The 455,288-nt window shown below is 69.2% G+C and carries 424 protein-coding genes, 8 tRNA genes and 2 riboswitches (2 of these 434 only partly in view); of the genes, 140 read left to right on the forward strand and 292 right to left on the reverse strand.

Annotated features, from left to right (window positions below; genetic code table 11):
* The 22 genes from secY to rpsJ all read right to left on the reverse strand — a co-directional run.
* A protein-coding gene (gene secY / locus DNK52_RS09425) for a preprotein translocase subunit SecY (RefSeq protein ID WP_110240756.1) crosses the window boundary here: on the reverse strand, positions 1-336 show its start. 960 nt of this gene lie to the left of the window's left edge; the window shows 336 of its 1,296 coding nt (coding positions 1-336); its start codon is at positions 334-336; its stop codon lies beyond the left edge, outside the window.
* A gap of 244 nt (positions 337-580) precedes the next feature.
* Positions 581-1,024 (reverse strand): 50S ribosomal protein L15, encoded by a 444-nt coding sequence (gene rplO / locus DNK52_RS09430; protein ID WP_110240757.1) that lies wholly within the window; start codon positions 1,022-1,024, stop codon positions 581-583.
* A gap of 1 nt (position 1,025) precedes the next feature.
* Positions 1,026-1,208 carry a 50S ribosomal protein L30 gene (gene rpmD / locus DNK52_RS09435; RefSeq protein ID WP_110240758.1) on the reverse strand — a complete coding sequence of 61 codons (183 nt, stop codon included), beginning with the start codon at positions 1,206-1,208 and terminating at the stop codon, positions 1,026-1,028.
* Positions 1,208-1,810, reverse strand: coding sequence for a 30S ribosomal protein S5 (rpsE, locus tag DNK52_RS09440; RefSeq protein ID WP_110240759.1), 603 nt, complete (start codon positions 1,808-1,810; stop codon positions 1,208-1,210). The genes rpmD and rpsE overlap by 1 nt, the downstream gene beginning before the upstream one ends.
* A 37-nt stretch (positions 1,811-1,847) precedes the next feature.
* Positions 1,848-2,231, reverse strand: coding sequence for a 50S ribosomal protein L18 (gene rplR / locus DNK52_RS09445; RefSeq protein WP_110240760.1), 384 nt, complete (start codon positions 2,229-2,231; stop codon positions 1,848-1,850).
* Between the two features lie 3 nt (positions 2,232-2,234).
* Entirely contained in the window at positions 2,235-2,777 is a 543-nt protein-coding gene (gene rplF, locus DNK52_RS09450; RefSeq protein ID WP_110240761.1) for a 50S ribosomal protein L6, read from the reverse strand.
* A 27-nt stretch (positions 2,778-2,804) separates the two neighbouring features.
* Positions 2,805-3,212, reverse strand: coding sequence for a 30S ribosomal protein S8 (rpsH, locus tag DNK52_RS09455; RefSeq protein WP_110240762.1), 408 nt, complete (start codon positions 3,210-3,212; stop codon positions 2,805-2,807).
* Between the two features lie 87 nt (positions 3,213-3,299).
* A complete protein-coding gene (locus tag DNK52_RS09460) occupies positions 3,300-3,485 on the reverse strand; it encodes a type Z 30S ribosomal protein S14 (protein WP_011757321.1) in 186 nt (61 codons plus the stop codon).
* A 1-nt stretch (position 3,486) separates the two neighbouring features.
* On the reverse strand, positions 3,487-4,038 hold the full coding sequence (gene rplE, locus DNK52_RS09465) for a 50S ribosomal protein L5 (RefSeq protein WP_110240763.1): 552 nt from the start codon (positions 4,036-4,038) through the stop codon (positions 3,487-3,489).
* A 1-nt stretch (position 4,039) separates the two neighbouring features.
* Positions 4,040-4,405, reverse strand: a complete 366-nt coding sequence (rplX, locus tag DNK52_RS09470) for a 50S ribosomal protein L24 (protein WP_110240764.1) — start codon at positions 4,403-4,405, stop codon at positions 4,040-4,042.
* On the reverse strand, positions 4,405-4,773 hold the full coding sequence (rplN, locus tag DNK52_RS09475) for a 50S ribosomal protein L14 (protein ID WP_110240765.1): 369 nt from the start codon (positions 4,771-4,773) through the stop codon (positions 4,405-4,407). The genes rplX and rplN overlap by 1 nt, the downstream gene beginning before the upstream one ends.
* Before the next feature lie 103 nt (positions 4,774-4,876).
* Positions 4,877-5,146: a 30S ribosomal protein S17 gene (gene rpsQ, locus DNK52_RS09480; RefSeq protein WP_110240766.1), complete on the reverse strand. Its 270-nt coding sequence runs from the start codon at positions 5,144-5,146 to the stop codon at positions 4,877-4,879.
* Positions 5,143-5,391, reverse strand: a complete 249-nt coding sequence (gene rpmC / locus DNK52_RS09485; RefSeq protein ID WP_110240767.1) for a 50S ribosomal protein L29 — start codon at positions 5,389-5,391, stop codon at positions 5,143-5,145. Before rpmC ends, rpsQ begins: the two co-directional genes overlap by 4 nt.
* Positions 5,391-5,810 (reverse strand): 50S ribosomal protein L16, encoded by a 420-nt coding sequence (gene rplP, locus DNK52_RS09490; protein ID WP_110240768.1) that lies wholly within the window; start codon positions 5,808-5,810, stop codon positions 5,391-5,393. The genes rpmC and rplP overlap by 1 nt, the downstream gene beginning before the upstream one ends.
* Before the next feature lie 5 nt (positions 5,811-5,815).
* Positions 5,816-6,646: a 30S ribosomal protein S3 gene (rpsC, locus tag DNK52_RS09495; RefSeq protein ID WP_110240769.1), complete on the reverse strand. Its 831-nt coding sequence runs from the start codon at positions 6,644-6,646 to the stop codon at positions 5,816-5,818.
* The gene (gene rplV, locus DNK52_RS09500) at positions 6,646-7,071 is read right to left on the reverse strand and encodes a 50S ribosomal protein L22 (RefSeq protein WP_110240770.1); all 426 of its coding nucleotides are present in this window, start codon (positions 7,069-7,071) and stop codon (positions 6,646-6,648) included. Before rplV ends, rpsC begins: the two co-directional genes overlap by 1 nt.
* Positions 7,072-7,105: 34 nt before the next feature.
* A complete protein-coding gene (gene rpsS / locus DNK52_RS09505; protein WP_110240771.1) occupies positions 7,106-7,387 on the reverse strand; it encodes a 30S ribosomal protein S19 in 282 nt (93 codons plus the stop codon).
* 5 nt (positions 7,388-7,392) lie between these two features.
* Complete coding sequence (gene rplB, locus DNK52_RS09510; protein ID WP_110240772.1) at positions 7,393-8,229, reverse strand: 50S ribosomal protein L2; 837 nt, start codon at positions 8,227-8,229, stop codon at positions 7,393-7,395.
* Positions 8,230-8,262: 33 nt separating this feature from the next.
* Positions 8,263-8,568 carry a 50S ribosomal protein L23 gene (gene rplW / locus DNK52_RS09515; RefSeq protein ID WP_110240773.1) on the reverse strand — a complete coding sequence of 102 codons (306 nt, stop codon included), beginning with the start codon at positions 8,566-8,568 and terminating at the stop codon, positions 8,263-8,265.
* Positions 8,565-9,182: a 50S ribosomal protein L4 gene (gene rplD, locus DNK52_RS09520; RefSeq protein WP_110240774.1), complete on the reverse strand. Its 618-nt coding sequence runs from the start codon at positions 9,180-9,182 to the stop codon at positions 8,565-8,567. The genes rplW and rplD overlap by 4 nt, the downstream gene beginning before the upstream one ends.
* Positions 9,183-9,184: 2 nt before the next feature.
* Entirely contained in the window at positions 9,185-9,844 is a 660-nt protein-coding gene (gene rplC / locus DNK52_RS09525) for a 50S ribosomal protein L3 (protein WP_110240775.1), read from the reverse strand.
* An 11-nt stretch (positions 9,845-9,855) separates the two neighbouring features.
* Positions 9,856-10,164: a 30S ribosomal protein S10 gene (gene rpsJ, locus DNK52_RS09530; RefSeq protein WP_008360994.1), complete on the reverse strand. Its 309-nt coding sequence runs from the start codon at positions 10,162-10,164 to the stop codon at positions 9,856-9,858.
* Positions 10,165-10,839: 675 nt separating this feature from the next.
* On the opposite strand from rpsJ, the gene DNK52_RS09535 reads away from it, so the two are divergent.
* From DNK52_RS09535 to DNK52_RS09555, 5 genes are read left to right on the forward strand one after another with little or no spacing between them, the layout of a single operon-like run.
* A complete protein-coding gene (locus DNK52_RS09535) occupies positions 10,840-11,742 on the forward strand; it encodes a hypothetical protein (protein WP_110240776.1) in 903 nt (300 codons plus the stop codon).
* Positions 11,739-12,359, forward strand: coding sequence for a DUF4129 domain-containing protein (locus tag DNK52_RS09540; RefSeq protein ID WP_110240777.1), 621 nt, complete (start codon positions 11,739-11,741; stop codon positions 12,357-12,359). Before DNK52_RS09535 ends, DNK52_RS09540 begins: the two co-directional genes overlap by 4 nt.
* Complete coding sequence (locus tag DNK52_RS09545; protein ID WP_110240778.1) at positions 12,356-13,471, forward strand: DUF4350 domain-containing protein; 1,116 nt, start codon at positions 12,356-12,358, stop codon at positions 13,469-13,471. The genes DNK52_RS09540 and DNK52_RS09545 overlap by 4 nt, the downstream gene beginning before the upstream one ends.
* On the forward strand, positions 13,468-14,442 hold the full coding sequence (locus DNK52_RS09550; RefSeq protein ID WP_110240779.1) for an AAA family ATPase: 975 nt from the start codon (positions 13,468-13,470) through the stop codon (positions 14,440-14,442). The genes DNK52_RS09545 and DNK52_RS09550 overlap by 4 nt, the downstream gene beginning before the upstream one ends.
* Positions 14,439-15,728 (forward strand): DUF58 domain-containing protein, encoded by a 1,290-nt coding sequence (locus DNK52_RS09555; RefSeq protein WP_110240780.1) that lies wholly within the window; start codon positions 14,439-14,441, stop codon positions 15,726-15,728. Before DNK52_RS09550 ends, DNK52_RS09555 begins: the two co-directional genes overlap by 4 nt.
* A 6-nt stretch (positions 15,729-15,734) precedes the next feature.
* On the opposite strand, the gene DNK52_RS09560 is transcribed toward DNK52_RS09555, so the two are convergent.
* Positions 15,735-16,730: a stage II sporulation protein M gene (locus DNK52_RS09560; protein ID WP_110240781.1), complete on the reverse strand. Its 996-nt coding sequence runs from the start codon at positions 16,728-16,730 to the stop codon at positions 15,735-15,737.
* A 23-nt stretch (positions 16,731-16,753) separates the two neighbouring features.
* Here DNK52_RS09560 and DNK52_RS09565 point away from each other — a divergent pair, with 23 nt between their 5' ends.
* The gene (locus DNK52_RS09565) at positions 16,754-17,593 is read left to right on the forward strand and encodes an RDD family protein (protein WP_239455481.1); all 840 of its coding nucleotides are present in this window, start codon (positions 16,754-16,756) and stop codon (positions 17,591-17,593) included.
* On the opposite strand, the gene trmB is transcribed toward DNK52_RS09565, so the two are convergent.
* The 8 genes from trmB to DNK52_RS09605 all read right to left on the reverse strand — a co-directional run bounded on the left by trmB (position 17,565) and on the right by DNK52_RS09605 (position 27,098).
* A complete protein-coding gene (trmB, locus tag DNK52_RS09570) occupies positions 17,565-18,287 on the reverse strand; it encodes a tRNA (guanosine(46)-N7)-methyltransferase TrmB (protein ID WP_110240782.1) in 723 nt (240 codons plus the stop codon). The genes DNK52_RS09565 and trmB overlap by 29 nt on opposite strands.
* Before the next feature lie 21 nt (positions 18,288-18,308).
* Positions 18,309-19,574 (reverse strand): threonine ammonia-lyase IlvA, encoded by a 1,266-nt coding sequence (ilvA, locus tag DNK52_RS09575; protein WP_204163475.1) that lies wholly within the window; start codon positions 19,572-19,574, stop codon positions 18,309-18,311.
* Between the two features lie 113 nt (positions 19,575-19,687).
* Positions 19,688-20,881 carry an elongation factor Tu gene (tuf, locus tag DNK52_RS09580; RefSeq protein WP_110240783.1) on the reverse strand — a complete coding sequence of 398 codons (1,194 nt, stop codon included), beginning with the start codon at positions 20,879-20,881 and terminating at the stop codon, positions 19,688-19,690.
* Positions 20,882-20,947: 66 nt separating this feature from the next.
* Positions 20,948-23,065: an elongation factor G gene (gene fusA, locus DNK52_RS09585; RefSeq protein ID WP_110240784.1), complete on the reverse strand. Its 2,118-nt coding sequence runs from the start codon at positions 23,063-23,065 to the stop codon at positions 20,948-20,950.
* A 78-nt stretch (positions 23,066-23,143) separates the two neighbouring features.
* A complete protein-coding gene (gene rpsG / locus DNK52_RS09590; RefSeq protein ID WP_110240785.1) occupies positions 23,144-23,614 on the reverse strand; it encodes a 30S ribosomal protein S7 in 471 nt (156 codons plus the stop codon).
* Positions 23,614-23,985 (reverse strand): 30S ribosomal protein S12, encoded by a 372-nt coding sequence (gene rpsL / locus DNK52_RS09595; protein WP_010831695.1) that lies wholly within the window; start codon positions 23,983-23,985, stop codon positions 23,614-23,616. Before rpsL ends, rpsG begins: the two co-directional genes overlap by 1 nt.
* Before the next feature lie 151 nt (positions 23,986-24,136).
* On the reverse strand, positions 24,137-25,399 hold the full coding sequence (locus tag DNK52_RS09600; protein ID WP_110240786.1) for an MFS transporter: 1,263 nt from the start codon (positions 25,397-25,399) through the stop codon (positions 24,137-24,139).
* Positions 25,400-25,595: 196 nt separating this feature from the next.
* The gene (locus DNK52_RS09605) at positions 25,596-27,098 is read right to left on the reverse strand and encodes an NCS2 family permease (protein WP_110240787.1); all 1,503 of its coding nucleotides are present in this window, start codon (positions 27,096-27,098) and stop codon (positions 25,596-25,598) included.
* A gap of 67 nt (positions 27,099-27,165) precedes the next feature.
* Here DNK52_RS09605 and DNK52_RS09610 point away from each other — a divergent pair, with 67 nt between their 5' ends.
* Entirely contained in the window at positions 27,166-27,540 is a 375-nt protein-coding gene (locus tag DNK52_RS09610; protein WP_239455482.1) for a DUF2530 domain-containing protein, read from the forward strand.
* Positions 27,541-27,587: 47 nt separating this feature from the next.
* Here DNK52_RS09610 and DNK52_RS09615 read toward each other — a convergent pair whose 3' ends face one another.
* From DNK52_RS09615 to DNK52_RS09630, 4 genes are all read right to left on the reverse strand, one after another.
* Positions 27,588-28,370: a DUF3027 domain-containing protein gene (locus DNK52_RS09615; protein ID WP_239455483.1), complete on the reverse strand. Its 783-nt coding sequence runs from the start codon at positions 28,368-28,370 to the stop codon at positions 27,588-27,590.
* 56 nt (positions 28,371-28,426) lie between these two features.
* The gene (locus DNK52_RS16435) at positions 28,427-28,822 is read right to left on the reverse strand and encodes a cold-shock protein (protein ID WP_110240789.1); all 396 of its coding nucleotides are present in this window, start codon (positions 28,820-28,822) and stop codon (positions 28,427-28,429) included.
* 80 nt (positions 28,823-28,902) lie between these two features.
* A complete protein-coding gene (locus DNK52_RS09625; RefSeq protein WP_110240790.1) occupies positions 28,903-30,282 on the reverse strand; it encodes an FHA domain-containing protein in 1,380 nt (459 codons plus the stop codon).
* 42 nt (positions 30,283-30,324) lie between these two features.
* Entirely contained in the window at positions 30,325-31,095 is a 771-nt protein-coding gene (locus DNK52_RS09630) for a PP2C family protein-serine/threonine phosphatase (protein WP_110240791.1), read from the reverse strand.
* 62 nt (positions 31,096-31,157) lie between these two features.
* Between DNK52_RS09630 and DNK52_RS09635 the strand changes: the two genes are divergently transcribed.
* Together DNK52_RS09635 and DNK52_RS09640 are read left to right on the forward strand one after the other, a co-directional pair.
* Positions 31,158-33,479: a helicase-associated domain-containing protein gene (locus DNK52_RS09635; RefSeq protein WP_110240792.1), complete on the forward strand. Its 2,322-nt coding sequence runs from the start codon at positions 31,158-31,160 to the stop codon at positions 33,477-33,479.
* A gap of 49 nt (positions 33,480-33,528) precedes the next feature.
* The gene (locus DNK52_RS09640; protein ID WP_110240793.1) at positions 33,529-35,172 is read left to right on the forward strand and encodes a DNA repair helicase XPB; all 1,644 of its coding nucleotides are present in this window, start codon (positions 33,529-33,531) and stop codon (positions 35,170-35,172) included.
* Positions 35,173-35,213: 41 nt separating this feature from the next.
* On the opposite strand, the gene DNK52_RS09645 is transcribed toward DNK52_RS09640, so the two are convergent.
* The 3 genes from DNK52_RS09645 to DNK52_RS09655 all read right to left on the reverse strand — a co-directional run bounded on the left by DNK52_RS09645 (position 35,214) and on the right by DNK52_RS09655 (position 39,326).
* A complete protein-coding gene (locus DNK52_RS09645) occupies positions 35,214-35,936 on the reverse strand; it encodes a GntR family transcriptional regulator (protein WP_110240794.1) in 723 nt (240 codons plus the stop codon).
* Positions 35,937-36,008: 72 nt separating this feature from the next.
* Positions 36,009-38,537: an ABC transporter permease gene (locus DNK52_RS09650; RefSeq protein ID WP_110240795.1), complete on the reverse strand. Its 2,529-nt coding sequence runs from the start codon at positions 38,535-38,537 to the stop codon at positions 36,009-36,011.
* 3 nt (positions 38,538-38,540) lie between these two features.
* On the reverse strand, positions 38,541-39,326 hold the full coding sequence (locus tag DNK52_RS09655) for an ABC transporter ATP-binding protein (protein WP_110240796.1): 786 nt from the start codon (positions 39,324-39,326) through the stop codon (positions 38,541-38,543).
* A gap of 95 nt (positions 39,327-39,421) precedes the next feature.
* Between DNK52_RS09655 and DNK52_RS09660 the strand changes: the two genes are divergently transcribed.
* Positions 39,422-40,033, forward strand: a complete 612-nt coding sequence (locus DNK52_RS09660; protein ID WP_110240797.1) for an alpha-ketoglutarate-dependent dioxygenase AlkB — start codon at positions 39,422-39,424, stop codon at positions 40,031-40,033.
* A 6-nt stretch (positions 40,034-40,039) separates the two neighbouring features.
* On the opposite strand, the gene DNK52_RS09665 is transcribed toward DNK52_RS09660, so the two are convergent.
* The 7 genes from DNK52_RS09665 to DNK52_RS09695 all read right to left on the reverse strand — a co-directional run bounded on the left by DNK52_RS09665 (position 40,040) and on the right by DNK52_RS09695 (position 48,924).
* Positions 40,040-40,600 carry a LemA family protein gene (locus DNK52_RS09665; protein ID WP_110240798.1) on the reverse strand — a complete coding sequence of 187 codons (561 nt, stop codon included), beginning with the start codon at positions 40,598-40,600 and terminating at the stop codon, positions 40,040-40,042.
* Between the two features lie 66 nt (positions 40,601-40,666).
* The gene (locus DNK52_RS09670) at positions 40,667-42,412 is read right to left on the reverse strand and encodes a DUF2207 domain-containing protein (RefSeq protein WP_162598711.1); all 1,746 of its coding nucleotides are present in this window, start codon (positions 42,410-42,412) and stop codon (positions 40,667-40,669) included.
* A 75-nt stretch (positions 42,413-42,487) separates the two neighbouring features.
* Positions 42,488-43,720, reverse strand: coding sequence for an NAD(P)/FAD-dependent oxidoreductase (locus DNK52_RS09675; protein ID WP_110240800.1), 1,233 nt, complete (start codon positions 43,718-43,720; stop codon positions 42,488-42,490).
* Between the two features lie 176 nt (positions 43,721-43,896).
* Positions 43,897-45,522, reverse strand: coding sequence for a chaperonin GroEL (gene groL, locus DNK52_RS09680; RefSeq protein ID WP_110240801.1), 1,626 nt, complete (start codon positions 45,520-45,522; stop codon positions 43,897-43,899).
* A 234-nt stretch (positions 45,523-45,756) separates the two neighbouring features.
* Positions 45,757-47,478, reverse strand: coding sequence for a TadE/TadG family type IV pilus assembly protein (locus tag DNK52_RS09685; RefSeq protein WP_110240802.1), 1,722 nt, complete (start codon positions 47,476-47,478; stop codon positions 45,757-45,759).
* A complete protein-coding gene (locus tag DNK52_RS09690) occupies positions 47,475-47,903 on the reverse strand; it encodes a TadE/TadG family type IV pilus assembly protein (protein WP_110240803.1) in 429 nt (142 codons plus the stop codon). The genes DNK52_RS09685 and DNK52_RS09690 overlap by 4 nt, the downstream gene beginning before the upstream one ends.
* A 151-nt stretch (positions 47,904-48,054) precedes the next feature.
* Positions 48,055-48,924, reverse strand: coding sequence for an ATP-grasp domain-containing protein (locus tag DNK52_RS09695; protein WP_110240804.1), 870 nt, complete (start codon positions 48,922-48,924; stop codon positions 48,055-48,057).
* Positions 48,925-49,035: 111 nt separating this feature from the next.
* Between DNK52_RS09695 and DNK52_RS09700 the strand changes: the two genes are divergently transcribed.
* Positions 49,036-50,337, forward strand: coding sequence for a DUF2157 domain-containing protein (locus DNK52_RS09700; RefSeq protein ID WP_162598712.1), 1,302 nt, complete (start codon positions 49,036-49,038; stop codon positions 50,335-50,337).
* A 2-nt stretch (positions 50,338-50,339) separates the two neighbouring features.
* Entirely contained in the window at positions 50,340-50,825 is a 486-nt protein-coding gene (locus DNK52_RS09705; RefSeq protein ID WP_110240806.1) for a GDYXXLXY domain-containing protein, read from the forward strand.
* A 93-nt stretch (positions 50,826-50,918) separates the two neighbouring features.
* On the opposite strand, the gene otsB is transcribed toward DNK52_RS09705, so the two are convergent.
* Genes otsB through DNK52_RS09720 form a run of 3 tightly spaced genes read right to left on the reverse strand, consistent with a single transcriptional unit; the run spans position 50,919 to position 52,649 of the window.
* A complete protein-coding gene (gene otsB / locus DNK52_RS09710) occupies positions 50,919-51,773 on the reverse strand; it encodes a trehalose-phosphatase (protein ID WP_110240807.1) in 855 nt (284 codons plus the stop codon).
* Positions 51,774-51,826: 53 nt separating this feature from the next.
* Complete coding sequence (locus tag DNK52_RS09715; RefSeq protein WP_110240808.1) at positions 51,827-52,324, reverse strand: LytR C-terminal domain-containing protein; 498 nt, start codon at positions 52,322-52,324, stop codon at positions 51,827-51,829.
* Positions 52,325-52,331: 7 nt separating this feature from the next.
* Positions 52,332-52,649, reverse strand: coding sequence for a DUF3263 domain-containing protein (locus DNK52_RS09720; protein WP_110240809.1), 318 nt, complete (start codon positions 52,647-52,649; stop codon positions 52,332-52,334).
* Positions 52,650-52,806: 157 nt separating this feature from the next.
* On the opposite strand from DNK52_RS09720, the gene DNK52_RS09725 reads away from it, so the two are divergent.
* The 5 genes from DNK52_RS09725 to pdxY all read left to right on the forward strand — a co-directional run bounded on the left by DNK52_RS09725 (position 52,807) and on the right by pdxY (position 58,197).
* Entirely contained in the window at positions 52,807-54,231 is a 1,425-nt protein-coding gene (locus tag DNK52_RS09725; RefSeq protein ID WP_110240810.1) for an alpha,alpha-trehalose-phosphate synthase (UDP-forming), read from the forward strand.
* 76 nt (positions 54,232-54,307) lie between these two features.
* Complete coding sequence (locus DNK52_RS09730) at positions 54,308-55,774, forward strand: pyridoxal phosphate-dependent decarboxylase family protein (protein WP_110240811.1); 1,467 nt, start codon at positions 54,308-54,310, stop codon at positions 55,772-55,774.
* 7 nt (positions 55,775-55,781) lie between these two features.
* A complete protein-coding gene (locus tag DNK52_RS09735; protein ID WP_110240812.1) occupies positions 55,782-56,468 on the forward strand; it encodes a uracil-DNA glycosylase in 687 nt (228 codons plus the stop codon).
* 27 nt (positions 56,469-56,495) lie between these two features.
* A complete protein-coding gene (locus DNK52_RS09740) occupies positions 56,496-57,266 on the forward strand; it encodes a dioxygenase family protein (protein WP_239455484.1) in 771 nt (256 codons plus the stop codon).
* Positions 57,267-57,345: 79 nt separating this feature from the next.
* Positions 57,346-58,197: a pyridoxal kinase PdxY gene (pdxY, locus tag DNK52_RS09745; protein WP_110240814.1), complete on the forward strand. Its 852-nt coding sequence runs from the start codon at positions 57,346-57,348 to the stop codon at positions 58,195-58,197.
* 155 nt (positions 58,198-58,352) lie between these two features.
* Here pdxY and DNK52_RS09750 read toward each other — a convergent pair.
* Positions 58,353-58,428: transfer RNA gene (locus DNK52_RS09750), tRNA-Thr, on the reverse strand.
* Between the two features lie 85 nt (positions 58,429-58,513).
* On the opposite strand from DNK52_RS09750, the gene DNK52_RS09755 reads away from it, so the two are divergent.
* The gene (locus DNK52_RS09755; protein ID WP_110240815.1) at positions 58,514-59,722 is read left to right on the forward strand and encodes a DUF4032 domain-containing protein; all 1,209 of its coding nucleotides are present in this window, start codon (positions 58,514-58,516) and stop codon (positions 59,720-59,722) included.
* 53 nt (positions 59,723-59,775) lie between these two features.
* Here DNK52_RS09755 and DNK52_RS09760 read toward each other — a convergent pair whose 3' ends face one another.
* Positions 59,776-60,327, reverse strand: a complete 552-nt coding sequence (locus DNK52_RS09760) for a gluconokinase (RefSeq protein WP_239455485.1) — start codon at positions 60,325-60,327, stop codon at positions 59,776-59,778.
* Positions 60,324-61,805 carry a GntP family permease gene (locus tag DNK52_RS09765; protein WP_110240816.1) on the reverse strand — a complete coding sequence of 494 codons (1,482 nt, stop codon included), beginning with the start codon at positions 61,803-61,805 and terminating at the stop codon, positions 60,324-60,326. The genes DNK52_RS09760 and DNK52_RS09765 overlap by 4 nt, the downstream gene beginning before the upstream one ends.
* A gap of 113 nt (positions 61,806-61,918) precedes the next feature.
* Between DNK52_RS09765 and DNK52_RS09770 the strand changes: the two genes are divergently transcribed.
* The 3 genes from DNK52_RS09770 to DNK52_RS09780 all read left to right on the forward strand — a co-directional run bounded on the left by DNK52_RS09770 (position 61,919) and on the right by DNK52_RS09780 (position 67,577).
* Positions 61,919-64,189, forward strand: a complete 2,271-nt coding sequence (locus DNK52_RS09770; RefSeq protein ID WP_204163476.1) for an MMPL family transporter — start codon at positions 61,919-61,921, stop codon at positions 64,187-64,189.
* Between the two features lie 62 nt (positions 64,190-64,251).
* Positions 64,252-66,756: an MMPL family transporter gene (locus tag DNK52_RS09775; protein WP_110240817.1), complete on the forward strand. Its 2,505-nt coding sequence runs from the start codon at positions 64,252-64,254 to the stop codon at positions 66,754-66,756.
* Complete coding sequence (locus DNK52_RS09780) at positions 66,741-67,577, forward strand: SDR family NAD(P)-dependent oxidoreductase (RefSeq protein ID WP_110240818.1); 837 nt, start codon at positions 66,741-66,743, stop codon at positions 67,575-67,577. The genes DNK52_RS09775 and DNK52_RS09780 overlap by 16 nt, the downstream gene beginning before the upstream one ends.
* A 77-nt stretch (positions 67,578-67,654) precedes the next feature.
* On the opposite strand, the gene DNK52_RS09785 is transcribed toward DNK52_RS09780, so the two are convergent.
* The 6 genes from DNK52_RS09785 to DNK52_RS09810 all read right to left on the reverse strand — a co-directional run bounded on the left by DNK52_RS09785 (position 67,655) and on the right by DNK52_RS09810 (position 77,564).
* Positions 67,655-72,289, reverse strand: a complete 4,635-nt coding sequence (locus DNK52_RS09785) for an immunoglobulin-like domain-containing protein (RefSeq protein WP_162598713.1) — start codon at positions 72,287-72,289, stop codon at positions 67,655-67,657.
* 152 nt (positions 72,290-72,441) lie between these two features.
* Positions 72,442-73,266, reverse strand: coding sequence for a HoxN/HupN/NixA family nickel/cobalt transporter (locus DNK52_RS09790; RefSeq protein WP_204163477.1), 825 nt, complete (start codon positions 73,264-73,266; stop codon positions 72,442-72,444).
* The gene (locus DNK52_RS09795; protein ID WP_110240820.1) at positions 73,263-73,961 is read right to left on the reverse strand and encodes a hypothetical protein; all 699 of its coding nucleotides are present in this window, start codon (positions 73,959-73,961) and stop codon (positions 73,263-73,265) included. The genes DNK52_RS09790 and DNK52_RS09795 overlap by 4 nt, the downstream gene beginning before the upstream one ends.
* 301 nt (positions 73,962-74,262) lie before the next feature.
* Positions 74,263-75,426 carry an ABC transporter permease gene (locus DNK52_RS09800; RefSeq protein ID WP_110240821.1) on the reverse strand — a complete coding sequence of 388 codons (1,164 nt, stop codon included), beginning with the start codon at positions 75,424-75,426 and terminating at the stop codon, positions 74,263-74,265.
* Complete coding sequence (locus DNK52_RS09805) at positions 75,423-76,592, reverse strand: ABC transporter permease (RefSeq protein ID WP_110240822.1); 1,170 nt, start codon at positions 76,590-76,592, stop codon at positions 75,423-75,425. Before DNK52_RS09805 ends, DNK52_RS09800 begins: the two co-directional genes overlap by 4 nt.
* A gap of 12 nt (positions 76,593-76,604) precedes the next feature.
* Positions 76,605-77,564: an ABC transporter ATP-binding protein gene (locus tag DNK52_RS09810; protein ID WP_204163478.1), complete on the reverse strand. Its 960-nt coding sequence runs from the start codon at positions 77,562-77,564 to the stop codon at positions 76,605-76,607.
* Positions 77,565-77,711: 147 nt separating this feature from the next.
* Between DNK52_RS09810 and DNK52_RS09815 the strand changes: the two genes are divergently transcribed.
* The 3 genes from DNK52_RS09815 (at position 77,712) to DNK52_RS09825 (ending at position 80,763) form a co-directional block, all read left to right on the forward strand.
* Positions 77,712-78,614, forward strand: coding sequence for an HNH endonuclease (locus tag DNK52_RS09815; protein ID WP_204163479.1), 903 nt, complete (start codon positions 77,712-77,714; stop codon positions 78,612-78,614).
* A gap of 87 nt (positions 78,615-78,701) precedes the next feature.
* A complete protein-coding gene (locus DNK52_RS09820; protein WP_110240824.1) occupies positions 78,702-79,073 on the forward strand; it encodes a PH domain-containing protein in 372 nt (123 codons plus the stop codon).
* 37 nt (positions 79,074-79,110) lie between these two features.
* Complete coding sequence (locus tag DNK52_RS09825) at positions 79,111-80,763, forward strand: BCCT family transporter (RefSeq protein WP_110240825.1); 1,653 nt, start codon at positions 79,111-79,113, stop codon at positions 80,761-80,763.
* A 32-nt stretch (positions 80,764-80,795) separates the two neighbouring features.
* Here DNK52_RS09825 and DNK52_RS09830 read toward each other — a convergent pair whose 3' ends face one another.
* The 4 genes from DNK52_RS09830 to DNK52_RS09845 all read right to left on the reverse strand — a co-directional run bounded on the left by DNK52_RS09830 (position 80,796) and on the right by DNK52_RS09845 (position 85,275).
* On the reverse strand, positions 80,796-82,094 hold the full coding sequence (locus DNK52_RS09830) for an Nramp family divalent metal transporter (protein ID WP_110240826.1): 1,299 nt from the start codon (positions 82,092-82,094) through the stop codon (positions 80,796-80,798).
* A 380-nt stretch (positions 82,095-82,474) separates the two neighbouring features.
* Positions 82,475-82,996 carry a Dps family protein gene (locus DNK52_RS09835; protein WP_110240827.1) on the reverse strand — a complete coding sequence of 174 codons (522 nt, stop codon included), beginning with the start codon at positions 82,994-82,996 and terminating at the stop codon, positions 82,475-82,477.
* A 193-nt stretch (positions 82,997-83,189) separates the two neighbouring features.
* A complete protein-coding gene (locus DNK52_RS09840) occupies positions 83,190-84,563 on the reverse strand; it encodes a dicarboxylate/amino acid:cation symporter (RefSeq protein ID WP_110240828.1) in 1,374 nt (457 codons plus the stop codon).
* 280 nt (positions 84,564-84,843) lie between these two features.
* Entirely contained in the window at positions 84,844-85,275 is a 432-nt protein-coding gene (locus tag DNK52_RS09845; protein WP_162598714.1) for a hypothetical protein, read from the reverse strand.
* Between the two features lie 241 nt (positions 85,276-85,516).
* On the opposite strand from DNK52_RS09845, the gene DNK52_RS09850 reads away from it, so the two are divergent.
* From DNK52_RS09850 to DNK52_RS09875, 6 genes are all read left to right on the forward strand, one after another.
* On the forward strand, positions 85,517-86,092 hold the full coding sequence (locus DNK52_RS09850; RefSeq protein ID WP_110240830.1) for a M73 family metallopeptidase: 576 nt from the start codon (positions 85,517-85,519) through the stop codon (positions 86,090-86,092).
* Positions 86,093-86,145: 53 nt separating this feature from the next.
* The gene (locus DNK52_RS09855) at positions 86,146-86,781 is read left to right on the forward strand and encodes a signal peptidase I (RefSeq protein ID WP_110240831.1); all 636 of its coding nucleotides are present in this window, start codon (positions 86,146-86,148) and stop codon (positions 86,779-86,781) included.
* A 198-nt stretch (positions 86,782-86,979) separates the two neighbouring features.
* A complete protein-coding gene (locus DNK52_RS09860; protein WP_110240832.1) occupies positions 86,980-88,842 on the forward strand; it encodes an Ig-like domain-containing protein in 1,863 nt (620 codons plus the stop codon).
* A complete protein-coding gene (locus DNK52_RS09865; RefSeq protein ID WP_110240833.1) occupies positions 88,842-89,246 on the forward strand; it encodes a hypothetical protein in 405 nt (134 codons plus the stop codon). Before DNK52_RS09860 ends, DNK52_RS09865 begins: the two co-directional genes overlap by 1 nt.
* A gap of 2 nt (positions 89,247-89,248) precedes the next feature.
* Positions 89,249-90,049 carry a response regulator transcription factor gene (locus DNK52_RS16315; RefSeq protein ID WP_110240834.1) on the forward strand — a complete coding sequence of 267 codons (801 nt, stop codon included), beginning with the start codon at positions 89,249-89,251 and terminating at the stop codon, positions 90,047-90,049.
* A complete protein-coding gene (locus DNK52_RS09875) occupies positions 90,042-91,280 on the forward strand; it encodes a sensor histidine kinase (RefSeq protein ID WP_110240835.1) in 1,239 nt (412 codons plus the stop codon). The genes DNK52_RS16315 and DNK52_RS09875 overlap by 8 nt, the downstream gene beginning before the upstream one ends.
* A gap of 32 nt (positions 91,281-91,312) precedes the next feature.
* Here the strand turns inward: DNK52_RS09875 and DNK52_RS09880 are convergent, their stop codons facing one another.
* The 3 genes from DNK52_RS09880 to nrdR form a co-directional block, all read right to left on the reverse strand.
* Positions 91,313-92,137 (reverse strand): hypothetical protein, encoded by an 825-nt coding sequence (locus DNK52_RS09880; RefSeq protein WP_110240836.1) that lies wholly within the window; start codon positions 92,135-92,137, stop codon positions 91,313-91,315.
* A gap of 182 nt (positions 92,138-92,319) precedes the next feature.
* Entirely contained in the window at positions 92,320-95,172 is a 2,853-nt protein-coding gene (locus DNK52_RS09885) for a vitamin B12-dependent ribonucleotide reductase (RefSeq protein WP_110240837.1), read from the reverse strand.
* 150 nt (positions 95,173-95,322) lie between these two features.
* Positions 95,323-95,793, reverse strand: a complete 471-nt coding sequence (gene nrdR / locus DNK52_RS09890) for a transcriptional regulator NrdR (protein WP_110240838.1) — start codon at positions 95,791-95,793, stop codon at positions 95,323-95,325.
* 359 nt (positions 95,794-96,152) lie between these two features.
* Here nrdR and DNK52_RS09895 point away from each other — a divergent pair, with 359 nt between their 5' ends.
* On the forward strand, positions 96,153-96,509 hold the full coding sequence (locus DNK52_RS09895; protein ID WP_162598715.1) for a hypothetical protein: 357 nt from the start codon (positions 96,153-96,155) through the stop codon (positions 96,507-96,509).
* 52 nt (positions 96,510-96,561) lie between these two features.
* Here the strand turns inward: DNK52_RS09895 and DNK52_RS09900 are convergent, their stop codons facing one another.
* A complete protein-coding gene (locus tag DNK52_RS09900) occupies positions 96,562-96,972 on the reverse strand; it encodes a LysM peptidoglycan-binding domain-containing protein (protein WP_204163480.1) in 411 nt (136 codons plus the stop codon).
* Positions 96,973-97,287: 315 nt separating this feature from the next.
* Here DNK52_RS09900 and DNK52_RS09905 point away from each other — a divergent pair, with 315 nt between their 5' ends.
* Positions 97,288-98,079: a GNAT family N-acetyltransferase gene (locus DNK52_RS09905; protein ID WP_110240840.1), complete on the forward strand. Its 792-nt coding sequence runs from the start codon at positions 97,288-97,290 to the stop codon at positions 98,077-98,079.
* Between the two features lie 97 nt (positions 98,080-98,176).
* Positions 98,177-98,905: a transcriptional repressor LexA gene (gene lexA / locus DNK52_RS09910; RefSeq protein WP_204163481.1), complete on the forward strand. Its 729-nt coding sequence runs from the start codon at positions 98,177-98,179 to the stop codon at positions 98,903-98,905.
* A 27-nt stretch (positions 98,906-98,932) separates the two neighbouring features.
* Here lexA and DNK52_RS09915 read toward each other — a convergent pair whose 3' ends face one another.
* Positions 98,933-100,822: an ATP-dependent DNA helicase gene (locus DNK52_RS09915; RefSeq protein ID WP_110241190.1), complete on the reverse strand. Its 1,890-nt coding sequence runs from the start codon at positions 100,820-100,822 to the stop codon at positions 98,933-98,935.
* Positions 100,823-100,992: 170 nt separating this feature from the next.
* Entirely contained in the window at positions 100,993-103,263 is a 2,271-nt protein-coding gene (gene secD / locus DNK52_RS09920) for a protein translocase subunit SecD (protein ID WP_110240842.1), read from the reverse strand.
* A gap of 295 nt (positions 103,264-103,558) precedes the next feature.
* Between secD and DNK52_RS09925 the strand changes: the two genes are divergently transcribed.
* Together DNK52_RS09925 and DNK52_RS16320 are read left to right on the forward strand one after the other, a co-directional pair.
* A complete protein-coding gene (locus DNK52_RS09925; RefSeq protein ID WP_204163482.1) occupies positions 103,559-105,238 on the forward strand; it encodes a sodium:solute symporter family protein in 1,680 nt (559 codons plus the stop codon).
* Between the two features lie 25 nt (positions 105,239-105,263).
* On the forward strand, positions 105,264-105,395 hold the full coding sequence (locus tag DNK52_RS16320; protein ID WP_239455487.1) for a putative transporter small subunit: 132 nt from the start codon (positions 105,264-105,266) through the stop codon (positions 105,393-105,395).
* Positions 105,396-105,455: 60 nt separating this feature from the next.
* Here the strand turns inward: DNK52_RS16320 and hflX are convergent, their stop codons facing one another.
* The 4 genes from hflX to miaA all read right to left on the reverse strand — a co-directional run bounded on the left by hflX (position 105,456) and on the right by miaA (position 109,667).
* Positions 105,456-106,979, reverse strand: coding sequence for a GTPase HflX (gene hflX, locus DNK52_RS09930; RefSeq protein ID WP_110240843.1), 1,524 nt, complete (start codon positions 106,977-106,979; stop codon positions 105,456-105,458).
* An 81-nt stretch (positions 106,980-107,060) separates the two neighbouring features.
* The gene (gene dapF / locus DNK52_RS09935; protein ID WP_110240844.1) at positions 107,061-107,915 is read right to left on the reverse strand and encodes a diaminopimelate epimerase; all 855 of its coding nucleotides are present in this window, start codon (positions 107,913-107,915) and stop codon (positions 107,061-107,063) included.
* 31 nt (positions 107,916-107,946) lie between these two features.
* A complete protein-coding gene (locus tag DNK52_RS09940) occupies positions 107,947-108,474 on the reverse strand; it encodes a dihydrofolate reductase family protein (protein ID WP_110240845.1) in 528 nt (175 codons plus the stop codon).
* Between the two features lie 269 nt (positions 108,475-108,743).
* Positions 108,744-109,667: a tRNA (adenosine(37)-N6)-dimethylallyltransferase MiaA gene (gene miaA, locus DNK52_RS09945; protein WP_110240846.1), complete on the reverse strand. Its 924-nt coding sequence runs from the start codon at positions 109,665-109,667 to the stop codon at positions 108,744-108,746.
* 64 nt (positions 109,668-109,731) lie between these two features.
* Between miaA and DNK52_RS09950 the strand changes: the two genes are divergently transcribed.
* Positions 109,732-109,938, forward strand: a complete 207-nt coding sequence (locus DNK52_RS09950; protein WP_110240847.1) for an antitoxin — start codon at positions 109,732-109,734, stop codon at positions 109,936-109,938.
* Complete coding sequence (locus DNK52_RS09955) at positions 109,935-110,417, forward strand: NUDIX hydrolase (RefSeq protein ID WP_239455488.1); 483 nt, start codon at positions 109,935-109,937, stop codon at positions 110,415-110,417. The genes DNK52_RS09950 and DNK52_RS09955 overlap by 4 nt, the downstream gene beginning before the upstream one ends.
* Here the strand turns inward: DNK52_RS09955 and DNK52_RS09960 are convergent.
* Positions 110,396-111,343 carry a PDDEXK family nuclease gene (locus DNK52_RS09960; RefSeq protein WP_162598716.1) on the reverse strand — a complete coding sequence of 316 codons (948 nt, stop codon included), beginning with the start codon at positions 111,341-111,343 and terminating at the stop codon, positions 110,396-110,398. The genes DNK52_RS09955 and DNK52_RS09960 overlap by 22 nt on opposite strands.
* A gap of 207 nt (positions 111,344-111,550) precedes the next feature.
* On the opposite strand from DNK52_RS09960, the gene DNK52_RS09965 reads away from it, so the two are divergent.
* Complete coding sequence (locus tag DNK52_RS09965; protein ID WP_110240849.1) at positions 111,551-111,850, forward strand: hypothetical protein; 300 nt, start codon at positions 111,551-111,553, stop codon at positions 111,848-111,850.
* Positions 111,851-111,930: 80 nt separating this feature from the next.
* On the opposite strand, the gene miaB is transcribed toward DNK52_RS09965, so the two are convergent.
* Positions 111,931-113,439, reverse strand: a complete 1,509-nt coding sequence (gene miaB, locus DNK52_RS09970) for a tRNA (N6-isopentenyl adenosine(37)-C2)-methylthiotransferase MiaB (protein ID WP_110240850.1) — start codon at positions 113,437-113,439, stop codon at positions 111,931-111,933.
* Between the two features lie 157 nt (positions 113,440-113,596).
* Between miaB and DNK52_RS09975 the strand changes: the two genes are divergently transcribed.
* From DNK52_RS09975 to DNK52_RS10010, 8 genes are all read left to right on the forward strand, one after another.
* Complete coding sequence (locus tag DNK52_RS09975; protein ID WP_110240851.1) at positions 113,597-114,361, forward strand: amino acid ABC transporter ATP-binding protein; 765 nt, start codon at positions 113,597-113,599, stop codon at positions 114,359-114,361.
* A 75-nt stretch (positions 114,362-114,436) separates the two neighbouring features.
* Positions 114,437-115,315, forward strand: coding sequence for a glutamate ABC transporter substrate-binding protein (locus tag DNK52_RS09980; RefSeq protein WP_110240852.1), 879 nt, complete (start codon positions 114,437-114,439; stop codon positions 115,313-115,315).
* A 103-nt stretch (positions 115,316-115,418) separates the two neighbouring features.
* Entirely contained in the window at positions 115,419-116,069 is a 651-nt protein-coding gene (locus DNK52_RS09985) for an amino acid ABC transporter permease (protein ID WP_110240853.1), read from the forward strand.
* Positions 116,066-116,962, forward strand: coding sequence for an amino acid ABC transporter permease (locus DNK52_RS09990; RefSeq protein WP_110240854.1), 897 nt, complete (start codon positions 116,066-116,068; stop codon positions 116,960-116,962). Before DNK52_RS09985 ends, DNK52_RS09990 begins: the two co-directional genes overlap by 4 nt.
* Positions 116,963-116,992: 30 nt before the next feature.
* Complete coding sequence (locus DNK52_RS09995) at positions 116,993-117,700, forward strand: TetR/AcrR family transcriptional regulator (RefSeq protein WP_239455489.1); 708 nt, start codon at positions 116,993-116,995, stop codon at positions 117,698-117,700.
* Between the two features lie 36 nt (positions 117,701-117,736).
* Positions 117,737-118,234, forward strand: coding sequence for a MarR family winged helix-turn-helix transcriptional regulator (locus DNK52_RS10000; RefSeq protein ID WP_110240855.1), 498 nt, complete (start codon positions 117,737-117,739; stop codon positions 118,232-118,234).
* Positions 118,235-118,341: 107 nt separating this feature from the next.
* Positions 118,342-118,968 carry a DUF2975 domain-containing protein gene (locus DNK52_RS10005; protein WP_110240856.1) on the forward strand — a complete coding sequence of 209 codons (627 nt, stop codon included), beginning with the start codon at positions 118,342-118,344 and terminating at the stop codon, positions 118,966-118,968.
* 1 nt (position 118,969) lies between these two features.
* Complete coding sequence (locus DNK52_RS10010) at positions 118,970-119,194, forward strand: helix-turn-helix domain-containing protein (RefSeq protein ID WP_110240857.1); 225 nt, start codon at positions 118,970-118,972, stop codon at positions 119,192-119,194.
* 42 nt (positions 119,195-119,236) lie between these two features.
* Here DNK52_RS10010 and DNK52_RS10015 read toward each other — a convergent pair whose 3' ends face one another.
* The 7 genes from DNK52_RS10015 to rsmI form a co-directional block, all read right to left on the reverse strand.
* A complete protein-coding gene (locus DNK52_RS10015) occupies positions 119,237-121,039 on the reverse strand; it encodes an ABC-F family ATP-binding cassette domain-containing protein (RefSeq protein WP_110240858.1) in 1,803 nt (600 codons plus the stop codon).
* The gene (locus DNK52_RS10020) at positions 121,040-121,999 is read right to left on the reverse strand and encodes a 4-(cytidine 5'-diphospho)-2-C-methyl-D-erythritol kinase (RefSeq protein ID WP_239455490.1); all 960 of its coding nucleotides are present in this window, start codon (positions 121,997-121,999) and stop codon (positions 121,040-121,042) included.
* Entirely contained in the window at positions 121,996-122,904 is a 909-nt protein-coding gene (rsmA, locus tag DNK52_RS10025) for a 16S rRNA (adenine(1518)-N(6)/adenine(1519)-N(6))-dimethyltransferase RsmA (RefSeq protein WP_110240859.1), read from the reverse strand. Before rsmA ends, DNK52_RS10020 begins: the two co-directional genes overlap by 4 nt.
* Positions 122,905-122,980: 76 nt before the next feature.
* Positions 122,981-124,123 (reverse strand): resuscitation-promoting factor, encoded by a 1,143-nt coding sequence (locus DNK52_RS16440; RefSeq protein WP_162598717.1) that lies wholly within the window; start codon positions 124,121-124,123, stop codon positions 122,981-122,983.
* 242 nt (positions 124,124-124,365) lie between these two features.
* Positions 124,366-125,274, reverse strand: a complete 909-nt coding sequence (locus DNK52_RS10035) for a TatD family hydrolase (RefSeq protein ID WP_110240861.1) — start codon at positions 125,272-125,274, stop codon at positions 124,366-124,368.
* Complete coding sequence (locus DNK52_RS10040) at positions 125,271-126,110, reverse strand: alpha/beta fold hydrolase (protein WP_110240862.1); 840 nt, start codon at positions 126,108-126,110, stop codon at positions 125,271-125,273. The genes DNK52_RS10035 and DNK52_RS10040 overlap by 4 nt, the downstream gene beginning before the upstream one ends.
* Positions 126,107-126,931: a 16S rRNA (cytidine(1402)-2'-O)-methyltransferase gene (gene rsmI / locus DNK52_RS10045; RefSeq protein WP_239455522.1), complete on the reverse strand. Its 825-nt coding sequence runs from the start codon at positions 126,929-126,931 to the stop codon at positions 126,107-126,109. The genes DNK52_RS10040 and rsmI overlap by 4 nt, the downstream gene beginning before the upstream one ends.
* A gap of 120 nt (positions 126,932-127,051) precedes the next feature.
* On the opposite strand from rsmI, the gene DNK52_RS10050 reads away from it, so the two are divergent.
* Positions 127,052-128,713, forward strand: a complete 1,662-nt coding sequence (locus tag DNK52_RS10050) for a dolichyl-phosphate-mannose--protein mannosyltransferase (protein ID WP_110240864.1) — start codon at positions 127,052-127,054, stop codon at positions 128,711-128,713.
* Here the strand turns inward: DNK52_RS10050 and DNK52_RS10055 are convergent.
* The 4 genes from DNK52_RS10055 to DNK52_RS10070 are packed head-to-tail and all read right to left on the reverse strand — an operon-like array spanning position 128,664 to position 131,767.
* Positions 128,664-129,416, reverse strand: a complete 753-nt coding sequence (locus DNK52_RS10055) for a lysoplasmalogenase family protein (RefSeq protein ID WP_110240865.1) — start codon at positions 129,414-129,416, stop codon at positions 128,664-128,666. The two genes, DNK52_RS10050 and DNK52_RS10055, sit on opposite strands and share 50 nt — an antisense overlap.
* Positions 129,413-129,973 (reverse strand): TetR/AcrR family transcriptional regulator, encoded by a 561-nt coding sequence (locus tag DNK52_RS10060; protein WP_110240866.1) that lies wholly within the window; start codon positions 129,971-129,973, stop codon positions 129,413-129,415. The genes DNK52_RS10055 and DNK52_RS10060 overlap by 4 nt, the downstream gene beginning before the upstream one ends.
* Before the next feature lies 1 nt (position 129,974).
* Entirely contained in the window at positions 129,975-130,643 is a 669-nt protein-coding gene (locus tag DNK52_RS10065) for an ABC transporter ATP-binding protein (RefSeq protein WP_110240867.1), read from the reverse strand.
* Complete coding sequence (locus tag DNK52_RS10070) at positions 130,640-131,767, reverse strand: ABC transporter permease (protein WP_110240868.1); 1,128 nt, start codon at positions 131,765-131,767, stop codon at positions 130,640-130,642. The genes DNK52_RS10065 and DNK52_RS10070 overlap by 4 nt, the downstream gene beginning before the upstream one ends.
* Positions 131,768-132,022: 255 nt before the next feature.
* Between DNK52_RS10070 and DNK52_RS10075 the strand changes: the two genes are divergently transcribed.
* Positions 132,023-132,544, forward strand: coding sequence for a CarD family transcriptional regulator (locus DNK52_RS10075; protein WP_162598718.1), 522 nt, complete (start codon positions 132,023-132,025; stop codon positions 132,542-132,544).
* A 100-nt stretch (positions 132,545-132,644) separates the two neighbouring features.
* On the opposite strand, the gene DNK52_RS10080 is transcribed toward DNK52_RS10075, so the two are convergent.
* Positions 132,645-133,202: a TetR-like C-terminal domain-containing protein gene (locus DNK52_RS10080; RefSeq protein ID WP_110240870.1), complete on the reverse strand. Its 558-nt coding sequence runs from the start codon at positions 133,200-133,202 to the stop codon at positions 132,645-132,647.
* Between the two features lie 158 nt (positions 133,203-133,360).
* Between DNK52_RS10080 and DNK52_RS10085 the strand changes: the two genes are divergently transcribed.
* On the forward strand, positions 133,361-134,017 hold the full coding sequence (locus DNK52_RS10085) for an SDR family oxidoreductase (protein ID WP_110240871.1): 657 nt from the start codon (positions 133,361-133,363) through the stop codon (positions 134,015-134,017).
* A gap of 119 nt (positions 134,018-134,136) precedes the next feature.
* Here DNK52_RS10085 and DNK52_RS10090 read toward each other — a convergent pair whose 3' ends face one another.
* The 9 genes from DNK52_RS10090 to DNK52_RS10130 all read right to left on the reverse strand — a co-directional run bounded on the left by DNK52_RS10090 (position 134,137) and on the right by DNK52_RS10130 (position 141,806).
* Positions 134,137-134,616, reverse strand: a complete 480-nt coding sequence (locus DNK52_RS10090) for a cupin domain-containing protein (RefSeq protein ID WP_110240872.1) — start codon at positions 134,614-134,616, stop codon at positions 134,137-134,139.
* 195 nt (positions 134,617-134,811) lie between these two features.
* A complete protein-coding gene (locus DNK52_RS10095; protein ID WP_162598719.1) occupies positions 134,812-136,188 on the reverse strand; it encodes a hypothetical protein in 1,377 nt (458 codons plus the stop codon).
* Positions 136,189-136,344: 156 nt separating this feature from the next.
* A tRNA-Ala gene (locus DNK52_RS10100) sits at positions 136,345-136,417 on the reverse strand.
* 115 nt (positions 136,418-136,532) lie between these two features.
* Positions 136,533-137,357 carry a divisome protein SepX/GlpR gene (sepX, locus tag DNK52_RS10105; protein ID WP_110240874.1) on the reverse strand — a complete coding sequence of 275 codons (825 nt, stop codon included), beginning with the start codon at positions 137,355-137,357 and terminating at the stop codon, positions 136,533-136,535.
* 60 nt (positions 137,358-137,417) lie between these two features.
* Positions 137,418-138,053 (reverse strand): GNAT family N-acetyltransferase, encoded by a 636-nt coding sequence (locus tag DNK52_RS10110; protein ID WP_204163483.1) that lies wholly within the window; start codon positions 138,051-138,053, stop codon positions 137,418-137,420.
* 77 nt (positions 138,054-138,130) lie between these two features.
* On the reverse strand, positions 138,131-138,658 hold the full coding sequence (locus DNK52_RS10115; protein WP_110240876.1) for a MogA/MoaB family molybdenum cofactor biosynthesis protein: 528 nt from the start codon (positions 138,656-138,658) through the stop codon (positions 138,131-138,133).
* Positions 138,655-139,155: a cyclic pyranopterin monophosphate synthase MoaC gene (gene moaC, locus DNK52_RS10120; protein ID WP_110240877.1), complete on the reverse strand. Its 501-nt coding sequence runs from the start codon at positions 139,153-139,155 to the stop codon at positions 138,655-138,657. The genes DNK52_RS10115 and moaC overlap by 4 nt, the downstream gene beginning before the upstream one ends.
* 4 nt (positions 139,156-139,159) lie before the next feature.
* Positions 139,160-140,425 (reverse strand): molybdotransferase-like divisome protein Glp, encoded by a 1,266-nt coding sequence (gene glp / locus DNK52_RS10125; RefSeq protein WP_110240878.1) that lies wholly within the window; start codon positions 140,423-140,425, stop codon positions 139,160-139,162.
* Positions 140,418-141,806, reverse strand: coding sequence for a UTP--glucose-1-phosphate uridylyltransferase (locus DNK52_RS10130; protein WP_110240879.1), 1,389 nt, complete (start codon positions 141,804-141,806; stop codon positions 140,418-140,420). The genes glp and DNK52_RS10130 overlap by 8 nt, the downstream gene beginning before the upstream one ends.
* Before the next feature lie 34 nt (positions 141,807-141,840).
* On the opposite strand from DNK52_RS10130, the gene DNK52_RS10135 reads away from it, so the two are divergent.
* Positions 141,841-142,440: a 5-formyltetrahydrofolate cyclo-ligase gene (locus tag DNK52_RS10135; protein WP_110240880.1), complete on the forward strand. Its 600-nt coding sequence runs from the start codon at positions 141,841-141,843 to the stop codon at positions 142,438-142,440.
* Here DNK52_RS10135 and DNK52_RS10140 read toward each other — a convergent pair.
* Positions 142,424-145,165 (reverse strand): penicillin acylase family protein, encoded by a 2,742-nt coding sequence (locus DNK52_RS10140; protein WP_239455492.1) that lies wholly within the window; start codon positions 145,163-145,165, stop codon positions 142,424-142,426. The two genes, DNK52_RS10135 and DNK52_RS10140, sit on opposite strands and share 17 nt — an antisense overlap.
* A 43-nt stretch (positions 145,166-145,208) precedes the next feature.
* On the opposite strand from DNK52_RS10140, the gene DNK52_RS10145 reads away from it, so the two are divergent.
* From DNK52_RS10145 to DNK52_RS10155, 3 genes are all read left to right on the forward strand, one after another.
* Positions 145,209-145,547, forward strand: a complete 339-nt coding sequence (locus DNK52_RS10145) for an FmdB family zinc ribbon protein (RefSeq protein ID WP_110240881.1) — start codon at positions 145,209-145,211, stop codon at positions 145,545-145,547.
* Between the two features lie 110 nt (positions 145,548-145,657).
* Positions 145,658-146,323 (forward strand): SAF domain-containing protein, encoded by a 666-nt coding sequence (locus tag DNK52_RS10150; protein ID WP_110240882.1) that lies wholly within the window; start codon positions 145,658-145,660, stop codon positions 146,321-146,323.
* A 47-nt stretch (positions 146,324-146,370) separates the two neighbouring features.
* Positions 146,371-146,745, forward strand: coding sequence for an MscL family protein (locus DNK52_RS10155; protein ID WP_110240883.1), 375 nt, complete (start codon positions 146,371-146,373; stop codon positions 146,743-146,745).
* 4 nt (positions 146,746-146,749) lie between these two features.
* On the opposite strand, the gene DNK52_RS10160 is transcribed toward DNK52_RS10155, so the two are convergent.
* Positions 146,750-147,022, reverse strand: a complete 273-nt coding sequence (locus DNK52_RS10160; protein ID WP_110240884.1) for a hypothetical protein — start codon at positions 147,020-147,022, stop codon at positions 146,750-146,752.
* Between the two features lie 38 nt (positions 147,023-147,060).
* The gene (locus DNK52_RS10165; protein ID WP_162598720.1) at positions 147,061-148,257 is read right to left on the reverse strand and encodes an LCP family protein; all 1,197 of its coding nucleotides are present in this window, start codon (positions 148,255-148,257) and stop codon (positions 147,061-147,063) included.
* Positions 148,258-148,381: 124 nt separating this feature from the next.
* Here DNK52_RS10165 and DNK52_RS10170 point away from each other — a divergent pair, with 124 nt between their 5' ends.
* Complete coding sequence (locus DNK52_RS10170) at positions 148,382-149,575, forward strand: saccharopine dehydrogenase family protein (protein WP_110240886.1); 1,194 nt, start codon at positions 148,382-148,384, stop codon at positions 149,573-149,575.
* 21 nt (positions 149,576-149,596) lie between these two features.
* Here DNK52_RS10170 and DNK52_RS10175 read toward each other — a convergent pair whose 3' ends face one another.
* The 4 genes from DNK52_RS10175 to DNK52_RS10190 form a co-directional block, all read right to left on the reverse strand.
* On the reverse strand, positions 149,597-150,487 hold the full coding sequence (locus DNK52_RS10175; RefSeq protein ID WP_110240887.1) for a hypothetical protein: 891 nt from the start codon (positions 150,485-150,487) through the stop codon (positions 149,597-149,599).
* Complete coding sequence (locus tag DNK52_RS10180) at positions 150,478-150,825, reverse strand: hypothetical protein (RefSeq protein WP_110240888.1); 348 nt, start codon at positions 150,823-150,825, stop codon at positions 150,478-150,480. Before DNK52_RS10180 ends, DNK52_RS10175 begins: the two co-directional genes overlap by 10 nt.
* The gene (locus tag DNK52_RS10185; protein ID WP_162598721.1) at positions 150,822-151,211 is read right to left on the reverse strand and encodes a hypothetical protein; all 390 of its coding nucleotides are present in this window, start codon (positions 151,209-151,211) and stop codon (positions 150,822-150,824) included. The genes DNK52_RS10180 and DNK52_RS10185 overlap by 4 nt, the downstream gene beginning before the upstream one ends.
* Positions 151,212-151,350: 139 nt before the next feature.
* Positions 151,351-151,423 (reverse strand) — tRNA-Arg (locus DNK52_RS10190).
* 119 nt (positions 151,424-151,542) lie between these two features.
* Here DNK52_RS10190 and DNK52_RS10195 point away from each other — a divergent pair.
* The 3 genes from DNK52_RS10195 to DNK52_RS10205 are packed head-to-tail and all read left to right on the forward strand — an operon-like array spanning position 151,543 to position 154,556.
* On the forward strand, positions 151,543-153,435 hold the full coding sequence (locus DNK52_RS10195) for a beta-propeller domain-containing protein (protein ID WP_110240890.1): 1,893 nt from the start codon (positions 151,543-151,545) through the stop codon (positions 153,433-153,435).
* 4 nt (positions 153,436-153,439) lie between these two features.
* Entirely contained in the window at positions 153,440-153,709 is a 270-nt protein-coding gene (locus DNK52_RS10200; protein WP_110240891.1) for a DUF2277 domain-containing protein, read from the forward strand.
* Positions 153,699-154,556 carry a Sir2 family NAD-dependent protein deacetylase gene (locus DNK52_RS10205; protein WP_110240892.1) on the forward strand — a complete coding sequence of 286 codons (858 nt, stop codon included), beginning with the start codon at positions 153,699-153,701 and terminating at the stop codon, positions 154,554-154,556. The genes DNK52_RS10200 and DNK52_RS10205 overlap by 11 nt, the downstream gene beginning before the upstream one ends.
* On the opposite strand, the gene DNK52_RS10210 is transcribed toward DNK52_RS10205, so the two are convergent.
* Entirely contained in the window at positions 154,543-155,232 is a 690-nt protein-coding gene (locus tag DNK52_RS10210) for an iron-dependent transcriptional repressor DtxR (RefSeq protein ID WP_110241196.1), read from the reverse strand. The genes DNK52_RS10205 and DNK52_RS10210 overlap by 14 nt on opposite strands.
* A 47-nt stretch (positions 155,233-155,279) precedes the next feature.
* Here DNK52_RS10210 and DNK52_RS10215 point away from each other — a divergent pair, with 47 nt between their 5' ends.
* On the forward strand, positions 155,280-156,050 hold the full coding sequence (locus DNK52_RS10215) for a hypothetical protein (protein WP_162598722.1): 771 nt from the start codon (positions 155,280-155,282) through the stop codon (positions 156,048-156,050).
* A 37-nt stretch (positions 156,051-156,087) separates the two neighbouring features.
* Here DNK52_RS10215 and DNK52_RS10220 read toward each other — a convergent pair whose 3' ends face one another.
* The 5 genes from DNK52_RS10220 to pdxH all read right to left on the reverse strand — a co-directional run bounded on the left by DNK52_RS10220 (position 156,088) and on the right by pdxH (position 163,080).
* On the reverse strand, positions 156,088-156,555 hold the full coding sequence (locus DNK52_RS10220; RefSeq protein WP_110240894.1) for a MarR family winged helix-turn-helix transcriptional regulator: 468 nt from the start codon (positions 156,553-156,555) through the stop codon (positions 156,088-156,090).
* A complete protein-coding gene (locus DNK52_RS10225; protein ID WP_239455493.1) occupies positions 156,552-158,147 on the reverse strand; it encodes an MDR family MFS transporter in 1,596 nt (531 codons plus the stop codon). The genes DNK52_RS10220 and DNK52_RS10225 overlap by 4 nt, the downstream gene beginning before the upstream one ends.
* Before the next feature lie 444 nt (positions 158,148-158,591).
* Positions 158,592-160,631, reverse strand: a complete 2,040-nt coding sequence (locus tag DNK52_RS10230; RefSeq protein WP_110240895.1) for an ABC transporter ATP-binding protein — start codon at positions 160,629-160,631, stop codon at positions 158,592-158,594.
* Complete coding sequence (locus tag DNK52_RS10235) at positions 160,628-162,361, reverse strand: ABC transporter ATP-binding protein (RefSeq protein ID WP_110240896.1); 1,734 nt, start codon at positions 162,359-162,361, stop codon at positions 160,628-160,630. The genes DNK52_RS10230 and DNK52_RS10235 overlap by 4 nt, the downstream gene beginning before the upstream one ends.
* Positions 162,362-162,429: 68 nt before the next feature.
* The gene (gene pdxH, locus DNK52_RS10240; protein ID WP_110240897.1) at positions 162,430-163,080 is read right to left on the reverse strand and encodes a pyridoxamine 5'-phosphate oxidase; all 651 of its coding nucleotides are present in this window, start codon (positions 163,078-163,080) and stop codon (positions 162,430-162,432) included.
* A gap of 112 nt (positions 163,081-163,192) precedes the next feature.
* On the opposite strand from pdxH, the gene DNK52_RS10245 reads away from it, so the two are divergent.
* Both DNK52_RS10245 and DNK52_RS10250 read left to right on the forward strand, forming a co-directional pair.
* Positions 163,193-164,296 carry a citrate synthase 2 gene (locus DNK52_RS10245; protein ID WP_110240898.1) on the forward strand — a complete coding sequence of 368 codons (1,104 nt, stop codon included), beginning with the start codon at positions 163,193-163,195 and terminating at the stop codon, positions 164,294-164,296.
* 156 nt (positions 164,297-164,452) lie between these two features.
* Positions 164,453-164,884 (forward strand): DUF5709 domain-containing protein, encoded by a 432-nt coding sequence (locus DNK52_RS10250; protein WP_110240899.1) that lies wholly within the window; start codon positions 164,453-164,455, stop codon positions 164,882-164,884.
* A gap of 69 nt (positions 164,885-164,953) precedes the next feature.
* Here the strand turns inward: DNK52_RS10250 and DNK52_RS10255 are convergent, their stop codons facing one another.
* The gene (locus DNK52_RS10255) at positions 164,954-165,619 is read right to left on the reverse strand and encodes a VldE C-terminal domain-containing protein (protein WP_162598723.1); all 666 of its coding nucleotides are present in this window, start codon (positions 165,617-165,619) and stop codon (positions 164,954-164,956) included.
* Positions 165,620-165,740: 121 nt separating this feature from the next.
* On the reverse strand, positions 165,741-166,238 hold the full coding sequence (locus DNK52_RS10260; RefSeq protein ID WP_110240901.1) for a GNAT family N-acetyltransferase: 498 nt from the start codon (positions 166,236-166,238) through the stop codon (positions 165,741-165,743).
* 132 nt (positions 166,239-166,370) lie between these two features.
* On the opposite strand from DNK52_RS10260, the gene serC reads away from it, so the two are divergent.
* On the forward strand, positions 166,371-167,498 hold the full coding sequence (gene serC, locus DNK52_RS10265; RefSeq protein ID WP_239455494.1) for a phosphoserine transaminase: 1,128 nt from the start codon (positions 166,371-166,373) through the stop codon (positions 167,496-167,498).
* Between the two features lie 72 nt (positions 167,499-167,570).
* On the opposite strand, the gene DNK52_RS10270 is transcribed toward serC, so the two are convergent.
* From DNK52_RS10270 to DNK52_RS10320, 11 genes are all read right to left on the reverse strand, one after another.
* The gene (locus DNK52_RS10270) at positions 167,571-168,023 is read right to left on the reverse strand and encodes a MaoC family dehydratase (RefSeq protein WP_110240902.1); all 453 of its coding nucleotides are present in this window, start codon (positions 168,021-168,023) and stop codon (positions 167,571-167,573) included.
* Positions 168,023-169,249, reverse strand: coding sequence for an acetyl-CoA C-acetyltransferase (locus tag DNK52_RS10275; RefSeq protein ID WP_110240903.1), 1,227 nt, complete (start codon positions 169,247-169,249; stop codon positions 168,023-168,025). Before DNK52_RS10275 ends, DNK52_RS10270 begins: the two co-directional genes overlap by 1 nt.
* Positions 169,250-169,262: 13 nt before the next feature.
* On the reverse strand, positions 169,263-170,153 hold the full coding sequence (locus DNK52_RS10280) for an HTD2 family dehydratase (RefSeq protein WP_110240904.1): 891 nt from the start codon (positions 170,151-170,153) through the stop codon (positions 169,263-169,265).
* On the reverse strand, positions 170,150-170,887 hold the full coding sequence (gene fabG / locus DNK52_RS10285) for a 3-oxoacyl-ACP reductase FabG (protein ID WP_110240905.1): 738 nt from the start codon (positions 170,885-170,887) through the stop codon (positions 170,150-170,152). The genes DNK52_RS10280 and fabG overlap by 4 nt, the downstream gene beginning before the upstream one ends.
* 3 nt (positions 170,888-170,890) lie before the next feature.
* Positions 170,891-172,057 (reverse strand): acyl-CoA dehydrogenase family protein, encoded by a 1,167-nt coding sequence (locus DNK52_RS10290; protein WP_110240906.1) that lies wholly within the window; start codon positions 172,055-172,057, stop codon positions 170,891-170,893.
* The gene (locus tag DNK52_RS10295) at positions 172,057-173,403 is read right to left on the reverse strand and encodes a CoA transferase (RefSeq protein ID WP_110240907.1); all 1,347 of its coding nucleotides are present in this window, start codon (positions 173,401-173,403) and stop codon (positions 172,057-172,059) included. Before DNK52_RS10295 ends, DNK52_RS10290 begins: the two co-directional genes overlap by 1 nt.
* Before the next feature lie 71 nt (positions 173,404-173,474).
* Entirely contained in the window at positions 173,475-174,884 is a 1,410-nt protein-coding gene (locus DNK52_RS10300; RefSeq protein WP_110240908.1) for an MFS transporter, read from the reverse strand.
* On the reverse strand, positions 174,881-175,681 hold the full coding sequence (locus tag DNK52_RS10305; RefSeq protein ID WP_204163484.1) for a CoA-transferase subunit beta: 801 nt from the start codon (positions 175,679-175,681) through the stop codon (positions 174,881-174,883). The genes DNK52_RS10300 and DNK52_RS10305 overlap by 4 nt, the downstream gene beginning before the upstream one ends.
* Positions 175,678-176,601 (reverse strand): CoA transferase subunit A, encoded by a 924-nt coding sequence (locus tag DNK52_RS10310; protein ID WP_110240909.1) that lies wholly within the window; start codon positions 176,599-176,601, stop codon positions 175,678-175,680. The genes DNK52_RS10305 and DNK52_RS10310 overlap by 4 nt, the downstream gene beginning before the upstream one ends.
* Positions 176,598-178,706, reverse strand: coding sequence for a TRAP transporter permease (locus DNK52_RS10315; protein ID WP_110240910.1), 2,109 nt, complete (start codon positions 178,704-178,706; stop codon positions 176,598-176,600). Before DNK52_RS10315 ends, DNK52_RS10310 begins: the two co-directional genes overlap by 4 nt.
* Positions 178,706-179,824 carry a TAXI family TRAP transporter solute-binding subunit gene (locus DNK52_RS10320; protein WP_110240911.1) on the reverse strand — a complete coding sequence of 373 codons (1,119 nt, stop codon included), beginning with the start codon at positions 179,822-179,824 and terminating at the stop codon, positions 178,706-178,708. Before DNK52_RS10320 ends, DNK52_RS10315 begins: the two co-directional genes overlap by 1 nt.
* 194 nt (positions 179,825-180,018) lie before the next feature.
* On the opposite strand from DNK52_RS10320, the gene DNK52_RS10325 reads away from it, so the two are divergent.
* A complete protein-coding gene (locus tag DNK52_RS10325; protein ID WP_110240912.1) occupies positions 180,019-180,885 on the forward strand; it encodes an acyl-CoA thioesterase in 867 nt (288 codons plus the stop codon).
* Between the two features lie 18 nt (positions 180,886-180,903).
* Here the strand turns inward: DNK52_RS10325 and DNK52_RS10330 are convergent, their stop codons facing one another.
* Positions 180,904-181,818, reverse strand: a complete 915-nt coding sequence (locus DNK52_RS10330; RefSeq protein ID WP_110240913.1) for a LysR substrate-binding domain-containing protein — start codon at positions 181,816-181,818, stop codon at positions 180,904-180,906.
* A 94-nt stretch (positions 181,819-181,912) separates the two neighbouring features.
* On the opposite strand from DNK52_RS10330, the gene DNK52_RS10335 reads away from it, so the two are divergent.
* From DNK52_RS10335 to DNK52_RS10345, 3 genes are all read left to right on the forward strand, one after another.
* On the forward strand, positions 181,913-183,136 hold the full coding sequence (locus DNK52_RS10335) for a CaiB/BaiF CoA transferase family protein (protein WP_110240914.1): 1,224 nt from the start codon (positions 181,913-181,915) through the stop codon (positions 183,134-183,136).
* Between the two features lie 86 nt (positions 183,137-183,222).
* Positions 183,223-184,374: an acyl-CoA dehydrogenase family protein gene (locus tag DNK52_RS10340; RefSeq protein ID WP_110240915.1), complete on the forward strand. Its 1,152-nt coding sequence runs from the start codon at positions 183,223-183,225 to the stop codon at positions 184,372-184,374.
* Between the two features lie 8 nt (positions 184,375-184,382).
* On the forward strand, positions 184,383-185,210 hold the full coding sequence (locus tag DNK52_RS10345) for an enoyl-CoA hydratase/isomerase family protein (RefSeq protein ID WP_110240916.1): 828 nt from the start codon (positions 184,383-184,385) through the stop codon (positions 185,208-185,210).
* Between the two features lie 26 nt (positions 185,211-185,236).
* On the opposite strand, the gene DNK52_RS10350 is transcribed toward DNK52_RS10345, so the two are convergent.
* Positions 185,237-186,145 carry an esterase-like activity of phytase family protein gene (locus DNK52_RS10350; protein ID WP_110240917.1) on the reverse strand — a complete coding sequence of 303 codons (909 nt, stop codon included), beginning with the start codon at positions 186,143-186,145 and terminating at the stop codon, positions 185,237-185,239.
* Positions 186,117-187,361, reverse strand: coding sequence for a class I SAM-dependent methyltransferase (locus DNK52_RS10355; protein ID WP_110240918.1), 1,245 nt, complete (start codon positions 187,359-187,361; stop codon positions 186,117-186,119). Before DNK52_RS10355 ends, DNK52_RS10350 begins: the two co-directional genes overlap by 29 nt.
* A 122-nt stretch (positions 187,362-187,483) precedes the next feature.
* On the opposite strand from DNK52_RS10355, the gene DNK52_RS10360 reads away from it, so the two are divergent.
* Positions 187,484-188,707, forward strand: coding sequence for a hypothetical protein (locus DNK52_RS10360; RefSeq protein ID WP_162598724.1), 1,224 nt, complete (start codon positions 187,484-187,486; stop codon positions 188,705-188,707).
* Between the two features lie 9 nt (positions 188,708-188,716).
* A complete protein-coding gene (locus DNK52_RS10365; protein WP_110240920.1) occupies positions 188,717-189,946 on the forward strand; it encodes a hypothetical protein in 1,230 nt (409 codons plus the stop codon).
* A 119-nt stretch (positions 189,947-190,065) separates the two neighbouring features.
* Here the strand turns inward: DNK52_RS10365 and DNK52_RS10370 are convergent, their stop codons facing one another.
* From DNK52_RS10370 to rplJ, 9 genes are all read right to left on the reverse strand, one after another.
* Positions 190,066-192,840 carry an FAD-binding and (Fe-S)-binding domain-containing protein gene (locus DNK52_RS10370; protein ID WP_110240921.1) on the reverse strand — a complete coding sequence of 925 codons (2,775 nt, stop codon included), beginning with the start codon at positions 192,838-192,840 and terminating at the stop codon, positions 190,066-190,068.
* Positions 192,840-193,343 carry a DUF1648 domain-containing protein gene (locus DNK52_RS10375; RefSeq protein WP_110240922.1) on the reverse strand — a complete coding sequence of 168 codons (504 nt, stop codon included), beginning with the start codon at positions 193,341-193,343 and terminating at the stop codon, positions 192,840-192,842. Before DNK52_RS10375 ends, DNK52_RS10370 begins: the two co-directional genes overlap by 1 nt.
* Positions 193,340-194,275 carry an NUDIX hydrolase gene (locus DNK52_RS10380; protein ID WP_110240923.1) on the reverse strand — a complete coding sequence of 312 codons (936 nt, stop codon included), beginning with the start codon at positions 194,273-194,275 and terminating at the stop codon, positions 193,340-193,342. Before DNK52_RS10380 ends, DNK52_RS10375 begins: the two co-directional genes overlap by 4 nt.
* A 9-nt stretch (positions 194,276-194,284) precedes the next feature.
* Positions 194,285-195,145, reverse strand: a complete 861-nt coding sequence (locus DNK52_RS10385; RefSeq protein ID WP_162598725.1) for a lysophospholipid acyltransferase family protein — start codon at positions 195,143-195,145, stop codon at positions 194,285-194,287.
* A 32-nt stretch (positions 195,146-195,177) separates the two neighbouring features.
* Positions 195,178-196,449, reverse strand: a complete 1,272-nt coding sequence (locus DNK52_RS10390) for a geranylgeranyl reductase family protein (protein ID WP_110240925.1) — start codon at positions 196,447-196,449, stop codon at positions 195,178-195,180.
* Positions 196,450-196,548: 99 nt separating this feature from the next.
* On the reverse strand, positions 196,549-200,442 hold the full coding sequence (locus DNK52_RS10395; RefSeq protein ID WP_110240926.1) for a DNA-directed RNA polymerase subunit beta': 3,894 nt from the start codon (positions 200,440-200,442) through the stop codon (positions 196,549-196,551).
* Positions 200,443-200,462: 20 nt separating this feature from the next.
* A complete protein-coding gene (gene rpoB / locus DNK52_RS10400) occupies positions 200,463-204,005 on the reverse strand; it encodes a DNA-directed RNA polymerase subunit beta (RefSeq protein WP_110240927.1) in 3,543 nt (1,180 codons plus the stop codon).
* A gap of 331 nt (positions 204,006-204,336) precedes the next feature.
* On the reverse strand, positions 204,337-204,723 hold the full coding sequence (gene rplL / locus DNK52_RS10405) for a 50S ribosomal protein L7/L12 (protein WP_110240928.1): 387 nt from the start codon (positions 204,721-204,723) through the stop codon (positions 204,337-204,339).
* Between the two features lie 83 nt (positions 204,724-204,806).
* Complete coding sequence (gene rplJ / locus DNK52_RS10410; RefSeq protein ID WP_110240929.1) at positions 204,807-205,472, reverse strand: 50S ribosomal protein L10; 666 nt, start codon at positions 205,470-205,472, stop codon at positions 204,807-204,809.
* A gap of 337 nt (positions 205,473-205,809) precedes the next feature.
* Here rplJ and DNK52_RS10415 point away from each other — a divergent pair, with 337 nt between their 5' ends.
* Positions 205,810-206,805 carry a DnaB-like helicase C-terminal domain-containing protein gene (locus tag DNK52_RS10415; protein ID WP_110240930.1) on the forward strand — a complete coding sequence of 332 codons (996 nt, stop codon included), beginning with the start codon at positions 205,810-205,812 and terminating at the stop codon, positions 206,803-206,805.
* A 105-nt stretch (positions 206,806-206,910) separates the two neighbouring features.
* Here DNK52_RS10415 and rplA read toward each other — a convergent pair whose 3' ends face one another.
* The 5 genes from rplA to DNK52_RS10440 all read right to left on the reverse strand — a co-directional run bounded on the left by rplA (position 206,911) and on the right by DNK52_RS10440 (position 209,500).
* Complete coding sequence (rplA, locus tag DNK52_RS10420; protein WP_110240931.1) at positions 206,911-207,630, reverse strand: 50S ribosomal protein L1; 720 nt, start codon at positions 207,628-207,630, stop codon at positions 206,911-206,913.
* A gap of 83 nt (positions 207,631-207,713) precedes the next feature.
* Entirely contained in the window at positions 207,714-208,142 is a 429-nt protein-coding gene (gene rplK, locus DNK52_RS10425; protein WP_110240932.1) for a 50S ribosomal protein L11, read from the reverse strand.
* 126 nt (positions 208,143-208,268) lie between these two features.
* Positions 208,269-209,057, reverse strand: a complete 789-nt coding sequence (gene nusG / locus DNK52_RS10430; RefSeq protein WP_110241200.1) for a transcription termination/antitermination protein NusG — start codon at positions 209,055-209,057, stop codon at positions 208,269-208,271.
* A gap of 60 nt (positions 209,058-209,117) precedes the next feature.
* Positions 209,118-209,360 carry a preprotein translocase subunit SecE gene (gene secE, locus DNK52_RS10435; RefSeq protein WP_110240933.1) on the reverse strand — a complete coding sequence of 81 codons (243 nt, stop codon included), beginning with the start codon at positions 209,358-209,360 and terminating at the stop codon, positions 209,118-209,120.
* Positions 209,361-209,427: 67 nt separating this feature from the next.
* Positions 209,428-209,500 (reverse strand) — tRNA-Trp (locus DNK52_RS10440).
* A gap of 118 nt (positions 209,501-209,618) precedes the next feature.
* Here DNK52_RS10440 and DNK52_RS10445 point away from each other — a divergent pair.
* The 4 genes from DNK52_RS10445 (at position 209,619) to DNK52_RS10460 (ending at position 213,145) form a co-directional block, all read left to right on the forward strand.
* Positions 209,619-210,851, forward strand: coding sequence for a pyridoxal phosphate-dependent aminotransferase (locus tag DNK52_RS10445; RefSeq protein WP_110241201.1), 1,233 nt, complete (start codon positions 209,619-209,621; stop codon positions 210,849-210,851).
* Between the two features lie 94 nt (positions 210,852-210,945).
* On the forward strand, positions 210,946-211,983 hold the full coding sequence (locus DNK52_RS10450; RefSeq protein WP_110240934.1) for an adenosine deaminase: 1,038 nt from the start codon (positions 210,946-210,948) through the stop codon (positions 211,981-211,983).
* On the forward strand, positions 211,980-212,540 hold the full coding sequence (locus tag DNK52_RS10455) for a DUF4190 domain-containing protein (protein WP_204163485.1): 561 nt from the start codon (positions 211,980-211,982) through the stop codon (positions 212,538-212,540). The genes DNK52_RS10450 and DNK52_RS10455 overlap by 4 nt, the downstream gene beginning before the upstream one ends.
* Before the next feature lie 227 nt (positions 212,541-212,767).
* A complete protein-coding gene (locus DNK52_RS10460; protein WP_204163486.1) occupies positions 212,768-213,145 on the forward strand; it encodes a DUF4190 domain-containing protein in 378 nt (125 codons plus the stop codon).
* A gap of 79 nt (positions 213,146-213,224) precedes the next feature.
* Here the strand turns inward: DNK52_RS10460 and DNK52_RS10465 are convergent, their stop codons facing one another.
* The 13 genes from DNK52_RS10465 to DNK52_RS10525 all read right to left on the reverse strand — a co-directional run bounded on the left by DNK52_RS10465 (position 213,225) and on the right by DNK52_RS10525 (position 223,623).
* On the reverse strand, positions 213,225-214,277 hold the full coding sequence (locus DNK52_RS10465; RefSeq protein ID WP_110240935.1) for a UDP-N-acetylmuramate dehydrogenase: 1,053 nt from the start codon (positions 214,275-214,277) through the stop codon (positions 213,225-213,227).
* Positions 214,270-214,704: a MaoC/PaaZ C-terminal domain-containing protein gene (locus tag DNK52_RS10470; RefSeq protein ID WP_110240936.1), complete on the reverse strand. Its 435-nt coding sequence runs from the start codon at positions 214,702-214,704 to the stop codon at positions 214,270-214,272. Before DNK52_RS10470 ends, DNK52_RS10465 begins: the two co-directional genes overlap by 8 nt.
* Positions 214,701-215,138, reverse strand: coding sequence for an FAS1-like dehydratase domain-containing protein (locus DNK52_RS10475; RefSeq protein ID WP_110240937.1), 438 nt, complete (start codon positions 215,136-215,138; stop codon positions 214,701-214,703). The genes DNK52_RS10470 and DNK52_RS10475 overlap by 4 nt, the downstream gene beginning before the upstream one ends.
* A 68-nt stretch (positions 215,139-215,206) precedes the next feature.
* Positions 215,207-215,377: a 50S ribosomal protein L33 gene (rpmG, locus tag DNK52_RS10480; protein WP_162598726.1), complete on the reverse strand. Its 171-nt coding sequence runs from the start codon at positions 215,375-215,377 to the stop codon at positions 215,207-215,209.
* Positions 215,378-215,448: 71 nt separating this feature from the next.
* A tRNA-Met gene (locus DNK52_RS10485) sits at positions 215,449-215,522 on the reverse strand.
* A 44-nt stretch (positions 215,523-215,566) separates the two neighbouring features.
* Positions 215,567-215,639 (reverse strand) — tRNA-Thr (locus DNK52_RS10490).
* A 130-nt stretch (positions 215,640-215,769) separates the two neighbouring features.
* A complete protein-coding gene (locus tag DNK52_RS10495; RefSeq protein ID WP_110240939.1) occupies positions 215,770-217,170 on the reverse strand; it encodes an amidase in 1,401 nt (466 codons plus the stop codon).
* A gap of 24 nt (positions 217,171-217,194) precedes the next feature.
* A complete protein-coding gene (locus DNK52_RS10500; RefSeq protein WP_110240940.1) occupies positions 217,195-217,896 on the reverse strand; it encodes an LrgB family protein in 702 nt (233 codons plus the stop codon).
* On the reverse strand, positions 217,893-218,264 hold the full coding sequence (locus DNK52_RS10505) for a CidA/LrgA family protein (RefSeq protein ID WP_110240941.1): 372 nt from the start codon (positions 218,262-218,264) through the stop codon (positions 217,893-217,895). The genes DNK52_RS10500 and DNK52_RS10505 overlap by 4 nt, the downstream gene beginning before the upstream one ends.
* Entirely contained in the window at positions 218,261-218,971 is a 711-nt protein-coding gene (locus DNK52_RS10510) for a DNA-3-methyladenine glycosylase I (protein ID WP_338036726.1), read from the reverse strand. Before DNK52_RS10510 ends, DNK52_RS10505 begins: the two co-directional genes overlap by 4 nt.
* Entirely contained in the window at positions 218,964-219,956 is a 993-nt protein-coding gene (locus DNK52_RS10515; protein ID WP_239455495.1) for a pirin family protein, read from the reverse strand. The genes DNK52_RS10510 and DNK52_RS10515 overlap by 8 nt, the downstream gene beginning before the upstream one ends.
* A complete protein-coding gene (locus tag DNK52_RS10520; protein WP_110240942.1) occupies positions 219,953-222,292 on the reverse strand; it encodes an FdhF/YdeP family oxidoreductase in 2,340 nt (779 codons plus the stop codon). Before DNK52_RS10520 ends, DNK52_RS10515 begins: the two co-directional genes overlap by 4 nt.
* A 65-nt stretch (positions 222,293-222,357) precedes the next feature.
* On the reverse strand, positions 222,358-223,623 hold the full coding sequence (locus DNK52_RS10525; RefSeq protein WP_204163487.1) for a multidrug effflux MFS transporter: 1,266 nt from the start codon (positions 223,621-223,623) through the stop codon (positions 222,358-222,360).
* A 64-nt stretch (positions 223,624-223,687) separates the two neighbouring features.
* Between DNK52_RS10525 and DNK52_RS10530 the strand changes: the two genes are divergently transcribed.
* On the forward strand, positions 223,688-224,545 hold the full coding sequence (locus tag DNK52_RS10530; RefSeq protein WP_110240943.1) for a hypothetical protein: 858 nt from the start codon (positions 223,688-223,690) through the stop codon (positions 224,543-224,545).
* Positions 224,546-224,597: 52 nt separating this feature from the next.
* Positions 224,598-225,311: a histidine phosphatase family protein gene (locus tag DNK52_RS10535; protein ID WP_204163488.1), complete on the forward strand. Its 714-nt coding sequence runs from the start codon at positions 224,598-224,600 to the stop codon at positions 225,309-225,311.
* A gap of 22 nt (positions 225,312-225,333) precedes the next feature.
* Here the strand turns inward: DNK52_RS10535 and DNK52_RS10540 are convergent, their stop codons facing one another.
* From DNK52_RS10540 to DNK52_RS10560, 5 genes are all read right to left on the reverse strand, one after another.
* Positions 225,334-225,960: a response regulator transcription factor gene (locus DNK52_RS10540; RefSeq protein ID WP_275426148.1), complete on the reverse strand. Its 627-nt coding sequence runs from the start codon at positions 225,958-225,960 to the stop codon at positions 225,334-225,336.
* Positions 225,957-227,198 carry a sensor histidine kinase gene (locus tag DNK52_RS10545; RefSeq protein WP_110240945.1) on the reverse strand — a complete coding sequence of 414 codons (1,242 nt, stop codon included), beginning with the start codon at positions 227,196-227,198 and terminating at the stop codon, positions 225,957-225,959. The genes DNK52_RS10540 and DNK52_RS10545 overlap by 4 nt, the downstream gene beginning before the upstream one ends.
* Positions 227,195-227,950, reverse strand: coding sequence for an ABC transporter permease (locus tag DNK52_RS10550; RefSeq protein ID WP_110240946.1), 756 nt, complete (start codon positions 227,948-227,950; stop codon positions 227,195-227,197). Before DNK52_RS10550 ends, DNK52_RS10545 begins: the two co-directional genes overlap by 4 nt.
* A 68-nt stretch (positions 227,951-228,018) precedes the next feature.
* Positions 228,019-228,945 carry an ABC transporter ATP-binding protein gene (locus DNK52_RS10555; protein ID WP_110240947.1) on the reverse strand — a complete coding sequence of 309 codons (927 nt, stop codon included), beginning with the start codon at positions 228,943-228,945 and terminating at the stop codon, positions 228,019-228,021.
* 89 nt (positions 228,946-229,034) lie between these two features.
* Positions 229,035-230,360: an MFS transporter gene (locus tag DNK52_RS10560; RefSeq protein ID WP_204163489.1), complete on the reverse strand. Its 1,326-nt coding sequence runs from the start codon at positions 230,358-230,360 to the stop codon at positions 229,035-229,037.
* Between the two features lie 81 nt (positions 230,361-230,441).
* Here DNK52_RS10560 and lhgO point away from each other — a divergent pair, with 81 nt between their 5' ends.
* Positions 230,442-231,683 (forward strand): L-2-hydroxyglutarate oxidase, encoded by a 1,242-nt coding sequence (lhgO, locus tag DNK52_RS10565; protein WP_110241208.1) that lies wholly within the window; start codon positions 230,442-230,444, stop codon positions 231,681-231,683.
* Positions 231,684-231,769: 86 nt separating this feature from the next.
* On the opposite strand, the gene DNK52_RS10570 is transcribed toward lhgO, so the two are convergent.
* Entirely contained in the window at positions 231,770-232,978 is a 1,209-nt protein-coding gene (locus tag DNK52_RS10570; protein ID WP_110240949.1) for a glycoside hydrolase family 16 protein, read from the reverse strand.
* Positions 232,979-233,146: 168 nt separating this feature from the next.
* Positions 233,147-233,229, reverse strand: a tRNA-Tyr gene (locus DNK52_RS10575).
* A gap of 110 nt (positions 233,230-233,339) precedes the next feature.
* On the opposite strand from DNK52_RS10575, the gene DNK52_RS10580 reads away from it, so the two are divergent.
* On the forward strand, positions 233,340-233,831 hold the full coding sequence (locus tag DNK52_RS10580; RefSeq protein ID WP_110240950.1) for a YajQ family cyclic di-GMP-binding protein: 492 nt from the start codon (positions 233,340-233,342) through the stop codon (positions 233,829-233,831).
* Between the two features lie 90 nt (positions 233,832-233,921).
* On the opposite strand, the gene DNK52_RS10585 is transcribed toward DNK52_RS10580, so the two are convergent.
* The 5 genes from DNK52_RS10585 to DNK52_RS10605 all read right to left on the reverse strand — a co-directional run bounded on the left by DNK52_RS10585 (position 233,922) and on the right by DNK52_RS10605 (position 238,143).
* Complete coding sequence (locus DNK52_RS10585; RefSeq protein WP_239455496.1) at positions 233,922-234,323, reverse strand: VOC family protein; 402 nt, start codon at positions 234,321-234,323, stop codon at positions 233,922-233,924.
* Between the two features lie 143 nt (positions 234,324-234,466).
* Entirely contained in the window at positions 234,467-235,447 is a 981-nt protein-coding gene (locus DNK52_RS10590; protein WP_110240952.1) for a sulfate/molybdate ABC transporter ATP-binding protein, read from the reverse strand.
* The gene (locus tag DNK52_RS10595; RefSeq protein ID WP_110240953.1) at positions 235,444-236,259 is read right to left on the reverse strand and encodes a sulfate ABC transporter permease; all 816 of its coding nucleotides are present in this window, start codon (positions 236,257-236,259) and stop codon (positions 235,444-235,446) included. Before DNK52_RS10595 ends, DNK52_RS10590 begins: the two co-directional genes overlap by 4 nt.
* Positions 236,252-237,109 carry a sulfate ABC transporter permease subunit CysT gene (gene cysT, locus DNK52_RS10600; protein ID WP_110240954.1) on the reverse strand — a complete coding sequence of 286 codons (858 nt, stop codon included), beginning with the start codon at positions 237,107-237,109 and terminating at the stop codon, positions 236,252-236,254. Before cysT ends, DNK52_RS10595 begins: the two co-directional genes overlap by 8 nt.
* A complete protein-coding gene (locus DNK52_RS10605; RefSeq protein ID WP_110240955.1) occupies positions 237,106-238,143 on the reverse strand; it encodes a sulfate ABC transporter substrate-binding protein in 1,038 nt (345 codons plus the stop codon). Before DNK52_RS10605 ends, cysT begins: the two co-directional genes overlap by 4 nt.
* Positions 238,144-238,408: 265 nt before the next feature.
* Between DNK52_RS10605 and DNK52_RS10610 the strand changes: the two genes are divergently transcribed.
* Both DNK52_RS10610 and DNK52_RS10615 read left to right on the forward strand, forming a co-directional pair.
* Positions 238,409-240,298 (forward strand): 2-oxoacid:acceptor oxidoreductase subunit alpha, encoded by a 1,890-nt coding sequence (locus DNK52_RS10610; RefSeq protein WP_110240956.1) that lies wholly within the window; start codon positions 238,409-238,411, stop codon positions 240,296-240,298.
* A gap of 26 nt (positions 240,299-240,324) precedes the next feature.
* Positions 240,325-241,410 carry a 2-oxoacid:ferredoxin oxidoreductase subunit beta gene (locus DNK52_RS10615; protein ID WP_110241209.1) on the forward strand — a complete coding sequence of 362 codons (1,086 nt, stop codon included), beginning with the start codon at positions 240,325-240,327 and terminating at the stop codon, positions 241,408-241,410.
* A 101-nt stretch (positions 241,411-241,511) separates the two neighbouring features.
* On the opposite strand, the gene DNK52_RS10620 is transcribed toward DNK52_RS10615, so the two are convergent.
* The 16 genes from DNK52_RS10620 to DNK52_RS10695 all read right to left on the reverse strand — a co-directional run bounded on the left by DNK52_RS10620 (position 241,512) and on the right by DNK52_RS10695 (position 259,293).
* A complete protein-coding gene (locus tag DNK52_RS10620; protein WP_239455525.1) occupies positions 241,512-242,489 on the reverse strand; it encodes a polyprenyl synthetase family protein in 978 nt (325 codons plus the stop codon).
* 26 nt (positions 242,490-242,515) lie between these two features.
* Positions 242,516-244,123, reverse strand: coding sequence for an NADH-quinone oxidoreductase subunit NuoN (gene nuoN, locus DNK52_RS10625; RefSeq protein WP_110240958.1), 1,608 nt, complete (start codon positions 244,121-244,123; stop codon positions 242,516-242,518).
* Positions 244,120-245,667 (reverse strand): NADH-quinone oxidoreductase subunit M, encoded by a 1,548-nt coding sequence (locus DNK52_RS10630; protein WP_110240959.1) that lies wholly within the window; start codon positions 245,665-245,667, stop codon positions 244,120-244,122. Before DNK52_RS10630 ends, nuoN begins: the two co-directional genes overlap by 4 nt.
* Positions 245,664-247,634 (reverse strand): NADH-quinone oxidoreductase subunit L, encoded by a 1,971-nt coding sequence (nuoL, locus tag DNK52_RS10635; RefSeq protein WP_110240960.1) that lies wholly within the window; start codon positions 247,632-247,634, stop codon positions 245,664-245,666. The genes DNK52_RS10630 and nuoL overlap by 4 nt, the downstream gene beginning before the upstream one ends.
* 11 nt (positions 247,635-247,645) lie before the next feature.
* Positions 247,646-247,945: an NADH-quinone oxidoreductase subunit NuoK gene (nuoK, locus tag DNK52_RS10640; protein ID WP_110240961.1), complete on the reverse strand. Its 300-nt coding sequence runs from the start codon at positions 247,943-247,945 to the stop codon at positions 247,646-247,648.
* Entirely contained in the window at positions 247,942-248,781 is an 840-nt protein-coding gene (locus DNK52_RS10645) for an NADH-quinone oxidoreductase subunit J (RefSeq protein WP_110240962.1), read from the reverse strand. Before DNK52_RS10645 ends, nuoK begins: the two co-directional genes overlap by 4 nt.
* Positions 248,778-249,362: an NADH-quinone oxidoreductase subunit NuoI gene (gene nuoI, locus DNK52_RS10650; RefSeq protein WP_110240963.1), complete on the reverse strand. Its 585-nt coding sequence runs from the start codon at positions 249,360-249,362 to the stop codon at positions 248,778-248,780. The genes DNK52_RS10645 and nuoI overlap by 4 nt, the downstream gene beginning before the upstream one ends.
* Positions 249,359-250,681 (reverse strand): NADH-quinone oxidoreductase subunit NuoH, encoded by a 1,323-nt coding sequence (gene nuoH, locus DNK52_RS10655; RefSeq protein ID WP_110240964.1) that lies wholly within the window; start codon positions 250,679-250,681, stop codon positions 249,359-249,361. The genes nuoI and nuoH overlap by 4 nt, the downstream gene beginning before the upstream one ends.
* Positions 250,682-250,683: 2 nt before the next feature.
* The gene (locus tag DNK52_RS10660; protein ID WP_110240965.1) at positions 250,684-253,173 is read right to left on the reverse strand and encodes an NADH-quinone oxidoreductase subunit G; all 2,490 of its coding nucleotides are present in this window, start codon (positions 253,171-253,173) and stop codon (positions 250,684-250,686) included.
* The gene (nuoF, locus tag DNK52_RS10665) at positions 253,170-254,480 is read right to left on the reverse strand and encodes an NADH-quinone oxidoreductase subunit NuoF (RefSeq protein WP_239455497.1); all 1,311 of its coding nucleotides are present in this window, start codon (positions 254,478-254,480) and stop codon (positions 253,170-253,172) included. The genes DNK52_RS10660 and nuoF overlap by 4 nt, the downstream gene beginning before the upstream one ends.
* Complete coding sequence (gene nuoE, locus DNK52_RS10670) at positions 254,477-255,169, reverse strand: NADH-quinone oxidoreductase subunit NuoE (protein ID WP_239455527.1); 693 nt, start codon at positions 255,167-255,169, stop codon at positions 254,477-254,479. Before nuoE ends, nuoF begins: the two co-directional genes overlap by 4 nt.
* A gap of 59 nt (positions 255,170-255,228) precedes the next feature.
* Positions 255,229-256,575, reverse strand: coding sequence for an NADH-quinone oxidoreductase subunit D (locus DNK52_RS10675; protein ID WP_110240967.1), 1,347 nt, complete (start codon positions 256,573-256,575; stop codon positions 255,229-255,231).
* Positions 256,575-257,426: an NADH-quinone oxidoreductase subunit C gene (locus DNK52_RS10680; RefSeq protein ID WP_110240968.1), complete on the reverse strand. Its 852-nt coding sequence runs from the start codon at positions 257,424-257,426 to the stop codon at positions 256,575-256,577. Before DNK52_RS10680 ends, DNK52_RS10675 begins: the two co-directional genes overlap by 1 nt.
* Complete coding sequence (locus tag DNK52_RS10685) at positions 257,423-257,977, reverse strand: NuoB/complex I 20 kDa subunit family protein (RefSeq protein WP_110240969.1); 555 nt, start codon at positions 257,975-257,977, stop codon at positions 257,423-257,425. Before DNK52_RS10685 ends, DNK52_RS10680 begins: the two co-directional genes overlap by 4 nt.
* Positions 257,978-257,980: 3 nt before the next feature.
* Positions 257,981-258,340: an NADH-quinone oxidoreductase subunit A gene (locus DNK52_RS10690; protein WP_110240970.1), complete on the reverse strand. Its 360-nt coding sequence runs from the start codon at positions 258,338-258,340 to the stop codon at positions 257,981-257,983.
* Between the two features lie 263 nt (positions 258,341-258,603).
* On the reverse strand, positions 258,604-259,293 hold the full coding sequence (locus tag DNK52_RS10695) for a demethylmenaquinone methyltransferase (RefSeq protein ID WP_110240971.1): 690 nt from the start codon (positions 259,291-259,293) through the stop codon (positions 258,604-258,606).
* Between the two features lie 106 nt (positions 259,294-259,399).
* On the opposite strand from DNK52_RS10695, the gene DNK52_RS10700 reads away from it, so the two are divergent.
* Together DNK52_RS10700 and DNK52_RS10705 are read left to right on the forward strand one after the other, a co-directional pair.
* Positions 259,400-260,689, forward strand: coding sequence for an isochorismate synthase (locus tag DNK52_RS10700; RefSeq protein ID WP_239455498.1), 1,290 nt, complete (start codon positions 259,400-259,402; stop codon positions 260,687-260,689).
* A 59-nt stretch (positions 260,690-260,748) separates the two neighbouring features.
* Positions 260,749-260,937 (forward strand): hypothetical protein, encoded by a 189-nt coding sequence (locus DNK52_RS10705; RefSeq protein WP_110240972.1) that lies wholly within the window; start codon positions 260,749-260,751, stop codon positions 260,935-260,937.
* A gap of 37 nt (positions 260,938-260,974) precedes the next feature.
* Here the strand turns inward: DNK52_RS10705 and DNK52_RS10710 are convergent, their stop codons facing one another.
* Positions 260,975-261,619 carry an MBL fold metallo-hydrolase gene (locus DNK52_RS10710; protein WP_110240973.1) on the reverse strand — a complete coding sequence of 215 codons (645 nt, stop codon included), beginning with the start codon at positions 261,617-261,619 and terminating at the stop codon, positions 260,975-260,977.
* Between the two features lie 108 nt (positions 261,620-261,727).
* Between DNK52_RS10710 and DNK52_RS10715 the strand changes: the two genes are divergently transcribed.
* The gene (locus DNK52_RS10715; protein WP_110240974.1) at positions 261,728-262,999 is read left to right on the forward strand and encodes a family 16 glycosylhydrolase; all 1,272 of its coding nucleotides are present in this window, start codon (positions 261,728-261,730) and stop codon (positions 262,997-262,999) included.
* 35 nt (positions 263,000-263,034) lie between these two features.
* Here DNK52_RS10715 and menD read toward each other — a convergent pair whose 3' ends face one another.
* From menD to DNK52_RS10735, 4 genes are read right to left on the reverse strand one after another with little or no spacing between them, the layout of a single operon-like run.
* Positions 263,035-264,669 carry a 2-succinyl-5-enolpyruvyl-6-hydroxy-3-cyclohexene-1-carboxylic-acid synthase gene (gene menD, locus DNK52_RS10720; RefSeq protein WP_110240975.1) on the reverse strand — a complete coding sequence of 545 codons (1,635 nt, stop codon included), beginning with the start codon at positions 264,667-264,669 and terminating at the stop codon, positions 263,035-263,037.
* A complete protein-coding gene (locus DNK52_RS10725; protein WP_110240976.1) occupies positions 264,666-265,625 on the reverse strand; it encodes an o-succinylbenzoate synthase in 960 nt (319 codons plus the stop codon). The genes menD and DNK52_RS10725 overlap by 4 nt, the downstream gene beginning before the upstream one ends.
* The gene (locus DNK52_RS10730; protein WP_239455499.1) at positions 265,622-266,713 is read right to left on the reverse strand and encodes an AMP-binding protein; all 1,092 of its coding nucleotides are present in this window, start codon (positions 266,711-266,713) and stop codon (positions 265,622-265,624) included. The genes DNK52_RS10725 and DNK52_RS10730 overlap by 4 nt, the downstream gene beginning before the upstream one ends.
* A gap of 59 nt (positions 266,714-266,772) precedes the next feature.
* Positions 266,773-267,921 (reverse strand): DUF4185 domain-containing protein, encoded by a 1,149-nt coding sequence (locus DNK52_RS10735; RefSeq protein ID WP_110240977.1) that lies wholly within the window; start codon positions 267,919-267,921, stop codon positions 266,773-266,775.
* Between the two features lie 86 nt (positions 267,922-268,007).
* Between DNK52_RS10735 and DNK52_RS10740 the strand changes: the two genes are divergently transcribed.
* Positions 268,008-268,886 (forward strand): 1,4-dihydroxy-2-naphthoate polyprenyltransferase, encoded by an 879-nt coding sequence (locus DNK52_RS10740; protein WP_110240978.1) that lies wholly within the window; start codon positions 268,008-268,010, stop codon positions 268,884-268,886.
* Position 268,887: 1 nt separating this feature from the next.
* On the opposite strand, the gene DNK52_RS10745 is transcribed toward DNK52_RS10740, so the two are convergent.
* From DNK52_RS10745 to DNK52_RS10765, 6 genes are all read right to left on the reverse strand, one after another.
* Positions 268,888-269,535, reverse strand: coding sequence for a hypothetical protein (locus tag DNK52_RS10745; protein WP_162598727.1), 648 nt, complete (start codon positions 269,533-269,535; stop codon positions 268,888-268,890).
* Entirely contained in the window at positions 269,532-270,911 is a 1,380-nt protein-coding gene (locus DNK52_RS10750; protein ID WP_110240980.1) for a hypothetical protein, read from the reverse strand. Before DNK52_RS10750 ends, DNK52_RS10745 begins: the two co-directional genes overlap by 4 nt.
* Positions 270,911-271,699 (reverse strand): ABC transporter ATP-binding protein, encoded by a 789-nt coding sequence (locus DNK52_RS10755; RefSeq protein WP_162598728.1) that lies wholly within the window; start codon positions 271,697-271,699, stop codon positions 270,911-270,913. Before DNK52_RS10755 ends, DNK52_RS10750 begins: the two co-directional genes overlap by 1 nt.
* A 1-nt stretch (position 271,700) precedes the next feature.
* On the reverse strand, positions 271,701-272,093 hold the full coding sequence (locus DNK52_RS16035) for a hypothetical protein (protein ID WP_162598729.1): 393 nt from the start codon (positions 272,091-272,093) through the stop codon (positions 271,701-271,703).
* Between the two features lie 225 nt (positions 272,094-272,318).
* Positions 272,319-273,578 (reverse strand): GNAT family N-acetyltransferase, encoded by a 1,260-nt coding sequence (locus DNK52_RS10760; protein ID WP_110240982.1) that lies wholly within the window; start codon positions 273,576-273,578, stop codon positions 272,319-272,321.
* A 28-nt stretch (positions 273,579-273,606) separates the two neighbouring features.
* On the reverse strand, positions 273,607-273,867 hold the full coding sequence (locus tag DNK52_RS10765; protein ID WP_110240983.1) for a DUF4229 domain-containing protein: 261 nt from the start codon (positions 273,865-273,867) through the stop codon (positions 273,607-273,609).
* Between the two features lie 38 nt (positions 273,868-273,905).
* On the opposite strand from DNK52_RS10765, the gene DNK52_RS10770 reads away from it, so the two are divergent.
* Positions 273,906-274,157, forward strand: a complete 252-nt coding sequence (locus DNK52_RS10770) for a hypothetical protein (protein WP_110240984.1) — start codon at positions 273,906-273,908, stop codon at positions 274,155-274,157.
* A 78-nt stretch (positions 274,158-274,235) separates the two neighbouring features.
* Here DNK52_RS10770 and ccsB read toward each other — a convergent pair whose 3' ends face one another.
* The 13 genes from ccsB to DNK52_RS10835 all read right to left on the reverse strand — a co-directional run bounded on the left by ccsB (position 274,236) and on the right by DNK52_RS10835 (position 288,152).
* Positions 274,236-275,195, reverse strand: coding sequence for a c-type cytochrome biogenesis protein CcsB (gene ccsB / locus DNK52_RS10775; RefSeq protein WP_110240985.1), 960 nt, complete (start codon positions 275,193-275,195; stop codon positions 274,236-274,238).
* Positions 275,192-276,769 (reverse strand): cytochrome c biogenesis protein ResB, encoded by a 1,578-nt coding sequence (gene resB, locus DNK52_RS10780; RefSeq protein WP_239455501.1) that lies wholly within the window; start codon positions 276,767-276,769, stop codon positions 275,192-275,194. Before resB ends, ccsB begins: the two co-directional genes overlap by 4 nt.
* Entirely contained in the window at positions 276,766-277,527 is a 762-nt protein-coding gene (locus tag DNK52_RS10785) for a cytochrome c biogenesis CcdA family protein (protein WP_110240987.1), read from the reverse strand. Before DNK52_RS10785 ends, resB begins: the two co-directional genes overlap by 4 nt.
* Positions 277,527-278,147, reverse strand: a complete 621-nt coding sequence (locus tag DNK52_RS10790) for a TlpA family protein disulfide reductase (RefSeq protein ID WP_239455502.1) — start codon at positions 278,145-278,147, stop codon at positions 277,527-277,529. The genes DNK52_RS10785 and DNK52_RS10790 overlap by 1 nt, the downstream gene beginning before the upstream one ends.
* Positions 278,148-278,149: 2 nt before the next feature.
* Positions 278,150-278,833, reverse strand: coding sequence for a histidine phosphatase family protein (locus DNK52_RS10795; protein WP_110240988.1), 684 nt, complete (start codon positions 278,831-278,833; stop codon positions 278,150-278,152).
* A complete protein-coding gene (hemL, locus tag DNK52_RS10800; protein ID WP_110240989.1) occupies positions 278,830-280,149 on the reverse strand; it encodes a glutamate-1-semialdehyde 2,1-aminomutase in 1,320 nt (439 codons plus the stop codon). The genes DNK52_RS10795 and hemL overlap by 4 nt, the downstream gene beginning before the upstream one ends.
* 161 nt (positions 280,150-280,310) lie before the next feature.
* Complete coding sequence (gene hemB / locus DNK52_RS10805) at positions 280,311-281,318, reverse strand: porphobilinogen synthase (protein ID WP_110240990.1); 1,008 nt, start codon at positions 281,316-281,318, stop codon at positions 280,311-280,313.
* A gap of 104 nt (positions 281,319-281,422) precedes the next feature.
* The gene (locus DNK52_RS10810) at positions 281,423-283,090 is read right to left on the reverse strand and encodes a bifunctional uroporphyrinogen-III C-methyltransferase/uroporphyrinogen-III synthase (protein WP_110240991.1); all 1,668 of its coding nucleotides are present in this window, start codon (positions 283,088-283,090) and stop codon (positions 281,423-281,425) included.
* A gap of 29 nt (positions 283,091-283,119) precedes the next feature.
* Positions 283,120-284,043, reverse strand: a complete 924-nt coding sequence (gene hemC, locus DNK52_RS10815) for a hydroxymethylbilane synthase (RefSeq protein WP_110240992.1) — start codon at positions 284,041-284,043, stop codon at positions 283,120-283,122.
* On the reverse strand, positions 284,043-285,350 hold the full coding sequence (locus tag DNK52_RS10820) for a glutamyl-tRNA reductase (RefSeq protein WP_110240993.1): 1,308 nt from the start codon (positions 285,348-285,350) through the stop codon (positions 284,043-284,045). The genes hemC and DNK52_RS10820 overlap by 1 nt, the downstream gene beginning before the upstream one ends.
* Positions 285,350-286,063 carry a redox-sensing transcriptional repressor Rex gene (locus tag DNK52_RS10825; protein WP_110240994.1) on the reverse strand — a complete coding sequence of 238 codons (714 nt, stop codon included), beginning with the start codon at positions 286,061-286,063 and terminating at the stop codon, positions 285,350-285,352. Before DNK52_RS10825 ends, DNK52_RS10820 begins: the two co-directional genes overlap by 1 nt.
* A 204-nt stretch (positions 286,064-286,267) precedes the next feature.
* The gene (locus DNK52_RS10830) at positions 286,268-286,510 is read right to left on the reverse strand and encodes a glutaredoxin family protein (protein ID WP_110240995.1); all 243 of its coding nucleotides are present in this window, start codon (positions 286,508-286,510) and stop codon (positions 286,268-286,270) included.
* A 22-nt stretch (positions 286,511-286,532) separates the two neighbouring features.
* Positions 286,533-288,152: a class I adenylate-forming enzyme family protein gene (locus DNK52_RS10835; RefSeq protein ID WP_110240996.1), complete on the reverse strand. Its 1,620-nt coding sequence runs from the start codon at positions 288,150-288,152 to the stop codon at positions 286,533-286,535.
* A gap of 49 nt (positions 288,153-288,201) precedes the next feature.
* On the opposite strand from DNK52_RS10835, the gene DNK52_RS10840 reads away from it, so the two are divergent.
* Positions 288,202-289,095: an HAD family hydrolase gene (locus DNK52_RS10840; RefSeq protein ID WP_239455503.1), complete on the forward strand. Its 894-nt coding sequence runs from the start codon at positions 288,202-288,204 to the stop codon at positions 289,093-289,095.
* 31 nt (positions 289,096-289,126) lie between these two features.
* Here DNK52_RS10840 and DNK52_RS10845 read toward each other — a convergent pair whose 3' ends face one another.
* From DNK52_RS10845 to proC, 6 genes are all read right to left on the reverse strand, one after another.
* On the reverse strand, positions 289,127-290,371 hold the full coding sequence (locus DNK52_RS10845; RefSeq protein WP_204163515.1) for a lysophospholipid acyltransferase family protein: 1,245 nt from the start codon (positions 290,369-290,371) through the stop codon (positions 289,127-289,129).
* Positions 290,364-291,356, reverse strand: a complete 993-nt coding sequence (locus DNK52_RS10850) for an SDR family oxidoreductase (protein WP_110240998.1) — start codon at positions 291,354-291,356, stop codon at positions 290,364-290,366. Before DNK52_RS10850 ends, DNK52_RS10845 begins: the two co-directional genes overlap by 8 nt.
* 12 nt (positions 291,357-291,368) lie before the next feature.
* Positions 291,369-291,470 (reverse strand): 30S ribosomal protein bS22, encoded by a 102-nt coding sequence (locus DNK52_RS10855; RefSeq protein WP_110241215.1) that lies wholly within the window; start codon positions 291,468-291,470, stop codon positions 291,369-291,371.
* 131 nt (positions 291,471-291,601) lie between these two features.
* A complete protein-coding gene (locus DNK52_RS10860) occupies positions 291,602-291,784 on the reverse strand; it encodes a helix-turn-helix domain-containing protein (protein ID WP_239455504.1) in 183 nt (60 codons plus the stop codon).
* Between the two features lie 222 nt (positions 291,785-292,006).
* Positions 292,007-293,194: an acetoin utilization protein AcuC gene (locus DNK52_RS10865; RefSeq protein ID WP_110241000.1), complete on the reverse strand. Its 1,188-nt coding sequence runs from the start codon at positions 293,192-293,194 to the stop codon at positions 292,007-292,009.
* Positions 293,195-293,283: 89 nt separating this feature from the next.
* Entirely contained in the window at positions 293,284-294,087 is an 804-nt protein-coding gene (proC, locus tag DNK52_RS10870; protein WP_110241216.1) for a pyrroline-5-carboxylate reductase, read from the reverse strand.
* Positions 294,088-294,287: 200 nt separating this feature from the next.
* Between proC and DNK52_RS10875 the strand changes: the two genes are divergently transcribed.
* From DNK52_RS10875 to DNK52_RS10885, 3 genes are all read left to right on the forward strand, one after another.
* Positions 294,288-294,782 (forward strand): hypothetical protein, encoded by a 495-nt coding sequence (locus DNK52_RS10875; RefSeq protein WP_110241001.1) that lies wholly within the window; start codon positions 294,288-294,290, stop codon positions 294,780-294,782.
* Between the two features lie 143 nt (positions 294,783-294,925).
* Positions 294,926-295,645 carry a hypothetical protein gene (locus DNK52_RS10880; RefSeq protein WP_110241002.1) on the forward strand — a complete coding sequence of 240 codons (720 nt, stop codon included), beginning with the start codon at positions 294,926-294,928 and terminating at the stop codon, positions 295,643-295,645.
* Positions 295,642-296,199 (forward strand): hypothetical protein, encoded by a 558-nt coding sequence (locus DNK52_RS10885; protein ID WP_162598730.1) that lies wholly within the window; start codon positions 295,642-295,644, stop codon positions 296,197-296,199. The genes DNK52_RS10880 and DNK52_RS10885 overlap by 4 nt, the downstream gene beginning before the upstream one ends.
* A gap of 44 nt (positions 296,200-296,243) precedes the next feature.
* Here DNK52_RS10885 and DNK52_RS10890 read toward each other — a convergent pair whose 3' ends face one another.
* The 15 genes from DNK52_RS10890 to DNK52_RS10960 form a co-directional block, all read right to left on the reverse strand.
* Positions 296,244-297,266 carry an excalibur calcium-binding domain-containing protein gene (locus DNK52_RS10890; protein ID WP_110241004.1) on the reverse strand — a complete coding sequence of 341 codons (1,023 nt, stop codon included), beginning with the start codon at positions 297,264-297,266 and terminating at the stop codon, positions 296,244-296,246.
* A 157-nt stretch (positions 297,267-297,423) separates the two neighbouring features.
* Positions 297,424-298,788, reverse strand: coding sequence for a WXG100-like domain-containing protein (locus DNK52_RS10895; RefSeq protein WP_110241005.1), 1,365 nt, complete (start codon positions 298,786-298,788; stop codon positions 297,424-297,426).
* 77 nt (positions 298,789-298,865) lie between these two features.
* Entirely contained in the window at positions 298,866-299,162 is a 297-nt protein-coding gene (locus tag DNK52_RS10900) for a WXG100 family type VII secretion target (protein ID WP_110241006.1), read from the reverse strand.
* A 49-nt stretch (positions 299,163-299,211) separates the two neighbouring features.
* Positions 299,212-303,726, reverse strand: coding sequence for an FtsK/SpoIIIE domain-containing protein (locus DNK52_RS10905; protein ID WP_110241007.1), 4,515 nt, complete (start codon positions 303,724-303,726; stop codon positions 299,212-299,214).
* Complete coding sequence (locus tag DNK52_RS10910) at positions 303,723-305,009, reverse strand: RDD family protein (RefSeq protein WP_110241008.1); 1,287 nt, start codon at positions 305,007-305,009, stop codon at positions 303,723-303,725. Before DNK52_RS10910 ends, DNK52_RS10905 begins: the two co-directional genes overlap by 4 nt.
* Positions 305,006-307,339 carry a transglutaminase-like domain-containing protein gene (locus DNK52_RS10915; protein ID WP_110241009.1) on the reverse strand — a complete coding sequence of 778 codons (2,334 nt, stop codon included), beginning with the start codon at positions 307,337-307,339 and terminating at the stop codon, positions 305,006-305,008. Before DNK52_RS10915 ends, DNK52_RS10910 begins: the two co-directional genes overlap by 4 nt.
* On the reverse strand, positions 307,336-308,625 hold the full coding sequence (locus tag DNK52_RS10920) for a DUF58 domain-containing protein (RefSeq protein ID WP_110241010.1): 1,290 nt from the start codon (positions 308,623-308,625) through the stop codon (positions 307,336-307,338). Before DNK52_RS10920 ends, DNK52_RS10915 begins: the two co-directional genes overlap by 4 nt.
* On the reverse strand, positions 308,625-309,593 hold the full coding sequence (locus tag DNK52_RS10925; protein ID WP_110241011.1) for an AAA family ATPase: 969 nt from the start codon (positions 309,591-309,593) through the stop codon (positions 308,625-308,627). The genes DNK52_RS10920 and DNK52_RS10925 overlap by 1 nt, the downstream gene beginning before the upstream one ends.
* Before the next feature lie 71 nt (positions 309,594-309,664).
* The gene (locus DNK52_RS10930) at positions 309,665-315,865 is read right to left on the reverse strand and encodes an Ig-like domain-containing protein (protein ID WP_110241012.1); all 6,201 of its coding nucleotides are present in this window, start codon (positions 315,863-315,865) and stop codon (positions 309,665-309,667) included.
* On the reverse strand, positions 315,865-316,665 hold the full coding sequence (locus tag DNK52_RS10935) for an FHA domain-containing protein (protein WP_204163490.1): 801 nt from the start codon (positions 316,663-316,665) through the stop codon (positions 315,865-315,867). The genes DNK52_RS10930 and DNK52_RS10935 overlap by 1 nt, the downstream gene beginning before the upstream one ends.
* Entirely contained in the window at positions 316,662-318,218 is a 1,557-nt protein-coding gene (locus tag DNK52_RS10940) for a serine/threonine-protein kinase (RefSeq protein WP_110241013.1), read from the reverse strand. Before DNK52_RS10940 ends, DNK52_RS10935 begins: the two co-directional genes overlap by 4 nt.
* Entirely contained in the window at positions 318,211-319,473 is a 1,263-nt protein-coding gene (locus DNK52_RS10945) for an FHA domain-containing protein (protein ID WP_110241014.1), read from the reverse strand. The genes DNK52_RS10940 and DNK52_RS10945 overlap by 8 nt, the downstream gene beginning before the upstream one ends.
* Positions 319,470-320,318 carry a PP2C family protein-serine/threonine phosphatase gene (locus tag DNK52_RS10950; RefSeq protein ID WP_110241015.1) on the reverse strand — a complete coding sequence of 283 codons (849 nt, stop codon included), beginning with the start codon at positions 320,316-320,318 and terminating at the stop codon, positions 319,470-319,472. The genes DNK52_RS10945 and DNK52_RS10950 overlap by 4 nt, the downstream gene beginning before the upstream one ends.
* 206 nt (positions 320,319-320,524) lie before the next feature.
* On the reverse strand, positions 320,525-321,328 hold the full coding sequence (locus DNK52_RS10955) for a sugar phosphate isomerase/epimerase family protein (RefSeq protein WP_110241016.1): 804 nt from the start codon (positions 321,326-321,328) through the stop codon (positions 320,525-320,527).
* Between the two features lie 7 nt (positions 321,329-321,335).
* A complete protein-coding gene (locus DNK52_RS10960) occupies positions 321,336-322,268 on the reverse strand; it encodes a Ppx/GppA family phosphatase (RefSeq protein WP_110241017.1) in 933 nt (310 codons plus the stop codon).
* Between the two features lie 65 nt (positions 322,269-322,333).
* Between DNK52_RS10960 and DNK52_RS10965 the strand changes: the two genes are divergently transcribed.
* The 6 genes from DNK52_RS10965 (at position 322,334) to DNK52_RS10990 (ending at position 328,020) form a co-directional block, all read left to right on the forward strand.
* Entirely contained in the window at positions 322,334-323,095 is a 762-nt protein-coding gene (locus DNK52_RS10965; RefSeq protein ID WP_110241018.1) for a DUF3109 family protein, read from the forward strand.
* A gap of 79 nt (positions 323,096-323,174) precedes the next feature.
* A complete protein-coding gene (locus DNK52_RS10970) occupies positions 323,175-323,813 on the forward strand; it encodes a VOC family protein (protein ID WP_110241019.1) in 639 nt (212 codons plus the stop codon).
* A gap of 4 nt (positions 323,814-323,817) precedes the next feature.
* The gene (locus DNK52_RS10975; protein ID WP_239455505.1) at positions 323,818-324,567 is read left to right on the forward strand and encodes a class I SAM-dependent methyltransferase; all 750 of its coding nucleotides are present in this window, start codon (positions 323,818-323,820) and stop codon (positions 324,565-324,567) included.
* A 56-nt stretch (positions 324,568-324,623) separates the two neighbouring features.
* A complete protein-coding gene (gene radA / locus DNK52_RS10980) occupies positions 324,624-326,024 on the forward strand; it encodes a DNA repair protein RadA (protein ID WP_110241020.1) in 1,401 nt (466 codons plus the stop codon).
* Between the two features lie 81 nt (positions 326,025-326,105).
* Positions 326,106-327,191, forward strand: a complete 1,086-nt coding sequence (disA, locus tag DNK52_RS10985; protein WP_110241021.1) for a DNA integrity scanning diadenylate cyclase DisA — start codon at positions 326,106-326,108, stop codon at positions 327,189-327,191.
* 100 nt (positions 327,192-327,291) lie between these two features.
* Complete coding sequence (locus tag DNK52_RS10990; protein ID WP_162598731.1) at positions 327,292-328,020, forward strand: hypothetical protein; 729 nt, start codon at positions 327,292-327,294, stop codon at positions 328,018-328,020.
* Between the two features lie 114 nt (positions 328,021-328,134).
* On the opposite strand, the gene DNK52_RS10995 is transcribed toward DNK52_RS10990, so the two are convergent.
* Positions 328,135-328,941, reverse strand: a complete 807-nt coding sequence (locus DNK52_RS10995; protein WP_162598732.1) for a hypothetical protein — start codon at positions 328,939-328,941, stop codon at positions 328,135-328,137.
* A gap of 78 nt (positions 328,942-329,019) precedes the next feature.
* Here DNK52_RS10995 and DNK52_RS11000 point away from each other — a divergent pair, with 78 nt between their 5' ends.
* Complete coding sequence (locus tag DNK52_RS11000) at positions 329,020-329,886, forward strand: HhH-GPD family protein (protein WP_110241024.1); 867 nt, start codon at positions 329,020-329,022, stop codon at positions 329,884-329,886.
* Between the two features lie 270 nt (positions 329,887-330,156).
* Here DNK52_RS11000 and DNK52_RS11005 read toward each other — a convergent pair whose 3' ends face one another.
* The 8 genes from DNK52_RS11005 to DNK52_RS11040 form a co-directional block, all read right to left on the reverse strand.
* On the reverse strand, positions 330,157-332,730 hold the full coding sequence (locus tag DNK52_RS11005) for an ATP-dependent Clp protease ATP-binding subunit (RefSeq protein ID WP_110241025.1): 2,574 nt from the start codon (positions 332,728-332,730) through the stop codon (positions 330,157-330,159).
* A gap of 200 nt (positions 332,731-332,930) precedes the next feature.
* A complete protein-coding gene (locus tag DNK52_RS11010; protein WP_110241026.1) occupies positions 332,931-333,263 on the reverse strand; it encodes a histone-like nucleoid-structuring protein Lsr2 in 333 nt (110 codons plus the stop codon).
* Positions 333,264-333,637: 374 nt separating this feature from the next.
* Positions 333,638-334,417, reverse strand: coding sequence for a type III pantothenate kinase (locus DNK52_RS11015; RefSeq protein ID WP_110241027.1), 780 nt, complete (start codon positions 334,415-334,417; stop codon positions 333,638-333,640).
* A 3-nt stretch (positions 334,418-334,420) separates the two neighbouring features.
* A complete protein-coding gene (gene nadC / locus DNK52_RS11020) occupies positions 334,421-335,353 on the reverse strand; it encodes a carboxylating nicotinate-nucleotide diphosphorylase (RefSeq protein WP_239455506.1) in 933 nt (310 codons plus the stop codon).
* Positions 335,350-337,068, reverse strand: a complete 1,719-nt coding sequence (locus tag DNK52_RS11025; protein WP_110241028.1) for an L-aspartate oxidase — start codon at positions 337,066-337,068, stop codon at positions 335,350-335,352. Before DNK52_RS11025 ends, nadC begins: the two co-directional genes overlap by 4 nt.
* Positions 337,068-337,484 carry an aspartate 1-decarboxylase gene (gene panD, locus DNK52_RS11030; RefSeq protein ID WP_110241029.1) on the reverse strand — a complete coding sequence of 139 codons (417 nt, stop codon included), beginning with the start codon at positions 337,482-337,484 and terminating at the stop codon, positions 337,068-337,070. Before panD ends, DNK52_RS11025 begins: the two co-directional genes overlap by 1 nt.
* On the reverse strand, positions 337,484-338,458 hold the full coding sequence (gene panC, locus DNK52_RS11035; protein WP_110241030.1) for a pantoate--beta-alanine ligase: 975 nt from the start codon (positions 338,456-338,458) through the stop codon (positions 337,484-337,486). The genes panD and panC overlap by 1 nt, the downstream gene beginning before the upstream one ends.
* Positions 338,455-339,381 (reverse strand): Rossmann-like and DUF2520 domain-containing protein, encoded by a 927-nt coding sequence (locus DNK52_RS11040; protein ID WP_110241031.1) that lies wholly within the window; start codon positions 339,379-339,381, stop codon positions 338,455-338,457. The genes panC and DNK52_RS11040 overlap by 4 nt, the downstream gene beginning before the upstream one ends.
* A gap of 209 nt (positions 339,382-339,590) precedes the next feature.
* On the opposite strand from DNK52_RS11040, the gene DNK52_RS11045 reads away from it, so the two are divergent.
* The gene (locus DNK52_RS11045; protein WP_110241032.1) at positions 339,591-340,772 is read left to right on the forward strand and encodes a glycosyltransferase family 2 protein; all 1,182 of its coding nucleotides are present in this window, start codon (positions 339,591-339,593) and stop codon (positions 340,770-340,772) included.
* Between the two features lie 82 nt (positions 340,773-340,854).
* Here the strand turns inward: DNK52_RS11045 and DNK52_RS11050 are convergent, their stop codons facing one another.
* The 11 genes from DNK52_RS11050 to dacB all read right to left on the reverse strand — a co-directional run bounded on the left by DNK52_RS11050 (position 340,855) and on the right by dacB (position 351,084).
* Complete coding sequence (locus DNK52_RS11050; RefSeq protein WP_110241033.1) at positions 340,855-341,451, reverse strand: hypothetical protein; 597 nt, start codon at positions 341,449-341,451, stop codon at positions 340,855-340,857.
* 10 nt (positions 341,452-341,461) lie between these two features.
* Positions 341,462-341,977, reverse strand: a complete 516-nt coding sequence (locus DNK52_RS11055) for a DUF3180 domain-containing protein (RefSeq protein WP_110241034.1) — start codon at positions 341,975-341,977, stop codon at positions 341,462-341,464.
* A gap of 7 nt (positions 341,978-341,984) precedes the next feature.
* Positions 341,985-342,557, reverse strand: a complete 573-nt coding sequence (folK, locus tag DNK52_RS11060; RefSeq protein WP_110241035.1) for a 2-amino-4-hydroxy-6-hydroxymethyldihydropteridine diphosphokinase — start codon at positions 342,555-342,557, stop codon at positions 341,985-341,987.
* Entirely contained in the window at positions 342,554-342,958 is a 405-nt protein-coding gene (gene folB, locus DNK52_RS11065) for a dihydroneopterin aldolase (protein WP_110241036.1), read from the reverse strand. Before folB ends, folK begins: the two co-directional genes overlap by 4 nt.
* The gene (gene folP, locus DNK52_RS11070; RefSeq protein ID WP_110241037.1) at positions 342,955-343,785 is read right to left on the reverse strand and encodes a dihydropteroate synthase; all 831 of its coding nucleotides are present in this window, start codon (positions 343,783-343,785) and stop codon (positions 342,955-342,957) included. The genes folB and folP overlap by 4 nt, the downstream gene beginning before the upstream one ends.
* Positions 343,786-343,888: 103 nt before the next feature.
* Positions 343,889-344,506 (reverse strand): GTP cyclohydrolase I FolE, encoded by a 618-nt coding sequence (gene folE, locus DNK52_RS11075; protein WP_110241038.1) that lies wholly within the window; start codon positions 344,504-344,506, stop codon positions 343,889-343,891.
* Positions 344,503-346,593 (reverse strand): ATP-dependent zinc metalloprotease FtsH, encoded by a 2,091-nt coding sequence (ftsH, locus tag DNK52_RS11080; RefSeq protein ID WP_110241039.1) that lies wholly within the window; start codon positions 346,591-346,593, stop codon positions 344,503-344,505. Before ftsH ends, folE begins: the two co-directional genes overlap by 4 nt.
* Before the next feature lie 220 nt (positions 346,594-346,813).
* Positions 346,814-347,365: a hypoxanthine phosphoribosyltransferase gene (hpt, locus tag DNK52_RS11085; protein ID WP_110241220.1), complete on the reverse strand. Its 552-nt coding sequence runs from the start codon at positions 347,363-347,365 to the stop codon at positions 346,814-346,816.
* A gap of 34 nt (positions 347,366-347,399) precedes the next feature.
* Positions 347,400-348,398 (reverse strand): tRNA lysidine(34) synthetase TilS, encoded by a 999-nt coding sequence (gene tilS / locus DNK52_RS11090; protein ID WP_110241040.1) that lies wholly within the window; start codon positions 348,396-348,398, stop codon positions 347,400-347,402.
* 19 nt (positions 348,399-348,417) lie between these two features.
* Positions 348,418-349,476, reverse strand: coding sequence for a zinc-dependent metalloprotease (locus DNK52_RS11095; protein WP_239455507.1), 1,059 nt, complete (start codon positions 349,474-349,476; stop codon positions 348,418-348,420).
* Positions 349,477-349,545: 69 nt separating this feature from the next.
* The gene (gene dacB, locus DNK52_RS11100; protein WP_162598733.1) at positions 349,546-351,084 is read right to left on the reverse strand and encodes a D-alanyl-D-alanine carboxypeptidase/D-alanyl-D-alanine endopeptidase; all 1,539 of its coding nucleotides are present in this window, start codon (positions 351,082-351,084) and stop codon (positions 349,546-349,548) included.
* Positions 351,085-351,221: 137 nt separating this feature from the next.
* On the opposite strand from dacB, the gene DNK52_RS11105 reads away from it, so the two are divergent.
* On the forward strand, positions 351,222-351,719 hold the full coding sequence (locus DNK52_RS11105) for an inorganic diphosphatase (RefSeq protein WP_476703537.1): 498 nt from the start codon (positions 351,222-351,224) through the stop codon (positions 351,717-351,719).
* Positions 351,720-351,991: 272 nt separating this feature from the next.
* Here the strand turns inward: DNK52_RS11105 and DNK52_RS11110 are convergent, their stop codons facing one another.
* The 8 genes from DNK52_RS11110 to DNK52_RS11145 form a co-directional block, all read right to left on the reverse strand.
* On the reverse strand, positions 351,992-352,576 hold the full coding sequence (locus DNK52_RS11110) for a hypothetical protein (RefSeq protein WP_110241042.1): 585 nt from the start codon (positions 352,574-352,576) through the stop codon (positions 351,992-351,994).
* A gap of 473 nt (positions 352,577-353,049) precedes the next feature.
* A complete protein-coding gene (locus DNK52_RS11115; protein WP_110241043.1) occupies positions 353,050-355,014 on the reverse strand; it encodes an acyl-CoA dehydrogenase family protein in 1,965 nt (654 codons plus the stop codon).
* 40 nt (positions 355,015-355,054) lie between these two features.
* Positions 355,055-356,398, reverse strand: a complete 1,344-nt coding sequence (locus DNK52_RS16445) for a C40 family peptidase (protein ID WP_110241044.1) — start codon at positions 356,396-356,398, stop codon at positions 355,055-355,057.
* Between the two features lie 576 nt (positions 356,399-356,974).
* Positions 356,975-358,105, reverse strand: a complete 1,131-nt coding sequence (locus tag DNK52_RS11125; RefSeq protein WP_110241045.1) for a phosphatase PAP2 family protein — start codon at positions 358,103-358,105, stop codon at positions 356,975-356,977.
* 37 nt (positions 358,106-358,142) lie between these two features.
* Complete coding sequence (locus DNK52_RS11130; protein WP_110241046.1) at positions 358,143-359,147, reverse strand: ABC transporter ATP-binding protein; 1,005 nt, start codon at positions 359,145-359,147, stop codon at positions 358,143-358,145.
* Positions 359,148-359,177: 30 nt separating this feature from the next.
* The gene (locus DNK52_RS11135; RefSeq protein WP_110241047.1) at positions 359,178-360,812 is read right to left on the reverse strand and encodes an ABC transporter permease; all 1,635 of its coding nucleotides are present in this window, start codon (positions 360,810-360,812) and stop codon (positions 359,178-359,180) included.
* 16 nt (positions 360,813-360,828) lie between these two features.
* Positions 360,829-361,914, reverse strand: coding sequence for a thiamine ABC transporter substrate-binding protein (locus DNK52_RS11140; RefSeq protein WP_110241223.1), 1,086 nt, complete (start codon positions 361,912-361,914; stop codon positions 360,829-360,831).
* Positions 361,903-362,018: riboswitch (TPP riboswitch) on the reverse strand. (Overlaps the previous gene by 12 nt.)
* 55 nt (positions 362,019-362,073) lie before the next feature.
* Positions 362,074-362,814, reverse strand: coding sequence for a carboxypeptidase-like regulatory domain-containing protein (locus DNK52_RS11145; RefSeq protein ID WP_110241048.1), 741 nt, complete (start codon positions 362,812-362,814; stop codon positions 362,074-362,076).
* A gap of 126 nt (positions 362,815-362,940) precedes the next feature.
* Between DNK52_RS11145 and DNK52_RS11150 the strand changes: the two genes are divergently transcribed.
* Both DNK52_RS11150 and DNK52_RS11155 read left to right on the forward strand, forming a co-directional pair.
* Positions 362,941-363,885, forward strand: a complete 945-nt coding sequence (locus DNK52_RS11150) for an alpha/beta hydrolase (protein WP_110241049.1) — start codon at positions 362,941-362,943, stop codon at positions 363,883-363,885.
* An 81-nt stretch (positions 363,886-363,966) separates the two neighbouring features.
* Positions 363,967-364,731, forward strand: a complete 765-nt coding sequence (locus DNK52_RS11155; protein ID WP_110241050.1) for a hypothetical protein — start codon at positions 363,967-363,969, stop codon at positions 364,729-364,731.
* A 3-nt stretch (positions 364,732-364,734) separates the two neighbouring features.
* Here DNK52_RS11155 and DNK52_RS11160 read toward each other — a convergent pair whose 3' ends face one another.
* Entirely contained in the window at positions 364,735-365,631 is an 897-nt protein-coding gene (locus DNK52_RS11160; protein ID WP_110241051.1) for a Gmad2 immunoglobulin-like domain-containing protein, read from the reverse strand.
* A 93-nt stretch (positions 365,632-365,724) separates the two neighbouring features.
* Positions 365,725-366,294 carry a TlpA family protein disulfide reductase gene (locus tag DNK52_RS11165; protein WP_162598734.1) on the reverse strand — a complete coding sequence of 190 codons (570 nt, stop codon included), beginning with the start codon at positions 366,292-366,294 and terminating at the stop codon, positions 365,725-365,727.
* A 131-nt stretch (positions 366,295-366,425) separates the two neighbouring features.
* Here DNK52_RS11165 and cls point away from each other — a divergent pair, with 131 nt between their 5' ends.
* On the forward strand, positions 366,426-367,904 hold the full coding sequence (gene cls, locus DNK52_RS11170; protein WP_239455508.1) for a cardiolipin synthase: 1,479 nt from the start codon (positions 366,426-366,428) through the stop codon (positions 367,902-367,904).
* On the opposite strand, the gene DNK52_RS11175 is transcribed toward cls, so the two are convergent.
* Genes DNK52_RS11175 through DNK52_RS11185 form a run of 3 tightly spaced genes read right to left on the reverse strand, consistent with a single transcriptional unit; the run spans position 367,890 to position 371,777 of the window.
* Positions 367,890-368,387 (reverse strand): hypothetical protein, encoded by a 498-nt coding sequence (locus tag DNK52_RS11175; RefSeq protein WP_110241053.1) that lies wholly within the window; start codon positions 368,385-368,387, stop codon positions 367,890-367,892. The two genes, cls and DNK52_RS11175, sit on opposite strands and share 15 nt — an antisense overlap.
* 52 nt (positions 368,388-368,439) lie before the next feature.
* Complete coding sequence (locus DNK52_RS11180; protein WP_110241054.1) at positions 368,440-371,004, reverse strand: glycoside hydrolase family 65 protein; 2,565 nt, start codon at positions 371,002-371,004, stop codon at positions 368,440-368,442.
* Positions 371,004-371,777 (reverse strand): HAD family hydrolase, encoded by a 774-nt coding sequence (locus DNK52_RS11185; protein WP_110241055.1) that lies wholly within the window; start codon positions 371,775-371,777, stop codon positions 371,004-371,006. Before DNK52_RS11185 ends, DNK52_RS11180 begins: the two co-directional genes overlap by 1 nt.
* Before the next feature lie 181 nt (positions 371,778-371,958).
* Between DNK52_RS11185 and DNK52_RS11190 the strand changes: the two genes are divergently transcribed.
* From DNK52_RS11190 to DNK52_RS11200, 3 genes are all read left to right on the forward strand, one after another.
* Positions 371,959-373,650: a phytoene desaturase family protein gene (locus tag DNK52_RS11190; protein WP_110241056.1), complete on the forward strand. Its 1,692-nt coding sequence runs from the start codon at positions 371,959-371,961 to the stop codon at positions 373,648-373,650.
* A 90-nt stretch (positions 373,651-373,740) separates the two neighbouring features.
* Positions 373,741-374,670: a type IV toxin-antitoxin system AbiEi family antitoxin domain-containing protein gene (locus DNK52_RS11195; RefSeq protein WP_110241057.1), complete on the forward strand. Its 930-nt coding sequence runs from the start codon at positions 373,741-373,743 to the stop codon at positions 374,668-374,670.
* Positions 374,671-374,823: 153 nt separating this feature from the next.
* On the forward strand, positions 374,824-375,699 hold the full coding sequence (locus DNK52_RS11200; protein WP_110241058.1) for a LuxR C-terminal-related transcriptional regulator: 876 nt from the start codon (positions 374,824-374,826) through the stop codon (positions 375,697-375,699).
* A gap of 30 nt (positions 375,700-375,729) precedes the next feature.
* Here DNK52_RS11200 and DNK52_RS11205 read toward each other — a convergent pair whose 3' ends face one another.
* The 5 genes from DNK52_RS11205 to DNK52_RS11225 form a co-directional block, all read right to left on the reverse strand.
* The gene (locus DNK52_RS11205; RefSeq protein ID WP_110241059.1) at positions 375,730-376,599 is read right to left on the reverse strand and encodes an iron ABC transporter ATP-binding protein; all 870 of its coding nucleotides are present in this window, start codon (positions 376,597-376,599) and stop codon (positions 375,730-375,732) included.
* On the reverse strand, positions 376,596-377,633 hold the full coding sequence (locus DNK52_RS11210) for an iron chelate uptake ABC transporter family permease subunit (RefSeq protein ID WP_110241060.1): 1,038 nt from the start codon (positions 377,631-377,633) through the stop codon (positions 376,596-376,598). The genes DNK52_RS11205 and DNK52_RS11210 overlap by 4 nt, the downstream gene beginning before the upstream one ends.
* Positions 377,623-378,471, reverse strand: coding sequence for an iron chelate uptake ABC transporter family permease subunit (locus tag DNK52_RS11215; protein WP_204163491.1), 849 nt, complete (start codon positions 378,469-378,471; stop codon positions 377,623-377,625). Before DNK52_RS11215 ends, DNK52_RS11210 begins: the two co-directional genes overlap by 11 nt.
* 146 nt (positions 378,472-378,617) lie before the next feature.
* On the reverse strand, positions 378,618-379,574 hold the full coding sequence (locus DNK52_RS11220; protein ID WP_204163492.1) for a siderophore ABC transporter substrate-binding protein: 957 nt from the start codon (positions 379,572-379,574) through the stop codon (positions 378,618-378,620).
* An 83-nt stretch (positions 379,575-379,657) separates the two neighbouring features.
* A complete protein-coding gene (locus DNK52_RS11225) occupies positions 379,658-380,956 on the reverse strand; it encodes a PucR family transcriptional regulator (protein ID WP_204163493.1) in 1,299 nt (432 codons plus the stop codon).
* 436 nt (positions 380,957-381,392) lie between these two features.
* Positions 381,393-381,458: riboswitch (guanidine-III (ykkC-III) riboswitch) on the forward strand.
* Between the two features lie 16 nt (positions 381,459-381,474).
* Between DNK52_RS11225 and DNK52_RS11230 the strand changes: the two genes are divergently transcribed.
* Together DNK52_RS11230 and DNK52_RS11235 are read left to right on the forward strand one after the other, a co-directional pair.
* Positions 381,475-381,789 (forward strand): DMT family transporter, encoded by a 315-nt coding sequence (locus tag DNK52_RS11230; protein WP_110241063.1) that lies wholly within the window; start codon positions 381,475-381,477, stop codon positions 381,787-381,789.
* Between the two features lie 125 nt (positions 381,790-381,914).
* On the forward strand, positions 381,915-382,832 hold the full coding sequence (locus DNK52_RS11235) for a hypothetical protein (protein WP_110241064.1): 918 nt from the start codon (positions 381,915-381,917) through the stop codon (positions 382,830-382,832).
* A gap of 78 nt (positions 382,833-382,910) precedes the next feature.
* Here DNK52_RS11235 and DNK52_RS11240 read toward each other — a convergent pair whose 3' ends face one another.
* Both DNK52_RS11240 and DNK52_RS11245 read right to left on the reverse strand, forming a co-directional pair.
* Positions 382,911-383,369 carry a hypothetical protein gene (locus DNK52_RS11240; RefSeq protein ID WP_204163494.1) on the reverse strand — a complete coding sequence of 153 codons (459 nt, stop codon included), beginning with the start codon at positions 383,367-383,369 and terminating at the stop codon, positions 382,911-382,913.
* A gap of 38 nt (positions 383,370-383,407) precedes the next feature.
* Positions 383,408-383,983, reverse strand: coding sequence for a hypothetical protein (locus DNK52_RS11245; RefSeq protein WP_110241065.1), 576 nt, complete (start codon positions 383,981-383,983; stop codon positions 383,408-383,410).
* Between the two features lie 140 nt (positions 383,984-384,123).
* On the opposite strand from DNK52_RS11245, the gene DNK52_RS11250 reads away from it, so the two are divergent.
* The 3 genes from DNK52_RS11250 (at position 384,124) to DNK52_RS11260 (ending at position 388,541) form a co-directional block, all read left to right on the forward strand.
* Positions 384,124-386,256 (forward strand): acyltransferase family protein, encoded by a 2,133-nt coding sequence (locus DNK52_RS11250; RefSeq protein ID WP_110241066.1) that lies wholly within the window; start codon positions 384,124-384,126, stop codon positions 386,254-386,256.
* Positions 386,257-386,406: 150 nt separating this feature from the next.
* The gene (locus DNK52_RS11255) at positions 386,407-387,270 is read left to right on the forward strand and encodes a hypothetical protein (RefSeq protein ID WP_110241067.1); all 864 of its coding nucleotides are present in this window, start codon (positions 386,407-386,409) and stop codon (positions 387,268-387,270) included.
* Positions 387,271-387,323: 53 nt separating this feature from the next.
* Positions 387,324-388,541: a dipeptidase gene (locus DNK52_RS11260; RefSeq protein WP_204163495.1), complete on the forward strand. Its 1,218-nt coding sequence runs from the start codon at positions 387,324-387,326 to the stop codon at positions 388,539-388,541.
* 46 nt (positions 388,542-388,587) lie between these two features.
* Here the strand turns inward: DNK52_RS11260 and DNK52_RS11265 are convergent, their stop codons facing one another.
* On the reverse strand, positions 388,588-388,965 hold the full coding sequence (locus DNK52_RS11265) for an MmcQ/YjbR family DNA-binding protein (protein ID WP_110241068.1): 378 nt from the start codon (positions 388,963-388,965) through the stop codon (positions 388,588-388,590).
* Positions 388,966-389,137: 172 nt separating this feature from the next.
* Here DNK52_RS11265 and DNK52_RS16450 point away from each other — a divergent pair, with 172 nt between their 5' ends.
* From DNK52_RS16450 to DNK52_RS11280, 3 genes are all read left to right on the forward strand, one after another.
* The gene (locus DNK52_RS16450) at positions 389,138-390,388 is read left to right on the forward strand and encodes an ice-binding family protein (protein WP_110241069.1); all 1,251 of its coding nucleotides are present in this window, start codon (positions 389,138-389,140) and stop codon (positions 390,386-390,388) included.
* 10 nt (positions 390,389-390,398) lie between these two features.
* Positions 390,399-391,121, forward strand: coding sequence for a class F sortase (locus tag DNK52_RS11275; RefSeq protein ID WP_110241070.1), 723 nt, complete (start codon positions 390,399-390,401; stop codon positions 391,119-391,121).
* Positions 391,122-391,198: 77 nt separating this feature from the next.
* Complete coding sequence (locus DNK52_RS11280) at positions 391,199-391,402, forward strand: hypothetical protein (protein ID WP_110241071.1); 204 nt, start codon at positions 391,199-391,201, stop codon at positions 391,400-391,402.
* A gap of 93 nt (positions 391,403-391,495) precedes the next feature.
* Here DNK52_RS11280 and DNK52_RS11285 read toward each other — a convergent pair.
* From DNK52_RS11285 to tmk, 4 genes are all read right to left on the reverse strand, one after another.
* Positions 391,496-391,571: transfer RNA gene (locus DNK52_RS11285), tRNA-Thr, on the reverse strand.
* Positions 391,572-391,717: 146 nt separating this feature from the next.
* Complete coding sequence (locus tag DNK52_RS11290; protein WP_110241072.1) at positions 391,718-393,268, reverse strand: alpha/beta hydrolase; 1,551 nt, start codon at positions 393,266-393,268, stop codon at positions 391,718-391,720.
* The gene (locus tag DNK52_RS11295) at positions 393,265-394,434 is read right to left on the reverse strand and encodes a DNA polymerase III subunit delta' (protein ID WP_110241073.1); all 1,170 of its coding nucleotides are present in this window, start codon (positions 394,432-394,434) and stop codon (positions 393,265-393,267) included. The genes DNK52_RS11290 and DNK52_RS11295 overlap by 4 nt, the downstream gene beginning before the upstream one ends.
* Positions 394,431-395,090, reverse strand: a complete 660-nt coding sequence (tmk, locus tag DNK52_RS11300; RefSeq protein ID WP_239455509.1) for a dTMP kinase — start codon at positions 395,088-395,090, stop codon at positions 394,431-394,433. The genes DNK52_RS11295 and tmk overlap by 4 nt, the downstream gene beginning before the upstream one ends.
* A 66-nt stretch (positions 395,091-395,156) precedes the next feature.
* Here tmk and DNK52_RS11305 point away from each other — a divergent pair, with 66 nt between their 5' ends.
* Positions 395,157-395,834: a class I SAM-dependent methyltransferase gene (locus DNK52_RS11305; protein WP_110241075.1), complete on the forward strand. Its 678-nt coding sequence runs from the start codon at positions 395,157-395,159 to the stop codon at positions 395,832-395,834.
* Here the strand turns inward: DNK52_RS11305 and DNK52_RS11310 are convergent.
* A complete protein-coding gene (locus tag DNK52_RS11310; protein ID WP_110241076.1) occupies positions 395,773-396,549 on the reverse strand; it encodes a hypothetical protein in 777 nt (258 codons plus the stop codon). The two genes, DNK52_RS11305 and DNK52_RS11310, sit on opposite strands and share 62 nt — an antisense overlap.
* 233 nt (positions 396,550-396,782) lie before the next feature.
* On the opposite strand from DNK52_RS11310, the gene DNK52_RS11315 reads away from it, so the two are divergent.
* On the forward strand, positions 396,783-397,115 hold the full coding sequence (locus tag DNK52_RS11315) for a hypothetical protein (RefSeq protein ID WP_110241077.1): 333 nt from the start codon (positions 396,783-396,785) through the stop codon (positions 397,113-397,115).
* 91 nt (positions 397,116-397,206) lie between these two features.
* Here DNK52_RS11315 and topA read toward each other — a convergent pair whose 3' ends face one another.
* Entirely contained in the window at positions 397,207-399,984 is a 2,778-nt protein-coding gene (topA, locus tag DNK52_RS11320; protein ID WP_110241078.1) for a type I DNA topoisomerase, read from the reverse strand.
* A gap of 268 nt (positions 399,985-400,252) precedes the next feature.
* On the opposite strand from topA, the gene urtA reads away from it, so the two are divergent.
* The 11 genes from urtA (at position 400,253) to DNK52_RS11375 (ending at position 409,769) form a co-directional block, all read left to right on the forward strand.
* Positions 400,253-401,545, forward strand: coding sequence for an urea ABC transporter substrate-binding protein (gene urtA / locus DNK52_RS11325; protein WP_110241079.1), 1,293 nt, complete (start codon positions 400,253-400,255; stop codon positions 401,543-401,545).
* A gap of 84 nt (positions 401,546-401,629) precedes the next feature.
* Positions 401,630-402,511, forward strand: coding sequence for an urea ABC transporter permease subunit UrtB (gene urtB / locus DNK52_RS11330; RefSeq protein WP_110241080.1), 882 nt, complete (start codon positions 401,630-401,632; stop codon positions 402,509-402,511).
* Positions 402,508-403,692: an urea ABC transporter permease subunit UrtC gene (gene urtC / locus DNK52_RS11335; RefSeq protein ID WP_110241081.1), complete on the forward strand. Its 1,185-nt coding sequence runs from the start codon at positions 402,508-402,510 to the stop codon at positions 403,690-403,692. The genes urtB and urtC overlap by 4 nt, the downstream gene beginning before the upstream one ends.
* Positions 403,689-404,444 (forward strand): ABC transporter ATP-binding protein, encoded by a 756-nt coding sequence (locus DNK52_RS11340; protein ID WP_110241082.1) that lies wholly within the window; start codon positions 403,689-403,691, stop codon positions 404,442-404,444. Before urtC ends, DNK52_RS11340 begins: the two co-directional genes overlap by 4 nt.
* On the forward strand, positions 404,437-405,129 hold the full coding sequence (locus DNK52_RS11345; RefSeq protein ID WP_239455510.1) for an ATP-binding cassette domain-containing protein: 693 nt from the start codon (positions 404,437-404,439) through the stop codon (positions 405,127-405,129). The genes DNK52_RS11340 and DNK52_RS11345 overlap by 8 nt, the downstream gene beginning before the upstream one ends.
* Before the next feature lies 1 nt (position 405,130).
* A complete protein-coding gene (locus DNK52_RS11350; protein WP_110241083.1) occupies positions 405,131-405,433 on the forward strand; it encodes an urease subunit gamma in 303 nt (100 codons plus the stop codon).
* Positions 405,434-405,444: 11 nt separating this feature from the next.
* Positions 405,445-405,801, forward strand: coding sequence for an urease subunit beta (gene ureB / locus DNK52_RS11355; RefSeq protein WP_110241084.1), 357 nt, complete (start codon positions 405,445-405,447; stop codon positions 405,799-405,801).
* Positions 405,794-407,497, forward strand: a complete 1,704-nt coding sequence (locus DNK52_RS11360; RefSeq protein ID WP_110241085.1) for an urease subunit alpha — start codon at positions 405,794-405,796, stop codon at positions 407,495-407,497. Before ureB ends, DNK52_RS11360 begins: the two co-directional genes overlap by 8 nt.
* A gap of 7 nt (positions 407,498-407,504) precedes the next feature.
* Complete coding sequence (locus DNK52_RS11365) at positions 407,505-408,197, forward strand: urease accessory protein UreF (protein ID WP_239455511.1); 693 nt, start codon at positions 407,505-407,507, stop codon at positions 408,195-408,197.
* Complete coding sequence (gene ureG / locus DNK52_RS11370; protein WP_110241087.1) at positions 408,190-408,978, forward strand: urease accessory protein UreG; 789 nt, start codon at positions 408,190-408,192, stop codon at positions 408,976-408,978. Before DNK52_RS11365 ends, ureG begins: the two co-directional genes overlap by 8 nt.
* 2 nt (positions 408,979-408,980) lie before the next feature.
* Entirely contained in the window at positions 408,981-409,769 is a 789-nt protein-coding gene (locus tag DNK52_RS11375) for an urease accessory protein UreD (RefSeq protein WP_110241088.1), read from the forward strand.
* Between the two features lie 164 nt (positions 409,770-409,933).
* On the opposite strand, the gene DNK52_RS11380 is transcribed toward DNK52_RS11375, so the two are convergent.
* On the reverse strand, positions 409,934-411,775 hold the full coding sequence (locus DNK52_RS11380) for a class I SAM-dependent methyltransferase (RefSeq protein WP_162598735.1): 1,842 nt from the start codon (positions 411,773-411,775) through the stop codon (positions 409,934-409,936).
* Between the two features lie 175 nt (positions 411,776-411,950).
* On the opposite strand from DNK52_RS11380, the gene DNK52_RS11385 reads away from it, so the two are divergent.
* Entirely contained in the window at positions 411,951-412,592 is a 642-nt protein-coding gene (locus tag DNK52_RS11385) for a LysE family translocator (protein ID WP_110241090.1), read from the forward strand.
* Between the two features lie 244 nt (positions 412,593-412,836).
* Here DNK52_RS11385 and DNK52_RS11390 read toward each other — a convergent pair whose 3' ends face one another.
* The 4 genes from DNK52_RS11390 to DNK52_RS11405 all read right to left on the reverse strand — a co-directional run bounded on the left by DNK52_RS11390 (position 412,837) and on the right by DNK52_RS11405 (position 418,018).
* Positions 412,837-414,357, reverse strand: a complete 1,521-nt coding sequence (locus DNK52_RS11390) for a DUF7059 domain-containing protein (protein WP_110241091.1) — start codon at positions 414,355-414,357, stop codon at positions 412,837-412,839.
* Between the two features lie 35 nt (positions 414,358-414,392).
* Positions 414,393-414,977, reverse strand: coding sequence for a hypothetical protein (locus tag DNK52_RS11395; RefSeq protein ID WP_162598736.1), 585 nt, complete (start codon positions 414,975-414,977; stop codon positions 414,393-414,395).
* Between the two features lie 80 nt (positions 414,978-415,057).
* Positions 415,058-417,463 carry a sodium-translocating pyrophosphatase gene (locus tag DNK52_RS11400; protein WP_110241093.1) on the reverse strand — a complete coding sequence of 802 codons (2,406 nt, stop codon included), beginning with the start codon at positions 417,461-417,463 and terminating at the stop codon, positions 415,058-415,060.
* Positions 417,464-417,682: 219 nt separating this feature from the next.
* Complete coding sequence (locus DNK52_RS11405) at positions 417,683-418,018, reverse strand: STAS domain-containing protein (protein ID WP_110241094.1); 336 nt, start codon at positions 418,016-418,018, stop codon at positions 417,683-417,685.
* Positions 418,019-418,151: 133 nt separating this feature from the next.
* Between DNK52_RS11405 and DNK52_RS11410 the strand changes: the two genes are divergently transcribed.
* The gene (locus DNK52_RS11410; protein ID WP_338036727.1) at positions 418,152-420,470 is read left to right on the forward strand and encodes a DEAD/DEAH box helicase; all 2,319 of its coding nucleotides are present in this window, start codon (positions 418,152-418,154) and stop codon (positions 420,468-420,470) included.
* A 28-nt stretch (positions 420,471-420,498) separates the two neighbouring features.
* Here DNK52_RS11410 and DNK52_RS11415 read toward each other — a convergent pair whose 3' ends face one another.
* The 4 genes from DNK52_RS11415 to DNK52_RS11430 all read right to left on the reverse strand — a co-directional run bounded on the left by DNK52_RS11415 (position 420,499) and on the right by DNK52_RS11430 (position 422,773).
* On the reverse strand, positions 420,499-421,494 hold the full coding sequence (locus DNK52_RS11415) for a DUF6270 domain-containing protein (protein WP_110241096.1): 996 nt from the start codon (positions 421,492-421,494) through the stop codon (positions 420,499-420,501).
* A gap of 156 nt (positions 421,495-421,650) precedes the next feature.
* Positions 421,651-422,085 carry an Rv3654c family TadE-like protein gene (locus DNK52_RS11420; protein WP_239455512.1) on the reverse strand — a complete coding sequence of 145 codons (435 nt, stop codon included), beginning with the start codon at positions 422,083-422,085 and terminating at the stop codon, positions 421,651-421,653.
* Positions 422,082-422,435, reverse strand: coding sequence for a TadE family protein (locus DNK52_RS11425; RefSeq protein ID WP_110241097.1), 354 nt, complete (start codon positions 422,433-422,435; stop codon positions 422,082-422,084). Before DNK52_RS11425 ends, DNK52_RS11420 begins: the two co-directional genes overlap by 4 nt.
* On the reverse strand, positions 422,432-422,773 hold the full coding sequence (locus tag DNK52_RS11430) for a DUF4244 domain-containing protein (protein ID WP_110241098.1): 342 nt from the start codon (positions 422,771-422,773) through the stop codon (positions 422,432-422,434). Before DNK52_RS11430 ends, DNK52_RS11425 begins: the two co-directional genes overlap by 4 nt.
* A 237-nt stretch (positions 422,774-423,010) precedes the next feature.
* Here DNK52_RS11430 and DNK52_RS11435 point away from each other — a divergent pair, with 237 nt between their 5' ends.
* The gene (locus DNK52_RS11435; protein ID WP_162598737.1) at positions 423,011-423,595 is read left to right on the forward strand and encodes a thermonuclease family protein; all 585 of its coding nucleotides are present in this window, start codon (positions 423,011-423,013) and stop codon (positions 423,593-423,595) included.
* 13 nt (positions 423,596-423,608) lie between these two features.
* On the opposite strand, the gene DNK52_RS11440 is transcribed toward DNK52_RS11435, so the two are convergent.
* The 4 genes from DNK52_RS11440 to ssd all read right to left on the reverse strand — a co-directional run bounded on the left by DNK52_RS11440 (position 423,609) and on the right by ssd (position 427,300).
* Positions 423,609-424,343: a type II secretion system F family protein gene (locus DNK52_RS11440; RefSeq protein WP_162598738.1), complete on the reverse strand. Its 735-nt coding sequence runs from the start codon at positions 424,341-424,343 to the stop codon at positions 423,609-423,611.
* Complete coding sequence (locus tag DNK52_RS11445; protein ID WP_162598739.1) at positions 424,340-424,819, reverse strand: type II secretion system F family protein; 480 nt, start codon at positions 424,817-424,819, stop codon at positions 424,340-424,342. The genes DNK52_RS11440 and DNK52_RS11445 overlap by 4 nt, the downstream gene beginning before the upstream one ends.
* Before the next feature lie 253 nt (positions 424,820-425,072).
* Positions 425,073-426,245 carry a TadA family conjugal transfer-associated ATPase gene (locus DNK52_RS11450; RefSeq protein ID WP_110241102.1) on the reverse strand — a complete coding sequence of 391 codons (1,173 nt, stop codon included), beginning with the start codon at positions 426,243-426,245 and terminating at the stop codon, positions 425,073-425,075.
* Complete coding sequence (gene ssd / locus DNK52_RS11455; RefSeq protein WP_110241103.1) at positions 426,242-427,300, reverse strand: septum site-determining protein Ssd; 1,059 nt, start codon at positions 427,298-427,300, stop codon at positions 426,242-426,244. The genes DNK52_RS11450 and ssd overlap by 4 nt, the downstream gene beginning before the upstream one ends.
* Positions 427,301-427,474: 174 nt before the next feature.
* Here ssd and DNK52_RS11460 point away from each other — a divergent pair, with 174 nt between their 5' ends.
* A complete protein-coding gene (locus tag DNK52_RS11460; RefSeq protein ID WP_110241104.1) occupies positions 427,475-428,281 on the forward strand; it encodes an HAD family hydrolase in 807 nt (268 codons plus the stop codon).
* 328 nt (positions 428,282-428,609) lie between these two features.
* Here the strand turns inward: DNK52_RS11460 and DNK52_RS11465 are convergent, their stop codons facing one another.
* Positions 428,610-429,383, reverse strand: coding sequence for a Fic family protein (locus tag DNK52_RS11465; protein ID WP_110241105.1), 774 nt, complete (start codon positions 429,381-429,383; stop codon positions 428,610-428,612).
* A gap of 27 nt (positions 429,384-429,410) precedes the next feature.
* On the opposite strand from DNK52_RS11465, the gene DNK52_RS11470 reads away from it, so the two are divergent.
* From DNK52_RS11470 to DNK52_RS11520, 11 genes are all read left to right on the forward strand, one after another.
* Positions 429,411-430,364: a class I SAM-dependent methyltransferase gene (locus DNK52_RS11470; protein WP_110241106.1), complete on the forward strand. Its 954-nt coding sequence runs from the start codon at positions 429,411-429,413 to the stop codon at positions 430,362-430,364.
* 38 nt (positions 430,365-430,402) lie between these two features.
* Positions 430,403-431,515, forward strand: coding sequence for a sensor histidine kinase (locus tag DNK52_RS11475; RefSeq protein ID WP_110241107.1), 1,113 nt, complete (start codon positions 430,403-430,405; stop codon positions 431,513-431,515).
* Positions 431,512-432,243 (forward strand): LytR/AlgR family response regulator transcription factor, encoded by a 732-nt coding sequence (locus tag DNK52_RS11480; RefSeq protein ID WP_110241108.1) that lies wholly within the window; start codon positions 431,512-431,514, stop codon positions 432,241-432,243. The genes DNK52_RS11475 and DNK52_RS11480 overlap by 4 nt, the downstream gene beginning before the upstream one ends.
* Entirely contained in the window at positions 432,240-432,674 is a 435-nt protein-coding gene (locus DNK52_RS11485) for a hypothetical protein (RefSeq protein WP_110241109.1), read from the forward strand. The genes DNK52_RS11480 and DNK52_RS11485 overlap by 4 nt, the downstream gene beginning before the upstream one ends.
* Positions 432,671-434,206, forward strand: coding sequence for a sodium/solute symporter (locus DNK52_RS11490; RefSeq protein WP_239455513.1), 1,536 nt, complete (start codon positions 432,671-432,673; stop codon positions 434,204-434,206). Before DNK52_RS11485 ends, DNK52_RS11490 begins: the two co-directional genes overlap by 4 nt.
* Before the next feature lie 144 nt (positions 434,207-434,350).
* Complete coding sequence (locus DNK52_RS11495; protein ID WP_110241111.1) at positions 434,351-434,758, forward strand: DUF485 domain-containing protein; 408 nt, start codon at positions 434,351-434,353, stop codon at positions 434,756-434,758.
* A 1-nt stretch (position 434,759) separates the two neighbouring features.
* Entirely contained in the window at positions 434,760-436,355 is a 1,596-nt protein-coding gene (locus tag DNK52_RS11500; protein ID WP_110241112.1) for a solute symporter family protein, read from the forward strand.
* A gap of 234 nt (positions 436,356-436,589) precedes the next feature.
* Positions 436,590-438,224 (forward strand): peptide ABC transporter substrate-binding protein, encoded by a 1,635-nt coding sequence (locus DNK52_RS11505; RefSeq protein WP_110241113.1) that lies wholly within the window; start codon positions 436,590-436,592, stop codon positions 438,222-438,224.
* A gap of 203 nt (positions 438,225-438,427) precedes the next feature.
* Positions 438,428-439,354, forward strand: a complete 927-nt coding sequence (locus DNK52_RS11510) for an ABC transporter permease (protein WP_110241114.1) — start codon at positions 438,428-438,430, stop codon at positions 439,352-439,354.
* On the forward strand, positions 439,347-440,318 hold the full coding sequence (locus DNK52_RS11515) for an ABC transporter permease (RefSeq protein WP_110241115.1): 972 nt from the start codon (positions 439,347-439,349) through the stop codon (positions 440,316-440,318). Before DNK52_RS11510 ends, DNK52_RS11515 begins: the two co-directional genes overlap by 8 nt.
* Positions 440,315-442,024 carry a dipeptide ABC transporter ATP-binding protein gene (locus DNK52_RS11520; RefSeq protein WP_110241116.1) on the forward strand — a complete coding sequence of 570 codons (1,710 nt, stop codon included), beginning with the start codon at positions 440,315-440,317 and terminating at the stop codon, positions 442,022-442,024. The genes DNK52_RS11515 and DNK52_RS11520 overlap by 4 nt, the downstream gene beginning before the upstream one ends.
* 121 nt (positions 442,025-442,145) lie before the next feature.
* Here DNK52_RS11520 and DNK52_RS11525 read toward each other — a convergent pair whose 3' ends face one another.
* The 7 genes from DNK52_RS11525 to DNK52_RS11555 form a co-directional block, all read right to left on the reverse strand.
* A complete protein-coding gene (locus DNK52_RS11525; protein WP_162598740.1) occupies positions 442,146-442,820 on the reverse strand; it encodes a sirohydrochlorin chelatase in 675 nt (224 codons plus the stop codon).
* A gap of 35 nt (positions 442,821-442,855) precedes the next feature.
* Positions 442,856-444,046, reverse strand: a complete 1,191-nt coding sequence (locus DNK52_RS11530; RefSeq protein ID WP_239455514.1) for a uroporphyrinogen-III synthase — start codon at positions 444,044-444,046, stop codon at positions 442,856-442,858.
* Complete coding sequence (gene nirD, locus DNK52_RS11535) at positions 444,043-444,441, reverse strand: nitrite reductase small subunit NirD (RefSeq protein WP_338036728.1); 399 nt, start codon at positions 444,439-444,441, stop codon at positions 444,043-444,045. Before nirD ends, DNK52_RS11530 begins: the two co-directional genes overlap by 4 nt.
* Positions 444,438-447,005: a nitrite reductase large subunit NirB gene (nirB, locus tag DNK52_RS11540; protein ID WP_110241118.1), complete on the reverse strand. Its 2,568-nt coding sequence runs from the start codon at positions 447,003-447,005 to the stop codon at positions 444,438-444,440. The genes nirD and nirB overlap by 4 nt, the downstream gene beginning before the upstream one ends.
* A gap of 198 nt (positions 447,006-447,203) precedes the next feature.
* Positions 447,204-448,664, reverse strand: a complete 1,461-nt coding sequence (locus DNK52_RS11545; protein WP_110241119.1) for an FAD-dependent oxidoreductase — start codon at positions 448,662-448,664, stop codon at positions 447,204-447,206.
* Complete coding sequence (locus DNK52_RS11550) at positions 448,661-450,790, reverse strand: molybdopterin oxidoreductase family protein (RefSeq protein ID WP_275426150.1); 2,130 nt, start codon at positions 450,788-450,790, stop codon at positions 448,661-448,663. Before DNK52_RS11550 ends, DNK52_RS11545 begins: the two co-directional genes overlap by 4 nt.
* Positions 450,791-450,793: 3 nt before the next feature.
* Positions 450,794-452,338: an MFS transporter gene (locus DNK52_RS11555; protein ID WP_239455515.1), complete on the reverse strand. Its 1,545-nt coding sequence runs from the start codon at positions 452,336-452,338 to the stop codon at positions 450,794-450,796.
* 310 nt (positions 452,339-452,648) lie between these two features.
* Between DNK52_RS11555 and acs the strand changes: the two genes are divergently transcribed.
* A complete protein-coding gene (gene acs / locus DNK52_RS11560) occupies positions 452,649-454,622 on the forward strand; it encodes an acetate--CoA ligase (RefSeq protein WP_110241121.1) in 1,974 nt (657 codons plus the stop codon).
* Between the two features lie 92 nt (positions 454,623-454,714).
* Here the strand turns inward: acs and DNK52_RS11565 are convergent, their stop codons facing one another.
* Complete coding sequence (locus DNK52_RS11565; protein WP_110241122.1) at positions 454,715-455,005, reverse strand: hypothetical protein; 291 nt, start codon at positions 455,003-455,005, stop codon at positions 454,715-454,717.
* 6 nt (positions 455,006-455,011) lie between these two features.
* On the opposite strand from DNK52_RS11565, the gene DNK52_RS11570 reads away from it, so the two are divergent.
* Positions 455,012-455,288 carry the start of a hypothetical protein gene (locus tag DNK52_RS11570; protein ID WP_110241123.1) on the forward strand. 413 nt of this gene lie beyond the right edge of the window, so the window shows 277 of its 690 coding nt (coding positions 1-277); the start codon lies at positions 455,012-455,014; the stop codon falls past the right edge of the window.

The following is a 455,288-nucleotide window of genomic DNA, read 5'->3' on the forward strand; positions in this document are numbered from 1 at the left end:
GATCTTCGCCTGACCTGCCTGGCCGTCCTTCTTCAACGTCTCGAGCCGCGGAATGACCACGACGAGCAACTGCAGGATGATGCTGGCGGTGATGTACGGCATGATGCCCAGCGCGAACACGGTCAACTGGAGCAGCGCTCCGCCGGAGAACATGTTGATGAGGGCGTAGACCCCGTCGTCGCTCTGACTGTCGAGGCACGACTGGACGTTGGCCACGTCGACGCCCGGTGCAGGAAGCTGCGACCCGAACCGGAAGATCGCGATGATCATCAGGACGAAGAGCAGTTTCCGCCGCAGGTCCGGCGTACGGAAGGCGTTGGCGAAGGCGCCGAGCAAGGTACTACCTCTTTCAGGTCAACAAGCGGCTGCAGCGGACGCTACGCCCCGTGGCTGCGATGGATCGCGGCCGGGCTCGCGCCGGGGCACGTACAGCGGCAGGAGTCCATCGCAGATCATGCCACCTCGATCCACAGGAACGCGATCCCGGCCCCGTACGTGGGCAGGGAGTCGGCGATGAACGGGACAGGGCCCGCCCCCACCGAAGTGGAAACGGGCCCTGCACCACTACTGGTCGATCGCCTCAGACGAGGGTGAGGCTGCCACCGGCGGCCTCGATCTTCGTCTTGGCCGAAGCGGACGCTGCGTCGACGGAGACCTGCACCGCGACGGAGATCTCGCCCTGGCCGAGGACCTTGACCGGCTGGTTCTTGCGAACCGCACCCTTGGCGACCAGATCCTCGACGGTGACGGTGCCACCCTCGGGGAACAGGTCGTTGATGCGGTCCAGGTTCACGACCTGGAACTCCACCTTGAACGGGTTGCGGAACCCCTTCAACTTGGGGAGACGCATGTGGATCGGCATCTGGCCACCTTCGAAGGCGACCGGAACCTGGTAACGAGCCTTCGTACCCTTGGTACCGCGACCAGCGGTCTTACCCTTGGATGCCTCACCACGACCCACACGGGTCTTGGCGGTCTTGGCACCCTTGGCGGGACGAAGGTGGTGCAGCTTGAGAGCGCTCATGTCACTCCACCTCCTCAACCGTCACGAGGTGACGGACGGTGTTGACCATGCCACGGATCTCCGGGCGGTCTTCCTTCACGACGACGTCACCGATGCGCTTGAGCCCGAGCGTACGCAGGGTGTCGCGCTGGTTCTGCTTGAGACCGACGAGGCCTCGCAACTGCTGGACCTTGAGCTGTGCCATCAGGAAGCCACCTCCGCGCGGGCCCTCAGGATCGCGGCAGGGGTGACCTGCTCGACCGTGAGACCACGACGTGAAGCAACTGCCTCGGGCTCCTCAAGCATCTGCAGCGCCTTGACGGTCGCGTGAACGATGTTGATCTGGTTGGACGACCCGAGCGACTTGCTCAGGACGTCGTGGATGCCGGCGCACTCCAGGACTGCACGCACCGGACCACCAGCGATGACACCGGTACCGGGAGCGGCAGGACGGAGCATGACGACGCCAGCCGCCTTCTCGCCCTGGACCGGGTGCGGGATGGTGCCCTGGATGCGGGGAACCTTGAAGAAGGACTTCTTCGCTTCCTCCACACCCTTGGCGATCGCCGCGGGAACTTCCTTTGCCTTGCCGTAGCCGACGCCGACGAGACCGTCACCGTCACCGACGATCACGAGGGCGGTGAAGCTGAAGCGACGACCACCCTTCACGACCTTGGCGACACGGTTGATCGCAACGACGCGCTCGATGTAGGCAGTCTTGTCGGCGCTCTGGTCGCGGCGTCCGTCACGGTTACGACCACCGGACTGGGTGCCGCCACCGCGCTGACCGCGCTGGGCTCCGCTCATGAGACTCTTCCTCTTCTCTCTGTTGCTTGTCGTGCCATCAGAAGGCGAGGCCGCCCTCACGGGCGGCGTCGGCCAGGGCTGCAATGCGCCCGTGGTACTTGTTGCCAGCGCGGTCGAAGACCACGTTCTCGACACCGGCGGCCTTGGCGCGCTCGGCGACGAGTTGCCCGACCTTCTTGGACTTCTCGGTCTTGTCCGCGGTGAGGGAGCGCACGTCGGCCTCCATCGTCGAGGCATAGGCGAGGGTCTTGCCGACCAGGTCGTCGACGACCTGGACGGAGATGTGCTTCGCAGAGCGGGTCACGACCAGACGAGGACGCTCAGGCGTACCCGAGATCTTCTTGCGGCCACGCATCTGACGACGCAGACGGGAACGAACCCGGCTTGAGGTGTGCTTGTTGTTCGACAGCGAGATAGCCATGAATCACTTACCAGCCTTTCCGACCTTGCGGCGGACCTGCTCGCCGGCGTAACGCACGCCCTTGCCCTTGTACGGCTCGGGCTTGCGGAGCTTGCGAATCTTCGCGGCGGTCTCTCCGACCGCCTGCTTGTCGATGCCCACGACGCCGAGCTTGGTCGGGCCGTCGGTGGTGAAGGTGATGCCTTCGGGGGCGTCGAACACGATGGAGTGCGAGTAACCGAGCTGGAACTCCAGCTTGGTCGGGCCCTTGGGGAGAACTCGGTAACCGACACCGACGATCTCGAGCTTCTTCTCGTAACCCTCGGTCACGCCGATCACCATGTTGTTGATCAGGGTGCGGGTCAGGCCGTGCAACGAACGAGCTTCACGATCGTCGTTGGGGCGCTGCACCTCGAGGACGCCGTCCTCGCCCTTCACGATGCTGATCGGGGCGGGGATGGTGTGGTTCAGGGTGCCCTTGGGTCCCTTGACGGTCACCAGGTCGCCGTCGATGGCGACATCGACGCCGGACGGGACCGTGATGGGGAGCTTGCCAATACGCGACATTGCTTGTTTCCTCTCTCGGTCTCGTCGTTACCAGACGTAGGCGAGGACTTCCCCACCTACGCCCTTCTGGTGTGCCTGGCGGTCGGTCAGGAGGCCCTGGCTCGTCGAGATGATCGCGACACCAAAGCCACCGAGCACCTTGGGCAGGCCCGTGCTCTTGGCGTACACCCGGAGACCGGGCTTGCTGATGCGGCGGATGCCGACGATGGAGCGCTCACGGTTGCGGCCGAACTTGAGAGCGATGTGGAGCGTCTTGCCCACCTCACCCTCCTTGGGCTCGGCGACCTCGAAGGAGGTGATGTAACCCTCCTGCTTGAGGATCTCAGCGACGCCAGCCTTCAACTTGCTGTACGGCATTGAAACGTCATCGTGGAACGCCTGGTTGGCGTTGCGCAGACGAGTAAGCATGTCTGCGATCGGGTCAGTCATGGTCATGGCCGTCTCGGCCCTTTCTCTCTGTGGTTTCGACCCGCCCCGAGGGGAGGAGTCGACCTTCAGCGGTTGTTGTTCAGTGGAAGGTGGTCACCAGGAGGACTTGGTCACACCGGGCAGCTCGCCCCGGTGCGCCATCTCCCGCAGGCAGATGCGGCACAGGCCGAACTTGCGGTAGACAGCCTTCGGCCGGCCACAGCGCTGGCAGCGGGTGTAACCGCGGACAGCGAACTTGGGCTTGCGGGCCGCCTTCACCTTCAGAGCAGTCTTCGCCATGTCAGTTCTCCTTGAACGGGAAGCCGAGCTGCTTGAGCAGCGCGCGGCCTTCGGCGTCGTTGGTGGCGGTGGTCACCAGGGTGATGTCCATACCGCGCGAGCGGTCGATCTTGTCCTGGTCGATCTCGTGGAACATGACCTGCTCGGTGAGACCGAACGTGTAGTTGCCACGGCCGTCGAACTGGTTCGGGTTGAGACCGCGGAAGTCGCGGATACGGGGAAGGGCCAGGGACAGCAGGCGGTCCAGGAACTCCCACATGCGGTCACCGCGCAGGGTGGTGTGCGCGCCGATCGGCATGCCTTCACGCAGCTTGAACTGCGCGATCGACTTGCGGGCCTTGGTCACCAGGGGCTTCTGGCCCGTGATGGCGGTCAGGTCCTTGACGGCACCTTCGATGAGCTTCGAGTCACGAGCAGCCTCGCCGACACCCATGTTGACCACGATCTTCGTCAGACCGGGGACCTGCATGATGTTCTTGATCTCGAACTCAGCCGTGAGCGCGGGGACGATCTCCTCGCGGTAACGGGTCTTCAGACGCGGGGTCTCGGCCATCTCAGATCTCCTTCCCGGTCGTACGGGACACGCGGACGCTGCGCTGGGCAGCGTACGTCGAGCCGTCGGCACGACGCTTGGTCACGTCGTCGCGACGGAATGCGACGCGGGTGACGCCGTCACCCTCCACCAGCATGACGTTCGAGACGTGGATCGGAGCCTCAGCGGTGATGATGCCACCGGTGCTGCCCGAACCGTCGTTGACGACCTTGGTGTGACGCTTGATGCGGTTCACACCTTCGACGATCACGCGGTGGTCCTCGCGGAGCACCTTGATGACCTTCCCGGTTGCGCCCTTGTCCTTGCCTGCGATCACCTTGACGGTGTCGCCCTTCTTGATGTTCATGCTGGGTGCCTTCTTAGCCATCAGAGCACCTCCGGCGCGAGAGAGATGATCTTCATGAACTTCTTCTCGCGCAGCTCGCGGCCCACGGGGCCGAAGATGCGGGTTCCTCGGGGCTCACCGTCAGCCTTCAGGATGACGGCGGCATTCTCATCGAACTTGATGTAGGAACCGTCGGGGCGCCGGCGTTCCTTCTTGGTACGCACGACGACGGCCTTGACGACGTCACCCTTCTTCACGTTGCCACCGGGGTTCGCGTCCTTGACGGTGGCGACGATGACGTCGCCGATACCGGCGTAGCGACGACCCGAGCCGCCGAGAACACGGATGCAAAGGATCTCCTTCGCACCGGTGTTGTCAGCGACACCGAGTCGCGACTCCTGCTGGATCATTGGTTTCTCCTGGTTGTCGAGCTGGTTCTCGCCGTCTTCTCAGGCGGGCGAGCCTTGCCGAACTAGTGGTTGGAAATCGTTGTTCGCCGGGTCGGGCGAGAGGTCACTTGGCCTTCTCGAGGACCTCGACCAGACGCCAGCGCTTGGTCGCGGACAGCGGACGGGTCTCCATGATCAGGACCCGGTCGCCGATGCCGCAGGAGTTCTCCTCGTCGTGGGCCTTCAGCTTGGAGGTCCGACGCATGACCTTGCCGTAGAGGGCGTGCTTGACACGGTCCTCGACGGCGACGGTGATCGTCTTGTCCATCTTGTCGCTGACGACCAGGCCCTCGCGGACCTTACGGGCGTTCCGCTGCACTGAGTTCTCGCTCATGCGGTGGCCTCTTCCTTGTTCTCGGCACCCGGGGCAGTACGAATTCCGAGCTCGCGCTCACGCACCACGGTGTAGATCCGGGCAATGTCCTTCTTGACCGTGCGCAGGCGGCTGTTGTTCTCCAGCTGGCCGGTAGCGGCCTGGAACCGGAGGTTGAACAGTTCTTCCTTGGCCTCGCGGAGCTTGCTCTCGAGGTCACCTGCATTCAGGTCGTCCAGCGCTACAGCGCTCAACTTCTCGCTCATCAGAATTCACCGGCCTCGCGGGAAATGAACCGGCACTTCATGGGGAGCTTGTGCATCGCGCGGCGCATGGCCTCGCGGGCAACTTCCTCAGTGACACCGGAAAGTTCGAACATGACGCGGCCGGGCTTGACGTTCGCGACCCACCACTCGGGTGAACCCTTACCGGAACCCATGCGGGTCTCGGCAGGCTTCTTGGTCAGCGGGCGGTCCGGGTAGATGTTGATCCAGACCTTTCCGCCTCGCTTGATGTGACGGGTCATCGCGATACGCGCCGACTCGATCTGGCGGTTGGTCACGTAGTGGCCCTCAACCGCCTGGATGCCGAAGTCGCCGAAGGCGAGCTTCGTGCCACCCTTGGCAACACCGGTCCGCTTGGGGTGGTGCTGCTTGCGGTGCTTGACACGACGGGGCATCAACATGGAGCTCAGCCCTCCTGTCCGGTAGGTGCAGCCTCTGCAGCCGGAGCCTCGGCTGCCGGAGCAGCCTCAGCGGCCGCGGGGGCCTCGTTGCGGGGTGCACGGTCGCCGCGCGAGCCACGGTTCGGGCGCTCGCCGCCACGGGCGGGACGAGCCCCGCCGCGACCGGGAGCACCGGCGCGGGCGGCCTGCTGGGCCTGGCGCTCGGCACGCGTGCCGGAGACCTCACCCTTGTAGATCCAGACCTTGACACCGATGCGACCGAAGGTCGTCTTGGCCTCGTAGAAGCCGTAGTCGATGTCGGCACGCAGGGTGTGCAGCGGAACGCGACCCTCGCGGTAGAACTCGGTACGCGACATCTCTGCCCCGTTGAGTCGACCCGAGCACTGGATCCGGATGCCCTTGGCACCGGAACGCATCGCGGTCTGCATGGCCTTGCGCATGGCGCGTCGGAACTGCACACGACCGGTCAGCTGCTCGGCCACGCCCTGGGCGACCAGCTGCGCGTCGACCTCGGGGTTCTTGACCTCGAGGATGTTCAGCTGCACCTGCTTGCCGGTGAGCTTCTCGAGCTCGCCACGGATGCGGTCGGCCTCGGCGCCTCGACGACCGATCACGATGCCGGGACGCGCGGTGTGGATGTCCACACGTACGCGGTCACGGGTGCGCTCGATCTCGACCTTGGAGATACCGGCCCGCTCCATGCCCTTGGAGAGCAGCTTGCGGATGTTGACGTCTTCACCGACGTACGACTTGTACAGCTTGTCGGCATACCAACGGGACTTGTGGTCCGTCGAGATACCGAGGCGGAAGCCGTTCGGGTTGATCTTCTGGCCCATCAGGCACCCTTTCCGTTCCTGGTGGCGGCAACATCAGCCGGCTGGACAACCAGGGTGATGTGGCTGGTGCGCTTGTTGATCCGGGTCGCACGACCCTGCGCACGGGGACGCCACCGCTTCATGGTGGGGCCCTCGTCGACCATCGCGACGGAGAGAACCAGGTCGGCAGCCTTGAGGCCTTCGGTGGTCTCTGCGTTCGCGACGGCGCTTTCCAGCACCTTGTAGACGGTCTCGGAGGCGGCCTGCGGTGCGAACTGCAGCAGCGCCAGGGCCTCTTCGACGGGAAGGCCGCGGACCATGTCGACGACACGGCGAGCCTTCATGGGGGTGATGCGGACGAATCGCGCGCTCGCGAAGGCTCCCGGCTGGTCGCCGAGCAGCGACTCGCGGCGGGCGCTGGTGCGCACGCGCTCAGTAACGCTCATTGCTCGTTATCTCCAGTTTCTGGTCTCCGCCGCGTCAGCGACGGCGACCCTTCCGGTCTTCCTTCACGTGCCCGCGGTAAGTGCGGGTGGGGGCAAATTCGCCGAGCTTGTGGCCGACCATCGAGTCGGTCACGAACACGGGAACGTGCTTGCGTCCGTCGTGGACCGCGATCGTGTGGCCAATCATGGCCGGCAGGATCATGGACCGACGGGACCACGTCTTGATGACGTTGTGCGTGCCCTTCTCGTTCTCGGCGTCCACCTTCTTGAGGAGGTGGCCATCGATGAAGGGACCCTTCTTCAGGCTACGAGGCATCTCAGTTACTTCCTACCCTTGCCGGACTTGCGGCGACGGATGATCTGGGAGTCGCTGGCCTTGCGCTTGCGCGTACGGCCCTCGGCCTTGCCCCAGGGGGACACGGGGTGACGTCCACCGGACGTCTTGCCCTCACCACCACCGTGCGGGTGGTCGACCGGGTTCATGACGACACCACGAACGGTCGGGCGCTTGCCCTTCCAGCGCATGCGGCCGGCCTTGCCCCAGTTGATGTTCGACTGCTCGGCGTTGCCGACCTCGCCGATCGTGGCGCGGCAGCGCACGTCGACGAAGCGCATCTCGCCCGAGGGGAGTCGCAGCGTGGCCTTGGTGCCCTCACGAGCGACCAGCTGGGCGGAGTTTCCTGCGGAGCGAGCCATCTTCGCACCGCCGCCGGGGCGGAGCTCGATGCAGTGGATGGTCGTACCGACGGGGATGTTGCGCAGCGGCAGGTTGTTGCCGACCTTGATGTCCGAGTTCGGACCGCTCTCGATCACGGTGCCCTGGAACAGGTCCTTGGGAGCCACGATGTAGCGCTTCTCGCCGTCCGCGTAGTGCAGCAGGGCGATGCGGGCGGTGCGGTTGGGGTCGTACTCGATGTGAGCGACCTTGGCCGGCACGCCGTCCTTGTCGTAGCGACGGAAGTCGATGATGCGGTAGGCACGCTTGTGACCGCCACCGTGGTGACGAGTCGTGATGCGTCCCTGGTTGTTGCGGCCGCCCTTCTTGGGGAGCGGGCGCGTCAGAGACTTCTCGGGCGTGTCCCGGGTGATCTCGGCAAAGTCAGCCACCGAGGAGCCACGACGGCCCGGGGTGGTCGGCTTGTACTTGCGGATAGCCATTGTCTTAGTCCTTCTTCGCCTTCAGCCGCCCGGTCAGTTGACCGGACCCCCGAAGATGTCGATGCGGTGGCCCTCAGCGAGGCTGACGATGGCGCGCTTGGTGTCCTTGCGCTTGCCCAGACCGTTCTTCGTGCGGCGGGTCTTGCCCTGACGGTTCAGGGTGTTGACCGAGGTCACCTTCACGTTGAAGATCTTCTCGACCGCGATCTTGATCTCGGTCTTGTTGGCGTCCGGGTGCACGACGAACGTGTACTTGTTCGCGTCGAGCAGGCCGTAGCTCTTCTCGGACACGACCGGCGCGAGCAGGATGTCGCGGTGGTCCTTGTGCAGGGTGCTCACTTGTCGCCCTCCTTCTTGGTCTTGCCGGCGACGAACGCCTCGTAGGCGGCCTGGGTGAAGACCACGTCGTCGCTGGCGAGCACGTCGTAGGTGTTGAGCTGGTCAACGGCGACGATGTGAACCTGCTGGGCGTTGCGGAGCGAGAGCCACGTGGTGGTGTCGCTGCGCTCGAGGACGACCAGGTAACGGCTGCGGTCACTCAGTGCAGTGAGCGCGGTCAGCGCGGCCTTGGTGGAGGGCTTGTCACCCGACACCAGGGAGTCGACCACGTGGATGCGGTCGTTGCGAGCGCGGTCCGAGAGGGCGCCACGCAGAGCAGCGGCCTTCATCTTCTTGGGGGTGCGCTGCGAGTAGTCACGCGGCTGCGGGCCGTGGACGATGCCACCGCCGGCGAACTGCGGTGCCCGGGTCGAGCCCTGACGGGCGCGGCCGGTGCCCTTCTGCTTGTGCGGCTTGCGTCCACCACCACGCACCTCGGCGCGGGTCTTGGTCTTGTGCGTTCCCTGGCGGGCAGCAGCCTGCTGGGCGACGACGACCTGGTGGATCAACGGCACGTTGACCTCGACGCCGAAGATTGCGGCGGGAAGGTCGACCTTCACGGTCTTGGTAGCCATGCTCAGGCCTCCTGGGTCTGCTTGGCAGCGGAACGCAGCACCACGAGACCACCACGGGGGCCGGGAACGGCACCCTTGAGAAGGATCAGGCCCTTCTCGGTGTCCACTGCGTGCACGGTGACGTTCTGGGTGGTGACGACGTCGTTACCCATCCGGCCAGCCATGCGGGTGCCCTTGAAGACACGACCCGGAGTGGCGCAGGCGCCGATCGAGCCGGGCTTGCGGTGGTTGCGGTGGGCACCGTGGGAAGCGCCGACACCGTGGAAGCCGTGACGCTTCATGACGCCGGCGAAGCCCTTGCCCTTGCTGGTGCCGGTGACGTCGATCTCTTCGCCGTTGGCGAAGGTGTCGACACCGAGCTCCTGGCCGACCGTGTAGGTCGAGGCGTCAGCGGTGCGGATCTCGACCAGGTTGCGACGCGGGGTCACACCGGCCTTGGCGAAGTGACCAGCCACCGGCTTGTTGACCTTGCGTGCCTCGATCTCGCCGAAGCCGACCTGGATGGCGTTGTAGCCATCGGTCTCGGGCTGGCGGACCTGAGTCACGACGTTGGTCGTGGCAGCGATCACGGTGACGGGAACAACCTTGTTGTTCTCGTCCCACATCTGGGTCATGCCGAGCTTGGTGCCCAGCAACCCCTTCACGTTTCGTTCGAAAGTCATCTTCTCGGACCTCAGAGCTTGATCTCGATGTCGACGCCAGCCGGCAGGTCGAGACGCATCAGCGAGTCGACGGTCTTCGGCGTGGGGTCAATGATGTCGATGAGGCGCTTGTGCGTGCGCATCTCAAAGTGCTCGCGCGAGTCCTTGTACTTGTGGGGCGAGCGAATGACGCAGTACACGTTCTTCTCGGTCGGCAGCGGCACGGGGCCGGCGACCTTTGCACCCGTACGGGTGACGGTGTCCACGATCTTGCGCGCCGAGGTGTCGATCACCTCGTGGTCATAGGCCTTGAGCCTGATGCGGATCTTCTGTCCCGCCATAGGTCTCTCTCGTCCTTACTCTCGCACCCCGGGAGGTGCCGCGTCCTGGTCTGTTCTCTCGACACGTCCTCGGGTGAGGCCGTACCGCCTGTCTCTCTTTCACTCCACCTCTCGACCCCCGCGGTCGGGCGTGTCGCTCTACTTCGAGTGACGACTGACCAGGGATTGAGTTGTGGACCTACGTGACTTCCGACGGTTCGTCGGATCGGATCGGGTCTCGGCCTGATGACTCAGGAACGGTGCTTCAGCACACGCGACCACGGAGTCCAGACGCTCGACGGCCAAGAGCCATCGGGAGACGCGATTCAGTAGTCAAGAGTGTTGACGCACCCCGGCACCCGCCGGAGCAACTTGCCTATCTTGGCAGACGCTTCGGCAAAGATCCAAATCGGGTCCGTCCCACCGATTCCGGACGGTCATGTCGGTGTTTCCTGCTTGGATTGCGCCATGGCAGGACAAGACCAGTATGACCCCCCGGTCGGCGCCCAACCCCCTCTCGGCCCGCCCCATCCCGCGCCAGGGCCCGGTCCCGCCGCGCCCTGGCCTTCGTACTCGCCGCCCGGGCCCTACCCGGCGCCGGGCCCTCAGTACCCCTCCCCCGCGCCCGGGCAGCCGGGCGCCCCGGCACCACACTGGTCCCCGACACCGGCACGAGCAGCCCACAAACCTGGAGCCGTGCCGCTGCGGCCCCTGCGGCTGGGCGACATCCTGGATGCCGCGATCCGGATCATCCGTTTCAACCCCGGCGCCACGGTCGGTGCCGCTGTCCTCTTCGCTGCCGTGCCGCTGCTGATCCCGATCGCGCTGACCGGCGTGCTGCTGCCGACGGCCGACTTCGGGTCGGATGACGCCGCCGTGCTCATCTCCCTGGGTGTGGCGTGGGGAGGCGCCCTGCTGCTGCAGTGGCTGGGCGTCACGTTGGTCACCGGGATGACCGCCCAGGTTGCGTACACGGCGGCCCTGGGGCAGAAGATGACCTTGGGGCAGGCCTGGCAGGCGACGCGTGGCGCACGAGGACGGTTGCTCGGTCTCGCCGCCCTCCTGCTGTTCCTGATGGCGGCAGTGACGTTGGTCTACGTGGTGGCCTCGGTGGGAGTCGTCATGACCGGCAACGTGATGGGCATCGTCGCGTGGTTCCTCATCACCCTGCCCCTCGGCGCGGTGCTGTCGACCTGGTTCTGGGTGAAGTACTACCTCTTTGCCGTCCCCGTGCTGATGGTGGAGCGCACCGGTGTCCTCGAAGCGCTCAACCGCGGCTCACGACTCGTCTCCGGCCACTTCTGGCGGGTCCTGGGCATCTCCTTCCTGACCGTGATGGTCGCCCAGATTGCCTCCGGAGTGGTCTCGATCCCGCTCGTCTTCCTGGGCGAGGTCCCTGCTCTCATGGGCGCCAGCGAAGCGATGGTGCTGGTCGCACTGATCGCCACCCAGGCCATCTCCCAGATCGTCGCGACCGCCCTGGTGACGCCCTTCCTCAGCGCGGTCACGGCTCTGCTGTACATCGACGTGAGGATCCGCAAGGAGGCGTTCGACGTCGATCTGCTCACCCGATCCGGAGCGGGAGCCCCACCTCCGTGACCCCAGTCCTCTCCCTGGCGCTGGTCCACGCACGCGACCTGACTCCCGACGAGGCGCGCTCCGAGATGCGACGCGAACTGCTGCGCCCTGAGTACCGGGAGCGCGACCTCACCGAAAGAGCCCTGCAATGGTTCCTGGGCCAACTCGACCAGGTGTTGAACGCGGCGAGCGGGGTGCCGCCCCTCTCCTACCTCGCGGCCCTCGTGGTCGGTTTCGTGCTCGTGCTCGTGCTGGGACTGGCTCTCTCCCGGCTCGGCCACCGGAGCCACGAGCGCAGCGCCTCTCCCACGCCGTTGCTCGAGGAGGGCGTCAGCGCGGAGCAGTTGCGCATCCGGGCACGCACGGCCTTGGCGGAAGGCCGACACAAGGACGCGGTCGTCGACGCCTTTCGCGCCCTGGCGACCTCTCAGGTCGAACAACGCCGTGTCGAGAACGTGCCCGGAGCAACCGCCCACGAGCTCGCGGAGGCCCTGGCCGAGGCGTTCGGCGACCACCGTTCGGAGATCGTCGCGGCAGCCGACCTCTTCGACGCCACGCTCTACGGTGACCAGGACGTACGCCCCGAGCAGGCCGTGGCGCTCCTCGCCCTGGAGACCGACCTGGCGGGCGCGCGATGAGCAGCGGCCTCCGGGTGCGCGTACGTCGACACCGCACCGCGCTCATCCTCACGGCATTCGTCCTGGCCGTCGTGGCCATCTCCGTCGTCGCGGGCCAGCGGCCCGGCAACACCGTGCCCCTCGACCCGGAGAACGCCGGTCCGGACGGCGCGCGAGCGCTGGCCCGGGTGCTCGAGCGCCACGACGTGGACGTCACGGTGGCGCGAGGCGCAGCAGCCCTGGAGTCGCAATCTGTCACCGAGGGGACCACGGTGGTGGTGACCTCGACCGAACAGCTGGGCGAGAGCACCCTGTCCCGTCTCAGGGACCACGCAAGCGCCGGTGACGTGGTCCTGGTGGACCCGCCCGGCTGGCTCACCACCTCCCTGACCACCCCGCCCACCCGCGTCCGTATCCCCCAGCACGTGTCCGGGGCGTGCGCCGACCCAGAGTTCTCGGACCTGGCGATCCGCACCGAAGAGGCCCTGGCCTTCGACGGCCCCGGCTGCTTCGGCCACACCGAGGGCTCCTTGCTGGTCTCACCCGCTGCAGGACTGACGCTCTGGGGAGCCGGACAAGCGCTCTCCAACGAACAGGTCGTGCGAGCCGACAACGCAGCAGTCGCCCTCCGGCTGGTCGGGGGCGGCAGCGCGCTCGTCTGGTACGTGCCGGACGCTCGCGACCTGACCGCAGGAGACGCACTGCCCCTGAGCGAGACCCTTCCTGACTGGATCCTGCCCGGTCTCTGGGTGCTGGCGTTGAGCGGCCTCGCGCTGGTCGGGTGGCGCATCCGGCGACTGGGGGCGCTCGCTGTGGAACCGATCCCCGTCGTGGTCAAGGCGGTGGAGACCACCCTCGCCCGCGGCCGCCTGTACCAACGCGCCGGCGACCGCGGCCACGCGGCCGTTGCGCTCCGCACGGCCAGCCTCCACCGTCTGGCCCGCCGTCTCCGCACCGGCAGTCACGACCCGGAGGACGTCGTGGCGGCCGTGGTGGCACTGACCGGTCGCGAGTCGGGCGACGTCGGGCGCCTCCTGTCGCCCCACTCTGCTGCGCCACCGCGCACCGATCGTGAACTGATCCACCTGGCCGGACAACTGGCCACACTCGAGGAAGAGGTACGTCACGCATGAGTGACAACGTCCAGCAGTCCCGTGAACGACTCAACCAGGTGCGCGCCGAGGTGGCCAAGGTGGTGGTCGGGCAGGACGCCGCCGTCTCAGGGCTGCTCGTGGCCCTGCTCACCGGCGGCCACGTGTTGATGGAGGGAGTGCCGGGAGTGGCCAAGACCCTCCTGGTCCGCACTCTTGCTGCGTCCTTGGCTGTCGAGACCCGGCGGGTCCAGTTCACCCCCGACCTGATGCCCGGCGACATCACCGGGTCCATGGTCGTCACCTCGTCGGCCGACGGCGGGAGCAACGAGCTCTCCTTCCGTGAGGGGCCGGTCTTCACCAACCTGCTGCTCGCCGACGAGATCAACCGCACCCCTCCCAAGACCCAGTCGGCCCTGCTGGAGGCGATGGAGGAGGGTCAGGTCTCCGTCGACGGGGTCTCGCGCGCCCTGCCGCGGCCGTTCCTGGTGGCCGCGACCCAGAACCCGGTCGAGTACGAGGGCACCTACCCGTTGCCCGAGGCCCAGTTGGACCGCTTCCTGCTCAAGGTGGTGCTGCCAGTCCCCGAGCGGGAGGCAGAGCTGGAGATCCTGGCCCGTCATGCTGCCGGGTTCGACCCACGCGACATCGCCGCTGCCGGTGTGAGCCCCGTGGCCGGCCCCGAGGACGTCATCGCGGCGCAGGTGGCCTGCACCCAGGTGACGGTCTCGGCCGAGGTCGCCGCCTACATCGTCGACATCGCTCGGGCCACCCGGGTCTCCCCCTCCCTCTCCCTGGGCGTCTCACCGCGCGGCTCCACGGCCCTGATGCGCGCGGCACGGGCCTGGGCATGGCTCAACGGGCGTGACTTCGTGACCCCGGACGACGTCAAGGCGCTCGCCCACTCGGTCCTGGTCCACCGTCTGGCGCTGCGCCCCGAGGCCGAGCTCGAGGGTGTCGACACCGGCGCGGTGCTGAGCAGCGCACTCGGGTCGGTGCCGGTCCCCCGATGACGATCACCGGTCGCGTCCCGCTCCTGGTGCTGCTCGGCCTGGTCCCTGTCGTGCTGCGCCCCCAGGCCAGCACCGTGTGGATGTGGGCGGGGCTGGTCACCCTGGCGGTGCTCCTCGACTGGTGGAGCGCCCCTTCGCCCACCGCGCTGGCCGTCACCCGCACCCCCACCTCCCCCGTACGCCTCGGCGAGCCCACCTCGACCACCCTGCTGGTCCGCAACACCTCACGCCGTCGGGTCGATGGCCTGGCCCGCGACGCCTGGCAGCCGACCGCGGGGGCCACGGAGAACCGCCACCGCCTGAGGCTGCGCGGCGATGACCGGGTGCTCCTGACCACACCCCTGCTGCCGAGCCGTCGAGGAGACCTGCACACCCTCGGTCTCACGGTGCGCCTACGAGGTCCCCTCGGGCTGGCCTGTCGCCAGCAGAGCCTCGAAGTGCCCGGGACCCTGCGTTCACTGCCGGCCTTCGACTCCCGCAAGCACCTGCCGGCTCGACTGGCCAGGTTGCGCGAACTCGACGGCCGTTCGGCGGTCCGGGTGCGGGGTCAGGGCACCGAGTTCGACTCGCTGCGTGACTACGTCCGCGGGGACGACGTGCGTTCGATCGACTGGCGCGCCTCGGCCCGCTCCCGCAACGTCGTCGTCCGGACCTGGCAGCCCGAGCGGGACCGCCGAGTCGTGCTCGTCGTCGACACCTCGCGTACGTCCGCAGGGCGGGTCGGGGACGTGCCCCGTCTCGACTCGGCCATGGACGCCGCCCAACTGCTCGCCGCCCTCTCGGCGCGGGCCGGCGACCGGGTCGACCTGGTGGCCGGCGACCGCCGCGTACGCGTTCGGCTGCGCACCACGGGCAGCCGCACGCCCACCGAGGTCGCGGAGGCGTTGGCCGACCTGGATCCCGAGATCGTGGAGGCCGACTGGCGTGGGCTCGCGGCCGCCGTCACCCAACTGGGACGCAGACGAGCGCTCGTGGTGCTGCTGACCCCGTTGGAGCCCTCGGCGGTCGAGGAAGGCCTGTTGCCGGTGCTGCCGGTGCTGACCCGACACCACCGGGTGGTGGTGGCTTCGGTGAAGGACCCGACCCTGGGCGAGCTCGCCGCAACCCGCGGGACGGCAGAGGAGGTCTACACCGCCGCTGCCGCTGAACAGGTCTCGGCGCGGCGCGAGCGGACAGCCCAGTTGTTGCGTCGTCTCGGGGTCGACGTGCTGGACGAGGACTCCGAGCGACTTCCCGCCGTGCTGGCCGACCACTACCTGGTGCTCAAGGCCACCGGCCGACTCTGAACTGACTCAGGCCTGGGTGGCGACGCGGTCCTCCAGGAACCGCGCGTCGATATCACCGGTGGCGCCGGCCGCGCAGGCGCGTCGACCGACCACGAAGACATACACCAGGAAGAGCAGCTCGACGACCACGCCGATGCCGACCCGTGCCCACGTCGGCAGGGCGGACGGGGTGACGAAACCCTCGACCAGACCGCTCACGAAGAGCACGGCGACCAGGCCGAGCGCCACCGTGCCGGCCGTACGCCCCTCCCGCGCGAGCGCCTGGGTGCGACTCCGTGGGCCGGGGTCGATCCATGACCAGAAGAGTCGCAGTCCCACCCCCGCGGCCACGAAGACGGCCGTCAGCTCGAGCAGGCCGTGCGGCAGCAGCAGACCCCAGAAGTGCGCCCCGTGGTCGTTGCGGATCATGATCGAGCCGATGACCGCCAGGTTGGCCATGTTCTGGAAGAGCAACCAGAAGATGGGGACCCCCAGGATGCCCAGGGCCAGACAGAGCGCGGTCACCCACGCGTTGTTCACCCACACCTGCGCCGCGAAGTGCGAGGCGGCGTACTCGGAGTAGTAGTTCTCGAAGTCGTGGGAGACCAGTTGGTCGATCTCCTCACGCGTCAGCAGCTGTTGCTCCACAGCCGGGTTGTCGAGGAGCCAGAGGATCATCACCGCCGTGACCACGACGTTGGCGGCCAGGGTCGCCAGCCACCACCACCGGAGTCGGTAGAGCGCGGCGGGGAAGCGCTCGGTGAAGAAGACGGCGACACCGTGCCAGGTGCTCGTGCGGGTGCCGAGTCCGCGGGTCCGGGCGCGAGCCAGCAGCGAGGAGAGGTAGGTGATCACTCCGGCGTCCGGGGCTGACGCACGCACCACCGACAGGTGCGTGGCGACCTCTTGGTACAGGTCCATCAACTCGTCGCTGGCGGCCCCGTCGAGGCGACGGCGACGCGTCAGCGCCTCGAGTCGCTGCCATTCGGCGTGGTGCGCGAGCACGTAGGCGTCCAGATCCACGGACCCACCCTAGGGGAACCCCTATGCTGATTCCCGCCATGCAGCCGACCTCGGACCACGCCTCCCTCACTGCCGACGACACCGTCACCGGTGAGGCCGTCGCCTTCGACCTGCCGGCCGCCGGGATCGGGCCTCGGATGGTGGCTGGGCTCCTGGACGTGGTGCTCACGGTCGCGGTGCTGATCGGCACCCTCTTCCTCGCCGTCCTCGCGGCGTCGCAGACCGACGCCGCGCTGCTCCACGTCGCCACCATCGGCTCCGTGGTGGTCGCCCTGCTCGTCGTCCCGACCACGGTCGAGACCCTCAGCCGCGGCCGCTCGCCCGGCAAGTGGGCCATGGGTCTGCGCGTGGTCCGCGACGACGCGGGACCGATCACCGCCCAGCACGCCTTCGTCCGCGCGCTGGTCGCGGTCGTGGAGACCTACGCCCTCACCGGCGCCGGCGCCTTCTTCTCCATCCTGCTGAGTCCACGCGGCAAGAGGCTCGGCGACCACGCGGCCGGCACCTACGTCGTGCTCGAACGCGTCCGTCTGGTCCTGCCCCCACCCACGGCCATGCCGCAGCACCTGGGTCCCTGGGCGCGCGGCGCCGACATCAGCGCCCTGCCCACGCCCCTTGCCCTCGGCGTACGTCAGTTCCTGGGCCGCGCGCAGGAGCTCACTCCGGCATCGCGCGAGGAGTTGGCGCACCGGCTCGCCGCCCAGGTGGTCACCCACGTGGCCCCGCCCCCGCCGCCCGGCACGCACCCCGAGCTGTTCCTGGCTGCCGTACTGGCCGCCCGGCGCGAACGCGACGGCGCACGGTTCGAGCGCGAACGCTCCCTGCGTCAGCGACTCACTTCCGCACGTACGCCAGGTCGGTGATCGTGCGGTCCTTCGCCAGGCCCTTGCGCTCGAACTTCGTCACCGGACGCTCGGTCCAGCGCTCGACCTGCCCGCCCTCGAAGGCCGGCTCAGCATCCAGGACCTCCGCCATCTGCTCGGCGTAGGGCAGCCAGTCGGTGGCCAACCGCCACCGACCTCCCGGCGCCAGACGCTGGGCGACCAGCCGAGCGAAGTCGGCGTCGATCAGGCGACGTTTGTGGTGCTTCTTCTTGTGCCACGGATCGGGGAAGAAGGTCCAGAGCTCGGAGATGCTGTCGGGGGTGAGCACGTGCTCGATGAGCCACGCCGCATCGACCGAGCAGAAACGTACGTTGGTGGCGCCAGCCTCCGCCACCCGGGTGAGCCCGTCGGCCACGCCGGGGAGCCAGACCTCCAGGGCCAGGATGTTGACCTCGGGGTGGGCAGCGGCCAGCGCCGCCGTCGCCTCGCCGACCCCGGGACCGATCTCGACGACCAGCGGCGCCGAGCGTCCGAACCAGGCGTCCAGGTCGAAGTCCGGGTCGTCGACCGCCTCGTCCGGGATCACCCACGCCTCGTGGTGCGCGTCCCAGCCCACCGCCTGCTTCGGCGTGAACCTCGAACCGCGACGGGTGTAGCTGAGCACCTCGCGCGCGGTCCGGCCGTCCTCGAGGAGCGTGTGGTGGGGACGAGGCGGGCGCACGGAGTCAGACACGGTGGACAAGCGTACGCACCGTCAGAGGAAGAAGTCGAAGAGCGGTGACCCCGGGGGAACCTGCTCGATGGTCATCGGGCTCTCCTCCATCCGCGAGAGCAGACCAGCGAGTCGGTCGGCCCGGTCCAGCTCGAGGCCGACCAGCGCGGGGCCGGTCTCGCGGTTGTTCTTCTTGACGTACTCGAACAGCACGATGTCCTCACCCTCGCTGAGCACCTTCTCGAGGAAGTAGCGCAACGCGCCGGGCTCCTGCGGGAAGGTCACCATGAAGTAGTGACGCAGCCCCTCGTGGATCAGGGACCGCTCGAGGATCTCGGAGTAGCGGCTGACGTCGTTGTTGCCGCCCGAGACGATGCAGACCACGGCCTCGTCGGCTGGCACCTGGCCCGCCAGCTGCAGGGCGTACGCGCTGGCCAACGCTCCGGCTGGCTCCGCGATGATGCCGTCGACCTGGTAGAGCTCGAGCATCTCCGTGCAGACCGCACCCTCGACGACCGTGACGACCTCGTCGACCAGGTCGCGGATCACCTCGAACGGTCGCTGGCCGGCGACACCCACCGCAGCCCCGTCGACGAAGGTGTCGACGTGCTCCAGGGCAACCGGGCGACCGGCCTCCAGCGCCGCCGTCATGCAGGCTGCGCCAGCTGCCTCCACACCGATGATCCGTACGTGCGGGTGACGCTCGCGCAACCACACCGCCATGCCGGCGACCAGGCCACCACCGCCGACGGGGACCACGACGGTGTGCACCTTCGCGCCCTGCTCGGTTGCCTGGGCCATCACCTCCACCGCGACCGTGCCCTGTCCGAGGATGGTCTCCACGTCGTTGAACGCATGGATGAAGACCGCACCGCTCCTCTCGGCGAACTCCTTGGCGGCCGCACCTGCCTCGTCGTAGGAGGAACCGACCACCATCAGCTCCACGAACTCACCGCCCAGCGCGAGGATCCGCTGACGCTTCTGGCGCGGGGTGTTGCCCGGCACGTAGACGCGGCCCATGATGCCGAGACGGGCGCACGCGTACGCGACCCCTTGGGCGTGGTTGCCGGCCGAGGCACAGACGACCCCGCGGGCCCGCTCCGCCTCGTCCAGGCCCTGGATGGCGTGGAAGGCTCCGCGCACCTTGTAGGACCGTGCCACCTGACGGTTCTCACGCTTGAGGAGCACCCGGGCACCCACGGTCTGGCTCAACCGTGGGCTGTACTCCAGCGGAGTGGTCACCACGATGCCACTCAGCACTTCTGCTGCGGAGTCGACACCGGATGCGGTCAGCTGTTCAGAAGTCACCGACCAAGAGTAGGTCGTCGCGTCCGCATACAGCCAACGGGTTTCACCCTGGCCAGAAATGCAACACGACCCCGGACCAGAAGGTCCGGGGTCGTGTCGTGCGAATCAGAAGGTCACTTGATGATCTTCGTGACGCGGCCGGCACCAACGGTGCGGCCACCCTCGCGGATCGAGAACTTGAGGTTCTCGTCCATTGCGATGGGCTGGATGAGCTCGACAGTCATCTCCGTGTTGTCGCCGGGCATGACCATCTCGGTGCCCTCGGGGAGGGTCACGACGCCGGTCACGTCCGTCGTACGGAAGTAGAACTGCGGGCGGTAGTTGTTGAAGAACGGCGTGTGACGGCCACCCTCCTCCTTCGAGAGGATGTAGACCGAGGCCTCGAAGTCGGTGTGCGGGGTGGTGGTACCCGGCTTGACGACAACCATGCCGCGCTCGACGTCCTCGCGCTTGGTGCCACGGAGGAGCAGACCGACGTTCTCGCCAGCCTGGCCCTCGTCGAGGAGCTTGCGGAACATCTCGACACCGGTGACGGTGCTCTTCTGCGACGTCTCGCGGATGCCGATGATCTCGACCTCCTCGTTGACCTTGACGATGCCGCGCTCGATGCGACCGGTGATGACGGTTCCACGACCGGTGATCGTGAAGACGTCCTCGACGGGCATGAGGAAGGGCTTGTCGGTCTCGCGCTCCGGCTGCGGGATGTACTCGTCCACAGCGTCCATGAGCTCGCGGATCGACGCGGCCCACTTCTCGTCACCCATGAGTGCCGGGTGAGCAGCGATCTGGATGACCGGAACGTCGTCGCCCGGGAAGTCGTACTCGCTGAGGAGCTCGCGCACCTCCATCTCGACGAGCTCGATGAGCTCTTCGTCGTCGACCATGTCGCACTTGTTGAGCGCGACGACCATGGCCGGCACGCCGACCTGGCGAGCGAGCAGCACGTGCTCACGCGTCTGGGGCATGGGACCGTCGGTCGCGGCAACCACCAGGATCGCGCCGTCCATCTGCGCGGCACCGGTGATCATGTTCTTGATGTAGTCCGCGTGACCGGGGCAGTCGACGTGGGCGTAGTGACGCTTCTCGGTCTGGTACTCGATGTGAGCGATCGAGATCGTGATACCACGCTGGCGCTCTTCCGGGGCCTTGTCGATGCTGTCGAATGCCGACGCCTCGTTCAGGTCCGGGTAGGTGTCGTGCAGCACCTTGGAAATCGCCGCGGTCAGCGTCGTCTTTCCGTGGTCGATGTGACCGATGGTGCCGATGTTGACGTGCGGCTTGGTCCGCTCGAACTTCGCCTTAGCCACTGTGGGCCCTCCTGTTGGTTGTTACTTGACTCGTGATGGATGTGGTGCAGCCGAGGGTACGGACGATCACTCGCCGCGAACCTTCTTGATGATCTCGTCGGCGATGTTCGTGGGAACCTCGGCGTACGAGTCGAACTCCATCGAGTACGAAGCCTGACCTGAGGTCTTGGACCTCAGGTCGCCAACGTACCCGAACATTTCGGACAGCGGCACAAGCGCGTTGACGACCATTTCGCCGAAACGCTCTTCCTGCGCCTGAATCTGACCACGGCGGGAGTTCAGGTCCCCAATCACCGTGCCCAGGAAGGTGTCGGGAGTGGTCACCTCCACCGCGAACATGGGCTCGAGCAGCACGGCCTTCGCCATGCGAGCAGCCTCCTTGAACGCCTGGTTTCCGGCGATCTTGAACGCGAGCTCGGAGGAGTCGACGTCGTGGTACTGGCCGTCCTGGAGGGTGAACTTGACGTCCACCATCGGGAAGCCGGCGAGCACACCGAACTGCATGGCCTCACGACCACCCTGGTCGACCGACGGGATGTACTCACGCGGCACGCGACCACCGGAGACGGCGTTGACGAACTCGTAGCCGCCACCGGTGCCGGTCTCGGGGTTGATGTTCGGCTCGAGGTCGATGACGACCTTGGCGAACTGACCCGAACCACCGGTCTGCTTCTTGTGGGTGTAACCGTGACCCGCCACCTTGCGGCGAATGGTCTCGCGGTAGGCGACCTGCGGCTTGCCGACGGTGGCCTCGACGCGGAACTCGCGCTTCATCCGGTCGACGAGGATCTCCAGGTGGAGCTCGCCCATACCGGCGATGATGGTCTGACCGGTCTCTTCGTCGGTCTTGACCGTGAAGGTCGGGTCCTCGTCGGAGAGGCGCTGGATCGCGGTGCCCAGCTTCTCCTGGTCACCCTTGGTCTTCGGCTCGATGGCGACCTCGATCACCGGGGCCGGGAAGGACATCGACTCGAGGACGACCTGGTTGGCCTGGTCACACAGGGTGTGACCGGTCTTGGTGTCCTTGAGGCCCATGACGGCCACGATCTGGCCGGCGCCGACCGACGCGATCTCCTCACGCTTGTTGGCGTGCATCTGGTAGACCTTGCCGATCCGCTCCTTCTTGCCGGAGACGGGGTTGTACACGGTCGAGCCGGACTCGAGCTTGCCCGAGTAGACGCGGACGTAGATCAGCTTGCCCAGGTGCGGGTCGGAGGCGATCTTGTAGGCCAGGCCGGAGAACGGCTCGGAGTCGGCCGGCTTGCGCAGGACGATCTCGTCCTCGTGGTTCGGCTTGTGGCCCTCGATGGCGTCGATGTCGAGCGGCGACGGCAGGTAGGCGACGACGGCGTCGAGCAGGGGCTGGATGCCCTTGTTCTTGAACGCGGTGCCGCACAGGACCGGGTTGATCTTGTCGGCCAGCGTCGCGCGACGGATCGCCTGCTCCAGCTCGGCGACCGTGAAGCCGTCGTCACCGGTGTCAAGGTAGCGCTCCATGAGCTCGTCGTCGGTCTCGACGAGGGTCTCGATGAACTTCTCGCGCCACTCGGCGACCATCTCGGCCATCTCGGCCGGGATCTCCTCGACCTCGTAGTCCTCGCCCATCTTGGTCTCGCCGCGCCAGGTCAGGGCACGCATGCCGACCAGGTCGACGACACCGATGAAGTCACCCTCGGCGCCGATCGGCACCTGGAGGACGAGCGGCGTGGCGTGGAGGCGGTCGATCATGGTCTGGACGACGTAGAAGAAGTCGGCGCCGGTGCGGTCGAGCTTGTTGACGAAGCACATGCGGGGCACGGCGTACTTGTTCGCCTGACGCCACACGGTCATGGTCTGGGGCTCAACACCTGCCACGCCGTCGAACACCGCGACAGCGCCGTCGAGGACGCGCAGCGAACGCTCGACCTCGGCGGTGAAGTCGACGTGCCCGGGGGTGTCGATGATGTTGATCTGGTGGTCCTTCCACCAGCAGGTCGTCGCGGCGGACGTGATCGTGATGCCGCGCTCCTGCTCCTGCTCCATCCAGTCCATCGTGGCGCCGCCCTCGTGGACCTCACCGATCTTGTAGGTCACACCCGTGTAGAAGAGGATGCGCTCGGTGGTGGTGGTCTTGCCGGCGTCGATGTGCGCCATGATGCCGATGTTGCGAACCTTGGTGAGGTCCGTGGTGATGTCAACGGCCACTGAAAGTCAGTTCCTTACGAAGTGGGGCGGTTGGTGGGTGCGGAGCGCGCACCGCGATGCGGTGTGCGCCCCGACAAGTCACCAGCGGTAGTGAGCGAAGGCCTTGTTCGACTCGGCCATCTTGTGGGTGTCCTCGCGCTTCTTCACAGCGGCACCGAGGCCGTTGCTCGCGTCGAGGATCTCGTTCATCAGACGCTCCGCCATGGTCTTCTCGCGGCGGTCAGCGGCGTAGCCGACGAGCCAGCGCAGAGCCAGCGTCGTGCTGCGGTTCGCCTTGACCTCGATCGGGACCTGGTAGGTCGCGCCACCGACGCGGCGGGACTTGACCTCGAGGGCGGGCTTGACGTTGTCGAGCGCGCGCTTGAGGGTCAGCACCGGGTCGGTGCCGGTCTTCTCACGGCAACCTTCGAGGGCGGTGTACACGATGCGCTGGGCAACCTGCTTCTTGCCGTCCTGGAGGACCTTGCTGACCAGCTGGGTGACGATCTGCGAACCGTAGACCGGGTCGACGTCGAGCGGGCGCTTCGGGGCGGGACCCTTGCGAGGCATTACTTCTCCTTCTTCGCGCCGTAGCGGCTGCGGGCCTGCTTGCGGTTCTTGACACCCTGGGTGTCGAGCGTGCCGCGAATGATCTTGTAGCGGACACCGGGAAGGTCCTTCACCCGGCCGCCGCGGACGAGCACGATGGAGTGCTCCTGGAGGTTGTGACCCACGCCCGGGATGTAGGCGGTGACCTCGACGCCACTCGACAGGCGCACACGGGCGACCTTGCGGAGAGCGGAGTTCGGCTTCTTCGGGGTGGTGGTGTAGACGCGGGTGCAGACGCCACGGCGCTGCGGCGAACCCTTGAGGGCAGGCGTCTTGCTCTTGGACACCTTGTCCTGGCGGCCCTTGCGGACCAACTGCTGAATGGTGGGCACCTTGGTGGTTCCCCTTCTTTTTTGACTCACGGCCGGACACGGTGTCCAACTCGGGGTGGTACTCGTAGCTCTTGTGCCTTGAACCGCGCTGCGCCCGAGCCGGAAGACGTCAGGGCACGCGCATGTGACTGGATGTGCCAGACACGGAAACTCAGGCTACTTGCTCTCTTGCACGAGGGTCAAAATGGGGCTGACGGCGACCTTCGAGCCACTGGTGCACGCCGACCGCGGCGACGACTCCGACGACCGTCAGACCTCCCCCGAGCAGCAGTGTCCACCGCGCACCCAGGACCTCGCCGATCCAACCGAGGAATGGAGCCCCGAGCGGCGTACCACCCATCATCACCATCAGGTAGAGGGCCATCACCCGCCCTCGCACGCTCGCCTTGGTGTTGAGTTGCATGTACGTGTTGGCGCTGGTGATCAGGGTCAGGGCCGAGAGCCCGAGCACCGGACAGAGCAGCGCAAAGGTCACGTAGCTGGGCGCCAGGCCCGCCACCGTGACCGCGGTGCCGAACGTCACGGCTGCCAGCGACAGCGTACGCAGCGACGTGACCTCGCGACGGGCCGCGACCAGCGCCCCGGCCAGCGAGCCGATCGCCAGGAACGAACCCAGCAGCCCGTACTCGCTGGCGCCCTTGTCGAAGACCTCGGTCGCCATCAGGGCGGACGTCATCTGGAAGTTCAACCCGAAGGTGCCGGCGAAGAAGACCACCGCCAGGACCAGCAGGAGGTCCGGGCGCCGGCGTACGTAGCCCAGGCCTTCACGTACCGCGCGCAGGCCGCGGGTGGCGGACCTGAGAGGGATCTGCAGCTGGGTCTCGTCGAGCAGCTGCAGCGCCAGGACCGGCGCGACGTAGGAGACGGCGTTGAGCAGGATCACCCATCCGGTGGCCTGCGCGCCGCCACCCCACGCGGCGATCAGCAGTCCGGCGAGGCCGGGGCCGACCAGACGGGCTGCGTTGAAGGAGGCGGAGTTGAGGCCGACCGCGTTGGTGAGGTCTTCGGGCGCGACCATCTCCGAGACGAAGGCGTGCCGGGCGGGGGCGTCGAGCGCGGAGGCCACCCCCAGCACCAGGGCCAGCACGTAGACGTGCCAGATCTGGGCGCTGCCGGTGACGGCCAGCAGTCCCAGGACCAACGCCGGGACGGCCATCGCGATGTTGGTCAACTGCAACAGACGGTGCTTGGGCATCCGGTCGGCCACCAGACCTGCGAAGGGCCCGAGCAGCAGGGCCGGCAGGAACTGCAGCCCGGTGGTGATCCCGAGCGCCGCGGCGCTGTTGGCGCTGAGCACCAGGACCAACCAGTCCTGGGCGATGCGCTGCATCCAGGTGCCGGTGTTGGAGACGACCCCGCCAGCTGCGTACAGGCGGTAGTTGGGGTTGGACAGGGAACGGAACGTGGGACTCAAGGTGGGGCGATCAGTCTTTCTGCGCCGAGCGTGGGGTGGGACGGCTCGGGACGGCGCGGTCCTCTCCGCAGCCGGGAACGGACGCGGAGGAGCTCGGTGGTTCAAGGCTCCACAGGCTCGTTTTGTTCCCACCAAGCGCTCGAGGGCCCGTCGCTGGCGCGACGGACCCTCGAACGGAACAGCTGTGACCGACGGGTCAGTTCACCCAGCCGCTGATCGGCGTGTAGGCGAAGTAGACGACGAAGAGCACCGCGACCAGCCACAGGAGCGGGTGGATGTCCTTCACCTTGCCGACGACCAGCTTGATCAGCACGAAGGTGATGAAGCCCGCACCGATACCGGCCGAGATCGAGTACGTGAACGGCATCACGACGATGGTCAGGAAGGCCGGGATGGCCAGCTCGACGTCACGCCAGTCGATCTCGGTGACCTGCTGCATCATCAGGAAACCGACGAGGACCAGCGCCGGCACGGCCGCCTCGGACGGGATCAGCGAGACCAGCGGGGTGAAGAACATGACCACCAGGAAGAGCAGACCGGTGACGATCGAGGCCAGACCGGTGCGCGCACCCTCACCGACGCCGGAGGCCGACTCGATGTAGGAGGTGTTGGAGGAGACACCGGCAGCGCCACCGGCGATCGCGGCGACGGAGTCGACGATCAGGATGCGCTGGGCGTTGGGCGGCACGCCCTCCTCGTCGTTGAGGCCCGCCTCGGCGCCGATGGCCGTCATCGTGCCCATGGTGTCGAAGAAGTCGGCGAGCAGCAGGGAGAAGACCAGCAGGATCGCCGCCAGGACACCGCCCTCGATCGAGGAGAAGGCACCGAAGAGGTTGAACTGGAAGAGGGTGGAGAAGTCCGGGAGACCGAAGAGGTCACCTTCGAGGGTCGGCGCCCGCAGCGACCATCCGCCGGGGTTCTCGGGGCTCGCGGTGCCGAAGTTGCCGATCGCCTCGGCCACCACGGCCACGACGGTGGTGATGACGATGGCGATCAGGATCGCGCCGCGCACGTTGCGCACCCACAGGGCGATCATCAGCAGGAGGCCGAGGCAGAAGATCAGCACGGGCCACCCGGTGAGGTGGCCTCCGACGCCGAGCTGGACCGGGACCGTCGTGGTGAATTCGTCAGGGATACGGGTGACCGCGCGGGCGTCGACGAAACCGACCAGCGCGATGAAGAGGCCGATACCGACCGAGATGGCGACCTTGAGCTGCTGCGGGACGGCGTGGAAGACGGCCTTGCGGAATCCGGTCATCACGAGCAGCAGGATCACGATGCCCTCGAGGACCACCAGACCCATGGCGTCCTCCCACGTGGACTGCCGCGCGATCGAGTTGGCGACGAAGGCGTTCAGGCCCAGACCCGCGGCCAGGGCCAGCGGGAAGTTGGCCGCCGCGCCCATCGCGATGGTCAGCAGACCCGCGATGAGGGCGGTGCCTGCGGCGATGGCCGCCAGACCGCTGCCGGGGTCGGCGTTCCCGCCGAGGTACATGCCCTCGGAGTCGGGGACGAACCCGAGGATCAGCGGGTTCAGGATGATGATGTAGGCCATCGTCAAGAAGGTGACGAGCCCGCCGCGCACCTCCTGCCCGACGGTCGAACGGCGTTCACTGATCTTGAAGAAGCGATCGAGCCCACCGACTGGGGGGGTCGCCTTCTGGTCCACGTCATTGCTCACGAGGCGTAATGATGGCATGAGGTTGCGGCGGTGAGGTAAGGGTTCTGTGTCAGGTGAGTTTCCTGACATTCGGTACCGTGCTCGTGTGGCCCGTTCCGAGAGTTCAGACAAGCAGTCCCGCCGGGCTTCCGGTGGGCGTCGGGCCTCTGCCCCCGTACGCCGCCCGGCCCAGCCCCGGGGCACCTTCACCGTCGCCGACGTGCAGCCCTTCGACGTCGACGGTGTACGCGCCGTGGGCATCGGGACGGTGATGTGGGGAGTCGCCTTCGTGGCCCTGCTGCCGTTCTACGGCTCGCTGAACGAGTCCGGCCGGGTCTGGTGGTTGTGGACCTGCGCGGCGGGCGTCAGCCTGGGGCTCTTCGGCCTCGAATACTGCCGCCGCAGGCGCGACCGTGACCCCAGCCCGGAGGTGGCGCCGACGCCCCCGGGGTCCGGCGCCGGGCGACGCCGACTCGTCTGAGCCGGGCCCACGGGATCAGTGAGTCCGATCCCGGCGCCGGCACGTCCTCAGAAGCGCTCGAGCTCGGGAGAGTAGCTGTCGAAGACGTGGTCCGGGATCACCAAGGGCTGCTGGGTGCGCGCGAGCTTGACCTCCGAGTGGGCACCGCAACCGTGGTCGTACGTCACCACTCGGCCGTCGTCGTTGGCGTTGCCGTTGGCGCAGACCCCGAACATGCTCGAGAGCGGACCAGCCAGTCGGACGAGGAAGCCACAGCTCCAGCACTGGTCGGGCGCAGACTTGGCGATCGGGGCGTCGGGGCCACCGCTGCCGTCGTGCCAGCGTTGTGCGGCCAGGTCGCGCCCTTCGATCGAGAGGGTCCGGACACGACCGAGACCGAGATCCGCGGCCACCGACTTCACCTGGGCCCGGGCATCGTCACCGACGTCGTCGCTCGACTCGTCGCCGAGCAGGTAGGTCGGGACCAGTCGCGGGTCGTCGTCGGTGACCGGAAGAAGGTCACCGGGCGACATGTCACCGGGCTGCAGGCGGTCCTTGTAGGGCACCCAGGCGGGAGCCACGATCGCTCCGTCGCCGGGCAGCAGGACGACCTCGTCGACGGTGACACGCTCGGCGCCGGGTGCCCGGGCGATGGTGACCGCCCAGTGCCAGCCCACGTAACCCGGGTGGGTGCAGGCGAAGACGTGGGTGAGGGCCCCTGCCTCGTCGGAGAACCAGGACCGATGCGCCCCGACCTGATCGGCGCTGACCTCCTGCAGCAGCGCCGCACGGGCCTCCTCGACGGCCTCGGCGAGGACGGAGTCGGGTGCTGCGGAAGCAATGAGGTTCACGTCGCGCATCCTCTCACGCGGGTGCGAGGGCACCCAAGGTCTGGTCGGTCAGCGTGTCAGCGGTCGAGCTCGTCGGCCAGGGCCCGCAGCAACTTGGCGGTGGGCGCAGCGGTCTTCGGCTCCGGGTGGCGGCCGTGGCGGTAGCCCTCCCCCACGTTGTCGAGCAGACGGATGAGGTCCTCGACGATGGCGACCATCTCCTCGGGCTTCTTGCGGTTCGCGTTGCGCTGGTTGCGGCTCACCGAGGCGGGCGCGTCGAGCAGTCGCACCTGCAGGGCCTGCTCGCCGCGGCGACCCTGGGCGATGCCGAACTCGACCCGGGCGCCGTTCTTGAGGGTCTTCAGGCCTTCGGGCAGCGCATCGGCGTGCACGTAGACGTCCGGCCCGCCGTCGTGGGACAGGAAGCCGAAGCCCTTCTCGGTGTCGAACCACTTCACCTTGCCAGTGGGCACTCTTCACACTCTCCTCGCGCAGCCGCGGCGTGTGCCACGGGACGTGGTGAACCTTATGACCTGACTCCGAGGCTGGCCACTCAGCCCTGGTCGACGTGGATCCGCACGCCGTCGCCGAGGTCGATCACCGCACCGGGCAGCAGCACCACCGGGGCGCCGGGGCGCAACTCCTCGGGCCCCAACCCGGGCTGGGTGAGGACGGTGCCGTTGGTTGAGCCGAGGTCGGTGACCAGGGCTGTACCGCTGTCGACCCCGTGACCGGGACGGATCTCGAGATGGCTGCTGGAGACCTCCTGCTGCGGGCTGGGGACCGTGACCAGGGTCGCCCCGGCGCTGCCGGACCGAGCAGCAGGAGCCCGACCGATCACCAGGGGGCGATCCACCGCGAGGCTCGGACCGTGACTGAAGCGCAGCCGTACGACTCCTCCGGACGGTCGCGACGTCGACGTCGACGCCGGCTCAGGACGAGACTGCGTCGCGACGTCGGGCTCGGCCGCCAGCCCCAGGAGGGTCAGCCCGGAGAGCTCGACCGCGGGCAGGTGGGTGGTGATCTCCTCCTGCCACTCCGGGACAGGGGTGGAGACCGGCGTCGGCGGCGCCGGGTCAGCCTGCTCCGGGGGCGTAGCCGATGGCGTGCTCGGGGGCGTGGCAGAGGGCGTGCTCGGGGGCGTGCTCGGGGGCGTGGCAGATGGCGTGCTCGGGGGCGTCGCCGGCAGTGGAACGGGAGGCGGAACCGGAGCGACGAGTGGGACAGCCGACAACGGCGCCGTCTCCGCCTCGCGCTCGGGCGGCGCAACCGGAGGCGCCGTCGAGGAGACGACGTTGACCCGTACCGCCTCCTCGGCCTCCTCCCTCGGCTCTGACGGCGAGGGTTCACTGCGCACGCGCTTGCCCAGCACGATCGGCCGCTCGGCCCTCGGGGCCTCGGTCACGGGGCCGGGGTCGGGGTCGGGGTCGGGGTCCTTCGCCATCGGCACTTCCGAGAGCTCAACAGGCACAGAGGCCGGGGGCGCGGGCACACTGCCCCACACGACCTCCCCGACCCGGCAGAGTCCGGGCTGCACGGCGAACCCGGTGGCGGGAGCGAGCCGGTCGTGGCCCGGCAGGACCACTCGCAGCGCCACGATCCCGACGAAGTCGTCCTCGGCCCACAGCCGACCTGCGGCCTGCACCTGCACCTGCCCCTCGGCGGTCCACGCCGTCAGCGTGGCACCTCCTCGCACCAGGACCCGGACCCGGCCTTCGTCCCCCGCCTCGACCACCACGAAGTCGTCGAGCGTGGAGAGCCCTTCGGCCAGCAACGCGTCGAGCAACCTCTCGACACCTGCGCCGTCGTCGACCAGGCTCCACCACCGCAGCGCCCGGTCCCGCTCGGCGCCGGGCACCAGCAGGGTCAGGGAGTCGCCGAACACCCCGATCCACTGGCCGGGACGACCTTCCCTCACGCTGACCTGCTGCATGATCGCTCCTGCTGTCTCCACTGGCGCCGGCTCGTTCCTACTTCATCCCATCACATCGACCACGACGACCGAAACGTTGTCCGTGCCGCCTGCAGCCAGGGCTGCGGCCACCAAGGAGTCCGCCACCTCCTGCGGTGCGCCCGAGCCTCCGGCAAGGGCCGCCATCGAGTCGTCGTCGAGGAGCCCGCTGACACCGTCACTGCACAGCAGCAGCCGAGGGGCGCGCGCGACCGGGAGCTCGAAGAAGTCCGGCTCGGGCAGGTCCACGGCGCTGAGCGCTCGCGTGATGACGTGACGTTCGGGGTGGACCGACGCCTCGGCGGCGGTGATCTGCCCGGCGTCGACGAGTTGCTGGACCACCGAGTGGTCCCGGGTGACCTGGGTGAGGGCATCTGCGGTGGCCACGTACGCCCGGGAGTCGCCGATGTTGGCCACCAGCCAGGTGGCTCCCTGGGGACCGGGGACGAGGAGCGCTGCGACGACAGTCGTCCCGGCGTGACCGATCCGCGCCTCCTGGGCATGTCGCTCGACGTGGTCGCGCAGTCTGGAGTGAGCGCGTACGAGGCACTCCACGATCGCGTCCCGGCCCGTGCGCGCAGTGAAGTCACCCTCGCGGAGGGTCTCGAACTCCTCGACCACGATCCGGCTCGCCACGTCTCCCCCGGCGTGCCCACCCATGCCGTCGGCCACCACCACGACAGGAGGGGCGACGAGCAGCGAGTCCTCGTTGACCGCACGGACGAGCCCCACGTGGGTGGTCGCGCCCTGGGCCCAGGCAGGTGACCACGGGCGGGACCACGGTGGCGTTGACATGCGAGACGTCCTGTCGTTGGCTCCGCCCTCCGGGAAGAGGGTTGCCGAGTAGCGTAGGAGGGATGTCCGACACCGCGCACCGTCCGCCCCTGTCCCAAGGTGTGTCCCAGGGTGCGGTCCGGCCTGCCCGCACGCTCGCCGAGCACCTGCGTACGTGGTCGGACGAGCGTCTCTCCGCACTGTTGCGAGCCAGGCCGGACCTGACCACCCCGGCTCCCCACGACTCCTCGCAGGTGGCTTCCCGCGCTGGCACCCGTGCGTCGGTCCAGCGGGCACTGGACGACCTCACCACGCTCGAGCTGGCCGTCCTGGACGCGTGCGTCGTGCTCGGTCACGCGAGCCGGGAGGAGACCGTCGCCGCCGTCCACGGCGACCCCGTACGCGTCTCCGCGGCCCTGGACCACCTGATCGACCTGGCCCTGGTCTGGGAGTCACCGGGAGGCGTGCGCGCCCTGAGCGGGGTGGCGGACTTGCTGCGCGGCGACCTCGCGTCCGGGGTGAGCGGGCTTCGGCCGGTGCTCCCCCACGCCCTGAGCCGGACGGAGGCTGTGGAACGGGTCGCCCGACTCTCCGCCCCGGCGCGCGGACTGCTGGAGCACGTCGCCGACTCCGGCGGTGAGGCCACCAGTGGGCGGGCTCGCACCCCGCACCGGCCCGAGGACGCCACCACCCCCGTCGAGGAGGTGCTGGCCCATGGCCTCCTGGTGCCCACGCAGAACGGCGCCCTGCACCTCCCCGGCCAGGTCGGGTTGGCGCTGCGCGGCGGCCACACCACCAGGTTGCCGGTCGACGACCTGCCCGAGCTCGCCGTGACCGCACGCGACCCCGCCCTGGTCGACCGGGTCGCCGCCGGGGCGGCCTTCGAGGCCGTACGTCGCCTCGAGTTGCTGCTGGACCACTGGGGCCAGCACCCGCCCACGGTGCTGCGCAGCGGCGGCCTCGCCGTACGCGACCTCAAGGCGGTGGTGGACGAGCTGCACGTCGACGCCCACCAGGCGGCCCTGCTCCTCGAGGCAGCCGTGGCCGCTGACCTGCTCGCCGAGGGGCACGACGCCGACGGGGTCGCCGCCTGGCTGCCCACCCACGCCTTCGACGCCTGGTCGGAGAGCCCGCCTGCAGAGCGTTGGACGGCCCTGGTGCGGGGTTGGTTCACCACCACCCGGTTGCCCGGCCTGGTCGGTCGCAAGGACGCCAGCGGCAAGACCCGCAACGCCCTGGCGCCGGACGCCTCGAGCCAGTTCGCCCCCGAGGCGCGTGACCACGCGCTTCGCCAGCTCGCAGCCCTGCCCCCGGGCGGCGCACTGGCGAGCGGCACCGGCCTGCCCTCGCTCGTCGAACGCCTGCGGTGGCTGCGCCCACGCCGGCCCGTCACCCGTGACGAGATGGTCGGGTGGGCGGTGCAGGAGGCGGCAATGCTGGGCCTGACCGGGCTCGACGCACTGGCCTCGTACGCCCGGGAGGTCGTCGCGGGCGACCTCGACGCTGCTGCGGACCAACTGGCCCCGCTCCTGCCCACCCCGGTCGCCCACCTGCTCGTCCAGGCCGACCTCACCGCCGTCGCGCCGGGTCCCCTGGCCGGCGACCTGGCCCGCACCCTGCACCTGCTCGCCGACGTCGAGTCGCGTGGCGGCGCCACCGTCTACCGCTTCACCACCGGTTCACTGCGCCGGGCCCTGGACGCCGGGTGGGGCGCCGAGGAGATCCACGACTTCCTCGCCTCGATCTCCCGGACCCCGATCCCCCAGCCGCTCACCTACCTGGTCGACGACGTCGTGCGCACCTTCGGCAGTGTCCGGGTCGGCCACGCGGAGTCGTTCCTGCGGGCCGACGACGCCCAGGCCATCACCGAGCTGCTCCACCACCCCAAAGTGGCCCAGCTCGAGCTGCGCCGGATCGCGCCGACGGTGCTCGTCTCGAGCCTGCCCGTCGACCTCCTGCTCCCCCGGCTGCGCGAGCTCGGCACCGCGCCGGTGGTGGAGGCGCCCGACGGGACGGTGCACGTGGCGCGGCGCCACCTGCTGCGCACCCGGACCCCGCGCCCGACACCGGTCCCTGCCGTCGCCCGGGCGCGCGACACCGCTCGGGTGAGCGCGGTGCTGGCCGCCGTTCGCGCGGGCGACCGGGCCGCGGCCAGCGCGCCGGCCCGACCCGCCGTCGCGACCACGCCGATCACCGCCCTGGCGATGTTGCGTGAGGCGATCGAGTCGGCCACGACGGTGGTCATCGGATACGTCGACAACCACGGCACGACCACCGACCGTGTCGTCGACCCGCGCCGTCTCGAGGGCGGCCAGCTGACGGCGTACGACCACCGCACCGAGGGCCCGAAGGCCTTCGCGGTGCACCGGATCACCTCGGTCACCCCGGCTGTCGGCGACCAGTAGGCCCGGACACGTAGTCCCGGCACGTAGTCCCGACACGTAGGCTCTGGGCGTGAATGACGGCCCCCTGATCGTCCAGTCCGACAAGACCCTGTTGCTGGAGATCGACCACGAGCGTGCGCAGGAGTGCCGTCGAGCGATCGCGCCCTTCGCCGAGTTGGAGCGCTCCCCCGAGCACGTGCACACCTACCGACTCACGCCGTTGGGGTTGTGGAACGCGCGCGCCGCCGGCCACGACGCCGAAGAGGTCGTCAACACCCTGCTCACCTTCAGCCGGTACGCGGTTCCGCACGCGCTGCTGGTCGACGTCGCCGAGACGATGGCCCGCTACGGCCGACTCCGCCTGGACAAGCACCCGACGCACGGGTTGGTGCTCTCGAGCACCGACCGTCCCGTGCTCGAGGAAGTGCTGCGCGCGAAGAAGATCAAACCCATGCTCGGGGAGCGGATCGACGGCCCCGACGGTGACTCCGTCGTCGTGCACCCCTCCGAGCGCGGCAACCTCAAGCAGGCGCTGTTGAAGTTGGGGTGGCCGGCCGAGGACTGGGCCGGCTACGTCGACGGCGAGGCCCACGCGATCGACCTCGTCGAGGACGGTTGGGAGCTGCGCGACTACCAGCGCGACGCCGCCGACTCCTTCTGGCACGGCGGCTCCGGCGTCGTCGTCCTGCCCTGCGGCGCCGGGAAGACGATCGTGGGCGCCAGCGCGATGGCCCACGCCAAGGCCACCACCCTGATCCTGGTCACCAACACGGTCTCGGCACGGCAGTGGAAGGACGAGCTGCTCAAGCGGACCACGCTGACCGAGGACGAGATCGGCGAGTACTCGGGTGCGATGAAGGAGGTCCGTCCGGTCACGATCGCGACCTACCAGGTGCTCACGCTGCGCCGCAAGGGCGTCTACCCGCACCTCGACCTGCTCGACGCACGCGACTGGGGACTCATCGTCTACGACGAGGTGCACCTGCTCCCGGCCCCGATCTTCCGGATGACCGCCAATCTGCAGGCTCGTCGGCGCATCGGCCTGACCGCCACGCTGGTGCGCGAGGACGGTCGCGAGGGCGACGTCTTCTCCCTGATCGGGCCCAAGCGCTACGACGCCCCCTGGAAGGACATCGAGGCGCAGGGCTGGATCGCTCCGGCCGACTGCGTGGAGGTGCGCGTCACCCTGAGCGACTCCGAGCGACTGACGTACGCCGTGGCCGAGCCGGAGGAGAAGTACCGCCTGGCGGCCTGCACCCCCCGCAAGACCGACGTCGTACGTCGCCTCGTCGACCAGCACGCCGGGCAGCCGACCCTGGTGATCGGGCAGTACATCGACCAGCTCGACGAGTTGGCCGAGACCCTCGACGCTCCGGTGATCAAGGGTGAGACCCCGGTCAAGGAACGTCAGCGGCTCTTCGACGCCTTCCGCTCCGGTGAGCTCAGCCTGCTGGTGGTCAGCAAGGTCGCCAACTTCTCCATCGACCTGCCCTCGGCCGAGGTGGCGATCCAGGTCAGCGGCTCCTTCGGGTCACGGCAGGAGGAGGCGCAACGCCTCGGGCGGCTGCTGCGACCGAAGGACGAGGGGAAGAGCGCGCACTTCTACACGCTCGTCTCCCGCGACACCGTTGATGCCGACTTCGCCGCCAACCGGCAGCGGTTCCTGGCCGAGCAGGGCTACGCCTACCGGATCGTCGACGCGCAGGATCTCTGAGCCTCGCCCGCCGCGGCCCGCCCGACGCCCGGGCGTCCGACTCAGCGGCCGGTACCGAGCTGGAGGTGGAGGGTGAAGCGGTCGGTGCGGTAGACCGCACGGGAGACCTCGACGACCAGGTCGCCGCAGAGCGCCCGGCGAGAGACCCGGAGCACCGGGGTGGGCTCGGAGTCGGTGATCTCGAGGTGGTCGCGCTCGTCCGGCTTGGCCAGGTCGGCCTGGATCGAGTCCTCCGACCAGGTCGGGCGCAGCCCTCGCTCGGCAAGGACGGCGTACAGGCTCTCCGGCAGCGGCCCCTCCAGCAGGTGGGGAAGCACGGCGGCGTCGAAGTAGGCGTCCTGGAGACAGACCGTCTCACCCCCGGCCCGGCGGATCCGCTTCCAGTGCACCACCGTGTCACCGGACTCGATCTCTAGGGCACGGGCCACGCCGGGCCCGGCCTGCTCCGTGCGCGCGAGCAGGGTGGTGGACTCCGCGAGGTGGCCACGTCGGGCCACGGCCTCGGTGAAGCTGGCGACCTGGGCGCGCGAACGACGGGGCCGCGCGACGAAGGTGCCCCGTCCGGGCATCCGCTCCAGGAGCCCTTCGACGACCAGCGCGTCGAGTGCTTGGCGCACCGTCATCCGGGCGACGCCGAACTGGCTGACCAGCTCGCGTTCGGAGGGGGCAGGCGTGCCGGGCGCAGCGCCCTGCACGAGGCTGCGTACGTGCTCACGCACCACCACGTGCTTCAGCTCGCGCACGGTTTCGATTGCCTGTCCCACGCCTCGAACACTAGGCCGGACAAGCCCTTCACGTACTCCGAATGGGTGAACCTTCACCCGCACGCGACGGCCTCAGGCGGTGGCGATCGCAGCCAGCACGTCGAGGCGTGCAGCCTTGCGGGCGGGCAGCACTGCGGCCAGCACACCGACCAGCAGAGCCACCACACCGAAGACGATCAACTGGTCCCACGGGACCGAGATGACCTCGAGTCCTTGCTCCCGCAGGGAGTGCATCAGGGCGACCCCGAAGCCGACTCCCAACCCGATCCCGAGCAGGGCTCCGAGCAGCGCGATCACCATCGACTCGATCGTGATCATCACCCTCAACTGACCTCGACTCAACCCGATCGCACGCAGCAGGCCGATCTCGCGGGTGCGTTCGATGACCGAGAGGGCGAGGGTGTTGACGATCCCGAGCACCGCGATCAACAGGGCCAGCCCGAGGAGCGCGAAGATCATGGTGACCATCTGGTCGATGGGCTCGCGCTGTTCGGCCGCGAAGTCGGCCTGGTCCATCAGGCTGATCAGGGGCTGGTCGGCGATGACGTCGGAGAGTTGGCTCTGGCGCACGAACGACGTCTCGACGACGTCGACCATGAGCTGGCTGTCCCGGTCCTTCAGCCCGGCCGCGAGGAAGCTCTTGGGCGACGTCACCACCGGGAAGACCACGATCGGGTTGTCGACGAAGATGCCGACCACCTTCCACTCCACCGGCGTCTCGTTGACGACCAGGGAGAGCGTGTCGCCCACCGCCAGGCCCTCGTCGGCCGCGTGGCTCTCCCCGACGACCACGCGACCCTTGCCCAGGTCGGAGAGCGATCCCTCGCGCATCTCCAGACCGACCAACCCCTCGAGGCTGGTGCGCGACGCCGCGCTGATGCCCTGCTGCCACTCGTCCTCGGCTCCGTCGGCGGCCGAGGCGAAGGCGAAGCGCAGGGCAGCGATCTCCTCCACCCCGTCCACCTTGGCCATCTGGCGCGCGATCGCTGTGGAGAAGGGCTGGCCGACCACGCTGGAGACGACGTAGTCGCCTCGGAAGCTCTCCTCCAACGTCGCGTCGACGCTGGCCTTGGCCGAGTCTCCGACGATGGCCATCGTGCTGGCGAGCGCGAGGCCGATCATCAGCGCCGACGCAGTGGCCGTCGTACGCCGTGGGTTGCGCAGCGAGTTCTGACCGGCGAGGTTGCCGACAGTCCCGAGGGTGGCGGCGAAGAGCGCGCGGGCGGCGAGCAGGAACGGCTGGCTGATCACGGGACTGGCCGCGGCCACACCGAGCAGGATCGCCAGGATCCCCAGCCCCACGAACCACCCCGCCCGGGGCACGGATCCGCCCAGCCCGAGGGCGAGCATTCCACCCCCGACGACGATCGTCACCGAGCCGCCGATGAAGCGGTTGCGCAGCGAGCTCTCCGGCATCGCCACGTCGTCGCGCATCGCCTGGATCGGGGCGATCCTCGCCGTGCGTCGCGCGGGGAACCACGCCGCCGCCATGGTGACCAGCACCCCGACCAGGTAGGAGGCGATGAATGTGCGGGGCTGGAAGACCAGCGACTGGCCGGACAGGTCGAGACCGAAGTTGGAGAAGAGTGCCCTGATGCCCATCGCCATCACCACTCCGAGGGCGATGCCGACCGTCGACCCGAGCACTCCCAGCACGAAGGCCTCGAGCAGCACCGAGGAGGTGACCTGACGACGCGAGGCGCCGAGGGCACGGAAGAGCGCGAGCTCACGGCTGCGCTGGGCGACCAGGATCGAGAAGGTGTTGACGATCAGGAAGGCGCCGACGACCAGGGAGATGCCCGCGAAGATCAGCAGGAAGGTGGTGAGGAAGGAGACCGCCTTGAGCAGCGCGCTGGCCGACTCGTCGGCGACGTCGTCACCAGTGCGTGCCTCGAAGCCCTTGGGCAGCTCTTCCGCGACCAGGTCGCGCAACTCCTCCTGACTGACGCCCGGTGCGGCAGTGACCCAGGCGCTGTTGAAGCGGTCGCGTCCCTTGAGGAACTGCTGCTGCGCCGTGCGGGTGTCGAAGGCGACCCAGGTGGCCCCCGAGAAGGAGCCGCCCTCCGCGAAGTCGACGATCCCGACGAGCTCGGGGTCGAGCGCCTCCTGGGCACCGGTGACCAGGGTGACCCGCTCCCCGATCGCATATCCCGCGCGGCGGGCCGTGGTGGCGTCGAAGACCACCTCTCCGGCCTTCTCGGGCGCACGGCCCGACACCACCTCGAGCCCGACCAGTCCGTGTCCGGCCGGCGCCCCGGTCCAGTTGCTGGCCAGCGCCGGGGCGCCGTTGCCACCGATCGGCTTGTTGTTCTTGTCGATCACGAAGACGGAGGTGTCCAGCACGTTGCCGTCGGCGCGGGCCGCCCCGTCGACCTGCGCCAACTTGTCGACCAGGTCGGCGGGCAACGTACGCGTGCCCCGCTCCGCCTGAACGACGACGTCGCCGACCGTGGAGGCGAAGAGCGCCGTGAACGATCGGTTCAGCGTGTCGGAGAAGACGAGCGTGCCGGCCACGAACGCGACACCGAGCACGATCGCGAAGGTGCTCATCAACAGACGCACCTTGCGTCCGAGCAGACTCTTGAGGGCGGCGCGCAGCACTGCTCAGCCTTCGGGCGGGACGACGGTCATGCTGGTCATGATCTCCAGGACGCGCTCCCGGGTGGGGTGACGCAACTCCTCCACGACCAGCCCGTCGGCGAGGAAGATCACCCGGTCCGTGTACGCAGCCGCCACGGCGTCGTGCGTGACCATCACGATGGTCTGCTGGTGCTCGTCGACGCTGCGCCGCAGCAGGGAAAGCACCTCGGCTCCCGAGTGGGAGTCCAGGTTGCCGGTGGGCTCGTCCGCGAAGACGATGTGCGGGCGGCTGGCCAGCGCCCGGGCGACCGCGACGCGCTGCTGCTGGCCTCCGGAGAGCTCGTTCGGCTTGTGGTCGAGGCGGTCACCCAGCCCCACGGTCTTGATGACGTTGCGGTACCACCGGCGGTCGGGCTTGCGCCCGGCGATGGAGAGCGGGAGGAGGATGTTCTCCTCCGCGGTCAGGGTGGGGACGAGGTTGAAGGACTGGAAGACGAAGCCGATCTCGTCGCGTCGCAGCCGGGTCAGGGCGTCGTCGTCGAGCCGTCCGATCTCCTGGTTGCCGATCCAGACCTCACCCTCGGTGACGGAGTCCAGGGCGGCGCAGCAGTGCATCAGGGTTGACTTGCCGGAGCCACTGGGACCCATCACGGCGGTGAACTCACCAGCCTCGATGTCGAGGCTGACCCCGGCCAGGGCGTGGACCTGGGCGGTGCCGGTGCCGTACGACTTCCTGAGACCACGGACGCGCGCAGCCGGAGGGCCGAGCTCGCGAGGAGTCCCGGCCGTGTGTCCCACGGCGGCCGTCATGCCCCTACCCTCTCCTGCCGATCAAGTGCGCGTACGCCGAATGCCGGCAGGAGCACAGCATTGCAGTTCGAACAAACGTTCGATACCCTCGCACCATGCACTTCCAGTCCACCCTCTTCGCTGCGGACGATCCTGGGCCTGCCACGCTCCGCCCGGAGCGGAGCGAACTCTCCCACGGGGCCTGGGTGGACGTGCAACGCAGTTGGTTGGGCGGAGCCGACGAGGTGATGGCATCGCTGGTCGCCGACGTCCCGTGGCGGGCCGAGCAGCGGCAGATGTATGACCGAGTGGTGGCGGTGCCCCGCCTCGTCCACACGTACGGCATCGGCGCCCCCCTGCCCCATCCAGGTCTGGTGGAGGCTCGCGAGGCCCTCTCCGCCCACTACCTGCCGACGCTGGGTGAGCCGTTCGTGACGGCGGGCTGCTGCTACTACCGCGACGGCCAGGACTCGGTCGCCTGGCACGGCGACAACCTCGGCCGCGGGCGGACCCAGGACACGATGGTCGCGATCGTCTCCTTCGGCGACCCCCGTCGTCTGCTGCTCCGTCCGCGCGAGGGCGGGGCCTCCAGGGCCATCACCATGGGCCACGGAGACCTGGTGGTGATGGGTGGTTCGTGCCAACGGACGTGGGAGCACGCGGTGCCCAAGCAGGCTCACGCGGGCCCCCGCCTGTCGGTCCAGTTCCGCCCGAAGAACGTCTTCTGAGCAGAGTCAGAACTGCACCCGGGGCACCTCGCGGTTGCCCTCGGGCGCCTCGTAGAAGTCCCGTCGGGAGACGCCGGCCACCCCGGTCATGAACATCCAAGGGATCGTCTGGGTGAGGTTGTTGAGGCTGCGCACGGCGTCGTTGTAGTACTGGCGCGCAAACGAGATCTGGCTCTCCGTCTCCCCGAGTTGGCGCTGCAGGTCGAGGTAGTTGGTGTTGGCCTTCAGGTCGGGGTAGTTCTCGGCGACCGCGCTGAGGTTGACCAGGGAACGCTCGAGCGCGGCGTCGGCCGATGCCCGTGCCGCGACGTCGTCTCCGCTGGCCGCCTGCTGGACCCGCGTACGTGCGTCGGTGATCTCGTTCAGGAGACCCTTCTCGTGGGCTGCGTACCCCTTGACGGTCTCGATCAGGTTGGGCACCAGGTCGGCCCGACGCGTCAACTGGACGTCGATGCCACCGAGGGCTTCCTGGGCGCCGATGTCGGCCCGACGCAGCCGGTTGAAGCCCCAGACGAGGACGAGGGCGAGCACCGCGACGACGACGGTGGCGATGATGAGCGGGATCATGAAAGGCCTTTCGAGGATGTTGGGGACCGCGTACGCGGGTGGTCACGGCTCAGGGAGTGCGGGTCGTCACCAGGAACCTCCGCCCCCGCCACCGCCACCACCCCCGCCGGAGAAGCCGCCTCCCCCGCTCGACGAGCTGGCCTGGGTGGCTTGGTAGGTCGAGACGGCAGCGCTCACAGTGGAGGAGAAGTCGTTGACGAACGAGCTGCCCCCCGTGCCGGAACCGAAGCCCGCCATGCCGCCGAGGTAGACGGGGTCGGGCGGCTCCACCCCGACCTCGACCCGGTACTTCGCGGCCCATTCCTCGGCGCACCCGAAGACCACCGCCCAGGGCAGGTACGCGGTGTAGAGCTCCTGACGACCCGAGAACTCGAAGCGCTCCACGCTCGACGGGGTGGCCAGCACCCGACGAAAACCCCCGACCTGCGACCACAGGTGGCGTCCCGCGGTCGTCCGCTTGGTGGTGGCGCCGGAGTAGAGCACGGGGAGGACCATCGCGAAGAAGGCGCCCGGCACCAGGGCCAGCAGCGTGAAGTGGCTCCAGAGGGCCACCAGCAGGACGACGTACAGCACCAGGGCCGCTACGGCAGCGATCCCGGCGAGGCTGCCCCAGCCCGCCTTCGACAGCAGTCCCTCGTCCCGCGCCCACTTCTTGGTGGCGAGGAGGACGTCGGTCCTGGCCTTCTGTACCTTCTCGCCCGACTTCGCGTCCCGCCTGCGGACCACGAACTCCGAGCCGATCCGGGGCACCAGGGCCTGGGTCGCCGCCCAGGTGGACGGGTCGAGCTGGAGGGTGGCGGCCTCGGGACGAGCGAAGATCCGCCAGCCGTCGTCATGGCGGCTCAGATCGATGGCACCGCGCTCGGCTGCGTACATCAGGTTGGCCACGAAGCCGACGTCCGGCGTGGACTCGGTGAGGATGTAGAGCGCCTGGGCCGGGCCGATCCCGGCAGGTGGGGCGTACTGGAGGGGGAACCGGGGATCCGCCTCATGGGTGGCTGCGGCAATCCGGCGTCCGAACCAACCAGCGAAGACGGCGGCGGCCAGCACCCCCAGCGGCACCCAGGGCGCCGAGCCCAGGACCGGGCGCCAGGTCACCGACCAGGGCAGCAGGCTGTCCGCCCCGGGCGGGGCACTCGGAAGATCCACCCCGACTGTGATGGGTGTGTTGCGCGGCAGGGAGTCGGCCTGGACCGTCAGGGTCCGACCGTTGACCCCGACCGAGCAACCGTCCGTGGCTCCTGCGCCGACGGCGCACTGGACCGTCTCCGGATCGGTCGGCGACTCCGGCAGTCGCACGGTCAGCTCTGCCCGGTCGATCTCCTGCGCCCAGCCAGCGGGGACGAGGTCCCAGTAGAAGCGCGAGCCTTCCCCACTCGACAGCAGCACGTCTCGGATCGTGTACCTGATGACGTACGTGTGGTCGCCGGGCCGGAGGTGAATGTCCTCGTCGCCGATCTTGAGCGTCCGGTAGCGGCCCACCTGGGTGCTGAGCTCTTCGTACGGCTCGGCCCGACCGTCACGCGCCACGGAGATGTTGCGCGGGAGCCGGCTGGCGCGGTCCTGGTTGGGGTCGTAGGAGTCGAAGAACCGGAAGATGCCGCGCCTGCTGTCGTCGGGGAAGTGCACGACCAAGGTCTCGGTGACCTCCATGTCACCGAACTCGTCCACGTCGAAGACCGCGTTGTACTGGCGGATCCTGGTGGGCTCGTCCTGGTCTCCGGACGAGGTGCCGACGTCGTGGAAGAGCACCGGGAGCAGGGTCATGGCGCCCAGCAGGACCAGCAGCACCCACGGCATCACTCGTCCCATGGCGCCTGACCCTATCGGCGCAGCCCCCTGGCCATCGACCGTTCTGCACACCGAGCGTTCTGGGCCCTCGGCCATTCAGCGCAGCGGGTCGAAGGGGCGCAAGGTCCTTGAGCTCCGCCCCGTGACGACCAGGTCGGCGAGCAGGCGCCCGGTCGCCGGCCCGAGCGTGATCCCCCACATCCCGTGGCCACCTGCCACGAAGACCCGGTCGGAACGAGTGGCCCCGACCAGCGGCAGGCCGTCGGGCGTGCAGGGGCGGGCACCCACCCACTCGTCCCGGCGGGTGTCCAGGTCGGCGCCTCGCAGCAGTGGCCGGGCAGCCTCCACGATCGCGGCGATCCGGCGCGTGTCGAGCGCGGCATCAGCAGGGCGGAACTCCATCATCCCGGCAACCCGCAGTCGGTCTCCGACCGGCGTGCAGGCCACCCGCTGGGTCGGGAAGTAGATCGGGCCGCGCGGCGTCCGCTGCACCCCGACGGTGAAGGAGTAGCCCCTCCCGGCCTGGACCGGCACCCGGACCCCGAAGGGTCGTGCCAGGGCGTTGAGCCAGGCTCCGGATGCGATCACGGCAGCGTCGTAGGTCTCCCCCGCGACCCGGACGGCGGTGCCGGTGTCGTGCAGGGCGCCGACCTCGACGCCGCTCACGATCCGTCCGCCCCGTCGCTCGACCGAGGCTGCAAGGTCGCGCAGGTAGTGACTCGGGGTGACGAAGCGCTGGCCGTACAGCCGGATCGCCGCCGTGATCTCGTCCGAGAGCGCCGGCTCGACCGCGCGGGCCTCGTCCCCGGTGAGCACCTCGTGCTCAAGCGTCTGGCCGCTGGCGCGTATGTGCTCGATCTCCTCGAGCAGCGTTGCGCGGTCCGCCTCACTGCGGTAGGCAGCGATGAAGGAGTGCGCCTCATGGGTGGGCGCCTCGACACCGCCCGCGCCCAACAGGTCGAAGGCCTCCAACGCGATCGAGTTGATCGGGACCAGCGCCGCCATCGCTTCACGCCAGCGCCGCATCGTGGAGTTGCGGGTGAAGCGCACCATGAACTGCAGCAACCGGCGGTCAGCCGTCAGCGGCACGTAGACCGGCGATGAGGGACTGAGCACTGCCCGTACGCCGTAACGCAGCACCGCGGGCTCCGGGAGGGGCGTCGCCAGCCCGGGCGTCAGCCACCCGGCGTTGCCCCACGACGAACCGGCTGCGACCCCGGTCCGGTCCAGGACGGTGACACCGACGCCGTGCTCCTGCAGGAACCAGGCGGTCGAGAGACCGACCATGCCGGCTCCGACCACTGCCACACGTTGCGGTGAGTGCACCATGCTCCAGCATGACCCAGGGCCGGGCTCAGCGCGAGGGTGATGCCGAAATGGCACAGGGCCCCGGTCCGAAGACCGGGGCCCTGCGTGTGGAGCGTTGCTCTGATCAGCAGATCAGAAGTCCATGCGCAGGGACCGTCACGCCCGCCTCACGGCGACCGGACCGCCCCCTGCTCCGATCAGAAGTCCATACCACCCATGCCACCGGTCGGGTCACCCATGGGGGCGGCCGCTTCCGGCTTGTCGGCCACGACGGCCTCGGTGGTCAGGAACAGAGCCGCGATGGAGGCCGCGTTCTGCAGGGCAGAGCGGGTCACCTTGGCCGGGTCGATGATGCCTGCGGCGATCATGTCGACGTACTCGCCGGTGGCCGCGTTGAGACCGAAGCCGGCCTCCAGGTTGCGGACCTTCTCGGCCACGACGCCACCCTCGAGACCGGCGTTGATCGCGATCTGCTTGAGCGGAGCCTCGATGGCCACGCGCACCAGGTTGGCGCCGGTGGCCTCGTCACCGGTGAGGGTGAGCTTGTCGAAGACCTCGGCACCGGCCTGGACGAGGGCGACGCCACCACCGGCGACGATGCCCTCCTCGACGGCAGCCTTCGCGTTGCGAACGGCGTCCTCGATGCGGTGCTTGCGCTCCTTGAGCTCGACCTCGGTGGCCGCGCCGACCTTGATCACTGCCACGCCACCGGCCAGCTTGGCCAGACGCTCCTGCAGCTTCTCGCGGTCGTAGTCGGAGTCCGACTTCTCGATCTCGGCGCGGATCTGGTTGACCCGACCCTCGATCTGGCCCTGGTCGCCAGCACCCTCGACGATGGTCGTCTCGTCCTTGGTGATGACGATCTTGCGGGCCTGGCCCAGCAGCTCGAGACCAGCGGTCTCCAGCTTGAGGCCGACCTCCTCGGAGATGACCTGGCCACCGGTGAGGATGGCGATGTCCTGGAGCATGGCCTTGCGGCGGTCACCGAAGCCGGGAGCCTTGACGGCGACCGACTTGAAGGTGCCCTTGATCTTGTTGACCACCAGGGTCGAGAGCGCTTCGCCGTCGACGTCCTCGGCGATGATCACCAGCGGCTTGCCGGACTGCATGACCTTCTCGAGGAGGGGCAGCAGGTCCTTGACCGAGGAGATCTTGGAGTTGGCGATGAGGATGTAGGGGTCCTCGAGGACCGCTTCCATGCGCTCGGGGTCGGTGACGAAGTAGGCCGAGATGTAGCCCTTGTCGAACCGCATGCCCTCGGTCAGCTCGAGGTCGAGGCCGAACGTGTTCGACTCCTCGACGGTGATGACGCCTTCCTTGCCGACCTTGTCCATCGCCTCGGCGATGATCTCGCCGACGGTGGCGTCAGCCGCGGAGATGGAGGCGGTCGAAGCGATCTGCTCCTTCGTCTCGACGTCCTTGGCCATCTCGAGCAGCTGGGCGGAGACAGCGGCGACTGCCGTCTCGATGCCGCGCTTGAGACCCATCGGGTTGGCGCCGGCCGCGACGTTGCGCAGACCCTCGCGGACCATGGCCTGGGCCAGGACGGTCGCGGTCGTCGTGCCGTCACCGGCGACGTCGTCGGTCTTCTTGGCAACTTCCTTGACCAGTTCGGCGCCGATGCGCTCGTACGGGTCCTCGAGCTCGATCTCCTTGGCGATCGACACACCATCGTTCGTGATGGTGGGCGCGCCCCACTTCTTCTCGAGAACGACGTTGCGGCCCTTCGGACCGAGAGTCACCTTGACGGCGTCGGCGAGCGTGTTCATACCGCGCTCGAGGCCGCGACGGGCTTCCTCGTTGAAAGCAATCAGTTTGGGCATAACTCCTGCGATTCCTTTTCGGGAGTCGGAATGTCACCGGCGGGTTGCCCGCGACGGACGGCCACCGACCCCCGACGGACCCTTCCCGCCGGCGCCTGCGACCTCAACGTCACCAGTGCTCAGTTGTCACTCTCGTGTCGAGAGTGCCAACCCCATGTTTAGCACTCGCCTCAAGAGAGTGCAAACACCGCCCCCGGCATCCGGGGGCGGTGTGGGCACTGCACGAAAAGTACGTCAGCGCGGCATCTGCAAGAACCTCACCATTCCACCGGCCGACGTCAACGCGGTGGCGAAGATGTCACCCAGGTCGCCCCCGTCGGTGGAGCAGAAGAAGTAGTCCCCGTCCGTGTTCTCCTCCTGCTGACCGGTTGCAGTGCTGCAGTTGCCGGCCGTCGACGCTCCGCCTCCCTGGGCATTGGAGGCGACCGAGGCCAGGACGTTGCGGACGAGGTCGCCCGAGCCGCCGCACCGAGCCGTGGCCGCATCACCGAAGCCGATGGTGACGATGAGGAGGTCCTCGCCGTGCCGGACCTTGGCTGCATTGGCGACCGTCTTCAGGTTGTTGCACCCGGTGACGCCGTTGGTGTTTCCGAGGTCGCCGGAGTCCAGCCCGGTGGTGCCAAAACTCCTCGGCTCACTGGGCTGACCATCGGTCTCGAAGACGATCATCTTGCGGATCTTGCCTTCACGGGTGGGTGCAGGGTTGTTGGCGAAGGCGTATCGCACCGACTCCTTGAGTGCCGACGCCAAGTTGGTGCCGTACTCCTGACGCACCGACTGCGACATGCACGAGATGGAGTCCACCAGGTCACTGCTGTTGTTGAGGAACGACGGGTCCGTCGGCTCGGCCTTCGGGAGCAGGTAGTTGTTGGTGAACCCGACGGGGATCCACGTGCCCTCTCGAACGTCGCTGTCGGTCGGCCTGTCCGTCACGGTGCGGTCGACGAAGGGGATGTTGTAGGTCCTGCCGCTCCAGGTGAAGTTCCGGTCGTACTGCAGGATCGGCGGCGTCGCGGCACTCGCAGGCAGTTGCGACGCCGCCTCGGACCGGCAGATGCTCGTGGTGCCAGCGGGCTGGGTCTTTCCCTGCCCATCCCAGTGACCGTTGTAGTTGTACTTGGACGTGCTGTCACTCGTCGTGGGCGCCACGGCGTAGTCGTCCGTCTGCGGGCCGTAGGTCTTCGACTTCGGCGTGAATCCCGTCAAGCGTGACTTGTGGATCGTGCCCAGCGCCACCTGGTGCATCTCGGGATTCATCAGCGTCAGTGACTCCTTGATCGCGTCCTTCATCTGTTGCCGGTCGTTGGTCCTCATGGACGCCGTTCGGTCGGCCACGATGACGACGTCCAACGGGTTCGGGACCTCCCTGCCGCAGGGACCGTTGCAGGCCACTGAGATGACCGCGCCTGTCTTTCCCTCGTCATACCCGATGGCGGGGGCGAACGCGTAGGGCACGACCTTGTTGTCAGCCACCCGCACGGTGTTGCACTTCGCCTTGGCGAGAGATGTGTTGCACGGGATGAAGCAGAGGAACTCGTCACAGACCAGCCCGGGATAGTTGCTGGCCGAGTAGGGCGCACCCTTGCCGGGGTTGCAGGTCGAAGGGATCTGCGTCGCGACGACCGTCTCGGCCGCACCGGTCGACGCCACGACACACCAGGTGTCGATCGTGGGGTTGGCAGTGGGGTCGTTGGCGCGGGCGACACGCAAGATCTCGCTCCTGGCCTTCGCGGCGCCTCCTTCACTCAGCGCGTAGGCCCCAGTGTGCGCGGCGGCATCCATCGTGTCCTTGAGTTGCTGCTTGGCCGATACGTTGCTCGCAATGTCGACAGCGATGGCGGCCAGGGCCATGACCAGGATCAGCATCATGGAGAAGAGGATGGCGTAGGCGCCGCGCTCGTCGCGCTGGCGCCGCCTTGCCACTCGAAGCCATACGCGTGCGGGAAGTCGAGTCATCGGTCCTCAATCCTCATCTCTGCGGTACGGGTCAGATCGAAGCCACCGGGGAAGAAGATCCCGACCGGGGTCAACATCTTGTGCCGGTAGGCGATCCGGACCACGGCGGTGCCGCCGGCTTCTCTCGCAGCGTCATAATTGGCGCCGCACGGAGCGTTGGCGGGCGTACGGCAGGAGACGGTGACGGTGGCGGAGCCCACTGCCGTCAGCCCGTTGTTGGCCACGGCGATCACTTCGCTCCGGGGTGCCTGCAGCGCCGCCGTACGCACCGCGTCGCGCGACGCGTTGTTGATCATCGAGCCGCGGTTGATCATGTATCCGAAGTCGATGATCCCGAAGAGCAGCATCAGGAAGATCGGCAGGATCAGGGCGAACTCCACCGCGGCAGCGCCGCGCTCCCCACGCGCCCTACGTCGAAAAAGCATGTCCCCTCCGGATCAGCGGGGCGACTGCCGGTCGGAGCGACCGTTGTCAGCACACCGCACCGGGGAGTCTAGATTTCTTTGGCGAGCCCATCGGGCGAACGGCAAAATCTTTGCCCAGCCTGTCTAGACCAGCCGATCCGGGCCCCTTCCCCTACGTGTGCACGGGCCTGCGCGCCCCGACCAGGGCCGCGAAGGGCTCGGCGTTGTCAGCGAACGTGTCCAGGTAGAGCGCAGGCTCGATCGCCTCCACCTCACTGACCCGCCACGCCCCGTCGTGGTGCAACAGGTCGACCCGGCCGTAGTCGAGCGGACGTCCGGTGAACGCCGCCGCAGCGCGCATCGCAGGCAGTGCAGCCGCGGCCGCCTCACCGGCCACCGGCACCTGGACGTACCTCCCCCCGAGGTGCTCGTGCACCCGAATCTCACCGACGCCCGGGGTCTTGTGGACCATGCTGGTGACCTCGCCGCCGATGACGAAGACCGAGACCTCGCCCCGGTCCCGCACCGAAGCAACCAATGGTTGTGCGACCAACCCGACATCGGGCAGCTCGAGCTCGTCGAGCGGATGCGTCGACTCCACGATCATGACGCCGACCCCACCCGCCCCCGTGCGCGGCTTGATGACGAGGTCGCCGAACTCGGCGCGCGCGTCGGCCAGGTCCTGCACCCGCTCGCGTGGGTCGTCAGCGAGCACCCGGGTGGGCACCGTCGGCACCTCGTCGCGTGCCTCGAGCTGCGCGAGGTAGGACTTGTCGAGGTTCCAGGCAAATACGTCCGCACCGTTGAGGAGTCGGGCGCCGACGTCGACCCTGCCGGCCCAGGCCAGGAACTCCTCGGCACGCTCGACGTAGTCCCAGGTGGCACGGACGGCGATCAGGTCACACGCCTGCCAGTCGACCTCTGCGTCGTCCCAGACCTCCCACGCCCACTCGATCCCCCGCGCGTCCAACGCTGCTTCCAGCACCTCGTGGCCGGGCTCGCCGTCGATCCAGCCGGTGCTCGTCACGAGCAGTACGCGCATCGTGGACTCCTCTCCGAGGTCCGGGCCGCTCGGCCCGATCCCGCATCGTGAACAGGGTATGAGTAGTCGAACTCATGACGGCGCACGCCATCAGGACCCACGATGTGCGACATGACCAACATGTTCTCGCGTGTGGAGCCCCCGGAGGCCCGCCCACCGCTGCCTGCGGCGGCCTCCGTGACCGCCTCGCCCTCCCACCTGCAGTGGCTGAGCGCCCAGGTGGCGAGCTGGCAGGTCGACGGCACGATCGACGCCGGGCAGGCCGATGCCATCCTGGCCCGCTACACCGCGTCGCGGCGCGCCTCACTGGGCCGCATCCTGCTGGTCCTCGGGGCCTGCTTCGTCGGCGTCGGGCTGATCTGGCTGGTCGCGGCCAACCTCGACGAGTTCAGCCCCCTCACCCGATTCGTCGGGATCACGGCGCTGTGGCTCGCGACCTTGGTCGGCGCCGAGGTGGCGCACAGCCGGGGCATACGTCCGTTGGCCGTCGGGGCGCTCCGACTGCTGGCCGCCTTCGCCATCGGCGGCGTGATCTTCCAGGCCGCACAGAGCCTGCAGGTGCCGGCGTACGACATGAGCCTGGTCGGTGCGTGGGGCCTGGCCGCCCTGATCCAGGCGTACCTGCTGGGCGCCTACCTCCCGCTGCTGCTGGGGTTGGCGGGCGTGGTCGCGTGGAGCATGGCGGAGTCCGCCGAATCGATCGAGACCTTCGCCGACGCTGTCCTCCTGCTGGGTGTCGGTGCCGTGCTCACGGTCGCGGTCGGCGCGCTCCATGAGCGCTGGCGCAGGGACTTCGGCGCCGTGTGGCGTGGGGTGGGGGCCTCGTTCGCGCTGATCACCCTCTTCACCGCCGCCGTCCCGGTCGGCGAGGAGTTCGAACTGACCCTGCTGACCTGGCAGATCGTGGTGGTCGCGCTCACCGGCGCGGTGGCCGTGGCTGCGGTCGCCCTGCAGCGACGTACGGTCCCCGGCAGTGTCCTGGCGGCCCGCGAGACCATGGGCGTGGTCCTGGTCCTGGTGCTTGCCCTGGGTCTGGCTGCCTGGCCCACCAGCGGATCCGCGCTCGAGATCAGCGGCACCGACACGCTCCGCTCGATCTTCTCGGTGCTCCTCTACGTGGCTCTGGCGCTGGGGGTCGCGGTCGTCGGCACCCTGCGGGACTCGCGCCTCCTGCCGGCACTCGCCACCCTGGCCCTGGTCGTCTTCACGACCTTCCAGGCGTTCGCGATCTTCGCCACGATCTTCACCGGGGCCTGGCTCTTCCTGCTGCTCGGGCTGCTCTTCATCGCCACCGGCTACGGCTTCGACCGCACCCGGCGCCGCCTCGCCGAGTCGCTCGACGACGGACCCGACGGCCCCGCAGCCCCCGACTCGTCCGACGACTCGACCCCTCACCCCACGAACGGAGCCTGACGATGAAGCGCACCGTGCTGGTCACCCTCGTCGCCGTGTCCCAGCTCGCCCTGGTCGGGGTGGGTGTCGCCCCACAGCTCTCCGCCCGGGTCAACGGCGAGACCGTCCTGCTCAAGGTCGCGCCCGTCGACCCGATCGACCCCTTCCGGGGCGCGTACGTGGTCCTCGACTACCCGGACCTCGATCCGCCCGACGACCGGTGGGAGGACGGCGTCAGCGAGTACCGCGAGGACCATCTCTTCATCGTCCTCGAGGAGCGCGACGGGGTGGCGGTGGGCACGGAGTGGACCCACCGGCGTCCCGAATCGGGTCTCTACCTGGCCTGCGCACCCCAGAGCTGGGCAGCTGACTGCGGGATCGAGAGTTGGTTCGTGCCCCAGGACGAGGCGCTGCAGATCGAGCGGGACGTCGCGAGCGGGCACGCCGTGGCCGAGGTGCGCGTCGACTCCCGCGGCAACGCCGCCATCACCGGGCTGCGTACGGACTGATCCGGCCGCCGCGCCCCAGGACGCATACGGCCGCCACATCCAAGTGGCGGGTTGGAGACGCTCGTCGGCGAAATGGCGTCTCCAAGTCGCCACTTAGTGTCGGGGCGCCACCGCGTCGAGGTCCTCGATCAGCTGCCGCAGCATCTCCACCACTCCGTCCGGGCCGTCGACCACATGGTCGGCCAACTCCTCGAGCTCGGTGGGGCCGTCACCGCCGTGGGAGCAGACCACCAGGGTGGGGGTGCCGCTCTCCCGCAGGCCGATCAACTCGGTGAAGGCCTCGACGTCACCGAGGTCGTCACCGGCGAAGAGGAATCCGCCGGCAGACCACTGGTCGGCCAGGTCCCGCACCGCGATCCCCTTGTTCATGCCGGGCGCTCGGACCTCCACGACGAGGCGACCGGGCTCCACGGCGAGGTCGTGACGGGTCGCGGCCTCGCTGACCAGCGGCAGCAAGCGGGCGAACGCCGCCTCCGGCTCGTCGAGGCGGCGGGTGTGCAGGGCGACCGCCAGGCCCTTCGGTTCGACGTACGCCTCACCGGCCCCGGCCCGGCGCAGCAGCGAGGGGATCTCGCGCAGGAACGAGGCGAGCCCGTGGGGGGGTCGTGGGGAGACGATGCGGCGGTCGACGCCGGTCCACCGTTCGTTGCCGTACTGGCCGAGCACGATGAAGTGTCGTCCTCGCTCGGTGATCTGCGCCCCCACCACGTCCAGGTCGCCGAGCGCCAGCGCCTGGCGCACCGGGCGGCCGGTGATCACCGCGACGCCGCGGACCCGGTCAGCCAGCTCCACCAGCAGATCCGGCACGTCGGGGTGGACGTGGGCCTGCGTCGGGTCCTCCACGATGGGCGCGAGCGTGCCGTCGAAGTCGAGGCCGATCACCAGGTCGGAGCCGGTGTGCACCACGTCGGCGTAGAGCCGAGCAGCCTCGGGATCGGAGAACTCCATGGGGTCACTCAACCAGACCTTGCCGACCCAGCAGAGCGGACGTGACGAGCGCCTCAGCCGGTGAGGATGACCGTGAGACGGTCGAACTTCATCGGCGCGATGGCTTCCCTGGTGCGCTTGATGCCCAGGTCGAGAGCCAACTGCTTGGCCTCGGCCTTGAGCTTCGGAGGGAAGTAGACGGTGTCGGCGGGGATGTGACCGACCCAGTTGTCGGACCCGACGACCTGCCATCCCGCTGCCGTGATCTTGCTGGCCGTCTGGCCCGCGAGACCCGTGACGCCGGAGTTGTTGAAGACCTCGACGTAGACCTTGCCGCGGTTGATCTTCGGCTTGGGCTTCTTCGTCTTCTCCGGTGCGGCGGTGGGGGTCGGGGCGGCGCTCGGCGCGACCGACTCCTGCGAGACGGGCGCGACGCGACGCTCCTGCTCAGGGGCGTCCTTGGTGGCGACGAAGGCGATGCCCGCCATCGCCACCGCGATGATGCTCAGCATCACCACGGGCGAGGGGAAGGCGACGCCACGTTCGTTGCGGCTGCGGTCGAAGAGGCTCATCGGCTTTTCAGACCTCGAAACCGAGGCGGCGGGCGGAGCGCTGACGCTGACGCTGGGCACGCAACCGGCGCAACCGGCGTACGAGGAGGGGGTCGGCCTCGAGCGCGGCCTGGGTGTCGATCAGCGCGTTGAGGACCTGGTAGTAGCGGGTCGAGCTCATGTCGAACTTCTCCCGGACCGCCTGCTCCTTGGCGCCGGCGTACTTCCACCAGTGGCGTTCGAACTCGAGGATGTCGCTGTCGCGCTCGCTGAGGCCGCCGGTCTCTGAGACCTGCCCAGATCCCTGCGCGGTGCTCTGGCCCTCGAGGGCGTTCGCGGCGTCCATGTGATCTCCCCTGGATGCTGGCGGCGTGCTGACCCAGCCCACTGTAGGCGACGAACCACAACGATGTCATTCGCTTCGCGCGAGTCGCCCGCGGCCCTGTCGTCACCGGGTTTCCGTCAGGCCGTGCGACTAGGCTGAGCCCGTGACTTCCTCAGGCATGTCCGAGCTCGTGATCGTGGCCAACCGGCTGCCCGTCGACCAGGTGATCGACGATGACGGAGGCATCAGCTGGCGCCGTTCCCCGGGCGGACTGGTGACGGCCCTGGAGCCCGTCCTGCGCTCCAACGAGGGCGCCTGGGTCGGCTGGCCGGGCGGCGTGGACCAGCAGCTCGAGCCCTTCGTGTCCGAGGGACTCCACCTGGTCCCCGTGTCGCTGAGCGCGAGTGAGATCGAGGAGTTCTACGAGGGTTTCTCCAACGGTTCGCTCTGGCCGCTCTACCACGACGTCGTCGCCAAACCGGAGTACCACCGCGAGTGGTGGGACTCGTACGTGGCGGTCAACCAACGCTTCGCCGAGCAGGCCGCGGCGGTCGCGGCCACCGGCGCCACGGTCTGGGTCCAGGACTACCAGTTGCAACTGGTCCCCCAAATGCTGCGCGAGCTGCGCCCCGACCTGCGCATCGGCTTCTACCTGCACATCCCCTTCCCGCCCTCTGAGCTCTTCGCCCAGTTGCCGTGGCGGCGCCAGATCCTGGAGGGCCTGCTCGGGGCTGACCTGATCGGCTTCCAGCTGGCCGGCGCGGCCCAGAACTTCGTACGCCTCGTGCGCAACCGGGTCGGACACCGCACCCACCGCGAGCGCGTCTACCTCCCGGACGGTCGCGAGGTGCGGGCCGCGGCCTACCCGATCTCGATCGACGCCGCCGAGTTCGAGGACCTGGCGCGCTCCCCCGAGGTCGCTCGCCGGGCCGAGGAGATCCGCGAGTCACTCGGCTCGCCGAAGAAGATCTTCCTGGGCGTCGACAGGCTCGACTACACCAAGGGCATCTTCGCCCGGCTCCGTGCCTACGCCGAGTTGGTGGAGGGGGGCCATCTCAGTGTCGAGGACGCCGTCTTCGTCCAGGTCGCCACGCCGTCGCGCGAACGCGTCGAGGAGTACCGCATCCTCCGTGACGAGATCGACCGCCTCGTCGGTCGGGTCAACGGCGACCTCGGGCAACTGGGCCGACCGGTCATCTCCTACATGCACTCCTCCATGCCGCGTGAGGAGCTCGCGGCGCTCTACCGCGCCGCTGACGTGATGGTGGTGACTCCTTTCCGTGACGGGATGAACCTGGTCGCCAAGGAGTACGTCGCCTGCCGTTACGACGATGCCGGTGCGCTGGTGCTCTCGGAGTTCGCCGGGGCGGCCAACGAGTTGCGGCAGGCGTGGCTGGTCAACCCGTACGACATCAACGGCATGAAGACCGCCCTCCTGGATGCGTGCCAGGCCCCCGAGAAGGAGCAGTCGCGCCGGATGCGCGCCATGCGACGCACGGTCACCGAGCGTGACGTCGCGAAGTGGGCCGGTGACTTCCTGGGTGACCTCACCGCGGTCAACCCCGACCAGGACCTCACCCTGCGGCCCGACTTCGACTACTGATTCACGTGCCAATCCCCACCCGCGAGCCTAAGGTCGTGGGCATGATCCTGTCGGTCGCGACGAGGAGGGACCTCGGATGACTCCTCATGTGGACCCGACCCCTGCCCTGGAACGACTCCTCGAGCTCCAACGCTCGGACATGCCTGCTCAGGGTGGCCGATCACTCGCCCACATCTACGACTCGGGCATGCCGGAGGTGACCCGCGTCGGCAGCGAGGCGATGGCGGCGTACGCCAACTCCAACGGCCTCGACCCCGCCGCCTTCCCCAGCGTGGTGCGGATGGAGAACGAGGTGGTCGGGTTCGCGGCTGACCTGCTGCACGCGCCCGCCAGCGCGGTCGGCACCGTCACCTCGAGCGGCAACGAATCGCTGTTGCTGGCCGTGCAGGGAGCCCGCGACTCGAGACCGGAGGTGGTCTCCCCGTCGATGGTGGTCCCGGAGACCGCCCACTCGGCCTTCCACCGAGCCGCCCACTACTTCGGGGTGCGCGCGGTGGTGGTCCCGGTCGGCGCGGACTACCGGCCGGATCCCGTCGACGTCGCCGCGGCCATCGATGCGACCACCGTCCTGGTGGTTGTCTCCGCCCCCTCTCACGCCCACGGGGTGATCGACCCGATCACCGAGATCGCTGCCGTCGCCCACTCCCGCCGGGTGGCCTGTCACGTCGACGCCGGCCTCGGCGGCTGGGTGCTGCCGTACGCCGAGGCAGCGGGACGCGATGTGCGCCCCTGGGACTTCCGCGTCAAGGGCGTGACGTCCATGTCGGTCGACACCCACAAGTACGCGTACGCCCCCAAGGGCACGTCCGTGTTGTTGCACCGCAGCTCCCGGCTGCGCCATCCCCAGTACTTCGCCGCCGCCCGGTGGCCGGGCACGTCGATGCTCAACTCCACGACCCAGTCGACCCGGTCGGGTGGTCCCGTGGCGGGTGCCTGGGCCATCATCCGCATGCTCGGCCACGACGGCTACCGGCGCCTGGCCGGAGAGGTCTTCGAAGCAGTCGACCGGATCGTGGAAGGCATCGCGAAGATCGACGGGCTGAGCGTGGTGGCGGAGCCCGAGTCGACGCTGGTCGCGGTCGAGACCGATCAGAGCTGCGACCCGTTCACGGTCATCGACGGCCTCGCCGCACGGGGATGGTCCGTCCAGCCCCAGATGTCGTACGGCAACCACCCGGCCACCATCCACCTGACGGTGAGCGCCGCGACCCTGACCAAGGCCGATGACTTCCTCGAGGCGCTGGCCGAAGCTGCCGCCGAGGCGGTCGAGACCGGGCCGATCGTGGCCGACCCTGACATCCTCGAGATCCTCGATGCGCTGGACCCCAACGAGTTGTTCGACGTCGACTTCGGCAGTCTGTTGGACGCGGCGGGCATGGCCCAGTCGCCTGGTTCGAGCCAGTTGCTTCCGCAGCGGATGGCGCCGGTCAACGCTCTGCTCGACGCCTCGTCCCCCGAGATGCGCGAGGCCCTGTGGGTGGCCTTCCTGGATCGTCTGGCCAAGCCTGTGCGCGCGACCGTCCCGCCTCTTCCCGAGGGGTGAGTGCGCCATGACGGCGTTGGACCGTCTCGTGTCCCAGGGCCTGATGTCTCCGGACTGGGCCGTGGCCCTGGCTCCGGTGGAGGAGGACGTCGCCCGCGTGGGCGCCTTCCTCGTCGCGGAGACTGCGGCCGGTCGGGCCTGGTTGCCGGCGCCCGAGCGTGTCTTCGCTGCCTTCCGGCGCCCCCTGGCCGACGTACGCGTGCTGCTGGTGGGACAGGACCCGTACCCGACGCCGGGCCACGCGATCGGCCTGAGTTTCGCGGTGGCCCCCGACGTACGTCCGCTGCCGCGCAGCCTGACCAACATCCACCGCGAGCTGGAGGCCGACCTGGGCCATCCGCCGGCACCCCACGGCGACCTCTCGGCGTGGGCCGACCAGGGTGTGCTGCTGCTCAACCGGGTGCTGACGGTCCGGGCCGGGGACGCTGGTTCGCACCGGCGCCGAGGGTGGGAGGCGGTCACCGACCGGGCGGTGGCTGCGGTCGTCGAGCGCGGCGGGCCGTGCGTGGCGCTCCTGTGGGGCCGTGACGCCCAGCAGCTCAAGGCCTCACTGGGCCCGGTGCCTGCAGTGGAGTCAGCCCATCCGTCGCCGCTCTCGGCGTCGCGGGGCTTCTTCGGATCACGACCGTTCAGCCGCGTCAACCAGTTGTTGGTGGAGCAGGGCGCGGAGCCCGTCGACTGGCGCCTGGAATAATGTTGAACGCTAAACTATTGTAGGGGTATGGAACGTATGCCTGCCCTCTTCATCGGCCACGGCGCCCCGCCGCTGCTCGACGATCCGATCTGGTCCGCCGAGCTCAATGGCTGGGCGCGCGACCTGCCCGCCCCCAAAGCCATCCTGATCGTGAGCGCCCACTGGGAGTCCGCGCCCGTGAGCCTGAGCGCGAGCGGCGCGGAGCTGGTCTACGACTTCGGTGGCTTCGCGCCGAAGTACTACAACATGCGTTACGACACCCCGGACTCCACCGCCCTCGCGGCGCGGATCGCGGCGATGATGCCGACGGGACAACCGGTCCACCAGCACCGCTCCCGAGGCCTGGACCACGGCGCCTGGGTGCCGCTGAAGATCATGTTCCCCGAGGCCGACATCCCGGTCGTCCAAATGTCCCTGCCGACCGAGGACCCCGCCACCCTGATGGCCCTCGGTGAGCGGCTGCGCCCCCTGCGCGACGAGGGCGTCCTGATCATCGGCTCCGGCTTCCTCACCCACGGGCTCCCCTTCCTCAAGGAGTTCCGGATCGAGGCCGCCCCGCCCGGCTGGTCGACGGACTTCGACGCCTGGGCCGCCGAGGCGCTGGCCCGCGGCGACGTCGACGAGCTCGCGCAGTACCGCACCAAGGCCCCCGGGATGCCGTACGCCCACCCCACCGCCGAGCACTACACCCCGCTCTTCGTGACGCTGGGGGCCGCGAACAAGTCCGACGACCCCGGCGAGCAGAAGATCGACGGTTTCTGGATGGGCCTGTCGAAGCGGTCGTTGCAGGTCGCCTGACCGGCACCCGGGCAGGGAACCCGGGCTGGGCGCCCGGGCAGCGCGCGCCTGCGTGTGCAGACGGTGAGAGTATTGCTCCGTGAAGATCCTCTCGATCCAGTCCCACGTCGCGTACGGCCACGTCGGCAACTCCGCCGCGGTCTTCCCCCTGCAGCGCCGTGGCCACGACGTGTGGCCGGTGCACACGGTCAACTTCTCCAACCACACCGGGTACGGCGCGTGGGGCGGTCCGTTGATCGCCCCCGACGACGTACGCGCCGTGATCGGCGGCATCGAGGACCGCGGCGTGCTCGGGCAGGTCGACGCCGTGCTGTCGGGCTACCAGGGTGGAGCCGGCATCGCCGACGTCATCATCGACGCCGTCGACCGGGTGAAGGCCGCGAACCCCGCCGCCACCTACACCTGCGACCCGGTGATGGGCAACGCCAAGTCGGGTTGCTTCGTGCACCCCGACATCCCGGTGCTGATCCGCGAGAAGGTCATCCCGAAGGCCGACATCATCACGCCCAACCAGTTCGAGCTGGGCTTCCTCACCCACACCGAGCCCGGCTCCTGGGAGTCGACGCTCGCCTCCGCTGACCAAGCCATGTCGATGGGCCCGAGCACGGTGCTGGTGACCAGCGTCGAGCGGCCCGACCGCCCCGAGGGGACCATCGAGATGATCGCCGTCACCGCCGACGAGGCCTGGGTCGTGCAGACCCCGCACCTGCCCTTCAAGGCCAACGGCTCCGGCGACGTCACCGCCGCCCTCTTCACCGCGCACCTGCACGAGACCGGCTCACTGCCCGACGCCCTCGCGGCGACCACCTCGAGCGTCTTCGACCTGCTGGAGAACACGATCAACTCGGGCGAGCGCGAGCTCCGCCTGATCGCCTCGCAGGAGATCTTCGCCCACCCGCGCATGCAGTTCGAGGTCACGCGGATCCGCTGAGGCAGCCCACCCCGCCCGGAGTCGCCCCTGTGCGGTGTCCAGGTGTCACTGGGTGACACCTGGACACCGCACAAGCGAATGTCGCTCCCCACGGGGAGGTCAAGGGAGGGCGAGCGGGCGACGATCAGCCCCGCAGCACAGTCGAGTGCTGCCCCTGGGGCCGCGTGTCGGAATCGAACCGACGACATCCTCATTACAAGTGAGGTGCTCTGCCAACTGAGCTAACGCGGCGTGCACTCACCGAGCGCGCCCAGAATCCTAGTCGTACGCCCAGTCACGGGTGCGCGGGCACCTCGTTTACTCGTACGCTGCACGGATGGCCCTACGCATCGTGGCCAGCCGGCCGGACCCGGCACTGGTCCGGTTGCCCTGGCACCTGCCTCTGGAGGAGTGGAGCGACGATTACGTCGTCCCGCTCCCGCGAGGGCTGTCGCGCCACGTCGTGCGGATCGTGCGACTCGGGACCCGGATCTACGCGGTGAAGGAGACCCAGGAGCCGATCGCGTTCACCGAGTACCGGATGCTGCGCGACCTGCAACGCCTCGACCTCCCTGCCGTACGCCCCCAGGCCGTCGTCACCGGTCGGGTCGCGCGTGACGGCACTCCCCTGCCGGCGGCGTTGCTGACCGAACACCTGCGCTACTCACTGCCCTACCGCAGTCTCTTCAGCCACGGGGTCACCGCCGAGCGGGTGCCGTCCCTGATCGACGCGATCGTGGTGCTGCTGGCGCGACTCCACCTTGTCGGCTTCTTCTGGGGCGACGTGTCGCTCTCCAACGTCCTCTTCCGGCGCAATGCCGGCGAGTTCGCGGCCTACCTGGTGGACGCCGAGACCGGCGAGCTCCACGACTCGATCAGCGACCGGATGCGCGAGCACGACCTGACGGTGGGCGGGGAGAACATCTTCGCCGAGCTGATGGACCTCAAGGCCAGCGGCCGGATGCACGGCGACCTCGACCCGTTGACGATCGTGACGATGCTGCACGAGCGCTACCAGGTGCTGATGGAGGAGCTGACCGCGGTCGAGGAGTTCGGCACCGAGGAGATGTGGCGCATCGAGCAGCGCATCGAGCGCCTCAACGAGCTCGGCTTCGACGTCGACGAGCTCGACATCATCACCGACTACGACGGCGACCGGGTCGAGATCCAGCCCAAGGTGGTCGACCTGGGCCACCACGTACGTGAGTTGCGGGCCCTGACCGGCCTGCAGGTCGAGGAGAACCAGGCCCGTCGGCTGCTCAACGACATCGCTGCCTTCACCGCCGCCCACGACCTGGGCCGCGAGGACCGCCACGTCGTCGCCAACCGTTGGCTGATGGAGGTCTACGAGCCGATCTCGGCGATGGTTCCCCCCGAAGCCCGCGGCAAGCTGGAGCCGGCCGAACGCTTCCACGAGATCCTCGAGCACCGCTGGCGGCTCTCCGACGAGGCCGAGCAGGAGGTCGACATCTTCGTCGCCGCCCGGGACTGGATCGAGCACGAGCTGGGCCAACGACCCGAGGAAGCGATCGCCTCCGACACCTGAGCGGGGCGGGTCCCTGGCCGGACGCCAGCGCCGAATGCCAGGGCCGGCTCGACTCAGCCGAGGTCCAGCCGGGCCAGCACCATGGCCGCGATCCGGTCCGGCGGGTGCGCCACGTCGATGACCATGCCCTCCTCGTCGCCATCGAGCTGCTCAAGGGTGTCGAGCTGTGACTCGAGCAGGGTCGGCGGCATGAAGTGCGCGCGCGACTGCATTCGCTGCAGCAACAACCCCTTGTCGCCGGTCATGTGGACGAAGAAGGTCCCGGGCCCGCCCCGTCGAAGAACGTCTCGATAACTGCGTCGCAGGGCGGAGCAGCTCAGCAGGGTCGGGATGCCTGCCTCGTCGCGCTCCTTGGTCCACTGGGCAAGCGTCTCCAACCAACCCCACCGATCAGAATCGGTGAGCGCTCGTCCGGACTCCATCTTGGCGATGTTCTCCGGCGGGTGGAAGTCGTCACCCTCGGCCAGCTCCCAGCCGAGCAGTTTCTGCACCGCAACGGCGGCGGTGCTCTTCCCCGATCCCGAGACCCCCATGAAGACCAGGTGCAACGGAGGTTCTCCGGCCCCTCGGGTCGTACGCCCCTGCTCGCTCGCGTGCGCGTTCACCCGACCACCCACAGACCACAGGCGAGGACGAAGATCGACAGCCCGAGGGTGGTCTCCATGACCGTCCAGGTCTTCAGCGTGGTCTTCACGTCCATCCCGAAGAATCTGCTGACCAACCAGAAGCCGGAGTCGTTGACGTGGCTGAGCACGGTGGCGCCGGCGGCGATTGCCATCACCAGGGCCACGAGACGTACGTCGGAGAGGTTCTCGGCGGCCACCCCGGCGGAGATCAGGCCGGCTGTGGTGGTCAGCGCGACGGTGGCCGAGCCCTGGGCGACCCGCAGGATCGTGGCGATCACGAAGGTGGAGAGGATCAGCGGCATGCCCAGGTCGGAGAGGGAGTCCGAGAGCGCCGAACCGATCCCGCTGTATCGCAGCACGCCACCGAACATGCCACCCGCGCCGGTGATCAGGATGATGGCGCAGATCGGCGCCAGTGCGTCGTTGAGGATCGACTCGAGATCAGCCAGGGAGCGGTGCTTCGTGCCGAGTGTGTAGGTCGCGAAGAGGAGTGTGATGAGCAGCGCCACCGGCGTCTGGCCGATGAAGATGAAGCTGTCGACCACCAGCCCTTCCTGGGCCAGGTTGCCGTTGGCGCGGAGCGTGGCGAGCACGGTGTTGGCCCCGATCAGCACCAGCGGGAGCAACAGGATCAGCAGCACGTGACCGAACGACGGCAGGGCACGGGCAGTGCTGGCTGTCGCCGCCGTACGTCCGTCCCCGTCCCCGTCCCCGTCCCCGTCACCCTCGTCGGACCCCCCGCTCCCGACGCCCCCGGCTCCGGCTGCGGCGCCGGCGGTGACCCGCTCGCCGGTCAGGATGCTGTCGTCGATGGGCACGTACACCTTGCCGGCGTAGGCGATGGTGAAGAGGTGGACACCGACGAACCACGCGATGACTGCCACCGGGAGCCCGATGAGCAACGTCAGGCCGACGCTGGCGTCCAGCTCCGTGGCAGCGGTGACGGGCCCGGGGTGCGGCGGTACGACGGCGTGCATGGCCGCGAAGGCACCGGCCGCGGGCAGCGCGTACAGGAGGACGGAGCCGCCGAAACGGGTGGCGACGGAGAAGATGATCGGCAGGAAGACGACCAGTCCGGCGTCGAAGAAGATCGGCAGGCCGAAGAGCAGCGCGGCGACTCCGAGGGCCAGTGGAGCGCGCTTCTCGCCGAACCGGCCGATCAGGGTGTCGGCGAGCACCTGTGCGCCGCCGGTCATCTCGAGCAGTCGACCGATCATCGCCCCGAGCCCGACCAGGAGAGCCACTGCTCCCAGGGTCGAGCCGAAGGCACCGACCGCGACCCCGGCCACGTCGGCCATCGGGATGCCCGCCACGACGGCGGTGGTGAGACTGACCAGGACGAGCGCGACGAAGGCGTGCATCTTCAAGGCGATGATGAGGACGAGCAGCACCGCGACCGCTCCACCCGCGATCAGCAACAGGGTGGTCGCGCCGTACACCGGGTCCATCGGGTCCATGGGACACCTCCTGTGAGTTGGATCACACGCTATCCCTTCGGGACCGGTGCTTGTCACCCGCCGGCCTGCGACACGATGGGTCGAGCTCATCGCAGGACATCGAAGGGACCCCCGTGAAGCAGACCCAGCCCTTGCTGTGGCGCGTCGGCCGCAACGCCTCGCGCCACCGCTCGGCCTACGTCGTGACCTGGGCCGTGCTGATCGTGGCTGGCTTCGTGACCAGCCTCGGCCTGCTCGGCGGCGCCTCGCTCTTCGACCGACTCGAGACCGGTGACATCGTCGCGCCCGGCCAGGCGACCCAGGGACGCGACCTCATCTCCGCGACCGATGAGGGGGCCACGCCGGTTTTGCTGCGCGCGGACGGCGTCGACTTCACCGACCCCCAACTCACCCTCGACGTCCGTGCGGTGGTCGATCGCCTCGAGGCCATCGAGGGCGTCGGCGCCGTCACCTCCCCGATGACCACCCCTGGCTGGCCCCGGGCCCCCGAGGCGTACGCCCTGATCGCCGACAACGACCCGGCGAGCGGCAGCTTCATCATCAGCGTCGAGGCCGGCACCGAGCCCGGCAATCCGGTGCAGGAAGCGGTGGTCGCCGAGCTGGAGGGGACATCTTCCTACCTGCTCGCCCGGCACGCCGACGAGCTGCACGTCGGTGGAGTCGGCCTGCTGGTCGGCGACATCGTCGACCAGATCAAGCAGGACCTGATCATCGGTGAGGGCATCGCGATCCCGTTGTCGATGCTGTTGATGCTCTTCGTCTTCGGCGGTTTCGTGGCCGCCGGGATGCCGATCGTGGGCGCCATCGCCTCGATCTCGGGGGCGCTCGCGCTGCTGTTCGGCTTCTCCTTCGTGATGGACCTCGACGCGACGGTCGTCAACATCGTCACGGTGATGGGACTGGCGCTGTGCATCGACTACGGACTGCTCCTGGTGAGCCGGTTCCGCGAGGAGCTCGCCCGGGTGGCGCCCGGTGTGCCGTCAGCCGAGTTGAGCCGCCAGCAGATCGACGACTCGGTCGCCGCGGCGGTGGCCACCGCGGGGCGTACGGTCCTCTTCTCCGCGGTGATCGTGGCCATCTCGCTGTCCGGTCTGATGATCTTCGAGGCCCCGGTGATGCGCGCGATCGGCGCCGCCGGTGTGGCGGTGGTGCTGGTGGCACTGGTCGTCGCGTTGACGCTCATCCCGGCGCTCTGCTCGCTGGGTGCTCGTCGTCTGGGCAATCGCAAGGGTGCCGAGGCGGCCCCCGACGAGGGGGTCTTCAGCCGGTTGGCGGGCGTCGTGCAACGGCGTCCGGGCCTCACGACACTGGTCAGCGTCCTGGTGCTGCTGGGCCTGGCCCTGCCCGCCCTGGACCTGCGCCTCAATGCTTCCGGGGTGGAGTTGCTGCCCCCGAAGGCGGAGCAGCGGGTCTTCTTCGACGGCCTCGACGACGACTACCCGGTCCTGGCGGCTCCCACCGTCCAGGTGGTCGCGCAGGCTGACGAGGCCCAGGTCCAGCAGTGGGCCGACGACCTGGCCGAGGCCGACGGCGTCACCCGGGTCGACCCGCTGCGCGAACTCGGTGAGGCCCCGGCCGGTCTCGACGTCGCCGGGATGGATCCTGACGGCCCGGGTCTGTACGTCGTCTCCCTGCACACCGAGGGCAACTCGATGGGCGACGACGCGCGTACGGTCGCGGCGCAGCTGCGCGACGCTGATCCTGGCTTCTCGACGTGGACCACGGGCCAGGCCGCCTCCTTGGCCGACTTCACCGACTCGGTCCTGGACCGGGCACCGTGGGCCGCCCTCTGGATCGCGGGGGCGACCTTCATCCTGCTCTTCCTGCTCACCGGCTCCGTGGTGATCCCGGTGAAGGCGTTGCTGCTCAACGTGGTGTCTCTGGGCGCCAGCCTGGGGATCCTGGTCTGGGTCTTCCAGGAGGGTCACCTCGAGTCGGTGCTGCGCTTCGAGAGCGTGGGGGGCATCGAGTCGGTGATCCCGTTGATGGTGCTGGCCTTCGGGTTCGGACTCTCGATGGACTACGAGGTCTTCCTGCTGGCCCGGATCATCGAGCTGCACGAGCAGGGCCACGACGACGACACGGCCGTACGTCTGGGGTTGCAGCGCTCGGGCCGCATCATCACCTCTGCGGCGCTGATCATGGTGATCGTCTTCGCTGGCTTCGCGGTGGGCGAGATGCTCGTGATCAAGCAGACCGGTTTCGCCCTCGCGGTCGCGGTGCTGATCGATGCGACGCTCGTGCGGATGATCATCGTGCCGGCGACGATGACGATGCTCGGCCGGTGGAACTGGTGGGCACCGCGCTGGATGAAACGCGTCCACGCGAGGTGGGGCGTCAGCGAGCACGGCTCACCGGTGGCTCCCGTACCCGAACCGGGGTAAACGCAGGGCCACATCTGGAACAACTCTGGACTGTGTCGCCGGTCACTGCCAAGGTGTTACCGATGAGTAAACAGTCGGGCGGCCGGCACCCGGGGAGACACAAGGCGCGTCGGCAACCGCCGTACGCGCTGACGTGGTTGGCCCTCACGCTGGTCGGTCTCGCGACCAGCGTCGGGCTCTTGGGGGGGTCCTCGCAGCCGGGACGACGACGTCTCACCGGCCGTACGGCACCACCCCCTCCGAGCCTCACCCGCGTCCCGGTTGCTGCTTCGAAGGCGCTCGGCACCGAGCCGCTCGCGAAGGAGCCGTTCCTGCAGCGCATGGGCAGGCACGCCGCGATCAACCACCGGGCGTACGTCACCACCTGGGCCGCGCTGGTGGTCGTGGGCTTCGCGACCAGCCTTGGTCTGTTGGGCGGGTCGTCGCTCTTCGACCGGCTCGAGACCGGTGACACCCTGGCCCCCGGTCCGGCCGCCGTGGGCCGGGAGCTGGTCCAGTCGTCAGAGAAGACGTCGGTGCCGGTCCTGCTCCGGGTCGACGGGGTCGACTTCCGGGACCCCGAGCTCACCGTCAAGGTCCGCGGCGCCGTGAAGCGCCTGAGGCAGATCGAGGGCGTCGGCAAGGTCTCCTCCCCCATGTCGCATCCGGGGTGGCCGACCGCGCCAGAGGCCTGGGCCCTGGTCGGCGACAACGACCCGGACAGCGGTCGCTTCGTGATCGCCGTCGAAGCCGGGGACGAGCCCGGCAGCGACCTGCAGCAGGAGGTCATCCGCGAGCTGCGCGGCCCCACCTCCGACCTGCTCGCGCCCATGGCCGACGAGATGCGGGTCGGTGGGGTGACGGTCCTGGTCGACGGCATCAACGACCAGGTCAAACAAGACCTCAAGGTCGGCGAGGGCATCGCCATGCCGCTGTCGCTGCTGCTGATGGTCTTCGTCTTCGGAGGGTTCACCGCCGCCGGCCTGCCCATCGTCGGAGCGGTCGCCTCGATCTCCGGTGCGATGGCGCTCCTGTTCGGCTTCTCCCACGTGATGGCCCTGGACCCGCCGGTGGTCAACATCGCGACCGTGATGGGTCTGGCACTCTGCATCGACTACGGCCTGCTGCTGGTCAGCCGCTTCCGGGAGGAACTGACGGCGGTGGCCCCGGGGGTGCCTGCGGCCGATCTGCGGCGCGACCAGATCAACGAAGCGGTGGGCGCCGCTGTCGCGACCTCCGGCCGCACGATTCTGTTCTCCGGGGTGATCGTCGGCATCTCGCTCTCGGGGTTGTTGGTCTTCGACGCCCAGATCGTGCGCGCGATCGGCCTCGCGGGCGTCGCGGTGGTGTTGCTCGCTCTCGTGGTGGCGCTCACGCTCGTGCCTGCCCTGTGCGCCATGGGAGCCACCCGCCTGGGCAACCACCAGGGTGTCGAGGCCGCGCCCGACGAAGGGGTCTTCAGCCGTCTGGCAGCGATCGTGCAGCGCCGCCCCGGCCTGACCACCGTGCTGAGCATCAGCGTCCTGCTGGTCATCGCACTGCCGGCCCTGGACCTGCGACTGAACTCCGCCAGCGTCGAGATGCTGCCTCCCCAGGCGGAGGAACGTGCCTTCTTCACCGATCTCGAGGAGGACTTCCCACTCCTGACGACGCCGACCGTGAGTGTGGTGGCGCAGTCCACGATGAAGGAGGCTCGGCGCCTGGCCAGGGACCTCGGCGAGCAGGTCGACCTGACCCGCAAGCCGATGGTCAGTCGACTCGGGCCGGCGCCCGAGGACGTACAGGCCGACGGGTTGCAGGCCGAGGGTGCCGGGCTGGTCCAGATCAGCCTGCACACCGCAGGTGGCCCCATGGGCGAGGACGCGCGGATCTTGGTGGAGGGGTCGCGCACCGGTGCGACGACCTTCCCCACCTGGACGACCGGGCCGGCAGCCTTCCTGGACGACTTCACCGACTCGGTGCTCGACCGGGCGCCGTGGGCGATCCTCTGGATTGCCGGCGCCACCTTCATCCTGCTCTTCCTGCTCACCGGCTCCGTGGTGATCCCGCTGAAGGCGCTCCTGCTCAACGCGGTGTCGCTGGGCGCGAGCATCGGCGTCCTGGTCTGGGTCTTCCAGTACGGCAACCTGGAGTGGTTGTTGGGCTTCGAGTCGGCCAGCGGGGTCGAATCGGTGATCCCGTTGATGGTGCTGGCCTTCGGGTTCGGACTCTCGATGGACTACGAAGTCTTCCTGCTCGCCCGGATCATTGAGTTGCACGAAGAGGGCCACGACGACAACACCGCCGTACGTCTCGGCCTGCAGCGCTCGGGCCGCATCATCACCTCCGCAGCCCTCATCATGATCATCGTCTTCGCCGGGTTCGCGGTCGGAGAGATGGTGGTGGTCAAGCAGACGGGTGTGGCGCTGGCGGTCGCGGTGGCGATCGACGCCACGCTGGTGCGGATGATCATCGTGCCGGCCACGATGACCACGCTCGGCAAGTGGAACTGGTGGGCTCCGCCGTGGATGAAACGCATCCACGCGCGGTGGGGCGTCAGCGAACACGGCTCACCGGTGAGACAGTTGCCGGCATGGAGCACGAGCTGAGGCCACTGGCCGGACAGATCGCTGTCGTCACCGGCGGGAGCAGCGGACTCGGGCTCGGGTTCGCCCGGGTGCTGGGACGCGCCGGTGCCAGCGTGGTGATCGGCGCACTGCCGGGGCCGGAGGTCGCCGAGGCGGTCGCCCACCTGGAGTCGTTGGGCATCCGCGCTGCCGGGCACGAGCTGGACATGGGCGATCTGGGAGCGGTCGAGGCGTTGCGCGACCGAGCCCTGGAGTGGGGATCCCTCGACATCTGGATCAACAACGCGGGCGCATCGGGCGTCTACGGCCCCACCTGGCTGACACCGCCGGCCGTCTTCGAGCGGGTGTGCAACGCCAACATTCGCGGGGTCTTCCACGGCACCCGAGCCGCGCTGGGCGTGATGGTCCCCCAGGGCAGCGGTCACCTCGTCAACGTGTGGGGCAAGGGCGACACCCGACCTACACCGCTGCAGAACACGTACGGCTCCTCCAAGGCCTGGAACCGTTCCTTCACCCGTACGGTGCGCGCCGAGGTCGCGGAGACCGGCGTACGGGTGCACGGCTTCAACCCCGGCCTGGTGCGCACCGAAATGCTGGCTCATGTCACCGTGACGCCCGGGATGGAGCGGAAGGTCAGGGCACTCCCCTACGTCGTCGGCCTGTGGGGCCAGTCGGCCGACGACGCCGCGGCGCCCGTCGTGGGTGTGCTGCTCGGCTCGAAGGACGACCACAGGGATCTCACCGTCGGCACCGTCGTGGGTCGCGGACTGAAGTCGGTGGCTCAGGGCAACCTGCGCCGCTCCCGGCGGATGACGTTGGACGTGCGCGTAGTCGGCGAATAGACATTCGCGCGGCGCTGGTGGGAGCGCGGAAACGGCCCGCCGGACGAGTCCGACGGGCCGCTCAGCGACAGCGAGGATCAGCGCACGCGCTTCACCGAGCTGGTCGCTGCCTTCACTGCGGCGGTCTTGACGAGAAGCACCCGGTAGCTGGTCAGCTTCCTACCGTTGCGGTCCTTCACCGTGAAGTTGGCGACTCCCCTGGAGCTGAGCCTCTTCGTGGTGACGGTGACCCACTTGCCCTTGGCGTTGCGGCGCTGCAGGCGGACCTTCGCACCCTTCGCGGCCTTCGACGTGGCCGCCTTGAGCCTGTCCGCCTTGGAGCCGTTGTTCTTGCCGGTCAACTTGACCTTGACGGCCTTGGGACGGGTCTGGGGCGGAGCAGTCACCTCGACCGTACGGGTGGCGGCGGCGCGGTTGCCGGCGGCGTCGGTGACGGAGTAGACGAGGGTGTAGGTGCCCACCTTGGCGGTGTTGACCGTGCCCAGCACCTGGACGTCAGCGGTGATGTTGCCGTCGGTGTCGTCGGTGGCCCTGACTCCGGCGCGGGCGTCGAAACTGGCGCCCCGCGCCACGCTTGCGTCCGCCGGGACAGTGAGCACCGGCTTGGTCGTGTCGCGGGCCACGACCTCGGCCGGCACCTCGAAGGCGCCCGTACGAGCGACGACCGTGTCGTTGCCGGCGACCTTCGTACGCACGGTGGCCGTCAGGGTCGTGCCCTGGTCGGCCTTCACCACGGTGTACGAGGAGTCGGTCGCACCCTCGATCGTGACTCCGTTGCGGAACCACTGGAGCGTACGCTCGGCGTTCTCGTCACCGGTCCAGGTGCCGACGTCCAGGGTCAGGATCGAGCCGAGAGCCGGGTCGCCGTTGATCGCCGGGCGGGCGGTGTTGACCGGCGCCGGTGGGGCGACGACCTCGACGGTCCGGGTGGCCGTGGCCTGGTTGCCGTTCGCGTCGGCGACCGAGTAGACGAGTGCGTAGGTGCCGATCTTGTCCTGGTCGACGCTACCGAGCACCTGGACCTCGGCGGTCAGGTCACCGTCGGTGTTGTCGGTGGCCTTCACTCCGGCCATGACCTCGAAGTCGCTGCCGAGGAGCACGGTGGAGTCAGCTTCGAAGGCAATCTCGGGGGCGACGGTGTCGGTGCCGGCCGGCTGCGCGGTGAAGATCGACATCTGGTCCACCTCGCCACCCACCTCGTCGCCGGTGACGGCGTCAGCGCTGGTGGAGTACCAGGCGTACGTCTCGCCGGCCTCCAGGCCCTTCCAGACCACACTGGCCGGCCACCCGGAGCGGACCGTCTCGGTGCCGATCACTTCGTCGGTGGGCTCGACGACGCTCAGGGCGTCGGTGGCGAAACTGGTCGTGCGGGTGTTGAACTGCACCGGCAGCGTGAAGTCGTCCTCCTTGCCGTTGTAACGGTTGCGGTCGTCGTACTCGGTGGCGCCGAAGTTGTCGAGCTGCGCCGAGTAGGTGTCGACGCTCATCTCGGCACGGTCGACGTCGAACTGGAGCAGACGGAAGAAGGACGAGCCGAACTGGAGGCGGCTGCTGGGGTTGTAGCCACCGATCTCGGTCAGGCCGAGCTCGTCGCTGGGCACCGTGTAGAACTGGTAGTCGGCCAGCAGCTCGACGACGTGGTTCCCGTCTTCACCCAGGTCACGAACGACCTCGATGTTGACACCGTGCTCGTGGCCGGACAACACCAGGAAGACGTTCGGGTTCTTGGCCGCCACCTGGTGGCGGACCTGCTGACCGTCGTAGGACAGCCCGCCGCCGCGACCGTCAGGGTTGGTGCTCGGCGTCGTGTGGGCGTGGGTCTGCACGATCGCGTTGCGGTCGCTGTAGCGCTCGAGGATCGAGTTGGCCCACGCGACCTCCTCGGCGTCGACACCGAAGCCGAGGTTGACGACCACGAAGTCGAGGCCCGAGGCGCTGAAGAGGTTGTAGGAGTTTGAGTTGTCGCCCGGCTTCCACGGGTGGTAACTGGCGTTGTACGTGCTCCATCCCGTGTTCGGCTTGGCGGAGACGGCCTCGTAACGCTCGGGGCCGAAGTACTCGTTGAACAGCGCTCCGACGCCGGTGTCCGTGCCGTAGAGGTTGTCGTGGTTGCCGGGGAGCACCGAGTTGGCGACACCGGCGTCGTCGAGGATCTTCTGGGCACCGGACGCGACCTCGAACTCCTTCTTCGCAGTGGCGCGGTAGGGCACGTTGTCCTGGGCGCCGGCCGTGTGCCAGTTCTCGATGACGTCACCGGTGTGCGCGGCGAACGCGATCTTGCGCTTCGGCGCGTTGTCGGCGATCCACTGGGTCACCGAGGTGTAGGCCTCCGCCCACTTGGCCCGCTCCTGAGGTGTCTCCTGCTCGACCGCGCCCTCGGAGAGGTACTGGGTGTCGGTCAGGTGCGCGATCGAGAAGTCGTAGTCGTCGGGATTCTCGAAACCGTCGGCCACCTCCTTGTCGAAGTCGTCGGCGAAGGCGTCGTGCCCGGTGACGAGCACCGGGATCTTGCCGTCGACGATGAACCGCGGGGCGACGGACGCACTCAAGGACACGCTCCCGGTGGCGGTGCCGCGGGTCGAAGCCAGGGACTCCCACCGAGTGCCGTTCCAGACGCGCAGGTGCACCTCGCGGGTGGGGTCGATGGTGCCGGTCCAGATGACTTCTGGGGAGTCGGTGGCCGTCGTGGGCACGTCGAAGCGCTGGTAGGGGATGCGGTCGGCAGCCGGGCTGGTGACGAGGACGTCATCGCCGACCTCGAGCCCTTCACCGATCTTCTCGACATCGTCTCCGGTGAACGCCAGCTGCGAGGGCAACTTCTTCAGGGTGCCTTGCGTGCCGGAGGTGGCAGCAGCGACCCTGCCCGTACGGAACGTGGTGGTGACGTCGTCACCGCTGGGGTTGGTGGCGACCGCGGAGAGGCGGACCTCGCCCTCGCCCTGACCGGTCTCGGTGCCACCGGCGACGGGAATGTTGGCAGAACTGAACTCGAGGCGCTCGGCGATCACGTTGCCGAAGTGGTCGTGGCCGTCCATGGTGATGACGTGGTTGCCCGACCGCAGGCCGGCACCGATGCGCTGACCGATCTCGACGGGTTCACCGTCGAGCGCGTACACGACGTCGCGCCCGGCTGCCTGGCCGTTGGCGAGGGTGATGTCGAAACGAGTGGCCTTGGTGATGCGAGCACCGGCGGCCGGGGTCGAGTCGGTGACGCGTACGAGGTCGGTCGCCGTCCGTACGCCGAATGCCTCCCGCTGCAGCGCGAGCACGTCCTGCAGACCGAGGACGTCGGAGAAGATCCGGGCCGAGGCGATGGTGGCGGGGGCAGTGAAGTTGGGTCGGTTGACGGCCGCGTCGCCACCGATCACCATCATGCGGGCATTCGCGTTGCTCGGGTGCGAGACCGTGCCGGTGGCTGCATTCTCCGCAACGAGACGACCGTCGATGTAGAGCCTCACGGTGCTGCCGTCGTAGGTACCCACGGCGTGGACCCAACGGTCGGTCTCCTTGAGCTCGTACTGGGTGTTGCGGTAGCTGCCGCCGACGTGAGGGTTGAAGGAGATCCTGTTGCCGTAGAGAGCCATCGCGAAGCCACCCGCCTCCTTGCCACCGCACAGGTTGCCCGCGCTCTCCTCGCCGTCGGCCTGGTAGGCGTCTGCGTCGTACTTGAAGACGCACTCCATCGACATGGTCTCGCGGATCTTGGCGTACTCGTTGTCGGTCCAGCGGTAGAAGAAGGCCGAGGATCCGTCGAACTTGCCCACCTTGCGGTTGAGCGGCGCGTAGTCGATGACCTTCGGGGTGTTGAACTCCTGCACGTCGATCCCGCCGGCCTTGTCGGTGGCGGTGCCGTCGGCGAAGTCCACGTCGAAGACGTCGGCGGTCGGGGTCTCAGGGGTGCTGTTGGCCTGGTCGGCGAGCGCCGCAGCCTGGTCCGCGGAGAGCGACTGGGACCAGATGCGGGAGTTCTGGATGGTGGCCTGGGCCCAGAACGAGACCGCGTCACCGGGCTGGGTGTCACCGGCGAGCACGAGGGAGTCCGCGCCCGATGTGGGGGCCTTGTAGGCGCCGGGGGCGTCGGTCTCACTGACCAGCTCCCCGTCCACGTACAACGCCAACTTCGATCCGTCCCAGGTGACGAGCGTGTGGTACCAGTCGCCGGGTGTCAGGGGTGCGGTGACCCGCTTGTAGCCACCACCGATGTGGGCCATGAAGGTGATGCCCGATGAGTTGGCAACGGTGGCAAAACCGCCCGCCTCCTTCGCGGAGCACAGCGCCTTCTCCGACGTCGGGTTGGACGGCGCGTCATAGCGGAACGTGCACTCGAGTGCGAAGCCGCCAGCGAGCTTGGCGTGATCCGCCCGGAACGGGTACTTGAGGGCCGAATTGGCCCCGTTGAACGAAATGGTCGACCGGGCGCGCCCGGCGTCGGTGCCGTAGACCGGCTCACCGACGACCTCGGGGGTGAGCCCCTGCGCGTGGTCGGCGGCGGTGCCGTCACGCAGATCGACGTCGAGGATGTCGGCGGCGGGCACCGTGACAGCACTGTCGGCTGTCGCGGCTGTCGCGAACGGTGCGGCCATCGGCTGGGCGACGGCGGTTGCGGGGATCACCGCGGCTTGGGCGAGAGAAGGGAGGAGCAGGGAGCTGCCGAGGACTGAGCCAGCAACTGCCGCCACTGCGGTGGAGCGTAGGGAGGGGTGGATACGCAAGGGTTCTTCTCCAGTATTCGGGGGCTACGAGAGCCCGAAAAGGGGGGATCGAATCGGCTGCGATGCTTGCGGGAGCGTTCGACGGGAGCCGGGCTCTCAGGTGAACGGCGGGGGAATCGTCTGACAACACGCCTGCTCGGGCCGCAGCCGGCTCAGGCGACGAGGTTGATCACAGCGAGGGCGCTGAGCACGCACCCGAACCCCGTGACGCCGAGCGCCGCGATCAACGGACCCACCCGCGAGAACTTCTGCAACCACACCTGGGTTCCGGCTCCACGCAGGACGAGCGATCGGCCCCACACCGCTGTGAGACCGACACCGAAGAGCACGACTGCCATGCCGATGCCGAAGATCGCGACGAGGAGCAGCGCCAGCCCGCTGCGGCCGCTGAAGATGCCGGTCACCAGCAGCAGGAAGGCAACTGGCGACGGCACGATGCCGCCGGAGACGGCCAGCAGCGCGAGGCCCGGGCGGTCGACCGATCCGTCGTGCCCGTGTCCGTGTCCGTGTCCGTGGCCGTGGCCGTGTCCGTGTCCGTGTCCGTGGTCGTGGCCGTGTCCGTGGTCGTGCCCGTGGCCGTGGCCGTGGCCCCTGCGGCGCCAGGCGCGGAGCATCCAGAGCCCCAGGAGGATGACGATCAGGCCGGCGACGACGTTGAGGCCGCCGGTGAGCGAGGCCATGGAGAGGATCTCTGACAACGACAGGAAGGTCCAGGCGAGTGCGATGGCCAGCGAGGAGAGCGTGTGCATGACGGCGACGCTCCCGCCGAGGAAGGCGGCATCGCGCACGCGCCCCTTGGTCCCCACCAGGTAGGCCGCCGCCAACGTCTTGCCATGACCGGGCTGCACCGCGTGAGCGGCGCCCGCGAGGAAGGCGACAAGAAGTGCAGCCGACGGAAAACCCGGGGACTCGACGAAACCGACGAGCTGATCGCTGAGTCCCCCGATGTCCACGAGGAACCCCGTCATTCCCGTCATGCCATGCGCCGCTTCCGTCGCTGCACGGCGACCGCACCTCCGGCCAGGAGGACGCTTCCGGCGCCCGCCCAGGCGAGCAGTTCGAAGCCACTCTCAGCAGCGGTGGGACCACCCGCCTCCTCGAGACCGAACTCATGGGTCGGCGCATCGGAGGTGAAGACGTGGGTGGCCCCGCCCGGCCCGGTGGCCATGGTGCTGTAGGCCGCGTGCAGGTCGGTGAGCAGCTCGGCGCGGACCGTGAGAGGGACGCCGTCGCTGGTCGGTGACGCGCAGGAGTACGTCAGCCGTGCACCACTGGCAGCGAGATCATCGGTGTCGACCAGCTCGCCCTGACACTCCTCGTCTCCCCTGCTGAGCTCGATCCGGGAGAGCAGGTAGGCCTCCAGCAGTGGGGACGCGGCGAGCTTCTCGGCGTCGGCCTCGTCGACGTACGACGGCACCTCCGCCCCGTCCTTGAACACTGTGGCCCGCGGGCCACCGAGCACGTCCAGACGCAGTGCGAGCGAAGTCAAGTCGTCGTCAGCGGCCTTCCACGTGACGTCGAACTGAGTCGACGAGTCGGAGTCGGCCGGCGTGATCTCCAACTGCTGGGGATCACCGAACGGGTGGGCGCCGCTCGGGGCGGCCACCACCAGAGGGACGAGGAAGACGACCGCAGCGAGTCGTACGGGCAGGCGTGGGAGGAGGCGCTTCATGGGTCCTTCAGGCGGCGGACGGGCAACGAGAGCAGCCTGCAGCCCGCGCTCCAACGCGGGGAGGCGCGCGGACCACGGCGACCTGACGGGAGGGTGAACTCGCGGTGGTGTCAGCCGGGTGTCGGGACAGGCGTCCGGTGAACCGCGAAGGCGGAGCCACACCCCCATGTCGTGACTCCACCCTGCGGCGCCGCGGTCTCCCCCGAGACCGTGACAAGACGACCTTAGGAACGCGGGCCGACAGTTTCACCCGACTCGCCGTCAGTGGTCTGGACCAGTCTTGCTGCGACCGGCGCGGGCCTCACATGGCGCGCTGCAGGCTCCGTCGCAGCGACCATGCCCCGAGGGTGACCAGGACGAGCGCCATCGCCCCCAGGACCCCGATCTGGGGCAGTACGTCGACCAGGGTGGCGTCGCGGCGCTGCAGCTCCGCGAACGCCTCGTAGCCCCAGGCGTGCGGCGTCACATTGGCGACGCGACGCATGGTGTCGGGAAAGAACTCCAGCGGAAACATCGACCCACCGAGGGCCCCCAGGGTCAGCCCCAGACCGACGCCGATCCCGACGGCGGCGCCCTCGTTGTCGACCAGGGTGCCGAGCAGCATCGCGGCACCGGCACCGACGAGGGCGAAGACGGCGAGCACGACCAGCGCCGTGGGGACGTGGCCCCAGCTCACGGAGAAGAGCAGTGAACTCGCCACCATGATGTAGGCGCCCTGGAAGGCGCCGAGCACCCAGCGTCCCAGGGTCTGTCCTGCGATCAGTTGGGCGCCGGTCATCGGGGTCGTCATCATCCGTTGCACGACGCGTTCGCGGCGCGACTGGATCAGGGTGGAAGCGCCGGTGAGGGTGGTCAGGAAGACGAAGAGGAGCAGCTGGCCGGCGGCCCCGAAGTCGAACTGGCCCAGGCCTTCGAACTCCTGCGCCTCGGCGTCGACGGAAGTGACCTCGAGCCGGGGAGCTTGCACCTCCGCGCGAGCCCGCTCCAGTGCGGCGACTGCACGATCGCGGTCGACACCCTTGTCGATCAGGGCCTGCTCCTGGGCCCGCTGGGCGCCTAGGGTCGAGAGCGCGGAGCGTACGTTCTGCTCGACGATCGGGGCCGCGAACGACGACCCGGTCACCATCTCCACCTCGACCTCGCGGCCCTCGTCGTGCGCCGCGGCCGCCTCGGCGGTGACCCGCACCGCGACGTCGAGGCGTCCGCGGGCCAGCTGCTCCAACGCGGCGTCCCACTCACCGTGACTGACGTCGACCTCCTGGTCGCCGAGCTCTTCGGAGATGACGGAGCGCAGGTCGCTGTCGTCGCCCACGACGGCGGCGCGTCCGGTGGTGGCGCCCTCCCCGAACTGGATGCCGATCAACATGACCAGCAGCAGCGGGAAGATCAGCACGAAGAAGATGTTGGACCGGTCGCGCATGTAGCGCTTCAGCTCGTTGAGGGCGATGGTGACGACGCTTCTCATGCCATCGCTCCTCGGTCCGGGACCAGCCGGGAGACCAGCAGCATCACCACGGCGAAGCCCAGCATGATGGCGACGGGCACACCGATGTCGGCGACTCCCCCACCGGCCGAGGTGATGCCCAGGCCCCGCAGGAGCGCCGCGACCGGGTTGAGGTCGAGCACGCCGGCGAGCGCCCCGGCCGCACTGATCGGGAAGAACGCGCCACCGCCGACCCCCAGGACGATGGAGACGATGGAGGTCGCGACGCCGGCCTGTTCACTCGTACGCGCCACCCGGGCGATCAGGAACATCACCGAGGTCGCGGCGGCGGCGACGCTGGCAACGAGGAGGGCGACCGGGATCAGGGAGCCGAAGGAGGCTCCGAAGAGGAAGCCGCCTGCAGTCAGCAGGACGCCGGTGGAGAGCATGCCGGTGAGGAAACTGACCAGGGCCTTGGCGGTGGTGATCTGCCACGCGGGCAGGGGCAGGGAGCGCAAGCGGGCCAGGGTGCCGTTCTCACGCTCGACGAGCAGCGCGGTGACGCCGAAGCTGACGGTGAAGAGGAGGAAGAGACCGGCCTGGCCGGCAACCAGGGCGCCGCCGGCGGAGAGCTGCTGGTCGTCGGCCTGACCTTCCTCGATCGCATACCCGGCGCCCTCAACCGAGGCCTGGGCCACCTGGGCCAGTTGCTCCGCGTCGAGTCCTTCCGCGAGCCCGGCTCGAGCCGTGGTCGCGGCGTCGCCGAACTGCTGGAGGATTCCGTCGACGACGGAGAGCACGACGTCAGCCTCGACCCCGGCGTCCTCGCCGCGGCGTACGTCGACGGTGGTCGGCGTCCCCATCTGGGCAGCGCCGCCGAAGTTGTCGGGGAAGACGATCGCGAGTCCGGCGTCGCCATCGGCGACCATCGCTCGGCTCTCGTCCGGGTCGACCTCCACGACGGTGACGTCGAGGGTCTCGCTGTCCAGGTCACCGAGCACGTCGGTGACGACGCCGACCATCTGGTCACCCGCCTGCGCGCCCACTGCGACCGTCAAGGGCTCGAACTCGCGCTCGTCGGTGTCACCGAAGACGAGGTTGAAGACGAACATCAGGACCAGGGGGACGACGAACCCGAAGAGGATCACGGTCTTGTCCCGCAGGCCCTGGCGCAGGCCTTGGGCGACGAGGGTCAGCAGGGTGCTCATGTCAGCGCCGCATCAGTCTCGAAGGGCCTTGCCGGTGACGTGCAGGAAGACCGACTCGAGGTCGGGGCGGGAGATCTCGACGTCGGTGAGCTTCATGCCGGCCTCCGCAGCCATGCGTACGACTTCAGCCACCAGCGTCGGGGCGTCGTGCACGGTGAGGCTGAGCGAGTGTCGGTCGGCGTCGACCCGTTCGACGCCGTGGAGCGTACGCATGGAGCGTGCTGCCTCTTCCTGACCGGTGGTGTCGACCCGGCCGCCGAGACGGATGGTGTCGGTGCCGCCGGTGAGGCGGATCAGCTCGTCGCGGGTGCCTTCGGCGCGGAGCTGGCCGGTGTCGATGATCCCGATCCGGTCGCAGAGGCGCTCGGCCTCCTCCATGTAGTGGGTCGTGTAGAGCACCGCCATGCCTTCACCGGAGAGTGCCTCGACGGCTTCGAGGATGGAGTTGCGCGACTGCGGGTCGACGCCGACGGTCGGTTCGTCGAGGATCAGCAAGGTGGGGCGGTGCAGCAGGCCGACGCCGATGTTGAGTCGGCGCTTCATGCCGCCGGAATACTCCTTGCTCAGGTCCTTGGCGCGATCGGCCAGTCCGATGGTCTCCAGCACTTCGTCGACCCGACTGGCCAGCTCCTTGCCGCGCAGACCGTAGAGCTTGGCGAAGAAGACCAGGTTCTCCCGGGCCGAGAGGTCGGGGTAGAGCGCCAGGTCCTGCGGCACCAGCCCGATGTGGCGCTTCACGCTCACGGCGTCGGGTCGCATCGTCTCCCCGGCGATGGTGACCGAGCCGCCGTCGGCCTTGAGCAGGCCGGCGATGACGGAAATCGCCGTGGTCTTGCCGGCGCCGTTGGGCCCGAGCAGGCCGTACGTCTCCCCGGGCGCGATCCGGAACGAGACGTCGTCGACCGCGGTGAAGTCGCCGAAGCGTCGTACGAGGTGGTCGACGACGAGGACGTCGTCGGGGGTGCTGGTCACAGGAGCCTCCGTACGTGGGTCTCGGACGACCTTAGGGCACGGGGGTGACAGGTAAGTAGGCACGAACCGTCCCGGTCGCAAAGATGTGGGATCAAGGAAGTTCGATGATTCACCTTGCAATCCGGGACGAGCTGCCATCCTGAGGCGGTGCCAGACCTGTCGCAGGAATTCACCAAGCGGGAAGCGCTCATGCACGCGTTGGCGACAGAGTTCGCTTCGAACCCGACCCTCACCCGCCAATGGCTCACACAAGTGGATTTCGGATGGGGGCCACAGCGGATCCTCGACACATCCAAAGGCATCTGGAACCCGCAAACGTACGCCGCGACGCTGACGATCGTTAGCGACCCGAACAGCGAGTACGACGACGGCGACCACGGAGACTCCCTCTACCGCTACTCGTATGAGAGGCGGCCAGCGGGACAAGACCCTCAGGGCGGCTCCAACATCAAGTTGCGAGAGGCCATGCGGCTTGAACTCCCGATCGTGATGCTCCGCAAGGTCGCTGACGGTCGATTTGTCCCCATCATGCCGGTCTTCGTTGTCAAGGAGGAGCCGGAGCACCGTCGGTTCCTGCTCGCAATCGATGAGAGTCTGCGGTTCCTGCCGGATCCCGCGCACCTTACAAAGGATCAGCGCCGATACGCGGAACGCGTGGTCCGGCAGCGCATGCACCAACCTGAGTTTCGCGCACGAGTTCTGACCGCATACGAGGCGCGATGCGCAGTCTGCGTCCTGAAGAAGGTCCCACTGCTTGACGCCGCCCACATCACGAGTGACTCAACCGACGACGGCCTGCCAGTCGTGACGAACGGCCTTGCGCTCTGCAAGATTCACCACGCGGCGTACGACGAGAACATTCTGGGCATCTCGCCTGACTACGTCGTGCACATCAACGAGGACGTCCTCGCCGAAGTCGATGGACCGATGCTGAAGTACGGACTGCAGCAGATGGATCGGCGTGACCTGTGGGTCCCGAGCCGCGGAACTGAGAAGCCCGACAGAGATCGTCTCGCCGCGCGGTTCGATGCCTTCATGGACGCTGGCTAGGTCTAGCTCAGATTGCGCTTGAGTGCGACCCGAAACTGAAACGGGAAGATCCTCCTAGGTTCGACCCACCAACACCAAGGGAGAACCATGGACACCGCAGCCATCACTGCCTGGACCTTCGTTTCCGAATGCCCGATCCCGGACGACATCGGCCCCCTGCTCGTCGACGGCGAGCAGACGTGGGCGGCGTACAAGACGTTTCGCGACAGCGCCGTCTTCACCAACAAGCGTCTGATCGTCCGTGACGCGCAGGGCCTGACCGGCAAGAAGGTCGAGATCTACTCGCTCCCCTACTCGGCGATCAACATGTGGTCGTCAGAGAACGCGGGCCGCATGCTCGACTTCAACTCCGAGATTGAGCTGTGGACCCGGGCCGGCCACATCAAGATCAAGCTCAACAAGGGCGTCGACATCCGCAAACTCGACCACCTGATCTCACACGCCGTGCTCAACGGCTGACTGGACTCTCGGCCGGGCCTGCGTAACGTACTCGGGCATGGAAACACTCGCCCGCAAGCTCGGACTGAGGACCAACCCCCACATCTTCTTCTGGTCAGCAGGGCTGATGCTCGTCATCCTGACACTCCTTCTGGCCTTCCCCGGGCCACTCGGAGAGGTGTTCGCGGAGGGTCGCGAGTGGATCGTCACGAAGCTCGGATGGTTCTTCATCCTGGGTGTCACGAGCTGGGTAATCTTCCTCATCTGGGTCGCCCTGAGCCGCTACGGCACGCTGCGCCTCGGCAAGGACGACGACCGTCCTGCGTACAGCAACGTGTCGTGGTTCGCGATGCTCTTCGCTGGCGGCATCGGCACCGTGCTCATGTTCTGGGGCGTGGCCGAGCCCATGTCCCACTTCGCCAATCCGCCGTTCAGTGGCGTCGAGCCCTACTCCGTCGAGGCCTCCCGCAACGCGATGAGCATCTCGCTCTATCACCTGAGCATCCACACCTGGGCGATCTTCACGCTGCCCGGCTTGGCGTTCGGCTACTTCGTCTACCGCAAGGACCTGCCGCTGCGCTTCTCGTCGGTCTTCCACCCGGTGCTGAAGGAACGCATCCACGGGCCCGCAGGCAAGGTCATCGACGTCTTCGCCGTCCTCGGCACGATCTTCGGCCTGGCCGTGTCGCTGGGCCTGGGCACCTCACAGATCAGCGCGGGCCTGAGCTCCCTCACCGGTCTGGAGGACGCGGTCTGGCTGCGGGTCGTCATCATCACGACCCTGACCGTGGTGGCCACCATCTCCATCGTCGCGGGCTTGGACAAGGGCGTGAAGCGGCTCTCCAACCTCAACATCGGGATCGCCATCGGGCTGATGCTCTTCGTACTCTTCTTCGGCGAAACCGTCTTCCTGCTGCGTCAGATCCTCGAGAGCCTCGGGTTCTACCTGCAGGACGTCGTGCGCCTCTCCTTCTGGAATGACGCCATGGCTGACTTCTCCAAGGAAGGCGGTTGGGGCTGGCAGGCCGGCTGGACCGTCTTCTACTGGGCCTGGACGGTGACCTGGGCGCCCTTCATGGGGATCTTCCTGGCGCGCATCTCCCGGGGCCGGACGATCCGCGAGTTCGTCGGTGGGGTTCTGGTCGCACCGTCGGTCTTCACACTGATCTGGTTCGTCATCTTCGGCTGGTCGGCCATGGAGATCGACGGCATCGGCGGCGGTGGCGGTGAGCTCTCCGCGGCAGTCGCCGACAGTGTGCCGCTCGCCATGTTCGCCTTCTTCGAGAACTTCCCGGCCGCCACCTTCGTCTCCGGCGTTGCGATCGTCGTGGTCGCCCTCTTCTTCGCCACCTCCTCCGACTCCGCCTCCCTCGTCGTGGACATGCTCTGCTCAGGAGACTCCGAGGGCGGACCGACGCGTCAGCGCGTGTTCTGGGGCGTGTCGGAGGGCGCAGTAGCGGCGAGCCTGATCGTCCTGGGTGGCGACGAAGCGCTCGCCACGCTGCAACAGGTCATCACCGTCCTGGGCCTACCGGTCTTCATCCTCGTCTTCGCCATGGTGCCGATGCTGTTCATGGCCTTCCGGGAGGAGCGCTTCGTGGTGCGGCGCGGCCTGGTCCCCGCCGGCGAGAGCGTCATGGTGCCCAAGGACGACCCGGATGCCACGGCTCCATCGACCCCGCCCGCCACAGAGGGCGAGAGTGAAGGCTGAGGAGCCACGGCCTCAGGCTTCGTCGCGCACCCTCACCACAACTTGCTGACCTGCCCCCAGATCTCGTTGGCCGCGAGCGCGAGGAACGTCAACGTGATGACCACCATCGCGACGTTGGAGAAGAGCTTGTTGCGCCACTCCTCAGGCGTGCGGTCTGTGTTCAACAGCCACAGCAGCGTGATCGCCAGGAACGGCATGAAGAACGCCCCGAGCACCCCGTAGGCGAGGATCAGCGCGACCGGCTTGCCGAGGAACATCATCACCATCGGCGGGAACGTCAGCCACAGGATGTAACCGCGGTAGTAGCGGCCACCGATCCTGCCGTCGGGGTGGTCCGGTGCGAGTTTGCGGGCGCGCGCCAAGAAGTCGGCGAACATCAGGCTGACGCCGTTCCAGACTCCGATCAGCGACGACATGGCCGCTGCCCAGAAGCCGAGCAGGAAGACCTTGCCGGCCCACTGGCCGTACCGGTCCTCCAGCACCTCACCCAGGTCCAGCAGCCCTTCGTCGCCCGTGGCGATGGCGATGTTGGCCGAGTAGAGCAGCTCCGAACCGACGATCAGCGTGGCGATCACGAAGATGCCGGTGACGGTGTAGGCGACCGCGTTGTCGATCCGCATGACCCGCATGTGGTGCGGCGTGACCCAGCCCTTCTCCCTCAACCAGTAGCCGTACGCCGCCAGCGTGATCGTGCCGCCCACACCGCCCGCGAGGCTGAGCACGTAGATGATGCCGCCGTCGCCGGGGATGGTCGGGACGAGACCACCGGCCATGTCGCCGAGGTTCGGCAACGTGAGGGCAGCCGCCCCACACATCGCCACGAACATCAGCCCCACCAGCGCGGCACAGACCTTCTCCACCACGCTGTACCGCCCGAACCACACCAGCAACAGACCCACCAGCCCACTCAGGATCCCCCAGACCGTGACGCTGACACCCGGGAAGAGTGAGCGCAGAGGCAGACCCGTGCCGGCCATGGCGGCTGAGCCGTACACGAACCCCCAGATCACGATGTAGATCCCGAAGTACCAAGTGGTCCAGATGCCCAGGGACTGCCACCCCTCGAAGATCGTCCGGCCTGAGGCGAGCGAATACCGCCCAGCGCCTTCGACCAGCACGATCTTCATCAGGCAACCCAGCACCGCACACCACAACAGGGTGTAGCCGTACCTGCTGCCGGCCACCAGAGTGGCGACCAGGTCGGCAGCGCCGACCCCGGTGGCAGCCACCACCAGGCCGGGACCGATGATCCTCCACTTGGCCGGGGCGATGTCGGCCGCCGCCACGCTGGCGCCCGCTCCGGACGGGCCGTTTGCGCTGTTGTCTGACATGGGAACTCCCGGGAGTCGACTCCCCTCCCCTTGCCCCGGCGGGCACCACCATAATCACCCCCGAATACAGGGTTGATCCGCTGGGAATTGGGTATCTCCTCGTCAGCCCAACATCGAGGAAGGACCTCCCGTGCCCTACACGGCCACCCAGCGACTGCGTTTGACCCTTGCCAGGCTCGTCACCCAGTTGTCCGGGGTCATGGAGTCCGAGACGCTCGACTGCCCCGCCGCGCCCTGACCGACCTCCCCCGATGAGCGCCCGTCAGCGTCGGCGTACTCGCATCCGACTCCGCTGCGTCTGGGTCCTCTGAAACCCACCAACGACGAACGCCCGGCACCACCTGGGATCAGGTGGTGACGGGCGTCTTTTGGCCGAGGAGTCAGATCGTCGTCGAACGCGGGATGCTGCTGTTCGCGACGCGGTTCTCGGAGTCGATCATCCAGGCGAGTTGTTCGAGCCGCTCGAGGATCGTGTGGAGGATGTCGGCCGAGGTCGGGTCCTCTGCGTCGACGGCGTCGTGCACCCGACGGATGGTGCCGGCCACCTCGTACAACGAGGCCGTGATCGCGTCGACGGTGTCGCCGGTGGAGATCTCGTCGTTCGGGATCTCGGGCAGGCTGGACACCGCGGCCACCGTCTTGGCGCGGGCGTCCGGGAGGGCGTAGACGGCACGCATCCGCTCAGCGACGGTGTCGGAGAATTCGCGGGCGGCATCGGTCACCTCGTCCAGCACCAGGTGGGTGTCGCGGAAGTTCTTGCCGACGACATTCCAGTGCAGCTGCTTGGCCTGCAGGTGGAGGTCGGTGAGGTTGACGAGCACGTGCTGAAGGTGCTCGCCGAGCTGCGGCGAGGCCTGGAAGGCGGGGTGTGCGGTGTGCGGGGAGTTGAAGGTCTGGGTCATGAGACGTCCTCTCTTCTGAAGGCCGGAACGGGCCTGGTTGCTGCTCCGTGCAATAGAACCATTGTGCCCTCTATTCTGGAATGATTCCAGTAAAGCAAGGCTAGCCTCAGTTGGCAGCGGGTTCATGACGTTGTGCGGTGCCCAGGTGTCACCAGGTGACACCTGGGCACCGCGTAGTGGGCACGGTGGCCCGTCAGGCGGCGACCGCCATCGGCTGCTCCGGCTTGAGGATCTCGCCGTCACGCGCGGCGGCGTAGATCTTCTCGTCGAGGATCCCCTCACGCTTCGAGACGATCGCCGGGATGAGTGCCTGACCGGCGACGTTGGTCGCCGTACGGCCCATGTCGAGGATCGGGTCGATGGCGAGCAGCAGACCCACACCCTCGAGCGGCAGACCCAGGGTCGACAGGGTCAGCGTCAACATCACCACGGCGCCGGTCACACCAGCAGTCGCAGCCGAACCGATCACCGCCACGAAGGCGATCAACAGGTAGTCGGTGAGACCGAGCTCGAGCCCGAAGAACTGCGCCACGAAGATCGCCGAGATCGCCGGGTAGATCGAGGCGCAACCGTCCATCTTGGTGGTCGCACCCAGGGGCACGGCGAACGAGGCGTACGCGCGCGGCACGCCGAGGTTGCGCTCGGCCACCGACTGGGTCAGCGGCATCGTGCCGATCGACGAACGCGAAACGAAGGCCAGCTGGATCGCGGGCCAGGCCCCGGAGAAGAACTGCTTGATCGACATCCCGTTGGCCTTCAGCAGCAGCGGGTAGACCACGAAGAGGACCAACGCGAGACCCACGTAGACGGCGATCGCGAACGTGCCGAGCGAACCCAGCGCATCCCAGCCGTACGACGCAACAGCGTTGCCGAGCAGGCCGACGGTGGCGATGGGCGCGAGCAGGATGACCCACCACAACACCTTCTGCACGACGGCGAGGGCGGAGCGTACGAAGACCAGGAAGGGCTCGGCGGCCTCCCCCACCTTCAGGGCGGCGATGCCGAAGGCGATCGCGACCACCAGGATCTGGAGCACGTTGAAGGAGAGGCTCACCGAGCCGTCCCCACCGGCGCTGGCGCCAAGTCCGAGGAAGTTGGAGGGCACCAAGCCGTTCAGGAAGTCGAGCCACGAGCCGCTGCGGCCCGGGTCGGCGGCGGCGTCCGGGGAGACACTGGTGTTCTCACCGGGACGCATGACCAGGCCCAGCACGATGCCGATGACGACCGCGATCAGCGCGGTCCCGGCAAACCAGACCAGCGTCTTCCACGCCAGACGAGCCGCGCCGGTGACCTCGCGGAGGTTGGCGATCGAGGCGACGATGGCCAGGAAGACGAGCGGCGGCACGATCGCCCGCAGCAGCGTCACGAAGATGCTGCCGACCGTGGTCAGGGTCTCGGTGAGCCAGTTGGGGTCGACCACGCCGTCGGCGTCGACACCCGCCGGCCCCATCTCGCGGGCGACGTAGCCGAGGACGACGCCCAGCACGAGCCCGATCAGGACCTGTACGCCGAACGACGGCAGCCAGCGACGGCGCTGGGTGGGCGCCGCAGTGGTGGAGGAACTCATGAGTTGCCTTTCACAGAAGTGGCAGCTCGACAGCTACCGGAAGAGGCACGCCGTCGGCCAAGGAAGTTGGTCGAACCGGAGTGGCGCGCGAACCTCGCCGAAAACGGTCAAAGATCAGGAGCGCGCGCCAGATGTCATCAACGACAGCGCGTGCTCTGCGTACGTCCGAGGTCCACGACGAGGCGACGGGTCAACAGGTCGCCTGCGGTGCTCGGACGGATGCTCACGACTGCCCCAACACCATTGCGTGGCATTCCATTCCGACCAGGTCGGCGAGTGCTCAGGCCCAGCGCGCAGCGACCACTCCGGCCAACTCGACCACCGACGCGATCTCGCCAGCCACCAACGCCTCGTGGGGCGTACGCTCGGCCAACTCCTCACGCGGGGTGCGCAGCCACAGCGCCACCGACCACGCCGGGTGACCGGCGAAGGCGGTCAGCACCTCGTCCAACCCGGGCAGCACGACGGCGTCGTTCACCTGCCAGGTCGGGAAGATCCACTGCTCGTCGGCCGTGCGCACCCCCAGCACCTCGTGGCGCGTACGCCGCTCCTCCAGCTCCGCAGGCGTGACCGGCTCCGCGTCGTGCGCGGTGAGCGCGTCGGCCATCGCACGGACGTCGTAGAAGTCCGGACCGACCTGCTCCGCCATCGGGTTCATCGGAGCCGCAGCCCCACCCGAGGGTCGCGCCGCCTTCTTCTTCGCTCGCGCCACGGGTGTCACCTCTCGTCTCGACCGCCACGACTGCTTCGGGACCAGCTCCGATCGTACGGGGAGGGCCATCCGGAGACTCCTGGAGACCGATGTGTCCAAGAGTTGCCAACCGTGTCCGAACGGGAGCCGTGGTGGGGCTTTCGCGTAGGGATTCTGTGGATCGCGGCTTCGTAGATTTCTACTCATCAGCTCGGCAGCACCAAGCACCGGGCTCACACACAACACACCAGGGAGAATCACCATGAACGCCGTCACCACCACCACCGCCAAGACGACCAGCCGCTCCAAGAAGGTCCTGATCCCGCTGGCCACCCTGCTGGCCGCCGGCGCCATCGCAGTCGGTTCAGGCGCCACCTTCTCCTCCGAGACCGGCAACACGATCAGCGCCGTCACCTCCGGCACGCTGACGCAGGCCAACACCAAGGACAACGCCGCGATCTTCAACCTCCCCAACATGAAGCCGGGCGACGTCGTCAACGGTTCGCTCTCCATCACGAACACCGGCACCCTGCCCGCCGACTTCTCCCTCACCGAGGTCGTCTCGGCCAACGGCTTCTCCGGCGAGAACCTCAAGCTCGTCATCAAGAACACCACGGCAGGCACCACCAAGGCACCCGTCGTCTACGAGGGCACCTTCGGCGGCCTGACCGACGGCGCCGCCAACACGCTCGGCACCTTCGCTGCCGGTGAGAAGAACGACTACACGTTCACCGTCAGCCTCGCCCAGGCCGCTGACAACACCCAGCAGGGCAAGACCGCTTCGGCCTCCTTCAAGTGGAACGCCGTCCAGCTGGTCGGCGAGACCGCCAACCAGTGATCTCGCCCCACTGATCCCCCCGATCAACTCCCACGGATCCTGAGGAGCCGACGATGTCGCACCTGGCCCAGTTCACACGCCGCGTCACCCGTGCGGTGACGACCCTGCTCCTCATCGGCGTGACCCTGGCCTGCGCGGCATACATCGCCCCCGGGTTGTTCGGTTACGAGCGCTACGTGATCACCGGTGGATCAATGTCGGGAACCTTTGAAAAGGGCTCCCTGGCCTTCGAGAAGCAGGTACCCGTGGCCGACCTCGCGGTCGGCGACGTGATCACCTACCTGCCACCCCCCGACAGCGGGGTCAGCACCCTTGTGACCCACCGCATCACCGCGATCGAACCGGGCAGGACCGGCGCCGGGGTCATCACGACCCAGGGCGACGCCAACCCGGACCCGGATCCGTGGGAGTTCAGCCTCACCAGCGCCACCCAGCCCGTCGTGGTGCAGACCGTTCCCCTCGTGGGACACGTCTTCATCGCGCTGGCCAACCCCCAGGTGCGCATGGCCGCGATCGGGCTCCCGGCAGCGCTCATCGCCCTCCTGGCGCTGCGGGACCTGCTGCTCGCAGTACGGCCCCGGAGGACACCTCAGCAGACAGCCCACCAGAACCAGCGCCCCCACACCCCTCCCCCCACGCGGGGGCGCTCCCAGGGACGGTCCCTCCCGGCCGATCTTCACCCGGTCTGACCGTCCCAACCCCGAGCCCCGGGCGTCCGCGTAGCAAAACGTGGAACGCCCGGGGCTTTGGCGTGGACTGGGTGAGGACCGCAGATCCGTAGCGTTGACCTCGACGCAGAACCACCACCACCACCACCACCACCGCCCCACCATCGCCACCGCGTACGCAGCGCAGCAGACCGACCGCGAGTTCGAGAGGAGAAGCCGATGACGCACCCCACCACCAGCACCACCCGGATCGCCGGCCGCTTCTCGGTCCGCCACCTCGCCGTCGTCCTGCTCGCCGTCGCGATCGCGCTCGTCGCTCTCCTCGGCCCCACCCCCTCCTCGGCGATCTTCACCTCCGGCAGCAGCGCAGGCGGACAGGTCGCGGCCGCCCCCGACTGGACGCCTCCGACGGTCTCCGTCACCGCCCCCGGCGCCTGGGTCAAGGGCCTCGTCACCGTGGAGATCGCCGCTTCCGACAGCGAGGGGCCCGTCGACCGGGTCGTCCTCGAGGGTCGCGCCGGTGCGGCCACCTGGGCCACCGTGTGCACCGACACCAGCTCCCCCTTCTCGTGCGCCCTGGACACCCGCGGCCTGGCCGACGGCGAGTACGAGTTGCGCGCCCGCGCGACCGACCGCGCCGGGCTGGAGAGCACCTCGGCCATCGTGCGTACGACCGTGGCCAACCAGACCACCGTGGTCGTCACCGCCCCCGGCACGCAGCTGCGCGGCACCGTCACCCTGACCGGCTCGGTGGCCAACATCGGGACGCTGGCCCATACGGTCCGCCTGCAGCACGCCTCGCCCGGCAGCTCCACGTGGACGACGATCTGCACCGACCTACGCAGCCCGTACACCTGCAGTTGGGACACCGGCGGCGTGCCCGCCGGCGGCCGCGACCTGCGGGCCGTCGTCGTCGGCAGCGACGGACGTACGGTGACCACCTCGGCCGTCGTGACCGTCACCGTCGACAACGTCGCGCCCAGCATCGCGCTCGCTGACCCCGGCAGCCCGTTGAGCGGCACGCGTACCTTCTCCACCACCGCCAGCGACGCCCACACCGGCGTGAAGCGCGTGGTCGTGCAGTCCGCCCCGAACGGCTCGTCGGTGTGGAGCGACCTCTGCACGGTCAGCGCCTCCCCCTGGAACTGCCAGGTCGCGACCGGCGCACTGGCCGACGGCAACCACTCCTTCCGTGCGGTCGCCACTGACGGGGCCGGCAACACCGCCACCTCGACGGTCGTGGCCAACCGGCTCGTCGAGAACACGGCACCGGCCGTCACCCTCACCGCGCTGCCCGCCACGCTGACCGGCACCGTCCAGGTCGGCGCCACCGCGAGCTCGGTCCCCGGGGTCACCTCGGTCAAGGTGCAGTACCAGCGCTCCGGCACCACCGCCTGGACCGACATCTGCACCGACACCGCAGCGCCGTACGCCTGTGGCTGGAACACGATGTCGCTCGCGAACGGGACGTATGCCCTGCATGCCGTCATGGTCGACGCCCTGGGACGCACCACCACCTCCGCGTTGCTGACCCGGCAGATCGAGAACCGCCCCTTCACCGGCGTCGACGTGCAGACCTTCAACGGTGCCGGCAACACCTCGGGTCGCCCGGACAACGGTGACGGCGTGCTCTTCACCTTCTCCCACGAGGTCGACCCGGCCACCGTCATGCCCGGATGGGACGGCACCAGCCGCACGGTCACGGCCCGTTTCAACGACAGTGCACCCACCATCTTCATCGGCACCAAGGAAGACACCCTCGAGGTGCTGACGGCCAACGGCTCAACCGTCAACCTGGGCAAGGTGATCGTGGGCGACTACATCCGCGCCAGCCGCACCACGGAGTTCGACTCCACCCTGACCGCCAGCACCGTGACGGCACCCGACGGGACTGTCCGCACGGTCGTGACCCTGACCCTCGGGGCACCCCAGTTCGGTGGGCTGACCGGGCTGCACAGCGCCAACAACGCCGACCCCGGCCACATGATCTGGACCCCGTCTGCCCTGGTCAAGGACGTGTACGGCCGCTTCTGCTCCCCCGCGCCGGTCACCGAGACCGGCCCACTCGACCGAGAGTTCTGATGAAGACCCCCCGACCCTCCCGACACGGCTGGCCCTCGCGAGTCATCGCCCTCACCACCGCTCTGACCGCGCTGATGCTGGTGCGCCGGGCCATCGAGCTCGACGTGACCAGCTCGGTCGTGCTGGCAACGGCCGTTGCCCTGGGTGGCGTGCTCGCTGCGGGCAAGATGTGGGCGCACAACTGCTTCGAGTCCCACGTCGCAGTCAGCCTGGTGGCCGGCACCGTACTGCTGGGCACCCTGCTCGGCCTCACCCTCGGGTTGCCAGGAGAAGACCGCTCCCCCCTGAGCGTGTCCCAGGTGATGCTGCTGGTGCTGCCGATCGTCGCGCTCACGCTGCAGTCGGTCGAGTTGAGACACCGCCGACGTGACTCAACCCACACGCCGACGCCGTATGATTCCTGACCATGGTCGCCCAGGTGCTCGTCGTCGAGGACGACGACAAGATCGCTGCTCCGCTGGTCCGCACACTGGAGCGTGAGGGGTACCAGGTCAGACGCTTCGCGGAGGGCCTGCCCGCCCTGGAGGCAATCGGGAACTCGAGCGTCGATCTGCTCCTCCTCGACCTGGGACTGCCCGACATCGACGGCCTCGACGTGTGCCGTCGGGCCCGCGACGGCGGGTTCCTCGGCGGGATCATCATCCTCACCGCCCGCGACGGTGAGCTCGACCGCGTGGTCGGGCTCGACGTGGGCGCCGACGACTACCTTGCCAAGCCCTTCGGCCTGGCTGAGCTCCTGGCCCGGGCCCGCGCCCTGCTGCGGCGCAGCGCCGCCACAGGTGGCCAGTCCGCCCAGGGAGCCCAGGGAACCCAGGGCAACTCGGGCACCCAGGGCGCAGGGGGCCCAGGGGGCGGGGCTTCGACCTCGGCCGCTGCGGCACAGACCGGCTCCACCCCGGCGCCACAGAGGGGCCGGGGCCTGCGGATCGACGTACAGGCGCGCCGGATCTGGGTCGGAGAGGCCGAGCTGGCAGCGACCACCAAGGAGTTCGACGTGTTGGCGCTGCTCGACGTCATCCGTGGCGCCGTGGTGAGCCGCGAACAGTTGATCAGCGACGTGTGGGACGAGAACTGGTACGGCTCCACCAAGATGCTCGACGCCACCATGGGTCGGCTTCGTCAGAAGCTCGAGGAGGCCGCGGCTCCGGCCCGGATCACCACGGTGCGTGGGGTCGGATTCCGGCTGGAGGACGCCCCGGATGCGTGAGCGTCTGGTCGTCGCGCTCGTCGGCATGACGGTCGCCATGATCGTGATGTATGGCCTGCCCCGCGCCTACGTGCTCGCCGACATGGTCACCGAACAGGAGACGACCAAGGTCGCTCGCTCGGCCACCTTGATGGCGGCCCTGCTCACCGAGCGGAGCCTGGGCTCCAGACCGATCGACGAAGCCTTCCTCGATGACCTGCTGGTGGCCGGCACCACGATCGAGTACGTCGCCCCGGACGGCGCCACGACCCGGGCCACCTACGCCGGCACGGCGAGCAGTGACGACGACATCGTGGAGCAGCGCGAACTGCCCGACGGCGGCTCGCTGACGCTGACGCGCTCCGACGAGCTCGTCAAGGAGCGAATCTCCGACGCCCTTCTGCCGTTGATCGGGGTCGGGCTCCTGCTGATTCTCTTCGCAGCAGCCGTCGGCTACGTCCTGGCGCGGCGACTGTCCCGGCCCTTCGGCGAGCTGGCAGAGGCGGCCGGTCAGTTGGCGCAGGCCCGGTTCGACCTGCGCATCCCGACGTACTCGATCCCTGAGGCCGAAGCCATCGGTCGAGCCCTGCGTCAGGCCTCGACCCAACTCGACGAGTTGCTGCGCCGTGAGCGGGAGTTCGCCGCCAACGCCTCGCACCAGTTGCGTACGCCGATCACGGCGCTGCGCCTCACTCTCGAGGACCTGTCGATGTGGCCCGAGACCCCGGCCACCGTGGCAGAGGAGCTCAACGCCAACATCGGTGAGCTGGACCGACTCAGCACCGCCATCAACGAACTGCTCGCGCTCTCGCGGGGCAACCGGGTGGGCGACGCCGTCGACGTCGACCTGAACGGCCTCGTCGCCACCGCCGTGGCCCGGTGGACCCCGCACCTCGAGGACGCCGGACGCACCCTGGTGCACGACCCCGTGGATCCCGTCCCCGCACACGTGGCGCCGGGCCCGGTGCTGCAGGTGCTCGACGTCCTCATCGAGAACGCCTGCTCCCACGGTCAGGGCCAGGTCACGGTCGGCGCCCACCGCCGCGACAAGTTCCTGGACATCGTGGTCACCGACGAGGGCGCTGCGGTGATCGCCAACGAGGTCTTCCAACGCGGCACCAGAGCAGAGGAGAGCGACGGCCACGGCCTCGGGTTGACGATCGCTGCACAACTGGCGACGTCGCTGGGCGGTCGGCTCACCGTGGGCGAGGCCGCGACGACCACGTTCGTCCTCGTGCTGCCGGCTCCCTAGGTCGCTGTCTCAGTCTCGTCCCGGGCTCGTCCTCAGACGACCTCGTACGGGCGCGAGAACGTCAATCCGTCCTGGGTGAGCCGGGCGCGCTCCTGCGTGTCGTCAGACCTGAGGGTCACGGTGAAGTCGTCGTTCGTTCGGGAGTACTCCGGCATCGCGATGTCGCCTTCGAACGGGACCTCGATCTCCTCTACCTCCGACTCACTGAAGAAGCCGTCCGACAAGGTGAACCCCTGGATCGAGTGGGAGACCGACGGCACCTCCCCGTTCGCCTCAACCCAGTCGTCGACGGCGCGCGCCAGTGCCTCTGCTGACTTCTTCAGCTCTGCATGGCGAGGTGACTCCACGGCGACGTCGAGACTGATCCGGCCGGCCTCGTACGTCATCCGCTCACCGGAGGCGGTCGTCAAGGCATAGCTGACAACCTTGCCGTCCATCCAGCTGATCGCATAGTCCTGCGCGAGGCTGACGCCTTCGGGACGTGCCACCCCCGACCTGCTCGCCTCACCGGGGTCGCGCAGCGACCCTGCAGAGCCCCCGGATCCGTCACCTGCCTTCGCCTTGGCGGTCTCCTCGAAGAGGATCATCTCGCCATGGAGAGTCACCTGCTCGTCACTCAGGTCGCTCATCGGGACGGTGTCGTTGCTGTCGGCGGTGCTGTCGCCCACCTCGGAGCGCGACGACGCTCCACCTGACGCCGACCCCTCAGAGGTGTCCGAGCTCGAGGTCGGGCCGGAGCCCACCACCTCGCCCGTCCCCCACTGCGTGCCGTCGGAGCCGTCGTCGGTACCGCAACCGGTGAGGAGCGCACACAGGAGCGCGGCCATGGCCAGGGGCATGTTCGAGAAGTGCCTCACAGGTGTCCTTCCGGTTCTCCGCCCCACGGCGTCGTGCGCATGAGGTTCCCACGTCGAGCGGCTCGTCGGTGTCGAATCCCCTCGACGAGCAGAAATGGCGAAGTGCCCCGAGGATGTCCTCGGGGCACTTCGCCATGGTGCGTGTGTCCTGGTGCGTGTGTCCTGGTGCTGGGTTCCAGACGTCAGCTGCAGCCGGAGGTGCTGCCGCAGCCTTCACAGACGTAGCAGGAGCCAGCCGGACGCATCTTCGTGCCGCAGGTCATGCAGAGCGGCGAGTCGACCGCCGTACCGGTGAGCTTCTCGAACAGCTCGGCGGAGGTGTGGGCCTCGCCGACGACCGGCTTGGCCGGCACCTCGCGAGCCTCGGCACCGTGGGTGTCCTTGGTCTCGACCTCCATGAACTCGGCGTGCTCGGTCTTCAGCGACTCCGCTTCGCTCAGCTCGACGAGAGGCTCGTACGAACCGGTCTCGAGGTGACGCTGACGCTCGTCGGCCGAGTAGATGCCGAGCATCGAACGCTCCTCGAAGGACATGTAGTCCAGCGCCAGGCGACGGAAGATGTAGTCCATGATCGACTGCGACATCCGCACGTCCGGGTCGTCGGTGAGGCCGGCCGGCTCGAAGCGCAGGTTGGTGAACTTCGAGACGTACGTCTCCAGCGGGACGCCGTACTGCAGGCCGATCGACACGGCGATCGAGAAGGCGTCCATCACGCCGGCCAGGGTCGAGCCCTGCTTGCCCAGTTTGAGGAAGACCTCGCCCAGCTCGCCGTCGTCGTGCGCGCCGGAGGTCATGTAACCCTCGGCACCGCCGACGGTGAACGACGTCGTACGCGAGACGCGAGACTTCGGCAGACGCTTGCGGGTGGGGGCGTAGACGACCTTCTCCACGATGGTCGGCTCGACGGTCTCAGCCTTGGCGGCGTTGGAGTCGGTGCCCTTGTTCTCGCCCTTGCCGGTGGCCAGGGGCTGACCGACCTTGCAGTTGTCGCGGTAGACGGCCGTGGCCTTGAGGCCCAGCTTCCACGACTGCATGTAGACGTCCTCGATCTCCTCGACCGAGGCGGACTCCGGCAGGTTGACCGTCTTCGAGATGGCGCCCGAGAGGAACGGCTGCGCTGCGGCCATCATCCGGACGTGACCCATCGGCGCCAGCGAGCGAGCACCCATGGCGGTGTCGAAGATCTCGTAGTGCTCGAGCTTGAGGCTCGGCGCGTCGATGACGTGGCCGTGCTCGCCGATGTGGGCGACGATGGCCTCGACCTGCTCGGGCTGGTAGCCGAGCTTGCGGAGCGCCCGCGGGATCGTCTGGTTCACGATCTGCATGGAACCGCCGCCGACGAGCTTCTTGAACTTCACCAGGGAGAAGTCGGGCTCGATGCCGGTGGTGTCGCAGTCCATCATGAAACCGATGGTGCCGGTCGGCGCGAGCACGGAGGCCTGGGCGTTGCGGAAGCCGTTGGTCTCGCCGAGCTTCAGGACATCAGCCCAGACCTTGGTGGCGAGCTTGTGCACGTTGGCGTCGTCGGTGTGCAGCGTGCGCACCTGGTCGTTGGCCGCCTGGTGCTTGCGCATGACGCGCTTGTGGGCCTCGGCGTTGCGGGCGTAGCCGTTGTACGGGCCGACCACCTTGGCGAGCTCGGCGGAACGCTTGTAGGACGTGCCGGTCATCAGCGAGGTGATGGTGGCGGCCATCGAGCGGCCACCCTCGGAGTCGTAACCGAGACCCATCGCCATCAGCAGGGCGCCGAGGTTGGCGTAGCCGATGCCGAGCTGGCGGTAGTCGATCGTGGTCTGGCCGATCGCCTCGGTCGGGAAGTCGGCGAAGCAGATCGAGATGTCCATCGCGGTGATGATGAACTCGACGGCCTTCGCGAAGAGCTCGCCGTCGAAGGTGTCGTCGTCGCGCAGGAACTTGAGCAGGTTGAGCGAGGCCAGGTTGCACGAGGAGTTGTCGAGCGACATGTATTCCGAGCAGGGGTTGGACGCGGTGATCCGACCCGTCTCGGGGTTGGTGTGCCAGTCGTTGATGGTGTCGTCGTACTGCAGGCCGGGGTCGGCGCACTGCCAGGCAGCGACGCTGATCTTGCGGAACAGCTCACGCGCGTCGACGGTCTCGATGACCTCGCCGGTGTCGCGGGCCCGCAGGCCGAACTCCGTGCCGTCCTCGACCGCGCGCATGAACTCGTCGCTCACACGGACCGAGTTGTTGGCGTTCTGGTACTGGACCGAGGTGATGTCCTTGCCGCCGAGGTCCATGTCGAAGCCGGCGTCGCGCAGGGCGCGGATCTTGTCCTCCTCCTTGGCCTTGGTCTCGACGAACTCGACGATGTCGGGGTGGTCGACGTCCAGGACGACCATCTTGGCCGCGCGGCGGGTGGCGCCACCGGACTTGATGGTGCCGGCGGACGCGTCGGCTCCACGCATGAACGAGACGGGACCCGAAGCGGTGCCACCGGAGGAGAGGAGTTCCTTCGAGGAGCGGATGCGCGACAGGTTGAGGCCGGCGCCGGAGCCGCCCTTGAAGATGAAGCCCTCTTCCTTGTACCAGTTGAGGATCGAGTCCATCGAGTCGTCGACCGACAGGATGAAGCAGGCAGAGACCTGCTGCGGCGAGGTGGTGCCGACGTTGAACCAGACGGGTGAGTTGAAGGAGAAGTACTGGTTGACCAGCAACCAGGTGAGCTCCTCCTCGAAGATCTGCTGGTCGGCGGGGGTCGCGAAGTAGCCGTGGTCACCACCGGCCTTCGTGTACGTCTTCACGATCCGGTCGATGAGCTGCTTCAGGCTCCACTCGCGAGCGTCGGTGCCGACGGCGCCGCGGAAGTACTTGGTGGTGACGATCGTGGAGGCGTTGACGCTCCAGAAGTCGGGGTACTCGACACCGCGCTGCTCGAAGACGGTCTCGTGCGTCTTCCAGTTGGTCTGGACGACGTCGCGACGCTCCCAGTTGATCGCGTCGTAGGGGTGAGTTCCTTCGGTGCTGAAGACGCGCTGCATCTTGAGACCACCCTTGTTCGCCGTCTTCGCTGCCATGGAATCTCCTCAGATCCTCGGTACTGCCTGCGTCTGTGCTGACTGTGTCTGTACTGACTTGGTGTCGTGATTGACGGCGCCTGGTGGGCTGAACCGTCATGGTGTGCGCCCGGCACGCAGCTTCCCCACTGCGTACCGGGCAATCTGTGGCTACCCGGTGGGTAGTGCGACGGCAGCGCGTTCGCTGCGCATCATCGCGATCTCCGTCTCGAAGTCCTCGGCGCTCTCGAAGGCGCGATAGACACTGGCGAAACGGAGGTAGGCAACCTCGTCGAGGTCGCGGAGCGGAGCAAGGATGGCGAGCCCGACCTCGTGCGCCTGGACCTCAGCCAGTCCGGTGGCTCGCAGTGCGATCTCCACCTCCTGGCCCAGGCAGGCGAGTTGGTCCTCGGTGACGGGCCGACCCTTGCAGGCCTTTCGCACACCCTGGACGGCCTTCTCACGGTTGAAGGGCTCCCCCGCGCCGGAGCGCTTGAGGACCGTCAACTGCATGAGCTCGACCGTGCTGAAGCGCTTGCCGCAATCCTGACAGTTCCGTCGCCGACGGATCTGGCTGCCGTCCTCGGAGACACGCGAGTCGAGGACCCGGGTGTCGGTGTTCCGGCAGTGCGGACAGTGCATCTTCGAGCCCCCTGTCGTATGTCTCTTCGTATGTCTCGTCGTACGTCATGTGCGGTTGCGCCTGTGGATGCAGGGCTGCAAATTGTGGATGACCGAGCAGAAACTGTGGGATCACGACCAGTCCTTGTGGACTAGATGTGGATAACCACAACGGTGTAACTACTAGATGTTGTGGTAACCGTACGCCGCCTCCCCAATACATGGCAAGCCGATCGGAGAAACTCGCGAAAGTTGCTCGACGCCCGTGCCGGTCACGCCGCGAAGGCGCAGGTCACAGGCTCGGAACCGGCTGAGAACGACACGCCCAACGCGATGCCATTGCCTCTGACACACGACCAGCGCCCTGTCAGAATGGCCCGGTGGCCACCGGGAAACGTGCAGGATCGAGGCGAGCAGCACGACCCGCGCCGACCCTCGACCGCGCGGTGCTCGCGTACGCCGGCGGCATCACCCTCTGCGTCATCGCCTGGGGCTACCTCGTGTACATGGCGATCGACTTCGGCGGGAGCGCACGCACCGGCAACGCCGCAGCGTGGTTGCTCCTCGTCCTGGCTGCACTGGGAGCGGCTGCGTGCCTCTTCATCGGCCTCATGCTCATCGCACGTCTGGGCAACGCCATGGGGCTGAGTGGGCCCAGCAGCCCTCCCCAGGATGACTCGTCCCCCGACCAGCCATCCACCCGCCCTGCGGGCGGCGGCCGTCGCGCAGCGCGCTGACAGATCCACCGATGGCAGGCTGTACTCGTTTGCTCTCCGCGTTGGCGGGGCTCTACTCGCCCGTGGGAACGAGGAGCTTCTGACCCACCATCAGCGAGGGCGACTCCAGCGCGTTCAAGCGCTCGATGTCCTTCATCACGGAGCGGACTTGGCCATCCTCGGCCACCTCCGCCGCGATCGCCCAGAGGGTGTCGCCGTCATCCACGACGACCACCTCGGTCGGGCGCGGCTGACCGGCCTCTTCAGAGGCCGTCGAGACGCCACCGAGAGCAATGCCGAGCACCAGGACGAAGGCCAGCGCCGCCAACAGCACCACCAGTCGCCCTCGACGCGTCAGACGGACCCCACCCACGGAGACGTTGCCATCCATCACGGGGCGCACCGAACTCACCGAGCTCACCGGGCGCACCGAGGCGCGTGCCGACGGTGCCTGGCTGATGGGGGTGATCGCAACGGTGTTCATGGGGCCCTCCTGGGGAAGTGATGGAGTGGGTGGCCGATTCGTCTCGGTCGAGCCGTTCTGTTCGATCCCATGTCTAGTGACGAGCGCCGACATCTTTGACGACGAGAGGCGGTCGGTCGATCAGACGTTCGATCGAACACATGTGCGACATTAGATCAGGTGTTCGAACGAATCAAGCACTCGGGCGAACATTTGTTCGAAAGAAGTGCCACGGGCGCCGACTTACCCTATTTCCGGCATCTGGCACCCTCCATCCCCGCCACGTCACCAGATTGGGTCATGCAGTAGAGGTCCAAGGCCCCTAGCGTCACAGCCATGCGAGACCTTCTGACGACCGCGGCCGACGTCATCGAGACCGACTTCGCTGCCCTACAACTGACCATCGCCGCTTCTCCGGCAGTGCGCAGGGCCTCTGAGCCCGACGCGACGGTGTACTGGTCGGACACCGACCTCCCTGCTCTGAACACCATCACCAATGCACACATCGCGCCCCAGGACGCCGCCGAGCGCAGCGCCGAGCTGATCGCACCGTTCATCACACGTGGGCGTCCGTTCCGGTGGGTCACCACTCCCAGGACGACCACACCTGCGCTCGAGGCCGCTCTCGCCCAGGCGGGCCTGCGGGCCCGGGAGTACCCGGCGATGTACGTCGCGCTCGGCCCGACCATCGACCCCGGCACGCCGGACGACGTCTTCATCGACGTCGCGTGGCCCGACGGCGTCGCACCGGTCGCCGAGAGCATCCTCGAAGGACTCGGTCACCCGGCCAGCAGCCGGGCCGACCGGCTGGGAGTCCTGGACACCTTGGACCCGGAGGACAACCAGTTCTTCGTGGCGCGCGACATGCGCACGGGCAAGCCCCTCGGCGCCGGCACGCTGCACACCCGCAACGACAGCTTCATGGTCGCCAACGTGAGCACCGTGGTCTCCGCGCGCGGTCGAGGCATCGGTCGGGCGCTCGTCGCCACCATGATGAACCGTGGCGCCACCACCGGGGTCCAGACGGCGACCGTGGTCAGCAACCCGCGCGCTTACACGACCTACGTCGACCTCGGCTTCCGTACGCAGTTCAACGTCGTCTCCTGGGTCTGGGATCCGCGCGTCTGAGCGAGGGACACGCCCGTTCGAACACATGTTTGAACTGGTCTCCGGATCCGACTACGGTGGAGCCACGAAAGCCGGCCGTCACCACAGGAGGATCCAGATGCCCAAGTCCAGTGCAGGTGGCGGCAACGTCGTACCACTCCCCGACGGGCCTCCCGACGCAACTGGGCTGACTCCGCGCCAGCAACGGGTCCTCACCACGATCAAGGAAGCGATCGAGGAGCGGGGCTACCCGCCCAGCATGCGCGAGATCGGTCAGGCCGTCGGTCTGACCAGCTCCAGCAGTGTGGCGCACCAGTTGAAGGTGCTGGAGGAGAAGGGCTTCCTGAAGCGGGACCCCAACCGTCCCCGCGCGCTGCAGGTGTTCCTCCCTGAGGTGATGGCTGCCCGCAAGGCCATGAGCTCGGCGGACGACTCCGACTTCGACCCCACCGACGTCGGCGACCGGGCTCCTGCCGCTGCCTACGTGCCGGTGGTCGGTCGCATCGCGGCCGGTGGTCCGATCCTCGCCGAGGAGCGGGTCGAGGACGTCTTCCCCCTGCCCCGTCAGTTGGTCGGAGACGGCACTCTCTTCCTGCTGGAGGTGTCCGGCGACTCGATGATCGACGCCGCCATCTGCAACGGCGACTACGTCGTGATCCGCCAGCAGCCGGACGCTGTCAACGGTGACATCGTGGCCGCGATGATCGATGGTGAGGCCACCGTGAAGACCTTCCAGCGCAAGGACGGCCACGTGTGGCTGCTCCCCCACAACGACGCGTACGAGCCGATCGACGGCACGCATGCCACCATCCTGGGCAAGGTCACCGCGGTGCTGCGCAGCGTCTGAGCGGCCTCGGACGTCGGGCCCGGACCGTCAGCCCTGGGCGACCCGGGTCAACGCCTGGCGAACGACCTTGGGATCGGTCGTCGACCACATGGGCGGCAGGCTGGCCTTCAGGAAGCCCCCGTAACGGGCCGTCGCGAGCCGTGGGTCCAGGACTGCCACCACGCCCTTGTCCTCCGTCGTACGGATCAGACGGCCCACCCCTTGGGCCATCAACAGCGCGGCGTGGGTGGCGGCCACCTGCATGAAGCCGTTGCCGCCCGCTCGATCGGCCGCCTTCTGGCGCGCGGACATCAACGGGTCATCGGGCCGCGGGAAGGGAATCCGGTCGATGATCACCAGCTGGCAGGTGTCACCGGGCACGTCGAGGCCCTGCCACAGGCTCAGGGTCCCGAAGAGATTCGTGTGCGGATCCTCCACGAACTGCTTCGAGAGCTCCGGCAGCTGCGCGTCACCCTGGGCCAGCGTCGTCAGGTGCGGCAGTCGCTCCCGTACGGCCTCGGCCGCGGTCTCGGCCGCCCGACGCGAGGAGAAGAGACCCAATGTCCGACCGTCGGCCGCGTCGACCAGGTCGACGATCTCGTCGATCTGCGCCGACCCCAGACCGTCGCGACCGGGCGGAGGCAGGTGCCGGGCGATGTAGATGATCCCCTGCCTGCCGTAGTCGAACGGAGAGCCGACGTCGAGTGCTCGCCACGGCAGCGCTCCTTCAGCAGCAACGTCGGGCGCGCCCGTGTCGGCCCGCTCCGAGGGCTTCAGACCGAGGCTCCCGGCGACGGTGTTGAAGTCTCCGCCGAGCATCAGGGTCGCGGAGGTGAAGATCACCGCCTTGTCGGAGAGCAGGCCTTCGCGCATCTGGGCCCAGACCTGCAACGGAGCGATCGCCAACCGGGCCGGGATCCGGTCCCGAGCCTCGTTGAGCCACAACACGTCGGAGACCTTGCCTGCGGCCATCCGCTCCGTCGTCGCGAAGACCTCCTGCACCATCCCCTTGGCCTGCGTACGCCCCGCGTCAGCGTCCTTCTCGTCCTTGCCGAAGGCCGACACCAGCGACCTCGCGGCGTCGCGCACCAGGGTGAGCGCATCGGACAACTGCTCGCCGGGCTGTTCGATCCGACCCGGGGAGGTTGCGGCCAACGCGTCGGCCAATGCGTCGGCGGCATCCGACAGGTCATCGGCCGCCGTGCCCGCACCGCCCTTGTCGGTGACGTGCTTCTGCGCCCGACGGGCTGCCCGCTCCACGTCGCCGACACTCAGCTCGTCGGTGGCCGCCTGGGTCACCCTGGCAGTGAGCTCGTGGGCCTCGTCGATCACCACCACGTCGTAGTCAGGGATCATCGGGACGCCTTCGATGGCGTCGATGGCCAACAGCGAGTGGTTGGTGACGATCAGGTGGGACTGCGCCGCCTTCTCCTTTGCCCGCTCGGCGAAGCACTCCGCCCCGAAGGCGCACTTGGCGGCGCCCAGGCATTCGCGGTGGTTGACGCTCACCTGGCGCCACACCCGTTCGGTGTGCCGCGGAGCGTGGTCGCGCTCGCCGCTGCCCTGCGACTCGGCCTCCTTCTCCGCCCAGGCCCGCAGCGCCAGCACCTCGGCGCCCGTCGACCCCTCCGGGATGTCGACCAGGACGCCTTGGTCGTTGGGCACCCCCTCGCGGATGCGGTGCAGGCAGGCGTAGTTCGAGCGGCCCTTGAGCACGGCGTACGAGGTGTCGAGCTGGTCGCCGACCGCCTTCACCAGCCGCGGGATGTCACGCTCCACCAGCTGGTGCTGCAGTGCCAGGGTCGCGGTGGCGACCACGACGCGGTCGTGGTTCAACAGGCTCGGGACCAGATAGCCCAGCGACTTGCCCGTGCCGGTCCCTGCCTGGACGAGGAGGTGCTCACCGGACTCCATCGCACCGGCCACCGCTTCGGCCATCTCGACCTGGCCGGAGCGCTCACTGCCGCCCAGCGCCTCCACTGCAGCGGCGAGGACATCACGTACGGGCAACTTCGGGGGCACGCGGGAACTCTAGTCAGCGGAGCCGACACGCAACGAACCCATGACCCGCAGGGGCCATGGGTTCGTCGGGTCGAGCTTCACCTGGATCAGATGACGGCGCCGGAGTCGTCGCGCTCGATCACCTTCTTCGAGGCGACCTCCTTGGACATCGGCCACTTCTCCTGCAGGTACGTGACGATCGGGGTCGCGGTGAAGACGGAGCTGTAGGTACCGACGGCCAGACCGATGAGCAGGGCAATGGCGAAGTCCTGCAGCGAGTCGCCGCCCAGGACCGCCAGCGCGGCCAGGATGAACATCGTGCCCAGACCCGTGTTGATCGTGCGCGGCAGCGTCTCGACCGTCGCCCGGTTTGCGATGTCGCGGAAGTTCTCGTGGGGATCGGAGAGCCGCCACCGCTCGCGGATCCGGTCGAAGACGACGACGGTGTCATTGACCGACAGACCGATGATCGTCATCACCGCCGCCAGGAAGATCCCGTCGATCGGCTTGCCGAGCCAGGCGAAGATGCCCACCACGATCAGGACGTCGTGCATCATCGCGACGACCGCCGAGATGCCGAAGGTCCACTTGAAGCGGAACGCCAGGTAGGCCCACTGTGCGAGGAACGCGATACCGAAGGCGATCAGGCCCTTGTTGCGCAGCTCCTCGCCGAAGGAGGCCGTGATCTTCAGGTCCTGCTCCATGTCAGCGGTGCCACCCAGGGTGGCGATCACGTCCTGGATCTCCTGCGCCTCGTCCCCGGAGAGCTCGCCGGCCTTGACCAAAATCTTGTCGTCGTCGGTCTCCTGGACCGAGTCGATCGCGACGTCCACGTCCTCCTCGAGCGCCGATCGCGCGTCGTCGGCCGAGACCGGGGTGGTGGTGGAGTACTCCAGGACCCGTCCACCGGTGAACTCCACGCCCAGGTTGAGCGGGTTGACGAAGAGGCCCAGGATCGCGATGACGGTGGCGGCGCCGGAGATGCCGAGCCACATGCCACGACGCTTCATGAACTGCGGGTTCTTCTTCTCCAGCCAGCGCCGGACGCGACCGATGTCGCCGATGCCGGTGACGTTCGGGCGCTTCGCGATGACCTTGTTGCTGACCCCCACCTCGGTGAGGACCCTGGCGATGATCAACGCCGAGACCATGGAGGCGATGACACCGATGGTCAGGGTGACACCGAAGCCCTTGATGGGACCGGAGCCGAGGAAGAAGAGGAGTCCGGCAGCGAGCAGGGTGGTGACGTTGGAGTCGATGATGGCTGACCACGCCTTGTTGAAGCCCACCATCAGGGCCTTGCGCAGACCCAGGGAGGGATTGTCCTGGTACTCCTCCCTGGCTCGTTCGAAGACCAGGACGTTGGCATCGATCGCCATACCAATGGCGAGGACGAAACCGGCCAACCCTGGCAACGTCAGCGTCGCGCCCAGACCGATGAGCATCGCGTAGGCGAGCAGGGCGTACGAGGCCAGCGCGACGGTGGCCATCAGACCCACGAAACGATAGACCACGATGATGAAGAGCCCGGTGAGCGCGATACCGATGATGCCGGCCTCGATCGAGGCGTCGATCGCGGTCTTGCCCAGGGTCGGGCCCATGGAACGTTGGTCGATGACCTGGACCTCAAGCGGCAGGGCGCCACCCTCGATCAGGGCCGAGAGCTCCTGGGTCTCCTCGACCGTGAAGCCACCGGAGATCTGGGTGCTGCCGACGATGTTCTGGCCACAGGGCACGCTGACGCCGGGCGAGGAGATGGCCCGGCCGTCCAGGACGATCGCGATCCGGTTGGCGTCGCCCTGGGCGCACGCCGCCTCCGCGGAGAGGTCGCCGAAGGCTCGGGAGCCGTCACGGGAGAAGTCCACGTTGACGACCCACTCGTTGCTGTTCTCTGCCTGCCCGGAGGCAGCACCGGTGATGTCGTTGCCCTCGAGGGCGACCGGACCGATCTCGATGATGTCTCCGACGTCGCTCTCGACGATCGTGTTGCCCTCCTCCGAGGGCTCCGCCTCGAGGGAATCCACCGCTGCGATGACGGGGTGGACGGAGAGCTGCGCGGTCTGGCCCAGTTGCTCGGCGGCTTCGTCGGCGTCGGTGATGCCGGGGAGCTCGACGATGATCCGGTTGGAGCCGGAGCGGACCAGGCTCGACTCGGCGATGCCCAGGGCGTTGACCCGGCCGTCGAGGACCTCGAGGGTCCGCTGGGTGTTCTCGGCGTTGGCCTCGACGCCGCTCGGGGAGTCGGAGGTCTCCAGGGTGATCGAGACGCCACCCGAGAGATCCAGGCCGAGGCGGGGTTCCTTGTTGAGCGCCAGCGCTGCACACCCGGCCAGGAGGCCGAGCACCAGGACGAAGCGGATCCAAGCAGCACGTGACATGCCCGACATCTTTCCCTAGCCGACAAGGGCCACCCAATCCGGGGGACCCTTGGTCACAACGCGCCACCAGCATGGGGAGTTCCCCGCCCAATCGTTGAAAGTGGTCGTTGCTGTTAGCGTGCTCGGGACCGGAGCCCCCGGGATTGAGTTCTCAGGGCGGGCTCCACGCGCGCCCTCTCGGGGACCTGCCCCGACGTCTGCCCCCAGGGCTGATGTGGCCGCCACGTGCTGACTTCTCGATTCGACTGCTCCGTGGCGGGGTGCGCCGTGTGGACCCGGCAGCTAGGAGCAATGAGTGAACAGCGAGACCGTGACATTCGGAGTCGGGACCATCATCCTCCTCCTGGTCCTCTTCTACGGGGCGACCTTCTGGGTTTCCACCCGGATCGGCAAGAGGGACGAGAACGCCGACGGCTACATGACCGCCGGACACAACATCGGCTTCGGAATCTCCGCAGCCTCCATGACCGCCACGTGGATCTGGGCGTCGTCCATGTACGCCTCGGCGACGTCGGGGTACACGTACGGCATCTCGGGGCCGATCCACTACGGGCTCTGGGGTGCCCTGATGATCCTCTTCATCTACCCCTTCGGGAAGCGGATCAGGGCGGTGGCACCGAAGGCGCACACCCTGGCCCAGGTCATGCACGTGCGCCACGGTCGTTCCAGCCAACTGATGCTGGCCGGCTCCAACGTCGTCGGCAGCGTCATCAGCCTGATGTCGAACTACATCGCAGGTGGCGCGCTGATCTCGTTGCTCTCACCGTTCAACTTCATCCAGGGCGTCTTCATGGTCGCCGGCGGGGTGCTGCTGTACACGCTGTGGTCCGGCTTCCGCGCCTCCGTCCTCACCGACTTCGGCCAGGTCGTGATGATGCTCGGTGTCGTCGCGGTCGTCGTGCCGGTCATCTTCTTCGCCGCTGGGTTCCCGGGCGCCTTCAACTCGGGCGCCGGCAACCTGACGGAGCAGCAGTCGTCGTTCTTCTCCAGTGAGGCCTTCCTCAACCAGGGAGCGCCCTACATCGCCGCCGTGCTGGCGTACGCGATCGGCAACCAGACCATCGCCCAGCGTCTCTTCGCGGTCCGCGAGGACCTGATCAAGAAGACCTTCATCACCGCCACCGTCGGCTACGGCGCGATGGTCATCGGCGTCGGGATGCTCGGTGTGATGGCCCTCTACCTGGGGCTCGAGCCGGTCGACGGTGACATGAACAACCTGATCCCGCAGATGGCGGTCAGCTACCTCCCGGCCATCCTGGTCGCGGCGCTGTTCGTGATGATCATCGGCGCGCTCTCCTCGACCGCCGACTCCGACCTCTCGGCCCTGTCGGCCATCGTGATGACCGACATCTACGGCCAGAACGTCGCCGGGCGCACGAAGGCCGATCCGAGGACGATGCTGCTCATCGGCCGCGGCACGATGGTGGTGGCCAGTGCCATCGCGATCGCCGCTGCCAGCCTGCAGCTCAACATCCTCGACCTGCTGGTCTTCGTCGGCGCGTTGTGGGGTGCGCTCGTCTTCCCAGTGATCGCCAGCTTCTACTGGAACAAGGTCACCAACACGGCCTTCACCGTGGCCGTGCTCGCGGCCCTGGCCGTCTTCCTGCCGGTCCGTTTCGAGTGGATCCCCATGGCCGGCGCGACCGGATTCGTCGTCGACGTCATCGCCATCGTCGGTGTCGGAGTCGTGCTGGGCCTGATGGCCTTCGGCTTCTTCGGCCTCAGGGTCGGCCAGATCGTTGCCGTCGTGGCAGCGCTGGCCGCTGCCCCGTTCGCCCTGGGCGAGCTCCACGAGTACGCCACCCTCAGCGGCTCCTTGGTCGCGTACGCCGTGAGCACGGTCGTCTGCTGGGCCATCTCGGTGCGCTCGGACGAGGAGTACGACTTCGACCGGATCGCCCGTGAGATCGGTGACTTCGACCCGGAGCACCAGCTCGCGCGCAGCGCTGACCCGGACCCCGACCCGGTCCACTGACGCCCACACCCACCCGAGGAGAACCATGGAACACATCGGCCTGACGCTCTACGTACTCATCTGGCCCGTCATCGTGGCGGCAGTCCTCGTCGTGCTGAGCACGGCGTTCATCCGCGACTGGCGCGTGTCCCGTCGCGACGGTGAAGACATCATCTGAGTCCACCGCGCGCAACTGATCGGACGTACGCGGCCACGACCGTGACCGCGTACGTCAGGCTCAGTCCGCGTCGTACGCAGCCAACTCGTCGGCCAGGTCCTCATGGGCCCGGCCGGCGACGCGCGTCCCGTCGCCGGTGTGCTCGAGCGACTCGATCTCGCCGTGCTGGTGCAGCTTGTTGAGCAGGTCGCCCCGCTCGTACGGGAGCAGCACGTCGAACTCGACCGCCGGGCGGGGCAGTTCGTCCTCGACCAGCGCGAGCACGTCCGCGATGCCTTCACCCGTCTTCGCGCTGACCACCACGGAGTGCGGCTCGCGCTGACGGATCCGGGCGATGGTCATCGGGTCGGCCGCGTCGGCCTTGTTGATCACGACGATCTCGGGGATCTGGCCGGCATCGATCTCGGAGAAGACCTGGCGCACGGCGGCCAACTGGCCCTCCGGGTCCGGGTGTGAACCGTCGACCACGTGCAGGATGAGGTCGGACTCGGCCACCGCCTCCAACGTCGACCGGAAGGCCTCGACCAACTGGTGCGGGAGGTGCCGGACGAAACCGACGGTGTCGCTCATGGTGTAGATGCGACCGTCAGTGGTCGTCGTACGCCGCGTCGTCGGGTCCAGGGTCGCGAAGAGCGAATCCTCGACCAGCACCCCGGCGTCGGTGAGGCGGTTCAGCAAGGACGACTTGCCGGCGTTCGTGTAGCCGGTGATCGCCACGCTGGGGACCTGGTTGCGTTGCCGCTGCGCCCGCTTCGTCTCGCGTGTCCCGGCCATCACCTTCAGCTCGCGACGGAGCTTGGCGATACGGTCGTTGATGCGCCGCCGGTCGGTCTCGATCTTGGTCTCACCGGGGCCACGCCCACCGATGCCCTCACCGCCGGCGACCCGTCCACCGGCCTGGCGCGACAGGTTGCCACCCCAACCACGCAGCCGCTGCTTCATGTACTGCAGCTGAGCCAGCTCGACCTGCGCCTGACCCTCCTTGGACTTCGCGTGCTGGGCGAAGATGTCGAGGATCAACGCGGTCCGGTCAACGACCTTGACCTTGACCCGGTCCTCCAGGTTGCGGAGCTGGCTGGGCGCCAGCTCACCGTCGCAGATGACGGTGTCGGCCCCGGTGGCCTTCACGATCTCGGCCAGGCCCTCGACCTTGCCGCGTCCGATGTAGGTGGCCGGATCCGGGCGCTGCCGGCGCTGGTAGATCGCCTCGAGCACCTCCGAACCGGCAGTCTCGGCTAGGGCTGCCAGCTCGGCCATCGAGTTCTCGGCGTCCAGGATCGAGCCCTCGGTCCAGACTCCCACGAGCACGACCCGCTCGAGTCGGAGCTGGCGGTACTCGACCTCGGAGATGTCCTCGAGCTCGGTGGAGAGCCCGGCGACCCGCTTGAGGGCGTACCGCTCGGCCAGATCCATCGAACCGGTGGTCTCGGCCAGCTCGGGATCGGGTTCGTCGGCGTAGCCGGAGACGAAGTCGTCGTCCGCGGTCAGGTCGGTCGGGTCATCGCTCAACTCGATGTCGTCGGTGTCCCAGGCAGTCGTGGCGTCGAGGGCATCGGCGAGCGAGAAGTCCTTGTGGTTCGTCATATGCCACCCAGCCTAGATCGGGCAGGGTGACGGCGCACCTGAGTATTCGAGCGGCATGCTCCGTGCCGACCCCGGAACCCCTCAGAGATCGGTCTTGCCCAGATCCGTCTTGCCCAGATCCGTCTTGCCCTGGGCCACGATCACGGCCGGACCAGTCATCAGGATGCGGTCGTCGTCTGTCCAGGTGATCTCCAGCGTGCCGCCCGGCACGTCCACCACGTACGCAGTCCCCCGCGCCGCGTCGTCGGCCAGCGCTGCGGCGACCATCACCGCACAGGCCCCGGTGCCGCAACTGCGGGTCTCCCCCGAGCCGCGCTCGTGGACCCGCATGGCGACGTGGGCCGGGCCGCTACGTACGACGAACTCGACGTTGACCCCGTGGGGGTAGACGTCCCGGTCGTGGCCGGGGGCCGTGAGCAGGTCACCGGCGTCGCTGAGGTCGTCGACGAAGACCACGGCATGTGGGTTGCCCATGTCGACGTTGACGGCCGACCACGTGTGCTCGGCCACCGTCACCGTCGACTCCTCGCCGAACTGCGGGGAACCCATGTCGACCGTGATCCGGTCGCCGTCGACGGTGACCGTCTTGACGCCGCCTCGGGTGCCGACCTCGATCGGTCGGCTCGCGTCGACGAGCCCCTCGGCCACCAGGTGCAGCGCGAACACCCGGACCCCGTTGCCGCACATCTCGCTGAGCGAACCGTCGGAGTTGCGGTAGTCCATGAACCACTCGGGCCCTGACCCCTCCGAGCCCGACCCAGCGAGGGCTGCCGTACGGATGACGCGCAGCACCCCGTCGGCGCCGAGCCCGGACCGGCGATCGCAGAGTGCACGTACGCGGGTCGCCGAGAGGTCGCCGTGCACCGTGCCGTCGTGGTCGGGCAGCAGGACGAAGTCGTTCTCCGTGCCGTGGCCCTTGAGGAAGGGATAGCTCACGCGCCCATCCTTCCACTGCGGTGGACGCCGCTCACAGCACCGTGTAGCGGGTGCAGACGAAGTCGCCGTTGCGAACGACCTCCTCCAGTCTCAACTCGACCCTCGCCGGGAGCAGCGGAGCGCCAGCACCGAGCGTGACCGGGGCGAACTGCACCCAGAGCTCGTCCACCAGGCCGGCCTCGATGAACTGCGCGACCAGAGCTCCGCCGCCGACCAGCCAGACGTCCTTCTCGCCGGACGCTCGGGTTGCTGCGGCATGGATGCTGCGGACCTCGTCCAGGCCGTCGGCCGCGGTGAAGGTGACCGCGTCCACCTGGTCGAAGTCCCGGTGGGTGAGGACCCAGGAGGGAGCCCCGCCGAGCGCCCCCGTCTCGCCGTGGTCGAGAAGCCACTGCCAGGTGGAGGCACCCAGGATGGTCGCCCCGACGCGCGGTTCGAAGGTCTCGAACCCCATGTCCTTCGAGCCGTCGATGTCTCGGGGCACCAACCAGGAGAGATCGTGCTGCGGATCGGCGATGAATCCGTCCAGGGAGGAGCCTGTGTAGAAGATCGTCGTCACGCCTCATTGTGACCCAGTCCACGACCCCCGCGGGAGGGCGCACGGAAGATATATCGCGCAGGGCCCTTCCCAACCACCATTACCTGTGGGTAAGTTTCGGTTACGTAGGGAACGGCGAGAGCCAAGAACTACTCAGAATTTTCGTCCGGCCCGGAGGGCTGGGCGGGACCCCGGTCTGGGGAGGGAGACACGAGGGGCGATCCGCTTGCGGGTCGCCCCTTTGTCGTCCTCGGACCGGCCTTGTCATTCTCCGACCGGACTTGTCGTTCTCAGACGGCCCGGGTGGCAGCCCTGATCGCCGCGACGGCCTGCTCGACCCGGTCCTCGGCGTCGAAGCGCACCCACACGATGCGGGGGTCCTTGCGGAACCAGCCGTCCTGCTTGCGGGCGAACCGTCTGGTCGCCGCAGCGGTGCGCTCCTTCGCCTCAGCCAATGTCAGCTCGCCGGCCAGATGGGCCACCACCTCGCGGTAACCGATCGCCACCGAGGCCGTACGCCCCTGGGCCAGCCCCTCGTCGAGCAGGCGCTCGACCTCCGCCACGAAGCCGTCGGCAAACATCGCCTCGACCCGTTCGGCGATCCGCGCGTCCAGGGTGGGACGGTCGATGTCGACCCCGATCTGGACCGATGCCGGGTCGAGGTACTCGAGCCGCGGCAGGCTCGCGCTGTACGGACGACCCGTCAGCTCGATCACCTCCAGCGCCCGCACCGTACGCCGCCCGTTGTCGGGCAGCATGCCTGCCGCCGCCACCGGGTCGAGCTCGACGAGTCGTCGGTACATCGCCCGGGCACCGAGCTCGGCCAACTCGGCCTCGAGTGCCGCACGGACGCCCGCGTCGGTCCCCGGGAAGTCGAACTGGTCGAGCACCGCGCGCGTGTAGAGGGCGGAGCCACCCACCAGCACCGGCGTACGTCCACGGGCGCGGACGGCGGCGATCGTCTCGCGGGCCATGGTCTGGAAGCCGGCGACGGTCGAGGGCTCACGCACCGACATCAGGTCGAGGAGGTGGTGCGGGACGCCGCGCCGTTCGGCGAGGGGCACCTTGGCCGCCCCGATGTCCATCCCGCGGTAGACCTGCATCGCGTCGGTGTTGACGATCTCACCGTCGAGACGTTCTGCCAGGTCGAGCGAGAGACCGGTCTTGCCCGCGGCGGTCGCGCCGACCACGGCGACGATCGGCGGCAGTGTCATGGGGCTAGTGTTCCAAACGCGCTCGTGCCGCCGCACTTGCGCTCTGCTCGACGAAGGAGACGTCATGGGATTCATGGACAAGGCCAAGGCCAAACTGACCGACGCCGTCGACAAGAACGGCGACAAGATCGGTGGCGCGCTCGACAAGGCTGGCGACCTGGCCGACACCAGGACCGGCGGCAAGCACACCTCGAAGATCGACCAAGGCGTCAAGAAGGCGAAGGACGCGCTCGACGGTCTGGACCGCAAGAAGGACGACGACGTCAAGTGACCTCGCCCGAGGTGGACTCCCCCACGAGCGCCGTCCCGGACTTCGCTGTCGTCCCCGCCTCCTACGTGTACCTGGTCCGCGACGGGGTCGACGGCCTCGAGGTGTTCCTGCAGCAGCGCGGCTCCGTGCCCTACATGTCCGGTCACTGGGCGGCCGGCGCAGCGGGACACGTCGAACGTGGTGAGGACGCCTTCGCCGCGGCCCGGCGCGAACTGCGCGAAGAGTTGGACATCGAGGCGGACCTGCAGTTCGAGTTCACGATGCAACGCACCCAGCACACAGTCGCCATCGAGGAGCGGGTCGACTTCTTCTTCACCGCCCGGAGCTGGACCGGTGAGCCCCGCATCGTGGAGAGCACCAAGTGCAGCGCGCTGGGATGGTTCCCGCTGGCCGCCCTCCCCGAACCGTTGGTGCCGCACGAGGCGCACGCCCTGGCCCACCTCGGCGGTGGCGAGCGCTACCTGACGTTCGGTTTCTGAAACTTGGTTCGCGGACGGACGGAGTCAACGTCGTAATTCCGCCTGTTTTGAGGCGTTTTTCGGGGTTGACTCCGTTCTTCCGCAGCGGCCGCCAAGGTGGCCTGCACCCGTGCCGGCTCGAGCACCACGTCGTCCCACGTGAAGCGCAGCACCATCCACCCCTCGACGACGAAGCGGTTGTAGCGACGGGCGTCGCGGACCAAGGCCGAGCGCCCCCCATGCCACTCGAACGAGTCCGCTTCGGCGATGATCCGCAGCTCGGTGTCGACCAGGTCAGGGCGTCCCATGAACTCCCCGCTGCGATCGTGGAGACGCACCTGAGGTCGCATCCGCAGGGCGGGGACGTCGAGGCTGATCGCTCGCAGACCGGACTCGAACGAGTTGGCCGCGCAGTCAGTGGCATGGGCCGCGACCCTTCGCGCCTGCCCGGAACCTGGCCCGCGTGCCTCGGCGGCGATCCGGTGCAACCACGCGGGTGCCCGTCCAGCACGCAATGCCGAGTCCGCCACGCTCAACGCACGGCGCACGTCAGGAATCCTCAGGCAGTCCAGCATGGTCCGGTCCTGGCTGGTGTGACTCCCGCTGATGTCGTCGGGCAGCAGATCCGCGCGATGGAGCACCACGTCAGGCAGGTCAACGGCCTTCACGCGACGTTTGGTGGGGAAGGTCAGGTGGCTCTGCTCCGGGGGCAGCAGTACCGACCACCCGTGCTGCAGGGCCGCGCTCTCGTGGGAGACCACTGCGCTGAGCCCATGTGCACGGGCGAGGTCTGCCGTGAGGTGCGGGAGTCCGTAGCGACCATGCCCCACCCGGAGCACTGACCCGTTCACCAGAGTCCGATCCACCTCGCTCCGCGAGAGTCTGGTGAGCAGCTGGGCCCGCGTCGCCACCCCGCCCCAGCGCCGCAACAGCTCATCGACCTCCACCCAGTCAGCATGGTGAATCACCGCGGCGCCCGCCGATCCTCTCCACAGGCGCGTGCGGAGTCGGCTCGTGCGGTGTCGGCGAGCTTGCGGGGTCCGCGTCCGGCGGCCGCGTGGGATCGAACCGGCCCACCGGCCGCGGCGCTTGTTTCCCAGCCACCCCGGTGGGTACACGGGAGGGAGCGGTTCCACCGATGTCAGGAGACACCCATGAACGACGAACTTCCCCCCATGCCTGAAGCCAGGACCGAGGATCCCGAACTCCACCCCGGCGGCGTCGACGCGATCGAGGACGAGGCGGATCGCGGAACCATGGGCCGCGATCTGCCGCCGAGTGAGAACCCGGCCGTCGACGACGCCCTGCCCGAGGAGATCGCCGAGCAGGACGACAAGGACCAGGCACCCTCCGGCGAGGCCGACCAGGAGGCCGGCACCGACAGGACCGAGGACGAGGACGGCCCGGAGGCGGGTCAGGTCGACGAGGAGGGCTCCCCCGAGCCGCCCGCCTGACGACGGAAAAACTGACGCCCTGCAGAGATCTGCAGGGCGTCAGAGCGTCCGGACGATGTCGCGTTCGGGCGACGCCGCGATCAGCCGCAGGCGCTGGTCATCGGCGGCAGCGGTGCGGGGACCCCGATGCTCGGCATCCCCAGCCCCACGCCGGTGGGCACCACGGGCTCGGCATTGCGCCGCTCCCAGGCGTCTCCGGCGCGCGTACGGCGTACGTTCACCACCGGTGAGTCGGCGACCAGGAAGTGCGGAGCCGCCCGGGTGATCTCGACGGCGACCATGTCGCCGGGGCGTACGGAGTCGGCCTCGACCTGTGAGAAGTCCGAGGCGAAGTGCACCAGGCGCCCGTCAGCCCCGCGGCCGGACAACCGATGGGTGGCGCCGTCCTTGCGACCCTCCCCCTCGGAGACCATCAGCTCGACGGTGCGGCCGACGATCTTCTGGTTCTCGGCCCAGGTGATCTCCTCCACCAGCGCGGCGAGGCGCTGGTAGCGGTCCTTGACGACCTCGGGAGCGATCTGGTCCGGCATCGTCGCGGCCGGGGTCCCGGGGCGGATCGAGTACTGGAAGGTGTAGGCCTGCGAGAAGCGGGCCTGGCGCACCACGTCGAGGGTGGCCTGGAAGTCCTCCTCGGTCTCGCCGGGGAAGCCGACGATGATGTCGGTGGTGATCGCAGCGTCCGGGATCAACTCGCGTACGCGGTCGAGGATCCCGAGGAACTTCTTCTGGCGGTACGAGCGCCGCATCGCCTTGAGCACCGCGTCGGACCCGGACTGCAACGGCATGTGCAGTTGCGGCATCACGTTGGGGGTCTCGGCCATCGCCACGATGACGTCGTCGGTGAACTCGGCCGGGTGCGGCGAGGTGAAACGCACGCGCTCCAGACCCTCGATCTCACCGCAGGCGCGGAGCAGTTTCGAGAAGGCCTGACGGTCACCGAACTCGACGCCGTACGCGTTGACGTTCTGCCCCAGCAGGGTCACCTCGGTGACGCCCTCGGCAACCAGCGCGCGGACCTCGGCGAGGATGTCGCCGGGGCGACGGTCCTGCTCCTTGCCGCGCAGGGCGGGCACGATGCAGAACGTGCAGGTGTTGTTGCAGCCGACCGAGATGGAGACCCACGCGGCGTACGCGGAGTCGCGCTTGGTGGGCAGCGTCGAGGGGAAGACCGAGAGCGACTCAAGGATCTCGACCTGGGCGGCCTCGTGCGAGCGGGCCCGGTCGAGCAGCGCCGGCAGGGAGCCGATGTTGTGGGTGCCGAAGACAACGTCGACCCACGGGGCCTTCTTGACGATGGTGTCGCGGTCCTTCTGCGCCATGCAGCCACCGACGGCGATCTGCATGCCGGGCTTCTTCGCCTTGACCGGCGCGAGGTGGCCGAGGTTGCCGTAGAGGCGGTTGTCGGCGTTCTCCCGGACCGCGCAGGTGTTGAAGACGACCACGTCCGCCTGCTCGTCGGACGGCGCGGCGACGTAGCCCGCGTCCTCCAGAAGGCCGGTGAGGCGTTCGGAGTCGTGGACGTTCATCTGGCACCCGTAGGTCTTGACCTCGTAGGTGCGCGGCTGGGCGGTGATCACTGCTTCAGTCATGGCGCCTCAAGAGTACGGCGAGGAGTGCTGAGGTGCCCAAGTCTGCGCACCGACGACAGCGTTCGGGGAGCGCTCGGAGGTCACAGAGGCATAAAGGTCGCGCTCTCCCCGGCGTTGGGTGTGGCCCCGGTCACGCATTTCGGCATAGGTTCCTCCCATGACAGCGACGGCGCAGCCCACGAGCACCGACGACCTGGTGGTGCTCAGCGGGGTCAACAAGTACTTCGGGGACATGCACGCGCTCAAGGACGTGAATCTCTCCGTCAAGCGCGGTGAGGTGGTCGTGGTGATCGGGCCGTCGGGCTCCGGCAAGTCGACGCTCTGCCGCACCATCAACCGCCTCGAGACGATCTCTGACGGCTCGATCACGATCGTCGGGGAGAAGTTGCCCGAGGAGGGCAAAGGGCTGGCGAACCTGCGGGCCGAAGTCGGGATGGTCTTCCAGTCCTTCAACCTCTTCGCCCACAAGACGATCCTCGAGAACGTCACCCTCGGCCCGATCAAGGTGCGCAAGGTCAAGAAGGACGCGGCGCAGAAGCGGGGCATGGAGCTGCTCGAGCGCGTCGGCGTGGCGCACCAGGCCGAGAAGTATCCGGCCCAGCTCTCCGGTGGTCAGCAGCAGCGGGTGGCCATCGCGCGCGCCCTGGCCATGGACCCGAAGGTGATGCTCTTCGACGAGCCCACCTCGGCGCTGGACCCGGAGATGATCAAAGAGGTCCTCGACGTCATGGTCGACCTGGCCAAGGGCGGCATGACGATGGTCGTGGTCACCCACGAGATGGGCTTCGCCCGCACGGCGGGTGACCGGGTCGTCTTCATGGACGAGGGCGCGATCGTGGAGGAAGCCACTCCGGAGGAGTTCTTCACCAACCCGCAGACGGAGCGCGCCAAGGACTTCCTCGGCAAGATCCTCAAGCACTGACCCCGGAGTCGGGAGCTGTGGCTCCCCGACCGTCGACATCCGATTCGCAACAGATCGCAACATAGGGAGAAGAAAATGAGATTCACCCGAACGAAGGCCATCTTGGCGGTGGCCGGCATGTCGTTGGCCCTGGCCGCCTGCGGCAGCGACTCCGACGACGGCCCGGAGGTGGCGAGCGACACCGACTTCGAGGCCGGCACCACGATGGCGGAGATCGCCGACCGCGGCACCGTCACCATCGGTACCAAGTTCGACCAGCCCGGCTTCGGTCAGAAGAACCTCGAGGACGTCCCCGAGGGGTTCGACGTGGAGGTCGCCAAGATCATCGCGGGCGCGATGGGCATCGAGGCGAAGGACATCACCTGGAAGGAGGCTCCTTCCGCCATCCGTGAGCAGGTGATCGAGAACGACGAGGTCGACTTCGTGGTGGCGACCTACACGATCAACGACGAGCGCAAGAAGCGCATCACCTTCGCCGGGCCCTACTACCAGGCCGGTCAGCAGTTGATGGTCAAGGATGACAACGACACCATCAGTGGCCCCGAGGACCTCAAGGACAACCCGGACGCCAAGGTTTGTTCGGTCACCGGATCGACCCCGTCGGAGAACATCAAGGAGTACCTCGCCAATGACCGGCAGCTGGTGCTCTTCGACATCTATGACAAGTGCGCCGACGCCCTGAGCAACGGTCAGGTCGACGTGGTCACCACCGACAACGTGATCCTCGCCGGTTTCGTCTCCAAGTCGGACGGCGACTTCAAGCTCGTCGGTGAGCAGTTCACCGAAGAGCCGTACGGCATCGGCATCAAGAAGGGCGACGTCGAGTTCTGCGAGTTCATCAACAAGACGCTCGCCGACAACGAGGACGCCTACAACGAGGCCTGGTCGTCGACTGCAGGCGAGGTCGAGGGCTCCGAGCCCGCCGAGCTTCCCGAGGCTGACTCCTGCTCGTGATCCGCACCTGATCCACCCATCTGAGTTACGCCGGTCGCCGGCGGCAGCGTGATCCTTCACGAGGTCGCCGGCGGCCATCCCCCTCCCACGTACGAGGAGCGCTGTGGACGCCGTCTACGACAACCTCGACCTCTTCTGGTCGGGCTTCCTGCGGTCCCTGGGCATCTGCCTGTGGGGCATGGCCGGTTCGCTGGTGCTCGGCACGCTGATCGCGGCTTTCCGCGTCTCCCCGATTCCCGCCCTGCGCTGGTTCGGCACTGCGTGGGTGACGCTCATCCGCAACTGTCCGCTGACCGTGGTGCTCTTCATGTTCGCCTTCGGTCTGCCCGAACTCGGCATCAACGTGTCCTACTACCTCTTCGGTGTCAGCGCGCTGGTCCTCTACACCAGCGCCTTCGTCTGCGAGGCGATCCGTTCGGGCATCAACTCGGTCCAGCTCGGCCAGGCAGAGGCAGCACGCGCGATCGGCCTCACCTTCGGCCAGACCCTGGGTCAGGTGATCCTGCCCCAGGCCCTCCGCTCCTCGCTCCCGCCGCTGGGAAGCGTCATCATCGCGATGTTCAAGAACTCCGCCCTGGTCGGCGCCTTCGGTGTCGGCGGTGACCTGTGGGGAGTGGGCAACCAACTCACCAGCGCGCAGGGCTATGACGCCCTCCCCGTCTTCACGGGAGTCGCCATCGGATACCTGTGCATCACCCTGCCGGCCGCAGCACTCCTGGCCACCGTCGAGCGAAAGGTGGCGATCGCACGATGAGCACTGCAGTCCTCTACGACGAGCCCGGGCCCAAGGCCCGGCGTCGGTCTCTCATCGGGACCGTGGTGGCAGTGGTCGCGTTCGCGGTGATCCTTTACCTCGGTTACCGCCGCCTCGAGGAGCGCGGTCAGTTCGACTCGGATCTGTGGTACCCACTCCTGAACCCCACCGACCCGCAGTTCCGCCTCGTCTGGGAGCGTCTGGCCGAAGGACTGATGGCGACCCTGGTCGCTGCTGCCCTGGCGATCGTCTTCTCGCTGACCATCGGCACCGTGCTCGGCGTGGGGCGCCTCATGCTCGGACGGCTGGGCCGCATCCCCCTGGTCGCAGGCATCGAGTTGTTCCGTGGGCTCCCGGTGATCGTGACGATCTTCTACGTTTACGCCCTGAAGAATCATTTCAAGGCCGACATCTCGTGGCTGCCCGGCGAGGACGGTCTCTGGTATCTCGTCCTGGGTCTGACCATCTACAACTCCGTGATCATCGCCGAGATTCTTCGTGCGGGTGTCAACTCGCTTCCGTCCGGCCAGGCAGAGGCAGGGCTTGCCATCGGGCTCACCCCTCGCCAGACCATGGTGGCGATCCAGTTGCCGCAGGCGTTTCGAACGATGCTCCCGGCCTTGATCAGCCAGCTCGTGGTGATTCTCAAGGACACCTCGTTGGTCGCGGTGCTGGGTCTGTACACGGAGTTGCTCCGCCGGGGCAACCTGATTTCCCAGGTCCTCGACAACCCGCTCCAGGTCCTGTTCGTGGTGGCACTGATCTTCATCCTCATCAACTACGGCCTCTCGCGGCTCGCCACCTTCGCGGAGCGACGTCTGAGCACGCGGACGGCGGGCGCCCCCGCCACGACCAGCGCTGTGCCGGGCGCCGGCGCTGCGACCGGCCTGTGACCTCCGTGCTCCGTCAGGCATCCTGATCCTGTGACCACCAAGAAGCCGCGCCGGATGACCGGCGCCGAACGGCGCGAGCAACTCATCGAGATCGGTCGGGGTCTCTTCGCCGAGCGCGGCTTCGACGGCACCGCCATCGAGGAGGTCGCGACCCGGGCCAAGGTCTCCAAGCCAGTGGTCTACGAACACTTCGGTGGCAAGGAGGGGCTCTACGCCGTCGTCGTCGACCGCGAGGTGACCCAACTGCTGGCGATGATGCGAGCCTCGTTGACCGGCGGCAGCTCGCGCGAATTGCTCGAGGCCTCGGCGGTCGCCCTGCTCAACTACATCGAGTCAAACCCGGACGGCTTCCGGATCCTGGGCCGAGACAGCCCGATCGGCGCGTCGAGCGCCTCCTTCCAGTCGATCATCGGCGACGTCGGCAGCCGGGTCGAGGGCATCCTGGTGGAGGCCTTCACCCGACAGAAACTCGACGCCCGCCACGCACCGATGTACGCGCAGATGCTGGTGGGCATGACCGTCACCCTCGGCCAGTGGTGGCTGGGCGTACGCAAACCCAGCAAGGAGGTGGTGGCTGCCCACCTGGTCAACCTCGCGTGGAACGGGCTCTCCGGGCTGGAGGCCAAGCCGGTCCTGCGCACGGCGCCCACGATTCCGGCAGCACCCCTGGCACCCGCACCTCCCACAGCACCGGGGGAGTCGACAACACCAGCCGCACCCACTCCGCCATCCTCTTGACATCAAGAATCTCGATGGTCCGTTAGGCTGAGCGGCATGCGCGACGAAGTCGACGACCTGGTGGAGGCATGGGCACGAGAGCGCCCTGACCTCGACCTGGTGCCGGTGGAGGTGTTCAGCCGGATCGGCCGCATCGCCCGCCACCTCGACCTGGCCCGCAAGAGCGCCTTCGCCGACAGCGGCGTGGAGTCGTGGGAGTTCGACGTCCTCGCCGCCCTGCGCCGGGCCGGAGCACCGTACGAGCTCTCCCCCGGTCGTCTGCTGCGCGAAACCCTGGTGACCTCGGGCACGATGACCAACCGGGTCGACCGCCTCACCACCCGCGGCCTGGTCGAACGGATGCCAGACCCGAACGACCGACGTGGGGTGCTGGTCCGCCTCACCCCCGAGGGCAAGACCCGCGTCGACACCGCCTTCGAGGCGCTGCTGCAGGCCGAGCGGGCGCTGATGCCGGAGCTGGGCCCCGACGACCGCGAGCAGTTGGCCACCCTCCTGCGGCGACTGCTTGAACCCTTCCGCCGCCCCGCACCCTGATCGAGCGAAGCGGCGCCCAGCGGCCTGGACATCCAGCACTTCGACGCCCTGGCGCTTATCGTTCTTCGTTGTTATTGTTTTTCGATAACAACGAAACCGGAGACGCCATGAACGCCACCCTCACCAAACTCCTCACCTTCGATCGCGTCGACCACTGGGGCGTCCGCATCCTCGTCTGGTTGACCGTCGCGGGGACCGCCTTCGTGACCGTGGTGCGGCCGCTCCTCCACTGGGCCTGGGGCAACCCGCTCGTGGGCGAGATCAACGTCGACCCCGCCCGCGCTGGCGCACCCAGTTTCGAGGCACGCGACGGCGCGACGCTGACGTGGAGCGGCGAACTGTGGGTGGAGCTCGCCTCCCCCACGGCGATCGACCGCCTCACCGCGCTGGCCCCCGGCGTGGTGCTGACGACCGTGGTCGCAGTGCTCGCCCACCTCGTCCTGGCCCTGATGCGCGGCGTCGAGGTCGGGCGACCCTTCAGCGCCACGAACGTACGCAGGTTGCGACTGATCGCGGCGACCCTGCTGGGGTCCATGGTCCTGATGCCGGTGACCAACGCCCTGCGCGAAGCGATGTACGCCAGCTCGGCCCTGGTCGACGTCGAGGACGCGATGCTGATCCTCAGCCCACTGAGCTTCCTCACCCTGGGGATCGCGGCCCTGGTCGTGGCGGCGTTGGCCGAAGCGTTCTCCCGTGGCTCCCGCCTCGAGCACGACGTCGACGGGCTCGTCTGACGTGCCCGTCGAAGAACCTCACCGGATCATCTGCCACCTCGACGAGTTGCTGGCGGCGCGCGGCATGACCGTCACCGCTCTCGCCGACGCGATCGGTGTCACCAACGTCAACCTCAGCGTGCTCAAGAACCAGCGCGCCAAGGCGATCCGCTTCTCCACCCTGACCGCGATCTGTGACGTGTTGCAGTGCCAGCCGGGCGACCTCTTCAGCACGCAGCCTCTGTGAGGCGCGCCCACCGAGCCAGCGGGCCCGGTGGCGTGCTGCCCCTCAGCTCTCCAGGACCTCGGAGGCCTCGAGCCACTCGGCCTCCAGGGTCGCCCGCTCGCTGGTCAGCTTGCCCAGCTCGGCGGTCAAGTCGTTCATCCGGTCGTACTCGGTGGACGACGCCAACTGCCCCAACTCGTCGTGGATCGCCTTCTCGCGGTCGGTGATCTTCGCGAGCCTCTTGTCGATGCGGGCCACGGCCTTGCGAGCCGTACGTTCCTCGCTGCTGCCGGAGCGGGCCTTGCCGCCGGTCTGGGCCGCGGCCGGAGCCGAGCCCGTGGGAAGCACCGAGTTCTTCGACGCCGAGGAGGCGTTGCCGGCAGCGCGACGCTCGAGGTACTCGTCGACCCCGCGGGGCAACATCGAGATCTGACCGTCGCCCAGCAGCGCCCAGACCGAGTCGGTGACCCGCTCCAGGAAATACCGGTCGTGGGAGACCACGATCAGAGTGCCCGGCCAGCCGTCGAGGAAGTCCTCGAGGACGTTGAGGGTCTCGATGTCCAGGTCGTTGGTCGGTTCGTCGAGGAGCAGCACGTTGGGCTCGAGCAGCAGCAGGCGCAGCAGCTGGAAGCGGCGGCGCTCGCCACCGGAGAGCTCACCGATCCGGGCGATGAGCCGGTCACCGGTGAAACCGAAGCGCTCCAACATCGACGTCGCGGTCAGCTCCTGGCCGTCGGCGGTCTTCGTCACTCGGCGGATCGACTCGACCATCGGCAGCACCCGCGCCATGGGGTCGAGGTCGTCGAGCTGCTGGCTGAGGTGCTGCATGGCGATCGTCTTGCCGTGCTTGACCTTGCCGGCCGACGGCGCGAGGTCGCCGGCGAGCATCGACAGCACCGAGGTCTTGCCAGCCCCGTTGACCCCCACCAGGCCCACCCGGTCGCCCGGGCCGAGGCGCCAGGTGGCCTTCGAGAGCAGCTGGCGCTCGCCGCGGAAGAGGTCGACGTCCTCGACGTCGAGGACGTCCTTGCCGAGCCGCTGGGAGGCGAACTTCTGCAGCTCGAGGCGGTCCCGCACCGGCGGCACGTCGGCGATCAGGGCGTTGGCGGCCTCGATCCGGAACTTCGGCTTGGCCGTACGCGCGGGCGCACCGCGGCGCAGCCAGGCCAGCTCCTTCTTCATCAGGTTCTGGCGACGTCCCTCGGTGACCGAGGCCTGACGCTGCCGCTCCGACTTGGCGAGCACGAACGCGGCGTAACCGCCCTCGTAGGAGTCGACGACGCCGTCGTGGACCTCCCACGTGGTCTGGCAGACCTCGTCGAGGAACCACCGGTCGTGGGTGACGACCACCATCGCGGTGGGTCGGTTCTTCATGTGCTCTGCGAGCCAGGCGACCGCCTCGACGTCGAGGTGGTTGGTGGGCTCGTCCAGCACGATCAGGTCGTGCTGCTCGAGCAGCAGCGCAGCGAGTGCGCAACGACGGCGCTCGCCACCGGAGAGCCCCAGCACCGGTCGGTCCAGGTCCAGTCCGGTGAGCAGCTCCTTGACCACGCCGCGGGCGACGGGGTCCCCGGCCCACTCGTGGTCGTCCTTGCCCCCGAGGACCGCTTCGCGCACCGTGTGGGTGTCGTTGAGCTCGTCGCCCTGGTGCAGGTAGCCGACGTGGACACCGGACGTACGCGAGACGCGACCGGTGTCGGGCTCCTCGAGGCCGGTCATCACCTTGAGCAGCGTGGTCTTGCCGTCGCCGTTGCGACCGACGATGCCGATCCGTTCGCCGACGGCGATGCCGAGCGAGACACCGTCCAGCAGCGGTCGGATCCCGTAGGACTTGGAAACACGTTCGAGGTTCAGCAGGTTGGCCATTCAGTCCATCTCCACCAGGTGGGCGCCGGCCACGGGTCCGTGGGCCAGCAGTGCGTGCGGATGGGTCGCGGCCAGGGCGGCCGCGACCTCTCGTGCGGACTCTGCGGAGGCGCAGAGGAAGACGACGGTGGGGCCGGAGCCGGAGACGAGCCCTCGCAGGGCCCCCTTCGACTCGCCCAGGTCGATCAGGTCACCCAGATCGGGGCGCAGGTCGATCGCGGCTGCCTGCAGGTCGTTGTGCAGGGCGGCAGCCAGCGCGTACGGGTCCCCCGAGGCCAGCGCACGCAGCACCGGCTCCGCGGAGGGCGGCTCGGCGGGAGCGTCGGGGCGCAACTCGTCGAAGTGGCGGTAGACCGCGGGCGTCGAGAGGCCACCTGTGGCGGGGACCACCACCCACGACCAGGTGGCGGTGTCCGTCAGCGGTGTGACGACCTCGCCGCGGCCCAGGCCGCGGGCGGTCCCGCCGAGCAGGGAGAACGGGACGTCGCTGCCCAGGAGGGCGGCTATCTCGAGGAGTCGGTCGTCGGGTGTCTCCAGCTCCCAGAGCCGGTCCAGCGCCACCAGGGCCGCGGCAGCGTCGGCGGAGCCGCCGGCCATCCCTCCGGCGACCGGGATGGTCTTGGAGACCTCGACCCGGGCCTGGGGAGCACACCCGGGGGCGCAACCGTGCGCGCAGAGCAGCTCGGCGACCCGGTCGACGATGTTCTCGCCGGGGCCGGGGAGCTCGACCTCACCCAGGTGCTCGGCGACGGTCGTGGTCACCGACCAGTCGTCGGCCGGGTGCACGGCGACGTCGTCGTAAAGGCTCACTGCTTGGTAGACGGTGTCGAGCGGGTGGAAACCGTCTTCACGGGGCGCACCGACCCCCAGGTGCAGGTTGATCTTGGCGGCTGCCCGCACGGTGAACCGCGCCGAGCGACGGGCCTCGTACGAGCCGGTGTACGTCACGTCCCCGCTCACGCCCCCTCACCGCCACGGAGGCCCGTGCCGACCTCGCCGCCGGCGTAGAGGGCCTCGGTGATGCGTACGAAGTCGTCGATCACCAGCACCTCCCCGCGCGCCTGGGGGTCGACGCCGGCAGCCACGATCGCGGCCTCGGCGCGCTCCCCCGACCCGTCGACGAGGGACTTCAGGGTCGAACGCAGGGTCTTGCGACGTTGCGCGAAGGCGGCGTCCACGACGGCGAAGACCTGTTCGCGGGTGGCTGTGGTGACCGGCGGCTCGCGTCGGGTCCAGGCCACCAGACCGGAGTCGACGTTGGGCGCGGGCCAGAAGACGTTGCGGCCGATCGCACCGGCCCGGCGTACGTCGGCGAACCAGGCCGCCTTGATCGACGGGATCCCGTAGACCTTCGACCCCGGCTTCGCGGCCAGCCGGTCAGCGACCTCGGCCTGCACCATCACCAACCCCCGCTCCAGCGACGGCAGCAGGGTGAGCATGTGGATCAGGACCGGGACCGAGATGTTGTACGGCAGATTCGCGACCAGGGCAGTCGGGGCCGGACCGGGGATCCCGGTGATCCGCATGGCGTCGGCCAGGACCACCTCGAAGCGCTCGGCGTGGTCCGGCGCGTACTCGTCGATCGTCGCCGGCAGCAGCCCCGCGAGCAGCGGGTCGACCTCGACCGCGACGACCCGGCGGGCGACCTCGAGCAGGCCGAGGGTGAGGGAGCCGAGGCCGGGTCCGATCTCGATCACGACGTCGTGCGGAGTGATCGCGGACTCGCGCACGATGCGTCGCACGGTGTTGGCGTCGATGACGAAGTTCTGGCCGCGCTGCTTGGTCGGACGCAGGTCCAACTGGGCGGCCAACTGACGCACCTCGGCCGGCCCCAGAAGTCGCGGGCCGGCCGATGTGTTCGTCATGTGGTGAAGGTTAGTGCGATTGCGCCCCGCACCGAAGTCGAGCGCGTCAGCGCAGGCCCATCCAGCGCAGAACCATTCAGCGCAGGCCCAGCTTGGACGTGCAGTGCGGCCACTGGCCCCACCCGGCACGCGCCTGGAGGATCTTGCCGCGCTTGATCTGCTCCTCACGGCTGTGCTGGTGCGGCAGGCCGGTGCCACCGACCGAGCGCCAGGTGTTCGGGTTGAACTGCAGACCGCCGTAGTAGCCGTTGCCGGTGTTGGTCGCCCAGTTGCCGCCGGACTCACACTTGGCGAGGGCATCCCAGACGGAGTTGCCGCTGGCGTAGTTGGCCTTCACCGGGGCCGGTGCGGGGGCCTTCTTGGTGCCGACCTTGACGACCTGCTTGACGGGGGCGCGGACGACGTCGCTGGAGACCACCTTGCGGGACTTCAGCGTGCCGTTCTCGTAGCGCAACTCGTAGGTGACGGCGCGCTTGCCGGGCTTGCCGGGCTTGACGACCTTGGTCCTGCCGGCGGTCATGGAGCCGTCGTTGCGGCGTACGGTGCCGAAGGCGATCCGCTCCCCGGCGACCTTCTTGCGCTCGACCTTGACCTTGGTGACGGTGATCCTGTCGCCGGACTCGATCTTCTTGCCAGGCTTCGGGGAGACCTTGTCGTCGTCGTCGTACTTGACGTCCATCTCCTCGAGGGCGTCGGCGACGGTGAGGGCCGGGACCTCCACCTTCTTCGCCTTCTTGCCACCGACCGCGACCTTCACGGTCTTCGGCGTCACGACGGCCAGCTCGAGGCCGTCGCGACGGATCGACGTCGAGCGGCTCGTGGAGAGGTCGGCACCGGAGAAGCGGCGACCGATCTGGGACAGGGCGCCGTCCACGTCGGTGGCGGTGACCCAGTGCTTCGAGGACTCGCCGTCGACGGTGAGGTCGAGGGGACGGGCGAAGGCCACGGTGATGGCGGTGCCGTCGTCGACGGAGCTGTCGAGAGCGGGAGCGACGACGTCGTGCTCACCGACCTCGACGCCTTCGGCGGCGAGGACCTCTTCGACGGTGCCACCGAGGGCGCTGACTTCACTGGACTTCCCGTCCAGGGTCAGGGTCACCGACTTGCTGAGTGATGCATATCCGAGAGTGGTTCCCGCCACGGCCAGGGCTACTACGGCGCAGAGTACGACGAGGAGCTTGCGGCTGTGCAGGACAGTACTGAGCTGTGCAGTTCGCACGATTCTCCGAACGTTGTGCTGTCCGGGCCACAGGAGACCAGCGCTGAGCCGGGACGCGACCACGCGTGAGCATGGGGGGAAGTACGTCCGGATCCCGGGCCACTTTGCCCGGCTGCGATGGTCGAGATTCAGCTTCCTGATTCCCGGCCGACTGCGCGACGTTATCCAAAACTGGGGACGTACCCAACTCTTCGCAACAATTGGTGACGAGTTCCTCGTCACCTTCCGGTGCTCAGGGATGCCTACCAGGCCCCGCCGAACGCCCTCTCGGTGTTGCCGTCCACGGCCCTGCAGAGAGCTTCCAGATCCTCCCCACGCACCTGCGCCATGGCCCGCATCGTGACGGGCACCAGGTAGGAGGCGTTGGGTCGACCGCGGTAGGGCGTCGGCGTCAGGAAGGGCGCATCGGTCTCCACGAGCACGCGGTCGCCGGGTGTGATCGCCAGGGCGTCGCGCAACGCCTCCGCGTTCTTGAAGGTGACGGTGCCGGCGAAGGAGAGGTACGCGCCCCGGTCCAGGCAGGCCCGGGCGAAGTCGGCATCGCCGGAGAAGCAGTGCATCACCCAGCGCTCCGGGGCGCCTTCGGAGTCGAGCATGCGGAGCACGTCGTCGTGGGCGTCGCGGTCATGGATCACCAGGGTCTTGTCGAGACGCCTGGCCATGTCGATGTGGCGCCGGAAGCTGAGCTCCTGCGCGGCGAGGCCTTCGGGCGGCGTACGGAAGAAGTCGAGACCCGTCTCCCCCACCGCACGCACCCCGGGGTGGGCGCAGGCGAGCCGCTCGATCTCCTCCAGCGCGGCGTCGAGCTCGCCACGCTCGGCCAGCCGCGGAGCCTCGTTGGGGTGCAGCGCGACCCCGGCCACCAACGCGGGGTGCTCGCGGGCGGCCTCGACCGCCCAGCGGGCGCCGGGCAGGTCACACCCGATCTGCACGATCCGTGGGACTCCGACGGCAGCGGCCTCCGCGATCGCCGCAGTCGTGGCGAGCCAGTCACCGTCGGCGATGTCGAGGTGGCAGTGGTTGTCGACCACCGGGTGCGGCAGCGGCTCGGGGGCGGGGGGACGTTCGCGGTCGCGACGAGCCCCGGTCCTCTCCTCGGTGGCGGCGCGCTCGCGGCTCGGGCGCTCAGTGGGGCTGGGGCGGTCGTTCACGCAGACGACCGTATCCGGGCGAGCACGGCCTGGCTCAACGCCTCCGGGGCCTGCCGCGGGATCCAGTGGTTCATCCCCTCCAGCACCACGAGCTCGTAGTCGGCCTCGACGTAGCGCCCACAGGCCTGGGCAGCCGCCCAGGACAGCGCCACGTCGCGGTCACTCCACACGTAGGTCGTCGGCACCCGGATGATCCCGACCCGCGGCGGGGAGAGCAGTGCGCCGCGATACCAGGCGAGCGCCCCGGGGAGGGCGCCGTCGTCGACGATCTCGGCGTGGAAACGCGTGACGTCCTCGGCCCGCATGCCGCCCTTGCGCAGCGGGACGTCGAACGCGGCGGGGCGGATCCTCACGATCCCCTCGACCAGTCCGGTCACGTTGAAGGGCAGGAAGTACCAGGACTGCTTCAACTGGGGGCCCTGGACCGCGGCGTGCGCCATCGCCCTGGGGTGTGGGACCGAGACCGCGGTCAGGGACCGCACGAGGTCGGGTCGTCGGTCGGCCAGTCCCCAGGCCACCATCGCGCCCCAGTCGTGTCCGACCAGGTGCACCGGGCTCCCGATCTCGTCGATCAGGGCCACCACGTCGTCGACCAGCGTCGGGAAGCGGTAGGACCAGCGTCCGAACGGGCGGGCGTCGGGCGAGTAGCCGCGCTGGTCCGGGGCGTACGTGCGCAGTCCCTGCTCGCCGAGCAGCGACTGGACCGCCGCCCAGGAGCTGGCGCGCTCGGGGAAGCCGTGCAGCAGCACGACGGGCTCGCCGTCGAGCGGGCCGCGGTCGACGACGTCGAAACGCAGGCGTCCGCGACGGAAACTGGTGAGCCGTTCGCCGGTCATCGCACGTGCACCACGTCGTAGACCTCGCGCTTCGGCACGCCCGCCAACTTGGCGACGGTGGCGATCGCGTCCTTGCGGCTGGCGCCCTCCTCCTCGAGCTCGGCGACCGCCTCGCGCAGGGCCTCGGGGGTGTTCTCGACGGCCGCGCTGGCCTCGGCGCCCTGCACCACGACGGTGACCTCACCGCGTACGCCGTCGGCTGCCCAGCCTGACAACGCCCGGAGCCCGTCCCGCACGACCTCCTCGTAGGTCTTCGTCAGCTCACGACAGACCGCTGCCGGGCGGTCGTCGCCGAAGACGTCCGCCATCGCGGCGAGCGCCGCCTCGGTGCGGTGGGGTGCTTCGAAGAAGACCATCGTGCGTTGCTCCTTGGCCAGGGAGAGCAGTCGACGGGATCGTTCCCCCGCCTTGCGGGGCAGGAAACCTTCGAAGCAGAAACGGTCGACCGGCAGGCCGGAGACGGCGAGCGCGGTGAGCACCGCGCTCGGCCCCGGGACGGCGGTCACCCTCACATCGTGCTCGACGGCGGCCGCCACGAGCCGGTAGCCGGGGTCGGAGACGCTGGGCATGCCGGCGTCGGTCACCAGGACGACGCGGTCGCCGGCCAGCAGCGCCTCGAGGAGGACCGGCGTACGGGCCTGCTCGTTGCCCTCGAAGTAGGAGACGACGCGACCGCTCAGGGTGATGCCCAGGTCGGTGGTCAGGCGCTTGAGCCGACGGGTGTCCTCGGCGGCGACCACGTCGGCGCCGGCCAACTCAGCGGCCAGGCGCGGCGGTGCGTCACCAGGCTGTCCGATCGGTGTCCCGGCCAGGACGAGCACTCCGACACCGTCACGCACGCGGTCGGGCGCATCCACCTCGACGGGGTCGGACGATTCGTCGGCGTCGCGCGTGTCGGTCATGGCCCCCATCCTGCCGTGAGGTGGCTACAGTGACCGATCGTGACCCCATCGCCGTCCCAGTCGTCGCCCCAGTCGCCGGGCAAGTCGCCGGGCCAGTCATCGACGAAGTGGCGTCTCGACGGCCCTCTGGTGTCCTGGGGCGGGGCGCTCCTGATCACGCTCCTCGCCTTCGTCCTGCGCGTGTGGCGACTGGGCACGCCCCACTCGTTCGCCTTCGACGAGACCTACTACGCCAAGCACGGCTGGTCGCTGCTGCACCACGGCTACGTGCGCAACTACGTCCCGGAGGCTGACCAGGCGATCCTCGACGGCCGCACGACCGACCAGTGGCTGGGCGACCCGACGATGGTGGTGCACCCCGAGGTCGGCAAGTGGCTGATCGGCCTCGGTGAGGGTCTCTTCGGCATGGACCCGACCGGTTGGCGGATCGCCTCGGCAGTGATCGGCTCGCTGATGGTGCTGCTGATGTGCCGTTTCGCCACGCGGGTCACCGGCTCGGTCTTCCTGGGGCTGGTGGCCGGCTTCCTGCTCTCCCTCGACGGGCTCCAGCTCGTCCTGTCCCGCCTCGCCCTGCTCGACATCTTCCTGGCCTTCTTCATGCTCGGTGGCGTGCACTGCGTCGTCGCCGACCGACAGTGGTTCCGTCGCCGACTCGGGGCCGAGACAGTGGGGGCTGTCGGTGAGGCTGCCGGTGAGCCTCGCGCAGAGACCCTCGGCTGGGGTCCGCGGCTGCTCCTGCGCCCCTGGCTGCTGGCCGCCGGCATCTGGTTCGGTCTCGCGGTCGGCACCAAGTGGACGGCGCTCTACCCGCTGGCCGCCTTCGGCCTGTGGCTCTGGCTCTCCAACGCCCACGCCCGACACCAGATCGGGGTGCGGTGGGCCCATGCCCGCTCCGCGCTCATGGACGGCATCCCGGCCTTCCTCCACCTGGTGGGCGTGGCCTTCATCGTCTACGTGCTCAGCTGGACCGGCTGGTTGATGCATGCCGACGAGTACGAGCAGCACCTCTCCAACACCCAGTACACGACCTACGACGGCGGCGAGCAGTGGCCGAGCGCCGTCGAGGACGACAAGGACGGACTCGGGGAGGTCACCCAGTCACTGCGCTCCTTGGGCTCCTACCACCGCGACATGTGGAACTTCCACACCAAGTTCCTCAACGACGCCACCCACCCGTACGCGTCCAAGCCGTCGGGCTGGTTGTTGATGAACCGTCCCGTGGCCGTGGATGCCCAGCTCGACATCGCACCGGGCACCGACGGCTGTGACGCCGAGGAGGGGTCGACCTGCATGCGGCAGGTCCTCCTCCTCGGCAACCCACTGCTGTGGTGGGGCGGGTGCGTGGCACTGCTGGCCTCGGTGGTGCTGTGGATCGGTCGTCGGGACTGGCGCTTCGGGATCCCGGTCATCGGCGTCGCCTCGACCTGGCTGCCCTGGTTGCAGTACGACGACCGCACGATCTTCCTCTTCTACGCGATCACGATCCTGCCGTTCGTGGTCCTCTCCCTCGTGCTCTGCCTCGGCGCGCTGCTGGGGCCGAGCACGCAACCGTCACCCCGGCGTACGGGGGCGGCAGTCGTCGGCGGAGTCTTCGTGCTGGCCGTCGTGATCGCCTTCGTCTTCTTCTGGCCGATCTGGACCGACCAGCTGATCACGCACTCGGAGTGGATGCAGCGGATGTGGCTGAAGGACTGGATCTGAGCAGCAGCCCGCGCACGATGAGCCACTGGGCAGCCAGGTAGGTCAGCATCACCCAGAAGCCGTGCAGGGGCAGCTCCAGCCCGCCGAGCCCGCCGAGTGCGATGAGTGAGTCGGAGAGCACGAAGAGGGCCGCACCGATCGCGGTCGCGGTGCTGATCCGGTTGGCCAGCCACGCCATCGTGCCGAGCAGGATGCCGTAGAGCGCCAGCGCACCGAGGAGCGGGGTGATCCCTTCTCCGGCGACGAAGAAGGCGACCAGCGCGAGCCACCAAGCGACGTACGGCACCAGGAGCCAAGGTCGACCGGCCGTACGCGTGGCCTCCCCGGCGGCGCGGAAGGTGAAGGCGTACGCGAGCTGGGCGACGGCGAAGAGCCCGACCCCGCTGAGGAAGAAGACGTCACCCTCACCGATGAGGGCCAGGTCGCCGAGCCACGAGAAGAAGACCCCCACCACGGCCAGACGCCCCCAGGTGGGCCACCGTCCGTCGCGGCCGAGGCCGACGACCAGCACCAGGGCCAGTGCCGGCATGAGCAGCGTCTTGGTGATGGCGGCCAGCTCGTCCTGCTCGACCAGCTTGGCGGCGAGGTGGATGGCGGAGACGGCGAAGAAGGGCAGGTGCAAACGCATGCCCTGACCATGTGCCACGGTGCGGGCGATGCCGCGAACGGCGCGCCGCAGGATCGCAGGTCGGCGCAGCTTCACAGGTTGGCTCCGAAGGGGCCGAGCAGACGCTCCACGTGGTGGTTGACCTCGTCGAGGGGGCGCCCCTCCTCGACCATCCGCGACGCCGTGTAGACGATCGACTGGACGAACTCCGCCAGCTCCGGGCTGCCTCCGAGGGCTTCGAGCAGCGGTCCGGCCAGCTGCTCGTGCATCTCCTGCCCAGCGCTCGCCACCCGGTCGCGGGCGTGGGTGACGAGGCCGCGTACGACAGCGTTCTCCCCCTCAGCGACCAGCTCGAGGTGGCTGCGCGCATAGGCGAGGACCCTGTCGCCGGGTGTCTCCACCGCATCCATCGCAGCGTGGATCCGGCTCGACCAGAGCGGGAACACGTCTGCGATCACGGCGTCGAGCAGGTCCTCGCGCGAGGTGAAGTACTGGTAGAGGCTGGTGCGGGCCAGGCCCGTACGCCGCCCCACCTCGGAGAGGCTGGGTGCGCCGGCGGTGTCGTCGGCCAGGAGCTCCCGGGCTGCGTCTAGGATCGCGCGGCGTTGCTGGGCGCGGTGCTCGGCCAGCGTCTCGGCATTGATCCTGGGCATCTCAGTCCTGCTTCTCCAGCCGGCCGTCGGTCATCACGTAGACGGTGTCCGCGTGCTTGATGACGTCGTGGTCGTGGGTGACCATGACGGTTGCCACGCCCTGCTCGCGGGTCTCCTTGGCGAGCAGCTCGACGACCTCCTGGCTGCGCGCCCGGTCGAGGGCAGCGGTGGGCTCGTCGACCAGGAGGACCCGCGGGCGAGTCATCAGGGCCCGCGCGATCCCGACGCGCTGGCGCTCACCACCGGAGAGCTGGTGCGGGCGTCGCTTCGCCTTGTGCGCCATCTGGACCTGCTCGAGCAGCTCCATCGGGTCGCGGGCGTCGTCGAACTTGCCGAACGTCGTGGGCAGACGCAGCTGGTCCACCGCGGTCAGGGCGGGCACCAGGTTGGAGGACTGGAAGACGAAGCCGATGAGCTCGCGACGCAGTCGGCTCAGCTCACGGTTGTTCGGGCCCACGAGCTCGTGCCCGTCGACCGTCACCGATCCGCTGGTCGGGGTGCTGAGCCCGCCGGCGACAGCCAACAGGCTCGACTTGCCGGAGCCGGAGGGGCCCACGACGGCGACGAACTCGCCGGGCGCGACGCTGAGGTTGACGTGGTCGAGAGCGGTGACGCTCTCGTCACCGTCCCCCAGCACGAGGCTGACGTCGGTGATCTGCAGGCCGGTCATCGGTTGGCTCCCAACGCGGTCAGGGGGTCGACCCGGGTGATCCGGACGATCGCCACGGCGGCGCCGACCAGGCCCAGGGCAATGAGGAGGACGGCAGCAAGCACGATCGGACCAGTCACCAGGGCGAACGGCATCGCAGTGGTCTGGAGGAGCCCTCCGACCCCGCAACCAATGGCGACACCGAGTCCCACCGAGGCCAGCAGCAGGATCAGCGCCTGGCCAAGGCCGTCGCGCAGCAGGTAGCCGGTGGAGGCACCCATCGCGCGCATCACGGCGATCTCGGGCTTGCGGTGAATCGTCAGGACGGTGAAGAAGGCACCGGCGACGAGTGCGCAGATGGCGTACAGGAAGACCTGGATCAACAGCAGCGTGGAGGTCTCCGCCGTGTAGCCGGGCGAGGCGCCGTACGACTCGGTCAACGACATCGTGGTCGTGCCGGCCTCCTCGTCGGCAGTGGCGAGCGCGTCCGTGTCGAGCTCGCTCTTCACTGCGACGGCGGTGAACTCGCCCTCCTTGCCCTCCGGGAGCGCGGCGTCGAGCGGGAGGCCTGCGTTGATCGACTGCCAGGTGGGGAGCTCGACGTAGCCCATGTCGACGTGGCCGAACGTGTGCTGGCCGTCGAGGAAGCCGGTGACGGTGAGCTCGACGTTCGTACGCTCCAGGGTGATGACGTCACCGATCGCGATGCCGTCGTCGGCCGCGTGGGCGCTGAGCACGACGGAGTTGGCATCGAGCAGGCCCTCACCCTCGGCAGGCTCGGGTGCGACGAAGGAGTCAGGCTCCACCCCAATCACTGCGAGGTCGACCTGGGTGCCGTCCTGGTTGGCGCCGTTGACCAGCGCGAGGCCGAAGGGCGCGGCGTCGTTGACCCCGTCCCGCGACTTCCAGGTCTCGACGGTGTCGGCGTCGACGACGCTGCGGGTGAAGGCGGAGTCCTTCTGGACGTCCTTCTCGAAGGCGAAGGAGGTGACGGGCAGCTCCTGGAGACCGGAGACTCCGTCCTTGACGAGGCCCTGGGAGAGCCCACTGAGCAGCACCATCAGAATTGCGATGAGGACGATCACGGCACCCATGAGCCCGAACCGGGCCTTGGCGAACCGCAACTCGCGGAGTGCGAGGAACATTGTGTTTGTCACCTTGAGGTTGACGACATGATGTCGGCAAGTTTAGCGACGCCATGTCGGGAAACCAAGCGGGGTCGGGGACGAGGCGACGAAGGGTGCTCTCAAGTCGCCCTGGAGGCGCCTCACGGAGCGCCTCACGAGGCGCCTCAGAGACCGTGGCCGAGGCATGTGGTTGAGCGTGAGAGAATGGAGGAGCCGTCCTGCTCGCCGCAGGGTGGTCGAAGACAGGTCAACAGTCAACTCGAGAGTGTGATCATGGAGTTCTCCCAGGGCCAGACGGTCATCCACCCCCACCACGGTCCCGCGACCGTGGCGAAGGTGTTCAGCCGTAACTTCAAGGGTCAGGAGCGCCAGTACCTGCAACTCCAGGTACACAGCAGCGACCTGTCCATCAACCTTCCGGTCGACCAGGCCGACGAGGTCGGCGTCCGCGCGGTGTTCGCGCAGGACGAGACCCGCGACCTGCTCGACGTGCTCCGCGCCCCCACCGGCGTCCAGGAGCAGAACTGGTCACGCCGCATGAAGGCGAACAGCGAGCGGCTCAAGCTCGGTGACCTGCCCACCACGGCCGGGGTCATCCGTGACCTGATCCGCCGCCAGGAGGAGCACGGTCTCTCCCCCAACGAACGCGAGATGCTCAAGGCGTCCAGCCGCTTGGTGCTGGCCGAGCTGGCGCTCTCGCTCTCGATCACCGAGGACGAGGCCGACGCGTTGCTCCGGGCCACCGTGCTCGAGGGTTCCGAACTGGCCGAAGCACCGCAGCCCGCGGAGGCCTGAGCCGGACCAGCACCACGACAAGGCCGGTCGAGTGGGTTCTTCGGAATCTGCCCGGCCGGTCTTCGTCATGTCTTGACGGATGCGCTGCGTCCCTCGGTGATCACTGGTCCCGGTGGGGGAAGTAGAGATCGACCGCGCGGTGGGCGCGGGCGCGTTCGGCGGGACGGTCCAGGAGCAGGGCGTCGACGAGCAAGGGCGCGACGATCGCGCTGATGGCGTCGTCGACCCGCTCCGCCGACATGTCTGCACTCTCCAGGGCCGCCCGGAAGGGGGCCACGAGGTCGTCGACGTAGCGCTGGCGCAAGGGCACCGCAGCCTCGTCGGTGGCAGCCATCGTCACCAGCGCCTGGAGCACGGCGGCGACGGGGCGGTCCCGGAGTCGATCACACAGCGCGTCCACCTCGGCGTGCAGGTCGAGGGCGTGGTCGCCCGTGAGGACTCGCCGCACCGGTGGGGCGACGTCGATGATCGCCGCCAGCACCTCGGTGGGCGTCGACCAGTGCCGGTAGATCGTCGAACGCGAGACCCCGGTGGCCTGGTGCAGGCGCAGCGGGGTCAGGGCGGTGCCGCCCTCGGTGAGGAGAACATCCAGTGCAGCGGTCAGCACCGTCGTCACGGTGTCGCCTGCAGGCCCGGCGGGGCGTCCGATCTTGCTCACGGGAGTTGACGGTACAGGCTGCACCGGACCGTAGGCCGAGACGGCGCGCCACTTCCGGCCACCTCGGCCGGCGTACGGGGCCGGTCAGTCTGGTCAGACTTGGACCGCCCTGTTGTGATGGAGGTGAGCAACCACCGCACCACGAGCGAGGAGAACTGATGTCCAAGGTCATCATCATCGGCGGGCACGGCAAGGTCGCGCTCCGTCTGGCACCCCAACTGGTCGAGCGCGGTGACGAGGTCACGAGCGTCTTCCGCAACCCCGACCACGAGGCGGAGGTCGCCGCGACCGGCGCCACCCCGGTCGTCGCCGACGTCGAGACGATGAGCACCGAGGCCATCGAGGAACTCGTACGCGGTCACGACGCCGTCCTCTGGTCGGCCGGTGCTGGTGGCGGCGAGGCGAAGCGTACGTACGCGGTGGACCGCGACGCAGCGATCCGCAGCATGGACGCCGCCAAGGCCGCCGGCGTGCATCGTTACGTGATGGTCTCCTTCCTGGGCGCCAGCCACGACAACCTCCCACCCGAGGACAACTCGTTCTTCGCCTACGCGGACGCCAAGGTCGCAGCCGACGATCACCTGCGCGACTCGGGTCTTGACTGGACGATCCTCCAGCCGGGCGCCCTCACCCTCGACGAGCCCACCGGCAGGATCGACGTCCTGGACCAGCCTGCCGAGGAGAGCTCGGTCTCGCGCGGGGACGTGGCCGCCGTGGCCGCCGCGGTGCTGGCCGACGACAGCTGCGTTCACCGCACGATCGGCTTCCGCAACGGGGATACCCCGATCGAGGACGCTCTGGGCGCAAGCGCCTGACCGACGCTCGTCACCCCGATGGCTTGCTTGTTGGGAGGGTTCCAGTCACCTGGTGGCTGAAACCCTCCCCATAGTTGATGCGGCGACCTGACAGGGCGCGGACCAGGCCGGACGGCGCTTCAGTCGTCGCAGTGGGTGAGGTCGGTCTCGGCGAGCGGCTTGCCCTCCGGGACGACGTACGTCACCACGAGTACGACGTCCTCGTCGCCCTCGTTCTTGCCCTGGTGGGCGTAGCTCGCGCCTTCGATGATCGACTCGCCGGTCTTGTAGACGCGGACGCCTCCCGGGTGGTTGTCGGCGTAGTGGGTGAGCTCGCCCTGCTCGACGACGGCGATCAGCTGTCCGTAGTGGCAGTGCTCGCCCGTGCCCGCTCCGGGCTCGATGGTGATCTTGCGGAAGGTCACCCCGACACCGGCGGCTCCCCCGTCGACCTCGACGTCGACCGGCTCGTCCTGCTGGCCGGCGGCGATGTCGACGGCGCGCACCGGCTCAGGCGCTTCGGCGGCCGGCTTCGTCTCAGCCGAACTGCAACCGGCCAGGGCGAATGCGAGGACTCCGGCGACGAGCGCGACGCGGCGGCGGATCAGTGAGTACGACATGAGGGTCCTTCGTGCTTGGCATGACCCAACCGATCTGTCGCGTCCACCACGACGCTAGTGCCGTGGAGCCTCTGCCGTGGCTGTTTCGTCGAACGCTGATGTGAGCGGGCCCCGCAACGACGAGGAGCCGCCGGGTCACCCCGGCGGCTCCTCGCTCACATCCGTTCGTGGCCGCTGAGGACAGGACCACCCAGTTCAGTCCGTCGGCACCAGGTACGCGTACGTGACGTCGAACTCCGACACGTCGTACGAGTCGTCACCGAACGTCTCGATCATCCACGTCGGAGCGCCGAACCCACCGTCCCGGCCGTAGAGCTCGTCCTGTCCGATGTCGTACGCACGCGTCACCGTGGTGGTGGTCTCGTCCGGTGAGGCGTCGCTCACGGAGCTGACTCCGGCCACGGTGAGGCGGGCGGTGTCATCCTCGAGATCAACGGTGGCCCGGCCGCGCATCGTCACGCTCACGGCGGCACCGCCGCGCACGGCGTCGTCGGGCAGATCAATCAAGTGGCGCGCCACCGCCCCGGTCTCACGCGACGGGGAACTCCACTCCGGGCAAGCCCTCGCCCGGTAGCTGAGGCCCAACGGCATCTCCGCGCGCGTGCTGGGCACGACGGTGCCGCAAGGGAAGCTCTCCCCACAACCATTGCCGGAGGTCGGACCGCAGTCCCGCGGCGTCGGAACGAACTCCGTCCGTTGTGGAGCGATGGTCACCTTGGCCGTCTTCAGCGCAAGGCGTTTGCGGGAGACACGGATTGTGATCGGAGGTGTCTGGGCAACATTGCCGACCGCGTCCTCCACCCGGAGACGAGCGGTGACGTCTCCCTCCCAGGGGGATGAACCGCCCACGTCGAGCTGGCTACCGTCTTCGCGCTTCCCGTTCCACTCGACGACCGCCGGTCCGTCGTACCACTGGCGCGCCCAGCGGTCGGAACTGATCTCGCGGAGCTTTCTGCCCCCGACGGTGCGGATCACCAGTGTGCCCGTCCCTGCCTCGTTCTGGGATTCCCCACTGTCGACCCAGAACTTGAGCCGGTCGCGGACCACAGTGGTCTGGGGGTAGACGGTGTCGCTGTCGGCGACCAGGCGTGCCGCGGCGGGCAGACCGGCGTCGGTGTCGACCGCGATGTCGTGGCGGACGACAACTCGCTTGCCGGTCTTCAGCGAGCGCGCAGCCACCTTGATCTGGTAGGGCTTGCGGCCGTCGGAGCCGGCATCGGCCACGCGCTTGCCCTTGCGGTTCTTGCCGTTCCAGCTCCAGGCGACGGTGCTGCCGGCCTTGCGCTTGCCGAGCTTGATCGGACCGCGCACGACCTTGCCGGCGCGCACCACCTTGAGGGTGACGTTGGCGCGCTTCTTCACCTTCACCTTGAAGCGCGCCTTGTCGTGGCGACCGTCGCCGTTGGGCGAGAACGCAGCGGGGCCCTTGACCGAGAGCCATGACTTGGCAGCAGCGCCTGCAGGTGCGGGGCCTGCGGGTGCCGCGCCCACAGGAGACAGGGTGAGCGCCGGCACGGCACTCAGAACAAGAGCGGCCAGCGCGAATCGCGCCGCCCAACGGTTTGTGGTCATGTGTCCCCTTGGGTCGTGGCGGCGAGAGTTGCGACGCATCCGGATCCTAGGACGAAAGAGGGACCCGCGGGAAGGATCAGGCGCGGCAGGCCGACTCCGCCAGCTCTGGGAGCCAGAAATGCAGCGAGGCCGCCGGTCTCCCGGCGGCCTCATCTGTGGAGCTTAGGGGATTCGAACCCCTGACCTCCTCGTTGCGAACGAGGCGCGCTACCAGCTGCGCCAAAGCCCCCCGGACCTCGCGGCCCAGGCACCCGAAGGTGCGTCGAAAAGATAACACCCGCGGTCGTGGGGCCACCAATCAGGTGACCCGGATCCGCAGACCGTTGGGCCGGTGAGCCGACGAGTCAGTGTCCGACGGCGCGACGCTGCGCTGCGTCCTCAGCGGCAGCTGCCTCTGCAGCCTCGGACTTCTTGATCTCCTGGGCCGTACGAGCCAGCGCGGAGTCGATCTCGTTGCGACCCGAACTCCAGACCCCCGTGGAGTCGAGGTCGATGGTCTGGACGGTACGACGCTCGGCGGGCGACTTGTTGACGTACGTCGGCAGGGTCACCGGGACCATGTCCCAGCGCGACGGGTCGTCGACGTCCAGGATCTGGGTCTCGGGATCCGACACCGACACGGCAGGAGCGTCCTTGACGGGAGGGAGGTTGAACTCGGTGTCGGCGTCGTTCGCGTCCTCGAGGACGGACTGCTGTCGGCGGACCTGCGGACGAGCCGTGATGCCCCGCTCCTGACGGACCATCAGTCGACAGGCCACCAGCCAGGCACCCAGCAGAGTGCCGGGGATCGCGACGTACCAACCGCTGACCGCGCTGGCCACGGCGAGCGCCGTCACCACCACGAGCCCCAGCAAGATCACCGACAGGACGTTGCGGCGACGCCGTGCCGCAGCGTTGGCGGCGGCCCGGCGGGCGGCGACGGTCGAGACGACCGGGGCATGGCCCTTGGTCTCGATCACCGGACGCGACGGAGCACGACCCGGCGTCACGACGAGGCGGGCCTCACGGACGCTGGTGGGTTCACGACGGGCCAGGACCCGCATGCGGTGCGAGAAACGCTCGACCGAACGGCCGCGCTGCACGGTCTCGTGGTGCTGGAGGGCCTTGGGCAGCAGGTAGGCAATCCAGGCCGCCGCGAGGGCCACGAAGATCAGCGCATCCAAGGTCACATGACGAGGTTAGATTCGGTTCGCCTCGTTGGGGCGCAGGTGCGCTGGTGTGTCGCGCAACTACTGGTGTGACTCATGTGATTGGTCTCCGCATGGGTCGCGGAGGCGCTGCAGCATCGAGCCGGCCACCTCCTCGGTCGTCACCGCGTAGATCCGGTGGTCGCGCCAGGCCCCGTCGATGTGCAGGAACGCGGGGGCAAAGCCGACCTCGTGCAGCCCGAGCTTCTCCACGACCCGCAACGAGTTGGAGTTCTCCGGTCGGATGCAGATCTCGACGCGATGCAGACCTGCCCCCTCGAAGCAGTGGTCGATCGCCAGGGCCACCGCGCGGGGCACCAGCCCCCGACCGGCGACGTCACGGTCGACCCAGTAGCCGATCGAGGCGAACTGGGCAGAGCCACGCACCACGTTGTTGACCGTCACCTGACCGACCAGACGACCTTCGACCTCGATGACGAAGGGCATCATCCGACCGGCCCGGGCGGCGCGTTGCAGACCGCGTACCAACTCACGGAAGGTCGTCGGGCCGGGGCCCGCGCCCGGGGGCACGGTCGCCTCCCACGGTTGCAGCCAGTCAGCGTTGCGAAGACGGACGCGACTCCACTCCCAGCCGTCGGCCACCTGGATGGGTCGCAGCACGAGCTCGGCGTCGCGCAGCACCACCGGCCACGCCCGCGCCCTGCTCAAGCCCCACATACTGCTCAGCCTGCCAGTCGGTTCCGTCGCTCGCCACGTCCGGCGCGACGTCGCGAGACGTCGCGTGAGGTCGCGGCTCAGGAGTCGCCGCGGTCGTGGTCACTGCCCACGACCTGCTCGACCGCGTGCACCACGATCGGATCCAGCACGGCGAGGCCGTCCTTCACTCCACCCCGGGAGCCGGGCAGGTTGACCACCAGGCAGGTGCCTCGTACGCCGGCGACTCCCCGCGACAGCACCGCCGACGGCACCCCCTGGTCCACCCCGTACGCCCGGATCGCCTCGGCGATGCCCGGCACCTCGAAGTCGAGCAACCCCAGCGTGGCCTCGGGGGTGCGGTCGGTGGGGGTCAGCCCGGTGCCACCGGTGGTGAGCACGAGCCGGGCGCCTCCGTCAGCTGCCGTACGTATCGCCTCGGCAACCGGATCGCCGTCCGGCACGACCACCGCGTCCGCGACCCGGAAACCGCGCTCGGTCAGCCAAGCCACGATCAGCGGACCGGTCTCGTCGGCGTAGACACCCGCAGCAGCGCGGTTCGAGGCCACCACGACGGCGGCGGTGAGTCCACGAGAGCCGTGGAGCGTACGGTCACCGTCGGCACTCACCGGAACCAGTCCCCCGACTTGCCGCCGGTCTTCTTCTCCACCCTGATCCGGGTGATCTCGGCCGCCTTGTCGACGGCCTTCACCATGTCGACCACGGTCAGCGCCGCCACCGAGACGGCCGTCAACGCCTCCATCTCGACGCCGGTGCGGTCGGTGGTGGAGACGGTCGCGGTGATCTCGACCGCGTCGTCGGCCACCACCAGGTCGACCGTCACTGCCGAGAGGCTCAAGGGGTGGCACAGAGGGATCAACGAAGGGGTCTGCTTGGCCCCCATGATCCCGGCCAGTCGAGCCACGGCCAAGGTGTCACCCTTCGGCACTCCGGCCCCACGCAGCAGCGCGATCACCGTCTCGGAGACCAGCACCCGTCCGGTCGCCACAGCGGTCCTGGCGGTGACCGACTTGTGGGAGACGTCGACCATGCGGGCGGCACCGGACTCGTCCACGTGGGTCAAGCTGGGAGCCCCTTCGGCCCGGCTCAACTCGGACTCGCCCATCGGCTCAGAACTCTTCGTCCAGGCACAGCACCTGGACCATCTCGCCCGCAGTGACGCCGGTGCTCTCCTCCGGCACCACGACCAGGGCGTTGGACGAGGCGAGGTCGCCGATCATGTGCGAGCCGTGACCACCGACCGGAGTGACGAAGGCGCCGCCGCGATCGGTGGCGTACGTGGCCCGGACCAGCTGCCGCTTGCCCGGCGTCGAGGTGATCGGCTCCGTCAGACGCGCCCGGCGGGTCGGCCGGGACACCGGGGTCTTGCCCATCATCGTGCGCAGCGCCGGCAGCACGAACGTCTCGAAGGAGACGTAGGCGGAGACCGGGTTGCCGGGGAGCGTGAAGATCGGCACCTCGTCCTCGCCGACCACACCGAAGCCCTGGGGTCGGCCCGGCTGCATGGCGACCTTGCCGAACCAGACCGTGCCGAGGCCGCGCAGCGCCTCCTTGACCACGTCGTAGTCACCTTCGGAGACCCCACCGCTGGTGATCACGAGGTCGGCGCGCACCAACTGGTCGCTCAGCGCCTCGGTGAAGGCGCGCACGTCGTCGGGCACGATCCCGACCCGGTACGCCGTCGCGCCGGCCTGCCTGGCCGCCGCTGCGAGCAGGTAGGAGTTGCCGTCGTAGATCGAGTCGTGACCCACGGGCGTGCCGGGATCGCGCAGCTCCGAACCGGTCGAGATGACCACCACCCGAGGGCGAGGACGAGAGCGCACCGTCGCGCGACCGACCGAGGCCAGCAGCCCGATGTGCCGCGGCCCGAGGACCGTGCCGTGGGTGACCACGACATCGCCCTCGCGGACGGCCTCGCCCGCACGGCGGATGTTGGCGCCGGCCTCGGGAGCGCGTGAGATCTGCACCTGCGCGACACCACGGTCGGTCCACTCGTACGGGACCACCGCATCGGCGCCGGTGGGCACCGGGGCGCCGGTCATGATCTTGATCGCCGCGCCCGGAGAGAGCGCGAGGTGGTGGGCGCGACCGGCACTGATCTCACCGACGACCGGCAGGTGCACGGGTTCCTCGTCCGTGGCACCGGCGATGTCGACGGCTCGGACCGCGTAGCCGTCCATCGCCGAGTTGTCGAAGCCCGGCAGCGAGACCTGGGCGATGACGTCCTGGGCGATCGCCATGCCCTGGGCGTCCATCAGCGGCAGCGCGAAGTCAGGCAGGGGCTCGATGGCAGCCACGATTCGGTCGACGAGCTCGTCGACGCCGATCACCTGGTCTGCTCCCGGGGCCAGGTTGGCTGCCTGCGGGTCAGACATCCTGACCGCCGCTGATGACCGTGCCCGGCTCCACGCGTTGCGCCGACGTCGCCTCGAGGACGACCTCGCCCTGGAGGCGTACGTCGCGACCGAAGGTCCAGTCGCCCTCGACCTTCAGCGACGTGGCCCCCTTCATCGAAGGAGCGCCGTCAGGGAAGCGCTTGTCGAACTCACCCACCAACTTGTAGTGCGCGGGGTCGAGGTCGACGAACGGCACGTCGTCGGCGACCAGCTCCAGCACGTGGTCCTTGCCGAGCGCATAGATGTCCGAGCGCAGCACCAGCAGGTCGTTGGTCGTCTTGACCGGGACGAACCGATCGCGGCCGACCTCGATGGTGCGCGCTCCCTCGAAGACCTCGATCGCAGCGCCCATCGCGGTCTCGATCTGGATCACCTCCGGCGACGTCGGATCAGCAGGGTCGACGGTCTTGACGTTGCGGATCAACGGGAGGCCCAGGATCCCGCGGCGCTGGGCGAGGGTGTCGCGCATCGCGTGCAGGTCGAACCACAGGTTGTTGGTGGAGGTGAACCGGTGGCGCGACAGGTCGGCCAACGCCTCCTTGTCGGCCTCGAGCGTCTGCGCCGACTCCCGGAGCACGATGCGACCGTCGCTGAGGCGGCGGGCGAAGTGGCCGCCCTTGCGGTCCGACGGGGTACGTCGTACGGCCTCGATCGCGAAGGGCGCACCGGAGGTGGCGAACCAGCCGGCCACCCGGGCGTCGGGAACTGCGCCGAGGTTGTCGGAGTTGGAGACGAAGACGTAGCGGTAGCCGGCCTCGATCATCTGCTCGATGAGACCGGTGCCCTGCAGGGCGGTGTAGATGTCACCGTGGCCGGGCGGGCACCACTCGAGGCTCGGGTCCTTGGGCCACGCCACCGGCTCGAGCCGCGCGGCGAGCAGCTTGGGCTCCTTGTTCTGCAGGAACTCCAGCGGCAGGCCGTCGACCGGGAGGGTCTCGTAGCGGGCCAACGCGTCCATCGTGTCCTGGGAGGTCCGGAAGCTGTTCATCAGGACCAGCGGGAGCTTGGCGTCGTACTTCTCGCGCATGTGCAGGATCTGGCGCGCGCTGATGTCGAGGAAGGAGAGCCCGCGACGCACGCAGAGCAGCGACTTGGCGCGGTCCATGCCCATCGAGGTGCCGAGCCCGCCGTTGAGCTTGATCACCACGGTCTGGCGCACCGCGGCGAGCGCGTCCTCCTCGCTCACCACCACGTCGTCGAGCGACTCCATGTCGAGCGGCTCGATCGTCGACTCCGGAATCATCCCCGTCTCGCCGTGCTCGAGGAGTCGGTAGTAGTGCGCAAAGGTGTCGATCGCGACCTCGTCGCTCCCGGCTTCACGCATCTTGGCCCGAGCAGCCTCGAGCCCCTTGCTCCGCACAGATGTAGCCATGACTCGATCGTAGGCTGATCAGGTGACTGGCGAAGAGTTCCCCCACAATGCGGCCGCCAAGCAGCAGTTGCGCACCCGGGTGCTGGACGCCCGCGCGGCCCTCACCGCAGCCGAGCTCGCCACCACCGCCGAGCTCATCGCCGACCACGTGGATGCGCTGCTCGACCGGGGACCCTGCCTGGCGGCGTACGTGTCGATGGGCTCCGAGCCCGGCACGGACGTGCTGCTCACGAGGGTGTGGGCCCGCGGCGTACGGGTCCTGCTCCCGGTCCTGCTGCCGGACAACGACCTCGACTGGGCCACGTACGAGGGCCCCGGCTCACTGGCCGCGGCCGGGCGCGGACTCCGCGAACCACGTACGCCGCTGCTGGGGGTCGACGCGATCACCGACGCCGACCTGGTGCTGGTGCCCGGGCTCGCGGTCTCGCGCGACGGCGTACGTCTGGGGCGCGGAGGTGGCTCCTACGACCGGGCGTTGGCGCGGATCGCGCGGGTGAGGCCCCCGATCCCGACCATGGTCGCGCTGCACCCCGGCGAGGTCGGGCTGGCGGTGCCCGCCGAGCCCCACGACCGCACCGTCAACCTGGTCGTCACCCGCGAGGGCGTCACGCGTCCGGGGTGAGCACCAACCGGTCACCACCCGACCGGACCCGGTCCCGGGTCCAGGTCCAGGGCAACGTCCGGCCCTGGACGAAGAGCTCGGTCTGGTCGGAGTAGTGCGGCGACGCGGGGTGACCCGAGACGCCGGTGAGCGAGACCCACACCGAGTCGTCGAAGTCGGCGAGGTCGACCACCATCCGCATCGACGGAGCACTGGTGACATTGAACCCTTCCCCGGCCTGCCAGGCGGTCGCGTTGGGGGCCGACGACCCGCCGCCGATGCCGCCCCCGTTGCGGTTGAAGATCGCCTCGACGAGGCCGATACCGGAGGTGCCGAGACTCTGGTGGGTCAGTTCGAGTTGGTGCAGGTGACCCCACGACCACTCCCGGGGTCGCACCGACCGGAGTTGGGTCAGCTCGTCGCGGGCCTCGACCAGGGCCTGGCGCAGCACCACGTCGCGGTCCTCGATCTCATCGTCGGTGCGTCGGTCGTCCCACAGCGCGTGGGACGGACGGGTGAGCAGCTCTTCGAGCACCTGGACCCAGCGACTGCCACCGTCGGGATGGATCCGCGCCCGCAGGTCGTCGTGGAAGGTGAGGGCCAGCACCCGCTCGGCGACGACGTTGAAGTAGGCCGCGGCGGCACTGTCCGGGTCGTCCTGGAAGTCCCACCCGGCCAGCAGGTCGACCCCCTCACCGACGTACGTGCCGAGGTCGTCGCGCTCGGCGACCTCGAGCAGGTGCGGGACCAGCGCGCGGGCCATCGGGTTGTCGGCGTCGAGCTGGATCCGGCTCATGTCGGCGACCGTGAGCTCGCTGCGACCCTCGAGCAGCTCACGGATCCGTTGGGCCCGGTAGCCGGCGTCCCAGTCGTCGGTGAGGTAGGGCTCCTGGTCAGGTCCGGTGACGGCCTGGTTGGCGGTCACGATGACCCCGTCGGCGGGATTCAGCACCGACGGCAGCTCGTCGAAGGGCACGTGCCGGCCGGTCCAGTCGTTCGCCTTCACCCAGCCGGCGGCTGGCCTGCGACCGTCGTGATCCTTGCGCCGCACCGGCACCTTGCCCGGTGCCTGGTAACCGATGTTGCCGTCCCGGTCGGCGTAGACGAGGTTCTGCGAGGGGACGTCGAAGAGCGCGGCCGCCTCGCGGAACGACTCCCAGTCCTCTGCCCGGTTGAGCGCGAAGATCGCGTCCGCGGTCGTGCCGGGCTGCAGGGCGGTCCAGGCCAGCGCGACGGCGTACGGCTCCGTGGCCGCCCACGCAGGAGGGGTTGCGCGAGCAGCCGCGTTGGCCCCGATCGAGCTGGTCTCCTGGTCCACGTCGGAGATCAGCGGTCCGTGCTCGGTGGCGCGCACGGTGAGGTCGAAGTCCTCCTCGCCGCGCACCTCGATGGTCTCGCGTCGGCGCGTGAGTGGCTTGGACTCCCTGCCGTGCTCCCAGCGCTCGCCGGTGACCCGCTCCAGGTAGAGATCCGTCACGTCAGGACCGAGGTTGGTGAACCCCCAGGCGATGGCGGCGTTGTGCCCGATCACGACGCCGGGCAACCCGGAGAACGTGAAACCGGCGACGTCGAGGGTGCACTCGGGCGTGATCTCACGGCAGTGCAGGCCCATCTGCATCCAGATGCCGGGCTGGGTGGCGGACAGGTGCGGGTCATTGGCGAGCAGCGGCATTCCCGACGCGGTCAGTTCGCCGGAGACCACCCACGAGTTGGAGCCGATCCCGTCCCCCTTGCCGAGCAACGCCGGCATCGCGTTGACGCTGCTCCGCACCGAGTCCAGGGCCTGGGCCGCGGCCGGGGCGTCGAGGTCGTCGGACGAGTCGTCGCCGGCGAGGTCAGGCTCCGGCTCGTCGTCGGGCGGGGTGCTTGGGTCTGGACCGGAGTCTGGACTCGAGTCCGGGCCCGAGTCTGGGCCCGAGTCTGGGCCCGAGTCTGGGCCCGAGTCTGGGCTGGGCTCCAGGATGGGCGCCCGGAGCGAGTGCTCGTACTCGGGGTGCAGGGCCTTCACGACCCGCGGCTCGTTGTCGAGTGCAGCGACCGCTCGGTCGATCTCCTTGCTCATGTTGCCGCGCAGGTCCCAGGCCATCGCCTTGAGCCAGGCCAGCGAGTCGACGGCCGTCCACTTCGCCGGCGTGTAGTCCAGACCGGTGAGTCCGAGCAGCGTGTACTCGAGGGCCATCTCGCCGGGCGAGTTCTGGGAGATGTAGGCGTTGACACCCTCGGCGTAGGAGTCGAGGAGCGTACGGGTGCTCGTGCTGATCACTCCGAGCTCCCGCTCGGCGACGCGACGCCATCCCATCGTCCGCACCATCTTGTCGCTGGCCAGCCCCTCGGCACCGAAGAGCTCGGCGAGTCGACCCGCGGTCGCGTGGCGGCGTACGTCCATCTCGAAGAAGCGCTCCTGGGCATGCACGTATCCCTGCGCGCGCACGAGGTCGCGGTCGGTGTCACCGAAGAGGCGCGGGATGCCCTGCTCGTCGCGGAAAACCTCGACCGCGTCACCAAGACCGGGCAGGGTGATCTCGCCGCTCGTGGTGGGCAGCGGCTGGCGGTAGAGGTGCACGGCGATCGCGGTGGTGACAACCAGCGTCAGCACCAACGCACTGACCACCCCGGTGGTGACGTGGGCCCACGTCGGCCAGACCCGGTAGCTCTCCCACCAGGACAGATGCGCAGTCTCGGGGGCGGCGTTCGTGGTGTGCGTGGCGTTCATGCTGTTCGTGGCGTTCGGTCCAGGAGTGGTCATCGTCGGTCATTCTGCCCATTTTTCTTGCCGTAGGATGTGCGACGTGCCGACCTACCAGTACGCCTGCACCCAGTGCGAGCACGCCTTCGAGCAGTTCCAGAGCTTCAGCGACGACACCCTGACCGTCTGCCCCGAGTGCCAGGGTCGGCTCCGCAAGGTGTTCAACGCTGTCGGAGTCGTCTTCAAGGGTTCCGGGTTCTACCGCACCGACAGTCGCTCCGGGTCGTCCTCGAGCCTCGCCGGCTCCAGCGCAGGTGCCTCCGACTCGGGCACTGCCACGGCCACCAAGGATTCCTCCTCGAGCACCTCGAGCACCGCGAGCACCTCGAGCAGTTCGTCCGGCAGTTCGTCCGGCTCGAGCAGTTCGTCCAGCAGCGACTGATCCGCCCGAGACCTCCTCGGGGTCTCCACAGGTCGTCTGGTCGGGTGTGTCTCGCGGCTCCTGTGGATCGTCTCGCTCCGCCGGTGCCGTGACTGCCTACCGTCACGGTCATGGTGACTGACACTGGGCCAACCGGCTCTGCATCACGTGACGTACGCCGGGGTTCCGACCGGGTGCGGCGCCTCCTGCGTACGCGGGTGCTCGCCCACCGTCGCCTGCTCGCCTTCTGCTGCGTGGTCGCGGCGGTCGCCAGTGCGCTGCACGTGCTGGCACCCCCGGCGCCCACGACCGTACGGGTCCGCGTCGCCGCAACCGACGTCGCGGCCGGTAGCGTCCTGGGCGCCGACGACCTGACCTGGGTCGCCTTCGCCGAGGGGACCGTCCCTGACGGCGTCGCCGAGACACCGGTGGGGCGCACCACGACCGGCCCCGTACGCCGCGGCGAGCCGATCACCGACGCCCGCCTCGTCGCGCCGGATCTGATGCAAGGCCACGAGGACCGGGTCGCGGTCCCCGTGCGGTTGCCCGATCCGGCTGCGGTGGCCCTGCTCCGCACCGGTGACAGGGTGGACCTCCTCGCCGCGGACCCGGCCAGCGGGCGGGCGCTCACCGTCGCGCGAACGGCGTTGGTCGTCAGCGTCCCTCACGACGAGGAGGCGGTGGCGAGCCAGGGCCAGGCCGGGCGAGTGGTCGTACTGGCGATCGCTCCCGAAGAGGTGGAAGCCGTGACAGTGGCCGCGGTCCGGGACTTCCTCACCATCGCCTGGTCGGGCTAGCGTTTCAGTGCGGCCATCGCGGCCGCTCACGATCACCAGGAGAGAACATGACTGGCTTCAAGAACTTCATCATGAAGGGCAACCTGATCGAGTTGGCCACGGCCTTCATCATGGCCACTGCCTTCGCGAGCGTGGTCACGGCGACCGTCGCGCTCCTCATGGACCTGATCGGAAAGGTGGGGGGCACCCCCGACTTCTCGAACTACGCACCCGGCGGGGTCTCGGTCGGCGCGTGGCTCACCGCGCTGATCTCGTTCCTGATCCTGGCTGCGGTGGTCTACTTCGCCATCGTCATGCCCTACACCAAGGCCCAGGAGAAGTGGTTCCCGAAGAAGAACGAAGACGAGGTCGGCACTCCCGAGGACGTGGCCCTGCTCACCGAGATCCGCGACCTGCTGCAGGCTCAGCGCGGAGGCCTCTGAGCGCTCAGCCGCCGTGGTGCGGCGGCACCTGCCGCCGCAGCCAGGCGTCGTTCGCTGACTCCTGCGAGCCGCCGCGACCCTGACCCCGTTCGTCACGGGTCGTGGTGGGCAGCACGTCACCGAAGATCTCTGCGAGCCGGCGCTTGCGCTCCCAGTCGGACAACTCCTCGGGGCTTGCTGCACCCGAGGTCGCGGTTTCGGTATCGGCCTCGCCCGGGGCCGACGGGTCGACGTGGACTCCCTCGTCGACTCCGGTCGGTTCCGTGGGTTCAGTCATGGCTGATTCCCCTTCCCCGTCCATCAGGCCCGTCACGGTCAAGCGCAGAGCGCCTTGCCGCGGGCAGCCTCGATCTCGGCCTGGGTGGGCTCCTCGTCTGCCTCCGGGCCGGACGGGCTCGCTGACGGAGAGGGCTTCTCCTTCTTCGACCCGGGCGCCTCGTCCGCGCGGATGGACTTCTCACTCAGCGACTTGCTGAGCGGCTTGTCGCGCGCGATCCGGCTCCAGAGGTCGTCGGCCTCCGCGGTCCACCGAACTCGACCGCGGAACTCCGGCTCCTGCGGGTACTCGAACGGCACCGTGATGAACTCGACCTTGTTGAGCCCGACACCGTTGAGGCTCGCCCCGAGGCCACCCAACTTGGGAATGTCCTTGAGCCCGGGCGAGACGGTCAGCGACTTGGTCGCAGCGTTGAGGAACTTCACCACCCGGTCGGGACGGGTCAGGGTGCCGGCGGAGACCACCTTGTTGACGAGGGAGGCGATGAAGGTCTGCTGGCGGCTGATGCGATCGATGTCCGATCCGCTCCCGACCGCCCGCACGCGCACGTAGTCGAGGGCCTCCTCCCCCATGATCTCGCGCTCGCCCGCGGCAAGGTAGATGCCGTGCTCGGAGTCGTCGATCTCGTAGGGCAGGCAGATCGGGACGCCGCCCACCGCGTCGACCATGCCCTTGAAGCCGTTGAAGTCCAGGACGACGAAGTCGTCGACCCGCACACCGGTGGACTGCTCGAACTGCTCCACGGTGCAGGCTTCCTGCCCCACCGAATAGGCCTTGTTCCACATCTGGTTCTCGCCACCGGGGATCTCGTTGTCCGGTCCGCAGTCGGGGCGGGTGACGAGCGAGTCCCGAGGGATCGACACGCCGTACGCACGACTGCGGTCGGCTGCGATGTGCAGGAGGATCGTGGTGTCGGAACCAGCCGCACCAGTCTCTCCGTCGATCTTGTTGCCCTCCCCGTCACGGGTGTCGGAGGCCATGATCAAGATGCTGATGGCCTGCTTCGGGCCGTACTCCTCAGGGCGGTCATCGACCTGGTTGAAGCCGTCACTGATGTTGAGGTTGCCGTTGAGGTGGCGGTAGACGAAGACGACCGAGAGCCCCGTGACCAGGCCGAGCACCAGCAGCGTGGCCATCAGCACGGTGGCGACGGTGTGCTTCTTCTTCGACTTGCCACGACGTTTGGGAACGCCGGGAGCGCGCGGGGAGAGCGGCTCTTCCTCGGACACAGACACCTCAGGATTTCAGACCATCGCACGACAGGAGTCCTGTCGGACCACTGCCGAATCTACGACAACTTCCCAACTCGCCGCACATCGCATCTTGGGCTCACCTGTGACTCCTGTCACGATGTCCTGCATGCCCACGTCACGCCGCCTCGACCTCGTCCTCCTCGGTGCCACCGGCTTCGCCGGGGCGCTCACCGCAGAGCACCTGGCTGCCCACGCGCCCGCCGGTCTCAGGTGGGCCCTGGCCGGGCGCGACCTCGCCTCCCTCGAGCGGTTGCGTACGCGTCTGGCCGAGACCACCTGCCCGCCGAGCGAGGTGCTGCATGCTGACGTGACGGACGCGACGACGATCCGGGACCTGGCCGCCAGCACCAGGCTGGTGATCACCACGGTCGGCCCCTACCTGCGCCACGGTGAGGCAGTGGTGGCGGCGTGCGCAGCCGCTGGGACCGACTACGTCGACCTGACCGGTGAGGCAGAGTTCGTGGACCGCACCTACCTCCGTCACCACGAGACCGCCGTGCGGACCGGAGCTCGACTGGTCCACTGCTGCGGTTTCGACTCCGTGCCGCACGACCTGGGTGTCCAGTTCACCGTCGAACACCTGCCCGACGACGTGCCGTTGACCGTGCGTGGAGTCGTCCGCTCGTCGGCGGCCTTCTCCGGGGGCACCTTCCACTCGGCCCTGGGTGCGGTGTCGCGGATGAAGCAGGCAAAGGCCACTGCCCGGGAGCGGCGTACGCAAGAACCACGCCCGGAGGGACGATCCTCCCGAGCGGTGGCTCCACGCCCGCAACGTGACCCGGTGCTCAGGTACTGGCTGTTGCCCCTGCCGACGGTCGACCCGATGATCGTGGCCCGGAGCGGCGCGGCCCTGGACTCGTACGGCCCCCGCTTCACGTACTCGCACCACGCCGGGACGAAGACGCTGCCCATGGCTCTTGCCGGTGTCGTGGGGGTGGGTGGACTGGTGGTCGCGGCGCAGGTCCCGGCGGTGCGTCGAGCTCTGGCCGCCAGAGTGCCGGCCGGCAGCGGGCCGAGCGAGGAGAAGCGGGAGCGTTCCTGGTTCACCGTCGACTTCGTCGGCGACGGCGGCGGGAAGCGGGTCCACACCCGGGTCAGCGGAGGGGACCCCGGCTACAGCGAGACTGCAGTGATGCTCGCCGAGTCGGCGCTGTCGCTGCTCCTGGACGACAACCCCACCACCGCCGGCCAGGTCACCACGGCCGTGGCCATGGGACCGAACCTGCGAGCGCGTCTCGTGAGTCACGGTATGCGCTTCGAGGTCGTGGAGGAGTGGGAGCACCTTCCCCCGAACGCCTGAACCGGACGACTGGACCCGATCTCATTCATCTCCAGGTCCCGCGACCACCGTCGCAGCGGCGCCGACCGCGATGTCAGCGAGCACGAGCGGGGGCCTGATCGTCGAAAGGCTCTTCACCACCTCACTCGACCAGGTCACCGGAGTCGCGGGGTGCAGTGGGCCGCGGGTGGGCCGTCGGGCACGAGATGTCCGGGCGAGTGCGCCCAGTGCCGTTTCGGCGCGGACCAGCAGCAGCCTCAGCGCCTCGAAGGAGCGTGCCATGGACTTCAGCGTCCCACTCAGTCTCACCACCAGCATCTCGGCTCGAAGAGCGACCCTGGCCATGACCACGGGGGTCCCGGCGCCGGCGGTGAGAGCCACGGTGACGGCGCTGCTGGTCGCCATGCCGACGAGCTCTGCGATGGCGTCGCGCACCAGCGTCCTGACGGCGTCCACGATCCCCGAAGCCAGCCGCATCGCTGCGGCTCCCGCCTGCAGCAGGGTCGCGAACTGGTCGGCGTCGCGGGCCGTGTCATGGGTGAACCGCCGGCAGGCCTCGATGCTCAGCCCCTCCATCGCCAGGAGGGAGGCAGAGCCACGCCGCAGGTCACCGGCCGCGGTGGTGACCTCACGGGACGCGTCATCGAGTCGGGCGGAGTCGGCCATGACGGCTGGCGGGTCGCCCGCCAGATCGTCCAACCACGTGCGCAGCGGGCCGACGTGTTCCATGGCCCATCCTGCTCCCGCGGCCGCGAGCGCTCCCACAGGATCGACGACCGCTCCGAGAAGACCCATGCCCGCGCTGAGGCCGTGCAACTCGGCTTCGGCCCAGTCCCCGTTGGCCAGGCTGCTGGTCAGCGCAGAGAGATCCTCCGCCACCCCGGCCCCGGCCAGCGGGTCGGGTTCATCGGCCCACCCGGGCATCACGCCCATACCGATCCCGTCCCGTCCTCCACTGTTCCACCCACCGGCCCGATGTCTCCACCCATCAACCGGGCGACCCCTGCATCTGTCTCCTCCAGGTCACGTGCAGTCGCACGTACCGCCCACGCACCCAGTTCCATGAGCTCGCCGCACTCCTTCGCCAGGCCTCGGGCCTGCCACACGAAGACCGACACGGCGGGGGTCAGGAACTGGTTGATCCGACCGAAGTGGTCCGCACCGGCGCTCACCCCGGCCAGTGTCTCGGCCTGCGGGGGGAGAGCATCGGCTGCCTGGTCCCACACGCGGCCGAAACTGCGCAACGAATCAGGGTGGACGTCGAGGTTCATCGCGGCACCACCGCGAAGCGCTGCTCGACCTCGGCCACGATCTGGGCCGCCACCGGGTCGTCGCCCCACGTCTCGCGCGTCCGTCGGGTGACCTGGGCCAGCGCATCGTCGAGCGCCGCTCCCAGGGCCGCCATCGTGGCCCGTGCGAGCATCGCCGGGCCCGTCCGGAGGGCGTGCTCGGTGTACGTGACGCCCAACGCCAACCCGACGTGGTCGACAACGACATCAACCCCGTCGGCGCTGCCGTGCCCGCGGAGCTCCACCAAGTCTGCAGAGAAGGCGCGGGCCCGTTCGACCGCGTCGATCGCGGCCCGGGTCTGGGCGTCGATCCGGCTCAACGCCGCATCGATCGTCTCGGGAGGGGATTGTGTGAGGTCGGAAGGCATGGCAACAACACTGGCCGCACGGCGTACGCCCCGTGTCGCGCTCTCCACAGAGGCGGGAAAGACCCGGCCCTGTGGACGTCTGGTGGCGCTTCGACCCCCTCCGACGCAAGAACCCCCGCACGTGGCGGGGGTTCTGACGTGCCCCAGGCAAGAGTCGAACTTGCGACCTTTCGCTTAGGAGGCGGCTGCTCTATCCACTGAGCTACTGGGGCGTGGCGCCCGACCGGAGCCGGATTGCCAGAGCACATCTTGACATGTCCTCTCGAGCGAGGCATCGCCTGTGGCCGGAACCCCCCGGGAACCGATCGGGCCCCGGCCACGTCACACCCCCATGAACTCCTCCCCTGCTCGCCGAGCCGCGCTCCTGGCCACCGGCACCGCCGCCACCCTCGTCACCGCGCTCGGCGTCCTGGTCGCCGGCGTCCACCTCGGCGCTGACGACCCTGACACCGTCGGTCCGTCGCAGGGCAGCGACCCGTTCCGACTCGCCAGCGCCGCGCTCGCGCCCACCGCCTCCTGCGACGCGCTCCTCGACAGCTACCAGGAGCGGGCTCTCGAGCTCGTGGGGCCCTGGGGCTGGCAGGGTGGTGGCGATCAATATTTCGGTGAGCGCACGCCGCTGGCTGGCGACATGGACATGGGCAGCGTCATGTCGAACGAGTCGACCACCAGCGCGAGGACCAGCCGCGCCGAGAGCAGCGAGACCGGCACCAACGTCCAGGAGGCCGGGGTCGACGAGCCCGACACCGTCAAGACCGACGGCGAGCACCTCTTCCGGCTGCACGGATCGCAACTCACCACGTACGACGTCTCGGGCGAGGCCCCCACCGAGCTCGCCACGATCCGGCTGCCCGAGCTGCGCACCGGCGAGATCCTGCTCCACGGCCACCACCTGGTCGCCGTCGGTGACGGTCGCGACCACGATCCCACCACGACGATCACCACGATCGACGTCTCCGAGGCGGCGGCTCCCCGGATCACCGAGACCCTCAGCGTGAGCGCCGCGTCGGTGACGGCGCGCCTGCACGGCGACGTGGTCCGTGTGGTGATCCGCAACGGCCTCCCGGAGCTCGACTTCAAGTACCCCGACGACGAGCGAGGCCAGGTGGGAGCCCGTCGCCACAACGAGCAGGTGGTCTCCGAGACGACGCTCGCCGACTGGCTGCCCCACATCGACGGTGACAGCGCCGTGGAGTGCGCAGCCGTGGCCGTACCGGAGGACCCCGACACGGCTCTCGGCACCGTCACCACCCTGGCCTTCACCCCGGGAGGTGATGAGCGCCGCGCCGTGGCGGTGGCCACCAGCACGGAGATCGCCTACTTCTCCGGCGATCGACTCCACCTCGCCACCCAGGCCAACTGGTTCGGCTTCAGAGGGGGCATGGGGCGCACCTCAGACTCGGCCTCCAGTCCGATCAGGCCGTCGGGCGAGCTCGGTCGCACCCAGCTGTACTCCTTCGCGCTGGACGACCTCGACACCACCTTCGTCGCCGCCGGTGAAGTCAAGGGAGCCATCGCCGACCGGTGGTCCATGGACTCGGCCGACGGCGTCCTGCGGGTGGCGGTCGGCCCGACCGCAGCGACCGGCAACTTCAACTCGGTCGTCACCCTCGGCGAGGAGGACGGGCTGCTCGTCGAGCGAGGGCGCGTCGACAAGTTGGGCATCGACGAGGAGATCAAGTCGGTGCGCTGGTTCGACGACCTCGCCCTGGTCGTCACCTTCCGCGAGGTGGATCCGCTGTACGCCATCGACCTCTCCGAGCCGGCCGCACCAGTCCTGCTCGGCGAGCTCAAGATCCCCGGATTCAGCGAGTACCTGCACCCGATCGGTCCGCACCGGATGATCGGCATCGGGCAGGACGCGGCCGACGACGGCACGACCACGGGTGCCCAGGCGGCCCTCTTCAACGTGTCCGACCTGACCAACCTGCGCCGCGCCGACGTGGTGGCCTACCCCGCACACACGTACGCAGCCGCAGGTCAGGATCCGCGCCAGTTCACCTGGCTGCCCGAGAAGCGCACCGCCCTCACCGTCATCACCGACCCCTGGGACGGGCGTACGGCCTGGGTCTCGACGCTCAGGGTGAGGAGCGGGAAGTTGCAGGAGAGCCGCACCCGGGTCACGTACGGCGACAACGCTGCCCTGGTCCGGACGGTGCCGCTGGCCTCCGGAAAGGTCGTGCTCGTCACGGACGACGAGGTGACCTTCTTCGACGTAGATTGATCGCATGTGCCGCAACATCCGCCCGCTCAACAACTTCGAGCCGCCGGCCACGAACGACGAGGTGACGGCCGCCGCGCTGCAGTACGTGCGCAAGGTCGCCGGGACGACCAAGCCGTCGGCCGCCAACCAGGCCGCCTTCGACGAGGCCGTCGCGGAGATCGCCCACACCACCCGCCACCTGCTCGACGCACTGGTCACCACCGCACCGCCGAAGGACCGGGAGGTCGAGGCCGTCAAGGCTCGCGCCCGGGCCCAGGCCCGTTATGCCCGCTGAGTCGTACGAGGTCGAGGCCGCGCTCGACCTCCTGGCGGCGCGCCCGTTGGTGGTGCTGACCGGCGCGGGTCTCTCCACCGACTCGGGCATCCCCGACTACCGCGGCCCGGGCTCCACCGCGCGGTTGCCGATGACCTTCCAGGAGTTCGTCGCCACCCCCACCGCCAGGCAGCGCTACTGGGCCCGCAGCCACGTGGGCTGGGCGCGGATGCGGGGCGCCGAGGCCAACATCGGCCACCACGCCCTGGCCGAGATCACCCCTGACCTGCTCATCACCCAGAACGTCGACGGACTGCACGAGGCCGCGGGGTCACGCGAAGTGGTCGCTCTCCACGGGCGGATCAGCGACGTCATCTGCCTTGACTGTCGATCGGTCAGCTCCCGGGCCGACCTCCAGGCGCGCATGCAGGCGGCCAACCCCGGCTGGATCCAGACGCACGACGCTTCAGAGATCCGTCCCGACGGCGACGTGGCCCTCGAGGAGACGGACGGGTTCGTCGTGCCGCCCTGCTCGAGCTGTGGTGGCGTGCTCAAACCCGACGTGGTGTTCTTCGGGGAGAACGCGCCACCCGACCGGGTGAGCCGCTGCTACGAAGCGGTGGAGTCGGTCGCTGCCCGCGCGGGAGCGATGCTGGTCGCCGGCTCCTCCTTGACGGTGATGAGCGGGCTGCGCTTCGTGAAACGCGCCGCGAGGGTCGGCATCCCCGTGGTCATCGTCAATCGGGGCGCCACGCGCGGCGACGCGCTGGCGAGCCACAAGGTCGAGGTCGGGTGCAGCGACTTCCTGGCGGACCTGGCCGACGTGCGGCACCCGGTCGCTGGTGTCGGGAGCCTCAGACGACGGTGACGAAGATGTGGTCGGCCGACTCGTACTCGATCTCGGCGGTCTCGCCGCCGGATCCGACCAGCACGCCCTCGGCGGTGGCGACGATCTTGATGGTCTTGTCCGGCACCGCGCCGACCCGGCGCAGCGTCGCCATCAGGGCCTCGTCCTTCTGCATCTCCTCGGAGATCCGGCGCACGTGCACGCGCGCCTGGCTGAAGGTGGCGATCTTGGAGAGCGCCTCGACGCCGCCGTCCATGAACGACTCGGAGACGTGCTCCTGGCCGAGCTCCTCCAGACCCGGGATCGGGTTGCCGTACGGCGACTCCGTGGGGTTGTCGAGCAGCTCGAGGAGACGGCGCTCCACGGTCTCCGACATGACGTGCTCCCAGCGGCACGCCTCGGCGTGCACGAGCTCCCAGGGCAGGCCGATGATGTCGGTGAGGAGGCGTTCGGCGAGGCGGTGCTTGCGCATCACCCGGGTCGCCAGCCGCAGGCCCTCCTCGGTGAGCTCCAGGTGGCGGTCGCCCTCCACGGTGAGCAGGCCGTCGCGCTCCATGCGGGCCACCGTCTGCGAGACCGTGGGTCCGCTCTGGTGGAGCCGCTCGGCGATCCGCGCTCGCAACGGCACGATCCCCTCCTCCACGAGCTCGAAGATCGTGCGGAGATACATCTCGGTGGTGTCGATGAGGTCGCTCACGGAGCCCATTGTGTCGCATCACCTCCAGAAGTGACACGCTGGCGACCATGAGCACACTGATCGTGCCCCCGCGCTTCTGTGGACCGCCGGTCTCCGGCAACGGAGGGTGGACGGCCGGCGAGCTCGCGGCGCACGTCGAGCACGGCTGCCCCGAGGATCACGGCCTCCGCTGGCCACCTATCCGGGTCCGCCTCTCCCAGCCTCCACCGCTGGCCGTCGAGCTGCCCGTGGTCTCCTCCGACGAGGGGACGACCGTGGTCAACGCGTCGGGCCCGGTGGCCCGGGCGACACTCGTCGACGACGTCATCGAACCTGTCGCACCCGTGTCGTACGCCGATGCGCTCCACGCCGAGACGACGTACGCCGGGCACACGGCCCATCCCTTCCCCACCTGCTTCTCCTGCGGACCCCGACGGGTCGAGGGTGACGGGCTGAGGATCTTCCCCGGCGAGGTGGACCCGGCCGAAGGCCGAAGGCGGGTCGCCGCGACCTGGACGCCACACCCGAGCCTGGCCGAGGACTACCACCTCTACACGGGCGCGGAGCAGCGCGTGAGCCTGGCGACCACCTGGGCAGCGTTGGACTGTGTCGGCGGCTGGTCCGAGGACCTCATCAACCGACCGATGGTGCTCGGCCAGATGACTGCCAGGGTCGACTCACTGCCCGTCATCGGCGTCCCCCACGTCGTGGTCGGTGAGCGTGTGCGCTCCGAGGGGCGCAAGACCTTCACGGCCAGCACCCTGTACGGCCCCGACGACACGGTCGTCGCCGTGGCCACCCACGTGTGGATCTCGGTGGACCCGACCACCTTCGGCTGAGGCGGTCAGGGTCCCTCAGAGGCCTGTTCAGCGTCGGTCAGAAGGCCTGGTCGAGGTCGTCGAAGAGTCTGTTGTAGCGGTGCAGCTGGGCGACCAACCCGGCCAACGCCTCGTCGTCCCACTCGTCCAGACGCTCCCTGAGCCGCTCGCGGCGCACTGCGTCGACGTCGGCCAGACCCTGCTCGCCGGCCGAGGTCAGCTGGAGCAGGCTGGCGCGCTTGTCGTCGGGGTCGGCGGAACGTTCGACCAGACCCAGGTCGATCGCGTGCTGCACCTGACGGCTGACCGCGCCCTTGTCGGTCTCGAAGCATTCGGAGATCAGCGAGGCCCGCACCGCGCCCCGCTCCTTGAGGAAGCGCAGGATCATGTAGGCAGGCGCGGAGAGCTCGGGGTGAACCTGCTCCGCACGAGCACGTACGACCTTGCGCGCCCGGCGCATCAGCACGCCGACCTCCTGCTCGAGGTCGTCGAGCTGTTCGTCGCGCCGGGACCTGATCTCGCTCATCGCTGCGTGACCTTCTCGATCTCGTCGGCACGCTGGACGGTGCGTCGCAACGGCACCTCCTTGATGAAGAGGATGCAGAAGAACGAGAAGAAGGCGAAGGGGACGGTGAGGGCGAAGATGGTGGCGATGGCATCACCGTACGCGTTCTCGAAGATCAGACGGATCGGCGCCGGCAGCTCGGACAGGTTGGGCACCGAGCTCGAGTTGCCCGAGCCGGCGATCTCCAGACCGAGCTTGTCGAGCCCAGCGGTCACCGAGTCGGAGACCTGGTGGGCCAGTACGGCACCCAGGGCGGCGACACCGGCCGATCCACCGATGGAGCGGAAGAAGGCGACCAGGGAGGAGGCCGAGCCCATGTCAGCGGCGGCGGTGTTGTTCTGCACGGCGAGCACGAGGTTCTGCTGGATCGCGCCGACGCCGACTCCCAGGACCGCCATGAAGAGGCCGACCTGGACCAGGCTGCTCTCCCGGTCAATGGTCCCGAGCAGCCCCAGGCCCACGATGACGAGCAGGGAGCCGCCGACGAGGTAGCGCTTCCACCGGCCGGTGTCGGAGATGAGCTTGCCCGACACGATGCCGGCGACCAGGGTCCCGGCGACCATGCAGATCGTCATCAGACCCGCCTTGGTCGGGCTCATGCCGCGGGCGAGCTGGAAGTACTGGCTCAGGTAGACACCCGAGCCGAACATCGCGATGCCGACGGTGATCGAGGCAGCGGTGGCCAGGGCGGTCGTACGGTCGCGGAAGAGGCGCAACGGGATCACCGGGTCGACGGCCACGTATGCCTCGTACCAGACGGAGAAGCCGATGACGGCGAGCGCGGCGGCAATCAGGACATAGCTCGTGGTGGAGGTCCAGGCGAACTGGTTGCCCGCCAGGGAGACCCACACCAGCAGCAACGAGACACCCGCCATGATCAGCAGCGAGCCGACGTAGTCGATGGTGACCTGCTTGCGGGGGCGCGGAGGCAGGTTGAGGGTGCGCTGCAGGAGGAACCACGCGGCCACGGCGAAGGGCAGCGAGACCCAGAAGCACCAGCGCCAGCCGAGGGTGTCGACGACCAGTCCCCCGACCAGGGGGCCACTGACGGTGGCGACGGCGAAGACCGAACCCATGTAACCGGCGTACCGGCCGCGCTCGCGCGGTGGCACCATCGAGGCGATGACGACCTGGACCAGGGCGGTCAGGCCACCGATGCCGAGCCCCTGGATCACTCGGGCGCTGATCAGCATCTCCATCGAGGTGGAGAACCCGGCTATCAGGGAGCCGAGGGCGAAGATGCTGAGCGCGGTCTGGGTGAGGATCTTCTGGTTGAAGAGGTCGGCGAGCTTGCCCCAGACAGGGGTGGTCGCGGTCATGGCGAGCAGGGTGCCGACGACGACCCAGGTGTAACCGGTCTGGCTGCCTCCGAGGTCGGAGACGATCGGCGGCAGCGCGGTGTTGACGATCGTGGAGGAGACCATGGCCGCGAACATCGCGAGCAGCAGACCGGACAGGGCCTGCAGGATCTGGCGGTGGGTCATCTGCCCGCCGGCCTCGGCGGAGAGGGTCGGGGGCTGCGCCGGGTGGGCGGGAGCGGTGGGAGTGCTCAACGGGGCTCGATTCGGATCAGGGGGTGGCGGTTGGCCACGGCGGGACGGGCGCCAGGAGGATCACTCCATTGGTTGCCGACAGCAACCATACCTCGGAAGGTTGTCATCGACAACCAACTGTTGTCCACGTCTCACCCGATCCCCTCGGACGTCATAGGAGGCGGTCGCCACGGCGACCGTTCCCGATGACGTCCCGGAAGGAGGTTGGACATGCAGCGACCCACAGGCCGTTCCTTGCGGAACGCGAGCCGGGGATGTGTCCGGGCCTGTGGGTCGGGTGTCTGCGTTGGATTCGCCAGAACTCGACTTCCAGCGAAGGCACGAGCTCTACTGGCTCGCAGCCACCTCACTCATCCGAAGAAAACTCACTTTTCGGACCACCTCCTTTCCGTGTCCCACCACGGTAGATCGGGTTCGCCGATCGCTCAAGGGGTTTTTCCGACGTCATTCCTGCGGATCGGCCGCAGCCGCGAACTGGTCCGCAGCCAGGCGCGCGTACGCCCCTCCCGCAGCCAGCAACTCCTCGTGCGAGCCCTGCTCGACGATCGCACCCGCCTCCATCACCAGGATCACGTCCGCATCGCGGATCGTGGAGAGTCGGTGGGCGATGACGAACGACGTACGGTCGGCCCGCAGCGCCGACATCGCCTGCTGCAGCAACAACTCGGTGCGGGTGTCGACCGAGCTGGTGGCCTCGTCGAGGATCAACAACTCCGGGTCGGTCAGGAAGGCCCGCGCGATGGTCACCAGCTGGCGCTCCCCGGCCGAGAGGTTGGAGCCGTCCTCGTCGATGAGCGTCTCGTAGCCGTCCGGCAGCGAGTGCACGAAGCGGTCGACGAAGGTGGCCCTGGCCGCCTCGAGGATCTCCTCACGGGTGGCGTCAGGGCGCCCGAAGGCGATGTTCTCCGCGATCGTGCCCCGGAAGAGCCACGTGTCCTGGAGGACCATGCCGATCCGGCTGCGCAGGTCACTGCGCGCAACGCTGGCGATGTCGACCCCGTCGAGGGTGATCCGGCCCCCGGTGACCTCGTAGAAGCGCATCACCAGGTTGACCAGGGTGGTCTTCCCCGCACCGGTCGGGCCCACGATCGCCACGGTCTGGCCGGGACGGGCGACGAGGGAGAGCCCGCTGATCAGGCTGGAGTCGGGGTCGTAGGAGAAGGAGACGTCCTCGAAACGGACCTCGCCCTCTCCGGCACCCAACCGCGCATGGAGCTCCCCGCTCACGCCGTCGTCCTCCTCGGGCGCGTCGAGGAGCTCGAAGACCCGCTCCGCCGAGGCGACCCCCGACTGCAGCAGGTTGGCCATGGAGGCGACCTGGGAGACCGGCTGGTTGAACTGGCGGGTGTACTGGATGAACGCCTGCACCTCACCCAGCGTCAACGCACCGCTGGTGACCCGGAGACCACCGACGACGGCGACGGCGACGTAGGTGAGGTTGCCGATGAACATCGTGATCGGCATGATCAGCCCGCTCACGAACTGGGCGCTCCACGCTGCCTGGTAGAGCCCGTCGTTCTCCTCGGCAAACTTCACCTCGGAGGCCGGCTGGTGGCCGTAGACCTTGACCAGGGTGTGCCCCGAGAAGGCCTCCTCGATGTGTGAGTTGAGCCGACCCGTCTGGCGCCACTGCGAGACGAAGAGCTTCTGTGAACGCTTCATCACCTGCGCGGCGACCAGCATCGTCAGCGGCACCGAGACCAGGGCGATCAGCGCCAGCAGCGGCGAGATCCACAGCATCATCGCGAGCACCGCGAAGACGCTGAGCAGCGCGGTGAGCAGTTGGCTCAACGTCTGCTGCAGCGACGAGGCGACGTTGTCGATGTCGTTGGTGGCGCGGCTCAGGATCTCCCCGCGCGACTGCCGGTCGAAGTAGTCGAGCGGCAGACGGTGGATCTTGCCCTCCACCTCGCCGCGCAGGCGTCGTACGGTCCCCTGCACGACGTCGTTGAGCAGGTAGCCGGCGAGCCAGGCCAGGACCGCTGCCAGGACGTACAGCACCAGGAGCCAGCCCAGGACCTGCCCGACGGCCCCGAAGTCGACGCCCTGACCGGGGACCAGGTCCATCGCCGCGATCATGTCGGCCCGGGAGTCGTCGCCCTCGGCACGCAACTGCGCGACCGCCTCGTCCTGACTGAGGCCCACCGGCAGGCGGGAGGCCAGCAGACCGGAGAAGACCAGGTCAGTGGCGTGGCCCAGGATCCGCGGTCCGATGGAGGTGATCAGGACACTGACGACCGTCAGCGCGACGACCAACGCCGTACGCGTCCGCTCGGGGCGCATCCGCCCCGCCAGGCGCTTGGCGGAGGGCCAGAAGTCGTTGGCCTTCTCGGCGACCCCGACGGCGCCGGGGCCGTGGCCCGGGCGACCGACCCCGGTGATCCGTTCGGTCGTCTTCAGGTCCCGCCCCTGCTCCCGACCCTGCTCAGGCTCCTGCGGGCCCGGGGCCGTGGCCGGGGCCGCGCCGTTCTCGTCCCCGCTCATGCGACCTCCTCCACGGCACGTTGGGAGCTGACGATCTCCTGGTAGGTCTCGCAGTCGGCGAGCAGCTCGTCGTGGGTGCCCTGACCGACGACCCGGCCGTCGTCCAGCACGACGATGCGATCCGCGTTGCGGATGGTGGCGACCCGTTGGGCCACGATCACCACCGTGGCGTCGCGCACGATCGGCACGAGCGCGGCCCGCAGGTTGGCGTCGGTGGTGAGGTCGAGCGCCGAGAAGGCGTCGTCGAAGAGGTAGAGCGACGGGCGGCGGATCACCGCGCGGGCGATCGCCAGTCGCTGGCGTTGCCCCCCGGAGACATTCGTCCCGCCCTGGACGATGGGGGCCTGCAGACCCTCGGGCATCGCGGCGACGAAGTCCCGGGCCTGAGCGATCTCAAGTGCCTCCCACATCTCCTCGTCGGTCGCGTCCGGCTTGCCGTAGCGCAGGTTGCTGGCCACCGTCCCGCTGAAGAGGAAGGCGCGCTGGGGCACCAGCCCCATGTCGGACCAGAGCACCTGCGGGTCCAGGTCGCGTACGTCGACGCCCCCGACCCGCACGACGCCGCCGGTCGCGTCGAAGAGGCGGGGCACGAGGTTGACCAGGGTCGACTTGCCCGCGCCGGTGGAGCCGACCACGGCCAGGGTCTCACCGGGCCGCGCCGAGATGTCGATCCCGCTGAGCACAGGGCTCTCCGCGCCGGGGTAGCTGAAGGTGACCCCCTCGAGGTCGAGGTGGCCGGGCCGGGTGAAGACCGTCACGGGATCGCTCGGCGGGACCACTGAGGAGTCGGTGTCGAGCACCTCCGCGATCCGGTCGGCACAGACCGAGGCCCGGGGCAACATCATGAAGAGGAAGGTCGCGAGCATCACCGAGGTCACCACCAACATGACGTACGAGATGTAGGCGGTGATGGCGCCGATCTCCATGTCGCCGGCGTCGACGCGCAGACCCCCGAACCAGATCACCCCGACGGTGGCGACGCTGGAGACCAGGGTGACGATCGGGAACATCGAGGCCGACCAGCGGCCGGCCGTGACGGCGACCCGGGTGAGTTCGTCGTTGGCGACCGCGAAACGCTGCTCCTCGTGGCGTTCGCGGACGAAGGCCCGGACCACGCGGACCCCGGTGATCTGCTCGCGGAGCAGTCGGTTGACCTCGTCGATACGGGTCTGCATCTTGCGGAAGCTGGGGATCATCCGGGTCACGATGAAACCGATCGAGAGCGCCAGCACCGGCACCACGACCGCCAGCAGCCACGCCAGACCGACGTCCTCACGCAGCGCCATCAGCACGCCACCGACCATCATGATCGGCGCGCTGACCAGCAGCGTGCAGGCCATCAGGACGATCATCTGTACCTGCTGGACGTCGTTGGTCTCCCGGGTGATCAGGGACGGCGCCCCGAACTGTTGCACCTCACGAGCCGAGAACGTCCCGACCCGGGCGAAGATCGCGGCCCGCAGGTCACGGCCCAGCCCCATCGCCAACCGGGCCGCGAACCAGACCGCCAGGACGGCGCAGAGGGCCTGACCCAGGGCGATGGCGAGCATCCAGGCGCCTCGCCGCCAGATGAAGCCGATGTCGCCGGGCACCACCCCGTCGTCGATGATCTCTGCGTTGATGCTGGGCAGCAGGAGCATGGCCACGGTCGCTCCGAACTGGAGCAGCACCACCGCCGCCAGGTGGGCGCGATACGGGCGCAGGTGTTCGCGCACGAGACGCAGCAGCATCGATTCATCCGTTCCCTGCCCCACGCGGGGCAGCCTCGTGAGGCTACTCGCCATCTCGCGATGTCGCCTCAGGGTTGGCGGCGCACGACCTGCCAGCCGTCGTCGACGCGCGTCCACTCGAGGCGGTCGTGCATCCGTCCGGCGCGCCCCTGCCAGAACTCGACGACCTCGGGACGCAGCCGGTACCCGCCCCAGGTCGGCGGCACCGGCACCTCCCGGCCGGCGAACTGCTCCTCGTAGGCCGCGTACGTACGCTCCAACTCCTCGCGTGAGGAGACCGGTTGCGACTGGCGGGACGCCCAGGCGCCGATCTGCGCCCCACGCGGCCGGAGCCGGAAGTAGGCCGCCACCTCGTCGGCCGACAGCGCCGAGGCGATGGCCTCGACCCGGACCTGGCGCTCGACCGGGTGCCAACCGAAGAGCAGCGCGCAGGCAGGGTTGGCGGCCAGGTCGACCCCCTTGCGTGAGGCGTGGTTGGTGAAGAAGACGAAGCCGCGTTCGTCGAACCCCTTGAGCAGCACCATCCGCGACGACGGTTGCCCGGTCGTCGAGACCGTGGAGAGGACCATGGCGTTGGGTTCGTGCATGCCCGAGTCGAGGGCCTCGGCCAGCCAGAGTCCGAACTGGGCGAGCGGGTCGGCGGCGGCTTCGGCCTCGTCGAGACCGCGGTCCGCGTACTCGTGACGGAGGCGTGCGAGGTGGTCGTGCTCAGGAGGCATGGCACGACGATAGACCGATCCAACGAGACGCCGTGCTGCGCGAAGGGGCAGAATGAATACGGCCCACACCCCCGGGTCGCTGTCCCACCCCCGACGAAGGAGTCGAAGTCGTATGACCGAGGTTCACCACGGACTCGAAGGAATCATTGCGTTCGAGACGCAGATCGCAGAGCCGGACAAGGAGGGCTCAGCACTGCGCTACCGCGGGGTCGACATCGAGGACATCGTCGGCCGGGTCCCCTTCGAGAACATCTGGGGCCTGCTGATCGACGGCTCCTACACCCCCGGCCTCGCGCCCGCCGAGCCCTACAACCTCCCGGTCCACACCGGTGACGTCCGCGTCGACGTCCAGGCCGCAGTCGCGATGCTCGCACCGGCCTTCGGCTTCGGCCAGACCTACGACATCTCCGACGAGCAGGCCCGTGAGGACATCGGCCGCCTCGCCGTCATGGTCCTCTCGTACGCCGCCCAGTCGGCCCGCGGCCTCGACGCCGCCATCGTCCCGCAGAAGACGGTCGACCAGGGCAGCACCCTGGCCGAGAAGTTCCTGATCCGCTGGAAGGGCGAGGCCGACCCCAAGCACGTCAAGGCGATCGACGCCTACTGGTCCTCGGCCGCCGAGCACGGCATGAACGCCTCCACCTTCACCGCCCGCGTCATCACCTCGACCGGCGCCGACGTGGCGGCCGCCTTCTCCGGCGCGATCGGCGCGATGTCCGGCCCGCTGCACGGTGGCGCCCCCTCCCGCGTGCTCGGCATGATCGAGGACGTCGAGAAGAGCGGCGACGCGCGCGCCTACGTCAAGAACCTGCTCGACAACGGCGAGCGCCTGATGGGCTTCGGTCACCGTGTCTACCGCGCCGAGGACCCGCGCGCCCGCGTGCTGCGTCGTACGGCCCGTGAGCTCGACGCCCCGCGCTTCGAGGTCGCCGAGGCGCTGGAGAAGGCCGCCCTGGCCGAGCTCCGCGAGCGCCGTCCTGACCGCGTCCTGGAGACCAACGTGGAGTTCTGGGCGGCCATCGTCCTGGACTTCGCCGAGGTCCCGGCGCACATGTTCACCTCGATGTTCACCTGCGCCCGGACCGGCGGCTGGTCGGCCCACATCCTGGAGCAGAAGAAGACCGGTCGACTGATCCGCCCGTCGGCGATCTACACCGGTCCCGCGGCCCGTCCGGCCGAAGATGTCGACGGCTGGCAGGAGGCCTGGGGCGCCTGACCGGCTCACCCCAGCGCGTCACCACAGCACCGCACGACGGGGCTCGTCACACCTGACGGGCCCCGTTCTGCATGCACGGTTGAAGCCCTCACACCGGGGGTATGGTCGAGGGGCACGACGAACTTTCACCCCTCACGATCTGCACGGAGGTGCTCCATGCCCGGCCCCGACGACAGCGAGCTCTACGGCGACTACAGCGTCGACGACGAGGACCAGCCCCAGGGCGACGGGGACAGCCTCGTCGACAACCGTGGGCTGCGGGAACCGCTGGACGAGGGGTACTCGCCGCCGGAGCGGTGGTCCGTCGCGCAGGGCTACGGCAACACTCCCCAGGAGGAGGCCACCGGCGAGAGCCTCGACCAGCGCCTGGCCCAGGAGGACCCCGAGCCGGACCCCTACGAAGAGGCTGCGAAGGACGAGGAGATCCTCGACGACGGCGAGGTCGGCACCGCGAGGGCCGGTCGTCTGGTCGACACCGAGGGCGGCATCGGCGAGGACCACGAGTCCGACCTGATCGGTGAGGACGTCGGCATCGACGGTGCCGGCGCCAGCGCGGAGGAAGCCGCGATGCACATCATCGAGGAGTGACCTGCCGGACGTCATCAGGAGCGGGCCCTCTGGGGCCCGTTCCTGATGACGTCCCAGCGCGATCCGAGGTCAGTTGCCCTGCTGCGCCTGGTACCAGCTGAGTTGGCCGCGGGCCGCCTTGCGCGTCAGCGAGATGTGCATGTGGTCGCGGTGGCGCAGCGTCACGGAGCACTTGTGCAGATGCTTCATGGTCTTCTTCTTGGTCTTCTTCACGCATGATGAGCTCACGTAGTCCGCCCTCTTGAAGCCGCGGTACGACGACCAGATCTTGTCGTTCCAGATGATGTACATGATTCCCATCCGGCGTGCCAGCGCATCCGCATTGCCCTCAGCGTCCGGCGCGAAGATCTCCCTGAGGAACGTCTTCGCCAACACCCGGTCCCTCTTGCTCCTGGCATCGAGCGTCCAGTCGAAGGCCCGTGACTCGTGGTGCTCGGAGGTCGCCTTCTCCGGGCAGGCACGCGAGATCCCCCCGTACGCGCCGCCGCGCGACTCCAGGTGCTGAGCCAGGAGCCGGATCCCGGCCCGTGGCTTGCGGATGCACTTCGTCGGCGGCTGGTAGCCGGCGTAGTTCTCGATCGGGGTGACGAAGACCGCCCCCTGGCCGCTTCGCGCGGCGGCTGCGTTCGACGTCGTCGAGACCCCGCTCAACAGGGCGCCGATCATCACGAGTCCCACCAGCAACCCGATACGTCCTGGTGCGTGGCGCCTCGCGCGTGTGTCCTGATCGCCCATCACTGATTTCATCCTTGTCCCGAGACATGTGGTGCATACCCAAAAAAGGGGATCACACAAGTCTGTCTCGGCGTGGCGGAACCGAGAAATCAATGGCCGACCAGGGAGAATGCGCCGCCGATCAGCGGGTGAGCCACTTGGCGAAGCAGCGCGAGAGCGGTGAGTCCCGGTGGTGGCCGAACCCCGGCACCGGGACGTACCCCCTGCGCTCGTAGAGCGCGATCGCCTCAGGTTGGTTGATGCCGGTCTCCAGGACCACCGCATCGGCACCCGTCGCCCGGGCGTCGTCCTCCAACGCTTCGAGCAGGAGAGCGGCGATCCCTCGTCGACGCAGCCCGTCGACCACGAACATCCGCTTCAGCTCCACGCAACGCTGCGCGTCCAGGCCGTCCGGGGTCGCGTGCCAGCGCCACGCGCCGGTCGCCACCGGTACGCCCTCGACGTACCCGACCAGGAAGGTGCCGCGGCCCGGTTCGAACTCGCCCGGGTCGATCGGCGCCTCGTCCTCTCCCCCGTACCGCTGGACGTACTCCGCCTGCACCATGGCGACCAGGAGCGCCGCGTCCGGGTGCGTGATCGTCCGGCGTTCGAGGCGAAGCCCGTGAGGTGGAGTCGTCATGGGAAGATCCATTTCATTGAAGTGCCGTCCCGAGTGACACAGTAGGCACAGTAAAGACCCTGCTGCTGACAGTGTCGTCAGGACTCCCCCACCGCCCGAGCCTCGGCCCGGGACAAACCGAAAGGATGTCCGGTGACCAGCACCGACGCCATCAAGATCCCCGCCGAGCTACTGCCTGTTGACGGCCGCTTCGGCGCGGGCCCTTCCAAGATCTCCACCACCGCGCTCGACGCCCTCGCCGCGACCGGCGACACGCTCATGGGCACGTCGCACCGCCAGGCCCCGGTCAAGAACACCGTCGGCCGCGTACGCGACGGACTGACCTCGCTCTTCAACCTGCCCGACGGCTACGAGATCGTCCTGGGCAACGGCGGCGCCACCGCCTTCTGGGACATCGCCGCCTTCGGCCTGGTCCGCAACAAGAGCCAGCACCTGAGCTTCGGCGAGTTCTCCTCGAAGTTCGGCACCTCAGTCAAGAAGGCCCCGTGGCTGGCCGACCCGACGATCATCACCGCGGAGCCCGGATCGCGCCCTGACCCGGTCGCCGAGGAGGGTGTGGACGTCTACGGCTGGGCGCACAACGAGACCTCGACCGCCGTCATGGCGCCGGTCCTGCGCCCGGCCGGCATCGACGACGACGCCCTCGTCGTGGTCGACGCGACCTCGGGGGCCGGTGGCCTGCCGGTCGACCTGAACGAGGTCGACGCCTACTACTTCGCGCCGCAGAAGTGCTTCGCCTCCGACGGCGGACTCTGGATCGCGGCGATGAGCCCCCGGGCCCTCGCTCGCGCCGAGGAGATCGCTGCCTCCGACCGTTACATCCCGCCGTTCTTCGACCTGCCGACCGCGATCGACAACTCGAAGAAGAACCAGACCTACAACACCCCGGCGGTCGCCACCCTCTTCCTGATGGCTGAGCAGCTCGACTGGATGAACGCCAACGGTGGCCTCGACGGCATGGTGGCGCGCACGACGGCCTCCTCCGACGCCCTGTACGGCTGGGCCGAGAAGACCGCCTACACGACCCCGTACGTCGCGGACCCGTCGCACCGTTCGCTGGTGATCGGCACCATCGACTTCGACGACAGCATCGACGCGGCCGTCGTCGCCAAGGTGCTGCGTGCCAACGGCATCGTCGACACCGAGCCCTACCGCAAGCTCGGCCGCAACCAGCTGCGCGTGGCGATGTACCCGGCGATCGACGCCTCCGACGTCGAGCTCCTCACGAAGGCGATCGACCACGTGGTGGGCCAGCTCTGATCAGCTGACCTGACGCAGAAGGGCCCCGACCACTTGGTCGGGGCCCGTTCTGCGTCCGTGGGCCGCTGCAGCTCAGGGCAGGACGAGGGTGATCGTCTCCGCGACGCAGACCGGGCGCTCACTGCCCTCAGCCTCGACGGTCCACGACGTACGCACCTGGGTCCCTGAGGGCACCTTGGTGACGGAGGTGAACGTCGCGCTGCCGCGTACGCGGCTGCCGGTGCGCAGCGGCGCCGGAAAGCGGACCTTCTCCACGCCGTAGTTGAGCCGGGCCCCACCGGCGTCGATGCGGAAGAGTTGCGTAGCGAACCCCGGCAGCATCGACAGGGTCAGGAACCCGTGCACGATGGTGCCGCCGAACGACGACTCCGCTGCCCGCTCCGCGTCGACGTGGATCCACTGGTGGTCGCCGGTGAGATCAGCGAAGGTGTCGACGGCAGCCTGGTCGAGCTCGACCCAGTCGGTGGTGCCGAGCGTCTCGCCGACCGCGGCCTCGATCTCCTCAATGCTCGTCAGGACGCGCATCAGACCACCCGCTCGAAGATCGCAGCGAGGCCCTGTCCGCCGCCGATGCACATGGTCTCCAGGCCGTAACGGGCCTCGCGTCGCTGCATCTCACGGGCCAGCGTGGCGAGCATGCGGCCACCGGTGGCGCCCACCGGGTGGCCGAGCGAGATGCCGGAGCCGTGCACGTTGGTCCGCTCGTGGTCGGCTGGCGTGAACTTCCACTCACGCATCACGGCCAGGGCCTGGGCGGCGAACGCCTCGTTGAGTTCGATCAGGTCGATCTGGTCCAGGGTCAGACCGGCGCGGTCCAGGGCGGCCTGGGTGGCGGGCACGGGTCCGATGCCCATGATCTTCGGCTCGACGCCTGCGACACCCCAGCTGACGACCCGCACCAGCGGGGTGAGCCCCAGCCGTGCGGCGTTCTCGGGGGTGGTGACGATCGCCATCGACGCAGCGTCGTTCTGGCCGCTGGCGTTGCCTGCGGTCACCGTGGCCTCGGGGTCGGAGGAGCCGAGGATCGGCTTGAGCTTGGCCAGCGACTCCAGGGTGGTCCCCGGGCGGGGGTGCTCGTCCGTGGTGATGACCGTCGACTCGCCACGGCGTCCCGGCACGGTGACCGGCACGATCTCCTCGGCCAGCACGCCCGACTCCTGGGCGGCCACGGCCCTGCGGTGCGACTCCACGGCGAGGGCGTCCTGCTCCTCGCGCCCGATGGAGTACTCGCGACGCAGGTTCTCGGCGGTCTCCAACATGCCGCCGGGGACCGGGTAGTGCTGACCCCCTGCGGTGGACCGGGCCCGGACCAGGCTGTCGTGCATCGTGACGCCGGTGCGGGCACCTCCCCACCGCATGTCCGTGGAGTAGAAGGACGCGTTGCTCATCGACTCGGTGCCGCCGGCGACGACCAGGTCCATGGCGCCGGTCTGCACCTGCATCGCCGCGTTGAGCACGGCCTGGAGCCCCGAACCGCAGCGGCGGTCGAGGTGCTGGCCGGGGACGGTGACCGGGAGGCCGGCGTCGAGCGCGACGACCCGACCGATCGCGGGGGCCTCGCTGTTGCCGTTGCAGTGTCCGAGGATGACGTCGTCGATCTCGGCGCCGTCGATCCCGGTGCGCTCCAGCAGGCCCTTGAGGGCGGCGACACCGAGGTCGACGGCGGTGAGGCTGGCGAACATGCCGCCGTAACGGCCGATCGGGGTCCGGACCGGCTCGCAGATGACTGCTTCGCGGAAGGTGGGGCTCATGGGAGTGCCTTTCTCAAAGGGGGTGTGCGTCGAGGGAGGTGCAGAGTGCCCCGTCGGGGCCGGACAGCGAGGCCGTCGTCCCGGACGGGTGCGCTGCGTGGGTGATGCGGGCCGGCTGGGCGCAGAAGAGCGGCGCCCGATTGCGGTGCTGGAGCTTGACCGGGCCGTCGAGTGCACCGGCCCGGGCGAGGGTCTCGGCCAGCAGGAGGGTCATCAGCGGCCCGTGGACCACGAGCCCCGGGTAGCCCTCGACGCCGGTGGCGTAGGGCCAGTCGTAGTGGATCCGGTGGGCGTTGGCGGTGGCGGCGCTGAACCGCATCAGCACGGTCGGGTCGGTGGCCACGTCCCACCCGTCCCCGGCTGCCGTCTCTGCGGTCGTACGGCGCAGCGGGGGGCCGGTCGGCACCAGGTCGCCCGGCGGCTCCGGTGAGTCACTCGTACGGTCACCGGCCTCACGGTAGAGGATGTCCTGACGCTCGGTCAGGCACAGCCCGCCGTCCTCGCCGAACACCTGCGACTCCACCACCACGAGCACGAGCGGCCCACTGCGGCCGGTCTTGTCACTCACCGAGGTGACCCGCGACTCGGTGCGGACCTGCTCGCCGACGCGGGGTGAGCGGAGCCAGGAGACCTCTCCCCCGGCGAACATCCGCCGCGGCAGCCCGACGGGCGGCAGGAAGGAGCCGGTACGGGGGTGCCCGTCGACCCCGAGCACCGAGGAGGGCGCCCAGCGGGGCAGCGCGACCCAGTGCCACAGGGGCGGCAGCGGCTCCCCGACGCCGACCTCGTGGCCGTCGTCGAGGAGGGCGGCCAACGCCTGGACGGGTGCGGGCGCGACGACCTCGGTGCTGATCGACGGCGTCGGCTCCCACCCGTCGTACGCGGGGCCGTCGTAGCTGGTCACATGAACCGTCCGCCGGTGACCTCGGCGACCGTGCCACTCATGTAGGAGGAGAGGTCGGAGGCGTAGAAGAGGGCGACCGAGGCGATCTCCTCGGGCTCCCCGGGGCGGCCCATCGGGATCTCGGCCATCTTCTGGTCCCAGGCCTTCTGCGGCATCGCCTCGGTCATCGCGGAGCGGATCAGGCCGGGCTGGATCGCGTTGACCCGGACCCCGTGGTGGGCCATCTCCTTGGCGGCCGCCTTGGTCATGCCGACGATGCCGGCCTTGGCGGCGGAGTAGTTGGTCTGGCCGATCATGCCGACCTTGCCCGAGAGCGAGGAGATGTTGACGATCGAGCCGGACTTCTGCTCCCGCATCCGGGCTGCGGCGAGGCGGGTGCCGTTCCAGGTGCCCTTGAGGTGCACCTGGATGACGAGGTCGAAGTCCTCCTCGGTCATGGTGCGCATGGTGGCGTCGCGGGTGATGCCGGCGTTGTTGACGAAGACGTCGAGGGAGCCGAACGTCTCGACCGCGGCGTCGACCAGCGCCTGCACGTCGCCGGCATCGACGACGTTGCAGCGCACGCCCAGGGCACGATCGGTCCCGAGCTCGGCAGCGGCCTTCTTGGCGGCCTCCTCGTCGAGGTCACCGATGACCACGCGAGCACCTTCCTCGACGTAACGACGGGCGATGGCCAGGCCGATGCCCTGGGCGCCTCCGGTGATGACGGCGGTGCGGTTCTCGAGCAGTGCCATGGTTCAGACTCCTTCGTTGTTGCGGTCGCGGGCGACCAGCTGGGCGGCGATGACGTTGCGCTGCACCTCGTTGGTGCCCTCGCCGAGGATCATCAGGGGCGCGTCACGGAAGTAGCGCTCGACCTCGTACTCCTTGGAGAAGCCGTAGCCACCGTGCACGCGCATGGCGTCGAGGGCCACCTCCATGGCCGTCTCGGACGCGAAGAGCTTGGCCATCCCGGCCTCCATGTCGGCGCGGCGACCCGAGTCGAGGCGCTCGGCTGCGTCGGCGGTCATCAGGGCTGCTGCCCTGGTCTTGGTGGCCATGTCGGCCAGCAGGTTGCCGACGGACTGGTGCTTCCAGATCGGCTTGCCGAAGGACTCGCGCTGCTGGGCGTAGGTGACCGCGTCGTTGAGAGCGGCCTGGGCGACGCCGACGGCACGGGCAGCGACCTGGATGCGGCCGAGCTCGAGCCCGCGCATCATCTGCTGCCAGCCCTGGCCCACCTCGCCACCGAGGACGGAGGAGGCCGGCACGCGCATGTGGTCGAAGGTCAGCTCACAGGCCTCGACGCCTCGGTAGCCGAGCTTGGGGATCTTGCCGGAGACGCTGAAGCCCTCCCCCTCCGGCTCGACGAGCAGCACGCTCATGCCGGTGTGCGCAGGAGAGGCGTCCCGGTCGGTCTTGCAGAGCAGACCGATGAGGCCGGAGTGGGCCGCGTTGGAGATCCACGTCTTGGAGCCGTGGATCACGAGCTCGTCACCGTCCTGGACGGCGTACGTACGCATCGCCTGCAGGTCGCTGCCACCGCTGGGCTCGGTGAGGGCCATGGTGGCGCGGACGCTGCCGTCGGCCATCCGGGGCAGCCAGTGCGCCTGCTGCTCCGGGGTGCCGAAGGTGCGGATCAGATAGGTGATGACCGAGTGCCCACCGATCGCTCCGGCCAGGCTCATCCAGCCGCGGGCCAGCTCTTCGGTCACCCGGGCGAAGCAGGCGGTGGAGACGTCCACGCCGCCGTGCTCGGAGGGCACCAGGAGACCGAAGAAGCCCAGCTTCTTCATCTCCTCGATGAACTCCTCGGGGTAGACGTCGTCAGCCTCGTACTTGCGCACGTTGGGGCGCACGCGGGCGTCCACGAACTCCGCCACCAGGCGGACCATGTCCTGCTCGTCGGGGGTCAGGGTGCTCATCAGTTCTCCTCGTGGTGGGACGGGGTGGGGGTTCCGTCCGTGGGGTGTTCGGGGGTGTTCGTACGGGGGGTGGCGCGGACCACGCCGTCGCGGACGAGCTCGGCGATCCGATCCGGTCCCAGACCCAGGTGGTGGGCGAGCACGTCGGTGCTGTGCTCCCCGACCATCGGTGCCCGGGCCTGCCTGGTCGCGGAGTCCGGCGCCGCCGCCAACCTGATCGGGGAGCCGGGGGCCAGGTAGGCACCGACACCGGGCTGGTCGACGGTGGAGAAGAGGGGGTTGTTGCGCAGCTCGGCGGAGTCGTTGGAGGCCAGATCGGCGAAGGTACGGTACGGCGACCAGAGGACGCGGGTGCTGGCCAGCGCCTCGGAGACCACGTCCCAGGTCCGGGTGGAGACCCAGGCCTCCAGCAACCCGAAGAGTGCGGAGCGGTGTCGGTAGCGCTGCCCCTCGTCGGTGAAGTCGGCGCCCAGGGCCTGCTCGAGGCCGGCGACCACCTGGGTCAGGCCGGTGACGGCGAGCAGGTCGCTCCACTGTCGCGGGGTGAGCGCGACGAACATGAACCGGATGCCGTCGGAGGTGATCAGGTCCGTGCCGAAGGTGCCGTGCACGTCGTTGCCCTCCCGGGAGCGCCGACCACCCAGTTGGGCCTCGGCCAGGTAGCCGAGGTTGCCGGCGATCGCGAGGGCGACGTCCTCGAGCGCGACCCGGACCTGGCTGCCCTTCCCTGTACGCGCCCGGTGACGCTCCGCGGCCAGCAGCCCGGTCGACAGGTAGAGGCCGGCGGCGACGTCGAAGGCGGGAAGCACGTGGTTGACGGGTGCGGCCCCACTGGCGGGCCCGGTGATCAGCGGGAAGCCGGTCCCCGCCTGCACGGTGTAGTCGACGGCGGTGCTGCCGTCGTGGCGCCCGGTCAGGGTCACGTGGACGATGTCCTCGCGGCGCGCCCGCAGCGCCTCGTAGGTGAGCTCGGGCCAGCGTTCGGTGTTGGTGACCAGGATCCCGTCACCCTCGACGACGAGGTCGGCGACGAGCCGTCGACCGGCAGCATCGGCCAGGTCGATCTCGAGTGCCTGCTTGCCCCGGTTGAGCCCGCTCCAGTAGAGGCTGGTGCCCGACGGGGCCAACGGCCAACGACCCCGATCCGGTCCACCCCCCAGCGGCTCGACCCGGATCACCTCGGCCCCGAGTTGGGCCAGGGTCAGCCCGGCCAGCGGAGTGGCGACGAAGCTGGAGAGCTCGACCACCTGTAGGCCGGCGAGCGGGCCGCCCGACCCGTCGAGGCCCTCGACACCGGGCGCTGGCTCGGCGCTCTCGGGCCGGGGGGTCTGTCCTGGGGTGCTCATTGCTGCTCCTCGATTCGGGCGGTGGGGATGCGTACGGGTGGGGGACGGCGTACGTGGGTGGAGCCGGAGGCTCATGTGCTCACCGCCGCGGCCTGCACCAGTTGCTGGTGCTGGGGCTCTGCGGGAGGACCGGCCAGCACGAGCGCCAGGGTGACGGCGGCCAGCACGGCCGGCCCGGCGAAGACCAGGAACAGCGAGCCGGTGGGGTAGGTCAGCGCGACCCAGGCGTAGCCGACGGCGAGCCCGGAGAAGCGCACCATGTTGTGGATGCCGAGTGCGGTGCCGTTGGTGGCCGCCGGCGAGCGCATCACGCCCAGCGCCGCGACCGACTGCACCGACCCGATGGCGCACCCACTCAGCGACAGCACCCCGAAGGCGACCCCCAGCGGCAGCAACGAGCCGTCGAGCGTGAGGGCCAGCGAGAGCAGCAACGGGGTGCAGACCAGGACGGCGAGCCCCAGGTGGAGCACCCGGCGCGGAGTGATCCGCTCCCCCAGTCGCGAGGAGAGCGGCGCGAAGAGGGCCATGGACGCAGCCAACGCGACGGTGATGGCCCCGATCCGGCCGGGCGAGAGCCCGAACTCGCGTCCCAGCTCCAGCGGGGTGGCGACGATGAAGATGCCGAGGATGGCCATCGAGGTACCGGCCGAGGCGGTGCTGCGGTAGTAGCGACGCTCGGCGAAGAGACTCAGGGGGACCAGCGCACGGCTGCTGCGCCGGGCGAGCACGAGGTGGAGCAGCACGCCGAGGATGCCGAGCACGACCAGCACCACGGTGAGCCGCATCGGGCTGCCCTGCCCCACGGCCGTCATCGCGCCGACGATCCCGCCGGCGCCCAGGACCAGGGTGAGCATCCCGGAGACGTGCATCGGGGGTCGACCGGCCGGCACCGAGGGGACGCTGCGCCACAGCAGCAGGGCGAGCAGCCCGGAGAGCGCCGCGTGGGTCACGAAGACCCCACGCCAGCCCACCAGGTCGGCCACGACCCCGCCGAGCGGCGGCCCGAGCGCCTGACCGACCCCGATGGCGGATGCCCAGGTGGCCATCACCCGGGCGCGGTTCTGCGCCCAGAAGACCGCCAGGGTCTGCTGGACGGCGGGCGGGATCGCCGAGCAGGCGACCCCCTGCAGCGCACGCATGCCGACCAGGGTGAGCAGGTTGGGGCTGAGCGCGGCCCCGACTCCGGCCAGCACCATGAGCCCGAGCGAGCCGATGAGGAAACGTCGCGGTCCCAGCCGTTCGCAGAGCCACCCCGCCATCGGCGCGAAGACCACCATGGCCAGCGTGAACGCCGCCACCGCGAAGACGACCTCGCGCGAGCCCACGCCCAGCCCGGAAGCGATCCGGTTGATCGGTGAGGTGATGATCGTGCTCGACAACGTGCCCAACGTAGTGCTGGCGAGCAGCACGACGTAGGCGGTCCGGCTCGGCTGGGCCGGTGTCGTTGGCGGCGTGAGGGCGCCGGTCGGGGTCGAGGTCATCGCAGGTAGAGGCGGACGGTGTCGATCTCCTCGCGCAGCAGACGTACGTCCTCCTCGGTGGGCCAGGGGGTCTCGACGACGTCGGCGGCCACGGCCAGGTCCCACCCGGTCGCTTCGCGGACCTGGTCGATCTGCACCCCGGGGTGCACCTGGGCCAGCTGGAGCTCGCCGAAACGGTCCGGGCGGCGCAGCACTGCCAACGGGGTGATCACCGTGGAGACGCCGTGGCCGGGCGGGACCGCCCGCGGGTCGAGGTCGCGGGCCCGTACGGGGCTCGGCGAGGTGCAGAAGTCGAGGGCAGCGGGGAAGGCGCCGGGGTCGTGGCGCCGCAGCACGGTGATGCACTCCCGCGCGTTGGGCACGATGTCGGCCGCGCCACCCGAGCCGGGAAGGCGCACCGTGGGGCTCTCCCAGTCGCCGATGAAACTCGTGTTGAGGCTCCCCCACCGGTCGACCTGGGCCGCGCCGAGGAAGCCGACGTCCACGTGGCCGCCCTGGAGGACGTAGCCGAAGAGCGCCTGCATGTTGACGACCGCCTCCGCGCCGGAGACCAGCACCGAGTCGGCGATCCCTTCGGCCATCCCCTCGGGGTGCGCACCGCACACACCGGACTCGTAGACCAGCTGGATGTCGGGGGCCACGGTCCGCATGGCCAGGTCGACCGCGAGCGTGGGCAGGCCCACGCCGGCGAAGACCCGGTGCTTGCCCGCGAGCTCGCGGGCGGCGACGGTTGCGAGGAACTCCGTGCTGGAGATGGTGATCCCAGCGGGTCCGAGCTCGTTCGTGCGCGTGATCACGATGATCTCCGTCCGTAGTCAACTTGTCCCGAGAGCCGCTCGCCGACGGTGTTGTCCTGCCAGCGCTGCTCCCCCAGGTGCTCGAGGTAGGCGGCTCGGTCGGGCAGGTCGTGGACCCACTCCTGGAGCCACGACCGGAGCAGTTGCGGGTCCTTGCTGATCGCGGTCCAGTCCCGGTAGAAGACGTTGTCGCGGTCGTAGTGGCCCTGCGCGTACGAGGGGTGCGCGCCGCCGGGGACGTGCACCACGGCGTCCACCGCGTGGGCCGGGACCAGGGTGCGGTTCGGGTCGGACCGTACGACCTCGTCGTCGACGATCTCCTCCACGGTGACGATCACCTTCTTGGCCGCGTAGGCGACCTCCTGGATCGCCCCGACGATCCCCCACACCTGCACGTTGCCGAACCGGTCCGCCCGTTGCGCGTGCACCACGGTGACGTCGGGCGCGAGCGCCGGGACGACGTGGATGTCCGGTCCGCCGTAGGGGTCCTCGACCTTGCGGATCCTGGGGTTGAGGGTCGGCAGGTCGCTGCCCGCGTACGACTTCAGCGGGAAGAAGGGCAACCCGGCGGCGGCGGCCTGGTAGCGGCCGTACATCCCGTAGTGGCTGTACTCCTCCACCTCGAGCGGCTCCGGGTCGGAGCGTTCGATGCGGCGCCGCACCTCGTGGAGTGACCCCGCTGACCCGCTCGCGAAGAACGAGGCGATGAGCTTGCGTACGCACCCTGCCGCGATCATCTGGTCGGCGATCAGGTCCGGGGTCATCCGGCACAGGGTCAGGTCCTTGCGACCCTGCCGGATGATCTCGTGACCAGCCGCGAAGGGGATCAGGTGACCGAAGCCCTCCAGGGCCACGGTCATCCCGTCCTCGACGTGCTCGGCGATCGCCTCGGAGAGTCCCCTGACCTTCACTTCGCTCACGGGGAAGTCACTCCCGCCACGCGAGTGTGGCCGGCGTCGTCGCCGAGAGCGCGTCGCGTGGTGGCGCCGGGAGCGCCGGGAGCGCTGGGGGCGCTGGGAGCGACCTCGTCCGGGCTCACCGCCGTGGCCGAGGTGTCGCCCCGAGGCGTGCCCTTCGTCCCGTCCTTGGCCACGCCGCCGTCACGCGGAGGCAGGATCCGGGTGACCACGCCGAGGGCCACGGCGACCCCCAGACCGATGAGGCTGCTGAGCAGCTCGGGCGCCAGGATCAGCGCACCGGCCGGCACCCCGATGATCCGGGTGACCGGGTGCAGGTGCCGCTCCAGGCCGATGGCGTAGCCCTCGAAGGCACAGGCCATGACGAAGACACCGACCAAGGCAAAGGCCAGGGTGATCACGATGTCGCTCACGGCGCCCTGGGCCACCAGGGCCGGGTTGGCCGCGAAGCAGAACGGGATGACGTACTTGACCATGCCCAGACGCATCGCCGTGAGGCTGGTCTTCATGGGTCTGGTCCCGGCGATCCCGGCCGCCGCGAACGAGGCCAGCGCCACCGGCGGCGTGATGTAGGAGACCGTCGCCCAGTAGATGACGAACAGGTGCGCCGCGATCGGGTCGATCCCGAGGGTGATCAGGGCGGGCGCCATCACGATGGCGAGCAGCACGTAGACGGCCGAGACCGTCATGCCCATGCCCAGGACGAACGAGGTGATCGCACCCGCGATCAGGATCAGGACGACGCTGCCGCCGACCGCGCTGACCAGCTCACGAGCCAGGGAGAGCGAGACACCGGTCATCGAGAGACCACCGATGATCAGGCCGACACCGGCGATGATGCCGAGGATCTCGGCGATCGTGCGACCGGACTTGAAGATCACGTCGGCCAGGCCACGGACCGTGAGACGGTCCGTACGCCGGATCATCGTGTAGACGAGCAGGGCGGCGGCGATGATGAACGGGGCCTGCGCCTCGCGGCGGTAGACGACCAGCAGGAAGGTCAGGGCGGCCAGCGCCATGACGTACGGCCAACCGCGCAGCAGGGTCCCCAGGAACTTCGGCAGCTCGGAGCGCTTGAGTCCGCGCAACCCGCGGCGCGCCGAGTAGGCGTCGACCTGGGTGAAGATGCCGAGGTAGTAGAGCAGCGCCGGGATGGAGGCCGCGATCGCGATCTCGCTGTAGGGCACTCCCACGAAGGAGACCATCAGGAACGCGGCGGTGCCCATGATCGGCGGGGTGATGGAGCCACCGGACGAGGCGGTCGCCTCGACACCGGCTGCGTACTCACCCGAGAAACCGCTGCGCTTCATCGCGGGGATGGTCAGCGGGCCGGTGGTGAGCACGTTGGAGACGGCGCTGCCGCTCATCATGCCCATGCTGGCCGAGCTGACGACTGCGACCTTGGCCGAGCCGCCGCGACGGGTCCCCAGCAGCGACTGCGCGAGGTCGTGGAAGAACGCTCCGCCACCGACCGACTGCAGCACCACGCCGAAGAGCAGGAAGCCGACCAGGATGCCGGCGGCGGTCTGCAACGGCAGGCCCAGGATGGAGTCCACGCCCATCGCGTGCATGCGCGCCGCACCCTGGAGGTCGAACTCGATGCCGGTGAGGAAGTCGATCGGCATCTGCGAGGCGAAGAGCGGGTAGACCGAGAAGACGCCCGCGATGATCGTGACGACCAGGCCTGCCGTGCGGCGCAGGGCCTCCAGGACCAGGCCCCACAGCACGAACGAGGCGACGAGTGCGGTGGTCGGACCGCCGTAGTCCCAGCCCTGGTTGAGGATGTTCTCGGCGTTGAGGCCGAACCAGAGCGGAACGGCCAGCGCGGCCGCGGCGAGGACGACGTCGTGCCAGGGCACCGAGTGGCGTTGGGCTGCCCGCATCGGGAAGGTCAGGAAGACGATCGGCAGGAAGGAGGCGAGGACGTAGTAGAGGAACGTACTGCGCAGCATGCCGCCGCCGAAGGGGTTCCAGTAGAAGACCTGGCTGATGGTGATGGCGACACCGATGAGGGTCAGGGTGATCACCACCCAGCGCCAGACTCCCCGACAGCGGGCGACGGAGCCGTGCTCCTCCTCCGCCTCGATGAGGACGTTGGTCTCGGTCATCAGTTCTCCAGGTTCTTGTTCTTCCAGGCGACCCAGGCGTCGTGGACGTTGTCGTCGGCGCCTTCGGTCTCGACGAACTCGTCCCACGCGTCGTCGAGCTGGTCGGCCCGCTCGACGAGGGCCTCCTGCTGCGCGGCTGCCTCGTCACTCCAGGCGTCGTTCGCCTCGAGGTAGGCGATCAGTCCTTCGTGGAACGGCACTTCCCTGGGACCGGCCTGCACCTGGTCGAGGTTCCAGGCGGTCGTGGTGGCGGTGGCGTCCTTGTAGGAGTCGTAGTTGTCGTTGATCGCGGCGACGATGGCCTCGATCTCGTCCGCGTCCGCGTCCTCGTAGGCGACGACGGGCACCGTGTACATCATCCCCTTGGCGCTCTCGCCGTCCTCGAGGCCGGGTGCGTCGGTGAACTCACCGATCTCGACGGAGGGAGCGATCTCCTCGACGGCTGCGACCTTCTCCGCGCTGGTGTCGTCCATGCTCAGCCAACGGACCGGGAAGGCGGACTCGAGCTCGTAGAGGGAGGCGCCGTAGACCTGCTGGAAGAGCACGTCGATCTTGCCGTTCTGCAACGCACCGGGCTGGTCGCTGTAACCGACCTCGACCACCTTGACGTCGTCCCAGGTGAGCCCGCCGTAGGCGAGGAACGCCTCGAGCTTGTTGTTGACCGAGGGGTTGGCGGTGATCCGCGGGAACTTCTTGCCCTTGAGGTCCTCGAAGTTCGCGATGCCGGAGTCGTCCTTGACCATGAGCCCGTGCGGAGCGACGGGAGCCCACACGACCCGCAGGTCCTGGGGACCCCAGTCCTTGGTGGCGAAGTCGTAGTTGCCCTCGAAGCCGAAGATGTACTCGTCACCGGTGCGGGCCAGTTGTGCCTGCTCCTCGCGCAACGGAGTGAGACGGCCGACCGCGGTGTCGGAGGTGATGACGCGGACGTTCGTGCCCTCGTTGGAGGTGATCGCGTCAGCGACGGCGGCGACGTCGGCGTAGGTCGAGGTGCCGGTCCCGTAGGTGGACCAGACGATCTGATCGGGCATTCCCTCGGTGGTCTCCGCGCCTCCGCAGGCAGCGAGGGTGAGTGCGGCGGCCGTGGCCAGCGCGGTCCCGATGACAGGCTTCCTCATGGTTGTTCCCTTCATCATGTGGACCCTGGTCGAGCCCTGTGTCTCAGATCACTGTCCATGACGAACCGCCCACAATGCCAATACTTTGTAGGGCTCCCATTGATGTCGCACAGGTATCAACCAATATCTACTGACCGGTTGTCGTGTCTCAATCGGGTTATCCTCGTCACTCTCGCTACGGAAGGAATCCCCCCGTGAAGACCGCCCCCAGTGCCGCCGTCACGCTCGACGAACTGCTCAGCCTTCTCGACCTCACCGAGACCGGCGACTTCGTCGTGGGCCGCGCCCAGCAGCACCCCGAGGACCGGGTCTTCGGCGGCCTGCTCCTCGCCCAGGCCGTCGTTGCCGCCGGCCGCTCGGTGCCGAGCAACCACCGCCCGTTCACCCTCCAGGCCGACTTCGTCGCCGGCGTGCCCACCGACGAGCCGTTGCGCTGGCGGGTCGAGCACGTCTCCGACGCCCCGAGCCTCACCACCCGGCGCACCACGCTGGTCGCCCCGGACGGTTCCGAGCGGTTCACCGCGCTGTCACGCTGGGGCACGATCCGCGAGGACCTGGTCGACCACCGGCCCGCCGAACCACGCCGGGTCCCGGGACCGGACGAACTCCCCGACCTGATCGAACGCTTTGGCGACGACGAGCGGATCCCCCTGTGGTGGCGCGCCGAGCGGCCGGTCCACTTCCGCCACACCGAGACCCCGCCGTACGTCACCACGACGCCCGCGCAGGACCACCAGTCCGCGTGGCTCCGCACCACGGGTCCGCTCCCTGAGGACCCGGTGATCCACGCTGCGGTCCTCGCCTACGTGAGCGACATGAGCATCCTCGAGGGAGCCTTCCGGGCGTTGGGCTCCCAGCGCCACGCCCCGGGCAGCCGGATCCTCAGCCTCACCCACACGCTGACCTGGCACGCCCACCCGGACCTGGGCCAGTGGCACCAGTTCGACAGCGACGTCCGCGCGGTCGCGCACGGGCGCACCCTTGGCGAGGGGCGGATCCACGACCACCACGGCGAGCACCTGGTCACCGCCAGCCAGGTCGGGCTGGTCCGCCTCGCCTGATTCCTCAGCATCGGCGGGTCAGAACCCGACCGGCGCACCCTCGGGCGTGGGCAGGGCCTCCTCCGAGGCGATCAGCACCTCACGCAGCGCGGGATTGTTGTCGCCCTCGCGCCACGCCAACCGGGCGTAGACCGGGTCGCGGCCCTCCACCAGGGGCACAACGGCAATCCCGTCGGCCTGCATGTTGGCCACCGCGGTGTCCACGGTGAAGGTGACCCCCACCCCGGCAGCGACGAGCGCGATCGCAGTCCACGAGTCGGGGGCGCTCTGCACGATGTCCGGGGCGAAGCCTGCTTCGTGGCAGGAGCGCACGAAGGCGTCCCGCACGCTGGAGCCCGGGTCTGCCGGGAGCGCGACGAAGGCCTCCTCACGACAGTCGGCCATGCTGACCTCCTCGCGGCCGGCCAGCCGATGTCCGGTCGGCACGGCGAGCACGTAGCGCTCCGCGGCCACCACCCGGGAGACGATGCCCACGGGCTGCACCGAGAACCGGACGAACGCCAGGTCCATGGCGCCGTCCACCACCTCCCGCAGCCCCTCGTAGGCGTAGGTGACCGACTGCAGGCTGAGCTCGATCCCCGGGTGCCGCTGACGCACGATCCTGGCCAACTGGCTGATCAGCACGTGCGAGGAGGGTCCGGCGAAGCCGAGTCTGACCCGTCCTGTCTCCCCCACCCCGGCCGCGCGCACGGCCGACCTGGCAACCCGCACTCCCTCGAGTACGTCCGTGGCAGGCCGGACCAGGGCCTGGCCGGCGGTGGTCAGTCGGACGCTGCGGGTCGTCCGCTCGAAGAGCTGGGCCCCCAGCTCCCGTTCCAACTGCTTGATGGTCCGGCTCAGGGGCGGCTGGGCCATGTGCATCCGTTCGGCCGCGCGACCGAAGTGCAGCTCCTCGGCAACGGCGAGGAAGGCCTTGAGGTGGTGGAACTCCATACCCCCTTCCTACACCAATTGATGTCCGAATGAACACAATGAGCGCCTGATTGAGTATTGGACATGGCCCAATGGGACACAGCATGGTGGAGACATGGCTCACACCGCTGACCCCGCGCTCCCCCTCGCCGGCATCACCGTCGTCGCCCTCGAGCAGGCCGTGGCGGCGCCGCTGGCCACCCGTCACCTCGCTGACCTGGGCGCTCGCGTGATCAAGATCGAGCGCGTCGGCGAGGGCGACTTCGCCCGCAACTACGACCACGCCGTACGCGGCATCGCCTCGCACTTCGTGTGGCTCAACCGCGGCAAGGAGTCGGTCGCCCTCGACCTCAAGGACCCTGCAGGCCTGTCGGCCGCCCAGCGACTCATCGCCGGCGCCGACGTCTTCGTCCAGAACTCCGCTCCGGGCGCTGCCGCGCGTCTCGGTCTCGACGGGGAACAGCTGCGTGCCGACAACCCCGGCCTGGTCGTCGTCAACATCTCCGGCTACGGCACCGACGGCCCGCGCCGTGACCGCAAGGCCTACGACATGCTCATCCAGGCCGAGGCCGGACTCATCTCGGTGACCGGCACCCCGGACACCGCGACCAAGACCGGGGTCCCGAGCGCCGACATCGCCGCCGGCCTCTACACCGCCCAGTCGGTGCTCGCCGCGCTGCTGCGCCGCGCCCGTACGGGTGAGGGCGCCGTCGTCGACGTCTCCATGTTCGACGCGACCGCCGAATGGCTCGGACACCCGATGTACATGCAGATGTACTCCGGCCACCAGATCCCGCGGATGGGTCTGAGCCACGCCTCGATCGCGCCGTACGACGCGTTCCCCACCAGCGACGGCGAGATCCTGATCGGCGTCCAGAACGACCGCGGATGGGCCGCGCTGGCCGAGGTCCTCGGCCGCCCGGACCTCGTCACCCACCCCGACCTGGCCACCAACATGCTCCGGGTGGCCAACCGCGCCCTGTGCGACCGGGTGGTCGGCGAGCTCACGGCGGGCTTCACCACCGAGGAGCTCGACGCCCGGCTGGCCACGGCCGGTGTCCCCGCGGCCCAGATCAACGACATGCAGGGGCTCATCGACCACCCGCAGCTCTCCGCACGTGACCGGTGGCGCGAGATCGACAGCCCGTCGGGCCCCCTGCGCGCCCTGCTGCCCCCGACCACGTTCCGCGACGTCGAGCTCCCGATGGGGGCCATCCCCGGCCTGGGCGAGCACACGGCTGCCGTGCTGAGCGAGTTCGGGCTGGGCGCCGACGAGATCGACCGGCTCCGTGAATCCGGGGCCATCGGGCTCGCCGAGGCCGCCGAGCCCGTCGGCTGAGCCACCTCCACCACCTCCACCACCGCGCACATCCCGCAGCACGACCCGCCCGGGCAGCACCGCCCAGAGAGCACGAGGAGTCCGTCATGGAGAACGAAGAGTTCGCAGCAATCCTGGACGCCGTCCGCACGTTCGTCCGCCGCGAGGTCGTGCCGGCCGAGGAGGAGATCGAGGAGACCGACCGGATCCCCGACCGGATCCGCAAGCAGGCCGCCGAGATGGGCCTCTTCGGCTACGCCATCCCCGAGGAGTACGGCGGCCTCGGGTTCAGCATGTCCGAGGAGGTGCGCCTCGCGATGGAGGTCGGCTGGACCACGCCGTCCTTCCGTTCGATGTTCGGCACCAACAACGGCATCGCCGGCCAGGTGCTCGTCAACTTCGGCACCGAGGAGCAGAAGCAGCGCTACCTGCCCGCCCTCGCCTCCGGCGAGACCGTCGCCTCCTTCGCCCTGACCGAGCCCGAGGCCGGATCCGACCCCAGCGGCATCCGCACCAGGGCGATCCGCACCGACGACGGCGACTACCTGCTCAACGGGAACAAGCGCTTCATCACCAATGCGCCTGACGCCGACCTCTTCATGGTCTTCGCCCGCACCGACGACTCGACCTCCGGCACGAAGGGCATCTCGGTCTTCGCCGTCGACGCGAAGAGCGAGGGCATCGAGATCGGCCCCAAGGACGCCAAGATGGGTCAGCGGGGCGCCACCACCTCGGAGGTCTTCTTCTCCGACGTACGGGTCCCGGCAGCCGACCTGGTCGGCGGCGTGGAGGGCGAGGGCTTCGGGGCCGCCATGCGCTCGCTCGCCAAGGGTCGCCTGCACATCGCCGCGCTGAGCGTCGGCATGGCGAAGCGCCTGATCAAGGAGAGCGTCGACTACGCCGCTGTCACCCGTCAGGGCGGGACCCCGATCGCTGAGTTCCAGCTCGTCCAGGCCCTGCTCGCCGACTCCGAGGCCGAGGCGTACGCAGGCCACGCGATGGTGATCGAGGCCGCCAAGTCCTACGACGACGGGAGCGACCAGCGTCTCGCCCCCTCCAGCTGCAAGCTCTTCTGCACCGAGATGGTCGGTCGGGTGGCCGACAGGGCCGTCCAGGTGCACGGTGGCATGGGCTACATGCGGTCGGTGCCGGTCGAGCGGTTCTACCGCGACGCCCGACTCTTCCGCCTGTACGAGGGCACCAGCGAGGTCCAGAAGCTCATCATCGCCAAGCAGCTGCTCCGCACGGCCGGGCAGTGAGCGCCACGATGGGGACCCCCACGAGCACCAGCAGCTCCACCCCCGCCACGTCCGAGCGGCCCGCAGTGCGGGTCGAGGACCGCGACGGCGTACGCGTCCTCACCCTCGACCGCCCCGAGCGCCGCAACTCGCTGAACCTGCCCGACCGTCGTGAGCTGCTCGCTGCCCTCCGCGACGCCGATGCCGACCCCGGCTGCCGAGCGGTGGTGCTGACCGGGGCCGGTGAGGTCTTCTCCGCAGGCGGCGACATCAGTTCGATGTCCCCCGACCCTGCGGTCAGCCGGGAGCGCCTCGATCTGGTCAACCAGATCGCCCAGTTGCTGGTGGGCACGGGCCTGCCCGTGATCAGCGCCGTCGAAGGTGGGGCGTACGGGCTCGGTCTCTCCCTGGCCTGTGCGGGCGACCTCGTCGTGGTCGGGCGGTCGTCGCGGTTCTCCGCTTCGTTCGCCAGGATCGGGCTCGTCGCCGACACCGGCCTCTCCTGGACGCTGCCGCGCCGGGTCGGGCCCGGGCGCGCACGGACCCTGCTGCTCACCGCCCGCACCATCGGCGCCGAGGAGGCCGAACGCATCGGTCTCGTCGACGAGGTCGTCTCCGACGGCACCGCCCTGGACCGAGCCCTGGAGCTGGCATCACGCCTCGCGGGATTCTCCGCGCCCGCCACGGCCGGCACCAAGCGCCTGATGGCTGAGTGCGGCGGCACCCTGGACGAGCTGCTCTCCGCAGAGGCGGAGATCCAGGTCGACCTGCTGGCCGGCGCCGACTTCGCCGAGGGACGCGCAGCGTTCCTGGAGCGTCGCGCGGCCGTCTTCGCCGAACCGCGCCCGACTCCCTGAGCCTGGCCGACTCGGCCCGTACGTCTTCAGCCCAGGCGCGCGAAGAAGGCCCGGAGCCGTGCCCAGATCCCGCTCGGGGTGAGGCCTGTCCGCTCCTGCAGCTCCGGCGGCAGCTCCACCCTCAGCACCGGTCGGTCCCGTCCCTCGGTGCTGATGAAGATGTCGCCGGCCTCGGAGACGGCCAGCCCCTCCCCCTGGGGCTGCTTGGGGAGCTCGAAACTGCCCAGCACCTCCCAGCTCGGATAGCTCAACAGCTGGGCGTGCGTGTAGTTGCGCAGCAGGACGAAGTCGCCCGACGGCAGGAACGCACCGTCGGTGACCAGGGGCGGGACGTCGGCCTCCAGCACGAGCTCCTGGGGTCCCTCGGCCTTACCGTCATCGGTCGGCGGGACTGCGTACGCCTGACCGCCCATCGCCCCCTTGGTGATGACGAAGAGCCGGCCGTTCTGCGGATGGCGCAGCAGCGCTTCCGCGTCGCGCGGACGGTCCGGATAGACCAGTTCGCGACGCTGCGGTGACCGTGCCGTGCGATCTCCCTCGCCGACCGGCACCCGAGTCAGGATGATCGAGGCCCGATCGAACCCGTTGTCCCCGATGTCGCCGACCCAGACGTGACCATCGCTGGCCGGGGTGAGCGCCTCGATGTCCCTGGGCCCTGGTGACCAGGTGGTCACGCCGGCCGTGTCTCCGGTGTCGGGGTCGAGCGTGAAGACCCGCGCCTCGTCGCCGCTGTCGTTGACGGTCGTGAAGAGGGTGCGTCCGTCGATCTCCTGGGCCGTGAGCCCCGACGATTCGACGATGCGGTGGTCGGTGACCGTGAAGGCCTCCTTGGCCTCCGGCGGTTCGTCGGCGCTGGCCGCGCCGAGCGCGAACGGCACTGTGAGGACGAGGGCGACCAGCGCGCCCTCAGCCCTGCGTCGCGTCCTGCTCGTCACGGGAGTCAGCTCCGTCGAGCAACTCGGCCAGCTTCGGGGTGATGCCCCACGTCGACACCAGCTCCTCGTACTCCTTGCGCACGCCATCGCCCTTGACCTTCCCGCCGGTGCGGGTCGCCCGGAGCAGGGTGTTGCGCGGGGTGTGGGCGGACTCGACGAACTCGACCACGTCGACGCGGTAGCCCTCGAGGCGCATCAGCGATGCCCGCAACCCGTCGGTGAGGGTGTCGGCGAAGCGTTCGCGCAGGATGCCGTGGCGGGTGAGGGCGGCGTACGGGGCCGGGGTCGGGGCCTTGCGCAGCTGCGCGGCGACGTCGTGGTGGCAGCACGGGGCGGCCAGCACCAGCGAGGCGCCCCACTCGACGGCCCGGGCCAGGGCCTCGTCGGTGGCCGTGTCGCAGGCGTGCAGGGCGAGGACCACGTCGGGGGCCTGTTCGAGCGCGGCGTCGGCGATCGAGCCGACCACGAAGGTGGCCTCGATCCCCAGCTCGGCCGCGACCCGGGTGTTGTGGTCAGCCGACTGCTGCTTGACGTCGACGCCGGTGACGACGACGGGCAACTTGCGTACGTGGGTGAGGTAGCGCTGGGCGGCGAAGGTCAGGTAGGCGTTGCCGCAACCGAGGTCGACGATCCGCAGCGGCTCCTCGGGGGTGCCGCGGCGCAGGTTGCCCTTCGCCAACGCATCGCTGATCGACGAGTCCAGCAGCCGGAGGAACTCCTCCACCTGTCGGTACTTGGCCTGCCGCGTCGGCTTGATCTTGCCCTCTGCCGTGGAGATGCCGACGGCGACGAGCACCGGGTCGTCCTCGGAGAGCAGGCGCTCCTTGTCGCGGTCGTGGCCGCGGGCGACCTCGACCTCCTCGGCGCGCGCGGAGGTGTGCACCATCGCCTCGAGCTTCTTGGTCACCCGGATCTGGTGCTGCTCGGTGGTGGTCTCGACGTGCCAGTTGCCGAACGGTTCGTCGAGCAGGGTGTCCAGCACTTCGCGCAGGTCACCATCGGGGGCGTGGTTGGAGGTGTGGGCCTGGGTCTCGTCATAACGCACGACCTGCAGGTGACGACCGGCCTTGAGGTCGACCCACCGCAGCTCGACGCGCTTCCACGCGGGCTGGGTGCCCTTCTGGCGACCTGAGGCCACCGCCTTGACCAGCACGTCGGGGTCGAGGATCAGCATGCGCATCCGCATCAGCGCTCGGAGGAGAGGTTCAGCAGCCATCGTCCACCCCCTACTTCACGAGCGCGGCGATGATGGCGAGCAGGACGAGGGCCCCCAACGACACCGGGATGATGAGACGACGCTGGCGGGGGGACATGCCTCCGATCCTAGACTCGCGGCCCATGAACCCAGACATCGTGCAGATCGCTGGCTGGTTCCGGCCCCACCCCGACCGGATCCTGCGCCCCGACGAGGTCGCGACGACCCTGCGCGCGGCGGGGCTCAGCGGCGCGGTGGGGGCCCCCAGCTCGACCGGAGACCTCCCGCTGGTGGTGGCGGCCCAAGAGCGGCGTCCGCTCGTGGTGCCGGGCACCGCGCAACTTCTCGTCGATGCGCTCGCCGAGGTCGCGGAGGCCACCAGGGGCGCGATCATGCTCACCGATGAACAGACGCTGGTGACTCCTCCCAGCATGGAGGACGACTGGCAGGCGGTGCTCGACTCCGACGAACGCCCCGACCCCGCCAACACGAACCCGCCCGACGTGCTGCTGGCCCGGCTCGACCCCGATCTGCTGCCGATGCTGGCCCGTGACGTCGGCTGCCCCTTCATCTGGGAGCGCGCCGAGGGTTACGTCGTCGTCGCCTTCGAGGAGCCGTCGGCGACTCTGCACGAGCACGGATTCACGAAGCCCGAGCTGCCCGTGGTGGCGCTGAGCCTGATCGGGGGTCGGCGCCACCTGAGCGTGCTGCTGGCTCGCGGGGTGCTGCCGGGCACGACCCTGTCGCGCCAGGAGCATTGGGCCCTCACCCAAGCACCCGAGACCGTCGAGGAGCCGGCGATGCGCGCCATGCTCGACGAGTTCGCGGTCCGTCATGTCACCCCCGAGGCCGTCATCGAGGCGCTGCTCGAGTCGCCACACCTGCCTCACGCCGAGGAGATGCTGCTGCGCGAAGCCCTGGTGGCCCCCGACGACGAGCACTGGTCCGCTCGGGTCCTGACCGCCCTGGGCCTTCCGACCCACGCGGCCGACATCCACGAGGGCCGCGCCATCCTCGCCGCCCCTGCGCGGGTGGAACCCCAGGGCCTGAAGGAAGTCCTGCGCAGTGCGCTGGGCGAGCGCGGATCGGCGGACGAAGAGGAGTGGAGCCGGCGCGGTCTCGGAGGTCGTCTGCAGCTCGCGCTCCTCCGCTTCCCCGTGCTGACGGTCGTGGTGATCCTTCTCGAACTCGCGCTGGCCGGCTTCATGACCAACTGGTTGCTCGGTACTGACGAACGTCCCTGGTGGTACTGGCTGGGTTGGGTGACGGTGCTGGCGCTCGTGGTCGATGCCGTGGCGGACACCGTGCTGCTGCTCCGCCGGCGGCGGAGCCCAGAACCCGCTGGACCTGGTGGGCCCGGTCGCTAGGCTCGCTCCATGAGCATCTCGCCCGCCGCAGTCACCCTGCGACCCTTCCTCGGCTGGTTGCACCCCGACGTCGAGGGCCGGATCGACCACGAGGCGGTGCTGCGTCACCTGCGGGAGCAGCGGGTGCTCGGCGCGGTCCAGTCGAGCGACCCCGGCGTCGAAGGTCTGTGCAGCATCGTGCTCCTGCTCGACGACGTCGAGCGGATCCAGGTCGTACGGGACGGCAAGGTCGCTGCGGGAGCACCACTGAGCCGCTTCGGTCCCGAACTCGCCGAAATCCTGGGTCTCGACCTCGAGATCGCCGGGGACTACTTCGAGGACCCGGCGCGCGTGTTCGACGAGGATGGCGAGGGGCCGGAAGGGTTCGACCTCGAAGCCCTCATCGGTGAGCAGGAGAGCGACCCCACCCACGACGTACTCGTCTCCCGCGTGGTGGAGAGCTCCTTGCCCGCCCTCGCCCACTCGCTGAAGTCCTCCCTCTCGGCCGGTCACGAGGACGGCTGGACCGTGATCCACTTCGACGATGCCTGGGTCGACCTCTCCGAGCACGGCTGGATGCCCGGCGACCTGCCGGCCGTACGCCTCTCCCGGGTCGACGACACCCGGCACATCCAGGTGCTCACTGCCTGGAACGATCCGGTCGGTCTCTTCCTGACCCGTCGGCCGGACCTGACGGCGACGTTCACTGCGGCCGAGGTCGACCACGCCGGCCTGGCAGAGCTGACCAACCCCCACCTCTCCCCCGACTCCGACACCGTCGCGCTGCTCACCACCCGGCGCTTCCGCGACCTCGACGCCACAGCCCTGACCGACGCGCTGCAGAGCCCGATGGACGACCGTTGGGTCAACCGGGTGCTCGCCGCGATGGGACTGCCCACCCTGGCCGGAGATCTCCTCGAGGGTCGCCGCGAGCTCACCGCTCCGACTCGGGTCGAGTTCTCCTCGGGCTGGCGTGCGCTGCTCGACACGGTGGTCCGTTACGTCGATGCCCCAGCTTCAGAGGTCTCCCGTCGCACCCCGATCGGCAAGTTCTACGCCAAGGTCTACGGATCCACCCCGCTGGGCGTGGCCACCGTGGCCGTGGAGACCGTGGCCGGTGCCGCACTGTTGGCCCGGAGCCGTCGCGCCGGCACGGGCGCGGGTGCCAGGCGGGCTCTCGTGGGCGGCGCCAGCTTCCTGCTGGTCGACGCGGTCAGCGGCCTCACGATCATCGGGCGCCGGGCCCTCGGCTCGCACTGAGCCTCAGCACGTCCACCGGCATCCTCACACCCGGCGCCGAAAACCCACTGTGCGGTGGATTGGTGTCACCCAGTGACACCAATCCACCGCACTGATCGTTTTCCGGGCAACACCACGGCTCATGGCCTCGGCGGCGTGTGACCCGCCAGGAGCTCGGCCAGGTGCAACGCGCGGCGGTCTGCCAGGTCCTCGACCTGGGTCCGGCACGACATCCCGTCGGCCAGCACGATCGCGTCGGGGTGAGCGCGTAACGCAGGCAGCAGGTGGGTCTCCGCCACCGCGACCGAGACCTCGTGGTGTCCACGCTCCACCCCGAAGTTGCCAGCCAGCCCGCAACAACCGTCGACCCGTACGACCTCGGCACCGGCTCGGCGCAGCAACGCCTCGTCGGCCTCCCACCCGAGCACCGCGTACTGGTGGCAGTGCGGCTGCGCAACCAGCCGTACGCCGGTGAGGTCAGGCGGCACGTAGTCGTGGCGAGTCAGCAGCTCGGCCAACGTCACCGCCGCTGACGCCACCCCGCGCGCCGCAGCCGGGTCGCTCGCCAGCCGCAGCGCGTCACTGCGCAGCGTGGCCAGGCAGGAGGGCTCGAGCGCCAGGATCGGGCTGCCACTGGCGGCGTACGGCCCCAGCGTCTGGACCAGGGCGTCGACATTGCGGGTGGCGGCCTCCAACTGACCCGTGCTGATGTACGTCAGTCCGCAGCAGGCGCGGTCGTCGATCACCGAGGCCGTGAGTCCGATCGAGGCAAGCACACGAATGGCGGCGTGCGCGGTGGCGGGCCCGAAATGGTCGGTGAAGGTGTCGGCCCAGATCCACACGTCGGGCTGTTCCACCTGCTCTGCTCCCGAGCGCAGGGTCGTCGGCGCCAGCTCCGGAAGGCCGCGGCGCTGGTCGACGCCGGCGGCTGCCTTGGCGATCCGCGCCACCGGGCCCCTGCCTGCAGCCAGCGGGAGGAGCCGTCGCAGGGGTGAGTCGAGCAGCGCCGGCAGGCGACCCAGCGTGTGGTGCGTACGCGGCCGCCTCAGCCAGCCGCGGATCCCACGGTGTCGCTGGGCGAGGACCTCCGACTTGAGCGTGGCCATGTCGACGCCGGTCGGACAGTCGCTCGCGCAGGCCTTGCAGGAGAGGCAGAGGTCGAGGGCTGCTGCGACCGCGTCGTCCGCCAGCCCGTCCAGGCTCCCGCGGCTGTCGAGCGCCTCCTGCAGCACCCGCGCCCGGCCGCGGGTGGAGTCCTTCTCGTCCCGGGTCGCCTGCCATGACGGACACATGACACCGGGCGAGTGGGCCGAGACGCACTTGCCGACCCCGGTGCAGCGGTGGGCCTCGGCGGCCAGGTCGTCGACCAGGCGCAGGCCGGGGACCGTACGGACAGCTCTGGCGGGTCGCAGGTCGGCGTCGAAGGGCACAGGGTCGACCAGGACGCCGGGGTTGAGCAGGTTGTCGGGGTCGGCGATCGCCTTGACCGCGGAGAAGAGCGCGAGCGAGCGTTCGTCGTACATCAGCGGCAACAACTCGGAGCGGGCCCGGCCGTCGCCGTGCTCGCCCGACAACGAACCACCGTGGGCGACCAACGAGGTGGCGCAGGCGGTGACGAAGTCGCGGAAGCGTGCCGGCCCGTCACTGAAGTCGAAGTCGATGCGGACGTGCACGCAACCGTCGCCGAAGTGGCCGTACGGCACCCCGTTGAGACGGTGCTCGACGAGCAGTGCCTCGAACTCGCGCAGCCAGGCGCCCAACTTCTCCGGCGGCACCGCGGCGTCCTCCCACCCCGAAAGGGCCGGTCGAGCCAGCGAGCGGGCGGCCAACCCCGCGCCGTCCTCACGGATCCGCCACAGGCGTGTCTGCGCGCCCGCGTCCGTCACCACCTCGGCCGCCAACGCCCCGGCGGTCGCGACGAGGGTGCGTACCCGCTCCCCCACCTGCCCGAGATCGTCACCCACGATCTCCGCGAAGAGCCATCCACCGCCGCGCGGCAGTGGGGGCGCCGACGGCACCAGGGCGACGATCCGGGAGTCGAGCCCTTCGCAGGCCACCAGCCCCGGCACCTCCAGGAGCGCCGGGACCGCATCGGCGGCGTCGACCATCGACGGATACCCGAGCACCACGAGGTGCCGGACGGGGGCCTCGCGCACCAGACGTACGGTCGCGGCCGTGACCAGGGCGAGCGTGCCCTCGGAGCCCACCACGAAGCGCTCCGGGCGGAGTCGTTCGGGCAGCAGGTGCTCGAGGGAGTAGCCGCTGACCTGTCGGGAGAAGCGACCGAAGTGCGTACGGACGTGGCCCAGGTCGCCAGCCACCAACGCCGCCAGCTCGGCAGCGACTCCGCTCAACGGCTCTCCCGGGGCCAGTCGCGCGGCCTCGCCGGTCCCCCAGAGCACGTCGAGGGCCCCGACGTTGTCGCTCGTACGTCCATGCCCCAGCGCCCGGGAGCCGCACGCGTTGTTGCCGATCATCCCGCCGATGGTGCAACGAGTGTGCGTCGAGGGGTCCGGGCCGAAGCGCCAGCCCGCGGCCAGCGCCCGCTGCTGGAGGTCGGCGTGGACGACGCCGGGCTCGACGACCGCCAGGCCCGCCTCGATGTCGAGGCTCCGGATCGCGCTGAGGTGCCGCGAGGTGTCCACAACGATGCCGGTGCCGATGGCGTTGCCGGCGATCGAGGTGCCCGCGCCTCGCATCGTCAGCGGCGTACGCGACTCGCGGGCCACGGCCAGCACGGCTGCCAGCTCGTCGGTGTGGCGCGGGCGTACGACGACCTGCGGCAGCACCCGGTAGAGCGACGCATCCGCGGAGTAGAGGGCGCGGTCCAGGTCCGTGGCGCCGATGTCCGTGAGCCCGGCGCGACGCAGGGCTGCGACGAGCTCGTCACTGCCGGTCGCCGCGGTCGGGCTCATCAGACCTCGGGGACGTCGCGGTAGAACTTCTGCCGCTGCCAGATACCCACGGCACCGGCGGCGGTCAGCACCACGATGACCGCGATCGCGGCCCCGCTCAACCCGCCACCCATGTCGCCGCGGCGTACCGAGAGGACCATCAGGGGCATCATCGCGGTGAGCAGCGCCATCGACCAGACCCCGGTCAGTGCGATGTCCTCGGCGAGCCGGGCCCGCGCGAGCGACTCGTTCTCCGGGAGCATCCAGTACTCCTTGCGCGGCATGTTGATCATCGACCAGTGGAGGCGGTCCGCCCCCGAGGTCAGCCACGCCATGAAGGCCCACAGGGCGATCACTATCCCGCCGAAGATGCCACAGAGTTCGTTGCGGGTGCCCCAGTTGTCGGCCTCGCCGCCCGCGCCGAAGTGCACCGGGATCCGACCGGACGGCATCGACTGCCAGGAGAGCGCGAGCACGGTCATCGCGAAGACCAGGCTCAGCCACATCCAACGCATTGGGGTCATGCCGGCTCCTCGTCTCCGTCCGCGCCCACCAGCCCGAGCGCATGGGTGACCACGTCGAGCACCTGGAGCTCGCCGGCCTCGATCCGGGACAGGGGGACGTACGCCACCTCGGCGGTGGTGCCGTCGACCTCTGCCAGGTGGGGCTCGGCGTCGGCGGCCAGCGTGGCCGCGAAGATCAGGTGGACACCGTGGAAGTCCTCGAGCCGACCGTCGGGAGCTGTCCCGGTGAAGTGCACGTCGTGCACGTCAAGGAGGGCTCCGACCTCGGCCTCGACGCCGCACTCCTCGCGGATCTCCCGAGCCAGGGCGTGCGCGGGAGACTCCCCGTGGTCGACCCCGCCGCCGGGCAACGTCCAGGACCCGGAGTGGAAGCCTCGCGCCGAGATCTTCGTCAACAACACCTCGGGGCCCGCGTCACCGTCGCGGGTGACGAGGCCGTACGCCGCCAGTCGCTGCAGCCGGGTGGGCTGCAGGTCTCCGAGTGCCTGGGCGACCATCGCGAAGACCGGGACGCGTCCACTGAGCACGTCGTCGATCGGCTTCCAGGCCGCCTCGACGGTCGAGCCGTCGACCTCCATGACCTGCGGCTCGGGCGAATCCTTCGCCACCCATCCCTCGTAGACGATCCGCAACGCGTGGGAGTCGACCATCCGCCCGTCGCGGCGCACGCTGGGCAGATAGGCGGAGTAGACCCGCGCGGTCGGCGCGATCGCCGCCTCCAGACCGGTCTCCTCGTAGACCTCGCGCACCACCGCGTCACGGGGGTCCTCGCCATGGTCCAGACCGCCGCCGGGGAGCGTCCAACGCTCCTGGGGCGAGATGCGTTCGGCCACGCGACTCAGCAGGATCTCGTCCACCCCGGAGGCCAACGTCCGCCGGATCACCGCATAGGCGGCCACCCGTTGGTGGCGCGGCAGAGCGGAGGAATTCATGGGTCAAACCTAGGCGATGACCCCAGAGCCGCCGGCCGGCGCGTCGCGCAGGGTCTCGGGTTGGGTCTCGGGTTGGGGTCCCCAGCTGACCGGGACCGCGCTGCGAGGGCTGTTGTCCCACTGTGCTGCTTCCACGCGACACGGGGCATGGCCGCCGAGGTGGGCCGGGTGCCAGGGCGCGTACTCCCCGGGTCGCGGTTGGTGGTGGGCCAAGGTCTGCAACCCCTCCAGCATCTCCGTGAGGCGGACCCCGAGCTTGACGGTCCACTCGGTGAGGTCCTCGCCGGGCCCGACCGTGAGCGGCTCGCCGAAGTGCAGGTCCACCCGGCGGCGTCGGGTCCAGTCCGGGGACGGCTCCTTGCCTCCCAGCACTCCGCCCTCGGGGCGACCGACGCTGTAGATCCGTTGGATGCCCCACAGTGCGGTCGGGATCACCAGCGCCCCGGTCTCGCGGGCCAGCGCGGCCACCCCGCGCATCAACGGGCGCACCGTGTACGAGTAGGAGATCCCGGCCTCCGGGAAGAGCGCGATCGACTGGCCTTCGGCCAGCAGCCGGCGGGCGTGCAGATAGGCCCCCGCAGGTGCCGCCCGGTCGACGGGGACGTGCTGCATCCGGGTCATCGGACCGGTGAGCCCGCGCGGGTGCCACACATCGTGCCGCGTCAGGAAGCGAGGGAACCTGCCGCGCGTGCGGGCCGCCAACGCGATGGGCAACGAGTCGCCGTACGAGACGTGGGTGCTGGCGATGATCACTGGCCCCTCCGTCGGGACGTGCTCCACACCGCGCGTCTCGATCCGTACGCCGAGGGCGCGCACGGCCCCCCGGCACAGCGCTGTCGCCACCCGGTAGTCGAGCTCCCTGTTCGCCACGCGCCCCATCGTCGCCGCTGGCAGTGCCGGATTCAGGAGAACGGGGGGCGCGCGTCGCGAGCGATCGACTGCCTGCCCGCCCAGCGCCACACGCGTGCTGCCCGGTCGCGGTCCTCGTCGGTCACGATGTTGCCCATCCAGCGCAGGGCCAGGGTCATCATGAAGTCCGAGCGCATCCCGATCGGGCCCAGCGCGGTGATCACCTTGGGGCGGGTGGCGACACCGGCGAGCCGCCGGGCGATCGAGAACGCCTCGCCGTACCGCTCGGTGAGCAGCGCGGGCCAGGCCTCGAGCAGGGAGTGCTCAGGGGCGGTGCCGAAGGAGGCGAGCAGGTCGGCCAGCACCCGACCGGTCTCGAGTCCGTAGTCGATGCCCTCGCCGTTGAGCGGGTTGACGCACGCGGCCGCGTCACCGATGAGCGCCCAGTTGCGCCCGGCGACGTTGCTGACCGCACCACCCATCGGGAGCAGGGCCGAGGCCTCGGCCCGCAGCTCGCCGGTGAGGGCGAACTCGTCGCGGATCTGCCCGGCGTAGAAGCGCATCAGTGGCTTCACCGCAATCTCCGCGGGACGCGCGGCGGTCGCCAGGGCACCCGCACCGAGGTTGACCTCACCGTTGCCGAGCGGGAAGACCCAGCCGTAGCCCGAGAGCGCCTTGCCGGACTCGTCGCGCAGCTCGAGGTGCGAGGAGATCCACGGGTCGTCGGAGCGCTCGGAGGTGACGTACGAACGGCCCGCGACCCCGTAGACGGTGTCGCGGTGCCACTCCCGGCCCAGCATCTTGCCGAGGGGGGAACGTACGCCGTCGGCCACCACCAGCCACCGGCAACGGACCTCGGTGCGTACGCCGTCGTGGTCCAGCACGACGGCGGCGACCCGGTCGCCGTCCATCACCACGTCGACGGCCTTCGCGCCGTCGATGGCGGTGGCGCCGGACTTGATCGCGGCCGTACGCAGGTGGTCGTCGAGCTCGGTGCGGGCCACCGCCGACCCCCACGTCGGGAGGTCGCCGCTGACCTCGGGCCAGGGCAGCTCGAGACGCTGTCCGAAGCCGTGCGCGCGCAGCCCCTGGTTGACGGTGTGGGCGCGGAGCCAGTCCTCGAGGCCGAGGGCCTGGAGCTCATGGATGGCGCGGGGTGTCAGTCCGTCGCCACAGGTCTTGTCCCGCGGGAAGATCGCGGAGTCGACCAGGAGGGTCTCCAGGCCGTGACGGGCGGCCCAGGCAGCGGCGCCGGAGCCGGCAGGACCGGCGCCGACGACGAGGACGTCGGTGTGGGAGGGCAAAGAGGGCGCAGAGGCGGACACGCCCAGAATTCTCTCAGGCCGGGGGTGATCGCACCGAAATGGCACGAGGGCCGACCCCGCGTGAGCGGAGCCGACCCTCGTGGGTGAAGCGCGACTGAATCAGTTCTGGTAGGAACCGAAGTCGAAGTCGTCCAGCGCGACGGCCTGGCCGCCACCCTGTCCGAAGTCGTAGTCGTAGTCGTAGCCGGTGACCTGGTAGGCAGCCGCACGGGCTTCCTCGGTCGGCTCGACGCGGATGTTGCGGTAGCGCTCCAGACCGGTACCGGCCGGGATGAGCTTTCCGATGATCACGTTCTCCTTCAGACCCAGGAGCGAGTCCGAACGACCGTTGATCGCCGCGTCGGTGAGCACTCGGGTCGTCTCCTGGAAGGAGGCGGCCGAGAGCCACGACTCGGTGGCCAGCGATGCCTTGGTGATACCCATCAGCTCGGCACGACCCGAGGCCGGCTTGCCGCCCTCGGAGACCACGCGACGGTTCTCCTCCTCGAAGCGGGCACGGTCGACGAGGTCGGACGGGAGCAGGTTCGTCTCGCCGGACTCGATGACCGTGACGCGACGCAGCATCTGGCGCACGATGATCTCGATGTGCTTGTCGTGGATCGACACACCCTGGCTGCGGTAGACCTGCTGGACCTCGTCCACCAGGTGCTGCTGCGCACGACGGATACCCAGGACCCGGAGGACCTCCTTGGGGTCCGGCGTACCGAAGGTGAGCAGGTCGCCGACCTCGATGTGGTCGCCGTCCGTGACACGCAGACGCGAACGCTTCGAGACCGGGTACTCGATCGGGTCGGACCCGTCGTCGGGGGTCACGATGACCTTGCGCGACTTGTCCGTGTCCTCGATCTCGACACGGCCAGCAGCCTCCGAGATCGGAGCCATACCCTTCGGGGAACGGGCCTCGAAGAGCTCGACCACACGGGGCAGACCCTGCGTGATGTCGTCCGCGGAGGCCACACCACCGGTGTGGAAGGTACGCATGGTCAGCTGCGTGCCGGGCTCACCGATCGACTGGGCCGCGATGATGCCGACGGCCTCACCGATGTCGACCAGCAGGCCGGTGGCCAGTGAACGGCCGTAGCACTTCGCGCAGGTACCGGTCTTGGCGTCGCAGGTCAGCACGGAGCGGACCTTCACCTCGATGATGCCTGCGGAGACGAGCTCGTCGATCTTGACGTCGCCCAGGTCCTCACCGGCGCCTGCGAGGACCTCGCCGCTCTCCGGGTGGGTGACCTCGACGGCAGCCGCACGGGCGTACGCCGAGGTCTCGGCGTTCTCGTGCTTGACGACGACGCCGTCCTCACGGACCTCCCCGATGATCTTGACCAGACCACGCTCGGTGCCGCAGTCGTCCTCACGGATGATGACGTCCTGCGAGACGTCCACCAGACGACGGGTCAGGTAACCCGAGTCAGCGGTACGCAGAGCGGTGTCGGCGAGACCCTTGCGAGCACCGTGGGTCGAGATGAAGTACTCGAGCACGGAGAGGCCTTCACGGAAGTTGGCCTTGATCGGGCGCGGGATGATCTCGCCCTTCGGGTTGGCCACCAGACCACGCATGGCGGCAACCTGGCGGATCTGCATCATGTTTCCGGATGCGCCCGAGTCGACCATCATGTAGATCGGGTTGCGACGGTCGAAGTTCTTCTCCATCGCCTGCGCGACCTCGTTGGAGGCCTCGGTCCAGATCTCGATGAGCTCCTGACGACGCTCCTCGTCGGTGACCAGACCACGCTCGAACTGCTTCTGCACCTTCTCCGCCTTGGCCTCGTAGCCCGAGAGGATCTCGGCCTTCGAGTCCGGCGTGGTGACGTCGTCGATGGAGACGGTCACACCGGAGCGCGTGGCCCAGTGGAAACCGGCGTCCTTGAGGGCGTCCAGGGAAGCAGCGACCTCGACCTTGGTGTAGCGCTCGGCCAGGTCGTTGACGATCGTGCCGAGACGCTTCTTGCCGACCTCTTCGTTGACGAAGGCGTAGTCCGCCGGGAGCGTGTCGTTGAAGATCGTGCGGCCCAGGGTGGTGTCGAGGGTGATCGAGTCGCCCTCGCTCCAGCCCGCGGGGACCGGCAGGCCCGTCGGCGAGATGATGTCGTTGAGACGGATCTTGACCTTCGACTGCAACGTGATCTCGCCCCGGTCGAAGGCCATGATGGCCTCGGCCTGCGACGAGAAGGCACGACCCTCGCCGAGCTCACCGTCACGATCGGTGGTCAGGAAGAACAGACCCACGATCATGTCCTGGGTCGGCATCGTCACCGGGCGACCGTCGGACGGCTTCAGGATGTTGTTCGTCGACAGCATCAGGATCCGGGCCTCGGCCTGGGCCTCGGCGGACAGGGGCAGGTGGACCGCCATCTGGTCACCGTCGAAGTCAGCGTTGAACGCGGTGCAGACCAGGGGGTGGATCTGGATGGCCTTGCCCTCGATCAGCTGGGGCTCGAACGCCTGGATGCCGAGACGGTGCAGCGTGGGCGCACGGTTCAGCAGGACCGGGTGCTCGGTGATGACCTCTTCGAGGACGTCCCAGACCACTGCGAAGCGAGGACCACCGGAGGTCGCGCGCTCCACCATCCGCTTGGCGGACTTGATGTTCTGCGCGTGGCTCAGGTCGACCAGGCGCTTCATCACGAACGGCTTGAAGAGCTCCAAGGCCATCTGCTTGGGCAGACCGCACTGGTGCAGCTTCAACTGCGGACCGGAGACGATGACCGAACGACCGGAGTAGTCGACGCGCTTGCCGAGCAGGTTCTGACGGAAACGACCCTGCTTGCCCTTGAGCATGTCGGAGATCGACTTCAACGGACGGTTACCGGGGCCCGTGACCGGGCGACCACGACGGCCGTTGTCGAAGAGGCTGTCAACAGCTTCCTGAAGCATGCGCTTCTCGTTGTTGACGATGATCTCCGGCGCACCGAGGTCGAGCAGACGCTTGAGTCGGTTGTTCCGGTTGATGACGCGGCGGTACAGGTCGTTGAGGTCGGAGGTCGCGAAGCGACCACCGTCCAGCTGGACCATCGGACGCAGGTCCGGCGGGATGACCGGGACGGCGTCGAGCACCATGCCGATCGGCTGGTTGCCGGTCTTGCGGAAGGCGTCGACGACCTTGAGGCGCTTGAGGGCGCGGACCTTCTTCTGGCCCTTGCCGTTGGCGATGGTGTCGCGCAGCGACTCCACCTCGGCGGCGATGTCGAAGTCCTGGAGGCGCTTCTGGATCGCCGTGGCGCCCATGTGGCCCTCGAAGTACTTGCCGAACCAGTTCTTCATCTCGCGGTACAGGATCTCGTCACCGAGCAGGTCCTGGACCTTGAGGTTCTTGAACGTGGACCAGATCTCCTCGAGGCGGTTGAGCTCGATGTCGGAGCGCTTGCGCACTGCCGCCATCTCGCGCTCCGCGCCGTCCTTCACCTTGCGGCGCTGGTCGGCCTTGGCGCCCTCGGCCTCGAGAGCTGCGAGGTCTTCCTCGAGCTTCTTGGCACGGTCGTCGATCATCGAGTCGCGACGCTTCTCGAGACGCTCCCGCTCCAGGCCGACCTTGTTCTCCAAGGAGGACATGTCCTGGTGGCGAGCGTCCTCGTCGACGGAGGTGATCATGTACGCCGCGAAGTAGATGACCTTCTCGAGGTCCTTCGGGGCGAGGTCGAGCAGGTAGCCGAGTCGCGACGGGACACCCTTGAAGTACCAGATGTGGGTGACCGGCGCGGCCAGCTCGATGTGGCCCATCCGTTCACGACGCACCTTGGAGCGGGTGACCTCTACGCCACAACGCTCACAGATGATGCCCTTGAAGCGGACGCGCTTGTACTTGCCGCAGTAGCACTCCCAGTCCCGGGTCGGGCCGAAGATCTTCTCGCAGAAGAGTCCGTCGCGCTCGGGCTTGAGGGTGCGGTAGTTGATGGTTTCGGGCTTCTTGACCTCGCCGTGGCTCCACTCGCGGATGGAGTCCGCGGTGGCCAGGGAGATCTGGATCTGGTCGAAGAAATTGACGTCGAGCACTGTGTTGATTCCCTACCTTCTCAAACTTCTTCGACGGAGCTGGGCTCGCGACGGGACAGGTCGATGCCAAGCTCCTCGGCTGCACGGAAGACGTCGTCCTCGGCATCCTTCAACGAGATGGGGGAACCGTCCTGCGACAGCACCTCGACGTTGAGGCAGAGCGACTGCATCTCCTTGATGAGAACCTTGAACGACTCGGGGATGCCGGAGTCGGGGATGTTCTCACCCTTCACGATCGCTTCGTAGACCTTGACGCGACCGGGCACGTCGTCGGACTTGATGGTCAACAGCTCCTGGAGCGCGTAGGCAGCGCCGTACGCCTCCATCGCCCAGACCTCCATCTCACCGAAGCGCTGGCCACCGAACTGGGCCTTACCGCCGAGCGGCTGCTGGGTGATCATGGAGTACGGGCCGGTCGAACGAGCGTGGATCTTGTCGTCAACCAGGTGGTGGAGCTTGAGGATGTACATGTAGCCGACCGAGACCGGGTCCGGGAACGGCTCGCCGGAGCGGCCGTCGAACAGGTTGGCCTTTCCGGTCTCGTCGATCACGCGGTCACCGTCACGGTTCAGCAGGGTCGAGCCCAGCAGACCGGTGATCTCGTCCTCGCGCGCACCGTCGAAGACCGGGGTGGCGACCTTGGAGTTGGCCTCCCCCGTCTCGGCGCCGATCGAGATCAGGCGCTGCTTCCAGGCGGTGTCGGACTTGTCCTCGTGCAGGTTGAGGTCCCAACCCTGCTTGGCGAGCCAACCGAGGTGGAGCTCGAGGATCTGACCGATGTTCATACGACGCGGGACACCGAGCGGGTTCAGGACCACGTCGACCGGGGTGCCGTCCTCCATGAAGGGCATGTCCTCGACCGGCAGGATCTTGGCGATGACGCCCTTGTTGCCGTGACGACCGGCGAGCTTGTCACCCACCGAGATCTTGCGCTTCTGGGCCACGTAGACGCGGACCAGCTCGTTGACGCCGGGCGGGAGCTCGTCGCCGTCCTCGCGGTTGAACACGCGGACGCCGATGACCGTGCCGGACTCACCGTGCGGGACCTTCATCGAGGTGTCGCGCACCTCGCGCGCCTTCTCACCGAAGATCGCGCGGAGCAGACGCTCCTCAGGGGTCAGCTCGGTCTCGCCCTTCGGCGTGACCTTGCCGACGAGGATGTCACCGGGGGTGACCTCGGCGCCGATGCGGATGATGCCGCGCTCGTCGAGGTCGGCCAGACCCTCCTCGGAGATGTTCGGGATGTCCCGGGTGATCTCCTCAGGGCCGAGCTTGGTGTCACGCGCGTCGACCTCGTGCTCCTCGATGTGGATCGAGGTGAGGACGTCTTCCTGGACCAGACGCTGGCTCAGGATGATGGCGTCCTCGTAGTTGTGACCCTGCCAAGGCATGAAGGCCACGAGGAGGTTGGTGCCCAGCGCCATCTCGGCCTTGTCGGTGCAGGGGCCGTCGGCGATCGGCGTACCGACCTCGAGACGGTCACCCTCGATGACGAGCGGGCGCTGGTTGATGCAGGTGCCCTGGTTGGAGCGCTTGAACTTCGCGAGGCGGTACGAGGAGTACGTGCCGTCGTCGTTCATCGTCTCGATCAGGTCGGCGGAGACCGACTTGACGACACCGGCGGTCTCGGAGACGACCACGTCGCCCGCGTCGACCGCTGCGCGGTACTCCATGCCGGTGCCGACGATCGGGCTGTCGCTGGTGATCAGCGGGACGGCCTGGCGCTGCATGTTGGCACCCATGAGGGCCCGGTTGGCGTCGTCGTGCTCCAGGAAGGGAATCAGCGCGGTGGCGACCGAGACCATCTGGCGCGGCGAGACGTCCATGTAGTCGACGTCGCCGGCCAGGATCTCGGAGACCTCGCCGCCCTTCTGGCGGACCAGGACACGCTCGGTGACGAACTTGCCACCTGCGTCGATCTGCGCGTTGGCCTGCGCGATGACGTAACGGTCCTCGTCGTCGGCCGTCAGGTAGTGGACGGTGTCGGTGACGACACCCTCGACGACCTTGCGGTACGGCGTCTCGATGAAGCCGAAGGGGTTGATCCGACCGTAGGAGGCGAGCGAACCGATCAGACCGATGTTCGGGCCTTCAGGGGTTTCGATCGGGCACATGCGGCCGTAGTGCGACGGGTGGACGTCACGGACCTCCATGCCGGCGCGGTCACGGGACAGACCACCGGGACCGAGCGCGGAGAGACGACGCTTGTGCGTCAGCCCGGCGATCGGGTTGGTCTGGTCCATGAACTGCGACAGCTGCGAGGTCCCGAAGAACTCCTTCAGCGCCGCCACGACGGGACGGATGTTGATCAGGGACTGCGGCGTGATGGCCTCGACGTCCTGGGTGGTCATGCGCTCACGCACGACACGCTCCATGCGAGCCAGGCCCGTACGGAGCTGGTTCTGGATCAGCTCGCCGACCGTGCGCATACGACGGTTGCCGAAGTGGTCGATGTCGTCGGCGAAGACCTTCACGGGCTTCTCGTCGACACCGATGATGACGTTGCCCGTCGGGTCGAGCAGGTCAGCCGGCTCGACCGGGACACCGCTGGCGTGCAGCTGCACGATGTAGCGGATGGCCTGGACGATGTCCTGGATGGTCAGCGTCTGCTGGTCGAACGGCTGGTCGAGACCGAGCTTCTTGTTGATCTTGTAGCGACCGACCTTGGCCAGGTCGTAACGCTTCGGGTTGAAGTAGTAGTTCTTCAACAGCGTCAGCGCGGCCTCACGCGTGGGCGGCTCGCCCGGGCGCAGCTTGCGGTAGATGTCGAGCAGCGCGTCGTCCGGCCCCTGGGTGTTGTCCTTCTCCTCAGTGAGCTGGATCGACTCGTACTGGCGGAGCTCGGCCATGACCGACTCGTAGTCGTACGGCTCGCCCTCGTAGTCCTCTTCGCTCGCCAGCGCCTGGAGCGCCTTGAGGAGGACGGTGACGTTCTGCTTGCGCTTGCGGTCGAGGCGGACGCCGACCAGGTCGCGCTTGTCGATCTCGAACTCGAGCCAGGCACCACGCGAAGGGATCACCTTCGAGGTGTAGATGTCCTTGTCGGACGTCTTGTCAGCGGTGCGCTCGAAGTAGGCACCCGGCGAGCGGACCAACTGGGAGACGACGACACGCTCGGTGCCGTTGATGATGAACGTGCCCTTGCGCGTCATCATCGGGAACTCACCCATGAAGACGGTCTGGGCCTTGATCTCACCGGTGGTGTTGTTCATGAACTCGGCGGACACGTAGAGGGGGCGCGAGAAGGTGAAGTCCTTCTCCTTGCACTCCTCCTCGGTGTACTTCGGGTCCACGAAGACCGGGTTCTCGAAGGACAGCGACATGGTGTCGTTGAAGTCCTCGATGGGGGAGATCTCTTCGAAGATCTCTTCGAGGCCCGACTTCTCAGAGGTGTCCTCGCCAGCTGCCTTGCGGGCGGCGACGGTCTCGTCCCAGACCTCGTCACCGATCAGCCAGTGAAAGCTGTCGGTCTGGAGGGCCAGGAGAGGGGGAACCTCGAGGGGCTCGTTGATCTTTGCGAAAGAGATGCGACGGGGGTTACCAGCGGAGCTGCGCGCGGCCAAGATGTGCGTCCTTCGAAATCATCGCTGAAGGTGATATGGCGCCTCCGACCACTACAGCACCCCTCCGGACAGGGTGAGAGCATATGAGGGCAGGCGCAAAGATTGACCCTATCGCACAACACGCGTCGTCGCCAATGGGCTCAGGACAAGACTTCGGTCACAGCGGGACAGGAGCCCGGGCCGAAGGTGTGTCGCTCTCGCAGATGAGGATGCCCTCGAACCTTCCGCAGGTCAAGCGGAACCCGCCACACAGCGTGGAAAAGACCGAAGACGGCCACCCCGAGGGGTGACCGTCTCCTGGTTGCTCCGAGGAGCGGGGTTCAGCGATGCGTCACTTGAGGGTGACGGAGGCGCCGGCGCCTTCGAGGGCTTCCTTCGCCTTCTCGGCCGTGGCCTTGTCGACACCCTCGAGGATGGCCTTGGGAGCGGCCTCGACGAGCTCCTTGGCCTCCTTCAGTCCGAGGGAGGTCAGGGCGCGCACCTCCTTGATGACGTTGATCTTCTTGTCGCCAGCGGCGTCGAGGACGACGTCGAACTCGTCCTTCTCAGCCTCGGCCTCGGCACCCGCGCCAGCAGCGGCGGCGGGGGCGGCAGCGGCGACGGGGGCAGCGGCGGTGACGCCGAAGGTGTCCTCGAACTCCTTCACGAACTCGGAGAGCTCGATGAGGGTCATCTCCTTGAAAGCTTCGAGGAGCTCTGCGGTGCTGAGCTTCGCCATGTCGGCGGTTCCTTCCATTCGGTGGTCAGCCCGGTTGTGCCGGGCCGACCGAGGGTTTCAGGTGGTGTACGTCGACCTGTGGATCAGGCGTCAGTGGACTCGGCAGCAGCGTCAGCGGCTTCGGCGGAGTCGGCTTCGGATGCGGAAGCCTCCTCTGCGTCAGCAGCATCGGCGTCAGCCGGAGCGTCCTCGGCAGCGGCCGGCGTGCCGGCACCACCTGCGAGGATTGAGGGGTCCTGCTCTGCCTTGGCCTGCAGGGCGCCGGCGAGCCGGGCAGCCTGCGAGAGCGGGGCGTTGAGCAGGTAGACGGCCTGGGAGAGGCTGGCCAGCATTGCGCCGGCCATCTTGCCCAGGAGCACCTCGCGCGACTCGAGATCGGCCAGCTTGGCGATCTCGGCAGCGTCGAGGATGTTTCCGTCCAGGACACCGCCCTTGATGACAAGGGCGGGGTTTGCCTTGGCAAAGTCACGCAGACCCTTGGCCGCCTCGACAACGTCACCTTCGATGAAGGCGATGGCAGTCGGGCCGACCAGCAGGTCGTCAAAGCCGGAGATGCCCACCTCATTGGCGGCAATCTTGGCCAGCGTGTTCTTGACCACGGCGTAGTTGGCGTTCTCGCCGAGGGAGCGCCGCAGTTCCTGCAGCTGCTTCACGGTGAGACCGCGGTACTCGGTCAGCACAGCGCCAGCAGAACCGTTGAATGACTCAACGATGTCTGCGACGGCTGCTGCCTTTTCTGGCCGCGCCATGGGTCTCCTTCCGGACTACGCTCGAAGACGTACCGGCTGGCCCGAGAACGACGAACGCCCCGGGCACAGGGCCCAGGGCGTGGGGAACATTGAAGTTCCTGCTCTGGCACCTGCGCTGGTCGTCCCGAACTGCGGAACCTTAGGCCTCGGCCATCCCTGGGGACGGACTCGACCACCGGCGGTCTCTGGTTACAGGGAGTGACTCTAGGGGGCTGCGACGCGGGAGCCAAATCGGCGCAGACCCCGGACCCACGACGCATCGCCACCCGGGTGCGGCCAACCCACCAACTACCTCGTTCGCCCGACATCGCGCCTGGACGCATGGTGAAATCCTTGCGTGGACCCCCAGTTGACCCCCCTCAACCAGGTGCTCGAACGTGTGGACAACCGTCTCCTCTCCCCCGAGGCCGACGTCCGCATCTGGAGCACCGGCTTTCCGCTGCTCGACGAGGCCCTCGGCGGCGGGCTCCGATCAGGCTCCCTCAATCTTCTCGCCGGATCACAGGGCGAGGGCAAGACCACCTTCGCCCTGCAGATCGCGCGACAGTGCGCCAAGGGCGGCCAGCCAGTCCTCTTCTTCTCGTTCGAGCTGGAGGCCGAGGCGTTGTTGCAGAAGATGGTCTCCGCCGAGGCCGCGGAGGTGGCCGAGGAACTCCCCGCCACCGTCAACCAGGTCCGCGCCGCCTTCGAGGGCTCCGACGGCGGCACGGGGGGCCTGCCCGAGCGACTCAGCCGCTACAACGGGGGCCTGGACGCCCTCGCGATGGTGAGCGAGTACGCGCCACACCTGCACATCCACCGCTCCACCACCACGTCCACCACCCTCGAGGTCCTCGCCTCGACGGTCAAGGAGGTGACCGCCGAGCACGGTGTGCCACCGCTGGTCGTCGTGGACTACCTGCAGAAGGTGCGCCCCGTCGTCACCATGGAGGAGGAAGCCGCCGTCACCCACGTGACCGAGCGACTCAAGGACCTCGCCATCGACCACGCCTGCCCGGTCCTGGCCATCTCGGCCTCGGACCGCGCCGGGCTCGAGCCGGGTCAGCGCATGCGGGCTCGCAACATGAAGGGCTCCACTGCGTTGGCCTACGAGGCGGACGTGGTGCTCATCCTCGCCAACAAGGCAGACATCGTGGCCCGCCACCACTTGATGTACTCGACCAACAACGGCGAGCACTTCCGCGAGTGGACGGTCTGCACGATCGAGAAGAACCGCTCGGGCCGCACCGGAGCCGAGGTCGAGTTCAAGAAGGAGTTCATCTCGGGGCGCTTCGTGCCCGACGGGGCCGTCGTCAGTGAGGACCTCGTGGACGAGCGCGTCTTCGTGGAGTGAGGTCGCGTCGATCGGTTGGTGGGAGACCGATCGCCGCTCTTGTCCCACGACAGTGAAAGGCCGGCCACCCCAGAGGGTGGCCGGCCTTTCAGTGCGTTGAGTGGGTCAGGCCTGCGCCTCGTCCTCGACTGCGACGTTCTTGACGCGGTTGGCGTCGACCTGGATGCCGGGGCCCATGGTCGTCGACACGGTGATCTTCTTGATGTAGCGGCCCTTGGAGCTGGCCGGCTTCAGACGAAGCACCTCGTCGAGTGCCGCGGCGTAGTTCTCCGCGAGCTGGACCTCGGAGAAGGAGGCCTTGCCGATGATGAAGTGCAGGTTGGAGTGACGGTCCGCGCGGAACTCGATCTTTCCACCCTTGATGTCGTTGACAGCCTTCGCGACGTCCGGCGTCACGGTGCCGGTCTTCGGGTTCGGCATGAGCGAACGCGGACCGAGCACGCGGCCGAGACGACCGACCTTGCCCATCATGTCCGGGGTCGCCACGACGGCGTCGAAGTCCAGCCAGCCGCCGGCGACCTTCTCGATGAGCTCGTCGCCACCGACGAAGTCGGCGCCGGCCTCGCGGGCGGCCTCGGCCTTCTCGGCGTTGGCGAACACGAGGACGCGGGCGGTCTTGCCGGTGCCGTTGGGCAGGTTGACCGTGCCACGGACCATCTGGTCGGCCTTGCGCGGGTCGATGCCCAGGCGCATGACGACGTCAACGGTCTCGTCGAACTTCTTCTTGCTGTTGTCCTTGGCGATCTTGATCGCGGTGAACGGGGAGAAGATCTCGTTCTTGTCGAACTTCTCGGCCGCTGCGCGGTAGCTCTTGCTGCGCTGCATGTCTGGTAACTCGATTCTTTCCAGTGTGGTCAATGAGCCAGCGCGGCTCTGCCACGGGGTGTGGAACAGGGAAGGTGAGGAGGTCAGTCGGTGGTGACGCCCATGGAGCGGGCGGTCCCCTCGACGATCTTCATCGCCTGGTCGATGTCGTTGGCGTTGAGGTCAGGCAGCTTGGTGGTCGCGATCTCGCGCACCTGCTCCTTCGTCAGCTTGCCGACCTTCTCCTTGTGGGGGACACCCGAACCCTTGGCCAGGCCAGCGGCCTTCTTGATCAGCTCTGCAGCCGGCGGGGTCTTGGTGACGAAGGTGAACGAACGGTCCTCGTAGATGGTGATCTCGACGGGGATGACGTTGCCGCGCATCGACTCGGTCTGCGCGTTGTAGGCCTTGCAGAAGTCCATGATGTTGACACCGTGCGGACCGAGAGCGGTACCGACCGGCGGAGCCGGAGTCGCGGAGCCAGCGTTCAGCTGCACCTTGACCAGGGCTGCGATCTTCTTCTTGGGAGGCATTGTTTGAGATCCTTCTGATGTGTACGTCGTGGTCTTGTCGAGCTCTGGCGGGACTGGCCCGTCAGCGCTCTGCCACCTGGGTGTTGCTGGTCTTGCTGGGACCGCTCACGCGGCCTGCTGAGTGTGTCAGACCTTCTGGATCTGGCTGAAACTCAGCTCGACCGGGGTCTCCCGGCCGAAGATCTCGACGAGGGCCTTGACCCTCTGCGACTCACCGTTGATCTCGGTGATCGTGGCGTGCAACGTGGCGAACGGACCGTCGACCACCATGACGGAGTCGTCGACGGAGAAGTCGGCGACCTCGACGGGCTTCTTGGAGGCGGCGCCACCGGTGCCCTTGCCGCCGGCTGCTTCGGCCTCTGCCTCGGCAGCGGCGACGGCGCTCGGGGCGAGCATCGACTCGACCTCGCTCATCGACAGCGGCACGGGGTTGTGGGCGTTGCCCACGAAGCCGGTGACCGACGGCGTGTGGCGCACGGCCGACCAGGACTCGTCGGTCAGGTCCATGCGGACCAGCACGTAACCGGGCAGGACGGTGCGGGTGACCATCTTGCGCTGGCCGTTCTTGATCTCGGCCACCTCTTCGGTCGGCACGACGATCTCGTGGATGTACTCACCCATGTCGAGGGCCTGGATGCGGTTCTCGAGGTTGGCCTTCACCCGCTTCTCCATGCCGGAGTAGGTGTGGATGACGAACCAGTCGCCCGGCTTGGCCCACAGCTCGCGCTGGAAGGCCTCGAGGGGATCGATCTCCTCGGGCGTCGACTCCTCGGACCCAGCGGTCGCCTCGTCGGCGGAGGAAGCCTCGTCGGCCTCCTCGGCCTGGTCGACCCCGTCAGCCTCCGGGAGGTTCTCCTCGGGGATGGCGTCGAGGTCGCCCTCGTTGGGCTCTTGCGAGTCGTTGTGCTCAGACACGTACTGCTCCGTCACTTGTTCCGCTGATTGCTGGCGATGGGCCGGGATGGCCGGGACCGGTCAGGACGTCCCGCCGGTGAACATCCAGAAGGTCAGCTTCCCGAACCCGAGGTCGAGCAGGGAGATGATCGTCATCATCACGATCACGAAGACCATCACCACGATGAAGTAGGTGATGAGTTGCTGCTGGGTCGGCCACACGACCTTGCGCAACTCCGCCACCACCTGGCGAAGGAACGTGACCGGGTCGGTGCGGGCGGCACGCTTGTCACCGCTCGGCCCTTGAGCCTGTGCGTCTGACACGTTGCCTCCATGTGGATATCGACGAGTTGAAGCCGGATGTCCTTGCCTTCGAACATCTCACGCTTTGCAGGGCACGAGGGACTTGAACCCCCAACCTTCGGTTTTGGAGACCGATGCTCTGCCAGTTGAGCTAGTGCCCTCCGACGGATCCCCCTCAACTCTGCCCGGTGGGGGGCAGGGCTCAGCATGTGGGAGAACCACCAGTCGAAGAGTGTACGGGGCTGCGGTGGTCAGGTCCAAACGCCCTACGATGTGTTCATGACCGAGTCTTCCACCCCCACCCCCACCAGCACGCCCCGCGACAAGCGCGTCTCCACCCGCGTCGCCGCCATCGCCGAGTCGGCCACGCTCAAGGTGGACGCCAAGGCCAAGGCACTCAAGGCCGAGGGGCGCCCGGTCATCGGCTTCGGTGCCGGTGAGCCCGACTTCCCGACCCCGGACTACGTCGTCGACGCAGCGGTCGAGGCGTGCCGTGACCCGAAGAACCATCGCTACACCCCGGCCGGTGGTCTCCCCGAGCTCAAGCAGGCCATCGTCGACAAGACGAAGCGCGACAGCGGCTACGTGGTGGAGCCCGCCCAGGTCCTCGTGACCAACGGTGGCAAGCAGGCCATCTACGAGGCCTTCGCCGCGATGCTGGACCCGGGCGACGAGGTCATCGTCCCGGCTCCCTACTGGACCACCTACCCCGAGGCGATCGCGCTGGCCGGCGGCGTCCCCGTCGACGTCCTGGCCGACGAGACCCAGGACTACAAGGTCACCGTCGCCCAGCTCGAGGCGGCGCGTACGACGCGTACGAAGGTCCTGCTCTTCGTCTCCCCGTCCAACCCGACCGGCGCGGTCTACACCGCCGACGAGATCCGCGAGATCGGCGCCTGGGTCGAGGCCAACAACCTGTGGGTCCTGACCGACGAGATCTACGAGCACCTGGTCTATGACGGCGTCGAGACCGGTTCCCTGCCCGTCCTGTGCCCCGAGCTCGCCGACCACTGCGTCGTCGTCAACGGTGTCGCCAAGACGTACGCCATGACCGGTTGGCGCGTGGGCTGGATCATCGGGCCCAAGGACATCGTCAAGGCTGCCGGCAACCTGCAGTCGCACGCGACCTCCAACGTGGCCAACGTGTCGCAGCGTGCCGCGATCGCCGCGGTCTCCGGCGACCTGACCGCGGTCGACGAGATGAAGGTGGCCTTCGACCGTCGCCGCAAGAAGATGGTCGAGATGCTCAACGCCATCGAGGGCGTCTACTGCCCGACCCCGCTGGGCGCCTTCTACGCCTACCCCTCGGTCAAGGGCCTGCTCAACAAGACCTACGACGGCAAGACGATCTCCACCTCCGCCGAGCTGAGCGAGTACATCCTCGACAAGGCCGAGGTCGCGATCGTGCCCGGCGAGGCGTTCGGCTCCCCGGGCTACCTGCGCCTCTCGTACGCGCTCGGCGACGACGACCTGGTCGAGGGCGTCAGCCGTCTGCAGAAGCTCTTCGCCTGAGTCCTGGCAGCACCACAGCAGCACCACAACAGCACCACCGGCACCGAGAAGGGGCGCTCCGTCAGGGGCGCCCCTTTCGGTTACCGTCTCTGGCATGGCATTCCCGCGCGATCTGATGTCACTGCCCAAGGCGCACCTCCACCTGCACTTCACCGGGTCGATGCGGCACGCCACCCTGCTCGAGCTCGCCGAGCGTGACCAGATCTCGCTGCCCGACTCACTGGTCTCCCAGTGGCCTCCGCAACTCTCGGCCGCGGACGAGAAGGGGTGGTTTCGCTTCCAGCGGCTCTACGACGTGGCGCGTTCGGTGCTGCGGACCGAGGACGACGTACGCCGCCTGGTGCGCGAGGCGGCCGAGGACGACGTACGCGACGGGGGGCGGTGGCTGGAGATCCAGGTCGACCCGAGTGGGTACGCATCGCGTTTCGGTGGGATCACCGCCTTCACCGAGCTCGTCCTCGACGCCGTGGACTGCGCTTCGCGCGAGACCGGTCTGGGGATGGCCGTGGTGATCGCCTCGAACCGCACCAGGCACCCCCTCGACGCGCGCACGCTGGCGCGCCTCGCCGCCCAGTTCGCCGGACGCGGAGTGGTGGGGTTCGGCCTCTCCAACGACGAGCGGCGCGGGCACACCGAAGACTTCCGAGGGGCCTTCGAGATCGCCCGTCGCGCCGGGCTCGCCTCACTCCCCCATGGCGGCGAGCTCCGCGGGCCCGATCACGTCCACGCCTGCCTCGACGCGCTGCACCCGACCCGGCTCGGCCATGGAGTCCGATCGGCCGAGGATCCCCGCCTGTTGGAGCGGATCGTGGCGGCCGACATCGCGCTGGAGATCTGCCCGGTCTCCAACGTGGCGCTGGGTGTCTACTCCGACCTGACGTCGGTCCCGCTGCCCCAACTGCTGGAAGCGGGGGCAACCGTCGCCCTCGGCTCGGACGACCCGTTGCTCTTCGGATCTCAGCTCGCTGGCCAGTACGCAACCATGCGCGCAGCCCACGATCTGGACGACGCGCAACTCGCCGAACTTGCCCGAATGTCGATTCGTGCCTCGCGCGCCCCCGACTCGGTGAAAGAATCCGTGCTGGCCGAGATCGACGAGTGGTTGACCGGTCCCACGATGGGAGAAAAATGAGCGACCAGCCCGGCAATCCGTACGGCTCCACTCCGGGAGAGGGCGAAGAGCCCACCAACCCGTACGGGCAGCCGCCCGGCACGCCCTACGGTCAGCCGCCGTCCTACGGGCAGCCGCCGCCCTCGTACGGGCAGCAGCCGCCCCAGGACCCCTACGGCCTGCCGCCGACCCACAGCCAGCCGGGCCAGAGCCCCTACGGCCAGCCTCAGCAGAACCCGTACGGCGGTGCGCCGGGCTATCCCCCGCCGGGACAGCCGAACTACGGCATGCAGCAGCAGAAGCAGTCGCAGGCCACCACCGCGCTGGTCCTGGGCATCCTCGGTCTGGTGTGCTGCAGCTTCCTCGCCCCCGTCGCCTGGATCCTGGGCCAGAAGTCGGTGCGCGAGATCGACGCCAGCGGTGGCGCCCTCGCCGGTCGCGGTGAGGCGAAGGCCGGTCAGGTCCTCGGCATCATCGGCACCGTGATCTTCGCGCTCGTCGTGATCTGGATCGTCGTCGCGGTCATCAGCGCCATCGGGTCCGGCACGACGACCACCACGTCGTGGGAAAGCCCCTGAGCGACACAGCGTCATGAACTGACATTGCGTTCTGACTGAAGCCTCCGTCCCCACCGGGCGGGGGCTTCAGTCGTCCAGACAGTGCGCCCGACGAGGCCTTGGACGACGGCATCTGGCAACTTCAACTGGCCCACATTTCGATTCACGCCTCCACGCCCCGGCTCAGTGGAAGAATCCGTGGTGGCCGAGTCGACAAGTGGTTGACCGACCCAACCCCGGGGAGAGACATGAGCGATCAGTCCGGCACTTCTTACGGCTCCACCCCGGGTGAAGGCAACGAGCCCACCAATCCGTACGGGCAGCCACCCAACTTTCAGCAACCGGCCTACGGCATGCAGCAGCAGAAGCACTCGCTGGCCATCGCCGCGTTGGTCCTGGGCATCCTCGGTCTGGTGGGGTGCCTCTTCTTCGCCCCCGTGGCCTGGGTCCTGGGGCGGAAATCGGTGCGCGAGATCGACGCCAGCGGTGGTGCCCTCGGCGGCCGCGGTGAGGCGAAGGCCGGTCAGATCCTCGGCATCATCGGCACCGTCATCATCGTGGGCGTCACGCTGTTCGTCCTCGGCGTGTTCCTCTTCGGCTCCTACTTCATGGAGACAAGCCCCTAGACGTGGGGCAACCCCGCTCGACCAAGGCAGCACTGCCCCCCCCTGTTGCCTCCGCCTCCTCGGGGGAAGGTTCAGTCGTCTAGAGGGTGAGCCCGACCAGTACGGGTTCGTTGACCAGGCGGACATTGAAGGCCGCCTCGACGCCGTCACGCACCGTGCGGGCCAGGACCAACAGGTCCGCGGCGCTCGCGCCACCCCGGTTGGTCAGCGCCAACGTGTGTTTTGTCGACAAACCGACCCGCCCGCCCACCCCTTCGGGCACGTACCCCTTGCTGAACCCGGCCTGCTCGATCAACCACGCCGCGCTGGTCTTCACGGTGCCGTCGGGCTGTGCGAAGCGCGGCGCCCCCTCCGGGAGGGTCGCCGCCTGCTCCGGGGTCAGCAACGGGTTGGTGAAGAAGGACCCGGCGCTCCAGGTGTCGTGGTCCTCCGCGTCGAGCACCATGCCCTTCCCGGCGCGCAACGCCAGCACTGCCTCGCGTACGTCGGTGGCCGGCGCCCGCTGCCCGACCTCGACGCCCAGGGCGCGGGCGAGCTCGGCGTACGCCACCGGCCCGGCGAGTGAGGCCGTCGGGAGCTGGAAGATGACCTCGAGGATCAGGAAGCGGTCGGGCTCGGCCTTGAACCGGCTGTGTCGGTAGGAGAAGCCGCAGTCGGCGGCCGCGAACGTACGCTGCCGCTTCTCGACCCTGTCCCAGGTGCGGACCTGGGCGATCGTCTGGGCGACCTCCTGGCCGTAGGCGCCCACGTTCTGCACCGGAGTCGCGCCCACCGAGCCGGGTATCCCCGAGAGTGCCTCCACCCCGGTCCACCCGGAGGCGGTCGTGTGGGCCACGAAGTCGTCCCACGTCTCCCCTGCGGCCACCTTGACGACGGCGCCCCCGCAGGAGGTGTCGCCGGGCTCGACGTCGGCGCTGATCCCGTGGCTGGTGATCCGCACGACGCGCCCCGCGAAGGGCTCGTCGCTGATGACCAGGTTGGAGCCCCCTGCCACCAGGAGCACCGGGACGCCGCGCTCGTCGGCGTCGGTCACCGCAGCGATCAACTCGCCTTCGGTGTGGGCCTCGATGAGGTCGGTCGCCGGACCGCCGAGGCGCAACGTGGTCAGCTCGGCCAGTCGGACCTCAGCCACGCGGCACCGCCAGCAACGCCTTCGGCATGCCCAGGACCTTGGTGCCCTCACAGGTGACCAGGAGCGCCAGCGACACGTGGACCCGAGCAGGGTCCTCGGGGTCGTCCTCGACCTTCTTGACAGTGCCCGAGACCTCGATCTCGACGGCACCGTCGGCCGGGACCACGACCGGGTGGGTGAACTTGCTGCCGATCTCCCGGACCTCCGCGGTGGGGAACCAGGCGCGTACGGCGTGGGCCATCAGACCCATCGTGTACATGCCGTGGGCGATCACACCGGGAAGTCCGACGGCCAGCGCCACCGCCTCGTCCTGGTGGATCGGGTTGTCGTCCCCGCTCGCGGTGGCGTAGGCGACGAGGTCAGCGCGGGTGATGGCGTACGTACGCGGTTCCAGGACGGCACCGACCGTCGGCGTCGTGAGGCTCATGCGCCCTCCTCCTGCTCGTCGGACGGGTGCTCATCAGTCTCGGGCCCACGGTGCACCAGCGTGGCCAAGGCGGTGCAGACCACGGCGCCGTCGGCGTCGGTGAAGGTGCTGGTGGTGCCGACGATGTCGTTGCCGCTGATCTGACGCAGGCTGGCGACAGTCAACGTCGCCACCAGGGTGTCACCCGCCACGAGGGGACGTACGTAGGAGAAACGCTGCTCGCCGTGGACGATGCGCTGGAGCTCGACCTGCTCGGCGTCCAGGAAGGTCTGCATCGCCTCGAAGGCCAGGATGATCGGATAGGTCGGCGGGGCACTGCCGTCCGGGGCCGCGCCACCGGTGGCAGCCGCGAAGGCCGCGATCGATGCCTCGGTGACGTGGTGGGGTGCGGTCGGCGGAAAGGCACGACCGACCAGGGACTGGTCCAGTGACATGGATCAAAAATAGCGACAGACCCACCCGAACAGGTCGGGTGGGTCCGTGCCGAAGAAGTGGGCGAGCCTCAGCGGGTCTCGCGGTGCGCCTTGTGCGTGCGGCAGCGCGGGCAGAACTTCGCCATCTCCATGCGGTCGGGGTCGTTCCGACGGTTCTTCTTGGTGATGTAGTTGCGGTCCTTGCAGTCCACGCACGCAAGAGTGATCTTGGGGCGAACGTCAGAGCTCTTGCTGGCCACGGGATGTCCTTCGTCGAATGCTTGGTGTGATGCCTTGCCGATGCTACCGGCTTGATGGTGATCAGGCTTCGTAGCGAGGGCGGGACTCGAACCCGCGACACCACGATTATGAGTCGTGTGCTCTAACCACCTGAGCTACCTCGCCACAGGGTGTGAGTTTGCCTTCCGGAGAAGACCGACCCGTCCCAGAGCCCCTTTACGGAATCGAACCGTAGACCTTCTCCTTACCATGGAGACGCTCTGCCGTCTGAGCTAAAGGGGCAACGAGGAAGAACAGTACACATGCATCGACGGGGTGCAAAATCCACCCCCGGATGCTGGTCAGCGCCTTCGGAAGAGGGGTCGACAGAGCTCCTGGAAGCCTCTCCCGAGCACGCTCCCAGAAGGCTGTTTCAGAGCCCGACGCGACCCCACGGTTGCGCCTGCTCCAGCTGCAGCGAGAGCGCCAGCAGCAGCGCCTCCTGCCCCCATCCACCGCACAGCTGCATCCCCTGGGGGAGGCCGGCCGCCGTGGTCGCCAGGGGCAGGCTCACGGCCGGGTCGCCGGTCGCGTTCTGCAGGGGCGTGAAGGCCACCCAGTCCATCAAGCGGTCGATCACCTGCTCGTACGGAGCCGTCGGGTCGAGGTGGCCGACCAGCGGGGTCTCGGTCGCCAGGGTCGGCGTCAGAGTGACGTCGTACTTCTCGTAGTGACGGGCCGAGGAGACCTTGGACAGACCCATCGCGGCGATCGCTGCGGGCAGTTTGACCAGGTTGCGCTCGCAGTGCCGGGCCAGACCCAGGGTCAGGTTGTCGAGCTGGGCGGGGTCCCACGAGCCGCGGTGGGCCCGCGGCCCGGTCCGGACCAGGAACATCGACAGCATCGACCAGTAGAGGAGGAACTGGTCCGCGAACCAGTCCGGCACCGGCGGAGCCACCTCCTCCACGTCGTGGCCCAGGCCTTCGAGCAGCGCCGCCGTCTTCAACGTGAGCTCGCGGACCTCCGGCGTGGCGGCGCGCCCGATCCCCTCGGTCACCACCGCGATGCGCAGACGACGGTCCAACGGACGGGTCACGTCCCCGACCGGAGGCAACGACTTGTCCAGGTAGATGCGCTCGCTCTCGCGGAGGAAGGCGGCGGTGTCGCGGACGGATCGGGTGAGGACCCCGTCGGAGACGATCTTGACCGGCATCTGGCGGGTCTGCAGGTCCGACGGGATACGTCCGCGGGTGGGCTTCATGCCCACCAGGCCACTCACCGCCGCCGGGATCCGGATCGAACCGCCGCCGTCGTTGCCGTGCGCCATCGGCACCGCCCCGGCCGCGACCAGCGCTGCTGCCCCCGATGAGGAGGCCCCGGCGTAGTGGTCGCTGTGCCACGGGTTGCGGACCGGTCCCTGGCGGGGGTGGTCGCAGGCCCCCGAGAAGCCGAACTCCGAGAGCCGGGTCTTGCCCACGGTCACGGTCCCCAGGGCTTCGAAGAGACGGGCGGTGTCGCCGTTGGCCGGGCTCGGCGGGGCCACGAAGGAGTCGGTGCCGTGCTGGGTGGGGAGCCCCTCGACGTCGATGTTGTCCTTCAACACGATCGGCACGCCCGAGAAGGCGCCGGGCGGCGGCGCCGAGGCGGTCCGGCGGGCCCGCTCGTAGTTGTCGACGGCCAGCGCCCCCAGGCGCTCGTCGACGGCAGCGATGCGGGCGATGGAGGCTTCGACCAGCTCGCTCGAGGAGACCTCACCGGCTCGGAGCTGTCGCACCAGTTCGACTGTGTCGTGGTCACCGAGGGCGTCGTCACCGTAGGCGTGAATGGGTTGCATTCTGGGCACCTTAGGCGATCTGGGTCACAGCAACCAGAGCACCAGCGGCAACAACACGCTGGTCGCCAGCGCGGTGAGCCCCATCGAAAGGCCGGAGAAGGCCCCCTCGGTCTCGCTCTCGGTCAACGCCCGGGAGGTCCCGATGCCGTGGGCCGAGGCGCCCATGGCCAGCCCACGCGCCCGCACGTCGCGGACCCGCGCCAGCGTCAGCACCGCGGGGCCGAGCACCGCACCCAGGATGCCGGCCACGATGGTGACGATCGCCGTCAGCGCCGGGACTCCTCCGACTTGTTGCGACAGGGCGATGGAGATCGGGGTCGTGGCGGCCTTCGGCGACATCGTGAGAGCCAGGACCTCGGTGCCTCCACACAGCACCACCAGCCCGTACGCGGTCAGGATCGAGACCAGGGCACCGATCGGGATCGCCACCGCCATCGGCACCACGACGCCGCGCAGTCGGCTGGTCTGGCGGTGCAGCGGCACCGCCAGCGCGACGGTCGCCGGGCCCAGCCAGAAACTGATCAACCGGGCGTCGTCCGCGTACGCGGTGTAGTCGACGTCGAGCAGGAGCAGGGCTGCGGCCGTGCCCGCGATGCTGACCACCACCGGCTGGGCCAGCGCGTGGCCTCGGGTGCGTCGGCGCAGCCAGATGCCGCCCTGGTAGGTCAGCAGCGTCACCAGGACCAGCGCCAGCGGGGAGGTCAGGGCCTCGCGCACCTCGCTCATGCCACGCCATCCTGATCGCTGGCGTGGGCGTGCTCACGACCGGCGAGCTGCACGATCCAGCCCACCACCAGGAGTCCTGCCAGCCACGACCCGACGAGAGCCACGGTGATCGGGAGGGCCTCCTGGCGCAGCACCGCGGCATGGGCGATCACTCCGACCCCGGCCGGCACGAAGAAGAGCTGCAGGTGCTTCAGCAGGCCGTTCGCGGCCCGGACCGTCCCCGACCCGGATGCGGGGCGGCGCCACTGCAGCCAGCCGAAGAGCAGGACCATCCCGACCACCGGGCCGGGCACGACGAGACCGGTGAGGTCGACCAGCACCTCACCCAGCAACTGGCACAGCAGCAGGACCGTCAGGCCCCGGATCACTCGACCGCTCCCGCGCCGGGCACGTGGGTGGCGCCGACAACATGGGTGCCCGTGGCGCCGTACCGATGGGCGCCGCTGGCGCCGTGTCGATGGGCGCCGCTGGCGCCGTGTCGATGGGCGCCGCTGGCGCCGTGTCGATGACAGTCACGCAGATGGGGGTCGAAGAGCCCGATCGCCTCCATCAGCGCATGCATCGTGGTGGGCCCGACGAAGGTGAATCCGTGGGCCTTCAACGCCTTGGAGAGGGCGTGTGACTCCGGCGTCGTGGTGGCTCCCTGAGGCTCGACGTGACGCTGGGGGCCTCGGGCCAGGACGAACTCCTCGAGACCGCCGGAGTCGCGCAGGGCAACGACGGCCCGTGCGTTGACCACGGTCGCCTCGATCTTGCGGCGGTTGCGCACGATGCTCGCCGCACCCATCAACCGCTCCACGTCGACCGGCCCGTACGCCGCCACGACGTCGGCGTCGAAACCGGCGAAGAGCGCACGGAAGGCGGGCCGCTTGGCCAGGATCGTGCGCCACGACAGCCCTGACTGGAACGCCTCCAACGTGAGGCGTTCGAAGTAGGCGGACTCGCCGCTGACCGGCACCCCCCACTCCGTGTCGTGGTAGTCGCGGTCCAGCGGGCTGGCCATCGCCCAGCCGCAGCGCGCGAGACCGTCGTCGCCCACCACGGCACGGGGCACCGCAGGCACCGTCTCAGCCACGTGGCCGCAGCGTGACGTTGGGCAGCTCCGGGGCCGGGAGAGGCGCGAGGTGCTGGCCAGTGACGACGCCGAACCGACCCGGGTTGACCTCGGTGCTGTCAGGGACCAGCACCCCGTCACGGTGCACCTGGGCTTGCCACTCGTCGCGGGCCTCGGTGATCTCCGCCTGGCTGCGCCCGATGAAGTTCCACCACATCAGGATCTGCTCCCCGAAGGGCGGCCCGCCGAGGACGACGATCCGAGCGGTCTCCTGGGCGGTGACGGTGACGTGCTGCTGGCCGGTGCCGAGGTAGAGCAGCTCGCCGGGAGCCACCTCGTCGGCGCCCACCCGCAGGCTGCCGGAGTCGAGCAGGAACCCGTGCTCGTACGTCGGGTCCACCTCGAGGGTGAGGCTGGCGCCGGCCTCGAGGAGCAGCTCGGCTCCCAGGAGGGGGGTGAAGGTGCGGACTGGCGAGGTGTCGCCCAACAGTGACCCGAGGAAGACCCGGGCCTCCCACCCCTGCCCCGTGACCGGCTCGGGCACGTGGTGCTCGAAGCCCGGATCGACGGCACGGGCCTCCGCAGGCAGGGCGACCCACAGCTGCACCCCGTGCAGGGTCTCGGTCTGCGGCGTGGAGATCTCGGAGTGGCTGATGCCCCGACCGCCGGTCATCAGGTTGAACTCCCCCGGTCGCACCATCGCCGTCACACCGGTGGAGTCGCGGTGCTCGACCTCGCCGGTGAAGAGCCAACTGACGGTCTGCAGGCCGATGTGCGGGTGCGGAGGCACGTGCATCCCGCCGGTCTCGGAGACCGGGTCGGGGCCGTAGTGGTCGAGGAAGCACCACGCGCCGATCAGCGACCGGCTCCGGGCGGGGAGCGTACGGCGTACGGTCATGGCGCGCGGGCCACCCAGGGGCACCTCGCGCGGCGTGATCAGCTCGACGGTGACGTCCTTGCCGCAAGCCATCAGTTGCTCGGCGGGACGGGCCTCGGGGTTGGTCACCCGACCTTCCCCGTCCCGGGACCGGCCGTGACCGACCCTTCGGCCTGGCGGGCGAGGAGACGTACGATCACCGACTTGGACGCCGGCTGGTTGCTCCCCACCGCGACGTGGTCCAGCGGGACCAGGGGGTTGGTCTCGGGGTAGTAGGCGGCCGCACAGCCGCGGGGCTGGTCGTAGGTCACCACCCGGAAGTCGTCGGCGCGGCGCTCGACACCGTCGTCCCAGACCGAGACCAGGTCGACCCGGTCTCCGTCGGACCAGCCGAGGTCCCGGATGTCGTCGGGGTGCACGAAAACCACCCGGCGCCCGCCCTTGATGCCGCGGTAGCGGTCGTCGAGGCCGTAGATCGTGGTGTTGAACTGGTCGTGGGAGCGCAGGGTCTGCAGCAGCAGGTGGCCGTCGGGGACCTCGAGGACCTCCAGGGGACTGACCGAGAAGACCGCCTTGCCGGACTCGGTGGGGAACGTACGCGAGTCGCGCGGCGGGTGCGGCAGGACGAAGCCACCGGGGACGTCGACCTTCTCGGCGTAGCCCCCCGCGCCCGGGACCACGCGGCCGATCCGGTGACGGATCTCGGTGTAGTCGTCGCGCAGGAGGGCCCACGGGACCGAGTGGTCCGGACCCAGGGTGGCCAGAGCCAACGAGCAGATGATGTCCACCTCCGAACGCAACATCGGCGACGCCGGCTCCAGCGGCCCCCGCGAGGCGTGCACCGCCGACATGGAGTCCTCGACGGTGACGCGCTGCTCGGTCCCCCCGGTGAGGTCGCGCTCACTGCGACCGAGTGGCGGCAGGATCAGCGCCGTCCGGCCGGTGACCACGTGGGACCGGTTGAGCTTGGTGGCGACGTGGACGGTCAGGTCGGCCTTGACCATCGCGGCCTCGGTGACGGCGGTGTCCGGCGCCGCGGAGACGAAGTTGCCACCGACGGCGAAGAACACCTTCACGTCACCGTCACGCAGCCCACGGATCGTGTCGATGGTGTCGAATCCGTCCTCGCGCGGCGCCGTGATCGAGAACTCGGCGTCCAGGGCGTCGAGGAACGCAGGCGGCGCCTTCTCCCAGATGCCCATCGTCCGGTCGCCCTGGACGTTGGAGTGGCCTCGCACCGGACAGAGACCTGCACCGGGCTTGCCGATGTTGCCCTGGGCCAGGGCCACGTTGGTGATCTCCTTGATCGTGGCCACCGAGTTCTTGTGCTGGGTGATGCCCATCGCCCAGCAGATCACCGTCGCCTTCGAACGGCGGAACTCGGCTGCCAGAGCCTCGATGGTCGCGTCGTCGAGCCCGCTGGCCCGCTGCAACTTGTCGCGGTCGAGGGCGCGTACGTGCTCGAGCCAGGCCTCGAAACCGTTCGTGTACTGGTCGATGAAGTCGTGGTCGAGGGCGTCGTTGCCGTGCTCGTCGGGGGTGGCGAGCGCCGCCCCGAGTGCTTGGAAGAGGGCGAGGTCGCCGTTGAGTCGCACCGGCACGTGCAGGTCGGCCAGCTCGGTGCCCTTGCCGACGATGCCGCGCGGCTTCTGCGGGTTCTTGAAGCGGACCGTGCCCGCCTCGAGGAGCGGGTTGATCGAGACGATCCGGGCTCCGTTGCGCTTGGCCTTCTCCAGCGCGGAGAGCATCCTGGGGTGGTTGGTGCCCGGGTTCTGGCCCATCACCACGACCAGCTCGGCGGTGTGGATGTCCTCCAGCGTCACCGACCCCTTGCCCACTCCGATGGTCTCGTTCAGCGCTGAGCCACTCGACTCGTGGCACATGTTGGAGCAGTCGGGGAGGTTGTTGGTCCCGAAGGAGCGAACGAAGAGCTGGTAGACGAACGCTGCCTCGTTCGAGGTCTTGCCCGAGGTGTAGAAGGAGGCCTGGTGGGGTGAGGAGAGTCCCCGCAGCTCGTCGGCGACCAGGGCGAAGGCGTCGTCCCAACTGATCGGCTCGTAGTGGGTGGCGCCGGGACGCAGCACGACTGGCTGGGCGATCCGGCCCTGCTTGCCGAGCCAGAACTCACTGCGCTCGCGCAGGTCCTCAATGGAGTGCTCGGCGAAGAAGTCGGCCTCGACCAGGTGCTGGGTGGCCTCCTCGGCGACCGCCTTGGCGCCGTTCTCGCAGAACTCGGCGTGGTGCCGCTCGCCCGGCGCCGGGTCCGGCCAGGCACAACCCTGGCAGTCGAAGCCGTCGACCTGATTGAGCTTGGGCAGGACTCGCGCGGTGCGTGTCGCGCCCATCTCGGCGTTGGCGAACTCGAGCGCGACCGCGACCCCCTTGACTCCGGCTGCGGCGCGAGCGGGCGACGAGACCTCCAGGTCGGCTTCGTCGACGTCGTGGTGCGGGGGCGGCTTGACCATGGCCCCATCCTCCCCCAACGCGGCGACAAATCCGAGGGGCCCCGACCACCGACTGTCGCCCGGCCTCACATCAGGTCGGTGGGCTCCAGCTCCTGGGGATGCGTCGGCGGGACCGCCTCGCGGGACTCCACTGCACAGTGCCACGACCAGCAGAGTTGTCCGAGCACGACCATGACGAGCGAGGCACCGGCGAAGGCCAGCGTCGAGGTGGCCAGCAGCGGTGCGAGCGCAAACGCGACGCTCGCGTTGAAGAGCAACGTGATGAAGGTCGACCCCGACGTCACTGCACCGCGCCGGGCCGGGAAGAGGTCGAGCGCCATCAGCTGCAGGGTCGGGTAGGCCATCGCGCTGCCCAGCGCGACGAACGCGCACCCGGCGACCGCCCACGGCACTTCCTGACCCCGGGGTGAGGCAGTCAGCGCGACGCCGATGCCGGCGCCCACGATCGCCACGGTGTAGCCCGCACTGACCAGACGGCGTCCGCTGATCCGGCCTGCTGCGCGACCCGAGATCCAGGAGCCCAGGGTCATCGCGGCGATCATCGGGACGAAGAGCACCCAGAAGTCGAGCTCACCCAGACCCAGGAGCTCGCCGACGAAGATCGCCGCCCCACCGATGTAGACGAACTGCGCCCCGAAGAGGAGGGTCCCCGACCACGCGATCCGGTGGAAGGCTGCGGTGCGGAAGATGTCGGCGAGCCCGCCCAGGACCGCCGCCGGGCGCAGCGGCGTACGTCGTTCGGGCGGGTGACTCTCAGGCAGCACCAGGAGCGAGGCCCCGACCAGCACCACGCCCAACGCCGCCATGAAGCCGAAGACCCACTGCCACGACCCGAACTGCAGCAGCACTCCACCGACCATCGGGGCGATCGCCGGCGCCAGACCGAAGATCATCGCCACCCGACTCATCAACACCTGCGCCTGGGGACCTTCGAAGATGTCTCGGATGACGGTGCGGCTGACGATGGTGGCTGCCCCCGCGCTGAGCCCCTGGACGACCCGGAAGACGAGGAGCGTGGTGAGGTCGGGCGAAAAGGCCGCCCCGATCGAGGCGCACACGTAGACCGACAACCCGGCGACCAGCACAGGCTTGCGACCCACGGCGTCCGAGAGCGGCCCGTGGAAGATGCTCATCACCGCGAACGAACCCATGTAGGCGGTCACGATCAACTGCATCTCGGCGGTGGTCGCGTCGAACTCGTCCCCGATCTGGCCGAACGCCGGGAAAGGGGTGTCGATGCTGAAGGGCCCGATCATCGCGAGCAGGGCCAGCACCACCGGGATCGCCACCAGCGCCCGCCTGCTGGTGGGGTCGATGGGTCGAGAAGTCACCGCACGAGTATGGGCACCGACGCACCGCGGCCAGCACCCGTGGCACCCGTCGTAGGCTCGTACGGTGACCGACGACACCTCCACCGGCCCCTCTCCGCAGCTGGCAGCCACGTGGCGTGGACTGCTCACCGACTCCTCTCCCCTGCCGCCGGGCGAGGCTCCGCTGCTCGCCGCAACCACGGCGTACGACGGCCGCCGGAGCACGTACGGCGGCCTCCTCGGACCGCTCGCGTTGACGGAGACCGATCTGCCCCACGTGCGCGGCCTCGCCCACCCGATCCACCTCGTGCTGGGCGGCGGCGCTGGGGCGATCGCCGGGCCGATGGGGTTGGCGACTCGGCTGGGGCTGCAGGTCGACGCCGTGCGGATCACCCTGCGGGACCCCGCGGACCTGGCGGGGAACGTACGTCGGGTGGTCGCTGCGCTCGACTCGGCGCGCGACGAGGGCGTGCTGGACGACGAGGTCCGGGTGCACCTCGAGGTGCCGCTCGAGTCCCGTCGCCCCACCGGGGGTTGGCTGCGCGCGGTCGACGAGATCGGTGCCGCCGAGCTGGCCCTGCACCTGCGCGTGGACGACCCCTACGGCGGGCCACCCCCGAGCGCTGTGCAGGTCACGGAGCTGATCGACGCCGCCCTGGACCGGGAGACCCCCTACTCCGTCTCCGGCGCCACGCGGGCCGTCTCCGGCGACGGCGCGTACGGCGTACTCAACCTGCTGCTCGCCACCCGGCAGGCCTTCGACGGCCTCGGTCACGACGAGGTCACGGCCACCCTGTCGCAGTCGGCTGTGCCTGACCTGGTCGCGGCCCTGCGCGCCGAGGAGTACCTGCCGGGGGCGCGGCGCTGGTTCACCTCGGCGCTGCTCAGCGACGTCGAGACGGTGGCCGACGAGTTGGCCGCGACCGGCCTGCTGGACGGCTGACCCCGGTCCTGGCCGCCGGCCGTCCTCCCGCCCGGGCGCTAGGCTCGCGGGCGTGAGCCCGTCGTCGCCCCGTCCCGTCCGTCTGATGCTGATGCGCCATGGCCAGACCCATGGCAACGTCGCCGGCGCCCTCGACACCGCGATGCCCGGCCTCGACCTGACCGACCTGGGTCGAGCCCAGGCGAGGGCCGCGGCCCGGGCGCTCGCCGAGCGGGCCGTCGACGGCCGTGCGGTCGAGGAGTTGTACGTCTCCCGGCTCGTCCGGACCCACCAGACCGCGGCGCCGACCGCCGAGCAACGCGCACTGGCCCCCGTCGAGCTCGAGGGGATCCACGAGATCTCCGCCGGCGCCTTCGAGATGGCCCGCGACCACGACTCGGTGAAGGGCTACCTTGGCACCGTCCACAGCTGGGTGACCGGCGACCTCGAGGTCAGGATGCCGGGCGGCGAGACCGGCCGGGAGTTCCTGGAGCGCTACGACGCCGACGTCGAACGGATCGTCTCCGGAGGCGGTGAGACCGTCCTGCTGGTGAGCCACGGAGCCGCCATCCGGACCTGGGTCTCCTCCCGGGTGCCCGAGGCCGCTGGCCGTCCCGAAGCGGTCCAGCCGTTGCACAACACCGGTCTGATCACCGTCGAGGGCCACCCGAGCACTGGATGGCGCCTCCTCGATTGGCACGCCGACCCCGTGGGCGGCTCCTACCTCGAGGACGACTCGGCGCCCGACCCGACCGCGGAGCCGGTCTCCGACGTCGAACCCGCCTGAGGACCTGACCAGCTCCGCTGGCTCAGATCCAACCCATCCGGCGCGCGGTCGCCACGGCCTCGTGGCGGTTGGTCGCGCCCAGCTTGGTGGCCGCGCTGGAGAGGTGGTTGCGCACCGTGCCGGCGGAGAGATGGACCCGTCGGGCGATCTCCTCGACCGGGGCCGCGTCGCCCGCCGCCTCCAGGACGTCCGCCTCCCGCGGGGTAAGGGGCGAGTCGCCCGCGGCGATCGCCTCGGCCGCCAGCTCGGGATCGACGTGCCGCCCGCCCGCGTGGACGACCCGTACGACCTGGGACAGCGTGGCCGCCGAGGTGGTCTTGGGCAGGAACCCGCGTACGCCGCTGGCCAACGCCCGCTTGAGGTAGCCGGGGCGGCCGTGGCTGGTCACCACCAGACAACCGCAGTCGGGCAGGTCGGCGAGGATCGCGCGCGCCGTCTCGATGCCGTCCAGGCCGGGCATCTGCAGGTCGAGGACCGCCACGTCCACGCGGTGCTGGACGGCCGCGGCCACCGCTTCGGGACCGGTCGCGGCCTGGGCCACCACCTCGAAGTCGTCGTCGAGGTCGAGCATCTGGGCCATCGCGCTGCGGATCAGGTGCTCGTCGTCGGCCAGCAGGATCCGGATCGTGGGTGACTGCGGCGGGTTCACGACCCCTCCTGCAAGTGCGCGTGCACCGGGAGCTTGGCGGTCGAAGAGGTGGCGGAGTCGGTGGAGTCGGTGGCGGGGTCGGTGGAGTCGGCGGCCAGGTGCACCCGGACGACGTACTCCTCCCCCTCCGCCCCGTGGGTGAGACGGGCGCCCCGGGCCTCGAGGTCGGCCCGGAGGGTGGCCAGTCCGCTGCCGTCGGAGGCGGGCACGAGGCCTGGATCGACGCCGTCGTTGCGGATCTCCACCACGGCGTCGCTGTGCGTGACCCGGACGCAGGTCGCTGAGGAGTGCCGCAACACGTTGGTGACCCCTTCTCGGACCACCCGGGCGACCGGTTCGGCCCAGCGCTCGTCGAGGCCGTCGAGGTCGGCCCGGGCGTCGATCCCGGCGGAGGCGAGCAGCGAGACCGCGCCCTCCAACTCCTGGGCGAGGTCGAGCGGCCGGTAGCCGCGGGCCAACGATCGTGCCTCCCGCAACGCTTCGTGGGCGGTGGCCCGGACCTCCCTGATCCGTTCGGGGGCGCGGGCGTCACCGCGCTCGGCGAGGGTGGCAGCGAGCTCGGCCTGCACCGCGATCGTGGAGAGGTGGCGACCCATCACGTCGTGCACGTCGCGGGAGAAGCGGAGCCGTTCTTCGGCCACGGCCAGGTCGGCCTGCGTACGGCGGGCGGCGTCGAGCTCGTGGACGATGCGCAGCACCCACAACGAGCTGTGCACGGTGAAGACGAAGAAGCCGGACGCCCCGGCCCCGTAGAGGGCCCACCCCCAGACCCAGCCGTCCGCCGTGGCACCCATGACCACTGCCCCGTAGGGCACCGAGGCGCCCGAGACCCACCAGTTGCGCGAGCCGCCGAACGCCCAGGCCGCTCCCACGGTGAGCAGGAAGCCCATCTCGGCCCAGGGATCACTTCGCGACACCACCACGACGATCCCCAACGGGACCAGCACCGCTGCGACGGCGGCCAGACGCGCCGTCGGCAGCGGACCCGCCTGCGGGTAGAGATCCATGAAGGCGACGAGGCAACGGTCCCCGGCCACCATCAGGACGAGCGCGAGCGCGCCCACGAGGACGAAGTCGAGGACCCGCTCGGCCTCGGACGCTGCCGCGAGACCGCCCATCAGCAGCAGGAAGGCCAGCAACCCCCGCAGTGAACCGCGGGTGTAGAGCTCCATCCGCTGCACGTCACTGCTCAGACCCCACGAGAGCAGGCCCCCGCGGCGCGCAGTCGTGGCACTCATGTCCGGGGCTCCCAGTGCATCGAGCGGCGCGCGAGGAGGAGAGCTGCGGCGGCCCACAGCAGCAACAGGCCGAGCGCCGGCAAGGTCTCGACCCAGCTCTGCATGAACGTCACGGTCTCCTCGCCTCCTCCGGCCTCCATGCCGAACCAGGCCACTCGGACCAGGTCGTTGATCGCGGAGCCCGGCAGGTACTCCAACCACCGGCCCACCGACTCGGGGACCGCAGGGGCCATCATCCCAGCGAACGCGATCAGCATCACCGGCCCACTGGTGAGTTGGGCCGATTCGGCGGTCTTCGTCCACGACGCGGTCCACAGCGCCAGGGCTGCGAAGGTGCCGCACGCCAGGAGTACGCCGACCAGCAGAAGCAGCGGGTTGCTGGGCAGGTCGAAGCCTGCAGCCGCAGCCACCGGGACGCACAGCAGCGTCACGGCGAGGACCAGCGCGACGCCGGGCAGCGCCATGGAGGTGACGAGCTCGCCATCGCGCATCTCGCCGGTGCGCAGACGCTTGAGCACCATCTCGTCGCGCCGCGTCACGAACATCGACAACAGGTTGTAGTAGCCGGGGAAGAGCACCGCCATCACCAGCGTGATCCCGATGGCGGCCACCCCGGCCGACGGCGTCGTGTCGGGGGCCGCGAAGAGGAGGGCGAGCGGTGTCAACGGGATCAGGAAGCCGTAGATCATGGTGGTGCGGTTGCGTGCCATCAGCAGCATGTTGAAACGGGCCAGACCCACGGTGCGGGTCACGGTGCCTGTCCGGGGGCCTGTCCGGGGGCCTGTCCTGGGGCCTGTCTGGGGGGCAGTCTCCGATGTGGTCACAGCAGGGCTCCTTCGCGATCGGCGGCAACTGCCAGGAAGACGGATTCGAGGGTGGCGGTGCGGGCGGTGAGCAACTCGAGGCGCACCCCAGCCGCACGCGCGGTGACCAGCAGGTCGGTCAGCGCGCTCTGCAGGTCGTCGACCCGCAGGATCGTCAGGTCCCCGTCCCGCGAGCTCTGCGCGTCGGCGGGCCAGGACAGCGCGACGTCGGGCGTACGGAAGGAGATCTCCGACGGGTGTCCGGCGACGATCTCGGCCAACGTCCCTTCGCGGACGATCTGACCCGCCTGCATGATCGAGACCTGGTCGGCGAGGCTCTCGGCCTCCTCCAGGTAGTGCGTGGTGAGCAGGACGGTGGCGCCGTCGTGGCGCAGGTCGCGGATCAGCTTCCAGACCGCCCGACGGCTCTCGGGGTCGAGGCCGGTCGTGGGCTCGTCGAGGATGACCAGCTCGGGGCGTCCCGTCAGGGTGCAGGCCAGGTCGACACGGCGGTGCTCACCACCCGAGAGCGCTCGCATCCGGGTGTTGGCGTGCCGGGTGAGGTCCAGCATCTCCATCGACTCGGCGACGGGGCGGGCGTCGGTGGTGACAGCCGCCCACATCTGGAGCGTCTCGCGCACCGTCAGGTCGCCGACGAAACCGCTGCGCTGGAGCAGGACGCCCGTACGACGACGCACCTCGGCGCGGTCGGCGACCGGGTCCAGGCCCAGCACCCGCACCGCGCCTCCGCTCGCCGGGGCGAGACCCTCGATGACGTCGAGGGCGGAGGTCTTGCCGGCACCGTTGACGCCCAGCAGGGCGTGGACGGTGCCCGGGGCCACCGTCAGGTCGATGCCACGGACGGCTTCGAAGGCGTCGTCACCGGTGCCGTAGGTGCGCCGCAGGCCGGTCACCTCGATCGCGGAAGAGGAAGGGGAAGTCATGGCTCAAGCCTCCCCCGCCCTCCCGGACTCCGACAGTGTCGGACGTCATGAGTTCTGCTCGCACGACCACGGCGCGGGGGTGACAGATGTCAGTGTTCGAGCGTGGTCCAGGCCCCGCCGGAGCGCAACGTGTCCACCGCGCCGGGGGCGGTGGCGTCCAGGTGCGCGATCGCCAGCGGCCGCAGTCGCAGCATCTGCACGATGCCGATGGTCCAGCAGACGAACTGCGCCGCCATCGCCAGGCGGAAGTCGTCGAGGTCATAGGCGTCCATCCCCGCCGGCTCCACCAGGTCGAGCGTCGCCCCGATCAACGCCATCGTGAAGAGCGCCGCCACGAAACCGCCGATGTTGACCAGACCGGTCGCCCGGCCGACCGCCGACAGCGGGGTGAACGTACGGGCGATGTCGAAGCCGATGACCGAGGTGGGCCCTCCGGTGGCGACCACCGCCGCGAGCAGCAGGACCAACCAGGTCGGCGACGGTTCGGAACGCAGGAGCACAGCGGCCCAGACCACGACGTTGGCTCCCACGACGACCACCGCCATCCGGGAGCGGTAGAAGGGGTGCCGGGTCATCAGCGCGCCGAGCACGATCCCGACGAGGATCACCCACCCGGTCATCGCCATCATCAGGGTGCTCGCCGCGACCTCGCTCCAGCCCTGCCCGCGGACCAGGAAGGGGAATCCCCACAGCAGCATGAAGACGGTGTGCGGGAACTGGGAGGTGAAGTGCACCCAGAACCCGAGGCGGGTGCCCGGGTTGCGCCAGACCCGTCCCACCTCGCGGCCCAGTTGGGCCAGGGTGAGCGACGGCGCCTCACCGAGGGCGTACGGCGAGTTCTTGACGGTCATCAGGACCGCGACCATCAGCACCACGCCGATGGTCGAGGTGAGGGCGAAGGTGCGGGTCCAACCCAGGTGGGTCAGCAGCAGGGTCAAGGGCGCCGCGGCCGCGATCGAGCCGAGCTGGCCGCTCCAGCCGGTGACCTGGGTGATCATCGGGATCTGCCGTGGCCCGAACCACACACTCACCAGCCGGAGGACGGTCACGAAGACCATGGCGTCACCGGCCCCGACGAAACCTCGGGCCACCACCGCGACGGGGAAGGACTCCGCAAAGGCGAACGCGAACTGGGCGCCGGTCATCATCACGAGCCCCGAGACCAGCAGGGCGCGCGGGCCGAAGCGGTCCAACAGCACGCCGACCGGGACCTGCATCGCGGCGTAGACGATGAGTTGCAGGACGGTGAAGAAGGCCAGCTCGCTGGCCGCGATCCCGAAGCGGTCGGAGGCGAGCAGCCCCGCGACGCCCAACGAGGACCGGTGGAAGACCGCGAGCACGTAGACCGCGACAGCGACGCTCCAGACCGCCCAGGCCCGGCGTCGCCCGATGTCGTGGATCTGGGGGCCGTTCACCGAGCCATTCTGCGCCCCGCCACGGGTTCCGGGCCAATGGACGCCTCCCGCACCCGCGACCATGCCCCGCACAATGTGCGCATGGAGTCCAGTGCCGCACCTCGTGACCTCGGCCGTTTCGACGTGGTGGTCGTGGGCGCCGGCCTGATCGGCCTCGCCACCGCTCGCGAGCTCCTCACCCGTCGGCCCGGGCTGCGCCTGGCGGTCGTGGAGGCCGAGGAGGAGGTGGCGGCCCACCAGAGCGGCCACAACTCCGGGGTGGTGCACGGCGGGATCTACTACGAGCCCGGCTCCCTGAAGGCGCGACTCTGCGTCGAGGGTGCTGCGCTGATGTACGAGTACGCCGCCGAGCACGCGATCGCCCACGAGCGGTGCGGCAAGGTCGTGGTCGCCGTCCGCCCCGCCGAGCTGGGACGACTCGACGCTCTCGAGCAGCGGGGCCGGGCCAACGGGGTGCCGGGCCTGCGCCGGGTCGGGCCCTCCGAGCTGAGGGAGATCGAACCGAACGCCACCGGCCTCGCTGCGCTGCACGCGCCCGGGACCGGCATCATCGACTACCCGGGTGTCGCCAGAGCGATCCGCGCCGAGCTCGAGACGGCCGGTGTCGTCTTCCACCTGGGCACGCGCGTCACCGGCCTCACCGAGGCCGTACGCGTCGTCCTCGACGCAGTGGGTCCGCACGGGCCCGTCCGAGTGAGCGCCGAGCGGGTGATCACCTGCGCCGGCCTCTGGGCCGATCGGTTGGCGCGCAGATCGGGCGCCGACCCGGACCCACAGATCGTGCCGTTCCGCGGCGTCTACCTGCGGCTGCGGGCGACGCCGACCCCGGTCGTACGCGGCATGGTCTACCCCGTCCCCGACCCGACGTTGCCGTTCCTGGGAGTGCACGTGCACCGTCACGTCGACGGCCACGTGATGATCGGCCCGAGCGCGATGCTGGTCCCGTCCCGCGACGGCTACCGGCTCAGCCACGTGCGGGGCCGCGACGTCGTCGAGACGCTCACCTGGCCGGGCACCTGGCGGGTGGCGCGACGGTGGTGGCGCACCGGGATCGAGGAGATGGCGATGGCGAGCAGCCAGCGGCGCCACCTGGCGGCCGCTCGGGCGTACGTCCCCTCGCTCGCCGCCGAGGACCTCGACGGCAGCTTCCACTCGGGCGTCCGGGCCCAGGCCGTGGCCCGCGACGGGACGTTGGTGGACGACTTCGTGATCTCGACGCAGGGCGCGGTGACCCACCTGCGCAATGCGCCCTCGCCGGCCGCGACCTCGGCCTTCGCCCTGGCCAGGGAGCTGGTGGACCGGTTCGAGGACCGTCAGAGTTGAATCGGCCAAAAATGACCTGAGCCCCGCACGGGGCGGGGCTCAGGACCGGACCGGGATGGTGCCGGTGGTGACGCGGGAAGGAACCCTCAGAGCTCCCAGACCCGGACCCAGTCGACCTTCGCGGTGTCGTTGATCGTGTTGCCGGGCTTGTAGAGAGCCGGCACCTCCCAGTCGGAGGTGAGCATGGAGAGGATCATGTACTCCGGCGCCCTGGAGACGTAGCGGCTGGTGCGGAAGTACTCCCGACCGTCGACCCGGAAGATGTAGCGCTTGGGCGTCCACTCCACCGAGTACACGTGGTAGTTGTCCCAGAACTGCTGGGGCCCCTTGAGGGTGTTGGTGTGCCCGAAGACGTCACCGAACGACCGCCACTGGCCACCCTTGGTGGATCGGTGGAGCTTCGTACCGATCCCCTGCTCACGGCCGCTGTCGCGCTGGCCGAAGTACTCCATCACGTCGATCTCGGCGCCCTTGCCCCGACCCTTGGGCTGCATGCCGTAGAGCGGGTTCATCCAGAAGGCGGAGTGCATCCCGCGGGAACGCTGGACCTTCATGCGGGCGGCCGCATAGCCGTACTTGAAGGAGTACTTGCGTGCCGTGGAGAACTGGGTGTTGCGCAGGTAGGGCAGGGCCTGGCGCTTGCCGTTGACCGTGATGCGGCACTTGCCGCGGCGCTTCGGGTTCTTGCTGACCCCCATCGTGACGGCACCGCCACGCACCGACGTGTCGGCCTTCGTCGGCTTCGCGCAGGTGCGGACGCCGGGCAGGTGCTTGCGCCGGTCGTGGGTCCACTTCTTCTTGTCGAGCTTGCGGCCGGAGAACCCGTCGGAGAAGTCGAGCTTCTTGGACCACTTCTTCATCTTCGCGGGCTTGCTGACGCCCTTGCGGACCCCGCCGTACGCCGGGCTCACCACGCGGTAGTGCCGCGTGGCACCGCTCACCTTGAAGACCGTCTGGCCGGTGCGGTCCTGCCTCTTCCTGGCCACGTTGGTCCACTTGCCCTTGCGCTTGCCCTTGGTGATCTTGCGCTGCAGGACCACGGTGCGACCGGACTGGGCCGGCGAGACGTCGACCGAGACGATGCCGCCCTTGGGGGCACGGGTCGCTCGGGGGCCGGCTTTGGCGATCGGAGGCAGTGCCCGGATGTGGACCGAGGCGCTGCGGCTCTTCTTGGCCTCGGCCTGCGGGGCCGTCGCGGGGATCAGCACCGCCAGCAGGGCGAGCAGGACCGCCAGGGTCGCAGCGTTCCTCAACAGGTGCTGGGAGCGGTCAGGGCGTGGCAGTGCGGCATGCATACAGAAGCGTCCTCAAACATGGTTCCCGGGATCGTGCGTCCCCCTGACTGTAGAGGCCATTACCAAGGGAAGCCACCGAACGCGGATCCGAGGCGGGAGCGCCCGGGTGAGGTCGCCGAAATTGTCTCAGGCCCCCGCCTGTGGCAGGGGCCTGAGTACCCGTGAGGGTGGCAGATGAAGGATTCGAACCTTCGAAGGCGTAAGCCGACGGATTTACAGTCCGCTCCCATTGGCCGCTCGGGCAATCTGCCTTGTCCAGCCACCCGGACCTGTTTGGGCTCCGGGCAACTACGGGAGACAATACCCACGCACCATCCGAGATGAAAAATCGCATCCCCGTCCGACAATGCAGGAGACACCCATGGCTGACTCGTCGTTCGACATCGTGAGCAAGCTCGACCGCCAGGAGGTCGACAACGCGCTCGGCCAGGCGGCTCGCGAGGTGGCCACCCGCTTCGACTTCAAGGGCACCGGAGCCACCATCGAGTGGCAGGGCGATCAGGCCATCGAGATCACCGCTTCGGCCGACGATCGCGCCAGCGCCGTGCTCGACGTCTTCAAGGACAAGCTCGTCAAGCGCCAGCAGTCACTCAAGATCCTCGACGCCTCCGAGCCACGACCCTCGGGTCAGCAGTCCAAGATCTCGATCACCCTCAAGGAGGGGATCACCACCGAGGACGCCAAGAAGATCTCCAAGCTGATCCGCGACGAAGGGCCCAAGGGCGTCAAGGCGCAGATTCAGGGCGACGAGCTCCGGGTCTCCTCCAAGAAGCGCGACGACCTCCAGGCCGTGCAGCAGCTGGTCAAGAGCCAGGACCTCGAGTTCGCGGTGCAGTTCACCAACTACCGCTGAGGTAGCCCGCCCCGCACAACTCGCAACAACACAACGCGGACGTCTGCAGTCATCTGGTGACTGTAGGCGTCCGCGTTCTTGCGTCGGGCACTACGCCCAGGGCTGCTCGTCGTCCTCGCAGAGACAGAAGGGGTGGCCGGCCGGATCCAGGTAGACCCGGAATCCCTGCTCCACAGCCTTGTCGCGTGAGTCGTCCGGGTCCGCCAGCACCGCCCCGACCGCCAGCGCGTGCTCGTGGCAGGTGTCGAGGTCGACTGCCGTGAGGTCGAGGTGGGCCTGCTGCTGGGGCAATCCGTCCGGCCACCGCGGCGGGACGTGGTCGGGCGCCTGCTGGAAGGCGAGCTTGGTGCCGTCCGGAAGCCTCAGGTCGGCCCACGAGTCCGTGCTGTCGGGGTGCACCTCGAGGCCGAGCAGATCCGCGTAGAAGCGGGCCAGCGCCAACGTGTCCGGGCAGTCGAGGACGAACGAACGCATCGTCGGGAGTCCATTCATCGCTCGATCGTCGCGCGCGGCGGCGACGCTGACAACCCCCAACCTGCCCGCACGCCGGTGGCACCGACTGTGGGGAGGGTTTCAGGCACCTGACGCCTGAAACCCTCCCCGCAATGAGTCGCGACGACGTACGGGCGTACGTCTCAGGCCGGGACCGCGACCGGCACGGGACGCGTCGTGGCACCCGCAGCGGCCGTCAGCCAGACGGTGCTGCCCTCCCGCACGCCGAGCGAGTGGGCGTACGTCCGGGTGAGCTGCACGTGCACCTCCTCGCCGTCCAGTGTGAGCACCGTGAGGCGCACCTCGAAGCCGATCCGCAGCACCCGCGCCACCGTCCCCTCCAGGGCCCGGTCCTGCAGCGGGGCGGTGGAGACCTCGATGTCGTGGGGCCGGATGGCCACCCCGTCGAGGGCGGTCACCTCGCCGAGGAAACTCATCACGAAGTCGTTGGCCGGCTCGTCGTAGAGCTGGTCCGGGGTGCCGACCTGCTCGACGCGTCCCTCGTTGATCACCACGATCTCGTCGGAGACCTCGAGGGCCTCCTCCTGGTCGTGGGTCACGAAGACAGTGGTCACGTGGACCTCGTCGTGGAGGCGACGCAGCCAGTCGCGCAACTCCTTGCGGACCTTCGCGTCGAGCGCGCCGAAGGGCTCATCGAGCAGCAGGACGCTCGGCTCGACCGCGAGCGCCCGGGCCAGCGCCATCCGCTGACGTTGGCCACCAGAGAGCTGGGCGGGGAGCCGGTGCGCGAACTGCTCGAGGTGGACGAGCTGCAGCAACTCGTGCACCCGGTCGGTGATCTCGTCCTTGGGCCTCTTGCGGATCTCGAGGCCGAAGGCGACGTTCTTGGCCACCGTCATGTGCTTGAAGGCCGCGTAGTGCTGGAAGACGAAGCCGACGTTGCGCTTCTGCGGCGACAACCTGGTCGCGTCCACCCCTTCGATCTCGATGTGGCCGGTGTCGGCCGTCTCGAGCCCGGCGATGACCCGCAACAGGGTGGACTTGCCGCCGCCACTGGGGCCGAGCAGGGCCGTGAGCTGGCCCGTCGGGATGGAGACGTTGACGTCGTCGAGCGCCACGAAGTCGCCGAAGCGCTTGGTGACCCCCTTGATCTCGATGCTCATGCGCGCGCGCCCTTCTTCTCACTGCCGTCGTGTCTGGGTCGGATCAGGGCCACCACGACGATGCAGACCACTGAGACCATGGCCAGCAGGAAGGCCACGGCGTAGGCCTCCTGCTGGGCGAAATTGAGGTACTTCTCCTCCACCACCAGCGTCGCGGTACGGGTCTCCCCGAGCACGTTGCCGGAGACGACCTTGACCGCGCCGAACTCACCGAGCGAGCGGGCCAGGGAGAGGACGACGCCGTAGACGATCGCCCACTTGATGCCCGGCAGGGTGATCCGTCGGAAGGTCTGCCACCCGTTGGCGCCCAGGCTGCGGGCCGCCACCTCCTGCTCGACACCGATCTCGTCGAGCACCGGGACGACCTCGCGGATCACCAGCGGCAGCGCCACGAAGGCGGTCGCCATCACGATGCCCGGGGTCGAGAAGATGATCTGGAACCCGGCCGACTCCAACCAAGGGCCGAACCAGCCGTCGCGACCGCCGTAGACGAGGACGAGCGCGAGCCCGACGACGATCGGCGAGACCGAGAGCGGCAGGTCGATCAACGCGCTCAGGACCCGTTTGCCCCGGAACTCGTGGCGCACCAGCAGCATCGACATCCCGACCCCGAAGACGGTGTTGATCAGCACGGCAGCGACCGCCGCGACCACGGTCAGCCGCAGCGCGGCCTGGATGTCGGGGTCGGCGAGCACGTCGAGCAGAGCCTGCGGCCCTCCGTCGAAGGTGTTGACCGCGACCAGCGAGACCGGCCACGCGACCAGCAGGAAGAGATAGGTGACGACCAGCGCGATGCGTACGACCTTAAGCACGACGACCCACCTTCCGTTGCAGTACGTCGAGCAGCACGATCACGCTCAACGAGATGACCAGGAGCACCGTGGCCGTGGAGGCCGCCGCCGCGACGTTGTCGTTCTCGATGCTGCCCAGGATGCGCACCGAGGTGACCTCGGTGCTGAACGGCAGGTTGCCCGACAGCAGCACCAACGAGCCGTACTCGCTGACCCCGCGGGCGAACGACAGCGCCGCGCCCGCCGTGATCGCGGGGACGAGGCTCGGCAGCACGACCCGGCGGAACGTCGTGAACCGGCTGGCGCCCAACGAGGCGGCTGCCTCCTCGACATCGCGGTCCAACTCCTGGAGCACCGGCTGGACCGTACGCACCACGAAGGGCAGCGTCACGAAGAGGAAGGCCAGGAACACGCTGGAAGGCATGTTCGCGACGTCGGCCCCCAGCGGGTTGTCGCGCCCGTAGAGCGAGAGCAGCACCAGCCCGGCCACGATGGTCGGCAGGGCGAACGGGATGTCGATCAGGATCTCCAGGAACGCCTTGCCCCAGAACCGGTCACGCACCAGGACCCACGCGATCAGGGTCCCCATGAAGACGTTGACCAGGGTGACCAACGCCGCCTGGGAGACGGTGAGCCGGATCGCGTACGCGGTCTGCTCGTTGGTGACGGTGGTCCAGAAGGCCGTCCATCCGCCCGCCGAGGCCGTGATGACCACAGCGCAGAGGGGGATCAGTACGAGCAGGCTGAACCACGTCATGGCGATCCCCAGCCCGATGCCCGAGGACCTGGTCAGGGTGGAGGCCGGACGCGCCGTACGGAGCTCCGCCGGGGGACGGGGCGCCGTACGGGTCAGGGTCGCTGACGAGGTCATTCGCCCTTGCCGGACTTGGCGATCGCGAGCGTCACCAATCCCGACTCCTCGTCGAAGAACTTCGTCGAGAGCTCGCTCCAACTGCCGAAGTCGTCAGCGACCGTCAACAGCTTGGGCACGGCCGGGAACGGGTTGCTCGGGTCGTTGGCGCCCTCGACGGTGCCGCCGAAGTCGACGTCGTCGCGGATCGGGCGGAAACCGGTCAGGGCGAACTGCTTCTGACCGGCGTCGGAGAGCACGAACTCGAGCCACTTCTCCGTGACCGGCTTGGCGTCCTTGAGGACGGCGCCCGGGTTCTCGATGAGCAGGGTGGTCTCCGGGATGACGTACTCGAAGCCCTGGCCCTGCTGGGCGGCGAGGATCGCCTCGTTCTCGTAGGCCATCAGCACGTCACCGGTGCCGCTGAGGAACGCCTGCGTGGCATCTCGACCCGAGCCGGGCAGTGACACGACGTTGCCAAAGAACTTGTCGACGTACGCGTTCGCCTCCTTCTCGGTGCCGCCGTTCTCGACGACCTGGCCCCACGCGGCCAGCGCGTTCCAGCGGGCCGCACCGGACGAGGCCGGGTTGGGGGTCACGATCTCGACGCCCGGCTTGACGAGGTCATCCCAGGAGTCGATGTTCTTGGGGTTGCCGTCGCGGACGCCGAAGACGACCACGGAGTTGGAGACGACGCCCTTGTTCTCGCCCTGGTCCCAGTCCGCGTCGACCAGACCCTCGTCGACGAGGCGGGTGACGTCGCTGGCCACCGAGAAGTGGACGTAGTCGGCGTCGAGACCGCTGACCACGGCACGGCTCTGGTCGCCCGAGGCGCCGTACGAGGTCTTCGGGTTGCTCAGCCCCTTCCCGTCCTCGGTCTTCCTGAACTCCTCGAAGATGGCCTTGTTGGCTGCCTCCGGGACGGCGAAACCAACGATGGAGATCTGGTCGTCGCCCTCGGTGCCGCTGGCTCCCCCGCACCCGGTGAGTGCTGCGAGGCCGGCGAGCGTCAGGGCGACACCCGCTCCGATCTTGGTCCTGGACGTACGCAACATGGCTGGTCTCCTCGTGCCTGCCGGGGCCCACCGTGGGCCACTCGGCTTGTTAGTCGAGTAGATTACGAGACTTAATCAATCTTGTGTTGATGTGCCCACGATTCGAAACGCGCGTGTCGCGAGCGGCCCGACAGCGACGCTCCAGCATTCGAGGAGCCATGACCGGTGCGCACCGGAGGGCTACGCTGCAAACGGAATCCAACGCAGCACAGGCAGCCGGGGTGGCACCCCACCGCTCCGCCTCGAGGCAAGGACACCGCAACCAGTGACCAAGCAGATCAAGCAGCTCGATCGCGTGATCATCCGATTCGCCGGCGACTCCGGCGACGGGATGCAGCTCACGGGCGACAGGTTCACCAGCCAGTCGGCCGCCTTCGGCAACGACCTGGCGACCTTCCCCAACTTCCCCGCCGAGATCCGAGCCCCCCAGGGCACGTTGCCGGGTGTCTCGTCCTTCCAGGTGCACTTCGCCGACCACGACATCCTCACCCCGGGGGACCGCCCCGACGTGCTGGTGGCGATGAACCCGGCCGCCCTGCGCGCCAACGTCGGCGACCTGCCCCGCGGCGCACAGATCATCGTCGACACCCACGACTTCACCAAGCGCAACCTGGCGAAGGCGGGCTACACGGTCTCGCCGTTGGAGGACGACTCGCTGGCCGAGTTCGCGGTGCACCGGGTCGACCTGACCGGCATGACCGTGGAGGCCGTGCAGGAGTTCGGCCTCTCCCGCAAGGACGCCTCACGCGCCAAGAACATGTTTGCCCTGGGCCTGCTCTCCTGGATGTACGGGCGCCCCACCGAGACCACGGAGGCGTTCCTGTCGAAGCGGTTCGCGAAGGTGCCCGCGATCCGCGACGCCAACATCACCGCCTTCCGCACCGGCTGGAACTTCGGCGAGACCACCGAGGCCTTCGCCGTCCAGTACGAGATCAAGCCGGCCCCCATGGCGCCCGGCACCTACCGCAACATCACCGGCAACCTGGCGCTCGCGTACGGCCTGGTCGCCGGCGGCGTGACCTCGGGACTCCCGCTCTTCCTCGGCACCTACCCGATCACCCCGGCCTCCGACATCCTCCACGAGCTGAGCAAGCACAAGGCGTTCGGCGTCACGACCTTCCAGGCCGAGGACGAGATCTCCGGCATCGGCGCCGCGATCGGCGCCTCCTTCGTCGGCAACCTCGGGATCACCTCCACCTCCGGCCCCGGGATCGCGCTCAAGAGCGAGTCGATCGGGCTGGCGGTGATGACCGAGCTGCCGCTGGTCGTGGTCAACGTGCAGCGGGGCGGACCGTCGACCGGGCTCCCCACCAAGACCGAGCAGTCGGACCTGCTCCAGGCGCTCTTCGGCCGCAACGGTGAGGCACCGGTCCCGGTGATCGCGCCCTCCTCGCCCGGTGACTGTTTCGACGCTGCCCTGGAGGCGGTGCGGATCGCGGTCACCTACCGCACGCCGGTGATGCTCCTCTCCGACGGTTACCTGGCCAACGGCTCCGAGCCGTGGCGGATCCCGGAGGTCGCCGACCTTCCGGCGATCGACCCCGCGTTCGCGACCACGCCCAACCACGAGGTCGAGGGTGGCGAGCCCGACTTCTGGCCGTACCTGCGCGACGCCGAGACCTTGGCCCGACCGTGGGCCGTGCCCGGCACCCCGGGGCTCGAGCACCGCATCGGCGGCCTGGAGAAGGGCGACGGCCACGGCAACATCTCCTACGACCCGGCCAACCACGAGTTCATGGTCAGCACACGGGCCGCCAAGATCGCCGCGATCGCCGACTCCCTGCCACCACTGGAGGTCGACGACCCGACCGCCGCCGACGGGGACGGCGCGAAGGTGCTGGTGATCGGTTGGGGGTCGACGTACGGCCCGATCGGGGCAGGCGTACGTCGCGTGCGGCGCGTGGGCGGCAAGGTCGCCCAGGTCCACCTGCGCCACATCAACCCGCTGCCGAAGGAGCTCGGCGAGATCCTCTCCCGCTACGACAAGATCCTGGTCCCGGAGATGAACTCGGGGCAGCTCCGGATGCTGTTGCGGGCGGAGTTCCTCGTCGACGCCATCGGCTACAACCAGGTCAACGGGATGCCGATCAAGGCTGCGGACCTGGCCGAGGCGATCGGCGACCTGGTCGCCAGCACCGAGAGGAGTCACCCATGAGCACCCCCGCCCACACCGACCTCCCCATGCCCCAGGACCTCCCAATGCCCCAGTCCGGCACGGCGTTCGTCCCCACCAACGACGAGGCCCAGACCGCCAAGGAGTACACCTCCGACCAGGAAGTGCGCTGGTGCCCGGGGTGCGGTGACTACGCCGTGCTCAAGGCCGTCCAGTCGTTCCTGCCGACCCTCGGGCTGCGCCGCGAGAACATCGTCTTCGTCTCCGGGATCGGCTGCTCGAGCCGGTTCCCCTACTACCTCGACACCTACGGGATGCACTCCATCCACGGCCGCGCCCCCGCGATCGCCACCGGCATCGCCACCGCCCGCGAGGATCTCTCCGTCTTCGTCGTCACCGGGGACGGTGACGCGCTCTCCATCGGCGGCAACCACCTCATCCACGCCCTGCGACGCAACGTCAACATGACGATCCTGCTCTTCAACAACCGCATCTACGGGCTCACCAAGGGCCAGTACTCCCCCACCTCCGAGACCGGCAAGGTCACCAAGTCCACCCCGATGGGTTCGGTCGACCATCCCTTCAACCCCGTCTCGCTGGCGTTGGGCGCCGAGGCCACCTTCGTGGCGCGCACCATCGACTCGGACCGCAAGCACCTCACTGCCGTGCTCGAGGCGGCCGCCGCCCACCGCGGCACTTCGTTGGTGGAGATCTACCAGAACTGCCCGATCTTCAACGACGGCGCCTTCGACGCGATCAAGGGCCCGGACAAGGCCGATGCCGTGATCCCGCTCATCCACGGCGAGCCGATCACCTACGGCGCGCTGCTCGAGGACGGTCGCGGTTCGAAGGCAGTCGTCCGTGACAACGGCGGGGTCAGGATCGCCCCGACCCTCGACGTCGACCCCGGCGACGTCCTCGTCCACGACGCGCAGGACCCCGACCCGTCCACCGCCTTCGCGATCAGCCGACTCACCGACGCCGGCTACCTCAACCAGACCCCGATCGGCATCTTCCGCCAGGTCGAGCGAGCGACGTACGACGACCAGGCCCGCGCGCAACTGGCCACGGCCCGGGGTGGGGTGAGCGACGCCGACCCGCAGGCCCGGCTCGCTGCGCTGATCGGCGGGGGCGACACCTGGACGGTCATCTGACGCCCAGCGGATCCCTGCGGGACGTCATCACGAACGGTCGCCCCAACAACCGGAACCGATGACGTCCCAGCGGATCGTGCGGGACGGCTGCCGCGTGCGGATCAGGTGGAGCGGACCGCCACCACGTCAGCGAAGGCCTCGAGGGCCTGACGTACGCCACCCTCAGGCAGCACGGCGAGCTTGGCCTTGGCCTCGGCCGCCCGCGCCTGCACGTACCCACGCGCCTGCCTCATCGCCGGGTGCCGGCGCAGCAGCTCCAGGGTCTCGGCGTGCAGGGCGTCGTCGCTGAGGTCTGAGTCGAGCAGCTCGATGAGGCGGGCGTCCGCCGGGTCACCGGCGGCGCGGGCCAGCAGGCTCGGCAGCGTGGGGACCCCCTCGCGCAGATCGGTCCCGGGAGTCTTGCCCGACTCGAACGACTCAGAGGCGACGTCGAGGATGTCGTCGGAGAGCTGGAAGGCGGAGCCGACGATCTCGCCGTACTGACGCATGGCCTCGCAGACCTCGTCGGAGGCACCACTGAACATGGCGCCGTAGAGGGCGGAGGTCGCGATCAGCGAACCGGTCTTGCCGGCGACGACCTCGAGGTAGTGCTCCAGGGGATCCTCCCCGGGGGCCGGCTTCACCGTCTCCAGGATCTGTCCCTCGACCAGGCGGCTGAACGTACGCGCCTGGATGCGCACCGCTTCGGTCCCCAGGTCGGCGGTCAGCTCGGAGGACTTCGCGAAGAGGAAGTCGCCGGTGAGGATCGCGACGTGGTTGTCCCAGCGGGCGTTGGCCGAGTCGGCACCGCGGCGCACGTCGGCCTCGTCCATCACGTCGTCGTGGTAGAGCGAGGCGAGGTGGGTCAGCTCGACCACCGAGGCGGCCGCCCGGACCCGGTCGGAGTCGGCGTCCGGTCCGGCCTCGGCAGCCAGCAGGACCAGCAGGGGGCGGAAGCGCTTGCCCCCGGCCGCCATCAGATGACCAGCTGCCTCGCTGACGAACGGAGCACTGCCGCGCACGTGCTCGGTCAGGTCTTCCTCGACCAGGGCCAGGCGTTCCTTGAGTCGCGCGGCGAGGTCTTCGTCGACGACGGGCAGGGCCAGGTCAGCAGATGCGGAGGAGCTCACCTGATGAATTCTCCCGCATTGGCCAGAAGGTCGAACAACGGGTCCGGCACAACGCCGAGAAGCAGCGTCAGCAGGGCGGTCACCGCGATCACCGACGAGGTCAGGGCCGACGGCGTCGTGACCGAGGCGCTCCCCTCGACGGGCTCACGGAAGTACATCAGGACCATCACCTTGAGGTAGATCCAGACCGCGACGACGCTCATCAGGATCGCGACCACGACGACCGGCCAGGCACCTGCCGCCAGCGCGACGGAGAAGACCGCCCACTTGCCGATGAAGCCGGAGGTCAGCGGGATGCCTGCCATCGCCAGCAGGAAGAAGGCGAAGACTCCCGCCACCAGGGGCGACTCCTTGCCCAGACCTGCCCAACGGGTGAGGTCGTTGACCTCGCCGCCGGCATCGCGCACCAGGCCCACCACGGCGAACGCCCCGAGCGAGGTCAGGCCGTACGCGGTCAGGTAGAACAGCACGGCCTCGACCGAGGCGATCTCGCCGACCGCCATGTCGCCGACGGCCTGGACCCCCAGGACACCGACCAGCACGAAGCCGGCGTGCGCCACGGACGAGTAGGCCAGCAACCGCTTGACGTCGTTCTGGGTGATCGCCAGCAGGGTGCCGAGGACCATCGACAGGATCGCGACGATCCAGAAGACCGGCTGCCAGGAGGCCCGCTCGTTGCCGAGCGCGACGTGGAAGAGACGCAGGATCGCGCCGAAGGCGGCGACCTTGGTCGCGGCCGACATGAAGGCAGTCAACGGCGTCGGGGAGCCTTGGTAGACGTCCGGGCTCCAGGCATGGAACGGCGCAGCACCCACCTTGAAGAGCAGGCCGACCGCCATCAGGCCGATGGCTGCCAGCAGCAGCGCCTCGTTGCCGGTGTCGTTGCGGATCGCCTCGCCGATCTCGGCGAAGCCCAGCGAGCCCGCGTAGCCGTAGGCCAGCACCGCTCCGTAGAGGAAGAAGGCCGACGAGAAGGCACCGAGGAAGAAGTACTTCATCGCCGCTTCCTGGCTGAGCAGACGGCGACGTCGCGCCAGGCCGGCCAGCAGGTAGAGCGGCAGGGAGAGGATCTCCAGCGCCAGGAACATGACCAGCAGGTCGTTCGAGGCCGGGAAGAGCAGCATGCCCGAGACCGCGAAGAGCAGCAGCGGGTAGACCTCGGTGTGCTCACGGCGCTCGGCCGTGGCGATCCGCTCGATCTCCGAGCCCGGCGCCGAGGCGGCCGCGCTGGAGAAGGCGGTCAGGCCACCCTCCAGACGACGCTCGGCGAAGAGCAGGGTGCCGAGCACCGCGAGGATGAGGATCACTCCCCACAGGAAGAGGGTCGGACCGTCGACCGCGACCGAACCCATGGCGGCCAGGACGCCGTACGCCGCCCCCTCGCCGTGGGTGGTCGCAGCACTGTCGGCGAAGTCGAGGGCGACCCAGACGACCGCACCGAAGGCGATCACCAGCGACGCCAGGGTGAGCAGCGTCTGGGCGAGGTAACGCTGTGCCCGCGGGACGAACGCCTCGACGATGATGCCGAGGCAGGCTGCCGCGAAGACGATGAGCAGCGGTGACAGCTGCGCGTAGTCGAGCGTGGGCTTGACGAACTCGTTCACTGGTCAGCTCCCTCGGCAGGCGTGGTGTCAGGCAGCGTGCCGACCACGTCCGGCGGGTCGTCGCTCACCCCGACCTGGGTCAGGATGTCGTCGACGGCCGGGTTGATCACGTCCAGGACAGGTTGCGGGAAGAAACCGAACACCACGAGCAGCACCAGCAGCGGCACCACTGCGCCGACCTCGCGCTTGTCGAGGTCGGTGACCGCGCCGTACTCGGGACGCACCGGCCCGGTCATCATGCGCTGGTAGGCCCAGAGCACGTAGATCGCGGCGAGCACGATGGAAGTGACCGCAATCGCGCCGGCCCACCACGCGTAGCCGAAGGCCGCGATCAGGACCATGATCTCGGAGACGAAGGGCGACAGGCCCGGCATGCCCAGCGTGGCCAGACCGGCGACCAGGAAGACTCCGGCGAGCACCGGGGCGGTCTTCTCGAGGCCACCCATCGCGCTGATCGAGGCGGTGCCCGTGCGGCGGATGACGTAGCCAGCGATCAGGAAGAGCGCGGCGGTGGCCAGGCCGTGGTTGAACATGTAGAGCACCGCACCCGAGCTGCCCTGGCTCGAGAAGACGAAGATGCCCAGCACGATCAGACCGAAGTGCGACAGCGAGGTCAGACCGATCAGACGCAGGAGGTCGTCCTGGCCGATGGCGACCAAAGCGCCGTAGACGATCGAGATGAGCGCCAGCACGATGACCACCGGGGTGGCCCACTGCGACGCCTCGGGCAGCAGCCCCAGGCAGAAGCGGAGCATGCCGTAGGTCCCGATCTTGTCGAGGATGCAGATCAGCAGCACCGAGGTGCCGGTGGTCGCCTTCTCGGTGGTGTCGGCCAACCAGGTGTGCACCGGGAAGAGCGGAGCCTTGATCGCGAACGCGATGAAGAAGCCGAGGAAGAGCCAGCGCTGCGTGGTCTCGTCGATGTCGAGGGCCGCGAGGTCGCTGATCAGGTAGGACGGCGCACCCGCGTCGGAGGAGACGACGTACAGACCGATGACACTGGCCAGCATCACCAGACCGCCACCGAGCTGGTAGAGCAGGAACTTCACGGCGGCGCGGCTGCGACCCTCGCGACCGAAGCCGGAGATCAGGAAGTACGCCGGGATCAGCGTGGCCTCGAAGACCACGTAGAAGAGGAAGACGTCGGTCGCGGTGAAGACCGCCAGCGACATCGCCTGCAGGCCCAGCACCCAGGCGAAGAAGACCCGGGTGTTGCCCTTGTCGGAGTCGTGCCAGCTGGCGATCATCACCAGCGGGACCAGCAGAACGGTCAGCAGGACCATCACCAGGCTGAGTCCGTCGACACCGAGGGCGTAGTGGGCCCCGAAGAGCGAGATCCACTCGTGGGTCTCGGTCAACTGCACGCCGTCGCCGGTGTTGTAGTTCGCGGCGACCCCAAGGGCCGGGACCAGGGTGGCGAGCGCGAAGCCCAGCCCCACCTTCTTGGCCAACGGCTCACCGGGCCCACTGGGCAGGAAGGCAGTCACCACGGCGCCCACCAGGGGCACCAGGATCAGGCAGGTCAACCAGGGAAAGTCGCTCATGCGAGGTTCACCGCCAGCAGGGCAAGGACGACGAGCAGGACGCCGCCGACAATGGACAGGGCATAGGACCTGACATATCCGTTCTGGATCCTTCGTGACAGTGCCGAGAGGCCGGTCGCCGCTGCGGCGCCACCCTCGACGGTGCCGTCGACGAGGACCCGGTCAGCGGTGGTGAGGCCGGAGACGAGATGACGTCCAGGGCTGATCACCAACGTTTCGTTGATCTGGTCGCCGTACAGGTCGTTCCGGGCGGCTGTGGTGATGAACGAGACCTCCGTGGGGGCGGTCTTGGGGATCTCGCGCTTGCCGACCAGGAACCAGGCGGCAGCCACACCGAGCGCCACCGTGAGGGTGATGATCGCGGTGATCGCGAGCGCGGGCAACGGCGGCTCGTGGTGGGCGGCGACACCGACGACGGGGGTGAGGAAGTCGACGATCCAGTTGCCCAGGAGCAGCACGCCGCTGAGCACCGAGAGAGCAGCCAGCACGATCAGCGGGACCGTCATCACCCTGGGCGACTCGTGCGGGTGCACGCCGTCGTTCCAGCGCTTCTCGCCGAAGAATGTCATCAGCATCAGTCGGGTCATGTAGAAACCGGTGACGCCGGCGCCGACGAGCGCCAGGATCCCGACCACCCAGTTCTCGGCCAACGCGGTCTCGATGATCTTGTCCTTCGACCAGAAGCCGGAGAACCCGGGGAAACCGATGATCGCCAGGTAGCCCATCGCGAAGGTCACGAAGGTCACCGGCATCATCTTCTGCAGTCCGCCGTAGTTGCGCATGTCCACGTCGTCGTTCATGCCGTGCATGACGGACCCGGCGCCGAGGAACATGTTGGCCTTGAAGAAGCCGTGGGTCAGCAGGTGCATGATCGCGAACGCGTAGCCCGCGACGCCGAGGCCGGCGGCCAGCATCATGTAACCGATCTGGCTCATCGTGGAACCGGCGAGCACCTTCTTGACGTCGTCCTTGGCGCAGCCGAGGACGGCACCCCACAGGAGCGTGACCGTGGCGACGATGACGATCGCGGTCTGGGCCACCGGGGCCAGCTCGAAGATGAAGTTCGAGCGGACGACCAGGTAGACACCGGCGGTGACCATGGTGGCCGCGTGGATCAGGGCCGAGACCGGGGTCGGGCCCTCCATCGCGTCGAGCAGCCAGGCCTGCAGCGGGACCTGGGCCGACTTGCCGCAGGCACCGAGCAGGAGCAGGAGACCGATCACGGTCAGAGTGTCCTCGCTCGCCCCGCTGGCCAGCTCGCTGACGACGGCGAAGTCGGTGGAGCCGAAGGTGGCGAACATCAGACCGATCGCGAGCGCCAGTCCGATGTCACCGACCCGGTTCATCACGAACGCCTTCTTGGCCGCGGCGGCCGCGGACGGCTTGTGCTGCCAGAAGCCGATCAGCAGGTAGGAGGCCAGACCGACGCCCTCCCAGCCGAAGAAGAGGACCAGGAAGTTGTCGGCCAGGACCAGCAGGAGCATGGCCGCGATGAAGAGGTTGAGGTAGCCGAAGAAGCGGCGCCGACGCTCGTCGTGCTCCATGTAGCCGATGGAGTAGACGTGGATCAGGGTGCCGACACCGGTGATCAGCAGCAGGAAGAGCGCCGAGAGGGGGTCGTACAGGAGGTCCATGCCCACCTGGAGCGAGCCGACCTCGAACCAGGTCCAGAGCTCCTGACCGATCTGACGCTGCGATTCGTCGCGCCCCAGGAGGGCGAGGAAGAGCGTCAGGCTGATCGCGAAGGAGCCGGCGGCAGTGATCGTGCCGAGCCAGTGTCCCCACTTGTCGAGCGCGCCCCGATGGAGACCAGCGAGCGGGCCACCCAGGAGCAGCACCAGCGCGCCGATGAGCGGCAGACCGATGACCAGCCACAGCAACGAGAAGAGACCGTCAGCGGCGCTCGGGTCGACCACCGGGATGATGCCCTCGCCGGCAGCGCTCAGCGGCAGGAGTGCGTAAGTCATGTGCAGACCCCTCAGTACTTCAGCAGACTCGCGTCGTCGACCGAGGCCGAGCGACGTGAGCGGAAGATGGTCATGATGATGGCGAGTCCGACTACGACCTCAGCGGCCGCGACCACCATCACGAAGAAGGCGGCGATCTGACCGTCGAGGTTGCCGTGCTGGCGGGCGAAGGCCACGAAGCCCAGGTTGCAGGCATTCAGCATGATCTCGACGCACATGAACACGACGATGGCGTTGCGCCGGGTCAGGACTCCGACGGCTCCGATCGTGAACAGGATCGCCGAGAGGACGATGTAGGGCGTGATGCTCATGCCTGCTCCCCCTCGGTGCCGGGCTCGGCGGACGCTGCGGGCGTGTCGCTGTTGGACTCCATCGAGGACTCCGCGGTCGAAGGACGCTGGGGCTCCCCCAGCTCACGGGCGAACTTCTCGACGCGGTCCGCCTCGGCCGGGGCCGAGCGTACGGTGCCGCGAGCGACCAGGACCCGCGAGATGGAGGACGGTGCCGGCGTGCCGTCGGGCAGCAGCGCCGGGGTGTCGACGGCGTTGTGCCGGGCGTACACACCGGGAGCCGGCAGCGGACCGGGGTGCTTGCCGGACTCGGCGTAGTCACGCATCCGCTGGTCGGAGAGGCTGCGCTGGGTGACCTTGACGGTCTTCTCCTGGTGGGCCAGGACCAGGGCGCCGAGGGCCGCGGTGATCAGCAGCGCCGCGGTCGCCTCGAAGGCGAAGACCCAGCGACTGAAGAGGATGTTGGCGAGCGCCTCGATGTTGCCACCCGAGTTGGCCTCCTCGAGACCGACCACGGTGCCGAGGGTGATCTGGCCAGCGACCAGCACCAGGGTCAGACCCAGGACGAGGCCGAAGACGATGCTCGTGGCGCGCTGGCCACGGATCGTCTCGACGAACGACTCCGTGGTGTCGACCCCGACGAGCATCAGCACGAAGAGGAAGAGCATCAGGATCGCGCCGGTGTAGACGATGATCTGCACCACGAAGAGGAAGGGCGCCTCGAGCGTCAGGTAGAGCACCGCGAGGCTGATCATCAACGCCGCCACCAGGAGCGCTGCGTGCACGGCCTTGCGCACGAAGAGCACGCCCAGGGCCGAGACGACCATGATCGGCGCCAGGATCCAGAAGGCGATCACTGGGCGTCCCCCTTGGAGGTGAAGGTGCCGCGGTAGTAGTCCTTCTCGTCGTCGCCCAGGAGCATCGCGTGGGGCGGCTGCTCCATGCCGGGGAGCAAGGGCGCGAGGAGGTCGGACTTCTCGTAGATCAACGCTTCGCGGGTGTCGTCGGCGAGCTCGAACTCGTTGGTCATCGTGAGCGCCCGGGTCGGGCACGCCTCGATGCAGAGCCCGCAGAGGATGCAGCGCGCGTAGTTGATCTGGTAGACCGCACCGAAACGCTCACCGGGGCTGAACCGCTCGCCGCCGGGGGCGTCGCTGTTCTGGCCACCCTCGACGTAGATCGCGTCCGCGGGGCAGGCCCAGGCGCACAGCTCGCAGCCGATGCACTTCTCGAGGCCGTCGGGCCAGCGGTTCAGCTGGTGACGTCCGTGGAAGCGTGGTGCGGTCGGCAACTTCTCGAACGGGTACTGCTCGGTGACCACCTTGCGGAACATCGTCCGGAAGGTGACTCCGAATCCGGCCACGGGGTCCCAGAGTTGTTCCTTCAGGCTCTTGGGTCCGTCGTCGGGATGACCCTGACCTGATGTGGGGGTACTCATCGGATCTCCTCCTCAGCAACAGTCGGGGTGGAAGTCGTGCGTACGGTCCGGTCGTCGTCACCCTGACCCAGGAAGGTCAGCGGGGCGGCGGCACCGCGGACCGCGCCGGCAGCCGGCATCGGGGGCACCGGGAAGGTGCTCGGCCCCTCGTCAATCTCGCGGACCTGGCCGGAGCCGGGCTTCTCCTTGCCTGCGGGCAGGAACATGAAGACCAGCAGGCAGGCCACGAGGACGCCGATGCCGATCATCATGGTCTGGCGGTCGAAGCCACCGTCGAGCGCGGCGGCGCGGACCACGGCCACCACGACGACCCAACCCAGCGAGAACGGGATCAGGACCTTCCAGCCCAACGCCATGAACTGGTCATAACGCAGACGCGGCAGCGTGCCTCGCAGCCAGATGAACATGAAGATGAAGAAGAACATCTTGCCGAAGAACCACAGCAGCGGCCAGTAGCCCTCGTTGGCGCCGGCCCACAGGTGCTCGACGCCCCACGGCGCCTTCCAGCCACCCAGGAAGAGGGTGGTGGCCAGCGCGGAGACGGTCGCCATGTTGATGTACTCAGCGAGGAAGAACATCGCGAACTTCATGCCGGAGTACTCGGTGTGGAAACCGCCGACCAGCTCGCCCTCGGCCTCGGGGAGGTCGAAGGGCGCGCGGTTGGTCTCCCCGACCATCGAGATCACGTAGACCACGAAGGAGGGGAACAGGATCAGGCCGAACCAGAAGGTGTCCTGGGCCTCGACGATCTCCGAGGTCGACATCGAGCCGGCGTACAGGAAGACCGCGATCAGCGAGAGCCCCATCGAGACCTCGTAGGAGATCATCTGGGCGCTCGAGCGCAGGCCACCGAGGAGGGAGTAGGTCGAGCCGGACGACCAGCCGGCGAGCACGATGCCGTAGATGCCGATCGAGGCGATGGCCATCACGAAGAGCACCGCGACCGGCATGTCGGTCAGCTGCAGCGGCGTGATCGTGCCGAAGAGGTTGACCTCGGGGCCAAAAGGAATCACCGCGAAGGTGACGAAGGCCGGGACCACGATGATCAGTGGCGCCAGCAGGAAGACGACCTTGTCAGCCGCCTTGGGGATGATGTCTTCCTTGAACATCAGCTTCGCGCCGTCGGCCAGTGACTGCAGCAGACCGAAGGGGCCGTTGACGTTCGGGCCGATGCGGTGCTGCATGCGCGCCACGACGCGGCGTTCGAACCAGATGTTGAAGAGGGTCAGCAGGACGAGCACCAGGAAGACCAGCAGCGTCTTCACGATGATGATCCACAGCGGGTCCTGCCCGAAGGCGTCGAGCGGTGAGGACTCCATGGTCACTTCTCTCCCTTCACGACGACTGAGCTGCCGGGCGAGGCCAGGTCGGCCAGGACACCGCGACCGAAGGACCGGGCCGGGACCCAGACCGTGCCGACCGGCAGGTCGGCGACCTCGGCGGGGAGCGTCACCGAGCCCCGGTCACCGGTGACGGTGACCATGGCGACCGGGCGGCCGTCGGCGGCCTCGGTGGTAAACGAGCCGAGGGCGTCGAAGTCGGTCTGCGAGAGACGTACGACAGCAGGGCGGGCGGTGGCCCGGTAGTGCACGTCGCCACTCTGCAGCGTGCCGTCGTCGACGAGCTGCTTCCAGGTGACCAGGCGCAGCGCGCCACGCTTGGGGGCCTTCGCGACCTTCGGCGCCTTGCCGGCGTCGAAGGGAGCGCGAGCGCCGTCCCAGGCGCCGAGCTGGAGCAGCTCGGCCCGGACCTCGTCGGTGGTGCGCCACCCCAGGGGGCGGCCCATCTCCTGGGCGATGCCGGAGAGCGTACGCAGATCGGGCAGGGACGCCGGGTTGGTCATGACCGCCTCGAACTGGCGGGCCCGTCCGTCCCAGGTGACGAAGGTGCCGGGCTTGTCGGTGACCGGAGCCACCGGGAAGACGACGTCGGCCGCGCGGGTCACGTCGGTCTCCCGCTGCTCCAGCGCCACCACGAACGAGGCAGCGGCCAGGGCGGCCCGGAAGGCGGCCGGGTCGGGGGTGTCGTCCGGGTCGACGCCGCCGACCACCACTCCACCGAGCTTGCCGCTCATCAGGGCGGCCACGATCGCGTTGCCGTCACGGCCGGGCGTCTCCGGCAACTGCGCGACACCCCAGGCAGCGGCGACGTCGACACGAGCTCCCGCGTCGGCGACCGGGCGGCCACCGGGGAGCAGGTTGGGCAGACATCCCGCGTCGAGCGCGCCACGGTCTCCGGCACGACGCGGCACCCAGGCGAGCCGGGCACCGGTGGTGGCTGCCAGGTCGATGACTGCGGCGAGCGCGCCGGGGGTGGTCGCGAGACGTTCGCCGACCATGATCACCGAGGAGGCGTCGAGTCCGGCCTCGGAGTCGCCGGCGAGCGCGGAGAGGGCGTCACCCTCCTCACCGGGCGCGGTCGCGACGAGGCGACCGTTCAACTTGCGCAGACCTCGGGTCGTGTACGGCGCCACCGCGACGACCCGGGTGCCGTGCTGCATGACCGCCTTGCGCAGGCGCAGGAAGATCGTGCCGGCCTCGTCCTCGGGCTCGAACCCTGCCAGCACGACGACGCCGGCCTGCTCCAGGTCGGAGTAGGTGACGCCACCGGTGTAGGGGGCCGTCATCGCCACGTGGGCGGCGAGGAAGGAGGCCTCCTCACCCGTGTGCTGGCGGGCCCGGAAGTCGATGTCGTTGGTGCCGAGGGCGACCCGGGCGAACTTGGAGTACGCGTACGCATCCTCGGCGGTGACGCGACCGCCGGTCAGTACGCCGCTGGCCCCGGCCGCAGCCAGGCCACGGGCCGCGACCACGAAGGCCTCGGGCCACGACGCGGGGCGCAGCTCTCCGGTCTCCTCGTCGCGCACCTGCGGGTAGGTGAGTCGTTCGTCGGAGCGGGTGTAGGAGAAGCCGAAGCGGTCCTTGTCGGTGATCCACTCCTCGTTGACCTCCGGGTCGTCGCCGGCGAGGCGACGCATCACCTTGCCGCGACGGTGGTCGACGCGGATCGCAGCGCCACAGGCGTCGTGCTCGGCGATCGAGGGCGTGGAGACCAGGTCGAAGGGCCGCGAACGGAAGCGGTAGTCCTCGCTGGTGAGGGCCCCCACCGGGCAGATCTGGATGGTGTTGCCGGCGAAGTAGGAGAGGAACGGCGCGTCGGGGCCGATGCCGATCTGCTGGCGCGCACCACGCTCGACGAGCGCGATGAAGGAGTCACCGGCGATCTCGTCGGCGAAGCGGGTGCAGCGCTGGCACACGATGCACCGCTCCCGGTCGAGCAGGATCTGCGGCGAGATGTTGATCGGCTTGGGGAAGGTCCGCTTGACCATCCCCTGGGCGGAGAAGCGGGACTCACCGCGCCCGTTGCTCATGGCCTGGTTCTGCAGGGGGCACTCGCCGCCCTTGTCGCAGACCGGGCAGTCGAGCGGGTGGTTGATCAGCAGGAACTCCATCTGGCCCTGCTGCGCCTTGTCGGCACCCTCGGAGGTCAGTTGGGTCTTGACCTCCATGCCCTCGGTGGCGACCAGGGTGCAGGAGGGCTGCGGCTTCATCCGACCGGGAGGCCCCTGCATGGTGCGCAGCTCGCCGTTGGGCCCGGGCATCGCCACCTCGACCAGGCACTGGCGGCACGCGCCGACCGGCTTGAGCAGCGGGTGGTCGCAGAAACGCGGGATCTGGATCCCGATCTCCTCGGCGGCCCGGATCACCAGGGTGCCCTTGGGAGCCGAGGTGGTGATGCCGTCGATGGTCAGCGTGACCTGGTCGGTCGCCACGACCTCGCCGGTCCTCGGGGTGCTTCCTGGGGTGCTCATGCGCTGGCTCCTGCGGGTGCGAAGAGGGTCGAGGCCGCGGGGTCGTGCGGGCAGCCGCCGTGCGTGAGGTGGGCGATGTACTCGTCGCGGAAGTACTGGATGGAGGAGGTGATCGGCCCGACGGCACCGTCGGCCAGCGCGCAGAACGAGCGGCCCAGGATGTTGTCGCACTGGTCGAGCACGACGTCCAGGTCAGCCTCGGTGCCCTCGCCCTTCTCCAACTTGGCCAGGGACTGCACCAACCACCACGTGCCTTCGCGGCACGGGGTGCACTTGCCGCAGGACTCGTGCTTGTAGAACTCCGTCCACCGCAGCGTCGCCCGGACCACGCAGGTGGTCTCGTCGAAGATCTGCAGGGCACGGGTCCCGAGCATCGAGCCGGCCTCGGCGACCGCCTCGAAGTCGAGCGGCACGTCGAGGTGCTCATCGGTGAGGATGCCGGTCGAGGAACCGCCCGGCGTCCAGAACTTCAGCTTGTGGCCATTGCGCATGCCACCGGCCAGGTCGATGAGCTCGCGCAGGGTGATCCCCAGCGGGGCCTCGAACTGGCCCGGGTTGGTCACGTGGCCCGAGAGGCTGAAGATGCCGTAGCCCTTGGAGCGCTCGGTGCCCATGGAGGAGAACCAGTCCGGGCCGTGCTCGATGATGCTCGGCACGGACGCGATCGACTCGACGTTGTTGATCACCGTCGGGCTGGCGTAGAGGCCGGCGACCGCGGGGAACGGCGGGCGCAGCCGCGGCTGACCGCGGCGACCCTCCAAGGAGTCGAGCAGCGCGGTCTCCTCGCCACAGATGTACGCGCCGGCGCCGGCGTGCACGACGAGCTCGAGGTCGTGACCGGAGCCGTGGATGTTCTTGCCGAGGTGACCGGCCAGGTAGGCCTCCTTCACCGCGTGCTGGAGGCGACGGATCACGTGCAGCACCTCGCCGCGCACGTAGATGAAGGCGTGGTTGGCCCGGATCGCATAGGCGGAGATGATCACGCCCTCGATCAGGGTGTGCGGGCTGGCCATCATCAGCGGGATGTCCTTGCACGTGCCCGGCTCCGACTCGTCGGCGTTGACCACGAGGTACTTCGGGTTCGGGTTGTCCTGCGGGATGAAGCCCCACTTCATGCCGGTCGGGAAGCCCGCACCGCCACGGCCGCGCAGGCCGGAGTCCTTGACGGCGGCGATCACGTCGTCCTGGCTCATCGCCAGCGCCTTGCTCAGGGCTCGGTAGCCACCCTGGGCCTCGTACGCCTCGATGGTCCAGGAGCGCTCGTCGCCCCAGTTGTCGGTGAGGACCGGCGTCAGCATGTCGCTCACTCGCCCTCCCCCTTCTGCTCGTTAGAAGCCGGGACGCCGGGGGCGGTCCAGCCGCGCTCACGCGCGATGTTGCGACCGACCAGGGAGGCCGGGCCGGCGGAGGGTCCTTCGTTGGCCAGGTCGTCGTTGAAGCCGGCGATGACTCGCTCGGCCTCGCGCCACGTGACCAGCCTGGGACCACGCGTGGAGTGGACCTCCTTGCCGGCGCGCAGGTCGTCGACCAGGTCCTTCGCCGACTGCGGCGTCTGGTTGTCCATGAACTCCCAGTTGACCATCGCGACGGGTGCGTAGTCGCAGGCCGCGTTGCACTCGATGCGCTCCAGCGAGACGGTCGCGGTGTCGCCCTCGCGGCGTTCGGCGGTCTCGTCGTTGCCGCAGCCGAGGTGCTCGGAGAGGCGGTCGTAGATCTCGTCGCCCCCCATCACCGCGCACAGCGTGTTGACGCAGACGCCGACGTGGAAGTCACCGACGGGGCGGCGCTTGTACATCGTGTAGAAGGTCGCGACACCGCTGACCTCGGCCGAGGTGAGCTCGAGGATCTCGGCGCAGGTCTCGATCCCCTCGGGGGTGATCCGACCCTGGGCCGACTGCACCAGGTGGAGCATCGGCAGCAGCCCGGAGCGCTTGTGGGGGTAGCGGGCCGCGATCTCGCGCAGCTCGCCCACGGTCTTGTCGTCGATTCGGTTCAACACGTGCTTCTGGACCCCTCGGTCGCTCGCTCGTCCCTCGCTCGGCTCTGTCGGGTTCATCACCGGTCCACACCGCCCATCACGGGGTCGATGGAAGCGATGGCCACCACGATGTCGGAGATCATGCCGCCCTCGGCCATCACGCTGGTGCCCTGCAGGTTGACGAACGAGGGGTCACGGAAGTGGACGCGGAAGGGGCGCGTACCGCCGTCGGAGACGACGTGGGCACCCATCTCGCCGCGGGGGCTCTCCACCGGCACGTACGCCTGCCCGGCCGGGACCCGGAAGCCCTCGGTGACAAGCTTGAAGTGGTGGATCAGGCTCTCCATCGACTCACCCATGATGTGGCGGATGTGGTCGAGGCTGTTGCCCATGCCGTCGGAGCCGATCGCCAGCTGGCTGGGCCAGGCGATCTTCTTGTCGGCGACCATGACGGGCGCGCCCTCGAGGTTGGCGAGTCGGTCGGCCGCCTGCTCGACGATCCGCAGCGACTCCTGCATCTCGTTGAGGCGCACGCGGAAACGTCCGTAGGCATCCGCGGTGTCCCAGGTCTGGACGTCGAAGTCGTAGGTCTCGTAGCCCGAGTAGGGCTCGCTCTTGCGCAGGTCCCAGCCGTAGCCGGTGGCCCGCAGCGGCGGACCGGTGATGCCGAGCGCGAGGCAACCGGCCAGGTCGAGGTGGCCCACGTCGACGAGTCGCCCCCGGAAGATCGGGTTGGCGTTGCACATGTCGGCGTACTCCGGCAGCCGCTTCTTCATCAGGGCGATGAAGGCGCGGATGTCGTCGAGCGCACCCGCGGGCAGGTCCTGGGCGACGCCACCGGGGCGGATGAACGCGTGGTTCATCCGCAGACCGGTGATGGTCTCGAATAGGTCGAGCACGAGCTCACGCTCGCGGAAGCCCATCGTCATCACGGTGAGCGCGCCGATCTCCATGCCACCGGTCGCGACGGCGACGAGGTGCGAGGAGATCCGGTTCAGCTCCATGAGCAGGACCCGCATGACCTGGGCCTTCTCGGGGATGTCGTCCTCGATGCCGAGGAGTCGCTCGGTGCCCAGGACGTACGTCGCCTCGTTGAAGAACGGGGAGAGGTAGTCCATCCGGGTGCAGAAGGTGACTCCCTGGACCCAGGAGCGGTACTCCATGTTCTTCTCGATGCCGGTGTGCAGGTAGCCGATGCCACAGCGGGCCTCGGTGACCGTCTCGCCCTCGAGCTCGAGGATCAGTCGGAGCACGCCGTGCGTCGAGGGGTGCTGCGGACCCATGTTGACGACGATCCGCTCCTGGATCGAGTCGCCGAGGTCGTCGGTGATCGACTCCCAGTCCTGGCCGCTGACGTTGAAGACCCGCCCCTGGCTCGTCTCGGAGGGCGAGGCGTAAAAGTCCTCGTTGTTGTTCGTGGCCATCAGTTGTACGACCTCCGCTGGTCCGGGGGCGGCACGGTGGCGCCCTTGTACTCGACGGGGATCCCGCCCAGGGGGTAGTCCTTGCGCTGCGGGTGGCCCGGCCAGTCGTCGGGCATCAGGATCCGGGTCAGCGACGGGTGACCGTCGAAGATGATCCCGAACATGTCCCACGCCTCCCGCTCCTGCCAGTCAGCGGTCGGGTAGAGCGGGACCACGGTCGGCACGTGCGGGTCGGCCTCGGGGGCGGTGACCTCGACGCGGATCCGTCGGTTGTAGCTCATCGAGAGCAGCTGGTAGACGACGTGCATCTCGCGGCCCTGGTCGGCGGGGTAGTTGACCCCGGAGACCGAGGAGAGGAACTCGAAGCGCAACTTCTCGTCGTTGCGCAGCACGCTCATCACTGCGGTCACGTCCTCGCGGCGCACGTGGAAGGTGATCTCGCCCTTGTCGACGACGACGCTCTCCACGGCCTGCTCCAGACCGTCGGCGGCGAGCCGCTCGGTGAGCACGTCAGCGGTCTCGTCGAACCAACCGCCGTACGGCCGTGAGCTCGCGCCCGGCACGACGACCGGGGCGCTGAGGCCACCGAAGCCCGAGACGTCACCGGTGCCGGCGACCCCGAACATGCCCTGGCGGGTGCCGACCGCGCGGTCGAAGGTCTTGGTCGTGTCGGTGGAGACGACCAGGTCCTCGCGGGTGTGGCTCTCCTGCTGCTTGCCCGCGTCGGGGGTCTCGTCCTCGCTGTCGGGACGACCCTTGCCGGGCTCGCTGGGAGTGGTCTGGGCGGCCTTGCCCGACTCCTTCCCCCGGTCGCTCGCGCGCCCTCCGGCGTTGGGCTCGTTCGGCGTCATCGCAGCTGCCCCCTCATGGCTGACGTGGGCAGGGCGTTGAGCGCAACGTTCTCGTTGTCCTCGATCTCGGCCAGTCGGTTCACGCCCATCTTGGTGCTCTGGACCTTTTTCTGGAGCTTGAGGATCGCGTCGATCAGCATCTCGGGCCGCGGCGGACAGCCCGGCAGGTACATGTCGACGGGGACCACGTGGTCGACGCCCTGGACGATCGCGTAGTTGTTGAACATGCCGCCGGAGCTGGCGCAGACGCCCATCGAGAGCACCCACTTGGGCTCGGGCATCTGGTCGTAGATCTGGCGCAGGACGGGAGCCATCTTCTGGCTCACCCGACCGGCCACGATCATCAGGTCAGCCTGGCGCGGGCTGGCCCGGAAGACCTCCATGCCGAAGCGGCCGGTGTCATACTTCGGACCGCCCGAGGTCATCATCTCGATCGCGCAGCAGGCGAGGCCGAAGGTGGCGGGCCAGAAGGAGGCCTTGCGCATGTAGCCCGCGAGACCCTCGACGGTGGTCAGCAGCACTCCACTGGGGAGCTTGTCTTCTACGCCCATGACTTAGTCCCAGTCCAATCCGCCGCGGCGCCATTCGTAGGCGTAGGCGAGTGTGATGTTGAAGAGGAAGAGCACGACGGCGGCGACACCGAACCAGGCCAACTCGTCGAAGTGGATGGCCCACGGGACGAGGAACATGATCTCGACGTCGAAGATGATGAAGGTCATCGCCACGGTGTAGTACTTCACCGGGAAGCGACCACCGCCGACCGGCTGGGGGGTGGGCTGGATGCCGCACTCGTAGGAGTCCAGCTTGACGCGGTTGTAGCGCTTGGGGCCGATGATCGCAGCCATCACGATCGAGACGACCGCGAAGCCCGCCGCGAGGATGACCAGCGCCAGTACCGGCGTGTAGAGCTCCATCCTGCTCTTCCCTTCCTTAGCCGTTCCCGTCGTGAGTTGCGCCACCACATTGAGTGCTTGTGAAAACGTTCACTAACGGTCTCGGGCCAGTCTAGGCGTGATCTGCGTCTCCGTCACGCCGACCCCCGGCAAACGCGAAAGGTCCCTCGCACCGCCCATTTAGCGCACGATTTGCTTGCCAAATAGATCGACGAGGATGTCACCCCAGGTCGGGGCAGAAGGGCGCGTGGGCAGAGGGTGCCCAGGGACGCCAGACGGGGAGCTCAGGCAGTCGCGCGGTGGAGCGCGACGATGCCTCCGGTGAGGTTGCGGTACTCCGGCGAGCGCCAGCCGGCGTCGGCCATCAACGCAGCCAGCCCCTCCTGGTCCGGCCAGGCCCGGATCGACTCGGCCAGGTAGACGTAGGCGTCCGGGCTCGACGAGACGGCGCGCGAGATCGCGGGCAGCGCCTTCATCAGGTACTCGAGATAGAGGGTGCGGAACGGCTTCCAGGTGGGGTGGCTGAACTCAGCGACCACGATCCGCCCGCCCGGTCGGGTGACGCGGCGCATCTCTCGCAGCCCCGCGACGGGGTCGACGATGTTGCGCAGGCCGTACGAGATGGTCACCGCGTCGAAGGTGTCGTCCTTGAACGGCAACTGGGTGCCGTCACCGGCGACGAAGGACAGGTGCGGTCGCTTGGCCTTGCCGGCCTGGAGCATCCCGACCGAGAAGTCGCACGGCACGACCTCGGCGCCGGCCTCGGCGAACTGCACCGAGGAGACCCCGGTGCCCGCGGCGAGGTCGAGGACCCGGTCACCCGGACTCGGGTCCACGGCCGCGAAGGTCTCACGGCGCCACATCGCGTCCTGACCGCCGGAGAGGACGGTGTTGGTGATGTCGTACCGCTTCGCCACGGCGTCGAACATGCGTCGGACGTCGGTCGGCTGCTTGTCGAGTTCTGCACGGGCCACGCAGGGAGCCTACGCAGGTCGCCCCGGCGAGGGTGAAACGTGAGGGTGAAACCTGAGGGTGAACCGGTGAGCGGGGGCTGCCGCCGATCGGCGTACTCTGACGGGCGTGACAGCTCCTCACCCCACGTCGACGCCGCCTGCCGCCTTCGTGGCACACACGGTGCGGATCGACGTTGACGAGGTCACCGACCTGATGGCGCTGGTGCCAGGCGAGGCGCCGGTCACCTGGCTCCGCAACGGTGAGGGTCTCGTGGGCTGGGGCACCGCCGCGATGCTGCGTACGGACGGGGCGACCCGCTTCAGCGACGCCGACAAGTGGTGGGCCGAGGTGGTGGCCAACGCGGAGGTGCACGACGAGGTCGGCGAGCCCGGCACCGGGCTGGTGGCCTTCGGCTCCTTCGCCTTCGCTGACCGTCCCGGCGACTCCGTGCTCACGCTCCCCCGGGTCATCGTCGGCCGTCGCGGGCAGGTGGCGTGGCGTACGACCGTCACCTCGGCCCGTGTTGATGGCGAGGCGCACGGCACCACACCCGCCGAAACCGCTGTCGACGTCTCCCCCGTCGCACCCCCTTCCGGGGTCGTCTTCTCGGACGGCGCCCTGGACGGCGAGGCCTGGATGGGCGCCGTCGCCGATGCCGTGGCCCGGATCGAGGCCGGTGACCTGGAGAAGGTCGTGCTGGCCCGCGACCTGATCGCGACGGCGGACGCCGAGATCGACGTACGGTGGCCGCTCTCCCGCCTGGCCGCGCACTACCCGACCTGTTGGACCTTCCACGTCGACGGCATGTTCGGGGCGACGCCAGAGATGTTGCTGCGGCGCGAGCGCGGCCTCGTCACCTCGCGGGTGCTCGCCGGCACCATCCGGCGTACGGGCGCCGACGACCGCGACCTCGCCCTGGCCGCGACCCTGGCCCGCAGCTCCAAGGACCTCGAGGAGCACGAGTACGCGGTCCGTTCGGTCGCCGACGCCCTCGAGCCGCACTGCTCCTCGATGAACGTGCCCGAGGCGCCGTTCGTCCTGCACCTGCCCAACGTCATGCACCTGGCCACCGACGTGAACGGGGTGGTGCACGACTCCGAGACCGTCTCCTCGCTCCGGCTGGCCGAGGCGTTGCACCCCTCCGCCGCGGTCGGGGGCACCCCCACCGCGGTCGCCACCGCCCTGATCAGCGAGATCGAGCAGATGGACCGGGCGCGCTACGCCGGACCGGTCGGCTGGATCGACGCCCGCGGGGACGGGGAGTGGGGCATCGCGCTGCGCTCCGCGAGCATCGCCGGAGACACCGTCCGGCTCTTCGCCGGCTGCGGCATCGTCGCCAGCTCTGACCCGGCCTCCGAGCTCGCCGAGTCACAAGCCAAGTTCGTGCCGGTACGCGACGCGCTCAACGCCGACTGAGGACGCCAACCCGCGACAAATCCCGGGACACAACTGCTGACGTGCCGGAGGATTGCGCCATGGACTGGGACGTGATCGTTGCGGGCGTGCTGCTCGTACCAGCGATCTATTTCGCCAGACGTCTCGACGGGTGGCCCTCATGGGTGCTGTGGGCGGTAGCCGCCGTACTTGGCCTGAGCGTGCTCATCTACATCTGGATCCACGCCATCTGGTACGGCCTGCTCTTCTTGTTCCGCGACTATTTCTAGACGCACCCATCCATGATCAGGGAGCCCTCCCCGCAGCTCAGAGCCCGGAGAGCTCCTCGCCCACGGCGAGCCGGGTCCAGCCCAGCCCGCGCGGACCGTTCAGGTTCTTCATCGCGCCGTCGAGCACGCCCAGACCGACCTCGGTGTAGATCGCGTCGTGGATCGCCAGGTTCTTCTCGGCTCCGACCTCGCGGACGAAGTCGACGGCCTCGCTCAGCTTGAGCCAGGGGGCCGAAGCGGGCGCGAGCAGCAGGTCGACCGCCTCGCCGGGCGCCAGCAGGGCGTCTCCGGGGTGGTAGATCTTCTTCTCGCCCACGGTCAGGACGTAGCCACTGTTGTGGATGCGCGGGATGTCGGGGTGGATGATCGCGTGGTCCTCGCCGACGACCCGGACCGGCAGACCAGCGGTGAACTCGTCGCCCGGCTGCACGACGGTGAGTCGCTCCGCCAGGTCGGGGGCGTCCGCGCGGATCTGCGCCGCGACCGCCTCGATCGTGTAGATGGCGGCGTCGCAGGCGCGCAGATTGTCGGCGCTGTAGTGGTCGAAGTGCTCGTGGGTGATGAGCACGGTGTCGGCTCCCTCGACCGACTCCGGACCGGTCAACCCTCCGGGGTCCAGGACCAGGGTCGATCCGTCGTGCTCGATGCGGACACAGGCATGGCCAAACTTGGTGATCCTCATGCCCGCTGAGTCTAGTGCGGCATTCCACTTCCGTGTTCAACCAAGTTCTTCGCCGATCTTCGTTAACCTTGCACGACTCATCCGTACCTGAAGGGGGGACCGCCAGTCATGCGCGGTCGACGCATCACGGCCATCGCGGCCACCATTCTCATCTCCGCCGGAGTGCTGCAGGCCTGCAGCACCGGTTCGGAGTCCACCGAGACCACCAAGACGTCGGACAACACCGCGGCCATCGCCACGGTCTCCGCCTCGACGGTCATCGCCAAGCGTGCGCAGAAGATCAAGGGCGCCAAGAAGGCGAGCAAGGTCACCGCGACGGTCCTGCCCCAGATTTCGCAGCCCGGCAAGAAGGCCACCTCGCCCACCTCGGCGAAGGCCGTGGTCAGCGTGAGCGTCGCGCCGAGGCGTCGTACCGTCGTCACCCTCCAGGCGAAGTCCGGCAAGAAGTGGAAGAACGTCGCCGCTGCCGCCACCGCGAAGAACGGCAAGCACGTCTTCAAGGCCAGCGCCAAGCGCGGCGGCAAGGCCGCTACCTACCGGGTCAAGGTCGGCGGCCGCGTCTCCAAGAGCGCCTCGACGGCGAAGTGGCTGAAGCCGACGTTCTCCGAGACCTTCAGCGGCCGCAAGCTCTCCAGCAAGTGGATCCACCGCGGGGGGACCTACAACCCCGAGGGTCTGCGAGTGTGCTCCCGCGGAAGCGCCAAGGCCGTCAAGGTCTCCGGCGGCGCCGTGCGGTTGAGCGTCATCAAGGACAAGTCCAAGGGCAAGAAGAAGTGCACTGCCAGGCGCGGCGGCAAGTCGATCGGCAAGTACGACTACCGCCTCAACGGTCACATCGGCACCGAGAACAAGTTCAGCTTCAAGTACGGCGTCGCTGCGGCCCGCATCAAGTTCCCCAAGGACCGCGGCCAGCACGGCGCCTTCTGGCTCCAGCCCCAGACCCGTGTCGCCAACTCGGTGAACCCGAGGCTCACCGGTGCCGAGATCGACATCATCGAGTCGTTCGGCCAGGCCTCCGGCCCCAAGGGTGCCCTCGGCCTCACCTCCTTCACCTACCACTGGAAGAACCGGGGCGGTAAGCCCGTGCCGGTGAAGACGGGCAACTGGCTCAAGAACACCAACCAGCTGCTCAACGGCAAGAAGGACTCGTGGAGCAGCGGCTACCACGTCTTCTCGGTCGAGTGGACGCCGACGGAGTACATCATGCGGATCGACGGCCAGGAGACCTGGCGCAGCAAGGCCGGCGTCTCCGGCCAGCCGCAGTACGCGATCCTCTCGCTGCTCTCCTCCGACTACGAGCTGAAGAGCCTGGGCGGCGACAAGAAGTTGCCCCAGCACATGCACGTCGACTGGATGCGCGTCTGGGAGACCGGCAAGTGAGCTGATCGACCACTCACACGCCACACCCGAACGGGTCAGGGACGCAGGTCCCTGATCCGTTCGTCCATTTCGCGGCGGGTGTCGCGACGGACCTTCACCTCGATGACCTCAAGACCCCCAGCCGGTTGCGCCAGGGCGTGCTCGAGCTCGGCCAGTGACTCCACGCGCCAGTGCGGCGTACGGGTGGCGGCGCAGAGCGAGGCGATGTCGACGCCGTGCGGAGTGCCGAAGAGCCGCTCGAAGGCGTGGACGTGGTCATCGGCCCCCTGCTCGAGCAGGGAGAAGATCGATCCGCCGTCGTCGTTGACCACCACGACGGTGAGGTCAGGGGTGGTCTCAGCCGGCCCGATGACCAGGCCGTTCGCGTCGTGCAGGAAGGTCACGTCGCCCATCAGCGCGATGGCCCTCGTGTCGCTCAACCCCGCGTGCGTACGACCGAGGGCCGCGCCGATCGCGCTGCTCACCACCCCGTCGATCCCGGCCAGTCCACGGTTGGCGAGCACCAGGGGCAGCCCCGGGGTCGCTCGGGGCGTCATCATCAGGTCGAGGTCACGCACCGGGCTGGACGGCCCGACGAAGAGCAGGCCGTCACCGTCGACGGCTCGCGCCACGGCACCGGCCACCTCCTGGGCAGTGAGCTCAGGGACCGAACCCAACAGCTCGGCGACGTGACCGGTCAGGGCGCGACCTGCGTCCTGCCACTGGGCGAGCCACTCGGCGCCCGCGGAGACCTCTGCAGGCCCCGACGGGGGCTCGGCGTGAGCGACCTGGAGCGTACGGGCCACCGGGAACGGGCGCCGGGCCCAGCGACCCAGCGGGTCGATGTCCACGACCTCCACGTCGTCGCGGGACAGGAGTTGGGTGACCGGACGGGTCAACGTGGGGTGGCCCAGCAGCACGACCCGTTCGATGCGTCGGCCCAGGTGTCCGTCGAGGAGCAGTCGATAGGGACCCACTGCATGGGCACCCGAGCGGGCCCCCGAGCTGGGCTCGGCCAACAGCGGCCACCCACCCTGCTCGGCGAGCACCCGGGCGGCCGGACCTGCGCTGTCGCCGGCGACCACGACCGTACGCGGCCCCTGCGGCAGAGGTGCCGAACCGGTCAGCGACTGCTCGGCGGCACCGGGCGCGACGTAGGCCTCCGCAGGGGGCCGCGGCTCCCAACGGTCCTCGGGCATCAACGGGTCGTCGAACTGGACGTTCAGGTGGACCGGCCCGCCGGTGGCGAGCAGCGCCGCGACCACGGACGCGGCATCCTGCCCGGACGCGATGTCCCCGCCCAACGACCGCGGCAGCAGGCCGACCTGGTCGGTCGTCTGGTTGGCGCTGGTCCCGCGCAGCCGTGCCGGGCGGTCAGCGGTGACGGCGATGAGCGGCACCCCGCTGTGGTGGGCCTCGAGCGCGGCCGGCGCCAGGTTGGCCACCGCTGTGCCGGACGTGCAGGAGACGACGACGGGGCGCGACGACGTACGCGCCAGGCCGAGCGCCAGGAAGGCGCCACTGCGCTCGTCGATCCGGGTGTGCAACCGCAGCAGTCCTGCTCGTTCGGCGTCGAGGAGGGCGAACGACAGGGGTGCGTTGCGAGAGCCGGGCGAGAGCACGGCGTCGCGCACACCCTCGTCCAGCAGGGCCTGCACGACCTGCCGTGCCAGGTGCGTGGAGTCGTTCACAGGCAACGATCCTGCCGCAGCGCCTCGACCTCGGCGAGCCTGCCCTCCCAATGTGCGATCCGGTCGGGGGCCGCAGCGAGCCGGGCGAGCGCCGCCTCGTCCACCGCGACGGGCCGCACCGGCAGGTGCCCGTCGACCGGGAGCAGGGAGTCGAGGACCAGGTCGTCGGTGAAGAGTTGCACGGTGGCGAGACCGCAGGCGTGCTCGAGCGTGGGCAGAGCGGCCGCCAAGGCGACTCCGGCGGCGATCCCGACGCTGCTCTCCAACGCCGACGAGACGACGACGGGCAGACCGATCTCCTCGGCGATCCGCAGGCAGGCTCGGACGCCACCCAGCGGCTGCACCTTGAGCACCGCGATGTCGGCGGCCTCGAGGTCGCGCACCCGGTAGGGGTCCTCGGCTCGGCGGATCGACTCGTCAGCCGCGATCGGGACGTCGACCCGACGACGTACGCGGGCCAGGTCCTCGACCTCGGCGCAGGGCTGCTCGACGTACTCCAGCCCGCCGGCCGCCCGGTCGAGCACCGCGATGGCGGCGACCGCCTCGTCGACCGACCACCCACCGTTGACGTCGACGCGGACCTTTCCGTCCGGGCCGAGCGCGTCACGCACCGCCTCGACCCGGGCGATGTCGTCGGCCAGCGTCTGACCGCGCTCGGCGATCTTGACCTTGGCGGTCGTGCAGCCACCGGCCGTCACGATGGCGTGGGCGCGTGCGGCGTCGACGGCCGGGACGGTGACGTTGACCGGGACCCGGTCACGTACGGGGGCGGGCCAGTCGCCGTCAGCAGCCTCCAGAGCGCAGCGCAACCAGGGCTCGGCGACCTCGGGTGGGTACTCCAGAAAGGGGCTCCACTCGCCCCACCCGGCCGCGCCACGAAGCAGGACGCCTTCGCGCACGGTGATCCCGCGGAAGCGGGTGCGCAGCGGCACGGACCAGACGTACGTCCGCGTCATCGTCGCTCCCCCGCCCGGTGGTCTGCGCGGGTGTCCGCTCCGGTGTCCGCCTTCTGGGCCAACTCCCGGAGTGCTTGGCGGTCGACCTTGCCGTTGGCCAGCAGCGGCATCGCGTCGAGGCGCACCACGCGTCGCGGGGCCCAGGCCCGCGGGTGCTGGGCGGCCACCCAGTCGCGCAACTCAGCGGTCGCTGGGACGGCTTGGGCGGAGTCAGCGGTGACGAGCGCGACGACCTCGTGGCCCCACTCCTGGCTCTCGACCCCGACGACCTCGACCTGGTCGAGCGCCGGGTGCTGACGGAGTCGGGCGGCCACTGCCGGCAGCGGCACGTTGACCCCGCCGCTGACCACCACGTCGTCAAGGCGCCCGAGCACCTGCAGGTGACCGTCCTCGTCGAGCCGGCCGGCGTCCGCGGTCACGTACCAGCCGTCGACCAAGGTCTCGGCAGTCAACTCGGGGTCACCGTCGTAGCCGGCGAAGATCGTCGGTCCGCCGAGTCGGATCCGACCGTCGGCGGCGAGGCTCAGCGCCACACCGTCCAACGGGACGCCGTCGTAGACGCAGCCGCCGGCCGTCTCGGAGGCGCCGTACGTCGCGACGACCCGGATGCCGGCGGCCTCCGCGCGGTCCCGCAACGCGGGATCGATCGGGCCGCCACCGAGGAGGACAGCCTGCATGGCGGCCAGCGCGGCGACGTCATCGGGAGAGCCCATGAGCCGGTGCAGTTGGGTGGGCACTAGCGACGTGAACTCGGCCGCGCCACGCTCATCGCTCCAGGCACCGAGGACGGGGTCGTGGCCCGCGACGAGCGAGCGCACGATCACCTGCACCCCGGCGACGTACGAGGAGGGCAGCACGAGAGCCCAGCGACCACCGTTGGCACCGTGAGCAGCGCAGTGACCGCCCAGGCGACGCGCAGAGGCCGCGACGGACGCCAGGACTGCCTCCCGGGTCAGGACGACGCGCTTGGGTTGACCGGTCGAGCCGGAGGTCTCGATCAGCAGGTGAGCGGGCTCCTCGGCGTCGAGCCACGCCCGCAGTTGTGCCACGGCGAGTGACGGGTCGTCGGACGGGCGCAGGAGTTCCACGCCCCTCACGCTAGTTGCTCGCAGGTCGGCCGCGGCGCTGCGGGGTGAGCAGGCAGGACTCAGGGAAGGGGGACCCGCAGGAACCGCGGACGGTAGAGCGACGGGTCGTCCTCCAACGTCTTCGGGTGCATCGCGTTGACGCTCCAACTGACCACCACGCTGCCGTTCTCTGGGAGCAGCTCAGGATGGGCCAGGGGCATGTACTGGAGGAACTTGTCGTCGGTGGGGATCTGGGCCACCGGCGGGCTCGGCACGAACGGCCCTTCGGGCGCGGGCGCCTTCCAGATCACCAGGTCGTTGCCCACGAAGTCGAGGCGCTTGCTCACCGCGTACCACGAGCCGTTCTGCTCGAAGACGCTCAGCACCCGCGAGACCCCCTCGGCCGCCGGGACGAGACTCAATGCGCTCTCGGGGTCACGGCTCCAGGTGGTGCCGTCCCAGTACTCCCACGAGGTCATGTCCAGGTACTCGTCCACGGTGGTGCGTGCCACCTGCAGGGAGTAGCCGAAGACGTACGGTTCGCCGGGGTTGGCGGTGCCGTAGACGTAGACCCGCTCCCCGTCGACGGCGGTCGCGGCGCCCCACAGCGGCTCACCCATCGAGGCGTCGTCGGCGTCGAGGTCCCTGACCCCGATCAACTCCGGGACGTCGTTGGCGGCCACCTCGAACCTGGCCACGGACGAACCCACGATCTCGAAGTCCCACATGCCCGATCCGGTGGTCCGCACCCGCATCAGGCCGACCGCGATCCGGTCCACCCCGTCCGCGCGCGGTATGGCGTTGACGGAGGTGGGCCAGTAGCCGACCCCGTCCTCGCGGTCAGGGATGGCGGCGCCGTTGTCAGCGGGTCGGTACACCGAGGCGCACCCGTTGCCGGTCAGCAGCATCGAGTTGCGGACCATCGTCGGCCCGGGCTCGTCGGGCGGACGCAGAGTGTCCCCGAAGACCCAGAGGTTGCGACCGTCGGAGAGCTGGGTGCTCGCGCCGACGTCGCCGCCGACGAAGCCCGGCGTGCCGCGGGCGTCGACCACGAAGTCGTTGATGTCCTCGACGGTCTTCGGGCGCTCGAAGGGGATGCAGTCGAGCCACGTGCTGCTGGGCGTCTGCTCCTCGTCCGGTGCCAGGAGCAGTGCCGCAGCGATCACGATCGGGACCAGGAAGATGGCGAACACGACGAGGAGCACCCGACGACGGAACTCAGCGTGCATGGCCACACAGTAGCGGGCGCCACGTCCGTGGAGCCCACGTCGCGACCGGCGCCGGACCCACCCCACCCACCTGCTTGAATCACCCGGTGAGCAACGCAACGACGGCCGACTGGATCGCTGGCGCCCGCCCCCGCACCCTGCCCGCCGCGATCGCCCCGGTCCTGGCTGGCACCGGCGTGGCGGCGTACGTCGACTCGATGGTGGGCTGGAAGGCTCTGCTGGCCCTGGTGGTCAGCCTGGCCCTCCAGGTGGCGGTCAACTACGCCAACGACTACTCCGACGGGATCCGCGGGACCGACGCCGACCGGGTCGGTCCGATGCGTCTGGTCGGATCGGGGCGCGCCACCCCGGCCGCGGTGAAGCGGGCAGCCTTCCTGGCCTTCGGGGTCGCTGCGGTCGCCGGGCTCGCCCTGGCCCTCACCACGTCGTGGTGGCTCGTCCTGGTCGGCGTGGTCTGCATCGTCGCCGCGTGGTTCTACACCGGGGGCAAGAAGCCGTACGGCTACCTCGGCCTGGGCGAGGTGATGGTCTTCGTCTTCTTCGGACTGGTCGCCGTCATCGGCACCACCTGGGTCCAGACCGAGACCTGGGAGTGGCCGGCGCTCTACGCCGGCGTCGGCATCGGGGCGCTGGCCTGTGCGGTGCTGGTCACCAACAACCTGCGCGACATCCCCACCGACATCGAGGCCGGCAAGCGGACCCTGGCCGTGCGTCTGGGCGCCGAGCGCACCCGCGCGCTCTACGCCCTGCTGGTCCTGGCCTCTGCGCTGGCTGTCGTCGCCGTCGCAGCTGCCACCCACTGGGGTGTCCTGCTCTCGCTGGTCTTCGTGCTCCGGATGCTCCCGGCGCTGCGTACGATCCGATCCGGCGCCGTGGGCCCCGCGCTGATCCCGGTGCTCGGTGCCACCGGAATGGGACAGCTGTGGTGGGCCGTCCTGGTCGCGGCCACCCTCAACGCCGCCTGAGTCAGTCGCGGTCCACGAAGGCGAAGCGCTCGACGGAGCCACGCCATGCGTAGGCCGCGAGCCCGACGGCGAGGACTGCTGCCACCGCGGCCCAGCGTTCGAGCGTCACGTCCTGGTTGTAGAGGAAGTTCCACTGCCACGGGATCAGCCCGGGAGCGCTCATGACCAGCGTCAGGGCGAGCGGCGTCACCCATCCCAGAGTCACGCCCCCCAGACTCGTGGAGACGAGGAGAAGCCCGACATACAGCTGAGCGTCCAGCAGTATCACCGCCGTCGGCAGGTTGGCCAGGACCGTGAGGGCCCAGGCTCCCGCGCAGACCGCGCTCGTGCAGGCCAGCGCCAGGGCCAGTCGCTGGGGCCACAACGGGCGCGCGGCTCCGAGCACCAGGTGACGGGGTCCCTCCCGCAGGCACAGGCCGACGACTGCCACCGGCACGAGCAGTCCAACGACCGATGCTGAGTCGATGATCGTGCCAGCCACCTCGTACGGAAATTTGAGGGGCACGCTCACGGCCGCCACCAGGATCGTGCCGATCCACGCGGCCAGGCAGCCAGCTGTCCAGGCCGCGGTGACTCCGTGAACCTTCCGCCAGGAATGCCAGGTCGCCGTGCCGCGGGCATCCGCCTGCGAGGTCCCGCCTTGCGTCACGAGGAACATTCTTTGAGGTTCTCCCATGTCACCGCTCCCTCACGGACCTCGTCCCGGTGCTTGCGGAACCAGGCCGCTCGATCCTCCGGAGTCAGACTCGAGAAGCAGCTGAACAGCTCCGCACGGTCGCCGTAATTGACGAATGTCTCGTCGAGCATGGGCGAATACATGCCTGTCGAGGAGCCGATCGGCACGCCCACTTCAGTGAAATACCACCGGTGCAGTATGTCGGAGGGCATCGCCGCCCGCCGTAGGTCCCCGTCGTCCGGCTCATCCGGCCCGGTCTCCTCCGAGAGCCGGAAATCGCTGGCAGGCACCAAGTAGGAGATGAAGTAAAGGTGTATCCCGTTACGGTCGAACTTGGTGTAGGTGTCGATGCTGCCAGCGAGAGAGAGAGGGATGACCTCCGCTCCACCCAGTTCTTCGCGCTCCACCAACAAAGCTAGATCTCGGTCGATCGCGGGGGACAGAGCAGCCGTCTCGTCGTCCACCAAGGTCACCCTGTCGGCTACGAGACCCTGCAGTGCCGTGACGGCTTGCTCATACTCGGGGGTCAAGTCTGGGCGGACCACGGCCTTCGCCCGGGGGAGACACAGGGTCAGCTGGCCGGCTGCCTCGCACTGCTGCGTTGCGGCATCCTTGATCAGCGCACGGGTGGACGGGGTCACGTACAGCAAGGGGACGGTGAGCACGGCCACGCCGACGACCAGCAAGAACCGCGTGCGCGTTTGATCGGCGCGGTGAGCCACGACGGCCGCGAGCACGGTGAGCCACAGGACGATCTGGGCGAGGAGGACCCAGGCCATCGGGCGCTCGAAGGTGGCCGCTCCGTCATCCAGTGGCGTGAGCGCGATCAGAAGCGTCTCGGCGTTGAACGCAAGCACACCGAGGCCCACGTAAAGGACGGCAGCGGCCACCGGGACGCCGAGGAACCAGGGCAGTTGTCCCCCCACTTGCTGCCCCAGGGCCGTCACCGCGGCCAGGGCTCCGACGTGGGCGAGGGTGGACAACGGGTTGGGGAAGCCATTGACGGCGACGAAGGCGGTGGCGATCCAGGCCGGAACCGTGCCGAGCAACAAGCCCAGCGCGACCCAGGCCGCTGGTTCGGCGGCGGCCCGCAACTGGACCAGCCACGCGGATCGGCCCGCAGCGTGTCGCCGTTCCGCAACCCCGTTACGCCTCGCGGCGGCGCCGAAGAAGGCGCCCGCGGCAGCGGCGACGGGCGCGGTGAGGATGAAGGAACTGGACAAGTACTGGTCCGTCTCCGACCAGACACCCAGCCAGGACCTCCAGTGACCCGCATGCCCGGCCAGTGTTGCAGTGGCGACCGCGAGGGCGGCAAGGACGCCGTGGCGCGGTCGCACCTCGAGGAACATCACGGCGCGATCTCCGATTCCGCGAGCACGTGGAGGAAACCACTTCGCAGCCGTTCCTGCGAAGTACCGCCGACTTCGCCTCGGTCGATCAGGGCTTCTGTGGTGTCGGAGAACACCACACGCCCCTGATCGAGGACCACGACCCGCCCGGGGAACGCCTCGACGTCTTCGAGGAGGTGGGTGGAGACCAGGACGCACTTGTCTCGGGAGAGATCACGAAGGGCAGAGTGGAACCACGCCCGCTGCTCGGGGTCCAGGCCCACGGTCGGCTCGTCGAGCACCACCACGTCGGGATCGTGGACCAGCGCCTGGGCGATCCCGGCCCGGCGCAGCATTCCCCCCGACAGGTGACCGAGACGCCGGCCGCGAAGATCAGCAAGATCGACCCGCACCAACGCCGCGTCGATGCGGTCACTCGCGTCTTTGCGAGGCAACGCCTTCAGCCAGGCCGCGTGGCGCAGGTACTCCTCGACCGTCATGGCGGCCGGCACCGGCAGCTGCTGTGGAAGCCAGCCCGTGGCCCGGTGGTGTTGGCGCCAATCGCTGCGCGTGAGCAGGGGTGAGCCGTGCCGGACCACGTCGCCGGAGTCCGCAGGCTCCATCCCGGTGAGGATGTGGCAGAGCGTGCTCTTGCCAGCCCCGTTGCGGCCCAGCAGGACCGTGATGCCGGGCGAGAGGTCGAGGTCCACCCCGCGCAGGGCATGTTCAGAACCGTAGGTCTTGTGAACGGCCCTCAGGCCGAGCACGCCACCGCGCTCGGCCTGAGGAATTTGGTCGCTGGGAAACACGTCAGAAGTTCTGTTTCCCCATGGACCCGCACCCGTCGGGAAGTCCCGTCCGGTCACGACAGACCTTCCAGCCAGCAGCGTCCGCGCTCGGCGGGATGGGAGCCAGTTGCGAGCAGCTGCCGCCGCGCGTGACGTACGACTTGCTGGTCGTGTTGCTACTGATGCGGTCGCACGTGTAATCGGTGTAGTTGTTGTAGATCACAATGCCGCGGTAATAGACCTTCTTGCCAGTGTTGGAACGCAACTTGCCCGTAGAGGTGAAGGACTGGTCACCGTGGCTGGTCACCGTCTGCGTTCCGTTGCCGTCGTTGGACGACAGGTTGACGGCGTATGCGGACGCAGGGATCAACACCACTGCCATCGCCAAGCCAAGCGAGCGCATGATTTTCTTCATGTTTCTCCCCATTGATCTTCTCCCCAAGAGAACGCATTTCACGAGAAGACCGGCGCAGAAGCCGACCTAGACTCTCGTGGCTGCTCTATCGGCGCCGAAAAGTAGCAGTTATGGGGGCGCCACCGCCACCATCGGCATGCGTGGCGCCGATGAGCCCCGACAACCGCGACGACGCGTCCTGACCTGCCGGCCGTGAACCCTGCCCACCCGGGTCGTGTATGCGCCTCAGAAGGTGGTCTGCGAGTACGGCGTCGGCCCGCCGTCGCACATGCCGGCAAAGCTGGCGATCGCGTCGTGGTCTCCGGTGACCCGTCCGGTCTGCACCATGATGTCGGTGGTGACCGAGCTGAGGTAGAGCGACCCCAGCGCGCTCACGGCCATCGACAGCTGCGCGGCGTCCTCCGTACGACTGACCGTCGCGCGTCCCTCACGGGTCACGACGCGCCAGTTTCCCTCGGCGTGGCCGAGACGGTCGGAGATGCCGAGCACGACGTCGCCGTCGGCGTACCAAGGCCGTGCCTCGAGGGCGGTGACGACGTCGAGCACCCGGAGCCAGATCGAGTCGATCGGCCCCTTGGAGGAGACGCACCGGTTGTCGACCAGCGCCCAGGGCAGGGGGTTGTCGACGAACGTGTTGGCGACCACCCGGTCGGTCAGGTCGATCCCGGCCAGGAAGTCCCACAGGGCCAGGTGACCCTCAGGGGTGAGGGAGAGCATGTCGCGCACCGTGACCGTGTGGTCGTTGCCCCAGCCGCCGTGGGCGTAGAGGGCGTACCCGTGGGGCTGGTCGTCCGCGTCGAGGTGGACGACCGCACGCATCTTGGGCTCGGGGCCCTGCTCGTCCCAGCTCCACTCACCCCGGGTGAAGGGGGCGTACGCCTGCGAGCGGCTGACTGACCCACGGTGGGTGGCGTGCCACCGGGCGAAGAGTTCGTCGGGCACGTCGCCGAGCTCGGCAGGCTCGAGGTGGACGAAGCGGCCCGAGGAGGTGAACTCCTCGAACTCGAACTGGGCGGTGACGTCGACCTCGTACTTCGACTTGAAGGTCGCCGGCCCGAAGCCGAAGCGACGGTAGATCGAGCCCTCGGAGACGGTGAGCGCGGCGATCGGGATGCCCTCGGAGACGGCGGTGGCGAGGTCCTGGCTGATCAGTCGACTGGCCAGCCCTTGTCGGCGACTGGCCGGGCTGACGGTGACGTCGCTGATCATGTGGAGCGGCAGGAGCTGTGATCCGGTGTTGAGCTCGCCGGGCCAACTGGCCACCGTTGCGACCGGCACGTTGCTGGCACCGTACGCGTCGGGAGGCAGCCAGGCGCCGTGCAGGCGGGCCCCGTCACCTCGGACCTGGTCGATCCAGATCTCCTGGGCGCGTTCGTCGGGGCGACTCAGGTGGAAGCCCCGATTGACGGCGATGACGTAGCCGACGAGCAGGTCGTGATCGATGGATTTGTCGTTCGGATCGAGCGTGCGGAAGTCGAGTTCCATCCGACAACCGTAATTCAAGGGGTGAGGTTCAGTCCTCGTCGCCCTGTGCCTTGTACTCCTCGAACCGCTCCGACGCTCGGCCCGCACGCTCCTCCAGGACCAGCGCCAGGGCCTGTCGCTGGGGGGCCAGCAAGAACCACGACGTCACCCCCGAGAGGACGAACGCGATGATCAACGCCCAGAGGAACGGCACCTCGTCGGCGAGGAGGGACCACACGCCGATGACGATCACCAAGGAGGTGAGGAGCATGACGAAACGAAGGAGGTTGTAGATCAAGAACTGCTTCACAGGAGTCATCCTAGGCTGTGGGATCTAGGCTGGACGACGTGCTGAAGATCCTGCTCGTCGTGCTGCTCATCGCCGTGGTGATCTACGGGGTGACGCGGGTCGTCGAGCGCAGGGGAATCAAGCCCCCGACGATGCGTCGCGAGCCTCCGCGGATCGTGGCCCCCGACGACGACCCGGACTTCCTCTGGGACCTCGACCGGCGCAAGCGACACCCGGGGCCGAAGAGCGACCCGAAGGCCGACCCCTCTCCCCCGGATCCCGCCAGCGACGACGAGACCGACACTCCCTAGGCCGACTCCCGGACGTCATCATGAACGGTCGCCCCCACGACCGCAGCCGATGACGTCCCGCGACGGGGCTGGCGTACGTCAGGCTGTCGGGTCGACCGTCTGCTCGACGGGGATGACCTCGACCACCGCAGCGCCCTCGGCGTACGAGTGCTGCGAGGTCGTGGAGAAGAAGTTGATCCCGATAAAGTTGAACCACAGGGTCAGCAGGCCGATGATCGCCAGGATCGAGGCCGTACGCCCCCGCATGCCGGCGGTGCTGCGGGCGTGCAGGTAGGCCGCATAGACGACCCAGGTGATGAAGGCCCAGACCTCCTTGGGGTCCCAGTTCCAGTAACGGCTCCAGGCCTCGTGCGCCCAGATCGGACCCGTGATGAGGACCGCGAAGGTCCACACCGGGAAGGCGAAGGCGTGCATGCGGTAGGCGAGGCGGTCCAGCACGGCGGTCGAGGGGACGCGGGCCAGGTAGCCGTAGAGGGGCGCCGGGCCGCCCTTCTTCTCCCGACGGTCCTTGACGAGGTGCAGGATCACCAGGATCCCACCGAGCGAGAAGGCGGCGGTTGCGATGACCGCGGAGACGACGTGGATCACCAACCACGGCGAGAGCAGCGCCTCGGTGAGCGGGGCGACCGGCGAGTGCAGCCAGACCACGGCGACCATCAGCACCGAGAGCACGAAGCCGACGACCAGCGGGGCCATCCAGGAGAGCTTGAACTTCTTGTAGACCACCAGGTAGATCAGGGTGACGAAGAAGGTCGACGAGATCACGAACTCGTACATGTTGCCCCACGGCACCCGGTTGGGGTCGGCGGCCATGCCGCGCCCCACGAGGGCCACGAAGTGGGCCAGCGCCGCGATCATGGTGAGCAGCAGTCCAAGGCGACCGAAGAGCGCCACCTTGCCGGTGTGCACCTCCTCGGTGTGCGGGACCTTGCGCAGGCCCGCCCACTCGATCAGATGGCTCAGCAGGGCGAGGAAGTAGACCACTCCCGCGATCGTGACCCCCTGGTTGCTGAGGACTTCCCACTGGCTGTCGGTCACGACTGCTCCTTCGGTGTTGCTGTGGCCGAGTCGGCTGGGTGGGCCGGGTCCACGGGGTTGAGGGTGGCGGTGAGGCTCGCGAGTTCGTCGGCGATGTCGCCGCCGCTGGACCGGTCGAGACCGGCGATCTCCACGAGGGTGGCCCCGTCGACCCGGCGCGCACGCACCCAGATCCGGCGGGGACGGATGTACAGGGACCCGATCAGGCCGAGCAGGGCGAGGCTGACGCCGCCCAGGGCCACGAGCTTGCCGGGGGTTTGGCTGATCTGGATCTTGTTCCAGCGTTCGATGCCGTCGAAGCTGACCGTGCCGAGCCCGTCGGGCAGCTCGACCTCGTCGCCGGGGCGCATGTCGAGGCGCAGCGGCGCGTGGTCCGAGCCCTCCTTCATCACGGGCTCCAGCTCGCTCTTGTCGAGCACGTAGACCGACGTCGACCCGCCGTCGTCCAGGCCGAGGTCTCCGGCGTAGACGAGCATCGAGATCAGCGGGTCGATGGCCTCGCCGAAGGAGGAGTACGGGCCGTCGTTGAACTCGTACGTCGGGTAGAGCTCACCCTCCAGGGCCAACGACTTCGGTTGGGCGTCGGGGGCCTTGACGACCCCGAAGGAGGTGAAGTTCATGTCCATCGGCAGGAAGGTGGTCGGCCCGGAGTAGGCGACCTCGCCGTTGCCGTCCTTGATGGTGATGACCGGGGCGTAGCCGTGGCCGATCAGGAAGATGTCGGTCTTGCCGATGCTGAGCGGGTGGTTGACCCGCAGGTCGTACGTCTTCTCCGCACCGCCGGGCTCCTCGGTGTAGGTGAGCTCCGAGGTGAAGTTGCGAGCCTGGCCCGCTCCGCGACCGGTGTAGAGCCATTCGATGTCGAAGTCGTCGACGTCGAAGGCGAAGGGCTCCATCCACTCGCTGCGGTAGAGGCTGCCAGGGACGAAGTCGTCGTACTGGGTGAGGTTGTTGCTGAAGCCGTTGCCGACGGTGACGATCACGCCGCCCTGGTAGCCGAAGAGGCTGCCCATCGCCATGCCCGCCATCACCACCAGGATCGACAGGTGGAAGACCAGGTTGCCGGCCTCGCGCAGGTAGCCACGCTCGGCGGCGACCGAGCCGGAGCCAGCCTCCTCGTCGTGCAGGTCGAGTCGGAAGCGGCGCTTGCCGAGCGCCTTGCGCGCCTGGGCCAGGACCTCCTCGGGGCTCTCGGAGGTCGTGTACGTGTGGTGGTCCGGCAGCCGGGTGAGGTTCCGCGGAGCCTTGGGCGGGCGCGCTCGCATCGCCTTGAAGTAGACCTTGGTGCGCGGGATGATGCAGCCCACCAGCGAGATGGTCAGCAGCAGGTAGATCGCGGCGAACCACGGCGAGGCGTAGACGTCGAAGAGCCCGAGCCGCTCATAGATCGGGGTCAGCTTCGGGTGTGCCTCCTGCCACTGCGACGCCTTGAGGGCGTCGACGTCGGCCTGCGGGACCACCGAACCCGGCACCGCTGCCAGGGCCAGGAGGAGCAGCAGGAGCAGCGCCGTACGCATGGAGGTCAGTTGGCGCCAGGTCCAGCGCGCGAACTCACGCAGATTGAGCTCGTTCACACGCTCACCTCGAAGTCGGAGACCAGGTTGACCTGGAGCCAGGTCACCATGTCGAGCCACCATCCGGTGACCATGAGCAGGCCGACGGCGACGAGCATGAGGCCACCGATCCGCATCAGGGCCACCTGGTGGCGCTTGAAGAAGCCGAAGGCGCCGAGCGCCCGGCGGTAGGCCAGCCCGGCCAGGATGAAGGGGATCCCGAGGCCCAGCGAGTAGATCCCGGCCAACAGGGCGCCGCGGCCTGCGGTGCCCTCGCTGTAGGCCAACGTCAGGATCATCGACAGGGTCGGGCCGAGGCAGGGGGTCCAGCCGAGACCGAAGAGGAAGCCGAGCAGCGGCGCCGCGGCCAGACCGACGGCCGGCACCTTGTGCACCCGCAGGTCGCGCTGGAAGAACGGCAACCAACCGGCGAAGGCCAGACCGAGCACGATCGTGAGGGCACCGAGCACGACGGTCACCTCGCGGGTCCACTCCACGAGCCACTCCCCCAGGGCGCCGGAGATCGAACCGAGCGCCACGAAGACCACGCTGAAGCCGAGCACGAAGAGCACCGAGCCGAGCAGCATCCGGCCGCGGCGCCGGTCTGCTTCACCGGCGGCGAGGTCGGCGCCGGAGAGGCCGGTGGCGTACGACAGGTAGCCCGGCAACAGCGGGATCACGCACGGCGAGAAGAAGGAGACCAGTCCGGCGACCAGGGCCACCGGGATGGCGAGGGCCAACGAGCCCGAGGCCGCGACCTCCCGGAACGCGTCACCCATCAGCCACGCTTCGCCTTCGCGCCGGCGACGTCCTCGACCAGGTTGACCAGCGTCAGGGTCGAGGGCACCTCGCCGATGATCGAAGCGGCCACCCGACCTTCGGCGTCCAGCACCACGGTCGAGGGGATCGCGTTGGGCGGCAGGGTGCCGCTGAAGGGCAGCAGGGCCTTGCCGTCGGGTGAGAAGAAGGAGGGGTAGGGCACGTCGAACTTGCGGACGAAGCCCTTCGCCTGCGAGGTCGACCCGTCACGGATGTTGATGCCGACGAAGTTCGCGATCTCCGAGGTGCGCTCGGAGGCCTCCACGAGGTACGGCATCTCCTTGCGGCAGGGTGGGCAGGCCGACCACCAGACGTTGACCACGACGGGCTTGCCACGCAGGTCCGCCAGGTCGAGGGGCTCGCCGTCGAGGTCCTCGCCGGCGAACTCGATCGGCGCTTCGCGTTCGTCGACCGCGATGCGGCGCAGCGTGCCGTCGCCGGAGACGTAGTCCTTGTCACCGGTCCCCGACAGGCTCGAACACCCGCTCAGCGCCAGGAGGCAGGCCAGGGCAGCGACCAGCGGAGCGAGGGTCACGCGGAGGTGGTGCGGGGTGCGGCGGGTGCGGCGGGTGCGGGACACGGTCAGGGACGCTTCTCTTCCGGGGCGCCGCCTGCGGAGAAGGGGGCGTTCTTGTCCTTGGTGGGGATCAGGTCACCGGCGGGCTCGGAGTAGCTGACCCGGGTGAGCCGGTCCCCGTCGAAGTGCAGCGTGGTCAGCGAGCACAGCGTGCACTGCCGACTCCGCGGGTCGTGCAGGTAGGACTTGTTCTCGGCGTGCAGGCGCAGGGTCCAGATCGGCAACTGGTGGGAGACCACGACGGCCTCGTGACCGCGCGCGGCGTCACGGGCGTCCATCACCGCAGCCTTCATCCGGGCGGCCATTTCGTCGTAAGGCTCACCCCACGACGGCTTGAAGGGGTTGTAGAGGTGACGCCACAGCTTGGGGCGTTTGACCAGGGTCATCGCCCCCTCGCCGAAGCTGATCCCCTCGAACTTGTTGGTTGACTCGATGACGCGCAGGTCGATCTCGGGCGTCAACCCCCTGGCGGCAGCCAACGGCGCGGCCGTCTCCTGGGCGCGCTCGAGGGGGGACGTACGCATGTGGACGATGTCGCGATCGCCGATGCTCTCGGCGATCCGGTCGGCCATCCGACGACCCAGGTCGGAGAGGTGGAAACCGTCGCGGCGGCCGTAGAGGATGCCCTCGGGGTTGTGGACCTCGCCGTGGCGCAGCACGTGCACCAGGGTCGTGGAGCTCTCGTTCATGCGTTCCCTCCTGCGGATGCGGCGGCACGGGCAGCGCTGGGCAGCGCGTCGAGCACGGTCTGGACGGCGCGGTCGTCGTGGGCGGCCGAGACGAACCAGGACTCGTACGCCGACGGGGGCAGGTAGACCCCCGCCTCGAGCATGGCGTGGAAGAAGGCCGCGTACGCCTTCTCGTCCTGCTCGCTGGCGTCGGCGAAGTTGCGGACCTCCGCGTCACGGAAGAAGACCGAGAACATCGTGCCCGCCGACTGGATGCGGTGGGCGACGCCGGCGGCGGTGAACGCGTCGGTGACACCGGCCTTGAGCGCGTCGGCCGTCGCGGTGAGGTGGGCGTACACGTCGTCGGTCGCGAGCCGCAACGTCGCCAGTCCGGCAGTGGTGGCGACGGGGTTGCCCGAGAGCGTGCCGGCTTGGTAGACGGCGCCTTCGGGAGCGAGGTGGCGCATGATGTCGGCGCGACCACCGAAGGCTGCGGCCGGGAAGCCGCCACCCATCACCTTGCCGAAGGTCATCAGGTCAGGGGCCCAGCCCTCGACGGCGCCGTCCAGGCCCCAGCCGCCCTGCGCGCTGGCCCGGAAGCCGGTCATCACCTCGTCGGAGATGAAGAGGGCACCGGCGTCGCGGCAGGTCTGGGCGAGAAAGGCGTTGAAGCCCGGCTCGGGCGGGACGACGCCCATGTTGCCCGGCGTGGCCTCAGTGATCAGGGCCGCGATCCGGGGGCCGTGCTCGGCGAAGGCAGCGGTGACGGCGGCGCGGTCGTTGTAGGGCAGCACCAGCGTCAGGTCGGTCGACGACGCCGGGACGCCCGGTGTGCCGGGCACCGCGAAGGTCGCCAGGCCCGAGCCCGCGGAGGCGAGCAGCGAGTCGACGTGGCCGTGGTAGCAACCGGCGAACTTCACGATCACGTCACGACCCGTGAAGCCACGGGCAAGGCGGATCGCCGACATGGTCGCCTCGGTGCCCGAGGAGACGAAGCGGACCCGCTCGACGGGCGTACGACGCACGATCTCCTCGGCCAGCTCGACCTCGGGGACGGTGGGGGTGCCGTACGACGTCCCGCGGGCGACCGCCTCCTGCACGGCGGCGATCACCTCCGGGTGGGCGTGGCCAAGGAGCATCGGGCCCCACGAGCAGATCAGGTCGACGTAGTCGTTGCCGTCGACGTCGGTGAGCCAGGCACCGGAGGCTGAGCGGATGAAACGTGGGGTGCCACCGACGGCGTTGAAGGCCCGCACCGGGGAGTTCACTCCCCCGGGGGTCACGGCTTGAGCACGCTCGAAGAGCGTGGCGCTGTCAAGAGGGGGACGTTGCGGCACCCAGCCATTGTGTCCCAGCGACCCAACCGAGTCGATTCGGGCAGGAGTGAGGTTGCTTGCACCCGCGGTCCGGGGCCCACCCCTGGGACGGCGCCAACCGCAATTGTCGGGTTGGAGACGTTTCTGGGACCGAAGATGTCTCCAACCCGCCAGTTACCTGCTCAGCGGCGAAGTCGCGCGGCTTCGGCTGCCCAGTAGGTCAGGATGATGTCGGCGCCGGCCCGACGGATCGAGGTCAAGGTCTCGAGGATCGCGGCCTCCCGGTCGATCCACCCGTGGGCAGCGGCAGCCTCGACCATCGCGTACTCACCGGAGATGTTGTAGGCGGCCACCGGCACGTCGACGGCGTCGCGCACCTGGCGTACGACGTCGAGGTAGGCCATCGCCGGCTTCACCATCACGATGTCGGCGCCCTGCTCGACGTCGAGCAGGGCCTCCCGTACGCCCTCCAGCGCGTTGGCGGGATCCTGCTGGTAGGTGCGCCGGTCGCCGGAGAGCGAGGAGTCGACGGCCTCGCGGAAGGGGCCGTAGAAGGCCGAGGAGTACTTCGCGGAGTAGGCCAGGATCGAGACGTCGGGGTGGCCCACGACGTCGAGTGCGTCCCGGATCACCGCGACCTGTCCGTCCATCATCCCGCTCGGTCCGACCATGTGGACCCCGGCATCGGCCTGGGCACGCGCCATCTCGGCGTAGACGGCCAGGGTGGCGTCGTTGTCGACCCGGCCGCGCTCATCCAGCACCCCGCAGTGTCCGTGGTCGGTGAACTCGTCCAGGCACAGGTCGCTCATCACGGTGAGGTCCTCGCCCACCTCGGCGACGGCGTCGGCGATCGCAACGTTGAGGATGCCCGCGGGGTCGAGCCCTCCGGAGCCGCTGGCGTCCTTGCGCTCCGGGATCCCGAAGAGCATCACGCCACCCAGGCCGAGCTCGGCGGCCTCGGCGACCGCACGCTTCGCGGAGTCGCGGGTGTGCTGGACGACGCCGGGCATGGAATCGATCGGCCGGGGCTCGTCCAGACCCTCACGGACGAAGAGCGGCAGCACCAGCTGACGGGCCTCGAAGGTGGTCTCGGCGACCATCCGGCGCAGCGCCGGGGTGGCCCGCAGTCGGCGCGGGCGCACCGAGGGGCCGGGGACGGGCGTGCCGGAGGGGACGTGGAGGTCAGCCATGTCCCCGATCCTTGCACCTTCGTAAATGAACGTAGGAAACCCCCGCCCCGGGCGTGCTGCACGCCCCGGACGAGGGTTTCCTACGTCGAGTTCCGAGGAGTCGACTACTTGGCTGCGACCTTGCGACGACCCGCAGCCTTGCGGTCCGACGGCTTGGTGACCGGGAGGCCTGCCTCCAGCATCGCGACGCGGCGCGCTGCTCCGAAGTCGGCGAGCGCGTCGACCAGCACGTCGACGTCAGGCTTGGCGGCCATCACGTCGACCCGCAGACCGTGCTCCTCGGCCGTCTTCGCCGTGGCCGGCCCGATCACGGCGATGATCGTCGACGGGTGCGGCTTGCCGGCGATACCGACCAGGTTGCGCACGGTGGACGACGAGGTGAAGACCACCGCGTCGAACTTGCCCGTCTTGATCGCGTCGCGCGTCGGGGCCGGCGGCGGCGCGGCCCGGACGGTGCGGTACGCCGTGACGTCGTCGCACTCCCAACCCAGCTCGATCAGACCGCTCACCAGGACCTCGGTGGCGATGTCGGCACGCGGCAGGAAGACCCGGTTGATCGGGTCGAGCACGTCGTCGTAGGGCGGCCACTCGGCCAGCAGGCCCGCGGCGGACTGCTCCTCCGTGGGGACCAGGTCTGCGCGCAGACCCCAAGCCGCGATCGCAGCGGCGGTCTTGTCGCCGACGGCGGCGATCTTCAGGCCGGAGAAGGAACGGGCATCGAGGCCGTACTCCTCGAACTTCTCGCGCACCGCCTTGACCGCGTTGACCGACGTGAAGGCGATCCACTCGTAGCGGCCCTCCACCAGACCGCGGACGGCCTTGTCCATCTGCAGCGGGTTGCGGGGCGGCTCGACGGAGATCGTCGGGACCTCCTCGGGCACGCCACCGAAGTCGCGCAGACGCGAGGAGAGCGAGCCGGCCTGCTCCTTCGTACGCGGCACGAGGACGCGCCAGCCGAAGAGCGGCTTCGTCTCGAACCAGGAGAGGGCACCACGCAGGTTGACCACGTCACCGATCACGATGATCGCCGGCGGGGCGACCCGGGCGGCGCGCACGTCGGCCGCGACGTTCTCCAGGGTGGAGGTGAGCGTGGACTGCTCGGTGGTCGTGCCGACGCGGGTCACCGCGACCGGGGTCGAGGCCGAGCGGCCGGCCTCGATGAGGGCCTTGGCGCTCTCACCGATCGAGCCGACGCCGGAGAGCAGCACGAGGGTGCGGTTGTCGGCGTACTGCGACCAGTCGATGGCACCGCCGCAGGTCACCACGGCGACCTCACGGTGGTTCTTGTCGGTCAGCGGGATGCCGGCGTACGCAGGCACGGCGGCGACCGCGGAGACGCCGGGGACGATCTCGAAACCGATGCCGGCCTTCACACAGGCCTGCGCCTCCTCGGGACCCGAGGCGTACATGAACGGGTCACCGGTCATGAGGCGTACGACGCGCGACTTCTTGCCGTGCTTGACCACGAGACGTGAGCGGTTGGCCGGGGCGAGCGGCTGGCCGTCCTCGGCGAAGCCACCGTCGATGAAGACCGGCCCGACGGGCTCGGCGACGATCGTCTCCTCGCCCTCCCTGGGCTCGACGGGCTCGGGGAGGCCGAGGACCGTGCGGACCATGGACACGTGCTCGGGCATCTCGGTGATGACGACCTCGGCCGACTGCAGGAGCTCGAGGGCGCGCATGGTCAGCAGACCCGGGTCACCGGGGCCGGCGCCGACGAAGGAGACCCATCCGGTGGGCGTCGGCTTGGTCGGGGTGTTGCCTGGAGTCATGGAGTGCTGCTTCCTCACTGGTGTTTCCATCAGGGTGTTTCCATCAGATCGGCCGCGCCGTCGGCGAGCATCTCGCTGCCCAGGCGCTGACCTATCTCTCTCGCTTGATCAGGTGGCCCGCTCGAGCTCTTGCGGACCGACAACCTTCCGTCACCGGACAGGGCCACGGCCCTGATCCAGAGCTCGTCCCCGTCGTCGCCCTCGACCACCTCCGCCAACGCCCCCAGTGGGGCGCTGCAGCCGGCCTCGAGGGTGGCCAGCACCTGCCTCTCGCAGACCACGGCCGCGCGGGTGGGCGCGTGGTCCAGGGCGGAGAGCAGGTCGAGAATTTCGCGGTCCTCCGTGCGGCACTCGATCGCCAGGGCTCCCTGGCCCGGGGCCGGGAGCATCTGCAACGGGTCCAGCGCCTCGGTGGCCTCGTCACCGCGGCCGAGCCGGTTGAGGCCGGCGTGAGCCAGGAGGATGCCGTCGAGCTCGCCGGAGGTGACCTTGCCGATGCGGGTGCCGACGTTGCCGCGGATCGGCACGATCTCCAGGCCGAGGCCCAGGGCCGCGAGCTGGGCGGCACGACGCGGAGAACCGGTCCCGACCTTGCTCCCGGCCGGCAACTCCCCCAGGGTCAGGCCGTCGCGGGCCACCAGCACGTCGCGCGGGTCCTCACGCTGCGGCACCGCCGCCAGGGTGATGCCCTCGGCAGGCGTGGTGGGGATGTCCTTGAGCGAGTGCACCGCAAGGTCGACGCGACCGTCGAGGAGGGCGTCGCGCAGCGCGCTGACGAAGACCCCGGTGCCGCCCATCTGGGCGAGCGGACCACGGTTGACGTCACCCTCGGTCGTGATGTGGACCAGCTCGACCTCGCGGCCCAGCTCGGTGCGGATGGCATCGGCGACCATGCCCGACTGGGTGGTGGCCAGGGCCGAGGCACGGGTCCCGAGACGCAGGACGCGAGTCATCAGTTGCCTCCCTCGGGGAACTCGGCCCGGGTCACGGCGCTGACCGCGTCGGGGTCGAGCGCGAAGAGGTCGGCCAGCGCAGCGGCGTACGAGACGGCTCCGGTCTCGTCGGCCAGCTCGCGCACCCGGACGGTGGGCTGGTGCAGGAGCTTCTCGGCGACCCGGTGGACCGTACGGCGCACCTCCGCCAGGACCTCGTCGTCGACCCCGCCGAGGCGCGCCTGGAGACGCTCCAACTCGGACTCGACGACACCGGTGGCCATCGTGCGCAGGGCGACGACGGTCGGGGTGACACTGGCCTGGCGGCGGGCGGAGAGGAAGCTGTCGAGCTCCTGGGTCACGATCTCGCGTACGCCGGTCACGCTCATCACCGCTGCGTGGCTGCTGCCCAGACGCTCGGCCAGCTCTGCCACACCGAGGACGTCGACGCCGGGCAGGTCAGCGACCGCGGGGTCGACGTCGTGGGGCAGGGCGAGGTCGATCACCTGGAGCGGTGCACTGTCCTCGTCGCGGGCCGCGGCCACCTGGCCGGCAGTGACCACGACGCCGGCCGCGCCGGTGCAGGTGATGAGGACGTCGGCGCGTGCCAACTCGACCTCGAGGGAGTCCATCGGGACCGCGCGGGCGCCGTACTCGTGGGCGAGCCGTTCGGCATTGGCCAGCGACCGGTTGGCCACGACGACCTCGGCAGCGCCCTGACGGGTGACGGTGGCGACCGAGAGGGCCGCCATCGAACCGGCGCCGAGCACCAGAACCCGCAGCCCGGTGACGCCACCGCGCGAGCCCAGCGACTCCTCGATCGCGGCCGTCACCATCGAGGGCGCGACGGAGTCGACGTCGGTCTCGGCATGGGTGCGCTTGCCGACCCGCAGTGCCTGCTGGAAGAGGGTGTTGAGCGTCGGGCCCACGGTGCTGAGCTCCTGGCCGACACGCAACGCCTCGCGGGCCTGGCCGAGGATCTGTCCTTCGCCGAGCACCATCGAGTCCAACCCGGCGGCGACGTGGAAGAGGTGCGAGACCGCACCGTCGTCGTAGTGCACGTAGAGGTGCGGGATCAGGGACTCGGGCGCCGAGCCGGCCCGCTGCAGGAGCAGCGTCGAGAGCTCCTCGACCGAGCCGTGGAAGCGGTCGACGTCGGCGTAGATCTCGAGCCGGTTGCAGGTCGAGATGACGGCTGCTTCGCCGACGTGGGTCGAGTCGGACACGTCGATGACCAGCTTGCGCGCGGCCTCGGCGTCGAGGGCGAGCCGCTCGAGGACGGAGACGGGTGCCGACTTGTGGGAGATTCCCACGACCAGGACGCTCATCAGACGCCTTCCGTGACGAGAGGGGTGTCGGGCAGGACCACGTCGGCGATCGCTGCGTCCCCCTGGGCCTTGCGCTGCTGGTGGTAGGCGAGGATCTGCAGCTCGATCGACAGGTCGACCTTGCGTACGTCGACTCCTACCGGGACCGTGAGCACGCCCGGGGCGAAGTTGAGGATGCTGGTGACGCCGGCGGCGACCATGCGGTCCGCGACGCTCTGGGCCGCCTGCGCGGGGGTGGCGATCACACCGATGGCGACGGAGTGCTCGACGACGATCCGCTCGAGCTCGTCGAAGGGTCGGACCGGAAGTCCGCCCACCTCCTCGTCGGCACGCGAGAGATCAGCGTCCAGCAGCGCCACGACCCGGAACCCACGGCTGCGGAAGCCGGAGTAGGTGGCCAGCGCGTGGCCCAGGTTTCCGATCCCGACGATGACGACGGGCCAGTCCTGGGTGACCCCGATCTCCCGGGCGATCTGGTAGGTCAGGTACTCGACGTCGTAGCCGACGCCGCGGGTGCCGTACGAGCCCAGGTAGGAGAGGTCCTTGCGGAGCTTGGCGGAGTTGACGCCGGCAGCGACCGCGAGCTCTTCGCTCGAGCAGGTCTCGATGCCGCTCTCGGAGAGTCCGGTGAGCGCCCGAAGGTAGACGGGCAGTCGGGCAACCGTCGCTTCGGGAATCTCACGCGCATTCTCGGCCGAGGACCGTGGACTCACTGGGGCTCTTCTCTCGAGCCGGATCGATCCACCGGGCGGGCTCCGGGGGCAGGAATCGATCGGCACGAGCCACTTTATGAGTTTGTGAACGGGGAACAAAATCGTTCAGCCGGAGCACTTACCACGGGCGCCGTAGACACATTCAGCGGGGGTGGTCAAGTCGGAGTCGGCCCGCGACCGTCCCGCGCGTGCCGCACAGCCGGATCAGCGGGTGAGTGCGGAGCGGAGTCGGTCCTCGTCCACGCGCCAGAAGTCGTGCTGGCGACCGTCGACGAACGTGACCGGGATCTCCTCGCCGAAACGGTCCTGCAGGTCCTCGTCGGAGTCGATGTCGACCTCGACGTACGCCTCCCCCAGGTCGGCACAGACGCGCTCGATGATCGCGCGGGCGTCCTCGCAGAGATGGCAGCCCTCACGCCCGTAGAGCGTGACGCGGGGTTCGCTCATGGGAGTCATCGCGCCCGGCCGGTCACTCGAGGAGCCCGAGGGCTCGACGCCGCTCGATGCCGCGCAGCCGGCCCTTCTCGACCCGGCCGGTGACCGTCGTGGGCAGGGCGTCGACCACCTCGATGCGCGACGGCTGCTTGAAACGGGCCAGCCGGGTGGCGACGTGCTCGACCACGGCTGCCTCGACGAGGGCGGGGTCGCCAGCACCCTCCTGGGGCACGACGTAGGCCACCACGGCTTCACCGGTGTCGGGGTCCTGCACCCCGATCACTGCCACCTCCGCGACACCGTCGACCTGCCGGATCGCGTCCTCGACCTCGGAGGGGTAGACGTTGAAGCCGGAGACCACGACCATGTCGCGCACCCGGTCGACGAGGAAGAGCGCGCCGTCGGGATCGAGGTACCCGACGTCGCCGGTCGACCACCAGCCGTCGTCGCCGGGACCGTCCGCGCCGTCGGGCCAGTAGCCACTGAACAGGTTCTCTCCACGGATCTGGATCTCGCCCGGGTCGTCACCCTCGAGGTGCCCGGTGTGCTCGTCGACCAGGCGGACCTCCACCCCGGCCAACGGGCTGCCGACCGAGCCCGTACGCGGGTCGTCACCGCGCAGCGTCGTGGTCACGACCGGGGCTGCCTCGGTGAGTCCGTAACCCTGGTGGACGTCCAGGCCGGTGGCCGAGACGAACTCCTCGAGGGCCTCCGACGTCAGCACCGCCGAGCCGGAGAGGACCAGTCGGACCGGTCCCAGACGCTCCTTGAGCTGGTCGCGACCGTTCCAGTGCGCGAAGACCGGCGGGGCCACGGGAAGCACGGAGATCGCCTCGTCATCGATCAGGTCGAGGGTGCCCTCGGGGTCGAAGTGGTCGACCAGGACCAGCTTGGCCCGGTGCCGCAGCACGCTGCCGAGGACTGCGTTGAGGCCGTAGACGTGGAAGAGGGGAAGGACCCCCAGCACCACGTCGTCGCCGTGCATCATCGGCGCCTCGGTGTCGCCGACCTGCTCGATGTTGGCGATGAGCGCGCGGTGGGTGAGCATCGCGGCGCGCGGACGCCCACTGGTGCCGGCGGTGTAGAGGAGGACGGCGAGACGCTCGGGGTCCGGCACCGCTGCGAGGGGCTCGGCGGGCTCGGCGACGAGTTGGGCGTACGCGGTCTCTCCCGGCGCGGGGGTCTCGTCGAGGAGCACGACGTGCGCAGCCTGGGCCCTGGCGAGGAGGTCGGGCTCGAGCTCCCCGGCCCCGACGACCGGGGTGCCGGCGAGAGCCTGGCGCACGAGCTCGACGGCCTCGCGCACGACCCCGACGGTCTGGGCATCGCCGATCACCAGCCGCGCACCCGAGTCGGCGAGCATCCGGGCCAGGTCGTACGCGTTCGACTTGGGGTTGACCGGGACCGCCACCGCGCGTGCCCTCAGGACACCGAGGTAGCTGGTCACGAACTCGAGGCGGTTGCCGAGGACGATCATGACGCGGTGCCCGCCCAGGACGTGCAACCGGTTGAGCCCACCGGCGACCCGCGCCACCTCGTCCTCGAGCGCGGCCCAGGTCAGGCTGCGCCCACCGACCTCGACCAGGGCGAGGCGCTCCGGGGCCTCCACGGAGGCGGTGGCGACGAGGTCGGCGACGTCAGAGGCTCGAGGCATGGGTGTGATACTTCCACAAACGCTCCGGGGTCTCCCCTACGCTGGACTCGTGACCCCGTCGGAGAAGCACCGCGCGATCCCACGACCCACCAACCTGCGCCGCCGTTCAGCTCTGGCCGGCGAGGCGGCCGCCGCCACCACCGAGGTCGAGGCTGCCCTGACGCTTCCCTCCGACCCCACCAGCGCAGCCTTCTTCGACGTCGACAACACCGTGATGCAGGGCGCGAGCATCTACCACTTCGCCAAGGGCCTCTACCAGCGTGACTTCTTCAGCACCCGTGACCTCCTGGGCGCTGCGTGGAAGCAGTTCTACTTCCGCTACGCCGGTGTCGAGGACCCTGAGCACATCGCCGATGCCCGCAACTCGGCGTTGAGCTTCATCAAGGGCCACACGGTCACCGAGCTCGAGGAGTTGGGCGAGGAGATCTTCGACGAAGCCATGGCGCACCGGATCTGGCCGGGCACCCGTGCCCTGGCCCAGATGCATCTCGACGCCGGGCAACGGGTCTGGTTGGTGACCGCCGCGCCGATCGAGATCGCCTCCACCATCGCGCGCCGACTCGGCCTCACCGGAGCCATGGGCACCGTCGCGGAGCGGGTTGACGGCGTCTACACCGGAGCCCTGGTCGGAGACATGCTGCACGGGCCCGCGAAAGCCGAGGCCATCCTGGCCCTGGCTGAGCGGGAGGGCCTGGACCTGTCCCGCTGCTCGGCCTACTCGGACTCCGCCAACGACCTGCCGATGCTGTCCCTGGTCGGCGACCCGGTGGCCATCAACCCGGACAACGAGTTGCGCGCCCATGCCCGGGCCAACGGCTGGCAGATCCGCGACTACCGCACCGGCCGCAAAGCAGCGCGGGTCGGCCTGGTCGCGGCCGCGGTCGGCGGGGCGCTCGCCGGCGGGGTCGCCGCCGGGGTGGCCGTGCGCGACCGCCGTCACTGACCCTCTCGTCGGGGGTCGGCCTGGCGGGCCGTCAGCGGAAGACGGACTCGCGCTCGAGGAGGAGCGTGAAGAGGGTCTGCTGGATCGTCTCGCGCACCTGGTCGGTGAGGTTGAAGACCAACATCGGGTCCTCGGCCTCGACCTCGTCGTAGCTGTCGGTGCGCACCGGCTCGCCGAACTCGAGCAGCCACTTCGACGGCAACGGCACCATGCCGAGCGGGCCCAGCCACGGGAAGAAGGGCGTGATCGGGAGGTAGGGGAGATTGAGGATGCGGGCGAGCGTGCCGAGGTTGCCGACGATCGGGTAGATCTCCTCGGCCCCCACGACCGACAACGGAACGATCGGTACGCCCGTGCGCAGCGCCGCCGAGACGAACCCGCCGCGACCGAAGCGTTGCAACTTGTAGCGCTCGGTGAAGGGCTTGCCGATCCCCTTGAACCCTTCGGGCCACACTCCGACCAGCTCACCGGTGGTCAGCATTCGTTCGGCGTCGGCCTGGCAGGCCAGGGTCGCCCCGAGACGGCGGGCCAGGCCTGCGACCATGGGCGTACGGAAGACGAGGTCCGCCCCGAGAGGGCGCAGGAAGCGCCCGGTCTGGTCGTACACGGTGGCCATGGTCATCAGGGCATCGACCGGGATCGTGCCCGAGTGGTTGGAGACGACGAGGGCGCCGCCCTCGGCCGGAATGTTCTCCAGGCCGCGCACCTCCACCCGGAACCACTTCTCCGCGATCGGGCGGAGGACGGCCAGGAGCAGGCGCTCGGTGAGTTCGGCGTCGAAGCCGAAGCTGTCCACGACGTAGTCACCGTCGATGCGGCGGCGCATGAAGGCGAGGAACTCGGCCATCCGACGCTCCCACTCACCTCCGAAGACCTCGCGGGCACCCGCCTCGATGGCGGCCGTCCAGTCTCCGAGAGGGATGCCGGGGATCGAGCCACGCTCGTGCGTCGTGGTCGACGAGGTGGATCTGGCCGTGGCCGTCGCCGCCGCGGCTGGCGCGGGCTGCGGCTTCGGGGTGCCGGCCCCGTCCGCGGCTGAGGCAGCGGCTGCTGAGGCAGGCTGAGGCACGGGCCGCTCGATCTTCTTCGGCCCGGAGGTGGCTGACTTGGCGGGCGCCTTCGCGGCCGACGGGGCGCGGGCTGGGCGCTTGGCAGCGCCGGTGCTGGTGGCGGACTTGCCCGCGAGGCCTCGAGCGGCTGCCGATGGCTTCACGCGTCCCGTGCCACGACCGGGCGTGCCGTTGGTGCCGATGGGGATGATCTCTGCTTCAGGCACGGGCAGCTCCTGCCTTGACGGGACCACTGGCCAGGGTGTGCCCGAGGCTGTAGCCGAAGTCCTCGAGCGCCTCCGCGGTGGAGTAGTTCGGCTCGAAGCCGAGCTCCTGACGCATCCGAGTGGTGTCCACCCCACGGCCATAGGTCAGGAAGGCGAGTTGTTCGCGGGAGAAGTCCGTGAGGCGGGCCGAGCGCAACGCGGTCACCGCTCGGGCCACCGCGAAGCCCGGCATCGGGACGTTCAGCTTGCCCAGGCGACGAATCACCTGGGAGAGCAGGACCATCCCGTCACCAGCGACGTTGAAGGTGCCGGAGACGTCGGTGGTGGCCGCGTGGCGCAGCACGTCGTAGAGGTCGTCCTCGTGAAGGAACTGCATGCGGGGGTCGAAACCGAGCACGGTCGGGATGACCGACATGCGGAAGTAGTTGGTCAGCGGACTCTCCACGTGGGGTCCGATGACGTTCGCGCAGCGCAGGGTGGTGACGCGCACGTCGGGGCGGCGGCGAGCGAACCCGCGTACGTACCCCTCGATCTCGTAGACGTCCTGCGCGTACCCGGAGCGCGGCACCGACTTGGGGCCCATGTCCTCGGTGAACATCGCGGGGTCTCGGCTGCTGCCGCCGTAGACGGTGGTGGTCGACTTCACGACCAGGTGCTTGACGCTCTCGACCTTCTGGCACGCAGCGAGGAGCTGCATCGTGCCGAGGACGTTGAGCTCCTTCATGGCGTTGCGTCCACCGGAACGACCCGGGGTCGCGATCACGCTCATGTGGACGACGGTGTCGACCTGCTCACGCGCGATGACCTTGGCGATCACGGCGTTGCGGATGTCGGCACGGACGAAGGAGACCTCGCCGATGTCGCCGCGAGGAGGGACGACGTCCACTCCGATCACACGGTCAATGGAGGGGTCTGCTGCAGCATGGCGCGCGAAACGGCGCCCGATGTCCCGGGAAATCCCGGTGACCAGCACGACCCTCCCCATGGCCGCTGCGTCTTACTTGCCGAGCTTGCGACGCTGGACGCGCGTCTTCTTGAGGAGCTTGCGGTGCTTCTTCTTCGACATACGCTTGCGGCGCTTCTTGATGACAGATCCCATGAGGACCACCTTTCGTGCAACGGGGCCGAGCGAGCCTGGTGACCCGTCGAACGGGGCAAGCCTAACGGTGCCGCCTTGCGCAGCGAAAATTGGTTCCACGCCAGCGAGACGACCGCCTCAGGTGTGGGGTCTCAGCCGGCGTTGAAGAAGCTCTTGCGCAGGTAGTCGTTGACGTCGTCCTCGGTGACCCTGAAGGAGCGGCCGACCCGGACGGCGGGCAACTCACCGCTGTGGACCAGGCGGTAGACCGTCATCTTCGAGACGCGCATCATCGCTGCCACCTCGGCGATGGTCAGGAACTTCACGTCTGACATGTCGGACGCATTCACCATGGCACACCGATCCTTCGTGCCCCACGGCGCCAGCTTCCGCGCTGGCAACACAGACGTGTGGCGTGTGAGGAATATAGGACGGATGTGACCAGTGGGGAAGAAGAACTTGATGTGAATGTGCATCTGTCCGGCGTGTCGCATTGATTTAACCAATTTTGGACCGCTCGGATCCGATAGACGCGGCTTGTGACGCTCAGTGCGGGGTCACGGGAACGGGTCAATTCCGTGCAGCGGGAAGACTTCGGTGCGCGTCGCATGGATCGCCCGGTCCAACCAGGCCTCCGGGTCATAGCCGTCGCGCCAGTCCCGGTAGGCGGGGACCCGGCCGTCGGTCATCCGGAAGGGGACCTGCTCGGCAGTCACGCTCGCGACGTACTCGCGCCAGCTCGTCGGAGTGACCGTCTCGGGGTCGATCGGCGAGCCGCTGAGGATCCCCAGCAGGTGGCTCCACGCGCGCGGCACCACCGAGGAGACCGAATAGCCACCGCCGCCGGTCGCCACCCACTTGCCTTCGGTGAGTTCGTGCGCCAGGTCGTGGAGGGCCTCGTACGCGACCCGCTGCCCGTCCACGCTGAGCATCAGGTGGGTCAGTGGGTCCTCCATGTGGGAGTCGCAACCGTGCTGGGTCACGAGCACCTCGGGGTTGAACTCGCGCAGGAGCGGAGGGACGACCGCATGGAAGGCACGGAGCCAACCGGCGTCGGCCGTGCCGGGCGGGAGAGCGACGTTGACCGCGGAGCCTTGGGCCCCCTCGCCGCCCAGGTCGGTCGGGAAGCCGGTGCCGGGGAAGAGCATCTGGCCGGTCTCGTGCAAGGAGATGGTGAGGACGCGCGGGTCATCCCAGAAGATCTTCTCGACGCCGTCCCCGTGGTGGGCATCGACGTCGACGTAGGCGACTCGTTCTGCGCCCTGGTCGAGCAGCCACTGGATGCCGACTGCGACGTCGTTGTAGATGCAGAAGCCGCTGGCGCGGTCAGGCATTGCGTGGTGCAGACCGCCGGCGATGTTGGCGCTGTGGATCGACTCCCCGCTCCAGACCTGCCGGAACGCCTCCACGCTGGCGCCGACGACGTGGGCCGACGCGTGGTGCATGTCCATGAAGACGGGGTTGTCGTCAGTGCCGAGGCCGTGGGCGGGATCGATCGCACCACGGGTGGTGCCGACCCGTTGGACGGCCTCGATCAACGACTCGGAGTGCACGGTGGCGATGAGCTCGAGGTCAGCCATCGGCGCCGGCACGATCTCCAAGCCGGTGTCGAGGAGTCCCAGCTCCTCGACGAGGCGCATCGTGAGGTCGACGCGCAGCGGTGACATGGGGTGGTGGGGGCCGAAGTCATACTCCGTGAGCGTCTTGTCAAAGACGACGGTTGTCCGGCCCACGCACTCCACCATGGGCAGGACGCTACTCGCTGATCTATGACGACCGTCACCATCTCCCCCATTTGGGCGACTCCGCGCGAGGGAGCGCCACCGAGGCCGGGTCAGGAGCCAGCAGCCAGTTCGACCGAACGGTCACGTGCAGCTTCGGTGGCCGCCAGGAAGGCGCCGCGCAGCCCGTGCTCCTCGAACTGACGCAGCGCGGCGGCCGTGGTGCCTCCCGGGGAGGTGACCTGCTCCCGCAGGACGCTCGCCTCCGTGCCGGTCTCACGGAGCATCACCGAGGCGCCGAGCAAGGTCTGGACAGACAATTCGGTGGCCAGCTCGGGGGACAGCCCGAGGTGCACCCCTGACTCGATGAGTGCTTCGGCAACCAGGAACAGATAGGCCGGGCCGGAGCCCGAGATGGCGGTGACGGCGTCCATCTGCTCCTCAGGCAGACGTACGACGCGGCCACACGCAGCGAGCAGCGCCTCGGCCTCGTCGAGGTGGACCTCGGTCGCGTCTGTGCCGCCGGTCATCACCGACATGCCCTCGCCGACCAGCGCGGGCGTGTTGGGCATGACCCGTACGACGGCCACACCGGGGATCACGTGGCTCTCCAGCGTCGCGACGGTGACGCCGGCCGCGAGGGAGATGACCAACTGACCGGGTCGCAGGTGTTCGTTGATCTCGGCGAGCACCGGGACCACGTCCTGCGGCTTCACCGCGATCACGAGGGTGTCGGCCTGCAGGGTGGCCAGCAGGTTGTCGACGACGGTGACACCGTGCTTCTCACTCAACTCGCTGGCACGCTCTGCGCGCTTCTCCCCCACCACGAGGGAGTCGAGCGGGCGGCCAGCGCGGATGAGGCCGGCCAGGACGCTTTCGCCCATCGCACCGGCACCGAGGATCGCGGTCTTCGTCATGGTGGCCATTGTGCCTGCCCGCTCCGACGGTGCGTGGCGGTGGCCGTGACGACTTCCTCAATGCTGGGGAAGTTTGTGTCTGCGTGAGGCCTTCGGCGCCTGAGAGGCGCTCGTCCTCCACAGGCGGCGTGGGACAGGCGCTCCAGCAGGCGCGGATTTCCCTACGCTCTCGTGCAGTCACTCCGGGGAAGGGACCCAACATGGGACCACGTACGTCGTTCGCGCTTCTGCTGGGCAGCGCGATGTTGCTGACCGGTTGCGGAGGCGACGAGCCCGAGCCGAAGCTGGCGCCCGAGCCGAGCGCGACGCCCAGCGTGGTGGCGAAGGAGGAGACCGCTGAGGAGTTCATCAGGCGGTGGGCCGAGCTGGAACGCGAGATGCAGAACACCGGGGAGACCGAGGAGTACCGAGCTATCACCAAGGGATGTGAGTCCTGCGGGCGACTGGCGGACCGGGTGGAGAAGATTTACGCAGGCGGCGGGTTTGTCAATACGAAAGGGGGCACCGTCGACAGGGTCGAGGCGCTCGATGCCACCCAGCATCTTGTCTGGATGAACAACGCTCCCACCACTTATCGGGACTCAAAGGATGCCCCGGAGAAGGGGTACCCCGGCAACGACGCGAAGTACGTCGTGACCGTCAAGGTGACTGCAGACGGCCACATCCTTACGAACATGCTGAAGCAGGTTGAATGAGTACTGCGAAGGTGCGTCTGACGGTCCTCATGTCGACATCACTGCTGGCCACTGGTTGGGGCTTCCACCCTGCAAACAGTCAGCCAGAGTCGTGTACGGGTGCCGGGACTATGCATGAGGCGGATGTCGAGTGCGTTGGCACGATGTCGCCAGAAGAGGGGCGGAACCGCGTCAAACCACCAAGAGGCTCCCCACCCACGCATCAACACCAAGTCGTCGGACAGTGCCTGGACCCACTGGAGAACTACCCCGAGTGCGATCTCAACCCCTGCACGGGCACCGATGGTAGCTATTGGCATTCCCTGCAGGAATCCCCCGTCGCCGCCGATCCTCCCGTCTGGACCCACGTTGGTTACGTATGCCTCGGCAGCCCGGACGAGCTCACCCGCCAGGAAATCTCCGCAGCCTCCGTCGCCCGCGAATTCCGACGCCTCACCTGGCCCGCAGCCGACCTCGTCATCCAACCACCCGACGGCGAAACCCTCGTCAACCTCGAAACCATCTTCCACACCCCCGACACCGCACCAGTCACCCAGAACATCACCCTCCTGGGACAACAAGTCGACATCGAAGCCACCCCCACGACCTGGACCTGGCACTGGGCCCAACCCGACGACCGCGCCTCCGAGGCCTCCCACCAGGCCCACACCAGCACCGACCCCGGCGGCGCCTACCCCAGCCGAGCCATCACCCACACCTACACACTCGCCGACACCACCGTGCACCCCAGCCTCGACGTCACCTACACCGGCCGCTACCGCGTCAACGGCGGCCCATGGCAAACCATCCCCGGCGACCACACCGTCCCCGGCACACCCCAACCACTCACCATCCTCCAAGCCCGACCCGGACTCGTCCGATGACCACATCCGCCAGAAGAACCTTTCCCTTCCCCGCGACGGCCGCACTCCTGTTGACCAGCGCCCTGCTCCTGACCGGTTGCGGAGCCGAGGAGCCAGTGCCGAAGTTCGCGCCCGCGCCCACCGTGGCCCCCTCTGCCGGGACCCCCACCCCCGTGGACGAAAAGTCCGCTGAGGAGTTCATCCGACGGTGGAATGACGAACAACGTGACATGCAGAAGGGCGACACCTCCAAGTATCGGCAGATCGCTGGCGACTGTGAGACGTGCATGAAGGCTGCGGACCGGATCGACGAAATCTATGCCTCAGGTGGATTCGTGAAGACCGACGGCCGGAAGGTGCGCTCGATCAAGCCATCCGGACCCTCGGAGAACGCCGAGAACACCTACGTGGTCGAGGTCTACAGCTCCCCCACCTCATACCGGGAGTCCTCGCAGGCACCCGAAGAGTCCCTCAACGGTGGCGTCGCCACCTATCGGCTCCAGCTGTCCAGGAGTGCCGGCAAGTGGGCGGTCCAGGACATCTGGACGGTCCCTCGTGACTCGAAGATCCGCTGAACCGTTCGTTGCCCGGGCGCCAGCGTGCGACCAGGGTCAGTGACTCACTCGCAGCCGACGCCGTCGCCGTCCCGGTCGAGGTGACGTCCGTACCCCGGTTCGCCGGCGCGTACGGGCGCCGCGCCAGCATCCCGGGCGGCGGTGCAGTTCTGGTAGTGGACCGGCGTGAGTCGCGCGGGTGCGGGAGTCTTCGTACGCGCTGGCTTCGGCTTCGGCGCAGGGCTCGAGGTGCGTACGGGCTCGCGTACGGCCTGGTCCGTAGCCGTCGGCAACTGGGCCGTGTCCTCGGTCAACGGCTCGCCCGGGCAGGTCGCCAGGATCCGTTCGATCGCGGCTGCCTCGGGGCGCGTCACCCACAGGGCGTACTTCTGCTTCACGGTGACCTGTCGGGCGACGTACGCACAGCGGAACCTCTTGTGGGGCGGCAACCAGGTGGCGGCGTCCCCGTCACCCTTCTGCCTGTTCGCGGAAGCATCGACCGGCAGGAGGTTCAACGGATCGTTGGCGAGCGCTGCACGCTGCTGCATCGACCAGGTGCTCGACCCGGTCGCCCACGAATTGGCCAGGGCGACCACGTGGTCGACGTCGACGAGGGCGCCGTGGCCGCGGTAGAAGTAGATCGAGGTGCCCGTGTAGAGGTCGGCGAGCACACCTGAAGTCACCACACAGCCGTTGCTCTCCACCTGGGTGGCGCTCAGGTACGCGGCCAGGATGTCGTTGCGGGTGTCGCACCCGTTGCGGTCGGTGTCCATCCAGGCCGGCCCGAACATCTCCCGGGTGTATCCCGTCATCGGCGCCCGCCCCTTGACCTTCAGCGTGGCCAACGCCGTGAGGGCGTCGCCCCGCAACCCGGACCGAGGGGCAGGAGTCGGTGTGGGACCGGGCGAAGCGGTCTCGTCCTGCTCCGAGGCGTCGGGATCGACCGAGTCCTCGACGTCCGCCGGGGGCTGTTCGGATTCGGGGGCAACCTCCACCGAGTCCTGGCCCGAGCTCGACTCACTGAACTCGCAGGCTGCGAGCCCCCACACCAGCACGACAGCGAGCAACAGGCGGAGGAGCGTGAACATCGGGTCCTTGGGTCAGCACAGGTCACGGCCCGGGATCCCAACCACGGGCACCCGAGCACGACTGGTCAGAGCCCGAGGCTCTTCCCAGACCGTAGGCCAGCCGGCGGCCTGGGCGCCGCCGATCGGCAAAGTTGGTCGACCAAGGATCGCGTGCGGATCAGGGCTTCAACTTGTTCCGAGCGTCCGAGTCGCCCGTGCCGGTGACGACTGCCGGGCCGGCGCGCTCGATGACGATCTCCTGGATGTTGTCGCGAGCCGTGGAGTCCCCACGCCCCACCTTCACCGGCTCAGGAGCCTGCTCGAGGACGACCTCCTGGATGTTGTTGCGCGCCTCGGACTCTGCCGGCCCGGTCACCACGGCGGCGGCGGCACGCTCGATGACGACCTCACGGATGTTGTTGCGCGCGTCGGACTCCCCGGCTCCGGTCACCACCGCAGCCCCTGCCCGCTCGATCACGATCTGCCGGATGTCCTCGCGAGCGTCCGACCTGCCTGCCCCGGTGCGTACGGGGGCCCCGGCGCGCTGGATGGTGATCAGCTCCGGGTCGGTGCTCCGCTCGATCGTGCCGATGTGCATCGGCGCCGGGATCTGCATCGCCCGACGCAGACGCGCCGCTTCCGACTCCAGGATGCCGTCCGCCGTGGAGAGTCGCTCCCAGGTGGCGATGAGGTTGCTGGCGAGTTTGGTGATGATCTTGTGACCGAGGTCGTTGATCTCGTTGTGCACGGTGGTGACCAGGTGGTCGAGCACGGGGGTCAACATGTCCCGGATCAGCGGGTCCGGGTCGGGCGCCGGCGAGGTGTAACCCGAACCGGCCTGCCACGCGGCGAGGTGCGCGACTGCGGACTGGATGCCCACGAAGGCGTCCTTGACCTTCTCCGCGGCCACCGTGACCTCGTGGATGTCGATGGCAAGCAGCATGGTCTCGTCGGAGACGGTGCCCATCGCAGGGGTCATCTCGACGACGACCTGCTTCACTTCGAAACTGACCGACTCGACGGCCATCTGGACGAAGCTCTTCATGGGCTCGATGATCGTGCTTTCGATCTGCCCGTTGACCTCGTTGACCACGACACCGACGGCGATCTTCACTGCCTCGTCGATGGCGGCGTCGATGGCCTTTTTCGCAGCCCAGCGAACGGCAGCGCCGATCGGACCGGCAAAGGTGGTCGCCATCTGGGCGCTGAGGACGACGATGATCGCACTCTTGGCCGTGACGATGGCGTCGTGCGCGGTCTGTGCGATCGGCTGGGCCTCCTGGGTGGCCTCCTTGATCGGAGCGATCAGTGAGCTCGAGGTGGAGTCCCACTCCTCGACGAACGCGGCGAAGGCGGCTGACTCGGTGTGGCTCGACAGCACGGAGAGTGCGTCGTGCACCGAGGTGGTGAACGTCTCGAGGGCCTCGGCGATGTCGGCGACCCGGGTGCCCAGGTCGAGGACCGTGTCTTCGTCGATGTCGGGCCACGGGACCCTGAAGACATCGAGGATCGGCATGGCCCAGTGCGGGAACAGGATCGCCATGATGCGCCTTCCTTGCTAGATGGCCCCGGTGGTGGCCGGCCGCGTGGGCCGGCCACCGGGGAGCGGGTCGGAGTGCGTCAGCTGCGGATGGCGTTCGACAGGTCGGAGTCGGTGGCCGAGAGGGTGTCGGCGGCCTGGTCGAGGTAGGCGGAGAGCCCCTCGAGGGCGGCGACGGCCTGCTGGGTGCCGGTCGTGAACTGGTCGAACTGGTCGCGGTAGGTGACGGACGCGAGGTCCGTGACGAAGCCGCTCTGCGTGAGGTTGTTGATCAGGCCGCTCAACTGAGTCAGCGTGTCGTTCAAGGTCTCCTGACCCTGGCGCAACTGGTTGGCGGAGCTGCGGATCTCGTCGTACGTCACGTTCATGTTGGACATGTGATTCCCTTTCGTTCGGCCCGCTCCTCAGCGGCTTGATGGGTTAAACCTAGGGACCGCTGGACGCAGCGTCGATGGGGACCACTCCCCTGCTCGGCAACGGCAGCTGCACGCGTACGGCACGGCCCGACAGGACCGCCATCCCCCGCCCCGGGGGGAACTCCGACCGGGACGCCCGCGGGAACGGCGTACGCAGCACGGAATCACCTTCCAAGGGTTCCGGTTGTAGCAGGATTCCGCGTCGGGCGGAGCGCATTTCGGAGTACAGCGGCATCATCGAGGACCACGAGCCGATGTCGGCCTCGGCGATGAGCAGGTGCTCGGAACGCTTCGCCACCCGCGCCAGCTCGACGATCGCGGAGTCGGCCGGGGTGCTCAGGAAGTCGGGCAGCGACTCCACGACGACCGCGATGCGGTGCTTGACCGACCGGTCGGCCATCCGCGCAGCGATCTCACGCGCGAGCACGGCGACCGACTCCGGGTCGAAGGCGCCGGCCTCCCAGCGGCTGGACTGGAAGGCGACCGAGCGCCGGTTGCCCAGGTAGATGAGCTCGACGCGGCTGTCCCAGCGCAACAGAGACTGCGCCAACGTCACCACGGCCGTGGAACGACCGCTGCCGCTGGGACCACCGATGATGAGCACACCGGACGGGTCGAAACCGATCGGCGCCAGGGTGTCGTCGCTCATGCCCAGCACGGGCTGTCCACCCACCTCGGTGGGCAGGTCGTCCAGCGACACCTCGTGGGGCAGGGAGCGGATCGCCGGAGCGGCCTCGCGGCCCAACCGGTCCATCGCCCGGGACAACTTGCCGAGCGCCTGGGACTGGTCGGCGACGTTGCCCGAGCCGCCCAGGATCGCGAGCTGGGTCTCCATCCCGTCGACCACGGCCCGTCCCGGCGGCGAGGCGACGTCCAGTACGTCGGTGGGCACGCCCACGACCAGGTAGCTGCTCTCGTCGGCCAACCGCAGGACCACGCGGCGCGGGACGCTCGAGGCGACCGAACCGGGCACGCTCGCGGGACGATCCGCGGTGAAGACGACGTGGATGCCGAGCTGTCGCCCCTCACTGAGGAGCTGCTGGAAGGTCGCGTAGAGCTGCAGCCGGATGCCGCCGGTCTCGTACGCCTCCCGGAAGGCCGGGAAGTTGTCGACCAGCAGCAGGATCCGGGGCTCGTCGGGACGGTTGGCGATCCGGCGGTACTCGGTGATCGATCCGGCGTCCACGGCCGGGAAGTCGCGGGCGCGCTGTTCGGCGATCTCCCGCAGTCGACGCAGCAGCCGCCCGACCCGTTCATGGTCGTCGCCGGAGACCACCGAACCCACATGCGGGAGGGCCTCCAGCATCCGCAGCCCGCCGGCCGCGAAGTCGAGGCCGTAGACCTCGACCGGACCACCGCGCGGGGTGACACCTGCGCCGGCGGCGAGGGTCCGCAGGAGCACGGACTTGCCGCTGCCACCGGTGCCGTAGACCGCCAGGTTGCCGTCCACGTCGGGACGGAAGTGGACCAGCTTCTGGGTCTGCAGCTGCGGGATGTCGGCCACCCCGAGGATCATCTCGGTGTCGGTGCGCGGGCCCAGGATCGCCAGGTCGTAGGCAGTGCTCAACTCGTCGAGCCACGGCCGTCGAGGCGTCGGGATCTCGGCCAGCCGGCTGGCGTGCTCGATCGCGGTCACGGTGCGTACGAGGTCGCTGGGGCCGAGGTCCTTCGGCTCCACGTCCAGCGCCGACTCGGGGCGCTCCCACGCCCGGAGGACACCGAAGCCCAGCGGCTGGACCGTGACCGAGGCCGGAGCGTCACCCTCGGTGGTGTGGCCGCCCGCGTACGCCGACTGGAAGCCGGTCAGCCGTCCGGGACCGGTCTTGACGATGCCGCGTCCCGGCACCGAGGGATCGAAGTGGGCCGCGTCGGCGGAGCCGATCACGTCGGTGCTGTCCGACTCGTCGGCCATCCGCAGGGCGACGCGCAGGTTGGTGTTGGCCCGCAGGTTGTCCTTGATGACGCCGGCTGGACGCTGGGTCGCCATGATCAGGTGGATGCCCAGGGAACGACCGCGCTGGGCGATGTCGACGACGCCGTCGACGAACTCGGGGACCTCCTTGGCCAGCGCCGCGAACTCGTCGATCACCAGGATGAGTGCGGGTGGTGACTCCGGGTCACCGCGCTTCTCCAGCTCGAGGAGGTCCTTGGCCTTCTTGCGGTTGAGCAGGTGCTCGCGGTGGTGCAGCTCGGCTCGCAGGCTGGTCAGCGCACGACGTACGAGGTGGGGGCTCAGGTCGGTCACCAGACCCACGCAGTGCGGCAGCTTCACGCAGTCGGCGAAAGCGGCACCGCCTTTGTAGTCGACGAAGAGGAAGGAGACCCGGTCCGGGCTGTACTCGGCGGCCATGCCGAGCACCCAGGCCTGGAGGAACTCGCTCTTGCCGGCTCCGGTCGTCCCTCCGACCAGGGCGTGGGGACCCTGCGTACGCAGGTCGAGGTGCATCGCGTCGGCACCGGCCTGACCGACCAGGGCGCGCAGTGTGCCCGCGCGTCGGCGCGGCTTCGGTGCACCCTCGCGCTGGTGGATCGAGAGGTTCTGTCGCCACCGCTCGACCACCGCTGCGCTCGACGAAACGATCTCGGGCCCCAGCAGCGTCGTCATCGACACCATGCGGGGCAGGTCGGAGACGTCGGCGGTGACGGCCCCGGCGTCGGTCAGCGGGGACAACGCGTGGGCGAAGCGTCGGGCGTTGTCGGCGCTGACGCCCTCCACGACGACCTGGTTGAGCCGCACCCCGTGGCGTACGAAGTTGACCTCCGCCTGCCCCAGCCCGGCACTCACGTCGACATACGTGCGGCACACGGCGGGCAGGTCGCGGGGGCGCGAGGAGACCCAGAGCGGGAGTATCCCGGCGTCCGCAGCAGCCTCACTCAGCTGCACGAAACGGGCCCGGTCGATGGGTGCGTGCTCAGTGATCACCAGGACCACCACCGGTGTCTGCGGGGGCTTGGAGACGTTGCCGTCCTCGAAGCTCGCTCCGGCCTCGACGGCGCTGATGTCGCTCTTGAGCGGGCCACGGTTGCTCAACTTGACGGCGGTGCCGTCGAGTCGGCTCTTGATGAGTTCCTCGAGCTGGTCGGCGACCTGGGAGGCCGTGGCCTGGGAGTCGGCGAGGTGGATGCCGGCGACCGGGCTCTGCGGAGAGGTGGTGTGCGGCAACCAGCTGAGCCAGTCGACGTGCGGCAGCTCGGACGGGCTGGTCACGGCCGTGACCACCACTTCGCTGGGCGAGTGCAGACCCACCAGCTGGACGAGCAGGCCGCGCAGCGCGTCGTACGCGTTCTCGGCGGAACCCACCACGCCCAACGCGCCCGAATAGGTGGCGCTCTCGATGACCGGGACGTCGCGCACCCAGCGGTGCCGCTCCTGGAGCTCCTCGAGCTTCAGCCGGTACTCCGGGAGACCCTCGTCGAGCGGGGCCCCCTCCGCGATGGTGTTGCGCGAGGCGAGCACCCCGGTGCCGAGTCGCAGGTGGAGGAAGGACCAGTGCTCGGGGCGTCGGGTCCAGAGCAGCGGGTCGCGCTCCAGTCCGGCCTCGAAGACCTCGGCGACCGTCGGGACCTCCGCCTGACGGATCCGCTGCTCGCGGGGCAGCTCGGTCCCGAGCGTCTCCTCGAGCTCCGCGAGCTGGGCTTCGAACCTGGCCACTTCGGTGGCGTGACGCCGCTTGTTGCGCATCCGGGTGGTGGTGAAGTTGCCGACCATCATCATCGGCGCCATCAGCACGAAGATCAGCGACATCGGGTTGCCGGTGATGGCGTACATCGAGACACCCATGACCACGGGCGGGAACATCATCAGCCACGGGAACATCTGGGGCTCGCGGTCGCCCGGGACGGCAGGGCGGGCGTGCTGCTCGGAGGGGTAACGGACCTCGACACGAGGCGAGCGGTTGAAGGGGGTGCCGCCGTTGCGGATCTCGCCCGGAGTCACGTCCGGGCTGGTGCGCAGGGGGTGGAACTCCAGTCCGGTGTCACCCACGGTGATGACCTGCCCCGGCAGCGCCGCGACCCGGCTGACCACCTGGCCGTCGACCAGGATGCCGTTGGCCGAGTTGAGGTCGACGACGTCGATCGACGACGAGACATCGATCCGGGCATGGCGCTTGGAGACGAACGAGTCGTTGAGGACGACGTCGCAACCCACGTCGCGTCCGACCTCGAAGGAGCCGGCCGGGAGCCGGAACTCCTTGCCCCGGTCGGGTCCGGCGGTGACGCGCAGGAGGACCTGCGCCGCCTGCTGACCGGCCGTCGCCGCCCCGGTGGTCACCGGGACCACCCGGACGGTGTGACCGGAGGCGACGGCTGCGTCCGCGATGATCCGGTCGTGGCTCAGCACCATCGGGCCGCTGCCCGGGGCGGTGACGCTCAACGTCACCGTGCCCTCCGGCGTACGCGGGTCCTCGGGGTCGGTCTCGACGAGCTCGCGAGCGATCTCACCTGCGGTCGCGGCCGCGTCAGTGGTGATGACCACGTCGACCTCAGCGCCGGAGGACCGCTGGTAGGTGACCTTCAGTTTCACTGCGCACGCTCCACGACGAAGGCGTAGTCACCGAAGGCGACCCGGGCGCCCGCGACGAGCGGGGTGATCGTGCGCGCCGGGATCCGGGTCTCGGAGCTCCCCTCGAGGAGGTAGACGCCGTTGGTGGAGGAGAGGTCCTCCACACTCAGCGAGTCGGCGTCGCCACGCAGGACCGCGTGGGTCTTCGACATGGTCCGTTGCGGGTCGTCGACACGCACGGCAGTCGCGTCGGGCACCGTCGCCACGCTCGGCTGGCGGCCGATGACGACCGTCCCGCTCACCTCGACGGTGGTGCCGTCGGCGACCAGTCGCCAGGGAGCGGAGGGCGCGGGCTCCACCGGCGCGGCGGGCACCATCGGCGCGGGCTCCACGGGTTCCACCGGCACGGCGGGCTCCACCGGCGCGGCAGGCACCACGGGTTCCACCGGCGCAGCGGGCTCCACTGGCCCAGCGGGCTCCACCGGCGCAGCGGGCTCCACCGGCACGGCAGGCGACGCACCAGCAGGCGGCGCAGGCGGCGCGAGCGGCGGCGGGGTCACCACGGGCGGCGGCGGCACGCGGGGCACGCCAGCTGTCGGACCGGCGGTCGGGGCGGGAGGCTGGTTGAGGGTCAACGCCGAGGGCGTGGAGGCGGAGCTCACCGGTGGCGGCGCGGAGGCCGCTCCGGTGGCCAGGGAGGGGCGCATCGGCGGAGGCGGCGGTGCGGGCAGCGGAGTCGGAGCGCCGGGGACGACGGTGGGGACCCGACGTACGGGGGTGGTCACTGCTGCTTCCTCCCGGCCACTCCCCAGGAGCACCACCGAGTTGACCGCACCGTCGTGCCAGCCCTGACGGCGCTGGGCACGAGGGATGACGAAGGCCTGGATGAGCAGCGGGAGGGCACACAGCGAGCCGAGCAGGCTGAGAACGAGGTAGCGCAGGAAGGCCCGGCCCCACCCGATCGGGGCGCCCGAGTCGGCGTCGACCACCCGAATGCCCACGATCCGCTTGCCGATCGACTGCCCCTTCGTGGCCACGCCGTGCCACTGGACCAGGGCGAGGAGGAAGGACAGACCCAGCCCGCACAGGAGCAGCACGTTGCCCCACGGCGAGTTGCCGCTGTGGTCGACGGTGGCAGTGAGGGCCGCCCGCAACAGCAACACGTAACCGGGCAGGAGCAACAGCACCGGCAGGGCGCCGTCGATCAGGTAGGCGCCGATGCGCCTGCCCAGGGAGGCGTAGGGCGCGGTCGCGGAGACCGGCGCATCATCCATCGGGGACGTGTCGATGCCAGGGCTGTTCATCGCTTCACCTTCTTGAGCAGAGCAGAGACGTGGCGGCCGGGACGGACAACGACGCGTTGGACGGGGCGGGAGTCACGCAGGGACGCCCCCGCGGAGCTCACGGCCTTCCCACCACGGACGAGTCCCGCCCGCCACGGGATCGAGGCCGGTGAGAGTGCCGCGAGCGGACGCCGCCACCAGGGAGCCGACTTTCGCATGCGCTTGACCGCGGTGTCGACGTCCTTCCAGTACGCCTCCACCTCCTCGTCGCTGGGATGCGCGGGCCCGAAGACGTGCCCGTCGGCCCGGGCCGCCAAGGACGTGGCGGCGACGGTGGGGAACCGCTCGGCCAGGGCCACACCGTTCTGCCGGCGGGTGTTGCTCGCGGGCAACCGGACACCGAGGTCCCGGGCCCGGTCGGCGACCTCGCGCCACCCGCCGCTGAGCCGGACCACCGGGTCCTTGGCCCTGCGGCGACGTCGGCGGCGCACCAGTTTGACCAGCAGCAGGAGCCACAGCGGCGAGAGCAGGGCCAGGCCCTTCGCCACGGTGCCCAGGTGACCGAGCAGAGCCCAGATCTTCTCCAGGACGTCGTCGTTCCTCGCCTGGCCTGCCCCCTGCGGGGCCGTCTTGTCGCTGGAGTCCGGCTCTTCGGGCACCACCGGCGGCTGGATGACGTTCGGCTGGGGCTCCGGCTCAGGGTTCTCCTGCGTGTTCTTGGGGACCCGGTCCTTGTCGGGCGTCGGCTGGAAGGCCACCCACCCGACGCGTTCGAGCTTGACCTCCACCCAGGCGTCAACGTCGCTGCCGCGGACCTTGCCGGAGCGGTCAGGCACCTTGAACCCGATCACGACCCGGGCCGGCAGTCCGCGCGCCTGGCTCGCCACACCCATCGCGGAGGCGTACTGCTCGGCATTGCCGATCATCTCCTCGGGGGTCACCAGGTCGGTGATCCGCTTCACCCCGTGGCCAGCGGCGGACTTGGCCTCGTTGGGCTTGCCATCGCTGTAGAAACCTTCGCGGAGGGACTCCACCAACACCTGGGCCGCGGCCCCACCCGAGGGACCACCCGCGGCAGCGAACCACGACTGGACCTTCTTCGTCAGCGCCGGGACCTCCGCCGGCGGCACCGGGAGCGGACCCGGGGCCGCGTCGAGCGTGTCCGGGGACTCAGGCCTGGCCTGGCGCCGCACGCGGAAGTCGTACGTCATCCCGCGCTGGACACCGCCGATCTGCGCCATCGTCCCCGTCGCCCTGTTGTAGAGCACCTGGGAGCGGGCGGTGTCGTCGTCGCGTCCCTCGCGACTCACGGCGACCGCCGTGGTCTCACCGACGGTCGGCACCCACGGACCCGAGTAGTCCTCGACGGTGATGCTGACCTCCTCCTCACCCGACTCAGCCGGTTGCGAGGCAAGGCGTCCGAAGCTGCCCGACTGGGTCGGCGCCGACGGACCGCCTGCGACGTTCCAGACGATCCCGTCGAACGTGTCCATGGTCGCGATGCGCACGAGATCACCGGGCTCCAGGCCGGTGGTGCGGAACATCGTCTTGTCGCCCAGCCCCGCCTCGTCGTAGTACGCCCGGTAGCGGGACAGCGGGCTGGGGTGGTCGAGGGGGTCGAAGGGTGGCGTGACGTGGTCACGCAGGACCTCGCGCTGTTCGGCTCCGGCCACCAGGCCGGTGCCGGCTCCGACGCCACCGGCCACCGCCAGCACCAGGGCGGTGAGGGCCAGGCGCCGCGGCCACGCGACGCGTACGTCCCGGGTGGCGCGCCACCGGGTCCACACCAGCAGGCCGGCCGTCAGCGCGAAACCGCGCAGCACCGTGGTCCCGGTCTCCTGGTCACCGAACGCCGCGGCCACCACGAACGCCGCGACGGGGATGAGCGAGGCCCACTGCGGGCGGCGGCTGCGCCACAGCAGCACGCCGGCCACCACCCCACTGAGCAGACCGAGCAGGTAGGGCACGAGCAGGACGGTGTCGGTGCTGCCGAGCGGCGTGATCAGTGTCAGCGAGTCCCGCCAGGCCCGGACCAGGCCGGTGAGCAGGTCACGCAGCGCGTCGGGGGTCGGCAGGAGTCCGGCAACGGTCTGCTCCGGCAGCGCCAGGGCCGCGCCGAGGAAGAGGTAGACGACGAAGAGGCTGAGCGCGGTGAGCCACGGCCCGAACCGAGCACGCATCGAGACCAGCGCGACCGCCAGGCCGAGCAGCAGCCCGCCGCCGACCGCCAGCGCCCAGCGCCAGCCGCCGTACGCGTCGTGGAACGGGCTCGTCGCGACGGCGACGAGGGCCAGCAGGACGAGGACGTCGGCCACCACCAGGCGTGCCGACGGGCTCTGGGGGGTCGTCACGTCGCGAGCCTCCTGACGGTCATGCTGAGGTCGTCGAGGTCGCCCAGGGTCGCGACGTGGAGGTCGCCCATCGACCGGAGGGTGGTCTGCGAGGCAGGCTGGGTGCGCAGCACGACGGCACGTACGTCGAGCGGCAGGTGGCGCCCGGCCCGACGGATCTCGGCAGGGTCGACCAGCGAGCCGCACACCAGCACCGCGACGCTGGCGCCGCTGTGGTCCCGGGTGATCCGGCGGGCCACCTCGGCGAGGTTCGGGGCCTGGCGTTCGTACGCGACGTCGGAGAGCTGGTCCAGGAAACGCACCGGGGAGACCACCGGCAGCACGCGGGTCGACGTCACCGCGGTCAGGGAGTGGCCCTCCGAAAGGGTCTGGACGCCCAGCGAGGCAGCGACCGACACGGCGGCCTCGAACTCGTCGTCGGAGGCGTAGTCGTCGAGGCGGGTGCTCAGCGCGACGAGCATGTGCGAACGCCGCGTCTCCTCGAACTGACGCACCATGAGGGTGCCGGTGCGGGCGGTCGACTTCCAGTGGATGTAGCGGCGGTCGTCACCGGGGACGTACTCGCGCAGGGCATGGAAGGCGACGTCGTTGTCCGACAGCTTCTTCACCGTCCTGCCCTCGAGGTCGCGGACCAACCCAGCGGCCGTGCTCTCGATGCGTACGGTGCGCGGGTGGACGTACAGGAGCTCGGAGTCTGCGAGCACCTGCTCCCGGCGCAGCAGTCCCAGCGGGTCGGAGCGGACGGCCCGCACCGGGCCGACCTCGAGCACGGCGCGACGCGACGTCGGGATCGCGTACAGCTCCTCGTGCTCACCGTGCCCCGGGAGGCCGGGCAGGTCGAAGGCGGCGCGACCTCGTCCCACCGCCATCTCGATGGTGAGCGGCATGGTCCGCAACCGGGAGTCATTGACCAGGACGAGACGGCCGTTGGCCTTCTCCCCCACCACGACGCGGTCGCGGCTCAGGTCCAGTCGGGCCTCGAGACGGTGGCTGCCCAGGACGAAGACGACCGCGACGGCCAGCAACGTCAGTGACGTCACGGCGGCGACGCTCAGCTCGGTCCAGTCCAGCACGACGGCAGCCACGGCCGCGGTCAGTGCCAGCGCGAGCACGCTCCACCCGAGTCCGGTGACGACCTCGGTCACCGGACGCGCGAAGGCGCGCGGACGCGCCGTCACCTCGAGGAGACGAGCACGTCCGTCGAGCCCCAGGGTGACGGCGCGTCGCCGCCACGCCAGCAGGGACCGGCCCCACGAGAAGGGCTCGGACTGGACCGCGGAGGACATCAGGCAGCCCGTTCCTGCGGGGTCGGCAGCTGGTCGAGGATCCGGGTGACGACCTGGGTGGTGGTGGCGCCGCGGAACTCCTCCTCGGCGTCCAGCACCATGCGGTGGGCGAGCACCGGCACCGCGAGGTCCTTGACGTCGTCGGGGATCACGTAGCCACGCCCCTCGGCCGCGGCGCGCACCCGGGCGGCGCGGACCAGGCCGAGACCGGCCCGGATGCTGCAACCCAGCACCACGTCGGGGGCCTCGCGGGTCTGCTCGATGAGCTCGGCGACGTACTCCAGGACCACCTGGTCGACGTGCACGGTGGCTGCCATGTCGATCATCGTGGCGACGTGGTCGTTGCTGATGATCGGGTCGAGGATCAGCCCGCCGCGCCCCAACGGCGCCTGGCTGAGGATCTTGACCGAGCTCGCGTGGTCCGGGTAACCCAGCGACGTCTTGATCAGGAAGCGGTCGAGCTGGGCCTCCGGCAGGCGATAGGTGCCGGCCTGCTCGATCGGGTTCTGGGTGGCGATCACCATGAAGGGACGTCCCACCGGGTGCGTGATGCCGTCGACGGTGACCTGACTCTCCTCCATCACCTCGAGCAGCGCCGACTGCGTCTTCGGGGAGGCCCGGTTGATCTCGTCAGCGAGCACCACGTTGGCGAAGATCGGGCCCTCGTGGAACTCGAACTGCTGGGTGCGCTGGTCGAAGATCGTCACACCGGTGACGTCGCTGGGGAGCAGGTCCGGGGTGAACTGGATACGGCTCTGCTTGCCGTCGAGGGTCTGCGCCATCGACCGGGCCAGGGAGGTCTTGCCGGTGCCGGGGAAGTCCTCGAGGAGCAGGTGCCCCTCGGCGAGCATGGCGGTCAACGCCAGCTGCACGACCTCGGTCTTGCCGAGCACGGCCCGCTCCACGTTGGCGACCAACTGGGCGAAGGTCGTGGAGAACCACTGGGTCTGTTCGGGGTTGAGCGTCATCGGGTGCCTTTCACGAGGGCGTGGGAGAGGAGAGGGCGGAGGGGCAGGCGCGAAGTCGGCTTGCCCGCCGGTCACTTGAAGGGGACTCGCAAGGTGGGTTCGTTGTTCTGCTCGAGCACGACCCGGACCACGTCCCTCTTCCTGTAGGGGCCGATCCGGTAGTTGAGGCGACCGTCCTCCGGTGGGTACTGCGACACCGTGGCGGTCGCGCAGTCGTCGGCTCCCCCACAGTCGAGCTCGGGATACACGTACGTGGCCTTGCTCTTAAGACCGAAGGCTCGGATCCGGATGTAGTACCCCGTGCCTGCGGCGTTGGGCTCGCCCCATTCAGCGGTGAGCTCACGGGGCACTGCGTTGCCGCAGATCGTCCGCTCGGGGCTGTACAACCGCTCACCGGGCGTACGTCCCTCGGCCACGGTCCGCAGCACGATGCAGCGCTGGACACCGCCCTCGGGGGTCGGCCACGAAGTGCTCGGGGCGCCACCCCACTGGGCGCTGTTGTCGCGGCGGTACTCCACGCCCACGATCGGACGACCGTTGGCCTCGGCAGGACCGGCGGACCAACCGGAGAAGAACACCTCGCGGTGTCCGGATGCAGCGGAGCCACCAGCAGGAGGCAACGGGGTGGAGAACGGCCGGATCCCTTCGACCTGCTCAGCGCGACCCTCGACCCGGCCGGCAGCGGGGTCCTGGGTCACCGGCACCACGGTCACGGTGTAGGGCCCGTTGTTGGAGTTGAAGTTGACCTCGTGGGTGCCCGGGGAGTTGACGGTCTTCGTGGGCCCGCCCGTGCTGGAGATCTGGTAGGCCACGATCGGGCGACCACCGTCGTCGGCCGGGGCGGCAAAACTGACCTGTCCGACCCGGTCGCCCTCCGCGGCATCGATCCGGCTCAGGTTCTGCACCCCGCTGGCCTTGTCCCACGGGCTGACGGCGTCGGAGGCGCTGCTCGGTGTGCTTCGCCCGGCACGGTTGAACGCGACCACGGTGAAGGTGTAGCCCGGCCCGTTCTCGACGTCGAAGTTGCTGGAGGTGCCGGTCTCCCGCTTCGTCGTCACCACGGACCCGTTCTTGCGCATGGTCACCTCGTAGTGGGAGATCGGGTCACCGTTGGCCGACGGCGGAGCCCACCTGGCCTCGACCTTGCCGCCGGGGAGGCCGTCGTCGACGCTCGCCACGGCGACGGGCTTCGCCACCTGGCCGGGCACCCCGAACGCCTTGTCCTCCAGCGACGGCTCGGAGAACATCTGTTTGCGCGACTCGTCCTTGATGTCGTTGACCGCGCGGACCTGGAAGCGGACGTTCTCACCGTTGGTCAGCCCGTCCCAGACGAAGGGACTGGACGACGCGGTACGGACCTGGGTGGTGCCCAGCAACTGCACCTCGTACGCGCGAATGTCGGAGCCGACGTTCTGCGGTGCCTGCCAGGTCAGCGTCAGGCGGCCGTCGCGCTTGGTGTAGTCCTGCTGGATCTGCGGCGGAGCCATCCGTTCCGGCACGCGGTCGGGGATGACCTCCTCCGAGGCCGCGCTCGGCTCGCTGTCGCCGACCCGGTTGGTGGCCGAGACCCGGAACGTGTACGCCTGACCCGGGTCGAGGCCGTCCACGACGCAGGTGGTGCCCGGGCCGCACTCCTTCGAGCCGCCCGACCACGTCACGGTGTGATCGGTGACCGGCGCGCCCTTGTCCTCGGCGGCCGGCCAGGTCAGGGTCACGGTGTCGTGGGTCATCGACGAGATCGAAGGACGCCCCGGAGGCTCCGGCGCGGCCACCACGACCACCTCGACCCGGCCGACGACGTCACGCTCGGGGTCTTCGGAGCCGTCCTTCACCAGGAACTTCGCGGTGACCGGACCGGAGTAGCGCTCCGCCGGCGTGATGGTGATCGTCGAACCACTCGCAGAGACGGTGCCCTCACCGTTCTCGCGCTCGCCGTCGGAGACGGTCAGTTGACGGTCCGGGTAGGGGTTGGTCGCGTGGTCGTTGATGTCCACGGTGACCGGTTCTCCGGCCTCCGCCTCGATCGGTCCGATGGTGCTCACGGTGACCAGCGGCTTGTCGCTGCGCACGATCCTGACCCGCGCGACCGCTTCGGTCTTCGCGCCCGCGGAGTCCTCGACGCTGATCGGCACGTCGGAGACGTCCCCGTCGGTGACCTCGCCCTGAGCATTCAGGACCAGGACCGTGCCGTCCATCCGGGCCTCCACCTTCTTCGTGCTGCTCGCACTGAAGGTCAGCTCGTCGTCGGGGTTGGGGTCGGTGGCGTTCGCCGCGATCTCGACGCGCTTCTCCTCGGCGTCGTCCCCGCCGACCAGCAGCACCTCGACGTCACGCAGCGTCGGGGGAAGGTTGTCCTTCTTCGCGTCCGAAGGGATCACGTCGATGGGCAGGGTGAGCACGGAGGTCAGGCCGGTGGCGTCGTTGAGCCCGCTGCCGTCGGTGACCTCGAAGGTGACCGACGCCGGACCGTACACGTCGGAGGGGGCGCTGAACTCAAGGCGCTCGGTGCCCTCGGGTCGGACCGCGTCGGTGAAGGGTGCGGAGACCACCTTGTCGGCGACCGTCAGGATCGGCTTGCGGCCCTTGCGGACCAGGACGTAGTCGGTCAGGTCGATCTCCACGCTCTCGCCGGCCTTGACCTCGATCGGGTTCGGCTCGGCGTCCGGGTTGATCACCGGCGGGACCGTGTCGGTCCCGACGACGAAGACAAACCCGTACGAGACGTTGTCGTCGGCGTCCTGCACCTCGTAGACGATGACCTGGTCCTCGGCGGCCAGGACCACGTTGAGCTTGCCCTTGACGACGTTGCTGACCTCGTCGTCGTACGCGCGCAGGCGCAGGTCCGTACGGCGCCCGTCGAGGTCACCGTCGTTCTCCAGCACGTCGACGGCCACCGTCTCGCCCGGCGACTTGCCGGCGACGCTGGACAACTCGGCCGCGTCGTCCTGGGTGACCGGTGCGTGCAACGGAGCGTCGTTGTTCGCGTCGACGGTCAGGCGCGCGGTGTCACTGCCCCCGGCACCGTCGTTGATCGCGTAACCCACGGCGGTCTGCTCGGTGGTGCCACCCTCGACCTCGGGGATCACGACGGTGAGGAAGCCGTCCTCGACCTCGGCGTCGGTGTCACCGTTGAGGACCAGTTCTTCGTCGACGACCAACTCGTCGCCGTCGGGGTCGGTGTCGTTGGCGACGACGTTGTAGGAGATCGTCCGTCCGGGACGCACCAAAAGGCGGTCGTCCAGCGCCACCGGTGCCTGGTTGATCGAGGAGCGCGGGACCACACCGACCTGGATGGTCTGGATCCCGACCGCGCCGTACTTGTCCTGGACCTCCACCTCAAAGGTGTCGGTGCCTCCGCGGCTGCCCTCGTAGGGCTCGTACTCCATCCAGTCAAGGCCGGTGGCGACGATCCGTCCGAGCTGCGGGGCGACCCGCAGACCCTTCAGCGACACGGCGTCCCCGTCGGGGTCGGCCTGGGCCAGGTCGAGGTCGACCCGGCTGGGACGGGAGCCGACCGCCCGCGCCTCGACGGGGTCCGGCTGGGGAGCAGTGTTGACGTCAGGGTCGTCGGCGATCACGTCGATGACCAGCTCGGCGTCGTCGCGCTGGCCGCGACTGTCACGTACGCCGTAGCTGGCGCGGACCTCGCCGGCCTTGGTGGGGGCACGGAAGCGGAGCTTGGTCCCGGAGACGAAGAGAGGCAGCTTCTCGGGCTTGACCAGGTCCTGGCCGAAGAGCTGGAGCTCGTCGCCGTCGGGATCGAAGTCGTTGGCGAGCACGGGGACGCTGGCCACGGCACCCGCGCGGACCGTGATCCGGTCGTTCTCGGCGACCGGCGGTCGGTTGCCGCGGCGAAGACCCGCCTGCCCGACCGTGACGGACCCCTGCGCGGTGTTGATCCCGTCGGAGACCGTGTAGTTGACCATGACCGGCCCGTCGAGGTCCTTCGACGACTCGAGCCTGAGCATGCGGTTCTCCAGCAGTGACGCCTTCACGCCGCTCTCCGGGGGCGCCTGGACCTCGGTGACCGCCAGGACGTCGTTCTCCGGGTCGGAGTCGTTCGCGAGCAGGTCCACCAGAGCGTGGCCACCCGGCGGGACAAGCGCCTCGTCACGCATCGCCACGGGAGGAAGGTTCTCGTCGTTCTCGGGCAGTACGTCGAGCCTGACGAAGCTGTTGGCCTCACCGCGGCTCGAGTAGGCCGCGTAGTCGAGGTAGTAGGTGCCCGGGCGGGCGGTGCGGGCGACGAAGGTGCCCTGGCTGGGGTCCGGAGTGATCTCCAGCCCGCCGAGCGGCATCACGCTGCGCAGGTTGAGCGCAGTGCCGTCGCGACTGAAGTCGTTCGCCAGGGGCGCGACCAGGATGTCCGTCCCGGCGACACCGACGGCGCGGTCCGGGACCAGCACCGGTGGGACCCCGGCGTTGCGGCTGACGTTGACGACGACCTTGCTCTGCGTGGTGCCGTCGGCGTAGCCGTCGGAGACCGAGACGTCGATGGTCTTCTGACCGACGCGCTGTCCGTCGTCGATGAACTCGATCATCCCGTCGGGGCGGAAGGTGACGGTGCCGCCGTCCTTGGTGCTGGCATCGGTGAGCACCAGTGGGTCACCGTCCGGGTCGGTCCAGTCCTGGAGCAGGTAGAGCTCGGCGCGCTGTCCGCGGGCCAGCGTCATCGCGCTCTGGCGGAGCATCCGGCCGGAACCGACCAGCTTGGGCGGTGTGTTCTCCGACTTGGCCACGACCTTGACCGCGGCGGTCGCCTCGGCGGTGCCGTTCTCGCGGCCGTCGGTGACGCCGTACTTGAAACGGGCCGTCTGGCCGCCCTCGTTCGGGCCGAACCGGACCTGGACCATGGTGCCGTCGCCGACCACCGAGATCTCCTCCGGCTCCGGTCCACCGACGTGCTCGATCTTGTCGATCGTGAGGATGTCGCCGTCGAGGTCGACATCATTGCGGGTCAGTGGGAGCAGCGAGTCGGCACCGGGACGGGCGCCGAGCTGGTCGTCGCGGGCGATCGGAGGTCGGTTCTCCTCCGTGCGGCGAGCCTTCGTGGTCTTCTCGGTCTCCGGGTTGTCCTGCTTCTTCTTCTGCTTGCTGGGGTCGACGTCGTCCCAGTTGTCGACCCGCGGCAACCCGGGCTCCTGCACCAGCCAGGAGACGCCGGTGACGATGTCGTTGAGCACCACGACGTCCCGGTTGACCCGGAAGACGAGGTTGCCCCCGGGTGGCACCCGCGGGATCTTCTCGGTGTGCGGCGGCTCGTCCTCACTCAGACGCAGGTAACCCTTCGGCCCGAGGTCGGCCCAGGCCGCGTGCAGCTGGCCGCGGTTGATGACCGGTGCCGCCGGTGCACCGTCCATCCCGTCGCGGATGGTCTCGACGCTGCCGTCCTCCAGGTCGACCAGCAGGAGCCCGGTGCTGGTGGCCACGTAGACCCCGCCCGCGTTCAGGCCGTCGTCACCGCTGGGCGCCTGGAGGCGTACCGAGGACGGGTCATCGGTCTTGATGGTGACCGGTGCGTCCGCCCCGGGCCAGCTCAGTCTTCCCGAGTCGCGGTCGAAGAGCACCGGGACGTCACCGACCACCGTCGCGCTCGTCGCGCCACCGAACCCGGCGGGCAGGTCGACGGGGTCGCTGAGCGCCGGCAGACCCGACTCGTCGATCTCGACGGCGGTCGCCGTGCGCTTGTCGGCGTTGAGGAACCACGCGGTCCCGTCGGCCCCGACCGCGACCACGCCGTCGCGACCGGTCTTCAGCTCAGCCTCGGTCGACTCCTGGCTGAAGCCCTGGATGGTCTGGGTGGAACGCACCCACCCGGCCCCGCCCTCGCGGTCCAGCAGGGCGAACGTGTCCGCGCCGTAGGCCACGGTGGTGGTGGGCGACAACTCGATCGGGTCGAGGGCCGCCCCCGCAGCGACGTCGATCTGGCGCAGGGCCCGCGCGCCGGCGCGTACGTCGAGGAAGACCGTGGTGCCGTCCTGGAAGACGTCGAAGTCTCCCGAGAGGGTCTGGATGCCGAGGTCGAGCTGCTTGATCTGGGGGTTGAGCCGACCGAGCAGGTTGGCCTGGGGCTGGGTGTTGGTCACCCACACGCTGCCGTCGTGCAGGTCGACGTCGCTGATGGGGGTGCCGTCGGCCTGGATGGCCAGCAGCACCAACGCGGAGGCGACCAGGCTCAGGCTGACTCCGGAGACGACCTTGCGGCGCGTCTGGTCGCGCCGCACGGCTCCGGTCCCGGACCAACGGCCGGGGACGAGGCGGGAGAGCTTCATCAGCTGTCACTCGATTCAGGTTCGTCGAGCAGTGGGAGGTGTTCGGGCCGGACGATCCGGGCGGCGACGGCGTACTCGACCAGACGTGCGCGTCGGTTGGTCGCCAGCTGGCGGGGGCCGCCGCGCAGGCCGTTGACCCCGGCGCTGGCGTACTTGTCGCAGACGTTGTCGAGCTTGCGGTTGAAGGTCGTCGCCGACCACCCGAGGCGCTTGGCCGCGGCCGCGTTGGTGGGCAGGTCGGAGAGCCCCGTGCCGGAGCGCCGCAGGGTGTGCTCGGCCAGCGCCAGGATCAGCCGGAACTGCGAGGGGGTCAGCGGCACCGCGCCCAGGGTGTAGTCGCCACCGCCCTCGTCCTCGGTCGCGACGGACGCGAAGGCCGACACCTCGGCCCGCACGCCGATCTCGTACGTCGTGCCCCCGGCGGTGAAGAGGATCGACGCCTCGGGCAGGACGACCGGGATCCGGGACCCGGGCCCGAGCCAGGACTGCAGGGTCCCGGCCTCGCCCGAGACGGTGACGGCGATCCGGGAGCCGATGTTGGCGATCCACCAGAAGTCGGAGACGTAGGCGAACTCGACCATGCGGCGGTGCAGGTAGGCGTTGTCCTCGTCGACCACGAGGTCGGCGTCGCGTCCCACGGTGAAGCGCTCGCCGGGCAGCACCGAGAACTCCTCGCCACAGAATTCGACTATCAACGCCGGGGTTGCATCGGTCTGGGCCGCATCGGTCTGGGCTGCATCGGCCTGGGCTGCATCAGCATGGGCTGCATCGGCCTGGACCTCAGGGGTCTGCTCGGTCATCCGCCCACCTGCGCGCAGACCCGGTCGCTGGGCGCGGAGGCCTGACCGTCGGAGCGGACCAGCATCACCTGGCCGCAGACGATCGACCCGGCATCGACGACGGTCGACCAGGAGGTCTCGTCGGCGGTGACGAACGGTTGCGGCGCTCCCCCGACCTCGTACTCGAGACCGAACTTGTCCCCCGCCTGGATCTCGTCGGCGGCCCAGGTGAAGCGGACCTTCCCGCGCGCAGAGGCCTTGACCTTCAGGTCGGTCGGTGTCGGGACGAACTCTGCCAACACGGGCGGCGGATCGTCCTGGCCGGCGAAGCTGCGAGGGTCGGGGTCGGCGTCGTCACCCGTGCCGAGGGCCAGCGCGATGCCGCCGAGCGCGAGCAGCACCGTGACCAGGGCAGCGGCGGCAACCAGAGGCGTACGACGTCGGGGGGCGCTGGGGGCGTCCGGCGACTCCTCGGTGCGCTCGTCGGCGGCCACGTACGCACCGGGCTCCGGCGGTGGGGCCGGCTGGGAGGCCGCGCGGGCCAGGGTGGTGTCACCGGAGTCGAGACCCGCCTTGATCTCGGTGTGCTCGGAGACCGGGGAGATGAACCGCGGACGCAGGAGGGTGCCGACCGGCTCGGGGCCGTCGGGGACGATGATCTGGACCGGCCGGATGAAGGTGCGCTGGTCATGCTCGACCGGCGCGGTCGAGGTGGTGGAGGCGTCGAAGACCTCGATGCGGGTCTGCGCCTGGCCCAGCTCGGACTGGATGTCCTGGAGCTGACGGGCCAGCTCGAGGGCGGTCGCGGGCCGGTCCTCGGGACGCTTGGCCATGGCGCGCGCCAGGATCTGGTTCAGTGAGTCCGGGACGTCGGCCCGGGTCAACCGCGCCAACGGTTGCCGCTCGATGCGGTTCATCAAGGTGGCGTTGTCGTTGGCCGCGCCGGGCACCTCGAACGGTGAGCGGCCGGCCAGCAGCGAGTAGACGGTGGCCGCCAGGGAGAAGACGTCCCCCCGCGGGTCGGCGGTCGGGGACTCGGCGAACCACTCCGGGGGCGCCCACGGCACCGACATGCCGTACGAGGCCATCTCGCCCGTGGCCCCGGCGATGCCGAAGTCGGTCAGCTTGGGGGCGCCGTACGCGCTGGTGAGGATGTTGTTCGGCTTGATGTCGCGGTGGAGCATCCCAGCCCGATGGACGGTCTCCACGGCGCTGGCGATCCGGATCCCGGTGTCCAGCGCCTGGGTCAGGGAGATGCGTTCGGTGCGGTACTGCGCAGCCAGCGCGGGCGGCGGGCAGTACTCCATGACGATGTGTGGGCGGCCGTCGTCGGAGACGTCGGCCGCATGGATCGCGACGATCGCGGGATGTCCGGACAGCTGGGCCATCACGTTGGCCTCGGCATAGAACTGGGCCAGCGCCTCGTCGCTCTCCGCGGCATGGAGCACCTTGACGGCGACCTTGCGCGAGGGGAACTTCTGCTCGTACAGGTAGACGTCGGCGAATCCGCCCGAACCGATGTGCTCCACCAGCTCGAGGCCACCGATCGTCGGGGCAGCGCGGCGCTCAGCCATCGCCCGCGCCCTCGCTGCCGCGGAGGTCCACCGTGATGGAGATCGAGTCGGAGACGTGGAGCACCGCGCCGCCCGGGATCACGGTCGACACGTGCCGGGTCATCGGCGCGGGTGCGTCACCGGGCGCCAGCTGCAGCAGGGTGCCGTTGGTGGAGACGTCGGTGGCCCGCAGCCCGGAGCCGTCCAACGTGAACTCCAGGTGGGTGCCGGAGACGTACGGATCGTCCACCACGACCAGGAGCGGCAGCTGCGCGCTGGAGAGGTTGCGGGCCTGCGGGGAGCGACCGAGGAGGACCGGCCGGTCGACGACCACCTCGCGACCGGTCGAGAGCTTGAGCTTCGGGCGGGGTCCCTCTGCCGCCGGGGACGGGGCAGCAGGTGCCTGAGGAGTGCTCTCGCGGCCACCGGCCCGCAGGCGCGCGAACTCCTCGGGCGTCATCGTGTGGTCGTCGTGGTCTCCCGCGGCATCGTCCGGGGTGGCCTCGGGAGCAACGAACTCCTCCGGCTCACGGATCGCTGCGTCCTCCGGGCGGCGTCCGGCGACCGTCGCCCCGAAGAGGGCGTCGAAGCTGGCCTCGCCGGGTTCGGCCATGGTCTGGGCCGGGTCGACAGACATGGCCACGGTGGGCGGCCCGGGGTCGGGCTCGGGGTCGGGCTCGGGCTCGGGGTCGGCCTCGGGCTCGGGCTCGGGGGCGGGCTCGGGCTCCGGCTCGGGCTCGGGGGCAGGCTCGGGCTCGGGGGCAGGCTCAGGTGCGGGGGCAGGCTCAGGTGCGGGGGCTGCACCCGACGCAGCGACGGAATAGGGAGCAGCGTCAGGCGTCGGCGCGTCGTCCCCGACAGCGATCTCGGCAGCCCGGACCACCCCGGCGACGAGCGGCAGGCTGACCTCCTCGGTCGCAGGGCCGAGGGTGAGCCTCAGCCCGGCCACCTCGGCGGCCACCAACCGACGCTCCGACCAGGTCGCCACCCCGGCTGCGTCACAGGTGACTGCCTCACTGTCGAGCACCAGGTGAACCGTCGCCGCGCCGCGGGTGACGACGCGCAGATCACCGTCCGAGCGGACCACGGCTGCGAACTCCGGCATCGAGGCGAACCCGTGCTCTCCCAGGACGTCGAGCAGGGCCATCACGTCAGGCGTCGCGGCGGCCGCCCACAGACGCTCGATCGTGGCCGTGTCGGCGTCCTTCACCAGGACGGCGACGTCGGCGGTGACGACTGCGTGTGCCTCGCCCGGCACGTACGAGGCGGAAGTCATGATCGTCCTCTGCGGTCGGGCTCGGTGTCGGTGACGGGAGCGGAGGGGTGGGCTGTGCCGAGGGTGTTCTCGTCGGTGTGGCCCGCTCCGCGCACGGTCACCACGACGGCGGTGGCGTTGTCCTTGCCGCCGGCCTCGACCGCGGCCGCCACGATGGTGGAGGCCGTCTCGTGGTCGGAGCGCTTGTCGGCGAGCAGGCGCGCCAAGGTCGCGTCGTCGAGCTCGGTGGTGACGCCGTCGGAGCACAGGAGCACCCGCGACCCGGCGGTAGCGGGCACGAGTGAGTAGTCGGCGGGCGAGTTCTGCACGGCGCCCAGGGCACGGGTGATCACGTGGCGTTCTGGGTGCGTGGGCACGTCCACCGGGTCGAGCTCACCGGCGTCGATCAATTCCTGGACGACCGAGTGGTCGTGGCTGAGCTGCTCCAGCTGGTCCTGCTGCCACACGTAGGCCCGTGAGTCGCCGACGTTGGCGAGCAACCAGTAACCGACCCCTTCCTCGAGCAGGTAGACCGCCGCCACCAGGGTGGAGCCGGGAGCTGCCGGGGACTCGTCGGTGACCAACGCCTGGATGCGTTCCTGGCACTGGCCGATGCACGCCTCGACGGCTGCCGCGTCCACGCTGCCGCGCCTGACCATCGCCTCGAAACTCTCGACCACGATGGCGCTGGCCACGTCTCCGGCACGATGACCACCCATCCCGTCGGCGACCAGGAAGACGGGGGGCTCGGCGTACCAACCGTCCTCGTTGACCCGACGTACGGTCCCGGGGTGGCTCGCGGCGCCAAAACTGAGCGGAAGGCTGGCGGCGGATTGCGGAGAATCCAGCGTGGGGTGCGCTGACAAGACTGACTCCTCCGATTGTTTGGCGACGAAAGGGCACCCTAGGACGGTTCTGGCCCATCATCCATGGGGACCTCTCCCCGCGGAGGCTATTTCAGCAGTCGTCTGCCACAGCGCCGAGTCCACGAGGTGAACGGGCGCAAAGAGATCCTCCGTGCTGCGCCACGAAGCACGCACCCGACTGACGGCTCCCCAGCGTGACGAACGACTCAGGAAGTGGTCTGCCCCAGGTGCTCTCGCGCGAAGGCGAGCGACTCCTTCAGGTCGGCGATCCGCTCCGCCTTGGAGTCACAGCGTCGAGTGTTGATCTCGAGGACCACGGCCCCGTCGAAGCCCCCAGCCACGATGTGGCGCAGGAAGGCGTCCGCCCGCATGATCCCGCGACCCGGCACCAGGTGCTCGTCCTTCGCGCTGCCGGTGCCGTCGGTCAGGTGCACGTGCTGGAGGCGCGACCCCATCCGATCAGCCATCTCGATCACGTCGTCACCGGCGATCGCCGCGTGCGAGACATCGATGGTGGTGTGCGCGTAGCTGCCCTCGGAGGGGTCCCAGTGGGGCAGGTACATGCCGCCTGCCGTCACCGCGCGCTTGCCCGCGGTGGCGCGCCACGGGTACATGTTCTCCACCGCGAAGTGGAGCCCGGTCGACTCCTCGAGATCAGCGATGCCCTGCTCGAAACCGGCCGCGTACTCGCGCTGCCACCGGAACGGCGGATGGACGACGACGGTCTCGGCGCCCAGCTCGTGCGCCAGGTCAGCGGAACGCTGCAGCTTGCCCCACGGCTCGGTGCCCCAGACCCGCTGGGTCCACAGCAGGCACGGGGCGTGCACCGCACAGACGGGCATCTCGTGGACCGCCGAGAGCTGCTTGAGGGCGGAGGTCTGTTGGGAGAGGCCGTCCATGCCCACCATCACCTCGACGGCGTCATAGCCGATGCTCGCGGCGTACGCGAAGCCCGCCGCGGTCGACTCGGGGTAGATCGAGACGGTGGAGAGTCCGACAGTGATGGCCATGGCCGCCTCAGTCCAGGACCGAAAGCTGGTCGAACCGCTCCAGGATCACGCCTTCGCGCAACGCCCAGGGGCAGATCTCGAGCTCGGGCAGGTCGAAGATGTCCATCACCGCTTCCGCCACCAGCGCGCCCGGCACGATCTGGTGGGCGCGACTCGGCGAGACCCCGGGCAGGTCCGCCATCTTCTCGGGCGGGGTGGCGATCAGCGTCGGGATCCAGGCAGCCAGGTCGTCGCGCCGCAGCGTGCGCGGCACCAGGTGTCCGGCCGACGAGGGCGCGGCGCCGCAGATCCGCGCCAACGACCTGAACGTCTTGGAGGTCGCAGCGGCCCGGTGCGGGGCACCGCCGCGCAGCAGGTTGCCGGCGTCCCGGGCGATCTCGGCGCGAATCATGCGACGCAGCGTACGCACGCTCTCGTCGTCCTGGTCCCCACTGAACCAGTCGCGGGCCAGTCGGGCAGCCCCCAGCGGGATCGACCAGGCCACGTCGGGCGCCTCGTCGGGGCCTCCCGCGATCTCCAGGGACCCGCCGCCGATGTCAAAGACCGCCAGGCGGCCGGCGGACCAACCGAACCACCGCCGTACGGCGAGGAAGGTCAGCCGTGCCTCGTCCTCGCCGGCGAGCACCTCGATCCGGGTGCCGGTGCTGGCCTCGACGTGGTCCAGGACCTCTGCGCTGTTGTCGGCCTCGCGGACAGCCGAGGTCGCGAACGCCAGGATCTCGACGCATCCGCGCTCCGCGGCGACCTCCTGGGCCGACGCCGTGAACTCGGTCAACGCGTCGATGCCGGCCCGCGAGAGCGACCCCTCGGGGGTCAGGTGCTCGGCCAGTCGCAGCGGCTGCTTGTGGGAGGAGGCCGGGAGGGGGGCCGCGCCGCCGTGGGCGTCCACGACGAGCAGGTGGCCCGTGTTCGAGCCGATGTCGAGCACTCCCAGACGCATGGGGGCCAAACTACCCGTCGTCCGGCGAAGCCGAGAGCCGAAGGCCCAGAACCTAGGATTGGCGCGTGCCCGAAGTCGACCTGGTCTTTCCCCGTGCGTTCGTCGAGTTCGCGGACCCCGGCGACGCCGACCAGGTCTTCCGCTGCGACCTCACCTGGCTCACGTCAGCCTGGACGTGCATCTTCGGCCAGGGCTGCCCAGGTATCTACGAGTCCTCCCCCGACGTCGGTTGCTGCACCCTCGGTGCCCACTTCTCCGACGCCGAGGACGAGGCGCGGGTCGCCGGGTTCGTCGACCAGCTCACCCCCGACCAGTGGCAGCAGCACCCCGGACGTCCAGTCGCCACCGATGACTGGGTCGAGCTGGACGGCGACGGTGAGCGCAAGACGCGTACGTCGGCCTTCGCGGGCCAGTCGGCCTGCGTCTTCGCCAACCGGTCCGACTTTGCCGGTGGGGAGGGCTGTGCGTTGCACGGTCTCGCGCTGGCCCAGGGCCGCAACCCGCTGGAGACGAAGCCGGACGTCTGCTGGCAGCTCCCGATCCGGCGTACGTACCGCACGGTCGAGCTGCCCGACGACACCTCCTACCTCGAGGTCTCGATCACCGAGTACGACCGCCGCGGCTGGGGGCCTGGTGGCCACGACCTCGACTGGTACTGCTCGGGGAACACCGAGGCGCACGTCGCCCCGGACCCGGTCTACGTGACGCACGCGGCCGAGCTCACCGAGCTGATGGGCCGGGCCGCGTACGTCGAGCTCGCGCGACTCTGCGACGCGCACCTGCGCTCCCGCTCGGCGCTGGCGATCCACCCCGCCAGCCGTCACTGAGGACAGAGAAGAGCCTCGATGTCAAGAGAAACGACCCCCGCGTACGTCTGACAATTGAGAGTGTGGTCACAATGCTGGCATGCGCCTCGACCACCTTTCCTACGCTGCCGGCCCTGACGGGTTGGCCGCCACGGCCGCCCGCATCAGTGAGCTCCTGGGAGCCGAATTCGTGGACGGTGGCATCCACCCCCGCTTCGGCACCCGCAACATGACGTTGGCCCTCGCCGACGACACCTACCTCGAGGTCGTGGAGGTGCTGGACCACCCGGCCTCCGACAAGGCGCCCTTCGGTCAGGCCGTCCGTGCCCGCTCCGCGCTCGGCGGTGGCTGGCTCGGCTGGGTCGTCAAGGTCAGCGACATCGCCACGGCCGAGGCCCGTCTGGGCCGTCAGTCGGTCCAGGGCAACCGTCGCCGTCCCGACGGCGCAGAGCTGCGCTGGAAGCAGATCGGCGTCAACGGCCTGATCTCCGACCCGCAGCTTCCCTTCTTCGTGCAGTGGGAGACCGGCAAGGACCTGCACCCCAGCGCCGGTGCCGACGGCTCCCTGTCGCTGTGCTGCCTGGAGATCGCCGGTGACCCGCTGCGGGTCAGCGAATGGCTCGGACAGCCCGTCGAGGCTCCGCTGGAGGACGTCAAGGTCGAGTGGGTGGCCCCCAACGGCACCCCCGGCATCATGGCCGTGCAGTTCCAGACCAGTTCCGGTCTCGTCCGCATCTGAGCAGTTGACGCTGTACCGGGCCACCGCGCCGCACGGCGTCCGCCCGAGCCCCAACATCTGGAACCACACCTCGACCTACGAGATCGAGAACCGCGCCGTCGACCCCGACGGCCAGCTGGCGGCGGCGCTGCGTGAGGTGGCCTCGTGGCGCGCACGCACCGTCCTCGACCTCGGGTGCGGCAGCGGCTACCACCTGCCGTGGTTCGCCGAGGAGGCCGCGCAGGTGATCGGCGTCGAGCCTCATCCGCCGTTGGTCCAGCTGGCTCGGCGCCGTACGAAGCGCCTTCCGCACGTCTCCGTGCTGCCCGGCACCGCGCAGCAGATCCCGCTGCCGGACGCCTCCGTCGACGTCGTGCACGTGCGCTGGGCGTACTTCTTCGGACCGGGCGCCGAGCCCGGCCTCGCCGAGTTGGACCGGGTCGTGCGCCGTGGTGGGACCGCGATGGTGATCGACAACGACGGCACGCGCTCGACCTTCGGAGGGTGGTTCCGGCGAGGGTATCCGGGCGTCGACCCGGCTGCTGTGGAACGGTTCTGGGCCTCGCACGGGTGGTCGCGTCGCTCGGTCGACATGGGGTGGCGCTTCACCTCGCGCGCCGACCTCGAGGCGGTCGTACGCATCGAGTTCGACCACGCGACCGCCGAAGCCGTGCTGGCCGAGCACTGGGAGAGACACGGCGAGGACAGTGGAGGCGAGGGCGACAGCGGCCTGTCGGTCGACTACGCGGTCAACCTGTGGTGGCGCGAGTACTGAGCTCGACTGTTCCCCGTGCGACGGTTCTGTCGGCGCCGTGACCTAACGTGCTCGCCATGAGCAAGCCTGCACGCGTGCGCACTGTCTACCGCTGTTCCGAGTGCGGTTGGGAGACCAACAAGTGGGTCGGTCGCTGCGGCGAGTGCCAGGCGTGGGGCTCGGTCGCGGAGGCCGCCCCTGCCGCTGCAGCCGGACGCACTGCCCCGTCCGCGGTCACGACGCCTGCGGTGCCGATCGGGCAGGTCTCGGTGGAGGACGCCGCCTTCCGTTCCAGTGGCGTGCCCGAGCTCGACCGGGTGCTCGGTGGAGGCCTGGTGCCCGGCGCTGCCATCCTGCTCGCCGGCGAGCCGGGGGTCGGCAAGAGCACCCTGCTGCTCGAGGTGGCCGCCCAGACCGCACGACAGAAGCACCGCACGCTCTACATCACGGGTGAGGAGTCCGCCTCACAGGTGCGGCTGCGCGCCGACCGCACGAGCGCCGTCCACGACGAGCTCTACCTCGCTGCCGAGACCGACCTGGGCGCAGTGCTCAGCCACATCGAGCAGGTGCGCCCCACCCTGCTGGTCATCGACTCGGTGCAGACGATCGCCGCCTCCGGGGTCGAAGGTGTGCCCGGTGGGGTGACCCAGGTCCGCGAGGTCGCCGCCGCCCTCGTGCGGATGGCGAAGACCCGCAACATCACCACGGTGCTGGTCGGTCACGTGACCAAGGACGGCTCGATCGCCGGGCCCCGCGTCCTCGAGCACGTCGTCGACGTCGTCCTGCACTTCGAGGGTGACCGCAACTCCAGGTTCCGGATGGTGCGGGCGATGAAGAACCGCTTCGGGCCGGTCGACGAGGTCGGCTGCTTCGATCTGGGCTCGGACGGCATCAAGGCGGTGACCGACCCGACCGGCCTCTTCGTCGAGCACCACTCCACCCAGGTCCCCGGCACGTGCGTGGGGGTCACGATGGAGGGGCGCAGGCCACTGCTCGCGGAGGTCCAGGCCCTGGTGACGCCGACGTCGGCCGAGCGCCCCCGGCGTACGACGTCGGGCATCGACTCCTCGCGTCTCTCGATGGTGTTGGCCGTCATGCAGCAGCACTGCGGGATCCGGCTGCACAAGCACGACGTCTTCGTCTCCACCGTCGGTGGCGCCAAACTCGTCGATCCCGCCAGTGACCTGGCCGTTGCGATCGCGGTCGCCGGCGCCTGCTTCGGGGTCGCCGCCCCCGTCGGGGTCGTCGCCATGGGTGAGATCGGGCTGGCGGGCGGCCTGCGCCGGGTGCGCGACCTCCCCCAGCGCCTGGCGGAGGCGAGCCGGCTCGGTTTCAAGGTGGCGGTGGTGCCGAGCGAGCGGGGCAGCAAGGACTCGCGTTCTCCCGAGTCGTGGAGCGTCGACGGCATGCGGGTCCTCGACGTCAGCGACGTCGCTTCGGCTCTCCAACTCCTGCGCCTCACCGAAGGCATGCGCTGAGCGCTCTTCCCCTAGACTGGCGCCACGCCTGATGGGCGTGATGTCGCGCCACGTTGGCGCCGGACCGACTGAGGGGGCCACGTGGTCAACATCGAGCGCAGCGAAGAAAGCCTGCGCCTGAGGGCCACGCTCGCCACGATCGCTCCGGGCACCGCCCTGCGCGACGGCCTCGAGCGCATCCTCCGGGGCCGTACGGGTGCTCTCATCGTGCTCGGTCACGACAAGGTGGTCGACTCGATCGCCACCGGCGGCTTCACCCTCGACGTTCCCTTCACCGCCACCGGTCTGCGTGAGCTGGCGAAGATGGACGGCGCGCTGGTCCTCGACAAGGACGTCAACAAGATCCACCGGGCTGCGGTCCACCTGATGCCCGACCACACGATCCACTCCGACGAGACCGGCACACGGCACCGCACCGCCGACCGGGTCGCCCGGCAGACCGGCCTCCCGGTCATCTCGGTGTCGCAGTCAATGCAGATCATCGCTGTCTACGTCGGCGAGACGCGCTACGTGCTCGAGGACCCGGGCCAGATCCTCTCCCGCGCCAACCAGGCCCTCGCCACCCTGGAGCGCTACAAGCTCCGTCTCGACGAGGTCTCCTCCACCCTCTCCGCGCTGGAGATCGAGGACCTGGTGACGGTCCGCGACGTCACCGTCGTCGCGCAGCGCCTCGAGATGGTGACCAGGATCGCCCGGGAGATCGAGGACTACGTCCTCGAGCTCGGCACCGACGGCCGGTTGCTCTCCTTGCAGCTCGAGGAGTTGATCACCGGGGTCGACGCCGACCGTGAGTTGGTCATCCGCGACTACCTCCCGGCCGGCAAGAAGGCCAGGACCCCGAGCGAAGTGCTCCACGCGCTCGGTGAGCTCTCGGCCACCGAGCTCGTCGACCCGGCCGCCGTGGCCAAGGCGATGGGCCTGACCGCCGGCGACCACCTCGATGGTGCGGTCGCCCCGCGCGGGTTCCGCCTGCTGACCAAGGTCCCCCGCCTGCCCGGCTCAGTGGTGGAGCGTTTGGTCGAGCACTTCGGCGGCCTGCAGCAGTTGCTCTCTGCCGGGATCGACGACCTCCAGACGGTCGACGGCGTCGGCGAGCTGCGCGCCCGCTCGGTGCGTGAGGGCCTCTCACGCCTGGCGGAGTCGAGCATCCTCGAACGCTACGTCTGACCCCTCACCTGGGGCGCGCCAACTCGACGGCGTCCACCCACATTTGAGGAACTCGTGCCATTCGACGGCGTGGATTCGAAGCGATCCCTACGATCGACGAATGTTGCGCCCTACACGCTCCGTCGCCAGATTGATCGTCCTCACCCTCGCCGGGACTCTGCTCTCGGTCGGTCTCGTGGCGGCTTCGGCGCCCACTGCCACGGCCAACTCCGGCTCGATCTCGGCTCGTCCTGGGGTGCTGTACGACACCTGTCGCTACCACCCGTACCGGTATTCGTTCGACGTGGAGCCGGGCTACGACGACCTCTCGATGGACGTCGAGGCGTACGGACCCGACGGCGTCGTCGCGACGTCCGACTTCCAGTACGACATGGGCACCAGTGGAACCGGGGAACTCCAGTTCTGTGGATCCGAGCTGTCCGGCCGGTACGAGCTGGAAGCGGAGGTGGAGGCCTGCGACGACGACTTCAACTGCTACTCGTTCACGGTGTCGAGTTCGTTCAAGATGCGAGCGCCGCGCACCAAGACATCCCTGGCGGTCAAGCCGAAGAAGCCTCGCTACAACCAGGTCGTCAAGTTCGTCGTCCGCACTCGTGACGAACGCCCTGCCGGGTACTTCAGCACTGATGGCGCGCAGGTCATCCTGCAGGTTCGTTCGAAGGGCACCTGGACGAGGGTCCGCGCCAGCAAGACCTACGCATGGGATGGCAAGGCGGTCCTGAGGTACAGGTGGGACGTTCGCAAGCCCCTCAAGGTGAGGGCCAAGACCTTGAAGTCAGGGACCGGCACCGCGTCCGCGTCGCGGCCTGTGACCATTCGCCCGAAGTAGGCCCCGGGCGTCGCGGTGCCACGACGGGCAGTCCTGGACGCGTAAGTGTCGGGTTGGAGACGTTCTGACCGGCAGAAGCGTCTCCAACCCGACAGTTACAACAGCGGGCGAGGCTCAGCCGTTCGGCTCGACGGCGCCCGACGGCTCGGGCGTCGGCGCTTGCCTCCGGGCGTTGGCCCTGGTGCTCTTCTTCTGCTTCGGCTCCACCGTCTGGGTGACCGTGACGGTCGCGGGGCGCTTCAGCTCGAACTGCTTGTCGGTCGGCTCGCCGGCGTACGCGGCCGCCTTGATGTAGTACCAACCGGCCTTCGCCCAGTCGGTCTGGTCAGAGCAGTCGCTGTCGGAGCGACGGCCGTTCCACACCATCATGACCCGGGTGCCGAACTCCTTGTAGAGCGTGACGTCCTTGGTCGGCACCGCGTCCGGGCACTGCCGGCTCTGCCAGATGTCGTCAGGACTCGTGCGCGACCCGGAGTCGATCTTGATCGTGACACTGCTCGGCGACACCTGCCAGGTGCAGGCCTCGGCCGTCTTGGTCCTCAGCACCAGTCCGATCACGACCCGCGTGCTCTTGCGGGTCTTGGCGACGACCGGGTTGATGGTGACGTCCGAGTTCGTGCACACGCCGGACGGCGCGGGACGCGGCGCGGGAGCCTTCTTCACTGCGGCGTCCGGGGTGGCGGAGCGGCTGGGCTCGACCGGGGCCTTTGCCTCGGCCGCCTCGGCCGCCTCAGCAGCCTTCTTCTTGTCGCCGGTCTCGGCAGCAACGGTGGTCGCCTTGCCCGCATCAGGCTCCTCGTCGCCACCGCCCACGAGTCGGGCCATGCCGAAGACCACGAGGAAGACCACCGACAGCAGCATGAGGCGGCGGAACCAGTACACCCGTGCAGGCAGGGGGCCTCTCGGAGCCAAGGAGGTCATGGGCTCACCGTAATCAGCGATCCCCTCTCAGCAGGGGCGCCACTCCGATGGAATCGGCGATGACTAGCATCATCTGCAATGAGCACGTTGCACGCGCCGATCCTCGACTGGTTCGACGAGCAGGCGCGCGACCTCCCGTGGCGGCGCCCCGAGGCCTCGGCCTGGTCAGTGGTGGTCAGCGAGTTCATGCTCCAGCAGACCCCCGTCAACCGCGTCCTGCCCGTCCACGACGCGTGGATGCGGCGGTGGCCCACCCCCGCGTCCCTGGCTTCAGAAACCACCGGGGAGGCCGTACGGATGTGGGGCCGGCTCGGCTACCCGCGGCGTGCGCTGCGCCTGCACGCCGCTGCCACCGCGATGGTGGAGCTGCACGACGGGGAGGTGCCCCGGACGTACGCCGAACTCATCTCCCTGCCCGGCATCGGCGACTACACAGCGGCCGCGGTGGCAAGCTTCGCCTTCGGTCAGCGCCACGTCGTGCTGGACACCAACGTGCGTCGAGTCCTCGCCCGAGCGGTGGAAGGCGTGGAGTTCCCCGGGACCTCGCCCACCCGAGCCGAGCGTGATGCGGCAGCGCAGCTCCTGCCCGATGACGAGGCAACCGCCGCCACCTGGGCGGTGGCCGTCATGGAGCTCGGCGCGTTGGTCTGCACGGCGAAGAGCCCACGGTGCGACGCCTGCCCGATCAGTGACCAGTGCGCCTGGCTCAAGGCCGGGCGACCTGCGTACGACGGCCCTCCTCGCCGCGGGCAGGCATGGGACGGGACGGACCGCCAGTGCCGCGGCAGGCTGATGGCGGTGCTGCGCGAGGCACACGGCGTGGTGCACGTCAGTGCCCTGGCTGCGGTGTGGCCCGAGACGGTCCAACGCGAACGCTGCCTGGCCTCGCTGCTCGCCGATGAGCTGGTCGTGCAGGTCGGGGACGAGACGTACGCCCTCCCCTGACCCCCGGACGTCATCACGAGCGGTCGCCCCAACGACCAGTGACGATGACGTCCCGCGGACGAAGCGCGCAACGTCATCACGAACGGTCGCCCCAACGACTGGGGACGATGACGTCCCGCGGACGAAGCGCGCAACGTCATCACGAACGGTTGCCCCAACGACTGGGGACGATGACGTCCCGCGGACGAGGGGGATGGACGTGCTCGGCGCCAAATGCGAACCGGCCCGACTGCCGTGAGGCAGTCGGGCCGGATCGGTGAGCAGTCAGCCTCAGTCGTCGGCGTGCGGTACGTCGATCGGACCGGCGGAGTCGTCCGGACCCTCGATCGGCGCTGCGTCGACGTCCACCGTCTCGAGCGGCGGCATGTCCGGGACGGCCGAGATCTTCTGGCCCTTGAACGTGAACGTCGCCTCGGGACCGGTGCCCTCGACATCGACCAGGATGATCTGGCCCGGGCCGACCTCGCCGTACAGCATCTTCTCGGCGAGCACGTCCTCGATCTCGCGCTGGATCGTGCGTCGCAGCGGACGCGCACCCAGCACCGGGTCGTAACCCCGCTCGGCGAGGAGGTCCTTGGCCGCCTGCGTGACCTCGACGGTCATGTCACGATCGCGCAGACGCAGGTCGACGGAGGTGATCATGTTGTCGACCATCGCGACGATCTGTTCCTTGGTCAACGGCGGGAACACGATGATCTCGTCGACACGGTTGAGGAACTCGGGACGGAAGTGCTGCTTGAGCTCCTCCTTCACCTTGCCCTTCATCTTGTCGTACGCGTTCTGCGTGTCACCCACGTTGCCGAAGCCCAGGCTCAGGCCCTTGCTGATGTCGCGCGAACCGAGGTTCGTGGTCATGATGATGACGGTGTTCTTGAAGTCGACCACCCGACCCTGGGAGTCGGTCAGGCGACCTTCCTCGAGGATCTGCAACAACGAGTTGAAGATGTCCGGGTGGGCCTTTTCGACCTCGTCGAAGAGCACGACGGAGAACGGCTTGCGGCGCACCTTCTCGGTGAGCTGGCCACCCTCTTCGTAGCCCACGTAGCCGGGAGGCGAACCGAAGAGACGAGAAACGGTGTGCTTCTCGGCGAATTCACTCATGTCGAGCTGGATGAGGGAATCCTCGTCACCGAACAGGAACTCGGCGAGCGTCTTGGACAGCCACGTCTTACCGACACCGGACGGACCGGCGAAGATGAAGGAACCACCGGGACGCTTCGGGTCCTTCAGGCCGGCACGCGTGCGACGGATCGCCCGCGAGATGGCCTTGACGGCCTCGTCCTGACCGATGACGCGCTTGTGGAGCTCGTCCTCCATCTTGAGCAGACGGGTGGACTCCTCCTCCGAGAGCTTGACGATCGGGATGCCGGTCGCCACGGCGAGCACCTCGGCGATGATCTCCTCGTCGACCTCGGCGATCTCGTCCAGGTCAGCCGAACGCCACTGCTTCTCGCGGTCGGACTTGGCAGCGATGAGCTGCTTCTCCTCGTCGCGAAGACGGGCTGCGGCCTCGAAGTCCTGGCCGTCGATCGCGGCCTCCTTGCGCTGCCGCACGTCGGCAATCTTGTCGTCGTACTCGCGCAGGTCGGCAGGCGCGGTCATCCGACGGATCCGCAGGCGGGCGCCGGCCTCGTCGATGAGGTCGATCGCCTTGTCCGGGAGGAACCGGTCGGAGATGTAACGGTCGGCCAGGGTCGCCGCCGAGACCAGGGCCTCGTCGGTGATCGTGACGCGGTGGTGGGCCTCGTACCGGTCGCGCAGCCCCTTGAGCATCTCGATGGTGTGCGCGATCGACGGCTCAGCGACCTGGATCGGCTGGAAGCGGCGCTCGAGAGCGGCGTCCTTCTCCAGGTGCTTGCGGTACTCGTCGAGGGTGGTGGCACCGATCGTCTGGAGCTCACCGCGGGCCAGCATCGGCTTGAGGATGCTGGCGGCGTCGATCGCGCCCTCGGCAGCGCCCGCGCCGACGAGGGTGTGGATCTCGTCGATGAAGAGCACGATGTCGCCGCGGGTCTTGATCTCCTTCAGCACCTTCTTCAGGCGCTCCTCGAAGTCACCGCGGTAGCGGCTGCCGGCGACAAGGGCGCCGAGGTCGAGGGTGTAGATCTGCTTGTCGCGCAGGGTGTCGGGGACGTTGCCGCGGACGATGTCCTGGGCCAGCCCCTCCACCACGGTCGTCTTGCCGACGCCGGGCTCCCCGATCAGGACCGGGTTGTTCTTGGTGCGACGCGAGAGGATCTGCATGACCCGCTCGATCTCCTGGTCGCGACCGATGACCGGGTCGAGCTTGCCCTCGCGAGCAGCCTGGGTCAGGTTGCGCCCGAACTGGTCGAGGACCAGCGAGGAGGACGGCGTCTCGGCCCCGGGCTGGTTGGCGCCGGTGGCGGCTCCTGCGGTCTCCTTGCCCTGGAAGCCGGAGAGCAGCTGGATCACCTGCTGGCGCACGCGGTTGAGGTCGGCGCCGAGCTTCTGCAGGACCTGGGCGGCCACGCCCTCACCCTCCCGGATCAGCCCGAGCAGGATGTGCTCCGTGCCGATGTAGGAGTGGCCGAGCTGAAGGGCCTCGCGCAGGGAGAGCTCCAGCACCTTCTTGGCGCGCGGGGTGAAGGGGATGTGGCCGGAGGGCGCCTGCTGGCCCTGGCCGATGATCTCCTCGACCTGGGCACGGACGGCCTCCAGGGAGATGTCGAGCGACTCCAACGCCTTCGCCGCGACTCCCTCACCCTCGTGGATCAGGCCCAGGAGAATGTGCTCCGTGCCGATGTAGTTGTGCGAGAGCATGCGGGCCTCTTCCTGGGCCAGCACCACCACTCGTCGGGCTCGGTCGGTGAACCTCTCGAACATCTGCACTCCTCACGTCTTCGGATCCCCCGCATGCGCTGCGCACGCAGCTGTGGGGACACTGGGCTCAACGCCCGAGACCAGCCTACGTGTTCCCACCCACAAGCCCAGTGGATGCGCTGACAGCGAACACGCGCCCGATACGCACGACACCCCCGGCAGCCCCAAGATGTGGGGCGCCGAGGGTGTCGAGGGTGCGTACGTCAGTTGGCTGCCTGGTAGGCCTCGATGACCGAGGCCGGCACGCGACCCCGCTCGGAGACCTGGTGGCCGTTGTCCCGGGCCCACTCGCGTACGGCCTTGGTGTCGACGCCGCTGCCGCCCGAGGACGTCTTGCGGGCACCACCGGTGCGCTTGCCCCCGGTCACCTTGCGGGCGTGGCCGACATATCCGGCGAGTGCCTCGCGCAGGGCTGCGGCGTTGCTGTCGTTCAGGTCGATCTCGTAGGTCGAACCGTCGAGTCCGAAAGTCACGGTCTCCGTGGCGTCCGAACCGTCCAGGTCGTCGATGAGAATGATGCTTACCTTCTGCGCCATGAATTGACCTCTGGTGTCGGGGGAATTGAACAACGACCCGACATTACGTGATCAACACCCGAAAAGTGAAGGGGGGGCAATTGTTCCCCCTTCACCTCACCCCTGAACGAATTGTTCAGGAGCCGCTTTCATGGCGACCCGAGAGAATTCAGGCATCACCTTCGGACGACGACCTGCAATTCAATCGTGCCTCCGGAATTCACGAATGCAGTCGATGTGTGGCGCACCTTCACGACGTGGACTCCGGGCTTGATCCCTCGCGCCTTCAGCCGCATTCGTCCGTCCTTGTCGACCTTGATCGTCTTCAGCACACGTTTGGCGACGATGGCCTTGACACTCCCCGGCGGAGCGTTGCCCTGCGCGCTCGCGCCATCTCACATGCAGTTGCGCTCGAAGACGAAGCGCAGGCCCTGCAACGTCAGCCAGGGCTCGTGGTCGGTGAAGCACTCGACCTCCTCGAGCAGCAGTGGCGCCAGGTGGCCGGTGGCGATGACGCGTACGTCGTCGGGGTCGACGCCGAGCTCGGAGATCATCCGGGCGACCAGGCCGTCGACCTGGGATGCCATGCCGAAGACCATGCCCGACTGGAGCGCCTCGACGGTGTTCTTGGCGATCACGCTCCGCGGCCGGAGCAGTTCGACCTTGCGCAGCTGCGCCCCGCGTCGGCCCAGCGCCTCCAACGAGATCTCGATGCCGGGGGCGATCGCGCCGCCGACGTACTGGCCGGCCGGGTTCACGACGTCGTAGGTGATGGCGGTGCCGAAGTCGACGACGATCGCCGGGCCGCCGAAGATCCGCAGCGCCGCCAGCGAGTTGACGATCCGGTCCGCTCCCACCTCGCGCGGGTTGTCGGTCAGCACGGGCACACCGGTGCGTACGCCCGGCTCGACGATGACCGAGGTGACCTCACCGAAGTGGGTGGTGAGCATCTCGCGCCACTCCGCCAACACCGACGGCACCGTCGAGCAGACCGCGACGCCGGTGATCGCGTCGTCCACGTCGGCCTCCCTCAACAGCCCTCGCACCAGCACCGACCACTCGTCGGCGGTGCGCCGCTCGTCGGTCGCGACCCGCCAGTGGGCCACCACCTCCTCGCCGCAGAAGAGCCCGAGGGTGGTGTGCGAGTTGCCGATGTCGGCCGCGAGCAGCGTCACGGCTCAGTCCTCGTCCAGGTCCAGGCCGAGGTCGAAGACCGTGACCGAGTGGGTCAGGGCACCCACCGAGATGAAGTCGACACCGGTCAGCGCGACCTCACGAGCCCGGTCCAGCGTCAGTCCGCCGGAGGCCTCCAGCACGGCGCGGCCGTCGGTGATGCGTACGGCCTCGGTCATGTCGTCGGTCGACATGTTGTCGAGCAGGATCCGTTCGCCGTCGGCCGCGAGGACCGCCCGCAACTCGTCCAGATTCTGCACCTCGACCTCGACGGGAAGCCCGGGGAAGGTCGAGCGGATCGCCTCCAGGGCCGGCACCACCCCGCCCGCGGCGACGGCGTGGTTGTCCTTGACCATCGCCATGTCGGCCAGACCGAAGCGGTGGTTGACCCCGCCGCCGCAGCGCACGGCGTACTTCTGCAGCGCCCGCCACCCGGGCAACGTCTTGCGGGTGTCGAGGACCCGCGCGCGGGTGCCCTCGAGCGCGGCGACCCACTGCGCCGTTGCCGTGGCGACCCCGGAGAGGTGGGAGGCGAAGTTGAGGGCGGTGCGCTCGGCGGTCAGCAGTCCGCGAGCCGGGCCGGCCACCCGCATCACCACGTCGCCGGCGACCACGGGCGTGCCGTCGGCGACCCGGTCGATGATCTCGACGGTGTCACCCATGACGGCGTGGAAGACCAGGGCCGCGACCCCGAGCCCGGCGACGACGCCGGACTCCCGGGCGCCGAAGACCCCGCTGGCGCGTGCCTCGGCGGCGATCGTCGCGGTGCTGGTGGTGTCGGTCTGACCGGGAGGGATGTCCTCCAGCAGGGCCAGCGACAGGTGGCGCCACAGGGACTCGACGTCGAGGCCGGCCTCGGTCAACTCGGAGACGAGCCCGGACGGCACCTCGTCGAGACCGATCGCCGGCAGGGTCGCGTACGTCTGGGTCGGCGTCACCGGTGGGCCCCCTCGGGCTGGAGGGCTGTCGCGTCGGCCACCTGCGGCACCGACGGGTCGGTCGCGGCCGCGGCCACGAACTCCCGCACCGGCACCCCGTTGACCAGCCGGATGTCGAAGTGGCCGCCGCCGAAACGTACGTCGTCGCGCTCGGGGTGGTCCTCACGCCAGTGCGACCCGCGGGTCTCCTCGCGGGCCACGGCCGCCATCGTCAGGGCCGTGCTGACGGCGACCAGGTTGGTGGTCTCCCACGACGCGGTGGCGGCGACCTCGGTGGTGCGTTCGGCCAGCTCACCGAGGGCCTCCAGGGCCCCCGCCATGCCGTCGGCGGAACGCAGGACGCCGACCTGGTCGGTCATCACGCGTTGCATCTGGGGACGGGCGGCGGGGTCGACCAGGCCGTCGGGGCGAGTGTCGGGCACCGGGTCGCTCCACCCGCGCAGCTCACCGGGCAGGACGTCGGAGATCCGGCGCGAGAAGACCAGGCCCTCGAGCAGGGAGTTGGAGGCCAGTCGGTTGGCGCCGTGCACGCCGGAGCACGCCACCTCGCCGGTCGCGTAGAGCCCGGGGACGCCCGTACGTCCGAAGAGGTCGGTCGCGATGCCACCGGACGCGTAGTGCTGGGCCGGGGAGACCGGGATCAGGTCAACGGTCGGGTCGATGCCGTGGGTGCGGCAGGTCGCCAGGATGGTGGGGAAACGCTGCTGCCAGAACTCCGCACCGAGGTGACGGGCGTCGAGCCACATGTGGGCCCGTCCGGTCTCCATCATCCGGCGCGTGATGGCCTTGGCCACCACGTCACGCGGCGCCAGGTCACCCAGCGGGTGGACGCCCTCCATGAGTCGGTTGCCCTCGAAGTCGACCAGGAAGGCACCCTCGCCTCGGACCGCCTCGGAGATCAGCGGCTGCTGCCCCATCGACTCGGCCCCGAGGTACATCACCGTCGGGTGGAACTGGACGAACTCGACGTCACGCAGGGTCGCCCCGGCGCGCAGCGCCAACGCCATCCCGTCGCCCGTCGAGACGGGCGGGTTGGTCGAGGCGGAGAAGACCTGGCCCAGGCCGCCCGCGGCGAGAACGACCGCCCGGCAACGGATCGCGCCGACGCCGTCGTGCTGTCCCTCGCCCATCACGTGCAGGGTCACGCCGGCGACGCCCCCGTCGGCGGCAAGCTGCAGGTCGAGGGCCAGGGCGTGCTGGATGATCTCGATCTCGGGAGCCGCGTGGACCGCCGCGATCAGCGCACGCTGGATCTCCGCGCCCGTGGCGTCACCGCCGGCGTGCGCGATCCGGTCGCGGTGGTGGCCACCCTCCCGCGTCAACGACAGCTCACCCTCGTGGTGGTCGAAGTTGGTGCCCAGCGAGATCAGCTCGTGCACCGCCGCCGGGCCCTCGGTGACCAGGACGCGTACGGCCTCGATGTCACACGCGCCGGCGCCCGCGACCAACGTGTCGATCTCGTGCTCCAGCGGGGTGTCCCCGGGGCCGAGTGCCGCTGCGATACCGCCCTGGGCCCACTGGGTCGACCCGGCCGCCAGAACGTCCTTGGTGATCAGCAGCACCTTGTCGACGCCCTGGCGCAGGCGCAGGGCCGCGGTGAGACCCGCGATGCCGGAACCGATCACGACCACGTCTGCCTGACTGGTCCAGCCGGGCTCGGTGGCCCGGAGCCGTCCCGCCAGGACGGGGACGTACGGCGCCTCGGCGGTCGTCATCAGTTGGAGACGAGGTCGCCGCGCACGAGGTCCTCGGCACCGAAGGTGTCGGCGGGGTCGGCGCTGGTGCCCATGATCTTGTTGTCGGCGTCGACGAAGACGACCCTGGGCTCGAAGGCCTTCGCCTCGGCGCTCTCCATCTGGCCGTAGGCGATCAGGATGACCAGGTCGCCGGGGTGCACCAGGCGGGCGGCGGCGCCGTTGATCCCGATGATGCCGGAGCCCCGCTCCCCCGCGATCGTGTACGTCTCCAGGCGCGCGCCGTTGTCGATGTCGACGATGTGCACCAGCTCACCGGGCAGGATGTCGGAGGCCTCGAGGAGGTCCTCGTCGACAGTCACCGACCCCACGTAGTGCAGATCGGCCTGGGTCACGGTGGCGCGGTGGATCTTGGACTTCATCATGGTGCGCAGCATCAGCTGTCTCCTTCGGTTGCTGCAGGGGTGGCGGCACGAGCGGCGGGGCGCGTGGCACCCAGGATCAGGGGCATGTTGTCGATCAGGCGGGTGTCGCCCAGGCGGGCGGCGATCAGCAGGCGGACCTCGGTCTCCTCGTGGAGCTCCTCGGGCACGGGAGAGAGGTCGGGCAGACGGAACTCCAGGTAGTCGAGGTCGACACCGTGGGCCTGACGCAGCTCGGCACGGGCCGACTCCAACGCCACGTCCATCCCCCACCGCGCCGACCCGTCGGCTGCCCGGAGGGTCTGCGACAGCATCGTGGCGCGCCGTCGCAGCTCGGGCGAGAGGTTGCGGTTGCGGCTGCTCATCGCGATGCCGTCGGGCTCGCGCACCGTCTCCGCGCCGACGACCTCGACCCCGGTGCAGAGATTCTCGGCCATCTGACGCACCAGCACGAGCTGCTGGTAGTCCTTCTCACCGAAGACCGCCACGTCGGGACGTACGAGACCGAAGAGCTTGGCGACCACGGTGAGCACGCCGCGGAAGTGGGTCGGGCGTACGGCTCCCTCGAGCTCGGTGGCCAGCGGACCGGGATCGACGGTGATCGCCTCGTCGGTCTCACCGGCACGGACCCCGCCCGGGTAGACCTCGTCGGCGTCAGGGGCGAAGACGATGTCGACACCCTGGCTGGCCGCGACCTCGAGATCCGCGTCGAGGGTCCGCGGGTAGCGGTCCAGGTCTTCGCCCGGCGCGAACTGCAGCGGATTGACGAAGATCGAGATGACGACCTGGCCGTCGTCCCCGACCTGGCGTCGGGCCTCGGCCATCAGGCTGGCGTGGCCTTCGTGGAGTGCGCCCATGGTGGGGACGTAGCCGACGCGGGCGCCGGCGGCCCGGGCACCGGCGAGGAGCTCGGCGAGCTCGACGCGGTTGCGGGCGAGCACCGGGGTCCGGGCCGTCGTCCCGACGCGGTCCTGGGTCTGGATGCTCATCGGAGCTCCTCGAGACTCGTACGCGGTTCCTCGAGCCGGGCTGCCTCCGCCGCCACCGAGGCGTCGAGGGACGCAGCGATGCGGGAGGCACGGATCGGCAGGAGGCGTCCGTCGGTGAGGACCCGGGCCAGGGTGGCGCGGGCCAGGGCGACGTACGAGCCCAGGGTCTGCGGGGCGTGCGCGCGGATGTCACTCAGGTGGGCCGTGACGGTCTCGACGTCGCCGCGGACGATCGGTCCCGTCAGGGCGGCGTCGCCGTCGCGCAGGGCGTTGTCGAGGGCCGCGGAGAGCAAGGGGCGCAGGGTGCCGGCAGGGTCGTCGGCACCGGCGGCGCGCAACATCTCCATCGCCTCGGTCACCACGGTGACCAGGTGGTTGGCGCCGTGGGCCAGACCTGCGTGGTAGAGCGTGCGGTGCGCCTCGGGCACCCACATCGCCTTCCCGCCGAGGTCGGCGACGAGGCCAGCGGTGAGCTCGCGCTCGCCCTCGGCAGCGGTGACCCCGAAGACGCAGCCCGTCAACCGGGGCAGGTCGACGGACGTACCGGTGAAGGTCATCGCCGGGTGCAACGCGACGACCCGGGCACCCACTGCGGCTGCCGGGTCGAGCACGGCCAGGCCATGACGTCCCGAGCTGTGGGCGACCACCTGCCCGGGGCGCAGGGCACCCGAGGCGGCGAGCATCGAGACCACGTTGGCCAGGGTGTCGTCGGGGACCGTGAGCAGGAGCAGGTCGCAGGCCTTGGCGACGGCACTGGGCTTCGCGACGCGTACGCCGGGAAGGAGCGCCGCGATACGCCGACGGGACGCGTCTGACTCACCGGCGGCCGCGACGACCTCATGGCCGGCAGCCTGCAGTGCGGCGGCGAGGACGGCACCGACACGACCGGCACCGACCACACCCACCTTCATGGTGGTGTTCATTCAAGGCCTCACGTTTCAGTCCCTCCGACCATCCCCGAGGGGACCGGTGTGGGTACCAGACGATTGCTCTGACGTTGTGGTCCGACCGACTGGAGACTGCCCAGCCGGTCGTTTGTTCAACGTGAGCGTACGCCCCCTTCTTCCCCGGCGGGAACGGGACCAGGTTGTGACCTGCCCCACCCGCCGGGCGGGGCGCTACGGTAGCGCCCATGAAGAAGGCACTCCTGCGCCGCTTGCGCAGGCCCACCGTCGGTGTCGTCGTTCCCGCGTGGGGCACCGAGCAGTACCTGTCCGCCTGCCTCGACAGCCTGATCGCCCAGACCTGGACCAGGTGGACCGCGGTGGTCGTCGACGACGGTTCACCCGATCGCTGCGGTGAGATCGCCGAGGAGTACGCCGCGCGCGACTCCCGGATCACGGTCCTGCACGTGCAGAACGGTGGCCTGGGGCGGGCCCGCAACCGCGGGACCATCAAGGTCTCCGGTGACTACCTGGCCTACCTGGACTCCGACGACGTCTTCGAACCCACCGCGCTGGCCGACATGGTCGCGACCCTGGAGGAGACCGGCTCCGACTTCGTGACCGCGTCCCTGGTCCAGGTCTTCTCGGCGCCCGGCCAGCCGGAGCGCGTCGCTGAGCCCGACTGGTTGGTGCGGCTGCACGGCGAGGTCCGGCACGGGATCCGGATCGAGGACCACCCCGAGATCCTGGGTGACGTCTTCGCGGTCAACAAGCTCTTCCGGCGCAGTTTCTGGGACGAGCACGGCATCCGCTGGGCCGACGGCGTGCGTTACGAGGACCAGCCGACCACCACCCGTGCCTACCTGGCCGGCACCTTCGACGTCATCGACAAGGTGGTCTACCGCTGGCAGATCCGCAGCGACGGCTCCTCGATCACCCAGCAGCGTGCCTCCCTGGCCGACCTGGTCGATCGGTGGAAGACGAAGCGGATGGCGTACGACCTGGTGCTCGCCCACGACCACTGGGAGGTCACGCGCCTCTTCCGGGACTGGGTGATGCCCGGTGACATGCCCAGCTACTACAGCTCGATCCCCGGGTGCTCCGACGACTGGTGGGAGGAGCTGCGCCGCGGCCAGCTCTCCCTGTGGGAGCCGGAGCAGGTGCACTGGAGCTGCCTGACCCCGGACTGGCGGGTCTGCGCCGCACTGGTGGCCGAGGACCGCCGCGACGACGCCGTCGCGTTGGTCGACCACATCCTCGGACGTGGCGACGCCGGCTGGGAGCGCAACGAGGACGGCACGTTGCTGAGCATCCCCGCCGACGTGCTGGACCCGGCCGGGATCCCGACCCAGTGGTTGCAGCTGCGTGACTACGAGATGCCGCCGCCGCCCGCCCCGCTCGAGCCCCTCGAGGCGGGCGAACCCGCCTGACCCTGGGTCCGGAGCCGGACCAGCGACGAAATGAGATCAGCCCCCGGAGTGACTCCGGGGGCTGATCTCGTACGACTTCTGCTCAGGCGCGCTTGCGACGCTCCGCGGTGGCTTCCATCTTCCAGGCGTCGAGCTCGCCGCGCATCGTGTCGAGCTCGGCCTCCAGCTCGGCGACGCGGACGATGGCTTCGGCGGCCAACGACTCGGACTCGTCGAGAGCCGCGCTCACCCGGGCGACGCTCGACTCGGCGAGGTCGGCACGACGGGCCTCCGAGCTCATCTTCAGCGTGGCCGTGGCAGCCCGCTCGAGCGCCTTGCCCAGCTCGATCTCGAGGTGGCTGATGACTTCCTGACGCTCGGAGATGCGCGAACGCATGTCCGAGGCGAAGGCGACGTTCTCTGCGGCCCGACGCGCGGTGATGTCGCGGTAGGCCTGGGCCTGGCGGGCCCGGTCAGCGGCGGCGTCACGCCGGGTCTGGGTCAGCTCGGCGTAGGTGATCCGGGTGGAGGCTGCACCCAGGGCGACGGCGGCGAGGGCCGACAGGAGGACCAGGAAGGACTGGCCAGTGGCGACTGCCCCGATGACGAGGACGGCCGCGAGTACGAGGAGACCGGCGGCGACCGTCACGCGCGTGCTGCGCTGACGTCGGCGGGCCTGGGGACGAGACGGGGAAGTCATGACCCTCAGGTTAGGGGTGAGAGTCGTCCTTGGGTACTCGACACGCCCGTTCCAACCACTTGCCTGTGACCAGCACGGCCACGCCCCCGGCAGCAGCGACCAGACCCACTCCCACCCGCGCGAGGACCAAGTCGGGGTGGGAGTCGAGCCACGTGAGCGCGTAACCGGCGTATCCGCCGGCCAGGAGGGCGCCGGAGAGGGCCGCTGCCCGGGCCAGGACCAGTCGGTTGACCATGCGCTGGGCGTCGAGGGTCACGTCACGACGACGCACGGCGCGGGCCGTCACCACCGCCACCCCGCCGAGCAGGACAGCCAGGAACCAGAGCCCCGCCGCCTGGATCCAGGAGACCGGACCGGCCAGACCGAGTCCGTCGGCAGCCCCGCGGAAGAGCCAACCGAAGACGAACCCGACCGCGACTCCGGTCACGAGCGGCCCGGCCCCGAGCGGGGTCAGGTGGGATGAGGAGACCTCGGGGGCGTCCGACTCGTCGTCGGTCCCACCCTGGTGGGGGGTGTGGTCCCTCATGCCCGGCTCACGGGAGGTCGAGGGTGATGTCCTCGCGCTTGACGACGCCGCTGACGTCGACCTTCTCGATCAGCTCCGCGATCGGACCGTGGTCGAGGAGCACCGCGTCGGGCTCGATCTCGTGCCAGGGCACGAGCACGAAGCCGCGCTCGGCGGCACGCGGGTGCGGCAGGACCAGCAGGTCGTCGTTGGCTCGCCGGTCGCCGACCTGGATCAGGTCGACGTCGAGCGTGCGCGGAGCATTGCGCTCCTCCGAGCTGCGCTCGCGGTCGAAGGCCTGCTCGATGGTCAGGGCACGGTCAAGGAGACGGTGCGCAGGGAGCGTGGTGTCGAGCAGCACGATCGCGTTGAGGTACTTCTGCGACCCGTCGGGCGAGTCGACCGGCTCGGTCTCGTAGACCGCGGAGACGCTCGTCATCCAGACGTCGGGGGTGTCCGCCATCGCGTTCACGGCCCCCTGGAGGGAGGCCCGGCGCTCGCCGAGGTTGGATCCCAGAGAGAGGACGACCCGGCGGATCGGGTGCATCTCGCCGGTGAGGGCGTCGGCGTCGATGATGTGCGGGTTCGGCGTCTCGGTCACGTGTCGGTCCTCTTGTTTCTTGTGATGCTCAGGGCCACGTCGGTGAACGTTGCCTCGATCGGCGCATCCGGTTTGTGGACGGTTGCTCGGACCCATTCAACACCGTCGAAGGTCAGAGCAACATTCGAGATCCGCTCTGCCAGGGTCTCGATGAGGTCGACCGGGTCGCTCTCGACCGCTGCCTTGACCCGGTCCACGAGGAGCCCGTAGTGCACGGTGTCGGACAGGTCATCGCTCGCTGCGGCGCGACGGGTGTCGATGCCGAGGGTCAGGTCGATGACGAAGACCTGTCCCTCGCGGCGCTCGAAGTCGAAGACACCGTGATGGCCGAAGCACTCGATGCCGCTCACGGTCAGTTCGTCGATCTGCGGGTCGGGGCGAGGGGGGCCGGAGACACTCATGGTCGTCCTTCCGAACGGCGGGTCGCGGCTTCGCCGGTCTGCAGGCGCGCCCACACCGCCAACGCGTCGCAGGTGGCCGCGACGTCGTGGACCCGCAGGCACCACACGCCTCGCTGGGCGAGGAGGACGGCCAGGGCTGCGCCCGCGTACTCCCGCCCGTCGATCGGGCGTGGGGTCCCGTCCGGGGCAGCCAGCAGCGCCCCGAGGAAGGTCTTGCGCGACGCCCCGACCAGGAGGGGCAACCCGAACTCCTCCAACTCCTCCAGACCGGCCAGGAGCTCCCAGTTGTGGTCAGCCGTCTTGGCGAAGCCGAGGCCGGGATCGAGCACGATCTGTTCGTCACGCACCCCGGCGGCGCGCGCTGCGTCCAGGCGCAGCCCCAACTCACGGCGTACGCCCGCCACCACACCGTCCTCGTAGGTGGTGAAGGACTGCATGTGGTCGGCGTGGGCGCGCCAGTGCATCGCGACGTAGAGGGCGTCGGTCTCGGCGACCACGTCGAGGATGGCTGGGTCGGCCAACCCTCCGCTGACGTCGTTGACGATCTCGGCGCCCGCGGCCACGGCCTCCCGGGCAACCTCGGACCGCATGGTGTCGACGGAGATCCGGGCACCGGCCGCTGCGAGCGCGGAGATCACCGGGACCACCCGGTCCAGCTCCTCGGCCAGCACCGGACGGGTCGCTCCCGGGCGGGTCGACTCACCACCGATGTCGAGGACGTCAGCCCCTTGGGCGAGCAGACGGTGCCCATGGGCGATCGCAGCCTCTGACTCGGCCCAGTTGCCTCCGTCGGAGAAGGAGTCCGGAGTGACGTTGACGATCCCCATCACCAACGGCCCCGGTCTCGAGGAGGACAGTGACGAGGACAGTGACGAGGACTGGGACGAGGACCGGGACACTCCGGCGCCGGCGCCGGTCATGAGGCGCCGGTCATCTGGTGCCGGACTGGATCAGAGCCATTGCCTCCGTGCGGGTGGCTGCGTCACGCATCTGGCCACGGACCGCTGAGGTGATGGTGCGGGCGCCGGCCTTGCGGACCCCGCGCATCGTCATGCAGAGGTGTTCGGCCTCGATCACCACGATCACGCCCCGGGCCTCGAGGATCCCGGTCATGGCGTCGGCGATCTGGGTGGTGAGCCGCTCCTGCACCTGGGGTCGCTTGGCGTAGACGTCGACGAGGCGCGCCAACTTGGAGAGGCCGGTGATCTTGCCGCTCTCGGCCGGGATGTAACCGACGTGGGCGACCCCGGTGAACGGCACCAGGTGGTGCTCGCACATCGACCAGAGCTCGATGCCGCGCACGAGGACCATCTCGTCGTGGCCCAGGTCGAACGTCGTGGTGAGGACGTCCTCGGCCTGCTGCCGCAGACCCACGGTGAGCTCCGCGTACGCCCGGGCCACCCGAGCGGGGGTCTCACGCAGGCCCTCGCGCTCGACGTCCTCGCCCATCGCGGCGAGCAACTCACGGATGGCCGCCTCCGCCCTGGGGTGGTCGAAGTCGGGCACGTCGGCGGGAGAACGCTCAGCCAGGCCGATGGGGTCGGTCACGGGTGCGGCTCCGTCGGGTCGGGCGGTCCGGCCGCCGTCGAGGGATCAATGCTCGGGTCACCGTGGATGTCACCGCCGGGGCCGGGAGGGGTGATGACCACTCCGCCCTCGTCGTTGTGCCCACGGACGTCGTCCTTGTCCAGCGCGGAGGCAGCGGCCGCGTCGCGGTCCTTGATCGCCTGCGGCACGATGATCGGCGGGACGGTGGAGGGAACGCGCGTGTCGGACCCGGTCCAGGCAGGACGACGCGGGCGACGGCGCAGGGCCTCGAAGACCTCGGCCACCTCTGCCTTGTCGAGCGTCTCGCGGTCCATCAGCGCGAGCACCAGCGCGTCGAGGACGTCACGGTTCTCGTGGAGGATGTCGAAGGCCTCCTGGTGGGCCGTGGTCAGCAACTTGCGGACCTCGTCGTCGACCGTGGCGGCCACGGCTTCGGAGTAGTCGCGGGTGTGCCCCATGTCGCGGCCCAGGAAGGGCTCGGAGTTGTCGCTGCCGAGCTTCACCGCGCCGAGGGTCTCGGTCATGCCGTACTGGGTGACCATCGCCCGGGCGACGCTGGTCGCCTTCTCGATGTCGTTGCCAGCGCCCGTGGTCGGGTCGTGGAAGACCAGCTCCTCGGCCGCACGGCCACCGAGCATGTACGCCAACTTGTCGAGCAGCTCACTGCGCGTCTGGGAGTACTTGTCCTCGTCGGGCAGCACCATCGTGTAACCGAGGGCGCGGCCACGCGGCAGGATCGTGATCTTGTGCACCGGGTCGGTGCCCGGCAGGGCCGCGGCCACGAGGGCGTGGCCACCCTCGTGGTAGGCGGTGATGAGCTTCTCGTGCTCGCTCATCAGGCGGGTACGACGCTGCGGGCCCGCGATGACGCGGTCGATGGCCTCGTCGAGGGCCGAGTTGGTGATCAGCTTCTCGTCGTTGCGCGCGGTGAGCAACGCAGCCTCGTTGAGCACGTTGGCCAGGTCGGCGCCGGTGAAGCCGGGGGTGCGGCGCGCGACCGAGCGCAGGTCGATGTCGGGGCCCATGGGCTTGCCGCGCGAGTGGACCTGCAGGATCTTGTGGCGGCCCTTGAGGTCGGGGGCGTCGACCTGGATCTGGCGGTCGAACCGCCCCGGACGCAGCAGCGCCGGGTCGAGCACGTCGGGTCGGTTGGTCGCCGCGATCAGGATGACCCCGCCGCGCACGTCGAAGCCGTCCATCTCGACGAGGAGCTGGTTGAGGGTCTGCTCCCGCTCGTCGTGACCGCCGCCCATGCCGGCGCCGCGGTGCCGACCCACGGCGTCGATCTCGTCGATGAAGACGATGGCGGGGGCGTTTTCCTTGGCCTGCTCGAAGAGGTCGCGGACGCGGCTCGCGCCGACACCCACGAACATCTCGACGAAGTCGGAGCCGGAGATGGAGTAGAAGGGGACGCCTGCCTCACCGGCGACGGCGCGCGCGAGGAGGGTCTTTCCGGTCCCGGGGGGACCGTAGAGCAGGACGCCCTTGGGGATCTTGGCGCCGACCGCCTGGAACTTGGCGGGCTCGGCGAGGAACTCCTTGATCTCCCCGAGCTCCTCGAGCGCCTCCTCGGCGCCCGCGACGTCGGCGAACGTCGTCTTGGGCATGTCCTTGGTGATGAGCTTGGCCTTGGATTTGGCGAACTGCATCACGCCGCGTCCGCCACCACCCTGGGCCTGGTTCATCAGGAAGACGAAGAGGAGCACGATCAGCAGGAACGGGACGATCGTGATCAGCATCGAGCCGAGGATGCTCGACTGCGGCACCTCGGTGTTGTACTTCGAGATGTTGCCCTCGGCGTGCTGCTCACGCACAGCCTGCTCGATGCCGGACTGGGTCTCGCTCAGCCAGAACGACGTGACCTTGTCGTTGTCCTCACGCACGCCCTCGTCGAGGACGGCCTGGATCTCCTGGTCGCCGTCGATGAAGGTGATCTCGTCGATCTGCCCCTCGGCGATGTAGTCGTTCATCTGCGAGGTCGTGACCTCGTCGTACCCGTCGCCGGGTGCCAGGAACTGGATCGCCAGCAGCACGCCGAACGCGGCCAGCACGACCCACAACCACGGGCCCTTGAATATGCGCTTCACAGGCTTCTTTCCACTCCAGGATCGACCGACCAGCAGACTCCGGTGACGCTACACGTCGGCACCCACTGGGGGATGGCGCCGGAGGTGACCGTCGTTCGGGGTCATTCTCGCAGGCCGCGTGAAATGACAACCATCTAGTCCGTCGCCCAGCCCACCTGCCAGCCCACCTGCCAGCTCACCTGCCCGGCCGGGCAGGGCGGGCAGGGCGGGGTCACCCGGGTCAGGAGTAGACGTGCGGCGCCAGCGTGCCGATGTCGCGCAGGTTGCGGTAGCGCTCGTTGTAGTCGAGGCCGTAGCCGACCACGAACTCGTCGGGGATGTCCCAGCCGACGTACTTCGGCTCGACCGGCATCGACAGCGCCTCCGGCTTGCGGAGCAGCGTGGCGATCTCGACTGAGGCGGGGCCCCGGGTGCCGAGGCTGTTGACCAGCCAGCTCAGCGTCAGACCGGTGTCGATGATCTCGTCGACGACCAGGACGTGACGGCCGCTGATGTCGGTGTCGAGGTCCTTGAGGATCCTCACCACTCCGCTCGACTTGGTGCCGGAGCCGTAGGAGCTGATCGCCATCCAGTCCATCTCCACGTGGATGGGCAGCGACCGGGCCAGGTCTGCCATCACCATGACGGCGCCTCGCAGCACGCCGACCATCAGCAGGTCACGCCCCTCGTAGTCGGCCGCGATCTGCTCGGCCATCTCCTTCAGGCGGTCCTGGATCTGGGCCTCGGTGAAGAGGACATTGACCAGGTCGTTCTCGACGTGGGAGGACTCCATGTCGAGCACGATACCCGCGCCCTCCCGGTCACTCTCAGTCGGCGTTGGGTCGGGACGGGGCCGGCTCGAAAAGCACCGTGCCGTCCCGTCGCAGGGCCCGCAGGTGACCGGGCAGGTCGATCCACCGCTGGCCGCGCCACCCGGTCACCAACTGCTCCATCCCGACCACGTGGGAGTGCGAGAGCTCGGCGTCCAGGGCCCCGGCTCGCAGGGCAGCCAGGCGCAGCACCCGACGACGTACGGCGGTGGGCAGCGCACCCAGGGCCGACGCCGTGAGCGGCGTGGCCGACTCGAGATGGTTCTCGGCGAGCTCGTCGAGCGCCTCCATGTCGGTGCGCAACGAGTCCGCCGTACGGGCCAGGGTCTCAGCGACCCCGGGGCCCAGTTCGCGCTCGAGCACCGGCAGCACGTCACGGCGTACGCGGGCACGCAGGAAGCGCGGGTCGACGTTGTGCGGGTCGGACCAGAAGTCGATCCCCTCGGCCCGGCAGGCGGCCTCGGTCTGGGCACGACGTACGTCGAGCAGGGGTCGGCGGTAGAGGTCGAACCCGCGGCGCATCCCTGCGATCGAGCGGCCTCCGCTGCCCCGGGCCAGACCCATCAGCACGGTCTCGGCCTGGTCGTCGAGCGTGTGGCCGAGCAGGATCGCGGACGCCCCGACCCGATCGGCCACCTGCGCGAGGACCGCGTACCGGGCCTCCCGTGCCGCCGCCTCCGGTCCACGACCGGCACCCTCGACCGTGACCGCGACGCCGTACGTCTCGTCGACCCCCAGGGCCCGCATCTGCTCCAGCACCCGAGCCGCCTGCTCCCGCGACCCCTCCTGCAGACCGTGGTCGACGGTGGCGCCGACGACGCGGTCGCCGCTCGCGCGGGCCTCGAAGACGGTCGCCGCCAGCAGGGACAGCGAGTCGGCGCCCCCGCTGCAGGCGACCACCACCACCCGCTGTACGTCGTCGGGGACCGGTGGTAGCTCGCCGAGGGTGCGGCGCACGCCGAGGCGTACGGCCGCCACCGCAGGATCGAGGGTCACGCCCGGGACCGTACCGGCCTCAACCGTGGACCCGGGAGATCCAGGCCTGCGGATCGTGGATCTCGGTCTTCGAGGGCAGTGTCTGCGGTGATCCCCAGATGGCGTTGAAGCCCTCCATGCCGATCTCGTCGACGACCTTGCGCACGAAGACGGCGCCGTTGCGGTACTGCGCCATCTTGGCGTCCAGTCCGAGGAGACGACGGATGAGGCGGTCGAGCGCGCCGGCGCCCCCACGTCGCTGGGTGAACTTCTTGCGGATCTCGACGACGGACGGGATCACCGAGGGACCGACACCGTCCATCACCACGTCGGCGTGGCCCTCCAGCAGGGACATCACGGCGGTGATCTGGTCGATGATCTCGCGCTGGGCAGGGCTGCTCATCAGGTCCATGAGCCCGGCACCCGGCTCGTCCCGGTCGCGCTTCACCAACTCGGTGACCTTCTCGAGGAGGTCGCCGAACATGACCTGCGGCTCCACCGACTCGGTGACCTGGGTGACCAGCGACCTGATGTGGTCCCGCAGCCACGGGACAGCCGTGAACTGCACCCGGTGGGTCTCCTCGTGCAGGCAGACCCACAGGCGGAAGTCGGTCGGGTCGACCTCGAGCTCGCGCTCGATGTGAACGATGTTGGGCGCCACCAGGAGCAGTCGCCCGCTCGGCTCGTGGAAGGGGTCGAACTGGCCCAGGACCTTGTTGCCCAGGAAGCCGAGCAACGCGCCCACCTCGGCGCCGGTAACGCGCGAACCGATGGCGTGGGTGAGCCCGCCGGAAGAGCCCGGGTGCTTGGCCGCGAGCTTGGCCACGACCGGATCCATCAGGGAGGCGAACGACTCGGTGTTGGCCCGGATCCAACCCGGTCGGTCGACGACCAGGACAGGCGCGCTGTCGTCAGGCGCCTGCAGACCGGTGAAGTCGCGCACGAGGGCGGTCGAGCGCCGCGCGCCCTCGCGCAGCTCGGCGACCACGGCCGCGGCCTCGGCCGCGGTGACGTTCGGGGAGGCCGGGACCGTGCGACTGCCGACCCTGACGGCGAACTCCCAGTCGATCATCGATGGCGCCTCGGCCTTGTGCTTCATGACGCGACACTAACCAACCGCACCAGCGGACGACAGGCAAGGGACGCCGCAAGGGACGCCGGCCAGCGCTCAGGGAGCGCCGCAGAGGCAGGCGGCGAGCGCCGCAGCCGCGACGTCGAGCGCCTGGCGGGCGTCGAGCGTACGGGCCGGGACGACCCGGTCGGCGGCGACCACGAAGACCATCGGTGTCCCGTCGGCGCCGGTGACCAGACCGGCGAGCGCATGGACGCCGGTCAGGGTGCCGGTCTTGGCGCGCACCCGCCCGAGTCCGTCCTCGCCCTCGTCGGCGAAGCGTGAGGTGAGTGAGCCGGTGAAGCCAGCCACCGGAAGGCCGTCGACCGCGGCACGCAACTCGGGGTTGCCGTCGGCGGCCGCCACCCGCAGGACATCGACCAGGGTGCGGGCGGTCAGCCGGTTCTTCCGGGAGAGCCCGGAGCCGTCGAAGAGTGCGGCGTCGGAGAGATCCACCCCGAGCCGGTCCAGCGCTGCGAGTGTGCCGCGCGCCCCGGCGACGAAGGACCCCTCCCCCTCCTCGGCCAGCCCGACATGGTGGGCAAGGACCTCGGCGCCCTCGTTGTCGGAGACGTCGAGGACCCGCCGGACGATGTCCTCGAGCGGCGCCGAGGTCACCGTCGCCACCGTGGTCGCGGCCGTGGGGGTCGTACGAGGACGGATCCGCGCCACCTTGATGCCTTCGGCGCGCAGGGCATCGGCGTAGGCGTCCGCGGCCGTGCGGCTCGGGTCGTCCACGCGCCCCCAGCCGCGGGGGTGATGGCCCATGTCGACCATGAGTGAGGAGATCGGCGCGACGACACCGTCGGGGACGTAGCTCGACTCCCACCCGGGATTGTCACCCGGTCCGGCGAAGAGTGAGGCGTCGTAGGACAACCGCACCCGCGACACCTGCTCGGCGCGCAGCGTCTCGGCGGTCTGCCGGGCCAACGTGACGACGTCGGCGCGGGCCGGCCAGGCGTTCAGCTGGGGCTCACTGGCCAGCAACGGATCGCCGCCGCCGACCAGGAAGAGTTGGTCGGCACCCGTCCGCGCCACCTTGGTCTCGAACGTGGTCCCGGGGTCCATCACTGCCAGCGCAGCCACCGCAGTCAGGAGCTTGGTGGTGGAGGCCGGGACGACCGTGCCCTGCCCCAGGGTGAAGACCGGTTCGTTGCCGCCGAGGTCGGCCACGGCTGCCACGACGCTGCGTCCGAGGTCGGGGTCCCTCAGGGCGGGTGCCAGGGCCCGGCGTACGGCCTCGGGTGACAGTGCCTCGCCGACAGCGGGCTGCGCGGGGGGCTCGGGCTCCTGGGCCGCGGGCAACTCCAGACCGGCCGGCAGTACGACGGCCGCGGGGTCGGTGTCGGGGTCGCCCCCCTTCCAGCCGAGGTGGGTGGGGCCCCAGGCGTACTCGTCGGCGGCGAAGGCGGTGCCGAGGAGGGCGAGCACCAGGACCACCGGGGCGATCAGCGCGAATCGGCCGGGGCCACGACGGCGGGGGCGCGTACCCGGCGCAACTGACCCCTGACCGTCGCTGCCACCTGAGCCGCCACCCGGGCCGTCACCTGGGCCGTCACCGGCACTGCCGTTGTGGCCTGCGTCACGTCGTCTCACGATTACCCCCTCCCGAGTGTGTGTCGGGGGCCATTGTGCGCGACACTGACCGGCATCAGTGTGTCGGTACGCCCCTGCGGCGCGCTCCCACGCTGGAACGACGGTCTGAAGCAACACACAACGACGAGGTGAGTGACGTGCTGGAGTTCGACGTACTGGTCGAGATCCCCAAGGGTGAGCGCAACAAGTACGAGGTCGACCACGAGTCCGGGCGCCTGCGCCTCGACCGCATGCTCTTCACCTCTACTGCCTACCCGACCGACTACGGCTACATCGAGAACACCCTCGGCCTCGACGGTGACCCCCTCGACGCCATGGTGATCCTCCAGGCCCCGACCTTCCCCGGCTGCCTGATCAGGTGCCGCGCGATCGGCATGTTCCGGATGACCGACGAGGCCGGCGGCGACGACAAGGTCCTCGTGGTTCCCTCCTCGGACCCCCGCCAGGAGCACCTGCGCGACATCAACCACGTCTCCAAGTTCGACCGCCTGGAGATCCAGCACTTCTTCGAGGTCTACAAGGACCTCGAGCCCGGCAAGTCCGTCGAAGGTGCCGACTGGGTCGGCCGCGCCGAGGCCGAGGCCGAGGTGCTCGCCTCCTTCGAGCGCGCGAAGAACACCCCCGGCCACCACTGAGTCGCCTGCTCCACTCGTACGTACGCCCCACGCCACTCGGCGTGGGGCGTTCGTCGTTTCTGTGCCACCGACGCACGCCGACCCCAAGGCGCCGGCCTGGCCGGCTGGCGGGCGTACGCAAACTGGTGGGTTGATGTCAGCTGAACGCCCGCTGGCGACATGAAGTCGCCAGTTGCCGAGGCCCGAGTACCAACTGTCGGGTTGGAGACGGTTTGACGCGCAAGAACGTCTCCAACCCGACAGTTGCCGCCGGCGCAGGCCGCGGCCGCAGATCAGTCGTACTCGAAGGTGAGGAGCACCGTCCGGGTCTCGGGCTCGAACATCACCAGCAGTGTCGCGACTCCCTCGTCAGACCAGGACCAGCGATGGGTTTCGCCCACGAGTCGGAACGGGCGTCCGTCCGCGAGCGTCACGGACGGCGTACCCTCGTCGTTCGGCTCGACGTACCGGTAGGCCCTCGGCGGCTCGACGGCCGTCCAGTTCCCCTCGTAGAGATCACCACCGAGGATGAACAACTCTTCCTCGTCCCGTTCCCCACTTCGCCATCGGCGGGTGAACTCGGCGCGCGACAGGGCGTCGCATCCGTAGTGGTCCTCGACCTGCGACCCGCGCAGGTCGCCGCGCTCACGCAGCAACTCGTGCAGGAAGTACTGACGCTTCCCCAGGAACCGGAGCCGACCATCCTCCTCGAGGCGTAGGGCCATCCAGGCGTCGCCGGCGTGCTCGTCGTGGAACTCCTCCGTCTCCTCACCGACGGAGCCCTGCACGTCGCGGACCGGCTCGACCGGATCCACCACGGGCAGCCACCCCGACCAGGCCGGGTTTATGGCCGACAGGTCGACCGCGAGCACGGGCATGAGCACGTCACCCAGCCAGGCCTGGTCGGCGACGAAGACCTCCGCGGGGTCCGGCAGGAGACGTACGCGCGGATCACCCGCCGCGATCTCCTCACCCTCGGCGGGCTCCCCCCACTCCTCACTCCCCGGTCGTCACCGCGCCCCTTCTCCGCGCTCGGACGGCCGACTCCCACCGCCCGCAACAGCTCCTCTAGACGCTTCTTCTTCCCCATGCCGATCACCCTAGGGAGTAGCGCGAGAGCCGCCGGGGCATCTCGCGTACGTCTGCGGCCATCGAACGTAAGTAGATGGTGGGTTGATGTCAGCTGAACGCCCGCTGGCGACATGAAGTCGCCAGTTGCGCGCTGGGCCCACTGGTCGAGTGACCAACTGTCGGGTTGGAGACGGTTTGACGTGCAAGAACGTCTCCAACCCGACAGTTGCCGCAGCGGGCGGGGCGGTCCGCGCGGAGGTGCTACCACCGCGCAGCGACCTCAGCCGATCAGTTCCTCTGCGCGCAGCATCTCGACCGGCACACCGAAGGCATCGACCAGGTCGACGGCGATGGGCCTGACCTTGCGGCACAACGCGTTGACCTCGGCGGTGATTGCCTTGGAGCGCTGGACCGTCAGCCGGCCGTGCTCCATGAACCAGGCACGGTCGCCCTCGATCACCGAGAGCGCGAAGAGGTCGCACATCAGGTTGAGCGCGACCTTGTTGTCACCCTCAGGCATGGTCTCGAGCTTGGAGACGAACGCCTCCAGGACGAGGCGCTCGACGTGGGCGCGGGCCGTGGCGATGACGTGGTCCTGAACGTTCGAGAAGACCTCGCCCGGGTTGCCGCCACGATCGACGCCGCCCTTGATCCGCTTGGCCACGCCACCGAGCATGTGGTCCTCGCGGAAGCGCAGCATCGCGACCTGGTAGTTCGGGTCCAGCAGGCCGGCCTCCTGGTCCCACTCGTCCTCGTTGCCGCCCGGGAGCACGTCCTTGATCCGCTCAAGCAGCTTGTGCACCGCGGCCTTCTCGAGCACGGTCTCGACCGCCACACCTGCGACGAACCTGACCATCCCGAACTGGTCCATGTCGGAGAAACCGCTGGAGTAGTCGGTGAGCAGACCCTTGGCGACGAGTTGGTAGAGGACGTGGTTGTCGCCCTCGAAGGTGGTGAAGACGTCGGTGTCGGCCTTCAACGCGGCGAACCGGTTGGCGCTCATGTAGCCGGCACCGCCACAGGCCTCGCGGCACTCCTGGATGGTGCGGGTCGCGTGCCACGTGCCGATCGCCTTGGTGCCGGCCGCGCGGGACTCCAGCAGGCGGACCGCCTTGTCGTCGGCCGAACCGGACGTGTGCGAGAAGACCTCGTGGAGCTGGTCGGCGACCACCTCCTGGGCGAAGTGCAGGGCGTACGTCTTCGCCAGCAGCGGCAGCAGGCGTCGCTGGTGCATGCCGTAGTCGAGGAGCAGCTGCTCCGTGCCCTCCTCGCCGCTCTCGAACTGACGTCGGCGGTCGGCGTACTTCACCGCGACGGTGAGCGCGACCTTGGAGGCGTTGATGGCAGCGCCACCGACGCTGACCCGGCCCTGGATGAGGGTGCCGAGCATGGTGAAGAAGCGGCGTCCCTGACTCTCGATCTCGCTCGAGTAGACCCCGTCGGAGCTGACGCTGGCGAAGCGGTTGAGCAGGTTCTCGCGCGGCACCCGCACGTCGTCGAACCAGAGCCGACCGTTGTCGACACCGTTGAGTCCGAGCTTGTGGCCCGAGTCGGCGATGCGCACGCCCGGGGCGGGCTCGCCGTCGACCCGGATCGGTACGACGATGGCGTGCACGCCGTGCTGCTCACCGCTCACCTCGAGCTGGGCGAAGACCACCGCGAGCTCGCCGTGACGCGCCGCGTTGCCGATGTACTCCTTGCGCGCGGAGTCGTGCGGGGTGGTGATGACGAACTCGTCCGTCTCGACGTCGAAGCGGGCAACCGTCTCGATGTCGGCGACGTTGGACCCGTGGCCGGTCTCGGTCATCGCGAAGCAGCCCATCACCCGACCGGCGGTCAGGTCAGCCAGCCACCTGTCGTGGTGCGGCTTGGTGCCGAGCTGCAGGATCGCGCCGCCGAACAGGCCGAACTGCACGCCCACCTTGGTCAGCACCGACAGGTCGCCCAGGGCCAGGGTCTCGAAGGCGGCGATCGATGCACCGATGTTGCCGCCACCGCCGTACGCCTCGGGGATCCCGAGCCCGGTGGCCCCGGTCTCGGCCATGGCCAGGACGACGTCCTTGACCCGGTCACGGAAGGCGTCGCGGTCCATCGTCTCCGCGTCGACGAGGACGTCGGCGTGCTTGACGAGGTTGGTCCGCACCTGCTCGCGCACGGCGCCGTGCTGGCCGTCGAGGAGCTCGGTGAGGGCGGGCACGTCGACGTGGACCTGGCGGGACGGCTGAGCGGTGGAGTCGGCGGTCATGACGCCGAGGTTACCCGCGGCTTCCTCGCGCCAACCCCGATCAGGGGCGGGCGTAGAAGTTGGGGGCCCGCCAGTAGTACATCGACTCCTTGACGACCGGTCGGCCGGTGCGAGGAGCGTGGATGATCATGCCGTCGCCGGCGTACAGGGCGACGTGGAAGATCGAGGACGAGTCACCGGAGTCGCCCCAGAACACCAGGTCTCCGGCGCGCAACTGGGAGGACTGGATCGGGGTCGAGGCCCGGTACTGGCCGATCGACCAGTGCGGCAGTGACTTGCCGGCGGTGGCCCATGCCTTGGCGGTGAGGCCGGAGCAGTCCCAGGCGTTGGGTCCTGCCGCACCCCAGACGTAGGGGTCGCCGATCTTGGAGGCGGCGAAGGCGACCACTCCCGCGGTACCGGAGGCAGGCGGCGGCGGGGAAGGCGCGGGTGCGGGTTCCGGGCGGGGGGTCGGCTTCGGCGCCGGGGCGGGCGTGCGGTCCGGCGTACGGTCCGGGGCGGGCGTACGGTCGGGCGCCGGCGTACGGTCAGGCGCCGGCGTGCGGTCCGGCGTACGGTCAGGGGTGCGTGAGGGCCGTGGGGTGCGGTCCGGCGCCGGGGTCTGCGCGCGCTCCTGCTCCTTGCGGCGGGCGTCCTCCGCGCGTTGCGCAGCTTCGGCCTCCATGGCGTTCTGGCGACGCTGGGCCAGCCTGACGCTGATCCCCTCGAGCGCGGCGAGCTCCTCGATCAACTCGCCCTTGCGCTCGGCGAGGGTCTCGGCCTCGGTGAGCGCCGCAGCGGCGGCACCGGCGGCGGCGTCGCGAGACTTCCGCGCCTCGCGCTCGAGCTCGGCGGCGGCCTCCTCGGCGTCGGCTGCCTGGCTCGAGGACAGTTCGGCGACGGTCGCGGAGGCGCGGAAACGGTCGTAGCGCCCGTCCAGGGCATCCATCGTGTTGTCCATGGTGACGCGCTGCTGGATGAAGGCGTCGACACCGTCTGCCTCGACCATCGCGGCGACGCCGGCGATCTCGGGGGCCGACTGGTAGGAACGGACCAGTGCGTCACCGTACTGGCGCTGTTGGCGGCTTACGTGACGGCTGGCGTCCTTGGCGGAAGCCCGGGCGTCCTCGGCTGCGGCCTCGGCCTGCTCCAGCTCCCAGAGCACTCCGTTGTACGCCTCGGCGGCGCGACCAGCGGCTTCGGCAGAGCGGTCGAGGGTGCTGTTGGCGACGGCCAGGTCGGCTTGGATCGCGGCGACGTCGCGGGCCTTGCCTGCCGCCCTCCGCTCGGCGCCCCGCACCTCGTCGTCGGAGGGGAAGACCTCGTCGGCGTAGGAGGTGACGGCACTGAGGCCGACGACGAGAACGGCGGCGAGACCTGCTGCGAACGTGCGGCGAACCCTCAAGGCCGTCCTCTTCCTGACTGTGCGAGTGACGCTGCGGTGGGGTTCGCAGGGGCCTGGGCGGTGGAGGATCGCTCCACCACCCAGCGCCCTGCGAGGAACCGCAGTAGTGCCTTGGGCGGCTTCCCCACCGTCCAAGGCACACCCGCAACGCTAATGCTCATCAGTCACATTGGGAACACTTTTCACCATAAACCTCAGAATTCACGGCGTGTCGACTTGACTAATGACACTCTTGTGATTCGGAACTACACCGGTGTTGTTCACGCTCCGGGGTCACAAGGCGCAGGGATGCATCCAGCCCGACCCTGGTCGGAGGGTCGGGCTGGGTGGCGACTGGAATGGCTGGAATCGCCCTGAGTCGCACTGGATCACAGAGAAAGAACATGCGGTCCGGAGACAACCGGACCGGGGAGGGTTCCAGTCACCAGGTGACTGAAAGCCTCCCCACTGAGACGTACGGGCGGCGCGGACGTGCGTCGCAGGCGTCGCGGGCGGCGCGGACCTGCGGACGTACGGACGTACGGACAGGCCGGCGGCGCGGACCTGCGCAATCAGGTGGCGCGACAGCGCGTCAGGTCAGTCGGTGGCGCTCGGCGAGGAGGGCAGTCCGGCGGAAGAGGGCTTCAGGTGCCCCTCGGCCTGGGCAGCCGGAGCGGTGTCGTCACCCACGGCCAGGGACGACTGGGCATGTCGTAGCGCGTCTTTTGTGAACTTCTGCCCGGCGGCCAGGCCACCCCAGTAGAAGGAGACCAGGGCGATCGCGACACCGCCGATGACATCGGCGACGTAGTGCCAGCCGAAGTACATGGTGGCGACAACGGTGATCGCGAAGTTGGCCCAGGCCAGGATCTTCACGATCCGGTTGCGGATCGTGTACTGGATCATCAACGCCAGCAACAGGGTCACACCCGTGTGCAGGCTCGCGAAGCCGGCGACCGACTGGACCGCCCCCTCGACCCCGTCGTGGACCACGCCCTTGCGTCCGTAGAAGAGCGCATCCATCAGCGAGGTGGTGCCGGTGTTGGGCAGGTCGGCGTAGAGCCACGGGTAACGGAATCCGGGGCCGAGCGTCGGGAGGGCGTAGTAGGTGGCGGTCCCGAGGGACCAGATCAGCACCTGCGAGCAGACGAACCAGTAGCCGAAGCGCAGGTTGCGCGACCACACGAGGTAGACGGTGACGCCGATCGGCACCATCGGCAGGAACCAGAGGTAGATCGTCGAGAGGACATGGGCGCTCGGGCCGGTCCCGAAGACGGCGTGCATCACCGTGGCCGGCTCCATGCCGAAGAACATCGCCCGGTCGAGGATGTGCAGCTCACGGTCGTACTTGTCGGTCGGCTCCATGCCCATGATCGTCGGCAGGAAGGACTTGAGGTTCCGGTAGCTGACGTAGGTGATGTAGAAGGAGACGATGCCGCCGACCACGAGGATCAAGCGCTCCCTGGTCCAGTGCGTGTGCCACCGGTTGCGGACGGCGATCCAGCCGGCGCGCGGGTGGGCGCGGCCCACCCACAGGTACTGCGGAAGCATGTCGGCCAACAGCGCCGCGCCGACGAGCAGCGGCAGCCGGACCTGCGAGGGACCGAGGAACCCGTCCGGGTCGACGATCGTCTGGTCGAGGATCTGGGCGGTGACGAGGGCGAGACCGCCCATGACCACGGAGACCCCGATCAGGAGGTAATAGGCATGGCGGTACACGCGCGACATGCTATCGCTCCAATGGTGAGCCGACGCGCGGTCTCCTTCAGACAGACATCTGGGCCACGCGGGTCGCGTCCACCGAGAGGTGCACCGACTCCCCCACGACCAGGCGCTCGTCCAACCGGGCGACGGCGTCCAGTCGGCCCGCCCCGGGCACGTCCACCACGAGGCGCAACTGCTCGGGCGTCGACGTCACCTGCTCCACGACACCTTCCAGTACGCCGGTCTCGGCAACCCTGAGCGCGGAGCGCCGCAGCGCCAACTGACCACCCGCACGGAGTCCGGCTGCCTCGGCCACCAAACGCGCTGACGCTCCGGTCAGCACCCGGGCGTAGCCGAGGAACGAGGCCGTACGTGGCGCCTCAGGGCTCGCCCACACCTGCGCGATCGGACCCTGCTGGACCACGGAGCCGTCGAACATCACGGCGATCCGTCCCGCCACCGCGAAGGCTTCGTCATGGTCGTGGGTGACCATCAGCGCGGTGGTGCCTGCGGTGTGCAGGATGTCGCGGAGGTCGGCGGCAAGTGACTGCCGCAACGAGGCATCGAGCGCCGAGAGCGGTTCGTCGAGCAGCAGGAGCCGGGGGTCGACGGCCAACGCCCGGGCGAGTGCGACCCGTTGCCGTTCACCGCCGGAGAGGGTGGCTGGCATCCGATCCTCGAAGCCGGACAGGCCGACCAGCTCCAGCAGCTCGGAGACCCGGGCGTTGACGGCGGCGCGCCCGAGGCGCCGCAGACGGAGCGCGTAGCCGACGTTGCGGGCCACGGAGAGATGCCCGAAGAGTTGGCCGTCCTGGAACATCAGCGCGAAGCCGCGCCTGTGCGTGGGACGCCCGGCCAGGTCCTCCCCGTCGAAGGTGATCCGGCCCGCACTGATCGGCTCCAGCCCGGCGATCGCGCGCAGCAGGGTCGACTTGCCGCATCCCGACGGCCCCAGGACGGCCAATACGTCCCCGCGCTCGACCTCGAGCTGGACGCCGTCGACGGCGAGCGTGCCCTCGTAGCGCACGCTCACGTCGTCGAGGCGCAGGATCGGTCCGGACGTCATGGCACGAGTCTCCACGTACGAGCCGCCACGTCAGAGGGCCCCCATGCTCGGCACCCGCAACCGTTCGACGACCAGCATGACGGCTGCGGTGGTGACCGCGAGGACGACGGAGGCCGCCAGGGCCATGCCGTAGTTCATCGCTCCCGGGAGCCCCAGCAACCGGAAGATCACCACCGGCAACGTCGGGGCGCCCTCGCGGGCCAGGAAGGCGGTCGCGCCGAACTCACCCAGGGAGACGGCGAACGCGAAACCACACGCGGCCAGCAGCGGCTTCCACACCACGGGCACGTCGACGGTGAGCAGGGTTCGCCAGGCGCCTGCGCCCAGCGAGGCTGCGGCCTGACGCTGCCGGTCGTCGATGCCCGCCAGCACCGGGACCAACGTGCGTACGACCAACGGCAGTGCGACCAACGCCTGCGCGATCGGGACCAGCAACGGGGAGTTGCGCAGGTCGAGGACCCCGGAGTCGAGGGTGACGAGGAGACCGAAACCGAGGGTCACCGCAGAGACCCCCAGCGGCAGCATGAAGAGGCCGTCGAGCCCGGAGCGCAGCCGACGTTCAGCGGTGCTGCGCGATCGCCGCGTCACCACGACCGCGAGCAGCAGGCCCACGCCCACCGCCATCCAGGTCGCATCGACGGCCGTACGCAGGGACGTCGCCAGCGCCTCGGTGACGGGCACCGGGAGGGAGGCGTACTCACCGGTGGTGGTGAGGGCGCGGTAGTTGCCCAGACTCCACTCGCCCCCGACCCGCAGGGAGCCGCTGACCAGGGTGACCAACGGGGCGGCGACGTAGAGAAGCAGCAGTGCGGTGGCCAGCAGTGCCGGGGCGTCGTGGCGGGCGGGTCGACGCGGCACGAACGGCCGACGCTGGACCGCGGCCGACGTCGTACGGAAGCGGGCGGTCACGGCCAGCAGCACCACCACCACGACCAGTTGCAGCACCGACAACGCGGCCGCGGCGGGGAGGTCGTAGAGGTTGGTGGTGAGCAGGTAGATCTCGGTCTCGACGGTGGCGTGGCGCAACCCGCCCAGCGTCAGCACGATGCCGAAGGCGGTGGCGCAGAAGAGGAAGACCACCGATGCCGACGAGACCACCGAGCTGCGCAGCGCCGGCCACGTCACCGTCCGCAGCACCTGTACGGGGGTCGCGCCCAGGGCGGCCGCTGCCTCGCCCGGCCGCGGGTCGAGCGACTCCCACGCGGCCCCCACGGTGCGGATCACCACGGAGGCGTTGAAGAAGGCCAGCCCCAGCACGATCGCGACCGGGGTCTGCTCCCACCCCAGGAAGCCCAACGGGCCGCCCTCGCCCAGCAACTGGCGGAAGGCGACCCCGACGACGATGGTCGGCAGCACGAACGGCACCAGCAGCAGCGCCCGGACCACGCGGCGGCCCGGCAGCTCCAGACGACTGAGCACGTATGCGGCGGGGAGTCCGAGGAGCAGCGACAGCACCGTGCCCGCGGTCGCTGAGCCCACAGTGAAGGCGAGCACCCGAGCGACCCGGGGCCTGGTCAGGACCTCCCAGACGGCGCCCGGTGCGAACTGGCCGTCGACGAAGAAGCCGCGCGAGACCATCCCGGTCACGGGCAGCACGAAGAAGAGTCCCAGCACGACCACCGGCCCGGCCGCCAGCGCGGCCAGGCCGAGAAGTCGGCGATTCATCGCCGGACCCGCCGCGTCAGCGCGTCGCGAGGTCGGTCCACTCCTTCAACCAGGTGTCGCGCTGCTCGGCGATCGTGTCCGGCGGCACGACGAAGGGGTCCGTCGGGCTGGGCGCCCAGGCCGCCCACTCGTCGGGGATCTCGGTCGCGTCCGCGACCGGGTAGACGTACATCGAGGTGGGCAGCGCGCTCTGCACCTCCTCACTCAGGAGGAACTCCAGGACCAGCTCAGCCGCCTCGGGGTTGGCCGCCCCCTCCAGCACGCCGGCGTACTCGACCTGGCGGAAGCAGGTCTCGAGCAGAGCCTCGGTGGTCGACTCGCCGTCGTCGTCGAGGGTGAAGGCAGGCGAGGAGTCGTACGAGAGCACGATCGGTCGCTTGCCGGCCTCACCGCCGGCTGTGAAGTCGGCGTAGTAGGCGTCCGACCAGCCGTCGACGATCTTGACGCCGTTGTCCAGGAGGTCCTCCCAGTAACCCTTCCAGTCGTCCCCGAAGGCGGCGTGGGTGGTGAGCAGGAAGGCCATCCCGGGCGAGGAACTGGCCGCGCTGGGCACGACCATCAGGTCCTTGTACGGCGCCTTCGTCAGGTCAGCGAGGGTGACCGGCGGGGCCACGCCCTCCTTGTCAAACCAGGCCTTGTCGACGTTGACGCAGACGTGTCCGGTGTCGACCGGGACCAGACGGTCGCCGCCCTCCTCGAGGGCGTACTCCTCGGCGCCCGGGGGCAGCTCGACCGAGTGCTCGGCGAAGACGCCGTCATCGAGGGTGCGCGACGCGAACGTGTTGTCGATCCCGAAGGCCACGTCACCGATCGGCTTGGCGGCGGTCAGTCCCAGCTTGGCGCTGAGCGCGCCTGCGTCCCCGGAGCCGCGCACGACCAGCTTGATGTCGTGCTCCTCCTCGAACTGTGCGACCACTTCGTCGGGCAGCGAGAAGGAGTCGTGGGTGACGAGCACGACCTCCTTGGCCGCGTCCCCCTCGGACCCGGAGTCGCCGCCGACCAGGCTGCACCCGGCGAGTGAGGCCCCCGTCAGGACGGTCAGTGCGGCGAGCGCGGTCGTTGCGCGCCTCGTACCTCGCAAGGAAATGGGCAGGAACTTCATCGGACTCCCTTCGCCGGTACTAACCGGAGCAGGTTCTAGGGTCTGCGGCGGTTCCGCACTCTCAGCACGCTGCCTCGCGGCGCTGTGCTCCCCTGTCGTGTGCCCCCACCCTACGTCCCGGATCGTCCGAGCGAGCATCCGCCCATGCCGCGTGACAGCTCAGCGCAGGCGGATCCTGTAGGACTTCTGCTGGCCCGGCTTGATCCGCAACGGCTTGGCCTTCTTCAACTTCGAGGTGGTGCCGCCACCGACGCACCTGGAGGCCGTCTCGGGGTAGAGCAGCGCCGCGCAGATGACGTACGTGCCCTTCCTGAGCTTGCCGACCCGGAAGCCCTTGTTGTCCTGGTCGACGATGCTGGAGCCGGCCTTCTTGAACTTGACCTGCCCCTTGCGCGCGCCCTTGGTGATCTTGGTGCGTTTGTAGACGGTGATGCCAGCCGCGAAGTCGCGACCAGCCGCGCGGGTGACCTTGCCGGTGAACCGACCGCCGGGATTCATCCTGGGGTTCTTGACGACGTACTGGCCGCTCTTCAGCGTGACCGGCTTGGTGACGTACGTGTGCCATTGCGAGGCAGTGAACTTGACCCGATAGGTGCCGGGCTGCAGCTCGGTGAACCACCACTTCGCGTCCGTCCAGATGAACCTCGCCGACGAGTAGGGGCGCTTCTCCGCGACCCACCGTCCTTTGGTGTTCTTGGTCTGCAGCTCGGCCTGGACGCCGTCACGCATCAGGCCACCGAACTTGTTGTAGACCGTGCCACCCATGCCCGCGAGCGTCGGGTCCGGGACCGGCTCCTCGTAGCCGGGCGGTAGCGGAGATGCCATGGCAGCGGTGTCGACGATGAACAGTGACGCGACCAGCGCGAGGGCAGCCGCGGCTCCCCCAAACAGTTTCCCCATGCGGCGAAGCATAGGGTCCCGCGCTGCTCTGCGGCGTGCATCTCGCAGGCGGACCAGACCACAAACTCGTGCCACACCGTCCAGCACCGCCCGCGGAGTGTGGGCGGGTCGCCTACCGTCGTCGACGTGCGCATCCGGAGATCACCCAGCCTGCTCCACCAGTTCGTCGCCAACGTGCTGCCGAGGGTGCGCCAGGCGCGCGAACTCGACGACCCTGACCGTGAACGGGCCCGCATCCTGCGCTGGCAGGCCGGCCTGCCCGGCGGACTCCCGACCCGCCTCGTACGCAACTTCGAGCGTCGCTTCGAGCTCGACGTCGACCACTCGACCGGCTTCCCGACGTACGTCTTCGCCCCCCGCGGACGCCGGGTGACGCGCACGATCTTCTACGTCCACGGCGGCGGCTACATGGCCCCGATCGACCAGTTCCACGTGCTCTACGCCGCAACCCTGGCTCGGCGTCTGGACGCCCGGATCGTGATGGGGGACTACCCGCTCGCCCCCGCGCACACCTGGCGGGACTCGTACGAGCAAATGCTCGACCTGGCCGTGACCTGGGCGCAGCAGACCGGCGAGGCCGGCGAACGCGGGATGACGCTGATGGGTGACTCCGCCGGTGGGGGTTACGCGCTGGCGATTGCCCAGGGGATGCGGGACCGTGCTGCGACCGAGACGACTCCGCAGGCAGCGCAGATGGTGCTGCACGCGCCGTGGGCCGACCTGTCGATGAGTGCCCCCGGGACCGATGAGGCCTCCCTCGGTGATCCGTGGCTGATGCTGAGCAAGATCCATCTGTACGCCGAGTGGTGGGCCGGCGGCGCCGAGGACCTGACCCGCCCCGAGGTCTCCCCCGCCCTGGGCGACCTGCGGGACCTGCCACCCACCTTGATGTTGCACGGCACCCGCGACACGCTCGCGCCGGGATGCCGGATGCTGGCGCGCCGGGCGGTGGAGGCCGGATGGGACCTCACCTCGATCGAGGAGCACGGCCTGCTGCACGTCTACAGCATCTTCCCGGTGGTCCCGGAGGGCCGCAACGCGATGCGACAGGTGCTCGACTTCCTGCGGTGAGGTTCCTCCGTTGATTTGGGGTGTGACCTGGGCCACACTGGGAGAGAAGGCGCTGCTCGGGCGCCGAAGGAGGTCCGGGACATGGACGCCCTGCTCACCGACATCCGCGACTCGCATCAGCTGATCGAGGAACGCCTCGCCCGCGCCAGGGCATCCCGAGGCAGCCCCGATCCCGGCCAGCCCCGCGACGAGTACCCAGCGATCGACACCTTCCTGGCCACCGCGAGCCGCTACTACACCGCGTTGAGCCAGGTCCTCATCCCTGCCGCGCGCACCCGCCTGCCCGACGGGCACCTGCGGGCGAAGGCGTTCCTCACCCAGAGCCGCCACCTCGCGCTGGCGCTCAACCAGGCCAAGGCCAAGCTGTACGGCTCGGTCTACGCCGTCAACCGCAGTTGGCGAGAGGTGTGGGACGACATCGAGCGGGAGTTGCTCACAATCGCCCCGATGGAGTTGGCGCTGGCCGAGGACCTCGACCGGCACCGCCAGGAAGGCGACCCGGACTGGTCGACGGTGCTGCACCGGGCCGAGGTCAAGGCCCCCACCCGTCCCCACCCCCACCTGCCCCAACAGGGGGTGGCCGGCAGCGTCGCCCGGATGTTGTCGCGACGGGTCGACTCCTTCTGGGACACCGCCGAAGGGCGGATGATGCCCGAGCCGGTCATCCACCACGACCGCGAGGCGCAAGGACCCTTGACCCAGTGGCTCCTGGGCGACCCGCACCTCCAGGCGCGGGCCGGCCTGCCGGACCGGCTGCACCGCCCCCCGGCCGACACCGCCCAGCCGGACCAGACCGAGCAGACGGACCAGACCGAGCAGCCGGGACGGCCGGAGGATCCGGCCTGAGCGTTACTCGACGGTGATCGTGCGGGTGTCCACGAGCGGGGCTCCGCCCTCACCGTCGGACGCGTCGTCCTCGGAGACCTCGACGACGTAGTCGCCGGGCTTCAGCGACACGGTGAAGGTGTAGGGCGCCAAGGTCATCCCTTCCTCGGACGTGGTGAACCCTGCCTCCATCTCCTTGCCCTTCGGGTCGAGCACACGCCACAGCACGGTGCCCTCGAAGGCGATCGCCTCACCGGTCACCGTCAGGTCTCCGGTGATCGTCTCGCCTTCGGCCGGGGTGTCGATCCCGACGAACGCGCGCACGTCGTCACCGGCCTGGCGACCGATCGGGTCGGCCCAGTCGACGTGGCCCCACATGTCGGTGGCCGACTCACCGTCGATGAGCAGCTGGACGGCCAGGTCGTCGCCGTAGAGCTGGGTCACGGTCCACACCAGCTGCTGGGCCATCATCTCGGCGGCCTCGGCTCCCACGTTGGCCTCGCGCGCCTCGGCGGAGAGGTCGACGTTGATCACGCCGTCAGACTCACCGACCGAGAGCACCTCGGTGTCAGGGTTCCAGCTGGTCGTGTAGTCAGGGTCCTCGGGACCACCGATCATCGCCTCGACGGCTCCGATGCCGTCGATGCCCGTCTCGCGGGGCTCCCTGACCAACCGCAGGCCGGCGCGAGTGTCGATCGTGAAGTAGACCGGGGTGATGTCCGAGAAGCTGCGGTCCGCGTCGTCGCTCGGCGTGGGCGTGGGAGTGACCGAGGGGGTGTTCGACGGCGAGGTCGAGGGGTCGGCCACCGTGTCCGGCTCGTCGTCGCCGCAACCAGCCAGGGCGAGTGAGCCGATCATCAGGAGGGCGAGGGCCGACGTACGACGGTGGGCGCGGGAACGGGTGAGGACTGGGGTTGGCATGAGGTCATGTTTGCACCCGCTCGCGGTGGAGGGAAGGCGTACGCCAGTCCGCCAGCGACAGAGGTGAGTAGAGAACCCGCGCCAGGACCGTGCTCACTGCCGGGCGGGATCTGACCGTTCCGTGGAGGCGATGAAGTCGGGGACTGCGCTACTGGACTTGATCGGCCCGAGATGGACCGCCACCAATTCCCCCTGATGAACCAGGACGGAGACAGGAAGACCATTGCGTGGCAAGTGCTTCACGAATGACTCCGAGTACTTCCCGTCAGAGTCCATCCAAGATGGAAACTCGGCCCCCACTTCGTCCTCGAACTCTCGCGCATACTTCACGAACTGGTCGCGGGAGACTCCCAACACCTGGATGAAGTTCGCCTTCGAAAGTTCGTTGAGTTCTGGAATCTCGGCGCGACACGGACCGCAGGTACTCGCCCAGAAGTTGATCAGGATCCAAGGGGTTGCTGTGTTCCAGTCAGCGTCACTGATCGGGTCTCCGGGCGGCAGTGCGACTTCCGGGCTTCCTTTGACTTCGTACCATCCCAGAGTGACTGCATCGGGCTTTCCCTGTTCCGCTCCCGATCCCACGGGCGCAGGCGAACAGGCGGAGACGAGCACGGCCACCACGGCGCTGAGGAGGCCGAGGACCCACCGTCCCTTGAACAACACTGGAGTCCCCGGTTCTCTCAACACTCATTGGGCGCGCCGAGCCTAGCGGGACCCCAACCGGGAGGCCGTCCAGTCAGTCGAAGCCAAAGTAGAGAAGAGCCGCCGGGGATTTCGTCTCCTATGCTGCGAGCGTGAACCTCGATGAGATATCGCTCGTGGCAGCGGTGCTGGGCGGCGTCGTGGTCACCATCGAGATCGCGATGCGGGTCGCCGCGCTCGGCATCATCCCCGGCAACCGCAAACCTTCGACCGGCATGGCCTGGCTGCTCATGGTCCTGCTGAACCCGATGCTCGGCTTCATCGGTTTCAGCTTCTTCGGCTCCAACCGGGTCGGACGGCGACGCCACCAGCGCCAGGCCGAGATCAATGCCATGATCCGCGAGCGCGCCCGCGACCTGCCGCCGCCGGCCACCCTCGACGCCTTCTCACCGCCCGTACGCTCGGCCGTACGGCTCAACAGCACGCTCGGGGCGTTGCCGCTGCATGACGCCAACGACGTGATCCTGCTGCCTGACTACGAGTCCGCGATCGGGACCATGACCCAGGCGATCCGCGAGGCTCGCGCGACCGTGCACGTCGAGTTCTACATCGCGGCCCTCGACGACCTGACCCGACCGTTCTTCGAGGCGATGGCCGAGGCCAGCGAACGGGGCGTCACGGTCCGTTTCCTCTTCGACCACATCGGCTCCCGCGGTATCCCGGTGCACCGGGAAATGCTGAAGTTCCTGGCCGAGTCGACGATCGACTGGCACCCGATGCTGCCGATCAAGCCTCTGCGGGGCCGCTGGCGGCGACCTGACCTGCGCAACCACCGGAAGCTTCTGGTGATCGACGGCGAAATCGGATTCACCGGGTCGCTGAACCTGATCGAACGCGGCTACAACAAGCCGAAGAACCACAAGCACGGACGCGAGTGGGTGGAGCTGATGCTTCGCCTCGAAGGGCCGGTCGTCGCCTCCCTCGAAGCCGTCTTCACCGGCGACTGGTGGCTGGAGACCGACGAACTCCTCCAAGTCACCGGACATCCGGTCACCGGCGGCGCGCCCGAGTCGATGCACGACGTCCCGTGCCAGCTGGTGCCCAGTGGCCCTGGCTATCCCAGCGAGAACAACCTGCGACTCTTCACGACCCTCATCTATGCCGCCGAGCAGCGCCTCTCGATCACCAGCCCGTACTTCGTCCCCGACGAATCCCTGCTGTACGCCGTCACCACCGCCGCCCAGCGCGGCGTCGAGGTCGAACTCTTCGTCTCCGAGGTCTCCGACCAGTTCGCGGTCGGGCACGCGCAGGCCTCCTTCTACCGTGCCCTCCTGGAGGCCGGCGTACGGATCCATCGCTATCCTGCGCCGTACATCCTGCACTCGAAGTTCTTCAGCGTCGACGACGAAGTCGCCGTGGTGGGCACGAGCAACATGGACCAGCGGTCGTTCTCGCTCAACTACGAGATGTCGCTGATGATGGTCGACCCGGACGTGGTCCGAGCGATCCGCGAGATCGAGGACACCTACCGCGCGCTCTCGAAGGAGCTCACCCTCGAGGAGTGGAGCCAGCGCTCGGTGGGCGCCCGATACGTCGACAACATCATGCGGCTCACCTCAGCACTGCAGTGAGCGTGGGCCCGGGCTTGACTCCCCGAGCGTGATCGCGAGATCCGTATGCAGTTGGCCGACGACCCGCTCCCAGCTCTCCGGTCCCTGACCCGCAGCGGCCGCCGCGAGCCGGTGGGTGTAGCCAGCGAAACGGCGCATCCGGCTGGCCAGTTGCGCCGCCGCCTCCGGCACCGCATCGCGATCCTCGGTCGCGGAGGCGAGCACCCCGTACGCCCGGCGTACGTCGTCCTCGACCCCCAGCCGGCTCATCTCGTCGTGCACCTTGGTCGCGTGCTCGGCGCGTCCCGCGTCCGTGACGACCCAGGCGTCCGGGCCGTTGCCCCACTTGGCGGTGCCGACGACAGCCATGTCCATCAACTCGGCCTCGCAGTCGGACTCGGGGAGCTCGCTGACGTAGGACAACTCGTCCAGCGTCGTCTCGCCCAACAACGACAGGTAGGTCAGGACCTGCAGGTGGATGTCGGTGAGGTGGGGGGACGTCACGGGGCCAAAGTTAGCCCGCGCCCAGGGCTACTCGTGCTCAGGGCCCTCGTGCTCAGGGCTCCTCCATGTCCGGATGGGCGCCCGGCGGCGTCATCGCCGACGGCGTCCAGGCGGCGTACGGGTCCTGTCGTGCCTCCATCGGCACCGGGTCCGGGACGCCCGCAGTGATCCGGGTGCCGTCGGCGCGGATCCCACCGGTCTGGGGTTCGTTGCCGAGTCGACCGTCGTAACGCGGGCCCTGGTGTTCCAGCGGGACCTCGACCGGCGTCCCGGGGGCCACCGTGAACTCCTCGTCGCGCACCGACAGCGTGATCGGGTTCTCGCCCTCGCTGATCTCCAGACGCAGGACGTCCTGCGTCAGGTGCACCGACAGACAGGAACCCTTCCACGAGATCTTGAACCGGAGGTCCTCCCAGTCGACGGGCAACCTCGGGTCGAAGGAGAGCTGGCCACCCTGGTCGCGCATCCCTCCGAAACCGAAGACCAAGCCACTCCACACGCCGCCCGCCGAGGCCACGTGGATCCCGTCGACGGTGTTGTCGTGGCGGTCGCCGAGGTCGGTGTGCAGCGCGTGCCAGAAGTAGTCCATCGCCATCTCGTGGTGGCCCACCTCGGCCGCCATGATCGACTGCACGACCGCGGAGAGGGTCGAGTCACCCGTGGTGATCGGGTCGTAGTACTCGAAGTCGGCCTTCTTCTCCTCGTCGGTGAACATCTCGCCGTGCAGGAAGAGGGCCAGCACCACGTCGGCCTGCTTGAGCACCTGGAAGCGGTAGATCACCAGCGGGTGGTAGTTCAGCAGGAGCGGGCGCAACTCCTGGGGCGTGCGGGAGAGGTCCCAGACCTCACGGTCCAGGAAGAAGTCGTCCTGGGGATGGATGCCCAGACCGGCGTCGAAGGGGATCGTCATCCCCTCGGCGCAGCGCAACCACTCCTCCACCTCGTCGGGCTGCACGTGCAGGCGATTGATCAGGGCGCGGTGGGCGGCCGGGTCGCTCGTCCGCATGCGGGAGACCACCAGGGAGGCGGCACGCAGGTTGAAGCGCGCCATCAGGTTGGTGAAGAGGTTGTTGTTGACCACCGTCGTGTACTCGTCGGGGCCGGTGACGCCGTGGATGTGGAAGCTGGGCTGCCCGTTGCTGCGCCAGAACCCCAGGTCACGCCACATCCGGGCGGTCTCGACGAGGAGGTCGACCCCTTCCTCCCGCAGGAAGGCGTCGTCACCGCTCGCGACGACGTACTGCATCAGGGCGTAGACGATGTCGCCGTTGATGTGCATCTGCGCCGAGCCGGCGGCGTAGTAGGCCGAGGCCTCCTCGCCATTGATCGTGCGCCACGGGAAGAGTGCGCCGCTCTGTGCCATCTCCGAGGCGCGGATCCGGGCAGCGGGCAGCATCCGACGACGGAAGTGGAGGGCGCTGCGGGCCAGGCCGGGCTGGGTGTAGGTGAGGAACGGGATCACGTAGATCTCGGTGTCCCAGAAGTAGTGGCCCTCGTAACCGCTGCCGGTGACGCCCTTGGCTGCGATGCCCTGGCCGTCCGCCCGACCCGTCGCCTGGGCCAGGCAGAAGAGGTTGAAGCGCACCGCCTGCTGGATGTCGGGCGACGCACCGACCTGGACGTCGGAGGAGGCCCAGAAGGCGTCGTACCACTCGCGCTGCTCGGCCTCGAGGTCGGCGACGCTCAGCCCTGACACCCGGTCGAGCGTACGGTCGCAGCGATCCGAGAGCTCGCGGACCGGGACCCCCTTCGAGGAGTGGTAGGTGACGATCTTCTCGAGCCGGATCGTCTGACCCTCGCGGGCGTTGGTCCGGTAGACGGTCTTGGCCTGGTCGTCGCCCACCCGCGTCACCACGTCTGGGTCCTCGGCACCTTCGAGGCGGTGCTCGGCGGCCACGGCGATGGTCATCCCCGACGCGGCGCACTGGTACCCGAGCATCTGTCGGCCGTCCTCGCAGGCCTGCGCCTTCGGGATCAGGACGCGTTCGGAGAAGGCGGCGGCCTTGCGGGGGTCGCCCATCGATCCCTTCGAGCTGTCGGGACCGCGGAAGTCGTCGGAGCCGTCCTGCCGGTTGATCAGTTGCGACGAGATCACGACGGGCGCGTTGCCGTCGAGCATCGTGACCTCCAGCGAGAGAACCGCGACGTGCCGCTGGGCCATCGAGACCATGCGCGTGGACTCGACCAACACGCGCTTGCCGGCCGGCGTACGCCAGACGAGACGTCGCTTCAGCACCCCGGTGCGGAAGTCGAGCGCGCGCTCGTACTCCTCGAGCTCGGAGACGCCGAGGACCAGCGGCTCGTCGTCGACGTACAGCTTCATGACCTTGGAGTCCGGCACGTTGACCAGCGTCTGGCCGGTCTGCGCGAACCCGAACGCGCTCTCCGCGTGCCGGATCTCCCACGTCTCGTGGAAGCCGTTGATGAAGGTGCCGTGGGCGACCGCCTCTCGGCCCTCCTCCGGGTTGCCGCGCATGCCGAGGTAGCCGTTGGCGACGGCGAACAGGGTCTCCTCCGCACCCGTGCCCATGTGCTGGAAGGCGGTCTCCACCAGTCGCCACTCGTCGACCGGGTAGAGGTCGCGGTCGAGGTTCTCGCGCAACTTGCTGTGGCCCATCAGTTCACCTGTTCTTCGCGCTCAGAGGGGACGAGCTCGGCCAGGTCGGCGACGACGAGGTCGGCGCCTGCCTCGGTCAGCGCGTCCGCCCCGACGCCGCGGTCGACGCCGATCACCAGGGCGAAGTCGCCAGCCGCACCCGCGCGTACGCCGGAGACGGCGTCCTCGAGCACCACGCACTTCTGGGTGGGCGCACCGAGCACCTCGGCCGCGTGGACGAACGTGTCCGGCGCCGGCTTGCCGGGCAGACCCAACTCCTCGGCGACGGCCCCGGAGACCACGGTCAGGAAGCGGTCGCTCAGGCCAGCGGCGGCGAGCACCGCGGGAGCGTTGCGGGAGGAGGAGACGACCGCGAGCGGCATGCCGAGGTCACGCAGGTGGTCGAGCAGCGCGACGCTGCCGGGATAGGCCACGACACCCTCGCGCTCGAGGACCTCGTTGAACGCCGTGTCCTTGCGGTTCCCGAGGCCTCGGACGGTGAGTGCGTCACCGGCGTCGTCGTCGCTGCCCTCGGGCAGGTCGATGCCGCGGGAGGCGAGAAAGTCGCGGACCCCGTCGTAGCGCGGCTTGCCGTCGACGTGGGCGAAGTAGTCGGCCGGCTCGTACGGCGAGCGGTCGCCGCCGCCGGGGGCGTCCTCGCGACCCAGGAAGTCGTTGAACATCGCCGACCAGGCCCGCATGTGCACCTCGGCGGTCGGCGTCACCACGCCGTCCAGGTCGAAGAGCACGGCCGCATGGTCGGACCACTGGCCCGGCAAGGAGGAATCGCTCATTGGACGAGCGTAGGGCTTGTTCCCGCGTGAGTCTGCGTCGTCAGGACACTGAACGGATGTGAGTCGTGCCGCACTCCTCCGACGTCGCCCTCTTGCGCCCGGTCGAGGGTGGGCCTCTGCGCGCAGGTTTCCGCGCTCGTCGGCGTACATTCTCCGCAGACCGACTCCAGGAGGGTTGCCGATGAGCCTGACCGACCTCGTCATCGGCGCCACCGAGCCTGCTCCTGACCAGACTGACGGCCACTGGAGCGGTGAGCACTGGGACGCCGTCGTCATCGGTGCCGGGCTCGGCGGCCTCTCGACCGCCGCCTTTCTCGCCACCAACTCCCAGCGAGTGCTCGTGCTCGAGCAGCACCGGGTCGTCGGCGGCAACGCGCAGGCGCATCGGCCGGCAGATACGCCTTACGACTTCGACGTCGGCGTGCACCACGTCGGCGAGTGCGAGCCGGGCGGGCGGATGCGCACCCTGACGGACGCGCTCGGCATCGGCGACCAGATCGAATGGCTCCCCCTCGACCCCGACGGCTTCTCCACGATCACCCTGCCCGAGGTGCGGTTCCGCGTGCCGGTCGGCTGGGAGGCGTACGTCGAGCGGCTCGTCGCGACCTTCCCCGCCGAGGAGGCCGCGTTGCGCCGCTGCGTCGGCGTGCTCCGGGAGGTCGCGGCACAGGTGCGTGCGCCGCACACGACCGGCTGGTCCGCCGGCGCGAAGGCTGCTCTGAGCAGCCCCACGACGTTGCGCTGGGGCCGGCGCCGATTGGCGAAGCTCTTCGACACCTGCGGCCTCTCACCGAACGCCCGAGCGGTGATCGCGGGCGAGTCCGGCGGCTACGCCCTCCCCCCGTCCAAGGCACCGGTGGCCGTGCACGCCGGCTTCCTCGCCCACCACCTGACCTCCGGCGCCTGGTATCCGCGCGGCGGCGGCCAGGTGCTGCCGGCTCGGCTCACCCAGACCATCCAGGCCCACGGCGGCGTCGTGCGTACCGACGTCAAGGTCGACCGAATCATGGTCGAGGGCGGTCGCGCGATCGGCGTGACGCTCGTCGACGGCACGGAGATCCATGCCGGCGCGGTTGTCTCCAACGCTGACCCGAAACGTACGTACCTCGGTCTGGTCGGTCGTGAGCACCTGCCGCCCCGCCTGTTGCGCAGGGCCGAGAGCTGGACGATGGCGCTACCTCTCTTCACCGTGCACCTCGCCGTCGACATCGACCTCCGCGAACGTCTGCCGAACACCACCCAGTGGATCCACCCGGACACCGACGTCGAGGCGTCCTACGAGGCGGCGTACGCGGGCCGGATCGGTGACCGGGTCCCCGTACTCATGACGTCGCGCACCCTCAAGGACCCCTCCGGCGCGCAGGCGACACCCCACGGCCAGTCGGTGCTCACCCTCGTGGCCGTGGCGCCGTCCGACAGGAACACGTGGGCGTTGCGGGCCGGCGGCCCCAGCGCGGGCGAGCGGTACAGCCACCACGCGGGCTACCTCGACGCCAAGGAACGACTCACCGAATCCGTCATCGACACCGCCTGCCTGGTGATCCCGGACCTGCGCGCGCACATCGTGCACCGCGAGGCCGCAACCCCGGTCACCCAGGAACGCTTCACGCTCGCCACCGACGGATCGGCGTACGGCCTCGAGTTGGCCTCCCGCCAGATCGGCCGCTTCCGCCCGGACGTGAAGTCACCGATCCCAGGTCTCTTCCTCACCGGCGCCGGCACCAGGCACCTGCACGGCGTGGTCGGGACCTTGTACGGCGGTGCGGGCACCGCGGGCGCGATCCTCGGCCGTGACCTGTACACCGAGATGGCCGCCGGTGCCGTCTTCGCGGACCCCTCGCTGCGGGGAAGGTTTCAGGCACCACACGCCTGAAACCCTCCCCAGAAGCGAGCAACTGAGGCTTCTCCACAACTACGGGCTCACTCCCACCCGGATCACCCGGCCGATCAGCAGGCTCAGGTGATGCACCGACTCTCCGCCACACTGCACCGTCAGTCCGGCGTCGTCTCCCGCACGCAGGCCGTCGCCGCAGGGCTCGAGGACCACGACGTACGACGTCTCGTCCGCCGCCGAGACCTCACCCCGCTGCTCCGGGGGGTGTACGTCGACCACACCGGCGAGCCCACGTGGCAGCAACGGGCGTGGGCCGCCGTCCTGTACGCCGAGCCAGCGGCCCTCACCGGCACCTCCGCGCTGCGGGCCGCAGGGCTGCGCACCGGCGGGTCCGATCCCGATGATCCGGTGGTGATCGGGATCGACCACTCACGTCGTGTGATGCCTCAGCCGGGCGTACGCATCCTGCGTTCGCGAGGCCTGGAGGCGCGGGTGCAGTGGAACGCGTCGCCTCCCCGGCTGCGTCTTGAGTCAGCAGTCATCGAGGTGGCGTCAGCTGCCCGCCGGGACCTCGACGCAGTGGCGCTGCTGATCGACACCTTCCAGGAACGGCACACGACGCAGGCCCGACTGGGAGTGGCGTTGGCTCAACACCCCCGGATCCCCCGGCGACGACTGTTGTCCGATGTGATCGCCGGCCTGGATGACGGCAATGGTTCGGTCCTGGAACACGGCTACCTGACAAAGGTGGAGCGGCCGCACCGACTACCTCGTGGCCAGCGCCAGGCACTGTTGGCCAACCTGCCCGGACGTCGGGACGTGCTCTACGCCGCTGCGCGAGTGCTGGTCGAGCTGGACGGCCGCGAATTCCACAGCCTCACCCGCGACCGCTACGCCGACCTGGAACGGGATGCAGCGGCCGCGGCAGCAGGACACCTGAGCATCCGTCTGGGTTGGGGACAGGTCTTCGGGACACCGTGTCGTACGGCCGAGCTCGTCGGGGCGGTGCTCACGCAGCAGGGCTGGGACGGCCGCGCGGCCCGCTGTCCACGGTGCTGACCCAAAGCCTGGATGGATTGCGGGGAGGGTTCCAGTCACCACATGCCTGAAACCCTCCCCGCAAGCGCCGTGGAAGGTGCGGCAGGCGGGCGACGACCAGCCGCCGTTGTGGTGCATCTGTGACAGCGACCACTTCAGGAGGAGGATGAACCCATGAACGACGCGACTGCCCCGCCATCGAAGCCGGAGGAGACGCATGCCCTCATCAGTCGTCTGCTGCCCGAACGCCTGCACAAGCTGCAGCGCGCCAGCGGCCTGCCGGTCGTCTTCGGTGGGGCGATCAGGTGGAGCGGCGCGGGACCGCGACTGGTGATCAGCCGTCTGATCGGCACCCAGGGAGAGGCGCTCGCCGGGCTCGAGATCGAAACCGGGCAAGGGCTGGGCGGACGGGTTTTGCGCGATGCCGCACCCGGGCAGGTCCACGACTACTCCGCCACGCGCGACATCACCCACGACTTCGACGAGATCGTGGTCGCGCAGGAGCGCCTGACCTCGGTCATCGCAGTTCCCGTGGTCGTCGCAGGACTGGTCCAGGGCGTCCTCTACGGCGCAGCCCGTGACGCCGCAGCGGTGAGTGACCGGGCGCTGCGCAGTGCGACCACGGTGGCCGCGCAGCTGCAGCGTGACGTGGAGGCCGCGCTGCGCGGCACCGGGCAGGGGCGCGGGCATGGGCGTGGGGCCACCTCGACCAGGGACCCCCGCCGGGCGCTGTCCGACCTGGCGCAACTGATCGCGGAGACCGCCGACCCGGTCGTGCGCGAACGGCTGGCACGGATCCACCAGGACCTGGGCGGCTCCCTGGCCCGCTCCCTGTCCGGCCCGCCGCCGAACCAGAAACCCCTGACCCCACGCGAGCTGGACGTGTTGCGCGTGGTCGGGGCCGGCGGCACCAACATGGAGGCGGCGACCGAGTTGGGGCTCAGCCCCGAGACGGTGAAGTCCTACCTCAGCTCGGCGATGCGCAAGCTGGGCAGCACCAACCGCACCGCCGCCGCACGCGCCGCGCTGCAGTGGGGACTGCTCGAGTAGCGCAGCACAACCGACCCACCTGCAGGCGGCTCAGCTGTAGTAGGTGGCGATCAGTTGGCCGTCGAGCTCGTGGACCCCGACCTCCAGCCCGTAGATCTGCTCCAGCAGCTCGGACCGCATGATCTCCGCCGGGCTCCCCGACGCCGCGACCTGGCCGTCGCACATCGCCACGATCGTGTCGGCGTAGCAGGAGGCGATGTTGATGTCGTGGACGACGACCACGACCGTACGACCCAACTCACGGGCGGCGTCGCGCAGCCGGCGCATCATCGCGACCGCATGGCGCAGGTCCAGGTTGTTGAGCGGCTCGTCGAGCAGCACGAAGTCGGTGTCCTGGCACAGCACCATGGCCACGAAGGCACGCTGGCGTTGACCGCCGGAGAGTTCGTCGAGGTAGCGGTCGGCATACTCCTCGAGATCGAGGTAGGCCATGGCCTGCTCGACGTGCACGAGGTCCTCGGGGGTGGGGCGCCCCTTGGAGTGCGGGAAGCGACCGAAGGCGACCAGGTCGCGCACGGTGAGCCGGATCTCCAGGTGGTTGTCCTGGCGCAGCACCGCCAGACGACGCGCCATCACGTCACCGGGAGTGGTGGTGACGTCGAGCCCGTCGACGCTGACCCGCCCGTGGTCGGCGGCCAGCAGTCGGGCCGCGATCGAGAGGAAGGTCGACTTGCCTGCGCCGTTGGGTCCGATCAGCGCTGTGAGGCCACCCACGGGCAGCTCGATGGAGACGTCGTCGACGACGACGGTGCGCCCGTACGACTTGGTGACCCCCTCGGCGCGGATGCCGACGGCCGCCCGGGGCCTGGGCGTACCGGCCGACGACTGAAGGCTGGGGGCGGTCGGGCTGTGGCCCTGGGTCTGGGTCCAGCTCTGGGTCTGGGTCTGGGTCTGGGTCATGTCAGGTTTCTCCGGGCGCGGTGGATCAGCAGGGCGATGAAGGCGAGGCCACCGACGAGTTCGATGACCACCGACAGCGTGGTGGTCACCTCGAGGATGCGTTCGAGCAGGAACTGGCCACCGACCAGGCAGATGACGGCCGTCAGGCCCGCCATCGGCAGCACCACGGCGTGCCGGTGCGTCCCGGCCAACTGGTAGGCGGCGTGGGCCACCAGCAGGCCGAAGAAGGTGATCGGCCCGACCAAGGCGGTGGAGACCGAGACCAGGACGGCGACGAGCGCCAGGACCCGGGTGGTCTCACGGCGGTGGTCGACGCCGAGGTTCGTGGCGGTCGCCGCGCCCAGGGCGAGCACGTCGTACGTCGACAGTCGACGCACCACGATGGCGGTCACGACCGCGACCACGAGGGCCGTCACCAGCACGAGGTCCTCGTCGACGGTGGTGAAGGAGGCGAACATCAGGTTCTGCAGGCTCTGGAACTCGCTCGGGTCGATCAGGCGCTGCATGAAGCCGGCCAGGCTGCGGAAGAGGATCCCGAAGACCATGCCCACCAGGATCAGGACATGGATCGGGTGCCTTCCCGACGCGAAGAGCCACCGGAAGAGGGTCAGCGAGAAGGCCAGCATCACCAACGTCTCGAGGACGAACTGGATGCGGGTGTCGGTCTGGTTCAGCAACCGGGCGGAGAAGAGGAAGACCACCGAGGTCTGGATCAGGATGTAGAGCGCGTCGAAGCCCATCAGGGCAGGCGTGAGGATCCGGTTGCCGGTGACCGTCTGGAAGAGCACCGTGGAGAGCGCGATCGCCCAGCCGACGAGGATCAACGCGGCCAGACGGCGGATCCGCAACGGCACGATCACCTCGGCGTAACCGTGGGTGTCACTCACCAGGAAACCGGCCACCACGGCGAGGGCGAGCCCTGCGGCGATCGCCAGTCGCACCCAGGTCGGCACTCGGCGCCGGACCTGCGCCGGCGCGCCGGGCCGCGGCGGTGAGGGGGGACGTACGCGGGTGGCAGTGTGGTCAACGCTCATGGGACGGCTTTCGCAGCAGCATGTAGAGGAAGAACCCGGCACCCAGGACGCCCATCACGGTGCCCACGGGGATCTCGTACGGATAGCGGATCAGCCGGCCGAGGATGTCGCAGACCAGGACCAGACCGGCCCCCATCACCGCCACCCAGGGGAGGCCGCGTCGGGCGTTGTCACCCAGCATCCGGCTGATCACGTTGGGCACCACAAGCCCCAGGAAGGGGATGACACCCACCGTCACGACGACGACGGCACTGATCAGGGAGACGATGCTGAGACCGACGCCCATCACCCAGCGGTGGTTGATGCCGGCGTTGAGCGAGAAGGTCTCCCCCATGCCTGCGACGGTGAAGCGATCGGCTGCCACGAAGGCCACGGCGACCAGGGCGGCCACCAGCCAGAGCATCTCGTAGCGTCCGCGCAGGACCCCGGAGAAGTCGCCCGTCATCCAACTGTTGAGCGTCTGCAGCAGGTCGTTGTGGAAGGCCAGAAACGTGGTGATCGCGGCGAGCACACCGCCCAGCATCAGCCCGATCAGCGGCACCAGGATGATCTCGCGCACCGGCATCAGCCGGACCACACGCAGGAAGAGCCACGTGCCGGCGAGGGCGAAGCAGGCGGCCACCAGCATCTTCGCCATCAGCGGGGCACCGGGCGCCAGCATGGTGACGACGACCAGGCCCAGGCCGGCGGCCTCGGTGGTGCCGACGGTGGAGGGCTCGACGAACCGGTTGCGGACCAGCAGCTGCATCAGCAGGCCGGAGACCGCCAGCGCGGCACCGGCCAGCACGATGGCCAGGGTGCGCGGCAGCCGGGAGACCCAGAAGACTTCCCAGCTCATGTCCGCGACGCCGATCCATGCACTCAACCCGGCCAGCGCCAGCACCACCGCAACCCCGACGGCCAGGGCCGACGGGGTGCGGAGGGCGGACCGTCGCGCAGGTCCGGTGAGGGGTCCGCGCGCGGGCTGCGCCGGGGCGAGCGTGGTCAGTTCAGGCTCTCCTCGACCTCGGTGATCAGCTTGCCGAGCGAGGTGAGTCCACCCACCACGATGTACCAGGCCTCGGCGTCGACGTAGGTGACCCGGTCGTCCTTCCAGGCGTTGGTGGCCCGGACGAGCGGGTTGTCGAGGATCTCCTGGGAGGTCTTGCCCTCCTCGCCGATCGCGGCGTCGCGGTCGACGACGTACAGCAGGTCGGGGTTGGCCTCGCGGACGAACTCGAACGAGGCAGCCTCGCCGTGCCGCGAGTCGGTGTCACCGAGCTCCTCGGTGGCCGGCTGCACGCCGAAGTCGTCGTGCAGGAAGCCGAAGCGGGAGCCGACGCTGTACGCGGTGATCTCGCCGCCGGTGGTCAGCAGGACCAGCCCCTTGCCGGCGTCGGGGGCGGACGCCTTGAGGGCCGCGATGCGGTCGTCGTACCCGGCGAGGATCTCCTCGGCGTCACTCTTCTTCTCGAAGATGCTGGCCAGGGTGGTGATGTTGGTCTTCGCGCTGGCGAGGTAGTCGCCCTCGTCCACCGACATGTCGAGCACCGGGACGTCGAACGTCTCCTCGAGAGTGTCGTGCATGGCCGCGGAGCGACCGCCGACGATGATCAGGTCGGGTTCGGTCGCCGGGATGGCCTCGAGGTCCGGCTCGAAGAGGTCACCGACGCCGACGTACTCGTCACCGGCGTACTCGGAGAGGTAGGACGGCGTCGCGCCGCCCTTGGCCACGCCGGTGATGCCGTCGACGCCGAGCGTGTCCAGGGTGTCCAGGACGCCCATGTCGTAGACGAGGACGCTCTCGGGGTTGAGGGGCACTTCCTCCTCACCCAGGGCGTCGGTGACCGTGATGGTCTCACCGGACGCCTCTGTCGACTCACCGTCGTCGCCGCATGCGGTCAGGCCGAAGCCGAGCAGGGGCAGGACCATGAGGGCCGCGAGTCGGGGTGATCTACGCATGTGTGGTTCCAATCCGGAGGTGTCGGGCTTGAGGTAAGGCTAACCTAACCACACCTGCCATCCACACCCGGCTCCCCCAACCGTCAGCCCCCTCCCGGCCGCCGTCCCTTGCGGTCCAACCTGATCGGCTCCTTCTGGAGCACTGCGGAGCCGAGCACCTGGCAGACGTGCAGGCCCAGCTCCAGGTCGAGCCGGCCGTCGATCAACGGTCGCCCTCGCTCCTTCTCCATCTTCGAGATCCGGTACTTCACCGTGTTGCGGTGCAGGGTCAGCAACTCCGAGGTGTCGGTGTACGACCCCGTGCGCAGGAAGACGCGTACGGTCTCGCGCGTCCGCTCGGCAGCCTCGGAGTCGACGGCCAACGGCCCCAGCACTTCCTGCAGCCAGCGCCGGGTGGCGGGCAGGTCGCGGGCGAGCATGGCCACCACCGCGATGCCGTCGTCGGAGTTGGAGACCACCTGGTTGCGGTCCTGCGGCCCCGCGTTGGCCACCAGACGTACGGCAGTCGCCTGCTCGAGGGTGCGTCGGAAGCCGCCCACGTGGATCTCCGGCGAGCCCAGCGCGACCCGGATCGTCGGCGTGCTGACGAGCAGCCGGCGCAGCCGGTCGGCGTAGGTGGAGGACTCGGCGTGGTCGCCGGCGAACCAGACCCACGCGCTGGTCCGGTCGATGGGCGTGAAGAGGTGAGCTCCGTCGATCTTCAGTGCACGCGCAGCCTGGGGCACCAACGTACGCAGGTCCTCGACGCGGTCGTCGGCCTGGCCGCCCCCCTCGACCCACAGGACGGCGCCCACGTGCGTCTGGTCGAGGCGATAGCCGGTGACCTGGTGGAAGTGCTCGACGCCGACGGGCTCACGGTCGACCACCCGTTGGATGAGTTGGGAGGCCTCGCTGGCTCGGCGGGTCAACCGGGCCTGTTGCTCGGCCTCGTAGACGTCGGCGACCACCCGGGTCACCCAGTCGACATAGCGGTTCAACCACCCGGAGAGGTGGTGGACCAGGCGCCACTGCAGGTCGGGGTCCAGATCCAGGTCCTGGACCTCGGTGAACATCTGCGAGAGCAGCGCCTCGGAGGCGAGATGGTAGGCGCGGCGCAGCGCGTGGGCCCCGACGTCGGCGCGAGCCAGGCGCAACGCGTACTCGGAGGCAGCGGTGGGGACCTGCACGTTGTCCAACGGAATGTCGTTGCGCAGCACGTGGATGATCGTGTCGATGTTGCCCTCGACGCTCGCGTGCATCATGCCGAGCAGTTCGGTGTCGTCCAGTTCGTCGATGGCCTCTTCGATGGCAGCGACCATCGCCGCGTTCAACCCCGTGACCCTCGCCCGGAGCCTCTCGGCGACCTGGACGACCGCGGCCTGCAGCGCGTCATGCTCCGACACAGACGCCCCCTGCTCGTCACCCGCTCCCCTGACCCGACAGCACGCTACCGGGTCGGGCTGGCGCCGAGGCCGCGATCGAGGGAACTACGGCGCGAGCGACACAGCGACCAACACAGCGAGCGACACCAGGCCCACCGAGCGGGGCGACCGGTGGACCCACTGCCCAGATGACGACGCCAGCACGTCACCACTCGCTCAACCTTGGGGGAGACAGGAGGAGGATGACACGTCGGATCTGTTCGGCGAGGGGTCCCGAGTCGCCCCGACTCGGGGACTGGGGGTGATGCCGTGCACCGAGCAACGGTGCATGACTCACAGTAGGACGGGACGACGACGTCCCACCACCACCGGGGGACACGAACTTCGACCGCGCCCTTGTGCACCGTGCACATGCCGGGAACAAGGTGCGGCGGGCTACCCCTTGCTACCGTCGCGGGTGGAGCCGCCACCCCCGGCTCCCCGGACGAGGGAGCCGTACCCGGAACGCGACAGGACGGCCACCGAAAGGTGTGTGTGCCATGGCCTGGCTCGTGCTGGTCGTCTCCGGAATGTTCGAGGCCGTCTGGGCGGTCGCCCTCGGTCGGACCGAGGGATTCACTCGCCTCGGGCCCTCACTGGTCTTCGTCGGCGCCTTGACGATCAGCATGGGCGGGCTGGCGTACGCGATGCGCACGCTCCCGACCGGGACCGCGTACGCGGTGTGGGTGGGGATCGGCGCGTCTCTCGCGGTGGTCTACTCGATGGCGACCGGCGAGGAGTCCGTGAGTCTGGTGAAGGTGCTGCTGATCTGCGGCCTGGTGGGTTGCATCGTGGGCTTGAAACTCGCGCACTGAGCGCGTGTCGCACTGGACACGCGCGGCACTCCATGCCCATTTCAGATGATGTGGAGGCCATTTCGTCCTCAACACCTCCGCACGTGGGTCATCCTCTTCCTGCCCACCACCAGCCAGGAGGAACAGTGCAGACCACGACCAGCACCCCTGAGTCCGACACCACCTTCTCGGTGGGCGTCGACGCGATCGTGGTGGGTGACGACGGGCGCGGAGGGCTGCTGGCTGCTTCCTTGCGCTACGCGAGTCGCCTCGCCAAGGCCATGAGCCACGTCCTGGACCTGGGCGAGTTGACCCACCTCGAGACCACGGGCAGCCGGACGGTCATCACCGAGGTCTCCTGGGACCTGGCCGGTGAATGTCGACTGCGCGGGCAGGTGATCGAGTCGAAGCGACCCGCATCCCCGACTGCCGCATCCGTTCCGGAGGGGCCGGGCGGGACGGACGGAATGGACGCCGTCATCGACGTGTGCCTGTCAGCGCTCGAGTCGTGCGACTCGGTCCGTTGGGCAGCACTCTTCCGTCGCGACCTGCCACCGCTGCACACCACGGCGATGGCGGCCGGCGCGACGCTCGGACAGGTCGGGCTCCGCGCGCTCGGCATCCTCGGCGGCATCGACGAAGAACTGCGTGAGACCTGCGTCTGGCTCGGGTACGACCGCGGCACCCTCGTCCTGGCACCGGTGGGCCCTCACTGCCTGGTGATCTCGGTCGACACCGATCGACTCGACGCGGGCCCGCTGCTGGCCAGCGTCGAGGAGACCCAGGCGCGTCTGGCCCCGTACGACCTGACCACCGCCGCCGTCCGGCCCCGCCGGGTGTCGTCGGGCAACGGGTCCCCCGGGATCGTGGGCCCGCCGCGTCTCATCGGCTCGACCGGCGCCGGCGGTGTGCCCCGGGCGTTCGAGGGTCTCATCGTGGGCCAGGGCACGCCGCTCACCGTCGGCCCGTTCGGCAGTGCCGTCGACGCGAGCGATGACGTGGAGGGAGACAGCTCGCGTCGGGTCCTCCGCCGACCCCCGATGCCGCTGACCCTGCGCCGCTGAGCCGGGCCGCTGACCCTGCGCCGTTGACCCTGGGCCGCTGACCTGGGCCGCTGCCCTGGGCCGCTGAGCAACGGCGGCTCAGAAGCCTTCGAGGCCCTCGAGCGAGTCGGGCACGACGAACTCCTCGTCCTCCTTGGTTGCCTCGTCGCCCTCGGAGTTGAGCAGCCCGTCAGGGTCGCTGCGGACGGGCAGGCGCTCCAACGCTGCCGCCACCAGGGCGACCTGGATCGTGACCGCAGCCCGGCGCCGCAACTTGCCGCCGGCATCTCCGACACACCCCTCGACCGCCTCGGTGATCTGGGCCGCGGTGAAGGTGGGACGCGTGCCGGCCGCCACCTCGACGTCGGGCAGCGCGATCAGGACCGGGATGAGTTGGCTGCCCAGACCCTCGAGCAGCTGGTAGCGCTGGTAGCGGTCCATCGTGGTCCAGTACTCGTCCACGTCGATCTTCTGCTTGCGGAGGTCCTTCCGCCCGGCGAGCACCATCTTGGCGGCGCCGTGCAGTGCCTGGGTGAGCTCGTGCTCGGTGAATCGCATGGTGACAGTCTCTCTCATCGCGGTGCTGCGCGCCCGTCTCAGACCCTGATGGACTGGCGGTCCGCCCGCACCTTCTCCATCCGCAGGCTGTCGCGCAACCGTAGGTCGTCGCGCACGGCGGCCACGCGCTGCGGCGTGCCCATCTGGGCCAGTCCCATGGCGATGTGCTCGTCGCCCGGCTCGAAGGCCCTGGTCAGACCCGGCGCAGCGGTCGAACGGCCCGTTGCCCGGTCCCGGAGCCAGTGCTCGACGAGGGCGTCGGTCTGCGCCGCGACGCTGCGATGGAAGAGGTCACCGATGCGGACCAGGTCGCCGGACGAGCTCACGATGACGGCGGCCCGGGTGCCCACCGGGAACGCGCACCGCAGCCGCACCCAGGCTCCGGAGGGGGCGTGGGCCGAGATCCGCCAGATCGGGTGCCGGGAGGCCTCACGGATCCTGGAGAAGGTCGCGGTCTCCATGGCTCGATCAGGCTGGAAACGCATCTCGTCGAGGTCGGTCAACAGGGCCAGCGCCAGGTCGTGGCGCTCCCGCGCCCTGCCGTCGCCAGCGCTGGCCCGGGTCGCCAGGGCGGCGAGCCAGTCCCAGAATTCGGCGGGGGCTTCAACGATCACCGCCTGACCATCACCTCCGCAGTGCGGACCCACAAGGGCCAGGGGCAAATTTGCCCAGTACAGATGATCTGGAGGCCTTCGGACCCTCTCGCCTCCACCTGCGAGAATGTGCCGTCGCACCCCCACGCCCCGAGAGCCCGATGTCCACCACCCTGCAGGCACCCGCCCCGACGAAGAGCGTCCGGGCGCCCCGCACCGACATCCAGGGGTTGCGGGCCCTCGCCGTCTCGATGGTGCTGATCTACCACGTCGCGCCGGCGTCGCTGACCGGCGGTTTCGTCGGGGTGGACGTCTTCTTCGTGATCTCCGGCTTCCTGATCACCTCCCACCTGCTGACCCGCACACCGCGCACCGGTCGTGACTTCGTGGACTTCTGGGCGCGTCGGATCAGACGTCTCCTGCCGGCCTCCCTGCTGGTGCTGGCCGTGACCGTCGTCGCCACCTGGCTGCTGGGTCCCGAGACCCTCTGGGAGAACACCGCCCGCCAGGCCGGTGCCGCCACGCTCTACTCCGTGAACTGGCTGCTCGCGGCCGATGCCGTCGACTACCTCGCCGCGGAGAACGCCGCCACAGGCGTCCAGCACTACTGGTCGCTCGCGGTCGAGGAGCAGTTTTACCTCGTCTGGCCCCTCCTGATCGGACTGCTCGCCCTCATCGCCCGCCGCTCGGGGTGGCGCCGCGAGCTGGTGTGGGCGACCGGCCTGGGCGCCGTCGCCCTCGCCTCCCTGGTCTGGTCGGTCCGGCTCACCGCGAGCGATCCGGGCCGCGCCTACTTCGAGTCCCCGACCCGGGTCTGGGAGCTCGCCGCCGGCGGTCTGGTGGCGCTCGCGCTGCTGCACCGTACGGAGCGCCCACCGACCCCGGGCACCCGCGCGAGCTTCCTGGCTGTGGGGCTCGGGTGGGCCGGCCTCGGGGCGATCGCCGTCGCCGGTCTCACCTTCGACGCCCGGACGCCGTTCCCGAGCTGGACCGCTGCCCTCCCCGTGCTCGGCACCTGCGCCGTGATCGCCGCGCGCGCCGACGCCCGGTGGTGGTCGCCGGGCGGAGTGCTGGCTCTGCGCCCGGCGCAGTGGTTGGGCGACATCTCCTACTCGGTCTACCTGTGGCACTGGCCGTTGGTCGTCCTCGTCGGCGCCCTGTCGGCGCCCTTGGGGTTGCTCGACGCCGCCGGGATCGTCGTACTGAGTCTCGGGCTCGCCGCGTTGACCAAGAAGTACGTCGAGGACCCCTTCCGGACGGCCTCCTGGAACAGACGTACGGGCGCCACGTACGGCTTCGGAGCCGCCGCCATGGCCGTGGTGCTGGTCCTTGCGGGCGCGCTCTGGCTGCACGTCCAGGATCGGCAGGAGGCTGCCGAGGCACAGGTGCGCGAAGCCCTCGCCGAGGCGGATCCCTGCCTGGGCGCGGGTGCGCTGGACCCGGACCAGACCTGCAGCGAGCCCAGCGGTGCGCCGATCCCCACTCCGTTGCAGGCGTCCAGCGACAAGTCCCAGGCGTACGGCGACGTCTCCGGTGGCCAGGACTGCTGGTCCTCCCAGCCGTCGTTCCCGCTGCTCACCTGCGACTTCGGGGACGTCGACGCCGCCCACGACGTGGTGCTGCTCGGCAACTCGCACGCGGGCCACTGGCTCCCCGCCCTGCAGCAGATCGCCACCGGTCGGGACTGGCGAATCACCACGATGTTGGCCTCGCAGTGCGCCTCCACCGACGCCGACCTCGAATTCTCCACCCCGGCCCGCAGCGACGCCTGTCGCGACTGGACCGAGACCGCGGTCGAGGAGATCGTGGAGCGCTCCCCCGATCTGGTGGTGATGTCGAACAGGGTCAGCCTGCCGTTGGCAGGGGCGACGTACGAACAGAGCGCCGCAGGCTACGCGGACGGCTACGAGCGGGTGCTGCGCCGTCTTGCTGAGGCCGGTGTGGCGGTCGCGGTGCTGCGGGACACGCCGGCGCCGGGCGACGGGGGCGAGATCACCTCGATCCCGGACTGTCTCGCCGAGCACCTCCCCGACGCCGCGGCGTGCGGCGGCCCCCGCGATGACTGGGTGAGCTTCGACCCGGACCCGGCGGCCACGGCGGCGACGCGGATCGCCGACAAGGGGGTGGGCGTCGTCGACCTCAACGACAGGATCTGCCGCGCGCAGAACTGTGACGCCGTCGTCGGTGGGGTGATTGTCTACTTCGACGCCTCACACCTCACCGCGACGTACGCCCGCACGCTGGCTCCTGCCCTGGATCGCGCGCTCGTCTCGGGTGGGCTGATGCCTCGCTGACGCACGTCGCCGATCCAGGGATCGCGTCTCGTGTCCGGCAGGTTAACCAGGGTGCAGCTGTGTGAACTCTGTGTGAGAAGCAGTAGTTCGTGCGCGCTGGTGCCGCACAGTTCACTCAGCGGCTTCCCCGCCCGACCGCCAGGAGGAACAGTGCCCCCCACCACCGAACCTGATTCCACGCCGGACACCACCTTCTCCCTCGGGGTCGATGCAGCCATGCTGGGCGACGACGGTCACGGCGGCCTGCTGGCGGCCTCACTGCGCTACGTCTGCCGACTCGCCAAGGCCCTGGGAGACGTCCTGGACCTCGGCGACCTCTCCCACGTCGAGACCACCGGCAGCACCATCGTCATCGCGGAGATCGGCTGGGACCTGGCCGGAGACTGCCGCCTGCGCGGTCAGGTGCTCCGCTCGACCGCCCCCTCCTCCACAGCCACCGAGGCCGCTGCGCCGGGCGAGGTCGACGAGGTCGTCGACTCCTGCCTGCAGACCCTCGAGTCGGCCGACTCGGTCCGCTGGGCTGCGGTGGTCCGCCGGGATCTCCCACTCCTGCACACCGACGCGGCCCCGGCCGCCGCCGCCCTGGGGCAGGTCGGGTTGCGTGCCCTCGGGATCCTCGGGGGCATCGGAGCCGACCTGCGCGAGACCTGTGTCTGGCTGGGATTCGCCCGCGGCACGCTGATCCTGAGCCCGCTGGGAGCTCACTGCCTGGTCCTCTCGGTCGACACCCAGCGGCTCGACGCCACCGCACTGGTGAGCGACGTCGTCGGGACGCAGGCAGCGCTCGCTCCGCACGACCTCGCCCGCGCCACCACCCTGGCCGAACGCGCCGCAGCCCTCGCGGAGGCCGAGGCGCGCGCGGCGTACGAGGACGAGGAGTTCGCGTTGCCGCCGATCAACGACCTCCCCCTCACCGGAGCCCGATTCGCCGGCGCCCCCGGCGCCAAGGCACGCGAGAACAGCGGCGCCCGGCGGTTCAGGCGACCTCTGGTGCCGATCCCCGTGCGCCGTTGACGCTGACATGGATGGGGAGTCCGGGAGAGCCTTGGGCTCCCTAGACTCCCGCCATGACCAGCCCCGTGGACCCTGACCCTGCGCCCCGACCGACCAGGCGTGTGTGGGTCAGGCGTACCGCGATCGGCGTTGGGCTGGTGCTGGTGCTCGTTGTCGTCGCGCTCTTCACCGTCGTGCCGGGAGTGGTCGAACGGTCACTCAACAAGGTCGTCCCCGCAGAGTTGCCCGAGGTGAGCGCGCAGAGTCGTGCGGTGCACGACCGGATCACGGTCGTCGACATGCACGCCGACACCCTGATGTGGGACCGGGACCTGTTGGAGCGGGGCTCACGCGGACACGTCGACCTGCCCCGGTTGCAGGAGGGCAACGTGGCTCTCCAGGTCTTCTCGTCGGTCTCGAAGTCGCCGCGCGGCATGAACGTCGACTCCACCAGCGCCGACTCCGACAACATCACCCTGCTCGCGATCGCCCAGCGACAGCCGTTGCGCACCTGGCGCTCGCTGCTGGAGCGTTCGCTCCACCATGCCGACAAGCTCGACCAGGCCGCCCGGGACTCCGACGGTCGCCTGCAACTCGTGCGTACGAAGGGCGACCTCGACGACCTGCTGGCCGCCCGCGGCGCGGGTGAGCAGGTGACCGGGGCGATGTTCTCGGTGGAGGGCCTGCAGAACCTCGAGGGCGACGCGGACAACCTGGCCAAGCTGTTCGACGCCGGGGCCCGGATGGCGGGGTTCACCCACTTCTTCGACAACGAGGTCTCCGGCTCGATGCACGGCGAGGAGAAGGGGGCGCTCACCGAGTTGGGTCGCGAGGTCCTGGCGGAGATGGAGAGGCTGGGGATGGTCGTCGACGTCGCCCACATCAGCGAGCCGGCGCTCGCCGAGATCCTCGAGTTGGCGACCCGTCCGGTGGTCTCCAGCCACGGCGGGGTGGCAGCCACCTGCGACACGAACCGCAACCTCAGCGACGAGCAGATCCGCGGTGTCGCGCAAACAGGTGGTGTGGTGGGGATCGGCTACTGGGAGGCCGCGGTCTGCGAACGCACGGTGACGGCAGTGGTGGACGCCATCGAGCACGTCATCGAGGTCGGCGGCCTTGAGACCGCAGCTCTCGGGAGTGACTTCGACGGCGCCGTCGCCACGGGTTGGGACACCAGCCAGATCGCTGCCGTCACCCACGAGCTTTTGGAGCGCGGCCACAGCGAGGCGGACGTCGCCGCGATCATGGGCGGCAACACGCTGCGGGTGCTGCGCGAGGTGCTGCCCCAGTAGGTGGTCCAGCAGCAGCATCGATGGTCAACGCAGCGGGGCCTCGGGGTCAGCCGGGCGGGCGCGGCACCTGGTCGGCCAACTGCTGGGGCGCTTGGACACAGTAGGAGTCCGTGAGCAACTCGGCCACCTCTTCCCAGTCGGTCTGCCCGTCGACGACCAGACCGATCCCGTCACTGCTCCAGCCCGTGCAGAAGTAGGGGTCGCCCAGGTGTCGGAAGGCCGCGACCTCGTCCGGCTCGCCGCGGAACGTGACCCGGAAGAGTTGGTCCTCACCGCCGAAGACGTGGGCGACGGTCCTGCCCCGGACCCGCCACCGGACCCCGGTCCAGGCCGCCTCCTGCTCGACCTCGGGCAGCGCGAGCAGCACCTCACCGATTCGCCGCACCCATGCCAGCGGTACCTCAGGACGTTGCACGCGAGCCATGGGTCAACTCTCCCACGGAGACCGCGATGACCAAGGCGTGACCACATGTGACGAATTACCCCATTTTAGGTACCAATAGGTGAGAATGAAGAGACCTGACCGGACTGTCCGGGCAGATCCGCCCAGCACTGATAGGGCACTCAACGCGGGTTGATCCCGTATCTGGAGTCGCATGAGCAAGATCCGCACGAACCCCGCCCGCAGCAGCCGGAGCACGTCGACAGGACTGGGGTTCGCGGCAGCGGGACTCCTGGCAGCCGGGATCGCCATCACGGGCATGAGCCCCGCCAACGCCGCTGAGGCCCCCATCGACCTGGGCACGGTCGCCTCCTTCTCCGTGATGGGCGCGAGCACCGTCACCAACACCGGCCCCTCCTCCCTCAGCGGCGACCTGGGCCTCTCCCCCGGCTCATCGATCACCGGCTTCCCGCCCGGCAAGTTCGGCGGCACGCGGCACATCTCCGACGCCGTGGCGAACACAGCGCAGGATGACCTCACGACTGCCTACAACGACGCAGCGGGACGGTCGACCACCAAGGCCGTCACCGCCGACCTGGCTGGGCAGACCCTCACCTCCGGTGTCCACACCGCACCGACCCTGAACCTGACCGGCGCACTGACGCTGGACGCCAAGGGTGACCCGGACGCGGTCTTCATCTTCCAGGCCGCCTCCACCCTGATCACCGCCTCGGCCAGCTCCGTCACGCTCATCAACGGTGCGTCCGCGTGCAACGTCTTCTGGCAGGTCGGCAGCTCCGCCACCCTGGGCACGAGCACCGACTTCATTGGCACGATCATGGCTCTCACCTCCGTCACGTTGAACAACGACGCCGACGTACGCGGTCGCGTGCTGGCCCGCAACGGCGCGGTCACGCTGAACAACAACGAGATCAGCACGCCGAATTGCGACGCCGTGGTCGAGCCCTCCGCGACGCCGACTCCGACGCCGACAGTGGACCCCTCAGCGACTCCGACCCCCTCGGACTCCCCGAGCTCGACTCCGACCCCGTCGGACTCCCCGAGCTCGACTCCGACCCCGTCGGACTCCCCGAGCTCGACTCCGACGCCGAGTGAGAGTCCCTCGGAGACTCCCGTCCCGTCGCCGAGCGACACTCCTTCGGAGACGCCGACCGTGCCGACGGAGTCCGTGCCGCCGAGCACCCCGACCCCGCCGAGTGACACCGCCGGACCGCCCGCGGGCAATCCCGGCCCCCCGAACGGCACGCCGACGCCCCCGACGGACACTCCGACACCGCCCTCGGGCACCCCGACCATCCCGGTCGGCCACCCGCCCACGGGCCTCGGCGGCACGCAGGAGACCCTGCCCAACAGCGCGCTCTTCCTCTTCACCCTGGCCGGCCTCGCGGCAACTGGCGCCATCGCTGTTCCCACGTTGCGCAGGCGCCCGGCGCGCAAGCACTGAGGCTCCACCCATGACCGGATCGCCAGCTGGACCACCCGACGGCGCGGGGCGTACACCCCTGCGCCGCTGGGTGATTCCGGCCTGCTTCTTCGTGGTCTCGGTGACCCTGGTCGTCGCTGGCCTCCTCCTCACCCGTCAGGACCCGGCGGCGACAGCGTCCGTGGCACGTACGCCCGCCACCTCCGGCCCGGCTTCGACCGACCCCTCTCCGGAGCCCTCGGAAGAGCGCCGTGCGTCCACGACAGCCCCCGCGAACAGCACCCCCACGTCTGCCGGGCATGCGTCCACGGTTTCCGCCCCGACCGCTCTCACCATCGAGTCCATCGGCGTGCGCAGCGACCTGGTCCGCCTCGGCCTGGAGGATGACCGCACGGTCGAGGTGCCCGAGGACGCTGACCAGGCCGGTTGGTACGAACTCGGCGCCACCCCCGGTGAGGTCGGCTCGGCGGTGATCCTCGGTCACGTCGACTCGACCGAGGGCCCCGCCGTTTTCCACCGCCTGCGCGAGCTCGCCCCCGGGGACCGGATCAACGTGGCCATGGCGGACGGCGACGACGAACTCTTCGAGGTCTCCCGCATCGAGACGGTCCGCAACGCCGACTTCCCGGCCACCGAGGTCTACGGCTCCAAGGATCGACCGACCCTGACCCTGGTCACCTGCGGTGGCGAGTACGACAAGGCACGTGGCGGGTACCAGTCCAATGTGATCGTCTACACCGAGCACGTCGGCTGAGCAGGCTCAGCCCGGGCCATGGCCCCGTCCGCCCAGGGCCAGTTGCCGATCTGTTGTCCGACCGACAGGATCGCACCATGGGGGACAACGATCGTGACGGGACCGAACAGGTCACTGGCGTTCCACGGGCGCTGCAGATCCCGTTGTACGTGATCCTGGCGCTGGGCGTGTTGTTCGCGCTCGTCTTCATCGACGCCTCGATCGGGCACGACGGGCTGCACTGCGAACTCGGGTTCGTGCTCTCCGACAAGGACGATGCCTGCGGCGGATTCTGGCGCTGACGCCCGCCCCGAGTTGATCGAGACAGTTTGGCGCCCAGACCACCTGAACGACTCAGCCCCGGTCTGCACAGGTGCAGATCGGGGCTGTTGGCGTGGGGCCGCCTGTCAGAATCGAACTGACGACCTTCTCATTACGAGTGAGATGCTCTACCAACTGAGCTAAGGCGGCAAGGTGCTCGCAGTATCCCGGCGGACGGATCCGAGGGACTGACGGACAACCGCGGACGAGTATACGGACAGGCGACGGCGCGAGGAAAACGGCACCCCACCCCGGACGTACGGGGCCCGGACGCCCCCGCCGTCATCGCCACTCGGTCAGCAGGAGAGCCCGTCTTCGGGGACCTTCCCGTCGACCAGGTAGGACTCGATGGCCTCGTCCACGCAGGCGTTGCCGGCGTTGTACGCCGTGTGCCCGTCGCCGTCGCGCCGGATCAGGACGCCTGACTCCAACTGCTCGGCGAGGGCCTCGGCCCAGACCATCGGGGTGGCGGGGTCGCGGGTGGTGCCGGTGACCACGATCGGGGCTGCGCCGGCACCGTCGATCTCGATCGGCTCGGGCACGTCCTGGTCGAAGAACTGGCAGCCGAGCTGCCCCCAGGCGAAGACCCGTCCGAAGGTCGGTGAAGCCTCCTCGAAGTCGGCGAAGTCGTCCGGGACCTGCTCGGCCGGCACGAAGCTGGGGTCGTCCAGGCAACGGATGGCTGCGATCGCCTCCACGCTGTTGTCGGTGTAACCGTTCGGGCCACGCGAGGAGTACAGGTCAGCCAGTTGCAGGAGACCGGAGCCGTCGTTGGCCAGCGCCTTCTCGAGAGCGGCATCGAGCATGGGCCAGTAGTCGCGGTTGTAGAGCGGCATCACGATGCCGTAGAACGCGTTGCCGGCACCGAGCTCGCGTCCTCCGCCTGCCTTCATGGGCTGGGCGTCGACGCGGTCGACCAGATCGGTGAGGGTCTCGAGCCCTGTCTCGACCGAATCACCCAACTGGCACTCACCTTGATCGACGCAGTCCTGGATGTAGGCGCGCAGCGCGGTCTCGAAGCCACCCGCCTGCACCAAGGACTTGTCACGCTCGGAGGCCGAGACGTCGACTCCCCCGTCGAGCACGAAGTGGCCGACCCGCTCGGGGAACAGTTCTGCGTACGTCGCCCCGAGTTGGGTGCCGTACGAGGCGCCGAAGTAGTCGAGGCGCTCCTGGCCGAGGGCGGCGCGCAGGACGTCCATGTCCTTGGCCGCCTCCACGGTGCTGACGTGGTTGACCAGGTCGCCGGACTTCTCCCGGCACCCCTGGGCGAACTTCTTGTTCCAGGCCACGACCTCGGCGACCTCCGCATCGGTGGTGGGGGCCGGGTCTGCCTTCAGGTAGGCGTCGACGTCGTCGTCGCTGAGGCAGTCGACGGGGTTGCTGCGGCCCGTGCCACGGGGATCGAACCCGACGATGTCGAAGTGGCTGAGCACCGGGTCACCGAAGGCGAAAGCGGCCTGCGCGGCGTACGTGGTCCCGGGAGCCCCCGGACCGCCGGGGTTGACCACCAGCGAGCCGATCCGCTGGTCGGGCTTCTTGGCCAGCGTCTTGAGCAGCAGCAGGTCGAGCTGCTTGCCCTCGGGCGCTGCGTAGTCCTGCGGGACCTTCAACCACCCGCACTCGAAACCCGTGCCGCACTCCTCCCAGCTGATCTGCTGGGAGTAGTAGGAGGCCAGCTCGGGTGAGGGCGGCTCGATGACGTCGGCCGCGGAGCTGCCCTGCTCCTGCAGCGGACGCTCCGGGGAGTCGTCGCTGCTGAGCAACTGCTGGAAGAAGAGCAGCGCGCCCATGATGGTGCCCAGCACCAGGGCGGCGACGGCAATCAGGGCCACGGCCTTCTTCATCGACGCTCTCCTTCGAGCCGCAGCGCGACCATCATGGACTCCAGGGCCATCTGTGGCCCGACGTTGTGCTCCAGCATCTGTTCGCGGGCGGTGAAGATCGCCTCGATCCGGCGCAGGTGCGCCTCCGGCGTCGAACGCCTGACCAACTGGGCGATGTCCGCGCGGATCTCCTCGTTGACCAGGGCGGTCGTGGCGCCCACCCCGGTCGCGATCGCATCGCGGTAGACGGAGACCAGGTCCATCAGGGCCCGGTCGATCACGTCGAGCAGACGACGCTTGGCCCGACGCTTCTGACCGGCCTCGAGCTCCTTGAGCGCGGGGGCGTACTCGCGAGGACGCTTGCCGCGACCCTCCACTCCGTACGACCGGTCCAGCTCTGCCTTCTCGCGCAGCTCGATCGCCGCGGTCTGCGCATCGGTCTCGTGCTTGGCCACCTCGATCAGGTTGGCGGCGGCGTTCATGCAGGAGCCCAGCGAGATCAGCTTGGCGGGCCAGTGCACCACCTCGTTGCGGCGGTTGCGGGTGCCCTCGTCGCGGGCCAGCGCGCGGGCCCGACCGATGTGTCCCTGGCTCGCCCGGGCGGCGTGGGCCGCGATCGTCTCGGGGACCTGGTCGTTGCGCACCAGGAACTCGGTGACCTGGGCCGCCGTCGGGGTGGTGAGCGTGACCGAGCGGCAGCGCGAACGGATCGTCACCAGCACGTCCTCGGAGGTCGGCGCGCAGAGCAACCACACCGTGCGCGCGTTGGGCTCCTCGATCGCCTTGAGCAGGGCGTTGAAACCGTGGTCGTTGAGGCGGTCGGCGTCCTCGATGACGATCACCTGCCAGCGCGCCCCGTTGGGCGAGAGGGCGGCCCTGCGGACCAGGTCGCGGACGTCCTTCACCGCGATCACCAGCGCGTCGGTCCGTACGGCGGTGACGTCGGCGTGGGTGCCTCCCATCACCGTGCGGCACGAGTGGCACTCGCCGCAGCCGGCCCGGGTGCACTGCAGGGCAGCGGCGAACGCCAGCGCAGCGTTGGAGCGCCCCGACCCGGGCGGGCCGGTGAAGAGCCAGGCGTGGGTCATGCCGTCGCCGCGGGCAGCCCGGTCGAGCGTCTCGATGACGTGGCGCTGGCCGACCAGGGAGTCCCAGATCGGGGCGGCCTGCACAGCGGGCGCGCTCATCCGACCACCGCCGAAGACAGCAGCGAGGAGACCCGATCGCGGATGGCGGCCGCGATCTCCTCGACCGGCGCGCGAGCGTCGAGCACCAGGTAGCGCCCCTCCTCACCAGCGGCGGCCAGGGCCAGGAAGGCCTCACGGACCCGCTGGTGGAAGTCGATCGACTCTGCCTCGATCCGGTCGCGCTCGGTGAAGCGCCCCAGACCGGCCTGCGGCGCCAGGTCCAGCAGCACGGTCAGGTGGGGCCGCAGCCCGCCGGTGGCCCAGCGCATGATCGGCTCCACCTCGTCGGCACTGAGCGCACGGCCAGCCCCTTGGTAGGCGAGGGCGGAGTCGACGTAACGGTCGGTGATGACGACCTCGCCGCGGGCCAGGGCCGGAAGCACGACGGTGTCGACGTGCTCGGCCTTGTCGGCTGCGTAGACCAGGGCCTCCGTACGGTCCGACAGCGCGCCGGTGGCCGGGTCCAGGACGATCTCGCGCAACCGCTGCCCCACCGGGGTGTCCCCGGGCTCGAAGGTCAGTACGACGGTGTGCCCCGCAGCCTCCAGCCACTCCTGCAACAGGCGGGACTGGGTCGACTTGCCGGCCCCCTCGCCGCCCTCGAAACAGACGAAGAGACCCGACTCGGCATGGACCGGGGGCATGGAGGAAGTCACGCCCACACCCTACGGGCGAGCGGTGAGGGCCGGGGCAGGTGCGTGCACAGGCGTACGGTGAGATCCATGGGCTGGTGGACCGACCACGTCGTGCCGCGACTGACCGACAGCGCGCTCGCCGCACCTGAGATCGGCGCACTGCGCCGAGTGGCCTGCGCCCCGCTGACCGGGCGCCTCCTCGAGGTCGGCTTCGGCTCGGGGCTCAACCTGCCCCACCTCGGCCCTGAGGTCACGGGCGTGGACGCCGTCGAGCCCTCCGACGTGGGGTGGGCGCGCTCGGAGTCGCGGCGCCGGGACTTCCCCGTCCCGGTGCGCCGCATCGGCCTGGACGGGCAGGAGATCAACGCCCCCGACGCGACCTACGACTCCGCGCTGGTCACCTTCTCGCTCTGCACCATCGACGACCCGGCGCGGGCGTTGACCCAGATCCACCGACTGCTCCGCCCCGGCGGCGTCCTGGCCTTCCTGGAGCACGGGCTCAGCCCCGAACCGGGCACGGCCCGCTGGCAACGTCGACTCGACCCGCTCCAGCGGACCCTCTGCGGCGGCTGCCACCTGAGTCGTGACATCCCGGGGTTGCTGACCGGGGCTGGCTTCGAGATCCACTCGCTGGAGGAGCGGGTGCTGCTCCCCGGCCCGGCGTTCGCGCGCCCGTGGGCGTACGGGTTCGTGGGTCAGGCGGTCAGAGCAGAGCCTGCGCGAGACCCAGACCGAAGGCGACCACCACCACCAGAGGGCCACTGACCCGGAAGTTGGTCCGCGGGCGCCCACCGAGACCGGTCGGACCACCCAGCAGCAGGTAGGCCGGCACGGCCAGCGTCGGCACCCAGACCAGCAACCAGAACCAGGCCCACCGGGTGGCACGTAGGGGTTGCGGGCCGAGCACGATCTGCACCAACACGGCCCACCACACGAGGAGCGTCAGTATCCCGGCCCAGAAGGGCAGCTGGTGGCCGCCGTCTTCGTCGATGTGCCCACCGACGGTGCTGCCGGTGTGACGGGGGCGCTCCACCACCTCGAGGCCCGGTTGCAACTCCTTCCACTCGGCCACCAGATCGTCGGTGACCACCACCGCGTCGGCGCCGTTGCGGAGGGCTTTCCGTTCCTGTCGCTCCGAGCTGACCTGGGTCACCTCGGCGAACCGGGGACGGAACTTGTCTCGCCAGTGCACTTCGAGAGTGGCGTACCCGCTTCTTTCCGGCTTCATCCCCGGCATCCCGGCGACTTCGACCCTGGTCACCTCGCCGCTCTCCAGCGCTTGGGTGAGGGAGTCGTACGGCACGTGCTTGGCGCCCTCGGTCAGCCAGGCCGCGGCGATGGCCAGGGCCGCGAGGGCCAGGACCCAGCCGTAGATCCGGTGGCCACGCGGCCACCGGTCGCTGCGCGGAGCAGCAGAGCTCGGCGCGTCGATGCCAGCGGACATCACCGCTGCCGAGGCCGGGACCTGCTCATTCGTCATGAGCGGACCCTAGCGACACATCACCCCGTCCGGCTTCAATCTCGACCGGACGGTTCTTGGGACACGTCCAGAGAGAGGAGTGAAGCGAAATCGCCACACCCGACACATTGGCCACTGATGTTTCACCCAGGCGAAACACTTCTGACCCACCCCGGTCGCATCCGGCGCACAGACTCTCCAGCAGACGGTCGGACCAATCCGCCGAGCACCGTCACCACCGAAGGGAGACGACGATGATGTGGACCGTGAAGGCAATCTTCACCGACCGACGCAACGGCGTCGCGGCGGTGGCGACCGGAGCCGCCGATCACAACCTGGTGCTGATGGGCCTGCGCAGTCGCCCCGGGTGGAAGGCGCTGCTCGTCGACGAGCTCGTCCTCGCCACCCCGGGCGGTTGGAGCGCGGAGCGACTGGAGGCGTTCATGGTGACCGCGGGCGCGGCCACCGTGCAGGTCTCTCCGCTCATCGAGGAGCCGGCCGGGGCCAAGGCCCCGACCGAGATCGCAGCTCGTCGCGCCCACCCGGCCGGCTCCGGGTCCTGGCTGACCCACGCCCAGGCGTCCTGAGCAAGGACGCCTCCACAGTTCTGGCTCCCTCCAGAAACGCGTAGGGCCCCGTCACCGACGGGGCCCTACGTCTGGGTGGTGCCGGGTCGGCTCAGGCCTTCTTGGCGGCAGCCTTCGTCGCAGTCTTCTTCGTGGTGGTCTTCTTGGCCGTCGCCTTCTTGGCGGTGGCCTTCTTGGCAGGCGTCTTCTTCGCGGCGCTCGTCTTGGTGGCCGCCTTCTTGGCAGGCGCCTTCTTGGCGCTCTTCTTGGCCGTCTTCTTCGCCGGGCCCTTGTCGCGACGGTCCTGGAGCAGCTCGGCCGCCCGCTCGAGGGTGAGCTCCTCGACCGAGTCGTCCTTGCGGAGGGTGGCGTTGTACTCGCCGTCGGTCACGTACTCACCGAAGCGGCCCGCCTTGACGACGATCGGCTGCCCGGAGACCGGGTCGTTGCCGAGCTCCTTGAGCGGCGGGGTCGCGGCGCCACGACCCCGGGCCTTGGGCTGGGCGTAGATGGCCAGCGCCTCGTCCAGGGTGATGGTGAGCAGCTTCTCCTCCGAATCGATGGTGCGCGAGTCGGTGCCCTTCTTCAGGTACGGGCCGTAGCGGCCGTTCTGGGCGGTGATCTCGACGCCCTCGGGGTCGGTGCCGACGACGCGCGGCAGCGAGAGCAGCTGGACGGCCTCGTCGAGCGATACGGTGTCGATCGACATGGTCTTGAAGAGGGAGCTCGTACGCGGCTTGACGGCGTTCTTGCCGGTCTTCGGCGCATCCTCGGGGAGCAGCTCGGTCACGTACGGGCCGTAGCGACCGTTCTTTGCAACGACGACCAGGCCGGTCTCGGGGTGGTTGCCGAGCACGGCCTCCTCGCCTGCAGGTGTCTCCAGCAGCTCCAGTGCCTTGGCCATGGTCAGCTCGTCGGGCGGCAGGTCGTCGGGCACGTTGGCGCGGCGACCGGCGGTGGTGCCGTCCTCGTCGGGGCCGGCGACCTCCTCCACGTAGGGGCCGTAGCGGCCGACACGCAGGTGGATCTTCGAGTCGGGGCTGCCGATCGGGAAGGTCGCGAGCTCGCGGGCGTCGATGTCGCCCAGACCGGTGACCAGCGGGTGCAGGCCCTTGATGCGCTCGGAGCCGTAGTAGAACTCGTCGAGCTCGGAGACCCGGTCACGACGCCCGCCGGCGATGTCGTCGAGGACCGACTCCATCTCCGCGGTGAACTCGTAGGAGATCTGACGGGCGAAGTGCTCCTCCATCAGGCGGATGACTGAGAAGGCGATCCAGGCGGGGACGAGCGCCGTGCCCTTCTTGTAGACGTAGCCACGGTTGATGATCGTGGAGATGATCGAGGCGTACGTCGAGGGGCGGCCGATCTCGCGGTCCTCGAGCTCCTTGATCAGGGTCGCCTCGGTGTAGCGCGAGGGCGGCTTGGTCTCGTGGCCGTTCGCGGAGATGGAGGCCGAGCTGACCGAGGCACCCTCGACCAGCTCAGGCAGGCGGGTCTCCTGGTCGTCACGCTGTTTGGAGGAGTCGTCGAGTCCCTCCACGTAGGCCTTGAGGAAACCGTGGAAGGTGATGACGCGGCCCGAGGCCCCGAAGACCACGTCGCGGCCGTCGGAGGCCGCACCCCCGAGACGTACGGAGACGGACTGGCCGACGGCGTCCTTCATCTGCGACGCGATGGTGCGCATCCAGATGAGCTCGTAGAGGCGGAACTGATCGCCCTTGAGCCCCGTCTGGGCGGGCGTCTGGAAGGTGTCACCGGCAGGACGGATCGCCTCGTGGGCCTCTTGCGCGTTCTTCACCTTCGAGGCGTAGACGCGAGGACTGTCGGGCACGTACTCGGCGCCGTACAGCTCCCGGACCTGCTCGCGCGCCGACTCGACCGCGGAGGCCGAGATCGTCGTCGAGTCGGTACGCATGTAGGTGATGAAGCCGTTCTCGTACAGGCGCTGCGCCACCGACATCGCGACCTGCGCGCTCATGCCGAGCTTGCGGCCGGCCTCCTGCTGCAGCGTCGTCGTGCGGAAGGGGGCGTACGGGGAGCGCTTGTAGGGCTTGGACTCGACCGAGCGGACCGTGTACGTGGTGTCGTACAGCCCGTCGGCCAGCGCCTCGGCGCCCTTGCGGTCGAGGTGCACCACCGCGTCGGGCGACTTGAGCTCGCCGCCCTGGGTGAAGTCGGAACCGCGGGCGACGCGCTTGGCGTCGATGGAGTGCAGCTTGGCCGGGAACATCCGCGGGTCGACGTCGGCGCCGCCGTCGAAGGTGCCCTCGAGGTCCCAGTAGGAGGCGATGCGGAACTTCATCCGCTCCTTCTCCTTGTCGACCACGAGTCGGGTGGCGACCGACTGCACGCGGCCGGCGGAGAGGCCGCTCATGACCTTCTTCCACAGCACCGGGGAGACCTCGTACCCGTACAGGCGGTCGAGGATCCGGCGCGCCTCCTGGGCCTCGACCAGGTCCATGTCGAGCTCGCGCGGGTTGGCGGCGGCGGCGAGGATCGCGGGCTTGGTGATCTCGTGGAAGACCATCCGGCGCACCGGGATGCCCTTGGGCTTCAACTCGTCGAGGAGGTGCCAGGCGATGGCCTCACCCTCGCGGTCCTCATCGGTGGCGAGGAAGAGTTCGTCGGCGTCCTTGAGCAGCTTCTTCAGCTTGCTCATGTGGGCCTTCTTGTCCCGCGGAACGACGTAGTACGGCACGAAGCCGTTCTCCACGTCGACGCCCAGTCGGCCCCACTTCTTGTCCTTGATCGCCGTCGGGGTGTCGGCAGCACTCTGCGGAAGGTCACGGATGTGTCCGATGGAGGACTCGACGACATACCCCTTGCCGAGGTATTCACCGATCTTCTGCGCCTTGGTGGGCGACTCCACGATGACCAACTTGTGTGCCACTGACGATTCCTTGCTCTCACACGCCCCGAACGAGGCCGATCGCCGACACGGTAGCGCGTGCGGCTGAACCACAGCCCCTCCGGCCGACCCGGGGCACGTCGGACGAGACGCGCAGGGCTGTCACGGTGACAGTGATGCAGGACACGTTCGATCCGAAGATGCTCACGCGAACGTGACCATCTGGTCACGCAGGCGAAACACTCCGCCACCAGATTCCTCCTCATCAGCATGGCCTGGTCCACAGGCCTCCCAGGGAGGGAAAGAACTCGTGCGCAACCACACCACCATCCGGCGCCGCGCCTTCGCGGCCGCCTCAGTCCTCGTCTTCACTCTGACCACTGCCGCCTGCGGTGGCGCCAAGGCAACCGACGACGACGACAAGCCCGCCGCGAAGCCGGCGGAGTCCTGCGTCGACGTGTCGGGAGACACCGTCAAGCTCGGCTTCGTCAACTCCCTCACCGGCGCGATGGCCATCTCGGAGAAGACGGTCTCGTCCGTGCTCGGGATGGCTGCCGAGGAGATCAACGCATCCGGCGGGATCATGGGCAAGAAGATCGAACCTGTCCAGGAGGACGGCGCGACCGACTGGCCCACCTTCGCGGAGAAGACCGAGAAGCTGCTCACCGACGACTGCGTCGCAGCGGTCTTCGGCGGCTGGACCTCCTCGTCGCGCAAGGCGATGAAGCCGGTCGTGGAGAAGCACAACGGGCTGCTCTTCTACCCGGTCCAGTACGAGGGCCTCGAGGCGTCGAAGAACATCTACTACACGGGCGCGACGACCAACCAGCAGATCCTCCCGGCGATGGAGTTCCTCAAGGCCGAGGGTGTGAAGACGCTCTTCCTGGCCGGCTCCGACTACGTGTTCCCGCGCACCGCCAACGCGATCATCAAGCTGTACGCCGCGGAGCTGGGCATCGAGATCGTGGGTGAGGAGTACGTGCCGCTCGACAAGGACGACTGGACCACCCAGGTCTCCAAGATCGTCAAGGCCAAGCCGGACTTCATCTTCAACACCATCAACGGCTCGTCCAACGTCGGCTTCGTCAAGGCCTACACCGACGCCGGGCTGAAGGCCGAGACGACGCCGATCATCTCGGTGTCGATCGCGGAGGAGGAGGCCCCCAACATGGGCGCCTCGGTCGAGGGCCAGTACGCCGCGTGGAACTACTTCCAGTCGGTCGAGTCGCCGGCCAACGAGAAGTTCATCAAGGACTGGGTCGCCTACGACGGTCCCAGCGACGTGACGTCCGACCCGATGGAGGCGGCGTACATCTCGCTCTACCTCTACAAGGCGATGGTGGAGAAGGCAGGATCCTTCGACGTCGACAAGATCAACGAGGCCGCCGACGGCGTCTCCTTCGACGCACCCGAGGGCAAGGTCGTGATCGACGGCGAGAACCACCACATCAGCAAGCCGGGGCTGATCGGAAAGATCAACGCGGACAACCAGTTCGACGTCGTCTGGTCGTCGGACGCTCCGATCGAGCCGGACCCGTTCCTCAAGGGCTACGACTGGTTCCCGGAGTCGACGCGTGACGCCCTGGTGAAGGCCGCCGGCTGACGTTGCTGCACCAGTGAGGGGTCCCGCACCTCGGTGCGGGGCCCCTCACATCCCGCTCGTCCCCCTTCACCTGAGAGGCCAGCCATGGACTCCCTGATTGCGCCGTTCCTCAACGGCACCGCCGACGGCGCGCTCCTGCTCATCGCCGCCCTCGGCCTCGCCCTCACCTTCGGGCAGATGGGCGTCATCAACATGGCGCACGGGGAGTTCCTGCTCGCCGGCGCCGTCTGCGCCTTCTGGACCCAGCAGGTCGTTGCGAGCACCGACGTCTCGATCCTGGTGGCGCTCCCCGTCGCGTTCGTGGTCGCCGGCCTGCTCGGACTCGTCCTCGAGGCCACGATCCTGCAGTGGATGTACGACCGTCCGCTGGACACCCTGTTGGCCACCGTGGGCGTGAGCCTGGCGCTGCAGCAGATCTTCCTCCAGAACTATCCCAGCGGAGTCCCCGTCGAGAAGCCGAGCCTGCTCGACGGCCAGATCGACGTCCTGGGCTACGCCTGGCCGTTGCGTCAGGTGTTCACGATCGTGCTCGCCGTGGCGTGCCTGGCCGCTCTCGGCGCGCTGCTGAAGTACAGCTCGTTCGGTCGGCGGATCCGGGCCACGGTGCAGAACCGTGCGCTCGCCGAGACGCTGGGGGTCGCCACCCGATCGGTCGACCGCATGACGTTCTTCATCGGCTCCGGCTTGGCCGGCATCGGCGGCGTGGCCGCTTCGCTGATCGGCGGCACCAACTCCCAGATGGGAACGCGCTACATCATCCTGGCCTTCCTCGTCGTCGTCGCGGGTGGTCTCGGGCAGCTACGTGGGACCGTCATCGCGGCCTGGACAGTCGGCGTGGTGACGGCGTACCTGGCCGACTGGACGACGGGCAGCCTGGCCCAGGTGATCACCTTCGTGCTCGTCGTGGTCTTCCTGCAGGTGAGGCCGAACGGCCTCTTCACCGTCCGAACGCGAGGTCTGGCATGAGCACCCCCACCGACGTCGAGAGCCCGTTCCTCCCGGTGGCGGCCACACCCACGGACCGTCGCCGCCTCCCTCGATCCTCGCCCCGCTTGTCCCGGGACACGGTGTCGCTGATCGGCATCGGGGTGTTCGCGGTCCTCATGCTGCTGGTGGCCCCCGCGGTGCTGAGCGACTTCCGGCTGAACAACCTCGGCAAGTACGCCTGCTGGGCGATGGTCGCGGTCGGCATCGGCCTGGCGTGGGGGCGTGGCGGCATGTTGGTGCTGGGACAGGGGGTCTACTTCGCCCTGGGTGCCTACGCCATGGCGATGCACCTCACCCTGGAGACCGCCGGGCCCGACGCGATCCCCGTGTTCATGATCCTCTACGACCCGCTGGCCCCGCTGCCAGGCTTCTGGGAGCCGTTCCGCAGCGGCGCGTTCACGCTGCTGGCCGTCGTCGGTGCCCCGGTGCTGCTCGCAGGCACGCTCGGCTACGCGATCTTCAAGCGTCGGGTCAAGGGGGCGTACTTCGCCATCCTGTCCCAGGCGCTGGCCGTCGCCCTGGCGTACCTCATCGGCGGCACGATCAAGTTGACCGGAGGCGACACCGGACTGAGCGACTTCAAGTACTTCTTCGGCTACGACCTGTCCGACCCGATCAACAAGCGGATGATCTACAGCATCACGGCCGGCCTCCTGGTGCTGTGCCTCCTCGTGGTCTGGCAGCTCTACCGCAGCCGGTTCGGCGAGCTGCTCGTCGCGACGCGGGACGCCGAGGAACGGGTCCGGTTCCTGGGGCACGACCCGGCCAACATCAAGCTCGTCGCCTACGTGACGGCAGCCGTGATGGCGAGCATCGGTGGCGCCCTGTTCGTGCCCATCGCGGGCATCATCTCGCCCAAGGAGATCGGCGCGGCAGCATCGATCTTCCTGATCGCCGGCGCCGCCTTCGGTGGGCGCGCCACACTGTTCGGCCCCGTCCTGGGGGCGCTGCTGCTGGGATATGGCCGCTCCTCGCTCTCGGAGCAGTGGGAGAACGGGTGGATCTACGTCCTCGCGCTGATGTTCATCCTGGTGACACTGCTGGCCCCGGAGGGGGTGGCCTCGATCCCGCGTCGCGCTGCAGGACTGCTCGGCTCACTGCGTAGACCCACGGAGAGCCGACCCCCCAGGAACACCGCAGCGAAGGAGACCAAGTCATGACGGGCCAGGACTACGTGGAGGTCCAGGGGCTGACCGTCGACTTCGACGGCTTCAAGGCCAACGAGGAGGTCGACGTGACCTTCCTCCAGGGCCGCATCCACTTCCTGATCGGCCCCAACGGTGCCGGCAAGACCACGCTGGTGGATGCGCTCACCGGGCTGGTGAAGGGGACGGGGCGTGCGCGCTACGGCAACCTGGACCTGCTGTCGCTGAAGTCCCACCAGATCTCGCGAGCCGGTGTGGGTCGGACCTTCCAGACGGCCACCGTCTTCGAGGAGCTCTCGGTCCTGCAGAACCTCGACATCGCCGGCGGGGTGCACCGCAAGGCGTGGGGCATGCTCCGGGCGCGCAAGGGAATCCCGGACTACGTCCAGGAGGCGATGGAGACCGTGGGCCTCGCCGACCTCAGGGACCGTCCTGCCGGGGTGCTCGCCCACGGCCAGAAGCAGTGGCTCGAGATCGGCATGCTGCTGGTGCAGGACGCGAAGGTGATGTTCCTCGACGAGACGGTCGCCGGGATGAGCCACGAGGAACGGGACGAGACCGGCGAGCTGCTTCGTCGGATCGCCCCGAGCCGCACCATCGTCGTCATCGAGCACGACATGGACTTCGTGCGCAACCACGCTGACTTCGTCACCGTGCTGCACGCCGGCAAGGTGCTGGCGGAGGGGTCGGTCGCCGACATCCAGGGGAACCCACGCGTCCAGGAGGTCTACCTCGGACGCAACATTGAAGAGGTGTCACATGAGTGAGTCGATGCTCGAGCTGGTCGGTGTCACTGCGGGCTACGGCCGGAGCATGGTGCTGCACGACGTGAGCCTGACGGTCGCGTCCGGCGGCGGGACGGCGCTGATGGGGCACAACGGAGCCGGCAAGACCACGCTGCTGCGCGTGGCCGTCGGCCTGCTCCCGGTGCGCAGCGGCAAGGTGCTGCTGGACGGCGAGGACGTGACGAAGCTCCGGCCCAACGCGCGGGTACGGCGTGGGCTGGGCTACGTGCCGCAGGGGCAGCTCTGCTTCCCGCAGATGACCACACTGGAGAACCTCCAGCTCGTGACCGGCAACCGCACGGAGATCGACGGGGTCCTGGACACCTTCCCCGCCCTCACCCAGCTCCTGTCGCGTCGCGCAGGCCTGCTGTCCGGCGGTCAGCGCCAGCAGTTGGCGATCGCGCGCACGCTGCTGACCAAGCCGCGGATGCTGATCCTCGACGAGCCGACCGAGGGCATCCAGCCCAACGTGGTCGAGGACATCGAGCAGGTCATCACCGACCTGTCCCGACGCGGTGACCTCTCGGTCCTCCTGGTCGAGCAGCACGTGGGCTTCGCGCTCCGGGCCACCAGCGACTACTTCGTGCTGGAGTCGGGCAGGGTCACCGCGTCCGGGGTGGGCGGCGCCAGCGCCATCGAGACCGTCCGCGACGCGATGGCGGTGTGAGATGCACCTGACTCCGGCGGACACGGAGAAGTTGCTGCTGTCGGTCGCGGGCATGGTCGCCCGTGACCGGCTGGCCCGCGGCGTACGTCTCAACCACCCCGAGTCGGTCGCGCTGCTGGCCACCTGGGTGATCGAGCGGGCCCGCGACGGCGTCTCCGTGGTCGAGCTCATGGAGACCGGCCGTGAGGTCCTGGGCCGCGACCAGGTCATGGAGGGCGTCGCCGAGATGATCGCCGACGTCCAGGTCGAGGCCACCTTCCCCGACGGGCGCAAGCTCGTCACCCTGCACCACCCGATCAGTTGAGGAACTCTGCGATGTCTGCCTTCTCCGCCACCGGACCCGGGGCGATCCGTACCGCTCCGGGCACCATCGTCCTGAACGGGGACCGTGGGCCCGACGAACGGCTCACCCTCGTCGTGCTCAACACCGGCGACCGGCCCGTGCAGATCGGCTCGCACGTGCACTTCCCGCTGGTCAACGCCGCGTTGCAGTTCGACCGGGTCGCTGCCGAGGGGTTCCGCCTCGACGTCCCGTCCGGCACCTCGCAGCGCTTTGAACCGGGCGCTTCGCGCGAGGTCGACCTGGTGGCGCTGCGCGGTCTCCGTACGGTCCCCGGCATCCAGCTCGAGCAGGTGCAGGGCGGCACGGCCAGCGAGCTCATCCATGGTTGAGATCTCACGAGAGGCGTACGCCGCCCTCTACGGCCCGACCGTGGGCGACCAGGTGCGTCTGGGCGACACCGACCTGTGGATCGAGGTCACCGAGGACCGCACGGTCGGTGGCGAGGAGGCCGTCTTCGGCGGGGGCAAGTCGATCCGCGAGTCGATGGCCCAGTCGACCCGGTCACGGGCCGAGGGAGCGCTGGACACCGTCATCACCAACGCCGTCGTGCTCGACCACTGGGGGGTGGTCCGCGCCGACGTCGGGATCCGCGACGGACGGATCGTCGCCCTCGGACGCGCCGGCAACCCCGACATCGCCGACGGCGTGCACCCTGACCTGGTGATCGGGCCGTCGACCGACGTGGTCTCCGGCGAGGGCAAGATCCTCACCGCCGGGGCGATCGACGTGCACGTGCACTTCCTGTCGCGTTCGCAGATCCACGAGGCGCTGGCCACCGGCATCACCACCGTCGGGGGCGGCGGCACCGGCCCCTCCGAGGGCTCCAAGGCCACCACCGTGACTCCCGGCGCCTGGCACCTGCGCGCGATCCACCGAGCGCTGGACCCGTTGCCGGTCAACGTCCTGCTGATGGGCAAGGGCAACACCGTCTCCGCCGCCGGCCTGGCCGAGCAGGCGCTCGCGGGCGCGGCGGCGTACAAGGTGCACGAGGACTGGGGATCGACGCCCGCGGCGATCAACGCGGCGCTGCGCGCGGCCGACGAGCACGGGCTCCAGGTCGCTCTGCACTCCGACAGTCTGAACGAGGCCGGCTTCCTGGAGTCGACGCTCGCGGCGATCGGCGGTCGCAGCATCCACGCCTTCCACGCCGAGGGTGCCGGCGGCGGGCACGCGCCCGACATCATCAAGGTCGCGGGGCAGCCGCACGTGATCCCCGGGTCGACCAACCCGACCCTGCCGCACACCGTCAACACCGTCGCCGAGCACCTCGACATGCTGATGGTCTGCCACCACCTCAACCCCGCCGTGCCGGAGGACCTGGCCTTCGCGGAGTCGCGGATCCGGGAGACCACCATCTCGGCCGAGGACCTGCTGCACGACCTCGGCGCGATGTCGATCACCTCCTCCGACGCCCAGGCGATGGGTCGCATCGGCGAGGTGATCTGCCGGACGTGGCAGGTCGCGCACGTGATGAAGGCGCGTTACGGCGCTCTCGGGAGGAGCCAACCGGCCGACAACGAACGCGCCCGCCGCTACGTCGCGAAGTACACGATCAATCCCGCCATCGCCCACGGGATCAGCCACGAGGTGGGGTCGGTCGAGCCGGGCAAGTTGGCCGACCTGGTGCTCTGGGACCCGCGCTTCTTCGGCATCCGGCCCCAGGTCGTGATGAAGGGCGGCGCATTGGTGTGGGCCGCCCTCGGCGACCCGAACGCCTCCATCCCGACCCCGCAACCGGTCCTGATGCGCCCGACCCTGATCGAGGAGTCCGGGGCCGACCACTCGCTCACCTTCGTCTCCCCCGCCGCGATCGCCGACGGGCTGGGTGAGCGGCTCGGGCTGCGGCGCCAGCTGGCGGCGATCACGCCGACCCGGCACATCGGCAAGGCCGACATGGTCAACAACTCGGCACTGCCCGACATCGAGGTCGACTCGGAGACGTTCGCGATCACCGTCGACGGCGAGCTCGTCACCCCGTCCCCCGCGACCGAGCTGCCGTTGGCGCAGCGCTACAGCCTCTTCTGAGCCGACGATGACTCCCCGCGACCTGCTCCCCCCGATGGCGTCGGAGCGACCTCTGCACCCGGAGGCCCTGGCGCTGCTGCTGGCCGATGCCCGGCTGCCGGTGGCGGGCCACACCCAGTCGGCCGGCCTGGAGCCGGCGCTGGTGGCCGGACCCGTCGACGTGCCGGCGTACGTGGCGCTGCGACTGCGGACCGTCACCCGCACCGAGGCCGCCACCGCCGTGGTGGCCCGCGCCGCAGTGCTGGGCGGCACCTCCCTCGAGGCGGTGCAGGACGCGTGGGCCGTACGTACGCCGTCAGCAGCGATGCGTCGCACCTCGCGGGTGATGGGCCGAGCCCTCGTACGCCTGGCTCCGCGCCTGGTCGCCGCAGAACACGTCGCGCTGCTGCCGTGCGAGCCGGTACGCCCGGTGGTGCTGGGGCTGCTGGCGGCCGTCGGCGGACTGGACGCGGCAACGACCGCGCGCATCGTCGGCTACGACGACATCCAGACGGTGGTCGCGGCCGCCCTCAAGCTGACCCCGCTCGACCCGGCCGAGGCGACCGGGTGGGTCGTCCGCGCCTTCCCTGCTCTGGAGGGGTTGGTCGCCGGCGTCGTCGACCTCGCGTGCCCCGAGGAGATCCCTGCCCGCAACGCGCCGGTCATCGAGGACCACGCCGAACGTCACGCCCACACCACCAGGAGGTTGTTCAGTGCTTGATCCCCAGGCTGATTTCCAGGCTCACACCCACCCGTCCGCAGCTGGTCGGCGCGCCCTGCGCCTGGGCATCTGCGGCCCGGTCGGGACGGGCAAGAGTTCGCTGATCATGCTGCTCTGCTCCCGGCTCGCCGCGACCCTGGAGATCGGCGTCGTCACCAACGACATCTACACCGACGAGGACGCCCGGATGATCCGCGCCGCCGGCGTGCTCGACCCGGACCGCGTGGTCGCCGTCGAGACCGGCGCCTGCCCGCACACCGCGATCCGCGACGACATCACCGCCAACCTGATCGCCGCCGAGGACCTGGAGGCCGACGTGCTCTCGGCTGGCGCAGCACTGGACTTGGTGCTGATCGAGTCGGGCGGTGACAACCTCACCGCCACCTTCTCCCCTGCCCTGGTCGACACCCAGATCTTCGTGATCGACGTCGCCGGCGGCGGGGACGTGGCCCGCAAGGGGGGTCCGGGCATAGAGCGCGCCGACCTGCTGGTGGTCAACAAGACCGACCTCGCGCCGTACGTCGGGGTGGATGCGGTGCAGATGAAGTCCGACGCCGTGGCTGCGCGCGGAGGGGGTCCGGTGGTCGCGCTGTCGCGCACCGACGAGTCCTCCGTGGAGGAGCTGCTGACGTGGGTCCGCGGCCAGCTCGCCGCGCACGCGGGTGGCGTACTGGTGCCGAGCGACCCGGGCCCGATGGCGCCGCACAGCCACGCAGGTGGCCCTGGACACAGCCACGCGGAATCACCCACCCACTCACACGCGCACTCCCACACCCACTGACGATGGGCACTCCCGTGTCCCAGCACCGCTCGGAGGCGGCCGGCTCCGTCGAGGTCACCCGGCTATCCCTGCGTACCACCGCGACAGGCGGCTGCCGGGTCGCCGGCGGTGGGGGCGCGTTCCGGGCGGTGCAGCAGCGCGTCACCCGTCACTCGGCCCGGGTCGCGCTGGTCCCCGACCGGGCCCTGCTGCTCGCCGGGGACGACGTGGCCCTCGAGGTCGAGGTGGATCCGGGACTGCACCTGACGTTGGTCGAGACCAGCGGGACGGTGGCCTACGACATGCGTGGCGGCCGGGCGAGCTGGTCGACCCTCTTCCGGATCGGGGCCGGGGCCACGGTGGTGCACGAGACCCTGCCGTGGGTCTCCGCGGCGGGCTCCGACGTGACGCGCACCCTGCACGTCGAGTTGGGCCGCGGCGGCCGGGCTCTGATGCGGGAGACGCTCGTGCTGGGACGCCACGGCGAGGAGCCCGGCCGGTTGCGGACCCGCAACCACGTACGCCGCGAGGGGGCCGACGTGTTCGTCGAGGAGACCGACAGCGTTGACCTCGCGCCCCACCGGGTGTTGGACCAGGTGGCAGCCTTCGGCGAGTTCCACCCGGCCAGCGTCTCGCCCGCAGTGCCGCCGTACGTCCGCGCGGACGCCATCGCGACCCACCTCCCGCCAGCCGCGCCCGGGGTGACGTGCCTCGAGCTGGCCAGCGGGGACACGCTCTGGCGGCGCCTCGACGAGCAGGCGCACGTCGCAGCGGCGGGTCTGGATCGCATCTTCTGCGCGTTGCGCGACTGAGCAAGCCGGCTCGCCCGTGGACCGGGCGGGGGCAGGTGCCCCAGATCGACGTCGCAGTGGGTCCTAGGCACCTGCCGGGCGCCCCGAATGAGCCCCACCATTGCCTTGTGCGGTGTCTGGGTGTCACCTGGTGACACCCAGACACCGCACAAGCAGATCGACGGTCAGATCCCGGCAGGACCGTCCCAACGGGCCAGGACCCGGTACGCCGGGCCGGTCTCGTCGCGCATCGACTTGGTCGCCTCGGCCACCACGGCTCCGGTGACGGCCACCGGGGCGGCGACGGCGACGGCTGCGGCCCGAGCAGCGCGGTCACCGAGCGTGGGACGCCGACGCCACGGCATCCACAGACGCGGGACCAGGTGCCCGACCAGGAAGAAGGCCGCGGTCACCATCTCGAAGGCGGGCCTGGGACTCGCGCGATAGGTGTCGAGCACCGTGAAGCCGCGTTCCTCCAGAGCCGCCTGCAACAGACCGATCGAGAGGAACTGCTGGTGCTGCGGCTGGAGCCACGCCATCCAGTAGCGGCCGAGCCTGCGACCCGCCGTACTTTCCGGGTCCGGCACCTCGATCAGGAACAGTCCACCCGGCTTCAGTGCGATGGCGGCGGCGTCGAGCTCCTCGGCGGGCTCGCGGGTGTGCTCGAGGTAGTGGTGCATGCTCACCACGTCGAACTGGCCCGCGAGCTCGGGGGCCAGCTCAGGGAACTGGCCCCGATAGGCCCGGTCCACCCAACCGCGCTGGGCTGCTTCTTCGATCGCGGAGCCCATCTCGAGCCCTTCGAAGGAGGTGTCGGGGAAGGTCTCGCGGGCGATCAGGCAGAAGTGCGCGTGCCCGCTGCCCACGTCCAACCACCGCTCGGGGGACGGGTCGACGGCGTGCACCATCGCGGCGCGACCTTGGTAGTCGTCCTCCTGCGAGGCGAACATCCCCTCCATCTCGTCGCCGCCGAAGCCGTCGTAGCAATCCTTGTAGTAGAAGTCGAGGCCCTCGGGAGTGAGGCGCGGGTTCTGGAAGACGAGGCCACAGCCGGCGCACTCGTCGAGACGGAAGGTGCCCGGCTTGTGCTGCATCAGGTCGGGCGTGGTGAAGAGACAGCTGATCTCGGTCGAGCCACACCACCGGCACTTGTCGACCGGCGCCTCGAAGAACCGGTCGGTCCCCAGGGCGACCTCCTCGGCGTACGCGGGGCGGAGCTCGTCGGCGGTGCGGAAGGTCTTGGCCAGCGGCGCGTCGGCCCGGAGCAGGTCAGCGAGCCGTCCCGTCTCAGCGGCCCACCGGGTGGCGCTCTGCCGACCCAGGTCACGTGGGGCCAACCCGCCCGGCCGTCCGCGCAGCACCCAGGCAGGCTGGGCCTGGTGGGCAGCGAGTGCGGCGAGGCCTGCCGGGCGCGAGGCCAGCACCCCGGCGCCGAGCACGGCCAGCCCGCCAGCCATGAGGCCCAGGTTCAACACCCCGTACCGGTCGAAGGTGGTGCGCTGCACCGCCAACTGCTCGTCAGGCGACCACCCGACGGCGCGTTCGGCTGGAGCGACCACGAAGTCGAAGCTGCGCGGGGCGAAGCGCTTGACCTGGCGAGCGACCTCGATCATCTCGGCCGGTGCGACCGGAGCCGTGGACAGTTCGGCCCGCTCGACCAGGTCACTGCGTACCACCAGCGCATGACCGACGGTGCGGCCCTGCGTCATCGGTGCGTCACGGTAGGCCGCGAGGTCCACGAGGCGCAGCAGGTCCAGCGCACGCACGACCGGCAGGTCCCCGGGCACCAGGTCGACCGCGTCCAGACCTTGTCCGTCCGCCCAGGCCACCGCTGCGGGCAAGGTGTCGGGATGCAGTTCGACGCCGTTCGCGGCCAGCACGCGCCAGCCACTCGTGTCCACGGGCTCGGCAGGCACCTGCCCCAGCCCCTTCAGGTGCCCGGCGCGATCGCGAAGCCTGCGGCTGTTGAGGGCGACACTCACCGTGGTGAGCACGCTGAGGGCGGGAAGGGTACGGATCTTCGGCATGCGTCCTGCTCCTGGGCTGGGCGAGAAGTCACCCGAAGGTAGCGGTTCAGGAGCCGCTCGGGAACAGGTCAGCAGCCAACGCTCCGCGGGGTGAGACGTCATCGCCTGTGCCCAGATTCAGGCATTGCCGTCGGCAGGAGCCACGAATGCCCCGGCGGAGGTGTAGGAAGGTCGCATGGTCTCGACCTACAGCATCCTCGGCGTCGCCGTCATCGCCCTGGGGATGGTGCTCACGCCCGGCCCCAACATGATCTACCTCGCGTCCCGGTCGATCTCGCAAGGTCGCTCGGCGGGTCTCGTCTCGCTGGGTGGCGTGGCCCTCGGCTTCGTCTTCTACCTGGGTGCGGCGGGTCTGGGCCTCGCGGCACTCTTCGCGGCGGTCCCGGCGGCGTACGACGTCGTCAAGATCGCCGGGGCCCTCTACCTCGCGTACCTCGCGTGGGGGATGCTCCGGCCGGGCGGGTCGTCGCCGTTCCAGACACGCGAACTCGCGCCGCACTCGCGGCGGCGTCTCTTCACGATGGGGCTGATCACCAATCTGCTCAACCCCAAGATCGCGCTGATGTACGCAGCCCTGATCCCTCAGTTCATCGACCCGGCCGCAGGGTCCACGCTCGGGCAGTTCGCCCAGCTCGGACTCGTCCAGATCGTGATCGCAGTCTCCGTGAATGCACTGATCGTCGTGGGTGCCTCGTCGGCGAGCGCGTTCCTGTCGACGCGACCGGTCGCCATGCAGATCCAGAGGATCGTCTCGGGCAGCGTGCTGGGCGGATTCGCTGCCCACCTGCTCGTGAGTGAGGCGCCCACGACGTCCTGATGCGCACGACCGGCCGACGAGTTGGACTCGTCGCAGGCATGACCGGGAAAGATCCCGGCGGCCGTACTCACTGTGCGGTGCCTGGGTGTCACCTGGTGGCACCCAGGCACCGCACAAGCGGTTCTGCGCTCACTCCAGCTCGAATCCACGGTCGTGGAGCTGACCCTCCGCTCGTGCCTCGCTGCGCTCACTCCAACTCGAGCTGATGGTCGTGGAGCTGACCTCCGCTCGTGCCTCGCTGCGCTCACTCCAACTCGAGGAACCCCTCAGCGACCATCTCGCGCACCGCCGGAAGCACCTGCGTACGCACCTCGGCGGCGTCCTGCTCCAGCAGGCTGGCCACGGCGTCGAGGATCTGCCCGACGCTCAGGTCGCCGTCGCAGGCGCCCACCACGGCGGCCTCGAGGGTGTCGACCTGCCGGGCGCGGCGCATCCCGCGCTGCTGACGGAGCACGATCGTCTCGGGGTCCTCGGCACCCGGCGCTCCCTGGGTCTCCTGGCGTACGTCGTTGCGCAGCACGAGCCGCTCGGCAGCCAGCGCCTCGAGGTCGGCGACCCCGGCAAGCGCGTCCTGGGCTGCCTCCCACTCCTCGATGGCCGGCGCGATGGGCTGCTCGACCTCGTACGGCCAGTCGACGAGCTCGCGGGCGTCACCGCCCTTGCGCACGCTGATCCACCCGAAGCCGATGCCCTCGACGCCCTGGGCCTCCAGCCAGCCCAACCAGGTGTCGTAGCGCTCGGTGTAACCAGGCCCGCCGTGCAGGCCGGCGTCCTTCAGCCACAGCTCGACGTAACCGGCGGGGTCGATGACCTCGCGCTGCACGACGAAGGCAGAGGTGTCGTCGGGGAGCCAGGAGGCGAGACGTTCGTCCCAGGGCGTGCCCTCGGCGACCACCCAGTTGGCGAGCACCTGGAGCCAGCCGCCGTCGGCGAGGTGGTCGACGCCGCGGCGTACGACGTGCTCGACGGCCTGGTCACCGGGCAAGCCGGAGTCGCGGTAGACGAGCCGCTCACCGGTGGCCGGCGAGATCACGAAGGGCGGGTTGGTGGCGATCAGGTCGAACACGTCACCCAGGACCGGCTCGAAGAAGGACCCGTCCCGGACCTCGACGTTGTCGATCCCGTTGAGCGCCATGTTGAACCGAGTCATCGCGAGGGCGCGGGCGTTGACGTCGGTGGCCACGACCCGCTCGGCGTGGGTGGCCAGGTGCAGGGACTGGACGCCGCAGCCGGTGCCGAGGTCGAGCGCGCGACCGACGGGTGTGCGCATCGTGAGCTGGGCCAGCGAGGTCGAAGCCGGGCTGACGCCGAGCACGTAGTCGCCGCTCACCTGGTTGGGGCGCCCGTCCATCCCCGGAGTCAGGTCGCTCAGGATCCAGCGGTCGGCCGCGCCTGCGCCCCCGTCGAGGCCGGCGTCGTCACTGGCGTACGGGCGTACGTCGAGGCGGGCCCTGACCTCGTCGCCGGAGGTGGTCAGGATGCCAGCGGTGGCCATGCGGTCCACCAGTCCGCCGAGCGCCCGGTCGGCGCGCGCGCGGGTGACGGGGCGCTGCAGGGTGAAGAGACGCGTCAGGGTCTCCAGAGCTGAGCTCCCCCGGGTGGCTCGCTCACCGGGTGTGGTCTCGTTGCGCCCGAGGGCGGAGTGCGCCTGCGGGCCGAGCAGGTCGGCGACCGCGTCGTAGGTGAAGGTGGCAGAGGCCAGGGCGTCGCCCAGGAGGCGAGGCAGGTCAGGGTGGTCGAGGCGTTCGTCAGGCAGACCGGGCATGGCGCCCATCCTCGCAGCAGCCGGAGGGGCTCAGGTCACCCGGCGCTGGACTCGAGCTGCACCAGATAGTCGGTGAGGAAGCCGTTGAAGCACTTCTCCAGCTTGCGGTTGAAGACCTTGGAGGCCCCGTCATTGGTCTTGTCGCCGACGATCATGCTCACGAAGATCGCCTTCATGTTCTCCGGCGTCCCCGCCTTCTCGACACAGGTGGAGGCACCCTCGGAAATTTCCGGGATCGCGGCGAGCTCCCCCAACGACTCGGGGTCGGAGAACTCGGCGAACAGGAGCTGGCGCATGTCGACGCCACAACCACCGAAGTGGTCGTAGATGGCCTGTCCCTCCGACTGCGTGAGGTTGAGCTCGGGGTACTCCAACGTGCCGGCCTCCGTGGCGAACCTGCTCAGCCCGTACGCCTCCTGCAGGCGGTCGGTGCCGACGGTGTCCACGAACTTCGACCCGATGCAGCGGCCCTTGGCCTCGTTGACACCCATGTCGTTGCTGGCCAGGGAACTGGCCATCGTGTCGATGTACTTGTCCTTGCGGTCACCCTCGGACTCGCCTCCGCAGGCTGAGAGGAGGACCACGAGCAGGGGCAGGACCCACAGGGAGCGCAGCGACACGAGCATTTCCTTCCACCACGGAGACGCCCTTCGCCCCCGGACGCGACCCTAAAGGGTCCGCGCGGTCAGCGGAAGGGGTCTCACCCGACGTGCTGACCGTCCGAGCTGCCTCTGGAGGCACTCCCACCATCCGGTCCGGTGTTCATCTCATCGTTCGGCGCCGGGTCCGGCCCCGGGTCCGGGACCTGGTCGGAGAGCAGAGGGCCGTGTTCCTTCACGTTGCTCTCGGGGCCCTTCGCGTAGATCAACGCCCCGATGATGACGAGCAGCGCGAAGGCAGCGATGCCGTAGCGCACCCACGGGTTCTCGTCGGCGCCCATGCTGACCTGGACGATCGTGCTGGCGATCAGCAACGAGACCAGGTTCATCACCTTGAGCAGCGGGTTGATCGCCGGTCCGGCGGTGTCCTTGAACGGGTCTCCGACGGTGTCTCCGATGACCACCGCTGCGTGCGCCTCCGACCCCTTGCCGCCGTGGTGGCCGTCCTCGACGACCTTCTTGGCGTTGTCCCAGGCTCCGCCGGAGTTGGCCAGGAAGACCGCCATCAGGACCCCCGTCCCGATGGCGCCCGCCAGGAAACCGGCGAGCGACTCAACGCCGAGACCGAAGCCGACGGCGATCGGGGCCATCACGGCCAGGACACCGGGGGTGATCAGTTCACGCAGGGAGTCACGGGTGACGATGTCGACGACCTTGCCGTACTCGGGTCGCCCGGTGCCCTCCATGATCCCGGGGATCTCGCGGAACTGGCGGCGCACCTCCATCACGACCGCACCCGCGGCCCGGGCCACGGCGTTGATCGCGAGGCCCGAGAAGAGGAAGACAACCGCACCGCCGAGCAGTACGCCGACCAGGACGGCCGGGCTGAAGACGGTGAAGTCGAGTACGTCCGTGGCCCCCGAGTCGACGAGCGCGGAGGCGACCGAGGTCGCGTACGACCCGAAGAGCGCCGTGGCCGCGAGCACCGCGGTGGCGATCGCGATGCCCTTGGTGATCGCCTTGGTGGTGTTGCCGACTGCATCGAGCTCGGTGAGGATCTGTGCCCCCTCCTCGCTCACGTCCCCCGACATCTCGGCGATGCCCTGGGCGTTGTCGGAGACCGGCCCGAAGGTGTCCATCGCGACGATCACCCCGACGGTGGTGAGCAGTCCACAACCGGCCAGCGCGACCGCGAAGAGGGAGAGCGTGAGGGTAGCCCCGCCGAGCAGGAACCCGCCGAAGACCGCCGCCCCGATCACCATCGTGGTGTAGACCGCCGACTCGAATCCGACGCTGAGACCAGAGAGGAGGACGGTGGCCGCGCCGGTCAGGGACGTGCGTCCGACCTCACGGACGGGACGGTGCTCGGTGCCGGTGTAGTAACCGGTCAGCGTCAGGATCGCGGCAGCCATCACCACGCCGATGACCACGGCGAGCGAGGCGATCAGGCGCGGGTCGCCGGTCGCGCTCCCCATGTCGACCCCGGTCACGTTGTCGAACTCCGCAAAGGTCGCCGGGAGGTAGACGTAGGCCAGGACGACGCAACCCAGGGCACCGACGGCCGAGGAGATGTAGAAGGCCCGGTTGATGGTGGTCAACCCGTTCTCGCCCACCTTCGCCCGGGTGAGGAAGATGCCCAGCACTGCGGTCAGGGCGCCGATCGCGGGGATCAGCAGGGGGAAGACGAGACCCGCGTCGCCGAACGCCTGGGACCCGAGGATCAGCGCGGCGACCAGGGTGACGGCGTACGACTCGAAGAGGTCGGCGGCCATTCCGGCGCAGTCGCCGACGTTGTCGCCCACGTTGTCGGCGATGGTGGCGGCGTTGCGTGGGTCGTCCTCCGGGATGCCCTGTTCGACCTTGCCGACGAGGTCGGCCCCGACGTCGGCGGCCTTGGTGAAGATGCCGCCCCCGACCCTCATGAACATCGCGAGCAGCGCAGCTCCGAAGCCGAAGCCTTCCAGCACGTGCGCGGCCTCGTCACGGAAGATCAGCACCACCGAGCTCGCGCCCAGCAGGCCGAGCCCCACGGTGGCCATGCCGACGAAGGCACCGGTGCGGAATCCGATCGTCATCGCCGGCTCACGACCCTGGGTGTTGGCGGCGGCCGCGACGCGCAGGTTGGCGCGTACGGCCAGCGACATCCCGAGGTAGCCGATCGCTGCCGAGAAGCCCGCGCCCAGCAGGAAGAAGATCGACCTACCCACCCGGACGCCCATGTCGGCGGCAGGCAGCGCCAGCAGCACGAAGAAGGCGATGGCCGCGAAGATCGCGAGCGTGCGGAACTGGCGGGCGAGGTAGGCGTTGGCCCCTTCCTGCACGGCCAGGGCGATCTCCTTCATGCCGGCCGTGCCTTCGCCCGCGGCCAGCACCTGCGCCCGGAAGACGGCCGCCATCGCGAGCGCTGCCAGCGAGATCGCGAGGACCACCACAACCAGGATGAAGTTGGTGCCGACGAGTTCGGGCGTGGCAGCGGGATCGACCACTGCAGGGATGGGACCGGTCATCTGAGCCTCCGTTGAGAGAGCGCCGAGCGTGTGGGGCCGCCTACAAGTTCACTTGGCTGAGCAGTGTACGCAGATGTGAGGCAGGTCACGCCAGACCCAATTCGGGTCGCGACACGAAACACGACACCCGCCCTGCCAGTGGCAGGGCGGGTGTCGGAGGCGTGAGAAAGAGGCGTGGAGAAAGAAGTCAGCCCGCGTCAGTGCTGGATCGGGCTCGGCTCAGTTGGCGAGGGCAGTGGCCTGGTCGGGGTGGATCTCGAAGACCTTGGCGAGTCCGGTGATCCGGAAGATCTTGAGCAGACGGTCCTGCCCACAGATCAGGGACAACGAACCGTCGTTGGCGCGCACCTTCTTCAGGCCGCCCACCAGCACACCCAGGCCGGTCGAGTCCAGGAACTCGACCGCACTCAGGTCGATGATCAGGTCGTAGACGCCCGCACCGACCAGGTCGGTGATGGTGTCACGCAACTTGGGGGCGGTGTAGACATCGATCTCGCCGCCGACCTCGATCACGGTGCGACCATCAACGTCGCGGGACTCCAAAGTCAGATCCACGGTGTCGCTCCTAAAGTTCACGCTCGACCGCGCGGTCGAGAGGCCGTCCGAATCCCCACTGTGCGGGCAGCGTGACGAAGGCTAGCAAACGTCTCGGTCGGCAGTCGTCGGCCGCACCCGTCAGACTGTCTGCGTGTCTTCCCCCAACCGAGTCCACGAGGTCATGGCGCGCCTGGCCCAGGTCCCGGGACGCGAAGAGCGGCTGCGTCATCTCCGGGTCCTGCCGGCGCGCGAGGCGACGGTCGAACCCTGGCCACAGTGGAGCCACCCCGTGGTCCGAGCGGCCTTCGAGCGCCGCGGCGTCGCCAGCCCGTGGCTCCACCAGGTGGTCACGGCCGACGCGGTGCACGCCGGGCAGCACGTGGTCCTGGCGACCGGGACCGCCTCGGGCAAGTCGTTGGCCTACCAGCTGCCGGTGCTCTCGGGGATCCTCGCGGCGCGTGGCGCTCGCGACGAACGCGGCGCGACCGCTCTCTACCTCTCCCCGACCAAGGCGCTGGCCAACGACCAGTTGGCCGGTCTGCTCGAGTTGGCCAGCGGCGTGCGCGCCACCACGCACGACGGCGACAGCACCCGCGAGCAGCGTGACTGGGCCCGTGACCACGGCGAGTACCTGCTCACCAACCCCGACATGGTGCACCGTTCGCTGCTGCCCAACCACCAACGGTGGGCCAAGTTCTTCGCCAAGCTGCAGTACGTCGTGATCGACGAGTGCCACCACTACCGCGGTGTGTTCGGGGCCCACGTCGCCCAGGTCCTGCGGCGGCTGCGGCGGGTCTGCGCCCTGTACGGCGCCTCCCCCACCTTCGTGCTCTGCTCCGCGACGGTGGCCCAGCCCGAGGTCGCCGCCCACCGCCTGACGGGTCTCGACCACGTCGCGCTCACCGCCGACCACTCGCCGCGCGGACGGGTCTCGATCGGTCTCTGGGAGCCGCCGCTGACGACGTACGGCGGGGAGAACGGCGCCCCCGTACGCCGCGCCGCCTCCTCGGAGTCCGCCGACCTGCTCGCCGATCTCGTCGCCGAGGGTGTCGCGACCTTGGCCTTCATCCGTTCGCGCCGTGGTGCCGAGCAGGTGGCGGTGCACGCGCAACGGTTGCTGGCCGAGGTGGATCCGTCGCTGCCCGGCAAGGTCGCGGCGTACCGCGGTGGCTACCTGCCCGAAGAGCGTCGCGAGCTCGAGCGGGCGTTGCGCAGCGGCGAACTGACCGGTCTGGCCGCCACCAACGCCCTCGAGCTCGGGATCGACATCTCCGGGCTGGACGCTGTGCTGATCGCTGGCTTTCCCGGCACCCGGGCCGCGATGTGGCAGCAGATCGGTCGGGCCGGGCGCGAGGGTCAGGACGCGCTGGCCGTTCTGATCGCCCGCGACGACCCCCTCGACACCTATCTCGTGGCGCACCCCGACGCGCTGCTCGGGGCTCCGGTGGAAGCCACCGCCTTCGACCCCGACAACCACTACGTGCTGGCGCCGCACCTGTGCTCCGCGGCCCACGAGTCGCCGCTCACCGAGCAGGACTTCGCGCTCTTCGGCCCCGAGACTCGAACAGTCGTGGACGGCCTCGTGGCCGCCGGTCTGCTCCGGAAGCGGCCGCACGGCTGGTTCTGGACCGACGCCTCGCGGCCGAGCGACCACACCGACATCCGTTCGACGGGCGGAGCGGCGTTCTCCCTGATCGAGGCCGAGAGCGGCCGGGTGGTCGGCACCGTCGACGGGGCGTCCGTGCACAGCACTGCCCATGAGGGTGCGGTCTACCTGCACCGCGGCGAGACCTGGGTGGTGGGACGTCTCGACCTCGACGACCACGTCGCCGAGATGTCGCGGCGCGACGTCAACTTCTCCACCGCGGCGCGCGAGACGATCGACATCGCCGTCGTCACCGAGCGCGAGCACGAGGTCTGGGGCGACTGCCGTCTGAGCTTCGGTGAGGTCGACGTGACCTCCCAGGTCGTCTCCTACCTCGTACGCCGTCAGCCCGGCGGCGACGTCGTCGCGGAGCACCCACTCGATCTGCCGCCCCGCAGTCTGCGTACGACGTCGGTCTGGTGGACGGTCCCGGACCACGTGCTGGCCGAGGCCGGCCTGGCGGCAGCCGACCTGCCCGGCAGTGCCCACGCCGCCGAGCACTGTTCGATCGGTCTGCTGCCCCTCTTCGCCACCTGCGACAGGTGGGACATCGGCGGGGTGTCGACCGCACGCCATCCCGACACCGGGGTGCTGACGGTCTTCGTGCACGACGGTCACCCGGGCGGCGCCGGCTTCTCCGAGCGCGGTTACCGCGCCGCTCGGGAGTGGCTGACCGCGACCCGCGACACCATCGAGGCGTGTGAGTGCCTGGACGGCTGCCCCTCCTGCATCCAGTCACCGAAGTGCGGCAACCAGAACAATCCGCTCGACAAGGTCGGTGCGCGGCAGCTCCTGGACGTGCTGCTCGCCGGCGCACCCCGCTGAGGACCGCGCACCTGCTGCGTGTCCCTCGTCAACCCCGCAGTGCCCGCACCGCGCGGCGTAGGCGTGAGCCCTCTTCGGCCTTCTTCAGGCGAGAGCGCAGACGCCGTACGCGCAGTCGTTCCCGCTCGAGCAGCGCGGCGTCGTCGGTGGACCGCGCGGAGGCAGCGCGGGCACGGACGCCCAGGATCTCGTTGACGACCTCGACCACCTCTGCGGGGGCGACGCGCTGCAGGGTGAGCCGCTGGAGCTCGGCCAGGAAGAGCGGGTAGTACCCCATCTCGTAGTGCACGTGGAAGGGTCCCCACGGGTGGTCGTCGATCGTGGCCCACTCGCTGGCGGTGAGGTCGATGACCTCGGCCCCCAGCAGCGCCGCCAGCTCGTCGTCGAGGGCGCGCCAGCGGGGATTGACCTCCTCGACCCGGATCCTCTTCCCACCTCTGGCCCGGTGGAGGCCGACCGTGCCGGGCTTCTCCGGCAGGCGGAGCCGCGAGGTGCTGTGCCCGCGATGCACGATCACCTGGGTGTCGGGCAGGTTGCGGGAGACGAAGTCGGCGAAACGACTGGCGGCGTCGCGCCAGAGCGCGAGGTATTCGTCGGCGTCGGCCACCGGGTCGATGACGCGCAGCCGACCGCTGTCCGCCATCTCCTGGTACCAGGAGGTGTGGTGCATGGTCCACCGGTTGTCGGTGACGTGGGTGACGCCGTCGACCTCGACCACTCCCAGGTGCACGTCACCGAAGTGGTCGATGACGAGGTGGTCGGGCTGGAGCGCCACCAGGTCGCTGAGGAACGACTTGTCGAACTCGCTCTCGATGCGACGCACGCCCTCGGCGTTGAACTCCTTGGTGGCGACCCACTCGGGTGAGAACGCGGATGCCATCACCGAGATCAAGGACGACTGGTTCTGCAGCAGGTCGCAGCTGTACCAGCGCTTGTAGTCGGGGTTGAAGCGCGAGTTGAAGTTGTCGCGGGTGATGCAACTGCCGAGGACTGCCACCGAAGCGGGGCGACGCGGCTGCTCCATGCGGTGCTCCTCATCGAAGTCGGCGGTGGCTCGGCGCGACCCCGACGGAGGGGATGCGGCGGGATGGCGAGGCGAGTGTAGATGCCCGATGTGTCATCCCGGTACGTCCGTTCGCCCGAGGCCGACTCCTCGTCAGGCTCTCGATCAGGCGACCGATCAGGAGGGGCCTGCGCGTGCGGCTCCGGACAGCTCGGCATCCAGACCGGGCCACGCGGGACCCGGGACGGTCACGGTGACGTGCACGACCTCGCCCTGTACGTCGCACCCGGCCAGGGCTGCGCCGTTGGCCGTCGCCACCGATGCCGCCTCCGCACAACCGTCCGCCCCCACCGTGAGCGCCCGCGCGCCGGCCAGGGCCGCCAGGTCGGCCGCCGACTGGGCCATCCGATGGGCGCGCACCAACCCCGCACAGAGCACCAGCGCGATGGTGACGAAGAGCAGAACACCCGTCATGGTCACGACCAGCATCGAGGCGGAGCCGCGCTCACGGACAGCGGCGGAGCCGCGCTCACGCATCGAGGCGGAGCCGAGCTCACGCATCGAGGCGGAGCCGAGCTCACGCACAGAGGCGGAGCCGCGCTCGGGTCTCACGAGCCCTCCAGCACGGCGACCGCGGTGGCCCGCACCCGAGCCGGGCCGGTGCCGCGGAAGAGGCCGCCCGGCCCGGCGACGGACCCTCGTACGGTCACCGTGACCCGCTCCTCCCCCACCTCCACCTCGATCTCCGCGCCCTCGGGGGCCACCCGCGAGCCGACCTCGACGGCCGCGGCAGTGTCGTCGCCGCGAGCGACCGCCCGGGCGGTCTCCCTGGCCGCGTCGACCACCCGGATCTGGTCTGCCGCCACGGCGAGCACCCAGACCATCCCGACGGTCAACGCAGCCAGGAGCGGCATCCCCAGGGCCAGCTCGGCGGTGACCGCGCCACGCTCACCGCGCCTCATCCCACGCCCAGCAGGGACAGGACGTGGTCGAAGAGCGTTGTCAGCATCTTGTCGCCGAAACCGCCGACGACCATGGCGTAGAGCACCCCGGCCAACCCCGCCCCGGCCGCGGTGCCGACGGCGTACTCGGCGGTCGTGATGCCCTGCTCCTGAAGTTCGCGAGCCTCCTCGAGCTCAGGAGCCTCCTGAAGTTCGCGAGCCTCCTGGGGTTCATGTCCCCCCTCGGATCGTCGGACCTCGAGCCTGCTCCAGGCGGTCTGCGCCAGACGTACGACGCGGGTCGAGCCTGCTGCGCGCAGGACGCGTGCGATGCGTGCGGTGCCGATCAGGTGGGTCATGGTTCTTCCTCCCGGTGATGAGGCCGCGGATCGGCCTGCACCCACCACATTCGTGGGTCCCGGACGCTTCTCGAGTGGCGCTGTGGGTCGCGCTGTGGAGGAGCCCATGAAGCGCCGAACTGTGGAGAGGCGGAGCCAGGAGCCGACCCGTCCGGGACTTTGTCGATCCGCCTGAATTTCGCCCGGCACGGAGTTACCGTCAGGGCCCTCATCCCGTTCGATCCGAAGGTCTCGCCCGTGCGCCAATTCATCGCTGCCGTGACCTTCGCGTTGCTGGTCTCGCTCGCTCCGCACCTCGACCAGGCGACCACCACGACGCAGGCGGTCGACCTGACCCCGACGGGGAGCAGTTCATACGCGACGACGACGGCCGAGTCCGTCGCTCCCCTCGCGGCCCCCAGGACCGTGCGCCAGAAGGGTCGGATCACGAAGGTGGTCGACGGTGACACCGTGGACGTACGGCTGACGCGCTCGCGGCGCACGATCCGGGTGCGGATGATCGGCATCGACACGCCGGAGGTCCACGGCCAGGTCGAGTGCGGCGGGCCCAAGGCTTCTCGTTGGCTGAAGAAGCGCCTTCCCCGCGGCACCAAGGTGCGGTTGGCGAGCGACTCGACCCAGGACCGCTCCGACCACTACGGGCGCGCGTTGCGCTACGTCATCCGCGCGAAGGACGGCAAGGACATGAACCGGGCGCAGGTCCGGGTCGGCAACGCCGAGGTCTACGTCTTCGACCGGACCTCGCCCTTCAAGCGTGTCGCGAAGTACCGCGCCAGCGAGCGCCGGGCCAAGAAGGCACGCCGCGGCATCTGGAGCTGCTGAGCCACTCCTCCCGTCAGCCCAGTGCCAGTTGGGAGACCAGGCCGGCCACCGACGGCACGATGCCGAGCAGCAGGAACGCAGGCAGCAGGCAGACGCCCAACGGCAGCGCGGCGCGTACGCCGACGGCACGCGCCCGGTCCTCCACCGTTGCCCTCGCCTCGGCGGCGAGATTGCTGGCCAGCGAGTCGATGCCTTCAGCGACCGATGCCCCGGTCTCGTGAGCCCGGGCGAGCGTGCGGCCCAACGGACCGAGGACGGGGTCGCCGGCGAGGTCGGCCCAGACTTCGGCCGGGTCGGCTCCCCAGACCAGGCGAGGGCGTAGGTCAGCCATCAGGTCGGCGGCCGGTCCGGGCAGTGCTCGGCAGGCCGCTTCGAGGGCCGCGGGTGGCGCCGCACCCGCCTTCAACCCGGCGGCCAGCAGTCCGATCAGGTGGGGCAGCTCCCGCATCGCCGCCTCGTGCTCGCGTCGCTCACCGCCCCCGGCACTGCGGGTGAGCAGGCGCCGGGCTCCGAACGCCACCAACGTCGTGACCACGAGGGTGCCGACCAGGCCACCCCCGACGAGCAGACCCGCTGCAAGCCCCGCCGCCAGGGACAGGACCAGGTGCCACCGAGGCGAACTCGGGCCTCCGCCCGGGCTGCGTACCGACCCCGCCCGGGTGCGGCTCGCCACGTCGGGTCGTACGGGAAGAAGCAACCAGCCAGCCAGGCCGACCAGCGCCGCCGCGGCCCAGACCACGGCAGTCATGCGTCGCGTTCCACGTCGTCGGCGATGGAGTCGATCCATCGCAGTCCGCCCCACGCCAGCCCGAGGCCGAGACCGAGGCAGAGATGGCCGGCCAGCGACCCGAGGAAGAACTCCCAGGGGCGACCCCCGCCCGCGGCGCCGGCGAGCATCGCCAGGACGGGCAGCGCCACCAGCAGCCGCGCGGTGGCGCGGGCCGAGGCCAGTTCCGAAGTCACCACCCGTCGGGTCGCCCGGCTGGCCCGCAACCCTTCGACCACCCGGGCGAGAGCCTCGCCCAGGCCGCGTCCGCTGCGGCTGGCCACCTGCCACGCTGCCCCGACGAAGCGCATCTCCTCGAGCCCCGTACGCCGCAGGGCCGTCGGCACGTCGGCTCCCAACTCCTGCGCACCCAGGACCGGGACCAGCTCGGGACACCAGCGGGACGCCAGCGACAGGGCCGCTTCGGGCGAACGCCCCGCCCGGAGTTCGTCGGCCATCACCGCGCAGGCTTCGAGCGCGCGATCGGAGCGTTCGGTCCGCGCCCGACGCGCGCGACGTCCGGCCCCGGGTCGCAGCCGGGCGAGGCTCGGCGAAGGCCGCGCCGGCAGCAGCGGGCCTCTCAACGATCGGGGCAAGCCGGGTCGCAGGCACAACAGCAGCGCGACCCCACTCAGGCACCCACTGAGCCACATCGCCGCAATCCCGCTCACGCCGCGATCACCGCCACGCGGGCGCAGGCACGTCCGGACTTCACGCAGCACCCCTCAGGCGGCGGGCGAGGACGTCGGCAGCCGGCCCCTCACGCATCCGCCCGTCCGCATCGAACTCCAACGCCCACCGGGCCTCCAGACCCGCCTCGGTCAGCAGGGGCACGGCCACCTGCGCGAGTCGGCGACGACCGTCCGGTCCGCGGGTCACGTGCAGGACCACGTCGACCGCCGCACTCACCTGGCTGGCCACCGCGTGGCGACCCAGCCCTGCGGGGCCCGCCAAGGCCTCGATCCGGGCGAGCACCTGGGTGGCGGAATTGGCGTGCAGCGTGCCGCAGCCGCCCTCGTGGCCGGTGTTCATCGCCGCCAGGAGGTCGACCACCTCCACTCCACGCACCTCTCCGAGGACCAGGCGGTCGGGTCGCATCCGCAGGGCCTGACGGACCAACGTACGCAGGTCGACCGCGCCCGTACCCTCGGCGCTGGCCGGGCGCGCCTCGAGGCCGACGACCTGCGGGTGGGCGGGGCGCAACTCCGCGGAGTCCTCCACCAGGACGATCCGTTCGTGGCTGGGCACCATCGCGAGCATCGTGGCCAACAAGGTGGTCTTGCCCGAACCTGTCCCGCCACTGACCAGGAAGGCCAGGCGTCCTGCCACGACGTCACGCAGCAGTCGCGCGCCCGGCGCGGTCAGCGTCCCGGCGTCGACCAGGTCGTCCAGCGTGAACCCGCGCGCCCGCGGCACACGCAGCGAGATCGCGGTGCCGGGACGCGAGACCGGAGCCAGCACAGCGTGGAAGCGGGTGCCGTCGGGCAGGCGTACGTCGCACCACGGCGTCGCGTCGTCGAGCCGACGCCCACCCAGTGAGGCCAGTCGCTGGGCGAGGCGCCGCACCTCCGACTCCGAGGTCAGGACGACGGGGCTGGACTCCACACCGTGGCCACGGTCGATCCACACCGGCCCCGCGCCGTTGACGAGGATGTCGGTGACCCTCGGGTCGGCGACGAGGGCGGCGAGCGGACCCAGACCGAAGGCGCTGCGCTGCAGGTCCTCGTGCACGGCGCGGACCACCTCGGCTCCCACCGGACGCCCCTGCCGCTGCAACACCTCGGCCACCCGATGAGGCGACAGCTCCCCCGCCTCCCGCGCGAGCGCGTCGCGGACCGCTTCCAGGACCTCGACCGGAGCTCCCCGGGACGCCGAGTGCGTCATGCTGCCCGGCGTCCGGCGCCGGCACCCAGCGCGTCGAGCAGCCCGGTGGCCGTGCGTCCCAACGGGGACCTGAGCGAGCGCAACGGTCCGAGCCCCAGGTCGACGGCCTCGTCGAGTCCGCGTTGATCGCCCATCTGGGCCATCACCTCTGCTCCCACTGACCGCGCCAGGGAGTCGAGCCCCACTCCGCGGCCCCGGACGACCAGTCCGACGCGGGTGTCCAGCGCCCCCACCTGGCGGGCAGCCGCCGCCACGCCGGTGACGGTGGGCCGGACGACCAGCAGCACCTGGTCGCTGCGGGCCACGACCTCGCGCACGACGTCGTCGTCGCCGCGGGGCAGGTCGACCACGACCACGTCGTGGACCCGTCGGGCCGCCTCCACCACGTCGCGGACGCAGGCGGCGTCCAGGGCGGTGGGCCGCGACGCCGAGGCCCCGCCCCAGGTCAGCAGGCCGAGCTCGCCCCTTCGAGGCACTGCGCTGCGCAACGACTCCCCCGAGATCCGACCCGGGCTGGCGGTCAGTGCCGTCCAACGCAGTCCGAGCTGTGACTCGAGCCCGAGGATCCGGTCGACGCCCGCCCCGCGCGGGTCACAGTCGATGACCAGGGCGCGACCGCGGGCCGCCGCAGCCTGGGCGAGCGCGCAGGCCAACGTACTGGCTCCTGCTCCACCGGAGCCGGGAACCACGGCGACCACCTGCCCGGGTGGGCGGGACTCGGCCCGCTCGGCGAGCAGGTCGGCGATCACTCCGCTCTCCCGCGCATTCGCGATGACGCTCTCGGCCCCCACGTCGACGGCGGCCCGGAAGTGCAGCTCGTCGGCCTCTCCCAGGCACACCAGGTGGACGTGCGGCCGCCGTCTCGGACTGGCCCGCCCCAGCGCCACCGCCAGGTCGGCTCCCACCAGCACCGCCGCAGCGGAGGCCCAGTGCGCCAGCGCGACCCCGGTCTCACGTGCCTGCTGAAGCGGCAGTCCCGCCCCAGCGGCTGATCGCTGCACCTCCTGGAGCAGCGCTGCATCGTCGGTCACCACGAGTACCCCCGGATTCGTCATGCCCGCAAGACTCGCCGCGCGGTGACCTCTGCCGCTCCGAGGGCGGCTCGAGCCTGTGCGTCACGGTCACCGACGCATCCCTGTGGACTTCCAGCGGCGCTCGCGGGGGCCCGGGGCCGACGCCAGCGACGCCGTTCCTGCCCCCGATCCCGACACTCTGCCTACGATGAAGGCATGCCCCGCCCCGTAGCGGCCTTCTTCGATCTCGACAAGACGATCATCGCCGCATCGAGCACCCTTGCCTTCAGCCGTCATTTCCAGTCGGGCGGACTGATCACCAAGCGCGCCATGCTGCGCTCGGCGTACGCGCAGTTCGTCTTCGCCGTGGGCGGCGCCGACCACGACCAGATGGACAAGTTGCGTGAGTTCCTCTCCGCCCTGGTGACCGGGTGGGACGTGGCCACCGTGCGCGAGATCGTGGCCGACACCCTGCACCACACCGTCGACCCGTTGGTCTACGACGAGGCCGTCACCCTGATCGAGGAGCACCGCGCGGCCGGTCACGACGTCATCATCGTCTCCGCCAGCGGCACCGAGGTGGTCGATCCGATCGGGACCATGCTGGGGGCGCACGCCGTCGTGGCCACGGAGTTGGAGATCTCCGCGGAGGGCAAGTACACCGGCGAGATCAAGCGCTATGTCTTCGGCGAGGAGAAGGCGCGCGCGATCCGCAGCCTCGCCGACGAGAAGGGCTACGACCTCGATGAGTGCCACGCCTACAGCGACTCGGTCACCGACGTCCCGATGCTCGAGGCAGTCGGTCATCCCTTCGCCGTGAACCCCGACAAGGAGTTGCGCCGGATCGCCGAGGAGAACGGGTGGCCGATCCTGGTCTTCACCCGTCCGGTCGGCCTGCGCAGCCGCTCCCTGCCCTCCACGCCCACCCTGGCGGCGCTGGCCGTCGGCGGAGCCGTGGCCGTCGGCGGATACGTCTGGGCCAACTCCTGGGCCAACGCACGGCGACGCCCCCCTGCAGTCTGAGCACAGCCACGACTGCACCTGCGACCCTGCTCTGCATCCGCGCGCAGGCGCGCGCAGGCGCGCGAATTGCGCCACCGAAACTGTGCGAAGTCAACCCTTGATAGTGGCCATGGTTCGGCGTAGACATGGGTTCAGAAGTGAACAGTGCAGCACGTGAGATCGGGACCCACGCGGCGACCATCCCTTCGAAAGGGCGCTGACCAGGCGGATCCTCCGCAGGTCACAACATGAGACAGCACGCTTGATACCCGACCATCACGTGTCAGAGACGGCACCCGGCTCTCGCAGCCGGGTGCCGTTTGCATGTCCCCACGCGGTCAGGGCCGACTCAGGCAGGCAGGTCGCCCAGGTCGACGGGCTCGGCGTCACGGCGCGGACGCTTCACCGGCCGCAGCGGGCTCAACTCCATGCCCTTGGCGTACGCCTCGGCGGCGTACAGCGCCCAGGCGTGGACGCCGCGCTGGGTGGCGGAGGCGTACGCACGCAGGTTGGACTCGTACTGCTCACGCAGGGCCAGGTGGCCGGCCTCGGTCACCATCAGCGACTTCGGGTCGACGCCGCGCGAGACGATGACGAGGCGTTCGGCGGCCCGCGCCACGATCCCGTTGTGGGAGGCGAACGGCTTCGCCGTGGCGATGTCGGCGTGGACCATGGCGGCGACCAGCAGCGCGGGGGCCGCGGTGTCGCTCAGGATCAACTCGGAGACGGTCCGCAGACGCGCCGCCGACGCCGCGTCGCGCGGGCGCCCCAGCTGTTCGGCGGGCAGCGCGGTGCCGGCAGCCACGGCGTGCAGCCGCGCGAAGGCCTGCAACGGCGACTGCTTCATCAGCGGCACCAACGACAGCACCGAGGCGGAGAGCCGCAGCGAGTCCTGGGCGATCTCGTCGCCACCCCCGTCGGCGATCTCCGCGATCGTGGAACGTGAGCCCTCGAGCACTGCGGACGCGTGGGCGCCGATGGCCAGGGCTTCGGCGGTCGTCTGCGGCTCGGTCTTGCGCAGGCCGCGGTCGCGCAGCATCGCGTCGATACCGTCGCGGGTGGCCGCGTAGGCCGAGCCGACGCCGTCGAGCGCAACGAGCCACGCGATTCGATCAGTGCTCACGACGCTCACGCTAGTAGCCTTGCCACCATGGCCAGCGAACGCCCCCCGGGAGAGACACGCGGCAGCGCCAGCGTGGCAGCTGCCCATCTGCACGGACGCCCGGGCCATCCCCCCGAGGCAGTGAAGTGGTTGGTGCCGGGCAACGCCAAGACCGTCCTCGAGTTGGGCGCCGGGATCGGTCGGCTCACCGAGCACCTGGTCGCTGCCGGACACGCCGTGCACGCCGTGGACCGGGATCCCGCGATGGTCCAGATCCTGCGGGAGCGGGTGAGCGTCCCGGTCACCGAGGGCACCGTCGAGGACCTGGACCTGGAGCACCGGTCGGTCGACGCGGTGGTCTGCAGCACCGCATTCACCAGCTTCGACCTCGAGACCGCCCTTCCGGCGATCGCGAAGGCGCTGCGGACCGGCGGCCACCTGAGCGTCGTCTGGCACGAGCGTGACGGCAGGATCCCGTGGGTCCGCCGTCTCGGCACCTTCCTCGAAGGACCTCTGGGTGGCCGCGACAACGAGCCGAGCAGCCACTCCATCACCGAACACCTCCTGGCCTCCCCCCTCTTCAGCTTCGTGGAGGAGGAGACCTACACGGTCTGGCAGGACGTCAACCACGACAACGTGGCCGACCTGGTCCTGTCACGCTCGTGGGTCGCCGACCTGAGCCCCCAGGCCCGGGAGCAGGCGGTCGCCGAGGTCCGCGCGTTCTACGACGACTACGGTCGCGGCATGGACGGCATGCAGCTGCCGTACAAGGTCCACTGCGTGCGCACCCAGGTCGTGCACCAACCCGGGCTCTTCGACGACGGCACCGACGCGTTGAAACTGACGTCGGACCAGGCCGACGGCGAGTCCGAGGCCGACGGAGCCGACGAGGGTGAGGCCGGTGACTCCGGTCGACGCCGCAGGACTCCGTTCCGCTTCGACGAGGACCTCTTCCTCTCCGACGGCACCGACACCGACATGCTCCTGATCGACTTCCGCTGAGCACGCCCGCGCCGTCACCTCTCGGCTAGCGTCGGCACATGGACTGGTTGCGGTTGCCTCGGCGCCCACCTCTGGGCAGCGAGGCCGATCGCGCCACGTTCGCCGCGCTGCACACGATCTCCCAGGCCTCCCCGGCGCTGCGCGAAGGGCTGACCGCCTCCAGCGCGGAGCGCGCGGTCAAGCACCTGCGTACGCTCCTGGGCACGCCCGCCGTGGCGCTGGCCGACACGGCGGGGATGTTGGTGTGGGACGGCATGGGGCGCCACCATGCCGCGCAGGTCACCGAACTCATCGCCACCACCCTCGAGCTCGGCGACACCGGCGCCACCACCCTGGAGTGCGACAGACCGGGCTGCCGGCTGCGTCACGCGATCGCAACACCGTTGGCCATCGAGGACCGGGTCGTCGGGGTGCTGCTCGCGATGTCGCCCGGCCCGACCGCGGGTCTGCTGCTGGCCACCCACGAGGTCGCGCTGTGGGTCAGCGGGCAGTTGGAGCTCGCGAACCTCGACGCCGAACGTACGCGGGCGATGGAGGCGGAGGTCAGGGCCCTGCGCGCCCAGATCAGCCCGCACTTCATCTACAACTCGCTCGGTGCGATCGCCAGCTTCGTGCGTACGGACCCGGACCGGGCCCGCGACCTCTTGCTGGAGTTCGCCGACTTCACCCGCTACTCCTTCCGCAGCCACGGCGAGTTCACGACGCTCGCCGAGGAGCTCCGCTCGATCGAGCGCTACCTGATGCTCGAGCAGGCCCGTTTCGGCGACCGGTTGCAGGTGTCCCTGCGGATCGCGCCCGAGGTGCTGCCGGCCAGCGTGCCGTTCCTCTGCATCCAACCGCTCGTCGAGAACGCCGTACGCCACGGGTTGGAGTCGGTCGAGGGGGTCGGTCAGCTCACCATCACCGCCCGCGACCTGGGCCAGGAGTGCGTGGTCGAGGTCGAGGACAACGGGGTCGGCGAGGACCCCGACCTGGTCCGCCGCGCGCTGGCCGGTGACCGCAGTCTGGACTCCGTCGGTCTCGGAAATGTGGACGCCAGGCTGCGCAATGCCTTCGGGGACGACTACGGTCTGGTGGTCGAGACCGCACCGGGCGCTGGCACGAAGGTGATCGTGCGGGTGCCGAAGTTCGCTCCGGGAGTCCATCCATGAATCAGTCGAGCGGCCTGCGGGTCCTGGTCGTCGACGACGAGCAGCCGGCCCTCGACGAGCTCTCCTTCCTCCTGCGCCGTGACCCGCGCATCGCCTCGGTGCTGACCAGCGGGTCGGCGACCGACGCCCTGCGGGTGTTGCGCGAGAACGAGGTCGACGCGGTCTTCCTCGACATCTCGATGCCCGGTCTCAACGGTCTCGAGATGGCGCAGGTGCTGGCGCGTTTCCGTACGCCGCCGCCCATCGTCTTCGTCACCGCCCACGAGCAGCACGCGGTCGAGGCCTTCGAGCTCGCCGCCGTCGACTACGTGCTCAAGCCCGTGCGCGAGGCCCGGCTGGCCGAGGCGGTCCGCAGAGTGGTGGAGGGGTCGACCACCCCGGTCTCCGACGCCGACGAGCAGATCCCGGTCGAGCTCGGTGGTGTCACCCGGTTCGTGAGCCGCCGCGACGTCACTCACGTCGAGGCCCACGGCGACTACGTACGCCTGCACACCGGCGGGGTCTCCCACCTGCTGCGGGCGCCGTTGTCACAGTTGGAGCAGGACTGGGCAGAGGCCGGCTTCGTCCGGATCCACCGTTCGTTGCTGGTCCAGGTCTCCCACATCGAGGAGGTCCGGATGGAGCAGGGGCGGTGCACGGTCATGGTGGCGGGCAACGAGCTCACCGTCAGCCGGCGCCACACCAGGGCCCTGCGCGAGTTGCTCGTGAAGCGTCGCGGCCAGGCATGAGCCCCGGCTCCGGCGAGCGCCCACCCGAACGGGTCCGGGTCACGGGTCCGCCCCGCCACACGGTGCAGTCGCGTCGCCCCGGCACCGGTGACATCGACGAGGGCACCCCGATCGGCGCCATCCTCTTCGGCAGCCTGGTCAGCGAACAACGCCGGCTGGCGATCCTCATCCTGTCGGTCCTCGGGCTGGTGGTGGTCTCGCTGCCGCTGCTCTTCAGCTCGTACGAGTCACTCGCGCAGATCCGGCTGCTCGGGATCCCGTTGGCCTACCTGCTCCTGTGGGTCCTGGTGCATCCGCTGCTGATCGGCCTGGGCTGGTTCTACGTGCGCCGCGCAGAGGCCAACGAGGCAGCGTTCGCCGAGCTGGTCGCCGAGGACGAGCCGGAGGGTGACTGGGACGAGCGCGACTGGGACGAGCGGGAGCGCGGGTGATCGAGTCCTGGGCAGCCCTGGTCGGGGTCGTGTCGGTCGTGGTCGCCACGTTGGCGATCGGCACGTGGTCGCTGCGCTTCTCCCGCACCACGAGCGACTTCCTGGTGGCCTCGCGCAGCGTACGTCCGGCGTTGAACGCCTCCGCGATCTCAGGGGAGTACATCTCCGCCGCCTCCTTCCTCGGGGTCGCGGGGCTGGTCCTCGTCTTCGGCGCCGAGATGCTCTGGTATCCGGTGGGCTGGACGGCCGGCTACCTGGTGCTGCTGGTCCTGGTGGCCGCGCCGCTGCGGCGCTCAGGGGCGTACACGCTGCCGGACTTCGCGGAGGCCCGGTTGGAGTCGCGCACCGTGCGCGCGCTCTGCTCCCTGCTCGTGGTGGTGGTCGGGTGGCTCTACCTGCTGCCCCAGTTCAGCGGTGCCGGCCTGACCCTGCGGGCCGCTGTCGGGCTGCCGACCTGGGTGGGTACGACGGTGGTCGCCCTGGTCGTCCTGGCCGGCGTCGCGGGCGGAGGGATGCGGTCGATCACCTTCGTCCAGGCCTTCCAGTACTGGCTCAAGCTGACCGCGCTGCTGATCCCGGCGATGGTGCTGCTGGCGGTGTGGGTCGGCGACGGCGCCACCAACCCGGCCGACATCGCGCCGGTGGGGAGTGCCGCGGGCACGGACACGAGCTGGTCGCTGCCGATCGGTGCGGGCACCCAGGGCCTGTACGCGACGTACTCGCTGATCATCGCCACCTTCCTGGGCACCATGGGCCTGCCGCACGTGGTGGTGCGCTTCTACACGAACCCTGACGGTCGAGCGGCGCGTCGCACCACGTTGGTGGTGCTGATGATGCTGGCGGCCTTCTACCTGCTGCCCCCGATCTACGGCGGCCTCGGTCGGGTCTACGCCGACCGCCTCGGCGACCTCGACCAGAGCGACTCGCTGGTCCTCGAGCTGCCCCGCGTGATGTTGCCCGGGATCGGCGGGGAGATCCTGACCGGGTTGTTGACCGCCGGCGCCTTCGCGGCCTTCCTCTCGACCGCCTCCGGGCTCACCATCGCCGTCGCGGGGGTGCTCGGCCAGGACGTGACCGGCCGCCGGTTCGGCCGCGTACGCCTCTCGGGGATCTCAGCCTTCCGGGTCGGCGCCTGCCTGGCGGTGGTGGTGCCGGCGCTGCTCGCCTTCACGACCCTCGAGGTGGGGGTGGCGCGCATGGTGGGGTTGGCCTTCGCGGTCTCCGCCTCCACCTTCTGCCCTCTGCTGGTGCTCGGCATCTGGTGGCAGGGGCTGACCGCCCCCGGCGCGGTGGCGGGGCTGCTGGTCGGGGGGATCGGGTCAGGGGTGGCCGTGGTCTGGACGCTGTTCGAAATTTCGACGACCGGATGGCCGGCCGTCCTGCTGGGCTCCCCGGCAGCGTGGAGCGTGCCCGCCGCCTTCCTCACCATGGTCGTGGTGAGCCGAGCCACCCGCGGCCGCACCCCGGCCGGGACGCGTCGTTTCCTCGTACGGCTGCACACCCCGGAGGTCGTGCCGCTCGACCGTGGCTGACCGCCGGGCGCGCTGCAGGCACCGCTGGGCGACAACTGCTCTCCGCTGACCGCGCCAGGGGTCCGGGACGGGTGCCGATGGGTGTGACCTGCGCCACCGTGGGAGCACGTCACGTCCACCGACATCGGGCAGGGAGTCCCCCCAGTGAGCCAACCCAAGCAGGATCAGGCCGCCAGGCACGATCCGATCTACGACCACCTGGCGGCGAAGGACGAGTTCGCGCAACTGCGCCACCTCTACCGCCGCTTCATCATCCCGGCCACCGCGGTCTTCATGGGCTGGTACGCCCTGTACGTGGTGATGTCGATGTTCGCCTCCGACTTCATGAACCACGTGCTCTTCGCCAACATCAACGTCGCGCTGATCTTCGGACTGCTGCAGTTCGTCAGCACGTTCGGGATCGCGTTCCTCTACAGCCGCTACTCGACCACCCACCTGGACCCGCTGGCCAAGCAGCTGGCCCGGGAGTACGACGCCGAGCTGCTGGACCGCGCCGCGGTGGCTGCTGGCAACACCACGCCCGGCACCACGCCCGTCACCGAGGAGAACTGACATGGACGGCAACCAGATCCTCACCTCAGGACTCTTCCTCCTGGTCGTCCTGCTCACCATCCTGGTGACGCTGCGGGCGAGTCGCCAGACCTCCGGGGCCGACGACTACTACGCCGGCGGCCGCGGCTTCTCCGGCCTCCAGAACGGGCTCGCCATCGGCGGCGACTACATGTCGGCCGCCTCGTTCCTGGGCATCACCGGAGCCATCGCGCTCTACGGCTACGACGGCTTCCTCTACTCGGTCGGCTTCCTGGTCGCCTGGCTGGTCGCGCTCCTGCTGGTCGCGGAGGTGCTACGCAACTCCGGCAAGTACACGATGGCCGACCAGCTGGCCTTCCGGATGAGCAAGCGTCCCGTCCGTACGGCCGCAGCCACCTCGACGGTGGTCGTCTCGATCTTCTACCTGCTCGCCCAGATGGTCGGCGCGGGCGCGCTGGTCTCCCTGCTGCTCGGCATCGACTCAGGCCTCGTCAAGAACCTGACCATCTTCGTGGTCGGCGCCCTGATGATCTTCTACGTCACCGTCGGCGGCATGAAGGGCACGACGTACGTGCAGATGATCAAGGCCGTGCTGCTGATGAGCGGCTCCGCGCTGGTCGTGGTCCTGGTGCTGATCCAGTTCAACTTCAACATCGCCGACCTGCTCGGCTCGGCCGCCGACAACTCGGGCGCCGGCCAGGCGTTCCTCGAGCCCGGACTGAAGTACGGCTCCTCGACGACCTCCAAGATCGACTTCATCTCCCTGGGCCTGGCCCTGGTCCTGGGCACGGCGGGTCTGCCGCACATCCTGATCCGCTTCTACACCACACCCACCTCCCAGGCAGCCCGCAAGTCGGTGCTGTGGGCGATCGGCCTGATCGGCACCTTCTACCTCTTCACGTTGGTGCTGGGCTTCGGCGCTGCGGCACTGCTCAGCAAGAGCGACTACGACGTGGCCGGCAACCTGGCCGCACCCAAGTTGGCCGAGGAGGTCGGTGGCGGCATCGGCTCCACCAGTGGCGCGGTGATGCTGGCCCTGATCGCGGCAGTCGCCTTCGCCACGATCCTGGCCGTCGTCGCAGGGCTGACCCTGACCTCGTCGATGTCGGTGGCTCACGACGTGTGGAACCCCGTCTTCCGCAACGGAGAGGCGACCGAGAAGGAGGAGATGAAGGTCTCCAGGATCGCAGCCGGCGGGATCGGACTGGTCGCGATCCTGCTGGCCATCCCGGCGCAGTCGCTGAACATCGCCTTCCTGGTGGCGCTCGCCTTCGCGGTGGCGGCCTCGGCGAACCTGCCCGCCATCCTGATGAATCTCTTCTGGCGCCGCTTCAACACCCGCGGCGCGGTCTGGAGCATCTACGGTGGCCTGCTCTCCTCCGTCGGCCTCGTCTTCTTCTCCCCGGTCATGTCCGGGTCGGAGACGGCGTTGCTCAGCAGCGTGGACTTCGCGTGGTTCCCGTTGCAGAACCCGGGCATCGTCTCGATCCCGCTCGGTTTCCTGTTCGGTGTGATCGGGACGCTCACCAAGCCGGAGCCCTCGGCCGAGGAGCGCTACACCGAGCTCGAGGTCCGCGCCCTGACGGGCGCCGGGGCGGAGGGCGAGTTCAGGCACTGACGCCTGCGAGCTCTCCGGGTTGCCCCGGGTGCGGTCCTTGCGGATCGCACCCGGGGCAACTCCCAATTGTGGTGTGGGTCACGCTCGGTAGCGGCCGTTTGCCCGAGTCTGACGATTGACATGTTTGGTGACGATCCGATTACTTCCGGGCCTCGACTCTTTCTGAGAGCGACTTCCCGGTGGTACCCATGGGGAAGCGCGCGTACGTGCGCACACCACTCTCAGGAGGAATGCATGCGATTCTCTCGGCGCACCCGCATGGCGGGTATCGCGTTGGTCGCGGCCAGCAGTCTCGTGCTCGCTGCCTGCGGCAGCGACGACGACGGCGGCGGCAGTGACGGCGACGCAGTCATCAGCGTGTACGGCACCAACCCGCAGAACCCCTTGATCCCGACGGCCACCAACGAGGTCGGCGGCGGTGACCCGCTGAACAACCTCTTCGCCGGTCTGGTCTCGTACAACACCGACGGCTCCGTCGAGAACGAGGTCGCCGAGTCCATCGAGGGCAACGACGACAGCACCGTCTGGACGATCAAGCTCAAGGACTGGAAGTTCACCGACGGCTCCGACGTGACTGCAGAGTCCTTCGTGAACGCCTGGAACTACGGCGCCAACCCGGACAACAAGCAGCTGAACAACTACTTCTTCTACCCGATCGAGGGCACCGACGACATCGGGAACACCACCGGTGGTGACACCGTCTCCGGTCTCAAGGTCATCGACGAGAAGACCTTCGAGATCACGCTCAAGAAGTCGGAGTCGGACTTCCCGCTCCGTCTCGGCTACTCGGCGTACTTCCCGGTCCCCGAAGCCGCCTACGGTGACGACGGCAAGATCACCAAGGAGTACGGCGAGCGCCCGATCGGCAACGGCGCGTACATGCTGACCGAGTCCGGTTGGGAGCGCAACAAGCAGATCGCCATGGAGCCCAACCCGGACTACGACGGCAACCACAAGGCCCAGAACGGCGGCCTCGTCTTCAAGTTCTACGCCGGTGGCGGCGCTGACTCGGCCTACACCGACGTGCAGTCGGGCAACCTGGACGTGCTCGACCAGGTCCCGCCGAGCGCGCTGGAGACGTTCGAGGGCGACAACCAGGTCCAGGCCTTCAACGAGCCCGGCTCCAACTTCGCCTCGTTCACCATCCCGGAGCGCCTCGAGCACTTCAGTGGCGAAGAGGGCAAGCTGCGTCGTCAGGCGCTGTCGATGGCGATCAACCGTGACGAGGTCACGGACAAGATCTACAACGGCACCCGCACGTCGGCCTCCGACTTCACCTCCCCCGTGCTCGACGGTTGGACCGACGAGATCGAGGGCAACGACGTCCTGGAGTTCAACGAGGAAGAGGCCAAGAAGCTGTGGGCCGAGGCTGACGCCATCGCCCCGTGGACCGGCGAGTTCCAGATTGCGTTCAACAACGACGGTGCAGGCAACCGTGAGTTCGTCGAGGCTCTGACGAACCAGATCACCAACGTCCTGGGCATCGAGTCTTCGCCGAAGGTCTACCCGACCTTCGACGAGCTCCGCAAGGAGGTCACCGACCGCTCGATCCAGACCGCGTTCCGTACCGGTTGGCAGGCCGACTACCCGTCGATGCTCAACTACCTCGGACCGATCTACGCCACGGGCGCCGGTTCCAACGACGGTGACTACTCCAACAAGGAGTTCGACTCCTTGGTGACGGAGGCCTCCGCCACCCAGGGTGACGAGCGCTACGAGCTCATCACCGACGCGCAGGAGATCCTCCTCGAGGAGCTTCCCGCCATCCCGCTGTGGTACGCCAACGCGACCGCAGCAGTCTCCACGGACCTCAAGGGGTTCGAGTTCAACTGGCAGCAGAAGCCGGAGTACTACAAGCTCACCAAGTAGTGGTCGACCCGGTGTGACGGACGGAGGTGGCCCCCCGCGGGCCACCTCCGTTCGCTCGTCTGGGATTCTTTTGTCTCCCCCTCCCTTCCCCTGGCGTGTCAGCCGTTCTCGGCTCAACGTCGCGGCACCCCTCCGTCGCGGACCGGTCGTCGTGACCGAGAGGTTCCGCGGCTCCCACGCTCCCCTAATCCAGGAGGCCACTCGTGTGGTGGTACGTCGGCAAACGATTGCTGCAAACCATTCCCGTGTTCCTCGGCGCGACGCTGATCCTGTTCTCCCTGCTCAAGCTGCGCCCCGGTGACCCGATCCTCAACCTGGCTGGCAACAAGCCGGTCTCCCAGGAAGTACGCGACGCGCTCGCCGCGCAGTACAACCTCGACGACCCGCTCTTCGTGCAGTGGGTCCTCTTCGTCAAGAACGCCATCACGTTCAACTTCGGTGAGACCTTCTCCGGTCAGCCGGTCTTCGACCTGATCAAGGACACCTTCCCGGTCACGGTCGTGCTCGCCGTGATGGCGCTGGCGATCGACGCGATCCTCGGCATCATCCTCGGCACGCTCGCCGGCCTGCGCCGCAACGGCGCCTTCGACACCGTCGTCCTGGTGATCTCCCTGATCCTGATCTCGGTGCCGATCTTCGTGGTCGGCTTCGTGGCGCAGTTGACGTTCGGGGTGAAACTCCAATGGGTGCCAGCCACGGTCGGTGGCGACTGGACGCTCTCAGAGCTGGTCCTCCCGGCGATCGTCCTGGCGGTCGCCAACTTCGCCTACACGATCCGGCTGACCCGCACCTCTGTCGCGGAGAACCTGACCGCCGACCACGTGCGTACGGCGCGGGCCAAGGGACTCTCCAACCGCCTCGTCGTACGCAACCACGTGTTGCGCAACTCGCTGGTGCCGGTCGTCACCTACCTCGGCATCAACCTGGGCGCACTGATGGCGGGCGCCATCATCACCGAGACCATCTTCAACATCCCCGGCGTGGGCAACACCGCCTTCCTGGCCATCCAGCGCGGCGAGACCTCGACCGTCGTCGCCATCGTGACCTTCATGGTCATGGTCTACGTGCTGATGAGCCTCCTGGTTGACCTCCTCTACGCCGTACTCGACCCGAGGATCCGCTATGTCTGACATCCGTGCCGGACAGGAGCGCTTCGTCGCTCCCGTCGAGGAGACCCCGCTGCGCGCGATCGACGCCGTCGACGTCGACGCGGTCCCCGAGAACCAGTGGAAGGAGGCCTGGAAGCGCCTGCGTACCTCGCCGATCTTCTGGTTGGCCTCGCTGATCCTGCTGGTCGTGGCGGTGATGATCGCCTTCCCCACGCTCTTCACCGACGCTGACCCCACCAAGGGGAGCCTGTCCCTGAGCTTTGAGCCGGCCAGCGAGGGACACCCGTTCGGCTACACCCGACAGGGCTACGACGTCTGGGCGCGCACGGTCTACGGCGCCCGCGCCTCGGTCTCGGTCGGCGTGATCACCGCCATCCTCACCGCCATTCTCGGGATGATCACCGGTGCGATCGCGGGCTTCTACGGTGGCTTGGCCGACAGCCTGATGTCTCGGTTCAGCGACATCTTCTTCTCGATCCCGCTGCTGCTGGGCTGCATCGTCGTGGTGGCGGTCCTCAACAACACCTTCCCCGAGCGTGGTTACTGGGGATCCGTGATGGTCGTCGTGGCGGCACTGGCTCTCTTCGCCTGGCCCCAGGTCACGCGTCAGATGCGGGCCGCCGTGCTGGAGGTCAAGAACCTGGAGTTCGTCGACGCGGCCACCGCGATCGGCGCGAGCAAGTTCCAGAACCTGCGCCGCCACATCGTCCCCAACTCGCTGGCCCCGGTGATCGTGACCACCACGATCTCCTTGGGCGTCTTCATCGTCGCCGAGTCGTCGCTCTCGTTCCTGGGGCTCGGCCTGCCGACCAACGTGGTCTCGTGGGGCAATGACATCTCGGCCGCGCAGAACCAGATCCGTTCGGGTCAGAACCTCCAGGTCATGTTCCTGCCCGCTGCTGCCCTGGCCTTCACGGTCCTCGGTTTCATCCTGCTGGGTGAGGCTGTCCGTGAGGCCCTCGACCCGAAGGCGAGGAAGAAGTGACCGAGCAACCGCTCCTGGAGGTCAAGGACCTCAAGGTCGGCTTCCGCGCCGGCAAGGAACTGCTGACCGCCGTCGACGGCGCCAGCCTGACCATCTACCCCGGCCAGACCATCGCCATCGTCGGTGAGTCAGGGTCCGGCAAGTCGACGCTGGCCCACGCCGTGATCGGGCTCCTGCCCGGCAACGGCCACGTCACCGGCGGGGAGATCCTCTTCGAGGGTCGTGACATCGCCGCGGCCAACAAGAGCCAGATCATGAGCCTGCGCGGCTCCTCGATCGGTCTGGTCCCGCAGGACCCGATGTCCAACCTCAACCCGCTGTGGCGGGTCGGCCACCAGATCAAGGAAGCGTTGGTCGCCAACGGGGTGGCGACGGGCAAGGCTGCCGACCAGCGGGTCATCGAGCTTCTCGAGGAGGCGGGACTGCCCGACGCCGAGCGGCGCGCCCGGCAGTACCCCCACGAGTTCTCCGGCGGGATGCGCCAGCGGGCGCTCATCGCGATGGGTCTGGCGGCACGTCCCAAACTGTTGATCGCCGACGAGCCGACCTCGGCCCTCGACGTGACGGTGCAGCAGCAGATCCTGGACCACCTCGACACCCTCACCGAGACGCTCGGCGTCGCGGTCATGCTGATCACTCACGACTTGGGGTTGGCCGCCGAACGGGCCGACCACCTGGTGGTGATGTACCGCGGGCGGATCGTGGAGTCCGGTCCTGCTGCCGAGATCCTCCAGGCACCAGAGCACCCGTACACCCAGCGTCTTGTTGCCAAGGCGCCGTCCATCGCCTCGCTGCGCCTCTCCTCGGTCAAGGAGCGGGCCCACATCCGCGAGCAGGCGGAGCAGGCGGCGTCGGCGGTCGCCGACAAGATCGCCCACGGCACCGCTGGCCTCGGGGTGGGGAGCAGCGACATCGTCGTCGCCGAGAACCTCACCAAGATCTTCAAACTGCGGGGCGCACGACCGTGGGAGTCGGTCGACTTCACCGCCGTCGACAACGTCTCCTTCACCCTGCGTCGCGGCACCACCACCGCGATCGTCGGCGAGTCGGGTTCCGGCAAGTCGACGGTGGCCCGCATGGTGCTCGACCTGTTGCCGCCCACGTCGGGTCGGGTGCTCTTCGACGGCGTCGACGTGAAGTCACTGAGCGGCAAGCAGCAGCAGCTCGAGCTGCGTCGCCAGATGCAGCCGGTCTTCCAGAACCCCTACGCCTCGCTCGACCCGCTCTACTCCATCTACCAGTCGATCGTGGAGCCGCTGCGCACCCACGGTGTCGGGTCGAAGAAGGAGCAGGAGGCGAAGGTGCTCGACCTGCTCGACAAGGTCTCCCTGCCGACGACCGTGATGTCGCGCTACCCCGGGGAGCTCTCCGGTGGCCAACGTCAGCGGGTCGCGATCGCCCGTGCGCTCGCCCTCGACCCCGAGGTCGTCATCTGCGACGAGGCGGTCTCCGCGCTCGACGTACTCGTCCAGGCCCAGATCCTCGAGCTGCTCAACGACCTCCAGGCCGAGCTCGGGCTGAGCTACCTCTTCATCACCCACGACCTCGCGGTCGTACGCCAGATCGCCGACGAGGTACTGGTGATGCAGGACGGCAAGGTCGTCGAGGCTGCCTCGGTCACCCAGGTCTTCGACAACCCGGCCGAGGAGTACACGCAGCGCCTGCTGGGTGCAATCCCCGGCGCGTCGATCGCCCTGGGCAGCTGAGCCCGGAGCGACACCCAGACCGATCGAGAGCCCGTCCCGCGTCAACGCGGGGCGGGTTCTCGTCGTTGACTCCCCCGGACGTCATCACGAGCGGTTGCTCCGACGACCGCTGACGATGACGTCAGGAGGCGGCGGCCACGGCGTGCGTGGCCCGCTGGGCGATCAGCTCAGCGAGGAGCGGGTGCGGGCCCAGGACCGGCGCGATCACCGTGGCCGCCGCCCCCTCGTCGCGAGTCCGGGTCGCGAAGAACCCCTCCGCGAGCAGGTAGGGCGAGACCGCGTCTCCCGGGCGTACGACCTCCACCGGTCGGTCCAGGGGACCCGCCAGCGCAGCCAACCGCACTTCACCGCTCCAGGCCTCGGCGAGGTGGTCCCGCGCCTGCTCCAGGTCGGCAACCGCCAGCCGGTCCCGGGAGCCGGCCGCCACCATCACGACGTCCTGGCCGGGCTCCGCGCCGGCGAGCAGGAGGCGTACGACCTGGACCCGGGCGAGCAGCGGGTCCGGCCCCAGCGGCGGAGCCATCGCCACCGGCGCGGGGCTGCCGTCGACGGCGGCGGGCAGGTCGTGCCGCACGTGAAAACCGGTGGAGAGCAGCAGCGGTACGACCGTGGTCGCCGCACCGCACTCGCGCATCACGTCGGTGAGGAGCGGCGCGCAGAGTTCGACGTACGACACCTGGGCCGGGACACCGAGCAGGTCGCCGGCCAGCTGGGTGAGCTCCGCGGCGACGTCGTTGCCGCTCGGGTGGCGGGTCCCGTGGGCCACGGTCACCAGTCGGGTCACCGGGCGGGTCACCGGCGACGCACCAACATCTTCAGGGGCGACGTCCATCAGGCGACCGCCAGTCGGTAGCCGCGTTTGATCACCGTCTGCACGCTACGGGTGCCCAGCGCGGCCCGCAGACGGGCCACCGCCATCTCGACAGCATGCTCCGAGCCGGCGCCGCCGCTGGGCAGCAGGGTCAGGAGCTCGGCGCGCGACACCACCTGCCCAGGGTTGGTGACCAGGGCGTTGAGCACCGCCAGCGGAGCACCGGAGAGGTGCACCTCGACCCCGTCCAGCAGGACCGCGTCGGCGTGCAACAACAAGGTGGCCCCGGTGGCCAGGTTGAGGGTGAAGCCCCGGCGTCGCAGGGGCAGCTCCGTCTCCAGCAGACGCACCATGGCGCCCAGGCGGGAGCGTTCGGGATAGACCGTCGGGACGCCCCAGAGCTCGAAGGCGGCCGCCGCGACGGGTCCGACGCAGCAGGCCAGGACGTCGGACTGGAAGGCGCTGACCACTTCGTCACGACGACCCGTGGAGCCGGCAGCCTCCATCAGTGAGGCGACCGCAGGAGCGGCGGTGAACGTGACGGCGTCCAGCGCGCCGGCGGCGATCTGGTCGATCAGCGCGAAGAGGGGGCCCGGGTCCTCGGCCCGTTCGACGCGATAGATGGCGACCGTCTCCACCTCGGCGCCCTGGCGACGCAGCGCGTGGGCGACCATCGACAGTGACTGGCCGTGCTCCTGGACGACGATCCGCTTGCCGGTGAGGTCTCGTCCCCGCAGGTGTGCGAGCACGTCGTCGAAGCACTCGGAGTCAGGGGCCCACAGCTCGCGCAGGCCGTTGCGGCGCAGCACCCCGACGCTCTTGGGGCCGCGCGCCAGGATCTCGGCGGAGGCCAGGTGGGCGACGAGGTCGTCGTACAAATCCCACTCGCGGGTCGCGTCGAACCAACCCTTCATCCCGACGCCGGTGGTGGCCAGGAAGAGGTCGGCCGGTTGGGCCAGGACGCGCGCCGTGGCGGCGCGCAGCTCGTCGGCGTCCACGTGGTTGGGGCTCTGCGAGAGCGCAGGGGCCCACACGACCTCGGCCCCTCGACGGGTGAAGAGTGCGGTCTGCTCCTCGACCTTGCGGGCGGCGGTGATGCCGACCCGGAAGCCCTCGAGCGGGCCGGGACCCTCGGCGTACGTCCGCACCAACTCGTCGGGGTCGCGGGGGCGCGCGGCGACTGAGCCCATCAACGTGCCCAGTGGCGTCACGTGCTCTCCCCTTCCGGAACGGACTTCTCCCCTCCGACCCACACCCGACCGTCCAGGACACGGACGTCGTACATCGTCAGACGGACCGATTCGTCATCGAGACACCGGCCCGTACGCAGGTCGAAGGCCTGCTTGTGCATCGGCGAGGCCACAAAGGGTACGTCGCCACGGGTGCCGACGATCCCTCGGGACATCACCGAGGCACGTGACCAAGGGTCGTAGTTGGAGGTTGCGTAGATGTTTCCTTCCCATGTCCGGAAGAGTGCAATCGCGCGGCCTCCCACCAGGGCGGCGACCCCACCCTCCAGCGGCACCTGGTCGACGCGGCAGACCTGAACCATCTCGCCCATCGCGTCCGACGCCCCCGTCGTGTCCCGCGTGTTCACCGTGCTCACGGCGTGGCTCCGGCCGGGGCACCGACACCGATCGAGGCACCCAGCAGCACCGGGCCCGTCGACTCCGCGGGGACGATCTGGTCGCGTGAGGTGTCGAAGGTGATGTGCGCATCGGGCACGTCCGGGGCGTTGACGAACGAGGTGAACCTCGCCAGCTTCTCGGGGTTGTCGAGGGTCGCCTTCCACTCGTCGAAGTAGCCGCCCACGTGCTTGGCCATCGCCGCCTCGAGCTCGGAGCCGAGACCGAGGGCGTCGTCGACGACGATCTCGCGGACCCGCTCGAGACCTCCCTCGAGTGAGTCGATCCAGGTCGACGTGCGCTGCAGCCGGTCGGCGGTGCGCACGTAGTACATGAGAAAGCGGTCGATGTAGCGCACCAAGGTCTCGTCGTCGAGGTCACTGGCCAGGAGCTGGGCGTGTGCGGGCACGGCGCCGCCGTTGCCACCCACGTACAGGTTCCAGCCCTTCTCGGTGGCGATGATCCCGAAGTCCTTGCCCCGGGCCTCGGCACACTCGCGGGCACAGCCCGATACGCCGCCCTTCAGCTTGTGCGGCGAACGCAGACCGCGGTAGCGCAGCTCCAGGTCGATCGCCATCGTCGTCGAGTCCTGCACCCCGAAGCGGCACCAGGTCGAGCCGACGCACGACTTCACGGTCCGCAGGGACTTGCCGTACGCGTGCCCCGACTCGAAGCCGGCGTCGACGAGGCGCTTCCAGATCACCGGAAGGTCCTCCATCCGGGCCCCGAAGAGGTCGATCCGCTGCCCGCCGGTGATCTTGGTGTAGAGCCCGTGGTCGCGGGCGACCTCGCCGATCACGATCAGCTTCTCCGGGGTGATCTCGCCGCCCGGGATCCGCGGCACGACCGAGTAGGAGCCGTTCTTCTGGATGTTGGCCAGGTAGCGGTCGTTGGTGTCCTGGAGGTTGACCGCGTCGTCGTCGAGCACGTGGTGGTTGAGCAGGCTGGCCAGGATCGAGGCGATCGCCGGCTTGCAGATCTCGCAGCCGCGCCCGCGGCCGTGGGCGGAGACGATCTCGTCGAAGCGGGTGTAGCCGTGCACGGCGACCAGGTCGAAGAGCTCGGCCCGGGTCATCGAGAAGTGCTCGCACAGCGACCGGTCGATCGTCCTGCCCACGGAGGCGAAGTGGTCCTCGACGATCTTCTTCACCAACGGCTTGCAGGAGCCGCACGTCGCGCCCGCTTTGGAGCAGGCGGTGACGCAGGCGGAGTCCGCGCACGGGTCGTCCTCGCGAGCCACCCGGTCGGTGATCTCCGCCTTGGTGACGTTGTTGCAGGAGCAGACCACGGCCTCGTCGGGCAGACCGACCTGCACGCTGGTGCCGCTGCTGGCGGGGAGGATCAGCTCCTCCGGGTTGTCGGGCAGCGCGAGCCCGGAGGCGGCCATCGGCCGCAGGATCCCGTACGCCGATGCGTCACCGACCAGGATCCCGCCCAGCAGCTTGGTGCCGCAGTCGCTGATGACCAGCTTCTTGTAGACCCCCGCCACGGCGTCGGAGTAGACGAGCTCGAGGCTGTCCGGGGTGGTCGCGAAGGCGTCACCGAAGGAGGCGACGTCGACGCCCATCAACTTGAGCTTGGTCGACATGTCGGCGCCGGTGAAGGTGCCGGGTCCCTCCAGGAGGGCGTCGGCGACGACCTCGGCCATCGCGTAGCCCGGGGCGACCAGGCCGTACATCTTGCCCGCCGGGGCGGCGCACTCGCCGATGGCGAAGACGTGGGGGTCGGAGGTGCGGCACTGCTCGTCGACCAGGACACCACCCCGCTCGGCGACCTCGAGGCCGGCAATGCACGCGAGGGCGTCGCGGGGGCGGATGCCAGCGGAGAAGACGACGACGTCGGCCGCGACCGGCTCGTCGCGGTCGGCAAGCTGGAGACCGCCTGCGCGGCCGTCGACCTCGACGACGCCCTTGGTCATGGCGCCGGCGTGGATGGTCAGGCCGAGCTTCTCGATGTGACGGCGCAGCATCGAGCCGCCGGCATCGTCGATCTGGACGGCCATCAAGCGCGGGGCCATCTCGACGACGTGGGTCTCCAGCCCGAGTTGGGCCAGCGCGTTGGCGGCCTCCAACCCGAGGAGTCCACCGCCGATCACGGCCCCGACCTTGGCGGTGGCCGCCGCGTCGCGGATCGCCTCGAGGTCATCGATGGTGCGGTAGACGAAGCAACCCGGCAGGTCGTGGCCCGGCACCGGCGGCACGAAGGGTGCCGCACCGGTGGCCAGCACGGCGGTGTCGTACGCGAGCACCTCCCCGTCGGCCAGCGTCACGGTCTGCGCGGCCGGGTCGAGCGCGGTGACCTCGACGCCGGTGACCAGGCGTACGCGGGGATCGTCGTAGACACCCTCGGGCAGCAGGGAGAGCGCGTCGGCGCCGACCTCGAAGAAGGACGTGAGGGCCACGCGGTCGTAGGCAGGTCGGGTCTCCTCGCCGACGACGACGACGTCGTGGGTCTCGGTGAGGCCGCGTTCGATGGCGGCCTGGACGAAGCGGTGGCCGACCATGCCGTGGCCGATGACCACGAGCCTCTTGCGTTGGTTCGTCATTGTCTGCTCCCTTGCTGGCGTGGGAACGACGCTAGGAAGGAGATGTTGTCGGCGACGTGACCTTGTGTAACGCCTTCGACAACACAACCTCACAATCTCTCAACCCATCCGCTCCCAGCGCTGCGCTGCGCTGCGCGGGACGCAGGGACACCCGCCACCATGTCGGAAACTCGCGGTCCCTTGAGCGTGGACCGAGCGTCAGATCGCGTGAGCTTCCGACGTGGTGGTCCTCTGCTCCAGCAGGCTGCACACCGCTTCGCGACATCCACCGCATCCGGTGGTCGCCCGCGTCGTCTCGACGACCTGCTCGAGCGAGGTGCAGGCACGGACCTCACCCACGGTGACTCCGGCGCAGCTGCAGATCTCCGACGAGTCGTGGAGCTGGAGCGGCGTGGTCGGCCGCGGGGGCAGCAGCAGGGCGCCCGGCTCGTCGTCACCCAGACGGGTGCCTCGGTCGTAGTGCTGGGTGATGAGCCCGACGTGACTGAGGTCGCCGACGAGCGTCGCGGCGACGATCACCCCGTGGCGGACGACCAGCTTGCGGTAGGTGCCGGCCAGTGGGTTGGAGACCTCGACCACCTCGGTCCCGGGCGCGCTCGTGGCCTCCTCGGGTTCACCGAGCACGGCCACGTCGAGTTCGGTGGCGCGCAGACGGGCGACGCTGCGGGAGCCGGCGTAGGTCCGTGGCTCCCCGGCGAGGATCTCGGCGAGCAGTTCGGCCTGCTCCCAGGCTGGGGCGACGAATCCGGTGGGCCGGCCCTGACCCTGGCCGTCGACGAACTCGGCGCAGTCCCCGATGGCGTGGATGCCGGCGTCGTCGACGGAGGCGAGGCGGTCGTCGACGACGACCCCGCGACGGATCGTGAGGCCGGCGTCGCGGGCCAGTGCCATCGCGGGGCGCCCCCCGGCGGTGAGCACGACGAGGTCGGCCGACAGCACGAAGCCGTTGTCGAGCACCAACCCCTCGTCGATCAGCCTGACCGCACGAGCCCCGGTGTAGACCGAGGTGCCGAGGCGGCGCAGGTCGCGGGCCAGCGCAGCCCCACCGGGGGCGGAGAGCTGACGAGCCATCAGGTGTTCGGCGCCTTCGACGATCTCGGTCTCCAGTCCGCGACCGGCGAGCGCGCGGGCCACCTGTAGCCCGAGGAGCCCTCCGCCCACCACGACGGCTCGGCGCGCATCGGGCAGCACCGCGCTCAGGTCGCGGCAGTCGGCGAGCGTCCGGAAGGCATGCACCTTGGGATGCAGGTTGCCGTGGGCGTCGACGATCCCGCGGATCGGTGGCAGCTTCGGGATCAGGCCGGTGGCGAGGACGAGGCGCTCCCAGTCGAGGCTGCTCTCCTCGCCCAGGTCGTCGACGAGGTCGACACGTCGCTGCTCGCGATCGATCCGCACCACTCGCACCCCGAGCCGCAGGTCGACGCCGCGCTCGGCGAACCACGCCGGGTCGCGCAGGGTGAGCGCACGCGCCGAGTGGGTGCCCTCCAGGACGGCGGAGAGCAGGATTCGGTTGTACGGCGCATGGTGCTCCTTGCCGAGCACCGTGACGCGGCTCCCCAGACCGCGGGCGACGAGGCCCTCGACCAGGCGGACCGCAGCCATCCCGGCGCCGACGACAACGATCCGGCCCCTGTCATCCCCACCGTCAGCTGAACTCATCGATGACCCCCCACTCGCAAGGCGGCTGCGCAGACCTTGAATTCTGGCATCCGGCTGCTCGGGTCGAGCGCGTCGTTCACGAGCCGGTTGACCCCTACCCAGTGGAAGGGCACGAAGACGGTGTCCTCGCGGATGGTGGTGACCACCCGGGCGGGGGCGCGCAGCTCCCCGCGCCGGGTGGAGAGGGTGACGAGGTTGCCGTCCTCGATGCCGAGCCGGAGCGCGACCAAGGGGTGCATCTCGACGAAGGCGCCCGTGTCGGGCAGGTCCTTGATCCGTCGGGTCTGGGCGCCGGACTGGTACTGCGCGAGCACCCGGCCGGTGGTCAGGTGCAGCGGATAGTCACTGTCGGTCGGCTCCGCGGGGCCGCGGTGCTCCACCACCTGGCAGCGGGCCCGACCGTCCGGGGTCCCGAAGGAGTCAGCGAAGAGCCGCGGCGTGCCCGGGTGTGGCTCGGCGTCGTCGGGGGTCGCGGGGCACGGCCAGAAGACACCGCGCTCGTCCCGGATCCGGTCGTAGGTGATCCCCGAGTAGTCGGCCGCTCCCCCGGCCGAGGCGCGTCCGAGCTCGGCGAAGACGGTCTCGGGGTCGGTCGGGAAGACGAGCTCCGAACCGAGGCGGGTGGCGAGCCCGGCGATCACGTCGAGGTCGCTGCGTACGCCCTCGGGCGGGGTGACCGCGCGCTGGCGCAGGATGACCCGACCCTCCAGGTTGGTCATCGTGCCGGTCTCCTCGGCCCACTGGGTGACCGGCAGGACGACGTCGGCCAGGGCAGCGGTCTCGCTGAGCACGATGTCGGCCACCACGAGCAGGTCCAGCGCCTCCAGGCGCTGGGTGATGAGTTCGGCGTTGGGGGCCGAGACGACGATGTTGGAGCCGAAGACGAGCAGGGCGCGGGAGCCCTCGTCGGTCCCGAGCGCCTCGAGCAACTCGTAGGCGGAGCGACCCTTGCCGGGGATCGACTCCGGCGTCACTCCCCAGACCTCGGCGACGTGCGCGCGGGCGACCGGGTCGTCGATCGAGCGGTATCCAGGCAGTTGGTCGGCCTTCTGACCGTGCTCGCGACCGCCCTGGCCGTTGCCCTGACCGGTGAGGCAGCCGTATCCGGCACCCGGGCGACCCGGGAGTCCCAGCGCGAGCGCGACGTTGATCCAGGCCAGCACGGTGTCGGTGCCCTGCGCGTGCTGCTCGGCCCCGCGGGCGGTGAGGATCATGGCCTTGGGGTGAGCGGCGAGCAGGTCGGCGAGCCGGCGTACGTCGTCGGCCGAGACCCCGGTGACCCGCTCGACCCGCTCGGGCCACCACGCGGCGACCGAGAGTCGTACGCCCTCGAAGCCGGTGGTGCGCTCGGCGAGGTAGTCCTCGTCGACGGCACCGACCGCCAGCAGGTGGTGCAGCACCCCGAGGGCCAACGCCAGGTCGGTGCCGGGGACGGGCTGCAGGGCGAGGTCGGCGCGCTCCGCGGTGGGCGTACGTCGGGGGTCGATGACCACGAGCTGCCCACCAGCTTCGCGGAGCCGGTCGAGGTGGCGGGCTGCGGGCGGCATCGTCTCGGCCATGTTGGAGCCGACGAGCACCACGACGTCGGCGGTCTCGATGTCGACGAGCGGGAACGGCAACCCCCGGTCCAACCCGAACGCCTTGTTGCTCGCGGCCGCGGCCGACGACATGCACCAGCGGCCGTTGTAGTCGATCTGGCTGCTGCGCAGGACGGTGCGGGTGAACTTGCCCAGCGCGTACGCCTTCTCGTTGGTCAGTCCCCCGCCGCCGAAGACGGCGATGGTGTCGGCGCCGGACTCGGCCTGGAGGGTGTCGATGCGTGAGGCGATGAGGTCGAGCGCCTCGTCCCACGAGGTGGCCCGGAACTCCCCGGTCGTGGTGTCCCGGACGAGCGGGGTGGTGAGGCGTTCGCGGTGACCCCGCAGCCCGGTGGCGGTGAGCCCCTTGCGGCACAGCGCCCCTTCGTTGACCGGGAACTCGGCCCACGGTGCGACGTTGAGGGTGCGCCCCACCCGCTCGAGCCGCATCCCGCACTGCAGTGAGCAGTAGGGGCAGTGGGTGGCGGTCCCAGTCGGGCTCCCGGTCGTGCTCCGGGTCCGTGGGGGCGCTGTGCCGGGCTGAGTCACCGTTCAGACTCCTGCCGGAGCGAGGCTCGGGAAGCGGGCGACCAGGATCGAGCGGCGCAGGTAGACCGCCCAGGTGACCGCTCCGCAGATGACGTAGAAGACCGCGAACACACCGAACGCGCTGCGCACCGCCGCGACCGGGTCCTCGACCCACGGGGCACCGAAGATCATCGGGATCAGGAAGCCGCCGATGGCGCCAACCGCCCCGATGATGCCGATGGCCGCCGAGGCGCTCTTGGTCGAGGAGATCAACGCTGCCACCTTGCCTTCGTGGGTGCCGTCGCAGGCCTCGAGGGCTTTCGTACGCCAGATGCTGGGGATCATCTTGTACGTCGAGCCGTTGCCGATGCCGGTGGCAGCGAAGACGAAGAGGAAGAAGGCCAGGAACGCCGGGAACCACGCCTGGTTGTCCAACGCGATGGCCGGGTCCGCGGTCGGGTTGGGAGTCAGCTGGGTCAGCGTCCACAGGACTCCGAGGGTGCCGACGGTCATCGCTCCGAAGACCGCGAGGGTCACGCGGGCACCGCCGAAGCGGTCCGCGAGCCAGCCGCCGAAGGGCCGGGTCAGCGACCCGACCAAGGCACCGAGGAAGGCGTAGTAGGCGAAGTTGATGCCGGTACCGGACGGTGCCGGGGTGGGCACGAAGAAGTTGAGCTTGATCAGCAGCGGCATCGCGGCGGAGTAGCCGATGAAGGAGCCGAAGGTGCCGATGTAGAGGAACGCCATGATCCAGGTGTGGCGCTGCTTGAGCACGGCGAGCTGCTCACGCGGCTTCGACTTCGCGGTGGCGAGGTTGTCCATGTAGCGCAGCGCGAGACCGGCCGCGACGAGGCTGAGCACGACGTACACCCAGCCGGCCCGCTCCAGGTGGAGGCCACCGTCGCTGGCCTTGACCAGGCCGAAGACCCCGGCACCGCCGACCACGACCGGCAGACCGAACTGGATCAGCGCGACCCCGAGGTTGCCGCCGGCGGCGTTGAGACCGAGCGCGGCGCCCTTCTTGGCCGAGGGGTAGAAGAAGTTGATGTTGGCCATCGAGGAGGCGAAGTTGCCACCACCGAAGCCAGCGGTCGCAGCGATCAGGCAGAACATCCAGTAGGGGGTGGTGGGGTTCTGCACGGCGACGATGAAGAGGCTGCTCGGGATCAGCAGGAGCAGCGCGGAGACGATCGTCCAGTTGCGGCCTCCGAAGAGCGGCACCGCGAGGGTGTAGGGCACCCGCAGCAGGGAGCCGACCAGGTTGGGCAGCGCGATCAGGAGGAAGAGCTGCGACGGGGTGAAGTCGAAGCCGCTGGCGATCAGGTAGGCCGACGAGACGCTCCAGATCAACCAGACCGAGAAGCCCAGGTGCTCGGCGAAGATCGAGACCCACAGGTTGCGGCGAGCCACCGACTGTCCGGTCTCCGCCCAGAAGGAGTCGTCCTCGGGACGCCAGTCCTCGATCCATCGTCCGGTACGGCGCCGGGGCGCTGCTGCGCGTGTCTGTGGTGCTGGGCTGGGTGATTCTGGGCTGGGTGATTCTGGGCTCATCGTCGGTGTGGTGCTCATCGGTCCCCTCCTCGTCAGTTCAGTGACTCAAAGGTGCGACGCGCGCGTTTCAGGTGGGCGGGCGGTGCTGCGACACAGTTGTGAACTTGTCCTCACAACCTCACGAGCTCCCCTCACCAACGTCTCGGGACGTCATCACGACTGGTTGCCCCACCGCCCGCTCGTGATGACGTCCGGGCGGTGGGCGGATGAGGCGACCGCTCACCGCAGCAGATGCGCCGTTGGGACGACCCCACCTACCCATGGGATGTGACGCGCAATACCTTTGGAGTGATCGCCCTCACAAGACACGTCGAAAGGGACTGCCCCCATGTCGGACGAGACCCTGTCCAACCTGATGCACGAGAACCGGCGCTTCGAGCCGCCGGCTGAGCTCGCTGCCAACGCCAACGTCACCGCGGAGGCCTACGAACGGGCCGCCGGCGACCGGGAGGCGTTCTGGGCCGAGGCCGCCGAGCGACTCGACTGGGGCCAGAAGTGGGACCAGGTCCTCGACTGGACCAACCCGCCCTTCGCGAAGTGGTTCACCGGCGCCACGATCAACGCGTCGGTCAACTGCGTGGACCGTCACGTGGAGGCCGGCCGTGGCGACAAGGTCGCGCTGCACTGGGTCGGCGAGCCGGCCGACGACACGCGTGACATCACGTACGCCCAGCTCCTCGACGAGGTCAGCCAGGCCGCCAACGCGCTCACCGAGCTCGGTGTGAAGAAGGGCGACCGCGTCGCCATCTACCTGCCGATGATCCCCGAGACCGTGGTCGCGATGCTGGCCTGCGCCCGCCTCGGCGCCCCGCACACCGTGGTCTTCGGCGGCTTCTCCTCCGACGCCCTGGCCTCACGCATCACCGACTGCGGCGCCAAGGTGGTCATCACCTCCGACGGCGGTTACCGCCGCGGCGCCCCCTCGGCCCTCAAGCCGGCCGTCGACGAGGCGGTGGAGAAGGTCCACGCCGCCGGCGAGGTCGAGGTCACCGCGGTGCTGGTGGTGAAGCGTACGAACCAGGACGTCGAGTGGCACGAGGGCCGTGACGTGTGGTGGCACGACGTCGTCGGCAACGCGTCCAAGGAGCACACCGCGGAGCTGCACGACTCCGAGCACCCGCTGTACGTCATGTACACCTCCGGCACGACGGGCAAGCCGAAGGGCATCCTGCACACCACCGGTGGCTACCTGGTCGGCACGTCGTACACGCACTGGTCGGTCTTCGACCTCAAGCCGGAGACCGACGTCTACTGGTGCACCGCCGACGTCGGCTGGGTGACCGGCCACTCCTACATGGTCTACGGTCCGCTCGCCAACGGCGCCACGCAGGTGATGTACGAGGGCACTCCCGACGCGCCGCACAAGGGCCGCTGGTGGGAGATCATCGAGAAGTACGGCGTGACGATCTTCTACACCGCGCCGACCGCGATCCGCACCTTCATGAAGCAGGGCTCGGACATCCCGGCGAAGTTCGACCTGTCGTCGATCCGCCTGCTCGGGTCGGTCGGTGAGTCGATCAACCCCGAGGCCTACATGTGGTACCGGGAGCACATCGGGGCCAACAAGGCTCCGATCGTCGACACCTGGTGGCAGACCGAGACCGGCCAGATCCTGCTCTCCCCGCTGCCCGGCGTCACCGCAGGCAAGCCCGGCTCCGCGATGAAGGCGCTGCCCGGCATCGTGGCCGACGTGGTCGACGACGAGGCCCACTCGGTGCCCAACGGTTCCGGCGGCTACCTCGTGCTCAAGGAGCCGTGGCCGGCGATGCTGCGCACCATCTGGGGCGACGACCAGCGCTTCATCGACACCTACTGGTCGCGCTGGCAGGGGCTGTACTTCGCCGGTGACGGTGCGAAGAAGGACGAGGACGGCGACATCTGGCTGCTCGGCCGCGTCGACGACGTGATGAACGTGTCGGGCCACCGCCTCTCCACCACCGAGATCGAGTCGGCCCTGGTCTCGCACCCGAAGGTCGCCGAGGCCGCCGTCGTGGGCGCCGCCGACGACATGACCGGTCAGGCCGTGTGTGCCTTCGTGATCCTGCGCGACAACGCGGGTGACGGTGGGGCAGACATCATCCAGGAGCTGCGTACGCACGTGGCCAAGGAGATCGGTGCTATCGCCAAGCCGCGCCAGATCATGGTGGTGCCCGAGCTGCCCAAGACCCGCTCAGGCAAGATCATGCGCCGCCTGCTCAAGGACGTCGCCGAAGGTCGCGACGTCGGTGACGTGACGACGCTGGCGGACTCGAGCGTGATGGACCTGATCAAGGCCCGCGAGGACGCCGCGCAGAAGGCCTGACCCGCTGCTCCGTACGTTCGACGGCCGCGTCCCGGAAGGGGCGCGGCCTTCGTACGTCCAGGGTCACGCCCGTGCCGGGGCACCCTCGAGACTCAGGAGGCGGGTGGGCGTCGACGGACCTTGAGGACACAGAACCGGAGACCGAGCCCGAACACGACCAGTCCCGTGCCCACCGCCACCGGTGTGACCCAGGGCTGCTGCGTTGCGCTGTCCCCGATCCCCAGGGGCGCAGCACCGAGGATGACGGCGAGGACCATCACGGCCATGGCGGCCACGTACCCGGCCGCGGCGCTCACGGCCACGCCGACGACCAGCAACAGTGCCCGCGCCCAGGTCGGCTGACTGCTTGCGCCCTCGGTGGAGCTGTTCAGCGAAGTACCCATGTCTGCATGCTCCTCCTGGAGCTGGACCGGCGCACGTCCGGGGACATGAACTGCCTCGATGATGGGTACCAGTTCTTCATGTACTCCCGCGTGTGGCGCGTCTGCGTCGTCGCCGGGGTGAGCATCGGACTGTTTCGGCTGTTCTTCCTCCACCCCGGGACGACGGCGCTGCTCGTGCCCGTGGCCGCGGCGTACCTCCTGGTCCTGGTGCGGGTGTGGCACTGGACCTTCACGTCAGAGTCCGACGAGCCAACCACGCCCCCTCCGGCGCCGCGCGCCATCT

The organism is Nocardioides gilvus, assembly GCF_003194605.1.
GTDB classification, from domain to species: Bacteria; Actinomycetota; Actinomycetes; order Propionibacteriales; family Nocardioidaceae; genus Nocardioides; species Nocardioides gilvus.

What these genes read in the sequence shown, in the direction of transcription:
- DNK52_RS11545 (WP_110241119.1), bottom strand. Translation starts at nt 448,664, where the DNA reads ATGAGTTCAGCTGACGGTGGGGATGACAGGGGCCGGATCGTTGTCGTC.
- rpsH (WP_110240762.1), bottom strand. Translation starts at nt 3,212, where the DNA reads ATGACCATGACTGACCCGATCGCAGACATGCTTACTCGTCTGCGCAAC.
- DNK52_RS11230 (WP_110241063.1), top strand. Translation starts at nt 381,475, where the DNA reads ATGGCCTGGCTCGTGCTGGTCGTCTCCGGAATGTTCGAGGCCGTCTGG.
- DNK52_RS10150 (WP_110240882.1), top strand. Translation starts at nt 145,658, where the DNA reads ATGGTGACTGACACTGGGCCAACCGGCTCTGCATCACGTGACGTACGC.
- DNK52_RS10875 (WP_110241001.1), top strand. Translation starts at nt 294,288, where the DNA reads ATGGGACCACGTACGTCGTTCGCGCTTCTGCTGGGCAGCGCGATGTTG.
- DNK52_RS10690 (WP_110240970.1), bottom strand. Translation starts at nt 258,340, where the DNA reads ATGGAGCTCTACACGCCGGTACTGGCGCTGGTCATCCTCGCGGCGGGC.
- DNK52_RS10380 (WP_110240923.1), bottom strand. Translation starts at nt 194,275, where the DNA reads ATGAATTCCTCCGCTCTGCCGCGCCACCAACGGGTGGCCGCCTATGCG.
- lhgO (WP_110241208.1), top strand. Translation starts at nt 230,442, where the DNA reads ATGGAGTCCAGTGCCGCACCTCGTGACCTCGGCCGTTTCGACGTGGTG.
- hpt (WP_110241220.1), bottom strand. Translation starts at nt 347,365, where the DNA reads ATGGAGTCCTCCCACGTCGAGAACGACCTGGTCAATGTCCTCTTCACC.
- DNK52_RS10890 (WP_110241004.1), bottom strand. Translation starts at nt 297,266, where the DNA reads ATGTTCACGCTCCTCCGCCTGTTGCTCGCTGTCGTGCTGGTGTGGGGG.
- DNK52_RS10235 (WP_110240896.1), bottom strand. Translation starts at nt 162,361, where the DNA reads ATGCTGCTGCGTCTCGTGCGCGAACACCTGCGCCCGTATCGCGCCCAC.
- DNK52_RS10940 (WP_110241013.1), bottom strand. Translation starts at nt 318,218, where the DNA reads ATGGCTGAGCGCCGCGCTGCCCCGACGATCGGTGGCCTCGAGCTGGTG.
- hflX (WP_110240843.1), bottom strand. Translation starts at nt 106,979, where the DNA reads ATGACGAACCACAAGGACTTCTCGCTCGCCGATGCCCTCGACGCCACG.
- DNK52_RS10955 (WP_110241016.1), bottom strand. Translation starts at nt 321,328, where the DNA reads ATGGCCATCACTGTCGGACTCTCCACCGTCTCGATCTACCCCGAGTCG.
- rpsQ (WP_110240766.1), bottom strand. Translation starts at nt 5,146, where the DNA reads ATGAGCGAGAACTCAGTGCAGCGGAACGCCCGTAAGGTCCGCGAGGGC.
- DNK52_RS10920 (WP_110241010.1), bottom strand. Translation starts at nt 308,625, where the DNA reads ATGTCCTCCGCGGTCCAGTCCGAGCCCTTCTCGTGGGGCCGGTCCCTG.
- DNK52_RS11005 (WP_110241025.1), bottom strand. Translation starts at nt 332,730, where the DNA reads ATGTTCGAGAGGTTCACCGACCGAGCCCGACGAGTGGTGGTGCTGGCC.
- DNK52_RS10370 (WP_110240921.1), bottom strand. Translation starts at nt 192,840, where the DNA reads ATGAGCCCGACCGCGGCGACCGGCAGTGACGAGCTCGTCGCAGCCCTG.
- DNK52_RS16450 (WP_110241069.1), top strand. Translation starts at nt 389,138, where the DNA reads ATGAGCAAGATCCGCACGAACCCCGCCCGCAGCAGCCGGAGCACGTCG.
- DNK52_RS09855 (WP_110240831.1), top strand. Translation starts at nt 86,146, where the DNA reads ATGTCGCACCTGGCCCAGTTCACACGCCGCGTCACCCGTGCGGTGACG.
- DNK52_RS11565 (WP_110241122.1), bottom strand. Translation starts at nt 455,005, where the DNA reads ATGGGTACTTCGCTGAACAGCTCCACCGAGGGCGCAAGCAGTCAGCCG.
- DNK52_RS11340 (WP_110241082.1), top strand. Translation starts at nt 403,689, where the DNA reads ATGACGGGCCAGGACTACGTGGAGGTCCAGGGGCTGACCGTCGACTTC.
- DNK52_RS09555 (WP_110240780.1), top strand. Translation starts at nt 14,439, where the DNA reads ATGACGATCACCGGTCGCGTCCCGCTCCTGGTGCTGCTCGGCCTGGTC.
- DNK52_RS11145 (WP_110241048.1), bottom strand. Translation starts at nt 362,814, where the DNA reads ATGGGGAAACTGTTTGGGGGAGCCGCGGCTGCCCTCGCGCTGGTCGCG.
- DNK52_RS10360 (WP_162598724.1), top strand. Translation starts at nt 187,484, where the DNA reads ATGAACCCAGACATCGTGCAGATCGCTGGCTGGTTCCGGCCCCACCCC.
- folB (WP_110241036.1), bottom strand. Translation starts at nt 342,958, where the DNA reads ATGAGTGTCTCCGGCCCCCCTCGCCCCGACCCGCAGATCGACGAACTG.
- DNK52_RS09755 (WP_110240815.1), top strand. Translation starts at nt 58,514, where the DNA reads ATGGCCCTACGCATCGTGGCCAGCCGGCCGGACCCGGCACTGGTCCGG.
- DNK52_RS10615 (WP_110241209.1), top strand. Translation starts at nt 240,325, where the DNA reads ATGCCCCAGGACCTCCCAATGCCCCAGTCCGGCACGGCGTTCGTCCCC.
- DNK52_RS09900 (WP_204163480.1), bottom strand. Translation starts at nt 96,972, where the DNA reads ATGAACACCGTTGCGATCACCCCCATCAGCCAGGCACCGTCGGCACGC.
- lexA (WP_204163481.1), top strand. Translation starts at nt 98,177, where the DNA reads ATGCCCAAGTCCAGTGCAGGTGGCGGCAACGTCGTACCACTCCCCGAC.
- DNK52_RS10270 (WP_110240902.1), bottom strand. Translation starts at nt 168,023, where the DNA reads ATGCGCGTCCTGACGAGCATTGAGGAGATCGAGGCCGCGGTCGGCGAG.
- nuoL (WP_110240960.1), bottom strand. Translation starts at nt 247,634, where the DNA reads ATGACTTACGCACTCCTGCCGCTGAGCGCTGCCGGCGAGGGCATCATC.
- DNK52_RS10245 (WP_110240898.1), top strand. Translation starts at nt 163,193, where the DNA reads ATGACCGAGGTTCACCACGGACTCGAAGGAATCATTGCGTTCGAGACG.
- panD (WP_110241029.1), bottom strand. Translation starts at nt 337,484, where the DNA reads ATGCTGCGCACCATGATGAAGTCCAAGATCCACCGCGCCACCGTGACC.
- nuoH (WP_110240964.1), bottom strand. Translation starts at nt 250,681, where the DNA reads ATGGAGTCCTCACCGCTCGACGCCTTCGGGCAGGACCCGCTGTGGATC.
- DNK52_RS09565 (WP_239455481.1), top strand. Translation starts at nt 16,754, where the DNA reads ATGCTGATTCCCGCCATGCAGCCGACCTCGGACCACGCCTCCCTCACT.
- DNK52_RS09725 (WP_110240810.1), top strand. Translation starts at nt 52,807, where the DNA reads ATGTCCGAGCTCGTGATCGTGGCCAACCGGCTGCCCGTCGACCAGGTG.
- DNK52_RS09780 (WP_110240818.1), top strand. Translation starts at nt 66,741, where the DNA reads ATGGAGCACGAGCTGAGGCCACTGGCCGGACAGATCGCTGTCGTCACC.
- DNK52_RS10750 (WP_110240980.1), bottom strand. Translation starts at nt 270,911, where the DNA reads ATGTTCCTCGAGGTGCGACCGCGCCACGGCGTCCTTGCCGCCCTCGCG.
- DNK52_RS11250 (WP_110241066.1), top strand. Translation starts at nt 384,124, where the DNA reads ATGTCCACCACCCTGCAGGCACCCGCCCCGACGAAGAGCGTCCGGGCG.
- DNK52_RS11475 (WP_110241107.1), top strand. Translation starts at nt 430,403, where the DNA reads ATGGACTGGTTGCGGTTGCCTCGGCGCCCACCTCTGGGCAGCGAGGCC.
- acs (WP_110241121.1), top strand. Translation starts at nt 452,649, where the DNA reads ATGTCGGACGAGACCCTGTCCAACCTGATGCACGAGAACCGGCGCTTC.
- DNK52_RS10995 (WP_162598732.1), bottom strand. Translation starts at nt 328,941, where the DNA reads ATGACCTCCTTGGCTCCGAGAGGCCCCCTGCCTGCACGGGTGTACTGG.
- DNK52_RS10140 (WP_239455492.1), bottom strand. Translation starts at nt 145,165, where the DNA reads ATGACCACTCCTGGACCGAACGCCACGAACAGCATGAACGCCACGCAC.
- DNK52_RS09660 (WP_110240797.1), top strand. Translation starts at nt 39,422, where the DNA reads ATGCACTTCCAGTCCACCCTCTTCGCTGCGGACGATCCTGGGCCTGCC.
- DNK52_RS11375 (WP_110241088.1), top strand. Translation starts at nt 408,981, where the DNA reads ATGGGCACTCCCGTGTCCCAGCACCGCTCGGAGGCGGCCGGCTCCGTC.
- nirB (WP_110241118.1), bottom strand. Translation starts at nt 447,005, where the DNA reads ATGACGAACCAACGCAAGAGGCTCGTGGTCATCGGCCACGGCATGGTC.
- DNK52_RS10250 (WP_110240899.1), top strand. Translation starts at nt 164,453, where the DNA reads ATGCCCGGCCCCGACGACAGCGAGCTCTACGGCGACTACAGCGTCGAC.
- rplX (WP_110240764.1), bottom strand. Translation starts at nt 4,405, where the DNA reads ATGGCTAAGAAGGCACCCAGCATGAACATCAAGAAGGGCGACACCGTC.
- DNK52_RS11425 (WP_110241097.1), bottom strand. Translation starts at nt 422,435, where the DNA reads ATGAGGCGCGGTGAGCGTGGCGCGGTCACCGCCGAGCTGGCCCTGGGG.
- DNK52_RS11040 (WP_110241031.1), bottom strand. Translation starts at nt 339,381, where the DNA reads ATGAACACCACCATGAAGGTGGGTGTGGTCGGTGCCGGTCGTGTCGGT.
- ssd (WP_110241103.1), bottom strand. Translation starts at nt 427,300, where the DNA reads ATGACGAATCCGGGGGTACTCGTGGTGACCGACGATGCAGCGCTGCTC.
- DNK52_RS10605 (WP_110240955.1), bottom strand. Translation starts at nt 238,143, where the DNA reads ATGTTGCGTACGTCCAGGACCAAGATCGGAGCGGGTGTCGCCCTGACG.
- groL (WP_110240801.1), bottom strand. Translation starts at nt 45,522, where the DNA reads ATGCCCAAACTGATTGCTTTCAACGAGGAAGCCCGTCGCGGCCTCGAG.
- DNK52_RS11345 (WP_239455510.1), top strand. Translation starts at nt 404,437, where the DNA reads ATGAGTGAGTCGATGCTCGAGCTGGTCGGTGTCACTGCGGGCTACGGC.
- DNK52_RS11445 (WP_162598739.1), bottom strand. Translation starts at nt 424,819, where the DNA reads ATGGCCGACGAACTCCGGGCGGGGCGTTCGCCCGAAGCGGCCCTGTCG.
- DNK52_RS09720 (WP_110240809.1), bottom strand. Translation starts at nt 52,649, where the DNA reads ATGGACGCCGCGAACGCCCTCGAGGGCCAGAGCACCGCGCAGGGATCT.
- DNK52_RS09915 (WP_110241190.1), bottom strand. Translation starts at nt 100,822, where the DNA reads ATGGCCGAAGCGGTGGCCGGTGCGATGGAGTCCGGTGAGCACCTCCTC.
- nrdR (WP_110240838.1), bottom strand. Translation starts at nt 95,793, where the DNA reads ATGCACTGTCCGCACTGCCGGAACACCGACACCCGGGTCCTCGACTCG.
- DNK52_RS09980 (WP_110240852.1), top strand. Translation starts at nt 114,437, where the DNA reads ATGAGATTCACCCGAACGAAGGCCATCTTGGCGGTGGCCGGCATGTCG.
- DNK52_RS09765 (WP_110240816.1), bottom strand. Translation starts at nt 61,805, where the DNA reads ATGGACCCGATGGACCCGGTGTACGGCGCGACCACCCTGTTGCTGATC.
- DNK52_RS11305 (WP_110241075.1), top strand. Translation starts at nt 395,157, where the DNA reads ATGGGCTGGTGGACCGACCACGTCGTGCCGCGACTGACCGACAGCGCG.
- DNK52_RS11480 (WP_110241108.1), top strand. Translation starts at nt 431,512, where the DNA reads ATGAATCAGTCGAGCGGCCTGCGGGTCCTGGTCGTCGACGACGAGCAG.
- DNK52_RS09625 (WP_110240790.1), bottom strand. Translation starts at nt 30,282, where the DNA reads ATGCAGCAGGTCAGCGTGAGGGAAGGTCGTCCCGGCCAGTGGATCGGG.
- DNK52_RS10820 (WP_110240993.1), bottom strand. Translation starts at nt 285,350, where the DNA reads ATGAGCGTCCTGGTCGTGGGAATCTCCCACAAGTCGGCACCCGTCTCC.
- DNK52_RS09700 (WP_162598712.1), top strand. Translation starts at nt 49,036, where the DNA reads ATGACCAACATGTTCTCGCGTGTGGAGCCCCCGGAGGCCCGCCCACCG.
- DNK52_RS10935 (WP_204163490.1), bottom strand. Translation starts at nt 316,665, where the DNA reads ATGACCGAGCAGACCCCTGAGGTCCAGGCCGATGCAGCCCATGCTGAT.
- DNK52_RS09550 (WP_110240779.1), top strand. Translation starts at nt 13,468, where the DNA reads ATGAGTGACAACGTCCAGCAGTCCCGTGAACGACTCAACCAGGTGCGC.
- DNK52_RS09825 (WP_110240825.1), top strand. Translation starts at nt 79,111, where the DNA reads ATGGAAACACTCGCCCGCAAGCTCGGACTGAGGACCAACCCCCACATC.
- DNK52_RS10075 (WP_162598718.1), top strand. Translation starts at nt 132,023, where the DNA reads ATGGAGTTCTCCCAGGGCCAGACGGTCATCCACCCCCACCACGGTCCC.
- DNK52_RS11115 (WP_110241043.1), bottom strand. Translation starts at nt 355,014, where the DNA reads ATGACCGCCGACTCCACCGCTCAGCCGTCCCGCCAGGTCCACGTCGAC.
- DNK52_RS10005 (WP_110240856.1), top strand. Translation starts at nt 118,342, where the DNA reads ATGAACGCCACCCTCACCAAACTCCTCACCTTCGATCGCGTCGACCAC.
- DNK52_RS09460 (WP_011757321.1), bottom strand. Translation starts at nt 3,485, where the DNA reads ATGGCGAAGACTGCTCTGAAGGTGAAGGCGGCCCGCAAGCCCAAGTTC.
- DNK52_RS09875 (WP_110240835.1), top strand. Translation starts at nt 90,042, where the DNA reads ATGCGTGAGCGTCTGGTCGTCGCGCTCGTCGGCATGACGGTCGCCATG.
- DNK52_RS10185 (WP_162598721.1), bottom strand. Translation starts at nt 151,211, where the DNA reads ATGCCTTCCGACCTCACACAATCCCCTCCCGAGACGATCGATGCGGCG.
- folP (WP_110241037.1), bottom strand. Translation starts at nt 343,785, where the DNA reads ATGGGGATCGTCAACGTCACTCCGGACTCCTTCTCCGACGGAGGCAAC.
- DNK52_RS11180 (WP_110241054.1), bottom strand. Translation starts at nt 371,004, where the DNA reads ATGGGCCACAGCAAGTTGCGCGAGAACCTCGACCGCGACCTCTACCCG.
- rplB (WP_110240772.1), bottom strand. Translation starts at nt 8,229, where the DNA reads ATGGCTATCCGCAAGTACAAGCCGACCACCCCGGGCCGTCGTGGCTCC.
- DNK52_RS09805 (WP_110240822.1), bottom strand. Translation starts at nt 76,592, where the DNA reads ATGAGCACCCTGCTGACCCTCGTCGCCCAAGGCCTGCGCCAGGGCCTG.
- DNK52_RS10180 (WP_110240888.1), bottom strand. Translation starts at nt 150,825, where the DNA reads ATGAACCTCGACGTCCACCCTGATTCGTTGCGCAGTTTCGGCCGCGTG.
- DNK52_RS11350 (WP_110241083.1), top strand. Translation starts at nt 405,131, where the DNA reads ATGCACCTGACTCCGGCGGACACGGAGAAGTTGCTGCTGTCGGTCGCG.
- rpmC (WP_110240767.1), bottom strand. Translation starts at nt 5,391, where the DNA reads ATGAGCGAGAAGTTGAGCGCTGTAGCGCTGGACGACCTGAATGCAGGT.
- DNK52_RS10110 (WP_204163483.1), bottom strand. Translation starts at nt 138,053, where the DNA reads ATGTGGGGCTTGAGCAGGGCGCGGGCGTGGCCGGTGGTGCTGCGCGAC.
- rplO (WP_110240757.1), bottom strand. Translation starts at nt 1,024, where the DNA reads ATGAGCGCTCTCAAGCTGCACCACCTTCGTCCCGCCAAGGGTGCCAAG.
- DNK52_RS10455 (WP_204163485.1), top strand. Translation starts at nt 211,980, where the DNA reads ATGAGCGACCAGCCCGGCAATCCGTACGGCTCCACTCCGGGAGAGGGC.
- DNK52_RS09820 (WP_110240824.1), top strand. Translation starts at nt 78,702, where the DNA reads ATGGACACCGCAGCCATCACTGCCTGGACCTTCGTTTCCGAATGCCCG.
- DNK52_RS11505 (WP_110241113.1), top strand. Translation starts at nt 436,590, where the DNA reads ATGCGATTCTCTCGGCGCACCCGCATGGCGGGTATCGCGTTGGTCGCG.
- DNK52_RS11260 (WP_204163495.1), top strand. Translation starts at nt 387,324, where the DNA reads ATGACCAGCCCCGTGGACCCTGACCCTGCGCCCCGACCGACCAGGCGT.
- DNK52_RS11400 (WP_110241093.1), bottom strand. Translation starts at nt 417,463, where the DNA reads ATGACCGGTCCCATCCCTGCAGTGGTCGATCCCGCTGCCACGCCCGAA.
- DNK52_RS10715 (WP_110240974.1), top strand. Translation starts at nt 261,728, where the DNA reads ATGCGCGGTCGACGCATCACGGCCATCGCGGCCACCATTCTCATCTCC.
- DNK52_RS10570 (WP_110240949.1), bottom strand. Translation starts at nt 232,978, where the DNA reads ATGCATGCCGCACTGCCACGCCCTGACCGCTCCCAGCACCTGTTGAGG.
- hemB (WP_110240990.1), bottom strand. Translation starts at nt 281,318, where the DNA reads ATGGCTGACCTCCACGTCCCCTCCGGCACGCCCGTCCCCGGCCCCTCG.
- DNK52_RS16035 (WP_162598729.1), bottom strand. Translation starts at nt 272,093, where the DNA reads ATGAAGAAAATCATGCGCTCGCTTGGCTTGGCGATGGCAGTGGTGTTG.
- DNK52_RS10195 (WP_110240890.1), top strand. Translation starts at nt 151,543, where the DNA reads ATGAACTCCTCCCCTGCTCGCCGAGCCGCGCTCCTGGCCACCGGCACC.
- DNK52_RS10860 (WP_239455504.1), bottom strand. Translation starts at nt 291,784, where the DNA reads ATGTCAGACGTGAAGTTCCTGACCATCGCCGAGGTGGCAGCGATGATG.
- fabG (WP_110240905.1), bottom strand. Translation starts at nt 170,887, where the DNA reads ATGGCACTGCTCGAGAACCGCACCGCCGTCATCACCGGAGGCGCCCAG.
- DNK52_RS11295 (WP_110241073.1), bottom strand. Translation starts at nt 394,434, where the DNA reads ATGAGCGCGCCCGCTGTGCAGGCCGCCCCGATCTGGGACTCCCTGGTC.
- DNK52_RS10925 (WP_110241011.1), bottom strand. Translation starts at nt 309,593, where the DNA reads ATGACGCTCAACCCCGAACAGACCCAGTGGTTCTCCACGACCTTCGCC.
- DNK52_RS10910 (WP_110241008.1), bottom strand. Translation starts at nt 305,009, where the DNA reads ATGAACAGCCCTGGCATCGACACGTCCCCGATGGATGATGCGCCGGTC.
- DNK52_RS11205 (WP_110241059.1), bottom strand. Translation starts at nt 376,599, where the DNA reads ATGACCCAGACCCAGACCCAGACCCAGAGCTGGACCCAGACCCAGGGC.
- rplV (WP_110240770.1), bottom strand. Translation starts at nt 7,071, where the DNA reads ATGAGCGTTACTGAGCGCGTGCGCACCAGCGCCCGCCGCGAGTCGCTG.
- DNK52_RS11275 (WP_110241070.1), top strand. Translation starts at nt 390,399, where the DNA reads ATGACCGGATCGCCAGCTGGACCACCCGACGGCGCGGGGCGTACACCC.
- proC (WP_110241216.1), bottom strand. Translation starts at nt 294,087, where the DNA reads ATGACGAAGACCGCGATCCTCGGTGCCGGTGCGATGGGCGAAAGCGTC.
- radA (WP_110241020.1), top strand. Translation starts at nt 324,624, where the DNA reads ATGAGCAAGCCTGCACGCGTGCGCACTGTCTACCGCTGTTCCGAGTGC.
- DNK52_RS10170 (WP_110240886.1), top strand. Translation starts at nt 148,382, where the DNA reads ATGCCCACGTCACGCCGCCTCGACCTCGTCCTCCTCGGTGCCACCGGC.
- DNK52_RS10660 (WP_110240965.1), bottom strand. Translation starts at nt 253,173, where the DNA reads ATGAGCACCCCAGGAAGCACCCCGAGGACCGGCGAGGTCGTGGCGACC.
- DNK52_RS11470 (WP_110241106.1), top strand. Translation starts at nt 429,411, where the DNA reads ATGGCCAGCGAACGCCCCCCGGGAGAGACACGCGGCAGCGCCAGCGTG.
- DNK52_RS10580 (WP_110240950.1), top strand. Translation starts at nt 233,340, where the DNA reads ATGGCTGACTCGTCGTTCGACATCGTGAGCAAGCTCGACCGCCAGGAG.
- DNK52_RS10065 (WP_110240867.1), bottom strand. Translation starts at nt 130,643, where the DNA reads ATGACCGGCCTGCAGATCACCGACGTCAGCCTCGTGCTGGGGGACGGT.
- DNK52_RS10330 (WP_110240913.1), bottom strand. Translation starts at nt 181,818, where the DNA reads ATGGAGTTCCACCACCTCAAGGCCTTCCTCGCCGTTGCCGAGGAGCTG.
- DNK52_RS10090 (WP_110240872.1), bottom strand. Translation starts at nt 134,616, where the DNA reads ATGTCGTACTCACTGATCCGCCGCCGCGTCGCGCTCGTCGCCGGAGTC.
- DNK52_RS10735 (WP_110240977.1), bottom strand. Translation starts at nt 267,921, where the DNA reads ATGCACGCTGAGTTCCGTCGTCGGGTGCTCCTCGTCGTGTTCGCCATC.
- DNK52_RS10320 (WP_110240911.1), bottom strand. Translation starts at nt 179,824, where the DNA reads ATGAGGAAGCCTGTCATCGGGACCGCGCTGGCCACGGCCGCCGCACTC.
- DNK52_RS10785 (WP_110240987.1), bottom strand. Translation starts at nt 277,527, where the DNA reads ATGGGTGACGCGTTCCGGGAGGTCGCGGCCTCGGGCTCGTTGGCCCTC.
- DNK52_RS10885 (WP_162598730.1), top strand. Translation starts at nt 295,642, where the DNA reads ATGACCACATCCGCCAGAAGAACCTTTCCCTTCCCCGCGACGGCCGCA.
- DNK52_RS09675 (WP_110240800.1), bottom strand. Translation starts at nt 43,720, where the DNA reads ATGGTGCACTCACCGCAACGTGTGGCAGTGGTCGGAGCCGGCATGGTC.
- DNK52_RS10830 (WP_110240995.1), bottom strand. Translation starts at nt 286,510, where the DNA reads ATGAGCGAACCCCGCGTCACGCTCTACGGGCGTGAGGGCTGCCATCTC.
- DNK52_RS11125 (WP_110241045.1), bottom strand. Translation starts at nt 358,105, where the DNA reads ATGTCGCGCGTGTACCGCCATGCCTATTACCTCCTGATCGGGGTCTCC.
- DNK52_RS10795 (WP_110240988.1), bottom strand. Translation starts at nt 278,833, where the DNA reads ATGAACGAGAGCTCCACGACCCTGGTGCACGTGCTGCGCCACGGCGAG.
- DNK52_RS11210 (WP_110241060.1), bottom strand. Translation starts at nt 377,633, where the DNA reads ATGAGCGTTGACCACACTGCCACCCGCGTACGTCCCCCCTCACCGCCG.
- DNK52_RS11385 (WP_110241090.1), top strand. Translation starts at nt 411,951, where the DNA reads ATGGTCTCGACCTACAGCATCCTCGGCGTCGCCGTCATCGCCCTGGGG.
- DNK52_RS10365 (WP_110240920.1), top strand. Translation starts at nt 188,717, where the DNA reads ATGAGCATCTCGCCCGCCGCAGTCACCCTGCGACCCTTCCTCGGCTGG.
- DNK52_RS09950 (WP_110240847.1), top strand. Translation starts at nt 109,732, where the DNA reads ATGGGATTCATGGACAAGGCCAAGGCCAAACTGACCGACGCCGTCGAC.
- panC (WP_110241030.1), bottom strand. Translation starts at nt 338,458, where the DNA reads ATGAGCATCCAGACCCAGGACCGCGTCGGGACGACGGCCCGGACCCCG.
- DNK52_RS11380 (WP_162598735.1), bottom strand. Translation starts at nt 411,775, where the DNA reads ATGCCGAAGATCCGTACCCTTCCCGCCCTCAGCGTGCTCACCACGGTG.
- DNK52_RS09685 (WP_110240802.1), bottom strand. Translation starts at nt 47,478, where the DNA reads ATGACTCGACTTCCCGCACGCGTATGGCTTCGAGTGGCAAGGCGGCGC.
- DNK52_RS10520 (WP_110240942.1), bottom strand. Translation starts at nt 222,292, where the DNA reads ATGGTCAAGCCGCCCCCGCACCACGACGTCGACGAAGCCGACCTGGAG.
- miaB (WP_110240850.1), bottom strand. Translation starts at nt 113,439, where the DNA reads ATGACTGAAGCAGTGATCACCGCCCAGCCGCGCACCTACGAGGTCAAG.
- rplF (WP_110240761.1), bottom strand. Translation starts at nt 2,777, where the DNA reads ATGTCGCGTATTGGCAAGCTCCCCATCACGGTCCCGTCCGGCGTCGAT.
- DNK52_RS10160 (WP_110240884.1), bottom strand. Translation starts at nt 147,022, where the DNA reads ATGACTGAACCCACGGAACCGACCGGAGTCGACGAGGGAGTCCACGTC.
- DNK52_RS10865 (WP_110241000.1), bottom strand. Translation starts at nt 293,194, where the DNA reads ATGGTGGAGTGCGTGGGCCGGACAACCGTCGTCTTTGACAAGACGCTC.
- DNK52_RS10340 (WP_110240915.1), top strand. Translation starts at nt 183,223, where the DNA reads ATGGAGAACGAAGAGTTCGCAGCAATCCTGGACGCCGTCCGCACGTTC.
- DNK52_RS11485 (WP_110241109.1), top strand. Translation starts at nt 432,240, where the DNA reads ATGAGCCCCGGCTCCGGCGAGCGCCCACCCGAACGGGTCCGGGTCACG.
- DNK52_RS10760 (WP_110240982.1), bottom strand. Translation starts at nt 273,578, where the DNA reads ATGGAACTCGACTTCCGCACGCTCGATCCGAACGACAAATCCATCGAT.
- DNK52_RS10315 (WP_110240910.1), bottom strand. Translation starts at nt 178,706, where the DNA reads ATGACCGAGACCAACGTCCTCATCGAGGCGGAGGAGGAGCACGGCTCC.
- DNK52_RS10960 (WP_110241017.1), bottom strand. Translation starts at nt 322,268, where the DNA reads ATGCGTCTGGGAGTGCTCGACATCGGCTCGAACACGGGCCACCTGCTC.
- DNK52_RS09795 (WP_110240820.1), bottom strand. Translation starts at nt 73,961, where the DNA reads ATGAAGCGCCTCCTCCCACGCCTGCCCGTACGACTCGCTGCGGTCGTC.
- DNK52_RS16320 (WP_239455487.1), top strand. Translation starts at nt 105,264, where the DNA reads ATGGAACACATCGGCCTGACGCTCTACGTACTCATCTGGCCCGTCATC.
- rpmD (WP_110240758.1), bottom strand. Translation starts at nt 1,208, where the DNA reads ATGGCACAGCTCAAGGTCCAGCAGTTGCGAGGCCTCGTCGGTCTCAAG.
- DNK52_RS10040 (WP_110240862.1), bottom strand. Translation starts at nt 126,110, where the DNA reads ATGACCGGCGAACGGCTCACCAGTTTCCGTCGCGGACGCCTGCGTTTC.
- DNK52_RS10545 (WP_110240945.1), bottom strand. Translation starts at nt 227,198, where the DNA reads ATGAGTGCCACGACTGCGCGCCGCGGGGGCCTGCTCTCGTGGGGTCTG.
- DNK52_RS10295 (WP_110240907.1), bottom strand. Translation starts at nt 173,403, where the DNA reads ATGAGCACCCCAGGACAGACCCCCCGGCCCGAGAGCGCCGAGCCAGCG.
- DNK52_RS10205 (WP_110240892.1), top strand. Translation starts at nt 153,699, where the DNA reads ATGCCCGCTGAGTCGTACGAGGTCGAGGCCGCGCTCGACCTCCTGGCG.
- DNK52_RS11500 (WP_110241112.1), top strand. Translation starts at nt 434,760, where the DNA reads ATGGACGGCAACCAGATCCTCACCTCAGGACTCTTCCTCCTGGTCGTC.
- DNK52_RS11045 (WP_110241032.1), top strand. Translation starts at nt 339,591, where the DNA reads ATGAAGAAGGCACTCCTGCGCCGCTTGCGCAGGCCCACCGTCGGTGTC.
- DNK52_RS11025 (WP_110241028.1), bottom strand. Translation starts at nt 337,068, where the DNA reads ATGACGACCGCCGAGGCGCCGTACGTCCCCGTCCTGGCGGGACGGCTC.
- DNK52_RS09990 (WP_110240854.1), top strand. Translation starts at nt 116,066, where the DNA reads ATGAGCACTGCAGTCCTCTACGACGAGCCCGGGCCCAAGGCCCGGCGT.
- DNK52_RS10220 (WP_110240894.1), bottom strand. Translation starts at nt 156,555, where the DNA reads ATGAGCGAGATCAGGTCCCGGCGCGACGAACAGCTCGACGACCTCGAG.
- DNK52_RS11130 (WP_110241046.1), bottom strand. Translation starts at nt 359,147, where the DNA reads ATGACGTCCGGACCGATCCTGCGCCTCGACGACGTGAGCGTGCGCTAC.
- DNK52_RS11215 (WP_204163491.1), bottom strand. Translation starts at nt 378,471, where the DNA reads ATGAGCTGGGAAGTCTTCTGGGTCTCCCGGCTGCCGCGCACCCTGGCC.
- DNK52_RS11160 (WP_110241051.1), bottom strand. Translation starts at nt 365,631, where the DNA reads ATGCCAACCCCAGTCCTCACCCGTTCCCGCGCCCACCGTCGTACGTCG.
- DNK52_RS10355 (WP_110240918.1), bottom strand. Translation starts at nt 187,361, where the DNA reads ATGGCTGCTGAACCTCTCCTCCGAGCGCTGATGCGGATGCGCATGCTG.
- DNK52_RS11310 (WP_110241076.1), bottom strand. Translation starts at nt 396,549, where the DNA reads ATGACGAATGAGCAGGTCCCGGCCTCGGCAGCGGTGATGTCCGCTGGC.
- miaA (WP_110240846.1), bottom strand. Translation starts at nt 109,667, where the DNA reads ATGACACTGCCGCCGATCGTCGCCGTGGTCGGCGCGACCGCCGCGGGC.
- DNK52_RS09850 (WP_110240830.1), top strand. Translation starts at nt 85,517, where the DNA reads ATGAACGCCGTCACCACCACCACCGCCAAGACGACCAGCCGCTCCAAG.
- DNK52_RS09715 (WP_110240808.1), bottom strand. Translation starts at nt 52,324, where the DNA reads ATGAGCCTCTTCGACCGCAGCCGCAACGAACGTGGCGTCGCCTTCCCC.
- DNK52_RS09775 (WP_110240817.1), top strand. Translation starts at nt 64,252, where the DNA reads ATGAGTAAACAGTCGGGCGGCCGGCACCCGGGGAGACACAAGGCGCGT.
- rplN (WP_110240765.1), bottom strand. Translation starts at nt 4,773, where the DNA reads ATGATCCAGCAGGAGTCGCGACTCGGTGTCGCTGACAACACCGGTGCG.
- DNK52_RS09705 (WP_110240806.1), top strand. Translation starts at nt 50,340, where the DNA reads ATGAAGCGCACCGTGCTGGTCACCCTCGTCGCCGTGTCCCAGCTCGCC.
- rplP (WP_110240768.1), bottom strand. Translation starts at nt 5,810, where the DNA reads ATGTTGATGCCCCGTCGTGTCAAGCACCGCAAGCAGCACCACCCCAAG.
- DNK52_RS11195 (WP_110241057.1), top strand. Translation starts at nt 373,741, where the DNA reads ATGCACCGACTCTCCGCCACACTGCACCGTCAGTCCGGCGTCGTCTCC.
- DNK52_RS10470 (WP_110240936.1), bottom strand. Translation starts at nt 214,704, where the DNA reads ATGAGCCTCACGACGCCGACGGTCGGTGCCGTCCTGGAACCGCGTACG.
- rpsE (WP_110240759.1), bottom strand. Translation starts at nt 1,810, where the DNA reads ATGAGCGGAGCCCAGCGCGGTCAGCGCGGTGGCGGCACCCAGTCCGGT.
- DNK52_RS09865 (WP_110240833.1), top strand. Translation starts at nt 88,842, where the DNA reads ATGAAGACCCCCCGACCCTCCCGACACGGCTGGCCCTCGCGAGTCATC.
- DNK52_RS16315 (WP_110240834.1), top strand. Translation starts at nt 89,249, where the DNA reads ATGGTCGCCCAGGTGCTCGTCGTCGAGGACGACGACAAGATCGCTGCT.
- DNK52_RS10085 (WP_110240871.1), top strand. Translation starts at nt 133,361, where the DNA reads ATGTCCAAGGTCATCATCATCGGCGGGCACGGCAAGGTCGCGCTCCGT.
- DNK52_RS09860 (WP_110240832.1), top strand. Translation starts at nt 86,980, where the DNA reads ATGACGCACCCCACCACCAGCACCACCCGGATCGCCGGCCGCTTCTCG.
- DNK52_RS11450 (WP_110241102.1), bottom strand. Translation starts at nt 426,245, where the DNA reads ATGACGCACTCGGCGTCCCGGGGAGCTCCGGTCGAGGTCCTGGAAGCG.
- DNK52_RS09905 (WP_110240840.1), top strand. Translation starts at nt 97,288, where the DNA reads ATGCGAGACCTTCTGACGACCGCGGCCGACGTCATCGAGACCGACTTC.
- DNK52_RS10680 (WP_110240968.1), bottom strand. Translation starts at nt 257,426, where the DNA reads ATGACGCCGAACGAGCCCAACGCCGGAGGGCGCGCGAGCGACCGGGGG.
- pdxH (WP_110240897.1), bottom strand. Translation starts at nt 163,080, where the DNA reads ATGCCTCCTGAGCACGACCACCTCGCACGCCTCCGTCACGAGTACGCG.
- DNK52_RS10710 (WP_110240973.1), bottom strand. Translation starts at nt 261,619, where the DNA reads ATGAGGATCACCAAGTTTGGCCATGCCTGTGTCCGCATCGAGCACGAC.
- DNK52_RS10335 (WP_110240914.1), top strand. Translation starts at nt 181,913, where the DNA reads ATGGCTCACACCGCTGACCCCGCGCTCCCCCTCGCCGGCATCACCGTC.
- rplE (WP_110240763.1), bottom strand. Translation starts at nt 4,038, where the DNA reads ATGGCCGAGACCCCGCGTCTGAAGACCCGTTACCGCGAGGAGATCGTC.
- DNK52_RS10705 (WP_110240972.1), top strand. Translation starts at nt 260,749, where the DNA reads ATGGACTGGGACGTGATCGTTGCGGGCGTGCTGCTCGTACCAGCGATC.
- DNK52_RS10475 (WP_110240937.1), bottom strand. Translation starts at nt 215,138, where the DNA reads ATGTCACTGGACCAGTCCCTGGTCGGTCGTGCCTTTCCGCCGACCGCA.
- DNK52_RS10945 (WP_110241014.1), bottom strand. Translation starts at nt 319,473, where the DNA reads ATGACTTCCGCCTCGTACGTGCCGGGCGAGGCACACGCAGTCGTCACC.
- DNK52_RS11515 (WP_110241115.1), top strand. Translation starts at nt 439,347, where the DNA reads ATGTCTGACATCCGTGCCGGACAGGAGCGCTTCGTCGCTCCCGTCGAG.
- nuoK (WP_110240961.1), bottom strand. Translation starts at nt 247,945, where the DNA reads ATGAGCATCACGCCCTACATCGTCCTCTCGGCGATCCTGTTCACGATC.
- DNK52_RS11220 (WP_204163492.1), bottom strand. Translation starts at nt 379,574, where the DNA reads ATGCGTAGATCACCCCGACTCGCGGCCCTCATGGTCCTGCCCCTGCTC.
- DNK52_RS10375 (WP_110240922.1), bottom strand. Translation starts at nt 193,343, where the DNA reads ATGACCCCAATGCGTTGGATGTGGCTGAGCCTGGTCTTCGCGATGACC.
- DNK52_RS09655 (WP_110240796.1), bottom strand. Translation starts at nt 39,326, where the DNA reads ATGACGGCCGCCGTGGGACACACGGCCGGGACTCCTCGCGAGCTCGGC.
- DNK52_RS10230 (WP_110240895.1), bottom strand. Translation starts at nt 160,631, where the DNA reads ATGAGCGGGGACGAGAACGGCGCGGCCCCGGCCACGGCCCCGGGCCCG.
- DNK52_RS10685 (WP_110240969.1), bottom strand. Translation starts at nt 257,977, where the DNA reads ATGGGCGTAGAAGACAAGCTCCCCAGTGGAGTGCTGCTGACCACCGTC.
- glp (WP_110240878.1), bottom strand. Translation starts at nt 140,425, where the DNA reads ATGTCTGACCCGCAGGCAGCCAACCTGGCCCCGGGAGCAGACCAGGTG.
- DNK52_RS11240 (WP_204163494.1), bottom strand. Translation starts at nt 383,369, where the DNA reads ATGCGATTCACCGAGCACGAGCTCACCCAGGCACTGCACGGCGCCGCC.
- rplA (WP_110240931.1), bottom strand. Translation starts at nt 207,630, where the DNA reads ATGCAGCGCAGCAAGAGCTACCGCGCAGCGGCCGAGAAGTTCGACAAG.
- rpsS (WP_110240771.1), bottom strand. Translation starts at nt 7,387, where the DNA reads ATGCCTCGTAGCCTGAAGAAGGGTCCCTTCATCGATGGCCACCTCCTC.
- DNK52_RS09965 (WP_110240849.1), top strand. Translation starts at nt 111,551, where the DNA reads ATGAACGACGAACTTCCCCCCATGCCTGAAGCCAGGACCGAGGATCCC.
- rpsC (WP_110240769.1), bottom strand. Translation starts at nt 6,646, where the DNA reads ATGGGCCAGAAGATCAACCCGAACGGCTTCCGCCTCGGTATCTCGACG.
- DNK52_RS09665 (WP_110240798.1), bottom strand. Translation starts at nt 40,600, where the DNA reads ATGATCCCGCTCATCATCGCCACCGTCGTCGTCGCGGTGCTCGCCCTC.
- DNK52_RS10990 (WP_162598731.1), top strand. Translation starts at nt 327,292, where the DNA reads ATGTTGCGCCCTACACGCTCCGTCGCCAGATTGATCGTCCTCACCCTC.
- DNK52_RS11200 (WP_110241058.1), top strand. Translation starts at nt 374,824, where the DNA reads ATGAACGACGCGACTGCCCCGCCATCGAAGCCGGAGGAGACGCATGCC.
- ureB (WP_110241084.1), top strand. Translation starts at nt 405,445, where the DNA reads ATGTCTGCCTTCTCCGCCACCGGACCCGGGGCGATCCGTACCGCTCCG.
- DNK52_RS09840 (WP_110240828.1), bottom strand. Translation starts at nt 84,563, where the DNA reads ATGAGTTCCTCCACCACTGCGGCGCCCACCCAGCGCCGTCGCTGGCTG.
- DNK52_RS09545 (WP_110240778.1), top strand. Translation starts at nt 12,356, where the DNA reads ATGAGCAGCGGCCTCCGGGTGCGCGTACGTCGACACCGCACCGCGCTC.
- DNK52_RS10930 (WP_110241012.1), bottom strand. Translation starts at nt 315,865, where the DNA reads ATGAAGCTCTCCCGCCTCGTCCCCGGCCGTTGGTCCGGGACCGGAGCC.
- DNK52_RS10630 (WP_110240959.1), bottom strand. Translation starts at nt 245,667, where the DNA reads ATGAGCGACTTTCCCTGGTTGACCTGCCTGATCCTGGTGCCCCTGGTG.
- DNK52_RS10970 (WP_110241019.1), top strand. Translation starts at nt 323,175, where the DNA reads ATGCGCCTCGACCACCTTTCCTACGCTGCCGGCCCTGACGGGTTGGCC.
- nuoI (WP_110240963.1), bottom strand. Translation starts at nt 249,362, where the DNA reads ATGAGTACCCCCACATCAGGTCAGGGTCATCCCGACGACGGACCCAAG.
- hemC (WP_110240992.1), bottom strand. Translation starts at nt 284,043, where the DNA reads ATGACTCGCGTCCTGCGTCTCGGGACCCGTGCCTCGGCCCTGGCCACC.
- DNK52_RS09735 (WP_110240812.1), top strand. Translation starts at nt 55,782, where the DNA reads ATGACGGCGTTGGACCGTCTCGTGTCCCAGGGCCTGATGTCTCCGGAC.
- DNK52_RS10590 (WP_110240952.1), bottom strand. Translation starts at nt 235,447, where the DNA reads ATGAGCATCGAGATCAAGGGGGTCACCAAGCGCTTCGGCGACTTCGTG.
- DNK52_RS10070 (WP_110240868.1), bottom strand. Translation starts at nt 131,767, where the DNA reads ATGTTCCTCGCACTCCGCGAGTTGCGGTTCGCCAAGGCCCGGTTCGGG.
- DNK52_RS11190 (WP_110241056.1), top strand. Translation starts at nt 371,959, where the DNA reads ATGAGCCTGACCGACCTCGTCATCGGCGCCACCGAGCCTGCTCCTGAC.
- DNK52_RS10810 (WP_110240991.1), bottom strand. Translation starts at nt 283,090, where the DNA reads ATGACTCCAGGCAACACCCCGACCAAGCCGACGCCCACCGGATGGGTC.
- DNK52_RS11390 (WP_110241091.1), bottom strand. Translation starts at nt 414,357, where the DNA reads ATGCCCGGTCTGCCTGACGAACGCCTCGACCACCCTGACCTGCCTCGC.
- DNK52_RS09885 (WP_110240837.1), bottom strand. Translation starts at nt 95,172, where the DNA reads ATGGCAGCGAAGACGGCGAACAAGGGTGGTCTCAAGATGCAGCGCGTC.
- otsB (WP_110240807.1), bottom strand. Translation starts at nt 51,773, where the DNA reads ATGGAGTTCTCCGATCCCGAGGCTGCTCGGCTCTACGCCGACGTGGTG.
- DNK52_RS10675 (WP_110240967.1), bottom strand. Translation starts at nt 256,575, where the DNA reads ATGGCCACGAACAACAACGAGGACTTTTACGCCTCGCCCTCCGAGACG.
- DNK52_RS10175 (WP_110240887.1), bottom strand. Translation starts at nt 150,487, where the DNA reads ATGGGCGTGATGCCCGGGTGGGCCGATGAACCCGACCCGCTGGCCGGG.
- DNK52_RS11415 (WP_110241096.1), bottom strand. Translation starts at nt 421,494, where the DNA reads ATGGAGCAGCCGCGTCGCCCCGCTTCGGTGGCAGTCCTCGGCAGTTGC.
- rplC (WP_110240775.1), bottom strand. Translation starts at nt 9,844, where the DNA reads ATGACTTTCGAACGAAACGTGAAGGGGTTGCTGGGCACCAAGCTCGGC.
- DNK52_RS09800 (WP_110240821.1), bottom strand. Translation starts at nt 75,426, where the DNA reads ATGAGAAGCGTCGTCACCATCGCCCTCAACGAGCTGAAGCGCTACATG.
- DNK52_RS11290 (WP_110241072.1), bottom strand. Translation starts at nt 393,268, where the DNA reads ATGAAGAAGGCCGTGGCCCTGATTGCCGTCGCCGCCCTGGTGCTGGGC.
- rplK (WP_110240932.1), bottom strand. Translation starts at nt 208,142, where the DNA reads ATGCCTCCCAAGAAGAAGATCGCAGCCCTGGTCAAGGTGCAGCTGAAC.
- DNK52_RS10345 (WP_110240916.1), top strand. Translation starts at nt 184,383, where the DNA reads ATGGGGACCCCCACGAGCACCAGCAGCTCCACCCCCGCCACGTCCGAG.
- DNK52_RS09695 (WP_110240804.1), bottom strand. Translation starts at nt 48,924, where the DNA reads ATGCGCGTACTGCTCGTGACGAGCACCGGCTGGATCGACGGCGAGCCC.
- DNK52_RS10290 (WP_110240906.1), bottom strand. Translation starts at nt 172,057, where the DNA reads ATGAGCACCCTGACCCCCGACGAGCAGGACATGGTCCGCCTGGTGGCG.
- secD (WP_110240842.1), bottom strand. Translation starts at nt 103,263, where the DNA reads ATGTCACGTGCTGCTTGGATCCGCTTCGTCCTGGTGCTCGGCCTCCTG.
- DNK52_RS10585 (WP_239455496.1), bottom strand. Translation starts at nt 234,323, where the DNA reads ATGAATGGACTCCCGACGATGCGTTCGTTCGTCCTCGACTGCCCGGAC.
- DNK52_RS11555 (WP_239455515.1), bottom strand. Translation starts at nt 452,338, where the DNA reads ATGAGCACCACACCGACGATGAGCCCAGAATCACCCAGCCCAGAATCA.
- DNK52_RS10275 (WP_110240903.1), bottom strand. Translation starts at nt 169,249, where the DNA reads ATGAGCCCCACCTTCCGCGAAGCAGTCATCTGCGAGCCGGTCCGGACC.
- DNK52_RS09975 (WP_110240851.1), top strand. Translation starts at nt 113,597, where the DNA reads ATGACAGCGACGGCGCAGCCCACGAGCACCGACGACCTGGTGGTGCTC.
- DNK52_RS11095 (WP_239455507.1), bottom strand. Translation starts at nt 349,476, where the DNA reads ATGAAGCACAAGGCCGAGGCGCCATCGATGATCGACTGGGAGTTCGCC.
- cysT (WP_110240954.1), bottom strand. Translation starts at nt 237,109, where the DNA reads ATGACCTCGTCAGCGACCCTGACCCGTACGGCGCCCCGTCCCCCGGCG.
- DNK52_RS11360 (WP_110241085.1), top strand. Translation starts at nt 405,794, where the DNA reads ATGGTTGAGATCTCACGAGAGGCGTACGCCGCCCTCTACGGCCCGACC.
- DNK52_RS10260 (WP_110240901.1), bottom strand. Translation starts at nt 166,238, where the DNA reads ATGACGACTCCACCTCACGGGCTTCGCCTCGAACGCCGGACGATCACG.
- DNK52_RS10495 (WP_110240939.1), bottom strand. Translation starts at nt 217,170, where the DNA reads ATGCAACCCATTCACGCCTACGGTGACGACGCCCTCGGTGACCACGAC.
- DNK52_RS11050 (WP_110241033.1), bottom strand. Translation starts at nt 341,451, where the DNA reads ATGACTTCCCCGTCTCGTCCCCAGGCCCGCCGACGTCAGCGCAGCACG.
- moaC (WP_110240877.1), bottom strand. Translation starts at nt 139,155, where the DNA reads ATGGGCGAGTCCGAGTTGAGCCGGGCCGAAGGGGCTCCCAGCTTGACC.
- rplR (WP_110240760.1), bottom strand. Translation starts at nt 2,231, where the DNA reads ATGGCTATCTCGCTGTCGAACAACAAGCACACCTCAAGCCGGGTTCGT.
- DNK52_RS10460 (WP_204163486.1), top strand. Translation starts at nt 212,768, where the DNA reads ATGAGCGATCAGTCCGGCACTTCTTACGGCTCCACCCCGGGTGAAGGC.
- DNK52_RS10500 (WP_110240940.1), bottom strand. Translation starts at nt 217,896, where the DNA reads ATGAGCGAGGTGCGCGAGGCCCTGACCTCCCCGCTGGCGCTGGTCCTG.
- DNK52_RS09630 (WP_110240791.1), bottom strand. Translation starts at nt 31,095, where the DNA reads ATGTCAACGCCACCGTGGTCCCGCCCGTGGTCACCTGCCTGGGCCCAG.
- DNK52_RS10255 (WP_162598723.1), bottom strand. Translation starts at nt 165,619, where the DNA reads ATGGGCGATCAGGACACACGCGCGAGGCGCCACGCACCAGGACGTATC.
- DNK52_RS10850 (WP_110240998.1), bottom strand. Translation starts at nt 291,356, where the DNA reads ATGGGGAGGGTCGTGCTGGTCACCGGGATTTCCCGGGACATCGGGCGC.
- urtB (WP_110241080.1), top strand. Translation starts at nt 401,630, where the DNA reads ATGGACTCCCTGATTGCGCCGTTCCTCAACGGCACCGCCGACGGCGCG.
- DNK52_RS10060 (WP_110240866.1), bottom strand. Translation starts at nt 129,973, where the DNA reads ATGCCCAGGATCAATGCCGAGACGCTGGCCGAGCACCGCGCCCAGCAA.
- DNK52_RS11280 (WP_110241071.1), top strand. Translation starts at nt 391,199, where the DNA reads ATGGGGGACAACGATCGTGACGGGACCGAACAGGTCACTGGCGTTCCA.
- rplJ (WP_110240929.1), bottom strand. Translation starts at nt 205,472, where the DNA reads ATGGCGCGGCCAGAAAAGGCAGCAGCCGTCGCAGACATCGTTGAGTCA.
- DNK52_RS11155 (WP_110241050.1), top strand. Translation starts at nt 363,967, where the DNA reads ATGGACGCCCTGCTCACCGACATCCGCGACTCGCATCAGCTGATCGAG.
- DNK52_RS10895 (WP_110241005.1), bottom strand. Translation starts at nt 298,788, where the DNA reads ATGGCGATCCTGTTCCCGCACTGGGCCATGCCGATCCTCGATGTCTTC.
- DNK52_RS11460 (WP_110241104.1), top strand. Translation starts at nt 427,475, where the DNA reads ATGCCCCGCCCCGTAGCGGCCTTCTTCGATCTCGACAAGACGATCATC.
- urtC (WP_110241081.1), top strand. Translation starts at nt 402,508, where the DNA reads ATGAGCACCCCCACCGACGTCGAGAGCCCGTTCCTCCCGGTGGCGGCC.
- rplL (WP_110240928.1), bottom strand. Translation starts at nt 204,723, where the DNA reads ATGGCGAAGCTCAGCACCGCAGAGCTCCTCGAAGCTTTCAAGGAGATG.
- DNK52_RS11265 (WP_110241068.1), bottom strand. Translation starts at nt 388,965, where the DNA reads ATGGCTCGCGTGCAACGTCCTGAGGTACCGCTGGCATGGGTGCGGCGA.
- DNK52_RS11440 (WP_162598738.1), bottom strand. Translation starts at nt 424,343, where the DNA reads ATGACTGCCGTGGTCTGGGCCGCGGCGGCGCTGGTCGGCCTGGCTGGC.
- DNK52_RS10155 (WP_110240883.1), top strand. Translation starts at nt 146,371, where the DNA reads ATGACTGGCTTCAAGAACTTCATCATGAAGGGCAACCTGATCGAGTTG.
- rpsG (WP_110240785.1), bottom strand. Translation starts at nt 23,614, where the DNA reads ATGCCTCGCAAGGGTCCCGCCCCGAAGCGCCCGCTCGACGTCGACCCG.
- DNK52_RS11110 (WP_110241042.1), bottom strand. Translation starts at nt 352,576, where the DNA reads ATGCCCGTGCTCGCGGTCGACCTGTCGGCCATAAACCCGGCCTGGTCG.
- DNK52_RS10215 (WP_162598722.1), top strand. Translation starts at nt 155,280, where the DNA reads ATGAGCACACTGATCGTGCCCCCGCGCTTCTGTGGACCGCCGGTCTCC.
- DNK52_RS09835 (WP_110240827.1), bottom strand. Translation starts at nt 82,996, where the DNA reads ATGACCCAGACCTTCAACTCCCCGCACACCGCACACCCCGCCTTCCAG.
- DNK52_RS09730 (WP_110240811.1), top strand. Translation starts at nt 54,308, where the DNA reads ATGACTCCTCATGTGGACCCGACCCCTGCCCTGGAACGACTCCTCGAG.
- DNK52_RS11315 (WP_110241077.1), top strand. Translation starts at nt 396,783, where the DNA reads ATGATGTGGACCGTGAAGGCAATCTTCACCGACCGACGCAACGGCGTC.
- DNK52_RS10880 (WP_110241002.1), top strand. Translation starts at nt 294,926, where the DNA reads ATGTCGCCAGAAGAGGGGCGGAACCGCGTCAAACCACCAAGAGGCTCC.
- DNK52_RS10900 (WP_110241006.1), bottom strand. Translation starts at nt 299,162, where the DNA reads ATGTCCAACATGAACGTGACGTACGACGAGATCCGCAGCTCCGCCAAC.
- DNK52_RS11140 (WP_110241223.1), bottom strand. Translation starts at nt 361,914, where the DNA reads ATGAAGTTCCTGCCCATTTCCTTGCGAGGTACGAGGCGCGCAACGACC.
- DNK52_RS10000 (WP_110240855.1), top strand. Translation starts at nt 117,737, where the DNA reads ATGCGCGACGAAGTCGACGACCTGGTGGAGGCATGGGCACGAGAGCGC.
- DNK52_RS11010 (WP_110241026.1), bottom strand. Translation starts at nt 333,263, where the DNA reads ATGGCGCAGAAGGTAAGCATCATTCTCATCGACGACCTGGACGGTTCG.
- DNK52_RS11135 (WP_110241047.1), bottom strand. Translation starts at nt 360,812, where the DNA reads ATGAATCGCCGACTTCTCGGCCTGGCCGCGCTGGCGGCCGGGCCGGTG.
- rplD (WP_110240774.1), bottom strand. Translation starts at nt 9,182, where the DNA reads ATGGCTACCAAGACCGTGAAGGTCGACCTTCCCGCCGCAATCTTCGGC.
- DNK52_RS10835 (WP_110240996.1), bottom strand. Translation starts at nt 288,152, where the DNA reads ATGCCTCGAGCCTCTGACGTCGCCGACCTCGTCGCCACCGCCTCCGTG.
- DNK52_RS09690 (WP_110240803.1), bottom strand. Translation starts at nt 47,903, where the DNA reads ATGCTTTTTCGACGTAGGGCGCGTGGGGAGCGCGGCGCTGCCGCGGTG.
- DNK52_RS09670 (WP_162598711.1), bottom strand. Translation starts at nt 42,412, where the DNA reads ATGGGACGAGTGATGCCGTGGGTGCTGCTGGTCCTGCTGGGCGCCATG.
- rpsJ (WP_008360994.1), bottom strand. Translation starts at nt 10,164, where the DNA reads ATGGCGGGACAGAAGATCCGCATCAGGCTCAAGGCCTATGACCACGAG.
- DNK52_RS11000 (WP_110241024.1), top strand. Translation starts at nt 329,020, where the DNA reads ATGAGCACGTTGCACGCGCCGATCCTCGACTGGTTCGACGAGCAGGCG.
- rsmA (WP_110240859.1), bottom strand. Translation starts at nt 122,904, where the DNA reads ATGACGAACACATCGGCCGGCCCGCGACTTCTGGGGCCGGCCGAGGTG.
- DNK52_RS10555 (WP_110240947.1), bottom strand. Translation starts at nt 228,945, where the DNA reads ATGACTTCCCCTTCCTCTTCCGCGATCGAGGTGACCGGCCTGCGGCGC.
- DNK52_RS09830 (WP_110240826.1), bottom strand. Translation starts at nt 82,094, where the DNA reads ATGTCAGACAACAGCGCAAACGGCCCGTCCGGAGCGGGCGCCAGCGTG.
- DNK52_RS11430 (WP_110241098.1), bottom strand. Translation starts at nt 422,773, where the DNA reads ATGACCCACCTGATCGGCACCGCACGCATCGCACGCGTCCTGCGCGCA.
- DNK52_RS11365 (WP_239455511.1), top strand. Translation starts at nt 407,505, where the DNA reads ATGACTCCCCGCGACCTGCTCCCCCCGATGGCGTCGGAGCGACCTCTG.
- DNK52_RS10015 (WP_110240858.1), bottom strand. Translation starts at nt 121,039, where the DNA reads ATGGCCAACCTGCTGAACCTCGAACGTGTTTCCAAGTCCTACGGGATC.
- DNK52_RS10450 (WP_110240934.1), top strand. Translation starts at nt 210,946, where the DNA reads ATGGCATTCCCGCGCGATCTGATGTCACTGCCCAAGGCGCACCTCCAC.
- DNK52_RS11185 (WP_110241055.1), bottom strand. Translation starts at nt 371,777, where the DNA reads ATGAGCGATTCCTCCTTGCCGGGCCAGTGGTCCGACCATGCGGCCGTG.
- DNK52_RS11055 (WP_110241034.1), bottom strand. Translation starts at nt 341,977, where the DNA reads ATGAGGGACCACACCCCCCACCAGGGTGGGACCGACGACGAGTCGGAC.
- DNK52_RS10855 (WP_110241215.1), bottom strand. Translation starts at nt 291,470, where the DNA reads ATGGGATCTGTCATCAAGAAGCGCCGCAAGCGTATGTCGAAGAAGAAG.
- DNK52_RS09605 (WP_110240787.1), bottom strand. Translation starts at nt 27,098, where the DNA reads ATGCCATCATTACGCCTCGTGAGCAATGACGTGGACCAGAAGGCGACC.
- DNK52_RS10095 (WP_162598719.1), bottom strand. Translation starts at nt 136,188, where the DNA reads ATGACCACAAACCGTTGGGCGGCGCGATTCGCGCTGGCCGCTCTTGTT.
- DNK52_RS10725 (WP_110240976.1), bottom strand. Translation starts at nt 265,625, where the DNA reads ATGACGCGGACGTACGTCTGGTCCGTGCCGCTGCGCACCCGCTTCCGC.
- DNK52_RS10445 (WP_110241201.1), top strand. Translation starts at nt 209,619, where the DNA reads ATGACCGAGTCTTCCACCCCCACCCCCACCAGCACGCCCCGCGACAAG.
- DNK52_RS10300 (WP_110240908.1), bottom strand. Translation starts at nt 174,884, where the DNA reads ATGACCTCGACCCCGACCGGCGCCCTCACGCCGCCAACGACACCGGCC.
- DNK52_RS09790 (WP_204163477.1), bottom strand. Translation starts at nt 73,266, where the DNA reads ATGACGGGAATGACGGGGTTCCTCGTGGACATCGGGGGACTCAGCGAT.
- DNK52_RS09635 (WP_110240792.1), top strand. Translation starts at nt 31,158, where the DNA reads ATGTCCGACACCGCGCACCGTCCGCCCCTGTCCCAAGGTGTGTCCCAG.
- DNK52_RS10200 (WP_110240891.1), top strand. Translation starts at nt 153,440, where the DNA reads ATGTGCCGCAACATCCGCCCGCTCAACAACTTCGAGCCGCCGGCCACG.
- DNK52_RS09740 (WP_239455484.1), top strand. Translation starts at nt 56,496, where the DNA reads ATGGAACGTATGCCTGCCCTCTTCATCGGCCACGGCGCCCCGCCGCTG.